375 protein-coding genes, 3 tRNA genes, 39 pseudogenes and 2 riboswitches (2 of these 419 cut by a window edge) are annotated in these 457586 nt (G+C 61.3%); of the genes and pseudogenes, 213 read left to right on the top strand and 204 right to left on the bottom strand.

All coding sequences use genetic code 11. From position 1 onward, the window contains the following. From AB4N42_RS22250 to AB4N42_RS22230, 5 genes are all read right to left on the bottom strand, one after another. On the bottom strand, positions 1–282 hold the 5' portion of the coding sequence (locus AB4N42_RS22250) for a hypothetical protein (protein ID WP_460115364.1). 705 nt of this gene lie to the left of the window's left edge; only the first 282 of its 987 coding nucleotides appear in the window; the start codon lies at positions 280–282; its stop codon lies off the left edge, out of view. Beyond that, a complete protein-coding gene (locus AB4N42_RS22245) occupies positions 279–812 on the bottom strand; it encodes a hypothetical protein (protein ID WP_460115363.1) in 534 nt (177 codons plus the stop codon). The genes AB4N42_RS22250 and AB4N42_RS22245 overlap by 4 nt, the downstream gene beginning before the upstream one ends. A gap of 1220 nt (positions 813–2032) precedes the next feature. Next, positions 2033–2704: a metallophosphoesterase gene (locus tag AB4N42_RS22240; RefSeq protein WP_334597298.1), complete on the bottom strand. Its 672-nt coding sequence runs from the start codon at positions 2702–2704 to the stop codon at positions 2033–2035. Between the two features lie 116 nt (positions 2705–2820). Further along, the gene (locus tag AB4N42_RS22235; RefSeq protein ID WP_198797817.1) at positions 2821–3426 is read right to left on the bottom strand and encodes a putative adenosine monophosphate-protein transferase Fic; all 606 of its coding nucleotides are present in this window, start codon (positions 3424–3426) and stop codon (positions 2821–2823) included. Continuing rightward, complete coding sequence (locus AB4N42_RS22230; RefSeq protein ID WP_085987050.1) at positions 3426–3596, bottom strand: YhfG family protein; 171 nt, start codon at positions 3594–3596, stop codon at positions 3426–3428. The genes AB4N42_RS22235 and AB4N42_RS22230 overlap by 1 nt, the downstream gene beginning before the upstream one ends. A gap of 161 nt (positions 3597–3757) precedes the next feature. Here AB4N42_RS22230 and AB4N42_RS22225 point away from each other — a divergent pair, with 161 nt between their 5' ends. The 5 genes from AB4N42_RS22225 to AB4N42_RS22205 all read left to right on the top strand — a co-directional run bounded on the left by AB4N42_RS22225 (position 3758) and on the right by AB4N42_RS22205 (position 8209). Then, the gene (locus tag AB4N42_RS22225; protein ID WP_198797816.1) at positions 3758–4978 is read left to right on the top strand and encodes a putative DNA modification/repair radical SAM protein; all 1221 of its coding nucleotides are present in this window, start codon (positions 3758–3760) and stop codon (positions 4976–4978) included. Next, positions 4969–5820, top strand: a complete 852-nt coding sequence (locus AB4N42_RS22220; RefSeq protein ID WP_460115362.1) for a TIGR03915 family putative DNA repair protein — start codon at positions 4969–4971, stop codon at positions 5818–5820. Before AB4N42_RS22225 ends, AB4N42_RS22220 begins: the two co-directional genes overlap by 10 nt. Positions 5821–6009: 189 nt before the next feature. Next, positions 6010–6285, top strand: coding sequence for a hypothetical protein (locus AB4N42_RS22215; RefSeq protein ID WP_030139990.1), 276 nt, complete (start codon positions 6010–6012; stop codon positions 6283–6285). A 438-nt stretch (positions 6286–6723) separates the two neighbouring features. Continuing rightward, positions 6724–7311: a cysteine hydrolase family protein gene (locus AB4N42_RS22210; RefSeq protein WP_460115361.1), complete on the top strand. Its 588-nt coding sequence runs from the start codon at positions 6724–6726 to the stop codon at positions 7309–7311. A gap of 4 nt (positions 7312–7315) precedes the next feature. Further along, positions 7316–8209: a LysR family transcriptional regulator gene (locus AB4N42_RS22205; protein ID WP_198797811.1), complete on the top strand. Its 894-nt coding sequence runs from the start codon at positions 7316–7318 to the stop codon at positions 8207–8209. Here the strand turns inward: AB4N42_RS22205 and AB4N42_RS22200 are convergent. Beyond that, a complete protein-coding gene (locus AB4N42_RS22200) occupies positions 8198–9115 on the bottom strand; it encodes a LysR substrate-binding domain-containing protein (protein ID WP_198797810.1) in 918 nt (305 codons plus the stop codon). The two genes, AB4N42_RS22205 and AB4N42_RS22200, sit on opposite strands and share 12 nt — an antisense overlap. 226 nt (positions 9116–9341) lie before the next feature. Between AB4N42_RS22200 and AB4N42_RS22195 the strand changes: the two genes are divergently transcribed. Then, positions 9342–10649 carry a dicarboxylate/amino acid:cation symporter gene (locus AB4N42_RS22195; protein WP_030139994.1) on the top strand — a complete coding sequence of 436 codons (1308 nt, stop codon included), beginning with the start codon at positions 9342–9344 and terminating at the stop codon, positions 10647–10649. A gap of 11 nt (positions 10650–10660) precedes the next feature. After that, the gene (gene cuyB / locus AB4N42_RS22190) at positions 10661–12181 is read left to right on the top strand and encodes a cysteate racemase (protein WP_460115360.1); all 1521 of its coding nucleotides are present in this window, start codon (positions 10661–10663) and stop codon (positions 12179–12181) included. Here the strand turns inward: cuyB and AB4N42_RS22185 are convergent. Then, positions 12165–13082, bottom strand: a complete 918-nt coding sequence (locus tag AB4N42_RS22185) for an AraC family transcriptional regulator (protein WP_431145744.1) — start codon at positions 13080–13082, stop codon at positions 12165–12167. The two genes, cuyB and AB4N42_RS22185, sit on opposite strands and share 17 nt — an antisense overlap. 240 nt (positions 13083–13322) lie before the next feature. Here AB4N42_RS22185 and AB4N42_RS22180 point away from each other — a divergent pair, with 240 nt between their 5' ends. After that, positions 13323–14546: an MFS transporter gene (locus tag AB4N42_RS22180; RefSeq protein WP_460115359.1), complete on the top strand. Its 1224-nt coding sequence runs from the start codon at positions 13323–13325 to the stop codon at positions 14544–14546. A 107-nt stretch (positions 14547–14653) separates the two neighbouring features. Further along, a complete protein-coding gene (locus AB4N42_RS22175; protein WP_051065964.1) occupies positions 14654–14896 on the top strand; it encodes a hypothetical protein in 243 nt (80 codons plus the stop codon). A gap of 31 nt (positions 14897–14927) precedes the next feature. Here the strand turns inward: AB4N42_RS22175 and AB4N42_RS22170 are convergent, their stop codons facing one another. Both AB4N42_RS22170 and AB4N42_RS22165 read right to left on the bottom strand, forming a co-directional pair. Beyond that, the gene (locus AB4N42_RS22170) at positions 14928–15407 is read right to left on the bottom strand and encodes a hypothetical protein (RefSeq protein ID WP_030139999.1); all 480 of its coding nucleotides are present in this window, start codon (positions 15405–15407) and stop codon (positions 14928–14930) included. A gap of 87 nt (positions 15408–15494) precedes the next feature. Continuing rightward, on the bottom strand, positions 15495–16646 hold the full coding sequence (locus AB4N42_RS22165) for a mechanosensitive ion channel family protein (protein ID WP_030140000.1): 1152 nt from the start codon (positions 16644–16646) through the stop codon (positions 15495–15497). 191 nt (positions 16647–16837) lie between these two features. Here AB4N42_RS22165 and arsN2 point away from each other — a divergent pair, with 191 nt between their 5' ends. From arsN2 to AB4N42_RS22130, 7 genes and pseudogenes are all read left to right on the top strand, one after another. Continuing rightward, positions 16838–17263 carry an arsenic resistance N-acetyltransferase ArsN2 gene (gene arsN2, locus AB4N42_RS22160; RefSeq protein WP_198797805.1) on the top strand — a complete coding sequence of 142 codons (426 nt, stop codon included), beginning with the start codon at positions 16838–16840 and terminating at the stop codon, positions 17261–17263. A gap of 228 nt (positions 17264–17491) precedes the next feature. Beyond that, a complete protein-coding gene (locus AB4N42_RS22155; protein WP_431145743.1) occupies positions 17492–18151 on the top strand; it encodes a ribonuclease T2 family protein in 660 nt (219 codons plus the stop codon). Between the two features lie 223 nt (positions 18152–18374). Beyond that, a pseudogene (locus tag AB4N42_RS22150) lies at positions 18375–19948 on the top strand (GGDEF domain-containing protein). 202 nt (positions 19949–20150) lie between these two features. Further along, positions 20151–22726, top strand: a pseudogene (locus AB4N42_RS22145) (bifunctional diguanylate cyclase/phosphodiesterase). 69 nt (positions 22727–22795) lie between these two features. After that, the gene (xth, locus tag AB4N42_RS22140; protein WP_407684175.1) at positions 22796–23590 is read left to right on the top strand and encodes an exodeoxyribonuclease III; all 795 of its coding nucleotides are present in this window, start codon (positions 22796–22798) and stop codon (positions 23588–23590) included. A 110-nt stretch (positions 23591–23700) separates the two neighbouring features. Beyond that, positions 23701–24522, top strand: a complete 822-nt coding sequence (locus AB4N42_RS22135) for an arylamine N-acetyltransferase family protein (RefSeq protein ID WP_407684176.1) — start codon at positions 23701–23703, stop codon at positions 24520–24522. Between the two features lie 138 nt (positions 24523–24660). After that, positions 24661–26183 (top strand): annotated as a pseudogene (locus tag AB4N42_RS22130) (nucleobase:cation symporter-2 family protein). An 82-nt stretch (positions 26184–26265) separates the two neighbouring features. Here the strand turns inward: AB4N42_RS22130 and AB4N42_RS22125 are convergent. Continuing rightward, positions 26266–26616 carry a hypothetical protein gene (locus tag AB4N42_RS22125; RefSeq protein ID WP_198797801.1) on the bottom strand — a complete coding sequence of 117 codons (351 nt, stop codon included), beginning with the start codon at positions 26614–26616 and terminating at the stop codon, positions 26266–26268. Positions 26617–26863: 247 nt separating this feature from the next. On the opposite strand from AB4N42_RS22125, the gene AB4N42_RS22120 reads away from it, so the two are divergent. Then, positions 26864–27685, top strand: coding sequence for a shikimate 5-dehydrogenase (locus tag AB4N42_RS22120; RefSeq protein WP_030140008.1), 822 nt, complete (start codon positions 26864–26866; stop codon positions 27683–27685). 5 nt (positions 27686–27690) lie between these two features. Here the strand turns inward: AB4N42_RS22120 and AB4N42_RS22115 are convergent, their stop codons facing one another. Further along, positions 27691–28338 (bottom strand): YceH family protein, encoded by a 648-nt coding sequence (locus AB4N42_RS22115; protein ID WP_460115355.1) that lies wholly within the window; start codon positions 28336–28338, stop codon positions 27691–27693. A gap of 130 nt (positions 28339–28468) precedes the next feature. Here AB4N42_RS22115 and AB4N42_RS22110 point away from each other — a divergent pair, with 130 nt between their 5' ends. Beyond that, on the top strand, positions 28469–28978 hold the full coding sequence (locus AB4N42_RS22110) for a DUF1993 domain-containing protein (protein ID WP_030140010.1): 510 nt from the start codon (positions 28469–28471) through the stop codon (positions 28976–28978). A gap of 72 nt (positions 28979–29050) precedes the next feature. On the opposite strand, the gene sstT is transcribed toward AB4N42_RS22110, so the two are convergent. Then, on the bottom strand, positions 29051–30283 hold the full coding sequence (gene sstT, locus AB4N42_RS22105) for a serine/threonine transporter SstT (protein ID WP_030140011.1): 1233 nt from the start codon (positions 30281–30283) through the stop codon (positions 29051–29053). A 281-nt stretch (positions 30284–30564) separates the two neighbouring features. Here sstT and AB4N42_RS22100 point away from each other — a divergent pair, with 281 nt between their 5' ends. Continuing rightward, entirely contained in the window at positions 30565–31719 is a 1155-nt protein-coding gene (locus AB4N42_RS22100; protein ID WP_030140012.1) for an MFS transporter, read from the top strand. Here AB4N42_RS22100 and nhaR read toward each other — a convergent pair. Then, a complete protein-coding gene (gene nhaR / locus AB4N42_RS22095) occupies positions 31716–32612 on the bottom strand; it encodes a transcriptional activator NhaR (protein WP_030140013.1) in 897 nt (298 codons plus the stop codon). The two genes, AB4N42_RS22100 and nhaR, sit on opposite strands and share 4 nt — an antisense overlap. A gap of 136 nt (positions 32613–32748) precedes the next feature. On the opposite strand from nhaR, the gene AB4N42_RS22090 reads away from it, so the two are divergent. Together AB4N42_RS22090 and AB4N42_RS22085 are read left to right on the top strand one after the other, a co-directional pair. Then, the gene (locus AB4N42_RS22090; RefSeq protein ID WP_460115352.1) at positions 32749–33012 is read left to right on the top strand and encodes a hypothetical protein; all 264 of its coding nucleotides are present in this window, start codon (positions 32749–32751) and stop codon (positions 33010–33012) included. A gap of 28 nt (positions 33013–33040) precedes the next feature. Continuing rightward, positions 33041–33790 (top strand): TerC family protein, encoded by a 750-nt coding sequence (locus AB4N42_RS22085; protein WP_030140015.1) that lies wholly within the window; start codon positions 33041–33043, stop codon positions 33788–33790. Positions 33791–33857: 67 nt separating this feature from the next. Here AB4N42_RS22085 and AB4N42_RS22080 read toward each other — a convergent pair whose 3' ends face one another. Then, positions 33858–34013: a hypothetical protein gene (locus AB4N42_RS22080; protein WP_187293323.1), complete on the bottom strand. Its 156-nt coding sequence runs from the start codon at positions 34011–34013 to the stop codon at positions 33858–33860. A 267-nt stretch (positions 34014–34280) separates the two neighbouring features. Between AB4N42_RS22080 and AB4N42_RS22075 the strand changes: the two genes are divergently transcribed. Further along, positions 34281–34958: a peptidase C39 family protein gene (locus AB4N42_RS22075; protein ID WP_198797796.1), complete on the top strand. Its 678-nt coding sequence runs from the start codon at positions 34281–34283 to the stop codon at positions 34956–34958. A 101-nt stretch (positions 34959–35059) separates the two neighbouring features. Continuing rightward, on the top strand, positions 35060–35263 hold the full coding sequence (locus AB4N42_RS22070; protein WP_039589130.1) for a DUF6021 family protein: 204 nt from the start codon (positions 35060–35062) through the stop codon (positions 35261–35263). A 50-nt stretch (positions 35264–35313) separates the two neighbouring features. On the opposite strand, the gene pbpG is transcribed toward AB4N42_RS22070, so the two are convergent. Continuing rightward, a complete protein-coding gene (pbpG, locus tag AB4N42_RS22065) occupies positions 35314–36252 on the bottom strand; it encodes a D-alanyl-D-alanine endopeptidase (RefSeq protein ID WP_198797795.1) in 939 nt (312 codons plus the stop codon). Between the two features lie 329 nt (positions 36253–36581). Continuing rightward, complete coding sequence (gene folD / locus AB4N42_RS22060) at positions 36582–37436, bottom strand: bifunctional methylenetetrahydrofolate dehydrogenase/methenyltetrahydrofolate cyclohydrolase FolD (RefSeq protein WP_030140019.1); 855 nt, start codon at positions 37434–37436, stop codon at positions 36582–36584. Between the two features lie 281 nt (positions 37437–37717). Here folD and AB4N42_RS22055 point away from each other — a divergent pair. The 10 genes from AB4N42_RS22055 (at position 37718) to AB4N42_RS22010 (ending at position 48072) form a co-directional block, all read left to right on the top strand. Beyond that, positions 37718–37794 (top strand) — tRNA-Arg (locus tag AB4N42_RS22055). Between the two features lie 40 nt (positions 37795–37834). After that, positions 37835–37910, top strand: a tRNA-His gene (locus AB4N42_RS22050). A gap of 59 nt (positions 37911–37969) precedes the next feature. Beyond that, positions 37970–38054 (top strand) — tRNA-Leu (locus AB4N42_RS22045). Positions 38055–38477: 423 nt separating this feature from the next. After that, positions 38478–39788, top strand: coding sequence for a trigger factor (tig, locus tag AB4N42_RS22040; protein ID WP_030140020.1), 1311 nt, complete (start codon positions 38478–38480; stop codon positions 39786–39788). A 93-nt stretch (positions 39789–39881) separates the two neighbouring features. Next, positions 39882–40517 carry an ATP-dependent Clp endopeptidase proteolytic subunit ClpP gene (gene clpP, locus AB4N42_RS22035; RefSeq protein WP_030140021.1) on the top strand — a complete coding sequence of 212 codons (636 nt, stop codon included), beginning with the start codon at positions 39882–39884 and terminating at the stop codon, positions 40515–40517. A 112-nt stretch (positions 40518–40629) separates the two neighbouring features. Continuing rightward, entirely contained in the window at positions 40630–41913 is a 1284-nt protein-coding gene (clpX, locus tag AB4N42_RS22030; protein WP_030140022.1) for an ATP-dependent Clp protease ATP-binding subunit ClpX, read from the top strand. A 162-nt stretch (positions 41914–42075) separates the two neighbouring features. Next, complete coding sequence (gene lon, locus AB4N42_RS22025; protein WP_460115350.1) at positions 42076–44472, top strand: endopeptidase La; 2397 nt, start codon at positions 42076–42078, stop codon at positions 44470–44472. Positions 44473–44621: 149 nt separating this feature from the next. Beyond that, on the top strand, positions 44622–44894 hold the full coding sequence (locus AB4N42_RS22020) for an HU family DNA-binding protein (RefSeq protein WP_008077714.1): 273 nt from the start codon (positions 44622–44624) through the stop codon (positions 44892–44894). 224 nt (positions 44895–45118) lie between these two features. After that, the gene (locus AB4N42_RS22015) at positions 45119–46990 is read left to right on the top strand and encodes a SurA N-terminal domain-containing protein (RefSeq protein WP_460115349.1); all 1872 of its coding nucleotides are present in this window, start codon (positions 45119–45121) and stop codon (positions 46988–46990) included. A 224-nt stretch (positions 46991–47214) separates the two neighbouring features. Beyond that, the gene (locus AB4N42_RS22010; protein WP_460115348.1) at positions 47215–48072 is read left to right on the top strand and encodes a DUF2242 domain-containing protein; all 858 of its coding nucleotides are present in this window, start codon (positions 47215–47217) and stop codon (positions 48070–48072) included. Positions 48073–48370: 298 nt separating this feature from the next. On the opposite strand, the gene AB4N42_RS22005 is transcribed toward AB4N42_RS22010, so the two are convergent. From AB4N42_RS22005 to AB4N42_RS21995, 3 genes are all read right to left on the bottom strand, one after another. Further along, complete coding sequence (locus AB4N42_RS22005) at positions 48371–49408, bottom strand: AraC family transcriptional regulator (protein WP_460115345.1); 1038 nt, start codon at positions 49406–49408, stop codon at positions 48371–48373. A gap of 2 nt (positions 49409–49410) precedes the next feature. Beyond that, positions 49411–50541 carry a carbon-nitrogen hydrolase family protein gene (locus AB4N42_RS22000; RefSeq protein WP_460115343.1) on the bottom strand — a complete coding sequence of 377 codons (1131 nt, stop codon included), beginning with the start codon at positions 50539–50541 and terminating at the stop codon, positions 49411–49413. A 106-nt stretch (positions 50542–50647) separates the two neighbouring features. Further along, positions 50648–51865 carry a DUF3422 domain-containing protein gene (locus tag AB4N42_RS21995; RefSeq protein WP_460115342.1) on the bottom strand — a complete coding sequence of 406 codons (1218 nt, stop codon included), beginning with the start codon at positions 51863–51865 and terminating at the stop codon, positions 50648–50650. Between the two features lie 235 nt (positions 51866–52100). Here AB4N42_RS21995 and AB4N42_RS21990 point away from each other — a divergent pair, with 235 nt between their 5' ends. Then, a complete protein-coding gene (locus AB4N42_RS21990) occupies positions 52101–54140 on the top strand; it encodes an oxidoreductase (protein WP_460115341.1) in 2040 nt (679 codons plus the stop codon). Positions 54141–54278: 138 nt separating this feature from the next. On the opposite strand, the gene AB4N42_RS21985 is transcribed toward AB4N42_RS21990, so the two are convergent. From AB4N42_RS21985 to pvdM, 5 genes and pseudogenes are all read right to left on the bottom strand, one after another. Then, positions 54279–58406, bottom strand: coding sequence for an amino acid adenylation domain-containing protein (locus tag AB4N42_RS21985; protein WP_460115340.1), 4128 nt, complete (start codon positions 58404–58406; stop codon positions 54279–54281). 38 nt (positions 58407–58444) lie between these two features. Then, positions 58445–60103 carry a cyclic peptide export ABC transporter gene (locus AB4N42_RS21980; RefSeq protein WP_460115339.1) on the bottom strand — a complete coding sequence of 553 codons (1659 nt, stop codon included), beginning with the start codon at positions 60101–60103 and terminating at the stop codon, positions 58445–58447. Between the two features lie 327 nt (positions 60104–60430). Beyond that, positions 60431–61306 (bottom strand): dihydropyoverdine dehydrogenase, encoded by an 876-nt coding sequence (gene pvdO, locus AB4N42_RS21975; RefSeq protein ID WP_030140032.1) that lies wholly within the window; start codon positions 61304–61306, stop codon positions 60431–60433. A gap of 20 nt (positions 61307–61326) precedes the next feature. Next, positions 61327–62607, bottom strand: a complete 1281-nt coding sequence (gene pvdN / locus AB4N42_RS21970; protein WP_460115338.1) for a pyoverdine-tailoring periplasmic protein PvdN — start codon at positions 62605–62607, stop codon at positions 61327–61329. Then, positions 62604–63975: pseudogene (gene pvdM, locus AB4N42_RS21965) on the bottom strand (pyoverdine-tailoring dipeptidase-like protein PvdM). Before pvdM ends, pvdN begins: the two are co-directional and overlap by 4 nt. 258 nt (positions 63976–64233) lie before the next feature. Between pvdM and pvdP the strand changes: the two are divergent. Further along, positions 64234–65850, top strand: a complete 1617-nt coding sequence (gene pvdP, locus AB4N42_RS21960; protein WP_460115337.1) for a pyoverdine maturation tyrosinase PvdP — start codon at positions 64234–64236, stop codon at positions 65848–65850. Positions 65851–66047: 197 nt separating this feature from the next. On the opposite strand, the gene AB4N42_RS21955 is transcribed toward pvdP, so the two are convergent. The 4 genes and pseudogenes from AB4N42_RS21955 to AB4N42_RS21940 form a co-directional block, all read right to left on the bottom strand. Then, the gene (locus AB4N42_RS21955; protein ID WP_460115336.1) at positions 66048–66374 is read right to left on the bottom strand and encodes a DUF6124 family protein; all 327 of its coding nucleotides are present in this window, start codon (positions 66372–66374) and stop codon (positions 66048–66050) included. A 540-nt stretch (positions 66375–66914) separates the two neighbouring features. Further along, positions 66915–68315, bottom strand: coding sequence for an efflux transporter outer membrane subunit (locus AB4N42_RS21950; RefSeq protein WP_460115335.1), 1401 nt, complete (start codon positions 68313–68315; stop codon positions 66915–66917). Between the two features lie 10 nt (positions 68316–68325). Beyond that, positions 68326–70287, bottom strand: coding sequence for a MacB family efflux pump subunit (locus tag AB4N42_RS21945; protein ID WP_460115334.1), 1962 nt, complete (start codon positions 70285–70287; stop codon positions 68326–68328). After that, positions 70288–71437: pseudogene (locus AB4N42_RS21940) on the bottom strand (efflux RND transporter periplasmic adaptor subunit). A gap of 436 nt (positions 71438–71873) precedes the next feature. On the opposite strand from AB4N42_RS21940, the gene AB4N42_RS21935 reads away from it, so the two are divergent. From AB4N42_RS21935 to AB4N42_RS21900, 8 genes are all read left to right on the top strand, one after another. Then, the gene (locus tag AB4N42_RS21935) at positions 71874–72356 is read left to right on the top strand and encodes a sigma-70 family RNA polymerase sigma factor (RefSeq protein WP_030140040.1); all 483 of its coding nucleotides are present in this window, start codon (positions 71874–71876) and stop codon (positions 72354–72356) included. A 144-nt stretch (positions 72357–72500) separates the two neighbouring features. Continuing rightward, positions 72501–73835 (top strand): lysine N(6)-hydroxylase/L-ornithine N(5)-oxygenase family protein, encoded by a 1335-nt coding sequence (locus tag AB4N42_RS21930; RefSeq protein WP_198798271.1) that lies wholly within the window; start codon positions 72501–72503, stop codon positions 73833–73835. Between the two features lie 295 nt (positions 73836–74130). Continuing rightward, positions 74131–77490 carry a transporter substrate-binding domain-containing protein gene (locus AB4N42_RS21925; protein WP_460115333.1) on the top strand — a complete coding sequence of 1120 codons (3360 nt, stop codon included), beginning with the start codon at positions 74131–74133 and terminating at the stop codon, positions 77488–77490. 64 nt (positions 77491–77554) lie between these two features. Then, positions 77555–77989 (top strand): ANTAR domain-containing protein, encoded by a 435-nt coding sequence (locus tag AB4N42_RS21920; RefSeq protein WP_030140043.1) that lies wholly within the window; start codon positions 77555–77557, stop codon positions 77987–77989. A 113-nt stretch (positions 77990–78102) separates the two neighbouring features. Beyond that, positions 78103–78717: a response regulator transcription factor gene (locus AB4N42_RS21915; protein ID WP_030140044.1), complete on the top strand. Its 615-nt coding sequence runs from the start codon at positions 78103–78105 to the stop codon at positions 78715–78717. A gap of 127 nt (positions 78718–78844) precedes the next feature. Continuing rightward, positions 78845–79711: a pirin family protein gene (locus AB4N42_RS21910; protein WP_460115332.1), complete on the top strand. Its 867-nt coding sequence runs from the start codon at positions 78845–78847 to the stop codon at positions 79709–79711. A 100-nt stretch (positions 79712–79811) separates the two neighbouring features. Then, on the top strand, positions 79812–81254 hold the full coding sequence (locus AB4N42_RS21905; RefSeq protein WP_030140046.1) for a mechanosensitive ion channel family protein: 1443 nt from the start codon (positions 79812–79814) through the stop codon (positions 81252–81254). Positions 81255–81540: 286 nt separating this feature from the next. After that, entirely contained in the window at positions 81541–81981 is a 441-nt protein-coding gene (locus tag AB4N42_RS21900) for a carboxymuconolactone decarboxylase family protein (protein WP_198798268.1), read from the top strand. Here AB4N42_RS21900 and AB4N42_RS21895 read toward each other — a convergent pair. Next, positions 81978–82325: a hypothetical protein gene (locus AB4N42_RS21895; RefSeq protein WP_460116426.1), complete on the bottom strand. Its 348-nt coding sequence runs from the start codon at positions 82323–82325 to the stop codon at positions 81978–81980. The genes AB4N42_RS21900 and AB4N42_RS21895 overlap by 4 nt on opposite strands. Here AB4N42_RS21895 and AB4N42_RS21890 point away from each other — a divergent pair. Then, positions 82239–83064: pseudogene (locus AB4N42_RS21890) on the top strand (1-aminocyclopropane-1-carboxylate deaminase/D-cysteine desulfhydrase). The gene AB4N42_RS21895 and the pseudogene AB4N42_RS21890 sit on opposite strands and share 87 nt — an antisense overlap. Positions 83065–83070: 6 nt before the next feature. Here the strand turns inward: AB4N42_RS21890 and AB4N42_RS21885 are convergent. Both AB4N42_RS21885 and AB4N42_RS21880 read right to left on the bottom strand, forming a co-directional pair. Further along, positions 83071–83619: a cytochrome b gene (locus AB4N42_RS21885; RefSeq protein WP_460115331.1), complete on the bottom strand. Its 549-nt coding sequence runs from the start codon at positions 83617–83619 to the stop codon at positions 83071–83073. A gap of 186 nt (positions 83620–83805) precedes the next feature. Next, a complete protein-coding gene (locus AB4N42_RS21880) occupies positions 83806–85206 on the bottom strand; it encodes a type VI secretion system Vgr family protein (RefSeq protein ID WP_198798266.1) in 1401 nt (466 codons plus the stop codon). A gap of 219 nt (positions 85207–85425) precedes the next feature. Here AB4N42_RS21880 and AB4N42_RS21875 point away from each other — a divergent pair, with 219 nt between their 5' ends. Continuing rightward, entirely contained in the window at positions 85426–86130 is a 705-nt protein-coding gene (locus AB4N42_RS21875) for a YebC/PmpR family DNA-binding transcriptional regulator (RefSeq protein ID WP_030140051.1), read from the top strand. A 135-nt stretch (positions 86131–86265) separates the two neighbouring features. Here AB4N42_RS21875 and AB4N42_RS21870 read toward each other — a convergent pair whose 3' ends face one another. From AB4N42_RS21870 to AB4N42_RS21835, 8 genes are all read right to left on the bottom strand, one after another. Then, positions 86266–87618: a leucine-rich repeat-containing protein kinase family protein gene (locus AB4N42_RS21870; RefSeq protein ID WP_030140052.1), complete on the bottom strand. Its 1353-nt coding sequence runs from the start codon at positions 87616–87618 to the stop codon at positions 86266–86268. 90 nt (positions 87619–87708) lie between these two features. Beyond that, the gene (locus tag AB4N42_RS21865; RefSeq protein ID WP_030140053.1) at positions 87709–88770 is read right to left on the bottom strand and encodes an ABC transporter substrate-binding protein; all 1062 of its coding nucleotides are present in this window, start codon (positions 88768–88770) and stop codon (positions 87709–87711) included. 18 nt (positions 88771–88788) lie between these two features. Next, a complete protein-coding gene (locus AB4N42_RS21860; RefSeq protein ID WP_460115329.1) occupies positions 88789–89904 on the bottom strand; it encodes an NAD(P)/FAD-dependent oxidoreductase in 1116 nt (371 codons plus the stop codon). Then, entirely contained in the window at positions 89901–91256 is a 1356-nt protein-coding gene (locus AB4N42_RS21855; protein WP_460115328.1) for an FAD/NAD(P)-dependent oxidoreductase, read from the bottom strand. Before AB4N42_RS21855 ends, AB4N42_RS21860 begins: the two co-directional genes overlap by 4 nt. 160 nt (positions 91257–91416) lie before the next feature. After that, on the bottom strand, positions 91417–91707 hold the full coding sequence (locus tag AB4N42_RS21850; protein WP_323155078.1) for a (2Fe-2S)-binding protein: 291 nt from the start codon (positions 91705–91707) through the stop codon (positions 91417–91419). 7 nt (positions 91708–91714) lie between these two features. Further along, positions 91715–92509 (bottom strand): ABC transporter permease, encoded by a 795-nt coding sequence (locus AB4N42_RS21845; RefSeq protein ID WP_030140057.1) that lies wholly within the window; start codon positions 92507–92509, stop codon positions 91715–91717. A 6-nt stretch (positions 92510–92515) separates the two neighbouring features. Continuing rightward, the gene (locus AB4N42_RS21840; protein WP_030140058.1) at positions 92516–93385 is read right to left on the bottom strand and encodes an ABC transporter permease; all 870 of its coding nucleotides are present in this window, start codon (positions 93383–93385) and stop codon (positions 92516–92518) included. Next, entirely contained in the window at positions 93382–94407 is a 1026-nt protein-coding gene (locus AB4N42_RS21835) for an ABC transporter ATP-binding protein (RefSeq protein ID WP_460115327.1), read from the bottom strand. The genes AB4N42_RS21840 and AB4N42_RS21835 overlap by 4 nt, the downstream gene beginning before the upstream one ends. A 244-nt stretch (positions 94408–94651) precedes the next feature. On the opposite strand from AB4N42_RS21835, the gene AB4N42_RS21830 reads away from it, so the two are divergent. Beyond that, positions 94652–95488 (top strand): IclR family transcriptional regulator, encoded by an 837-nt coding sequence (locus tag AB4N42_RS21830; protein ID WP_198798262.1) that lies wholly within the window; start codon positions 94652–94654, stop codon positions 95486–95488. Positions 95489–95599: 111 nt separating this feature from the next. Here AB4N42_RS21830 and AB4N42_RS21825 read toward each other — a convergent pair whose 3' ends face one another. After that, entirely contained in the window at positions 95600–96352 is a 753-nt protein-coding gene (locus AB4N42_RS21825; RefSeq protein WP_460115325.1) for an anti-sigma factor family protein, read from the bottom strand. Continuing rightward, positions 96349–96855, bottom strand: coding sequence for a sigma-70 family RNA polymerase sigma factor (locus AB4N42_RS21820; RefSeq protein ID WP_030140063.1), 507 nt, complete (start codon positions 96853–96855; stop codon positions 96349–96351). Before AB4N42_RS21820 ends, AB4N42_RS21825 begins: the two co-directional genes overlap by 4 nt. Positions 96856–97020: 165 nt before the next feature. Between AB4N42_RS21820 and AB4N42_RS21815 the strand changes: the two genes are divergently transcribed. Further along, positions 97021–98100: a catalase family peroxidase gene (locus AB4N42_RS21815; RefSeq protein ID WP_407684336.1), complete on the top strand. Its 1080-nt coding sequence runs from the start codon at positions 97021–97023 to the stop codon at positions 98098–98100. Continuing rightward, complete coding sequence (locus tag AB4N42_RS21810; protein ID WP_030140065.1) at positions 98097–98633, top strand: cytochrome b; 537 nt, start codon at positions 98097–98099, stop codon at positions 98631–98633. The genes AB4N42_RS21815 and AB4N42_RS21810 overlap by 4 nt, the downstream gene beginning before the upstream one ends. Positions 98634–98822: 189 nt before the next feature. Here AB4N42_RS21810 and AB4N42_RS21805 read toward each other — a convergent pair whose 3' ends face one another. Together AB4N42_RS21805 and AB4N42_RS21800 are read right to left on the bottom strand one after the other, a co-directional pair. Further along, complete coding sequence (locus AB4N42_RS21805; protein WP_460115324.1) at positions 98823–99974, bottom strand: M14 family metallopeptidase; 1152 nt, start codon at positions 99972–99974, stop codon at positions 98823–98825. Positions 99975–100468: 494 nt separating this feature from the next. Continuing rightward, the gene (locus tag AB4N42_RS21800) at positions 100469–100810 is read right to left on the bottom strand and encodes a DUF6124 family protein (protein ID WP_030140067.1); all 342 of its coding nucleotides are present in this window, start codon (positions 100808–100810) and stop codon (positions 100469–100471) included. Positions 100811–100938: 128 nt separating this feature from the next. Between AB4N42_RS21800 and AB4N42_RS21795 the strand changes: the two genes are divergently transcribed. Next, positions 100939–101586: a LexA family protein gene (locus AB4N42_RS21795; RefSeq protein WP_460115323.1), complete on the top strand. Its 648-nt coding sequence runs from the start codon at positions 100939–100941 to the stop codon at positions 101584–101586. Positions 101587–101616: 30 nt separating this feature from the next. On the opposite strand, the gene AB4N42_RS21790 is transcribed toward AB4N42_RS21795, so the two are convergent. The 4 genes from AB4N42_RS21790 to AB4N42_RS21775 are packed head-to-tail and all read right to left on the bottom strand — an operon-like array spanning position 101617 to position 107178. Further along, positions 101617–103566, bottom strand: a complete 1950-nt coding sequence (locus AB4N42_RS21790) for an acetyl/propionyl/methylcrotonyl-CoA carboxylase subunit alpha (protein WP_460115322.1) — start codon at positions 103564–103566, stop codon at positions 101617–101619. Continuing rightward, positions 103563–104381: a gamma-carboxygeranoyl-CoA hydratase gene (locus AB4N42_RS21785; RefSeq protein ID WP_460115321.1), complete on the bottom strand. Its 819-nt coding sequence runs from the start codon at positions 104379–104381 to the stop codon at positions 103563–103565. The genes AB4N42_RS21790 and AB4N42_RS21785 overlap by 4 nt, the downstream gene beginning before the upstream one ends. A 14-nt stretch (positions 104382–104395) precedes the next feature. Then, positions 104396–106003 carry a carboxyl transferase domain-containing protein gene (locus AB4N42_RS21780; protein ID WP_460115319.1) on the bottom strand — a complete coding sequence of 536 codons (1608 nt, stop codon included), beginning with the start codon at positions 106001–106003 and terminating at the stop codon, positions 104396–104398. An 11-nt stretch (positions 106004–106014) separates the two neighbouring features. Continuing rightward, positions 106015–107178, bottom strand: a complete 1164-nt coding sequence (locus AB4N42_RS21775) for an isovaleryl-CoA dehydrogenase (RefSeq protein ID WP_030140072.1) — start codon at positions 107176–107178, stop codon at positions 106015–106017. A 187-nt stretch (positions 107179–107365) separates the two neighbouring features. Between AB4N42_RS21775 and AB4N42_RS21770 the strand changes: the two genes are divergently transcribed. After that, the gene (locus AB4N42_RS21770) at positions 107366–109063 is read left to right on the top strand and encodes an AMP-binding protein (RefSeq protein WP_460115317.1); all 1698 of its coding nucleotides are present in this window, start codon (positions 107366–107368) and stop codon (positions 109061–109063) included. 586 nt (positions 109064–109649) lie between these two features. Here AB4N42_RS21770 and AB4N42_RS21765 read toward each other — a convergent pair. The 3 genes from AB4N42_RS21765 to AB4N42_RS21755 form a co-directional block, all read right to left on the bottom strand. Beyond that, entirely contained in the window at positions 109650–110549 is a 900-nt protein-coding gene (locus AB4N42_RS21765; protein ID WP_460115315.1) for a hydroxymethylglutaryl-CoA lyase, read from the bottom strand. A gap of 140 nt (positions 110550–110689) precedes the next feature. After that, positions 110690–111091 carry a MerR family transcriptional regulator gene (locus AB4N42_RS21760; protein WP_030140075.1) on the bottom strand — a complete coding sequence of 134 codons (402 nt, stop codon included), beginning with the start codon at positions 111089–111091 and terminating at the stop codon, positions 110690–110692. Positions 111092–111273: 182 nt separating this feature from the next. Next, entirely contained in the window at positions 111274–112203 is a 930-nt protein-coding gene (locus AB4N42_RS21755) for a LysR family transcriptional regulator (protein WP_198798047.1), read from the bottom strand. A gap of 176 nt (positions 112204–112379) precedes the next feature. Between AB4N42_RS21755 and AB4N42_RS21750 the strand changes: the two genes are divergently transcribed. Next, complete coding sequence (locus tag AB4N42_RS21750; RefSeq protein WP_030140077.1) at positions 112380–113609, top strand: acyl-CoA dehydrogenase; 1230 nt, start codon at positions 112380–112382, stop codon at positions 113607–113609. A gap of 99 nt (positions 113610–113708) precedes the next feature. Here the strand turns inward: AB4N42_RS21750 and AB4N42_RS21745 are convergent, their stop codons facing one another. The 5 genes from AB4N42_RS21745 to AB4N42_RS21725 form a co-directional block, all read right to left on the bottom strand. After that, the gene (locus tag AB4N42_RS21745) at positions 113709–114578 is read right to left on the bottom strand and encodes an isocitrate lyase/PEP mutase family protein (RefSeq protein ID WP_181286815.1); all 870 of its coding nucleotides are present in this window, start codon (positions 114576–114578) and stop codon (positions 113709–113711) included. A gap of 164 nt (positions 114579–114742) precedes the next feature. Then, a complete protein-coding gene (astA, locus tag AB4N42_RS21740) occupies positions 114743–115777 on the bottom strand; it encodes an arginine N-succinyltransferase (RefSeq protein ID WP_460115313.1) in 1035 nt (344 codons plus the stop codon). A gap of 61 nt (positions 115778–115838) precedes the next feature. Next, positions 115839–116855 (bottom strand): arginine N-succinyltransferase, encoded by a 1017-nt coding sequence (locus AB4N42_RS21735; RefSeq protein ID WP_198798048.1) that lies wholly within the window; start codon positions 116853–116855, stop codon positions 115839–115841. 103 nt (positions 116856–116958) lie between these two features. Then, complete coding sequence (locus tag AB4N42_RS21730; protein WP_217861608.1) at positions 116959–117711, bottom strand: N-formylglutamate amidohydrolase; 753 nt, start codon at positions 117709–117711, stop codon at positions 116959–116961. Further along, positions 117704–117907: a hypothetical protein gene (locus AB4N42_RS21725; protein ID WP_030140082.1), complete on the bottom strand. Its 204-nt coding sequence runs from the start codon at positions 117905–117907 to the stop codon at positions 117704–117706. Before AB4N42_RS21725 ends, AB4N42_RS21730 begins: the two co-directional genes overlap by 8 nt. Positions 117908–118202: 295 nt before the next feature. On the opposite strand from AB4N42_RS21725, the gene AB4N42_RS21720 reads away from it, so the two are divergent. The 3 genes from AB4N42_RS21720 (at position 118203) to AB4N42_RS21710 (ending at position 120893) form a co-directional block, all read left to right on the top strand. After that, positions 118203–118766: a histidine phosphatase family protein gene (locus AB4N42_RS21720; protein WP_030140083.1), complete on the top strand. Its 564-nt coding sequence runs from the start codon at positions 118203–118205 to the stop codon at positions 118764–118766. Further along, a complete protein-coding gene (cobF, locus tag AB4N42_RS21715; RefSeq protein WP_030140084.1) occupies positions 118767–119522 on the top strand; it encodes a precorrin-6A synthase (deacetylating) in 756 nt (251 codons plus the stop codon). It begins immediately after the preceding gene. A gap of 225 nt (positions 119523–119747) precedes the next feature. Beyond that, entirely contained in the window at positions 119748–120893 is a 1146-nt protein-coding gene (locus AB4N42_RS21710) for an IS481 family transposase (protein WP_460115312.1), read from the top strand. A gap of 77 nt (positions 120894–120970) precedes the next feature. On the opposite strand, the gene ftrA is transcribed toward AB4N42_RS21710, so the two are convergent. Then, positions 120971–121930, bottom strand: a complete 960-nt coding sequence (ftrA, locus tag AB4N42_RS21705; RefSeq protein ID WP_030140085.1) for a transcriptional regulator FtrA — start codon at positions 121928–121930, stop codon at positions 120971–120973. A 102-nt stretch (positions 121931–122032) separates the two neighbouring features. Here ftrA and AB4N42_RS21700 point away from each other — a divergent pair, with 102 nt between their 5' ends. From AB4N42_RS21700 to AB4N42_RS21685, 4 genes are all read left to right on the top strand, one after another. Beyond that, the gene (locus AB4N42_RS21700) at positions 122033–122467 is read left to right on the top strand and encodes a rhodanese-like domain-containing protein (protein ID WP_030140086.1); all 435 of its coding nucleotides are present in this window, start codon (positions 122033–122035) and stop codon (positions 122465–122467) included. Between the two features lie 264 nt (positions 122468–122731). After that, entirely contained in the window at positions 122732–123511 is a 780-nt protein-coding gene (locus AB4N42_RS21695; protein ID WP_030140087.1) for an ABC transporter substrate-binding protein, read from the top strand. A gap of 104 nt (positions 123512–123615) precedes the next feature. Next, positions 123616–124728, top strand: a complete 1113-nt coding sequence (locus tag AB4N42_RS21690) for a succinylglutamate desuccinylase/aspartoacylase family protein (protein ID WP_030140088.1) — start codon at positions 123616–123618, stop codon at positions 124726–124728. A 64-nt stretch (positions 124729–124792) separates the two neighbouring features. After that, on the top strand, positions 124793–125509 hold the full coding sequence (locus AB4N42_RS21685; RefSeq protein WP_030140089.1) for an alpha/beta hydrolase: 717 nt from the start codon (positions 124793–124795) through the stop codon (positions 125507–125509). A gap of 123 nt (positions 125510–125632) precedes the next feature. Here AB4N42_RS21685 and AB4N42_RS21680 read toward each other — a convergent pair whose 3' ends face one another. After that, entirely contained in the window at positions 125633–126220 is a 588-nt protein-coding gene (locus AB4N42_RS21680; RefSeq protein ID WP_030140090.1) for a DcrB/PsbP domain-containing protein, read from the bottom strand. 129 nt (positions 126221–126349) lie between these two features. Then, complete coding sequence (locus tag AB4N42_RS21675) at positions 126350–126628, bottom strand: hypothetical protein (RefSeq protein ID WP_030140091.1); 279 nt, start codon at positions 126626–126628, stop codon at positions 126350–126352. A 152-nt stretch (positions 126629–126780) separates the two neighbouring features. Here AB4N42_RS21675 and selD point away from each other — a divergent pair, with 152 nt between their 5' ends. Together selD and mnmH are read left to right on the top strand one after the other, a co-directional pair. Then, positions 126781–127815 carry a selenide, water dikinase SelD gene (gene selD, locus AB4N42_RS21670; RefSeq protein ID WP_030140092.1) on the top strand — a complete coding sequence of 345 codons (1035 nt, stop codon included), beginning with the start codon at positions 126781–126783 and terminating at the stop codon, positions 127813–127815. Then, the gene (gene mnmH, locus AB4N42_RS21665) at positions 127815–128918 is read left to right on the top strand and encodes a tRNA 2-selenouridine(34) synthase MnmH (RefSeq protein ID WP_030140093.1); all 1104 of its coding nucleotides are present in this window, start codon (positions 127815–127817) and stop codon (positions 128916–128918) included. The genes selD and mnmH overlap by 1 nt, the downstream gene beginning before the upstream one ends. 154 nt (positions 128919–129072) lie before the next feature. On the opposite strand, the gene AB4N42_RS21660 is transcribed toward mnmH, so the two are convergent. Further along, positions 129073–129747 (bottom strand): hypothetical protein, encoded by a 675-nt coding sequence (locus AB4N42_RS21660; protein WP_030140094.1) that lies wholly within the window; start codon positions 129745–129747, stop codon positions 129073–129075. Between the two features lie 291 nt (positions 129748–130038). Here AB4N42_RS21660 and AB4N42_RS21655 point away from each other — a divergent pair, with 291 nt between their 5' ends. The 4 genes from AB4N42_RS21655 to AB4N42_RS21640 all read left to right on the top strand — a co-directional run bounded on the left by AB4N42_RS21655 (position 130039) and on the right by AB4N42_RS21640 (position 133981). Next, complete coding sequence (locus AB4N42_RS21655; protein ID WP_198798052.1) at positions 130039–130737, top strand: glutathione binding-like protein; 699 nt, start codon at positions 130039–130041, stop codon at positions 130735–130737. Next, on the top strand, positions 130734–131585 hold the full coding sequence (locus AB4N42_RS21650) for a PhzF family phenazine biosynthesis protein (RefSeq protein ID WP_460115311.1): 852 nt from the start codon (positions 130734–130736) through the stop codon (positions 131583–131585). The genes AB4N42_RS21655 and AB4N42_RS21650 overlap by 4 nt, the downstream gene beginning before the upstream one ends. Before the next feature lie 116 nt (positions 131586–131701). Then, positions 131702–132676 (top strand): porphobilinogen synthase, encoded by a 975-nt coding sequence (hemB, locus tag AB4N42_RS21645; protein ID WP_198798054.1) that lies wholly within the window; start codon positions 131702–131704, stop codon positions 132674–132676. A 210-nt stretch (positions 132677–132886) separates the two neighbouring features. Continuing rightward, positions 132887–133981 carry a DUF1615 domain-containing protein gene (locus AB4N42_RS21640; RefSeq protein ID WP_030140098.1) on the top strand — a complete coding sequence of 365 codons (1095 nt, stop codon included), beginning with the start codon at positions 132887–132889 and terminating at the stop codon, positions 133979–133981. A 235-nt stretch (positions 133982–134216) separates the two neighbouring features. On the opposite strand, the gene AB4N42_RS21635 is transcribed toward AB4N42_RS21640, so the two are convergent. Then, entirely contained in the window at positions 134217–134768 is a 552-nt protein-coding gene (locus AB4N42_RS21635; RefSeq protein ID WP_460115310.1) for a phage infection protein, read from the bottom strand. A 193-nt stretch (positions 134769–134961) separates the two neighbouring features. Between AB4N42_RS21635 and AB4N42_RS21630 the strand changes: the two genes are divergently transcribed. Next, positions 134962–135591, top strand: a complete 630-nt coding sequence (locus AB4N42_RS21630) for a glutathione S-transferase family protein (RefSeq protein WP_460115309.1) — start codon at positions 134962–134964, stop codon at positions 135589–135591. Between the two features lies 1 nt (position 135592). Here the strand turns inward: AB4N42_RS21630 and AB4N42_RS21625 are convergent, their stop codons facing one another. The 5 genes from AB4N42_RS21625 to AB4N42_RS21605 form a co-directional block, all read right to left on the bottom strand. Beyond that, positions 135593–136129, bottom strand: a complete 537-nt coding sequence (locus AB4N42_RS21625) for a PqiC family protein (protein WP_030138499.1) — start codon at positions 136127–136129, stop codon at positions 135593–135595. 17 nt (positions 136130–136146) lie between these two features. Further along, positions 136147–137802: a PqiB family protein gene (locus AB4N42_RS21620; protein ID WP_030138500.1), complete on the bottom strand. Its 1656-nt coding sequence runs from the start codon at positions 137800–137802 to the stop codon at positions 136147–136149. Continuing rightward, a complete protein-coding gene (locus AB4N42_RS21615) occupies positions 137783–138427 on the bottom strand; it encodes a paraquat-inducible protein A (RefSeq protein ID WP_085987035.1) in 645 nt (214 codons plus the stop codon). The genes AB4N42_RS21620 and AB4N42_RS21615 overlap by 20 nt, the downstream gene beginning before the upstream one ends. An 11-nt stretch (positions 138428–138438) precedes the next feature. Beyond that, positions 138439–139035 (bottom strand): paraquat-inducible protein A, encoded by a 597-nt coding sequence (locus tag AB4N42_RS21610; RefSeq protein ID WP_030138502.1) that lies wholly within the window; start codon positions 139033–139035, stop codon positions 138439–138441. Positions 139036–139106: 71 nt separating this feature from the next. Continuing rightward, entirely contained in the window at positions 139107–139547 is a 441-nt protein-coding gene (locus AB4N42_RS21605) for a CBS domain-containing protein (RefSeq protein ID WP_030138503.1), read from the bottom strand. Between the two features lie 302 nt (positions 139548–139849). Between AB4N42_RS21605 and AB4N42_RS21600 the strand changes: the two genes are divergently transcribed. Further along, positions 139850–142213 carry a DNA polymerase II gene (locus AB4N42_RS21600; RefSeq protein ID WP_198798057.1) on the top strand — a complete coding sequence of 788 codons (2364 nt, stop codon included), beginning with the start codon at positions 139850–139852 and terminating at the stop codon, positions 142211–142213. Between the two features lie 148 nt (positions 142214–142361). Here the strand turns inward: AB4N42_RS21600 and AB4N42_RS21595 are convergent, their stop codons facing one another. Together AB4N42_RS21595 and AB4N42_RS21590 are read right to left on the bottom strand one after the other, a co-directional pair. Then, entirely contained in the window at positions 142362–143183 is an 822-nt protein-coding gene (locus tag AB4N42_RS21595) for an aldo/keto reductase (protein ID WP_460115307.1), read from the bottom strand. 172 nt (positions 143184–143355) lie between these two features. Continuing rightward, complete coding sequence (locus AB4N42_RS21590; RefSeq protein ID WP_030138506.1) at positions 143356–144504, bottom strand: aldose epimerase family protein; 1149 nt, start codon at positions 144502–144504, stop codon at positions 143356–143358. A gap of 299 nt (positions 144505–144803) precedes the next feature. On the opposite strand from AB4N42_RS21590, the gene AB4N42_RS21585 reads away from it, so the two are divergent. The 4 genes from AB4N42_RS21585 (at position 144804) to AB4N42_RS21570 (ending at position 148560) form a co-directional block, all read left to right on the top strand. Continuing rightward, complete coding sequence (locus AB4N42_RS21585; protein WP_460115305.1) at positions 144804–145553, top strand: hypothetical protein; 750 nt, start codon at positions 144804–144806, stop codon at positions 145551–145553. A gap of 108 nt (positions 145554–145661) precedes the next feature. Further along, positions 145662–146447 carry a sulfite exporter TauE/SafE family protein gene (locus AB4N42_RS21580; protein ID WP_198798058.1) on the top strand — a complete coding sequence of 262 codons (786 nt, stop codon included), beginning with the start codon at positions 145662–145664 and terminating at the stop codon, positions 146445–146447. 69 nt (positions 146448–146516) lie between these two features. Then, positions 146517–147875, top strand: coding sequence for an erythromycin esterase family protein (locus tag AB4N42_RS21575; RefSeq protein WP_460115304.1), 1359 nt, complete (start codon positions 146517–146519; stop codon positions 147873–147875). Positions 147876–148011: 136 nt separating this feature from the next. Beyond that, positions 148012–148560 carry a DUF4174 domain-containing protein gene (locus AB4N42_RS21570; RefSeq protein WP_460115303.1) on the top strand — a complete coding sequence of 183 codons (549 nt, stop codon included), beginning with the start codon at positions 148012–148014 and terminating at the stop codon, positions 148558–148560. 63 nt (positions 148561–148623) lie between these two features. Here the strand turns inward: AB4N42_RS21570 and ampC are convergent, their stop codons facing one another. Continuing rightward, the gene (gene ampC, locus AB4N42_RS21565) at positions 148624–149772 is read right to left on the bottom strand and encodes a class C beta-lactamase (RefSeq protein WP_431145713.1); all 1149 of its coding nucleotides are present in this window, start codon (positions 149770–149772) and stop codon (positions 148624–148626) included. Between the two features lie 225 nt (positions 149773–149997). On the opposite strand from ampC, the gene AB4N42_RS21560 reads away from it, so the two are divergent. Both AB4N42_RS21560 and AB4N42_RS21555 read left to right on the top strand, forming a co-directional pair. Continuing rightward, the gene (locus AB4N42_RS21560) at positions 149998–150876 is read left to right on the top strand and encodes a Dyp-type peroxidase (RefSeq protein ID WP_431145712.1); all 879 of its coding nucleotides are present in this window, start codon (positions 149998–150000) and stop codon (positions 150874–150876) included. A gap of 98 nt (positions 150877–150974) precedes the next feature. Further along, positions 150975–151722: pseudogene (locus AB4N42_RS21555) on the top strand (SDR family oxidoreductase). Positions 151723–151837: 115 nt separating this feature from the next. On the opposite strand, the pseudogene mapR reads toward AB4N42_RS21555, so the two are convergent. The 3 genes and pseudogenes from mapR to AB4N42_RS21540 form a co-directional block, all read right to left on the bottom strand. Continuing rightward, positions 151838–153248: pseudogene (mapR, locus tag AB4N42_RS21550) on the bottom strand (GntR family transcriptional regulator MpaR). Positions 153249–153314: 66 nt separating this feature from the next. Then, positions 153315–154727, bottom strand: a complete 1413-nt coding sequence (gene ccoG / locus AB4N42_RS21545; RefSeq protein ID WP_334597343.1) for a cytochrome c oxidase accessory protein CcoG — start codon at positions 154725–154727, stop codon at positions 153315–153317. Between the two features lie 920 nt (positions 154728–155647). Continuing rightward, positions 155648–155884: a DUF3203 family protein gene (locus tag AB4N42_RS21540; protein ID WP_030137826.1), complete on the bottom strand. Its 237-nt coding sequence runs from the start codon at positions 155882–155884 to the stop codon at positions 155648–155650. Between the two features lie 131 nt (positions 155885–156015). Here AB4N42_RS21540 and AB4N42_RS21535 point away from each other — a divergent pair, with 131 nt between their 5' ends. Continuing rightward, the gene (locus AB4N42_RS21535; RefSeq protein WP_030137825.1) at positions 156016–156516 is read left to right on the top strand and encodes an MgtC/SapB family protein; all 501 of its coding nucleotides are present in this window, start codon (positions 156016–156018) and stop codon (positions 156514–156516) included. A 155-nt stretch (positions 156517–156671) separates the two neighbouring features. On the opposite strand, the gene AB4N42_RS21530 is transcribed toward AB4N42_RS21535, so the two are convergent. Continuing rightward, entirely contained in the window at positions 156672–156836 is a 165-nt protein-coding gene (locus AB4N42_RS21530) for a hypothetical protein (protein WP_181286771.1), read from the bottom strand. Positions 156837–157045: 209 nt separating this feature from the next. On the opposite strand from AB4N42_RS21530, the gene AB4N42_RS21525 reads away from it, so the two are divergent. The 3 genes from AB4N42_RS21525 to glgB all read left to right on the top strand — a co-directional run bounded on the left by AB4N42_RS21525 (position 157046) and on the right by glgB (position 164898). Further along, entirely contained in the window at positions 157046–159043 is a 1998-nt protein-coding gene (locus AB4N42_RS21525) for an alpha-1,4-glucan--maltose-1-phosphate maltosyltransferase (protein ID WP_030139691.1), read from the top strand. A 264-nt stretch (positions 159044–159307) separates the two neighbouring features. Then, entirely contained in the window at positions 159308–162652 is a 3345-nt protein-coding gene (treS, locus tag AB4N42_RS21520; RefSeq protein WP_460115302.1) for a maltose alpha-D-glucosyltransferase, read from the top strand. A gap of 11 nt (positions 162653–162663) precedes the next feature. After that, a complete protein-coding gene (gene glgB, locus AB4N42_RS21515) occupies positions 162664–164898 on the top strand; it encodes a 1,4-alpha-glucan branching protein GlgB (RefSeq protein ID WP_030139693.1) in 2235 nt (744 codons plus the stop codon). Positions 164899–165023: 125 nt separating this feature from the next. Here glgB and gudD read toward each other — a convergent pair whose 3' ends face one another. Next, positions 165024–166367, bottom strand: a complete 1344-nt coding sequence (gene gudD, locus AB4N42_RS21510; protein WP_217861620.1) for a glucarate dehydratase — start codon at positions 166365–166367, stop codon at positions 165024–165026. A gap of 344 nt (positions 166368–166711) precedes the next feature. On the opposite strand from gudD, the gene AB4N42_RS21505 reads away from it, so the two are divergent. Beyond that, complete coding sequence (locus AB4N42_RS21505) at positions 166712–167425, top strand: FadR/GntR family transcriptional regulator (RefSeq protein ID WP_460115301.1); 714 nt, start codon at positions 166712–166714, stop codon at positions 167423–167425. A 306-nt stretch (positions 167426–167731) separates the two neighbouring features. Here the strand turns inward: AB4N42_RS21505 and AB4N42_RS21500 are convergent. The 3 genes and pseudogenes from AB4N42_RS21500 to AB4N42_RS21490 all read right to left on the bottom strand — a co-directional run bounded on the left by AB4N42_RS21500 (position 167732) and on the right by AB4N42_RS21490 (position 170325). After that, positions 167732–168914, bottom strand: a pseudogene (locus tag AB4N42_RS21500) (acetyl-CoA C-acetyltransferase). Positions 168915–168925: 11 nt separating this feature from the next. Then, positions 168926–169591 (bottom strand): CoA transferase subunit B, encoded by a 666-nt coding sequence (locus AB4N42_RS21495; RefSeq protein ID WP_003180355.1) that lies wholly within the window; start codon positions 169589–169591, stop codon positions 168926–168928. Positions 169592–169626: 35 nt separating this feature from the next. Next, positions 169627–170325, bottom strand: coding sequence for a CoA transferase subunit A (locus AB4N42_RS21490; protein WP_003180356.1), 699 nt, complete (start codon positions 170323–170325; stop codon positions 169627–169629). Positions 170326–170458: 133 nt separating this feature from the next. On the opposite strand from AB4N42_RS21490, the gene AB4N42_RS21485 reads away from it, so the two are divergent. Beyond that, positions 170459–171355, top strand: a complete 897-nt coding sequence (locus AB4N42_RS21485; RefSeq protein WP_334597348.1) for a LysR family transcriptional regulator — start codon at positions 170459–170461, stop codon at positions 171353–171355. Between the two features lie 130 nt (positions 171356–171485). Here AB4N42_RS21485 and AB4N42_RS21480 read toward each other — a convergent pair whose 3' ends face one another. Next, positions 171486–172313: an NAD-dependent protein deacetylase gene (locus AB4N42_RS21480; RefSeq protein ID WP_460115300.1), complete on the bottom strand. Its 828-nt coding sequence runs from the start codon at positions 172311–172313 to the stop codon at positions 171486–171488. A 178-nt stretch (positions 172314–172491) separates the two neighbouring features. On the opposite strand from AB4N42_RS21480, the gene AB4N42_RS21475 reads away from it, so the two are divergent. From AB4N42_RS21475 to AB4N42_RS21465, 3 genes are all read left to right on the top strand, one after another. Next, positions 172492–173001: a ferritin-like domain-containing protein gene (locus AB4N42_RS21475; RefSeq protein WP_030139700.1), complete on the top strand. Its 510-nt coding sequence runs from the start codon at positions 172492–172494 to the stop codon at positions 172999–173001. Positions 173002–173067: 66 nt separating this feature from the next. Continuing rightward, positions 173068–173337 carry a hypothetical protein gene (locus AB4N42_RS21470; RefSeq protein ID WP_030139701.1) on the top strand — a complete coding sequence of 90 codons (270 nt, stop codon included), beginning with the start codon at positions 173068–173070 and terminating at the stop codon, positions 173335–173337. A 24-nt stretch (positions 173338–173361) separates the two neighbouring features. Next, entirely contained in the window at positions 173362–173610 is a 249-nt protein-coding gene (locus AB4N42_RS21465; protein ID WP_030139702.1) for a metallothionein, read from the top strand. Between the two features lie 8 nt (positions 173611–173618). Here AB4N42_RS21465 and AB4N42_RS21460 read toward each other — a convergent pair whose 3' ends face one another. Then, positions 173619–173750 (bottom strand): hypothetical protein, encoded by a 132-nt coding sequence (locus AB4N42_RS21460; protein ID WP_274388836.1) that lies wholly within the window; start codon positions 173748–173750, stop codon positions 173619–173621. A gap of 350 nt (positions 173751–174100) precedes the next feature. Between AB4N42_RS21460 and AB4N42_RS21455 the strand changes: the two genes are divergently transcribed. The 4 genes and pseudogenes from AB4N42_RS21455 (at position 174101) to AB4N42_RS21440 (ending at position 177290) form a co-directional block, all read left to right on the top strand. After that, on the top strand, positions 174101–174478 hold the full coding sequence (locus AB4N42_RS21455; protein ID WP_033864476.1) for a con-10 family general stress protein: 378 nt from the start codon (positions 174101–174103) through the stop codon (positions 174476–174478). Between the two features lie 267 nt (positions 174479–174745). Next, positions 174746–175629 (top strand): annotated as a pseudogene (locus tag AB4N42_RS21450) (manganese catalase family protein). 108 nt (positions 175630–175737) lie between these two features. Continuing rightward, complete coding sequence (locus AB4N42_RS21445; RefSeq protein ID WP_258650402.1) at positions 175738–176667, top strand: ZIP family metal transporter; 930 nt, start codon at positions 175738–175740, stop codon at positions 176665–176667. Between the two features lie 122 nt (positions 176668–176789). Beyond that, positions 176790–177290: a YciE/YciF ferroxidase family protein gene (locus AB4N42_RS21440; RefSeq protein ID WP_030139706.1), complete on the top strand. Its 501-nt coding sequence runs from the start codon at positions 176790–176792 to the stop codon at positions 177288–177290. 350 nt (positions 177291–177640) lie between these two features. Here the strand turns inward: AB4N42_RS21440 and AB4N42_RS21435 are convergent, their stop codons facing one another. Then, positions 177641–178057 carry a hypothetical protein gene (locus AB4N42_RS21435; RefSeq protein ID WP_460115299.1) on the bottom strand — a complete coding sequence of 139 codons (417 nt, stop codon included), beginning with the start codon at positions 178055–178057 and terminating at the stop codon, positions 177641–177643. A 190-nt stretch (positions 178058–178247) separates the two neighbouring features. On the opposite strand from AB4N42_RS21435, the gene AB4N42_RS21430 reads away from it, so the two are divergent. The 5 genes from AB4N42_RS21430 to AB4N42_RS21410 all read left to right on the top strand — a co-directional run bounded on the left by AB4N42_RS21430 (position 178248) and on the right by AB4N42_RS21410 (position 182117). Beyond that, the gene (locus AB4N42_RS21430) at positions 178248–178679 is read left to right on the top strand and encodes a phage holin family protein (RefSeq protein ID WP_198798153.1); all 432 of its coding nucleotides are present in this window, start codon (positions 178248–178250) and stop codon (positions 178677–178679) included. Next, positions 178676–179485, top strand: a complete 810-nt coding sequence (locus AB4N42_RS21425) for a DUF3618 domain-containing protein (protein WP_030139708.1) — start codon at positions 178676–178678, stop codon at positions 179483–179485. Before AB4N42_RS21430 ends, AB4N42_RS21425 begins: the two co-directional genes overlap by 4 nt. A 116-nt stretch (positions 179486–179601) precedes the next feature. Continuing rightward, entirely contained in the window at positions 179602–180477 is an 876-nt protein-coding gene (locus AB4N42_RS21420) for a saccharopine dehydrogenase NADP-binding domain-containing protein (protein ID WP_460115298.1), read from the top strand. Then, complete coding sequence (locus AB4N42_RS21415) at positions 180404–181009, top strand: saccharopine dehydrogenase C-terminal domain-containing protein (RefSeq protein WP_460115297.1); 606 nt, start codon at positions 180404–180406, stop codon at positions 181007–181009. The genes AB4N42_RS21420 and AB4N42_RS21415 overlap by 74 nt, the downstream gene beginning before the upstream one ends. 88 nt (positions 181010–181097) lie before the next feature. Further along, positions 181098–182117, top strand: a complete 1020-nt coding sequence (locus AB4N42_RS21410) for a hypothetical protein (RefSeq protein WP_217861628.1) — start codon at positions 181098–181100, stop codon at positions 182115–182117. A gap of 147 nt (positions 182118–182264) precedes the next feature. Here the strand turns inward: AB4N42_RS21410 and AB4N42_RS21405 are convergent, their stop codons facing one another. After that, positions 182265–182459, bottom strand: coding sequence for a hypothetical protein (locus AB4N42_RS21405; RefSeq protein WP_217861629.1), 195 nt, complete (start codon positions 182457–182459; stop codon positions 182265–182267). A gap of 324 nt (positions 182460–182783) precedes the next feature. On the opposite strand from AB4N42_RS21405, the gene glsB reads away from it, so the two are divergent. Continuing rightward, positions 182784–183692 (top strand): glutaminase B, encoded by a 909-nt coding sequence (glsB, locus tag AB4N42_RS21400; RefSeq protein WP_030137932.1) that lies wholly within the window; start codon positions 182784–182786, stop codon positions 183690–183692. Positions 183693–183758: 66 nt separating this feature from the next. Here glsB and AB4N42_RS21395 read toward each other — a convergent pair whose 3' ends face one another. Beyond that, a complete protein-coding gene (locus tag AB4N42_RS21395) occupies positions 183759–184088 on the bottom strand; it encodes a hypothetical protein (protein WP_030137933.1) in 330 nt (109 codons plus the stop codon). Positions 184089–184770: 682 nt separating this feature from the next. Continuing rightward, positions 184771–186717 (bottom strand): DNA topoisomerase III, encoded by a 1947-nt coding sequence (locus AB4N42_RS21390; RefSeq protein ID WP_460115295.1) that lies wholly within the window; start codon positions 186715–186717, stop codon positions 184771–184773. A 241-nt stretch (positions 186718–186958) separates the two neighbouring features. Between AB4N42_RS21390 and AB4N42_RS21385 the strand changes: the two genes are divergently transcribed. The 4 genes and pseudogenes from AB4N42_RS21385 (at position 186959) to AB4N42_RS21370 (ending at position 191524) form a co-directional block, all read left to right on the top strand. Next, on the top strand, positions 186959–187366 hold the full coding sequence (locus tag AB4N42_RS21385; protein ID WP_030137935.1) for a response regulator: 408 nt from the start codon (positions 186959–186961) through the stop codon (positions 187364–187366). Between the two features lie 105 nt (positions 187367–187471). Further along, entirely contained in the window at positions 187472–187993 is a 522-nt protein-coding gene (locus tag AB4N42_RS21380; RefSeq protein WP_030137936.1) for a sigma-70 family RNA polymerase sigma factor, read from the top strand. Beyond that, a complete protein-coding gene (locus AB4N42_RS21375) occupies positions 187990–188943 on the top strand; it encodes a FecR domain-containing protein (RefSeq protein WP_460115294.1) in 954 nt (317 codons plus the stop codon). Before AB4N42_RS21380 ends, AB4N42_RS21375 begins: the two co-directional genes overlap by 4 nt. A gap of 102 nt (positions 188944–189045) precedes the next feature. Continuing rightward, positions 189046–191524, top strand: a pseudogene (locus AB4N42_RS21370) (TonB-dependent siderophore receptor). 42 nt (positions 191525–191566) lie between these two features. On the opposite strand, the pseudogene AB4N42_RS21365 reads toward AB4N42_RS21370, so the two are convergent. Together AB4N42_RS21365 and AB4N42_RS21360 are read right to left on the bottom strand one after the other, a co-directional pair. Continuing rightward, a pseudogene (locus AB4N42_RS21365) lies at positions 191567–193191 on the bottom strand (MFS transporter). Positions 193192–193397: 206 nt separating this feature from the next. Continuing rightward, a complete protein-coding gene (locus AB4N42_RS21360; protein ID WP_460115293.1) occupies positions 193398–195041 on the bottom strand; it encodes a GMC family oxidoreductase in 1644 nt (547 codons plus the stop codon). A 132-nt stretch (positions 195042–195173) separates the two neighbouring features. Here AB4N42_RS21360 and AB4N42_RS21355 point away from each other — a divergent pair, with 132 nt between their 5' ends. From AB4N42_RS21355 to AB4N42_RS21340, 4 genes and pseudogenes are all read left to right on the top strand, one after another. Then, the gene (locus AB4N42_RS21355; RefSeq protein WP_460115292.1) at positions 195174–196058 is read left to right on the top strand and encodes a LysR family transcriptional regulator; all 885 of its coding nucleotides are present in this window, start codon (positions 195174–195176) and stop codon (positions 196056–196058) included. 131 nt (positions 196059–196189) lie between these two features. Further along, the gene (locus AB4N42_RS21350; RefSeq protein WP_460115291.1) at positions 196190–196555 is read left to right on the top strand and encodes a c-type cytochrome; all 366 of its coding nucleotides are present in this window, start codon (positions 196190–196192) and stop codon (positions 196553–196555) included. Between the two features lie 117 nt (positions 196556–196672). Then, a complete protein-coding gene (locus AB4N42_RS21345; protein WP_460116412.1) occupies positions 196673–197971 on the top strand; it encodes a D-arabinono-1,4-lactone oxidase in 1299 nt (432 codons plus the stop codon). Positions 197972–198045: 74 nt separating this feature from the next. Beyond that, positions 198046–199255, top strand: a pseudogene (locus AB4N42_RS21340) (DSD1 family PLP-dependent enzyme). 146 nt (positions 199256–199401) lie between these two features. On the opposite strand, the gene AB4N42_RS21335 reads toward AB4N42_RS21340, so the two are convergent. Continuing rightward, positions 199402–200346 (bottom strand): SphA family protein, encoded by a 945-nt coding sequence (locus AB4N42_RS21335; protein WP_460115290.1) that lies wholly within the window; start codon positions 200344–200346, stop codon positions 199402–199404. Positions 200347–200550: 204 nt separating this feature from the next. Between AB4N42_RS21335 and AB4N42_RS21330 the strand changes: the two are divergent. The 15 genes and pseudogenes from AB4N42_RS21330 (at position 200551) to AB4N42_RS21260 (ending at position 217836) form a co-directional block, all read left to right on the top strand. Then, a pseudogene (locus AB4N42_RS21330) lies at positions 200551–201595 on the top strand (AraC family transcriptional regulator). Positions 201596–201679: 84 nt separating this feature from the next. Beyond that, positions 201680–202432: a GntR family transcriptional regulator gene (locus tag AB4N42_RS21325; protein ID WP_217861635.1), complete on the top strand. Its 753-nt coding sequence runs from the start codon at positions 201680–201682 to the stop codon at positions 202430–202432. Beyond that, a pseudogene (locus tag AB4N42_RS21320) lies at positions 202429–204169 on the top strand (fumarate reductase/succinate dehydrogenase flavoprotein subunit). Before AB4N42_RS21325 ends, AB4N42_RS21320 begins: the two are co-directional and overlap by 4 nt. A gap of 24 nt (positions 204170–204193) precedes the next feature. Beyond that, the gene (locus AB4N42_RS21315) at positions 204194–204439 is read left to right on the top strand and encodes a 4Fe-4S dicluster domain-containing protein (protein ID WP_003180418.1); all 246 of its coding nucleotides are present in this window, start codon (positions 204194–204196) and stop codon (positions 204437–204439) included. Positions 204440–204679: 240 nt separating this feature from the next. Beyond that, positions 204680–206087: pseudogene (locus AB4N42_RS21310) on the top strand (ABC transporter substrate-binding protein). Positions 206088–206214: 127 nt separating this feature from the next. After that, positions 206215–206997, top strand: coding sequence for an ABC transporter permease subunit (locus AB4N42_RS21305; RefSeq protein ID WP_198798139.1), 783 nt, complete (start codon positions 206215–206217; stop codon positions 206995–206997). Beyond that, positions 206997–207845 carry an ABC transporter ATP-binding protein gene (locus AB4N42_RS21300; protein ID WP_460115289.1) on the top strand — a complete coding sequence of 283 codons (849 nt, stop codon included), beginning with the start codon at positions 206997–206999 and terminating at the stop codon, positions 207843–207845. Before AB4N42_RS21305 ends, AB4N42_RS21300 begins: the two co-directional genes overlap by 1 nt. Then, positions 207842–208805: pseudogene (locus tag AB4N42_RS21295) on the top strand (HEAT repeat domain-containing protein). Before AB4N42_RS21300 ends, AB4N42_RS21295 begins: the two are co-directional and overlap by 4 nt. Then, positions 208802–209074 carry a gamma-butyrobetaine hydroxylase-like domain-containing protein gene (locus AB4N42_RS21290; protein ID WP_460115288.1) on the top strand — a complete coding sequence of 91 codons (273 nt, stop codon included), beginning with the start codon at positions 208802–208804 and terminating at the stop codon, positions 209072–209074. The pseudogene AB4N42_RS21295 and the gene AB4N42_RS21290 overlap by 4 nt, the downstream one beginning before the upstream one ends. Before the next feature lie 274 nt (positions 209075–209348). Beyond that, positions 209349–209966: a transcriptional repressor LexA gene (lexA, locus tag AB4N42_RS21285; protein WP_030137954.1), complete on the top strand. Its 618-nt coding sequence runs from the start codon at positions 209349–209351 to the stop codon at positions 209964–209966. Continuing rightward, positions 209966–210590, top strand: a pseudogene (gene imuA, locus AB4N42_RS21280) (translesion DNA synthesis-associated protein ImuA). Before lexA ends, imuA begins: the two are co-directional and overlap by 1 nt. Before the next feature lie 7 nt (positions 210591–210597). Beyond that, entirely contained in the window at positions 210598–212019 is a 1422-nt protein-coding gene (locus AB4N42_RS21275; protein WP_460115287.1) for a Y-family DNA polymerase, read from the top strand. Next, complete coding sequence (locus tag AB4N42_RS21270; RefSeq protein ID WP_460115286.1) at positions 211995–215093, top strand: error-prone DNA polymerase; 3099 nt, start codon at positions 211995–211997, stop codon at positions 215091–215093. Before AB4N42_RS21275 ends, AB4N42_RS21270 begins: the two co-directional genes overlap by 25 nt. Before the next feature lie 267 nt (positions 215094–215360). Next, a pseudogene (locus AB4N42_RS21265) lies at positions 215361–217473 on the top strand (ATP-binding protein). A gap of 96 nt (positions 217474–217569) precedes the next feature. Then, complete coding sequence (locus tag AB4N42_RS21260; protein WP_030137959.1) at positions 217570–217836, top strand: hypothetical protein; 267 nt, start codon at positions 217570–217572, stop codon at positions 217834–217836. A 72-nt stretch (positions 217837–217908) separates the two neighbouring features. Here AB4N42_RS21260 and AB4N42_RS21255 read toward each other — a convergent pair whose 3' ends face one another. Continuing rightward, a complete protein-coding gene (locus AB4N42_RS21255) occupies positions 217909–218409 on the bottom strand; it encodes a DUF4142 domain-containing protein (protein ID WP_460115285.1) in 501 nt (166 codons plus the stop codon). Between the two features lie 216 nt (positions 218410–218625). Here AB4N42_RS21255 and AB4N42_RS21250 point away from each other — a divergent pair, with 216 nt between their 5' ends. Beyond that, positions 218626–218859, top strand: a complete 234-nt coding sequence (locus tag AB4N42_RS21250) for a YdcH family protein (protein ID WP_030137961.1) — start codon at positions 218626–218628, stop codon at positions 218857–218859. Positions 218860–218940: 81 nt separating this feature from the next. On the opposite strand, the gene AB4N42_RS21245 is transcribed toward AB4N42_RS21250, so the two are convergent. The 3 genes from AB4N42_RS21245 to AB4N42_RS21235 all read right to left on the bottom strand — a co-directional run bounded on the left by AB4N42_RS21245 (position 218941) and on the right by AB4N42_RS21235 (position 220987). Continuing rightward, positions 218941–219804 (bottom strand): LysR family transcriptional regulator, encoded by an 864-nt coding sequence (locus tag AB4N42_RS21245; RefSeq protein WP_217861644.1) that lies wholly within the window; start codon positions 219802–219804, stop codon positions 218941–218943. A gap of 106 nt (positions 219805–219910) precedes the next feature. Continuing rightward, positions 219911–220225 carry an SCP2 sterol-binding domain-containing protein gene (locus tag AB4N42_RS21240; RefSeq protein ID WP_030137963.1) on the bottom strand — a complete coding sequence of 105 codons (315 nt, stop codon included), beginning with the start codon at positions 220223–220225 and terminating at the stop codon, positions 219911–219913. Positions 220226–220276: 51 nt separating this feature from the next. Then, complete coding sequence (locus AB4N42_RS21235) at positions 220277–220987, bottom strand: histidine phosphatase family protein (protein ID WP_460115284.1); 711 nt, start codon at positions 220985–220987, stop codon at positions 220277–220279. Between the two features lie 225 nt (positions 220988–221212). Between AB4N42_RS21235 and sohB the strand changes: the two genes are divergently transcribed. Beyond that, positions 221213–222244 (top strand): protease SohB, encoded by a 1032-nt coding sequence (sohB, locus tag AB4N42_RS21230; protein ID WP_030137965.1) that lies wholly within the window; start codon positions 221213–221215, stop codon positions 222242–222244. 216 nt (positions 222245–222460) lie between these two features. Here the strand turns inward: sohB and AB4N42_RS21225 are convergent, their stop codons facing one another. The 3 genes from AB4N42_RS21225 to AB4N42_RS21215 form a co-directional block, all read right to left on the bottom strand. Then, positions 222461–222955 (bottom strand): DUF934 domain-containing protein, encoded by a 495-nt coding sequence (locus tag AB4N42_RS21225; RefSeq protein ID WP_030137966.1) that lies wholly within the window; start codon positions 222953–222955, stop codon positions 222461–222463. Beyond that, the gene (locus AB4N42_RS21220) at positions 222939–224597 is read right to left on the bottom strand and encodes a nitrite/sulfite reductase (RefSeq protein WP_198798130.1); all 1659 of its coding nucleotides are present in this window, start codon (positions 224595–224597) and stop codon (positions 222939–222941) included. The genes AB4N42_RS21225 and AB4N42_RS21220 overlap by 17 nt, the downstream gene beginning before the upstream one ends. A 547-nt stretch (positions 224598–225144) precedes the next feature. After that, on the bottom strand, positions 225145–225363 hold the full coding sequence (locus AB4N42_RS21215) for a DUF2970 domain-containing protein (RefSeq protein ID WP_030137968.1): 219 nt from the start codon (positions 225361–225363) through the stop codon (positions 225145–225147). Between the two features lie 169 nt (positions 225364–225532). Here AB4N42_RS21215 and AB4N42_RS21210 point away from each other — a divergent pair, with 169 nt between their 5' ends. After that, complete coding sequence (locus AB4N42_RS21210) at positions 225533–232414, top strand: NEL-type E3 ubiquitin ligase domain-containing protein (RefSeq protein WP_460115283.1); 6882 nt, start codon at positions 225533–225535, stop codon at positions 232412–232414. Between the two features lie 74 nt (positions 232415–232488). Here the strand turns inward: AB4N42_RS21210 and metH are convergent. Further along, positions 232489–236200, bottom strand: a pseudogene (gene metH / locus AB4N42_RS21205) (methionine synthase). Between the two features lie 155 nt (positions 236201–236355). Between metH and AB4N42_RS21200 the strand changes: the two are divergent. Then, positions 236356–238648, top strand: a pseudogene (locus AB4N42_RS21200) (fatty acid cis/trans isomerase). Between the two features lie 116 nt (positions 238649–238764). Continuing rightward, positions 238765–239349: a Fe-S biogenesis protein NfuA gene (gene nfuA / locus AB4N42_RS21195; protein WP_003182850.1), complete on the top strand. Its 585-nt coding sequence runs from the start codon at positions 238765–238767 to the stop codon at positions 239347–239349. Between the two features lie 299 nt (positions 239350–239648). On the opposite strand, the gene cobM is transcribed toward nfuA, so the two are convergent. From cobM to AB4N42_RS21175, 4 genes are all read right to left on the bottom strand, one after another. Further along, a complete protein-coding gene (gene cobM, locus AB4N42_RS21190) occupies positions 239649–240395 on the bottom strand; it encodes a precorrin-4 C(11)-methyltransferase (protein WP_460115282.1) in 747 nt (248 codons plus the stop codon). A gap of 66 nt (positions 240396–240461) precedes the next feature. After that, complete coding sequence (locus AB4N42_RS21185; protein WP_323155392.1) at positions 240462–240866, bottom strand: cobalamin biosynthesis protein; 405 nt, start codon at positions 240864–240866, stop codon at positions 240462–240464. Next, positions 240863–241558, bottom strand: a complete 696-nt coding sequence (locus AB4N42_RS21180; RefSeq protein ID WP_460115281.1) for a CbtA family protein — start codon at positions 241556–241558, stop codon at positions 240863–240865. Before AB4N42_RS21180 ends, AB4N42_RS21185 begins: the two co-directional genes overlap by 4 nt. 11 nt (positions 241559–241569) lie before the next feature. Next, complete coding sequence (locus tag AB4N42_RS21175; protein WP_030137974.1) at positions 241570–241758, bottom strand: CbtB domain-containing protein; 189 nt, start codon at positions 241756–241758, stop codon at positions 241570–241572. A gap of 98 nt (positions 241759–241856) precedes the next feature. Beyond that, positions 241857–242077, bottom strand: a riboswitch (cobalamin riboswitch). A gap of 165 nt (positions 242078–242242) precedes the next feature. Here AB4N42_RS21175 and AB4N42_RS21170 point away from each other — a divergent pair. From AB4N42_RS21170 to AB4N42_RS21145, 6 genes and pseudogenes are all read left to right on the top strand, one after another. Beyond that, positions 242243–243868 carry a methyl-accepting chemotaxis protein gene (locus tag AB4N42_RS21170; RefSeq protein WP_460115280.1) on the top strand — a complete coding sequence of 542 codons (1626 nt, stop codon included), beginning with the start codon at positions 242243–242245 and terminating at the stop codon, positions 243866–243868. Positions 243869–243908: 40 nt separating this feature from the next. Beyond that, positions 243909–245091 (top strand): annotated as a pseudogene (locus tag AB4N42_RS21165) (pyridoxal phosphate-dependent aminotransferase). Positions 245092–245386: 295 nt separating this feature from the next. Continuing rightward, on the top strand, positions 245387–247348 hold the full coding sequence (locus AB4N42_RS21160) for a hypothetical protein (protein ID WP_431145694.1): 1962 nt from the start codon (positions 245387–245389) through the stop codon (positions 247346–247348). Positions 247349–247451: 103 nt separating this feature from the next. Then, positions 247452–249422 carry a hypothetical protein gene (locus tag AB4N42_RS21155; protein ID WP_460115279.1) on the top strand — a complete coding sequence of 657 codons (1971 nt, stop codon included), beginning with the start codon at positions 247452–247454 and terminating at the stop codon, positions 249420–249422. A 243-nt stretch (positions 249423–249665) separates the two neighbouring features. Continuing rightward, positions 249666–250517, top strand: a complete 852-nt coding sequence (locus tag AB4N42_RS21150; RefSeq protein WP_460115278.1) for a hypothetical protein — start codon at positions 249666–249668, stop codon at positions 250515–250517. Beyond that, positions 250501–252018: an autotransporter outer membrane beta-barrel domain-containing protein gene (locus tag AB4N42_RS21145; protein WP_460116411.1), complete on the top strand. Its 1518-nt coding sequence runs from the start codon at positions 250501–250503 to the stop codon at positions 252016–252018. The genes AB4N42_RS21150 and AB4N42_RS21145 overlap by 17 nt, the downstream gene beginning before the upstream one ends. Before the next feature lie 74 nt (positions 252019–252092). Here AB4N42_RS21145 and AB4N42_RS21140 read toward each other — a convergent pair whose 3' ends face one another. The 3 genes from AB4N42_RS21140 to AB4N42_RS21130 are packed head-to-tail and all read right to left on the bottom strand — an operon-like array spanning position 252093 to position 256078. Further along, on the bottom strand, positions 252093–252611 hold the full coding sequence (locus tag AB4N42_RS21140; RefSeq protein WP_460115277.1) for an Ig-like domain-containing protein: 519 nt from the start codon (positions 252609–252611) through the stop codon (positions 252093–252095). Further along, the gene (locus tag AB4N42_RS21135) at positions 252505–254121 is read right to left on the bottom strand and encodes a hypothetical protein (RefSeq protein WP_460115276.1); all 1617 of its coding nucleotides are present in this window, start codon (positions 254119–254121) and stop codon (positions 252505–252507) included. Before AB4N42_RS21135 ends, AB4N42_RS21140 begins: the two co-directional genes overlap by 107 nt. A gap of 28 nt (positions 254122–254149) precedes the next feature. Continuing rightward, on the bottom strand, positions 254150–256078 hold the full coding sequence (locus AB4N42_RS21130) for a hypothetical protein (RefSeq protein ID WP_460115275.1): 1929 nt from the start codon (positions 256076–256078) through the stop codon (positions 254150–254152). A gap of 139 nt (positions 256079–256217) precedes the next feature. On the opposite strand from AB4N42_RS21130, the gene AB4N42_RS21125 reads away from it, so the two are divergent. From AB4N42_RS21125 to AB4N42_RS21100, 6 genes are all read left to right on the top strand, one after another. Further along, positions 256218–259091 (top strand): carbohydrate binding domain-containing protein, encoded by a 2874-nt coding sequence (locus tag AB4N42_RS21125; protein WP_460115274.1) that lies wholly within the window; start codon positions 256218–256220, stop codon positions 259089–259091. Between the two features lie 532 nt (positions 259092–259623). Then, positions 259624–262233, top strand: a complete 2610-nt coding sequence (locus tag AB4N42_RS21120) for a hypothetical protein (protein ID WP_460115273.1) — start codon at positions 259624–259626, stop codon at positions 262231–262233. Then, a complete protein-coding gene (locus AB4N42_RS21115; RefSeq protein WP_460115272.1) occupies positions 262178–263011 on the top strand; it encodes an Ig-like domain-containing protein in 834 nt (277 codons plus the stop codon). The genes AB4N42_RS21120 and AB4N42_RS21115 overlap by 56 nt, the downstream gene beginning before the upstream one ends. Positions 263012–263657: 646 nt before the next feature. Further along, entirely contained in the window at positions 263658–263921 is a 264-nt protein-coding gene (locus AB4N42_RS21110; protein ID WP_198797993.1) for a hypothetical protein, read from the top strand. Between the two features lie 229 nt (positions 263922–264150). Continuing rightward, positions 264151–264852 carry a response regulator gene (locus AB4N42_RS21105; protein ID WP_030141219.1) on the top strand — a complete coding sequence of 234 codons (702 nt, stop codon included), beginning with the start codon at positions 264151–264153 and terminating at the stop codon, positions 264850–264852. Between the two features lie 3 nt (positions 264853–264855). After that, positions 264856–266157: an ATP-binding protein gene (locus tag AB4N42_RS21100; protein ID WP_460115271.1), complete on the top strand. Its 1302-nt coding sequence runs from the start codon at positions 264856–264858 to the stop codon at positions 266155–266157. A 231-nt stretch (positions 266158–266388) separates the two neighbouring features. Here the strand turns inward: AB4N42_RS21100 and AB4N42_RS21095 are convergent, their stop codons facing one another. Together AB4N42_RS21095 and pncA are read right to left on the bottom strand one after the other, a co-directional pair. Then, the gene (locus AB4N42_RS21095; protein WP_460115270.1) at positions 266389–267030 is read right to left on the bottom strand and encodes a DUF1345 domain-containing protein; all 642 of its coding nucleotides are present in this window, start codon (positions 267028–267030) and stop codon (positions 266389–266391) included. A 38-nt stretch (positions 267031–267068) separates the two neighbouring features. Further along, positions 267069–267713 carry a bifunctional nicotinamidase/pyrazinamidase gene (gene pncA, locus AB4N42_RS21090; RefSeq protein WP_460115269.1) on the bottom strand — a complete coding sequence of 215 codons (645 nt, stop codon included), beginning with the start codon at positions 267711–267713 and terminating at the stop codon, positions 267069–267071. Between the two features lie 264 nt (positions 267714–267977). On the opposite strand from pncA, the gene AB4N42_RS21085 reads away from it, so the two are divergent. After that, positions 267978–270056, top strand: coding sequence for a putative bifunctional diguanylate cyclase/phosphodiesterase (locus tag AB4N42_RS21085; protein WP_460115268.1), 2079 nt, complete (start codon positions 267978–267980; stop codon positions 270054–270056). Between the two features lie 9 nt (positions 270057–270065). On the opposite strand, the pseudogene AB4N42_RS21080 reads toward AB4N42_RS21085, so the two are convergent. Further along, positions 270066–271168 (bottom strand): annotated as a pseudogene (locus AB4N42_RS21080) (DNA alkylation repair protein). Between the two features lie 347 nt (positions 271169–271515). Between AB4N42_RS21080 and AB4N42_RS21075 the strand changes: the two are divergent. Continuing rightward, positions 271516–271824: an RcnB family protein gene (locus AB4N42_RS21075; RefSeq protein ID WP_198797988.1), complete on the top strand. Its 309-nt coding sequence runs from the start codon at positions 271516–271518 to the stop codon at positions 271822–271824. Here the strand turns inward: AB4N42_RS21075 and AB4N42_RS21070 are convergent. Both AB4N42_RS21070 and AB4N42_RS21065 read right to left on the bottom strand, forming a co-directional pair. After that, entirely contained in the window at positions 271821–272144 is a 324-nt protein-coding gene (locus AB4N42_RS21070) for a protealysin inhibitor emfourin (RefSeq protein WP_030141227.1), read from the bottom strand. The two genes, AB4N42_RS21075 and AB4N42_RS21070, sit on opposite strands and share 4 nt — an antisense overlap. Beyond that, the gene (locus AB4N42_RS21065; protein ID WP_030141228.1) at positions 272141–273205 is read right to left on the bottom strand and encodes a M4 family metallopeptidase; all 1065 of its coding nucleotides are present in this window, start codon (positions 273203–273205) and stop codon (positions 272141–272143) included. The genes AB4N42_RS21070 and AB4N42_RS21065 overlap by 4 nt, the downstream gene beginning before the upstream one ends. Positions 273206–273344: 139 nt before the next feature. Here AB4N42_RS21065 and AB4N42_RS21060 point away from each other — a divergent pair. Further along, positions 273345–273687 (top strand): annotated as a pseudogene (locus AB4N42_RS21060) (FKBP-type peptidyl-prolyl cis-trans isomerase). A 15-nt stretch (positions 273688–273702) separates the two neighbouring features. Here AB4N42_RS21060 and AB4N42_RS21055 read toward each other — a convergent pair. Next, positions 273703–274821 carry a cytochrome P450 gene (locus tag AB4N42_RS21055; RefSeq protein ID WP_460115267.1) on the bottom strand — a complete coding sequence of 373 codons (1119 nt, stop codon included), beginning with the start codon at positions 274819–274821 and terminating at the stop codon, positions 273703–273705. Positions 274822–274902: 81 nt separating this feature from the next. Between AB4N42_RS21055 and AB4N42_RS21050 the strand changes: the two genes are divergently transcribed. Then, positions 274903–275658: an ArsR/SmtB family transcription factor gene (locus AB4N42_RS21050; RefSeq protein WP_030141231.1), complete on the top strand. Its 756-nt coding sequence runs from the start codon at positions 274903–274905 to the stop codon at positions 275656–275658. 226 nt (positions 275659–275884) lie between these two features. On the opposite strand, the gene AB4N42_RS21045 is transcribed toward AB4N42_RS21050, so the two are convergent. Continuing rightward, positions 275885–276679, bottom strand: coding sequence for an AraC family transcriptional regulator (locus tag AB4N42_RS21045; RefSeq protein WP_258650483.1), 795 nt, complete (start codon positions 276677–276679; stop codon positions 275885–275887). Between the two features lie 110 nt (positions 276680–276789). Here AB4N42_RS21045 and AB4N42_RS21040 point away from each other — a divergent pair, with 110 nt between their 5' ends. Further along, positions 276790–277719, top strand: a complete 930-nt coding sequence (locus AB4N42_RS21040; RefSeq protein WP_460115266.1) for a DMT family transporter — start codon at positions 276790–276792, stop codon at positions 277717–277719. 215 nt (positions 277720–277934) lie between these two features. On the opposite strand, the gene AB4N42_RS21035 is transcribed toward AB4N42_RS21040, so the two are convergent. The 5 genes from AB4N42_RS21035 to AB4N42_RS21015 all read right to left on the bottom strand — a co-directional run bounded on the left by AB4N42_RS21035 (position 277935) and on the right by AB4N42_RS21015 (position 284146). Beyond that, entirely contained in the window at positions 277935–278954 is a 1020-nt protein-coding gene (locus AB4N42_RS21035; RefSeq protein ID WP_460116410.1) for a branched-chain amino acid aminotransferase, read from the bottom strand. A 241-nt stretch (positions 278955–279195) separates the two neighbouring features. Next, entirely contained in the window at positions 279196–280578 is a 1383-nt protein-coding gene (lpdA, locus tag AB4N42_RS21030; RefSeq protein ID WP_460115265.1) for a dihydrolipoyl dehydrogenase, read from the bottom strand. A gap of 3 nt (positions 280579–280581) precedes the next feature. Then, on the bottom strand, positions 280582–281850 hold the full coding sequence (locus AB4N42_RS21025) for a dihydrolipoamide acetyltransferase family protein (RefSeq protein WP_030141236.1): 1269 nt from the start codon (positions 281848–281850) through the stop codon (positions 280582–280584). Further along, positions 281851–282909 (bottom strand): alpha-ketoacid dehydrogenase subunit beta, encoded by a 1059-nt coding sequence (locus tag AB4N42_RS21020; RefSeq protein ID WP_431145684.1) that lies wholly within the window; start codon positions 282907–282909, stop codon positions 281851–281853. A 1-nt stretch (position 282910) separates the two neighbouring features. Next, positions 282911–284146 (bottom strand): thiamine pyrophosphate-dependent enzyme, encoded by a 1236-nt coding sequence (locus tag AB4N42_RS21015; protein WP_460115264.1) that lies wholly within the window; start codon positions 284144–284146, stop codon positions 282911–282913. A gap of 194 nt (positions 284147–284340) precedes the next feature. On the opposite strand from AB4N42_RS21015, the gene bkdR reads away from it, so the two are divergent. Continuing rightward, positions 284341–284829 carry a Bkd operon transcriptional regulator BkdR gene (gene bkdR, locus AB4N42_RS21010; protein WP_003202929.1) on the top strand — a complete coding sequence of 163 codons (489 nt, stop codon included), beginning with the start codon at positions 284341–284343 and terminating at the stop codon, positions 284827–284829. A gap of 28 nt (positions 284830–284857) precedes the next feature. On the opposite strand, the gene AB4N42_RS21005 is transcribed toward bkdR, so the two are convergent. Next, positions 284858–285721, bottom strand: a complete 864-nt coding sequence (locus AB4N42_RS21005) for an MBL fold metallo-hydrolase (RefSeq protein WP_460115263.1) — start codon at positions 285719–285721, stop codon at positions 284858–284860. A gap of 138 nt (positions 285722–285859) precedes the next feature. Between AB4N42_RS21005 and AB4N42_RS21000 the strand changes: the two are divergent. After that, positions 285860–286662 (top strand): annotated as a pseudogene (locus tag AB4N42_RS21000) (sulfite exporter TauE/SafE family protein). Between the two features lie 138 nt (positions 286663–286800). Here AB4N42_RS21000 and AB4N42_RS20995 read toward each other — a convergent pair. The 7 genes and pseudogenes from AB4N42_RS20995 to AB4N42_RS20965 form a co-directional block, all read right to left on the bottom strand. Further along, on the bottom strand, positions 286801–287670 hold the full coding sequence (locus AB4N42_RS20995; RefSeq protein WP_198797980.1) for an aldose 1-epimerase: 870 nt from the start codon (positions 287668–287670) through the stop codon (positions 286801–286803). A gap of 199 nt (positions 287671–287869) precedes the next feature. Continuing rightward, positions 287870–289150: a TRAP transporter large permease gene (locus AB4N42_RS20990; protein WP_460115262.1), complete on the bottom strand. Its 1281-nt coding sequence runs from the start codon at positions 289148–289150 to the stop codon at positions 287870–287872. After that, positions 289150–289677 carry a TRAP transporter small permease gene (locus AB4N42_RS20985; RefSeq protein ID WP_334597385.1) on the bottom strand — a complete coding sequence of 176 codons (528 nt, stop codon included), beginning with the start codon at positions 289675–289677 and terminating at the stop codon, positions 289150–289152. Before AB4N42_RS20985 ends, AB4N42_RS20990 begins: the two co-directional genes overlap by 1 nt. A gap of 75 nt (positions 289678–289752) precedes the next feature. After that, a complete protein-coding gene (locus AB4N42_RS20980; RefSeq protein ID WP_198797977.1) occupies positions 289753–290721 on the bottom strand; it encodes a TRAP transporter substrate-binding protein in 969 nt (322 codons plus the stop codon). Between the two features lie 59 nt (positions 290722–290780). Beyond that, positions 290781–291686, bottom strand: a complete 906-nt coding sequence (locus AB4N42_RS20975; protein WP_198797976.1) for an SMP-30/gluconolactonase/LRE family protein — start codon at positions 291684–291686, stop codon at positions 290781–290783. Positions 291687–291729: 43 nt separating this feature from the next. Beyond that, positions 291730–292552 (bottom strand): annotated as a pseudogene (locus AB4N42_RS20970) (NAD-dependent epimerase/dehydratase family protein). A 181-nt stretch (positions 292553–292733) separates the two neighbouring features. Then, the gene (locus AB4N42_RS20965; protein WP_407684496.1) at positions 292734–293963 is read right to left on the bottom strand and encodes an OprD family porin; all 1230 of its coding nucleotides are present in this window, start codon (positions 293961–293963) and stop codon (positions 292734–292736) included. Between the two features lie 502 nt (positions 293964–294465). On the opposite strand from AB4N42_RS20965, the gene AB4N42_RS20960 reads away from it, so the two are divergent. Both AB4N42_RS20960 and AB4N42_RS20955 read left to right on the top strand, forming a co-directional pair. Beyond that, positions 294466–295086, top strand: coding sequence for a TetR/AcrR family transcriptional regulator (locus tag AB4N42_RS20960; protein WP_460115261.1), 621 nt, complete (start codon positions 294466–294468; stop codon positions 295084–295086). A 55-nt stretch (positions 295087–295141) separates the two neighbouring features. Further along, positions 295142–295549, top strand: coding sequence for an ester cyclase (locus AB4N42_RS20955; protein ID WP_460115260.1), 408 nt, complete (start codon positions 295142–295144; stop codon positions 295547–295549). A gap of 124 nt (positions 295550–295673) precedes the next feature. Here the strand turns inward: AB4N42_RS20955 and AB4N42_RS20950 are convergent, their stop codons facing one another. From AB4N42_RS20950 to AB4N42_RS20925, 6 genes are all read right to left on the bottom strand, one after another. Beyond that, positions 295674–296627, bottom strand: coding sequence for an alpha/beta fold hydrolase (locus AB4N42_RS20950; RefSeq protein ID WP_030142280.1), 954 nt, complete (start codon positions 296625–296627; stop codon positions 295674–295676). 223 nt (positions 296628–296850) lie between these two features. Beyond that, entirely contained in the window at positions 296851–297084 is a 234-nt protein-coding gene (locus AB4N42_RS20945) for a hypothetical protein (RefSeq protein WP_030142279.1), read from the bottom strand. A 57-nt stretch (positions 297085–297141) separates the two neighbouring features. Beyond that, positions 297142–297948, bottom strand: coding sequence for a DUF6630 family protein (locus AB4N42_RS20940; RefSeq protein WP_258650508.1), 807 nt, complete (start codon positions 297946–297948; stop codon positions 297142–297144). Continuing rightward, positions 297949–298695 carry a hypothetical protein gene (locus AB4N42_RS20935; protein ID WP_187293356.1) on the bottom strand — a complete coding sequence of 249 codons (747 nt, stop codon included), beginning with the start codon at positions 298693–298695 and terminating at the stop codon, positions 297949–297951. A gap of 65 nt (positions 298696–298760) precedes the next feature. Continuing rightward, positions 298761–298922 (bottom strand): DUF2986 domain-containing protein, encoded by a 162-nt coding sequence (locus AB4N42_RS20930; protein ID WP_080628626.1) that lies wholly within the window; start codon positions 298920–298922, stop codon positions 298761–298763. A 34-nt stretch (positions 298923–298956) separates the two neighbouring features. Next, positions 298957–299418, bottom strand: coding sequence for a thiol-disulfide oxidoreductase DCC family protein (locus AB4N42_RS20925; RefSeq protein WP_030142276.1), 462 nt, complete (start codon positions 299416–299418; stop codon positions 298957–298959). Positions 299419–300020: 602 nt separating this feature from the next. Between AB4N42_RS20925 and AB4N42_RS20920 the strand changes: the two genes are divergently transcribed. Together AB4N42_RS20920 and AB4N42_RS20915 are read left to right on the top strand one after the other, a co-directional pair. After that, positions 300021–300695: a cysteine hydrolase family protein gene (locus AB4N42_RS20920; protein ID WP_323155489.1), complete on the top strand. Its 675-nt coding sequence runs from the start codon at positions 300021–300023 to the stop codon at positions 300693–300695. 15 nt (positions 300696–300710) lie between these two features. Beyond that, positions 300711–302072, top strand: coding sequence for a purine-cytosine permease family protein (locus AB4N42_RS20915; RefSeq protein WP_460115259.1), 1362 nt, complete (start codon positions 300711–300713; stop codon positions 302070–302072). 52 nt (positions 302073–302124) lie between these two features. Here AB4N42_RS20915 and AB4N42_RS20910 read toward each other — a convergent pair whose 3' ends face one another. From AB4N42_RS20910 to AB4N42_RS20900, 3 genes and pseudogenes are all read right to left on the bottom strand, one after another. Beyond that, entirely contained in the window at positions 302125–302301 is a 177-nt protein-coding gene (locus AB4N42_RS20910) for a hypothetical protein (protein WP_460116425.1), read from the bottom strand. 39 nt (positions 302302–302340) lie between these two features. Beyond that, positions 302341–302697 (bottom strand): annotated as a pseudogene (locus tag AB4N42_RS20905) (hypothetical protein); the annotation flags it as partial. 143 nt (positions 302698–302840) lie between these two features. After that, positions 302841–303521: pseudogene (locus AB4N42_RS20900) on the bottom strand (peptidase S8 and S53 subtilisin kexin sedolisin); the annotation flags it as partial. A gap of 517 nt (positions 303522–304038) precedes the next feature. Here AB4N42_RS20900 and AB4N42_RS20895 point away from each other — a divergent pair. Further along, a complete protein-coding gene (locus AB4N42_RS20895) occupies positions 304039–304791 on the top strand; it encodes a gamma-glutamyl-gamma-aminobutyrate hydrolase family protein (protein ID WP_258650515.1) in 753 nt (250 codons plus the stop codon). Here AB4N42_RS20895 and AB4N42_RS20890 read toward each other — a convergent pair. From AB4N42_RS20890 to AB4N42_RS20880, 3 genes are all read right to left on the bottom strand, one after another. Further along, positions 304776–305168: a VOC family protein gene (locus AB4N42_RS20890; RefSeq protein ID WP_030142270.1), complete on the bottom strand. Its 393-nt coding sequence runs from the start codon at positions 305166–305168 to the stop codon at positions 304776–304778. The genes AB4N42_RS20895 and AB4N42_RS20890 overlap by 16 nt on opposite strands. A 50-nt stretch (positions 305169–305218) precedes the next feature. Further along, positions 305219–306154: a hypothetical protein gene (locus AB4N42_RS20885; protein WP_431145677.1), complete on the bottom strand. Its 936-nt coding sequence runs from the start codon at positions 306152–306154 to the stop codon at positions 305219–305221. Between the two features lie 201 nt (positions 306155–306355). Continuing rightward, the gene (locus AB4N42_RS20880; protein WP_258650517.1) at positions 306356–307528 is read right to left on the bottom strand and encodes a hypothetical protein; all 1173 of its coding nucleotides are present in this window, start codon (positions 307526–307528) and stop codon (positions 306356–306358) included. A gap of 220 nt (positions 307529–307748) precedes the next feature. On the opposite strand from AB4N42_RS20880, the gene AB4N42_RS20875 reads away from it, so the two are divergent. The 6 genes from AB4N42_RS20875 to AB4N42_RS20850 all read left to right on the top strand — a co-directional run bounded on the left by AB4N42_RS20875 (position 307749) and on the right by AB4N42_RS20850 (position 310279). Next, the gene (locus tag AB4N42_RS20875; protein WP_460115258.1) at positions 307749–308930 is read left to right on the top strand and encodes an S-type pyocin domain-containing protein; all 1182 of its coding nucleotides are present in this window, start codon (positions 307749–307751) and stop codon (positions 308928–308930) included. Next, positions 308927–309172: a DUF7683 domain-containing protein gene (locus AB4N42_RS20870; protein ID WP_460115257.1), complete on the top strand. Its 246-nt coding sequence runs from the start codon at positions 308927–308929 to the stop codon at positions 309170–309172. The genes AB4N42_RS20875 and AB4N42_RS20870 overlap by 4 nt, the downstream gene beginning before the upstream one ends. A 123-nt stretch (positions 309173–309295) precedes the next feature. Further along, a complete protein-coding gene (locus AB4N42_RS20865) occupies positions 309296–309436 on the top strand; it encodes a colicin E3/pyocin S6 family cytotoxin (protein WP_460116409.1) in 141 nt (46 codons plus the stop codon). Between the two features lie 7 nt (positions 309437–309443). Continuing rightward, positions 309444–309698, top strand: coding sequence for a cloacin immunity family protein (locus AB4N42_RS20860; protein ID WP_258650523.1), 255 nt, complete (start codon positions 309444–309446; stop codon positions 309696–309698). 51 nt (positions 309699–309749) lie between these two features. Continuing rightward, complete coding sequence (locus AB4N42_RS20855) at positions 309750–310001, top strand: pyocin S6 family toxin immunity protein (protein ID WP_323176288.1); 252 nt, start codon at positions 309750–309752, stop codon at positions 309999–310001. A 23-nt stretch (positions 310002–310024) separates the two neighbouring features. Then, positions 310025–310279 carry a colicin E3-like toxin immunity protein gene (locus AB4N42_RS20850; RefSeq protein WP_460115256.1) on the top strand — a complete coding sequence of 85 codons (255 nt, stop codon included), beginning with the start codon at positions 310025–310027 and terminating at the stop codon, positions 310277–310279. 126 nt (positions 310280–310405) lie between these two features. Here the strand turns inward: AB4N42_RS20850 and AB4N42_RS20845 are convergent, their stop codons facing one another. Then, positions 310406–312583 (bottom strand): TonB-dependent siderophore receptor, encoded by a 2178-nt coding sequence (locus AB4N42_RS20845; RefSeq protein WP_460115255.1) that lies wholly within the window; start codon positions 312581–312583, stop codon positions 310406–310408. A 184-nt stretch (positions 312584–312767) separates the two neighbouring features. On the opposite strand from AB4N42_RS20845, the gene gcvA reads away from it, so the two are divergent. The 3 genes from gcvA (at position 312768) to AB4N42_RS20830 (ending at position 315395) form a co-directional block, all read left to right on the top strand. Further along, positions 312768–313673, top strand: a complete 906-nt coding sequence (gene gcvA, locus AB4N42_RS20840; protein WP_431145673.1) for a transcriptional regulator GcvA — start codon at positions 312768–312770, stop codon at positions 313671–313673. Positions 313674–313749: 76 nt separating this feature from the next. Next, complete coding sequence (locus AB4N42_RS20835; protein WP_431145672.1) at positions 313750–314577, top strand: EamA family transporter; 828 nt, start codon at positions 313750–313752, stop codon at positions 314575–314577. A gap of 11 nt (positions 314578–314588) precedes the next feature. Further along, complete coding sequence (locus AB4N42_RS20830; RefSeq protein WP_460115254.1) at positions 314589–315395, top strand: SDR family oxidoreductase; 807 nt, start codon at positions 314589–314591, stop codon at positions 315393–315395. A gap of 68 nt (positions 315396–315463) precedes the next feature. On the opposite strand, the pseudogene AB4N42_RS20825 reads toward AB4N42_RS20830, so the two are convergent. Continuing rightward, a pseudogene (locus AB4N42_RS20825) lies at positions 315464–316637 on the bottom strand (zinc-dependent alcohol dehydrogenase). Positions 316638–316905: 268 nt separating this feature from the next. Between AB4N42_RS20825 and AB4N42_RS20820 the strand changes: the two are divergent. Both AB4N42_RS20820 and AB4N42_RS20815 read left to right on the top strand, forming a co-directional pair. Continuing rightward, positions 316906–317706, top strand: coding sequence for a GNAT family N-acetyltransferase (locus AB4N42_RS20820; protein ID WP_258650534.1), 801 nt, complete (start codon positions 316906–316908; stop codon positions 317704–317706). A 109-nt stretch (positions 317707–317815) separates the two neighbouring features. Beyond that, positions 317816–319186 (top strand): annotated as a pseudogene (locus tag AB4N42_RS20815) (transposase). 275 nt (positions 319187–319461) lie between these two features. Here AB4N42_RS20815 and AB4N42_RS20810 read toward each other — a convergent pair. The 4 genes from AB4N42_RS20810 to AB4N42_RS20795 all read right to left on the bottom strand — a co-directional run bounded on the left by AB4N42_RS20810 (position 319462) and on the right by AB4N42_RS20795 (position 321997). Next, positions 319462–319734, bottom strand: coding sequence for a hypothetical protein (locus tag AB4N42_RS20810; protein ID WP_258650536.1), 273 nt, complete (start codon positions 319732–319734; stop codon positions 319462–319464). A gap of 147 nt (positions 319735–319881) precedes the next feature. Then, complete coding sequence (locus AB4N42_RS20805) at positions 319882–320622, bottom strand: HvfC family RiPP maturation protein (protein ID WP_460115253.1); 741 nt, start codon at positions 320620–320622, stop codon at positions 319882–319884. Further along, positions 320615–321466 carry an HvfB family MNIO-type RiPP peptide maturase gene (locus AB4N42_RS20800; protein ID WP_460115252.1) on the bottom strand — a complete coding sequence of 284 codons (852 nt, stop codon included), beginning with the start codon at positions 321464–321466 and terminating at the stop codon, positions 320615–320617. Before AB4N42_RS20800 ends, AB4N42_RS20805 begins: the two co-directional genes overlap by 8 nt. A gap of 66 nt (positions 321467–321532) precedes the next feature. Beyond that, positions 321533–321997, bottom strand: a complete 465-nt coding sequence (locus tag AB4N42_RS20795; RefSeq protein WP_460115251.1) for an HvfA family oxazolone/thioamide-modified RiPP metallophore — start codon at positions 321995–321997, stop codon at positions 321533–321535. A gap of 452 nt (positions 321998–322449) precedes the next feature. On the opposite strand from AB4N42_RS20795, the pseudogene AB4N42_RS20790 reads away from it, so the two are divergent. Continuing rightward, a pseudogene (locus AB4N42_RS20790) lies at positions 322450–322599 on the top strand (antitoxin Xre/MbcA/ParS toxin-binding domain-containing protein); the annotation flags it as partial. Between the two features lie 20 nt (positions 322600–322619). On the opposite strand, the gene AB4N42_RS20785 reads toward AB4N42_RS20790, so the two are convergent. From AB4N42_RS20785 to AB4N42_RS20740, 10 genes are all read right to left on the bottom strand, one after another. Continuing rightward, entirely contained in the window at positions 322620–323159 is a 540-nt protein-coding gene (locus tag AB4N42_RS20785) for a hypothetical protein (protein ID WP_323155475.1), read from the bottom strand. Positions 323160–323622: 463 nt separating this feature from the next. After that, complete coding sequence (locus AB4N42_RS20780) at positions 323623–324702, bottom strand: protein-glutamate methylesterase/protein-glutamine glutaminase (protein WP_030142249.1); 1080 nt, start codon at positions 324700–324702, stop codon at positions 323623–323625. A gap of 2 nt (positions 324703–324704) precedes the next feature. Further along, on the bottom strand, positions 324705–325202 hold the full coding sequence (gene cheD / locus AB4N42_RS20775; protein WP_030142248.1) for a chemoreceptor glutamine deamidase CheD: 498 nt from the start codon (positions 325200–325202) through the stop codon (positions 324705–324707). After that, positions 325199–326035 (bottom strand): CheR family methyltransferase, encoded by an 837-nt coding sequence (locus AB4N42_RS20770; protein WP_030142247.1) that lies wholly within the window; start codon positions 326033–326035, stop codon positions 325199–325201. Before AB4N42_RS20770 ends, cheD begins: the two co-directional genes overlap by 4 nt. Next, a complete protein-coding gene (locus tag AB4N42_RS20765) occupies positions 326032–326568 on the bottom strand; it encodes a chemotaxis protein CheW (protein ID WP_030142246.1) in 537 nt (178 codons plus the stop codon). Before AB4N42_RS20765 ends, AB4N42_RS20770 begins: the two co-directional genes overlap by 4 nt. Positions 326569–326606: 38 nt before the next feature. Then, entirely contained in the window at positions 326607–328265 is a 1659-nt protein-coding gene (locus AB4N42_RS20760; RefSeq protein WP_030142245.1) for a methyl-accepting chemotaxis protein, read from the bottom strand. Positions 328266–328297: 32 nt separating this feature from the next. Then, a complete protein-coding gene (locus AB4N42_RS20755; protein ID WP_030142244.1) occupies positions 328298–330397 on the bottom strand; it encodes a chemotaxis protein CheA in 2100 nt (699 codons plus the stop codon). A 52-nt stretch (positions 330398–330449) separates the two neighbouring features. Then, positions 330450–330734, bottom strand: a complete 285-nt coding sequence (locus tag AB4N42_RS20750) for an STAS domain-containing protein (protein ID WP_030142243.1) — start codon at positions 330732–330734, stop codon at positions 330450–330452. 15 nt (positions 330735–330749) lie between these two features. Continuing rightward, positions 330750–331118 carry a response regulator gene (locus AB4N42_RS20745; protein WP_003203044.1) on the bottom strand — a complete coding sequence of 123 codons (369 nt, stop codon included), beginning with the start codon at positions 331116–331118 and terminating at the stop codon, positions 330750–330752. Between the two features lie 9 nt (positions 331119–331127). Then, positions 331128–332039, bottom strand: coding sequence for a methyl-accepting chemotaxis protein (locus AB4N42_RS20740; protein ID WP_408636622.1), 912 nt, complete (start codon positions 332037–332039; stop codon positions 331128–331130). A 684-nt stretch (positions 332040–332723) separates the two neighbouring features. Here AB4N42_RS20740 and AB4N42_RS20735 point away from each other — a divergent pair. Then, complete coding sequence (locus tag AB4N42_RS20735; RefSeq protein ID WP_030142241.1) at positions 332724–334070, top strand: MATE family efflux transporter; 1347 nt, start codon at positions 332724–332726, stop codon at positions 334068–334070. A 161-nt stretch (positions 334071–334231) separates the two neighbouring features. Further along, positions 334232–334897: an HAD family hydrolase gene (locus AB4N42_RS20730; RefSeq protein ID WP_030142240.1), complete on the top strand. Its 666-nt coding sequence runs from the start codon at positions 334232–334234 to the stop codon at positions 334895–334897. Between the two features lie 116 nt (positions 334898–335013). Here the strand turns inward: AB4N42_RS20730 and ppnN are convergent, their stop codons facing one another. Further along, entirely contained in the window at positions 335014–336387 is a 1374-nt protein-coding gene (gene ppnN, locus AB4N42_RS20725) for a nucleotide 5'-monophosphate nucleosidase PpnN (protein WP_030142239.1), read from the bottom strand. Between the two features lie 217 nt (positions 336388–336604). Between ppnN and AB4N42_RS20720 the strand changes: the two genes are divergently transcribed. After that, positions 336605–337141: a DUF3087 family protein gene (locus AB4N42_RS20720; RefSeq protein ID WP_460115250.1), complete on the top strand. Its 537-nt coding sequence runs from the start codon at positions 336605–336607 to the stop codon at positions 337139–337141. 87 nt (positions 337142–337228) lie between these two features. Further along, positions 337229–337981 carry an OBAP family protein gene (locus AB4N42_RS20715; protein WP_460115249.1) on the top strand — a complete coding sequence of 251 codons (753 nt, stop codon included), beginning with the start codon at positions 337229–337231 and terminating at the stop codon, positions 337979–337981. Between the two features lie 209 nt (positions 337982–338190). Here the strand turns inward: AB4N42_RS20715 and AB4N42_RS20710 are convergent, their stop codons facing one another. The 8 genes from AB4N42_RS20710 to AB4N42_RS20675 form a co-directional block, all read right to left on the bottom strand. Beyond that, the gene (locus AB4N42_RS20710) at positions 338191–338415 is read right to left on the bottom strand and encodes a hypothetical protein (protein WP_030142236.1); all 225 of its coding nucleotides are present in this window, start codon (positions 338413–338415) and stop codon (positions 338191–338193) included. Between the two features lie 62 nt (positions 338416–338477). Then, positions 338478–338657, bottom strand: coding sequence for a con-10 family general stress protein (locus tag AB4N42_RS20705; protein ID WP_003182983.1), 180 nt, complete (start codon positions 338655–338657; stop codon positions 338478–338480). 230 nt (positions 338658–338887) lie between these two features. Further along, complete coding sequence (locus AB4N42_RS20700) at positions 338888–339451, bottom strand: ATP-dependent Clp protease proteolytic subunit (RefSeq protein ID WP_030142235.1); 564 nt, start codon at positions 339449–339451, stop codon at positions 338888–338890. Between the two features lie 134 nt (positions 339452–339585). Continuing rightward, the gene (locus tag AB4N42_RS20695; RefSeq protein ID WP_431145660.1) at positions 339586–340623 is read right to left on the bottom strand and encodes a DNA topoisomerase IB; all 1038 of its coding nucleotides are present in this window, start codon (positions 340621–340623) and stop codon (positions 339586–339588) included. Between the two features lie 207 nt (positions 340624–340830). Next, positions 340831–341910, bottom strand: coding sequence for a molybdenum ABC transporter ATP-binding protein (gene modC, locus AB4N42_RS20690; protein WP_460115248.1), 1080 nt, complete (start codon positions 341908–341910; stop codon positions 340831–340833). 3 nt (positions 341911–341913) lie between these two features. Next, on the bottom strand, positions 341914–342591 hold the full coding sequence (gene modB, locus AB4N42_RS20685) for a molybdate ABC transporter permease subunit (RefSeq protein WP_030142232.1): 678 nt from the start codon (positions 342589–342591) through the stop codon (positions 341914–341916). After that, entirely contained in the window at positions 342592–343344 is a 753-nt protein-coding gene (gene modA / locus AB4N42_RS20680) for a molybdate ABC transporter substrate-binding protein (RefSeq protein ID WP_085987077.1), read from the bottom strand. Between the two features lie 238 nt (positions 343345–343582). Next, on the bottom strand, positions 343583–344644 hold the full coding sequence (locus AB4N42_RS20675) for an NAD(P)H-dependent flavin oxidoreductase (RefSeq protein ID WP_460115247.1): 1062 nt from the start codon (positions 344642–344644) through the stop codon (positions 343583–343585). A 147-nt stretch (positions 344645–344791) separates the two neighbouring features. Between AB4N42_RS20675 and AB4N42_RS20670 the strand changes: the two genes are divergently transcribed. Beyond that, positions 344792–345280 carry a GyrI-like domain-containing protein gene (locus AB4N42_RS20670; RefSeq protein ID WP_431145656.1) on the top strand — a complete coding sequence of 163 codons (489 nt, stop codon included), beginning with the start codon at positions 344792–344794 and terminating at the stop codon, positions 345278–345280. On the opposite strand, the gene ada is transcribed toward AB4N42_RS20670, so the two are convergent. From ada to AB4N42_RS20645, 5 genes and pseudogenes are all read right to left on the bottom strand, one after another. Beyond that, the gene (gene ada, locus AB4N42_RS20665) at positions 345244–346317 is read right to left on the bottom strand and encodes a bifunctional DNA-binding transcriptional regulator/O6-methylguanine-DNA methyltransferase Ada (RefSeq protein WP_460115246.1); all 1074 of its coding nucleotides are present in this window, start codon (positions 346315–346317) and stop codon (positions 345244–345246) included. The two genes, AB4N42_RS20670 and ada, sit on opposite strands and share 37 nt — an antisense overlap. An 87-nt stretch (positions 346318–346404) precedes the next feature. Beyond that, positions 346405–347085, bottom strand: coding sequence for a DNA oxidative demethylase AlkB (gene alkB / locus AB4N42_RS20660; protein ID WP_460115245.1), 681 nt, complete (start codon positions 347083–347085; stop codon positions 346405–346407). Continuing rightward, positions 347072–347793: pseudogene (locus AB4N42_RS20655) on the bottom strand (2OG-Fe(II) oxygenase). Before AB4N42_RS20655 ends, alkB begins: the two are co-directional and overlap by 14 nt. Before the next feature lie 231 nt (positions 347794–348024). Further along, positions 348025–348195, bottom strand: a complete 171-nt coding sequence (locus tag AB4N42_RS20650; RefSeq protein ID WP_198798342.1) for a hypothetical protein — start codon at positions 348193–348195, stop codon at positions 348025–348027. Positions 348196–348224: 29 nt separating this feature from the next. Next, positions 348225–348527, bottom strand: a complete 303-nt coding sequence (locus AB4N42_RS20645) for a DUF1883 domain-containing protein (protein WP_030142225.1) — start codon at positions 348525–348527, stop codon at positions 348225–348227. 202 nt (positions 348528–348729) lie between these two features. On the opposite strand from AB4N42_RS20645, the gene AB4N42_RS20640 reads away from it, so the two are divergent. Then, entirely contained in the window at positions 348730–349080 is a 351-nt protein-coding gene (locus tag AB4N42_RS20640; RefSeq protein ID WP_249875217.1) for a hypothetical protein, read from the top strand. Between the two features lie 107 nt (positions 349081–349187). Further along, the gene (locus AB4N42_RS20635) at positions 349188–349418 is read left to right on the top strand and encodes a hypothetical protein (protein WP_030142223.1); all 231 of its coding nucleotides are present in this window, start codon (positions 349188–349190) and stop codon (positions 349416–349418) included. Position 349419: 1 nt separating this feature from the next. On the opposite strand, the pseudogene AB4N42_RS20630 reads toward AB4N42_RS20635, so the two are convergent. Further along, positions 349420–349702: pseudogene (locus tag AB4N42_RS20630) on the bottom strand (hypothetical protein). Between the two features lie 112 nt (positions 349703–349814). Next, complete coding sequence (locus tag AB4N42_RS20625) at positions 349815–350030, bottom strand: hypothetical protein (RefSeq protein ID WP_030142221.1); 216 nt, start codon at positions 350028–350030, stop codon at positions 349815–349817. 233 nt (positions 350031–350263) lie between these two features. Between AB4N42_RS20625 and galU the strand changes: the two genes are divergently transcribed. The 4 genes from galU to ahpF all read left to right on the top strand — a co-directional run bounded on the left by galU (position 350264) and on the right by ahpF (position 355254). Further along, positions 350264–351103, top strand: a complete 840-nt coding sequence (gene galU / locus AB4N42_RS20620; RefSeq protein ID WP_003182953.1) for a UTP--glucose-1-phosphate uridylyltransferase GalU — start codon at positions 350264–350266, stop codon at positions 351101–351103. A gap of 312 nt (positions 351104–351415) precedes the next feature. Continuing rightward, entirely contained in the window at positions 351416–352771 is a 1356-nt protein-coding gene (gene gorA / locus AB4N42_RS20615) for a glutathione-disulfide reductase (protein WP_407683482.1), read from the top strand. Between the two features lie 233 nt (positions 352772–353004). Then, the gene (ahpC, locus tag AB4N42_RS20610) at positions 353005–353568 is read left to right on the top strand and encodes an alkyl hydroperoxide reductase subunit C (RefSeq protein ID WP_011061677.1); all 564 of its coding nucleotides are present in this window, start codon (positions 353005–353007) and stop codon (positions 353566–353568) included. Positions 353569–353691: 123 nt separating this feature from the next. Beyond that, positions 353692–355254 carry an alkyl hydroperoxide reductase subunit F gene (gene ahpF / locus AB4N42_RS20605; protein WP_198798346.1) on the top strand — a complete coding sequence of 521 codons (1563 nt, stop codon included), beginning with the start codon at positions 353692–353694 and terminating at the stop codon, positions 355252–355254. A 179-nt stretch (positions 355255–355433) separates the two neighbouring features. Here the strand turns inward: ahpF and gloA are convergent, their stop codons facing one another. Further along, the gene (gloA, locus tag AB4N42_RS20600) at positions 355434–355964 is read right to left on the bottom strand and encodes a lactoylglutathione lyase (protein ID WP_460115244.1); all 531 of its coding nucleotides are present in this window, start codon (positions 355962–355964) and stop codon (positions 355434–355436) included. 186 nt (positions 355965–356150) lie between these two features. On the opposite strand from gloA, the pseudogene AB4N42_RS20595 reads away from it, so the two are divergent. Continuing rightward, a pseudogene (locus AB4N42_RS20595) lies at positions 356151–356676 on the top strand (DUF4946 domain-containing protein). 91 nt (positions 356677–356767) lie between these two features. On the opposite strand, the gene AB4N42_RS20590 reads toward AB4N42_RS20595, so the two are convergent. After that, positions 356768–357133, bottom strand: coding sequence for a histone-like nucleoid-structuring protein, MvaT/MvaU family (locus AB4N42_RS20590; RefSeq protein ID WP_030142216.1), 366 nt, complete (start codon positions 357131–357133; stop codon positions 356768–356770). 390 nt (positions 357134–357523) lie between these two features. Beyond that, positions 357524–358396, bottom strand: coding sequence for a LysR family transcriptional regulator (locus tag AB4N42_RS20585; RefSeq protein ID WP_460115243.1), 873 nt, complete (start codon positions 358394–358396; stop codon positions 357524–357526). 202 nt (positions 358397–358598) lie between these two features. On the opposite strand from AB4N42_RS20585, the gene AB4N42_RS20580 reads away from it, so the two are divergent. After that, positions 358599–359543, top strand: coding sequence for a DMT family transporter (locus tag AB4N42_RS20580; RefSeq protein ID WP_030142213.1), 945 nt, complete (start codon positions 358599–358601; stop codon positions 359541–359543). A 250-nt stretch (positions 359544–359793) separates the two neighbouring features. Beyond that, positions 359794–360870, top strand: a complete 1077-nt coding sequence (gene hppD, locus AB4N42_RS20575) for a 4-hydroxyphenylpyruvate dioxygenase (RefSeq protein ID WP_030142212.1) — start codon at positions 359794–359796, stop codon at positions 360868–360870. 179 nt (positions 360871–361049) lie between these two features. Here hppD and rarD read toward each other — a convergent pair whose 3' ends face one another. The 3 genes from rarD to AB4N42_RS20560 form a co-directional block, all read right to left on the bottom strand. Beyond that, positions 361050–361934 carry an EamA family transporter RarD gene (gene rarD, locus AB4N42_RS20570; RefSeq protein WP_217861710.1) on the bottom strand — a complete coding sequence of 295 codons (885 nt, stop codon included), beginning with the start codon at positions 361932–361934 and terminating at the stop codon, positions 361050–361052. 80 nt (positions 361935–362014) lie between these two features. Beyond that, on the bottom strand, positions 362015–363028 hold the full coding sequence (locus AB4N42_RS20565; RefSeq protein ID WP_407683487.1) for an aldo/keto reductase: 1014 nt from the start codon (positions 363026–363028) through the stop codon (positions 362015–362017). Between the two features lie 194 nt (positions 363029–363222). Further along, the gene (locus AB4N42_RS20560; RefSeq protein ID WP_460115242.1) at positions 363223–364533 is read right to left on the bottom strand and encodes an MFS transporter; all 1311 of its coding nucleotides are present in this window, start codon (positions 364531–364533) and stop codon (positions 363223–363225) included. Positions 364534–364727: 194 nt separating this feature from the next. Here AB4N42_RS20560 and AB4N42_RS20555 point away from each other — a divergent pair, with 194 nt between their 5' ends. The 7 genes from AB4N42_RS20555 (at position 364728) to AB4N42_RS20525 (ending at position 376206) form a co-directional block, all read left to right on the top strand. Further along, positions 364728–365852 carry a sugar diacid recognition domain-containing protein gene (locus tag AB4N42_RS20555; RefSeq protein WP_030141251.1) on the top strand — a complete coding sequence of 375 codons (1125 nt, stop codon included), beginning with the start codon at positions 364728–364730 and terminating at the stop codon, positions 365850–365852. A 258-nt stretch (positions 365853–366110) separates the two neighbouring features. Continuing rightward, positions 366111–367247, top strand: coding sequence for a glycerate kinase (locus AB4N42_RS20550; RefSeq protein WP_460115241.1), 1137 nt, complete (start codon positions 366111–366113; stop codon positions 367245–367247). 79 nt (positions 367248–367326) lie between these two features. Continuing rightward, a riboswitch (cobalamin riboswitch) is annotated at positions 367327–367558 on the top strand. Between the two features lie 99 nt (positions 367559–367657). After that, positions 367658–368728 (top strand): cobalamin biosynthesis protein CobW, encoded by a 1071-nt coding sequence (gene cobW, locus AB4N42_RS20545; RefSeq protein ID WP_460115240.1) that lies wholly within the window; start codon positions 367658–367660, stop codon positions 368726–368728. A 3-nt stretch (positions 368729–368731) separates the two neighbouring features. Further along, entirely contained in the window at positions 368732–372505 is a 3774-nt protein-coding gene (gene cobN / locus AB4N42_RS20540; protein WP_460115239.1) for a cobaltochelatase subunit CobN, read from the top strand. A 188-nt stretch (positions 372506–372693) separates the two neighbouring features. Continuing rightward, positions 372694–373701, top strand: a complete 1008-nt coding sequence (locus AB4N42_RS20535) for an ATP-binding protein (protein WP_460115238.1) — start codon at positions 372694–372696, stop codon at positions 373699–373701. A 101-nt stretch (positions 373702–373802) separates the two neighbouring features. Then, complete coding sequence (locus AB4N42_RS20530; RefSeq protein ID WP_033864565.1) at positions 373803–374360, top strand: vWA domain-containing protein; 558 nt, start codon at positions 373803–373805, stop codon at positions 374358–374360. Positions 374361–374559: 199 nt separating this feature from the next. Further along, positions 374560–376206, top strand: a complete 1647-nt coding sequence (locus tag AB4N42_RS20525; RefSeq protein WP_407683490.1) for a phospholipase D-like domain-containing protein — start codon at positions 374560–374562, stop codon at positions 376204–376206. A gap of 5 nt (positions 376207–376211) precedes the next feature. Here the strand turns inward: AB4N42_RS20525 and preA are convergent, their stop codons facing one another. From preA to hydA, 3 genes are all read right to left on the bottom strand, one after another. Next, on the bottom strand, positions 376212–377486 hold the full coding sequence (preA, locus tag AB4N42_RS20520; RefSeq protein WP_323154738.1) for an NAD-dependent dihydropyrimidine dehydrogenase subunit PreA: 1275 nt from the start codon (positions 377484–377486) through the stop codon (positions 376212–376214). Next, positions 377486–378853 carry an NAD(P)-dependent oxidoreductase gene (locus AB4N42_RS20515; RefSeq protein WP_030141260.1) on the bottom strand — a complete coding sequence of 456 codons (1368 nt, stop codon included), beginning with the start codon at positions 378851–378853 and terminating at the stop codon, positions 377486–377488. Before AB4N42_RS20515 ends, preA begins: the two co-directional genes overlap by 1 nt. A gap of 184 nt (positions 378854–379037) precedes the next feature. After that, positions 379038–380477: a dihydropyrimidinase gene (gene hydA / locus AB4N42_RS20510; protein WP_217861716.1), complete on the bottom strand. Its 1440-nt coding sequence runs from the start codon at positions 380475–380477 to the stop codon at positions 379038–379040. Positions 380478–381084: 607 nt separating this feature from the next. Between hydA and AB4N42_RS20505 the strand changes: the two genes are divergently transcribed. The 4 genes from AB4N42_RS20505 to AB4N42_RS20490 all read left to right on the top strand — a co-directional run bounded on the left by AB4N42_RS20505 (position 381085) and on the right by AB4N42_RS20490 (position 386054). Further along, positions 381085–382563, top strand: coding sequence for an NCS1 family nucleobase:cation symporter-1 (locus tag AB4N42_RS20505; RefSeq protein WP_030141262.1), 1479 nt, complete (start codon positions 381085–381087; stop codon positions 382561–382563). A gap of 150 nt (positions 382564–382713) precedes the next feature. Continuing rightward, positions 382714–383997 (top strand): Zn-dependent hydrolase, encoded by a 1284-nt coding sequence (locus AB4N42_RS20500; protein WP_198797438.1) that lies wholly within the window; start codon positions 382714–382716, stop codon positions 383995–383997. An 80-nt stretch (positions 383998–384077) separates the two neighbouring features. After that, positions 384078–385565: a helix-turn-helix transcriptional regulator gene (locus AB4N42_RS20495; protein ID WP_460115237.1), complete on the top strand. Its 1488-nt coding sequence runs from the start codon at positions 384078–384080 to the stop codon at positions 385563–385565. Between the two features lie 240 nt (positions 385566–385805). Then, on the top strand, positions 385806–386054 hold the full coding sequence (locus AB4N42_RS20490) for a DUF1652 domain-containing protein (protein ID WP_030141265.1): 249 nt from the start codon (positions 385806–385808) through the stop codon (positions 386052–386054). 180 nt (positions 386055–386234) lie between these two features. Here AB4N42_RS20490 and AB4N42_RS20485 read toward each other — a convergent pair whose 3' ends face one another. The 3 genes from AB4N42_RS20485 to AB4N42_RS20475 are packed head-to-tail and all read right to left on the bottom strand — an operon-like array spanning position 386235 to position 388562. Beyond that, positions 386235–387620: a sensor histidine kinase gene (locus tag AB4N42_RS20485; protein ID WP_030141266.1), complete on the bottom strand. Its 1386-nt coding sequence runs from the start codon at positions 387618–387620 to the stop codon at positions 386235–386237. Then, positions 387598–388281, bottom strand: a complete 684-nt coding sequence (locus tag AB4N42_RS20480) for a response regulator transcription factor (RefSeq protein ID WP_030141267.1) — start codon at positions 388279–388281, stop codon at positions 387598–387600. The genes AB4N42_RS20485 and AB4N42_RS20480 overlap by 23 nt, the downstream gene beginning before the upstream one ends. Beyond that, complete coding sequence (locus AB4N42_RS20475) at positions 388278–388562, bottom strand: hypothetical protein (protein ID WP_030141268.1); 285 nt, start codon at positions 388560–388562, stop codon at positions 388278–388280. The genes AB4N42_RS20480 and AB4N42_RS20475 overlap by 4 nt, the downstream gene beginning before the upstream one ends. Before the next feature lies 1 nt (position 388563). Between AB4N42_RS20475 and hcnA the strand changes: the two genes are divergently transcribed. Genes hcnA through hcnC form a run of 3 tightly spaced genes read left to right on the top strand, consistent with a single transcriptional unit; the run spans position 388564 to position 391545 of the window. After that, positions 388564–388887 carry a cyanide-forming glycine dehydrogenase subunit HcnA gene (gene hcnA, locus AB4N42_RS20470; RefSeq protein ID WP_258650973.1) on the top strand — a complete coding sequence of 108 codons (324 nt, stop codon included), beginning with the start codon at positions 388564–388566 and terminating at the stop codon, positions 388885–388887. After that, positions 388884–390293 (top strand): cyanide-forming glycine dehydrogenase subunit HcnB, encoded by a 1410-nt coding sequence (gene hcnB, locus AB4N42_RS20465; RefSeq protein ID WP_030141270.1) that lies wholly within the window; start codon positions 388884–388886, stop codon positions 390291–390293. The genes hcnA and hcnB overlap by 4 nt, the downstream gene beginning before the upstream one ends. Next, positions 390286–391545: a cyanide-forming glycine dehydrogenase subunit HcnC gene (gene hcnC, locus AB4N42_RS20460; RefSeq protein WP_030141271.1), complete on the top strand. Its 1260-nt coding sequence runs from the start codon at positions 390286–390288 to the stop codon at positions 391543–391545. The genes hcnB and hcnC overlap by 8 nt, the downstream gene beginning before the upstream one ends. A 280-nt stretch (positions 391546–391825) precedes the next feature. Here hcnC and AB4N42_RS20455 read toward each other — a convergent pair whose 3' ends face one another. Together AB4N42_RS20455 and AB4N42_RS20450 are read right to left on the bottom strand one after the other, a co-directional pair. Further along, positions 391826–392437 (bottom strand): glutathione S-transferase, encoded by a 612-nt coding sequence (locus AB4N42_RS20455; RefSeq protein ID WP_258650589.1) that lies wholly within the window; start codon positions 392435–392437, stop codon positions 391826–391828. 32 nt (positions 392438–392469) lie between these two features. Then, entirely contained in the window at positions 392470–393390 is a 921-nt protein-coding gene (locus AB4N42_RS20450) for a MurR/RpiR family transcriptional regulator (RefSeq protein WP_030141273.1), read from the bottom strand. Between the two features lie 312 nt (positions 393391–393702). Here AB4N42_RS20450 and AB4N42_RS20445 point away from each other — a divergent pair, with 312 nt between their 5' ends. The 15 genes and pseudogenes from AB4N42_RS20445 (at position 393703) to AB4N42_RS20375 (ending at position 410732) form a co-directional block, all read left to right on the top strand. Then, positions 393703–395640, top strand: a complete 1938-nt coding sequence (locus AB4N42_RS20445) for a bifunctional 5-dehydro-2-deoxygluconokinase/5-dehydro-2-deoxyphosphogluconate aldolase (RefSeq protein ID WP_460115236.1) — start codon at positions 393703–393705, stop codon at positions 395638–395640. 208 nt (positions 395641–395848) lie between these two features. Beyond that, positions 395849–396742 (top strand): myo-inosose-2 dehydratase, encoded by an 894-nt coding sequence (gene iolE / locus AB4N42_RS20440; RefSeq protein WP_030141275.1) that lies wholly within the window; start codon positions 395849–395851, stop codon positions 396740–396742. Then, the gene (iolB, locus tag AB4N42_RS20435) at positions 396739–397548 is read left to right on the top strand and encodes a 5-deoxy-glucuronate isomerase (protein WP_198797445.1); all 810 of its coding nucleotides are present in this window, start codon (positions 396739–396741) and stop codon (positions 397546–397548) included. The genes iolE and iolB overlap by 4 nt, the downstream gene beginning before the upstream one ends. A 30-nt stretch (positions 397549–397578) precedes the next feature. After that, entirely contained in the window at positions 397579–399081 is a 1503-nt protein-coding gene (locus AB4N42_RS20430; protein ID WP_334597421.1) for a CoA-acylating methylmalonate-semialdehyde dehydrogenase, read from the top strand. Positions 399082–399114: 33 nt separating this feature from the next. Beyond that, the gene (locus tag AB4N42_RS20425) at positions 399115–399936 is read left to right on the top strand and encodes a TIM barrel protein (protein WP_198797447.1); all 822 of its coding nucleotides are present in this window, start codon (positions 399115–399117) and stop codon (positions 399934–399936) included. A gap of 152 nt (positions 399937–400088) precedes the next feature. Beyond that, positions 400089–402021, top strand: a pseudogene (iolD, locus tag AB4N42_RS20420) (3D-(3,5/4)-trihydroxycyclohexane-1,2-dione acylhydrolase (decyclizing)). A gap of 31 nt (positions 402022–402052) precedes the next feature. Continuing rightward, complete coding sequence (locus AB4N42_RS20415) at positions 402053–403063, top strand: bifunctional inositol 2-dehydrogenase/D-chiro-inositol 1-dehydrogenase (RefSeq protein ID WP_030141281.1); 1011 nt, start codon at positions 402053–402055, stop codon at positions 403061–403063. A 150-nt stretch (positions 403064–403213) separates the two neighbouring features. Then, complete coding sequence (locus AB4N42_RS20410) at positions 403214–404266, top strand: Gfo/Idh/MocA family protein (protein ID WP_198797449.1); 1053 nt, start codon at positions 403214–403216, stop codon at positions 404264–404266. A gap of 142 nt (positions 404267–404408) precedes the next feature. After that, on the top strand, positions 404409–404561 hold the full coding sequence (locus AB4N42_RS20405; RefSeq protein WP_187293342.1) for a hypothetical protein: 153 nt from the start codon (positions 404409–404411) through the stop codon (positions 404559–404561). A 53-nt stretch (positions 404562–404614) separates the two neighbouring features. Further along, positions 404615–405538 (top strand): sugar ABC transporter substrate-binding protein, encoded by a 924-nt coding sequence (locus tag AB4N42_RS20400; RefSeq protein ID WP_030141283.1) that lies wholly within the window; start codon positions 404615–404617, stop codon positions 405536–405538. A gap of 73 nt (positions 405539–405611) precedes the next feature. Continuing rightward, complete coding sequence (locus AB4N42_RS20395; protein ID WP_460115235.1) at positions 405612–407165, top strand: sugar ABC transporter ATP-binding protein; 1554 nt, start codon at positions 405612–405614, stop codon at positions 407163–407165. 34 nt (positions 407166–407199) lie between these two features. Next, a complete protein-coding gene (locus AB4N42_RS20390; protein WP_030141285.1) occupies positions 407200–408222 on the top strand; it encodes an ABC transporter permease in 1023 nt (340 codons plus the stop codon). A gap of 325 nt (positions 408223–408547) precedes the next feature. After that, entirely contained in the window at positions 408548–408952 is a 405-nt protein-coding gene (locus AB4N42_RS20385) for a TraR/DksA family transcriptional regulator (protein ID WP_460115234.1), read from the top strand. A 171-nt stretch (positions 408953–409123) separates the two neighbouring features. Further along, a complete protein-coding gene (locus AB4N42_RS20380; protein WP_460115233.1) occupies positions 409124–409405 on the top strand; it encodes a hypothetical protein in 282 nt (93 codons plus the stop codon). Continuing rightward, on the top strand, positions 409332–410732 hold the full coding sequence (locus AB4N42_RS20375; RefSeq protein WP_460115232.1) for a methyl-accepting chemotaxis protein: 1401 nt from the start codon (positions 409332–409334) through the stop codon (positions 410730–410732). The genes AB4N42_RS20380 and AB4N42_RS20375 overlap by 74 nt, the downstream gene beginning before the upstream one ends. A 192-nt stretch (positions 410733–410924) precedes the next feature. On the opposite strand, the gene AB4N42_RS20370 is transcribed toward AB4N42_RS20375, so the two are convergent. The 3 genes from AB4N42_RS20370 to AB4N42_RS20360 form a co-directional block, all read right to left on the bottom strand. Next, positions 410925–411161 (bottom strand): DUF2789 family protein, encoded by a 237-nt coding sequence (locus AB4N42_RS20370; protein WP_030141288.1) that lies wholly within the window; start codon positions 411159–411161, stop codon positions 410925–410927. Between the two features lie 90 nt (positions 411162–411251). Beyond that, positions 411252–411482 carry a hypothetical protein gene (locus AB4N42_RS20365; RefSeq protein ID WP_181290429.1) on the bottom strand — a complete coding sequence of 77 codons (231 nt, stop codon included), beginning with the start codon at positions 411480–411482 and terminating at the stop codon, positions 411252–411254. Between the two features lie 122 nt (positions 411483–411604). Next, the gene (locus tag AB4N42_RS20360) at positions 411605–411841 is read right to left on the bottom strand and encodes a hypothetical protein (protein ID WP_148290004.1); all 237 of its coding nucleotides are present in this window, start codon (positions 411839–411841) and stop codon (positions 411605–411607) included. Positions 411842–412250: 409 nt separating this feature from the next. Here AB4N42_RS20360 and AB4N42_RS20355 point away from each other — a divergent pair, with 409 nt between their 5' ends. The 3 genes from AB4N42_RS20355 to AB4N42_RS20345 all read left to right on the top strand — a co-directional run bounded on the left by AB4N42_RS20355 (position 412251) and on the right by AB4N42_RS20345 (position 414474). Continuing rightward, positions 412251–412700, top strand: coding sequence for a hypothetical protein (locus AB4N42_RS20355; protein WP_217861986.1), 450 nt, complete (start codon positions 412251–412253; stop codon positions 412698–412700). A gap of 187 nt (positions 412701–412887) precedes the next feature. Beyond that, positions 412888–413898, top strand: coding sequence for an ABC transporter substrate-binding protein (locus AB4N42_RS20350; RefSeq protein WP_030141290.1), 1011 nt, complete (start codon positions 412888–412890; stop codon positions 413896–413898). Positions 413899–414036: 138 nt separating this feature from the next. After that, entirely contained in the window at positions 414037–414474 is a 438-nt protein-coding gene (locus AB4N42_RS20345) for a DUF3995 domain-containing protein (RefSeq protein WP_030141291.1), read from the top strand. 80 nt (positions 414475–414554) lie between these two features. Here AB4N42_RS20345 and AB4N42_RS20340 read toward each other — a convergent pair whose 3' ends face one another. From AB4N42_RS20340 to AB4N42_RS20315, 6 genes and pseudogenes are all read right to left on the bottom strand, one after another. After that, entirely contained in the window at positions 414555–414908 is a 354-nt protein-coding gene (locus tag AB4N42_RS20340) for a Na+/H+ antiporter subunit G (RefSeq protein ID WP_431145642.1), read from the bottom strand. Further along, positions 414905–415183, bottom strand: coding sequence for a K+/H+ antiporter subunit F (locus AB4N42_RS20335; RefSeq protein ID WP_030141293.1), 279 nt, complete (start codon positions 415181–415183; stop codon positions 414905–414907). The genes AB4N42_RS20340 and AB4N42_RS20335 overlap by 4 nt, the downstream gene beginning before the upstream one ends. Beyond that, positions 415180–415668 (bottom strand): Na+/H+ antiporter subunit E, encoded by a 489-nt coding sequence (locus AB4N42_RS20330; protein WP_030141294.1) that lies wholly within the window; start codon positions 415666–415668, stop codon positions 415180–415182. The genes AB4N42_RS20335 and AB4N42_RS20330 overlap by 4 nt, the downstream gene beginning before the upstream one ends. Beyond that, positions 415665–417350, bottom strand: a complete 1686-nt coding sequence (locus tag AB4N42_RS20325) for a monovalent cation/H+ antiporter subunit D (protein ID WP_258650606.1) — start codon at positions 417348–417350, stop codon at positions 415665–415667. The genes AB4N42_RS20330 and AB4N42_RS20325 overlap by 4 nt, the downstream gene beginning before the upstream one ends. After that, positions 417347–417691 carry a Na+/H+ antiporter subunit C gene (locus tag AB4N42_RS20320; protein WP_030141296.1) on the bottom strand — a complete coding sequence of 115 codons (345 nt, stop codon included), beginning with the start codon at positions 417689–417691 and terminating at the stop codon, positions 417347–417349. The genes AB4N42_RS20325 and AB4N42_RS20320 overlap by 4 nt, the downstream gene beginning before the upstream one ends. Next, positions 417691–420616 (bottom strand): annotated as a pseudogene (locus AB4N42_RS20315) (monovalent cation/H+ antiporter subunit A). Before AB4N42_RS20315 ends, AB4N42_RS20320 begins: the two are co-directional and overlap by 1 nt. Positions 420617–420874: 258 nt before the next feature. Here AB4N42_RS20315 and AB4N42_RS20310 point away from each other — a divergent pair. The 3 genes from AB4N42_RS20310 to AB4N42_RS20300 all read left to right on the top strand — a co-directional run bounded on the left by AB4N42_RS20310 (position 420875) and on the right by AB4N42_RS20300 (position 425649). Then, complete coding sequence (locus AB4N42_RS20310) at positions 420875–423445, top strand: S-type pyocin domain-containing protein (protein ID WP_460115230.1); 2571 nt, start codon at positions 420875–420877, stop codon at positions 423443–423445. Positions 423446–423450: 5 nt separating this feature from the next. Then, positions 423451–423726: a bacteriocin immunity protein gene (locus AB4N42_RS20305; protein WP_258650610.1), complete on the top strand. Its 276-nt coding sequence runs from the start codon at positions 423451–423453 to the stop codon at positions 423724–423726. Between the two features lie 84 nt (positions 423727–423810). Further along, positions 423811–425649, top strand: a complete 1839-nt coding sequence (locus AB4N42_RS20300) for a bacteriocin immunity protein (RefSeq protein WP_460115229.1) — start codon at positions 423811–423813, stop codon at positions 425647–425649. 26 nt (positions 425650–425675) lie between these two features. Here AB4N42_RS20300 and AB4N42_RS20295 read toward each other — a convergent pair whose 3' ends face one another. Continuing rightward, positions 425676–426680, bottom strand: a complete 1005-nt coding sequence (locus AB4N42_RS20295; RefSeq protein WP_033864571.1) for a DMT family transporter — start codon at positions 426678–426680, stop codon at positions 425676–425678. Between the two features lie 12 nt (positions 426681–426692). On the opposite strand from AB4N42_RS20295, the gene AB4N42_RS20290 reads away from it, so the two are divergent. Then, on the top strand, positions 426693–427256 hold the full coding sequence (locus tag AB4N42_RS20290; RefSeq protein WP_018612737.1) for a helix-turn-helix domain-containing protein: 564 nt from the start codon (positions 426693–426695) through the stop codon (positions 427254–427256). A 676-nt stretch (positions 427257–427932) separates the two neighbouring features. After that, positions 427933–429363: an FAD/NAD(P)-binding protein gene (locus AB4N42_RS20285; RefSeq protein ID WP_460115228.1), complete on the top strand. Its 1431-nt coding sequence runs from the start codon at positions 427933–427935 to the stop codon at positions 429361–429363. A gap of 159 nt (positions 429364–429522) precedes the next feature. On the opposite strand, the pseudogene AB4N42_RS20280 reads toward AB4N42_RS20285, so the two are convergent. The 3 genes and pseudogenes from AB4N42_RS20280 to AB4N42_RS20270 all read right to left on the bottom strand — a co-directional run bounded on the left by AB4N42_RS20280 (position 429523) and on the right by AB4N42_RS20270 (position 432716). Beyond that, a pseudogene (locus AB4N42_RS20280) lies at positions 429523–430636 on the bottom strand (Gfo/Idh/MocA family protein). A 220-nt stretch (positions 430637–430856) separates the two neighbouring features. Beyond that, positions 430857–431624, bottom strand: coding sequence for an SDR family oxidoreductase (locus tag AB4N42_RS20275; RefSeq protein WP_003180553.1), 768 nt, complete (start codon positions 431622–431624; stop codon positions 430857–430859). Positions 431625–431648: 24 nt separating this feature from the next. Beyond that, on the bottom strand, positions 431649–432716 hold the full coding sequence (locus AB4N42_RS20270; RefSeq protein WP_258650617.1) for a phosphotransferase family protein: 1068 nt from the start codon (positions 432714–432716) through the stop codon (positions 431649–431651). Positions 432717–432914: 198 nt separating this feature from the next. On the opposite strand from AB4N42_RS20270, the gene AB4N42_RS20265 reads away from it, so the two are divergent. Further along, positions 432915–433310 (top strand): DUF4280 domain-containing protein, encoded by a 396-nt coding sequence (locus AB4N42_RS20265; protein WP_030142669.1) that lies wholly within the window; start codon positions 432915–432917, stop codon positions 433308–433310. Between the two features lie 142 nt (positions 433311–433452). On the opposite strand, the gene AB4N42_RS20260 is transcribed toward AB4N42_RS20265, so the two are convergent. The 10 genes and pseudogenes from AB4N42_RS20260 to tssB all read right to left on the bottom strand — a co-directional run bounded on the left by AB4N42_RS20260 (position 433453) and on the right by tssB (position 445701). Beyond that, positions 433453–433995 carry a toxin-antitoxin system YwqK family antitoxin gene (locus AB4N42_RS20260; RefSeq protein ID WP_030142668.1) on the bottom strand — a complete coding sequence of 181 codons (543 nt, stop codon included), beginning with the start codon at positions 433993–433995 and terminating at the stop codon, positions 433453–433455. Between the two features lie 12 nt (positions 433996–434007). Then, positions 434008–436017, bottom strand: a complete 2010-nt coding sequence (locus AB4N42_RS20255) for a type VI secretion system Vgr family protein (RefSeq protein ID WP_030142667.1) — start codon at positions 436015–436017, stop codon at positions 434008–434010. Between the two features lie 48 nt (positions 436018–436065). Next, entirely contained in the window at positions 436066–437109 is a 1044-nt protein-coding gene (locus AB4N42_RS20250; protein WP_080628638.1) for a LirA/MavJ family T4SS effector, read from the bottom strand. Positions 437110–437160: 51 nt separating this feature from the next. Continuing rightward, positions 437161–439704, bottom strand: coding sequence for a type VI secretion system ATPase TssH (tssH, locus tag AB4N42_RS20245; RefSeq protein ID WP_431145637.1), 2544 nt, complete (start codon positions 439702–439704; stop codon positions 437161–437163). Position 439705: 1 nt separating this feature from the next. Next, positions 439706–440731 (bottom strand): type VI secretion system baseplate subunit TssG, encoded by a 1026-nt coding sequence (gene tssG, locus AB4N42_RS20240; protein ID WP_460115227.1) that lies wholly within the window; start codon positions 440729–440731, stop codon positions 439706–439708. Continuing rightward, positions 440695–442485 carry a type VI secretion system baseplate subunit TssF gene (gene tssF / locus AB4N42_RS20235; RefSeq protein WP_198797465.1) on the bottom strand — a complete coding sequence of 597 codons (1791 nt, stop codon included), beginning with the start codon at positions 442483–442485 and terminating at the stop codon, positions 440695–440697. The genes tssG and tssF overlap by 37 nt, the downstream gene beginning before the upstream one ends. Beyond that, positions 442469–442913, bottom strand: a pseudogene (gene tssE / locus AB4N42_RS20230) (type VI secretion system baseplate subunit TssE). Before tssE ends, tssF begins: the two are co-directional and overlap by 17 nt. Before the next feature lie 12 nt (positions 442914–442925). Beyond that, a complete protein-coding gene (locus AB4N42_RS20225; RefSeq protein WP_030142661.1) occupies positions 442926–443423 on the bottom strand; it encodes an Hcp family type VI secretion system effector in 498 nt (165 codons plus the stop codon). A gap of 205 nt (positions 443424–443628) precedes the next feature. Beyond that, positions 443629–445110 (bottom strand): type VI secretion system contractile sheath large subunit, encoded by a 1482-nt coding sequence (tssC, locus tag AB4N42_RS20220; protein WP_407683505.1) that lies wholly within the window; start codon positions 445108–445110, stop codon positions 443629–443631. Positions 445111–445140: 30 nt separating this feature from the next. Further along, a complete protein-coding gene (gene tssB, locus AB4N42_RS20215; RefSeq protein ID WP_460115225.1) occupies positions 445141–445701 on the bottom strand; it encodes a type VI secretion system contractile sheath small subunit in 561 nt (186 codons plus the stop codon). 224 nt (positions 445702–445925) lie between these two features. Between tssB and AB4N42_RS20210 the strand changes: the two are divergent. The 5 genes and pseudogenes from AB4N42_RS20210 (at position 445926) to tssA (ending at position 453447) form a co-directional block, all read left to right on the top strand. After that, positions 445926–446385 (top strand): annotated as a pseudogene (locus AB4N42_RS20210) (type VI secretion protein). 50 nt (positions 446386–446435) lie between these two features. Next, positions 446436–447767 carry a type VI secretion system baseplate subunit TssK gene (gene tssK, locus AB4N42_RS20205; protein ID WP_030142657.1) on the top strand — a complete coding sequence of 444 codons (1332 nt, stop codon included), beginning with the start codon at positions 446436–446438 and terminating at the stop codon, positions 447765–447767. 18 nt (positions 447768–447785) lie between these two features. Beyond that, positions 447786–448547, top strand: a complete 762-nt coding sequence (locus tag AB4N42_RS20200; RefSeq protein WP_460115224.1) for a DotU family type IV/VI secretion system protein — start codon at positions 447786–447788, stop codon at positions 448545–448547. Further along, positions 448544–452368 carry a type VI secretion system protein gene (locus AB4N42_RS20195; RefSeq protein WP_460115223.1) on the top strand — a complete coding sequence of 1275 codons (3825 nt, stop codon included), beginning with the start codon at positions 448544–448546 and terminating at the stop codon, positions 452366–452368. The genes AB4N42_RS20200 and AB4N42_RS20195 overlap by 4 nt, the downstream gene beginning before the upstream one ends. Continuing rightward, a complete protein-coding gene (tssA, locus tag AB4N42_RS20190) occupies positions 452365–453447 on the top strand; it encodes a type VI secretion system protein TssA (RefSeq protein WP_460115222.1) in 1083 nt (360 codons plus the stop codon). Before AB4N42_RS20195 ends, tssA begins: the two co-directional genes overlap by 4 nt. Here the strand turns inward: tssA and AB4N42_RS20185 are convergent. Both AB4N42_RS20185 and AB4N42_RS20180 read right to left on the bottom strand, forming a co-directional pair. Then, positions 453444–454397, bottom strand: a complete 954-nt coding sequence (locus tag AB4N42_RS20185; protein WP_334597434.1) for a 2-hydroxyacid dehydrogenase — start codon at positions 454395–454397, stop codon at positions 453444–453446. The genes tssA and AB4N42_RS20185 overlap by 4 nt on opposite strands. 204 nt (positions 454398–454601) lie before the next feature. Further along, a complete protein-coding gene (locus AB4N42_RS20180; RefSeq protein WP_258650630.1) occupies positions 454602–454964 on the bottom strand; it encodes a DUF6124 family protein in 363 nt (120 codons plus the stop codon). A gap of 694 nt (positions 454965–455658) precedes the next feature. Here AB4N42_RS20180 and AB4N42_RS20175 point away from each other — a divergent pair. Beyond that, positions 455659–456939 (top strand): serine/threonine transporter, encoded by a 1281-nt coding sequence (locus AB4N42_RS20175; protein WP_460115221.1) that lies wholly within the window; start codon positions 455659–455661, stop codon positions 456937–456939. Between the two features lie 341 nt (positions 456940–457280). Here AB4N42_RS20175 and acnB read toward each other — a convergent pair whose 3' ends face one another. Continuing rightward, positions 457281–457586, bottom strand: partial view of a bifunctional aconitate hydratase 2/2-methylisocitrate dehydratase gene (gene acnB, locus AB4N42_RS20170; protein WP_181290535.1) — the 3' end only. Its footprint extends 2304 nt past the window's final position; 306 of the gene's 2610 nt are visible here — the last part of the coding sequence; its start codon lies off the right edge, out of view; it ends in the stop codon at positions 457281–457283.

The raw sequence follows: 457586 nt of genomic DNA, 5'->3' as shown, positions 1-457586 counted from the left end.
CGCAAATTCAACAGATTTCAAATCGAGAACTTTAAGGAACCTGATGTCGGCGATATGCACAGCTTCAATTTGCGTCTCGCAGTTGACTATCGTAGCAATTCGCGCGCAAATTTTGAATTTTCCATAATCCAAACCAGATTCAGATGCAGACACTTCGAATGCTTCAGTTTCGGCATGGGTATCGGCAGAGTAAGAACGCAGCTCGACATCGCCATAGATTAAAGTGGATGGGAGTGAGATGCTTCTATTATCCAGAACTTTGACGACCAAGAAATTATTCATTTGGACCTCTGGATGATATTCATAAGTTTCGTGATTGCTATTTGTTTGAGCCAGGAGTTGGTTCTCGAAGATAGTGTTAGACGGTTCTTGGCTAAATATCGTGCCAGAGATTCAGCAATGGCGTAACTCTGCCGTTCGAGGCAAATACCAATGATTGTCGAAAGCTGATCAAAATCTAAACGGTGTTCAAGAAGGGCGTCAATTGTAGTCTTGCAAGCAAGAGTGTTGTTGCGCGAATGGTAATAGCGTAGCTGGAACCATAGAATCTCCCTGGCGTCGATGGCTGAACTCACTAAAAGACGGTCGTACTTTACTACCTCTTCATCATCAAAGGTGGCGATCGCAATAGTGTAGCCTAATCGTATGGTTTTACTATGATTAGGTTTTATGTTGCATAATTCTAAGAAGAGGTGTTTGGCCTCAAGCATTCTACCGAGCTTTACTAACTCAGTAATGTAATCTGTAAGGCGTTTAGGGTATTTTTTATTGTTAGTGGCTGTTGCTCTATATTGCTTCTCTGTCTCATCCAAAGCTTGAAACTCCTTCACCGAAGCGATACCCAGTTGCCAATTCTGTCACATCCACGCCGTCCGCCACACCAGCGTGAGTCCACAGGCTCGTCGGTAACGTCCTCAGCAATCATCCATGGGGTTGTCGTTATCTACTCAGTTTCTCATGTTTCTGCGGTTTATAAATTCTCGGAGTCATGCCCCCTCGCTAGGGCGCTGTGGCAGCCTCAACCGCTTGTTTCGTGCCGGTGGACATGGTGCGCGGTGGGCCGCGCCCAAGGGGGCTCAAATGGGACGTTTGAGGAACGCGGTGTTTTTGCTCTTGGCGCGCGCCGTCGTCCCCCCACCTGGCCTCCGGTCTAAATAGGTCTTTTTTTCCGCACACCTGCGGACTGCTCGAAACGAGCCCGGCCGGGGGCCTTCTGACGATTCTGGGAGGTGCAAAAGCCTGCGGATCCCTGCATGTCGAGGGGGTTCGCTCATTGGTCTCGACAGGCGCTTGGTTTGAGGGGAAGGGAGCGGTTCAGAAAAGAGTAATTTCAGTAATCAGAGGGAAGGGATGGCCTGTAGCCCGCGTATTCCGTGGCTCTGCTGATTACAAAGAGGAGTAACAAAGAGGTAACTGAAACAGTAATATGTTTTCAAGTGTTTGATTTTAAAAGGTTTTTATATCTGGTTGAATTACATCAAATAAGAGTAATCAGATTACTTCAATATTACTTAAATGTTACCTTACCCAGTTTGAGAAAAAACCTTTAATTTCAATGGTTTGGTCTGTGTTTTTGAGCGAGGTTACTCATGTTACTCTTTTTTTTGCCCCCCTAAATATTTCGATTCTGCCGGCCTCAGACGTGTAGGCGCGCACGTACGACTGGCATTTGTCGAGTTGATGATTTGCGGTGGACTGGATTGCTGGGGCAATGCTGCGGATTGGAGCGACAGGCACTGCCGCAAGGAACGTTACGCCCTGGCGGCATGGTGAGTTTCGAAGTGGTGGTGGTACGAAAATGGTACGCGAGTTTTCAGGGTTCGCTGAAAGCCACGTATTACGAGGCCTTCAGGATTAGCCTTTCCAATCCATCATCGGGGCAACGCTGAAGCGGCGGGACACGGACTGTTGCGAAGTTTCTTGAAGAGGCATGGGAATCTGGAGGCGGATGCGAAGGGCGCACAGTTTATCAGGTATGGGACGGCAGCGAATGCCGTCGGCCCTGGACCGATGAGCGAGGCAGTCCCTTACCTCACTGCGTCATGCCTATGCTGAAAACAGATTGGCTGCTGATTTCCACCAGGCTCAGTGCTCCGTCGGAAAAGGAGCAGCCAGTGTCCACATAGACAATGTTGCCGAGGCGCGTGACGGTGGGGACTGATGAATGTCCGACATAGAGTTCGTGGATGCCCTTTATGGGAGTAGGGTCCTGCTGTTCGATCCTGTCCCGGGCATACAAGGCTTCCGCCAAGGCTTGTTGTTGAACCTGCTTTCCGAGTGCCCCGGTAATGGCGTCTTTCGCACCTTGCCAATCATTATCCAGCCCGAAAAACGGCGCTTGGGCATGTACGATTCCAATCGTTTTATTAGCCGATAAGTCGATTTCGATAATGAGTGGAAGTGCTTGAAGGGCTTTTAGAAGTTGGTCTTGGATGGCCGGGTTCAACGCGTAGAGCCAGGCTCCGCCGTTGCGGATGTGCCTGGGTTTGTCTCCGTGGCCGCGGATGCCGTCGATCACCATTTGTTCATGGTTGCCGCGTACCGCGTGAAACCAGGATTTTCCAAGCCAATTCAATACATCTTCGGAGTCGGGGCCGCGATCGATGAGGTCGCCTACGGAAAAAATCCGGTCTATTTCGGTATTGAACTCGAGGTTGTCCAAGGCCTTCGCCAAAAGCTTGAAATGCCCATGTACGTCGCCCACGACAAAGTCTCGGCCTTGCTCGTTTGGGGGAAAGGAGGCAATCCGGTACATACAGAGGGTTTCGGCAGGGTTGGCTGGCACGGAATGTATCACTTAAGCGAGGAAGTGCAGATAACTTATGGTCGGGATTGTATCGGCTGTCCAATGCACTTCTTGAAAACCGTTTCCATAGGCTCGAGTACGCAGTTGTAGGCCGCGATGTTGGCGCTGATCCATTCGTCTTTTTCGATGCCCCACCAACTGATTTCGAAACCGGCGTTCATGATGAGGTGCTCGAACAGGATGCGCTGGGCGCGGCCATTGCCTTCGCGGAAGGGGTGAACGACGTTGATATCGGAATACGCATCCGCCACGGCCACGATCAGTTCTGCTCGGCCCATCCCTTCGAACCAGTTCGCCGCTGCCATCCTGGCAAAGATTTTATTGGCTTCCTTTTCCATGTATTCGGGTTGGCAGAAACGCGTGTCCTGCTTGGCCATGCCGACGGTTCGCAACTGTCCAGCCCATTCGAACAAGTCGGCGAACAAGGCGCGATGGATATTCTGGAGGTAAGCCAGGCTGTAAGGAGGAGGGGTGAATTCGACGTTGCTTGCCGCGATGGCCGAGAGTTGTTGTTCGGCTTCGCCCAGGGTGGGTTCGTCGCGGATATCGAGTTTGTTGCGCAGGACCGTGGAGCCGGGATAACAGTAGGCGTCCTCGCCGACGCCATATTTGTCCGGCATCAGGCTCGGGTCTTGGTGAAGGTTTTCAAGACATCTTCACGGGAAGGCAGCTTGCGTTCGCCGTCCTCGAAAGACACTTTGAAACCTTCCAGGCGCAGGCTGGCCGCGTAGTTGGACCTGCGCGTCCTGGCCGCGTAGGCCTTTTTTGTTTCAAGGCTGACAGTGCCCATGGGGTTGGACCTCGAATCGCGTGAATGACCGGATTATAGCCCATCATGGTGCCGATGAATCCACCAGTCACACTCTGCTCGTTGGTTGGATTGACCAGCGGAGCTTGCATCGCGGTCAATCTCCAAATACTGTGCATGCATACAGTATTTGAGAATCTTCCATGGAGCTTATCGCCAAGCTCGGCATTCTTGCCGACGCCGCCAAATATGACGCGTCCTGTGCCAGCAGTGGTGCTCCCAAGCGCAGTTCGCGTGGTCGGGACGGGCTTGGGGCCACTGACGGCATGGGGATCTGCCATAGCTACACGCCGGATGGGCGCTGTGTATCGCTGCTCAAGGTGTTGTTGACCAATTTCTGCTTGTACGACTGCCAGTACTGCGTCAACCGTCGCTCCAGCAACGTGCCGAGGGCGCGTTTCACACCCGAAGAAGTGGTCCGGCTGACCCTGGATTTCTACCGTCGCAATTGCATCAGCGGTCTGTTCCTGAGCTCCGGCATCATTCGCTCGGCCGACTACACCATGGAGCAACTGGTCCGGGTGGCGCGGTTGCTGCGCGAGGAGCATCACTTTCGAGGCTACATCCATCTCAAGACCATTCCCGACGCGGATCCGCTATTGATCGAAGAGGCAGGGCGGCTGGCGGATCGCCTGAGCGTGAATATCGAATTGTCCTCCGAGGTGAGCCTCAAGCGCCTGGCGCCGGAAAAGCAATTGAAGACGATTCGCCAGGCCATGGGCACCATCCACGACGGTCAACAGGCAGTGGCCGGCGAACCGCGGGCGCCTCGCTTTGCCCCGGCCGGGCAGAGCACCCAGGTGATCGTCGGGGCGGATGCCACCGATGACCACGCCATCCTCAGCAATGCCGAGTCGCTCTATCAAGGCTACGGATTGCGGCGGGTCTATTATTCTGCCTTCAGCCCGATCCCCGAAAGCCCCGCCAGCGTGCCACTCGCCGCGCCACCTTTGCTGCGCGAGCACCGGCTCTACCAAGCCGACTTCCTGATGCGTGGCTACGGCTACAAGGCGGGCGAGCTGTTGACTACGTCCAGCAACCTGGACCTGGACATCGACCCCAAGCTGGCCTGGGCGTTGGCCAATCGCGATGTGTTTCCACTCGACCTTAACCGTGCCGAGCCGGCCTTGCTCGCGCGTATTCCCGGCATCGGCCTTCGTAGCGTGCAACGCCTGGTGGCACTGCGCAGGGAACGGCGGATTCGCTACGACGACCTGGTGCAGTTGCGTTGCGTGTTGGAAAAGGCCCGTCCGTTCATTGTGACCAGCGATTACCGACCCGCTGACGGCCAGGTGCGCAGCGGCTTGCTCCGAGCGCGCTTGCGCGATCCGCAGCGGCCCGTACAAATGGGGTTGTGGGCGTGATTGCATTGGATTGCGACGACGATTTCAGCACCTGGCGTAGTCAGGCCAGAACACTGTTGGGCCACGGAATCGACCCCAGCGACGTAACCTGGGCCCAAGGCCCCATGGCTGACCTGCTTGCAGTGCCGGCGGCATTGCCGCAAGGCCCGGGACCGTTCCAGACACGCGTCCCGGCGGGTCTGTTGGGACAATTGGAACAGGCCAGCCGCTACCAGGGCGAACAACGCTGGAACCTGTTGTACGAAGTGCTCTGGCGTGTCGCCCATGGTGACCGCACCGCTATGCTCGCTGGTGATCGATTGGGCAGCGCGCTGCAACGGCGCATCAAGCAGGTCAGTCGCGAAGCCCATCACCTTCATGCATTCGTGCGTTTCATACCCTTGCCGCCTGCGGTCGCTGAACAACTGCAACTGGACCTGGTGGCTTTCCACCAGCCGGCCCACGACATCCTTGAAAGCGCGAGCGGGCATTTTGCCGAGCGATTGGGCCGACAACGCTGGCTGATCGCAACGCCCCGCGACGGCATTCGTTTCGATGGGCATTCGCTGGACTACCAGCGCCGTTGCCCCGAGCAATGGCAACAATGGGCCCGCCACGCCGAAGACCCCGGCGCGGAATTGTGGCGCACCTATTATCGGCACATCTTCAACCCGGCGAGGCTCAACCCCAGCGCGTTGCGCCAACACATGCCGGGGCGATTCTGGAAGCACTTGCCGGAAGGGGATTTGATTCCGCAGTTGGTGGGGCAGGCGCGGCAGGGGAAGCAGAGGGATGGGCAGGCATTGGAGGTGGGAAGGCAAATCGGTAAGCGAATAGTTGCTGGTGCCGTCGCTAACGAATAGCTAAACAAGCTGCGAACCCAACGCCGGACAGCCTCATCGGAAATTTCCCTCAAACTGCGTCGCTTCCGGCCGACTATCCGCCAATCGCCCCGCACGTTAAATTCCTTCCGTCGCTGCAAATTCAGCGGCAGGGTGTGGAAGCCCTCACGAAACCTAGCCATTGAGCCCATCACGGCAGGAGAAACACCCATGTCCCGCTACATGCCCATCACCGGTATCGAAAACAATTTCCACGCCCTTCTGATCGACACGGAAGCACCTCTGGACGTGCTGCACGACACAGCCGCCTACCGAATCGCCGCTGTCACCCAGTTATTGGAGAACCTCGCGATGCGTTCCGAAATCAGCACCGACGCCGTCGTCCTGCACGACTTCGCGCAGGTATTGGCAATCCCTCTGCGCGACGGTTGTGATTTGCTGGATGTGATCGGACGACGTTTACAGGCACAACTTCTCGCGTCTTGATGCAGTCGGCGACCTTGCCAGGGTCGCCCTTGATGCTGGATAAAACGATGGACCCGTGGCGAGGGAGCTTGCTCCCGCTGGGGCGCGAAGCGGCCCCTAAACCAGCGAATTCGAAATGTCAGACACACCACACCCGCCGATTCACGACTGCTTCGCAGCCGAGCGGGAGCAAGCTCCCTCGCCACGGGTTTGTCGACGTCCTTTAGCGAGCGGCAACGCCCCGATCACGGCTCACCTGTGCAAATCCTAAACAAGTCCTGTGCCGCCCACGCTGTGTTCGGGTGCCGGTCATGGCCCTAGCATTCCCTTCATTCACTCCACGAAAGAAGGAACTGTCCATGCAGCGTTTTACCCGTCGTTTCCTCTCCGCCTGTGTAATCTCAGGCGTTCTCGCCAGCAGCCGGCGCCTCGGCCGAAACTCATCCAACTATCCGCGCCATGTCCGGCGCAGTGCCGGTCAGCCAGTTGCCTGCCGGTAAAACCGCGTTACTGGTGATCGATTTCCAGAACGAATACTTCACCGGTAAGATGCCGATCCCCGACGGCCCGGCAGCGCTGGCCAACGCCCGAAAGCTGATCGAGTTCGCCGATGAACACAAGATGCCCGTCTACCATGTCCGGCACATTGCACCCGCTGGTTCGCCAGTGTTCGCCATCGACGGTGAAACCGTGAAATTCCACCCCGACATGCAGCCCAGGGCCAAGGATCCGGTTTTGCAGAAAACCACCGTCAGCGTGTTTGGCAGTACCGATCTGGACAAGCGTCTTAAAGCCGCGGGTATTGAGAACGTGATCGTCTCCGGTCTCATGACACATGCGTGCGTGGCGGGCGCAGCCCGGGATGCGGCGCCGCTGAGCTATAACGTGTTGGTGGCGGCCGATGCATCGGCCACCCGCGCGATTACCCGGGTCAACGGAGAGTCGACCGACAAGGACGCCTTGCACCAGGCCGCGCTCGCCGAAATCGAGGACACGTTCGGCGATGTGATGAACACCGCCGAAATCATCAAGCTACCGGTGCGCTAACCCCATGAATCAGATGCTCGCCATGCGCGTGTTCCGCTGCGTCGTCGAGGCCCAGGGTTTTACAGCCGCCGCCGAGCGGCTGGGCACCACGCACTCGTCGGTCTCCCGACATTTGCAGCAATTGGAATCCGCGTTGGGCGTGCGTCTGATCAATCGCAATACCCGCCGCATGAGTCTTACGGCGGCGGGGGAAAGGTACTACGCAGCCTGCGTGGATATTCTTGATCGAGTCGATGCCGCGTCCCAAGCTGTCACGCAGGAACGCGAGCGTCCGTCCGGGCTGCTTCGGATCAGCGCGCCGTTGGTGGTCGGTACGCTGGAGCTGGCGCATTGGTTGCCAGCCTTCCAGGCGCAGTACCCAGACATCCAGATTGATTTGTCTTGCTCCGATCCGTTGGTCGATCTGGTGGCCGAGGGATTCGATGTGGCGCTACGCATCTGTGGGCCCCTGGCCGACAGCAGCCTGGTCGCGCGGTTGCTCAGCGTATCGCCGTTGGTGTTGGTCGCGGCGCCGGCCTACGTGTTCAAGCGTGGCTTGCCTCGCAGCGTTGCCGAACTCAACGACCATCGGCTACTCACCTATGGACCGGCTGGCCAATGGACGCTCGCCAATGCGAAGGGGGAATCGATTACCCTGGACTGTCACGGCACGTTTCACACAGACACCATCACTGCCTTGCACGCCTGTGCCTTGGCGGGTGGTGGCATTGCCGCATTTACCCTGGCGACGGTGCAGGATGACCTGCTGGCGGGAAGGTTGGTGCGGATTCTGCCTGAGCACACCCTTGGGGAACGGCACTACTACGCGCTTTATCCTCACGCCCGGCATCTGCCGGCCAAGGTGCGAGTGTTCGTCGATTACATGGCGCAGTACTACCAGGCGATGTCAGGCGGGTGAGCGCAGCGACGCGCCCTCCAGCGTTTTCCAGAGCTTGCGCATCGTTGGATTGCGATTGGCATTCGTGCAGTACGATCGAATCTCCAATCGCGTGCTCCATTGCTCATCGCCGGCCCTGACCAGCAGCCCTCGCGCCAGCTCATCGGCCACTGCGCTTTGTGGCAGCCACGCCACGCCGTAGCCCTCAACCGCCATGCGCATCAGCAGCATGGCCATGTCGGCCTCATAGCAGCGTTCCAGCGCAGTCGGTGTCGGGCCGTTCTTGATGACGATGTCGGCGACGCGACCCAGGAACGTAGTGGCCGTGTAGGCGAGGTACGGCACGGCCTTGCCGGAGCGGCCTGACAATGGGAACAGGGGTTCGCCTTTGCGGTTCGGTGCACAGAGTGGAATGAATGAATCATGACCGAGGGTCAGGCTGCCGAAACGCTCGGCGTCCAACAGGATGGGCGCCAATGGATGGTGATAAACCATCATCAAGTCGCAGCTGCCTTCCTCCAGGGCAATCACGGCGTCATGGATATTGGCGGCAACCACCCGGGCATTGAATTGTTCGTTGTGTTGCTGGAATTGCGCGAGCCACTTGGGCAAGAAAGTCATCGACAGGCTGTGACCCGCAGTGATCTGGATCGAGCGCCCCGGCATCCGCTCCACATCGCGCAGGGCCGAACGCAACCTCAACAGCCCGGCGAGTGCCTCTCTGCTCTCATCGCAAAAAGTGATCCCCGCCGCCGTCAACTGGACCGGATAAGTGCCACGGTCCACCAACTTGACGCCCACCCATTCTTCAAGCGAGCGAATACGTCGCGATAGAGCCGATTGCGTCACGCAGCGGACTTCGGCTGCCCGGGAGAAGTTTTTCCATTCGGCGATCGCCAGGAGGTCGTCCAGCCATTTGAGTTGCATCTAGAAATCCCTCGTCATGAAGGGATCATTCTAGGGTCCAATCCCCCGGCCCGTAGCGCCAAACATATAACTATTCCGAAAATGCATGAGCGTGGCCGGATTACTCATCATGCCGTTCGATGCTCTCCCTAGAATTGTTCTCGTAGCGCTGACGTCTCGCGGCTTCAGGCGAATCAGCGTGACCTGCCAAGTAATAAAAATCCAAGAACTACTTGAGGACAGCACCGTGAAAAAGAACAAGCTCCCGCGTCGAATTGCCATGGGCATCGCCCTGGGCGTGCTGGTGGGTTGGGCGTGTCACCATTTCGCAGGGAGCGAGCAAAGCGCCAAGGAAATCGCTGCATATTTCTCGATGGTCACCGACATTTTCCTGCGCATGATCAAAATGATCATTGCGCCACTGGTGTTCGCGACCTTGGTCGGTGGTATCGCCAGCATGGGCAACTCCCGCTCCGTAGGAAGGATTGGCGCCCGGGCGATGGGGTGGTTCGTGACGGCTTCGATTGTGTCGCTGTTGATTGGCATGGGGTTGGTCAACCTGTTCCAACCTGGCGCCGGATTGAATCTGGAAGTCGCCCAGCATGCGTCCGCAGCCGTGCCCGTCAACACTGGGGATTTCAGTCTCAAGGCGTTTATCGGCCATGTCTTTCCTCGAAGTATTGCCGAGGCAATGGCCAATAACGAGATCCTGCAAATCGTGGTTTTCTCGCTGTTCTTCGGCTTCGCGCTGGCAGGCGTCAAGCGCGCCGGTCACACGCGCATCACCGATTCCATCGAAGAATTGGCGAAGGTGATGTTCAAGATCACCGACTACGTGATGGCCTTTGCACCGATTGGTGTGTTCGCCGCCATCGCTTCGGCCATCACCACCCAGGGCCTGGGCTTGCTGGTGGATTACGGCAAGCTCATCGCCGAGTTCTACTTGGGCATCCTGATCCTCTGGGCGTTGCTGTTCGGTGCTGGATACGTGTTCCTTGGACGTTCGGTTTTTCATTTGGGCAAGCTGATCCGGGAGCCGATCCTGTTGGCCTTTTCCACCGCGAGCAGCGAATCCGCCTATCCGAAAACCATCGAGGCGCTGGAGAAATTTGGCGCGCCCAAACGCGTCTCCAGCTTCGTGCTGCCCCTGGGGTATTCGTTCAACCTCGACGGCTCGATGATGTATCAAGCGTTCGCGATCCTGTTCATTGCCCAGGCCTACAACATTGACCTGAGTTTCACTCAGCAGATGCTGATTCTTCTGACACTGATGATCACCAGCAAGGGCATGGCCGGCGTGGCCCGGGCATCGGTCGTGGTGGTCGCGGCGACGTTGCCGATGTTCAACCTTCCCGAGGCGGGGCTGTTGCTGATCATTGGCATCGACCAATTCCTGGACATGGCGCGTACGGCGACCAATGTGGTGGGTAACAGCATCGCAACGGCCGTTGTGGCCAAGGCCGAGCCATACGAAGAGCACGCCGAGGAAGCCTGCGAACAGCCCGCCGTCCGGTCTCGTGCCGAAGCGGCTCCCGGAACGGTCCCGGTTGTTTGAGGAGAAACGATATGAAGGCCAAGGGCAAGTCGATCCGCAACGTATCTGTCGTCCGCAAGCTGGGCATCGTCGGTGGCCTGGGGTCGCTGGCCGGCGGTGACCTGTTCTACAAACTGGTCAAGTCCAGGGCCGTGATCGAAGACCAGGGCCGCTATCATTTCCTGTTCGAACAGCATCCGTTCAAGGACGTGCTGCTGCCCTTGGACGCAGGCGCGAGCATGACGTCGCGTAAGTTCTACGTGTTCCAGGTGTGCAAGGCCTTCGAGGCGAGCGGCCTGGATGCGGTGATGCTGCCATGCTTCGCCAGCCAGACCTTTCGCGCGGAAATCGAGGCTGAATTAGGTATTGCCGTGCTCGACATGATGGCGGCCCTGAGTGGGCACGTCCGCCGTAGCGTCCCTGTCGGGGCGACGTTGGGTGTGATCGCTTCCGACTTCGTTCGCCATAGCGGTCTGTTCGAAGAGCACTTTGGCAAGGACTACCCGGTTATCTACCCCGACGTCGAAGCGCAATCGAAGGTGATGGAGGCGATGTACGGCCTCGACGGTATCAAGGACGGCCACTTCGATGGCGCGCCGTTCGAGGCGGTCCACCAGGCCTGCCTTTCGCTGCGAGCCCAAGGCGCAACGGTAATCGTCCCCGGCATGACCGAGCTTTCGCTGATCTGTGGGCCTTTGCAGGATCAAAGGCTGAATGTCCTGGACATCAACCAGATCTATGCGGATTTTGCGACGACGGACCCGCAACCCCACCATCGCCCAGCCTTCAAGCTCGGTATCGTCGGCGGTGTCGGGCCCGCCGCCACGGTGGATTTCATGGCCAAGGTGGTCGCCAATACGCCCGCCGACAAGGATCAGGACCACATCAAGCTGGTGGTTGAGCAGAACCCGCAGATCCCTGACCGCACGGCGAACCTGCTGCACAATGAGGCGGACCCGACGATGGCGCTGTACGCCACCTGCAAACGCCTCGAGAGTGCGGGCGCCGACGCCATCGCAATTCCCTGCAACACGGCCCACGCATTTGTCGAGCGCATCCAGGCGCATCTGACGGTGCCGATCGTGAATATGCTGACCGAGACGGTTGAGTGGATCGTGAACGCGTACGGCTCCGGCAAGGCAGTCGGTCTGTTGGCGACGTCCGGCACCTTGCAGAGCCAGGTCTATCACCAGGCGGCCAGCCGCGCCGGGCTGGAAATCGTTACGCCCGGTGTCGACTATCAGGCCATGGTGATGGACGCCATCTACGGGCCGCGAGGCATCAAGGCCGGTTTCACCGAGGGGCTTTGCCGGGAACAGCTATTGCTGGCGGCTGAGCACTTGTGCGAACTGGGGGCACAGGTGTTGATTCTTGGCTGTACGGAGTTGCCGTTGGTGTTGAGGCATTGCGAGGCGTTCGATATCAACGGGCATCAGGTGGCGCTTGTTGACCCCACTCTGATCCTGGCACGCAAGTGTATTGCGCTGGCGGGCCAGGTTGAGGGTTCCTCGACACAATGGAACCGGGCACCGCGAATCAGTCAGCGTTCATGATATTCGCGGGTCTGCGCAACGCCGCGATGTCCCGCTTCGGCGAAGCGCCGAACAGACGGCTGTATTCACGGCTGAATTGCGAAGGGCTTTCATAGCCCACCTGGTAGGCGGCGCTCGCCACGTCCAGGTGCTCGTTGAGCATCAGGCGCTTCGCTTCGTTCAACCGCAGCCACTTCTGGTATTGCAGCGGGCTCATCGCGGTGAGCTGGCGGAAATGATGGTGGAAGGTCGGGGCGCTCATCTGCACGCGCGCCGCGAGGTCGTCCACGCGAACGGGCCCGGTGTAGTTGAGTTTCAGCCAGTCGATGGCCTTGGCGATCCGGTAACCCTGGCTGTCGACGGAGGCAATCTGCCTCAGCCGCGCGGCCTGGTCGCTCATCAACAGTCGATAGTGGATCTCCCGCTGGATCAGCGGGGCCAGCACGGGGATCGCTTCGGGTTCATCCAGCAGCGCCAGCAGACGCACGAACGGCTCGAGGAAATCCGCTGACGCCGTGCCGATACTCGCACCAATCCCCGCGGGGCGCTCGACACTGGGCGCCACGCCACCCTGGGCGACCAGATCGGCGACCATGCGCAAGTCAAGCCGCATGACCAGGCCCAGGCACGGCTGCTCCGGGCTGGCCGCCAGCACTTCGGAGTTCGCGGGCATATCCAGCGACGTCATCAGGAAACGTGTGGTGTCGTACCCGTATGCCTGGCCGCCAATCCACACCTGCTTCATCCCCTGGGCGATGAGGACGATGCTTGGCTCGATCATGCAGGTCATAGGCGGGGCAGGGGCGTCGCGACGGAAAAAGCACAGGCCCGCAATTGACGTTTCAAAGTCACCCGCGCCGGCCGTCCGGGTGGCGATGAGGTTTGCGAGCCGGTCTTGTGGCGATCTGCCTTGGGTGGTCATGTCGATTCTGTCTGGGTTGATAGCTATGGGCAGAACATTAACCCGCCAAGCGAAGCATTGCCTATGCGTAACCGGCGGGTTCACAGGATCGGGCAAGAACTCCAGCGAAATGTTCTACCGACCGTCGATACCCATTCGTGAAAATACCCGTCGGATTCAGTTCATGGCGTCATCGTCGCCGTCGCGAGCAAGCTCGCTCCCACGAGGGCTTCCGAGCGCTCCAGAAATTTCAGGATTGTTATGACCTCTATCTCATCGCTAGAACCACAGGGCAAGCCTGCGTGGGGCGCGGTGCTTGCCATGTCGCTGGCTGCCTTCGCCCTTGTTGCGTCCGAATTCATGCCAGTCAGCTTGCTGACGCCGGTGGCAGCGGACCTCCAGATCACTGAAGGGCAGGCCGGCCAGGGCATCGCCGTCTCGGGTGCCTTTGCCCTGGTGACCAGCCTGCTCATCGCACCGATTGCGGCCCGGATCGAACGCAAGTGGCTGCTCTCGGCACTGACGCTGTTGATGATCTTGTCCGGCACAGTGGCGGCAGTGGCGCCCAGTTACCTGATTTTCATGGTCGGTCGCGCGCTGATCGGCGTTGCGATTGGCGGCTTCTGGTCGCTGTCGGCGGCCACGGCCATGCGGCTGGTGCCGGAAGATAAAGTCCCTCGCGCCCTGGCCATCGTCAACGGTGGCAACGCCCTGGCGACAGTTGTCGCTGCGCCGCTAGGCAGCTTTCTGGGGGCGATTATCGGTTGGCGTGGCGCGTTTTTCTGCATCGTGCCGGTTGCCGCCCTTGCCCTGGGGTGGCTGCTGTTGAGCCTGCCCTCGATGCCGAACCAGGCGAAGCGCGGCGGCGGGAATCCTTTCAAGCTCATGACCCGGGCGCCGGTGGCGTTGGGCATGCTGGCGGTCAGCACGTTCTTCATGGGCCAGTTCATGTTGTTCACTTACCTGCGACCCTTCCTGGAAACCGTGGCGCAGGTGGGCGTCTCGCTGCTATCGCTGATGTTGCTGGCGATTGGTCTGGCGGGTTTGCTGGGCACTTTTCTGATCGGCTCGTTCTTGAAGAACGGCCTGTATCGCACGCTCATTGTCATCCCGCTGTTGATGGCCGCGATCGCCCTCGCGCTGGTGGGGTTCGGCAGCTCCGCGTCGGTCACGGCTGTGCTGCTCGGCCTCTGGGGCCTGGTGGCCACGGCCGCCCCCGTAGGTTGGTGGACTTGGCTGGCCAGAACGTTGCCGGACGATGCCGAGGCCGGGGGCGGTTTGATGGTTGCGATCGTCCAGCTCGCCATCGCCTCGGGGGCCACGGTGGGCGGCGTTCTGTTCGACTTGAGCGGTTATCGCGCGACCTTCGAGACCAGCGCGGCCGTGCTGGTTGTTGCCGCTGTGTTGACGATCCTGGCCGCTCGCGCGGCGGCTCGACAATCCTCGCGGACATCGCGCGCCAGGACATACAGCACGGTGGGTTGAGAAGGACCGTTGGGCGCCTGCGGTTGGTGGCACATTGATATCTTGGTAAGCTCCAGGCTGGTTACCTACCGAGTTGGTTAGTTGTGTCTACTGAAAGAGTCCAGCCCTTGGAGCAAGCCCTCCTGGCAGTCATCGCCGCTGCGGGAAAGATGGGCATCAGTTGCGATGAGTTATGCGCGCATGCGGTCGGCGGGCTCGTGTCGGAGCAGTACTGGACTTGGGCGGACGCCCAACATGCCGAGCGCGCCGCCGATGAGATCGACAATGCCTTGGCGATCCTCATAGACAGGCAAGCAGGGGCGCCGACCAAAAGCGGGCCAGACGCGACATTCGAATCGGCCCCGAACTAAGACGGGCGACTCGTTGAGTCGCCCTCTTGCATTAGAGACCTAAGCCTTCCTCGATGATCGAGAGGAAATCATCTTCATCCAACGTGACGGGTTCGGGCCGTGGTTGTCCGGTTGGCTGCAGATGCCAGCGCGACTCGCCATGTTCGCCCACCGTCCGCAGGATGCAGCGCTCCATGCCTTTCATGTGGATTTCGATGCACCCTTCGGCGCCGGGGGAGAAACGGGCGATCGGATCAAGCGAGATGCGACGGTGATTACCTTCGATGACCAACTGATCAATGGCGTAGTTATACGTCGATCCGCTGGCATGACGCTCGAATACATGGGTGGGGTTACGCCGGATAACCAGGCCCGCCTCACAGACCGGCGCCAGCCAGGTTTCAAGCTGGCGATACAGCTCGTACACCTGGCCAGGCCAATGTTCGATCGCCAGGTCCGCACAATTGTCGGTGTCGGCCGGCGTGCGTTGGGCCTGCCTCAGCTTCGCCGCGAGTTCGTCTGCCTTGCTCATGTCGATTCCCTGTCGTGGTGATGGGTTGAGCTTAGCTGAAGGGGCGGGGTGGTCAGTTGCGCTGGGTCATGGAAGCGAACTTGCAAGTTAATGCTGGGCGCCGGATGACGCATCAACTCGCAGCGGTTTTCTGACGGTGTTGCCCTGGGTCAGTTGTTCAGGCATCTCCGGCAACGAAGCCACATGCACGGCCCGGGACGGCATGGCGAAGCGCACGCCGATCCTGGCGAACTCGTCCATCATGCCCAGGTTGATGGCTTGCTGGATGTCCATGTAGACGTTGTAGCTGGGGTCCAGGACGATGTAGACCGTTTCGAATTCCAGCGTGCTTTCGCCGAAACTGCGAAAGTGCGCGCGGTCGAAACGGGTTTTTTCCTGGGCCTTGATGATCCTTTCGACGATGGCAGGCACTTGGCGAAGCTGTTCGGTCGAGCATTCCTGGGGCAGGGCGAATTCGAAGACGATGCGGCGTTCCTGCAGTCGTTTGTAGTTCTGGATGGTGGTGCTGATCATCCCGGCGTTGGCCATGACGATCTGCTCGCCGCCCAGGCTGCGGATGCGTGTGGTCTTCAGGCCGACATGCTCCACGGTACCGGCCAACGAGCCGACGACAATGAAGTCACCCACTTCGAACGGTTTGTCCACGGCAATCGACAGCGAGGCGAACAGGTCGCCAAGGATGTTCTGTACGGCGAGCGCAACGGCGATGCCGCCGACACCGAGGCTGGCGATGAAGGCGGTGATGTTCACGCCGAGGTTGGAAAGCATGGCCAGCAGCACCACCGCCCAGAGGAACACTTTCGCGCCCCAGAGGCTCAACGTTGCCAGGGCACTTTTCTGATGGATATCGGTGTGGCTGTGCCGGGCAAAATAATGCATCAGCGCCAGGGCGATCGCCCGGTTTGCCCACAATCCCACCTGCAAGGCCGCGACCACGAACCAGAGGCTGCTGACCCGTCCGAGCCAGCGTTCCGGCAGATCCAGCACACCGATGCCTATGAGGATCGAGGCCAGCAGCAACAAGGTGTTGCTGGTGCTGGACAGCACCTCGACGGCGATATGGCTGATGTAGGCGTCGGGCTTCTGCGCCCGGGCGCGCACGTTTTTCAACAGGAAACCGATACCGGCCCTGGCGACGATGAAACTCAGCGTCATCACGCTGAGGGCCAGTAACCAATTGGCGATGGAAATGCCGAGCAGTTGGGTGTCGGTAAAAATTTCGAGGGAGCTTGAATCCATTGGCGGGTCACCTGTGCCATTGCTGTTCAGGTTGTGCCCTGGCCGATTCAGTGCAAAGGCACGGGCCGGGCCATGAACTTTGTTAGTTCATGTGGGGTTGGTGCCGTTCAAATTTATTGCCGGACCGATTGCGAGCCTTTGAGTAAGCAGCGTAGCTTTACCCAAACACTAAGAGGGCCCTCGTCTTGCTCATGACAGCATTGAAAAAAGAACAGCTGGAGCCTTTGCGGGAGGCTCTTGTCCGGGCTCGTCTTCCGGTAAATGACCTGGACTATCCGGGTCGCTGTTTTTTCATGTTTAGCCTGCAAGGCATCGACATGGCATTCGGTGGAATCGAGGGGGAGGGCGCCGATCGGTTGCTGCGCTCTCTGGTTGTGCTGGATGGCCATCGCGGACGAGGCATTGGCGCGACAGTGCTGGCGACGCTTGAGGCGTTTGCAAAACGCGAGGGGGTGGTGCGGCTTCACTTGCTGACGGACACCGCCACAGCCTTTTTTGTGAGGCAGGGATATCGGGTACGGGACCGCTCCCTGGCGCCTGCTTCAATCAGTGCTACGGCTCAATTCCGGACCCTGTGTCCAGCCACGGCGGCTTATCTGAGCAAGCGCCTTGCCTGATGCATCAGGTTTACCGCCAACCCGGCCAGGTCGCCAGGTATCGGGCCTCGGTTGCGTGCGGGAGTTCAGAACTCGAAGGCCGCTTGCGTTAGGGGTGTTACATATTTCAGATGGCCCCCGAGACGGTTTGCTTGTAAAAAATCCTCCGTTGAATGCTGAGATCAAATTGAAATGATCACGGGCCGGACTCTGATTCCAGCCAGTAGCACATCTACCCAAGGAGGGGTTATGAAACAACGTTTTCCTATCATCATGCTGTTCATCCTGTCGCTGGGCTTCATCAGCACAGGCAACGCCCGCGAGCCGCGCGACGCCGGAGTCGAGCCGGTTGCAGGGGTATTCGACTATTACGTACTGTCGCTGTCCTGGTCACCTACCTTCTGCCTTACCCATCAGAACGACTCGCAATGCTCCGGCAAAGGCTACGGTTTTGTCCTGCACGGTCTCTGGCCGCAATATGCCAGGGGTGGCTGGCCACAATCGTGTTCGAGCGAGATGCCCTTGACCGCTGCCGAGCGCGAGAAAGGCTTGACGCTATTTCCTACCCGCAAACTGCTGGAACATGAGTGGTCCAAGCACGGCACCTGCAGCGGCCTCGGTGCCATGGGTTACCTAGACGCTTCCGACCGGGCGCTTGGAGCAGTGAAGATTCCGACGCCATTGCAACCTTTCACTTCCTCTCATTATTTTGAAGCCGATGAAATCATCCGGCTGTTTCGCCAAAGCAATCCTGGTATCGAGGCCGATGGTGTCGCCGTGATTTGCCGTGGTCCGCAGTTATCGGAAGTGCGGGTGTGCATGGACAAGGACTTGGCATTTACCGCCTGTGGCAAAGGCGTCAAGACTCAATGCAGGGCGGGCGAAATCCGAGTCCCCCCGGTTCGCTGAGCGCATTTTCCGACACAGAGGCGGTATGTCCCGCCAAAGGCATGTTCAATGAGCTTTTGAAGGGCATATCGGCCAGAAAATACCGGGGTTTTTGGATCCACTCGGCCATCCATCGACTTCCTCCTAAAGGCAAATTGCCGCCCCCCAAGCGGTACGCTAAGCTCCCGCTTATTGGGGGCTTTTGAGCGATTCGCTCATGTTTTGCCCTCCCCAGGATTTTCGCTTGCCTATCCCCATCCATGATCCGAACCATGCGCCCGGCGGCGCCTTGAAACGCCTGCCGTTGCTCAAGGCTGCGGTGACGTTCATCGCCGCCGTGTGCCTGTGCCTTTGCGCTTTGCTCTATTTTCAATTGGAGCAGTCCCGTCGCCATGACCTGGACTCCGCGCGTGTTGCCTCGGCCAACCTCACCCGGGCCATGGCCCAACAGGCCCAGGACACGTTCGTACAGGCCGACCTCGTGCTGGCCAGCCTGGCGGACTGGATCCAGAACGACGGGTTCGGCCCGTCGACACGACCGCGCCTGCAGCAGACCTTCGCCCGGCGGGTGCAATCGCTGGAGCAGTTGCATGGCCTGTTCCTGTTCGACAAGAACGGCCAGTGGGTCATTACGTCCTTTGCAAGCCTGCACCGGGGCGCGGGGATCGCGGATCGTGATTATTTCAAGTTTCACCAGCAGAACGCCTCGCTGATCGCCCATGTCGGCCCGGCGATCCGGAGTCGACAAAACGGTGATTGGATCATCCCGGTTTCCCGTCGATTGAATGACGCCAAAGGCAATTTCCAGGGCGTGCTGCTGGCTGGCATCAAGATGTCGTATTTCGATCAGTTCTTCAGGAGTTTCAATCTCGACGCCAAAGGCGAAATGGCCCTGGCGCTGTCCGACGGTACGCTGCTGGCGCGGCGGCCGTTCGACGAAGGCCTGATTGGCCAACCGCTGGCCGAGGAGCACATCTATAAGCATGAGCCGTCGAACAGCCGGCTGCCGGCGATGCGATCATTCGCAGCGCACCCGACGGCGTTGTCAGGCTTTATGCGCACCAGCACTTGCAGGCTTATCCACTGGTGGTGACCGCGGCGATGTCCGAGGAGGCGATCCTGGCGGGTTGGTACGACACGGCTTTTCAATCCAGCCTCATCGTTGCCTTGGTGGTGTTGGGTATCTGTTTGTTCGGCTGGGTATTCGTGCGTCAGGTGCGCAACAGCGAGCGGATCGAGGCGGACCTGCGCAAGGCCCAGGAGGCGTTGGAACTGATCGCCACCCACGACAGCCTGACCGGGCTGGCGAACCGACGGTTGTTCGAGCGGGCGCTGGACATCGAATTTGGCCGAGGCGCCCGTCAGCGCAGCCCCTTGAGCCTGATCATGCTCGACATCGATTTTTTCAAGCGCTACAACGACACCTACGGGCACGTTGCCGGCGACCACTGCCTGGCGGAGGTGGCGAGGGTGCTCAAGGGTTGCTGCCACCGCAAGGCCGATCTGGCGGTGCGTTTTGGCGGTGAAGAATTCGCGGTCCTGCTGCCCGATACCAGCCTGCCAGGGGCCATGGCGCTGGCCGAGCAGATCCGTCGCAGCGTCATCGACAAAAACATCATTCATTCGGGTTCTCCCACCGGCTATCTGACGGTGAGCCTGGGCTGTCATGCCTTCGTACCCAGCAGCCTGGATAGCATCGAAGTCTTCATCCAACGAGCTGACGCGGCGCTGTACCAGGCCAAGCACGGCGGGCGGAACCGCGTCGCGGCGCTGTCGATGGAAGATGGACTCTGCGCGTTGGAGCGCTCTGATCGTTGAGATCGGTTGGAATCATCGGCCGCGGACAGCGGTCCATTGCTCAACACTTCCACACATGGTGCGTAGGCCTTTTCGGCAAATCCTGTGGGTTCGTCGATTGGCGCGGGTTGGCTGCTACGGTTAAAAAAACCAAGGGTCAATTGCGGTTCATGTTGTGAAGCTTGCACGGCGAAGCCAGCGCCGAAAGGACAGGAGCAGGTCAATGGATACCACTGCCGATACCCCTTCTGACGTCACCCGACATGCGCCGATTACCCTGCGCCTGGTCATAGGTCTCGGCGTGTTGTTTGTCGCAGGTGTCCTGGTGGCCATCGCCGTGCTGTTCAACATCGCGCAGAAGCTGGACGCGGAGGACGTGGGCAAGACGCATTTCTATATCGAACGCGCCCTCGATAATCGAATCACGGCGTCGAAAAACTACATCACCAGTTACGCCTTCTGGACCACGGCGTATGAGCACCTCAATGGCGAAGTCGATGTGCAGTGGGCCTACGCCGAACAGAACATGGGCAAGACCCTGTTCACCAACGATGAGTATGAGGGTGTGTTTGTGATTGATCGCGAGCGCACCAAGTATGCGGTGGTACGTGGGCAGCATGTCCAGGCCGAGGCGACAGAATATATCGACACGCCATTGGCGGACCTGGTGGATCAGCTCCAGGCACAGGCCGACCTGACGATGCCGCTGATCCGCTACACGTTGTTCGACGGCTGGCCGGCCATTGTCACTGCATCGGTGATCACGCCCAACGACGAACGCCCCCAGGTCGATCGCCGTGGCACGTCGATGTTGCTGTTCGTCGATCAGTTAACGCCGGTCAAGCTGCGCAAGTTGGGCAAGGGCTATGGCCTCACCGACTTGAACCTGGTGAAGGATACGGCGTTGGCTTCCGACCAGCCCGCCGTGCCACTGGACAGCACCGGCTACAGCCTGGTGTCGCGGCTGGAACGGCCGGGCCAGCAACTGCTCTGGTCCCTGCTACCACCATTGGGCGGGGCGTTGCTGATCCTGGCGTTGCTCACCGCCTACTTTTTCGATATGCCATGCGTACGGCTCGCCAGGTGGACGCCGGGTATGACAGCCTCGCAAAGTCGAAACAGGCCCTCGAGGCCAGCGAAGAACGCTTCCGCGCCGTGGCCGAGGCCGCGTCCGACTGGATCTGGGAAGTCGACGGCCATCGGCACATCACCTACCTGTCGGGGCGCTTCAACACGGTCACGGGTTTTTCCGACCAGCAATGGCTGGGGCAGGATATCGAACAGCTCTTGTACTGCGACACCACGCCGATTGCGTTGTGGCTAAGCAAACTGGACGAAGAACAGCACGCCAGCAACTTGCGTTGCTCGTACCGCGACCATTCCGGCCAATTGCGATTCTGTCGAGTGTCGGCGCGGCCCATCCATGACAAGGCCGTCGTAACCGGGTATCGCGGCACCGCCAGTGATATCACCGACGAGGTGGCGGCCCATGCCCAGGTCCAGCACCTGTCGATGCACGATGCCCTGACCGGCCTGCCGAACCGCAACAAATTGGCGCGTCACCTGGATGATGCCTTGGTGGCCAAGGAACATTCCGCGCCGCTGGCGCTGCTGATGGTGGACCTGGACAATTTCAAGCCGATCAACGATTCGCTCGGCCATCCAGCCGGTGATGCGGTCCTGCTGGACGTGGCCCAGCGGCTTCGCGACTGCACCCGTGAGCACGACATGGTGGCGCGCCTGGGCGGTGATGAATTTGTCGTCGTGCTCAGTGGGATGGAAAACACCACTGAGATTGACCGGTTCTGCGAACGGCTGATCGAAAGCCTGCAGCAGCCGATCCACTACGAGACTCACTCGCTGCACATAGGCGCCAGTATCGGCATCGCTGTCAGCCGCCGCCAAGGCTACGTGCCGGGCGAGCTGATCCGCTGCGCCGACATTGCCCTCTACCAGGCCAAGTCCGAGGGCAAGAAGACCTGGTGCTATTTTGCTTCGCACATGAACGATCAGATCCAGCATCGTCGCCAGCTGGAAAACGACCTGCGCCAGGCGGTGAAAAAAAACGAATTCGTCCTGCATTTCCAGCCGCGCTATACGGTCGATGGGCGGGAGATCGTGGCTGTCGAGGCGCTGGTCCGCTGGCAGCACCCAACCCAAGGCTTGCTGGGCCCCGATGCCTTTATTCCATTGGCCGAGCAAACCGACCTGATCGTTCCGCTTTCGCGCTGGGTGTTGCGCGAAGCCTGCGAAACCGCGCTGAGCTGGCCGCGCGCGCTGATGGTGTCGGTCAATCTGTCGCCGGCCCAATTCGAACGCAGCGACGTCGTGGAGGATGTGCGCCAGGTATTGATCGAAACCCATTTCCCGGCCAGTCGCCTGGAGTTGGAAATCACCGAGAACGTCATGCTCAACGATGTGGACGGCGCGCTGCAGGTCATGAACGCGCTCAAGGAACTGGGCGTGCGCTTGAACATGGATGATTTCGGTACCGGGTATTCGTCCCTTGGTTATTTGCGCACCTATCCGTTCGATGGCATCAAGATCGATAAGCGCTTCATCGCCTCGATGAGCAACAGCAGCAATGACCGCGCCGTGGTCCAGGCGATCATCAACCTGGGCAAGGCGATGGGCCTGACCGTGACCGCGGAAGGCGTGGAAACCCTGGCCCAACTGGGTTCGTTGGGCACCGATCAATGTCACGAAGTGCAAGGTTATTTCCTCAGCCGGCCTATCGACAAGCAGGCGTTTGCAGACCTGCTCGAAAGCGGTCGATCGTTGCCGCGAACCGGCTCCTGAGATTTGTTGCAACCTGTGCAGCTTGTCGCCGGTCACAGATAGTGTCTTGGCATATCGAGTTCATGGCCCATGAAAAACCTGCGGATCGCGACCTTCAACATCAACGGCATCCGGGCCCGGCTACCTAATCTGCTGGAGTGGCTGGAGCGGGAGAAACCAGACGTCGTCTGTTTGCAGGAACTCAAGGCGGCGGACAAGGACTTTCCCGCGGCGGAGCTGGAGTCGGTGGGGTATGGATCAATCTGGCATGGCCAGGCCTCATGGAATGGCGTCGCCATCCTGGCCCGCGATGCGCAGCCGCTGGAGAGCCGGCGCGGTTTGCCGGGCTGCGACGATGACAGCCACAGTCGTTACCTTGAAGCGGCGGTGCATGGCGTCCTGGTGGGGTGCCTTTATCTGCCCAACGGCAACCCACAGCCTGGTCCGAAGTTCGAATACAAACTGGCCTGGTTCGAGCGGCTGATCGATTATGCCCAAGGGCTGCAGGCGAGTGACCATCCGGTGGTGCTGGCTGGCGACTACAACGTGGTGCCCACTGACATGGACATCTACAACCCGCGCTCCTGGCTCAAGGATGCGCTGTTGCAGCCAGAAAGCCGCGAATGCTATCAGCGATTGCTGGACCAAGGCTGGACAGACGCATTGCGCCACCTCTACCCCGAGGAGCGGATCTACACCTTCTGGGATTATTTCCGTCAGCACTGGCAGAAGAATTCCGGGCTGCGCATCGACCACCTGTTGCTCAATCCGCTGGCCAGTGCCTACCTGAGCGAGGCGGGCGTGGACGCTTGGGTGAGGAACCAGCCACATCCCAGCGACCATGCCCCGACCTGGATCCGGTTGTCTTCGCGCAAGCGGCGTTGAACCGGGGCCTGGCACCGGGCAGATTGTCCGTGGACGGGAAATGCCTTATACCTGCCCAATCGCAGCGCGCTTATTGAAAGCGCTGCACTCCACAGGAAAGGAAGTCCCCCATGAGCCAACCTCGACTGAGCGATACCGGTCGTTATCTGCGACGCCTGGGCTTCGACTCGGCACCGCCACCCACCCTTGAAACGCTGCGCCAGCTTCAATGGCGCCACACTGCCGAGTTCCCCTTTGAAACGCTCTCGACACTGCTGCGCGAACCCGTGCCGATCGACCTGGAGTCGGTGGAGCGGAAGGTTTTCGAACAGGGGCGCGGCGGCTATTGCTACGAACTCAATCAACTGTTCTTCGCGCTGTTGCAGGCGCTTGGCTTCAATGCCCGCGCGATCACCGGCCGGGTGGTCATGAATGCCCCCGAAGGTGCCTGGACTGCACGGACCCATCGCTTGAGCCTGGTGACAATCGATGATGTTCGCTATATCACCGACGTCGGCTTCGGCGGCATGGTGCCGACTGCGCCGCTGCTGCTGGATAGCCGCGAGATGCAACTGACCCCGCATGAGCCGTATCGAATCGACGTCAACGAGGACGGCTATCTGTTGCGTGCAAAAGTCGCCGATGAATGGCGTCCGATGTACCTGTTCGATCTGCAACGCCAGGAGGAAATCGACTTCACCGTCGGCAATTGGTACGTCTGCTCCCACCCGGAATCACCGTTCATGGGCCGCCTGATGGTCGCTCGCACCGGCGATGGGGTGCGCAAGACCCTGAACGGCAACAGCTATGCGTTGCACCGAATCGGGCATGAAAGCGAGCGTCGCACCATCAACGACGCCGATGAGTTGATCGAGCTGTTGGAGAATGAGTTCAGCCTGCGAGTGCCGCCACTGGCGTCGCTGCGTCCGGCCATCGAGCAGCTATTGGTGTGACGTTTTGATCATTATGGTTTGGAAATTGCAGTCCTGTTGATGCCGCCACTGGCAACAAGTTGTATACAACTCTATGGACATTTGTCCTGAGTTTTGAATACAGTGTGCGCATAACAAAAAACAGGGAACCCCCGAACCATGAAAACGCCCCATGTTTCACTCCCACGGCCCGAGGACGAAAACCTCGGCGTCGGCGCGAATATGGCTTACGGCCTGCAACATGTGTTGACCATGTATGGCGGCATCGTCGCGGTGCCCTTGATCATCGGCCAGGCGGCCGGACTGTCGCTCGGCAGACATCGGTCTGCTCATCGCAGCCTCATTGTTCGCGGGGGGGCTGGCGACCCTGCTGCAAACCCTTGGCCTGCCGTTCTTTGGCTGCCAATTACCACTGGTCCAAGGTGTTTCGTTTTCAGGCGTCGCGACCATGGTTGCGATTGTTGGCACCGGTGGTGAAGGGGGCTTCCAGGCGATCCTTGGCGCGGTCATCGCCGCCTCCTTGATTGGTCTGTTGATCACCCCGGTGTTTTCGCGGATCACCCGGTTCTTCCCGCCACTGGTGACCGGCATCGTCATTACCACTATCGGCCTGACACTGATGCCAGTGGCGGCGCGCTGGGCGATGGGCGGCAATAGCCACGCCCCTGACTTCGGCAGCATGGCCAACATCGGCTTGGCTGCTGTGACGCTGGTACTGGTGTTGTTGTTGAGCAAAATGGGCAGCGCGACTATTTCCCGGCTGTCGATCCTGCTGGCGATGGTCATCGGTACGGTCATTGCGGTGTTCCTGGGCATGGCCGACTTTTCATCGGTCAGCGAAGGCCCGATGTTCGGTTTCCCAACGCCGTTCCACTTTGGCATGCCGACCTTTCATATCGCTGCGATTCTGTCGATGTGCATTGTGATCATGGTGACGCTGGTGGAGACCTCAGCCGACATCCTGGCGGTGGGCGAGATCATCGACACCAAGGTCGACTCCCGGCGGCTGGGCAACGGCTTGCGCGCTGACATGCTGTCGAGCATGATCGCGCCGATCTTCGGCTCGTTCACCCAGAGTGCCTTCGCCCAGAACGTCGGCCTGGTGGCGGTGACCGGTATCAAGAGTCGTTTCGTGGTGGCCACTGGCGGGATTTTCCTGGTGGTGCTCGGGCTGTTGCCGTTCATGGGCCGGGTGATTGCCGCCGTGCCGACGTCGGTACTCGGCGGTGCGGGTATCGTGCTGTTCGGTACCGTTGCGGCCAGCGGTATCCGGACCTTGTCGAAGGTCGATTACCGCAACAACGTCAACCTGATCATCGTCGCCACGTCCATCGGCTTCGGCATGATCCCCATCGCCGCGCCTAACTTCTACGATCATTTCCCAAGCTGGTTCGCAACTATTTTCCATTCCGGCATCAGCTCTTCGGCCATCATGGCAATTGTCCTGAACCTGGCCTTCAACCACCTCACCGCCGGTAATTCCGATCAACAATCGGTGTTCGCCGCTCGGCACCGAGCGGGTCTTGCGGTATCAGGATCTGGCCGCGTTGCGCGAAGGCGACTATTTCAGCGACGGCAAACTGCACGACTGCGATGGCAATGAGATACCGGTGGTGGCGGTGCCTGACCATCTGGCGCCAGAGCATGGCCCGGCGCGTCTGAAAAGCAGCGAGCATGTCTGAATCCTGATAACAGGACTCCTTCATGAAAAAAGCAGCCTGCGGTCATCGACCGCAGGCTGCTTTTTTATTGCCTGATAACTGATTACCAGCGGCCGTAATGACCGCGTGGCGGGCCGTAGTAATAGCCCCGTGGTGGCCCGTAATAAACCGGAGCCGGGCGGTAGTAGATCGGTTGTTCCACGTACACCGGCTGCGGCTGGTAGTAGACCGGTGGGGGTTGCTGCACATAGACCGGTTGCGGTTGCACATACACCGGCTGTTGGACGTACACCGGCCGGTCACGGCTGATGAGCGCGGAGCCGACGATGGCAGAGCCGACGATGGCGCCGAACACTGCGGGCCCCTCCCAACCACCGCGACCATGGGCGGATGCCTGGCCGGTGACCGCGAGTGCCCCCACGAGCAGGGCGATGATGGGGAGTGTGCGTTTCATGGCGATTCCTCGTTCCGGCCCCGGCGCCTGTGGTCTGCAACAGACCCAAGTAGGGGCGCGGGGATACTTGCTATGACAGCGATTTTCCCAGGATTTGCGACGCCGTTGGGTAAATATTGTGTAAGGTCTGTCGCTGATTTTTTTACACAAACGGGCGAGTCGCTGCGCTACGCCCGGTGTCTGATCATCGAATAAACCGGTCAGGACGGCGATTCCGTTTGTCCGAAAAGTGCTCGAGGAGACCCGTATGCAAATGAATCCCAATAAAGACACCCAGTTGTGCATGTCCCTGTCGGGGCGCCCAGGCAATTTCGGCCTGCGTTTCCACAATCATTTGTATGAACAATTAGGGCTGAACTTCTATTACAAGGCGTTCAGCAGCCAGGACCTGCCCGGGGCCGTGGGCGGTATCCGCGCCCTGGGGATTCGTGGATGCGGTGTATCGATGCCGTTCAAGGAGGCTTGCATAGCCTTGGTCGATGAGCTGGATTCTTCCGCTGCGGCGATCCAGTCGATCAACACCATTGTCAATACCAACGGCCATTTGAAGGCGTATAACACCGATTACATCGCCGTCGCCCAACTATTGAAAAGCCATGCCGTGCCCACGGAGTCGACCTTCGCGCTACGGGGCAGTGGTGGCATGGCCAAGGCGGTCGCCAGCGCCTTGCGCGACGGGGGCTACAAAAACGGGCTGATCGTCGCTCGCAACGAAACCACCGGACGCGCCCTGGCCGATTCCCTGGGTTACGACTGGCAAGCCGAACTGGGAGAGCGTCGGCCACAGATGCTGATCAACGTGACGCCGATCGGAATGACCGGGGGCGTGGAGGCGGATCAGCTGGCATTCGAGCCGTCCGCCATTACCGCTGCCGAGACCGTGTTCGATGTCGTGGCGATTCCCTCGGAAACGCCGCTGATCGTGCGCGCCAGGGCGGAAGGCAAGCGGGTCATCACAGGGCTGGAAGTCATCGCGATCCAGGCCCTGGAGCAGTTTGTCCTGTACACCGGCGTGCGGCCCAACCTGGAGCAGTTCGAAAAAGCCGTGGCTTTCGCCCGGGCCGCGTAGCGCTGTTATTCCAACCGCGCCAGCCGTTCCTCCAGCGCCGCGATGCGCGCTTCGAGCTCTTCGATGCGCTCCAGCGACACGCCGCCAGCGGTGTTGCGCTCGGCGGGCTGGTGGCGGGCGGCGAGGATGGCCTCGATGTCCGCCGGATCGCCCATGGCATGCACATAACGGTCTTCACGTTGGCCGGCCTGGCGCGGAACCAATAGCGCCAGGCCGCGGGCAATCAGGCGCTCAAGCTGATGCACGACCTGCTCGGTGTCTTCGAAATCGTGCATGCGGCCGCTGCGGGTCAGCAGTTCATTGACCGTTTGTGGGCCGCGCAGGAACAGCAGGCCCATCAGGATCACTTGGGCTGGCACCAATTCCAGCGCCTTGTCGACCCGGTGCTCCCAGCGGTCGGCGCGGCTGCCCATGACCAATCGGGTAAAGCCGCGGCCTTCCAAGGCGCGCAGGCTCTGGCCGACCTGGCCTGGATTGAGATTGGTCACCGGTTCGCGGCTGGTTTTCTGGTTGCAGGCCAGCACCAGGGCGTTAAGGGTGAAAGGATAGGTCTCGGGATTGGTGGCCTGTTTTTCGATCAGTGCACCGAGAATGCGGATTTCTATGCTGGTGAGCCGTGGTTCGTCGGCCGGGCTTTGTTCTTCGATGCTCATCGCGCGTTCCCTATGCTGTGGAAGCCGCCTAGCGTAATCCTTGCGCAATAAAAGACAAGGTGCGTAACAAGCCGTGGCTATAATCGCCCACGTTCGATGTATTCCCTTCTATCACTCGCATGAGATTGCCATGACACTTTCCCTGTATGCCGCTTCCGTCCCGGTCTTCAAGCAGATGCTCAATGCCCTGAGCGACGTCCTGAACAAGGCCGAGGCCCACGCCACTTCGAAGAACATCGACCCGAACGCTTTCCTGCAGGCCCGCCTGTTCCCTGACATGTTCCCGCTGGTGCGCCAGGTGCAGATCGCCGTGGACTTCGCCAAGGGTGTTTCCGCGCGCCTGGCCGAGGTTGAGGTGCCGAAATATGACGACAGCGAGACCACCTTCGCCGAGCTGCAAGCGTTGATCACCAAGGTGCTGGCCTTCATCGAAGGGATCAAGCCTGAGCAGATCGATGGCAAGGAAGGCATCGAGATCGTGACGCGTCCGGGCACGCCGAAGGAGAAGCGCTTCACTGGCCAGAATTATTTGCTGACCTATGGCCTGCCGCAGTTTTTCTTCCATGTGACGACCGCGTACGCATTGTTGCGTCATAACGGCGTGGAAGTGGGCAAGCGTGATTACATGGGCGCTTTCTAAAGCCACCGCCATGAAAAAGCCCGGAACGGTGCGAGCCGTTCCGGGCTTTTCTTTTTTGCGGGGCTGTACGGTTTACGCAGTACGCTGCGCTCGCTCTTCCTCGCCCAGGCAAGCCGCCGCCGTGAACAAGACATCGGTGGAGGAGTTCAAAGCCGTTTCAGCCGAATCCTGCAGCACACCGATGATGAAGCCCACCGCAACCACCTGCATGGCGATTTCACTGGGGATACCGAACAGGCTGCACGCCAGCGGGATCAGCAACAGCGAACCACCGGCAACGCCGGAAGCACCGCAGGCGCAGATCGCTGCGACGACGCTCAACAGCACGGCCGTTGGCACATCCACCACAATGCCGAGCGTATGCACGGCCGCCAATGTCAGGACCGTGATGGTGATGGCCGCGCCGGCCATGTTGATGGTAGCGCCCAACGGGATGGAAACCGAGTAAGTATCTTCATGCAGGCCAAGACGTTTGCTCAGTTCCAGGTTCACCGGAATGTTCGCCGCCGAGCTGCGGGTGAAGAACGCGGTGATGCCGCTCTCGCGCAGGCAGGTGAACACCAGTGGGTACGGGTTGCGACGCAGTTTCCAGAACACGATGAGCGGATTGACCACCAGCGCCACGAACAGCATGCAGCCGATCAGCACGGTCAACAGGTGCAGGTAGCCGAGCAGGGCGCTGAAACCGGAGGTGGCGAGGGTCGAGGCCACCAGTCCGAAAATCCCCAGCGGGGCGAAGCTGATGACCAGCCGTACGATCACCGTCACGCCGTTGGACAGGTCTTCCAGCACGGTGCGCGTGGTTTGGCCCGCGTGGCGAATGGCGATGCCCATGCCGATGGCCCAGGCCAGGATGCCGATGAAGTTGCCGGTCATTAACGCACGGACCGGGTTATCGACCACGCTGAGCGCCAGGCTTTGCAATACTTCGCTGATGCCGCCTGGCGCCGTGACGGCAACGTCCTGGGTGGCCAGCACCAGGCTGGAGGGGAACAACGTGCTGGCAATGACCGCGACCACTGCCGCGGCAAAAGTACCCAGCAGATACAGGAACAGGATGGGCCGGATGTGGGTTTCCTGGCCGTGCTTGTGGTTGGCGATGGAGGCCATGACGAGTACGAACACCAGGATCGGCGCCACGGCCTTGAGCGCGGATACAAACACCTTGCCGATGAACTCGGTGGATTTCGCCAGATCTGGCGCCAGCCATGCCAGGACAATACCGGCGATCAGGCCGATGATGATTCGCGTGACCAGGCCAGTCTGTTTGAGGCGTTGCAAAAGTGAAGGGGACACAGCAGTCATAACGGCATCTCTGATTTTTTTATGTGCAACGGTCAGCCAATCAGGGCAACAAGCGGGCAGGCCACATCAGCTGGACCGAAAAGAAGGTGGAGCAATTTGCAGGCCGCGGACTTTATCACAGCCCGACGAAAAATCTGACGGACCTGTGACGATCCGTCACCCGCACGTTTAAGCGCATTTTGCCGGAAGGAACATTCTGTTAGGCTTTGTTTTCCTCACCTTTCAATATCTCCAGCGGGCCCTTGGCTAACGCTGGTGTCGTCGTTTTGCTGGAGTCTTGCATGCTGTTGCCCATCTTCCTGTTGTCTGCCGCCGGATTTACGGTGCTGACCACGGAATTCATCATCGTCGGCCTGCTCCCCGCCATTGCCCGCGATCTTCAGGTCAGCATTCCCCAGGCCGGGCTGCTGGTGACCTTGTTTGCGTTTACGGTGGCGGCGTTCGGGCCGTTCCTGACCGCCTGGTTCGCCCGTGTCGAGCGGCGCAAATTGTTCATCAGCGTGCTGGTGATGTTCGGCCTGGCCAACACGTTGGCAGCGCTGGCTCCGAATATCTGGGTGATGGCCGTTGCCCGGTTGATCCCGGCGCTGGGCCTGCCAGTGTTCTGGGCGTTGGCCAGTGAAACGGCGGTGGACATCGTCGGGCCGCAGTTCGCCGGGCGTGCCATCGCCAGGATCGGTTTCGGCATCGTCTGCGCCACCGTGTTCGGCATCCCGGTGGGCACGCTGATCTCCGATGCGTTTGGCTGGCGCAGTGCTTTTGCGATCCTGGCGGTCATCGCGTTTGCCAAGGCGCTGCTGCTGTTCATTTACCTGCCGAAGACGAACCTGCATCAGCATCAGGTGAGCTTTCGCTCGCAATTCAAGATCTTGCGCAGCCCTTTGATGCAAGGGCATGTGCTGCTTTCGATCCTGGTCTTCAGCGGCATGTTCACTGCCTATACCTACCTGGCGGATATTCTTGAACGCCTGGCCGGCTTCGACGGCACGCTCGTGGGCTGGTGCTTGATGGGCTTCGGCGCCGTGGGCTTGCTGGGCAATTCCCTGGGCGGTCGCGCGGTGGACCGGCACCCGTTGATCGCGTCGATGGTGTTCTGCCTGTTCATGATCGGCGGCATGGTGGCACTGGTGCCAAGCATTCATTCGACTCTGGGTCTGGCGGCTGCGATGGGGATTTGGGGGGTGACCCAAGCGGCTTTGTTTCTGGTCAGCCACGTACGGCTGATGAAAGCCGCACCCGAGGCACCGGCGTTCGCGGCGTCGCTGAACATCGCTGGCGCCAACCTGGGCATTGGCCTGGGCGCGATGGTGGGCGGGCGGGTCATTGATACCCTGGGGTTGGGCAATGTCGGTTTCGCGGCGGCCGGATTCATCCTGGTATCGATATTGTTGGCGTTGCTTTTGATGACCTTCAAGCCTCGTGCGGCCTGCGCTTAGACGCTGAACAGCTCGCGGCGCGCACCTTCGGCGATGGCGACGATGCCCGGATGGCTGACCTTGCGCTCCACGGAGATGGCGTAGAAGGACTCGCTCACTGCATCAGTCTGGCCGATGACTTGCACGCCGTATTGCCGCTTGACCTCTTCAGCGATCACGCTGGGGCCGATGAAAATCCCGCTGCCGGATTGACCAAACGCCTGCATCAGCGCGCTGTCGTCGAATTCACCGACGATGCGCGGTTGGATCTGCTGCTCGGCGAACCAGCGTTGCAGGCGGCTGCGGATCACGGTTTCCGGCCCAGGGATCAGCAGCGGGGCGTCATGCAGGCCGTGGGGGAAATCCCGTCCATGACGATCGGCCAGCGCGGCGGTGGCGAAAAAACTGATTCCGCATTCTCCCAGCTTCTGGCTGAAGCCCTTGATATCCAGGTGGCTCGGCATCGGGCTGTCGGAAATCACCAGGTCCAGGCGCTGGATTGCCAGGTCTGCCAACAGCCGTTCGAGCTTGTCTTCGCGACAGGTGATGCGCAGCGGTTCAGTCAGTTCCATGGTCGGCGCCAGCAGCCGATAGACAATCGATTTGGGCACGACATCCGCCACCCCGACCCGAAACAATGTTTGCTGCTCGTTGGGCTGCGCCCGCAGCATCAGTTCCAGTTCGCCGCCCAGTTGGAACATATGCTCGGCATACGGCAATGTCTGGCGGCCGGCCTCGGTCAGTTCCAGTTGGCGTCCGACACGGCGGAACAGCTTGATGTTATAGGTCTGTTCGAACAGCGAAATCTGTCCGCTGATGGTCTGTGGGGTCAGGTTCAGTTGCTCGCAGGCACGCACAATGCTCCCGGTTTTCGCCACCACCCAGAAATAATGCAACTGCCGATAATTGAGCATGACATTGGCCGCTTCGTAAAAACCGAAGTATAACCGCCAAAAATACGAATTTTCCTGAAGTATTTCCGTCTCTAGAATTCCGGGCCATCGGTGAGCCATCTTTTGTGCTCGGTCTATTCTCTGAGAGGCACTGTCCATGATGCATAGAAACCTGGGGCTCGCAGCCTTGCTGTCGTTGTCGTCGGTGGCCCTGGTGGGCTGTGAACAAGCGGAAAAAAGCGCTCAGCAACTTGCCCAGCAATTGAAGGAACAAGCGGTCAAAACGGCCAAGCAGGCCATTGACGATACGCACAAGGCGGCCGAACAAGCCCTCAGCGACGCCACGGGTGGGCTGATCAGTCCCAAGAAAGCGCCTGAAGAAGACGCTGAAGAATCTGAAACCTCCACCAAGACCCTCTAACCCCGTCTAATCGAGTCAGGACTGACCCATGGATTATCTGTTACAACTCGCCGCCAGCCCCACCGCCTGGATTGCCCTTGCAACCCTGGTTGTCATGGAAATCGTGCTCGGCATCGATAACCTGATCTTCATTTCGATTCTGACCAACAAGCTGCCCGAGCAACACCGTGTCAAGGCACGACGGGTAGGCATCGGCATGGCGCTGATCCTGCGCCTGGGCCTGTTGAGCACCATCGCCTTCATCGTGCAGTTGACGGAGCCGGTCATCGAAATCCTCGGCCAGGCGTTTTCATGGAAGGACATGATCCTGATTGCTGGCGGCCTGTTCCTGCTATGGAAAGCCACCACCGAGATTCACCACAGCATGGACCCGGCGCCCAACGACCCCAAGTCGGCCTCGTCTGGCGTTACCCTGGGTTTTGCCGCCGCGATCGGTCAGATCCTGATGCTTGACCTGGTGTTTTCCATCGACAGCATCATTACAGCGGTGGGCATGACCGAGCACCTGCCGATCATGATCATTGCCGTGGTGGTTTCGGTCCTGGTGATGCTGCTGGCGGCCGAGCCGTTGGCGAAGTTCATCAATGACAACCCCACCGTGGTCATGTTGGCCCTGGGCTTCCTGATCATGATCGGCATGACGCTGATCGCCGAAGGTTTCGGTGCCCATGTGCCTAAGGGTTATATCTATGCGGCGATGGCCTTCTCGGCGGCGATCGAGGTGTTGAACATGTTGTCCCGGCGCGCCAGGGAAAAGGCGATGGTCGAGAACAACTGATTCAACGTGAAAAAAGCCGCCCCGGTCCAACGCCGGGGCGGCTTTTTTCATGAGAGGCCGATAAATATCAATGTGCCGCGGCGTGGCCCCTGGCGGGTTTCGAGTTTTGCCGCGCAGGGCTGTGATGGTGACGCCGGGCGATCCGCAACACGCCCCATAACATGGCGGTGGCTACGCTCAACCAGCCGAATATCAGCATCAGAATAGTCGTCGTCAGGCTCATCTGTGCCTCCTTCTGCCCAAGGCCGGGCAATGCACTCATTACAATGGACAGTCTAGTCGCTGAAGTGTTACGAGCAGTCGGTCCGTAGAATCGACCAACGGATCGGTTCGTTCTATTGCGAGGGTGAAACTGTCGTTAATGGCTATACCCAGGCTTGCGGGCGCCTTATGATCGTCCGCCCAAGCCCAAGCCCAAGCCCAAGCCCAAGCCCAAGCCCAAGCCCAAGCCCGGCCCGGATGCCGGGTCTGCTTTAACGAGAGAGTCGTCATGTCGTCGGTCATTTCATCTTTTCGATCACTGGTACTGGCGGCGTCCTGCCTCGTCGCCCTGGTGGGGTGCGCGGGGAGCGTGTCGCCGCAGATCCAGCGCCTGCCCGAACGGGTGGAACTCAACAGCGTGCCGTTCTATAGGGGCGAAATGTATCAGGGCGCCCCGCAGTCGCTGGCGGCGCTGCTGACTTTGCAGGGCACCGTCATCACCCCGGGACTGTTGGAAAAACCTCTGCACTTGCCGGGTGGCGAGCCTCGGTTGCAGCAGAACCTGCAAACCCTGGCGCGAGAGTATGGGCTCGTGGTCTATCCGCTCGACAGCGAGCTTGGCGCGTTGCTTGAACAGGTGGCGGCGGGTTATCCCGTGCTGTTGCGCTACACCGAGGGTTCGGCGTTCTGGTCGGGCCCGCGATACGCCATTCTTGCGGGGTATAACCGACAGAAACGCACCGTGCTGCTGCGCTCCGGGATGAACCGGCGATCGTTGATGAGTTTTAGTGCGTTCGAATCAGCATTCAAGGGCGCAGGGGGTTGGGCGGTGCTGGTCCAGCAACCTACGCAGCTTCCGGCCAATGTCGACTCGCAGCGTTGGCTGAAGGCCGCCGGTGAATTGGCCGGGTCAGGGCAGGAGCAGGCGGCAGCGCGCGCCACCAAGGCATTGGGGAACGCACACTGAAGTGACATCCCCGTTCGTCACCTGTCGGGCACGACCATGCTTGCCTCGGGTTCTTATCGTCAGGGCCTGGAGTTTCCGGGCCATGATTCAAGGAGGCAGCAATGGCACAGTCGAAAACACCTTCGGGGCCGCATTCTTCCGAGCATTCATCCGGCGATGACGATCTGGGGTTCGATCCGGATTCACCGGATCTCGACGATCCTCAAGTCGACCCGATAGGTCCCGCGAAGGCGCCCCGGGATGAGAAGGATCAGGATCCGCCTTCTTCCAGGCCTTATGATCCATTGGGCGATCTGAAGCCCTGAATGTGAATAGCCCCGACGAGTCGGGGCTATTCATTGTGGGCGTATCCGCCTTACTTGGACGCTTCCACCACGCCGCTCTGGCGACTCTTGAGGTTCTTGGCGGCTTTGTATTGCAAGGCGACTGCCGGAACGCTGGCGCTTTTCCCCGTCTCCACCCAGCTGCGGATACGGCTGGCGTCGGCGAAGTGAGTGTATTTGCCGAACGCATCGAGAATGACCAAGGCCATCGGCCGATTCCCCATCTTGGTCAACAGGACAAGGCAATGGCCTGCCTCGTTGGTGAAGCCGGTCTTGGTCAGTTGGATGTCCCAGTTGGCCTTGTGCACCAGATGATCGGTGTTGCGGAAACCGAGACTGTAGACCGGTTTACGGAACGTCACCGTCTTTTCCTTGGTGGTGCTCAGTTCACTCAACAGCGGGTATTTGCGAGCGGCCATCAGGAGTTTTGTCAGGTCGCGGGCGGTCGACACGTTGTGGATAGACAGGCCGGTCGGCTCGACGTAATGGGTGCTGGTCATGCCGAGGGCCTTGGCCTTGGCATTCATTGCCGCGATAAACGCCGCGTAGCCGCCCGGATAGTGATGGGCGAGGCTGGCCGCAGCGCGGTTTTCCGACGACATCAGTGCGATCAACAACGTATCCCGGCGGGACAGTTCGCTGTTGAGCTTGACCCGGGAGAACACGCCTTTCATTTCCGGTGTGTTGGTGATGGTCATGGAAATGTATTCGTCGAGGTTCTGCTTGGCGTCCAGCACGATCAGGCCCGTCATCAACTTGGTCACCGATGCGATCGGCACCACGACGTCCGGATTGCTCGAATAGACCACTTTGTCTGTCTGTAAATCCAAAAGGATGGCGCTGCCGGAGGCGACTTGAAGTTTCGATGTGTCCCGTGGCGCCGCGATGGTTTCCTGCGCATTGACGTTTTGCGTGATGAAGGTGCCTGAGAAAGCGAAAAACAGGCTGAGGATCGAAAGACGAATTTTCACGCGAGTAGACTCGATGGAGTTAAAAAGGCCATTAAACAGCGGCTTGTTGAAAAAACGCCGCATTTTATGAGTATGGGCGAGGACAGCGCTATATGCCCATGCCAGCGGGGCTGAAGAATAAATAAAGTTTAATGGACGGGGATTCTGGCGAGTCGGATCTGAAAAATTTGTAATCCGAGCGCCACGAGCCTGATCAAAGCTCCAGCCCCTGAAAAAAGCTGTGGGAGCGAGCTTGCTCACGATAGGGTCGTGTCCAGTCAACAAGTGTGTTGCCTGGTGCACCGCTATCGCGAGCAAGCTCGCTCCCACAGGTTTGGTTGGGGCTTTTGTCAGCTATGCAGCGTTTCGGCCGCGTACAGCGTGTTCTCCAGCAGGCAGGCCCGGGTCATCGGGCCGACGCCGCCCGGTACCGGGGTGATCCAGCCGGCGCGGGGCAGGGCAGTCTCGTAGACCACGTCACCCACCAGCTTGCCGTCGTCCTGGCGATTGATGCCCACGTCGATGACGATCGCGCCTTCCTTGATCCACTCACCCTTGACCAGGCCTGGCTTGCCCGCCGCCACGACCACCAGGTCGGCACGGCCGACGTGGCCCGCCAGGTCCTTGGTGAAACGGTGGGTCACGGTGACGGTGCAACCGGCCAGCAGCAATTCCATAGCCATCGGACGGCCGACGATATTGGATGCGCCCACGACGACGGCGTCGAGCCCATAAAGATCCACGCCGGTGCTTTCCAACAAGGTCATGATGCCCTTGGGGGTGCAGGGGCGCAGCAGGGGGATGCGTTGGGCGAGGCGGCCTACGTTATAAGGGTGGAAGCCGTCGACGTCTTTGTCCGGGCGGATACGCTCCAGCAGTTTCGAGGCGTCGAGGTGTTCTGGCAGCGGGAGCTGGAGCAGAACGCCGTCGATGTTCGGATCGTCATTGAGACGGTCGATCAGGTCGGCCAGCGCCTGCTGAGTGGTTTCGGAAGGCAGGTCGTAGGCCTGGGAAAGGAAGCCGACCTCTTCACAGTCTTTACGCTTGTGCGAGACATAAACCTGAGAGGCAGGATCGCTGCCGACCAGGATCACCGCCAGGCCGGGCGTGCGCAGACCTTGCTCGCGGCGCTCGGTGACTCGTTGGGCGATCTGCTGGCGCAGGCTGGCGGCGATCGATTTGCCGTCGATAAGTTGTGCAGTCATTGCGCGTGGTTAACCATCGAGAGGGGAAAAAAAGAGAACGCATTCTCGCATGCCGAGGCGTGAGGGCAAAGGCGCTTGGTCTGCAAATTCCCCTAAGCCCTTTAATTAAATGAATTTTTTTCAGAAAAGAGTTGACGACCTATCAGGCCGTCTATAACATTCGTCGCACTTGTCGGGCACAGCCTAGCACTGGTTAAGAAGGTGGAGCGGAGTTGGTTGTTTAAACTCGGCAAAACTGAAAGCACTTAGTTTGTAATCGTCCAAGAATACAGATTAAAAAGGCGCCCGTAGCTCAGCTGGATAGAGCATCCGCCTTCTAAGCGGATGGTCGCAGGTTCGAGTCCTGCCGGGTGCGCCATTAGGCAGCTTTGGCACAAGTAACGCAACAAGGCAATATGGTGGGCGTAGCTCAGTTGGTAGAGCACGGGATTGTGACTCCCGTTGTCGTGGGTTCGATCCCCATCGTCCACCCCATATTCTAGAAAGGCGCCAGATTTAACGGTCTGGCGCCTTTGCTTTAAACAGCTTGAAACGCGGATGTGGTGGAATTGGTAGACACACTGGATTTAGGTTCCAGCGCCGCAAGGTGTGAGAGTTCGAGTCTCTCCGTCCGCACCATACAAGTGGCTATTTAATTAGCAGAGAACGGCGCAGAACCTGAAAAGGGCTGCGCCGTTTTTGTTTTCATGGGTTGTGTGTTCGCGTCTGCGCTGGTTTTCACGCGGACGCGTCGTAGTCGATTCGTCGCAAAAGTGTTTCGCGATGATGCTCGACAGGTTCGCCGGCCTTCCTCTGGAGGCGGCATGCCAGGTTGTTGGAAATGACGCTTCTATATATAGAAGCGCTTTGCAGAGCCTTGGCGATGAGTGACTGTATTTGCAAACCGGGCGGGGCATGACCGATTGTCCCGCTCCTTAATTCGGCGCCTGTTTCCTGCGCGTTTTCAGTAGGGTGACTTCTTGAGTTTGACCTACTAGAATGCATGCCCTTGATTCTGGGGTCGGAAACGCCCGGCCAACGTCTGTGCAACGAGGAATATCCATGCAAGTTTCTGTTGAAAATACTTCTGCTCTTGAGCGCCGCATGAGCATCACCGTGCCAGCTGAGCGTATCGAGACTCAGGTCAACAAGCGTCTGCAGCAGACTGCCCAAAAGGCCAAGATTCCAGGTTTCCGCCCAGGCAAAGTGCCAATGAGCGTGATTCGTCAGCGTTATGAAGCTGATGCGCGCCAGGAAGCCGTGGGCGACGTGATCCAGTCTTCGTTCTACGAAGCTGTGGTCGAGCAGAAGCTGAACCCGGCTGGCGCTCCTTCCGTCGAGCCTAAAGTGCTGGAAAAAGGCAAGGACCTCGAGTTCGTTGCCACGTTCGAAGTGTTCCCTGAGTTCACTGTCGCCGGTTTCGAGTCCATTGCCGTCGAGCGCCTGAGCGCTGACGTGTCGGACGCCGACCTGGACAAGATGCTGGACATCCTGCGCAAGCAGAACACCCGTTTCGAAGTGGCTGATCGTGCTGCCCAGACCGAAGATCAACTGAACATTGACTTCGTCGGCAAGGTTGACGGTGAAGTGTTCGCTGGCGGCTCCGCCAAGGGCACCCAGCTGGTGCTGGGCTCCGGTCGCATGATCCCAGGTTTCGAAGATGGCCTGGTCGGCGCCAAGGCTGGCGAAGAGCGCGTCCTGAACGTGACCTTCCCAGAGGACTACCAGAACCTGGACCTGGCTGGCAAAGCCGCTGAGTTCACCGTGACCGTCAACAGCGTTTCCGAGCCGAAGCTGCCTGAGCTGAACGAAGAGTTCTTCGCCCAGTTCGGTATCAAGGAAACCGGGCTGGAAGGTTTCCGCGCCGAAGTTCGCAAGAACATGGAGCGTGAGCTGCGCCAGGCCATCAAGTCCAAGGTGAAGAACCAGGTCATGGACGGTCTGCTGGCCTCCAACCCGATCGAAGTGCCAAAGGCCCTTCTGGACAACGAAGTGAACCGTCTGCGCGTGCAGGCCGTCCAGCAGTTCGGTGGCAACATCAAGCCAGACCAACTGCCTGCCGAGCTGTTCGAAGAGCAAGCCAAGCGCCGCGTCGTGCTGGGTCTGATCGTTGCCGAAGTGGTCAAGCAATTCGAACTCAAGCCTGACGAAGCCCGTGTTCGCGAACTGATCCAGGAAATGGCCTCGGCCTACCAGGAACCTGAGCAGGTCGTGTCCTGGTACTACAAGAACGACCAGCAACTGAACGAAGTCCGTTCGGTTGTGCTGGAAGAACAAGTTGTGGATACTGTTCTGCAGAAAGCTAGCGTGACCGACAAAGCGGTCTCTTACGAAGAAGCGGTCAAGCCGGTGGAAGCTCCACAAGCCGATTGATGGTTTCGCGGTAAGAAACACACACCCATAAGCCAGCCTTCGCGCTGGCTTATGCGTATTCAAGACATAACTATTTGGGAGTGACTGCGAGACATGTCCCGCAATTCTTTTTATCAGCAGAGCTCTGACATCCAGGCCGCAGGCGGTCTGGTCCCGATGGTTATCGAGCAGTCCGCCCGTGGCGAACGTGCCTATGACATCTACTCGCGTCTGCTCAAGGAGCGAGTGATTTTTCTGGTGGGCCCGGTTGAGGACTACATGGCCAACCTGATCTGTGCACAACTGCTGTTCCTTGAAGCGGAAAACCCGGACAAGGACATCCATCTCTATATCAACTCGCCGGGCGGTTCGGTGACTGCCGGCATGTCGATCTACGACACCATGCAGTTCATCAAGCCGAACGTCTCGACCACTTGTATCGGCCAGGCGTGCAGCATGGGTGCGTTCTTGCTGACCGCCGGTGCTCAGGGCAAGCGTTACTGCCTGCCTAACTCGCGTGTGATGATTCACCAGCCACTGGGCGGTTTCCAGGGCCAGGCATCGGATATCGAGATCCATGCCAAGGAAATCCTCTTCATTCGCGAGCGCCTCAACACCTTGATGGCCAAGCACAGCGGGCGCACCCTTGAAGAAATCGAGCGCGATACGAACCGCGACAACTTCATGAGCGCCGAAGCCGCACGTGAATATGGCCTGATCGACGAAGTGATCAGCCAGCGCCCCGCTTAATATAAGCCGCTCAAAATGAGGGTGGTCGGCATGTCCGATCACCTGCGGGCTTGAAAAAGCCCGCAATTGCCTTCATCTTGTGTTGCAAGCCTATCGGATTTGGATCGATCGAATGACTGACACCCGCAACGGCGAGGACAACGGCAAACTGCTTTATTGCTCCTTCTGTGGCAAAAGCCAGCATGAAGTACGCAAATTGATTGCCGGCCCCTCGGTCTTCATTTGCGACGAGTGCGTCGACCTGTGCAATGACATCATCCGTGAGGAGGTGCAGGAAGCCCAGGCCGAGAGCAGCGCGCATAAGTTGCCTTCGCCCAAAGAAATCAGCGGCATCCTTGACCAGTATGTAATCGGTCAGGAGCGCGCAAAAAAGGTACTGGCCGTAGCGGTATACAACCACTACAAGCGCCTGAACCAGCGTGACAAGAAGAATGACGAGGTCGAGCTCGGCAAGAGCAACATCCTGCTGATCGGCCCGACAGGCTCGGGTAAGACCCTGCTGGCCGAGACCCTGGCCCGCTTGCTGAACGTTCCGTTCACCATCGCCGACGCAACCACCCTCACCGAGGCGGGTTATGTGGGTGAGGACGTCGAGAACATCATTCAGAAGCTGCTGCAAAAGTGCGATTACGATGTGGAAAAAGCCCAGATGGGTATTGTCTACATCGACGAAATCGACAAGATTTCCCGCAAGTCCGACAACCCGTCGATCACCCGGGACGTTTCCGGTGAAGGCGTGCAGCAGGCCTTGCTGAAGTTGATCGAAGGCACGGTTGCCTCCGTTCCGCCCCAGGGCGGTCGCAAGCATCCGCAGCAGGAGTTCCTGCAGGTCGACACCCGTAACATCCTGTTCATCTGTGGTGGTGCGTTCTCTGGCCTCGAAAAGGTCATCCAGAATCGTTCCACTCGCGGCGGCATCGGCTTCAACGCCGAAGTGCGCAGCAAGGAAGAAGGCAAGAAGGTTGGTGAATCCCTGCGTGAAGTCGAGCCTGACGATTTGGTCAAGTTCGGTCTGATCCCTGAGTTCGTCGGCCGTCTGCCGGTCCTGGCGACATTGGATGAGTTGGATGAAGCGGCGTTGATGCAGATTCTTACCGAGCCGAAGAACGCCCTGACCAAGCAATATGCCAAGCTGTTCGAAATGGAAGGTGTAGACCTGGAATTCCGTTCCGACGCGCTGAAATCCGTCGCCAAGCGTGCCCTGGAGCGTAAAACCGGTGCCCGTGGGTTGCGTTCGATTCTCGAAGGCGTATTGCTGGACACGATGTACGAGATCCCGTCGCAGTCCGACGTCAGCAAGGTCGTCATCGACGAAAGCGTCATAGAAGGCAAGTCCAAGCCACTGTATATCTACGAAAACAGTGAGCCGGCTGCCAAGGCTGCACCGGACGCGTGAGTGTCCCGCAGTTGAAATAAAAGAAGGGGCCTTCGGGCCCCTTTGCTATTAGCGCGTTTTAGACGTGTCTTAGCGCTTGTTTTTTTTGAAGGCTGCCCCCATCTTGGTTTCAAGCTTACTTCCATCTGTTTACGGCCTTATGGCCGCCGTAGAGGCGAAATCATGAAGACAACCATCGAATTGCCTCTCCTGCCATTGCGCGATGTCGTGGTGTATCCGCACATGGTTATCCCGCTGTTCGTGGGGCGCGAGAAGTCCATCGAAGCCCTTGAGGCCGCGATGACGGGTGATAAGCAGATTCTTCTGATCGCTCAGAGAAATCCTGCCGACGACGATCCCGGCGAAGACGCACTTTATCGCGTAGGTACGATTGCAACGGTCCTGCAATTGCTCAAGCTGCCCGACGGCACCGTCAAGGTCCTGGTTGAAGGCGAGCAGCGTGGGGCAGTCGAGCGTTTCAGCGAAGTGGACGGGTATTGCCGTGCCGAGGTCTCGCTGATCGACGAAGTCGATGCGCCGGAGCGTGAATCCGAGGTGTTTGTCCGCAGCCTGCTGTCGCAGTTCGAACAGTACGTGCAATTGGGCAAGAAGGTGCCTGCCGAGGTCCTGTCGTCGCTCAACAGCATCGACGAGCCCGGACGCCTGGTCGACACGATGGCGGCCCACATGGCCCTCAAGATCGAGCAGAAGCAGGAAATTCTTGAAATCATCGATTTGTCGGCCCGTGTCGAACACGTACTGGCCTTGCTCGATGGCGAGATCGACTTGCTGCAGGTCGAGAAGCGCATTCGCGGGCGCGTGAAGAAACAGATGGAGCGCAGCCAGCGCGAGTACTACCTGAACGAGCAGATGAAGGCCATTCAGAAAGAGCTCGGCGACGGCGATGAAGGTCATAACGAAATCGAAGAGCTGAAGAAGCGCATCGATGCCGCCGGCCTGCCAAAGGATGCCCTTGCCAAGGCCCAGGCCGAGCTGAACAAACTCAAGCAGATGTCGCCGATGTCGGCCGAAGCCACCGTGGTGCGTTCCTACATCGACTGGCTGGTCCAGGTGCCGTGGAAGGCCCAGAGCAAGGTTCGCCTGGACCTGGCGCGTGCCGAAGACATCCTGGATGCGGACCACTACGGTCTGGAAGAGGTCAAGGAGCGCATCCTTGAATACCTCGCCGTGCAAAAACGCGTGAAAAAGATTCGTGGCCCGGTGCTGTGCCTGGTTGGGCCTCCGGGGGTCGGTAAAACCTCCCTGGCGGAATCGATTGCCCACGCCACCAACCGCAAGTTCGTTCGGATGGCACTGGGTGGCGTGCGTGACGAGGCTGAAATTCGCGGCCATCGTCGGACGTACATCGGCTCCATGCCAGGAAGATTGATTCAAAAGATGACAAAGGTGGGCGTGCGCAACCCTCTGTTCCTCTTGGATGAAATCGACAAGATGGGCAGCGATATGCGCGGTGATCCGGCATCTGCGTTGCTCGAAGTGCTCGATCCCGAGCAGAATCACAACTTCAACGACCACTATCTGGAAGTTGATTACGACCTGTCGGACGTGATGTTCCTTTGCACCTCCAACTCGATGAATATTCCGCCAGCGTTGCTGGACCGGATGGAGGTGATTCGTCTGCCGGGCTACACCGAAGACGAGAAGATCAACATCGCCGTCAAATACCTTTCGCCGAAGCAGATCCAGGCCAATGGCCTGAAAAAGGGCGAGCTGGAATTCGACGAGGAAGCGATCCGCGACATCATTCGTTACTACACTCGCGAGGCCGGTGTACGTGGCCTGGAGCGTCAGATCGCCAAGGTCTGCCGCAAGGCGGTGAAGGAACATGCTCTGGAGAAACGCTTTGCGGTCAAGGTGACTTCGGACTCGCTGGAGCATTTCCTGGGCGTGCGCAAATTCCGCTACGGCCTGGCGGAGCAGCAGGACCAGATCGGGCAGGTGACCGGCCTGGCGTGGACGCAAGTCGGTGGCGAGCTGTTGACCATCGAAGCCGCCGTCGTACCGGGCAAGGGCCAGTTGATCAAGACCGGCTCCCTGGGGGATGTCATGGTCGAATCGATCACTGCGGCGCTGACGGTTGTTCGCAGCCGTGCTCGTAGCCTGGGCATTCCGCTGGATTTCCATGAAAAGCGCGACACCCATATCCACATGCCTGAAGGTGCGACGCCCAAGGACGGTCCGAGTGCTGGCGTAGGCATGTGCACGGCATTGGTATCGGCGCTGACCAGCATTCCGGTGCGGGCCGATGTGGCCATGACCGGGGAAATCACCCTGCGTGGCCAGGTGCTGGCGATTGGCGGCCTGAAGGAAAAACTGCTGGCGGCTCACCGTGGTGGCATCAAGATCGTGATCATTCCTGAAGAGAATGTTCGTGATCTGAAGGAAATTCCTGACAACATCAAGCAGGATCTTCAGATCAAACCGGTTAAATGGATTGACGAGGTCCTGCAAATTGCGCTGCAATACGCGCCGGAGCCCTTGCCGGATGTGGCTCCGGAGATTGTCGCGAAGGAAGAAAAGCGAGAGTCTGACTCTAAGGAAAGAATTAGCACGCATTAATACGCATTTGCCTGGGGGGCTTCCTTGACAGTTTTTTAGAGCCCTTGTTATAAAGCGGCTCTTAAGTGTCTGCAGGCCATTCAGCACTCGTTTTTGCTTTCACCAAAAAAACTTAGAATCATCTCAAAATAGATATAAGGGGACTTAGAGTGAACAAGTCGGAACTGATTGATGCTATCGCTGCATCCGCTGATATCCCGAAAGCTGCTGCTGGCCGTGCGCTGGACGCTGTAATCGAATCCGTCACTGGCGCTCTCAAGGCTGGCGACTCTGTTGTTCTGGTTGGTTTCGGTACGTTCTCCGTTACCGATCGTCCAGCTCGTGTTGGTCGCAACCCGCAGACCGGCAAGACGCTGCAGATCGCTGCTGCCAAAAAGCCAGGCTTCAAAGCTGGTAAAGCGCTGAAAGAAGCCGTTAACTAAGGTTTCATCGAGTTTATCCGGGTCGGGGTCATGCCTGGCTTGGCAGCGGAGCGGTAATGCGTCCGGTAACATCCGGGCTGTCACGCCAGGGCTCGCGGGTTCGAGCCCGGTCCGCTCCGCCAGTTACGAGAAGGCGCATCCTCGGATGCGCCTTTCTTCTATCCGGATTCTACCCACGCTCCACGGTTGCCTAAATTTGAAGTTCAACCGTTTCTGGGGGACGCATGCTGCAGAATATCAGGGACAATTCACAAGGCTGGATTGCCAAGACCATCATCGGGGTCATCGTCGCATTGATGGCGTTGACCGGTTTCGATGCCATTTTCAAAGCCACCACCAACAGTAACGAAGCGGCCAAGGTCAACGGCGAAAACATCAGCCAGAACGAGCTGAGCCAGGCGGTCGACATGCAACGCCGCCAGCTCATGCAACAGTTGGGCAAGGATTTCGACGCTTCGTTGTTGGACGAAAAAATGCTGCGCGACTCGGCGCTCAAGGGCCTGATCGATCGCAAATTGCTGTTGCAAGGTGCCCATGACGCGAAATTCGCGTTCTCCGAAGCCGCGCTGGACCAAGTGATCCTGCAAACGCCTGAGTTTCAGGTCGACGGCAAGTTCAGCCCCGAGCGTTTCGATCAAGTGATTCGCCAGTTGGGTTATGGTCGCTTGCAATTCCGCCAGATGTTGGCCCAGGAAATGCTGATCGGCCAATTGCGCGCCGGCCTGGCCGGCAGCGGCTTCGTCACCGATGCCCAGGTGCTGGCGTTCGCCCGCCTGGAAAAGCAGACGCGTGACTTCGCCACCCTGACCGTCAAGGCAGATCCATCGGCGGTGAAGTTGACCGACGACGAGGTCAAGGCTTACTACGACCAGCATGCCAAGGAATTCATGACGCCTGACCAGGTTGTCATCGATTACCTTGAATTGAAGAAAGCGTCGTTCTTCGACCAAGTCAGCGTCAACGACGAAGATTTGCAAGCGGCCTATCAGAAAGAGATCGCCAATCTGTCTGAACAACGACGGGCTGCGCATATCCTGATCGAAGTGAACGACAAGGTCACCGAAGCCCAGGCCAAGGCGAAAATCGAGGAAATCCAGGCTCGCCTGGCCAAAGGCGAATCGTTCGAGGCGTTGGCGAAGGAATACTCCCAGGACCCGGGTTCGGCAAACAATGGCGGTGACCTGGGTTATGCCGGGCCAGGTGTCTACGACCCCGAGTTTGAAAAGGCGCTGTACGCCTTGAACAAGGATCAGGTATCGGCGCCGGTGCGAACCGATTTCGGCTTGCACCTGATCAAGCTGCTGGGCGTGGAAGCACCTGAGGTTCCGACCTTTGCGAGCCTGAAGGACAAGCTCACTCGCGAATTGAAGACCCAGCAGGTGGAGCAACGCTTCGTTGAAGCGACCAAGCAATTGGAAGATGCGTCGTTCGAAGCTTCGGACCTCGCCCAACCGGCCCAGGACCTGAAGCTGACCGTGCATACGTCGGCGCCGTTCGGTCGTGAAGGCGGTGAAGGGATTGCGGCCAACCGCGCCGTAGTCACTGCTGCGTTCAGCCCGGAAGTCCTGGAGGAGGGCGCCAACAGCACCGCCATCGAACTGGACCCGGAAACGGTCGTGGTGCTGCGTGCCAAGGAGCACCGCAAGCCTGAGCAAATGCCGCTGGAAAGCGTGGCCGGTCCTATCCGCGCCCAGTTGGCCAAGGAGCACGCCAGCGCGGCAGCCAAGACTCGCGCCGACGAGCTGATCGCCAGCCTGCGTGATGGCAAGGCTGCGTTGGACAAGCCCGTCAATGGCCAAGGCTGGAAAGCCGTCGAAGCGGCTACCCGTGGCCAGGAGGGTGTTGACCCTGCCGTGTTGCAGGCGTTGTTCCGCATGCCCAAGCCTGAGTCGAAGGACAAGCCGACGTTTGCCAGCGTGACCTTGGCTGACGGCAGCGTGACGGTGTTGCGCTTGAACGGCGTAAACGAAGCGGCGGCACCGACCGAGGCAGAAAAAGCCGAGTATCGCCGCTACCTGGCGTCCCGTGTCGGCCAGCAGGACTTCGCGGCTTATCGCAAGCAGTTGGAAAGCCAGGCAGACATCAAGCGTTTCTGATGGTCTGAAGGTTTTGCTTGTCAGGACCCCGGCCGAAAGGTCGGGGTCTTTTTGTATCTGTGTATTGCTACGGATAGGGATGTTTCGTCGATTCGTCGAGTTTTGTCTTTTTCCTGTCGAGAAGCCCCCGTAGACTTGTAAGCCCTTTGAGACATGATTAGCCAAGCTGCCCGGCAGCGTTCTGTTGCACAATACGCGCCGGACTGTTTTCCCCAGGATGTTCAATGTTCAGATCATTTCAAATGCGCACCGTTGGGCTGGCATTGCTGCTGGTCGTCGCTACCGGTTGTTCCTCCAAGAAGGCGGCCATCTACGAGCACGAGAACTTTGATGATTCGGGCACGTTCTCGCGCACTTATCCGGTGACTGATGTGGCGACCTGTGAGGCGGGCCGTCGGGCATTGCTCAGCCAGGGATACATCATCACCAGCAGCGATCCGAAGCTGGTCAGCGGTCACAAGAGTTTCCAGCAGACCGGTGACACCCACATGGAGATCAGTTTCAATCTGGTCTGCGCCGAGGACGGCGGCCCCGGACATCGCGCGACCATATTCGCCAATGCCCTGCAGGACCGTTATGCCCTGAAGAAAATCAATAACTCCGCCAGCCTGGGCGTGGGGGTATTGGGGTCTGTGTCGATGCCGATTGGCTCTTCGGATGATTCGATGGTCAAGGTGGCCAGCGAAACCGTGTCGGCAGCCAAGTTCTACGAGCGTTTCTTTACGTTGGTGGAACTCTTCCTGCCTCCGGAAGCAAAAAAAGCCGTCGAGACCGGCGACAAACCGAAAACCGAGCTAGGCGTTCCCGAGCCCAAGGCCGAACCGGCTGCATTGGCTCCCCCTTCAGCCCCTCAGCCGGCGGCGCTGCAGGCACCCGAACCGACGCCAGCCCCTGCACCTGCGACGCCGGTCGAACCCGCCCCCGCTGTGTCGGAGCCGGTCGCACCACCGGTCGAACCCGCGCCGATTGCCCCCAGCGAGCCCGAGTCCTCTGCACCTTCGTCGACGGAAACCATTACGCCGCCACCGGCCAGTTCCCTGCCGGCGCCGACCGAGCCCATCCAGCCGCTTCCTGCGTCCTGAGTCGATGTAGGGAGGGAGGTAATCCCTTGCTACATCTGCCGGCTTTAAATTCCCGATGCTGTGCTACGTTTAATTCATGAGGCCTCGGCTTCATGTTTTGTTCATAAAGCAGCCTTATGCTGACTCCAGGCCTTCAGGCACTGGTTCAACGAATTGGGAAGGACACGCAATGGATGACTATCAGGAAGAGCTGCTGGAATATCAGGCGTATGAGCTGGATCCGTTGGAGCCCGCCGAAGACGCGACGGAGCTGTAGGTAGGCCAGGTAGCTGCCGCGGTATGCGTCAAAGAGCGACGCTCAAGCGCCCTTGCGACTGCGACGAAACTCTCCCGGCGTCTGGTTGTTCCAGCGCTTGAAAGCACGCTGAAACGCCTCGGCTGAGGCAAACCCGAGCAGGTAGGCGATTTCGCCGAAGGCCAGTTCCGTGTCGCGAATGTACGTCATGGCCAGGTCTCGGCGGGTGTCGTTGAGAATGGCCCTGTATTGCGTACCTTCTTCAGCCAGCTTGCGACGCAACGTCCAGGTCGGCAACTTCAGGCGCATGGCCACTTCTTCGAGATCCGGCTCCCGTCCGCCATTGAGCAACGGTCCCAGCAATTGGATGATGCGCTCACGCAAGCTGCGGGTTCGTGTCAGTTGCTCCAATTCCCGCTCACATAATTGAACCAGATGGTGCCAGGTGCTTGGGCAATGCTGGCGGTTGCGCTGGGCAAGATTGTCCAGGCCCAGGCGCAGTTGGTTCTGTTCGGCGCCGAACTGGATCGGGCACTCGCCTAAAACACGATAGGCCTCCAGGTACTCCGGCTCCTGGAATTCGATTTCGATACGTTCAGCCCGCAGCGGGACGTCGCTTATGCTGGACAGCTGTTGGAGCCAGCCGGCGATGATCGAATCCACGACAAAGCGGTTATAGGCGTTATACGGACTGATGGAATAGAACCGTAGCCAAGCACCTCTGGCATCCTCGTGGAAACTCGATTGCCCACGGTAGTTGGAACCGTACAGGGGTTCGAAGCGGATCATGCAGCGTGCGGCTTCGCGCACGGTAGGTGCTTGCGCCGCGGTGACGCCGGCCAGCCCGGCCTGGCTCAAGCGGCTGAGCTGGCCCATGCGCAGGCCCAGGGCCGGATCCCGGGTCAGTTGGATCGCGGCATGACCCAGGCGCATGTAGCGCGGAATCGACAGGCGAGCCCCGGGTTCGGCCAGGCGCGCCGCATCGAGGCCGTACTGTTCAAGCAGTGGCAGAGGATCCTGCCCATGGCTGGCCACTGCATCAGCGAGGCTGTGGACGAAACCTACGGACAGGTCGCCCAGGCGCATCGGTTGCGGCTTCATGTTCACAGCCACAGGTTGAGCAGGCGTGCGCCACGGGCTTCGCCGTCGGCGAATTGCTGGCCGTCGTGGCTGATGAAACTCTGGCCGGCGCTGCCGCTGTCCCAGAATTGCCCGCGCAAGAACACGCTGACGCCGCCACGCGCCTGGCTGACCGGCAATTGGCTGGTCAATGTCAGGCGTCGCCAGGCCTGGCCTTCGTTCACTTCACCTGGCTTGAGGCTCACTTCGCTCGGGGTGGTCAGGCCTTTATAGCCGTTCCAGGGTTTGTTCCAGGCATCGCGACCGACGACGAAGGCCGGTACGGCGATCAGTTGCGCGCCTTGTTCGTTGAGTTGCCGATAGTGCAGCGGGTACCAACTGTCGGTACCGATCAGCACGCCCAGGCGTCCAGCGGGCGTTTCTATCACATGCGTGGCGTCTGGCTGTTCGGCCTGCAGCACGTCCTGCTGGTCAAAGGCCGGATAGCGTTGACGCTGGGGCTGACCGATGGGGCGGCCGTCGCGGCCGAACACCAGGCTGCTGTTGTACAGGGCGCCGCGCCCGACGGTCAGTTCGCCTTCATTGACGCTGGGCTCGGGCAGGACGATGGAACCGGCCACCAGCGTCACGTTGAATTCCCTGGCGAGCCCGCCGAACAGGATTTGATAGTCGCGGGCCATGGCGCCTGCCTTCATGCGCAGGTACGCATCGTCCAGGCGGTTGTCGCCCTGGGCGCCGGCCAGTGCGCGAAGGAACGCCAACGGGTTGCTGAGCGCCAGCCAATGCATGGCTTGTTTCAGGGTCGGTGCCTGGTACACCTCATCTTTTTCACCGCTGACCATCAACCAGGTGCCGATGTGCTCGGGCAGGACCACGATGGTCTTGTCGTTGAGAAAGCCTTGGTCGCGAGCGGTTTGCAGGTAGGCCGCGAGCTTTCGATGCAGGCGTTCGGGGCTCTGGTAGTCGGTGGGGAATAATTCAGGCTGGATACCCAGCAGGTTGCCTCGATCGGCGGGGGTGCCTTGGTCGACCGCCAGGTTGATCCGCAGATCCGACAGGTAGTGGCCCATCGGGCGGTCTGCTGTCCACGAGGCGTAGGTGATCAGGACGGCCAACAACGCCAGGGAGAACAGCAGGTACAGAAATTTGCGCATGAGAACAGTCGGTCGCCGCGTACAGGATCGTGATTTTTCATCAAGAGTCACTTGGCAGGGTACGGAAAACAATGGATTAGCGAAAGGGTGTCCACCGGACATCGGCCTAGTGACTCTTGGCCTTCCTGATGCGAAGCATGATCAGCAGCATGATCAACAATACCGGCGGCGCCATGCCCAGTAGCGCGTCACGGGCAGACAGATTCGCCCCCAGCGTATGCAGCCCGCTATAGACCAGTTTGAACAGGTTGATCAGGTAGTAGGTGATGGCGATGATGGATAAACCTTCCACGGCACGTTGAATCTTGATTTGTGCGTCAGCGCGGGCGTTGAGGCTGCGCAGGATTTCCGCGTTCTGGTCCTCCATCTCGACCTGTACACGGGCTTGCAGCAGGTCGCCCAGGTTGGCAACGCTCATGGCCAGCTGTTCAAGACGCTGTTCGGTGGCGGCGCAATACCGCACCGTCGGTTTGAAGCGCCGCTCGATGAACACGCCCAATCGCTGACAGTCACCCAGGTGGCTTTCCCGCAACTCGCCCAGGCGTTCGAAGACCAGTTGCGCATAGGCTCGGGTAGCGCTGAACCGGTGGCGATTCTTGACCGTACTGCTGACGACCTGGCGGGACAGTTGGGTGATATCTTCCAGCAAGGCCTTGGCATGCACACCGCTGGCGTTTGCATTGCGCTCGGAAAGCGCCACGAGGGTGCGATCGAATTCATTCAGTTGCGGGTCCAGTGCCTTGGCGGTGCTCAGCGACAACGACGCCATCATGCGATAGGTTTCGATTTCCAACAGCCGCCGGATCATCCGTCCCTGGCGGTAGGCATTGAGTTTTCGATTGATGAACAGCAAGCGATTGGTACCGTCCTCGGTCAGTCGAAAGTCGCTCCAGACCACGGCATCGCCGCCGCCGACGCTGGAGCCGCACGGGTCCTTGAAGCCGTAGCTGGCCAGATCGAGTTCTGCTTCGCCGCGCACCAGCACCTGAACGGCGTTGATGATGTGCTCGCGGTGTTCTTCGATGCCCCGCGCCAGGCACTCGGGCAACGCGGCCCACTGCAGCGCATGGCTGCCCGCCGCTACGACCAGGGTCAGGGTGAAGAATTCGGTGTGGCGCTCCCACTTCAGAGGATGCCCGTCCAGCCGGGTGATGCCCTGTGCGGCCTCGCTCGCCACCGTGTCGGGGCACAACTGCCCGAGCAGCTTTTCGCATCGGACGTTGTCACCCAGCAAGGCCAAGTGAAAGACGTGGGCCGGTTCGTCGAAATACAGTGACGGGCGGGCGTGCAATTCGTTGTGCAGCTCTTTTCGTTGGGGATGCATGCGAGGCGACCGTGTGGTTGGCGTTATTGTTGGGTAGAGCACCTGCCAGCTTCCATAGGACTCGCGCTCTTTGCCGCAAGTCACGACCATCGCCCGACGTCGCTGCGCATTTGGATCATTAACTTGTCAGTTACGGTCATTGAGCGCCTGCACCCCGGCTCTTACGCTGTCGAGCAAGACGATGGAGGCCGAAGAGCTTCCGCATTTCCCGTGATCGCCCGAAGTGGAGTTACCGATGACCGCCCCTCATTACCCGCATTTGCTGGCCCCGCTGGACCTCGGCTTTACCACGTTGCGCAACCGAACCCTGATGGGGTCGATGCACACCGGTCTCGAGGAGAAGCCGGGTGGCTTCGAGCGCATGGCGGCGTATTTCGCCGAGCGCGCCCGCGGCGGCGTGGGCCTGATGGTGACCGGCGGGATCGGGCCTAACGATGAAGGTGGCGTTTATTCCGGCGCGGCCAAGCTGACCACCGAGGAAGAAGCCCTCAAGCACCAGATCGTCACCCGGGCGGTGCATGAAGCCGGTGGCAAGATCTGCATGCAGATTCTTCACGCCGGCCGCTATGCCTATAGCCCCAAGCAGGTGGCACCGAGCGCGATCCAGGCGCCGATCAACCCGTTCAAGCCCAAGGAACTGGACGAAGAGGGGATCGAGAAACAGATCAGCGATTTCGTCACCTGTTCGGTGCTGGCCCAGAAGGCCGAGTACGACGGTGTCGAGATCATGGGCTCGGAAGGCTATTTCATTAACCAGTTCCTTGCGGCCCACACCAACCACCGGACCGACCGCTGGGGCGGCAGCTATGAAAACCGCATGCGCCTGCCGGTGGAAATCGTGCGCCGCGTACGCGAGGCGGTCGGCCCCAATTTCATCATCATCTTCCGCCTGTCGATGCTCGACCTCGTGGAAGGCGGCAGCACTTGGGATGAGATCGTTCAATTGGCCCAGGCCATCGAACAGGCCGGTGCTACGATCATCAACACCGGTATCGGTTGGCACGAGGCGCGGATTCCCACCATCGCCACCAAGGTGCCGCGGGCAGCGTTCAGTAAAGTCACCGCCAAGCTGCGTGGCTCGGTGGGCATTCCGCTGATTACCACCAACCGTATCAACACGCCTGACGTGGCCGAGCGGATCCTGGCGGAAGGCGATGCCGACATGGTGTCCATGGCGCGGCCCTTCCTTGCGGACCCGGAATTCGTCAACAAGGCCGCCGCAGGCCGGGCGGACGAGATCAATACTTGCATCGGCTGCAACCAGGCCTGCCTGGACCATACGTTTGGCGGCAAGCTCACCAGTTGCCTGGTGAATCCGCGGGCGTGCCATGAGACTGAGCTCAATTACCTGCCGGTCACCCAGGTGAAGAAAATCGCCGTGGTCGGCGCCGGTCCTGCCGGGTTGTCCGCGGCTACCGTGGCGGCCGAGCGGGGGCATCAGGTGACTTTGTTCGATGCCGCCAGCGAAATAGGCGGTCAGTTCAATGTCGCCAAGCGTGTGCCGGGCAAGGAAGAGTTCTTTGAAACCCTGCGCTACTTCAAGCGCAAGTTGCAGACCACCCACGTCGAGCTGTGCCTCGATTCCCGCGTCGATGTGGCGCAGTTGGTGGCGGGCGGTTACGACGAAATCATCCTGGCGACCGGCATTGCGCCGCGTGTACCGGCGATCCCGGGTGTGGAACATCCCAAGGTGCTGAGTTATCTGGACGTGATCCTCGAACGCAAGCCGGTTGGCCGCAGTGTCGCGGTGATTGGTGCCGGCGGGATTGGCTTTGACGTGTCGGAATTCCTGGTCCATCAAGGCGTTGCGACCAGTCAGGACCGCGAGGCGTTCTGGAAGGAATGGGGGATCGACACCCACCTCCAGGCGCGTGGCGGTGTCGCCGGGATCAAGGCAGAGCCCCATGCTCCGGCGCGCCAGGTGTTCCTGTTGCAGCGCAAGAAGTCCAAGGTCGGCGATGGCCTGGGCAAGACCACCGGCTGGATTCATCGCACCGGCTTGAAGAACAAGCAGGTGCAGATGCTCAACAGCGTCGAATACCTGAAGATCGACGATGAGGGCCTGCACATTCGCATTGGCGAGACGGGCGAGCCGCAAGTGCTATCGGTGGACAACATCGTCATCTGCGCCGGGCAGGATCCGCTGCGCGAATTGCAGGAAGGCCTGGAAGCGGCTGGGCAGACTGTCCATCTCATCGGCGGTGCCGATGTGGCGGCGGAACTGGACGCCAAGCGTGCCATCGACCAGGGTTCGCGACTCGCGGCGCAGTTGTAAGGCGCGAAGCCTGTAGACGTCTGGATCTCCTCTGGGAGCCTGCTCGCGAAAGGCAGTGTCACAGTCAATGAAGATATTGAGTGTGCTGGCTTCTTCGCGAGCAGGGTCGCTCCCACAGGTTCTATAGGATCAGAGGGGCTATTTCCCTTCTACCGTATTGGCCAGAAAAGCCTCGACCAGCGAGTCGAGCAACGCCTCATCAAAGATCATGCTTCTATGGCGCAACGGCGAATGCACCGAGCATTGCAGCTCACCCCTCAGGCTGTGTTCCATCAGCAGGGCTTCGCAGAATGCCAATTCCTCGGCGGTTTTCTCCGCCCGTGTCCACCAGCAACTGGGCCGTACCCGAATCGGCTTGAAGCTGAACCCCTCAAACGCCTCCAGCAACCGATCATGCACCGAGAACGCCTGGGCGTTCATGACCTCTTCCTTGACGCTCTGCACGATCGACAACAGGTCGCCTCGCCCAGGCTCGATCTGGCCGGCCGCCCACTCATGGAAGGCCTTGACCGAACTGTCCGGTCGCTCCTGTCGATAAGCCGCCGTGCGCTCCGTCAGCGAAGGGAACAGCAGGTCGAAGTATTCAATGGCATCAAGCAGATCCTGGGAGGCGGCATCGTCTTTTCCGTTACCCGCCAAATGCCGATGACGCGGCAAGCCTGAGGGATACAAACGTTCCGGAATGGTGCTGTCCACCAACCCCAGAAAACCAACGGTGTGCCCCTGGCTTTCCAGCATCGCCGCGATGTCGAGCGCGATCGTCCCGCCCAAGGACCAGCCCATCAAGTAATAGGGACCTTGCGGTTGGGCGGCGACGATTTCCTTGCTGTAGTCGGCGATCATCTCGCGCCAGGCCTCGGGGCCTGCATGGGGTTCGCTGAAGCCGCGGTGCATGACGCCGACAGTGCGTGCCCGCTTTTGCAGTTTGCGCGCCAGCGGTTGATAGCAAAACACGATGCCACCGCTGGGGTGCAGGCAAAACAGCTGCGGTGCGCTCGCGGGGGCGTTGTTCAGGGCGACGAGGCACTGCGTCTGCTCACGGTGTTTCTGCGAGATGAACAGCGCCAGCTCGGCGATGCTCGGGTTGGCCAGCAGTTCTTGCAGACGCACGGTGATGTTCAGGTTTGCCTTGATCCTGGCGATCAGCTCGATCGCCAGGATCGAATGCCCGCCCAGTTCAAAGAAGCTGTCGCTGATACCCACGCGTTCGACCTTGAGGGATTGCTGCCAGAGTTGCGCCAAGGCTTCCTCCAACTGCGTACGGGGCGCCACGTAGTTCGTATGCCGGAGCGCGGCATCGGGTTCGGGCAAGGCCTTGCGGTCGAGCTTGCCATTGGCATTGAGCGGCAGGTGATCGATGAACAGCAGATGGCTGGGCACCATGTAGTCCGGCAATTGCGCCTTGAGCGCGGCCAGCAGGTTTTCGCGCAACTCGGCCGTGGTCGGTTGTGTCGGAATGACGTAGGCGACCAATTGCAGGCCACCCGGGCCGTCGTGGGTCAGCACCACACCATCACCCACACCCGGCAGCATTTGCAGGCGCGCCTGGATCTCGCCCAGTTCAATGCGGAAGCCGCGGATCTTGACCTGATGATCCAGGCGCCCGATGTACTCGATGCTGCCGTCGCTGAGGTAGCGGGCCAGGTCCCCGGTGCGGTACAGGCGTCCACCCGGCAGCGGGTCGAACGGGTCGGGAATGAAACGGCTGGCGGTGAGATCGGCGCGCTGGTGATAACCACGGGCCAGGCCGGCTCGGCCGATATACAGCTCACCGACGCAACCCTTGGGCACCGGGTTCAGGTGCGCATCGAGCAGATACCAGGACAGATCGACGATGGGCTCGCCGATGGGGCTGGCGGCCTCGCCGTGCAAGTCCGCCATCGACAGTGGCCGCCAGGTGACATGAACGGTGGTTTCGGTGATGCCATACATGTTGATCAACTGCGGTGACTGGTCACCGAAACGTTCGAACCAAGGGCGCAGGCTCTGCACATCGATCGCTTCGCCACCAAAAATAATCTGGCGCAATTGATGGACGAGGGGCTGCCGAGGTTCGCAGGCAACTCGCAGCAATGACTTGAACGCCGACGGCGTCTGGTTGAGCACCGTGACCTTCTCCTGGCACAGCAGCGCGTAGAAATCCTCGGGCGAACGGCTCACGGCGTGGGGCACGATGACCAACCGAGCACCGTGCAGCAGCGCACCGAAGATCTCCCACACGGAAAAGTCGAAGGCGTAGGAGTGAAACAGGCACCACACGTCCTGCCGGTCGAAACCGAACCACTGTTCGGTGGCCCGAAACAGCCGGCTGACGTTGTGGTGCGCGAGCAGGGCGCCCTTGGGTTTGCCGGTTGAACCAGAGGTGTAGATCACGTATGCCAGATTGTCCGGATCCATGGGCACATCGGGATTGTGCTCAGGCCAGGCGTTATCGGCCTCGTTCGAATCCAGCAACAGGCAGTCGATGCCTGCCGACAACGCCAATGACTCAAACAGGTGGGCCTGGGTCAGGATCTGCCGGACGCCGCTGTCCTGGATCATGTAGGCCAGGCGGTCGGCCGGGTAGGCCGGGTCCAGCGGTACGTAGGCACCACCGGCCTTGAGAATCGCCAGCAGGCCGATGATCATCTGCGGCGTGCGCTCGACGGCGATGCCCACCAGCACGTCGGGGCCAACGCCTTGCTCGATCAGCCGATGGGCCAGTCGGTTGGCGTGGCGGTTGAGGTCGGCATAGCTCATGTGCTGCCCGTCGAACGTCAGGGCGATCGCCTCACCTGTGTGGGCGGCATGGGTTTCGATTATCCGGTGCAGGCAGTTTTCGCTGTGCAGTCGGGTGGGTTGGCGGTTCCAGTCGGTCAGGGTCAGCCGGCGTTCATCGGCGCTCAACAATTGCAGTTCGCCCACAGGGCAGTCGGGCGCCTCGATCAGGCCTCGCAACAGATTCTGCCAATGCTCGGCCATACGCTCGATGGTGGTCGTGCAGTACAGGTCACGGCTGTACTCGAACGTCGCGACTATCTGCTGCTGTGAATAGTCGACGTCCAGCGACACATCGAATTTGGCCTGGCCTTCACCGGTGTCGAGGAATTCCAACGTCAACAGATCCGGGCTTGGCAGCGACGCCGCCTGTGACCCGGTGCGCCAGTTGAACAAGACCTGGAACAGCGGGTTGGCGCCCAATTGATCGAGGATCAATTCCAGCGGGTAATCGGCATGCTCCAGCGCAGCGAGGGATTGCTCGCGAAGTGCCCGTAAGAAATCCAACGCGCTGCGGGTCGAGTCGATCCGCGCCCGATACACCTGGCTGCTGACGAAAAAACCCACCAGATCCTGGCTTTCATGGCTGTTGCGGTTGGCGTTGGGGACGCCGACGGTGAAATCGTCCTGGCGGCTGTAGCGGGACAGCAGCAATTGCCAGGCGCCCAGCGCCACCACGAAGGGCGTCAGCCCCTGGCGTTGGCAAAAAACCTCCAGCGATTGCGCCAACGACGGACCCAGCGATACGTGTACGCGACCGGCCCGGTGTTGCTGGCTCGCGCTGCGCGGGAAATCCTGGGGCAGTTCCAGCGTGGGCAAGTCACGGCCCAGGTACTGGCTCCAGTATTCGCCGCTGCGTCGGCAGGCAGCGCTGTGCAGATAGTCGCCGCGCTGGTGGGTCGCGTAGTCGGCGTATTGCATCGGCAACGGTGGCAACGCAGACCGATCACCCAGCAGTGCCCGGCCATACGCCTGGGTCATGTCGTGCATCAGGATCGTGTTGGACCAGGCATCGGAAACGATGTGATGCATGTTCAGCAGCAGCACATGTTCGGTATGGCTCAATCGGAGCAAGGTCGCCCGCATCAGTGGCGCCTGGGTGAGATCGAACGGTTGCCGGGCGTGTTGCTCGATGTGCTGCGAGAGCGCCGGCTGATCGAGCTCGGTGAGGTCTTCGCGATGCAGGGTCAGGCAGGCGCTGCGCTCGACCACCTGGGTGGCGGCACCGTCGATTTCGATGAACGCGGTGCGCAGGATGTCGTGTCGGTCGATCACCCGATTCAGCGCGTCTTCCAAGGCATCGGCATTCAGTTCGCCGGTCAGGCGCAAGGCCCGGGGCAGGTTGTAGGCCGAGCGGGTCGGATCTCGCTGTTGTTCCAGCCACAGGCGTTGCTGGGCGAAAGACAGGGGCGCGCGGTCCAGCCTGCCGCGGCTGGCCAGGGCGTGCCTGTCGTCGGCGACCTCATCGAGCAGCAGCGCCAGCAGATCATCATCTAGCAGTTCGTTCATGGTGTTCTCGCGGTAAACGGCATTGGCGTCGGGCAGGTTCAGGCGAAGGCTGCCGTGGCCTTTTCACTGACCACCCGGCCGGCCTGCATCCGCACCAGTTGATCGGCGATGTCGAAGTAACGGTCGTCGTGGGAAATCACGATGATGGTTTTGCCCAGGGCCTTCAGCTCCGGCAGCAACTCGGTGTAGAACACCCGCCGGAACACCGGGTCCTGGTCGGCGGCCCATTCGTCGAAGACCAGCACCGGGCGTTCTTCCAGCCAGGCGTTAAGCAGCGCCAAGCGTTTGCGCTGGCCGGTGGAGAGATCGGTGGTGCTGAACGCACCGTCGCGAATGCAGACCTTATGGCCGATCTCCAGGCGATCGAGGTAGCGGTTGGCGTCCCCGGGTACCTGCTGGTCGCCCTGCACCAGTTCATCGAACAGGTAGTAGTCGGCAAAGATCGTGGTGAACAGCTGGCGATAATCGTCACGTCCCGCCGCCGATACCGGCTTGCCGTCCAGGAGGATTTCGCCTCCCTGGGGCGCATAGAGGCCCAGCAGCAATTTGATCAGCGTGGTCTTGCCGCCGCCGTTCTCGCCGACGATGAACACGATGTCGCCTTGGGCGATGGACAGGTTGACCGGTCCGAGGGCGAAGGCCTGGCTGCCGTCGACCGCTGGGAAGGCGTAATGCACGTCACGCAATTCAAGCTGCTGGATCGTCGACTTGGGCACGCTCTTGTCGTTGAGCAGCAGGTGCGGCTCCGGCGAGGAAAACTGCTCGGCCAGTTCCGCAATGCGCTTGAACGCGATGTTGGCGCGGCTGATCACCGGCAGCGTCATGACCAGGTATTCCAGCGGCCCCTTCATGTACAACAACACCAGCACGAAACCGCTGAGCACCGCTTTGTCGGTGCCCAGCCACAGCGATTGCAGGGCCAGGACCAGGCCGATGACCACGAAGAACAGCATCGAGCCGAAGGTCTTGGCGACCACGAAAGTGTTGACCGCACGGATGTTGGTGTCGCAGATCTGCTCGGCGGTGGCTTCGATGCGCTGGCTGAACATGCGTTGGCGGCGTGGGCGGTGGATGCGCAGTTCCTTGGCGCCCGCAGCGATTGCGCTGTAGTGTTTTTGCAGCGCATCTTCAGCCTCGCGGGCCGCTTCGAACCCCCGAATCCCACGGGCCCGCGCCACGTACTGGATAACCGTGCCGATCACCAGCGCCACCAGCAGCAGCGCAAACATCGGCAACGACAGGTAGGCCAGGTAGCCCAGGCAACCGAGGGTGACGGTAAAGGCAATCGCCAGTGGCGCGAAGGAAAACGCGAAGCTGCTGACCGTGTTGACGTCGTGGGTCAGGATCGGGATGAGCCGATGGCTGCGGAAACGCTCGATCTGCTCGATGGGCGCCAGCAAGACTTTCTGGCCGAGGGATTTGCGCAGGCTGGCGATGATGTTCTGGCCGACGTGGTTGGTGCCGATGTCCGACAGGATCGAGGTCAGCAGCGCCGCCACGCACAGGCCGGCGAAGGTCATCAGGACTTGGGGCGTCGGCACGGCATCGGCGTTCAGCGCGTCGTTGATGGTTGCCAGCAGGGCGGTGATGCTCAGCCCGCCGAGCATGCCCAGGAGGATGGAGCCTGCGACAATCAGCCGGAAGGGTTTGAGCAGGATGAACAGCTCGGTGATCACCCCGCGTTTTGGTTGGCTCATGGAGGTTTCCCTGCTAGATGAAAAGGTCGAAGGCCATCGCGGGCTTTCACCGCAAGGGCTGGAGGACAGCGGCACGCCGGTTGGGGCGGGCCCACCTATGGAACGATTGGAGGGGAAGGGGATTTAACGCGGAACCATCTAACCCACATCATTTGTGGCGAGGGGATTTATCCCCGCTGGGCTGCAAAGCAGCCCCCAAGCAGGCAACACCGATCAGTCCGAGATCACGCGGCGATTTCATTGGGGCTGCTTCGCAGCCCAGCGGGGATAAATCCCCTCGCCACAGGGCCACCATGTCCAAAGAGGTATTTGGGTGGACCTGCCGATCTACATATCCCGAGCCACCCGAAACCCCAGCCAGTCACCACGGGCATCGGAAAACACCGCATTGCGGTTGCCCGAACGGGAAAATACCGGCGCTTCGCCCCAGTCGTTGCCACGGATGCGTCGCACCTTGCAGTTGCCCGTCAGCGCGGTGCTGCCGTCGCTTGGCGCATCGGTGTAGTTTTCGTTGAAACAATCGGCCGTCCATTCATAGATGTTGCCGTGCATGTCATACACGCCAAAGGCGTTGGGCGCGAAGCTGCCGGCCGGGGCGGTGAAGTTGTAGCCATCGGCGGCGCCGTAGGTGTTGGCATGTCGGGCGATGCTGTAGTCCTTGCCCTCGTCGAACGGGAAGGGGAACGGGCCGCTACTGCCGCCACGCGCGGCGTATTCGCGCAGGGATTCGCTGACCAATCGGTACGGCTTGCCGGTCTTTTTCGACAGCCACGCCACGTAGGCGTTGGCCTCTTCGAAATTCATGCACACCGCCGGGTGCCGGTCGGTGTACTGCTTGCGCGGGTCGCTGCCCTGATAGTCCGGAACCCCGGCCTGGCACGCGCGTCCGGGGCGCTTGTCGCCATCGGGCATCACGTAGCCGGTATCGCGCAGGTAGGCGAACCATTCACCCTTGAGCACTTGGAAGCGACTGATCGCCAACGGCTTGGCAAACGTCACCGGGTGCATCGGACCCTCGTCGGGCTCGCGGCCGACCTCGTTTTCCGGGGTGCCCATCTGGAAGGTGCCGGTGGGCAGCACGACCATTTCCGGGCAGTCCTTGCAGTCGCGGAACACCTGGCCCGGCTGCGAGGCCTGGGCGCTGGAGGGCAACAGTGCGGTGAGGGCCAATGCCGGAAGCGTCTTCAATAAAAATCGGTTCATCAATTGCTCTCGATCAGTCATCAGAGTGTTTTGCCCAACAGCGCCGTGAAGCGATCGATCTCGGCTTCAGTGTTGAGCAGCCCCAGCGCGGTGCGGACCACCGGCCCGGCATCGCGGTGCACGGCATCGGCGACCACTCGGTTGTGCATCAGGTAGGCGGCGATCTCATCGCTCTTGCGATCCTTGACCCGGAAGAAAGTGAAGCCGGCCGACAGCTCGGGGCTCAGCGGCGTCACCAGCTCGATCTGCGGCAGCGCGAGCAGGTGTTTTTTCAGGTAACTGTTGAGCGCATGAATACGCGCCTGGACCTCGGCCTTGCCCAGTTGCAGGTGCAGCTTGAACGCTTCGTCCGCCGCCCAGCGATGCTCGAAGGCGTGGTAACCGCCCGGGGTCATGGTGGTGGAAAACGTCGTGGCTTCGGAGAAGGTCGGAATGATCGGTGTGACGTACTTGACCTCTTCGCTGCGGCTGCACACCACGCCGGTGCCCCGTGGGCCGAACATCCATTTGTGGGTGTCGGCGATGAAGAAATCGCAATTCATCTCCGGGAAACTCAAATCCTCCACGCCGAAACCGTGCACGCCATCCACCACATAGACGATGCGCTGTTCATCGCTGCGGCCCTGGTTGTGCTGGTCCACCAGGGCGCCGATCTTGCCGATGGGCAACTTCACGCCGCTGCCCGAATGCACCCAGGTCATGCCGAGCACGCGGGTCTCGGGGCGGATGTTGCGGTCGATGGCCGTGAGGATTTCCGCCTCGCTGGCGCCGTGGGCGTTCTCGAACAGCTTGATCTTGCGCACCCGTGTTCCGTCCCGTTGCTTGCGCAGGTCGAGGATGGTGTGGGTGGCGTAATGTTCGTGGGCGGTGGTGAGGATTTCCTGGTCGGGTCGCACATGGACGCCGCCATAGATCATCGACAGGCCTTCGGTGGTGCTGCCGGTGAGGGCGATCTGCTTGGGGTTCGCTTGCAGGTAGCGACCGGCCCAGGTCCGCACGTTTTCTTCGCGCGCTTCGGTGACGCCCAAGTCCCAGTCCATCAACAGCCCGGGGTTTTTATCCAGGGCGGCGCGGTGCCGCTCGATGGCCTCGCGCACCGGGCGCGGGTGGGTGGTGACCAGGAAGTTGGAAAAGTGCAGGTAGTCCGGGTCCTGGTTGAACAGCGAGCGCAGCTGCGCCCATTTGTCCTTGGGCAGCGGTGGCATTGGATCGGCGCTGGCCGTGGCGGGCAGGCTGGCGGGCAATGACAGACCGGCGGCAAGGACCCCGGCTTGCTTGAGAAAGATCCGGCGTTCGTTCATGGCTGGGCGGCCTTCTGCGCCGAGGCAATAGCGGGGCTTGCGGCTTTCTGCACCTGGTCCCAGACCCGCAGGAAGTTGCCGCCCCACAGCTTGGCGATGTCGCCCTCGGAGTAGCCACGGGTCAGCAGCTCGGCGGTGACGTTGCGGATGTCGCCGACGTTCTCCCAGCCCTTCACGCCGCCACCTTCGTTGAAGTCCGAACTGATGCCGACGTGATCGATGCCGATCTTGCGCACGGCATAGTCGATGGCATCGCCCAAATCCTTGAGGCTGGCCTTGGGTTCCTCTTCGAGAATGCCGTAGAGCTGGCCGGCGTATTCGCCGAATTTCTGTTCCGGCCACGCGGCGATGATCGGGTCGCCCGGCATCAGCGCCATCGCCAGATTAGGCAGCGGCGGCAGGTCGAAGCGTTCGCGCAGGGCGTTGAGTCTGTCCTGGGTCTTTTGCGTCAATGGGCGCAGGTATTGGGAGAATCCCACGATCTGCACCACGCCGCCACTGGCCTTGATCAGCTGCATTTCCTTGTCGCTGAGGTTGCGCGGGATGTCCACCATGGCCCGTGGCGCGGAATGGGAGGCCACCAAGGGCGTGCGGCTCAGTTGCGCGACTTGCTCCAGGGCCTGGGTCGACATCTGCGACACATCGATAATCACACCCAGGTCGTTCAGGCGTGTCACCGCTTGCTTGCCGATGTCCGACAGGCCGCCGAGGGCGTCGGGCGAGTCGTTGAAGAATGGCAGCGGGCGCGAGGAGTCGGCCCAGTCGTTGTTGCCGATGTAGCTGAAGCCGAACATGCGCATGCCTCGCGCCGTCCACAGGTCCAGCAGGCTCAGGTCGTGGCCGAGGGGATAGGCGTTGAGCATGCTGATGAAAATCGCGAACTTGCCTTCGCCGTGCAGGCGGCGGAAATCGTCCGGGGTGTAGGCGATGGCGGCCTGGTTGGGAAAGTCCCGGACCATGCCGGTGATGATCTTGTAGCGCACCTCTTGTTGGTTGCGCGCTTCCTCGACGAATCCGGCGGTGGGCTTGTGTGGCGCATTGGGCCCGTTCCACAACTCGGGCCAGCCGAAGATCGTCAATGCGGCACCGGAGAGGTGGCCGCGATTGGCTTTCACCAGGTCGAACTGGCCCTTGCCGTCTTTGTCCGCTTCGTTGCTGAGCGGTGCCAAAATCCAGCGGCACGGTGATGTGGCTGTCGAAGGACAGCAGCCGTTCGTGCAGTTCCCGAGCTTCTTTCATGACCTTGACCGGGTAGCCGGGGTTGTCCCGCCACCAATGATCCCAGGCCGCGAGCCCGCCACCGACAACCAGCGCCAGGGCCAGGGGCACGCCGGTGAAAAGAGCCTTTCTAGAACGTGGTGTTGTCATTGCCGATCTCAGTCTGGTTCGCCTTGGAAGGACAGGCGCGGGGGCCTTTGCTATCTGGGGGGAACGAGTGATCGGGCGGGAAATTTAGGTGTTCTCGAGACCGCCATCGCGAGCAAGCTCGCTCCCACATTTGGAATGCGCTCACCTGTGGGAGCGAGCTTGCTCGCGATGAGGCCCTCACAGTCTCTATAAATTTGTCAGGACGCCCATCGTTCTAGCTTGGATAAAGCCCACCCCAGGGCGAACACAGGTAAGGCAATGACGATTTCTCGACGATGGTTCATGGCAGGCCTGGCGCTGACCGGTGCCGCCGTGCCTGCGGTGTATTACGGGCATCGCGAACTGACCCGGCCGGACCCGACCATCACCCCCGGCGAGGCTTCCTTCGATGTGGCGGACGTCGCCGGACAGCGTCGGGCAAACACGCTGCGGGGCGTCTGGACGATCCGTTTCAGCGGGCGCGATGCCGGCCTCGACGGCTTGCCGAACGACAACCTGGAAGTCTTCCTCGACATCGCCCACAAGGGCCGTGGCCTGGTGGGTTGCGTCGATACCGCCGAACGCCTGCGCGCTGGGGATGAGCCGCGTTATCGAGTGCTGGGCGACCTGGCTGGCAGCGACCCGAAGCAATTGAGCTGGCGCTTGATCGCTGCCAGGCATGACGCGCCGGACTACGAATTCATCATGACCCTCGACGAAGTCTGGGCCGGTTTCGGCAATGCCGGCACGGCGACCCTCAGCGGCCGGGTGTTGCGGTTGGATCGCCCGTTGGCATTGCCGGAACTCGACAATCAATTCGTCGCCGTCAAACAGCGATTCCCCGAAGCCCGGGAACGGACACCGCTGAGCCCGAAGCTGCTGGCCTGGCTGGTGTCGCCCGAGCACCGGCTGTTCCACCAACTCTGGCATGCCTCGCGAGACAAATGGCACACCCTCGACGAAGACAAGCGCGACGCCCTGCGCGGCATCGGCTGGCAACCCGGGCCGCGAGACAACGAGCGTGACGCCCGTGGGCCGCGCAAGGATCGCAACGGCTCGGGGGTGGATTTCTTTTTCATGCACCGGCATATGCTCGGCACCGCGCGTTCTTTCCAACCGCTGCCGTCATGGCCACGTTTCCCATTGCCGCAACCGGAGCTGGAGCGTGATCGCCTGGGCTTTGCCCGGTATTTCGACAACATCGACGGGACTGCACTGCCACCGACCTGGCTGGCCCGTGGCGACGAGCAATACGCCCAGTGGGTCAGCGACATCAAGACCGCCGAGACCTACCACAGCAATTTCCAGGTATGGGAATCCCGTTATCGCGATCTGCGTTATCTATCGAAACTGACCTTGGGCCAGTTCGGTTCGGAAGTGGAATTGGGCCTGCATGACTGGCTGCACATGCGCTGGGCCTCGGTGCCGCGAGATCCTTCCAACGGCCATCCGGTGCCGTTCGCCCGTGATCAGGCCGACTTCGCCCAGCGCTGGTTCGAACCGGAAAACGACTTTCTCGGCGATCCGTTTTCCTCCCATGTGAACCCGGTGTTCTGGGCCTTCCACGGCTGGATCGACGACCGCCTCGAAGACTGGTTCCGTGCCCACGAACGTTTTCATCCTGGCGAAGTGAGCCGGCTCGAAGTCAACGGCGTGCCCTGGTTCGCCCCGGGCCGCTGGGTGGAAATCGCCGACCCGTGGCTGGGCCCGGACACCCAAGGCTGCAGCACCACGCCGGGGTTGCAGGTTGGGCATTCGGTGGAGATGGATCCGGAAACCATGAAACTGGCGTTGCGCATTACGTTTGGCAGCGATGACGACAAGCTGGCGCAACTGTTCCGCCGCGTGCCGCAGAGGCCTTGGTATGCGCGGAATCTCAAGGCCAGGCCGGTGTGAGCCCAGGCTCGAACTGACAGAGCCTGGTGCTGTGCGCAATGACTGCTTTTGTGGCGAGGGAGCTTGCTCCCGCTCGGCCGGGCTGGCGCTCCAGTGCGCAGCGACCGCAAGATTATGGGGCTGCTGCGCCCGAGACGTCGGACCGGCCCAGCGGGAGCAAGCTCCCTCGCCACGGGTATCGCTTGGCTTCAGATATGTCAGCGCGGTGCGGCGATGTCCAGGGCGCGGTTTGCCAGTAGCTCACTCAGCTCGACCATCTGCTGGATGCCCAGGGCAAAACTCCGTGGCGCCCCTTCCAAATCAAAGGCCAGTTCATTGGCCATCACATTGACCGAGGCGAGGGTTTCGCTGAGGTTCGCCAGCAGGCACTCCATGTCCGCGCCTTGGGCCACGGTGAACAACTGGCCCGGCGGTAGCTTTGGTTTTTCAGGTTTGGGATCGAGGTAAAAAGCGAGGGCGCGGTCGGCGGCTTCGTTGAGTTTTTTGGCGTCGTCTTCCGGCGGATTGGGGGTAATTTTGAACATGGTGCAGCTCCTGGTTATTTACAAGGCGCTGCCAGACATCACTTGCAGATGATGGGTGGCAGCTATGCGCGGGTCTGCAAGACCGGGAAACCAGGAACCCGGCAGACCCGAAGGTCTCCCGCACACAGCCGCCATTGAGCGACACGTATCTGTCGATTGGCTTGGGCTATGCGCCTGGTATTTCGTCGGGCTTGCAGACCCGATCACTGATAAGCAGTGACGGGAACAAGTTATCGACACGGGGCCAAGCGCACAAGCCGGCGGATTCTGGCGTAGTTGTAGGCAATGACGCAAGGCGACGTAGCCTTACTCGGGAGTCCTACATGGCCGGATAAACAGAACCGAAGCCGAACATAATTTGTGACCGGGCAAATAACCCGTGGCGAGGGAGCTTGCTCCCGCTGGGCTGCGCAGCGGCCCCCAAAACCAGTCACCCCAAAACAACTGACACACCGAGGTGCTTGCCATTGGGGCTGCTGTGCCCGAGGCGTCGGACCGGCCCAGCGGGAGCAAGCTCCCTCGCCACGATGGTGCTCCTCTTCAGATTTGCGTCGTTCGCCAACCCCCACCCAACGCCTTGTACAACGCCACGCTCGCCTGCACCCGCGCCAGTCGCAATTGCACGTTCATGTCCTGGGCGGCGTACAGCGTGCGTTGGGTTTCGAGCACGGTGAGCAGATCTTCGGCGCCGGCCTGGTAGCGGCGTTGGGCGATGTCGAAGGCGGTCTGGGCCTGGTCCAGTTCTTCGCGTTGCCATTGCCGTTGCTGGTCCAGGCCGCGGATGCCGTTCAGGGCTTTTTCGACGTCGGCGAAGCCGTTGATGATCGCAGCACGATAGAGCTCCAGCAGTTCCTCCTGGCGTGCGGTTGTCCTGTCTCGTTCGGCCTTGAGGCGACCGTTGTTGAAGATCGGTGCGGCGAGCCCGGCGCTGAGGTTGTAGACGTTGTTGCGCAGCAACTGGTCGGCGATGTCGGCGCCGGTGGCCAGGCTCAGGCCCAGGGTGGCCGAGGGCAGCAAGGCCGCGCGGGCGACGGTGATGTCGGCCTGGGCGGCGGCGAGGCGGGCTTCGGCGGCGGCGATGTCGGGACGGCGCAGCAGCAGGTCGCTGGGCACCCCGGCGTCGATGGCGGGCCAGCGCAATGCGTCGAAGGATTCATTGTCGAGCTTGAGCGACTGCACCGGTACGCCCAACAGTGCCGCGAGGGTGATCAATGCCTCACGGGCCTGTTGCTGCACTTGCGGCAGCCGGCGTTCCTGGGCCGCCACCAGGCTCTTTTGTTGAGACAGTTCCAGTGCCGTGGCGCTGCCAGCGTCGTAGCGGGTTTGCACCAGGTCGAACACATGCCGGGCGTTGGCCAGGTTCAGTTCGGCAATGCGCTGTTGCTCGCGCAGTGACAAGGCTTGGCTATAGCTGTTGGCGACGGCGCTGAGCAGAGTCAGTTCCACAGTCGCCCGATCAAACTGCGTGGCCGACAAAGTGCTCAGCGCACTGTCACGGGCCGCCCGTTTTCCGCCCCAGAAATCCAACTCATAACTGGCGCTGAGATGAGCGTCGTAGTAGTCGATGGTGCGGTTGTTCCGATCCACGTCCAACTGGCTGTAGCCCTTGCCCCGCAGCAGTTCCTGGCGATTGCCGTTGAGCCCGGCGCTGATTTCCGGCAGCAACGGCGCGCCGGCGATCACCGCGCTGGCCTGGGCCTGGCGAACCCGGGCCATGGCGGCAGCGAGGTCGAAGCTGCCCTGGCGTGCTTGTTCGATCAACCGATCGAGTTGCGGGCTGCCGAACTGCGTCCACCATTGCTGGTTATCAACCGCAGCGCTTGGCTTGTCCAGGTTCTGCCACGCCTCGGGCGGTTGAATGCCGTTGTCGGGCGTCGACAAAGGCGTGCCACACGCAACCAGCAACAGGCTGGCGGCCAGGAGGGTCAGGTGCGCTTTCATAAGATGGGGTTCATTCACTGGTGAGGGCCGTGACCGGGTCGAGGCGGGCGGCCTTGCGGGCGGGCATGAAACCGAAGACGACGCCGGTGACCAACGCGCAACCGAAGGCGCCGAACACCGCCAGCCATTCGAAGGCCACGGCGATCTTGCCCAGCAGCAACGCACCGCCCACCAACAGCGCCAGGCCGATACCGGCCAATCCACCAACCACCGAGAGCATCACCGCTTCGGTGAGAAACTGGCGCAGGATGTCGCGCTGGCGGGCGCCGGTGGCCATGCGGATACCGATCTCCCGGGTCCGCTCGCGTACGGTCATGAGCATGATGTTCATCACGCCGATGCCGCCCACCAGCAGCGAAATCGCCGCAATGGCGCCGAGCATCAACGACAGCGTGCCCTGGGTGCGGGCCTCGGCCTGGATCATCGCGGCATTGTTGGTCAGCTCGAAATCCTGCTTGCCGTTGTGCAGCCGCAGCAAGGTGCGGGAGACGGCCTGTTCGGCCTCGTTGACCTTGCCCGCGTCGCGAGCGGCGATCACCACGTATTCGGGATGGCGCGTGCCGAACAGCCGCACGCTGGCGGCGGAGTAGGGCACGGCGATGCGGTTGTCGGCGTCCGAATCACCGGAGCTGGCGCCTTTTTCCGCCAGTACGCCAACGACCTGGAACGGCACGTTTTCGATCAGGATGTAGCGGCCGATCGGGTCGGCGACGTCTTTGAGCAGCTTTTGCCGGACCTTGTGCCCGATCACTGCCACCGCCGCGGCGCTGCGTTCATCGGCGTCGCTGAAATAGGTGCCCTGGGCCACCGGCCAATTGAAGATGATCGGGAAATTCGTGTCGTTGCCGCCCACGTAGCTGGTGTGGTCGAGATTGGCGAAACGCACGCTGGCGTTCTTGCCGTTGACCGGCATGATGCGTTGCACTTCGGGCAGGGCAGCGAGGGCGGCGATGTCCTGTTCGCTGATGATGCCCTTGGTCGCGCGCGGGTTGGGGGCTGTGCCGTTGAGGTAAATGATGTTCGAGCCAAAGGCGCCCATCTGGGCCATGACCTGACGCTTGCTGCCTTCGCCAACGGCCAGCATGACCACCACCGAGGCCACGCCGATGACGATGCCGAGCAGGGTCAGGGCGGTGCGAAAGCGATTGATCCACATCACCCGCCAGGCCGCTTGCACCGCGTCTACCAGTTCGCCTTTCCAGGCGCCGTTGTGTTCGCTGTCGGCGCTCAGGCGCTGGCGCAGGTCCACGGCTTGCAACGCCTTAGCATTGGCCTGTGGTGCGGCGGTGGCGCTGTCGCTGATGATCGACCCGTCGCGGATTTCAATAATGCGCTTGGCCCGGGCCGCGACTTCGCGGTCGTGGGTGATCAGGATCACCACGTGGCCCTGGCTTGCCAGTTCGTCGAGCAAGGCCATGACCTCGATGCCACTCTGGCTGTCGAGGGCGCCGGTGGGCTCGTCGGCGAGGATGATGTGGCCGCCGTTCATCAAGGCCCGGGCAATCGACACCCGTTGCTGCTGCCCGCCGGAGAGTTGATGGGGGCGGTTGCCGGTGCGGCTCGCCAGGCCGAGGCGTTCGAGCAGGGCGCTGGCCCGGGCGTGGCGCTCGGCGGCCGAGGTGCCGGCATAGATGGCCGGCATCTCGACGTTTTCCTGGGCCGTGCCGGACGGGATCAGGTGATAGCCCTGGAACACGAAGCCGAACGCTTCGCGGCGCAGCCAGGCCAGTTCATCGCTGCCCAACCTGGCGACGTCTTCGTCGGCAAAGCGGTACTCGCCGCTGGTAGGGCGGTCGAGGCAGCCGAGAATGTTCATCAAGGTGGATTTGCCGGAGCCGGACGCCCCGACAATCGCCAGGAATTCGCCGGAGTGAATGGACAAGTCGATGCCCCGCAGGACTTCTACCCGAGGGCTGTCGCCGCCGCCGTAGCCCTTGCGAATGTCCCGCAGCTCGATCAGGGGCGTATTCATTCAACCTCCGTTGCCGCTGGCCGGACCAATCAGCACGCGGTCGCCTTCACTCAGGCCGTCGACAATTTGCGTGCGCAGGCGATCGCTGACGCCGGTACGAACGGTGCGTGACTGGACATCGCCGTTGTCGGCGAGCACTCGCACTTGATCGGCGTCTTGCACGGCGGCGATGGGCACGGTCAGCACATCCTTGGCCTGGGCGGCGACAAAAAACACCTGGGCAGTCATGTCGGTCATCAAGGCGCGGTCGGCGTTGTCCACGTCCAGCAACACCGTGTAGAGCACCACCCGTTCGCTGCCGCTGCGGCCACCGGAGGGACTGCCGCCCTGGCTGGCTTCCAGCGGACGCGGCGGCACCGGCAGGATTTGCCGGACAGTGCTGCTCCAGCGCCGGCCGCCGCGCGGCGAGGGTGGTGAAATAGGCGGTCATGCCCGGCTTGACGTGGCCGATGTCGGCTTCCGAAACCTCTGCCCAGACGGTCATCGGCGACAGCCGGGCGATGCGCAGGATCAACGGCGTCTGCTGCTGGGCGTTGAGCGTCTGGCCTTCCCGGGCGCCGATGGCGACCACGGTGCCGCTCATCGGCGCATAAATGCGCGTGTAACCCAGCTCGGCTTCATCGCTGCGCAGGTTGGCCTGGGCCTGGCGGATCTGTGCCTGGAACATGTCTATGCGGGCCTGGGTCGCGCGCACCTCGGCCTGGGCGGTCTGCACGTCTTCTTCGCGGGTGGCGCCGCCGGCCTTGAGTTGCTGCTGGCGACGGAATTTCTGCTGCGCCAGGTCGTGTTGGGCGCGCTGTTCCTGAAGCTGGGCCTTGAGGTTTTCGATGGAAAACCGTCCGGCGTCGAGCCTGGCTTTTTGTGTGGACGGGTCGATTTCAACCAGCAGTTGGCCCTCCGTGACCTCGTCGCCGGCCTCGACGTGAATCTTCTGGATCTGCCCGGACGCCTGGGCGCCCACGTCGACGTAGCGCCGCGGCTGCAAGGTGCCTAGGGCGGTGACGCTGTTTTCGATATCGCCACGGGTGACCGGGGCGGTGGCGACAGGCTCATGGCCCGACCCGACCGCCTGCCACGCGGCGAAGGCCACGGCCGGCAGCAGGGCAAAAGTCAGGAGCCAGGCGGGGCGGGTGAGGCGGGGACGTTTCATGCAGGGTTCCGGCCGGTGATGTCGGGCCCGTCGCACGGAGGGGCGGGACGGGAGGCTGTTCTGGTAGACGAGTGTTCGGGGCGGGAATTTAATGAGTTGAGACTGGGCAGTCCTTGAAACGACACCGATCCCGTGGCGAGGGAGCTTGCTCCCGCTGGGCCGCGAAGCGGCCCCAAGACCTGGGCTCCCGATCTCGAGCATGTGTCGCCTGCCTTGGGCCTGCTGCGCAGGCCAGCGGGAGCAAGCTCCCTCGCCACGAAAGCGGGTTCTGCTGCCCCATCAACTGAACGATTGAGGCCTGATGCAAACCAAAGCTTTAAATCTATATGAGAATTACTATAAATTACGCGATTGAATCTGCCACCATCGTGCCATGCGTTTTCCGGCATGCCGAGGGGCCCAGGGAAAGCTGTCGCAGTCACTGCGCACGGGAGTCATGTTGGAAAACTACTATCGCGAGCTGGTGTGTTTCCTGAACGCCAGGCTAGGCAACCGCCAGGCGGCCGAAGATGTGGTGCATGACGCTTATGTGCGGGTGCTGGAGCGCGCCAGCGATACGCCCATCGAGCAGCCGCGGGCGTTCTTGTATCGCACCGCACTGAACCTGGTGATCGATGGGCATCGGCGCAACACGCTGCGCCAATCCGAATCCCTCGACGTGCTCGACACAGAAGAACGCTTCTTCACCCCGTCGCCCCATACCAGCCTCGACCACGGCCAACGCCTGGACATGCTGCAACGCGCCCTGGGCGAGTTGCCACCGCTGTGCCGCGAAAGCTTCCTGCTGCGCAAGCTCGAAGGCCTGTCCCATTCGCAGATTGCCGAGCGCCTGGGCATTTCCCGCGCGCTGGTGGAAAAACACATCGTCAACGCCATGAAGCATTGCCGCGTTCGCGTACGGCAGTGGGACGCGACCTGATTCACCCGGCGTGAATCCTGCGGCGGTAAATTTTCTGACATCCTCTTCGTTCCTCTCAACAGACGATCTGGCGGCCCGATGCGCGCCGAACAGGTCACCCGGCTTTCGTGCCCTGTTGAGGGGCTTTTCCAGAGGACACTGGACATGACTCAGGCAATTGCAGCGCCCCACGTTCACGACTTGATCGGCATTGGCTTCGGCCCCTCGAACCTGGCGCTGGCCATCGCGCTGCAGGAGCGTGGCCCGGTGCAGGGCGAACTGGACGTGCTGTTCCTCGACAAACAGGCTGACTATCGCTGGCACGGCAACACGCTGGTGACCCAGAGCGAGCTGCAGATTTCCTTCCTCAAGGACCTGGTGACCCTGCGCAACCCCACCAGCCCTTACTCGTTCGTCAATTACCTCAAGCACCATGGCCGCCTGGTGGATTTCATCAACCTCGGGACGTTCTACCCGTGCCGCATGGAGTACAACGACTACCTGCGCTGGGTGGCGGCGCAATTCGCCGGGCAGAGCCGCTACGGCGAGGAAGTGCTGCGCATCGAACCGGTGCTGCATTGCCAGCAGGTCGAAGCCTTGCGGGTGATTTCCCGCACCCGCGAAGGGGAAGAGTGCGTGCGCATCAGCCGTTCAGTGGTGGTCAGTGCCGGTGGCACGCCGCGCATTCCCGAGGCGTTCAAGACGTTCAAGGATGACGCTCGGGTGTTCCATCACTCGCAGTACCTGGAGCGCATGGCAAGCCAACCGTGCACGAGCGGCCAGCCAATGAACGTTGCGATCATCGGCGGCGGGCAGAGCGCGGCGGAAGCGTTCATTGACCTCAACGACAGCTTCCCGTCGGTGCAGGTCGACATGATCCTGCGCGGCTCGGCCCTCAAGCCGGCGGATGACAGCCCGTTCGTCAACGAAGTGTTCTCGCCGGAATTCACCGACCTGGTGTTCCAGCAGCCCCACAGCGAACGTGAGCGCCTGGTCAACGAGTACCACAACACCAATTATTCGGTGGTGGACATCGACCTGATCGAGCGCATCTACGGGATTTTCTATCGTCAGAAAGTCTCGGGCATCGCCCGTCATGGGTTCCGCACCCTGACCACGGTGGAGAAAGCCACCGCGACCAAGGATGGCGTGGAGCTGGCGGTGCGCAACAACGCCACTGGCGAGTTGTCGGTGCGCCGATACGACGCGGTGGTGCTCGCCACCGGCTACGAACGCCAGATGCACCGCACCTTGCTCGAACCGTTGGCGCAGTACCTCGGGGATTTCGAGGTGGATCGCAACTACAAGTTGATCACCGACGAGCGCTGCAAGGCGGCGATCTACATGCAGGGTTTCTGCCAGGCCAGCCACGGGCTGAGCGACACCTTGCTGTCGATCCTGCCGGTGCGCGCCGATGAGATCGCCGGCTCGCTCTATGAGCATGGAAACAATCGCGGGCAGGCTCGGCCGGAGCGCGATTTGCGATTGGCCGCTGTGTGAGCTGCCTGTAGGAGCTGCCGAGTGCAACGAGGCTGCGATCTTTCCCCTGACATTTACATCTCAAGCGAAAGATCAAGATCAAGATCGAAAGATCGCAGGCTTCGCCAGCTCCTACAGAACAATCGCAAGCCCGCCAGGAAATTCCTCAGAAACTTCCTACACTCACCTCACGCTCCTCCTGGTTTTCCGGGAGGTACGTGGACGGTTCACTGTTCCCTCGCATTGGCAGTTTGAACCGATCAGCCGGTCGCTGATGTAGCGTCCGGGCCGATTTCGCCAAGCGAAACCTGATCGAATGATGCTGTTCCTGCGCACAGGCCTGGCGGCGATATGGCTGGGTCTATCAAGTGTGGCGCCCCAGGTGGGCGCGGCACCCGAGTCGCTGCATGTGCTCGGGCGTTCTGCTGTGAACGACTATTCGGTGACCCTGGACGAGGCTGACCGGACCTGGCTGCGACGCAAGGGCACGTTGCTCCTGGGTGCCTCGGCACCGGATTACCCGCCGTTCAGCATCACCGGCAATGGCAGCGATTATGAAGGCCTGACGGCTGACTATGCACAGTTGCTGGGTCAGCTGTTGCACATCGACATACAGGTGCGGCGGTACGCGTCGCGGGATGCATCACTCCAGGCCCTGCATGGCGGGGAAATCGATCTGCTCGGCACCGCCAACGGTTTCGAGGCCGGCGACCCCGCATTGGCGATGTCACGGACGTATGCCGATGACGTGCCGACGCTGGTGACCCGTGTCGACGACAGCGAAGAGCTGCCGGCGGACCTGGCGGGCAAACGGCTGGCCATGCTTTATCACTACTTGCCACCGGAAACGGTCGAAGCTTTTTATCCGGACGCCACGTTGCAGCTGTTCCCCTCGACCTTGAGCGCCATCGGCGCCGTGGCGTTCGGCCAGGCCGACGTTTATCTGGGGGATTCGATCAGCGCCCATTACCTGATCAGCAAGAACTACCTGAACAACGTACAACTGGCGGATTTCTCCCGCATGGAAGTGCAGCCGTTCGCCTTTGCGGTCAGCCGCGAGAACGGGCGCCTGTTGCGCGTCGTCAATGCCGCGCTGCAGGCCATTCCCGTCGGCGAACGCATGGGCATCCTGCGGCGTTGGAGCGCCGGTGGGGCGAGCGTGCCGGGCCGGCAAGCGTTGCATTTCAGCGTCAATGAACAGCGCTGGCTCGATGCTCATCCGCGTATCAACGTAGCCGTCAGCGCGGATTTCCTGCCGTTGACCTTCTTCGATGAGCAAGGCCAATTGCGCGGCATCGGTGCCGATGTGCTGGCCAGGATCAGCTTGCGCACCGGGCTGAAATTCGACATCCAGCGTGGCGACTCGGTGGACGACCTGATCGCCCGGATCGCCACTGGCAAGGCCGATGTCCTGGCTACCGCGATCCCCAGCGCCGAGCTTGAAAATGAACTGCGCTTCACCCGCCCGTACCTGACAAGCCCTTTCGTGCTGGTGGTGCCGGCCAAAGCCTCGGACGCCCTGACCGTGGACCGGATGGCCGGCAAGCGGCTGGCGCTGGTGCGTGGCAACGTGTTGCGTGAGTACCTGTCGGAGCAGTTCCCCGGCGTGCAACGGGTGCCGGCGCAAAACATGGCCGATGCCATGGCCATGGTCGCCGCAGGTCGGGCGGATGGTGCGATCAATTCGCTGATCAGTGCCCGCTACATGATCTCGCGCCAGTACCGCGACACATTGCAAGTCACCAGCACCGTGGGCACGGTGCCCATCCGCGTTGCCTTGGCGACGAGCCGCAACGCGACCGAGCTCTACTCGATCCTGGACAAGGCACTGCTGAGCATTTCCCCAGAGGAAATGGACGAGCTCACCAACCGCTGGCGCAGTGAGGTGGTGATCAACGACAGCTACTGGCTGCGCCATCGCACTGCGATTGTCCAAGGGTTTGCCATCGCCGCGCTGCTCCTGCTGCTGGTGTTGGGCTGGGTTGTCTACCTGCGACGGCTGTTGGAACAGTTGCGCGTGGCCAAGGCCAGCGCCGACGACGCCAACCGGGCCAAGACCACGTTCTTGGCGACGATGAGCCATGAAATCCGCACGCCAATGAACGCCGTGATCGGCATGCTGGAACTGGCCCTGAAAAAAGCCGACCAGGGCGTCATGGACAAGTCGGCCATCGAAGTGGCCTCAGGTGCCGCCCGAGGCATGCTGGACCTGATCGGTGACATCCTCGACATCGCTCGCATCGAATCCGGCAAGCTGTCCCTGGTGCCGACGCGGGCCAATTTGCGGGAACTGATCGAGGCCGTGGCGCGGATGTTTGATGGCCTGGCCCGGGAAAAACAGCTGTCCTTGGATCTGGACCTGGATGCAGCCAGCGACCATGACGTCTTGATCGACCCGCTGCGCTTCAAGCAGATCCTTTCCAACGTACTGAGCAACGCCATCAAGTTCACCGAACAAGGCCAGGTACGCCTGAGCCTTGGAGCTGAGCCGGCTGGGGAGGACAAGCGCCTGGCCATCCGCGTGTTGATCGAAGACACCGGCCCGGGCATTTCGGCGCAAGACCAGCAACGCCTGTTCAGCCCGTTCACCCAGGTCGGCGACCACGCCCAGGGCGCTCGCGGTGGCTCCGGGCTGGGGTTGGTGATCAGCCGCACCCTGTGTGAAATGATGGGCGGCACCCTGGCGTTGAGCAGCGTGCCGGGGCAGGGCACGCAAGTCGAGATCCGGCTGGCGGTGCCGTTGCTGGAGGCGTTGCCCCGCGTGCCCGCAGTCGAGGTTCAGACGCCGCTGGGCCAGGTGCTGAAGATCCTGGTCGTTGATGATCATCCAGCCAATCGTTTGCTGCTGTGCCAGCAGATGAGGTACTTGGGGCACCCGGTGCAGCAGGCTGAAGACGGCGTCCAAGGGCTGCGTGCCTGGCGCGACGGGCAGTTCGACGTGCTCATCACCGACTGCAACATGCCGTTGATGAGCGGTTATGAAATGGCCCGTGCCATCCGCGAAGAGGAGCGGGCCGGGGCTTTGTCGCCGACGGTGATCCTGGGGTTCACGGCCAATGCCCAGCCCGAGGAAACGGCTCGCTGCATCGAGGCAGGCATGGATGACTGCCTGTTCAAACCCATCAGCCTGCAGCAATTGAACGCGCGCCTGGTATTGATCACGCCCCAGCGCGACGCGCCGGCCTCCACGGGCGACTTCGATTTGACCACCCTGGAACAGCTGGCCGGTGGCGACAGGCTGTCGATTCACCCGTTGTTGAAGGAACTGGTCGCCAGCAACGCCATGGACAAGGCGCGATTGCTGGATTTGTCTTCGCGCCATGACGTGTCCGGGTTGGCCGACCTGGCGCATCGGATCAAGGGCGGCGCACGGATTATCCAGGCAGAGCCGCTGGTGGTGGCATGCGACGCGCTGGAAAGCGCTTGTCGCGAGGGTATCAACGCGGCGCTCACCGAATCGGTGGAAGCGGTGTGCCGGGCGATGGAGCACCTCACGGAACGGCTGCACTTTTATATGGCTGGAGAGTCCGCCCCCTCCGGGCCCGTGCGGCGAACCTCTTCAGGCTTCACCCGATCACCGCCAGACCAAGGCGCCCTGAGCCGCAAGTCGGGCGCGGATTTTTCCGTGCTTTATTTGGGAATTGTCCTACAGCGTCCTAAAAAAACCTTCCTCTAGCCTGTCGCGACTTAACGTTTCCGACCCGGTCTACACCTGCCGCGTTGCCATTGGAATGCCTGCCATGCCGAACAAAGCACTACGAATCATGATTGCCGACACGGAGCATTATCATCGGATGAAGCTCGAACGGCTGCTCAATCATCACGGCTATTTCTGCATCGCGCCGGTGGGTAGCCTGGAGGAATTCCTGACGTTGGTGGAATACGGCAGCAAGCCTTTCGACCTGGTCCTGGTCAATGCCGGCCTTGCAAGCGGATCACTGGATCTGACCGGATTCTTGCGCGGCAACCTGCAGGTTCGTCATTCAATGATCTATAACGCCCAGCAGGCGCTCCTGGAATCGGTGCCCCTCGCGCATCCGCCCTCCTTGCAGGTGACCACTGCCGCGTTGCCCGATTCGGCCGTGCTGGAACGCCTGATGACCTTCATTGACCCCGAGGCCAGCGAGTCGGCCCAGCCTTGGCCCCATGCCTGCAGGCGGGGCCAGGGAAGCTGATCGCACCGTTAGTCGGCACTGTCAGGTCTGACAGGTGGCGCGGCCTATCGCTTGTGTAACAGTCCGCTGCAGTTTGAGCATCGGCGTGGTTTGCATTCATTCGGGGAGCTGTCTTGAAGCATGTAATGATCGTGGATGATCACCCTGTCATACGTGGCGCTTTGCGGCTCGTGTGCCAGAACGAAGGGTTTACCAATATCAGTGACGTCAGCGGCGTGGCTGAGGCCAAGGCGCAGATCAAGGAGGCGCGGGCCGACCTGGTGATCCTGGACCTGGTGATGAATGGTTTCGATGGCCTGGACCTGCTGGTCTGGATCCTGATGGAATTTCCCGGCTGCGCGGTGCTGGTGTTCACTTCCCAGGATGCCCAGCATTTCTGCAACCGTTGTATCGCGGCCGGGGCGAGGGGGTTTGTCACCAAGAGAAGCGACCTGAAGGAGCTGATCAAGGCGATTCACGCGTTGAAATCCGGCTATTCCTATTTCCCTCAAATGCCTGTCAGGCTGGATTTTCACCAGCGTGGCGAACAGCAGGCCCTGGAAAGCCTCTCCACCCGTGAGCTGTCCATCCTGCGGATGCTGTCGATGGGCATGCGTGGCAAGGACATCGCCGATGCATTGTTCATCAGTCCGAAAACGGTCAGTACCTACAAGACGCGCCTGTTGGAAAAGCTCGGTCTCACTTCCCTGGTGGGGCTGTCGGAATTTGCCAAGCGCAATCATCTTTAAGGTAAAGCGAGCTTGTTGGCTGTTCTGTAAATAGAACGCTATGGCCGGTTTTTGCAGTCTGGTGCATCAACGGTACGGGTTTTAAGCTGTGTCCATCGAGTCGCAACACCTGATTTGGAGACACAGTTTGAAAAACATCATCGGCCTCTATACCAGCCCGCGGACCCACTGGGTCGGCGACGGCTTTCCGGTCCGCACGTTGTTTTCCTACGACAACCTGGGCAAGCACATCAGTCCGTTCCTGCTGCTGGACCACGCGGCGCCCAGCGAATTTTCCCCTACTTCAGAGCGACGTGGCGTCGGCCAGCATCCCCATCGCGGTTTCGAGACCGTGACCATCGTCTATCAGGGCGAGCTTGAACACCGTGATTCCACCGGCAGCGGCGGCAAGATCGGCCCTGGTGATGTGCAATGGATGACCGCCGCCTCCGGGATCATCCATGAGGAATTCCATTCCGAAACCTTCGCTCGACAAGGCGGGTTCATGGAAATGGTCCAGTTGTGGGTCAACCTGCCGGCCAAGGACAAAATGGCCCCGGCCGGCTACCAGACCCTGCTCAAGAGTGACATCCCCACCATTGCCTTGAAGGATAACGCTGGCAGCCTGCGGCTGATCGCCGGGAGTTTCGAGGGGCATCGGGGCCCGGCGAAGACCTTCACGCCCATCGAGGTCTGGGATATTCGCTTGAATGCCGGCAAGGACCTGACCCTCGATTTGCAAGAGGGCCATAACACGGCGCTGGTGGTGCTGCGAGGTACGGTCCAGGTCAATGGCCGCGAGCGGGTCGAGGCGGGGCAACTGGCCTTGTTCGATCGGGCCGGCGACCAGGTGAATCTGCAAGCCGATAACGACGCCGTGGTGTTGCTGCTCAGCGGCGAGCCCATCGACGAGCCGATTGTCGGCCATGGTCCGTTCGTGATGAACAGCGAGGAGGAGATTCACCAGGCCTTCGAGGATTTTCATTCCGGGCGCTTTGGGCGGATGGATGGCTAGCTAAGCAGGCTCGCTCCCACAAGGAGTCTTGTGGTGATCTCTACAGCGTGTTGATTCTGTGCCAATCTTCACGCCAACGACCCTCCTGGAGCTGTCCCCGATGTTCTCCCTGATCACCGCCCACCCGCTGCTCAGTGCCTTGGCGTTGCTTGTGCTCGATTTGCTGGCGTGGCGGTTCGTCAGTGCCGAACGGATGTACTGGAAGATCGGCGGGCGGCTGGTGATTTTCATGTTGTTCAGCATGCTGCTGTTCAATGAAGGCCTCAACCCCATGCAGACAGCGCAGTGGGTCGATGACGTGCCTCGGCACCTGGCGGCTACCGGCCTGCAGATTGCGTGGTGGCTGTTTGCCGCGCGGACCCTGACCGTGATGATCGGTGCGGTCATGATGCAACGGGTCGGCCATACGGGGCGGCTGTTGCAGGATCTGCTCGGCGCGGTGATCTTCCTGGTCGCGGTCATCGCGGCTTTGGCGTATGTGCTGGACCTGCCGGTCAAGGGCGTGCTGGCAACCTCCGGCGCGATGGCGATCATCGTCGGCCTGGCCTTGCAGAGCACCCTCAGCGACGTGTTTTCCGGCATCGTGCTCAACACCACCAAGCCGTATCAAGTCGATGACTGGATTTCCATCGACGGCACCGAAGGCCGGGTCACCGACATCGACTGGCGTGCCACGCGGTTGCAGACCTCCCAGGGCAGCATGGCGGTGATCCCCAACTCGCTGGCGGCGAAAGCCAAGATCGTCAATTTCAGCCGACCGAGCGATATGCATGGTTTGTCCATCAGCATTCAGGTCAGCCCCCATGCGCGACCGCAAAAGGTGATCGAAGCGCTGGAACGGGCGATGATCGGCTGTCGTGCACTGCTTGCCAGCCCGGCGCCCTGCGTCACGCTCAAGGGCACCAGCAGCGCCGGGGCGGAATATGAAATCAGCGGGTTCGTGGCCTCTATGGGGCAGAAACGCGAGGTGCGCAATCAACTGTTCGACTTGGCGTTTCGGCATCTGCATGCATCGGGCGTGAGCCTGCTATCCACCAGCGAAAGCACTGCGGCCCTGGCGGTGTCGCGGCCCCGTGCGTTGCTGGAAAGCTCGAGCATTTTTTCCACGCTGCGCCCGGACGAAAAAGACACCTTCAGCCAGAACATGACCCTGCAGACGTTTCGCGCCGGCGAGGTGATCCTGGCCGCCGGGGAGGTCAGCGATCATCTGTTCATCATCGAGTCCGGCGTCGTCAGTGTGAGCCTCCTACGTAACGGCCAGCCTCTCGAGGGTGGCCGCATGGGGCCGGGCGAAGTGATCGGCGAAGCCGGGATCGTCGCCGAACAAGCGGCGTTGGCGAATTTCAATGCCAAGACTTTCTGCACGCTTTATCGCATCGAGAACAGCTACCTCAAACCTTGCCTCGAGGCCCGTCGCGACATCGGCGACGCCATGAAAAACCTGTTGGACGTGCGCATCCACCTGGCCCAGAACCTGACCCGCGAACTGCCCAAGCCGGTCGCCAAGAAACGCTTCCTGCAATGGCTGCGCAGCCGAGCGTGACACCCATCGAAAGCACGCCGTGCCCTTGTGGCGAGGGAGCTTGCTCCCGCTGGGTGGCGCAGCCGCCCTGAAACCAGGCCCCTCGGTATATCTGTTAAACCGTGCCAACCGGTTTACGACTGCTACGCAGCCGAGCGGGAGCAAGCTCCCTCGCCACAGAAGCTTGCGTCATTTCCATAGGCGTCTCGGTCTCCATTGGCCACCCGAACTTCCCAACAATTGGCTATTTGTCCCGCGCCAGTGCAGGGCTAACGTAGCGCTACACCCAATTGTTCAGGAGTTCATCATGCAACCGCGTATCGATTTCTATGCCGCCTCCCCTGATGCCTATAAAGCCATGCTGGGCCTGGAGAACGCGGTCTCTAAACTGGGCCTGGAAAAGTCCTTGATCGAATTGGTCAAGCTGCGCTCTTCGCAAATCAATGGCTGCGCGTACTGCATCGACATGCACACCGCCGATGCGCGCAAGGACGGCGAGACCGAGCGGCGTTTATATGCCGTGACCGCCTGGCGCGAGACGCCGTTCTTCACCGGTCGTGAGCGCGCCGCGCTGGCCTGGACCGAAGCCCTGACGCGCCTGAGCGAGACCCACGCGCCCGACGCCGACTACGAACTGCTGAACGAGCACTTCACGCCCAAGGAAATGGTCGACCTGACCGTGGCGATCAACGCCATCAACGGTTGGAACCGGCTGGCGGTGGGCTTCCGGAAAATGCCCGAGGCTTAAGAAGTCAGATCAGTACCTGTGCGAGCTTGCTCGCGATGGCGGTTAGTCAGTTTCAGAAGTGTTGGCTGACCCACCGCTATCGCGAGCAGGCTCGCTCCCACAGTTTTTTCGATGTCAGGGTGCGCGCGACCAGCTGTTAATATGCCGGCCTGTTTTCCAACCGGCCCACAGCCATGCTCCTTCACGCCCTCGACTGGCACCCCCAGCCTCGCCTCGAACCCCTTCACCTGGACTGGCTCGCCGATGCTGGCGTCGAGGTGGCGGTGTTGCGCCTGGACCGGACCGATTCGCTGATCAGTGGCAACAAGTGGTTCAAGCTGCTCCATCATCTGCGTGGCGCCCATGCGTCAGGTGCGGAGGGGATCATCAGCCTTGGCGGCGCCTACTCCAATCACCTGCACGCGTTGGCGGCGGCGGGCCAACGATTCGGTTTCCCGACGGTGGGACTGCTGCGTGGCCATCCTCAGGAAACGCCGACGGTACTCGACTTGAAAGCGTTCGGCATGACGCTGCACTGGTTGGGTTATGAAGGGTATCGAAGGCGCCATGATGCGGATTTCTGGACGCCCTGGCAGGCGCAATATCCGCAGTTGTGGCCGATCCCTGAAGGCGGCTCGGGGTTGCCTGGCGCGCAGGGCTGCATGATCTGGGAGACCAGCGTTCGCGATCAATTGGCGGGTTTGGGGTGGAGCGATTATCACGGTTGGTGGCTGGCGTGCGGCACTGGAACGTCGTTGGCCGGCCTGGTGCTGGCGGAGGCAGGAAGGCGTCCGGTCCATGGCGTCCTGGCGGTCCCCGAAAGCCACGGCGTGAAGCAGCAAGTCGAAGGCATCGTGAAAGAGGCGGGGTTGGGCAATCCGCTTTATGAACTGATTGACGGCAGTCGTGGCGGATTTGCCCGGGTTGACGAAGGGCTCACAGCCTTCATCGAAACCACAGCGCAGATCGAGCTGGAGCCGTTGTATACCGGTAAGGCACTGTTGCTGCTCAAGGCTCGGGTCGAGGCCGGGCAGTTTGCCGTCCGGCACTCGGCTGATCTTTGTCCACACCGGCGGCTTGCAAGGCCGCCGGGGATTCCAGTGACTGTCTTCAGCCGCGCTTGGGCATCATCCGCAGCAACGTGTTATCGCGCACCACATAGTGGTGATACAGCCCCGCCAGCGCATGCAGGCCAATCAACCAATAGCCAATGGTGCCGCCGAGCACATGCCAGCCTTCCACTTGCTTGGCCAACGCCTTGTCCGGTTCGCCAAGCAGTGGCAAATCAAATCCGTAGAACATCACTTGGTGTCCTTCGGCGCTGGTGATCAACCAGCCCAGCAGTGGCATCGCGATCATGAACAGGTACAACGCCCAGTGCATCAGGCGCGCCAGGAATGTTTGCCATGCGGGCGAAGCCGGGAAAATCGCCGGGGCCTTGCCCATGCTGCGAGCAAACAGGCGTAGCCATACCAACACGAACACGGTCAGGCCCAGCATGAAATGCGCTTCCTTGATCAGCGTTCGGCCGCCGCTGCCCTTGGGGAAAATGCCTCGGAACTCAATGCAGGCATAAACCACGGCCAACAGCACCAGCATCAGCCAATGCAAGGTGACCGTGACGGTACTGTAACGGTTTGCGGAATTTTTCCAGGGCATGCGGGTATCTCCAGCCATCAGGGTAAAGCGCTGTCTAGAGCAGCGTTGTGCTTGCACTTTAAGCCCGTTTCGCTGGGTTTGCATGAGCCAGATCAGGTTGCGTCGATGAATTTATGATCCGCTCGCAAAATGCTCTCGCCATGCAGCCGGCGGGAACCCATTTTTCCGGCCAGCTCATGGGCTTTCTCAAGGGGTGATGTCTGGTGGGTTCAAGAGCCACTCGAACAATAAACCCGTATTGTCGTTGCTCGGCGCCAAGGGGCGGGGCGACGTGGGGCCACCATTGCCCGGGCCAGGCTCGAGCAATCCCACGCAAAGGACCGGTCGGTCGGGATCGCCGTCGAGGAAGCTCACCAGCACCTCGCTACCGGCCAGCAACGAAGGGTGATCGCCGGGCGTCAGGCACGACACGGGCAGCGCAATGCCTTCGTCGTCGCGGTTCCAGAGGCTGACCATGACCCGGCCCTGTAGGTCGGATGTCGCGGCCTGGCCAGGCGGACCGAGTACATAGGCGAGGTGATTGCCAGGTACGCATGGCTTGGGATGCACGAGGAGCGGTCGGTACACGGAGGACCAAGGAATCGCGCAGAACTGATTGCGGTAGTCCTTTGCCGCGGGTGGGGTTGGCAGGTTCGTTTCAAGAATCGAAAATTGTCGCCCGCGATGCCGAACCTCGGTAATCAGCCATTGGTCGTTGAACGTCGATACCGGGTGCCCATCGATCCGCGCGATATGACCGCTGCGCAGGGCCGGCGAGAGGGTGTGCCCATGGATCTCTCGTTTTCGGTAGCGCAACCGTTCCAGATGCCGCCGGCCTGCCTGGAAACGGTGAATCCGTGTCGGGTCGTCACGCTTTCTTTCGTGCGCCGCCTCGGATGCGGGGTTCGCGGTGTCGGCCGTTTCGGCCGCTGCACGATCGCGAAATCCGTGGGGCGGACCTGGAGGTATTGAATGGTGGCGTTGATACAACCGCGTAATGGCGCCGACTTTATCCGCCTCCATCAGGAGTTCAACCGCCTGTACGGGAAAGCTCTTCGGATCCTCGGCAAATACCATGACGTGACCCAGGGGGCTGTGTTCGAAGTGGTAATGAATGCCTTCTTCTTCGCATAGCCGCTGCAGCAGCGTCAGGTCGCTTTCCTCGTACTGGATACAAAATGGCCGACACGGGTAATGTCCATTTGGCAGTTCGAAGCGATAGCTGAGGGCGGGAATTGCGTTTTCTTCCAGCAGGCGCTGCAGGATCTGCACAACGGTGAGCCGATGAAAAACTCGACGTCGCAGTCCTTGTTCCAGTTGCTGGATGTACGGCACCAGCGTCAGCCGGTAGCCGACGCGGTGCGCAGCCTCGGCGCTCAGGCTCACGCTGTGCACGATCCCGTGTATGCCGGACTCACCGTCCAGGCGCAGGAAGGCCGCTTGGCCCAACAACGCGTCGGGACTGATCGGCGGCTCCTGGCCAATCAGGTCGAGGTCGAAGCGGTACGGCTGATTGAGGGCTTCCCGGCCGTTGAGCCCCAGGACATGCAGGCGCATGTCGCTTTGCATGATCGTCAGGCTGAAGGGATTTTCCATATCGTTGCGCATTGCCGCCCATATTTTCACGGAGAGAAGTGCGAAGGGTACGAAACCCCAGCGTATGACGCCGTGCCCGAATCGCTATTTCGGAAACGCCCTACAGCATGTAGTGAAAATGTCGATGAAGCGGGAACGATTTTTTGGTCGATCAGCTGGTTGTGGGCGTATAAACTTGCGCCACAGCGCCGGCCGGCAGATGTCTCGGCGCGTCAGACAAGAGAGTGAGTAATGGGCGCACAGTGGAAGGTTAAACACAAAGAAGCGGCTGCCAACGCCAAGGGCAAGATCTTCGGCAAGCTGGTGAAGGAAATCACCATTGCCGCGCGCAACGGCGCCGATGTCGCGACCAACGCGCACTTGCGGCTGGTGGTCGAGCAGGCGAAAAAGGCCTCGATGCCCCGCGAGACCCTGGAACGTGCGATCAAGAAGGGTTCCGGCCAGCTTGGCGAGACCGTGCAATACCATCGTGTCACCTACGAAGGTTTTGCGCCCCATCAGGTGCCGCTGATCGTTGAGTGCGTGACCGACAACATCAACCGTACCGTCGCCGAGATCCGCGTCGCGTTCCGCAAGGGCCAACTTGGCGCTTCGGGCTCGGTGGCCTGGGATTTCAATCACGTCGGCATGATCGAGGCCGCCCCGGACAGCCCGGACGCGGATCCGGAAATGGCCGCCATCGAGGCCGGAGCCCAGGATTTCGAACCCGGCGAGGACGGTGCGACGCTGTTCATCACCGAGCCTGCCGATCTCGACGCCGTACAAAAGGCGTTGCCGGAGCAGGGCTTCACGGTGTTGTCCGCCAAATTGGGCTATCAGCCGAAAAACCCGGTCAGCGGCCTGACCGATGAGCAGATGGCTGAAGTCGAGGCCTTCCTCGAAGGCCTCGACAACCATGACGACGTGCAGGACATGTTTGTCGGCTTGGCGGGTTAAACCCTCGTCCTGACGTAACGCTGTTCACTTAAGGTCGTCCAACCACCTGTGGCGAGGGAGCTTGCTCCCGCTGGGTCGCGAAGCGGCCCCAAAACTGCCGAATGTGGAGCTTTAGATACACCGCATTCGCCGGTTTTACGGCTGCTTCGCAGCCGAGCGGGAGCAAGCTCCCTCGCCACGGTCGTCCAGAAAGTCTTCAATCTCGTCAAACCCGGGCCGCGCCAGCACATCCGGCTGACAGCAGCGCGCCTCCAGGTCTTGCAGTCGTGCAAGGTCCTCGGTACCCAGCGCCGGATCGATCCGCGCAAGCAGTTCTCCCAGCAGAATCCCGAAGGCCCGCACCTCGATGCGTTGCAACGCGCGTGTCTGCCTGTCATCAACCGTGGCATGGAAAGACGCCGCGCCAAAATCCCCCAGCAGGCAATCGCCTTGGTCATTGCAGAGGATATTGTGGCCATACAGATCCCCATGGGTAAGGCCTTGCCGATGCAGATGACCCGCCACACAGGCAATGCCCCGGGCGATGCGCATGGCCACGTCGGCGCCCAGGCGCAGTTCATCGGCATACACGTCGCGCGTACAGGATTCCAGGCTCGGCAACCCGGCCAGGTTGCGGTATTCGGGTCCGATCAAGGCCATCACCAGTCCGGCCTGTTGCTCAGGGTGACCGGCAACCTGGCCCAACACTTCGATCAGGTTTGCATGCTTACCGGCGGTGATGCACGCATGCATCTCATGCAACGGCGAGCCGTCGCTGGTCATCTGGCCTTTGTAGAGCTTGACCGCGACGTTGCGCCCGGCCTGGCCCGGCGGTTGCCACAGTGCTTGATGGATCACGCCCGAAGCGCCTTCGCCCAATGAGGCTTGCAAGCTCAGTTGCGACCAGTCGATCGGCGTCGCGATATGCAGCGCCCGGGCGTCGGCTTCCGCTTCCAGTGGGTTGCCGGCGTAGGCCAGCCAACTGAGCCTTGGCAGTTCCAACAACCACGACGGCAGCTCGGCCAACTGATTGGCGGAAACACGCAGCAATTCGAGGCGATGACACTGGGCCAGGCTCTCCGGCAACGCGCGCAGGCGATTACCGGCCAGCATCAGTTTTTGCAGATGCGGGCGTTGGCCCAGCTCCGCCGGCAGTTGGCTGATGCGGTTATCGGTCAGGATCAGCCAGCGCAGCAGCGGCGGCAACGCCGCACCGGTGACGCGTTCGATTTGGTTGGCCTTGAAGCCGACCATGGTCAATGCGCTGCAACGGCCCAGGCATTCGGGCAGTTCGGTGAAGTGATTATCCGAGCAGAACAGCACCCTCAGGTGGGTCAGGCGGTGCAGATCGTCGGGCAACTTGTCGAGCTGGTTACCGCTCAGGTCGAGGATTTCCAGCGAGTCCGCCAGCTCGAAGATTTCCTGGGGGAACACCGTCAGGTCGCATGACAGCTTCAATCGGGTAATGCCCGATAGCTGGCTGGTTTGGAGTTGGGTGAGGGTGTGCATGGTGGAGGTCGCTGTCATCAAGGGGGCCGAGCGCCATAATGAAACCAGCGCAGGCCCGCATGATAAACAAAAAAGGCAGCGCCAGCGGTCCTAGCGCTCGATGCTGCGGTTCCACCGCGCGTTCCAGGCCGGACGTTGTTCGTTGACCTGATCCCAATCCACCGCAATCGCGGTTTCCAGGTATTTTTTCATTGCTTCCACCTGGCCGCGAGTCTTGTCGGTGGTCGGCGTGTTGGGGTTGGACGGGATCTGGTCGCCTTCTTCCAGGGCGATGGCCTGGGCTTCGGGGGTCAGCAGGAACGCGGCGAGTTTCTGTGCGAGTTCGGGTTCGCTGTTCTGGGCGACGGCGCATTCGGCGACGTTCAGCACCACCGCGCCTTCCTTCGGTTGCGCGTACTCGACCGGCATGCCCTTGAGTTTCAAGGCGGTGACTTGGGTCGGCGTCAGCGGGAACAGCGCCGCTTCATCCGTCTGCAACATTTCGGAGATTTTCGCCGAGCTGGGGATGTACTCCAGCACGTTACGCCCGACCGTGTTCGGCCACGCCTTGAAGCCCGGCTCGACATCGGTTTCGCTGCCGCCCTGGATCCGGTTGAACATCAGGAAACCGTGCAGGCCGAAGGTGGACGAGGCCATGGATTGGAACACCACTTTGTCCTTGAATCGCGGGTCGGCAAGGTCCATCCACGACGTCGGCGTGTTCCAGCCTTTTTCCTTGAACAGCCGCGTGTTGTAGGCCAGCCCGGTGACGCCGAGGCTGACGGCGACGGCCTGGTCCTTGATGCGCCCCTTGGCCGGAATCTGCGCCAGGGGCGCGCTGTCTTGCAGCTTGTCGCACAGCCCCATGGCGATGGCGCGGTACATGATGCCGTCGTCCAGGAACATCACGTGCATCTGCGGGTTGCCCTTGCTGGCCTGGACCTTGGCGAGGATGTCGGCCGAAGTGCCCGGCACGATCACCACCTTGACGTTGTTGGCCTTCTCGAAGGCGGGTAGGACCTTGTCGGCGTACAACCGCTCCATGGTGCCGCCGTTCATGCCCAGGTAAAGCGTCGGCTCGGCCAACGCCTGGGTGACCGGGAGCAGGGCGCCCAGGCAAGCGGAACCCAGCGAGCAGAAACCAAACAGTGCACTGCGTTTGACGTTATTCATTGGCGCGACCTTCCTCTATCAAGCAACGGAGATGGAGTGGAACCGGGTGATGGAAAACGCATCCAGCGGCGTGGACGAAGCCCCGCTGCAGATGATCTCGGTGAGCGCCTGGCCCACCGCCGGGCCGATCTGGAAGCCCGCGCCGGCAAAGCCGAACGCATGCAACAGGCCGGGTTGGGTGCTGCTGGGGCCGATCACCGGCTGGCGATCGGGCAGGTAGCCTTCGGTGCCGCTCCAGGTACGGATCGCCTGGGCGCCCTCCAGGAACGGGTAGAGTTCGACGGCCTGGCGCAGGATCTCGATGACCGCGTTCTGGCCAGGCCGGGCGCGGGCGTCGTCCAGCGCGAAACCCTGACCGCCGCCCAATACGCAATTGCCCCGGGCGACCTGGCGCGCATAGATGCCACCGCCCTCGACGCCGGTGCTGGCGTCCATCACCACCGGCAGCGGCTCGGTCACCAGCATCGCCGGGTGCCCGGCATGCATCGGCACTGCTTCGCCGAACTGCGCGGCAAACCGGCTCGCCCAGGCGCCGGCGCAGTTCAGCAGCCACGGCGCGCGAAATTCGAGGCCGGTTTCGGTGCGCACGACAAAGCGCTGGCCGTCGTGCGTGACCTGGCTGACCGGGCACTGTTCGTGCACCTGCGCGCCGTGCCTGCGAGCCGCCTGGGCAAATGCCGGCGAGACCAGGCGCGGGTTGGCATGACCGTCGTCCGGGCACAGCGAGGCGCCGACCGCGACGCTGCCGACCCAGGGAAAGCGCCTGCGCAATTCGTCGCGATCCAGCAGCTGCAAATCGAGGCCAAAGCCCCGGCTGCTGGCGGCGTAGTCCTGCAAGGAACGCAAGTCATCGAGGCTGCGGGCCAGCTTCAGATGGCCGCTGCGCTGATACTCGCCGTCGATGCCGATCAATTGCGGCAATTGCCCCCAGATCTCATGCGCCCGTTGCGACAGCGGCAGTTGCGACAACGGACGGCCCTGGCGCCGCACGCCGCCGTAATTCACGCCGCTGGAGTGCGAGCCACAGAAGTCCCGTTCCAGCAGCGCCACACGACGCCCGGCCTTGCTCAGGAACAACGCCGCCGAGGCGCCGACGATGCCGCCACCGATGATCACTGCATCGACCTCGATCATGGCTCGACCTCCAGGCCAAACGGCACCGGCTTGACCGGTGCCTGTGCCCGCAAGCGGCCAATTTCCCCGACGGCGCGGTCGCTTTCATGGGCGATGATTTCTGCTGCCGCGGCACCGCACATCCGCCCTTGACAGCGGCCCATGCCGACCCGGCAATGGGCCTTGACCCGGTTGATTTCCCAATGACCTTCCCGGACGACCCGTCGGATATCGCCGACGCTGACTTCTTCGCAGCGGCAAATCATCAGGTCGTCGGGAGCGACGCCGGCCCAGTCCTCGGGGAAGGCAAAGGCGCGCTCCAGGCCCTGGCGGAAATGGCCGATGCGGACGAGGGACTGTTCCAGCTGGGTGCAACGTTGCGGGTCGACTCGGTAGCCGAGGTCTTCGAGCAGCGCCAGGGCCGCTCGCTCACCCGCCATCTCGGCAGCGTCCGCACCCATGATTCCGGCGCCGTCGCCGGCCAGGTAGACCCCGGCTGAACTGCTGCGCCCGGCACTGTCGCGTTGCGGTAGCCAGGCGCGGTTGAGCGGGCTCCAGGCAAATTCGCAGTCCAGCAGATCGGCCAGTTGGGTTTCGCTGCGCAAGCCATGGGCGAAGGCGACCGCATCGCAATCGAGGGTGTGCTCGATTTTTTTGTTGCGCCATTTCAACGACTGCACCCGGCGCTCGCCCTCAATGCGCGCAAGGCTGGCACCTTGATGCACCGGGATTCCATGAGTCGTCAGCCAGGCGCGGTAATAAAGCCCCTTGGCGAGCGTGGCCGGTTGCGTGAGCAGACCGGGCAGGGCGCGGACCTGCGCGCTCAACGGCGAGCTGTCGAGCACGGCGACGACGTTGGCGCCGGCCTTGGCGTATTGGTAGGCGACCAGATAAAGCAGTGGTCCGCTGCCTGCGAACACCACACGTTCACCTACGGCGCAGCCTTGGAACTTCAGGGCGATCTGCGCCGCGCCCAGGCTGTAGACGCCTGGCAAGGTCCAGCCAGGAACAGGCAGGATCCGGTCGGTGGCCCCTGTTGCGACGATCACGCTGGCGTAATCCAGGCGAGCGGCGCGGCCCTCATGCAAGGTATCCAACTGACCGGCTTCGGCGTTCCAGACCAGCGTGTCGGGACGGTAATCGAGCTGCTTGCGCAATTCATCCAGAGTCTGGTGGATGGCGTTGGCCTTGGCTGCTTCGAAGCCATACAGCGTGTCCGCCGGCCGGGTGAAGTTCGCGGGCTGGCGCCGGTAAATCTGTCCGCCACCGCGCGCGGCTTCGTCCAGCAGGACCGGATAGAGGCCATGGGTGACCAGGGTTTGCGCAGCGCGGATACCAGCGGGGCCGGCGCCGATGATGACGATGGGTTTCATGGCAACCTCACCGGCAGCGGATTTTCGCTGCTGTCGAGGCCGCCTTCGCGAGCAAGCTCGCTCCCACATGGGATCTGTTGCGGATGCCGATTGCGCGTGCGCCACAGTTCCCCTGTGGGAGCGAGCTTGCTCGCGATGGGGCCATACCTGTCAAAGCCATTCATACCTGCCGCCCCGGTTCTCGGATGATCTGCTGGCCAGCTTCGAGCATCGTCGAGCAGGCGCGCACGCGGCGGCCGTCGCCCAGGCGGACCCAGCAATCCTGGCACGCGCCCATCAGGCAAAAGCCGGCACGGGGCTCGGCGCTGAAATCGCTGCCGCGCAAGTGTTCGCTGCAGGTCAGGACGGCGGTGAGCACGGTGTCGCCGAGCAATCCGCTGGCGGGTTCGCCGTCGAGCAGGAAGTCCAGGGCCGGGCGGTCGCTTTCGACCAGTCGTTTCAGCAGAGCCATGGCGCCCTCATTGTTTGCCTACCAGGACCCGATCCAGGCCATAGACCCGGTCGAGCAGAATCATGGTCAGCGCGGTGAGCGCAATGACCAGCGCCGACACCGCCGCCATCATCGGGTCGATGGATTCGGTGGCGTAGACGTACATGCGTACCGGCAGGGTTTGCGTGGCCGGCGAGGTGACAAAAATCGACAGCGTGACTTCATCGAAACTGTTGATGAACGCCAGCAGCCAGCCTCCGGCCACGCCGGGCAAAATCATCGGCAAGGTGATCTGCCGGAACAGGGTGAAACGACCGGCTCCCAAGGATTGCGCGGCTTGCTCGGCGCTGCGGTCCAGGCCGATGGCCGAGGCCAGTACCAGTCGCAGCACATACGGCGTGATCACCAACACATGGGCGAAGATCAGCCAACTGAAGTTGCCGTTCACGCCCATCAGCGCGAACAGCCGCAGCAGCGCGACGCCCAGCACGAGGTGCGGAATGATGATCGGCGACAGGAACAGGCCGTTGAAAAAATCCCGGCCAGGAAACTCCAGCCGAGTGATCGCCAGCGCCGCCGGCACCGCGATCAGCGTCGCCAGCGAGGCCGCGCTGAACGCCAGGATCAGGCTGTTGTAGAACGCATCGACAAAATCCGCGCGCTCGAACACGGCACGGAACCAGCGCAGGGAGAATTCCGTCGTGGGCAGGCTCAAGGTGTTTTCCGGCGTGAAGGCGACCAGGCAGACCACCACCAGCGGCGCCAGCATGAACACCACTACCAAGGCATGGAACAACAGGGCGAAAGGACCGTTCCTGGACATGAAGAATTACCCCAATGACTTCTTGTAGCGGCCTTCGATCATGCGGTTCCACGACAGCATGATCAGCAGGTTGAGCAGCAACAGCGCGACGGCAATGGCAGCACCCATGGGCCAGTTGAGTTCCGACAGGTATTGGTCGTAGATCAGCGTGGCGACCATTTTCAAGCGCCGGCCGCCGAGCAGGCCGGGGATGGCGAACGAACTGGCGGCGAGGCCGAACACGATCAGCGTGCCGGACAGCACGCCCGGCATGATCTGTGGCAGCACCACCTTACGGATCACCGTGATCTGGCTCGCACCCAGGGAAAGGGCGGCCTGTTCGGCGGCCGGGTCGAGTTTTTGCAGCGAGGTCCACACCGGAATGATCATGAACGGCAGCATCACATGCACCAGGGCGATGACGACCGCGAACGGCGTATAGAGCAGCTTCATCGGTGAGCCGCCGAGGGCTTGCAGCGTCTGGTTGACCAGGCCGTCGGCGCCGAGCAGCAGGCTCCAGCCGAACGCTCGCACCACCACCGAAATCAGCAACGGCGTGAGGATCAGGATCAGGAAGATCGAACGCCACGGCGCGCCCATCCGACTCAGGATGTAGGCCTCGGGTACGCCGATCACCACGCACAGCAGCGTGGTCAGGGCGCTGATCCAGAAGGTGCGCAGGAAGATTTCATAGAAGTACGGATCGCCCAGCAGGCTGGTGTAGTGCTCGAAGGTGTAGGCGTCGCCGTTGATGCCCGAGCCGTAGTCGAAGACGTTGAACGACAGCACCAGCGTCAGGCCGAGGGGAATCACCAGCAGACCCAGGTACAAGGCCAGGGCCGGGGCCGACATCCAATAGCCTTGGCGGCCACGCTTCATGGCGTCGATCAGCTTCATGCCGACACCTCATCCACGCTCAACACCCGCAGCAGCGCCGGGTCCCAGTCGAGGCCGACGGCAGTGCCTTCGGCCAGCGGCGCCGAACCGTCGTTGCGCCGTACCACGCTGAGTTCACCCAGGTGGGTGGAGACCCCATACAACCACTGGCTGCCGAGGAAGAAACGGTTGGTGATGGTGCCTTGCAGCCGTCCCGAGCCGGGGGCGCACAGGTCGATTTTTTCCGGGCGCAGGCTCAGGGTCAGTTCGCCTTTACCGGCGCTGCTGGCTTGCACGATTCCGGCGCTGTCACGTTCACCGGGCAGCAGGTTGGCCTTGCCGACGAAGCCGGAAATGAACTCGGTGCGCGGGTGCTCGTAAAGGGTGTAGGGCGCGTCGATCTGGGTGATACGGCCGGCCTGCATGACCACGACCCGATCGCTGATCGACAGCGCCTCGGATTGGTCGTGGGTAACCATCAGCGTGGTGATGCCGACTTCGCGCTGGATGCGACGGATTTCGAACTGCATTTCTTCGCGCAGGTTGGCGTCGAGGTTGGACAACGGCTCGTCGAGCAGCAACACCGGCGGTTCGATTACCAGTGCCCGGGCCAACGCGACGCGCTGGCGTTGGCCGCCTGAAAGCTCTCGTGGGTAACGCTCGGCATGCCGATCCAGGCGCACCAGCTTGAGCACGCGGTCGACCCGGGACTGCAGCTCGACGTTGGGCACTTTGCGCATGCGCAAGCCGAAGGCGATGTTGTCCTTGACGGTCATGTGGGGAAACAGCGCGTAACTCTGGAACACCACGCCCAAGCCGCGGCTGGCGGGCTTGGCGTGGGTGATGTCGCGCCCGTCCAGCAGGATGCGGCCGCTGCTGGCTTCGACGAAGCCGGCGATCATTTGCAACGTCGTGGTCTTGCCGCAACCGGACGGCCCCAGCAGCGAGACGAACTCACCTTTCTCCACTGAGAGGTTGGTGGCGACCACGGCGTCCAGGTCGCCATAACGTTTGCTCAAGTCTTCAAGTTGCACGAAAGCCATGACTGCGCTCCACCTGAGATTGTTATGCGTCGCCGCGAGGCGCGCTTTTTTGTATGGGCAGATACGAAAGATGTCGCGGGGTGCGTTGGCGCTCGACTTCAAGTCGGCTGCCGCTGTTGTTCGAATCGCCCCTGTATGGACGCAGAGTAGGACGAAGAATAGGATGGGCTCAATGGACTATTTCACTGAAGCGATGACTATTTTCAGTTTCATTCGGTGAGTAAATAACTGAGTAAAAAATTTTATGCCTGATTCCATTGAGCGGAATATCGAAAAGAACGAAGTGGGGGTTGGCTCGGTCTCCCGGTTGTTTGCCGTGCTGCGCAGCCTGGGCGAGACCGCTGAAGGGGGCGAGCGCGTCACGCAACTGGCCCAGCGTATCGGCCTGTCCCAGCCCACCACGCACCGCTTGCTGCGCAACCTGATGGACGAAGGCATGGTCGAGCAGGATGCGCGCAGCAAACGCTATCGCCTGAGCCTGGATTTCTTCGCCCTGGCCGCTCGCGCTGGCAACACCGGCAACCTGCGGGAACTGGCCAGGCCGGCGATGTTGCGGTTGTCGGCGTCCCTGGGGGATTCGCTATTCTTGCTGGCCCGTTGCGGCTTCGATGCGATCTGCCTGGACCGCAGTGAAGGTCCGTTTCCGATCCGCACCTTCACCGGTGACATCGGCGGTCGAGTGGCCTTGGGCGTGGGGCAGGGCAGCCTGGCGATCCTCGCGTTCCTGCCGGAGGAAGAGCGCGACACGGTGATTCAATACAACTTGCCGCGACTCAAGGATTTCCATCTCTACGATGAAGTCTTCCTGCGCACGGAAGTGGAGAACGTCCGCGCGCTGGGCTATGCCGGGCGCAACACTGGGGTGTTGCAGGGCATGGCCGGGGTGGCGGTGCCCATACTCGATCGTGAAGGACGGGCCGTGGCTGCCCTGAGCGTGGCGACGATCAGCGACCGGCTCGGGCCGGATCGCCTGCCGACCGTGGTGGAAATGCTCAAGCGCGAAGCGGCGGTGATCGGACCGCGGATCAATCCGTTCGACCCGCTGCTGCGCAGGCCTTCGCAGGTGTTCAGGCAGGGATAAATGAAGTCTTCCGGACTTTTGTCACTCTGTGGGAGATCACTTCCAACTGATCCACCGCTATCGTCGGATCGCCGCCCGGAGCAAGCTCGCTCCCACAGGGGATAATGGTGGTTAGAAATCCAGGGTTTGCTTGAGCTTCTGCGCCGTCGGCGTATCACTGGGGATGACCATCGCATAGTTGTACCCAGGCCCGGACCAGTACTCGGCTTGCAGTTCGCCGTCGCGCCGGCTGCCACGGGGCAGCAGGGAATTCCTTGGACCCGGTGGGCGAATATAGAAGCTGATCTTCTGGCCGCTCGGATCCTGATAGACCACCATCGCCGCCGCGCCTTGTTCAGTGCTGAGCAATCGTCCGCTGACCGGCTTGAAGCCCGCCGCCGAAAGGTCCGGCAAACGGTCGGCCTGGGTGAAGTAACGGTCGAGCCAGCCTTGCATGCTGTGTTCGTCGCCCGTCTGGTAATCGGCCGGGAGCACGCCTTGCTGGGCAATCAGCCGGTACGCCTGCAATGCATCAGCCATGGGCGCTGCAGCGCTGAGCAGGGTTATTTGCCGGGCCTGCCAACCGCCCAATCCACCGACACCGACGGCCAGCATCAAGACCGCTGCGCTGGCGAGATGCCGACGCGAACGATGTTTCATGCGTTGTCGGATGACGGTCGGGTCGAGGCTCGGATTAAGCGGTTGCTGCAAGGTTGCGCTCAGGGTTGCGCGCAAATGCTGCGCATCTTGCTGCCAAGCTCGCACACGCTTGGCGACGGCGGGGTGGCTGGCCAGGTAGGTTTCCACCTGGCGCCGGTCGGCCTCGCTCAGTTGGTGATCGACGTAGGCGTGCAGATCGTTGTCACTGGGGGGCATGCTGATCATTTGAGTATCCGCAGGGCAGGGCGGGCGATTTCGCCTTCGCTGAGTTGACGCAACGCCTGGCGCGCGCGGGACAGGCGCGACATCACGGTTCCGGTCGGCACGTCGAGGATGTCGGCGACTTGCTGGTAGCTCAGGCCTTCCACGGAGACCCACAGCAGCAGCGCGCGCTGTTCGGCAGGCAGTTGATCGAAAGCCTGGAGGGACGATTGGGCAATGACGCTGCGCTCGGCGGACGGGTGTGCATCGTCGCGCCCGGTGAAGAATTCCAACATGCGCGCGTACCGCCGGGAACGGCGATGGGCATCGAGAAATTGCCGGTAAAGGATTGAAAACAGCCAGGCCCGCAGATCGCCTTCCGGGCGTTTGTCGTTCCATTTCGACAAGGCCCGTTCCAGGCAGGCCTGAACCAGGTCATCGGCATTGCTGGGATTGCGCGTCAGCGACACGGCAAAACGTCTAAGCCGCGGGATGAGCAGGCGCAACTGGTCGTCGAGTTCGTTCATGGGGGCATGGCTTCGTGGGTCCGTCGCTGCTTGTGACTGGAAAGACGATCCTGGAACGAGATTATTCCAGCGTAGGAAAAATAAATACGACGCGAGGGAATAAACCCATCGTGCTTTCGTCTGACGGATCCTTTCCACAAATGGCCCTGTGCCTCGGAGTCTCCTATGGTTGACCCTTCTCCTGAACGTCGGCCGCCGCTGAGCGCCGCCAGCCTGACATTGCGCCTGACGGGCATTGCCGTCGTCGTTGCGGCGCTGGCCGGAGCATTTGCCTACGTCAACGGCACCCTCGACCCGCATCGCCTGACGCCCAAGGCGTTGGTCAATGTCCTGGAAACAAACAACGGAGTTCATGCGGGTTTCCGGCGCAATCACTCCAAAGGTGTCTGTGTCGCCGGTTACTTTGAAAGCAGCGGCGAGGCGCGCGCCTATTCCAGCGCGCAGGTGTTCAACGATGCGCGGACTCCGGTGGTCGGGCGTTTTGCGCTGCCCAGCGGCAATCCTTACGCACCGGACGGCAGTGTGCCGATCCGAAGCCTGGCATTGCGGTTCACCCAGGCCAATGGGCAGCAATGGCGCACTGGCATGAACAGCATGCCAGTGTTTCCGGTGGGGACGCCCGAGGCGTTCTACCAGTTGCAACAGGCTCAATCGCCAGATCCGACCACGGGCAAGCCGAACCCTGCAGCGGTGCCGGCATTTTTTGCCGCGCATCCCGAGGCGATGCCGTTCCTGCAATGGATCAAGACGGCCAAGCCATCGGCCAGCTACGCCACCGAAACCTACAACGGGATCAATGCGTTCTATCTGGTCAATCCTGCCGGGCAACGCCAGGCCGTGCGCTGGGGTGTGGTGCCGATGAGCCAGGATGCGGCGGACGCGACACCACCCCAAGGCGCCGATTTTCTTGAACAGGACCTGGGCAAACGCCTGGCGGCCGGTCCCTTGCGCTGGCGGCTGGACATCACCTTGGCCAACCCGGGCGATCCGGTCAACAACGCCAGCAAGGCCTGGCCCAGCGACCGCAAGGTGATCAACGCCGGTACCTTGGTATTGGAGAGCACCCAGGCCCAGGACAACGGCGAATGCCGTGACATCAACTACGACCCGCTGATCCTGCCCAGTGGTATCGAAGGCTCCGATGACCCGCTGCTGGCCGCGCGTTCGGCGGCCTATGCCAGTTCTTATCTGCGGCGTAGCAGTGAAGTCAGCCAATTGCCCGCCACCCAGGAGTCTCGCCAATGAACGCGCCTCGACATTTCGCACCGTTGGCTCGGCTGCTGCATTGGCTGATGGCCTTGATGGTCATCGCCATGCTGTTCATCGGCGCAGGCATGGTTGCCTCAGTGTCCGAGCGTCATGAATGGTTGCTCCAACTGCACAAGCCCTTGGGCATTGCGATCCTGCTGCTGGTGATCGTCCGGCTGGTGGTGCGCTTTACCACGCGAACACCGCCATTGCCGGCCGACCTGCCGGGCTGGCAGGCGTTGGCGGCCAAAGCTTCGCACGTCTTGCTGTACGCCTTGATGCTGGTCTTGCCGCTGTTGGGCTGGAGCATGATTTCGGCGGCGGGCGACCCGGTGATGCTCAGCGAATCGCTTCGCCTGCCTTCCATCCTGCCGGCGGATGCCCAGACCTTCGCACTGCTGCGCAAGGCCCATGGCTACCTGGCCTATCTGCTGTTCCTGACCGTGCTGGTGCATCTGGCGGCGGCGCTGTTCCACGGGTGGGTGCGCCGGGATGAGGTGTTGGACAGTATGTTGCGTGGCAAGCGTTGATCCTGCGACCCGTGGCGAGGGAGCTTGCTCCCGCTCGACTCTGTAGGAGCTGACGAGCGAAGCGAGGCTGCGATCTTTGCGCTGCCCATTGATTCCGGAGCGCAGGATCAAGATCAAAGGATCGTCCGAACGCGGCCCGAGGCTTCGCCAGCTCCTACAGAACCACAGGGGGCGGGTGTTTGAGTGACCTCAGCGCAGCTCGTCGACCATCGCCTCAACGGTGCTCAACACATCCTTGCCCAACTGCATCGAGCGTTTGCCGGACCAGCCGGTGCGTGGGTTCGGGTGGTCGTTGTGGTCCTTGAATGGCATTTCCAGGGTCAGGGACAGGCAGTCGTATTTCTGGCCGACGGCGTTGCAGGCGAGGGTCATGTTGGCCTGGCCTGGTTCGTCACGTGTGTAGCCATAGGTCGTCTGGAAGTCCTTGGTCTGGTGTTTGAGGTGGCTGCGAAAACGCTCTTCGAGATCGGCAATCCGTGGCGTGTATCCCGGATTGCCTTCGCAACCGGCGGTGAAGACGTGGGGGATTTCTTCATCGCCGTGAATGTCGAGGAACAGGTCGACGCCATATTTTTCCATCTGCTGTTGTACGAAAAATACCTCGGGGCTGATTTCCGGGTTGGCATTCTGCCAAGCCCGGTTCAGGTCCTGCCCCATCGCGTTCGTGCGCAGATGCCCGTGGAACGCGCCATCCGGATTCATGTTGGGGACCAGGTACAAATCAGCCTTGGCGAGCAAGCGGTTCAGTTGGGCGTCGTCCTGGTGCTGGAGGCGTTCGATGACCCCCTCCATGAACCATTCGGCCATGTGCTCGCCGGGATGCTGCTGCGCAATGATCCAGATCTTTCGGTGTCCCTCGGCACCGCTGCCCTTGCGCAGCAATGGAATGTCACGGCCTTCGACGCTCTTGCCGGTAGCCAACAGTTCGGTACCGGCCTTGTGCTGCGCTTGCTCGATCAGCCAGTCATGACGGCCCCGGCTGTAGGGTTCGAAATAGGCGAACCAGGCGTGAGGCTGTTCGGCTTCCAGATGAAAGCGCAGGGCATCGCCTTCGAATTGCGTAGGAATACGGAACCAGTTGACGTGGTCGTAGGACGCGACTGCCTGATAGCCGGTCCAGGCCTTGTTATAGGAAGACTGGCTGGCGTTGAGCAGGCGAAAGGAATATTCCTGGCCGACGTGCAAGCCGCTGGCCTTGAAGTGGAACCACTGGAAATGCGCGCTGCGGGTGTCAGGCCGAATCTTCAACAGCGATTGCAAGGGGTTGCTGATGTCTACGACTTCAATGTTGCCACTGTCGAAACTGGCGCTGATATCGAAGGAGGATTTAGCCACGGTCACGGTTCCTGCAGAGGATTTTTGTGCCGTTACTTTACACGCAAGGCGGGGTAAATCGGGACGATTTGCATCGATGACAAGAGGGGGCGCCCTCCCTGGACGCTGAAGCAGAGTAGAGTCTCGCTGGCCGATTCTCAAGTGCTGCCTGTCGCGGGTTTGTCAGCGGGATGGCGCAGGGACTTCTGCAGGCGGATGGGCATTTGCTATCATCGCCAACATTGAGATCAACACCCTCCAAAAGACTTCATTAGCCTGAAGCCATAAGCCGAAAATCGGCAAAAAAAAGACCCGGCAAAAAGCCGGGTCAAAAACCGTGATTAGCCTGATGAGGAGATATGCCAGAAGTCCGACCTAAGGTCTCCTGGCCTATCGACCGATCTCGCGATCAGTTGTTGCAATAATAATCATTATCATTTGCAAGTCAAATGATTTTATCGCATCGGTTGGAAAATTTTTTCCCGTGGCCCGCATTCGTGGCTCCATTCTGCGCGCAACGCTTAGCGAGTGGGGTAGCCGTCAAGGGATCGGTCGAGCATGACCTTGACCAGATCAATCATGTGCACGACAGAAAATGCCAGGTCACGGTTCGAACCGTTCAGTCTATTGGCAGATTCGTGGGCAGTGGCCGCAGCGCAGCGCAGCAGGTCGCAAGCATGGACCAAGGCTTCTTCGCCGCTGATGTTACGGTTCACGTCGAAAAAGCGCTGCTCGGCCTGGGCTGTTGCAACACCTGGTTTCAAGTAGTAATCCAAGGCGCGTTGGGCCGCCGGGCAATCCTGAAACGATGGGAATGCCGGGTCCAGGGAAGTGACGGGTTCGTGTTTGTTGGGCGTGTCCATGTGTCGAGTTACTCCGTGTGAGATGAAATCCTGTGCTCCCAGCTTAGTACGCAGCGTAATTGTGACGACAATTTAAATACTACAATTTGTGTTTTGATGGGCGTGGTCATCCACGTATCGTGCCGCTCATGGATAAATGGATAGAGTTGGTCAAGGCCAAGATGAAGGAGCTGCACATCACGCAAGTGGTGCTTGCAGAGCGTTTGGGGATGTCACAGGGCGGTATCGGCCATTGGCTGACCAAGCGCAGACAGCCCAGTCTTGAAGACATGAACCGGGTGCTGAAGGAACTGGGGCTCGAGTTTCTCGAAGTGGCCATGGTGATCCGCGAGCCGGACACCTCCACGGACGAGGGCATGGCCCTGGCGCAGAAGTACAACCCGTACTTCCGCTACCCGATCAGCGAATGGCACGACATCGGCACTGTTCGTGAAGGCGATCTCGCTGACTACGGACCGTCGCGCTATGAGTTGACGGACTACCACGCCCAGGGAGATGCGTTCTGGCTGGTGGTGGTGGGGGATGCGATGACCGCACCGAGCGGGCTCAGTATTCCGGAGGGAATGTCGATCCTGGTTGACCCGGCGATCGAGGCGGTGCCCGGTAAGCTGGTGATCGCCCAGTTGCCTGGCAGCAGCGATGCGACCTTTCGCAAACTGATTGAAGAGAGCGGCCAGCATTACCTGGTTCCGCTCAATCCTACTTACCCGAAAAGCTTGTACACCGAGCAATGCCGAATCATCGGCGTGGTCGTGCAGGCAACCATCAGGTTCTGAAACGGATCGGCCCGGACAACGGGCCGATGCCTATTCTTCCAGCGCCACCAGCACGCTGCCCTCGCTGACCATCTCACCTTCCTGGCAATACAGCGCCGTGACCACGCCGGCCTTGGGCGCACGGATGCTGTGCTCCATTTTCATCGCCTCCAGCACAACGAGTTGTGCACCGGCTTCCACCGTCTGGCCGGCACTTACCAACACCCGCACGATACTGCCGTTCATGGGCGCAACCAGGCTGCCATGAGGGTTGTGACTGGCCTCGGCGGCGGCCAACGGGTCGTATGACTCGACGCGATGCAGATCACCCTGCCATTGCAGGTAGAGGCTGTCGCCCTGGCGAATCACGCGGTGGCCGCGACGCACGCCATTACGCTCTATCACCAGGTGCTCGCCCTTGAGCTCGGCACAAAGGGAGGCACTGTCCAACGTCACCGCGCGGTCCTGACCTTCACAGCTCAGATGCAGGGCGGTTTCCCGTGGCAGTCCGAGGCGCAGCCCACCGGTGTTGCTCCAGGGAGAATTCGCGTCATCGGCGCGGGCGTGCGGCTTGAGGCTCAAGGCGAAGGCCTGGGCGGCCGCGTGCCAGAAGTCGTCATCCAATTCGCCTGGCTCGGGCAGCAGTTGCGCCTGGTAACGTGGAATAAATCCAGTGTCCAGTTCCGCAGCGGCAAACGCCGGGTGACCGACGATGCGCCGAAGGAATCCGATATTGGTCTTCAGACCGCCGATTGCGAACTCGTCGAGCATCGCCAACAGGCGCAAACGGGCCTGCTCGCGGTTCTCGCCCCAGGCGATCAGCTTGCCAAGCATCGGGTCGTAGAAAGACGAAATCTCGTCACCTTCTTCAACGCCGCTGTCGACCCGCCGCCCTTCGCCTGCAGCGGATTCGCGGTACAACGCCAGGCGCCCGGTGGCGGGGAGAAAATCATTGGCCGGGTCTTCGGCATAGAGCCGTACTTCGATGGCATGTCCCCGCAGCGGTACTTGCTCTTGCGTGATGGGCAGCGGCTCGCCGAGGGCGACGCGGATCTGCCAGGCGACCAGGTCCAGTCCGGTGATCGCTTCAGTGACCGGATGCTCGACCTGCAGCCGGGTGTTCATCTCCATGAAGAAAAACTCACCCCGCGCGTCCAGTAAAAACTCTACCGTGCCCGCGCCGACATAGCCGATCGCCTGGGCCGCACGCACCGCGGCTTCGCCCATCGCCTGGCGCAATTGCGGGCTGAGGCCCGGCGCAGGCGCTTCCTCGACGACCTTCTGGTGCCGACGCTGGATCGAACAATCCCGCTCGTTGAGGTACAGGCAGTTGCCATGTTGGTCGGCGAACACCTGGATTTCCACGTGGCGTGGCTTGAGCAGGTATTTCTCCACCAGCATGCGCGCATCGCCGAACGACGATTGCGCCTCACGCTGCGCCGAAGCCAAGGCTTCGGCCAGTTGGCTGACGTCTTCCACGACTTTCATGCCTTTGCCGCCGCCGCCCGCGGTTGCCTTGAGCAACACCGGGTAGCCAATGCGTTCGGCGGCGGCGCGGAAGGTTTCCAGGTCCTGGGCTTCACCGTGGTAGCCGGGCACCAACGGCACGCCAGCGGTTTCCATCAAGGCCTTGGCGGCGGATTTGCTGCCCATGGCGTCGATGGCCGAGGCGGGAGGGCCCAGGAAGATCAGCCCGGCTTTTTCGATGGCCCTGGCGAACCCTGCGTTCTCGGAAAGGAAACCGTAGCCAGGATGAATCGCCTGGGCACCGCTGGCCTGGGCCGCGGCGATCAATTTGTCGATTTGCAGGTAACTGTCGGCGGCCTTGCTGCCGCCCAGGTCGACGCAGATATCGGCTTCCCGACAATGACGCGCGTTACGGTCCGTGGCGCTGTGCACGGCGACAGTGGCCAGGCCCATGGCCTTGGCGGAGCGCATGACACGGCAAGCGATTTCACCGCGGTTGGCCACCAGTAGAGAGGTGAGGGCAGGGGCGCTCATCGACGCGGCTCCTTGTTATGTGACTCGGCTTGCCAGTTCGGCGGCCGCTTTTGCAGGAAAGCCCGCAAGCCCTCCTGGCCTTCGGGGCTGACGCGTATCCGGGCGATGGCGTTCTCGGTGTAGCGCCGCAACGCCGGGGTGAGTGCACCGTTGCCGACCTCACGGAGCAGTTCCTTGCTGGCGCGCATGGCCGCCGGACTGTTGAGCAGCAGATTGTCGATCCAGTGCTGGAGTTGATCGTCCAACGCCTCGGCCGGGTAACTTTCCGACAGCAATCCAATCTCTTTCGCACGTTGTCCGCTGAAACGCTCCGCGGTCAGGGCGTAGCGCCGCGCCGCGCGTTCGCCAATGGCCTGCACCACGAACGGGCTGATCACCGCAGGCGCCAGGCCAATCCGCACTTCCGACAGGCAAAACTGCGCTTCGTCGGCGCCGATGGCCATGTCACAGGCGCTGATCAGGCCCAGTGCACCGCCAAACGCGGCACCTTGGACCACAGCCAATGTAGGAATCTTCAGTTTGGCAAGGTTGTACATCAGCTCCGCCAGTTCCCGGGCGTCGTCGAGGTTGGTGTGGTAGTCGAGCTCGGCGGACTGTTGCATCCAGGCCAGGTCGGCGCCGGCGCTGAAGTGTTTGCCACGGCCACGGAGCAACAGGAAACGCAAGGTCGGATCGCTGCCGACCTCGTCCAGGGCGAGGATCAGCTCGCGGATCATCTCGGCGTTGAACGCGTTGTTCTTTGACTCGCGGCTGAGCCACAACGTGGCAAAGCCGCGTGGGTCAGTGTGCAGTTCGAGGGTGTTGTACTGAGTCATGGGCATTTTCCCGATTACATCCTGAACACGCCGAAGCGGCTCGATTCGATGGGCGCGTTCAGCGACGCGGACAAGGCCAGGCCCAATACGTCGCGGGTCTGCGCCGGGTCGATGACGCCGTCGTCCCACAGCCGCGCGCTGGAATAATAGGGGTGCCCCTGTTCTTCGTACTGGTCGAGAATCGGTTGCTTGATCTCGGCTTCCTGGTTGGCGCTGAACGGCTGTCCGCCGCGTTCGGCCTGTTCGCGCTTGACCTGCACCAACACGCCGGCGGCTTGTTCGGCGCCCATCACGCCGATCCGGGCATTCGGCCACATCCACAGGAACCGTGGATCGTAGGCGCGACCGCACATGCCGTAATTGCCCGCGCCAAAACTGCCTCCGATGATTACGGTGAATTTCGGTACCCGGGCGCAAGCCACGGCGGTCACCAGTTTCGCACCATGCTTGGCGATGCCGCCGGCTTCGTATTTCTGGCCGACCATGAAACCGGTGATGTTTTGCAGGAACAGCAGGGGAATCCCACGCTGGCACGCCAGTTCGATAAAGTGCGCGCCTTTCTGCGCGGCCTCGGCGAACAGGATGCCGTTGTTGGCGAGGATGGCGATCGGGTAACCGTGCAGATGGGCGAAGCCGCACACCAGGGTTGTTCCGAAGAGCGCCTTGAATTCATCGAATACCGAGCCGTCGACGAGGCGTGCGATGACTTCCCGCACATCGAACGGCTGCTTGGCGTCGGCCGAAACCACACCGTACAGTTCGTCGCCCGAGTACAGCGGGGCGATGGGTGCACGCTGCTGCAGCTCGCCGAGTTTGCGCCAGTTGAGGTTGGCGACGCTGCGGCGGGCCAATGCCAGGGCGTGTTCATCGCTGTCGGCGTAATGGTCAGCCACGCCGGAGATCTTGCAGTGCACATCGGCGCCGCCCAGGTCCTCGGCGCTGACCACTTCGCCGGTGGCGGCTTTTACCAACGGCGGGCCGGCGAGGAAGATCGTCGCCTGCTGGCGAACCATGATTGCCTCGTCGGCCATCGCCGGCAGATACGCGCCACCGGCGGTGCAGGAGCCCATGACTACGGCAATCTGCGGAATACCCTGGGCACTCATGTTGGCCTGGTTGAAAAAGATGCGGCCAAAGTGCTCACGGTCGGGAAACACTTCGTCCTGGCGTGGCAGGTTGGCGCCACCGGAATCCACCAGGTAGATACAAGGAAGGCGGTTCTGTTGGGCGATGGCCTGGGCGCGCAGGTGTTTTTTCACGGTCAGCGGATAATACGAGCCGCCTTTGACCGTCGCGTCGTTGGCGACGATCATGCACTCGATACCTTCCACGCGACCGATGCCGACGATCACACCGGCTGCCGGGACGTCTTCTCCATAGACTTCGTAAGCCGCCAGCGGACTGATTTCCAAGAACGGCGAGCCTGGGTCCAGCAAGCGATTGATGCGCTCGCGCGGCAGCAGTTTGCCCCGCGATGTGTGCCGCTCCTGCGCCTTGGGCCCGCCGCCTTGCTGGACATGAGCGAGCAAGGTGCGCAAGGCCTCGACTTGTCCGAGCATCGCATCGCGGTTGGCGATGAACTCCGGTGAGCGAGCGTTGAGCTGAGTATGCAGAGTGGCCATGGTCAGCTCCGTTAGCGGGTTTCGTTGAACAGTTCGCGGCCAATCAACATGCGACGGATCTCACTGGTGCCGGCGCCGATTTCGTACAGCTTGGCGTCACGCAAGAGACGGCCAGCCGGGAATTCATTGATGTAGCCGTTGCCGCCCAGGATCTGTATGGCATCAAGGGCCATTTGCGTGGCGCGCTCGGCGCTGTAGAGGATCACCCCGGCGGCGTCCTTGCGGGTGGTTTCGCCGCGCTCGCACGCCTGCGCCACTGCGTACAGATAGGCGCGACTGGCGTTGAGCTGGGTGTACATGTCGGCGACTTTGCCCTGGATCAGCTGGAATTCGCCGATGCTCTGGCCGAACTGCTTGCGGTCGTGGATGTACGGGACGATCAGGTCCATGCACGCCTGCATGATGCCGGTCGGTCCGCCGGACAAGACCACGCGCTCATAGTCGAGGCCGCTCATCAACACTTTCACGCCGCCGTTGAGCACGCCGAGGATATTTTCCTCAGGCACCTCGACGTCATCGAAAAACAACTCGCAGGTATTGGAGCCGCGCATGCCGAGCTTGTCGAATTTGTTGCTGCGGCTGAAACCTTTCCAATCGCGCTCGACGATGAACGCAGTGATGCCGTGGGCGCCTTTTTCCAGGTCGGTCTTGGCGTAGATCACGTAGGTGTTCGCGTCGGGGCCATTGGTGATCCAAGTCTTGCTGCCGTTGAGCACGTAGTGGTCGCCACGCTTGTCGGCCCGAAGCTTCATCGAGACCACGTCGGAGCCGGCGTTCGGTTCGCTCATGGCGAGGGCGCCGATGTGCTCGCCGCTGATCAGCTTGGGCAAGTACTTGCTCTTCTGCTCATGGGTGCCGTTGCGGTTGATCTGATTGACGCACAGGTTGGAATGGGCGCCGTAGGAGAGGGCGACCGAGGCCGAGCCGCGGCTGATTTCTTCCATGGTGACGACATGGGCCAGATAGCCCAGGCCGGCGCCGCCATATTCTTCGGGGACGGTGATGCCCAGCAGGCCCATGTCACCGAACTTGCGCCACATGTCGGCGGGGAACAGATTGTCGATGTCGATCTGTGCAGCCCGAGGCGCCAGCTCTGCCTTGACGAAGGACTGCACCTGGTCGCGCAACATGTCGATGGTTTCGCCGAGGGCAAAATTCAGGGATGGGTAGCTCATGGGGCACCTTTTGGATTTTTTGTCGGGTGTGGGGAGCGGCGTGGCGGCTCTCACCTTTACGTTAACGTAAGCTTGTGACGAATGGCTGTCAATCGCTCTTTACGTTAACGTCAACTTGGGCGAGAGTAAGGCCGCTCTTGCATGAGATTCACCGATACATCCATTAATAAAAACAAGAGGGCGCGTCATGGATCAACCCGGTTCTCACCCGCAACTCAGCTACACCCGCGGTTCCCAGGCCAAGGCCTTGCTCGCGCAGACCATCGGCCAGGCGTTTGACCAGACTGTCGCCGAATTCCCTGACGGCGAGGCGCTGGTGGTTCGCCACCAGTCGCTGCGCTACAGCTGGCGAGAACTGGCCGAAGCGGTTGATCTGCACGCTCGGGCGTTCCTGGCGCTGGGCTTGCAGGTTGGCGATCGCTTGGGCATCTGGGCGCCGAATTGCGCCGAGTGGTGCATCAGTCAGTTTGCCAGTGCGAAGATCGGCGTGATCCTGGTCAATATCAATCCGGCGTATCGCGCCTCTGAATTGGAGTACGTGCTCAAGCAATCCGGTTGCCAGTGGCTGGTGTGCGCGGGGTCGTTCAAGACCTCGGATTACCACGCCATGTTGCAAGTGTTGGTACCAGAGCTGGCAGAGCAATCGATCGGACAATTGCGAAGCGAGCGCCTGCCGGACCTGCGCGGGGTGATCAGCCTCGATTCGCAGCCGCCTTCGGGATTTTTACCTTGGTCGCAGATGGCTACCCTCGGTGCAGCGGTGTCGCCAGGGCAACTGACTGAACGCCAGGGGAGCCTGCATTTCGATCAGCCGGTAAATATCCAGTACACCTCAGGCACCACCGGATTTCCCAAGGGGGCGACCCTCAGCCATTACAACATCCTCAACAACGGCTACATGGTCGGCGAAAGCCTGGGCCTGAGCGTTGATGATCGGCTGGTGATCCCGGTGCCGTTGTATCACTGCTTCGGTATGGTCATGGGCAACCTGGGGTGCGTGACGCACGCCAGCACCATGATCTACCCCAACGATGCCTTCGACCCCTTGCTGACCCTGCGCACCGTGGCCGAGGAAAAAGCCACGGCGTTGTACGGCGTCCCCACCATGTTCATCGCCATGCTCGACCAGCCACAGCGAGGGGATTTCGACCTGTCCAGCCTGCGCACCGGAATCATGGCGGGGGCCACTTGCCCCATCGAGGTGATGCGGCGGGTCATCAGCGAGATGCACATGGCTGAGGTGCAGATTGCCTACGGCATGACGGAAACCAGCCCGGTGTCGTTGCAGACCGGTCCCACGGATGAGCTGGAATTGCGCGTGACCACCGTCGGGCGGACCCAGCCGCAACTCGAAAGCAAGATCATCGACGCGGCGGGCGATATCGTCCCGCGCGGGACCATCGGCGAACTGTGCACGCGCGGCTATAGCGTGATGCTCGGCTATTGGAACAACCCCAAGGGCACCGCCGATGCCATCGATCCGCAAGGCTGGATGCACACCGGCGACCTCGCGACCATGGACGAGCAGGGCTACGTGCGCATCGTCGGACGTAACAAGGACATGATCATCCGCGGCGGAGAGAATGTTTACCCCCGCGAGCTGGAAGAGTTCTTCTTCACCCACCCCGCGGTGGCCGATGTGCAAGTGATCGGTATTCCGTGCTCGCGTTATGGCGAGGAGATCGTCGCCTGGATCAAATTCCATCCCGGCCACAGCGCCACCGAGCAGGAACTGCAGGCCTGGTGCAAGGAGCGCATCGCCCATTTCAAGACGCCGCGTCATTTCAAGTTCGTCGAAGATTTTCCGATGACGGTCACCGGCAAGATCCAGAAATTCCGCATGCGTGAAATCAGCATGGAAGAACTGCGCGATAACGAAGGCTGAGCAAGATCCCCCGTGGGAGCAGGCTCGCTCCCACACAAAACCAAATCCTGGAAAGCACAAAGGGGAGCCGAAGCTCCCCTTTAATTTTGTCGTCGCGTGCTCTTTTTTTATTATTGAGGGGCGGCCTGTTGTTGTTTTTGGCAGCCGTGGCCCTTTACCGCTGTTTATGGCGATCCCCATCCGGGATCAAGAGCAAACGTATTTTTTTGAGCGCTGATCTGCTTTTTCGCCTGGCGATCCAACCGATTCGGGAGCTACCTGAAGGTAGTTTTATTGTTCTCTGCCCGGTTGCGGGTTGCTCCTGGAAGCACCCTGAAAAGCACATCTTCTCCAAAAAAATCTGTTAGCTGCGTCTCTGCCGTGTTGTTTTTGTTATGTCAGAGTCGTTTCGTCTTGTTTTTATTGGGTTTGTCGCTTTTTTTTATTCTTGTTGTGCAGGAGATATAGCAGGTGCCGTGCCAACTTTAAAAAATCCATATAAATCAATTGGTTGAGTTTTTTGTCGGAAAATCCATCCCGCGAAACCCTGACAAATTGTTTCCGTGTTACTCGTTTCACCCCCGTTACAAACGGGGGCGGTAACACCTCACTGCGCCAGCCGCGCCTTCGCAACGCGCGAACCGGTCGGACGGCCGAGCACGTCACAAATCTGCCGGCCCGCGGCGATGAGCGCGTCCAGGTCGATGCCGGTCTCGATGCCGAGGCCATTGAGCAGGTACAGCACGTCTTCAGTCGCGACGTTACCGCTGGCACCCTTGGCATAAGGACAGCCACCCAGGCCTGCGATGGAACTGTCGAACACGGCGATGCCCTCCAGAAGGCTGGCGTAGACGTTGGCCAGGGCCTGGCCGTAGGTGTCGTGGAAATGTCCCGCAAGTTTGTCCCGAGGCACGTCGGCGCTCACCGCCTCGAACATCCTGCGCGTCGCGCCGGCGGTACCGGTGCCGATGGTGTCGCCCAGGGACACTTCATAGCAGCCCATTGCGTACAGCTCCCGGGCGACCCAGGCCACTTGCTCAGGCTTGACGTCGCCTTCGTAAGGGCAACCCAGCACGCACGATACGTAGCCGCGCACGCTGACACCATTGCGCGTCGCCGCCTCCATGATCGGGGCGAAGCGCTCCAGGCTTTCCTTGATGGTGCAATTGATGTTGCGCTGGGAAAACGCTTCGGACGCGGCGGCGAACACCGCGACCTCTTTCACGCCTGCTGCCAGCGCGTCTTCAAAACCCCTCAGGTTCGGCGCCAAGGCGCCATACGTCACGCCGGGCTTGCGCTGAATCTGCGCGAAGACTTCGGCCGAGCCGGCCATCTGCGGCACCCATTTAGGCGAGACAAAGCTGCCGACTTCGATGTAACCGAGGCCGGCAGCGCTCAGTGCATCTACCAGGCGTACCTTGTCGGCGACGCTGATGGGTTGCGATTCATTCTGCAGGCCATCGCGCGGGCCGACTTCGATCAGGCGTACAAAGGAGGGGAGGGACATGGGGTTGACCTGTAGTAGTGGGGAACACGGCTCCTTTTGTGGGAGCGGGCTTGCTCGCGAAGACGGAGTGTCAGTCGACATCGATATTGACTGTTCGGGCCCCTTCGCGAGCAAGCCCGCTCCCACAATGGAATCGCTTGTTACTGGACGATTTCCTCGCCCTTGATCGTCTGTTCCAGCGCCTGGATGCAGCGTTCCTCGGCGGTGTCCAGCTCCAGCTTCATCTGTTCGATATCCAATAGCTGCTGTTCGAGCTGCTCACGGCGCTCGGCGATTTTCGCCAGCATGCTGTGGAGTTGTTTCTGGTTGCCGCTGCTGGGGTCGTACAGTTCGATCAGCTCGCGGCACTCGGCGAGGGAAAAACCAATGCGCTTGCCACGCAGGATCAGTTTCAGGCTGACCTTGTCCCGCGGTGAGTAGACACGCTCCTGGCCACGGCGCTCCGGGCTCAACAGGCCCTGTTCTTCGTAGAAGCGGATGGCGCGGGTGGTGATATCCAATTCGCGGGCGAGGTCGGAGATGCTGTAGGTCTGGCTGCTCATGGAAGCGCTCGAAACGAAAGAGGTTGGCGCTAAGCTAAAGGCAGGTTGACGTTCACGTCAAGCAATGAACTGTCGACGAAACCTGTGGGAGCGAGCCTGCTCGCGAAAGCGGTAGTCCAGCCAATATGAACAGTGACTGACCCGACGCTATCGCGAGCAGGCTCGCTCCCACATTGGACAGGCTAAACCCTATCGAGCTTCTTCTCATGGGCCGTCACCTGCTGGCATAGCTCGATCATCTGTTCGCGCATCCAGCGGTTGGCCGGGTCCTGGTCGGTGCTTTCATGCCAGTAGAGATGGGTTTCCACCGGCGGCACATCGTTGACGGGCACGTGGACCGCATGCAGATCGTGGCGGCGGGCAAAACGTTCAGGAACCGTCATGACCATGTCGGTCTGCTGCAGCACCTGGGAAGCCATCAAATAATGTTGCGAGCGCAGGGCAATCTTGCGCTGGATGCCTATTTTGCCGAGGGCCAAGTCGACATAACCCAGGCCGTTGCGGCGACTGGAAATATGCACGTGGGTCTGGGCCAGGTAATCGTCAAGACTGAGCTTTTCCTTGCCTGCCAAAGGATGGCCCTTGCGCATGGCACACACGTAACGGTCTTCCAACAACTTGACGTGGCGCACCTGCGGATCGGTGTTGAGCGGCGCATCGACCGCGAAGTCCAGGCGCCCGGCGGCCAGTTCCTTGGTGGTTTCCCGGCGCTTGGACAGGAAACTCTCGATGGCCACGGTCGGCGCCAGTCGGCGCAAGCGCTGGAACAGCGGCGGCAGGATCACGCCTTCGGTGAGGTCGGTCATGCTGATGCGGTAGGTCTTGACGGCTTGCAGCGGATTGAAAATCCGGCTTTCCTGCACCGACACCCGTAGCAGCGACAAGGCGTTACGTACCGGCCCGATAATATTCTGGGCCATCGGCGTGGGCACCATCCCTTGGGCGGTGCGCACGAACAGTGGGTCGTTGAAGGTCTCGCGCAAGCGCGCCAGGGCATTGGACACGGCCGGCTGAGTGATACCGACGATCTGCCCGGCGCGGGTCAGGTTGGCTTCGGTGTAGATGGCATCGAAGACAATGAAAAGGTTGAGGTCGACCTTGCTCAGATTCATGGCGCTGCACTCTTATTCTTGGGCTTGTATGAGGTGCCGGGTGGCGATGCAAATCAGTGAACCATATATCGGTGATGAATGTTAATACACGCCGAGAATAGGTTAGGTAAATTTTCGTAGCTCAACTAGCATCGATTCCATGACCTAAAAACAACCTCTGCCAGAAGGTGCTGCCGATGGATTTTGCCTACTCCCCCAAGGTTCAGGAACTGCGCGAGCGCGTCACGGCGTTCATGGATGCCTACGTCTACCCGGCCGAAGCGGTGTTCGAGCGCCAGGTAGCGGAAGGTGATCGCTGGCAGCCCACGGCCATCATGGAAGAACTCAAGGCCAAGGCAAAAGCCGAGGGCTTGTGGAACCTGTTCCTGCCGGAATCCGAACTGGGCGCCGGCCTGACCAACCTGGAATACGCGCCGTTGGCGGAAATCATGGGACGTTCGTTGCTGGGGCCGGAGCCGTTCAACTGCTCGGCGCCGGACACTGGCAACATGGAAGTCCTCGTGCGCTACGCCAATGAAGAACAGAAGCAACGCTGGCTCGAGCCGCTGCTGCGGGGCGAGATCCGCTCGGCCTTCGCCATGACCGAGCCGGACGTCGCCTCTTCGGACGCCACCAACATGGCCGCCCGCGCCGAGCGTGATGGTGATCAATGGGTGATCAACGGCAAGAAATGGTGGACTTCAGGTGCCTGCGATCCGCGCTGCAAAATCCTGATCTTCATGGGCTTGAGCAACCCCGACGCGCCACGCCATGCCCAACACTCGATGATCCTGGTGCCGGTGGACACCCCCGGGGTAAAAATCGTCCGGCCATTGCCGGTGTTCGGCTACGACGATGCGCCTCACGGTCATGCCGAAGTGCTGTTCGATAACGTGCGGGTGCCGTACGAAAACGTCCTGCTGGGTGAAGGCCGCGGCTTTGAGATTGCCCAGGGGCGCCTGGGCCCGGGGCGGATTCACCATTGCATGCGCTCGATCGGCATGGCGGAACGCGCCTTGGAATTGATGTGCCAGCGCGCCGTCAGCCGCACCGCATTCGGCAAACCGCTTGCACGCCTGGGCGGTAACATCGACAAGATCGCCGATTCGCGGATGGAAATCGACATGGCGCGCCTGCTGACCTTGAAGGCGGCGTACATGATGGACACCGTCGGTAATAAAGTGGCGAAGAGTGAAATTGCCCAGATCAAGGTCGTTGCGCCTAACGTGGCCTTGAAAGTCATCGACCGGGCGATCCAGATCCACGGCGGCGCCGGGGTTTCCAACGATTTCCCGCTGGCCTATATGTATGCCATGCAACGCACCTTGCGCCTGGCCGACGGCCCGGATGAAGTCCACCGCGCTGCTATCGGCAAGTTCGAGATCGGCAAATATGTGCCCAAGGAGATGCTGCGTAGCGGGCGCTGACACTCATTCACGCTGATACCGCCATCGCGAGCAGGAATCGCAAATCCACTGTGGGAGCGAGCCTGCTCGCGATGGCGTCCGCCTGGACAGCGAATCAGCTCATTCCTTGACGCTCATGTATTCCTCGGCCCAACGGATATATTCCTCGGGCTGGGTGTAGGTGTGGGTCAGTTCGGTGGCGCTCAGGTCTGATGCCTGGGTAAAGATCTGACGCTGCTCCCGCAGGCTGTCATAGGTGGCCTTGATCGCGGCGAAATAGGCGCCGTGGCCATCGATCGTGACGCGAACGCCCAGTTCGGCCAGGCGTTTATCATCCCGCAGCAACGGATTGCCATAGGTCACGAGCATCAAGGGGACGTTCAGGTTTTCGCTGATCTGCTCCAAATGCTCGAAGTCTTGCACGCCCACCATGCAGATGCCGTCCGCGCCGGCCCGTTCGTATTGCCGGGTGCGGCTGATGATTTCCTGGACCGGCAGGATCCCGGCGTTGGTGCGGGCAATGATCGCCATTTCCGAATCGACCCGTGCCTCCAATGCCGCGCGGATCTTGCCGACGCCTTCGGCCACGCTGATCAGGTCGGTGGATTTGCGGCCAAACTGGGCTGGCAGCAAGGTGTCTTCGATAGTCAGCGCAGCCACGCCAGCGCGCTCGAGTTCGATGATGGTACGCATCACGTTCAGTGCGTTGCCGTAGCCATGGTCGGCGTCGGCAATGAACGGCAACTGGGCCACGCGGCCAATGCGAGTCGCCTGCTCGGCAAATTCACTGAGGGTGATCAATGCGAAGTCCGGCGCGCCCAATACCTGCAACGACGCCACCGAGCCTCCCAGGATGCCCACTTCGAAACCCAGGTCAGCGGCGATGCGCGCCGACATCGGATCAAACACCGAGGCGGTGTGGTAACAGGTCTTGGAAGCCAGCAGTTGACGAAAATTGCGACGCAAATCTTGATGGGAGAGCCTGGACATATGAGTTCCACCAATGGAATGGAAAGGCTTGAGCAAAAATGTCAACGCCGAAAGATCCAAAGGCTATCACGTGGCAAGCGCAGAGATGATGACGAATGCGTATAGGCGATGCCGTTATGGCATCAGGCCAGAGCCCGTCGGCTGGGAAGCCCGTAACACGCCGCTTACGCTGCAACCGCTCGTTGTCCCTGCCAGGGCAATGTCACGGCGCGTACGGTGTCGCCCGGCTGCACTTGCAGGCGTTTGGCGGTGACGCGGTCGACGAGCAGGCTATGGCCGTGTTGATGGGCGCGGGCGCTGGTGACGCGGCAGTTTTCCAGGCGTCGGTTGTGAATCAGCCAGATCGGGGCCTGTTCGTCCGGTGTACCGATCGCCAGCGTCAGCGGCTGGCTGTCGCGCACGCTACGGATCTTCGACACCGGCGCCTCGACCACCGGGCCGCCGTCGAAAATATCAATGTATCCCTTATGGGCGAAACCCTCGGCACTGAGGATTTTCAAGGCCGGTTCGGTGTTGGGGTGAGCCTTGCCAATCACGGCCTGGGCTTGTTCGGTGAGCAGGCAGGTATACAGCGGCTGACGCGGCATCAATTCGGCGATGAATGATTTGTTACCCATGCCGGACAGCTGATCGGCGTAGCTGAAATCCTTCTGGAAGAAGTGCCTCCCCAGGCTGTCCCAAAAAGGCGAGCGGCCCTGTGCATCGGCGTGGCCGCGCAGTTCGGCAATCAGCTTTTCGCCAAACAGGCTGGGGAACTCGGCGACGAACAACAAGCGCGCCAAGGACAGCAGCCGGCCGTTATGGCCCCGACGCTGCTCGGGCCGCAGGAACAACGAGCAGATTTCCGATTGCCCGGTCATTTCATTGTTGAGGAACAATGTCGGGATCTGCCGCTGGATGCCCAGTTCAGGCGCTGAACTGACCGTCACGCCGACGCGATAGTTGTACCAGGGTTCACGAACCCCGACGGCCCCGGTCAGCGCGCTGATGCCCACCACTTGCCGATCATCGTCCTCGAGCACAAACAGGTAGTCGGCATCAGCCCGTTCGACCTGTCCGGCGAAGGTACGCTGGGCCCAGCGCAGGCGATGCGCCAGGCGCTCCTCGTTGGCCGGCAAGCTGGTGAAGCCCGGGCCGGCGCAGCGGGCCAGGTCCAGTAACGCAGGCAGGTCTGTCAGGGCGACGGGACGGACGATCATGAAGCGGCTCCTTCTTCATGCCCGGCGCGGTGTCGAGGGGCGGCATGCAATTCGATCGATCTCACAGGCTCACCACTCGGATCCGCTCACCCTCGGTGATTCCCAGCGCCACCAGCATGTCAGGGTGCAGTGCCACCGGGCCCTCGCCGCTGACGTCCAGGTCGGCGATGATGGCCCGATAACCCGCGAGGCCATCGTTGCTCACCAGATACCGCCCACGGGCATCGATTACTCGGCTTTCCCGGGTGATGACCGAGCGACTTTGGACGATCGAGCGAATGTTCGTGGTTCGACCGTGCAACGTCGGCCCACCGTCGAAGAGGTCCACATAGCTGTTGGTTTCGAAACCCTCGCGCTCGAGTATGTCGAACGCCTCCTGGCCGTCGGGGTGCACCCGACCGATGCAGGCCTGGGCCGCCTCCGGCAACATCGGCACATAAATCGGATACTGCGGCATTAATTCAGCGAGAAAGGTGCGGCTCTGCAGGCCGCACAGGCGTTCGGCTTCGGTGTAGGGCAGGTCGAAGAAGTGCTGGCCGATGGCGTCCCAGAACGGAGAGCGGCCGTCTTCACTGCTGAAACCGACGATTTCCGTAATGACCGATTCGGCAAAGCGCCGGGGATGAGCGCCAATGAACATCAACCGCGCCCGGGACAGCAACTCCGATTCCGGGGTGCGCACGCGAGTCGCGTCGATGTGGAAACCGCGCAGCAATGTCTGGCCGCTGAGGTCCTGGCACAACGACAGCGCCGGCACGCCGTGGTGGATGTTCAGTTCCCGGGACTCGCTGGAAAATGGTCGGTGGCGAAGGCTGAAGAACGGTTCGGTGCAACCGGTGCTGGCGATGATCTCCGAACAACCCACCAAGTGGCCGGACGCGAGGTTCTGCAAGACAAAGAAATAGTTTTCCCCGCCCGGCGCCTGCACGTCCGCTTCGAACGAGGCACACGAGCCGAGGATTTTCTCCCGCAGGCGATCCGTGTCGTCTGGAAGCGAAGTGACACCCACCAGGCTGTCGCGGGCCAGTTGCTGCAGTTGCGGCAAATCGGATAACTGAACTGGACGTAAGGCCAGCATGGATTGCACTCCTGTTCCAGAGAACCCGATGATCTACACCGGGCTTGACGATCACTGTCGATGTCCACGCGTTGAAGCTGAAAACTGATTGATCACCGTCGCGTCATAGGAGCGGTGCGAGATAGGCGCTCCAAGTCCGTATCGATTCGGGACTGCGCAGCAGGTCATTGCGCACTTCGATCAATACCGAATCGAGGCCGCGTCCGTCGCCGTGTACCGGTACTGTCATGTCACTCAGGGGGCTGACTTTGTAAGGTTGATTACCGGCGGCCCGCAGCGAATGTCGCCCCAACCCTTCGACGATGCGCCGGGCATATTCCCCGGCGTCGCCAAACAGCACCCCGGCCTCGAGGGCACGCGGTTGGCCGTAGAACACCGGTGTGAAACTGTGAATGCCCACTACCCGCACGGTCCGCTTATCCGCCAGGCGCTGGTCGATCAACGCCTTTAACTGATCATGAAATGGATGAAAGAGGCACCGCTGCCGGTATTCGCGCGTAGCGTCGTCCAGGGACTGGTTGCCGGGAATCTGATAAATCTCACTTTGGGCCGGGATGCTGTCGGCGACGTGAAGTGGACGATTCAGGTCGATCAACAGCCGCGAGTAGTTGGCGGACAGCAACGTTGCGCCGAGGGTTTCGGACAGCCGTTCAGCCAGGGCCAGGGCGCCGATATCCCAGGCAATATGTTCCTGGGCGGCCGTTTCATCCAGGCCGAGGTCATTCAGCGCGCTTGGGATGAAGCGGCTGGCGTGTTCGCACACCAGCAGCAACGGATGATCGGAATCTTCCCGCAGCAATCGGAAAGCAGGCTTGGTGTACAGACCCGCCTCAGCACATTCAATGGATTCACGCATAGTGTTTACAAGGCTCGGCAAATGACAGCGTCTGGGTCGAGGCCAATTTCCGGGCGTTAAAGGCGAACCAGGTCCCAGCCAACAGGCCGGGCAAGGCTTCGAGTACAGCCTGATCGCGCGGCGGTCCCATGACCTGGCGTTCCGATGGCGTCAAAACCAGGCATGGATCGGTGATCTGGTCTCTGGAGAGAGGCATCCGTGCTCCTTGCCTGGATGAGTGTCGAATTCTTTCATAACGCTCAAAATAGTATTTGGGCAGCAGGTGCTACGTGTCCAGAGGTTTTTACGTTCCGTTTAAAAAGCCAGAAAGTATCTACAGAAGCCTTGTAGGACAAGGGTTTGGCTGGAGCGTCGTCATATGTCAGGCATAGCCTTTTTCAGTGTCGGAAATTACGCCTTTTTGTCTCGGTTATTTGATTTCATATAAGGTGCTGTACAAGAAAATCAGGGATTGTTCCTGCCATGACTCTTCGCCAAACCGAGTATCCCGCGTGCAAGCCACTCGCCTGACCCTGATGTGCCACGGCCGCACCGCCGCCCAGAAAGCCGCGCGTTTCGGTTTGGATGAACCCTTGGATACCGGCTGGCTGGCGAAGCGCCCTGGCATCGGGCGTGAGTACCGCAACGTCCGCCATCTGCTATGCGGGCCGGAGCTGCGGGCACGTCAGACGGCCGCGCTGCTGGGGGACGAGCCGCAGACGATCCAGGCCCTGGCCGATTGTGATTTTGGCCAGTGGCGCGGATTGTCCGTTGATGAATTGCTCAAGACCGAACCGCAACTGCTTCAAGCCTGGCGCGACGACCCGGATGCCGCACCCCATGGGGGTGAGTCGGTCTCCCGGCTGTGCCGCCGCGTCGGTGATTGGCTGGCAACCCTGGAAAACACACCGGGCCACTACCTGGCAGTGACCCATCCGTTCGTGATTCGCGCCGCGCTGGTGAATGTGCTGGGTTGTCCCATGGCCACGCTCAACCGGATCGACATCGAACCGCTGGGCGTCGTCGACCTGCGCTTCAACGAAGTCTGGCGATTGCGCCTACAGGAGCCAGCGTAAGTGAAGAAATTATCAGTGATAGGCATCGGCGCCGGTGACCCGGATCACCTGACGATGCAGGCGGTGAAGGCCTTGAACCAGGTGGATGTGTTTTTTCTCATGGACAAGGGGCCCGCCAAGGAGATGCTGCTGGATCTGCGCCGCGAAATCTGTCAACGCTACATCATCGGTCGTACCTACCGTTTCGTCGAAGCCTACAGTCCAGAGCGCCAACGCGACGACACGGACTACACAGCGAGCGTCGAAGCATTGAACCGTGCGAAGCAGACCACCTTCGAAAGGTTGATCGATGAAGAGTTATCTGACGGGCAGCATGGCGGTTTCCTGGTGTGGGGCGATCCGTCGTTGTACGACAGCACCTTGCGCATCCTGCAGGCGATCCTCGACGCGGGACGCTGTGCCTTCGAATTCGATGTGATCCCCGGCATCACCAGCGTCCAGGCCCTTGCGGCGAAGCATAAAGTGCCGTTGAACACGATTGGCGGTTCGCTGGAGATCACCACCGGACGTCGGTTGGCGGCGGGGCAGGTGGGCGACGCGGCAAGCGTCGTGGTGATGCTTGATGCCGGGGATGCCTACCAGTGCGTGAGCGATCCCGATACGCGGATCTATTGGGGCGCCTATGTGGGAACGCCAGATGAACGGCTGATCGCCGGGCGGTTGGGCGACGTGGCCGACGATATCGAGCGCACGCGTAAGGCGGCGCGAGAAGAGCATGGCTGGATCATGGACACATACCTGCTGCGCAGGCGTTGATTGCAGATTCGATCCAACCGTGGCGAGGGAGCTTGCTCCCGCTGGGTTGCGCAGCGACCCCGACATCTGACAGTCATACGCTTAATCTTGCGCCTGCTTCGCAGTTGAGCGGGAGCAAGCTCCCTCGCCACAAAGGTATGTTTGGTCCGGGGACATGGTTAACACCTGTTCGGGGACATAGTGGACACTTTTTAATACGACACATTGATCATCTGGAGATGTCGTGTGTCCTGGAAAGAGGTGTCTGCCTTGCAGCTTCGTACTGAGTTCGTCTCCTTAGCCCGCCAAGATGGGGCGAACATAAAAGAACTTTGTCGCCGTTACAGCATTAGCCGAACGACTGGCTACAAGTGGCTCAAACGTTTCGAGGAAAAAGGCGCTGCCGGCTTGATTGACCAGTCCCGACGGCCGCTATCCTCACCTGGAAAAACTACTGCCACTCCTGAAAAACAGATTCTGGAGTTGAACCTGGAACACACTGCCTGGGGGGCCCGGAAGATCAAGCGGTACTTTGAAGAAAAAGGCCATGTCATGCCGGCGCCCAGCACCGTGCACGCCATCCTCAAGCGCAACGATCGAATTGATCCCGCTGCATCTCTGATTAAACCTTTCATTCGGTTCGAGCATCCTCAACCAAACGATCTCTGGCAAATGGACTTCAAAGGCCATGTCGGCATGCGTGCAGGGCGTTGTCATCCATTGACCTTGCTGGATGATCATTCGCGTTTTTCGCTGATAATTGCCGCCTGCGCAAACGAAAAAAGGGAAACGGTGCAAGGCCACTTGGTCAGTGCTTTTCGGCGTTACGGGCTGCCCCGTCGCATGACAATGGACAATGGGCCACCTTGGGGACACGAGGGAGATGCCTACACAGGCCTTGAGCTATGGCTGATGCGCCAAGGTATCGAGGTGTCGCACTCGCGGCCTTATCACCCCCAAACCCAGGGTAAGCTCGAACGTTTTCATCGAAGCCTAAAGGCGGAACTACTCACCGACAGAACACTGATTGACCTCGACGCAGCTCAGCAAACCTTTGACCACTGGCGGGAAGTCTATAACCACCAACGCCCTCACCAAGCGCTGAATCACAACGTTCCGGCCTCCCGGTACCGACAGAGCGAGCTGTGCTATCAAGAGGCGTTACCGGAACTGGAATACGGCGACGATGACGAAGTTCGGACCGTCCAGGCTAACGGAGAACTCAACTGGCGCGGCTGGGAGTTAAAGCTGGGCCGGGCCTTTACAGGTGAGCGTGTGGGCTTGCGCAGGACCTTGGAGGACGGCAAGCACGATGTCTATTGGGGTAGGCATCGTGTTGCACAAATTGACATGAACGTCCGATCCGTAATATTAGGTAAACGGCTTCGTTAACTGTCCACCATGTCTCCGAACATGTGTCCACCATGTCCCCGGACCAAACAAGGTATGGCCTTGGACGCGGCGCATCTTCAGCCCCGGCCAAACCGCTCCCGATACACCGATGGCGCCACGCCTACCACGCTGCGGAACGCTACGCGAAAACTTTCCACCGAACGATAGCCACATAGCTGGGCGATGTTGTCGGTGTTGTCTGCGGTGCTTTCCAACAGTTCCCGGGCCCGGGCCAAGCGTTCATGTTGCAGCCAGGCCTTGGGCGATACACCGCAGGCTTGGGTGAAGCGGCGCAGGAAGGTCCGTTCGCTCATCGCCGCGCGGCTCGCCAGTTCGCGCACGCCCAGCGGTTCGTGGAGATGCTCGCGGGCCCACTGCATGACGCTGGACAAATCACCGCGTGGCGTGCGGCTGACCGGTGAGGGGATGAATTGTGCCTGGCCGCCGGTGCGTTGTGTCGGCATGACCAGCCGACGCGCCACGGCATTGGCGACCTGGGCACCGAAGTCCCGGGCTACCAGGTGCAGGCACGCATCGATGCCCGCGGCGCTGCCAGCGGAAGTAATGAGCTGGCCCGAGTCGACATAGAGCACATCCGGGTCGACCCGAATGGCAGGATAGCCTTGCGCCAGTTCGTCGGTGTAGCGCCAGTGCGTCGTTGCCGCCAAGCCATCGAGCAGTCCAGTGGCCGCCAGGACGAACGCCCCGGAGCAGATCGACAGCAAGCGGGCACCGCGGGCGTGGGCACGGCGCAGGACGAGGAGCAGGGCATCGGAGGGCGGTTCGCTGCGGCTGCGCCAGCCTGGCACGATGATGGTCCGGGCGGTGTCGAGCAGCTCCATGCCGCCATCGGCCAGGACTTGGAAGCCGCCCATGGCGCGCATCGGACCGTCGTCGACGGCGACGATGCGGTGCTCATACCAGGGGAAATCGAACTCGGGCCGGGCCAATCCGAAGATTTCCACGGCGACACCGAATTCGAATGTGCACAAGCCGTCATACGCGAGGATGGCGACCAGGCCGGGAGCAGGCTGCATTTGGCGGAAAATTCCCACAGAGTGTCTTGTGCGCCACTGTAGCGGTTAGCGTCGGGGGGATAAAGTCTGTTCCAGTCTTCATTTGTCCCGGAGTAACCACGCATGACCAGTCTTGTTAGTGAAGTGCCTGCTGCCCCATCCGACCTCGCCCTGCAGCATTTCAGCCGTCGCCTGATGTTCGAAACCGATTGTTCCGATGTGCATGCCAGCCAAGAGGCGGGCACCATCGATTTTGTCCTGGTGGACGTGCGCGGACCGCTGGCTTACGAACGCGGGCATGTGCCAGGGGCGATCAATCTCCCAACCCGGACCCTCACCGCCGAGGCGTTGGCGGCGTACCCCAAGGCCACGCTGTTCGTGGTGTATTGCGCCGGCCCGCATTGCAACGGTGCGAACAAGGCCGCGGTGCGCCTGGCAACGCTGGGTTACCCGGTCAAGGAAATGATCGGCGGGGTCATGGGCTGGCTCGATGAGGGTTTTCGCCTGACCGGTTCCGTCGAGCGCGTGGCGGAAAAGGCGATCAGCTGCGATTGCTGAAAGCTTGCTCCCGCTGGGCCCTGTAGGAGCTGGCGAAGCCTGCGATCTTTTGATCTTTGATCTTTTGAAAAGATCGCAGCCTCGTTTCACTCGGCAGCTCTACGCAGCTCCCAGGCAGTATTTCTATAACTATTTGTCGCTTCGACGTAATTTCCCTCCTGGGTGCATCTCTAGACTCCGGGCCACTTCGGTTTTCATCGACCGAACGCTGTTTCCGATTCTGCCTATAACGATCAATAAATACCTGCGCACTCAGGAGCAAAAATGAAGAAGCTAGCCATGTTCGGTGCCCTCGCACTGTCCGTATTGTCATTCTCGGCCGTGGCCGAAGACGCCAAGCCGATCCGTCTCGGGATCGAGGCGGGTTATCCGCCGTTTTCGATGAAAACCCCTGATGGCAAGTTGGCCGGTTTCGATGTGGACATCGGCGACGCGCTGTGCGCACAGATGAAGGTCAAGTGCACGTGGGTCGAGCAGGAATTCGACGGCCTGATCCCGGCGCTGAAGGTCAAGAAAATCGACGCGATCCTGTCGTCCATGACCATCACCGACGATCGCAAGAAAAACGTCGACTTCACCATCAAGTACTACCACACCCCGGCGCGTTTCGTGATGAAGCAAGGCTCCGACGTCAAGGACCCGCTGACCGAGCTCAAGGGCAAGAAAGTCGGTGTGCTGCGCGCCAGCACCCATGATCGCTTCGCAACCGAGGTGCTGGTGCCAGCGGGGATCGACCTGGTGCGCTACGGCTCCCAGCAGGAGGCCAACCTGGACATGGTTTCCGGTCGCCTCGACGCGACGCTGGCCGACTCCGTCACCCTTGACGAAGGCTTCCTGAAGACCGACGCCGGCAAAGGCTTTGCCTTCGTGGGGCCGACCTATGAAGACGCGAAATACTTCGGCGGCGGCGCCGGTATCGCGGTGCGCAAGGGCGACCAGGCGCTTGCCGAGAAATTCAACGCTGCCATCACCGAAATCCGCGCCAATGGCACGTACAAGAAAGTCCAAGACAAATACTTTGCCTTTGACGTCTACGGGCATTAATCGCTGACGTCACCAGGTGGCCCGCCGCTGACCCGGCCGGCCACCTTTTTCATGGGCGATTGTCTTACCCTGCGCCTGTCGAGAAACCGATATCTGGAGAGCCTATGCAACGCATCGACCATACCTTGCCCTGGAGCCACCTGGGCACGGAACGTTCGCTCAGCGTGTTTCGTTACGGCCACGGCCCGCGCAAGGCGTATATCCAGGCCAGCCTGCACGCCGATGAATTACCCGGCATGCGCACGGCATGGGAATTGAAACAACGCCTCAACACGCTTGAAGCCCAAGGCCTGCTCAAGGGCGTGATCGAACTCGTGCCGGTGGCCAATCCGATCGGCCTGGACCAGCACCTGCAAAGCGCCCACATGGGGCGTTTCGAACTGGGCAGTGGCAAGAACTTCAACCGATCCTTCGTTGAACTCAGTGCCCCGGTGGCGCAGCGCGTCGGTGAACGCCTCGGGGATGACCCGGCCGCGAATATCACCTTGATTCGCCAGACCATGATCGAGGTGCTGGATGATCTCCCGCCGCCCCCGTCTCAGCTCGAAGCCTTGCATCGGCTGTTACTGCGCCACGCTTGCGACGCCGATGTCACCCTGGACCTGCACTGTGATTTCGAGGCTGCGATCCACTTGTACGCCTTGCCGCAACAGTGGCCGCAATGGCGCTCATTGGCCGCGCGGTTGAAGGCTGGCGTGGCGTTGCTGTGTGAAGATTCCGGCGGCAGTTCGTTCGATGAGTCTTGCTCGACGCCGTGGTTGCGCCTGGCGAAGATTTTTCCGCAAGCAGCGATTCCACCGGCCAACCTGGCGACGACGCTGGAACTCGGCAGCATGGGCGACACCCGGGTGGAGCAGGCCCAAGCCAATTGCGAAGCCATCCTCGGGTTCCTGGCGGAACAGGGCTTTATCGGCGGTGACTGGCCGGCCGCGCCGCAAGCGTGCTGCGAAGGTTTTCCATTCGAAGGCACCGAGTACCTGTTCGCGCCGCACCATGGCGTGGTCAGCTTTTTGCGCGAAGCGGGCGAATGGGTGGAGCGGGGCGATCCACTGTTCGAAGTGGTCGATCCGTTGAATGACCGGGTCACCGTTGTTCCTGCCGGCACGTGCGGGGTATTGTTCGCACTGGATCGCGGACGCTACACCCAGCCGGGCATCTGGCAGGCGAAAGTCGCCGGGCGCGAGCCGATTCGGGCGGGGAAATTGATCAACGACTGATGAGTGCGGTCTACCTCATCGCACGGTCGTTGCCGTGCGGCTATCCAATGATGGAGGAAGACTGATGCTCAAAGCGTTCGCCCTGTTTCTGCTGCTGGTATCCGTCGGCGTGCAGGCTCAACCTTCGCTGCATACCGACTTGCCACTCAACTACCTGGCCCGCGCTGACGAAAAGGCCGGGAACCGACCGCTGGTGATTTTCCTGCACGGGTCGGGCAGCAACGAAGAGGACCTGCTCAGGCTTGCGGACGAACTGCCCGAGCACTACAACTACCTATCGGTGCGGGCGCCCAAGGCTATGGAGCCGGGGCACTACCAGTGGTTTGCGAAAAAGGGCGAGGGTGCGTACGACGGTGACACATCCGACCTGAAGGCCAGCGGCCAGATGCTCCTGGAGTTCATCGACAAGGCCCGGGCCAAATACCCGACTGATGCGAGCAACGTCTACCTGGTGGGGTTCAGCCAGGGGGCGATGATGAGCTACGAAGTCGCCTTGCGACACCCCGAAGCCGTTGGCGGTATTGCCGCGATGGGCGGGCGGGTCCTGCCGGTGCTGCGGGCCGAACTGACCCCCGATGAATCGCGGCGGGCGCTCGCGGTGTTCATCGGTCACGGAACAGTGGATCCGATCATTCCCTACCGTGACGGCACCGACGCCGACACATTCCTCAAGACCCTGGCCCTGGAGCCGGAATTCCATGCCTATCCAGGCCTCGGCCACAGCATCAGTGCGCAGGAAGTGAAGGATCTGCGGGCCTGGCTGGAGCGCCTCAATCCCTGATATGCACCCCGGATCCCTGTGGGAGCGGGCTTGCTCGCGAAAGCGGTGGTTCAGCCGGAGTCGATGCTGAATGTGCCGCCGCCTTCGCGAGCAGGCTCGCTCCCACAAAACCGCGGCAAATCATCACTTGCCGCTGGCGATCTGCTTCACCAGCGCTTCATGACCGGCCTGGTCGCTGGCCCTGGAAATGATCTGCACCACGGCCATGCGCGTGCCGGAAGCGCCGATCAACGTGGTATCCAACGTTGGCCCGCCACCCTGCGTGGCCTTGGTATCGAGCTGACGCAGGCCCAGGCCCGTGGTTTTCTGGGTCAGGCTCTGTTCGCCGAGGATCTTGGCATCCGGTAGGGCCTTGGTTTTCTGGACGGCGAAGTTGGCGAAGGTGGTATCCAGGAAGGCGGTGTCGTTGTCCTTCACATTCGCCCCGTCGACCAAGGTGTTTTCGGCCGTGATCACCACCGTTCTGGTGGTGGCATTGCTGTACATCGTACCGGCGGCCCCGGCGGTCCCCTGCGCCACATCCCCGGCGGACAAGGGCGTCGCCGTGAAGCCCTTGGGCAGGCTGAAGCTGAATTTGCCGCCCAACATCGAGATCTTCTGGACGGGCGCTTGCGCCACGGCCTTGGGCTGGGCAGCCAGCGCAGGCAATGCGACGAGGCTGGCGATGGCCGTCAGCAGCAGGGCGGCGGCGTTTTGACTCAGCGATGACATTCAAATGCTCCACGGGTGGTCGTGCTTGAGGACCGATCATCCCATGGTCGTCGCCCCGGACTCCACTGCGCTGATCAAATGCAAGCGCGAACGCACTCCGTGATGGCTAGGGACGCCGGCCGGGGCGGCTCAGTCCGGTTCGACGTCCAGTTGCAGGCTGTCGTCGGCCAGGCGCTCGGTACGCCGGACGATGCCGCTGATGCGCCGGCCTTCGGCGCGGAACACCACGATCTGGGCTTTCGCCAGGTCTTCGGGCAGCGGCGGGCGTACATGCAGGGCAAACCACGGCGGCTCGCCATCGTCGAGACGCTTGACCTCGAATTGGCAGTCGACGCTTTTGGTCTCGCGGCCGAACAGCGTGTCGAGACCGTAATCAAGATGATTGTTTGCGGCGGGTTTTGGGTCCATCGGCAATCTCCTGTGGGGGCTCGGCTATTGTTCAAGTGAGTCTTCCCACGGCGGAAAAATTCCGTCGGATGCGCTGCGAATGATCGCGACTGGCGGTGGACGGTGGGGGTTGCTGGTAGAATCACCCACCTTGACTTACGAGAGGTATGCCCATGAGCGAGCCGATTCGCCTGACCCAGTACAGCCACGGTGCCGGTTGCGGCTGCAAGATTTCGCCCCAGGTGCTGGAAGTGATCCTGGCCGGCAGCGGCGCGCAGAATCTTGACCCCAAGCTTTGGGTGGGCAATGCCTCCCGGGACGATGCGGCGGTCTACGCCATCGACGAGGAGCGCGGGGTGGTCTCGACCACCGACTTCTTCATGCCGATCGTCGACGATCCGTTCGACTTCGGCCGCATCGCCGCCACCAACGCCATCAGCGATATCTACGCCATGGGCGGCGATCCGCTGATGGCGATTGCGATCCTCGGCTGGCCGGTCAACGTCCTGGCCCCGGAAGTCGCCCGGGAGGTGATCCGCGGTGGTCGCTCGGTGTGCGATGAGGCGGGCATTCCCTTGGCGGGTGGGCACTCGATCGATGCGCCAGAGCCGATTTTCGGCCTGGCAGTGACGGGGCTCGTGCAGAAGCGCCATATGAAACGCAACGATACCGCTGTCGCCGGGTGTCGCCTGTACCTGACCAAACCCCTGGGTATCGGCATCCTCACCACGGCGGAAAAGAAAGGCAAGCTGCGCGCCGCCGACGTGGGCCTGGCCCGCGATTGGATGTGCACGCTCAACAAGCCCGGCAGCCGTTTCGGCAAGCTCGACGGCGTGGCCGCGATGACCGATGTCACGGGCTTCGGCTTGCTCGGGCACTTGGTGGAGATGGCCGATGGCAGCCAGCTCACCGCGCGCATCCGTTATGACGCGGTGCCGCGCTTGCCGGGCGTCGAGTATTACCTGGACCTGGGCTGTGTACCGGGCGGCACGTTGCGCAACTATGACAGTTACGCGAGCAAGGTCGGCCGTGTCCAGGAGTTGCACAAGCGCGTGCTGTGCGACCCGCAGACCAGCGGCGGCCTGCTGATTGCCGTCACGCCAGAAGGTGAAGGCGAATTCCTGCAGGTCGCCGCCGAGCTGGGCCTTGCACTGGAACCGATTGGCGAATTGGTCGAGCGACAGACCCACGCGGTCGAGGTGTCTTGATGCCCAACGACATTACCGATTACCGCGATATCTTCCTTAACGATCGTCCGATGATGGATACCCGTGCGCCCGTCGAGTTCGTCAAGGGTGCATTCCCCGGTGTGGTCAACCTGCCGCTGATGACCGACATCGAACGGCAACGGGTTGGCACCTGTTACAAACAGCAAGGACAGCAGGCCGCCATTGTCCTGGGGCATCAGCTGGTCTCCGGTGAAACCAAGGCCCAGCGCATCCAGGCCTGGGCCGACTTCGCCCGGTCTCATCCGGACGGGTTGCTCTATTGCTTCCGTGGCGGCTTGCGCTCGCAAATTGTCCAGCAATGGCTCAAGGACGAAGCCGGTATCGACTACCCCCGTGTCGGCGGCGGCTACAAGGCCATGCGTACCTTTTTGCTCGAAACCGTCGAGCAGGCCGCAACCCAGTGCGACCTGGTCTTGCTGGGTGGCATGACCGGCACGGGCAAGACCGAAGTGCTGGCGCAACTGCCCAATGCGCTTGACCTGGAGGGTTGCGCCAACCATCGCGGTTCGAGCTTTGGCAAGCGTGCCACCGGACAGCCGTCCAACATCGATTTCGAGAACCTGCTGGCAGTGGATGTGCTGAAAAAACGCGCTGCCGGCATCGAGCAGTTCGTGCTGGAAGACGAAAGTCGGATGGTGGGCAGTTGCGCCGTCCCGCTGCCGTTGTACCAGCGCATGCAGCAGGTGCCGATGGTCTGGCTGGAAGACAGCCTTGAGCGGCGGGTCGAGCGAATCCTGCAGGACTACGTGATCAACCTGTGCGCCGAGTTCATCAACGTGCATGGCGACGAAGGTTTCGCTTTGTTTTCCGAGCGACTGCTGTCGAGTCTCGGCAACATTCACAGGCGCCTGGGTGGCGACCGTCATCGGCGATTGATGGACATCATGGAAGCCGCCCTGGGCGAGCAGGCCAGCACGGGTGCCGTCGATTTGCATCGCGGCTGGATCGAAGGCCTGCTGCGCGAATACTACGACCCGATGTACGTGTTCCAGCGGGAGAAGAAGGGCGGGCGGATCGAGTTCGCCGGGGAGCGGCTGGCGGTGTTGGAATATCTGACTGAGCGCGCCGCTCGAGGCGGATGAGGCAGTACTCTTTAGCAAGGGCACCGAAGCATTGTGGGAGCGGGCTTGCTCGCGAATAGGCCCGCATGTTCAACATCATCGCTGACTGTTACGCCGCCTTCGCGAGCAAGCCCGCTCCCACAGTCAGGGTTCGTCGACACATCGAGTTGGCGGTTTAGGTCGGGCACGTCTCCTGCCCGTTATCCAGCCCTTGCTTGTAGCTCTGGCTGGTCAGGCTGGCCTTGCCGTTGTGCCAGGTCAGTGTCAGCACGTACAGCGAATCGAAATCGCTCGACGCCCAGTCATCGGTGATCTTGAGCCGCTTGCCCACCGCTTCGCCCGCGACCTTGTTGATCAGTTCCGGCAAGTAGCCGTGGGACCAGGCGGTATAGATGGTGGCGTTGTGGTATTTGTCATGCAGTAATTCATCGGCCAGGTCGCTGGTGTCGTTGGCCGAATATTCGATGTTCACCGGCAGGCCCAGCTTGATGGCGCTGGGACTGATGGTCATCAGCGGGCGGATGTAGCTGTAGGAATTGTCCAGCTCACCTTCTTCGACATTCCGGGTAGGGTTGGCGGCGAATACGTAGTCGGCCTTGCCGAATTTTTCCGGCAGCAAGGTCGCCAGGTCGATGGCGCGATTGAGCCCTTGGCAATTGAGCTGGCCCAGGCCTCCGGCGGGTTTCTCGGCGTGGCGCAGGAACACCAGGGTCTGCACGCCATCGACTGGCTGGGCGCGGCTCACGCTGGATTCCAGCGACAACACCAGTCCACAGGACACCAGCAGCGTCGGCAGCATCAGCCACGAACGGCTTTTGAGGTAACGGGCGAATTTCTCTGGCTTGATCATTGAATGGCGTCTTCGGTTTCGATTCAGGCTGACAAACCCCGGCACCACGAAGCCTGAGGGCTTGGGTGTTTTCCTTGTCGTTACGCCGCTTCGATTCCTCGGGGCAGTTCTCTGAGTCCCTTTCCGCCCGTTGGTTCGATCCTGGCCGGTGCGCTGTGTTGTAACGGCATCCCGCCAGAGACTGAAGCGAATGTTAGCGACAGGATGTTGCGGATTTAAGAAGGGCGACGGCCAAAAGCCGATCAGCTGATTTATGCTTCAGCTTTCTGACTGATACTTGGAACCCATTTCATGCCCAACCTGACCCCGTTCCCCATCACTCAAAAATGGCCGGCCCAGTACCCTGAGTGGATTCAGCTCTACTCGTTGCCAACCCCCAATGGGGTTAAAGTCTCGATCATGCTCGAAGAGACCGGCCTGCCCTACGAGCCACATAAAGTCGACTTCGGTAACAATGACCAGTTGTCGCCTGAGTTCCTGTCGCTGAACCCCAACAACAAGATCCCGGCGATTCTCGACCCCCATGGGCCGGGGGATCAGCCGCTGGCGTTGTTCGAATCGGGGGCGATCCTGATTTACCTGGCGGACAAGAGCGGTCAACTGCTGGCCCAGGAATCGGCGGCGCGCTACGAAACGATCCAGTGGCTGATGTTCCAGATGGGCGGGATCGGGCCGATGTTCGGGCAGTTGGGGTTCTTCAACAAATTCGCCGGCAAGGATTACGAAGACAAGCGTCCGCGCGACCGTTATGTCGAAGAAAGCAAACGCCTGCTCAAGGTGCTCGACGGCCGACTCCAGGGCCGGGACTGGATCATGGGTGAGCGCTACACCATCGCTGATATCGCCACGTTCCCGTGGGTGCGCAATTTGATCGGGTTCTACGAGGCGGGTGATCTGGTGGGCATCCAGGACTTTCCCAACGTGACACGGGTGCTGGAGCGCTTCCTGGCGCGACCGGCAGTGGCTCGCGGCCTGAAGATTCCAGAATGACGACGACGCGTCGATTCGATTTCAAGCAGCTGGACGTGTTCAGCGAAGCGTCGCTCAAGGGGAATCCGCTGGCGGTGGTGCTGGGGGCCGATGGGATCAGCGAAGAACGCATGGCGACTTTCGCCAACTGGACCAACCTCAGTGAGACCACGTTCGTGCTGGCGCCGCAGCACCCGGAAGCCGATTACCGGGTGCGCATCTTCACCACCTCGACCGAATTGCCGTTTGCCGGGCATCCGACCCTGGGCAGTTGCCACGCGTGGTTGGAAGCCGGGGGCGTGCCGAAAAGGCAGGAAATCGTGCAGGAATGCGGTGTCGGGCTCGTCAGGATTCGCCGCAGCGACTACGGCCTGGCCTTTCTGGCGCCGCCCTTGCTCAAGTCCGGCCCGCTGGAAGTCGACGTGCTGGAGCGAGTGCGCAAGGGGTTGGGGCTTCCAGCCGAGGCGATAGTCGACGCACAGTGGGTCGACAACGGCGCCGGTTGGTTGGCCTTGCTGCTCAAGGACCGCCAACAAGTCTTGACGCTGAAGCCGGATTATTACCAATTGCGTGATCTGGCCGTAGGGGTTGTTGCGCCGTGGGATCCGGTGGTGGATGGCGATGCCGCTCAATTCGAAGTGCGTGGGTTCATCGCCGGCGATGGCATGCCGGAGGATCCCTCCACCGGTAGCCTGAATGCCGGGCTCGCCCAGTGGATGCTGAGCAAGGGCTTGGCGCCCAGCGCCTACGTGGTCAGCCAGGGCGTGACCATGGGGCGGGCCGGGCGGATTCATGTCGAGCGGATCGGCGATGAGGTCTGGATTGGTGGTGCCGTGGTGACCTGCATCAATGGCGTGTTGACGCTCTGAGCGGATTATTGCCTTGCCGGTAACACTCTGTTTTCCCGCCGATGTTTGTGCCCTGGCCGGCCAGGGCATAAGCTTTGCTCCCTGTGATCGAGCCCCATTTTTACCCCAGGAGTCCCATGTCCAGCCACTTCCCCGAAGCACGTCCACGTCGTCTGCGCCGCAACGCAAGCTTGCGCAGCCTGTTCCAGGAAACCGAGTTCACCCTGAACGACCTGGTACTGCCGATCTTCGTCGAAGAAGAAATCGACGATTTCGTGCCGATCAAGAGCATGCCCGGTGTGATGCGTATCCCCGAGTCGAAACTGGCTGGCGAAATCGAGCGCTATGCCCGCGCCGGCATCAAGTCGGTGATGACCTTTGGCGTGTCCCATCATCTGGACAGCGACGGTAGCGACACGTGGAGTGAGCGTGGCCTGGTGTCGCGCATGGCCGGGATCTGCAAGGACGCCGTGCCGGAAATGGTCGTGATGTCCGACACTTGCTTCTGTGAGTACACCGATCATGGCCACTGCGGCGTGCTGCACGGCCATGAAGTGGATAACGACCGGACCCTGATCAACCTGGGCAAGCAGGCCGTGGCGGCAGCGCGTGCCGGTGCCGATGTCATCGCGCCGTCAGCGGCCATGGACGGACAGGTCCAGGCCATTCGCAGGGCCCTGGACGAGGCGGGCTTCAGCCAGACGGCCATCATGGCGTATTCGACCAAATTCGCCTCGGCGCTCTACGGTCCGTTCCGCGAGGCGGGCGGCAGCGCCTTGAAGGGCGACCGCAAGAGCTACCAGATGAACCCGATGAACCGTCGCGAAGCGCTGCGCGAGTCGTTGCTCGACGAGCAGGAAGGCGCCGATGCGCTGATGGTCAAGCCGGCCGGGGCCTATCTCGACATCATCCGCGACATCCGCCAGGCGTCGAACCTGCCGTTGTCGGCCTATCAGGTCAGCGGCGAATACGCGATGATCAAATTTGCCGCCCAGGCGGGCGCCATCGACGAAGCTCGGGTGGTGCGTGAAAGCCTTGGCGCGATCAAGCGGGCAGGGGCGGACCTGATTTTCACTTACTTCGCCATGGACCTGGCGTTGAGCGGGATCTGATCAGGCATTCCACGCAGGGATGGACCGATGTGGGAGCAGGCTTGCTCGCGAAGCGGTATGCCAGTGCAGAAGGTAGTGACTGACACTCCGCATTCGCGAGCAAGCCCGCTCCCACAGGATCTTCCTTGTCATTCATCTGTTTCCCTTCAGTAGCCTCCCTGGGCTTTTGGTCGTATGGTTGCTCCCGAACAATGGATCTGATGGAGCACCATGCAATTCACTCGATTGACGATCAGTCTCGCCGCCTTGCTGGCCCTGGCCGGTTGCGGCACGCGCCAGGCCCAGGAGCCAGAGCGCCAGCCTGCCGAAGTCAAGGCGCAGATCGTTCGGTTATTGCCGGCCAAGACCGCTGACCGAGAAGGCTGGGCCAGCGATATCTACGTCGCCTTTTCGGCTCAACAGATCCCGCCGACCACCCAGAACATTTGTTCGGTACTGGCGGTGACCGAGCAGGAATCGACTTTCCAGGCCGATCCCACCGTACCGGGACTGGGCAAGATTGCCCGGCAGGAAATCGACCGACGCGCGGCGAAGGTTCATGTCCCGGGACTGCTGGTCAGCGCCGCGCTCCAGGTGCGCTCGCCGAATGGCAAAAGCTACAGTGATCGTCTCAGTGCGGCGCGAAGCGAGAAAGAACTCAGCGCGATTTTTGATGATTTCATCAGTATGGTGCCGCTGGGCAAGACGCTGTTCGATGGTTTCAATCCGGTGCACACGGGTGGCCCAATGCAGGTCAGCATCGCATTTGCCCAGGCCAATGCGCGGAATTATCCCTACACGGTGGATGGCTCGATTCGGCGGGAAGTGTTCAGCCGTCGTGGCGGCATGTATTTCGGCGTTGCCCATTTGTTGGGGTATCCGGTGAGCTACACCGAGCCGCTGTACCGGTTCGCCGATTTCAACGCCGGTTGGTACGCCAGTCGCAACGCGGCGTTCCAGCACGCGGTGAGCCGCGCTTCGGGCATCAGCCTGGCCCTGGACGGCGATCTGATCCTGCATGACTCAATCATGCCCGGCAGCACGGAGCTGGCGGTTCGCACGTTGGGCAAGTCGTTGGGGATGCGCAACCCGACCATCCGCGATCAGTTGGAGTTGGGGGACAGCCTGGCGTTCGAGGACAGCAAGCTCTACAAGCGTGTGTTCGAACTGGCTGAAAAGGCCGAGGGCAAGCCGTTGCCTCGGGCGGTGCTGCCGGGGATCGTGCTCAAAAGTCCAAAAATCACTCGCAAGCTGACCACCGCATGGTTCGCCAAGCGCGTGGACGAACGTTACCAGCGGTGCATGGCGCGGGCTTCGGGACGCTAAACCGCTGGCCATGAAAAAGCCCGGCGGATAAGGCCGGGCTCTTGCCGGGGTAATGTTGTTCGCTTGGGGTAAGCGATGAACCTGTGGCGAGGGAGCTTGCTCCCGCTGGGGCGGTCCGACGCTTCGGGCGGCCCCTTTCTTGTGAGCGCTTCGCGCTCAAGCGGGAGCAAGCTCCCTCGCCACGGATTCCATTGACCACTATTCGAGACTGCTTCAGGCACCGCCGACAGGCCACTCATGCACGGTTCTGAGCCAGACGATCGGAACCACCTTCAGCAACGCGGCGTTCCAGCAGACGGTCTGCACCGCCTTCAGCGACGCGGTTTTCGATCAAGCGGTCGGAGCCACCTTCAGCGACGCGGCGTTCCAGCAGACGATCGGCACCGCCTTCAGCAACGCGGCGTTCCAGCAGACGGTCGGAGCCACCTTCAGCGACGCGGTTTTCGATCAAGCGGTCGGAACCACCTTCAGCGACGCGGCGTTCCAGCAGACGGTCGGCACCGCCTTCAGCGACGCGGTTTTCGATCAAGCGGTCGGAGCCACCTTCAGCGACGCGGCGTTCCAGCAGACGATCGGCACCGCCTTCAGCGACGCGGTTTTCGATCAAGCGGTCGGAACCACCTTCAGCAACGCGGCGTTCCAGCAGGCGGTCGGCACCGCCTTCAGCGACGCGGTTTTCGATCAGGCGATCAGAGCCACCTTCGGCAATGACGGGTTGGGAGGAGGCGGCGAATACGTTGGCTGCCAGGACCGAGAAAGCGAAGCTGAGGATGATTTGGCGTTTCATGATGGTGTGCTCCGGGGGGTGTTTGTTTGTGTGGGGCCATTGTTGCGCCGGGCACCGGTCAGGAGAACTTCATTGAAATGATGGTGAACATCGATGGCGGTGATAGCTGCTCGGGCTGTTGTCAATGAGCTTGATGGAACGCTGATGGGGCTGCGGGTTCTACCGGCTGAATCCCTTTGCAGGAGGCACGCATATGTATCAGCTGTTCGGCCACAGTCAGTCGGGTTCTTCTGCCGTGGAAATTGCCCTGTATCTGTGTGGGGTGCCTTACCGCCGGGTCGATACGTATTCGACCGAGGACAATGACGCGGCGAAAGAACTCGAGGCGTTGAATCCGCAGAAGCAGGTTCCGACCCTGCAACTGCCGGACGGCTCGGTCCTGACCGAGGCGGCGGCGATCCTGATCCACCTGGGGTTGTCTTTTCCGGAATCGAAGCTGCTGCCGGAAAACCCGGCCCAGCGCGGGCAGGTCATACGCGGCCTGGTCTATATTGCCGCCAATTGCTACACGCCCATCGGCATTATCGATTTTCCTGAACGCTGGTTGCCGGACGCGGACGAGGCTGTCCGGGAGCAACTGGTGGCAGGCACCAAGCAAAGGCTGTATCGCAATTGGGCATTGTTCGCCGATCAGTTTCCGGCGACACCGTTCCTCAGTGGTGCCAAGCCCGGGGCGCTGGATATCCTGGCGGCGGTGATCACGAAATGGGTCGAGACCCGTGAAGCGATGCTCAGCGCCCGTCCCGAGTTTTATGCCTTGCTCGAGCGCATCGACCGCCACCCCCGTGTCGCGCCGGTGCTTTCGCTCCACTGGCCTGGGTGAATCAAGGGCAGGCGTTGCGCGAGGCCGCTTGCCCGACGAGGTCGACAAACTGCCGGACGTTGTTCTGATGGCCCTTCACCAGGTCGTCGATATTGCCTGCGGCCGGCGTTTGCAAGCTGCTGCGACAGGTCAGGGTGCTGGCGGCGTTGCCAAGGCTGCGCAATCGCCATTGCACGTCCATGCGAGCGTACCGGCCGGGGATCGAGTCGAAGCGCTGCACGTCCACCCGTAGCAACCGCTTCGGCGCGCCGGGATTGCTCAGTTGTTCATCGAGGCTGCTGCGCAGTTCATCCGCCAGGCTTGAGCCCCACCATTCGGTCTCCAGGATCGCCAATCCGCTGTCGCCCTGGCGAATGACCATCTGGGTGCGATCCACCTGGGGCGGCACGCTGAGTTGCTCGATCTGGATATCCACCCCCGCGCGTGCCTGGCCGGCCGGTTGGGCCGGGCTCAGGGTGTGATAGTGAATGGGGTCGCTGCGGCAGGCACCGAGCAGCAGCGCCAGGGCGATCAACGAGCATCTCAGCGTCAGCGGCATCAGGCGTGCTCCAGGGGTCATTCTTTCACCGGGAAGGAAAGGTTTTGCGCCGGGGCGTCTTTCGGACGGCCGCGAAGCAACGATTCGGGGTGGCGGCTCAGGTAGTCGGACAGTTCGCGCAACGACCGCGACATGCGGCCCAGGTCGTCCAGGGTCTGGGTCAGTTGTTCGCGCTGTGGGGAATCCTCCGCCAGGGTCGAATTGGCCGACTGCAAGGTCTTGCTCACGTCCTGCAAGGTACTTTGCACGCCCGGAAGGGTCTTGCTGTTGAATTGCGACAGGCCTTTGCGCAGTTCTACGAGATTGCCGTCCAGATTGCTGGCAATGCTTTCCAGCGGCAGCTTGTTGATACGCTCGATCACCGTCTGCAGTTGTTCCTGCAATTGTTGGAGGCTGCCCGGAATCGTGGGGATCCGCAGGGGGCGGGCGGACGTGTCGAAGGCGACTCTTTCGGCCTTGGGGTAGAAATCCAGCGAAATGTACAACTGCCCGGTCAGCAGGTTGCCGCTGCGGGCCTGGGCACGCAGGCCCCGCTCGACGAAACTGCCGACCAGCCGAGCCGCGGCGGCTTCGTCTTCCGGGTCGTAATCCAGGGATTTGAGCAACTTCTCATGCGCCTTGCCCAGCAATTGGGGGTAGATCACGATGCCGACATTCACGGGGAACGTGCGCTGTTTTTCGTCGAAATCCAGGTTCATGGCCACCACCCGGCCGATCTCGATCCCGAGGAATTCCACCGGGGCCCCGACGCGCAACCCCCGCAATGCCTGGTCGAAGCGCAGCGCCAGGTACTGGGCCTTGCCACTGGGCGGGGCGAGGGCGCTCTGCTGGTCGGCGAACAGCTCGAAATTCTTGTCTTCGGCGGCTGGCGTGTCGTTGGGGCTGTATTCCGGTGCCCTGAAGGCAATGCCACCTACCAGCAAGGCGGACAGGGATTCGGTCTTGACCGCGAAGCCGTTGGCTCCGACGTTCACATCAACCCCGCTGACGTTCCAGAAACGGGTGTTCTCGGTAACGTAGGCGTCGTTTGGCGCATTGATGAATACTTCGATGTTGACGCCCTTGCCGTCGGCATCCAGCGCGTAGGACACCACTTGGCCCACCGGGATCTTGCGCAGGTAGACCGGCGAGCCGATGTCCAGCGAACCAAGGTCCTGTGAGTGCAGGGTGAAGCGCTTGCCCGGTTCGCCGTAGGTGATGGGCGGTGGCGCCTCCAGGCCGGTGAAGGACTTGGCGCGGACTTTCGAATGGCCGGCGTCGGCGCCGATGAAATCCCCCGACAGCAAGGTATCTATCCCGGAAATCCCGCCCGCGCCAATGCGTGGCCTGACCACCCAGAACACCGAGTCTTCGTGGGTGAACGTATCGGCGGTCTTGGCGAGCTTGACCGTGGCGGTGACATTTTTCTGATCCTCGCTCAGTTGCACGTCCGTCACCTGGCCGATCACCACGTTGCGGTATTTGACCGGGGTCTTGTTGGCCGTCAGGCCTTCGCCTGTCTTGAAGGTAATGGTGATGGTCGGGCCTTCCTGCAGCCAGTTATGCACCACCAGGGACACGCCCACCAACACCGCGATGATCGGCACGATCCACACCAGCGAGACCGTCCAGCGACGGCTGGTGACATGCGCGCGGCCCGGTGCGGGTTGTCCGTCAGTGGCTTGCGACTTCATCCATGGTCTCCTCGGAGGGTTGGGTGTCCCAGATCAAGCGTGGGTCGAAACTCATGGCCGACAGCATGGTGAACAGCACCACGAGGCCAAAGAACAGGATCCCCGGTCGCGGTTCGATATCGCTCAACGCCTGGAATTTCACCAGGGCCGCCACCAACGCCACGACCAGCACATCGAGCATCGACCAATAGCCGATGACTTCGACCAGCCGGTACAGCTTCGCGCGCTGGACCTGGGCCCAGGTGCTGCGCCGTTGCACGGTCACCAGCAGCAGCGTCAGCACGACGAACTTGATGCCGGGCACCGCGATGCTGGCGATGAAGATGATCAGAGCGATGTCCCAGGCACCGCTGTGCCAGAACTCGAGGACGCCACTGATGATGGTGCTGTCCGCGCCTTCGCCGAGCATCTGGGTGTTCATGACCGGAAGCAGGTTGGCAGGAATATAAAACACCAGGGCTGCCAGCATATACGCCCAGGTGCGCGTCAGGGTATCGGGTTTGCGCCGGTGCAGGCGGGCATCGCAGCGCGGGCAGGTCTCGGGTTCGTCGGCCATGTCGCACGCCAGGCCGCAACTGTGGCACAGGCACAGGTTCAGATCATCGGCCCGGGGCGGGTTGCCCAGCGGTGCGCCGTTCACAGGCGGTCCCACAGGTCACGGACGTCGCGGCCGGCGATGCGGATCATCAGCAGGCTCAAGGCTCCCAGGGCGAACAGGCCGATGCCTGGCAGCACGTCGAGCAGCCCGGCAAGCTTGATGACCGCGACCAGCGCCCCCAGCAGGCACACTTCCAGCATGCTCCACGGGCGCAGTGTTTCCAGGCTGCGCATACACAGGTTGAACGCCGGAGCCCGGCGGTTTGAATAGGCGTAGCCCAGCACCCAGAGCAAGAGCGCTAATTGGAAGGCGGGGGCGATGATGATCGCGATTGCGGCGACCAGGGCAATGAACGTAATCGGTCCCTGGCTCAGCGCCACGACGGAATCCCACAGCGTTGCGCTGTTGCTCAAGCCCTGGAGCCGGATGCTCATCACCGGATAGACATTGGCAAAGACCCACAGCACCGCCGCGGTGATGGTCAGGGCCAGGCGCTGCTCGATGGTCAGGCCGTCGTACCGCTGGATCACCGCATGGCATTGCACGCACAAGGCTCGTTGATGCGGGCCGAGCTCAATCGGCTCGTACACCGCATCGCAATGTTCACAAATGATCAGTCGGTCGGTGACGGCCATCGGGATGCTCGGGCAGGGACAACTCCTTCAATATAGAAGTGAGTCGCAAATGAGCAACCCGTCCGAGTCGATCATTCGCCGCGAATGTATTGCTCCAGTTGTCTGATCAGGTCCGCCTGCTCGGCAATGGCTTCCTTGACCAGGTCGCCGATTGACAACAGGCCGACCAGCTTGCCGTCCTCCACGACGGGCAAATGTCGCAAATGTTTTTCGGTCATGATGCTCAGGCAGGTTTCGACGTTCTGATGAGGGTCGATGGTGATCACGGGCGAAACCATGATGTCGCTCACTTTCGTGCCCACCGAGGAGCGCCCGTGCAGGACCATTTTGCGCGCATAGTCGCGCTCACTGATGATGCCCAGCACTTCGTCGTTCTTCACCACCAGCAGGGCGCCGACGTTTTTCTCGGCCATGCGCATCAGGGCCTGCAAAACCATGTCGTCCGGTGAAATGGTGTGCACTTGCTGGTTCTTCTCGTCTTTTATCCGGAGCAACTGCGCGACGGTTTTCATGGTGAGGCCTCGGGTGTCGTTTTTTGCGGGTGATTAAAGAATCGTAGACCCAACGGCGCAGAGCAAGCGATAAAGCGGCAGTCAGTCGTCCAAAAGCGTCATGGCGGGTGAATTCACTCCTATCTAAAGTCATCCGCCGTTGTGGCGAGGGGATTTATCCCCGCTGGGCTGCGCAGCAGTCCCAAAAATGTCGACACGACATTCATCTAATGCAAGTTGCTGGGGCTGCGGTGCAGCCCAGCGGGGATAAATCCCCTCGCCACGGGTAGAATGCGTGATATCTGAGTTTCGAGGTTTCAGCGGTGAATCTACAGCAGGGCTTCGTCCTGACCCGGCATTGGCGCGACACCCCGGCGGGCACCGAAGTCGAGTTCTGGCTGGCAACCGATGCCGGCCCCCGGCGCGTGCGCCTGCCGGTGCAGCCCTCGGTGGCGTTCGTGCCGCAGGTCCAGCGCGGCCAGGTCGAGGCGTTGTTGCAAGGGGAAAAGGACGTCGAACTGCGTCCCCTGGACCTGCTGGATTTCGAACACCGCCCGGTGCTGGGCCTGTATTGCCGGCAGCATGCGCAACTGATGCGCCTGGACACCACGCTGCGGCGCGCCGGCGTGGAAGTATTCGAAGCCGACATCCGCCCGCCGGAGCGCTACCTGATGGAGCGCTTCATCACCGCCCCGGTCTGGTTCGGCGGCACGCCCTCGGCCGATGGCCTGCTGCTCGATGCCCAGATGAAACCGGCGCCCGAATACCGTCCGCCGCTGCGGCTGGTGTCTCTGGACATCGAGACCACCGCCCAGGGTGAGTTGTATTCCATTGCCCTGGAAGGTTGTGGCGAACGCCAGGTGTACATGCTCGGACCGCCGAATGGCGATGATCGCGAGGTGGATTTCCAGCTGGAATACTGTGAGTCCCGCACGCTGCTGTTGAAGAAGCTCAACGAGTGGTTCGCCCGTTTCGACCCCGACGCAATCATCGGCTGGAACCTGGTGCAGTTCGATTTGCGCGTGCTGCACGAACATGCCCGCCGGCTGGCCGTGCCGCTGCGCCTGGGGCGTGGCGGGGAGGAAATGCAGTGGCGCGAGCACGGCGCGCGCAACAACCATTTTTTCGCTTCGGCGGCGGGGCGGTTGATCATCGACGGGATCGAATCCCTGCGCTCGGCGACCTGGAGTTTCCCGTCGTTCAGCCTGGAAAACGTCGCGCAAACCCTGTTGGGCGAAGGCAAGTCCATCGACAACCCGTACCAGCGCATGGACGAGATCAACCGCATGTTCGCCGAGGACAAGCCGGCCCTGGCCCGCTACAACCTCAAGGACTGCGAGCTGGTGACGCGGATCTTCGCCAAGACCGACCTGCTCGAGTTCCTGTTGGAGCGCGCCAGCGTCACCGGCCTGCCGGCGGATCGTAGCGGGGGCTCGGTGGCGGCGTTCACGCACCTGTACATGCCGCTTATGCATCGCCAGGGTTTTGTCGCGCCGAACCTCGGCCAGCGTCCGCCCGAGGCCAGCCCTGGCGGGTTCGTCATGGATTCCCAGCCGGGGCTCTACGAGTCGGTTCTTGTGCTCGATTACAAGAGCCTGTATCCGTCGATCATCCGCACCTTCCTCATCGACCCGGTGGGACTGATCGAAGGCCTGCGCCATCCGGATGATCACGCGTCGGTGCCAGGCTTTCGCGGGGCGCGGTTCTCCCGTACTCGACATTGCCTGCCGGCCATCGTCGCGCGGGTCGCCGAAGGCCGGGAGACCGCCAAGCGCGAACACAATGCGCCGCTGTCCCAGGCGCTGAAAATCATCATGAACGCGTTTTATGGCGTGCTTGGCTCGAGTGGCTGTCGCTTCTTCGACCCGCGCCTCGCGTCGTCCATCACCCTGCGCGGTCATCAGATCATGCAACGCACCCGGCAGTTGATCGAAGCCCGCGGGCATGTGGTGATCTATGGCGACACCGATTCGACGTTTGTCTGGTTGCGCCGGGCCCATGGCCAGGAGGAGGCGGCGGGCATCGGCCGGGAACTGGTGGCGTACGTCAACCAGTGGTGGCGCGAGCAGGTGCGTGATGAGTTCGGGCTGGAAAGCGCGCTGGAGCTGCAATTCGAAACCCACTTCAAGCGCTTCCTGATGCCAACCATCCGCGGCGCGGAGGAGGGCAGCAAGAAGCGCTACGCCGGCCTGGTGACCCGTGCCGACGGCAGCGACGAGATTATCTACAAGGGCCTGGAAACCGTGCGCACCGACTGGTCGCCGCTGGCCCGGCAGTTCCAGCAGGAGCTGTACGGACGGATCTTTCATCGCCAGCCCTATCAGGACTACGTGCGCGATTATGTGCGCCAGACGCTGGCCGGCACGTTCGATGAACGCCTGGTCTACCGCAAGCGCCTGCGTCGCCCCCTTGACGATTACGAACGCAACGTGCCGCCCCACGTACGGGCCGCGCGGCTCGCCGACGAGTTCAACGAACGCCAGGGCCGTCCACGGCAGTATCAGAACGGCGGCTGGATCAGCTACGTGATCACCGTCGCCGGCCCCGAGCCGCTGGAAACCCGCAGCGCGCCCATCGATTACGACCATTACGTGACCAAGCAGCTACAGCCGGTGGCGGACGCGATCCTGCCGTTTGTGGGGGATGATTTTTCGACGCTGGTTGGGGGGCAGATGGGGTTGTTCTGACGCCGCTGAGTGATGGGCTGGAGGGGGAGGCTCTTGTGGCGAGATAGCTTGCTCTCGCTCGGTTGCGCAGCAGCCGCCTGAAAGCGAGGGCCGCTTCGCACCCCAGCGGGAGCAAGCTCCCTCGCCACGGAGCCTTCGATTCTCCAGGCTAAACCATCGCCAACCGCTGCTTCCCCTGAGGTTGCGGAAACACCAAGTCCAGCGCCGCCAGATCCTGGGGCTCTAGCCGCAGCTCCGCTGCTTCGGCATTCTGGCGCACGTGTTCGGGCTGCACGGCCTTTGGAATGGCGATGACGTTGTCCTGGCGCAACAGCCAGGCCAGGGCAATCTGGGCCGGCGTTGCGTGGTGGCGCTCGGCGATCTGTTGCACGGTGTGATCCTTGAGCAGATGCCCACCCTGGCCGACCGGACAGTAGGCCATGACCGGCATGTGCTGCCGCTGGCTCCAGGGCAGCAGGTCGAATTCGATGCCGCGTTCCTGCAGGTTGTACAGCACCTGGTTGGTGGCGCAGGCCGGCGCGGCCAGTTCCTCCATATCGTCGACGTCAAAGTTCGACACGCCCCAGGACCCGATCTTGCCTTCTTCGCGCAGTCGCTCGAATGCTTCGACGGTTTCTTCCAAGGGGTATTGGCCGCGCCAGTGCAGCAAGTAGAGGTCGATGTAGTCGGTGTCGAGCCGCCGCAGGCTGCGTTCGCAGGCGAGCGGAATACCTTTTCGGCTGGCGTTGTGGGGGTAGACCTTGCTCACCAGGAACACTTGGTCGCGCAGCCCGGTAATCGCTTCGCCAACGACTTTTTCGGCGCCGCCCTCGGCGTACATTTCGGCCGTATCGATCAGGGTCATGCCCAGTTCGATGCCCAGGCGCAGGGCCGCGACTTCCTTCTTGTGATGGGACGGTTCTTCACCCAGGCGCCAAGTGCCCTGGCCGATCACCGGAACGGATACGCCGGCCAATTCCAGAGTTTTCATTCACGTCTCCTGTCGTGCTGGTTGATTAAACCTGTGGCAGCAGGATAGACCAGGTGTTCAGGTTTGATTCGCGCGGGAAAGCAGCCAAGGATGCGCTGCGTCCCGAAAGCGTAACGCAGAGCGTCACAGGAAGCGTTCCCACGCAGAGCGTGGGAACGATCGGTCGATGGGATTATTCCGCCGAGAATTTCAGCACCATGGCCTGGGTGTAGGTCTGGCCCGGATTCAGTCGCGTGGTCGGGAAGTCCGGCTGGTTCGGCGAGTCGGGGAAGTGCTGGGTCTCCAGGGTGAACGCGCCCCAGTGCGGATAGACCTTGCCTTGCTTGCCCTTGACCGTACCGTCGAGGAAGTTGCTGGTGTAGAACTGCACGCCGGGTTCAGTGGTAAAGAGCTGCAGGCGCCGCCCGGACTTCGGATCCTGGACATCGGCGGCGAGCTTGCCCACGTCACCCTTGGCGTCGAGCACCCAGTTGAAATCGAAGCCGCCCTGTTTAGGTTCGGCGAACTTCAACTGCGGATGGTCGGCCTTGATATGGGTGCCGATCGGGGTGGGCTTGGTGAAATCCATCGGCGTACCGGCCACGGGCGCGAGTTCGCCGGTGGGAATGAGCTTGGCGGTCACCGGCGTGTAGCGGGACGCATGCAGGGTGGCGACTTGCTTGAGAATGTCGCCATTGCCCGCACCTGCCAAGTTGAAATAGCTGTGGTTGGTCAGGTTCAGCACGGTCGGTTTGTCGGTGGTGGCCTTGTAATCGATGCGCAGCTCGTTTTGATCGTTGAGGCTGTAGGTGACGTCGGTCTTCAGGTTCCCTGGAAAGCCCATCTCACCGTCCGCCGACACATACGTCAGGGTCACGCCGACCGAATCCTTGCCATTGTGGGGTTCGGCTTTCCATACCCGCTTGTCGAAGCCTTGCGGTCCGCCGTGCAAGGCATTGTCCTTGTCATTCTGCGGCACTTGGTAGCGCTTGCCGTCCAGCTCGAAGGCGCCGCCCGCCAGGCGGTTGCCGAAGCGGCCGATGGTTGCGCCGAAGTAAACGGTGCCGTTCTTCTGGTAGCCCTGCACGTCGTCGAAGCCGAGCACGATGTCGTCGGTCATGCCGTTTTTGTCCGGCACGATCAGCGACTGGAGAATCCCGCCATAGGTGATGACGGTAGCTTCCATGCCGTTGCTGTTGCGCAGCACGTATTTTTCAACGGGCGTGCCGTCATTGGTCTTGCCGAAGGCAGCGCGTTCATTGGTCAGGCCGGCGGCCTGGGAAGACGTGGCAATCATCAGAGAAACTCCGAGGGCCGTGAGCAGATGTCTGGATTCCAGCATGGTGTGACCTTCCTTTCCTGTTGTTTTGTTGTTGTTTTTAACGTGGTCGAGTCCGTTACTTGGTCGGACAGCGATGAAGGTTTTTCTGTTCAGTAGTCTTTCTATTTGAGGGTGGAGAAGGGATTTATAGCTATAAATCGGGAATTATCAATTAAAAAGTAAGACTAATTGATCGATACGAAGCTCGCCCAAGCGTGAGCTTTTGCGTGGGGCGCCGCACTTTTACGGTTTTTGCCGCTCTATCCATGGCCAGAAAGCGGCAACCCCGACCGTTTTCCCCATGTCCAGACCGAGATTCGATGGCCGGTGTTTTAAATTCCGTGATGAGGTCGCCACGTCGCTGCGGCTTGCTGTTAGCAGGGCTGATACTGCTGCTTTGCGGCGGGTGCAGCCATCAGCAAGGCCAGGACATGGTCACGCAATTCAGCAACGCCAGGCCCCAGGAGTTCTTGCAGACCAGCGTCGACCGCATGGCCACCCTCTCGATGCATGACAACCTGCAGAGTCTGTACCTGTTGATGCATAAGCTTTACCTGCGTAACCCCGAAGAGTTGCGCAAGTCAGGCTTTCTCGACGCTCGCACGGCCGTGAAGCAGGTTCGCCAAGCCATCGAACAGCAGCAGCCCTTGCCGACCCTGGGCAACAAAAAAGACCTGGCCGCCCTGAGCTATGCGATGAGCCCGGAGTTCCTCGGCGATCGCGTCGGCGCATTCATCTATGCCATTGGCAGCATGCTGGTGACGGCCCATGGCAACCGCCTCGAGTTCTACATGACCGACACCATCGATCCGCGCTTCGTCAGCAATGCCGCGCGCAATATCGAAAAAGCCACTTGGCTGCTCGGACAGCGCCAAAACAAGGACGGCACGCCGATGCTGTTTTCCAATGAAATTTCGGAGGAGGGCAGCAACCTGAGTTTCGCCGTTGAGTTCGGGAAAATCGTCGCCCGCCTGGACCTGTTGACGCAGATGCTCGATGAGCGCTACCGGCGCATCGGCCTGAACTACGCCCAGAGCCTGTTGTTCCTCAATTTCCTGCCAGTCCAGTAACGGCGCAAGAAATGGAATAAAGATAGATCACATCGATATAGGGGGTTATAAGAAAAATCGCTATGCTCGCGGCCAGATTTTTCATGCGGTTGCGCTGAGACGGGTTTGATGGATTTCGGTAATGTCGGTTTAGTCGTAGCGGGCCTGGTGGTCGGTTTCATCGTTGGGATGACCGGTGTCGGTGGCGGATCGCTGATGACCCCCATTCTGTTGTGGTTTGGTATCAACCCCGCGACGGCGGTGGGCACGGATCTGCTGTACGCGGCCATTACCAAGTCTGGCGGCGTGCTGGTTCATGCCAAGAACCGCAATATCGACTGGGCCATCACCGGTTGGCTGACCTTGGGCAGCGTGCCGGCGGTGGGGCTGACGCTGTGGTTTCTCAACAGCCTGCACAGCTCGCCCGACGCCATGAACGCGGTGATCAAGCAAGCCCTGGGTTTCGTGCTGTTTGCCACTGCCCTTGCGATTCTGTTCAAGAAACGCCTCCTGCAATTCGCCCACGATCGCGCCGGCGGCCACTACAACCCCAGCGGCTCGCGGCTCAACGTACTGACCGTCATCACTGGCCTGGTGCTGGGCACGATGGTCGCTTTGACCTCCATTGGTGCTGGTGCCCTGGGCACTGTCGCGTTGTTCATCCTCTATCCATTCCTGGTCACCAAGCGCCTGGTGGGCACTGAAATCGCCCATGCCGTGCCGCTGACCCTGGTGGCAGGCCTGGGCCATGCGAGCATGGGCAACATGGACTGGCACATCCTGGGCTTCCTGCTGATCGGTTCGTTGCCGGGCATCTACCTGGGCAGCCATTTGTCGGGACGCATTTCCGATGAACTCCTGCGCCCCTGCCTGGCAGTGATGCTGGCGATGATCGGCTTCAAGCTCGCGTTCTGATTTGATCGGAGTCATGCGTCCGTAGCCACAGTCATACCTGTAAACCAGGTACTGATGAGGCCACGATCCATGAACAGCCCAGCCAGAGATCTGCTGCAACGCCTGCGCCGCCGTCGCGCCGAACCGCGCACCGACATCGCCGATATCCTGCGTCATCACGCCGAACCGCTGCCCGCCGAGGATAGCCCGGCCTTTGCCGAGATGTTCGATCGCTTCGCCGATGCCAAGGTCGTGTTGATCGGTGAAGCCAGCCACGGCACCCATGATTTCTATCGCACCCGCGCCGCCATCACCCGGCACCTGATCCAGCACCACGGCTTCGGCATTGTCGCCGTCGAAGCCGACTGGCCCGACGCGGGGCAAATCGACCGCTGTGTTCGCCACCTCGGCCCCTCGGCCTGGAAACAACAGGCTTTCGCACGGTTTCCAAGCTGGATGTGGCGCAACACGGATGTCCAGTCCTTCGTCCGCTGGCTGCGCGATTACAACCTTGGCCAGCCTGACGCCCGGCGCGTGGAGTTTCGCGGCCTGGATGTCTACAGCCTGCGGCACTCCATCGACGAGGTGCTCGGTTACCTCGACCAGGCACATCCTCACTTGGCCCGTGATGCCCGGCACCGTTATGGCTGCCTGACGCCCTGGCATGATGACCCGGCGCTGTATGGTCACTTCACCGAACGCGGCAACCTGGCGACCTGCGAGGATGCGGTGGTCGAGCAGCTCAACACGTTGCTCGCCGAGCGCCTCGACCCGTTGATCAAGGATGATGAAGGCTTTTTCAGCGCTATCCAGAACGCTCGGGTGGTGCGCGCCGCCGAGCAGTACTACCGCGCCATGTATCGCGGCGGCAAGTCCTCCTGGAACCTGCGGGACCGACATATGTTCGACACCTTGCAAAGCCTGCTGGAACATCGCGGGCCCGAGGCGAAAGCGGTGATCTGGGCGCATAACTCCCACATCGGCAATGCCGCCGCGACCCGCATGGGCTGGGAAGGCGAGTTCAACATTGGGCAACTGTGTCGCATGGCGTATGGCCGCGACGCGGTGCTTCTGGGCATGGGCACTGACCGTGGCAGCGTGGCGGCCGCCGATGACTGGGACGCGCCGATGAAAATCAAGCCAGTGGTTCCGGCGTTGGCCGGCAGTTGGGAGCGGGCATTTTTGCAAGCAGGCGTGCGCGCGTCGCTGACCGACTGGCGGACGGCGCCTGACGAAGCACTGCTGGACGCGTTGTCCGAGCCGTTGCTCGAACGCGCCATCGGTGTGATCTACCGTCCTGAAACCGAACGCCAGAGCCATTATTTCGAAGCGGTGCTGGCCGAGCAGTTCGACGCCTGGCTCTGGTTCGAACAGACTGAAGCGGTTACGCCGTTGCCGACGCCGCACACGCGGGAGCATGAAGAGGACACGTTCCCGTTCGGCCTCTGATCGCGCTGTGTCGCGGTTGCGCTATGGGGCCGCTGGCCTAAGCTTCAAGACAGGCCTGCGCGGTAAAGGGCGACTCTCGCGGAACAATCGCCGCCATGTGCAATCAGTACAGCGTAAATATCTAAAGGAGAGGCGCATGCTTATTCGGTCGTTGACCTTCGCTACCTTGCTGGCCTTCGTTGGGCCCCTGTTCGCCGCCGATGGCGACTCACCCTTGGTGGCGGAGGTGGGCAAGGCCCGCCCCTTGATCGTCATCGCGCCCAGCACCGTCGACCCCGCCTGGGTCAGCCTGAAAAAATCCCTGGATGAACCGGCGGGCAAGCAGGGCTTCTCCGAGCGCAACATGGTGCTTTACACCGTACTCAACACCATCGGCCAACGGGATGGCAAAGACCTCGACCCGCAAAGCACCATGGCGCTGATCCGCTCCCTCAAGCTGGGGGCCGGTGCGCAGACCAAGATCATCCTGGTGGGCAAGGACGGGGAGAAGAAGCTGGAGCATTCAGGCGCGATCGAGCTGAAGGAGCTGTTCGACACGGTAGACAAACTGCCCGCGGCTGAAAAAGAAGCGGCAGCGCCAACTCCGCCACCCGCGCCAGAACCCGCGCCATCCAAGGAGACAAAAGGTGCCAAGCCGGGCAAGGCGGCCAAGCCGGCGGCTGCGCCGCAGCCATTGGATGATTGAACTCCAACAGCAGCGATGTTCCTGTGGCGAGGGAGCAAGCTCCCTAGCCACAAAAAGCGGACCTCATTGCTGTTCCAATACCATTAGGATTTTGTGCGCGGCCTTCACCCGCTCTTCATTCGGATAGTTTTTGTTCGCCAACATCACGATCCCCAAATCCTTTCCCGAGACGAACACCGCATACGCGCCGAAGCCGTTGGTAGACCCAGTCTTGTTGACCCAGGCGCCGTCCGGGGCTGGCCGCGGTGGGTCGAGTGGTTCGGCCTTTTGTGGGGTCAGGGCCATTTGCGGCGTGTTACCGGCGAGCAGGCCATCCAGGCTGAACGGAGCGGGGTAATACTCCCAGCCCAACCCCTGGTGCATCCCGCCAACCCGGTAGAAACCGGTGTGTGTGGTGGCAATGGCCTGCTTCAGGTCAGCGTCCAGTTGCTCAGGCCGCAGGTTGGCCTCGACGAAACGAATCAGGTCCGCTGAACTGGTCTTTACCCCATATGCCTCGGAATCCAAGGCGCCAGGTCCGACTCGCACGGGCTTGCCATCCTTCGCATACCCCTGGGCGTATCGGCCCAATTGGTCTTGCGGTACCCGTACGTAACTGTGCTTGAGGCCCAGCCCCGGCATCAGCGTCTGTTCCATCACGTCATCAAACGGTTGGCCCAGGGCGCGCGCCGCCAGATGGCCAAACAGGCCGATGCTGGGGTTGGAATAGAGCCGTTGGGTGCCGGCCCGGTAGAGCGGCTTCCAGGACCTGTAATAGCTGAACATCCGGTCGGCCTGGTCTGCATCGTCGGGAAACTGCAAAGGCAACCCGCCTGCCGTGTAGGTCGCGAGGTCCAGCAGGCGGGTGTCTGCCAGCGCTGCGCCGTTCAGTTCGGGGGCGTAGCGGCCGGCGGGGTCTGACAATTGCAGCTTGCCTCGGGCCTTGGCGTAGGCGCCGAGCGTTGCGGTGAAGGTCTTGCTGATCGAGCCGACTTCGAACAGCGTCTGGTCGGTGACAGGCTTTTTCGTGTCCTTGGAGGCCACGCCGTAATTGAAGAACAGGCGCTGGCCATTATGGGTGATCGCCACCGCCATGCCCGCGATGTCCTGTTGTTTCATCAGCGGCTGGATCACGGCATTGACCGTGTCTTCAATACGATCCTGGGCGAAGCCAGGGGAGGTTCCGAGGACCAGGAAAAAACTCCCGGCGAGTATCGATTTGGCAATATGCATCGTAAAGCGCTCTCGTTGCCTCCTTGAGGGGCGGTCAATCTAGGGCGTTTTTGGCTGCCCGGCAATCCGAAGCCATCGGACCGAGGTGCGTTTGCGAGCCGTCCGACAGGGCGGTGGCAACATTCCTATGAAACGACGGGTGGCCCGAAGCGACCGGACCTCAAGCCAAACCACACAAAGCGGCAGTCGCCGGGTAAACTCGCGGCTCTTTCTGAAGGAGTTCACATGAGTTACTACCAGCCCGGCATTCTCGCCACCCCTGTTCCGCCTCAGGCTCGTCATCTGTTTTTTGCCCTGGAATCGGTCGAGGCGCTGCCGGCTGCGATCGATAAATTGTTGCTGCAGTTGGATGGCCGTGCGGTCGTCGGCTTCGGTGAGTCGCTGGTGCAGGCCTTGGGGGCTCAGGTTGAAGGCTTGCGGGCGTTTCCTGCGTTGGCCGGGGTCGGCGTGGATAACCCGTCGACCCAGCATGCGCTCTGGTGCTGGTTGCATGGTGAGGACCGGGGCGAGTTGATGCACCGCAGTCGCGCCCTCGAAGCGGCGCTGGCACCGGCCCTGCGCCTGGTGCAGATGAACGAAACCTTCCGTCACATGACCGGCCACGACCTGACCGGCTACGAAGATGGCACTGAGAACCCCCACGATGAAGCGGCCGTCGCCGCCGCCCTGGCCCAGGGCGTGGATGGATTGCGCGGTGGTAGCTTCGCCGCGATCCAGCAATGGCAACACGATCTGGACGGATTTGCCGCGATGCAGCCCCACGAGCGCGACAACATCATGGGCCGGCGCCTGAGCGACAACGAAGAAATCGAAGAGGCGCCGGAGTCGGCCCACGTCAAGCGCACCGCCCAGGAGAGCTTCGCCCCGGAAGCCTTCGTCGTGCGGCGTTCGATGCCGTGGATCGAAGGTGATCGCGCTGGCCTGATGTTCCTGGCGTTCGGCTTCTCCCTGGATGCGTTCGAGGTGCAACTGCGCCGCATGAGTGGCCTCGAAGACGGCATTACCGACGGCTTGTACCGCATGAGCCGACCGATCACCGGTGGTTATTACTGGTGCCCACCGCTGCTGGACGGGCGCTTGGACCTGCGCGCACTGGCCCGCTAGGGAGTGCCGCCGCCCCGGTAAGCGGGGCGCGTTGTGCAAATCGTCGGGTCAACGCTATTCTTGGGCCCGACGTGTTTGCGTGGAACGGGAGAGCAAGCGTGGATAAAGTCATCGTCATCACCGGTGGCGGGCGCGGGATCGGGGCAGCCACGGCGCTGCTGGCGGCCGACCTGGGCTATCGAATCTGCATCAATTACCAATCCGATGAAAACGCTGCCCAGGACGTTCTCGAACAGGTCCGGGCCAAGGGCGCGCAAGCCATTGCGGTGCGGGCCGATGTGAGCATCGAGGATGAGGTGGTCGGCCTGTTCAATCGCGTTGACGTCGAATTGGGGCGTGTCACTGCCCTGGTGAACAACGCCGGTACGGTCGCCCACAAGTCCCGCCTCGATGAAATGTCTGAATTCCGCATCCTCAAGATCCTGAAAACCAACGTATTGGGCCCGATCCTGTGTTCCAAGCATGCGGTGCTGCGTATGTCGCCCCGGCATGGCGGGCAGGGTGGCAGCATCGTCAACGTCTCGTCGGTGGCTGCCCGCCTGGGCGCGCCGGCTGGAATACGTCGACTACGCGGCCTCGAAGGGCGCGCTGGATACGTTCACCGTGGGTCTGTCCAAGGAAGTGGCCGGCGAAGGCATTCGCGTCAACGCGGTGCGTCCGGGCTACATCTACACCGATTTCCACGCCCTGAGCGGCGATCCGGACCGGGTCAGCAAGCTGGAGTCGGCGATTCCCATGGCGCGCGGCGGACGCCCGGATGAAGTGGCCGAAGCGATTATCTGGTTGTTGTCGGACAAGGCTTCGTATGCGACGGGGACGTTTGTGGACCTTGGGGGCGGGCGCTGAGAACTGGGCGGTCTGCCCTGGCCTCATCGCGAGCAAGCTCGCTCCCACAGGGGATTGCGTTCCAAATGTGGGAGCGAGCTTGCTCGCGATGACGGTAGTGCTGGCAAACCAAATATTAGAACGACCGAATAATCCGCCCCAACGTCTCCATGGCCTTTTCCGACACCTCGGTCCAAGGCCCGCCATAGTTCAGTCGGATGCAATTCCTGAAGCGCCGGGTCGGTGAAAAGATCGGCCCGGGGGCGATGCTGATGCCTTGGGCCAACGCCATCTGGAACAGCTTCAGCGAGTCAATCTGTTCCGGCAGTTCCAACCAGAGAAAGTAACCCCCGGCCGGCTGGCTGACGCGGGTCTGGGCTGGGAAATACCGGCCGATGGCGGCAAGCATCGCGCTTTGCTGTTCTTCCAGGGCATAGCGCAACTTGCGCAGGTGCCGGTCGTAGCCGCCGTGTTGCAGGTAGTCGGCGATCGCGGCCTGGGCCGGCATCGAGGCGCACAGGGACGTCATGAGCTTGAGCCGTTCGATCTTCTGCGCGTAGCGTCCGGCGGCGACCCAGCCGATGCGATAGCCCGGGGCCAGGCTCTTGGCGAACGAACCGCAATGCATCACCAGTCCTTCGGTATCGAACGCCTTGGCCGGCTTGGGTGCCTGTTGGCCGTAATAGAGTTCGGCGTAGACGTCATCCTCGATCAGCGGCACCTGGTGTCGGCGCAACAACTCGACCAATGCCTGTTTACGGGCTTCGGGCATGGTCGCGCCCATGGGGTTCTGGAAGCTGGTCATGCACCAGCACGCCTTGATCGGATGGCGCGCCAGCGTCTGCTCCAGCACGTCGAGGTCGATACCGTCACGTGGATGCACGGGAATTTCCACGGCCTTGAGTTTCAGTCGCTCCAGTACTTGCAGGCTGGCATAGAACGCGGGTGCTTCGATCGCCACCAAATCGCCCGGCTCGGTCACGGCTTGCAGGCACAGGTTCAAGGCTTCCAGGGCGCCGTTGGTGACCAGCAGCTCCTCCATGGGCAGCATCAGCCCGCCAACCATGTAGCGCAAGGCTATCTGCTCGGCGCAGTTGCGGATTGCCCGGCGACATGTCCGTGACCACCATGCGCGGATCCATTTCACGCGTGGCGCTGGCCAGCGAACGGGACAGTCGTTGCAACGGAAACAGTGTCGGGCTGGGAAAGGCCGAACCGAATGGCACGGTGGCCGGGTCCTTGATCGAGTCGAGCACCGAAAACACCAGTTCGCTGACGTCGACTTCGGTGGACTCATGCACCTGGGTGCTGATGACCGGCTCGCAGAACGGGCTTGGTGCATGATTGTTGACGAAGTAACCGGAACGCGGCCGCGCCCGGATCATGCCGCGTCGCTCGAGCAGGTAATAGGCCTGGAAGACGGTGGATGGGCTGACGCCGTAAGTCTGGCTGGCGAAGCGCACCGACGGCACGCGCTGGCCGGGCCCGAGCATGCCGGAGCGGATCAGTTCAGCGATGTCATCGGCGAATTTTTCGTAGCGTTTCATGGCTGGCCCGGTATTGGATAACGCGTGGTTTGCGCTTTTGACTGTGGAGCGAGGCATCTTAAGGCTTCATCGATTCATCGGTGCTACAAAACGGCTTTTTGCTTCGCTGTAGATATCAGGTTCGTCACTGTCCGCAACCTTGAAGGTCATCTCTTGGGAACCGCTCCGCGGCCGTTCGCTGAGCATCGCCACCGATACCGGTACGTCAATGATTTCTCCTGGCGCCAGGCTCAGTTGCGTCTTGCCCTGCAGGACGAAGCCGTCACCGTCCACCAGGGACAATTGATAGGCTTGGCGTTGCTGGGTCTTGTTGATGATTTTCAGGCTGTAGATGTTCTCGATCTGGCCTTGGCTGTTTTCACGGAACAGGCCACGGTCCTTGCTCACGTCCAGCGACACCATGGGCCGCTGCACCAGCGCCACGGCCAGCGCACCGATCATCACCAGCAGCACGGCGGTATAGCCAATCAGCCGTGGCCGCAAAAGGCGAGTCTTCCCGCCTTGCAGCTGGCGTTCAGAGGTGTATTTGATCAAGCCGCGGGCGTAACCCATCTTGTCCATGATCGAGTCGCAGGCGTCGATGCATGCCGCGCAACCGATGCACTCCATTTGCAAGCCATCGCGGATATCGATGCCGGTGGGGCAGACCTGCACACACATCTGGCAATCGATGCAGTCGCCCAGGCCAATATCGACAGGATTCACCTCGCGTTTGCGCGGCCCGCGAATTTCACCACGGGCTACGTCGTAGGAGATGGTCAAGGTGTCCTTGTCGAACATCACGCTCTGGAATCGCGCATAAGGGCACATGTGCATGCATACCGCTTCACGCAGCCAGCCGGCGTTGAGGTAGGTAGCACCAGTGAAAAAAAGTACCCAGAACAGGCTGACGCCGCCGATTTGCAAGGTGAGCAGTTCCTCGGCCAGCGGACGGATCGGCGTGAAATAGCCCACGAATGTCAGGCCGGTGAGCAGGCTGATGGCGAGCCACAACGTGTGCTTGGCCGAGCGCCGCACTAATTTGTTCAAGCCCCACGGCGCGGCCTGCAGCTTGATCCGCTGGTTGCGTTCACCTTCGGTGATTTTTTCGACCCACATGAAGATCCAGGTCCACGAGCTCTGCGGGCAGGTGTAGCCGCACCACACGCGCCCGGCGAACACGGTGATCGCAAACAGGCCGAAGGCGGCGATGATCAGCAGCGCCGACAGCAGGATGAAGTCCTGGGGCCAGAAGGTCGCGCCAAAGATGTGGAATTTGCTTTCGGAAAGGTCCCAGAGCACCGCTTGGCGATCGCCCCAGTTCAGCCATACCGTGCCGAAGAACAGCAGGAACAGGATGCCGGCTCCGCTGATGCGCAGGGTGCGGAACAGGCCGGTGAAGCTGCGGGTATGGATCAGGTGGTCGGTGGTCCTGGATTTTATCTTCGTCGGTGTGGGATCGAAGGTCTGTATCAACTGGACGGGGATTCTTTCGCTCATGGTCGGTCGCTCATCAGCCGCTATCTGGCCGGGGCACTATGACCATTGAACTGATTGCATAACAGACTCAGGTGGCTTGATAAAAACCGGATCAGATGGTTTGGAGGCCTTGTTCTGCGACAGTTTGAAGCACCTTTGGATAGGCGAACAACCTTGAGGCTTCCGTTCGTAGGCTTGGTCCAGGATCGAGTGAATATCCTTTTTTTTGTAACGGCGGCTGGCGGTTCCGCTCTTACAGCGGGTCACTTTTTTCAGACGCCAAAAAAGTAACCAAAAAGGCTTTGCCCCACCACTCGGCACCTCGCCTAGGCTCGGTGTGCCCTCACTCCGGCCTTGCTCCGTGGGCCCGCCGCGATGGGCCATCCATGGCCCTGCGCGGCTATCCCGGCATCCATGCCGGGATGCCCACTGCGCAATGCCTGCGTTCGGCCAGCGTGGTTAACGGGGCTCTAAGATCAGGATCAGGAGCAAGGTCCAAAGCAAGATCAAGATCCAAAGCAAGAGCAAGAGCGGGGCATCAGCCAGGATTTATTTGGCTGAACCACCGCTTTCGCGAGCAAGCTCGCTCCCACATTGGATTTTCGCCAGCCCTCCAATGTACATACGCCGCAAAACCCTGTGGGAGCGAGCCTGCTCGCGAAAAGGCCGGTACACCCAACATCACCGCAAACTGACACACCGCCTTCGCGAGCAGGCTCGCTCCCACAGGAAAAACGCGATCCACCAGAATCCAGGTCGGCCCTAAGGCCGGAGTGAAGGCATGCCGAGCCTAGGCGAGGCACCGAGTGGTGGGGCAAAAGCGTTTTGGTTACTTTTGACTGGGCCGGCTTCCGGGCTGTCAAAAGTGAGCCGCTGTAAGAGCGGAACCATAAGCCGCCGTGACCGAAGAAACGGATATGCACACTAACCCTAAATCAAGGTCAGATAACCGACCCCCCATCCGTAGCCTTAAGATTCTGCCGCCCATCAGCCGCCCCAGCCACGGTCAGGGCATCGACCTCCGCTTCAGTCAGATAAACCCGCCCGCCATTGAGCTCCACGGCCGACATGGCCTTGTCCGGGTCGGTGATGATGGTCAGCTCGCTGGCCGGGCGCTGTTCCGAACCGTTGGGCGTGTCGAAATGACAGGTCCGGTTGTCGTCGATACGTACAGTCATGGTACTGCTCCTTCCTGTATGCCTGAACGTTAGTCGCCACTCGATCCGCAGGGTTCTTCGTGGCTGATCAGCGGTCGCACGTCTCGCATCGCTTGCGGTCCATCGTTTATCGAGCGAAGAGAGGAAGGTCCATGGAATCGTGGTGGGATGAAGTCTGGGTAACCCTGCAAGCGGAGTTCGCCGACATCACCGATGCCCAGCAAATGACCCGGGTGACGGTGCGCCTGGTGATGGCTGCACTGTTGGGGGGCATCCTGGGGTTCGAGCGTGAGCACAAGGGCAAGGCCGCCGGTGTGCGCACCCATATGCTGGTGGCGCTGGGCGCCGCGCTGTTCGTGCTGGTACCGCAGATGTCCGGGTCCCAGGCTGACGCCATGAGCCGGGTGATACAGGGCGTGGTGGCCGGGATCGGTTTCCTTGGCGCCGGCACCATCTTGAAAAATACCGATGGCGATATGAGCCATGTGAAGGGACTGACTACCGCCGCCGGCCTGTGGATGACCGCCGCCATCGGCGTCGCCGCCGGGCTCGGTCGGGAGGCGACGGCGGTGCTCAGTACGGTGCTGGCGCTGGCGATTTTCAGTGTGATGCCGGTGATTGTCCGGGCGTTGGAGAGGGATGAGAAGCGGTAGCCCGTCCACCAGGCAGGGTACGAATCCTGTGGGAGCGGGCTTGCTCGCGAAGGCGGTATGCCTGTGAAGCAAGTATCGCCTGGCATGGCGCCTTCGCGAGCAAGCTCGCTCCCACAAGTCCAGTGTTGTTCCTGGTCATTGGCGGCTAGGCTCTTTCAAACCCGCTCCGGCGGCGCCTCGCTCGGTGGATCGCCATGGGGCGGCTGAGGATCCAGTGGCGGGTCTTTTTCCGGAATCGGCTCTGGATCGGGGCTGGGTGGCGGCAGGTTGGGGTCGTCGATGTTCGGATCGGGTGTTTCGGCCGGGATAGGGATGTTCATCGGGTCGGGCCTCCTGGACGCAAGTGGCTTGAGTCGTGCTTGTCTGGTTGACCACCGCTTGACGGGTTTGATTCCCCGGCGCCGGCCAGCAAATCGTGCTGAACTTTTGGTCGCCGGTCCGGTTCGGAGCTTAAGTGAGTTTAATCAGGGACCCGTTGGGCCTTTACCGCCACAAGCGCGTCCATGGGGCGTAAAAGGAGCGATGCTTGATGACTGCCGAACACCCGACCGACTTGGAATACAACCCGCATCTGCCGTTGTCCCAGGCTTTGTTGTTGCCGCGTATTGCGATTGAAAACACCATGCCGGTGATCGACGGTGGGCAGTTCGCCGCAAAGGCCCTGGCCGGGCGGGACGTGACGGTGACCAGCAAAGTGTTCGCCGATGGCCACGACAAGTTGGCCGTGCGAATCCGCTGGCGTGCGCTGGAAGACGACATCTGGAACAGCGAGGTCATGACCGAGCTGGGCAACAACGGCTGGCGCGGCCAGTTCACTGTGCCGGCCGTGGGACGCTATGTGTTCTGCATCGAGGCGTGGTTCGACCAGTTCGCCAGCTTCCGCTATGAGCTGGAAAAGAAATACGCTGCCGGGGTGCCCATCAGCCTGGAACTGCAGGAAGGCCGCAATCATGTGCAACAGGCCGCTGAGCGCAGCGACGGCGAATTGAGTGAACAGCTGGCTGCGTTGCACCATGAGCTTTCAAGCCTGCTGCCGCAGGAACAGGTGACCTTGTTCCTCGCGCCGCGCAGCGCCGACCTGATGTCCCTGGCCGATCATCGGCCCTACCTGAGCATCAGCCCGGAATATCCGTTGGACGTGGAGCGCGAACGGGCCGAGTTCGCCAGTTGGTACGAGCTGTTTCCCCGTTCGATCACCGATGATCCCAAGCGCCATGGCACCTTCAACGACGTGCACTCGCGTTTGTCGGTGATCCAGGACATGGGCTTCGACGTGCTGTATTTCCCGCCGATCCATCCGATCGGCCGCAGTTTCCGCAAAGGTCCGAACAATTCCCTGACCGCCGGTCCGGACGATCCGGGCAGCCCTTATGCCATTGGTAGCGAGGAGGGCGGACACGAGGCGATCCATCCACAGTTGGGCACTCGCGAAGATTTTCGTCGCCTGGTAGCTGCAGCCGCCGACCACGGCCTGGAGATCGCCCTCGACTTCGCCATCCAGTGTTCCCAGGACCACCCTTGGCTCAAGCAGCATCCGGGCTGGTTTAGCTGGCGGCCGGACGGCACGATCAAATACGCGGAGAACCCGCCGAAAAAATACCAGGACATCGTCAACGTCGATTTCTACGCCGCCGATGCCATCCCCAGTCTGTGGATGGAGCTGCGGGACATCGTCGTCGGTTGGGTCAACGAAGGGGTGAAGATATTCCGTGTCGATAATCCTCACACCAAGCCGTTGCCGTTCTGGCAGTGGCTGATCGCCGACGTTCGCGCGCAACACCCGGACGTCATCTTCCTCGCGGAGGCGTTCACCACGCCGGCGATGATGGCGCGGCTGGGCAAGGTCGGTTATTCCCAGAGCTACACCTATTTCACCTGGCGCAACACCAAGGCCGAGCTGGCGACGTACTTCACCGAGCTCAACGAATCGCCCTGGCGTGAATGCTATCGGCCGAATTTCTTCGTCAATACGCCGGACATCAACCCGGCGTTCCTCCATGCGTCGGGGCGCGCGGGTTTCCTGATCCGTGCGGCGCTCGCGACCATGGGCTCGGGGCTGTGGGGCATGTATTCCGGTTTTGAACTATGCGAATCGGCGCCGGTGCCGGGCAAGGAGGAGTACCTCGATTCGGAGAAATACGAAATCCGCCCGCGGGATTTCACCGCGCCGGGCAACATCATCGCCGAGATCGCCCAGCTCAATCGCATTCGCCGGCAGAACCCGGCGCTGCATACGCACCTGGGCCTGAAGATCTACAACGCCTGGAACGACAACATCCTGTATTTCGGCAAGCGCACGCCGGACGGCAGCAACTTCATCCTGGTGGCCGTGAGCCTCGATCCGCATAACGTCCAGGAAGCCAATTTCGAATTGCCGCTGTGGGAGATGGGCCTGCCGGACGACGCCCAGACCCAGGGCGAGGATTTGATGAACGGTCACCGCTGGACCTGGTATGGCAAGTATCAGTTCATGCGCATCGACCCGGCGTACCAGCCGTTCGGGATCTGGCGGATCAGCGTCGCGTAAAACAAAAGCGAGTGGATGAAATGCTTTTGTGGCGAGGGGAGCTTGCTGTGGCGAGGGGGGATTTAGCGAAACGTCGCACCGCCCCGCTGGGTTGCGCAGCGACCCTGAATGAAATGCACGGTTTGCCTGTCGAGACGCGTTAAAGCAATTGGGGCTGCTTCGCAGCCCAGCGGGGATAAATCCCCTCGCCACAAACAAAACACTGCGCAACATAAAAGAACAAGCCTGTAACCCGCGGCTTTATAGAATCAGCAGGAGTTGCAAATGGCCAAGAAACCCCGGTCTGCCACGTTCATCAAGGACCCGCTCTGGTACAAGGACGCGGTGATCTATCAGGTCCACGTCAAATCCTATTTCGACTCCAACAACGACGGAATCGGCGATTTCCCTGGCTTGATCGAGAAGCTCGACTACATCGCCGACCTAGGCGTCAACACCATCTGGCTGCTGCCGTTCTATCCTTCACCGCGGCGCGATGACGGCTACGACATCGCCGAATACCGGGGCGTCAGCCCCGACTACGGCACCATGGCCGACGCGCGGCGTTTCATCGCCGAAGCCCACAAGCGCAACCTGCGGGTGATCACTGAGCTGGTCATCAACCACACCTCCGACCAGCACCCCTGGTTCCAGCGCGCGCGCAAGGCCAAGAAAGGCTCCAGTGCGCGGGATTTCTACGTCTGGTCCGATGACGACCACAAATATGACGGCACCCGGATCATCTTCCTCGACACCGAGAAATCCAACTGGACCTGGGACCCAGTGGCCGGCCAGTACTTCTGGCACCGTTTCTATTCCCACCAGCCGGACCTTAATTTTGACAATCCGCAGGTGATCAAGGCCGTGCTCTCGGTGATGCGCTACTGGCTCGACATGGGCATCGATGGCCTGCGCCTGGATGCGATCCCGTACTTGATCGAGCGCGACGGCACCAACAACGAGAACCTGCCCGAGACCCACGACGTCCTCAAGCTGATCCGCGCCGAGATCGACGCCAATTACCCCGACCGCATGCTGCTGGCCGAGGCCAACCAGTGGCCGGAGGATACCCAGCTCTATTTTGGCGACGTCGATGCGCAGGGCCTCAATGGCGACGAGTGCCACATGGCGTTCCACTTCCCGTTGATGCCGCGCATGTACATGGCGCTGGCCCAGGAAGACCGTTTTCCCATCACCGATATCCTGCGCCAGACCCCGGAGATCCCGGCCAATTGCCAATGGGCGATTTTCCTGCGCAACCACGATGAGTTGACCCTGGAAATGGTCACCGACAAAGAGCGCGACTACCTGTGGAATTACTACGCCGCCGACCGTCGGGCGCGGATCAACCTCGGCATTCGTCGACGCCTGGCGCCGCTGATGGAGCGCGACCGCCGCCGTGTGGAGTTGCTCAACAGCCTGTTGCTGTCGATGCCCGGCACGCCGACCTTGTATTACGGCGATGAGATCGGCATGGGCGACAACATCTATCTGGGCGATCGCGATGGCGTGCGCACGCCGATGCAGTGGTCCATCGACCGCAACGGCGGGTTCTCCCGCGCCGACCCGGCCAGCCTGGTGTTGCCACCGATCATGGACCCGCTGTACGGCTACCTGTCGGTCAACGTCGAGACCCAATCCGGCGATCCTCATTCGCTGCTCAACTGGACCCGCCGCATGCTCGCCGTGCGCAAGCAATCCAAGGCTTTTGGCCGGGGCACGTTGAAGATGCTGTCGCCGAGCAACCGGCGGATCCTGGCCTACACCCGCGAATACACCGGCCCGGACGGCAAGCATGAAATCATCCTGTGCGTGGCCAACGTGTCGCGCAGTGCCCAGGCTGCCGAGCTGGACTTGTCGGCCTACGCCGGCATGGTCCCGGTGGAAATGCTTGGCGGCAATGCGTTCCCGCCCATCGGCCAGTTGAATTTCCTCCTGACGCTGGCGCCGTACGGTTTCTACTGGTTCGCCCTGGCGGCGGAAAACCAGATGCCGAGCTGGCATGTGGAGCCGGCGCAGAGCCTGCCGGATTTCACCACGCTGGTCTTGAAAAAGCGCTTGGAAGAACTCCTCGAGGCGCCATCGCGCACCACATTGGAACAGGGCATCCTGCCGAACTGGCTGCAGAACCGCCGCTGGTTTGCCGGCAAGGACAGCGCCATCGAGAAAGTCGACATCGTCTACGGCGTGCGCTTCGGCGATCCGCAACACCCCGTGTTGCTGAGCGAGATAGACGTGACCAGCGCTGGCCAGACCCTGCGCTATCAACTGCCGTTCGGCCTGCTTGCCGAGGATCAGGTCGGCGCCGCGCTGCCCCAGCAATTGGCCTTGTCGCGGGTCCGCCGGGGTCGCCAGGTCGGCTTGATCACCGATGCGTTCACCCTGGAAAATTTCATTCGGGCCGTGCTCCAAGGCATCCAGGCCAACACGGTGCTGCCGTGCGCCGATGGCGAGTTGCGCTTCGAGCCCACCGAGGGCCTGGCGGCGCTGAACCTGGGGGCCGAGCCCGAGGTGCGCTACCTGTCCGCCGAGCAGTCCAACAGTTCGGTGGTGGTGGGCGGCAGCCTGGTGCTCAAGTTGATCCGCAAGGTTGCGTCTGGCGTGCACCCGGAACTGGAGATGAGCGCTTACCTGACCGCGGCAGGCTTCAGCAATATCTCGCCGCTGCTGGGTTCGGTGATCCGCCGCGACGCCCAGGGCGAAGATGCCTTGCTGATGATCGCCCAGGGTTACCTGAGCAATCAGGGCGACGCCTGGGAGTGGACCCAGAACAACCTCGAACGGGCCTTGCGCGACGAGCTGGCGGACGCCATGTCCGAGCAGGAGCAGCACTACAACGCCCTGGGCGAACTGAAGGATTTTGCCGGCATGCTCGGCCAGCGCCTCGGGGAAATGCACCAAGTGCTTGCCCAGCCCGCCGACAATCCGGACTTCGCGCCGCAGCCCACCAGTGCCAAGGAAGCCCAGGCCATCGGCAAGGATGTCGCCGCCCAGGTGGAAAATGCCTTGCGCCTGCTCAAGCAGAACCAGGACCAATTGAACCCTGCGGACCAGGCGATGGTCGCACGCTTGTTGGAACACAGGAAAACCGTGCTGGCCCACGTCCAGGAACTGGCCGGCAAGGCAGTGGGTGGCTTGCGTATCCGGGTTCATGGTGACTTGCACTTGGGGCAGGTGTTGGTGATCAAGGGCGACGCCTACCTGATCGATTTTGAAGGCGAGCCCGCGCGGCCGCTGCATGAGCGACGTGGCAAGCACAGCCCGTACAAGGACGTCAGCGGTGTGCTGCGCTCCTTCGACTACGCGGCGGCGATGGCCGTCCAGTTGCACACCGTCGACAGCACGGCGGATGCCGATGCGGCGCGCAAACGGGTCGCCGACCGCTATCTGATGGAGGCGCGCCAGGCATTTGTCCAGGCGTATCGGCTGGCGGCAGCTAGTCTTGCCCATGAGTGGAAGGATGCTGAAGGCGAAGACGCCGCGCTGGCGTTGTTCGGCCTGGAGAAGGCGGCCTATGAAGTGGCTTATGAAGCCGAGAATCGCCCTGCCTGGCTGCCCGTGCCGTTGCACGGGCTGTACGGGCTATTGAGTGGGCTGCAACCCTTTTCCGATTTAGCCGGACCGATTTAGTGGAGAGAATCATGAGCGTCTCGAACAAGGAATCACAGGGGCAGGCCAAAGAGTCGTTGCTGCCAGCCCCCCACGACATCGACGCGCTGGTGCGCGCCGAACACCACGATCCGTTTTCGATCCTCGGCCCCCATGGAGACGGGGCGGGCGGACAATTCATCCGGGCCTACCTGCCCGGCGCGTTGAGCGTGCATGTGCTCGCCCGTGACAGCGGCGAAGAGCTTGGCGAGTTGCAGATCACCGAAACTCCGGGACTGTTTGTCGGCCATTTCGACCGCGCCCAGCCCTACCTGTTGCGCACGCGGTGGGCCGGCGGCGAACAAGTTGCCGAAGATCCCTACAGCTTCGGTCCGCTGCTCGGGGAAATGGATCTCTACCTGTTTGCGGAAGGTAACCATCGCGACCTCAGCGCCTGCCTCGGTGCGCAATTGAAGACGGTGGATGGCGTCGAGGGCGTGCGTTTTGCGGTCTGGGCGCCGAATGCGCGCCGGGTTTCGGTGGTCGGGGATTTCAACGTCTGGGACGGGCGCCGGCATCCGATGCGCATCCGTTATCCGTCCGGCGTGTGGGAAATATTCATTCCGAGGCTCGGGCCGGGCGAGGGGTATAAATATGAAATCCTCGGCGCCCACGGCATCTTGCCGCTGAAGGCCGACCCGGTGGCCCTGGCCACGCAGATGCCGCCGGATACGGCGTCCAAGGTCGCCTCGCCACTGAAGATCGAATGGCACGATGACGAGTGGATGCAAAGCCGTCGCGAACGCCAGCTACCGGGCGCGCCGCTGTCGATCTACGAACTGCACGCCGGTTCCTGGCAATGCGAGATCGACGAGGCGGGCGAGGTCTCCCGGCAATACAACTGGCATGAACTGGCTGATCGGCTGATCCCCTACGTCAAGGACCTGGGCTTCACGCACATCGAGCTGATGCCCATCATGGAGCACCCGTTCGGTGGCTCATGGGGCTATCAACCGCTGTCGCAATTCGCTCCGACTGCGCGTTTCGGTTCACCCGATGATTTCGCCGCGTTCGTCAACGCCTGTCATAAGGCTGACATTGGCGTGATCCTGGACTGGGTGCCCGCGCACTTTCCGACTGATACCCATGGCCTGGCCCAGTTCGACGGCACCGCGTTGTACGAATACGGTAACCCGCTGGAAGGTTTCCACCAGGATTGGGACACGCTGATCTATAACCTGGGGCGCACCGAAGTCCACGGTTTCATGCTGGCGTCGGCGTTGCACTGGCTCAAGCATTTCCACGTTGACGGCCTGCGGGTGGATGCCGTGGCCTCGATGCTGTATCGCGACTATTCGCGCAAGGCCGGCGAATGGGTGCCTAACCGCCACGGCGGACGGGAGAACCTGGAGGCGATCGATTTCCTGCGGCATCTCAACGATGTGGTCGCGCTGGAAACCCCGGGCGCGCTGGTCATCGCCGAGGAATCCACCGCCTGGCCCGGCGTCAGCCAGAGCACGCAGCAGGGCGGCCTGGGTTTCGCCTACAAGTGGAACATGGGCTGGATGCACGATTCGCTGCATTACATCCAGCAGGATCCGGTGTACCGCGCCCATCACCATAACGAGTTGAGCTTTGGCCTGGTGTACGCCTGGTCCGAGCGGTTTGTCCTACCGATTTCCCATGACGAAGTGGTCCATGGCAAGCGCTCGCTGATCGATAAGATGCCCGGTGACCGCTGGCAGAAATTTGCCAACCTGCGGGCCTATCTGAGTTTCATGTGGGGCCATCCGGGCAAGAAGCTGCTGTTCATGGGCTGTGAGTTCGGCCAATGGCGCGAGTGGAACCATGACCAGCAACTGGATTGGTACCTGCTGCAATATCCCGAGCACCGGGGTGTGCAGAAACTGGTGAGCGATCTCAATCGTTTGTATCGCGAAGAGCCGGCGCTGCACGATCAGGATGACGCGCCCCAAGGCTTCCAATGGTTGATTGGCGACGACGCGCTCAACAGCGTCTATGCGTGGTTGCGTTGGAGCAAGGACGGCCGGCCGGTGCTTGTGGTCGCCAACTTCACGCCGGTGCCGCGCGAGGCGTATCGGGTCGGCGTGCCGTTTGGCGGGCGTTGGGTGGAATTGCTCAACAGCGATGCCGACACTTACGCCGGCTCGAATTATGGCAATGGCGGTGGCGCTTCCACTGAGGCGATCCCGAGCCATGGCCAGGCGTTGTCGCTGGAACTGAACCTGCCGCCGTTGGCGGTGCTGATCCTGCGGCCGGAAGGGTAGGCCCAGACTCAGATCCAATGTGGGAGCGAGCTTGCTCGCGATGGCGGTCAGTCGGTCACAAAAGTGCTGACAGACACTCCGCTATCGCGAGCAAGCTCGCTCCCACAGGGTCAAAGTTTTGGTGGTCAGCGAACCAGGCACGGCTGCTTGTTATTGAACTTCCAGCCCGGGATCAGGTACTGCATCGCCACCGAGTCGTCCCGCGCCCCGAGCCCCATGCCTTTGTACAATTCATGAGCCTTGGCCAACTGGTCCATGTCCAGCTCGATCCCCAGCCCAGGTTTCTTCGGCACTTGCACGCAACCGCCCTTGATCTGCAATGGCGCCTTGGTCAACCGTTGGCCGTCCTGCCAGATCCAGTGGGTGTCGATGGCGGTGATGTCGCCCGGTGCGGCGGCCGCGACGTGGGTGAACATCGCCAGGGAGATGTCGAAGTGGTTGTTGGAGTGCGAGCCCCAGGTCAGGCCCCATTCGTTGCACATCTGCGCCACGCGCACCGAACCCTGCATCGTCCAGAAGTGCGGGTCGGCCAGGGGAATGTCCACGGATTGCAGCGTGATCGCATGACCCATTTCGCGCCAATCGGTGGCAATCATGTTGGTAGCGGTCTTGAGGCCCGTGGCGCGCCGGAACTCGGCCATGACCTCGCGGCCCGAATAGCCATTCTCAGCCCCGCAAGGGTCCTCGGCATACGCCAGCACCTTGTGTTGGTCGCGGCACAAGCGAATCGCTTCCTTGAGTGACCAGGCTCCGTTCGGGTCCAGGGTGATACGCGCCTGGGGAAAGCGTTCGGCCAATGCCGTCACGGCTTCGATTTCCTCGTCGCCCTTGAGCACGCCGCCCTTGAGCTTGAAATCCTGAAAACCGTAGTGCGCGTGGGCCGCTTCGGCCAGGCGCACCACTGCGTCGGCATCCAGGGCTTTTTCGTGGCGCACGCGGAACCAGTCGTTATCGGCGTCCGGTTCGCTGCGGTAGGGCAGGTCGGTCTGCTGGCGATCACCGACATAAAACAGATAGCCGAGCATCTTCACTTCGTCGCGTTGCTGGCCTTCGCCGAGCAGGGCGGCGACCGGGACATCCAGGTGCTGGCCGAGCAGGTCCAGCAGCGCCGCTTCCAGGCCGGTGACAGCGTGAATAGTGATGCGCAGATCGAAGGTCTGCAATCCACGGCCACCGGCATCGCGGTCGGCGAAGGCCTGGCGCACGCTGTTGAGAATCTTCTGATAGGTGCCGATGGGGCTGCCGACCACCAGCGAACGGGCGTCTTCCAGCGTCTGGCGAATGCGCTCGCCGCCGGGCACCTCGCCCACGCCGGTGTGCCCGGCGTTGTCCTTGAGGATGACGATGTTGCGGGTGAAGAACGGGCCATGGGCGCCGCTGAGGTTCAGCAGCATGCCATCGTGGCCGGCCACGGGCACGACCTGCATGCTGGTGATGATCGGGGCTTTGTGGGTGTCTGGCGTAGTCATCGTGTATGGGAATCCTTGAGTTATTGTTTTTATACGGGGCATCGCGCAGGCGCTGATGTTGATAGACATCATACAAGTTGATTTTTTTGTCTGACAAGCAGTTTTTGAGCACGATTGGATTGGGTATTGAGGCTTTTTATGCCGTATTAATGGGGGCTTGAGCCGTCACTGAGAAGGTTTTACAAGGTTTCGCCGTTTGACGAAAATGTCTTATTTGCCCCGCTTCAGTCGGTGGATTGCGATCTTTGTTGCGTGTTGTCATACAAGATGGTGGGGTATCGAGGAGCACTTTCAGCGCCGCCAGTGATAGGATCGACGAGCCTGTTTTCAAGGAACCCCGGCACATGCAGCAAGACATTGAAGCGCCCCTGCGCAAGCGCACCCACAACCTGGCCCATGACCTGGTGGCGAAGTTGAGCCAGAGCATTCTGCTCGGGCAGTTGAAGCCGGGGGAAAAGCTGCCGTCCGAAGGCGCCATCGTGCGCGAGCATGGGGTCAGCCGCACGGTGGTGCGCGAGGCGATTTCCAAGTTGCAGGCGTCGGGGCTGGTGGAGACTCGCCACGGCATCGGCACCTTTGTGCTGGAGCCGAATGGCGAGCAGGGGTTGCGGCTCAATGTCGATACCGCGGCGGGCGTCCGGGGCATTCTGGAACTGCGCCTGGGCCTGGAGACCCAGGCGGCCGCATTGGCGGCCCAGCGCCGCAGCGAACAGCAACTGCAGCAGATGCGCCAGGCGCTGGATGACTACCAGCGCCTGCTCAGCAACAACGACAGCTGCGTCGAGGCTGACCGGCGTTTCCACCTGCTGATTGCCGAAGCCACGTCCAACAGCTGTTTTGTCGAGATCATGCAGCACCTGGGCAACGCCATGATTCCTCGCACGAGGGTGAACATGGCCGAGCGCGGCCAGGCGGACCTGGGCAGGCTGGCGCAGTTTGCCAACCTGGAACACGAAGCGATCTTCAACGCCATCAAGCGCCAGGACCCCGACGCCGCCCGCGCGGCCATGTGGCTGCACCTGACCAACAGCCGTGATCGGTTTGGTGCGGGGGGCTGAAGAATTACACAACGCCATGCCATTAAAAAACTTGTGGCGAGGGGATTTATCCCCGCTGGGCTGCGAAGCGGCCCCCAAACTGGCAACTCGGTATGCCAGGACGATCGAACGCATTACTTTAGGACTGCTACGCAGCCCAGCGGGGATAAATCCCCTCGCCACGGGGCCTGGCTGTTCAAGGCTGACGCTGTCGCGAGCAAACTCAAGGCATGAAAAAACCGGCGCAACCAAGGTCGCGCCGGTGGTGGTGCCAGTGGTCGCGCGGATGTCGTGGGTCCACGCGACCACCGTTGTGCCTGTTGTCGGTTACGCGCGTTCCAGCGCGAGGGCCACGCCCTGGCCGCCACCGATGCAGAGTGTCGCGAGGCCTTTCTTGGCGTCGCGCTTGATCATTTCATGCAGCAGCGTCACCAGCACCCGGCAGCCCGAAGCCCCGATCGGGTGGCCCAAGGCGATGGCGCCACCATTGACGTTGACCTTGTCCATATCCCATTCCAGCTCCTTGGCGACGGCCAGGGACTGGGCGGCAAAAGCCTCGTTGGCTTCGATCAGGTCCAGTTGATCCAATGACCAACCGGCCTTGTCCAGGCAGCGGCGAGTGGCCGATACCGGGCCGATGCCCATGATCGCCGGGTCGACACCCGCATTGGCGTAGGCACTGATTTTTGCCAGCACTGGCAAACCCAATGCCTTGGCTTTTTCCGCACTCATCAGGATCACGGCGGCGGCGCCATCATTGAGCGACGAGGCATTGCCCGCGGTGACGCTGCCGTCTTTCTTGAACGCCGGCTTCAGCTTGCCCAGGGATTCGGCGGTGGTACCGGCGCGCGGTTGTTCGTCGGTGGCGAAGGCCACGGGGTCGCCCTTGCGCTGGGGAATCAGGATCGGCGTGATCTCATCGGCAAACCGACCGCCCTCGATCGCGGCAACGGCTTTTTGCTGGGACGCGGCGGCAAAGGCATCCTGCGCCTCGCGGCTGATGCCGTACTTGTCCACCAGGTTTTCGGCGGTGATGCCCATGTGGTAATCGTTGAACGCATCCCACAAGCCGTCGGTGATCATGCTGTCGATCATCTTCGCGTGGCCCATGCGCAGGCCGGTACGAGCGGCTGGCAACACATACGGGGCGAGGCTCATGTTCTCCATGCCGCCGGCGATGATCACGTCGGCGTCGCCACAGCGAATCGCCTGGGCGCCCAGGTGCAACGCCTTGAGGCCCGAGCCGCAGACCTTGTTCAAGGTCAGTGCCGAGCACCGCGTGGGGCAGGCCGGCGAGGATCGACGCCTGGCGCGCCGGGTTCTGCCCGGAGCCTGCGGTCAGCACTTGGCCAAGGATCACTTCATCGACTTGCTCGCCGGCCAGGCCGGTCTGTTCCAGCAGGCGACGAATCACTGCGGCACCGAGTTCCGGCGCGGGAATGGACGCCAGCGAACCCTGGAAACTGCCGATGGCGGTGCGGGTGGCGGCGACAATCACGACTTCTTGCATCGAATCTCTCCTCACTGGGCAGCGAACTGCATTTCAGGGACGTGGTCCGGCACGATCAGTTTGCCGGCGGTCTTGGCGACGATTTCCTCGACGCTGACGCCCGGGGCGCGTTCCTTGAGAATAAAGGCGCCGTCCTGGATTTCCAGGTAGGCCAGGTCGGTCAGCACGCGCTTGATGCAACCGGCGCCGGTCAGCGGCAGGCTGCAACGGGGCAGCAGTTTCGACTCGCCGTCCTTGGACGCGTGGGTCATGGTGACGATGATGTTCTCGGCGCCGGCCACCAGGTCCATCGCGCCGCCCATGCCCTTGACGAGCTTGCCGGGAATCATCCACGAGGCAATGTTGCCTTCGACGTCCACCTCGAACGCACCGAGCACGGTCAGGTCGATATGGCCGCCGCGGATCATCGCGAACGATTCGGCCGAGGAAAAAATCGACGCGCCGATGCGCGCGGTGACGGTCTGCTTGCCGGCGTTGATCATGTCGGCGTCGACTTCGGCTTCGGTGGGAAACGCGCCCATGCCGAGCAGGCCGTTTTCCGATTGCAGCATGACTTCCATGCCTTCGGGAATGTAGTTGGCGACCAGGGTCGGGATGCCGATGCCGAGGTTCACGTAGTAGCCGTCTTGCATTTCGCGGGCGACGCGCTGAGCCATTTGTTCGCGGGAAAGTGCCATGGTGTCATTCCTTCATTCGGGCCGGGGGCAGGGGATCACTTACGGACGGTGCGCTGTTCGATGCGCTTTTCGAACGTGCCGCAAATGACCCGGTCGACGTAGATGCCGGGGGTGTGGATCTGCGTCGGGTCCAACTCGCCGGGCTCGACGATTTCTTCGACTTCCACCACGGTGATCTTGCCCGCCGTGGCGGCCAGGGGATTGAAGTTCTGAGCGGTGTGACGATAGACGACGTTGCCGAAATGGTCGGCTTTCCAGCCTTTGACGATGGCGAAGTCGCCGGTGATGGATTCTTCCATCAGGTACTGGCGGCCATGGAACTCACGCACTTCCTTGCCTTCGGCCACGGGCGTGCCGACGCCGGTGGCGGTGAAAAACGCCGGAATGCCCGCGCCGCCTGCACGCATTTTTTCCGCGAGGGTGCCTTGGGGGGTGAGTACGACTTCGATTTCGCCGCTCAGCAATTGCTTCTCGAAGAGGGCGTTTTCGCCGACGTAGGAGGCGACCACTTTGCGAATCTGCCGGTCCTCCAACAGTACGCCGAGGCCGAAACCGTCAACGCCACAGTTGTTGGAGACCACGGTGAGATCGCGGATGCCCTTGCGCTTGATCTCGGCGATCAGGTTTTCCGGGATACCGCACAAGCCAAAGCCGCCGGCGATGACGGTCATGCCGTCCTTCAAGCCTTCCAGCGCTTCTTCGTAGGAACTCACGCGTTTGTCGAAACCTGCCATAGACACCTCTTTTATTCTTGAGTGGGGTCGCAATGAGATGCAGTGTTGCGCCAAGCCATATATTTGTTAAGTTGATTTTTGCATTGGATTGATTGATAAAACTCAACAATGTCTTACCTGTAGGAGCCACGACATGACCCTCAAGCAAATCCGCGCGTTTCTGGCCGTGGCCCAAAGCCTGAGCTTCGCCGTGGCCTGCGAGCGGCTGCACCTGTCCCAGTCGGCCCTGAGCTTGACGATCAAGGCGCTGGAGGAGGGGCTGGGAGGCCGCCTGTTCAGCCGTAACACACGCAATGTCGCGCTGACACCGGAAGGCGAGTCCCTGCTGCCGCTGGCCCGTCGACTGGTCGCCGATTGGGAAAACGCCGAAGACGAAATGCGCCAGCGCTTCACCTTGCAGCGCGGTCGCGTGACGTTGGCGGCGATGCCGTCGTTCGCCGGCAACCTGCTGCCACCGATCCTCAAGACCTTCCGCGCACGGTTTCCGAATGTCAATGTCACCGTCAACGACGTGATCAACGAGCAGGTGCTGGAAATGGTCCGCGATCGTCATGTGGAGCTGGGCGTGGCGTTCGAGCCGATGCAGGGCTCGTCGCTGGCATTCACGCCGTTGTACCGCGATCGTTTCGTTGCGGTGGTGCCTTTGGATTCACCGCTGGCCCAGCGCGACGCCATTCAGTGGGAGACCTTGCTGGAGCAACCGTTCATCACCTTGCAACGGCCCTCTACCGTGCGGGTCATGCTGGAAGAACATCTGCAGGCCCGAGGCTGGAAGCTGCCGGTGGAGTTCGAGAGCCACCAGTTGGCGACCGTCGGGCGGATGGTTGCCAGCGGCCTCGGCGTGAGCGCGGTGCCGGCCCTGTGCGTTGGCCAGATGCATGAGCTGGGCGCTCGCTGCATCACCCTCAGCGATCCAGTGATAGAACGGGCCATCGGCGTGCTGACCAAGCCGGGCTACGAACTGTCGGCGGCGGCCCAGGCGTTGTTCGATACGTTGAAGGATCAGGACCTTGGTGTGCGGTCGCCATGAGTTCAGGTGCCATGAGTTGTCCCCTGTGGGAGCGAGCTTGCTCGCGATAGCGGTGTATCAGTCAGCGTCTATGTAACTGACCCATTGCTATCGCGAGCAAGCTCGCTCCCACAGTGGAGTGGGGTGCGCTTCAGATCATCAGCGGCAACAGTTCTTCGCACGGTATTCCGATCTTCAGATCCAACAATTCATCAGCCCGGGTCTTGCCCTGGTTGATCGCCAGCAGCGGCTTGCCCCGGTCCTTGATCGCGCGGCACAGGCGAAACGCCGAATAGGCCATCAATGACGAGCCCACCACCAGCAAACCATCCGCTTGCTCGACGGCTTGCATGGCGCACGCCGCGGTGGGTGCCGCGACGTTTTCACCGAAAAAAACCACATCCGGCTTCAGGCGTTCGCCGGCGCAATGCGGGCAACGCGGCACCTGGAAGCGCGCCTCGAACGCCGGATCCAGCAGCGTATCGCCATCGGGGGCCTGCACGGCATCGACACCGCTCAGGTAGGGGTTGTCGGTTTCCATCAATGACTGGATCTGCTGCCGCTCGCTGCGCTGGCCGCAATCGAGGCACAGCACGCGGTGCAGGCTGCCGTGCAGTTCGACGACATGCCGGCTGCCGGCCTGGTCATGCAAGGCGTCGACGTTCTGCGTGATCAGGCCACTGATGCGGTCCTGGTCCTGCAACTCGGCCAGGGCCTGGTGGGCCTGGTTCGGGCGGGCCTGGCGCATGCGTGGCCAGCCCAGCATCGCCCGCGCCCAATAGCGCCGTCGGGCTTCGGGCTGGGCGAGGAACTCCTGGTACATCATCGGCTGCCGGCCCCGTCGCACGCCGTCGTTGTCCCGGTAGTCGGGAATGCCCGATGGGGTGCTGATGCCCGCACCCGTCAGCACCAGGAAGCGACGCCCGGTCATATAGGCCTGAAGTTGGTCGATCGGATCACGGTGTAGATCGTCGGGCATTGGGGTTCTCCGCTGGCCTTGAGTCGTTGAGGGTAGCACCGGGTTGGTCCCACGCCTTTCGTCGCCCTTGCGTGGTGTTTGTTCAAACTTTCCCGGCGCCTGTGAAATCCACCTTATGTGCGGTACTTCAGCGCTCTTGCGCCGCGCTGCGCTAATGAACACGGATAAGGAGAACGCAATGGCAACCCCTAAAGAGAACCTGCTGGATTGGCTCAACGACGCTCACGCCATGGAACAGCAAGCGGAGAAAATGCTCAAGGCCCAGGCCGAGCGCCTCGAGCATTATCCGGTGCTCAAGGCTCGGATCGAACAGCACATCGAAGAGACGCTCGGGCAGCAGAAACTGGTCGAAGGGTGCATCCAGCGGCTGGGCGGCAGCCCGTCGATGCTCAAGGACATGGCCGGCAAGCTGATGGCGTTCGGTCAGGCCATGGGCGGCATGGCGATGAGTGACGAAGTGGTCAAGGGCGCCATGAGTGGCTATGTCTTCGAGAACCTGGAGATCGCTTCCTACACGGTGCTGATCGCGGCGGCGAAAGCGGCCGGCGATGTCGAGACCCAGAAGGCCTGCGAGCAGATCCTGCCCCAGGAAATCGCCATGGCCGATTGGCTGCGCGATCATCTGCCGGAAATTACCCAGGCGTTTCTCGAGCGTTCGGCCAACCCGCATACCGAAGCCAAGCGCTGATGCAAAAGCGCGGCCGCGGGCATCGCGGCCGCGCCAAACCTGCCGTCAAACGCAAAGAGGACAGGCATGAAGCAGACCACCGGTGAGGTAAGAGCCATCAATCGACAGAGTGCGAGAGTGGGTGTCTACGTGGCCGAAGAAGACGGCCACACAGTACTCGAGCTGGGCCCCGCCAACGACGTGGACATCGGCGATGTCATGGAGTGGGACAGCGGCGCGGCCCTCGGCACCCAGACGTATCGCAACCTGACCAAAGGTTGGACCGACGAGGTGTATGTGGCGAAGCATGGCGTTGCGGCAGCGAACCTTGAGGTCCAACTGCTGGTGGGATCCTGATAGTTGCAATGCAGGAGAAGGATCATGAGCGAATTGAAGTGTGGCTGCCCCGGCTGCCACTGCGATGTCGATCCCGATCGGGTGTTCAACCATGACGGCGAGGCTTATTGCAGTCAGGCCTGCGCCGAGCAACACCCCAACGGAGAACCGTGCCCGGCGCCGGATTGCCATTGCGAGCACAGTGGCAAGGTCGGCGAAAGGGATATCACCAACAACCAGCTGGATGAAGCGTTGGAGGAAACGTTCCCGGCCAGCGACCCGATTTCACCGTGAACATCGCTTTATCCGGGCATCGGCGACAGGGTGTCCGGACACCGCAAGCCGGTCAGTGCGGTGGTGCAAGACAACACCGGCAGCCCGCGAGTTTTGGCTTCCTGGAACGGCGCGAGGCCGGGGTGACGAGACCGGTGCATTGGGGTGCCGGCGCCACTCGGCCCTTGGCGGACAGCGTGGAAAGACACGCACTGTTTTTCACTGTATGTAAGAGACAAGTGTGGGAGCGAGCCTGCTCGCGAAAGCAGTTGGAAGTTATCAATATCCTACTGACTGATAACTTGCCTTCGCGAGCAGGCTCGCTCCCACATATTAACCGCCGCTTGGGTGATAGTTAATTTCAATTCATCGCAAGCGCAGCGGTATATAAATAGAGGTCGCTACCGTTCGTCGCCGTTTGAAGAACTTCTTCAAACCTTGAATGCGTCATGTTTTCCGAATAAATACGAGCCAACAGGGTTCGCAAATAGCAACTAACGAGGTGAATGAAATGGCAAATACAGGTAATAACAACCCTGGCAATTTCGCTAACGATCGTGAGAAAGCATCTGAAGCCGGCAAGAAAGGCGGCCAGGCATCGGGCGGCAACTTCGCCAATGATCCGGAACGCGCAGCCGAGGCTGGCCGTAAGGGTGGCCACATGTCCGGTGGCAATTTTGCCAACGATCCGGAACGTGCCGCAGAGGCCGGACGCAAGGGCGGACAAGCCTCGGGTGGCAATTTTGCCAATGACCCTGAACGGGCCTCGGAAGCGGGCCGCAAAGGTGGCCAGGCCTCCGGTGGCAACTTTGCCAATGACCGGGAAAAGGCTTCCGAAGCCGGTAAGAAAGGCGGGGAAAACAGCCACGGCGGCGGTCGTAATTCGTAATGTCCCGTGGTCCGTAGGCCCCATGTCATTTGACATGGGGCCTGTCACGTCGAATGCATGTAAGTGTATATAAAGTCGGGCATGTCATGCCCGGCTTCGCTTGGCTATTCACAACTAAGGCGTGTTTTGGTTATGCAGCGATGCGACGACCATTCGTCTTGCGCCGTGAATAAAAAATAAATTTTATTTCACTAACTTCTTCTGATTGTCATGGGCCTGTCGTCGGCAGGGTTCCCATGAACTGTGTCCTGACCGAGGAGTTCAATCATGTTTATTCACAATAAGCGATTGCAATATACCGTGCGTGTCGCCGAGCCCAATCCAGGCCTCGCAAACCTGTTGCTGGAACAGTTTGGTGGCGCCCAGGGTGAATTGGCGGCCGCATCGCGTTATTTCACCCAGGCCCTGTCCGAAGATGATCCGGGCCGCAAGGATCTGCTGATGGACATCGCCACCGAGGAGCTCAGTCACTTGGAGGTGATCGGCTCGATCATCGTCATGCTGAACAAGGGCGCCAAGGGCAAGATGGCCGAAGGCGTCGAGCAGGAAGGCCAGCTGTATCGCGAGATCAATGGTGCGGGCAACGACTCCCATATCACCAGCGTGCTGTATGGGGCCGGTTCGCCGCTGACCAACTCGGCGGGCGTGCCGTGGACCGCGGCCTACATCGACACGATTGGCGAACCGACCGCAGACATGCGTTCGAACATCGCTGCGGAGGCCCGGGCGAAAATCGTCTATGAGCGGTTGATGAACGTCACCGACGACCCCGGTGTGAAAGAAGCCCTGGGCTTCTTGATGACGCGCGAAATCGCGCACCAGTTGTCGTTCGAGAAAGCCCTGCATGCCATCCAGCCCAACTTCCCCCAAGGCAAATTGCCTGGCATGCCGGAGTTCACTAACGTCTACTTCAACATGTCCCAGGGCGAGCCTTCGGTGCGCGGTCCCTGGAACCAGGGCGATGATTGGGAGTTTGTCGAGAACCCGACGCCGGCATGGTCGATGGCGGCGATGGCCTGGCCAGTGTGCAGTTGAGCGAGAAGGATGAAGCGTTGCTGATGGACATGAAGGCGCGGACGATGTCCAACCCGGAAAGCAACCCCACGACGGGCGCGGACCTAGGCGCGGGGATGCAAAACGAGAAGCTGTGAGGCATCGGCGAGGGGGCCTGGCTCCCTCGCCCGAACATATTGCTTGATCGTTCCTTTGGTTGCGGGTGACGATCAGGCATCGTGCGGTTAAATCAACAAGGACATTCGATGGACCAGCCCACCTCCCGGATCCGATCGCCCTGGCGTACCTGGCTCGATCCCGTGCAAAACAACCTGCTGCTGGGGCTGGCCTTCTGGCTCGGATTGGCGCTGGTCGCCGCACTGCTGCTCTACAGTGGCTACAACGCGCTGGTGGGGGCCAACCGCCAGAACCTGGGTTATGCGGTGCTCGGCGGTACCTCCGGTTTCGCCGCTACGGCATTGGGCGCGGTGATGGCGGTGGTGTTGCGCGATATCTCGTCGCGCACCCAGGACATCATGTTGGGGTTCGCTGCCGGGATGATGCTGGCGGCCAGTTCGTTCTCGTTGATCCTGCCGGGCATCGATGCCGCGCAGGTCATCTGCGGTAACCAGTTGCTCGCCGCCCTTGTCGTGGTCATCGGTTTGGGGCTGGGCGTCCTGCTGATGATCGGTCTCGACCGTTTCGTGCCCCATGAGCATGAGCTGAGTGGCCGACGCGGTCCCGAGGCCAAGCGTATCAACCGGGTCTGGTTGTTTGTCCTGGCGATCACGCTGCACAACCTGCCGGAAGGCATGGCCATCGGCGTCAGTTTCGCCAATGGCGACTTCAAGGTCGGCCTGCCCCTGACCACCGCCATCGCCATCCAGGACATCCCCGAAGGCCTCGCCATTGCCATGGCGTTGCGCGTCACCGGCATCAGTACCTTGCGCGCTGCGTTGATTGCGGTCGGCTCGGGATTGATGGAGCCCCTGGGCGCGGTGATCGGCCTGGGCATGTCCTCTGGCGTGGCCGTGGCTTACCCCATCAGCCTGGGGCTGGCGGCGGGGGCGATGATTTTCGTGGTGTCCCACGAGGTGATTCCGGAAACCCACCGCAACGGCCACGAAACGCCGGCGACCCTGGGGTTGATGATGGGGTTCGCGGTGATGATGTTCCTGGACACGGCGCTGGGTTGAATCACTCGGCCTGCCCTCTGTCCAGGCGTTCGCAGATTTCTTGAACATCCGCAAAACCCTCCGAGTCAGTGATTGAACAGGTGAAGCGCGGCTTCGCCGTTCATTGATCGGAGGATATCCAGATGGCCAGAAAAACCGTGACGGACCTGTTCATTCACGAACTGTCCGATGTCTACAGCGCCGAAAAACAGATCACCCGCGCCTTGCCGCGCATGGCCCGGGCCACCACCAACCCGTTATTGGCGCAGGCCTTCAATGATCACCTTGAAGAAACCCAAGGGCAGATCGAACGCATCGACACCCTGGTGGAAGTGGCAGGCATCAAGCTCAAGCGCATGAAGTGCATCGCCATGGAAGGGCTGGTGGAAGAGTCGAAGGAGTTGATCGAGGAAATAGACAAAGGCGCGGTGCTCGATGCGGGGCTGATCGGCGCGGCGCAAAAAGTCGAGCATTATGAAATCGCCAGCTACGGCACGCTGATCGCCATGGCCAAGCATTTGAACCTGGGCGATGAAGTGGTCGGTTTGCTGCTGGCGACCCTCAAGGAAGAAAAAGCCACCGACGAGAAACTGTCGAAAATTGCCGAGCAGGGTGGCAACCAGGCGGCGACGATGGAATCCTGATGGCGACATAACCGCTTTTGTGGCGAGGGAGCTTGCTCCCGCTGGACTGCGCAGCAGGCCCTAGGTTTTCGGACCTGGCGCGATCATAGGGGCTGCTGCGCACCCCAGCGGGAGCAAGCTCCCTCGCCACGGGTTCGGTGTAGAAAAATTCTTCAAACCACTCCCAACGACCACCCAGCGTCCAGCTTTCAAACTCGTTTGAACTCAGCTCCCGCGCGTCCCGTCATTTGTTCTGAGAGGCACTTGATCGGGCATCGCACAGCGATTGCCTGTTGTTGAGTTTTTCATCACGGAGGCGATGGACAGACATGACTATCCCGGACAATAACCCCGAGCGACAAAGCGACACTTCAGGCCATGGGCGACCAGAAGAGTCGTTGCATAACATCAAGGATGACGTGAACGAAGCCATCGGCAGCGCCCGCGAACGGGCCGATGCGCATTTCGGCCAATACCGCGATACCGCGGCGGACCAGATCGATGCGCTGGCGCGCGGCGCCAAGTCCGCCATGTCGGAACTCGAAGCCAACGACACGCTTGGCGTGTCCCATTACCTGGCGGACATGGCCGATAGCATGAGCGGCCTGGCCAGCAAGCTGCGCAACAAGAGTGCCGAACAGTTGCTGCACGACGGGTCTCGCCTGGCGCGGGAAAATCCTGGCTTGTTCCTCGCCGGCAGCATCGCGGTGGGGTTCGGACTGTCGCGGTTTCTCAAGGCCGGCACCTCGCCGGTTGCCACCGAGGTCGACGACCCCGCCGCCGGGCATTCGACTCCCCTGCCGGCGGGTTCGGCGCCCAGTCGTTCGACCCGGTGCCGGACCCGATCGGTCCTGGCGCCGCCACGAGCAGCGGGCTGGCCACTGGCGTCACCCCGACTTCACCCAGCGTCCAGGACCATCCCAGTGATTTCGCCACCGGTTCGTTGCCGGACTCGGCCAATACCAGAGGAGAATTGTGATGAACCGACCAGACCCAGATATCCAGCGTTCCACCGGGACCTCGGCGCCCGAAAACGATGCTTCGGTCGTGGGGCTGCTTCGGCAACTGACCCACGAAGTCCCCTCGCTGTTTACCAAGGAACTGGCACTGGCCAAGGCGGAGTTCCAGGCCAGCCTCAACACGTTGAAAGCGGGCATCGCCGGGGTCGCTGGTGGCGCGATGGTGCTGATGGCCGGTTTCATCATCCTGCTGATGGCGGTGGTGTACGGCCTGAGCACGATGATGGCGCCGTGGCTGGCCGCGCTGATCGTCGGCGTCGTGGTGATGATCATCGGTTTTGTCATGGTGCAATCCGGCAAGAAACAATTCGAACCGTCCCATTTCAAGCCTGACCGAACGCTCGACGCCTTGAACAAAGATCAGGAAGCCCTGCGGAGGAAAGCCTCATGAAGGATGAATTCAAAACCGAATCGCAAAAGAGCCCGGAGACCATCGAGCGCGAGATCGATGAGCAGCGCGCCCATATCAGCGACATCGTCGATGCCCTGGGCAGCAAATTCACACCGGGGCAGATGCTCGACCAGGCGCTGGGCCTGGTGAAGGGCAATGGCGCGGAATTCTTCGGCAACCTGGGCACGACGGTGCGCAACAACCCGGTGCCGACCGTGCTCACGACGGTTGGCCTGTGTTGGTTGATGCTCGGCCAGAACCACCCGCCCCGGGTCGGTTATCGCGTCGGGCCCGACCAGGACGGCAGCGGTTGGAGCGAGGGGCTTGCGAGTGGCTTGGGCAGTGCTAGGAATCATCTGCACGACACCACCGACTCCTTGCGCGAAGGCTTCCATCACCTCAAGGACAAGGCCTCGCACCTGGCCGATGATTTGAGCGCTGGTGCTCGCCATGCCCGCAGCCGTGCGCACGAAACGGGAGACCGCATGACCCAGGGTTCCCATGACCTGGGCGATCAGTTCAGCCGCTTGCTCAAGGAACAACCGTTGATGATGGCGGCAGCGGGCATCGCCCTTGGGGCGATGCTGGGCGCGGCCTTGCCGAGCACCTCCACCGAGCAACGCGTGATGGGCAAGACCAGCGCCGGGTTGACCGACAAGGCCAGGCAAAAGGCTCGCGAGGGCTATGAAACGGTGCGCGACACGGTGAGCAAGACCACCGAGCATCGAGACGAGCCAACCGTCACGCCGGCCCACGAACGGGCGCACTCCGGTGCAGACTTGTCCGGCGGGCTGGGTACTTCGTAGACGGGCAGGGCGCGGCGCGGGATGGACCTTGCGTCGCGCCTGTCAGTATTGGCAAGTAGCATCGATCGTCGTTCGGTTATTTCATGCGCGGTACACCGTTCCCAAGGAGGCGGCACATGAAACGTCAGGTCCCGTTCACCGGTCATCTGGTCTTCATCGGCTTCGGCTCCATCGCCCGGGCCACCTTGCCCCTGCTACGGGGGCAGGACCACATCGACGTCGAGCAGATCACCGTGATCGCCCCGGTGATCGAGCAAAACATCTGGTTCAAGGAACGGGGCATCCGTTTTGTCCGCAAGGCGCTGACCGAGCACACCTTCGCGCAAGTCCTCGACCGCTTCGTCAAGCCCGGTGATTTCATCGTCAACTTGTCGGTGGAAGTCAGTTCCCTGGCTGTCATCGCCTATGCGTTCGACAAAGGCGCCTTGTATCTGGACACCTGCGTCGAGCCGTGGGCCGGCGGCTACAACGACCCACGGTTGGACTCGTCCCATCGCACCAATTACGCATTGCGCTACCAAGTGCTGGGGTTGCGCAAGAAATTAGGCAGAGGGCCGACAGCGGTGGTCGCCCACGGCGCCAACCCTGGCCTGATCACGCATTTGCTCAAGGCCGGCTTGATGGAACTGGCCTTGCAGCTGGACCATCCACCACCCGAGACCCGTGATGGTGTCGACTGGGCCAGGTTGTGCATGGAACTGGGGATCAAGGTGATTCATTTTGCCGAGCGTGACACCCAGCGATCCCACCGTCCCAAGGAGGACGATGAGTTCGTCAACACCTGGTCGGTGGAAGGTTTCATCAGCGAAGGCAGCCAGCCGGCGGAGCTAGGGTGGGGCAGCCATGAACGTGCGTGGCCGGCGTCCGCCCGACGTCATCGTTTCGGCAGCCGCAACGCAATCTATCTGGAGCGGCCGAGTGCCGAGCGTGCTGGTAAAAACCTGGACACCCCTGGGCGGCCCGTGCCTGGGCCTGATGATCACCCACCATGAAACCGCTTCGACGGCCGATTTGCTGACCGTCAAGGAGCAACGCAAATGGGTCTATCGGCCGACCCTGCATTACGCCTATCACCCTTGCAATGACGCGTTGCTGTCGGTCCACGAACTGATCGGTCGAGGCTGGCAGACGCAAACCCGGCAGCGCATCCTCAACGGTGAGATCGACAGCGGTGGGATCGATGCCCTGGGCGTGTTGTTCATGGGGCATGACTTGAATGCCTACTGGTTCGGCTCGCTGTTGAGCATCGACGAAGCGCGCGCCTTGGTGCCCTTCAACAACGCCACCAGCCTGCAAGTGGCGGCGGGGGTGCTGTCGGGGATCGTCTGGGCGATCGAGCATCCGGATCGCGGCATCGTCGAGCCCGAACAGATGGACCATGAGCGCGTGCTGGAAATCGCCCGGCCATACCTGGGCACGCTGGTGGGCCAGCGCACCGACTGGACACCCAGTGGCGCCAGCCCCAAGCCTACGGTGGAGGGCGCGGCGGAGGACTGGCAATTCGCGCATTTCACGCGGTTCTAACTGCTGCGACCCTCGCCACCGGGCACCGACTCGATTCCAGCGCCTATACTCAAATCCATGAATCCCTTGGTGCCCGGGTGGCGCAATCGTGCTGCGTTCGCTGATGCTGGCCGTGATGCTCGTTCTGGCGGGGTGCGCCACGTCACAGCGCGGCCAGCAAGTCGCCATGGCAGCGATTTCCCAGGATACCTGGCGGCAGGTCGACCAACTTATCCTCGCCGCGTCGAAAAGCGCTACCGAACAGGCCCAGGTTTATGCCCGCGGTTCGATGGAGCATTGGCGGGTGCTGGTGTATGAACGCACCGAGGCTGCATTCATTCCGTGGTTCAGCAGCTACTGGACCCAGGAATGGATGGCCGTGAAGGTCAGTTGGTATTCAGCCAGCGCCAAGGGCGAGACGGACTCCCCGGCCAGGCGCCTGGCGGTGTACCTGCAGGAACAGTATCGCGAGCAAGTGCTGGAGCCGGTGGCGCTGGAAATCGATCCGGAAGCGATCAGGGCAAACGCCACACGTTATTACCTGCAACTGCTCAATCAACAGGTCCAGGTGATTGCCCAGCGCCATCGAGTCCCGGCGCAATTGATGAACCGACGCTTGCATGGCATCCGGGCCATCAACCTCGGCCCGCCAGCGGCGCGCAATGCGTCGTTGTACGAAATGGTCCACACCGAACCGCTCGATACCCTGCCGGCCTATGCGGCGCTGATCGACCATGTCGACAAGGCCGCCGACACCGGTTCAGGTCCGTCGGACGCGGTGATCGCCACGGTGGCGCAACGCACCAGTGAAAAAATCGAAGCGCAATTTGCCACGCGGGGGGCGACCGGCGCGGCGGCGGCCGTGGCCGGGAAAGCGGCTGGGGCGCTGATTTCGGTGGGAGTGGCGGGCATTCGCGCAATGATCCATGAGGGCGAGCGACCGGAAATGGAAGCGCAAATTCGCAAGAGCCTGAGCACCGCGTTTGACGAAGCCTGGTTCAAATCCCTCAAGCATCCCCTCAGCGGGGTGATGGCCGCGGTGTATTACCTGGCAGGGGAAATCGACAGCAACCTGGTGGAAGCGGACCTCGACAATCGGCCGGCGGAGCTGCCTGCAATCGCGCCTTGATGTTCCTAGGGTCTGTATGAAATGTGTTCGCGCGAAAGCCAGACAAGGCGAAACGGGGCGAGGAAGCGGAGTGTACTGGAGTACATGAGCATTCCGAGCGCCGTTTCAACGCAGTATGGGTGAGTGCGGATACATTTCGTACAGAGCCTAGTCAGACCCCAGCGTGACGCGGCAGCCCTTGCGATGGCGGATCTGTTCGTCCGAAGGGCGTTCCTTGATGAATTCGAAGCGCGGTTCGCCTTCGCTGTAGATCACCAGCCACCCCCATTCCAATTCGCTTTCATCCTGCCCGGGCTGGGGCGGCGCGGCCCACCAGGGTTCTTTTTGCATGATCTGGCGCATCGTGTACCTCCTGCCGGTTGATCATTGACTATAGACCGCCGGATTTCGCGACTAGCGCCCGCATCACTTCCTAATGGGGCCGGACGCTGCTTTTGTGGCGAGGGGATTTATCCCCGTTGGGCTGCGAAGCGGCCCCCGCTGTCCAGAGTCTTGCCCGATACACCGAGGTTGCTGGTTTGGGCCGCTTCGCGACCCAGCGGGGATAAATCCCCTCGCCACAGATGTATTTAGGCGATTTCATGAAGCAGTGTGCTCTGATTCGCCTGACCAGCGTCTAGCGTCTGTATCCCCGCACTCGAACGGGGAATGACGGGACCCCTGCGCATGCAAGCACTGTTGAACGAGATCCTCGATGCGGTTCGCCCCCTGATCGGTCAGGGCAAGGTGGCCAACTACATTCCCGCCCTCGGCACCGTGGCGGCCAATCAGTTGGGCATTGCCGTGTACAGCAATGACGGCGAGATGTATTGCGCGGGCGACGCCGCAACGCCGTTCTCGGTGCAGAGTATTTCCAAGGTGTTCAGCCTGGTGCAGGCGATCGAGCATTCCGGCGAGGCCATCTGGGAACGCCTGGGCCATGAGCCGTCCGGCCAGCCCTTCAACTCCCTGGTGCAACTGGAATTCGAGCGCGGTCGGCCGCGTAATCCGTTCATCAACGCTGGCGCGCTGGTGATCTGTGACATCAACCAATCGCGCTTCGCCGCTCCGGCATTGTCGATGCGCGATTTCGTCCGACGGCTGTCGGGCAATCCCCAGGTGATGGTCGACGGCAAGGTCGCCGAGTCGGAATACCAGCACCGGGCACGCAATGCGGCGATGGCCTACCTGATGCAGTCCTTCGGCAACTTCCATAACGATGTGGAAGCGGTGCTGCGCAGCTACTTCAGCCATTGCGCGCTGCGAATGAACTGCATCGACCTGGCCCGGGCGTTCTGTTTCCTCGCCAATGACGGTTTCTGCAAGCACAGCGGCGAGCAGATCCTCAGCGCTCGTCAGACCCAGCAAGTCAACTCCATCATGGCCACCAGCGGGCTGTACGACGAGGCGGGCAACTTCGCCTACCGTGTCGGCCTGCCGGGCAAGAGCGGTGTGGGCGGCGGGATCGTCGCCGTGGTGCCTGGGCAGTTCACGGTCTGCGTCTGGTCGCCGGAGCTCAACGCGGCAGGCAACTCGCTGGCCGGCATGGCGGCGCTGGAATTGCTCAGCCAGCGGATCGGCTGGTCGGTGTTCTAGTTTGCCGTAGCACAAAAAAAGGGCCCGCTCCTGACTCAGGAACGGGCCCTTTTTGTTTGTGGGGTATCAGCAGAGGCGGTCGATGACCCGGACCTCAGACGAGTGCTGAACCGATTGCCAGGCCTGGGTCAGCGTTTGCAGCACGCGGCCCATGAAGTCTTTGTCGGCGGCGGCTTTCTTGCCGACGTAGCCTTGGCCACGACGGTACATCTTCAGCCGGGCACACAAGTCTTGCTGGTGCTTTTCGAATTCGTCTTCCTGGGTGAAAGGCGAGAGGCAGTCCATATGGACCTGGCCGGTCTTGCTAATCCACAGGATATGGCTATCCAGGCTGTCCTTGTGTGCTGCGAACATGCGAGCCAGTTCATCAATAGATGGTTGATTGTTCAGATTCATGTGTAAGCCCCTTGACCATTTGGTTGATCTGTCTGGTGGTTCGCAAAACTTCGCTGTTCGGTAAGTGCCTGCCTGATACCGAAATCAGGCCGTCAGCGTTCGTCCGCTGGACTTCAGCGGGTTCGTGCATCGGTTGTGTAGTGTTAATCGAAGGGCTGCTACGCAAATGCGCTACAACGAGGAGAAACAGCGAAGAATCTTCAGGCCAGTGTCGACTTTAGAGGGTCGAGCCCATGCGTCATGAGGATTGATCGCCAGCGTTTCTCGTCCTTGTCACCGGACGGTCATGCCAGGTCAGCACCTTCAATCTGCCTTGTGGGCAGTCCCTTATCGAAAAAAACAGCTCGGCGGTCAGACGAGCTTGCTCAAACATTTGCCTGTACTCCCGATCGGGGAGACGTCTGCATCATGCAAGGCGAAATCGGAGGCGTCAACGGTTTTGTAGTGATTATTTTTGGTCACTACATATTGTCGGACAAAATGGTTTGGGTATGAAAAAAGGCTGTGGCTGGGTGGCCTGTTCCTTCAATGGGGGATCTCTTTGTGGCGAGGGGATTTATCCCCGCTGGGGTGCGAAGCGCCCCCAAAATAACTGCCACGCACAGTGCGTGCGATCAAGTGCAGGGGGCCGCTTCGCGACCCAGCGGGGATAAATCCCCTCGCCACAGAGGAACTCTCCCGCTCAGGTGGCCTTGGCCTTGCTCGCCTTGCGCGGTGCACCGCCAGCCTTGCGCTTGGCCGGCTTGCGTTTTTTCTTCCATGGCGCCGCCCCGCGCCCGGCGGGGCTGGCGGGGCCATTGATGGTCAGGCTCATGCCTTGGCAGCGGGCCACATGCTTGCTCATCCAGGCGGCTTGCCGCGTGACGAATTCTTCCAGGCTCATCTCGCCGCTTTGCACCATGTCCAGGGCCTGTTCCCAGATGGCGGTGGTGCCGGGATCGGCGATCGCCCGCGGCACCGCATCGATCAGGCTGAAGGCCGCCGGGGTGGCGGACAGGGCCTTGCCGTTTTTCACCAGGTAGCCACGGTCGAGCAAGCCCTGGATGATCGAGGCCCGGGTCGCTTCGGTGCCGATGCCGGTGGTGTCCTTGAGTTTCTGCTTGAGCAGCGGATCCTCCACCAGCTTGGCGACGTTTTTCATCGCCTTGATCAGGTCGCCTTCGGTGAATGGCTTGGGCGGTTGGGTCCAGAGGTCCTTGGGTTTCACCTCGTCCACCGCGCAATCTTGACCTTCGGCCAGTGCGGGCAGGGTTTGCGGTGCCGGTGCTTCGCGACCTCGTGCGGGCGCCAGGGCTTCGGGCAGGGCGCGTTTCCAGCCGGGTTCGATGATCTGCTTGCCCACGGCCCGCAGGTCTTGGCCGGCGCAATCGAAATCGGCCTGGGTCCGGTCGTATTCATGGTTGGGCAGGAACTGCGCCAGGTAACGCGCGCGAATCAGCGTGTAGACGGCGCGTTGCTTGCCGGCGAGCTTGTCGAGGTTCTTCGCCGCCGCCGTGGGAATGATGCCGTGGTGCGCACTGACCTTGGCGTCGTTCCAGGCCCGGGACTTGCGCTGCGGCTGCAGGTGATCACGCAGCGGGGCGAGCCCCGGGTCGGCCTGGGCGAGGGCGGCCAGGATGGCGGGCGCCTCGCTGTGCTGGCTCAAGGGCAGGAAACCGCAGTCACTGCGCGGATAGGTGATGAGCTTGTAGGTTTCGTAGAGCGATTGGGCGATGTCCAGGGTCTCCTGGGCGCCAAGGCCGAGCTTCTTCGAACAGACTTCCTGCAGGGTGCCCAGATCGAACGGCAACGGTGCCGCCTCGCGCAGGCGTTCGGTGCGCACCTTGACCACCCGGGCGGTGGCGGCGTTGGTCATGGCCTGGGCGGCCTCTCGGGCCAGGGCCTGGTTCAGGCAGCGTTCCTGGTCGTCGCAGGCATCCGGGTCGGCGCGCCACTGGGCGATGAACGCCGTGCCGGCATGGCTCAGTTGGACATCGATGGCCCAGTAGGCGACCGGGACGAAATCGGCGATGCTGCGGTCGCGATCCACCACCAGCCGCAGGGTCGGTGTTTGCACACGGCCCACCGGCAGGACGCCCTGATAGCCGGACTGGCGTCCCAGCAATGTGAACAGGCGACTCATGTTCATGCCGATCAGCCAGTCGGCCCGGGAGCGACCGAGGGCCGAATGGTACAGGTTGAAGGTTTCCGCTCCCGGCTTGAGGGCGGCGAGGGCCTTGCGGATCGACGCTTCGTCCAGGGCCGACAGCCACAATCGTTGGATGGGCCCGCGATAGCGGCAATGCTCCACCAGCTCCCGGGCGATCATTTCGCCCTCGCGGTCGGCATCCGTGGCGATCACCAGTTCCTTGGCTTCACCCAACAGGCGCTTGACCGCCTTGTACTGGCTGGCGGTTTTCGGCTTGACCATCATCTTCCATTGGACCGGCACGATGGGCAGGTCGGCCAGCACCCAGCGCTTGTAGCGGGCGTCGTAGGCGTCGGGCGGGGCAGTTTCCAGCAGATGGCCGATGCACCAGGTGACCGTGACGTTCGCGCCCAGCCAGCAGCCATCGCCGCGCCGGGTGGCGCCCAGCACGGCGGCGATGTCCTTGGCCTGGGACGGTTTTTCACACAGGTACAACCGCATAACGCCTCTTCCTGAGCAGGTTTCATGGGGCGCTAGCATGGTCAGGGATCGGCGCCGGGGCAAGCTTTATCTGTATGGATATACAGATAAAGCGTTGCGCTGCGTTGCTACGGCCCGCAAGGCGCCACGCCCGGCGCTTGCGTGGACAAGCAGAATGAATTAATCGCCAGGGCATCGCTCATAACTTGCAGAGCGGGTGAAACCGCAAGGCAAAGTTAATGGAATCAGGGAGAGTCACTTCATGAATTCGATGCCGAAGGGCAACGGACAGGCGACCACACGTTTGATTCTCGTTGTTGAGGATGACCCGACCATCCTGGAGTTTCTCTGTGAAATCCTGGAGGACGAAGGTTTTGTCGTCGAGCCTCGGGAAAGCGCCGATTCGGCGTTGACCTTTCTTGAGGAAAGCGCCGACTACGTGGACCTGCTACTCACCGACATCACCATGCCCGGGGCAATGGACGGAGCGGACCTGGCGAACCTGACCGGGGATCGCTGGCCGCAGATTCCGCTGCTGATCATGTCCGGCTACGAGACCCCGGAAAGCGCCGGGATCAAGCATCACGCCTCGTTCATCGCCAAGCCGTGGGCGCTGGGGCAGATGCTGGATCTGGTGGAGAGCACGGTGAAAAGCCATTCAGTGCACTGACTCAGGGCGACAGGGCAGGAACCGTCCGCGCAGGTTTGGGTTGCCAAGCGGCGGTTGCTGCGATGACAATGCGATTCATTATCAGTCGCGAATTATTCCATTGTCATGTCCGCCAACGATCTGTTCTTACGCAGTGCCGTCAACGATTTGTATTGCGACCATCACGGCTGGCTTCAAGGCTGGCTGCGCAAGCGCCTTGGTAACACATTCGATGCGGCTGATCTGGCCCAGGATACGTTCGTTCGCGTGATCAAGGCGCGCTCGGCCCTGGATATACGCGAGCCGCGGCCCTATCTGTCGATGATCGCCAAAGGCTTGCTGGTTGATCTTTTTCGCCGCCGCTCCCTTGAGCAATCGTACCTGGATGCGCTGGCCGCCATGCCTGAACGGCAGCAGCCGTCGCTGGAAGAGCAGGCGATTCTGTTCCAGGCCCTCATGGAAATCGATCGACTGCTTCAAGGGCTGGGACCGCGGGTCAAGCAGGTGTTCATCCTGTCGCAATTCAACGGCCTGACGTACCCGCAGATCGCCGAGCGCCTGGGTGTCAGCGTGCGCACGGTCAATAACCATATGGCCAAGGCCATGGAACACTGCTGCCTGATGCAGATCCAGTTGCAGCTTGCATGAGCCTGTCGCCCGAGCAACTACAAGCCATTCGTGCCGCGGCGCAATGGTACGCCCGGCTGCACTCCGGTATCGCGGCGGACGTGGATCGGGCCGGATGGCGGGCCTGGTTGGCCGCGGATCCGCTGCATGATCAGGCGTGGCAACGCATGGCGGCGGTGTCTGAACAAATGGCCAGCGTGCCGGGCGCATTGGCCGCCCCCACCTTGAGCGAACCTCTTGGCCGGTCGCGACGGCAAGTGTTGCGAAGCGCCTTGCTGCTCACGACCACCGGTTGCCTGGGGTGGTGGGGCTGGAGAAGCGAGACCGCGCAGAACTTGCGTTGCGATTACCGGACCGGCATCGGCGAGCGGCGGGCGTACCAATTGGCGGACGGCAGCACCGTACTGCTCAACACCGACACGTCGATCGACGTTCGTTTCGATGGCAAACAACGCGTTATACGGCTGCTGTGGGGCGAGATTATCGTCACGACTGCAGTCGATCCTTCGCAGCGCCCCTTCAAGGTCGTCACAGAGCAAGTCGAAGTGTTGGCCTTGGGAACCCGTTTTATCGTCCGCGCCCAGGCCCAGCATGGCGAGGTGGCAGTGCTTGAAAAGGCCGTCGAGGTCAGTTTGCGCAGTGGCGGACCCGCGATGCGGGTCGATGCCGGCAACCAGCTGGATTTCAGCGACCAGGCGCTGGGCAGGCCAAGGGCCAACGACGTGTCGGTCGGCGCCTGGCAACAAGGCAGCATCATTGCCATCGACCGTCGATTGGATGCCTTGTTGGCAGAGCTGTCGCGCTATCGCGTGGGGATACTGCGTTGCGACCCGGCTATCGGCGATTCGAAAGTTTCAGGCGTTTTTCCCATCGACAATACCGACCTTGCCCTTGCGGCGCTGGAAAGCGGTTTCTCATTGCGGGTGACTCGATACAGCCGGTTCTGGGTTCAGGTGTCACATAGCGGATAGCCCCGATCCCCCCGCATCATTCAATAAAAAATGTTTTGCACTTTTTGTCTGCATCGTTCGGCTCATCCCTCAGTGAATTTCTTGACTGTGGGGAGGGGACGCATGTCTCGCGTGAACGCGCCAGGTCGTCTGGCGATTGCAATGAAAATCGGATTGTTGGCTGTTACGTCCTCCAGTGCCTGGATGGTGCAGGCGAGCACTACTCCAGGAGCTTCGGGCCAGCAACGCTCGGTGCAGGCTTACACTATTGGCGCTGGCACCCTCATGGATGTGTTGACGCGCTTCGCCAGCCAGGCTGGTGTTGCAATCTCGTTCGATGCCGCTCAACTTCAAGGCTTACAGTCGCCAGGCTTGAACGGTTCCTTTGGCGTGGCCGACGGCTTCGCTCGCATCCTGGGCGATAGCGGCCTGCAAGCCGAGCCCCAGGCCAGCGGGACCTATCGGCTTCGGGTTGCGCCTTCTCGCGGTTCGGCCATGGAATTGGGCACCACCACCATCGACGGACAACTGCTCACGGCGACCACCGAAGATAGCGGCTCCTACACCACCGGAGCGGTCACCATCGGCAAAGGCGAACACACGCCGCGCGAGACGCCGCAATCGGTCACGGTGATCACCCGCAAGATGCTCGACGACCAGAACCTGAACACCATCGATCAGGTCATGGAAAAAACGCCCGGCATCACCGTCTACGATTCGACCATGGGCGGCAAGTATTTCTATTCCCGCGGGTTCCGGATGTCGGGCCAATACCAGTACGACGGTGTTCCGCTGGACATGGGCAACAGCTATGTCCAGGCCGACAGCTTCAGCAGTGACATGGCCTATTACGACCGGGTCGAAGTCCTGCGCGGCGCCGCCGGGATGATGAAGGGTTCCGGTGGTACTTCAGGTGGCGTCAATTTCGTTCGCAAGCGCGGCCAGGCCACGCCCCAGACTGAACTCAGCCTCTCGGGTGGCACTTGGGACAACTACCGCGGGCAAGTCGATACAGGCGGCCCCCTGAACGACAGCCGGCACTGTGCGGGGCAGGGCGGTGATCGCCGAGCAGAGCCGGCATTACTTCTACGACGATGCCCAGCGCAAGGATCAGGTCTACTACGGCGCCCTGGACGTTGACCTGACGCCCGACACGACGCTCGGCCTGGGCGTGGCCTATGAGGACGTCGATGCGAGCCCGTGCTGGGGTGGGCTTCCACGCTACCGGGATGGCAGCGATTTGAAACTCAGTCGTTCCACGTGCCTGGACCCGTCGTGGAATACCTGGCGCAGCCAGCGGACCACAGTGTTCGGCGACCTGCGGCATCAGCTCAACGACGACTGGGCCGTGAAGGTCGCGGGGGTCTATACGAAAAATACCCAGGACATCAAATACGCGTTTGCATCAGGCTCGGTGGCACCCGGTTCCTCGACCACCAATCTGCTCGGCAGCATGTACGACTATGATCAGGTCGATTACGGTCTCGACGCCTACCTGGACGGCAAGTTCGACGCCTTCGGCCAGCGTCATGAGCTGATCTTCGGCGTCAATGCCAGTCGTTCGGACAAAGACGACTTCTACTCGGTCGCCTTGTTGCCACAGAAGCAGGATGTGTTCGATCCGGACCGGCACATTCCCGAGCCGGACGACAGCTACTTCATCGAAAACTCGACGCGAGGTGGTCCGGTCAAGACGGTCACCGAGCAGCGCGGCGTGTATTCGACGCTGCGCCTGAAGTTGGCGGACCCGTTGACCTTCGTAGTGGGAAGCCGGGTGAGCTGGTACAGCTCCAAGAGTGACTCGGTATTTCTCACGGGCGGTACGGAACACGCCAGGAGCACCGAGACCGGCCAGGTCACGCCGTTTGCCGGCGTGTTGCTGGACCTCAACGAACACCTGACCGCGTACGCCAGTTACTCGGACATCTTTACGCCCCAAGGCAATTACCGCTCGCAAAGCGGTTCGGCGCTCAAGCCGTTGATGGGCGAGAGTTATGAATTGGGGATCAAGGGCGAATGGTTCGAGGGCCGCTTGAACACCGCTTTCAACCTGTTCCGCACGGTGCAGAAAGACCAGGCCCAGACCGACTACAACTCAAGCTGTGCGTCGTCGGATGGCTACTGCTACGAGAACGCCGGCAAGGTCCGCGCCCAGGGTTTCGAAGCCGAGATCAGCGGTGAGGTTATCGAGCGCCTGCAACTGCTGGCCGGCTACACCTACACCCAGACCAAGACGCTCGACGATATTGACGCCAGCCTCAACGGTGGTTCGTTCAACAGCTACGTGCCGCGCCATGTGCTACGCCTGTGGGGCGACTACGCCCTCGGCGGGGCATTGGAACGGTTCAGTGTCGGCGCCGGGGTCAATGCCCAAAGCGATAACTTCCGCGTATCGCCGGTCAGCGGCGAGAAGATCACCCAGGCCGGTTATGCCGTGTGGAACGGTCGCGTTGGCTACCGCATCGATGACACCTGGTCAGTGGCGCTCAACGGCAACAACCTGTTCGACAAGCGTTACTACACCACCATCGGGACGGAGAGCTTCGGTAACTATTACGGTGAACCCCGCAACTTCACCGCGACGGTAAAGGCACGCTTTTGAAGCCTGTGGCGAGGGACGTTCATTCCCTCGCCACACTCGGGTTCAGTTAGTGTCCAGATCCACGTTCCGCGTTTCCCGCAGGCAGATCATGCCGACCACCAGGCTCACGCCGGTAATCACCACCGGGTACCACAGCCCGTAGAAGATGTCCCCGGTGTAGACCACCAGGGCAAACGATACCGTGGGCAGGAAACCGCCGAACCAGCCATTGCCGATGTGGTAGGGCAGGGACATGGAGGTGTAGCGGATCCGGGTCGGGAACAGCTCGACCATCAGCGCCGCCAGCGGGCCGTAGCACATGGCCGAGATGATGATCAGCGCGACGATGAGGGCGACGATCATCGGCCGATTGATCTGCTGGGCATCGGCTTTTTGCGGGTAGCCCGCCAAGGTCACTGCGCCGCGCAGGGCGGCCTCGTCATAGCCTTCGAGTTTCACGTCGCCGACGTTCACTTGCACCGGGCTGCCGGCTGGTGCGGCGACGCTGCTGTAGGGCAGGCCTTGCTTGACCAAGAAGGTCTTGACCTTGTCGCACGGGCTGTCGAATCGCGCCTTGCCCACCGGATCGAACTGGAAGGTGCAGGTGGCCGGGTCGGCGATCACGCTGATCGGCGCCTGGCGGCTGGCCTGGTCGATGGCCGGGTTGGCGTAGTGGGCGAGGGTCTTGAAGATCGGGAAGTACAGGGCGGTCGCCAGCAGCAGGCCGATCATCAATACCGGTTTGCGCCCGACCTTATCCGACAGCCAACCGAAAAAGATGAAGAACGGTGCGCCGATCACCACGCTGACAATCAGCAGGCTGTTGGCCAGGGCCGGGTCCATCTTGAGGAATTGGGTGAGAAAGAACAGCACGTAGAACTGCGCGGCGTAGAACGTCACCGCTTGCCCGGCGTTGATGCTGAACAGGGCGATCAGCACCACCTTCAGGTTTTCCCATTTGCCGAACGATTCGCGGATCGGTGCCTTGCAGCACTTGCCTTCTTCTTTCATTTTCAGGAAGGCCGGCGACTCGTGCAGGCTCAGGCGAATCCAGGTGGAAATGCCCAGCAGCAGGATCGACAGCAGGAACGGGATGCGCCAGCCCCAGACCTCGAATTGATCGCCGGTGAAGTAGCGGCAACCCAGCACCACTAGCAGCGACAGCAACAGCCCGAGGGTCGCGGTGGACTGAATCCAACTGGTGTGGAAACCGCGCTTGCCGATGGGTGCGTGCTCGGCGACGTAAGTCGCCGCGCCGCCGTATTCGCCGCCCAGGGCCAGTCCCTGGAGCATGCGCAGCACCACCAGGATGATCGGCGCAGCGATACCGATGCTGGCGTAGTTGGGCAGCAGGCCGACGCAGAACGTGGCCAGGCCCATGAGCACGATGGTCGCCAGGAAGGTGTACTTGCGGCCGATCATGTCCCCCAGCCGCCCGAACACCAGCGCACCGAACGGCCGTACGATGAAGCCGGCGGCGAAGGCCATCAGGGCGAAAATGAACGCGGTGGTGTCGTTCACCCCGGCGAAGAACTGTTTGCTGATCACCGCCGCGAGGGCGCCGTAGAGGAAAAAGTCGTACCACTCGAACACCGTCCCGAGGGACGAGGCGAAGATGACTTTCTGGGTTTCCTGGCTGGTGCTCGAGCGCTGCGCGTGGCTTCCAGGGGCTGAACATGTTCAGACATAGCGGTATCCCTCACAGTGATTGTTTTTGTTGTTCCACTGCGACGCCGGGTGAGGCGTCTCCTGATTTGACGCACTTTCCTTGAATCGACTCATGCCCCATGTGGGAGCGAGCTTGCTCGCGATAGCGGTTTGTCTGACGCCTAGGTATTGAGGTGCCGCCGTCATCGCGAGCAAGCTCGCTCCCACAGGGGATCTTTAGTGTTTTTCAGACCGTGGCAGGCTCCTTCTGCGGCGTGGTGATTCGGGTGTCTGTCTCAAGCATCATCCGCGCCGCCTTCTCGGCAATCATCAACGTTGGCGAGCAGGTGTTGCCCGAGGTGATTCGCGGCATGATCGAGGCGTCGGCGATGCGCAGGCCCTTGATGCCGTGCACGCGCAGTTGCGCATCCACCACTGCGTCGCCGTCCTGGCCCATGCGACACGTGCCCACCGGATGGAAAATCGTCGTGCCGATGCGGGCGGCGGCCTGGTGCAGTTCCTCTTCGGTTTGCAGGCTCGCGCCCGGCAGGTATTCCACCGGCTTGAAGGCGCCGAGGGCCGGGGAGGCGACGATCCGTCGGGTCAGGCGGATGGCGTCGGCGGCGACCCGCAGGTCTTCGGGATGGTCCAGGTAATTGGGTTGGATCAGCGGCGCTTCACTCGGATCGGCCGAACGAATGTCCACCCGGCCGCGACTCATCGGGCGCAAATCACACACCGAGGCGGTGAACGCCGGGAAGCTGTGCAACGGTTCGCCGAAACGTTCCAGGGACAACGGTTGCACGTGGTATTCGAGGTTGGCCGAGGTCTGTTCCGGCCCCGAGCGGGCGAACGCGCCGAGTTGGCTGGGGGCCATGGACAGCGGGCCGCTGCGGTCATACAGGTAACGCAGGCCCATGCCCATCTTGCCCCACAGCGTGCCGGCGATCTGGTTCAGGGTGCGGGCGTTTTCCAGTTGATAGATCAGCCGCAGTTGCAGGTGATCCTGCAGATTGCCACCCACGCCCGGCAACTCGTGCGTCACACCGATGCCCAAGCGTTGCAGCAGGCTGCGCGGGCCGATCCCGGAACGCTGCAAGATGCCCGGCGACCCGACGGCGCCAGCACACAGGACGATTTCCTTGCGAGCCTTGAAGCTCATTGTCTTACCTTGCCAGCGTGCGCTGACAGCGTGGGCGCGGTCATCGCGCAACAGCACGCGGTCGACTTCGACCTCGGTCAGCACCGTCAGGTTGGGGCGATTGCGAATCGGCTTGAGGAAGGCCTTGGCCGCGTTCCAGCGTACCCCGGCCTTCTGGTTGACCTGGAAGTAGCCACACCCTTCGTTGTCACCGCCATTGAAATCCTCGACGTTGGGGATGCCGCTCTGTTCGGCGGCGGTGCGGAACGCGTCGAGAATCGGCCATGACAGGCGCTGGCGTTCGACTCGCCATTCGCCGGCCGCGCCGTGGATTTCGGAATCGCCCGCGAAGTGGTTTTCGCTTTGCCTGAACAATGGCAGCACGTCTTTCCAGGCCCAGCCAGGATTGCCTTCGGCGGCCCAGCCGTCGTAGTCCGCGGCCTGGCCGCGCATGTAGATCATGCCGTTGATTGATGAACAACCGCCCAGGACCTTGCCGCGCGGATAGCTCAGGGCGCGTCCTTGCAGGCCCGGTTGGGCTTCGGTCTTGAAGCACCAGTCGGTGCGCGGGTTGCCGATGCAGAACAGGTAGCCGACCGGGATGTGAATCCACGGATAGTTATCGCGCCCGCCGGCTTCGAGCAGCAGCACCCGGTGTTGCGGGTTGGCCGAAAGCCGATTGGCCAGCAAGCACCCGGCAGGGCCGGCACCCACGATCACGTAATCGTATTCATCGACGACAGGTTGCATTCGCGACCTCGTTTATTGTTTTTGTGGCATTCATCCTAGTTGTTAGTTTTCGTCAAAAGAATGTTAGTTTTTGCGCAGCCGCTGTGCGTTTATAAACAGTCCTGCCTTCAGGCCCACCCAAGGATCGCCCCCATGTTCGACTGGAATGACTTGCGTTATTTCCTGGAGCTGCAACGCAGCGGGCGTTTGTTGACGGCTGCACGGCGCCTGAACACCACTCACGCCACGGTGGCGCGGCACATCGAGGCCATCGAGAAAAGCCTCGGCACCGCGCTGTTCGTCCAGCATGCCCAGGGCTACGAGTTGACCCCGGCTGGCGAGACGTTGCTCAAGCATGCCGAAGCCATGGAGAACGTGGCATTGCTGGCCCAGGAGGACATCACCCAATCCAGCGCACCCTTGGGCAAGATCCGCCTGGGGGTGACGGAAGGGCTTGGCATCATGTTCCTGGCCAGTCGCATGGACGGGTTGTTCCAGCGTTATCCGGGGCTGGAGGTGGAACTGGTGGCGGTGCCGCGCTTCGTCAGCATCCTCAACCGCGAGGCGGAAATCAGCATCCACCTCGAACGCCCGGCGGCCGACCTGTTGGTGACGCGCAAGCTCACCGACTACAGCCTGGCGCTCTATGCCAGCCAGGCCTACCTGGATCGCTCGCCGCCCTTGCGCAGCCGCGAGGACTTGGCCCGACACGCCTGGATCGGCTACGTCGACGACCTGTTGTTCAGCCAGGAACTGATGTTTCTCAACAGCTTTTGCCGCAAGCCTCGGGTGGTGTTCCACAGCACCAGCGTGATCGCCCAGCAACAGGCCGCGCGCTCGGGCCTGGGGATCGCTGTGTTGCCGTGCTACATGGCCAGCGGCGACCCGTCGCTGGTGCAGTTGTTGCCGGACGAAACCATCTGCCGCAGCTACTGGATCAGCACCCGCCGCGAACTGCACAAGTCCGTACGGTTGCGCGTGTTGTGGGATTACGTGGTGCAGTTGTGCGAGCGCGAGCAGGGGTTGCTGTTGCCCTGAGCATTGCCCGGTGGCGAGGGTGTCCGCTCAAGTCCGATTTATGGCCCGCAATGACCTCAAGCCGGGACGCCGGGGTGCCTTAGTGTGGAAGCAGCCAGACCCACAATAAGAAAGCGCCGCGAGAGGGCCCTATGCGGTTACCTAGGTTTTCGCTGCACCCTGCCATTTCCATCGTGCTACTCACCCTGTTGGCAGGTTGCGATGACGCACCCACGCCACCCACGTCCACCGCGATCACGGCCATGCCCGGCGATACGGCGCTGGCCCAGGTCTACGACAGCAGTTGCAAGCTCTGTCATGCCAACCCCGCCGCCGGAGCGCCGCTGACCGGCGATACCAATGCCTGGGCCCCGCGCCTGGCACAGGGTACCGAGACTCTGCTCGATCATGCGATCAACGGCTACAACGGCATGCCACCGATGGGGCTGTGCATGCACTGTTCCGAGGAGCAGTTCCTGGCCCTGATTGCCTTCATGTCTGGACAACGATTCCAATAATCCAACAAGGGGTTTTCCGGCATGACCATGGATTACTCGCGACGTCGATTGCTGCAACAGGCCGGCGTTGTCGCGGCCCTCACTGCGCTGGGCAGCCAGGGCGCCCTGGCCGAACTGATGCGCGCCCCGCGATTGATTCCATGGCGCAACTGGTCCGGTGCGCAGAGTTGCCTGCCGGCGGCGCGCCTGGCCCCCAAGGATCTGGATGAACTGGTGCAGGTGGTGCGCCGCGCCGAAGGCCGGATCCGCCCGGTGGGTTCCGGCCATTCCTTCAGCGCCTTGGTGCCCACGGATGGGACTTTGCTCTCCTTGAGTTTTTTCAGCGGCTTGCTGAGTCACGACGCGGCCACCCTGCAGGCCGAATTCGGCGGTGGCACGCCGATGTCGCGCATGGGCACGGCGCTTCAAACCATTGGCCAGGCGCTGCCGAACATGGCCGATGTCGACTACCAGACGCTGGCCGGTGCCATCGCCACCTCGACCCATGGCACGGGCAAGGCGTTCGGTTCCTATTCGTCCCAAGTCGTCGGCCTGCAACTGGTCACGGCCAATGGCGAGGTGCTCGATTGCGATGCCCGGCAGCATCCCGAGGTGCTCAGTGCCGGCCGGGTCTCCCTGGGCGCCTTGGGACTGATAACCCGCGTGCGCCTGCAAAACCGCGCGGCCTATCGATTGCGCGAGCACCAATGGGTGGCGAAAACCGAGGAGTTGCTCGAGGATGTGGACACCAACACCCGGGACAACCAGCATTGGGAAATGCAGGTCGTCACCCATTCCGACTATGCGCTGTCGATCACTCTGAACGAAACCACCGACTCCGCCACGCCGCCGATCAGTCCCGAGGAGGAGGGCGGCAACGAGTTCGTCAGCGTGATTGAAAACCTCGACAAGTACGGCAGCGATTTCCCGGCGACCCGCCGAGCCTTGCTCAACAGCCTGCGCTGGGTGGCCGATTTCGATGACCGGGTCGGCGACTCCCATGACATCTACGCCAACGCCCGCACCGTGCGCTTCAACGAAATGGAATACTCGGTGCCGGCTGACCAGGGCCCAGCATGCCTGCGGGAAATCCTCGCGCTGATCCGCGACAAGAACCTGCGCACCTGGTTTCCCATCGAGTACCGCTACGTGAAGGCCGATGACATTCCCTTGAGCATGTTTGAAGGCCGGGACAGCTGCGCCATCTCCGTTCACCAGCATTACCAGATGGACCACCACAATTTCTTCGCCGCTATCGAACCGATTTTCTGGAGATACCAGGGACGCCCGCACTGGGGCAAGTTGCACTCGCTCAACGCCAGGACGCTTCAGGCGCTGTACCCGCGCTGGGATGAGTTTGCCCGGGTGCGCCAGGCCCTGGACCCGGCCGGCAAGTTTCTCAATGGGCATCTATCGACGATCCTGGGGGTGAGCTGATGGGTTTCAATCGTCGTCGCTTCCTGACGGGAACGCTGGGTGCCGGGGTATTGCTGGTGGGTGTCGGTGCTTGGCTGCGACCGCAGGACCGAGGTGCGCCGTACAGCGAATATTTTCGCCAACTCAACCGTGAGCTCAAGGCCCATGGCCCGATGCGCCCGGTGATGCTCATCGACCTGGATCGACTCGACCACAACATCGACGTGGTGAAGGCCTCCGTGCAACGCGCCGGCAAGCAGTTGAGGCTGGTGGAGAAGTCCTTGCCAGCCCCCGGCCTGCTGAATTACATCGCCCAGCGTGCCGAGACCTGGCGCTTGATGTCGTTCCACCAGCCGTTTCTCAACCATGACGCAGTGCAGTTTCCACAGGCCGACATCCTGCTGGGCAAACCCCTGCCGGTGCGTTCCGCCGAGCTGTTCTACACGCAGCACAAGGTCCTTTCGACCCGGCGCGCCAGTTGCAATGGCTGCTCGACACGCCTGAGCGACTGGAGCAATACCGGGCATTGGCCCAAGCGCTGGGCATTCGCTTGCGGGTCAACCTGGAGCTGGACGTCGGCCTGCACCGGGGCGGGATCGTTGACGAGGCGAGCCTGGACGCGATGCTCAGATTGATCCGCGCCCACCCGGCCCAACTGGAGTTTGCCGGGTTCATGGGTTACGACCCGTTCGTGGGCATGGGCGTGCCGGAGATCGTCGCAACGCCGCAGACACTGCTGGCGCGGGTCATGGCGATCTACCGCGCGCGCGTGGATTTCGTGCGCCTGCGCTATCCCGATCTTTGGCGCCCCGGCCTGACGCTCAACACCGTGCCGGCAGCCCCAGCTACCGCATCCACGAACAGGAAAACCTGAGCACCGAGGTGTCGGTGGGCACGGCCATGCTCAAGCCCAGCCACTACGATTTGCCGTCATTGAGCGAACATTTGCCGGCGGCCTATATCGCCACGCCGGTGTTGAAACGCACCGGGGCGGTGAACATCCCGGCGCTGGACGACACGTCGCGGATTTTTTCCGGGTGGGACGTGAACCAGCGCGAGACCTTTTTCATCTATGGCGGCAACTGGATGGCCGACCTCGAGGCACCGCACGGTTTGCAGGTCAACGACCTGTACGGACGCAGCTCCAATCAGGAAATGGTCAATGGCTCCGCTGCGGTCGGACTGGGGCTGGAGGACCAAGTGTTCCTGCGCCCGACCCAGACCGAATCGGTGTTGCTGCAGTTTGGTGATTTGCTGGCGGTGCGGGCGGGGAGGATTGTCGAGAGCTGGCCGGTTTATAGCTGACGGCTGGGTGGATGAATTGAAATCGCCACCGTTTCAATGTGGGAGCGAGCTTGCTCGCGAAAGCGGTGTGTCAGCTTGCAGAAATATCCGCAGTGCTGCCGCCTTCGCGAGCAAGCTCGCTCCCACAATGGTCATGGGCCGGCCGCTTAAAACGCAAACGGAATACTGATCTTCGCCCAGAGCATCTCGCCTTCGGGGCGGTTCTCCACGTCGAATTCCTTGGCCCAGCGAATCTCGGCGCTGGCGTATTTGAGGAAGGTTACGTGCAGCGCCGGACCGATGGCGAACACCTGGCCGCGCACGCCATCGTCCACGTCCTGCCCGGCGAATTGCACGGTGCGGCCGTACTGTTTGTCGTCGGTGGTCTGTTTCAGGTAGTAGCCGTTGAGGCCCACCGTCACGTTATCGTTCAGCCGGTAGCTGGCGGAATAATCGAAGTGGAAAATCTGCCCCGAGCGGTAATCGGTGTCCTTGTTTTCGCGGTTGAAGCTGTAGGTGGTTTTCATCGACAGCTCGGTGTTGTCCGTGGGCAGCCAGGTGAAGGAAAACAGTGGTTTGTAGGTGTAGAAATTATTGCTGGTGTTGGCCAGTCGATCGGCATCGTATTCACCGGTCGGCACGGTGATTTCCACCGCGGCGGCCAGTGTCAGGTGCTTGCCCATGTCCCAGAGGATGATGGGCGAAATGGTCGTGTCGCCCATGCTTTCGCGCGTATCACTCAGGCCGAATGCGGCGACCTCCTGCTTGAGCCAGGGCTGCGCGACGTAGATGCCCAGTCGCCCGCCGGCCACTCGCAGCGGGCTCAGGTAGTCGATGCGCGGGATCACCGCCGTGGATTCGATTTCGACGCCCGGCACTTCGCCGCCCAGTGAGCTGATGTTGAATTTTCGGGCCTTGTAGTGGTTGTAGTAGAGGTTGAACGCAACCATGTGGTCCGGAAGGCTATCGACCTCCAGCGGCAGCACATAGAAGCCATCGGTGCCGGTGCCGATGTTGTCGACGCCGGACTCGGTGGCCAGGGCCGGCAAGGCGTTGGCGCAAGCCAGGCCCAAGGTCAATTGCAAGGTGAATCGCGTGCGGATCGGGTTCATGGAGGGGCTCGTTATTATTGTTGGAAACGCACCAAGGGTCCGAGCCATAGAAATAAGCCGTTCGCCGCCGCCAGGGCAGGGTATTGGCGGCCATTCAGGGGACTTGCGCGGCCAGATTCCGGTCCCCCTCTATTCACCGGGTCATGCTAACGTCTAGAAACAGACTGTTACACAGTGTTCTCCTGTCCGCCTTGGAATCCGCCCATGCAGATGAAAGTCATCGATCCCACGTTCGAGCTGGCGCTGGTATCGCCGTTTCTGCTGCAGACCCTTGCCGATGTGGTGGCGGACAAGGGGTTCGACGCGGCGATCCTGTGTCGAGGCCTGGGGTTCGGCCTCGATGACCTGCAAGACCCGACCCATCGCATTTCCCATCGCCAGGCCGTGGTCATGATCCAGCGGGCGCTCAAGTTGTTACCCGACCAGGGGCTGGGGTTGTGGGTCGGCGACCGCAACGTGCTGGGCACCCTGGGTTTGCTGGGACACGTATTGTCACTGTGCGAGACCTTGCGCGACGTCTTCGCCCTGGGAGTGCGCTACCAGCGCACTACCGGCGGCATCGCGCAGATCAGCGCCGAAGAAGCCGGCGACCGGATCACGGTCGAGGCGACGTGCCAACTGCCCTTTGCCGACGTGCAGGTGTTTGCGGTCGAAGAATTCTTCGCCAGTGTGTTGGTCTATGGCCGGGCGCTGGCGGCGTCCGACTTCAAGCCACAGGCAGTGGAATTCATGCACGCCGCGCCTTCCTATGCGGGCGAGTACCAGCGGATCTTCGGGTCGGTCGTGCGCTTTGGCTGCCGGCAGAACCGCATGCTGATCGATGCTGGCTGGCTGGAGGTGCGCCTGCCCAACCATCATCCGCTGGCCCTGCGCCAGGCACTGGCCTTGCTGGAGCAGGAGGCCAGCGAAGTCCACCAGAAAATCGACCTGATCCAGGCCGTGGAGCGGGCGATTGCCCGGGACCTGGGCCGTGGCAGCCATATCGATAAAATTGCCAGCGACCTGAACATGAGCAGCCGTACCTTGCGCTCGGCGCCTGACCGAGCACAACCTGACCTTCGAAGCGTTGCTCGAACAAGTTCGTCGTGGCCGGACCTTGAACCTGCTGGCCAATCCCGAGCTGTCCATTGAGCGCATCACCGAGGAAGTCGGCTACAGCGATGTGCGCAGTTTCCGCCGGGCGTTCCGACGCTGGACCGGCATGAGCCCGAGCGCGTTTCGCAATGAGAGCGCCGACGCTCGGCTCTAAGGTTATGTCCAAACAGTATTTCTCAAGTCTTACGGGCTTTCCCTAAGATCACGTCGTAACTCGTTATGACAAGTGAAGGAAGCCATGCCCGACAACGTTCTTTCCCTCGACAGCGTGCCGCTGCACACCCAACTGCGCGACGTGCTGCGTGCACGCATCCTCGACGGTGAATACCCCCAGGGCAGCCAGATGCCGTCGGAAAGCGAGCTCGGCGCGTTGTTCCGCGTCAGCCGCATCACCGTTCGCCAAGCCTTGGGCGACCTGCAAAAGGAAGGGCTGATCTTCAAGATCCATGGCAAAGGCACCTTCGTCGCCAAGCCCAAGACCTTCCAGAACGTCAGCACCCTCCAGGGTCTGGCCGAGTCCATGACCGGGCGCGGTTTCGAGGTGATCAACCGCCTGCGCAGCTTCAAGTTCATGGCGGCGGACAAGTCAGTGGCCGAGCGCCTGAAACTGGCGGAAGGGGACGTGGTGGCGCAGATCAAGCGGGTGCGGCTGATCAACCGCGAGCCGGTGTCCCTGGAGATCACCTACCTGCCCAAGGCGCTCGGCGAGCGCCTTGAGAAAGCCGACCTGGTCACCCGCGATATTTTCTTGATCCTGGAAAACGATTGCGGCCTGGCCCTCGGTCATGCGGACCTGGCCATCGATGCGGTGCTGGCCGACAGCGACCTGTGCCAGGCCCTGGAGATCGAGGCCGGATCGCCGGTCATGCGCATCGAGCGCCTGACCCACGGCGCCGATGGGCAACCACTGGATTTCGAATACCTCTACTACCGCGGCGATGCCTTCCAGTACCGCTTGCGGATCGACCGGCAGAAAGGGACGCAGGCATGACCCAAAGCTCAAGAAGCATCCTCGAACAGGAATACGACATCGTCGTCATCGGCGGCGGCACCGCCGGGCCCATGGCCGCGATCAAGGCCAAGGAACGCAACCGCGACTTGCGCGTGTTGTTGGTGGACAAGGCCAACGTCAAGCGCAGTGGCGCCATCAGCATGGGCATGGACGGGCTCAACAACGCGATCATCCCGGGGCACTCGACGCCTGAGCAATACACCAAGGAAATCACTATTGCCAACGACGGCATCGTCAACCAGGCCGCGGTGTACGCCTACGCGACCCACAGCTTCGAAACGATCGAGCAATTGGACCGTTGGGGCGTGAAGTTCGAGAAGGACGAAACCGGCGACTACGCGGTGAAAAAGGTTCACCACATGGGCGCCTACGTGCTGCCGATGCCGGAAGGGCACGACATCAAGAAAGTCTTGTACCGGCAGTTGAAACGGGCGCGGGTGAGCATCACCAATCGGTTGGTCTGCACCCGGTTGCTGACCGACGAAGAGGGGGCGGTGAACGGGGTGATGGGCTTCGATTGCCGCACCGCCGACTTTCATGTGATCAAGGCCAAGGCGGTCATTCTCTGCTGCGGCGCGGCGGGACGCTTGGGGCTGCCGGCCTCAGGCTACCTGATGGGCACCTATGAAAACCCGACCAATGCAGGCGATGGCTACGCCATGGCGTATCACGCTCGGCGCCGAGCTGGCGAACCTGGAATGCTTCCAGATCAACCCGCTGATCAAGGATTACAACGGCCCGGCGTGCGCCTATGTCACCGGCCCCCTCGGCGGCTATACCGCCAACAACAAGGGCGAGCGTTTCATCGAGTGCGACTACTGGAGCGGGCAAATGATGTGGGAGTTCCACCAGGAACTCGAAGGTGGCAACGGTCCGGTGTTCCTCAAGCTCGATCACCTGGCCGAGGAAACCATCCAGAACATCGAAGAGATCCTGCACAGCAATGAGCGGCCCAGCCGCGGGCAGTTCCACGCCAACCGTGGCACCGACTACCGCACGCAGATGGTCGAGATGCACATCTCCGAAATCGGTTTTTGCAGCGGTCATTCGGCCTCGGGCGTTTGGGTCAACGAGCGGGCGGAAACCTCGGTCAAGGGCCTGTACTCGGCGGGCGACATGGCGGCGGTGCCGCACAACTACATGCTCGGTGCTTTCACCTATGGCTGGTTTGCCGGCAACAACGCCGCCGATTTTGTGGCAGGCAAGGATTTCTCGGCGCTGGATGCCGGGCAGATCGAGCGGGAGAGGGCGCGTGTCTACGCGCCGCTTGAGCGCGAGCATGGCCTGCCGCCGGCCCAGGTGGAATACAAGCTGCGCCGCTTCGTCAACGATTACCTGCAACCGCCGAAGGTCACGAAAAAAATGCAGATCGGCCTGCAACGCTTCAGCGATATCCAGCGCGACCTGGACCAGATCAAGGCCCATAACGCCCATGAATTGATGCGCGCCATGGAAGTCAGCGTGATCCGCGACTGCGCCGAAATGGCCGCCCGGGCCTCGTTGTTTCGCGCGGAAAGCCGTTGGGGGCTGTACCACTATCGAGTCGATCACCCACGGCGCAACGACAGCGACTGGTTCTGCCATTGCCATTTGAAGAAAGGCGAGGACGGCACGATGACCTCGTTCAAGAAAGCCGTCGAGCCCTACATCATCGCCCTCGATGCCGACGAGCTGCAGGCCTACGACCGGCTGCGGGTCGGCGCCGACGCGGCGTGAACCCATCACCCAAAGAGAACGCCCATGGCCTATCAACCCCAGGAAATCTTCTTTCGCTCCAATGCCCCCGTCACCGTGGACGAGGACAAATGCATCGCCCACAAGGGCTGCACGGTGTGCGTCGACGTATGCCCCATGGACCTGCTGGCGATCAACCCGGCAACCCAGAAGGCCTACATGGCGTTCGATGAATGCTGGTATTGCATGCCCTGTGAAAAGGACTGCCCGACGGGGGCGGTGAAAGTCGAGATTCCGTACCTGTTGCGTTGACGCCTTCGCGAGCAGGCTCGCTCCCACAGGGGATCGAAGCCAGCCGCGATTATTCTGCACACCCATAAACCTGTGGGAGCCGAGCTTGCTCCGGGCGGCGTTCCGACGATGGGGCCACCACAGACACAAAAAAAGCCATCCGGCCACACCGGACGCTAATCCCAGCACACCCCTCGTTTCCCACCGCGCCTGATCGTGGCGGAGACGAAAAACCTATAAATGATTCGAGGGGACATACCCATGTTATTGCGTGCAGCACTGGCCGGTCTGGCACTGGCTTCATTGACCCTGCCTGCCCAGGCAGACACCATCCGCATCGCCATCGGCACCCAGGACACCACCATCAACTGCGCCGCAGGCGGGTTGCTGATCCGGGAGCTGGGGCTGTTGGACAAGTACTTGCCCCACGATGGCGCGTACAAGGATGCCCACTACGACATCCAGTGGAAAAACTTCACCAGCGGCGCACCACTGACCAACGAGATGGTCGCCGAGCAAACTGGACTTCGGCGCCATGGCCGATTTCCCGGGTGCTTTCAACGGCGTGGCGTTCGAGACCGCCGGCAAGCACAGCCTGTTCATCAGCGTGCTGTCGGGCAGCACCCAGGGCAGCGGCAACGGCATCGTCGTGCCCAGTGCCTCGGGCGTACAGTCCCTGGCCGAGCTCAAGGGCAAGACGATTTCCGTGCCATTCGCTTCCACCGCCCATGGCATGTTGCTGCGCGCCGTCGCGGCCCAAGGCTGGGATCCGCTCAAGGATGTGAACATCATCGCCCAGCCACCGGAGGTCGCCGGCTCGGCGTTGCAGGCCGGCAAGATCGACGCCCATGCCGACTTCGTACCCTTCGCCGAACTGTTCCCCAGCCGTGGCTTCGCCCGCAAGATCTATGACGGCGCCCAGGCCAAGACGCCGACATTCCATGGCGCGCTGGTGGACCAGGCCTATGCCAGGAAGTATCCGGAAATCGTCGTTGCCTACTTGCGTGCAACCATCGAAGCCAATCAGTTGCTGGCCGCCGAGCCGGAGAAGTACAGCGAGTTGATCGCCAAGGTCACCGGCGTGGATGCCGAGGTCAATTATCTGTTCCACGGGCCGCTGGGCGTGCAGACCCGCGACCTGACCTGGAAACCGGAATACCGCCAGGCCGTCGGCACCGCCATCGACACCCTCAAGCTGCTGAAGAAGGCCGATCAGGGGCTGGACCTCAACACATTCATCGATGACCAGTACATCCGCGCCGCCTTCAAGGCATCGAACCTCGATTACACCGCGCAACTGGGCAACTACGCCCAGACGTCCCTCGGCACGCCCGACGCCTTGACCGGCCAGGCCATCACCGATGCCCGCCATGTGGCCGAGATCTGGGTGCGCGGCGAGCCGAAAGTGCGTCATTACGCCTCGGCGCAGTCAGCCTTCAGCGCACTGGCAAGCCTCAAGCAGGAAGGCAAGGGCATCCGCGCCGTCTACGCCCAGGCCAGCGACAGCGGGATCAAGCTGTTGGCCGAGCAGGCGTGGTTTGCCAGTGATGGCAAGGGCCAGCTCAGCGCGTTCCTGTTGAAAGGGCAGGCCGAGCAGTTTGCCACGGCCCAGGGCGGCAAGGTCCTGGACTTCACCGAGGCGACGACCCAGTCGGTTGCTGCCCGCTGACTTGCAAATAACCTGTGGGAGCGAGCTTGCTCGCGATGGCGGTGTGTCAGTCATATCAACTTCAACTGATCTGACGCCATCGCGAGCAAGCTCGCTCCCACAAGGATTCCACTCCGGAGGAAGATTTGTGTACCCATCATCCAAACGCTGGCTCCTGCGAGCCGCTTCCTTGCTGCTCTGCCTGCTGTTCTGGCAACTCGCCGCCGCCGGCCACTGGGACCTTGGCCTGGTGACCTTCGCCAACGTCCCGACCCCACTGGCGGTGGTCCAGGCCGCACTTGGCCTGGGCGAGTCGGGCAATCTCGTGCGGCATCTGGGCAGCAGCCTGGGCCGGGTCTTCGCCGGGTATGGCGCTGCGCTGTTGATTGGCGTGGCGCTGGGCCTGGCCATCGGTCGGTCACGCTGGGCCGAAGATCTGTTGCTGCCACCGCTTGAAGTGCTGCGGCCGATCCCGGCGGTGGCCTGGATTCCGTTGGCGATCCTGATGTTTCCCTCGTCGGAGTTGTCGATGGTCTTCATCACCTTCACCGGCGCGCTGTTCCCGATCCTGCTCAACACCGTGCACGGCGTCGAAGGGGTGGACCGGCGATTGATCGCCTCGGCGAAAAGCCTCGGCGCCGGACGCCAGGCCATCCTGCTGGAAGTGATTCTGCCGGGGGCCGCGCCGAGCATCATCACCGGCCTCGCCATCGGCATGGGCACTTCCTGGTTCTGCCTGGTGACGGCGGAAATGATCGCTGGCCAGTACGGCATCGGTTACTACACCTGGGCGTCCTACACCGTGCAGAACTACCCGGACATCGTGGTCGGCATGTTGCTGATCGGCGTGCTGGGCATGGGTAGCAGTTTGTTGATCAAGCGCCTGGGCGGGCTGTCCACGCCTTGGCATCGACCCGGAGGAAAAGCCTGATGAGTGCGATGCAAGCGCTGGAAGGACGGATCGACATCCGCCAGTTGTCCATTGTTCTGGGCCAGGGAGCCCAGGCCTTCGAAGCGGTGCAGGGGCTCGATTGCCAGATCGAGGCGGGCCAGTTCGTCTGCATCCTGGGGCCGTCCGGTTGCGGCAAATCCACCTTGCTCGGCGCCCTCGCCGGGCACCTGCAACCGAGCACGGGCACGTTGAAGGTGGACGCGGTGCCGGTCGTTGGCCCGTCGCCCCAGCGCGGCATGGTATTCCAGCAACACACCTTGTTTCCGTGGCGCAGCGTGCGCGACAACGTCGCCTTCGGCCTGAAGATGCGTGGCCTGGGCAAGCTCGAACGGCACCGGGCTGCCGACGAAATCCTCGCCCTGGTGGGCCTGGAGGGGTTTGCCGGGCACTGGCCCGATCAGCTCTCCGGCGGCATGCAGCAGCGGGTGGAGATTGCCCGGGTGCTGGTCAACCGTCCGCGCCTGTTGCTGATGGATGAACCCTTTGGCGCGCTGGATGCCCTGACGCGCTTGAACATGCAGGAGCTGCTGCTGGACATCTGGACGCGGATTCGCACCACCGTGGTGTTCGTCACCCACGACATCGACGAAGCGCTGTTCCTGGCCGATCGCTTGCTGGTGATGAGCCCGCGCCCGGGTCGGATCATCGAGGACCTGCGCCTGGACTTTCCCCGTCCACGGACGACTGAGTTGGTCACCCGCCCTCAATTCGCCCGATTGAAGCGCCACTGCCTCGAACTGCTGCGTCATGAAGACGGCCAGCAACTGCCACGCCTCAATCCCCTTGGGCTGCCTCCTGAAACCTCCTTGCCGCGATTTGCCCTATGACCTCTCTATTTGAAAACACCGACAACGACGACATCCTTGCCCTGCAACCGCGCCTGACCGACGACGACGCCGGCGTGCGCCGTATCGCGCTGATCGAACTGGCCGACCTCGAAGAGCCCGAAGGCCTGCTGTGGCTGGTGGATCGCCTGGCACATGACCCCAGCGCCGAGGTGCGGGCCGAAGCCGCGAGATTGCTCGAAGCCTGGGAGGACGCGCCGGTGGTCACGGCCTTGTGCGAGGCCTTGACCGATCCATCCTCGACCGTGCAAGCCGCGGCTGCCCAGAGCCTGAGCCTGCTCAAGAGCGAGGCGGCAGGAAGGGTGATCCTGCCTTGGACGGCGCATGTGGATGCCAGCGTGCGCATCGCCGCATTCCGGGCCTTGCGCGAGTTGCGTCTGGGGGGCGCCGCGCCAGCCGCGCTCGCCGCGCTGGCTGACCCCGAGGCCGGCGTGCGTCGCGAGGCGGTTGGCGTGCTCGGCTGGCTCAAGCACCTCGACGCCTTGCCGGCCCTGGCGCGGCTGGCCAGTGATGATCCGGAGAGCGAAGTGCGCCGTGCGGCCACCGGTGCCCTCGGCCTGGCCTCGGATGCTCAAGTCTTGCCGAGCGCTGCGCCAGGCCTTGCGGGACCCGGCCTGGACGGTGCGCGAAGAAGCCGCCACCACACTGGGCAAGGTCGGCCACACCGATGCCGGCCCGGCCCTGATCGAGGCGCTGGCAGATGATTATTGGCAAGTGCGTCTGCGGGCGACTCGTAGCCTGGGTCGCTTGCGTTACGCCCCGGCACTGGCGGCCTTGATCGAGACCCTGGCTCATCGCATCAGTAACTTGCGCAAGGAGGCGGCCCTGGCTTTGGGCGAGTTGAACGATCCTGATGCGATCCCGGCGTTGCAGGCCGCCCAGGAGGATGGCGATCCGGAGGTACGCAAGGCTGTGCGGATTGCCTTGGGCCAATTGCAATGAGCCCGTTGGCGATTGGTAATTCACAACAGAAGGGGCTGTTGCGGCTGAGTTGGCCTGATGGGCGTGAGCAACAACTGGAGCATGCCGAACTGCGTCGTCGATGCCCCTGTTCGCGGTGCCGGGCGTTTCGCCTGCAAGGAATGGCGGTCCAGGTGGATTCGCGGGTTCGGGTGATTGAGGTCAATAGCCAGGGCTATGGGGTGCAGTTGGTCTTCAGTGATGGGCATGAGCGGGGGATTTTTCCCTGGGCTTATCTGGCGGGGTTGTAGCTTTGTGCCCATCCCTTGTGGGAGCGAGCTTGCTCGCGATGACGTCAGTACATTCAACCTTTTTGCAAGCTGATCCACCGCCATCGCGAGCAAGCTCGCTCCCACAGGGATACGCTGGTTACTTGAGCAATCGGTGAACCCGTGGCGAGGGAGCTTGCTCCCGCTGGGCTGCGTCAGCAGCCCCAAAATCATTCAACACGGTTAATTTGGTTTTGCGCAGTCAACCCGTGAACTGACTGGCGGCGCTTGTCAGAAAAACCATGGAAGAGTACAAATGTACTCCATGACGACTCTCACTCCCCGCCGCACCGCCATCCTGACCTTCATCCGCGAACGCATCGCCGAGCAGGGCCAGTCTCCCAGCCTCGCTGAAATCAGCGAGGCGTTTGGTTTCGCCTCTCGCAGCGTGGCGCGCAAGCATGTGCTGGCGTTGACCGAAGCCGGCTTCATCGAGGTCAATCCGCACCAGGCCCGGGGCATTCGGCTGTTGAACCAGCCGCCGCGTCCCGAGTTGCTGGACGTGCCGGTGCTGGGACGGGTGGCCGCCGGGCTGCCGATCGGGGCTGATGCCGAAGTCCACAGCCGTCTGTTGCTGGACCCGGCGATTTTCACCAAGGCGCCGGATTACCTGCTGCGCGTCCAAGGCGATTCGATGATCGAGGACGGCATCCTCGACGGCGATCTGGTGGGCGTACAACGCACGCCCCAGGCCGCCAACGGACAGATCGTCGTGGCGCGCCTGGACGGTGAAGTGACCATCAAGCGTTTCGAGCGAGTCGGCGAGCGCGTACGCCTGTTGCCCCGCAACCCGGCCTATCAGCCAATCATCGTCGAAGCCGACCAGGACCTGGCGATAGAAGGTGTGTTCTGTGGCCTGGTGAGGCAAGGCTGATGGGCGCCGTCGTTGCGTTGGACACGCTGTTCAATGGCGGCCAGGTCTGGAAGGGCCGGCCTGCGCCACCGGCCGCCAGCCCGCAGCCTACTGGCCATGCGATGCTGGACGCGGCATTGCCCAGCGGCGGTTGGCCGGAAGCGGCGTTGACGGAAATCCTCATCGGCGCGCCGGGCGTGGGTGAGTTGCAACTGGTGTGGCCGACCCTGGCGCGGTTGTCCGCGGCGGGGGAGCGGATCGTGTTGGTGGCGCCGCCGTTCGTGCCCTATCCCCAGGCCTGGCGAAATGCAGGGGGTGGACTTGCGCCAGTTGTCGATCATCCAGGCCGATCCACGGGAGGCCTTGTGGGCCACCGAGCAATGCCTGCGTTCGGGCAGTTGCGGCGCGGTGTTGTGCTGGCCGCGCCAGGCGGACGACCGGGCCTTGCGCCGTTTGCAGGTCGCCGCGGAGACCGGCCAGACCCTGGCGTTCGCCTGGCGCTCGATTCAGGAAGCCATCAACCCGTCCCCGGCTGCCTTGCGCATTGCCATCGATGCCCGGCCTGCGCAATTGCGGGTGCTCAAGACCCGCGGCGGACTGGCCCGTTCGGCGCCGATCGCTTTTCCCACGCTCACAGGGCATTGAGGTTGCGATGCGCTGGGTCTGTATTTTATTCCCGCAATTGGCGCTGGACGCCGCGCTGCGCCAGCGCCCCGATCCCGACGAGCCCCTGGCGCTGCTGACCGGCCCGGCCCAGCGGCGGGTGCTGCAAGCGGTCAACGAACCGGCCCGCGCCTTGGGCCTGCGCCCCGGCCAGACCATGACCGCCGCCCAGGCCTTGAGCAAAGGGTTCGCCACGACCGAGTACGACGCGACGCAGATCAACTATTGGCAACAGTTCCTCGCGGCCTGGGCCTACCGCTTCAGTTCCCAGGTCAGCGTGCATTACCCGCGCACGGTGGTGTTCGAGATCGAATCGAGCCTGGGACTGTTCGGGCCCTGGCCAGTGTTCGAGGCGCGGTTGCGGGCCGAACTGACTGAACTGGGCTTTCGCCATCGCATCGTCGCCGCCCCCAACCCCGTGGCAGCGCGGACACTGGCCAATGCCTACGACGCCCTGGTGGTGCCCGATAACGAGACCTTGCAAGCGTACCTGGGGCACATGCCAGTGGACCGGATCGGCCTGGCGCCTGAGGTTGCCACGGCGTTGTCACGCATGGGCCTGCGCCAGCTCAGCCAAGTCCAGGCCTTGCCCCGGCACACTTTGGCGCGGCGCTTCGAAGCCGACATGCTCAAGCACCTCGACGCGCTGGTGGGCAGCCGTACCCTGGCGCTGTCGTTCTACCTGCCGCCGGACCGTTTCGATGTGCGCATCGAACTCAATTACGACGTGCAATCCCACCAGGCCTTGCTGTTTCCGCTGCGCCGATTGACCGGTGATCTGTCGGCTTACTTGTGTGGGCGTGACAGCGGCGTGCAGCGTTTTGATTTGCACCTGGAGCACGCCGGCTTGCCGGACACGGTCATCAAGGTCGGCCTGCTCAGCGCCGAGCGGGATGCTTCGATGCTGTTCGAGCTGGCCCGTGGCCGTCTCGAGCAGGTGCAGGTCGAGGCGCCCGTGCGCGGCTTTCGCTTGTGTGCCAAAGACCTGCCGAGCTTCGTGCCCCAGCGCCTGGAGTTGTTCGATGAACGTCCGCAGCAGTCCTTGCCCTGGGAACAGCTACGCGAACGGTTGCGGGCGCGCCTCGGCGACGAAGCCGTGCAAGGGTTGGGGTTTGGCGACGATCATCGACCCGAATGCGCGTGGCAGATGAAACCCCAGCCGCAACCACAGATGTGTCCGCTGCGCGATGATATCCAGCGTCCCGGCTGGCTGCTCGGCGAACCCCAGGTTTTGCCCGAAGGCCAGGCGCGAATCCTCATGGGCCCGGAGCGCATCGAGTCCGGCTGGTGGGATGGGGCCGACGTGCGCCGCGACTACTACCTGATCGAAACCCGCGCCGGCCAACGCGGCTGGGCCTATCGACCGGTGGGCGAGGGCGGGCCGTTGTGGCTGCAAGGCTGGTTCGCATGAACATCGAATACGCCGAGCTGCATTGCCTGTCGAACTTCAGTTTCCAGCGCGGTGCCTCCAGCGCCCTGGAACTCTGTCGTCGTGCCAAACTGCAGGGCTATCGGGCCCTGGCGATCACCGATGAATGCACCCTGGCCGGCATCGTCCGGGCCTGGCAGGCGGCCAGGGAGCTGGAGCTGCAACTGATCGTCGGCAGCGAAATCCAGGTCGAGGACGGTCCGAAGCTGGTGCTGTTGGTGGAAAACCTTGAGGGTTATCAAGCCTTGTGCGGACTGATCACCCGTGCCCGGCGCCGTAGCGAGAAGGGCCGATATCGCATCGTCCGGGAAGACTTCGACAAGCCGCTGCCAGGACTACTCGCGCTGTGGGTGCCCGATGGCAAGGAGCCCGAGGCGCAAGGGCGCTGGCTCCAACAGGTATTCAACGCGCGCCTGTGGCTGGCCGTGCAGTTGCATTGCGGGCAGGACGATCGGCGGCGGCTGGCGGACTTGCTCGCATTGGCCGAACGCCTGGGCCTTCCGGCCGTCGCCACGGGGGATGTGCACATGCATGTGCGGGGACGTCGCGCCTTGCAAGACACCATGACCGCCATCCGCCACCACGTCACCGTCGCCGAAGCCGGCCTGCGCCTGCACCCCAACGGCGAACGCCATTTGCGCAGCCTTGAGGCCCTGGCTGGTCTCTATCCTCGCGCCTTGCTCGATGAAACCGTGGAAATCGCCCGGCGCTGCACGTTCGACCTCGGCCAGCTGCGCTATGAATACCCGCGCGAGCTGGTGCCTGAGGGCCATGATCCGACGTCCTGGTTGCGGGAACTGACCGAGCGCGGCATGCGCGAGCGGTGGAAGGGCGGTGTGAAGGAGAAGGTGCGGACGCAGATCGAAAGCGAGTTGGCGCTGATTGCCGAGCTGGGCTACGACAGTTATTTCCTCACCGTGCAAGACATCGTCAGCTTCGCCCGCGGCCGCCACATTCTCTGCCAGGGCCGGGGTTCGGCCGCCAATTCGGCGGTGTGCTACGCCTTGGGCATCACCGAAATCGACCCGGCCCGGACGGACATGCTGTTCGAACGCTTCCTGTCCCGCGAGCGCAATGAGCCGCCGGACATCGACGTCGATTTCGAACACGAGCGTCGCGAAGAAGTCCTGCAGTACGTGTTCCAGCGCTACGGCCGGCATCGCGCGGCATTGACGGCGGTGGTCAGCAGCTACCACGGCGCCGGGGCGGTGCGTGACGTGGCCAAGGCCTTGGGCCTGCCGCCGGACCAGGTCAATGCACTGGCCGATTGCTGCGGGCGCTGGAGCGATGAAGCGCCGCCGCTGGAGCGCCTGCGCGAAGGCGGTTTCGACCCCGAAAGCCCGGTGCTGCGCCGGGTGTTGAGCCTGACCCAGCAACTGATCGGTTTTCCCCGGCACCTGTCCCAGCACCCTGGCGGCTTCGTGATTTCCCAGCAACCCCTGGACACCCTGGTGCCGGTGGAAAACGCCGCGATGGCCGAGCGCACCATCATCCAGTGGGACAAGGACGACCTCGATGCGGTCGGGCTGCTCAAGGTGGACATCCTGGCGCTGGGCATGCTCAGCGCGATCCGCCGTTGTTTCGACCTGGTCGCGCATTACCGGGGCGTGCGGCATACCCTGGCGTCGTTGCCCAAGGACGATCGCGCGACATTCGAGATGATCAGCCGCGCCGACACCATCGGCGTGTTCCAGATCGAATCCCGTGCGCAGATGGCGATGTTGCCCCGCCTCAAGCCCAAGGATTACTACGACCTGGTGATCGAAGTGGCCATCGTGCGGCCGGGCCCGATCCAGGGCGGGATGGTGCATCCGTACCTGCGGCGGCGCAATGAGGAAGAGGAGATCACTTACCCATCGCCGGAATTGAAAGAAGTGCTGGGCCGGACTTTGGGGATTCCGTTGTTCCAGGAACAGGTGATGCAGATTGCCATTGTCGCGGCGGACTACACGCCTGGCGAAGCGGATCAATTGCGTCGCTCCATGGCCGCCTGGAAACGTCACGGCGGGCTTGAGCCACATCGCGAGCGCCTGGCAGAAGGCATGAAGAACAACGGTTACACGCCCGAATTCGCCGCGCAGATCTTCGAACAGATCAAGGGCTTCGGCAATTACGGCTTTCCTGAGTCCCACGCCGCCAGTTTCGCCTTGCTGACCTACGCCAGCAGTTGGCTCAAATGCCACGAGCCGGCGGCGTTCGCCTGCGCCCTGATCAACAGCTGGCCCATGGGTTTCTACAGCCCGGACCAGATCCTCCAGGACGCCCGCCGGCATCAGTTGCAGATCCGTCCGGTGGACGTGCGGGCCAGCGACTGGGAATGCAGCCTGGAACCGCTGGAAGGCCGGCAACCGGCGATTCGCATGGGCTTGCGCCTGATCAAGGGGTTTCGCGAGGACGATGCCCGGCGTATCGAGGCGGCACGCAGGCAGCGGTCTTTCAGCGATGTAGCCGACCTGGGCGAGCGGGCGCGACTCGACGCCAGGGCCATGGAGCAATTGGCCGACGCCGATGCCTTGCGCGGCCTGGCCGGCGATCGCCATCGCGCCCGCTGGGAAATCGCTGGCGTGGAAAAACAACTGGGCTTGTTCGCGGGCCTGCCCAGCCAGGAAGAACCCACCGTAGCCTTGCCGACACCCACGGTGGGAGAAAACCTGTTTGCCGACTACGCCACCGTGGGCACGACATTGGGGCCCCATCCGTTGGCGTTGCTGCGCTCCGAATTGCGCGCCCGACGCTGCCGCAGCTCGCGGGAATTGCAAACCGTCGAACATGGCCGCAACGTCAGCGTCGCCGGGCTGGTCACCGGCCGCCAGCGCCCGGGCACGGCCAGCGGCGTGACCTTTGTCACCCTGGAAGACGAATTCGGCAACCTCAACGTGGTGGTCTGGCGCGACTTGGCCGAACGCCAGCGCAAGGTCCTGGTGGGCTCGCAATTGCTCAGGGTGGATGGGCGCTGGGAGAGTGTCGGCGAAGTCCGCCATCTCATCGCCGGACGCCTGAGCGATTTGAGCGAATTGCTGACGGGCATCCATGTGCGCAGCCGGGATTTCCGCTAGACCTGTGGTTGAAATCTGTGGCGAGGGGATTTATCCCCGCTGGGCTGCGCAGCAGACCCATTAAGACGTATAGCTAACTAGCTGACACCTCTACGGTGCTTGGTTTGGGGGCGCTTCGCACCCCAGCGGGGATAAATCCCCTCGCCACAAAGGGTTGGCGTCGTCAGTCTGCATGAAACCAATTGCCAACCTCGTGCTCGAAGCACTAGCACAAGGGACTTGTGGTATGCCGATTCCCTGCTGGTAGTTTGAGGTGAGAGTCGTCCCATGAAGTTCTTATCCCAGAGTAACGGGTGTCCCGGTTGGGACGGAGAAATGGCCCGGCGCATCCGGGCGCACGATTGGAGTCGCACCGAACTGGGTGCGATCGAGCACTGGTCTGCCAGCCTGCGCAGCGCGGTCCAGGTGATGCTGGCGTCGCCCTTGCCAATGGTCATGTTGTGGGGGCGCCAGGGCTTCATGATCTACAACGACGCCTACGCCGAATTTGCCGGTGGTCGCCATCCGTACCTGCTGGGGCGTGCGGTGGAAATGGGATGGCCGGAAGTGGCCGAGTTCAATCGCCATGTATTGGACGTGTGCCTCGCCGGCGGCACCTTGTCCTACCGCAGCAAGGAACTGGTGCTGCTGCGCGACGGCAAGCCCGAAGACGTCTGGATGGACCTCTACTACAGCCCCGTGCCCGACGATGACCAATCGCCGGCCGGCGTGTTGGCGATCGTGGTGGAAACCACCGAGCTGGTGCTGAGCGAGCGGGCCCGGCAAGAGGCCGAGCGCAGCTATCGCGCGGTCAATGAGCGCATCCAGTTGGCGCTTTCGGCGGGGCCGTTGCTAGGGTCGTTTGTCTGGGACATCGAGGCCGATCGGCTGTCTGGCGACGAGCGTTTCGCCCGTACCTTTGGCTGTCCGCCCGAGTGCCCGCTGGAGGCACTGCCCATCGACATCGCTCGCCAGCGCATCCATCCCGACGACATCGACGACGTCGAGCAACGGGTCGACCTGACCCTGCGCACGGGCGTTCCCTACACCGCTGAATACCGTTTGCGTCGTGGCGAGGGCGATTACCTTTGGGTGCTGGCCAGCGGTCGATGCGAGTTCGATGCATTGGGCAAGCCCCTGCGTTTTCCCGGCGTGCTGATCGACATCAACGAGCGCAAGACCGCCGAAGCGTCGCTGCTCAAGTTCACCCGCGACCTGGAGCAGCGCGTCGATAATGAGGTCCAGGCGCGCTTGGCGGCTGAAGAACAGTTGCGCCAATCGCAGAAACTCGAAGCCATCGGCGGGCTCACTGGCGGCGTCGCCCATGACTTCAACAACCTGCTCCAAGTGATTGCCGGCAACCTGCATTTGCTGGCTCGCCACGAGCCTGACAATCCCAATGTGCAACGGCGGGTCGGCGCGTCCATCGAAGCGGTGGAGCGGGGCGCCAAGCTGTCATCGCAGTTGCTGGCTTTCGCTCGTCGCCAGCCGCTGTCGCCGGCGGTGTACAACCCGCGACGCATCTACGATGGCCTGGGCGAATTGCTGCAACGGGCGCTGGGGGAAACCATCCGGATCGAGGTGTCGTTGCCCCCGGAGCCGTGGTGCATCCATGTCGATCGCAACCAGTTGGAAAACGCCCTGCTGAATTTGGCGATCAACGCGCGCGATGCCATGGGGGGCGAAGGCGTCATCAGCATGGTCGGGGAAAATATTGCCCTTGACGAGTCGTCCTGCGTTGGCAAAGGTGTCGTGGCCGGTGATTACGTACGGTTGTCGGTGAACGATCGTGGCGCCGCGCATGGCGCCTGAAGTGTTGAACCAGGTGTTCGAACCGTTCTTTACCACCAAGACCGATGGCCAGGGCACCGGGCTCGGATTGAGCATGGTGTTCGGGTTCGTCAAGCAGAGTGGCGGGCATATCGAGATTACCAGTCACCCGGGGGAAGGCACGCAAGTGCATATGTATTTCCCCCGCAGCCATAAGCCTGAATCCCCGGAACAGGCGCACCCTCGCACGCTCCAGCCCGGCCTGGAGGAAACGATCCTGGTGGTCGAGGACAACGATGACGTGCGCGCGGCGTCGGTGGATTTGCTGGAGCAGTTCGGTTATCGAACCCTGACCGCCGCCAACGGTGACGAGGCCATGAAGTTGTTGCTCGACGGCGTCTCGGTGGACCTGATCTTCACCGATGTGGTCATGCCCGGCCTGATCAAGAGCTCTGACCTGGCGGCCTGGGCCAAGGTGCAGACCCCGCCGGTGCCGGTCCTTTTCACGTCGGGACATACCCGCGACATCATTTCGCGTAACCACCAGTTGAGCCCCGATACGCATTTGTTGAGCAAGCCGTACAGCCCGGATGCGCTGGCGCGGATGGTCAGCTCAGTGCTGGAAGAATGAGCCCGACGCGGCAAAAGAATGGAACCCAAGTCGTCGTCCGGCCTTCGAATAATCAGGGCCGATCACTATTCGGCCTTGTCATGAACGAGGTGTCTAATGAGCGACTCTGCAAATACTCAGCAACAAGGCCAGACGCAAACCCCGTCCTCGCGTAACGATCCGGCTGTCGATCCTCAAGTGGCGAATAACCAGCCTGCCAATTCGGCTGAGACACACGAGGCTCACAGTGCTGCCCGTGAGGTCGATCAGAAGAAACATCATCAGGACAATGACAACACCTACAGCCCGGGTTTCAAGCCGGAACCGGATCGGCCTGGACCGGGTGACAAGACGGATGCCGATATCGACACTGCCGACAGCTGATCAACAAAAAAAGCCCGACTCGAGAGTCGGGCTTTCTTATTCGATAGGGCGTTATTTACTGGGGTGGGCCGCTTAAAGCTTCTTGGCCATCTCCAGGTGATGCTGCAAGTCCGGCAGCATTTTCTGGGCAAACGCTTTCAGCTCGGTATTGCCAGGTTTCTTGTCGTCAGTAACCGTTTCGGCTTCTTTCTTGAACAGGGCGACGGTTTCTTCGTGAGCCATCACCTGGTTATTCGCATAGGCCGGATCGAAGGACTCGTCGCGCACGTCGAGAATCTTGGCCTTGGCTTTCTTCATCAACGTGGTGTCGTCCGGTACCTCGATGTCATGTTTCTTCGCCAGCGCCTTCAGCTCTTCGTTGGCCTTGGTGTGGTCGGCAATCATCTTGTTGGCGAACTCCTTGATGTCCGCCGATTGGCTTTTCTGCAGGGCCAGCTTGCCTGTTTCGATTTCCGCAATACCGCCGGCCGCCGCGTTGTCGACGAAGTCGTTGGAGGTCGCGGCCCATGCCATGCCCATGCTGCTACTCAGGGCAACAGCCAGGCCGAGTTGACGCAGGGTAAATCTGTCCATAGGTAAGTCTCCACACAGGTTGTACAGGTGTTTCTCTGGGTACTGATCAATGGAGGGGAAAGCGCGGGGGAAGGTTTGATCGAAGCGCGTCGTGGCACGACGAACGGTCACCGCTGGTCGGATTGGCGGTCGACAGAACCCGACCGGCAAGGCCATGCTGATGACAGGCAGTGCCCCGAAAAGCACGTGCCACCGAACTCACGAAGGAGGTGCTCCATGCCGGTGTCCCATGATCTTTGCCAGGATCTGAAGTGCACAGAAGAAGACATCCTGAAAAAGCGCCGGGAGGACGAGAGTCTCGACGCGCTGATCAAACAATACGCCAGGCTTGATGCCGAGGTGGTGAAGGCCGAGAAACCACCTGTGGTTCTTGCTGATGTGGCCCTGGAGACGCTCAAGAAGGAGCGGCTGCAGATCAAGGACCAGATCGCCGCGCTGATGCAAAAGTAGCGATGACGATAATCCGCTAAGCGCTTTTTGTGGCGAGGGAGCTTGCTCCCGCTGGGCCGCGAAGCGGCCCCATCCCATCCATCAGCCCAGCGGATCCCAGCGCTGGGACCAATCGCTGCCGGTCTTGACGATCTCTCGCAACACCTCGAACGCCTGCTGCAACGCCGCCGAATCCCGGTCCCTGGAATACACCAGGTAGGTCGGGTAATTGAATTCCGGCGCCTTGGGCACTCGCTCCAGAATGCCGCTGTCCAGGTAGCTCTGCACGACCCGCGTGCGGAAATAGCCGCTGCCTCCGTTCTCCAGGATGTATTGCAGCGCCAGGGGCCCGAGATTGAAGGTTACGGCGGCCTTGGCCTTGTCCGGCAGCGCCGTGTCGTGCTGGCGGCGGAAGTCGGCGCTCCAATCGATGTACACGTAGGGTTCGGGGCAAGCGGCCAGGCGCACCAGGATCAGTTTTTCTTCCAGCAACTGCTCGACCTGCAGCCTCGGCCAATATTCGGGCTGATACACCACGGCCGCATCCAGCAGCCCCAATTCCAATTGCTGTAGCAGTTTTTCACCGTCGCGGATGTCCATGCGCAAGGCATGGCCGGGGATCTTCTGGCGCAGCTCGCCGGCCCAGGCGAGCATCAAGGGATTGCACAAGCTGACCTCGCCGCCGAGATGCAAGACGTTGCGATAGCCCTCGGGCAATGGCAAGTCACGGCGGGCGGCCTCCCAGGTCTGCACGAGCTGGTTGGCGTAGACGACGAAGGCTTCGCCATCGGCAGTCAATCGTGCGCCGGCCCGGTTGCGCACGAACAGTGCGCAGCCAAGCTGGCTTTCGAGCTTCTGTACCCGAGCGGTGATCGCCGTCTGGGTGACGTGCAGCTTTTCCGCCGCAGCGGCGAGGCTGCCGTGGCGGACGATTTCAAGGAAGGTACGGGCGAGGTCGATGTCCATGTTCAGGCCGAGGCGGGTGATGCGGGCATTGTAAGAGTTTCAGGCGAGAAACAAAAAATCCCGCCACGAGGGCGGGATTTGATTACAGCCAGGGCGCGACCCGATCTCAGGACGGGAAGAGCTCGGACAGTTTCATCGCCAGCATCATGTCGCCTTCAGCGCGCAGCTTGCCGCCCATGAACGCTTGCATGCCGTCGGTGCTGCCGTCGACGATGCCTTGCAGGGTTTCGCCGTCCATCACCAGGGTCACCTGGGCGTCCGGGTTTTCACCCTCCTGCAGTTCACAGGTGCTGTCCTTGACGATCAGCGAGAAATTTTTGGTTTCATCGATACGGAAACCGAATACCAGGTCCAGGCCGGCAGCGGCGGCTGGGTTGAACTTGGCTTTCATGGCTTGTACGGCGTCGGCTACGGAGGTCATGGTTTCGATCCTTATTTGGGTGGTACAGCAAGGGTCTACAGTAATCCGGACTCAGCGAAAGGTGATGAGGTCCGGGGCCTTCAGCAGTTGCAGGTGGGCATGGCTGTTGAAGGAAGCCAGGGCCACCTCGCGGCCCCTGAATTTCAGGTGGTTGAGCGAGGTGTTGACGATTTGCCAGTTCAGTTCGAAGGCCTGTTTGGCGGGCATCTGGGTAATCAGGTGGAGCAGGGCGGTGATGGTTCCGCCGGAGGTGAATACGGCGATCTTGTGGGACTTGTCGGCGTTGTCGAGGATCCGGTGCAGGCCGGCCTGGACCCGCTCGACGAAGCCCAGCCAGCTTTCCAGCCCGGGCGGATCATAGCGGCCACTGAGCCAGCGCTCGACGATTAGCGCAAAGATGCGTTGGAATTCGGCGCGGTTCTGCGCAGCGTTGCGCAAGATGTCGAGGGCTTCGGGCTCCTGGGGCAGCATGTCCGGCAGCAAGGCGCGGATCACCGCGTCAGCATCGAATTCGTTGAAGGCAGCGTCGATTTCCAGCTCGGGAATCGGCAGGCCGGCGCCAGCCATCTGGCTCAGCGCGCCGGTGGCGGTGTCCTGCTGGCGACGCAGGTCACCCGAGAGGCAGCGATCGAACACGACACCCAGCTCCGCCAGGTGGCTGCCGAGCACTTGCGCCTGGCGTATGCCATTGGGCGAAAGGACATCGTAGTCGTCCGCACCGAAGGAGGCTTGGCCATGTCGAATCAGATAAATGCTGCCCACGTCCGCGTCATCCCGGTACGTTGAAGGTTTGGCGAGGTTATGAGGATGGCGTTGGCCTGTCAATGAAAAAACATACGCTTGTTTGAAATGACCGTTACAGCCCGTCCTGTCTCAGCCGCGTTACGGTAACGGCGGGTTTCATGGCTGGCAGCGGGGCAAGCGCATGGGTATGCTGGCAGCGTTACGCGCCTGCGTTCAGTGGCGCATTGCATTTAAGGAGTCGCTGTGGAGTTTTTTGTCGAGTACGCCGGTTTCCTGGCCAAGACGGTGACGCTGGTGATCGCCATTCTGGTGGTCATGGCCAGTTTTGCTGCGCTGCGCAGCAAGGGGCGGCGCAGGTCGGCCGGGCAGTTGCAGGTCAGCAAGCTCAACGATTTCTATAAAGGGTTGCGCGAGCGCCTGGAGCAGACATTGCTGGACAAGGACCAGCTCAAGGCCCTGCGCAAGCGCGAAGGCAAGGCTGAAAAAGCCGGGAAGAAACAGAAAGACAAGCCGGCGGCCAAGCCCCGGGTGTTCGTGCTGGATTTCGACGGTGACATCAAGGCCTCCGCCACCGAAAGCCTGCGCCATGAAATCACTGCGCTGCTGACCCTGGCGACCCCGAAGGACGAAGTGGTCCTGCGCCTGGAAAGCGGTGGCGGCATGGTCCACAGCTACGGCCTGGCCTCGTCGCAACTGGCGCGGATCCGCCAGGCCGGCGTGCCGTTGACGGTGTGCATCGACAAGGTGGCGGCCAGCGGCGGCTACATGATGGCGTGCATCGGCGAGAAAATCATCAGCGCTCCGTTCGCCGTCCTGGGTTCCATCGGCGTCGTGGCCCAGTTGCCCAACGTCAATCGCTTGCTGAAGAAGCACGACATCGATTTCGAAGTCCTGACGGCCGGTGAGTACAAGCGAACGCTGACGGTGTTTGGCGAGAACACCGAGAAGGGCCGGGAGAAGTTCCAGGAAGATCTGGACATTACCCATGCGCTGTTCAAGAACTTCGTGTCCAACTACCGCCCGCAACTGGCGATCGACGAAGTGGCCACCGGTGAGGTCTGGCTCGGTGTCGCCGCGCTGGAAAAACGCCTGGTGGACGAGCTCAAGACCAGCGATGAATACCTGGCCGAACGGGCCAAGGGCGCCGAGCTCTATCACCTGCACTACGCCGAACGCAAAAGCCTGCAAGAGCGCATCGGCATGGCGGCCAGCGGTTCGGTGGATCGGGTGTTGCTCAGCTGGTGGAGTCGGTTGACCCAGCAGCGGTTTTGGTAATTCGAGGGCCCACCTTGTGGACTAATGGCTCCAGGTTCACTGCCATCCCCTGTGGGAGCGCGCTTGCTCGCGATTGCGATGGCTCAGCTTGTATCGATGTCGAATGTACCGACGCCATCGCGAGCAAGCTCGCTCCCACAGTGGATCTGAGGTTGAACGAGACAAAAAAAGCCCTGGACCGGTCACCCGGTCCAGGGCTTTTTCATGCATCAGGTTTCAGCGACGACGAAACAGCGGCAGCGGCTCGTCAGTGGCGGCCTGATAAGTCACCGAGAAATCCTTGAGGCTTTCAAGGGCTTCATACGGGTCTTTGTCGGCACGCAGGGCAAAGGCGTCGAAGCCGCAACGGCGCATGTAGAACAGTTGGTCGCGCAGCACGTCGCCAATGGCACGCAGTTCACCCTTGAAGCCATAGCGCTCACGCAACAGGCGAGCGTTGGAGTAGCTGCGCCCATCGGTGAAGGCCGGGAAGTTCAGGGCGATGACCTGCAACTGGTTGGCGTCGTCACCGATTTCTTCCGCTTCCTCGTCGGCGTCCAGCCACACACCCAGGCCGCCGTCGCGGGCCTTGAGGGCGTGGGCGTGATCGCGCCACAGGGCCAGGGGCACGATCAGGTCGTCGCAGTTGGAAATGCCATCGAGCGTCGCGTCCTTGGGCAACAGGTGCCAGGTTTCGTCGATGACTTCGTTGTTCTTAATGATTCGCTGCATAGACGCGTTCCTTGAAGAGGTCGATGCCGATACGTTGATAAGTGTCGATGAAACGTTCGTCTTCGGTACGTTGTTCGATGTACACGTCGATCAGCTTCTCGATCACATCCGGCATGTCATCCTGGGCAAACGACGGGCCAAGGATCTTGCCCAGGCTGGCGTCGCGGCTGCCGCTGCCGCCGAGGGAGACCTGGTAGAACTCTTCGCCTTTCTTGTCCACGCCCAGGATGCCGATGTGGCCAACGTGGTGGTGACCACAGGCGTTCATGCAGCCGGAAATGTTCAGGTCCAGCTCGCCGATGTCGAACAGGTAGTCCAAGTCGTCGAAGCGGCGCTGGATCGATTCGGCGATCGGGATCGACTTGGCGTTCGCCAGCGAGCAGAAATCACCGCCCGGGCAGCAGATCATGTCGGTCAGCAGGCCGATGTTCGGGGTGGCGAAACCTTGTTCGCGCAACTCGCCCCACAGGGTGAACAACTGGCTCTGTTCAACGTCCGCCAGGATGATGTTCTGCTCGTGGGACGTGCGCAGTTGGCCGAAGCTGTAGCGCTCGGCCAGGTCGGCGACGGCGTCCAGTTGCTTGTCGGTGATGTCGCCGGGCGCAACGCCGGTCGGTTTCAGCGACAGGGTCACCGCGACATAGCCGGGCTTCTTGTGGGCCAGGGTGTTGCGGGTGCGCCAGCGGGCGAAACCCGGGTGTTCCTTGTCGAGGGCAGCCAGTTCGGCGTCCTGGTTGTCCAAGGCTTTATAGGCTGGGTCGACGAAGTGCTTGGCGACGCGATGCACTTCGGCTTCGGTCAGGGTGGTCTGGCCGCCGCGCAGGTGGACCATTTCGGCCTCGACCTTCTCGGCGAACACTTCAGGCGTGAGCGCCTTGACCAGGATCTTGATCCGCGCCTTGTATTTGTTGTCGCGACGGCCATAGCGGTTGTACACCCGCAGGATGGCGTCGAGGTAGCTCAGCAGGTCTTGCCACGGCAAGAACTCGTTGATGAACGCGCCGACCACAGGGGTACGTCCCAGGCCGCCACCCACCAGCACACGGAAGCCCAGCTCGCCGGCGGCGTTGTAGACCGCTTCCAGGCCGATGTCATGGACTTCGATGGCCGCGCGGTCCGAACTCGAGCCGTTGATGGCGATCTTGAACTTGCGTGGCAGGTAGGCGAATTCCGGGTGGAACGTGGTCCACTGGCGAACGATTTCGCACCACGGACGTGGGTCGATCAACTCATCGGCCGCGACGCCGGCGAACTGGTCGGTGGTGACGTTGCGCAGGCAGTTGCCGCTGGTCTGGATCGCGTGCATCTGCACGGTGGCCAGTTCGGCCAGGATCTCAGGTACATCTTCCAGGGCCGGCCAGTTGTACTGGACGTTCTGCCGGGTACTGATGTGGGCGTAGCCCTTGTCATAGTCGCGGGCAATCTGGGCCAGCTTGCGCACCTGGCGCGAGGTCAGTTGGCCATAGGGCACCGCCACGCGCAGCATCGGCGCGAAGCGTTGGATATACAGGCCATTCTGCAAGCGCAGAGGGCGGAATTCTTCTTCGCTCAGCTCGCCTGCCAGATAGCGTCGGGTCTGATCACGGAACTGCTTGACGCGGTCCTCGATGATCCGCTGATCGTACTCGTCATATACGTACATATAAGTCTCGTTCTCAGGCTTGGGCCGATCAGAAACAGCTGCAGGTTGGCTCGCTGAAATCGGGTTCTGCCTCGGCAATTCTGCGCGCACGGCCGCGCACTCCTAGGGGAGCCGGTGCAAGATACCTGTTTTGAGTTATGCGCAAAAGTGATGTTTGAGTATATGTAAAGAACCAAATCGACTAATGAGATTGATTATTGCCTAACCCACATTTGTCGTGCGGGCAATCATCGTCTTAACTGTGGTCGAGTCCCTATGCAATCACCTACAAAACCGACAAGAGGCGATGCAATGAGCAATCCGACCAAAGCAAGGAAAAGCGACAGTACCGTTGATGCCTGGGCCATTTTGTTCTTGATTATCCTGGTGGTGGGCACGGCGGTGTTCTGGGTCAGTCATCAATAATTTTCCATCAGACACATGAGCAGCAACTGTGGGAGCGGGCTTGCTCGCGAAAGCGGTGTGTCAGTCAACATAGACAGTGACTGAACCACCGCTTTCGCGAGCAAGCCCGCTCCCACAGGGGCATGTGTTGTTCTGAAGGGCGTTATAGCCCCGCCAGATGCACCACCAGCTTGACGATGCCAAACAGCGTCAAGGCGAAGATCACCGTGAACACGATCCCCAATATCACGAAGTGGCTCGGCTTGCCGTGGGTGAAATCCCGGGCGCGGTTCTTGCCGCTCTGCACGCCGAAGGCCGCAGCCAGCACGCTGTGCATCATCTGCAGCAGGGTTGGCGGTTTGTTGTCGATTGGATCGTCCATAAAACCCTCGATGAAAGTCGGATCTCTCCAAGCATAGTCAAACCGCGCCTTGTGGATGAATTCGATCGCTCTGGTCATTCGTTACACAATTTTCATCGACTTATAATTATGTACCGCTGATGGGGTTCGCCAAGCTGGTCTGCTGTCGCTTCATTCAAAGGAGCGATGTATGCCACCCAATCCCACGCAGAACCCGGAAACAACACGATCAAAACCGCAGGCCACGGAAAGTCTGCATGCAGACTTTCTGGAAGCGGCCATGCCTGCATGGCTCATCGAGGCTACGACGCAACGCAGGCAGGCGATAAAGCAAGCCGGAACGCAAATGCCGGCCTGGTATGCGAACGCTTCGCCAGAGCAGCGCAAGGTCGTGGATGCCTGTTTCAAGCAAAGTGTCGCAGCGCAGAATCGATTGGACAAAACCCTGTCGGCATTCCTGGACATTGATACATTTGCCAGGCCGCTGTTGATCCAGGCACTAAAGGATCGGTTCAAGATAGAAGTGGACGTCGACAAGACGTTGCTGCACCTGATACGGCCGTTGGAAATATCCGTGATCAAGGTGGAAATTTCTTCGTTCACAGTGTTCAGGTTGCCCCTGCTGCAAGTTGCGCTGCATAACTTCGAAAGCTGGGAATGCGAGCATGACGCCAATCATGCAACGTCAGGATTTGTTGTAGAGACGCACACGCCTGGTACTTACGCGCCCGTGGCGTTGAATGTGTCGGTGGGTCAATTCCTCACGCTGTGCCGCACCTTGGATATCGGTGCGAAATACCAAGCCTACCTCAAGTCTTTTTTCTACCCGGCTGATGCGACGACCGAAACGACGTTTCGCCAGCACTTCATTGCCAGTCAGAAAGCTGCGATAAGGGCTGCAGCCGAGCAAGCGCTGTTGGCAAAGGATATAGAGCCGAGGGATCACGCAATGATTCTGTCGGTCATCAACGGCGAATATGCCCCCCGGATAGGTGGGAAGCCAGTCTGGTTCGAAGACATGACCCTGATGGGGTTCAGACTGGTGGGCTGTGTCGCGTTCACGATTTGTGAAATGCATCGCTACAGCAATGAAGTGATCCTCTATGTGCCCCATGACCCTGAGCATCCGCTGAAGCGTTACGACGTCAACCAACTGAAAGCGCGCTTCAAGCAATTGCTCACCACGCCGGATACCGGGCAATCGCAAAACATTGCGCCTACACCGTATCAGCGCTTTTTCAGTCGATTCGTGCCCTACGGCAAACAACCTTATTACTTCAGCCAATTTGTCCAGGAAGCGGGCGGTTTACCAAGCGTCCAGTTGCCTGCGCCATGGATGGGCATTTTCGAACCCTTCATACCCCCTTCGTTGATGATCCGCCTCCCGGCTATCCCTCCCGATCGTTCAAAGGCAAAGCGCGAACCGGATCCCTACGTCGCCCCTTCGACGACACCGCAGCAAGGCCGGACGTTGTGGGCCGATAATCTGGATCCGTGGCAGTACCTCTATGAGCGACACCGTGAAAAAGTGCTGGCCGATGCGCGCAGTCATGCGGTCCCCACGGAGGATGTCGACGCCAAGACGAGGCAAGAGAAACTCGCCAACCTACTGCAAATAGGGCTCTCGGCCGTAAATATGTTGTCCATGTTCGTTCCGGTATTGGGCGAGGTCATGATGGTGGTCATGGCGGGACAGCTATTGTACGAAACCCTTGAAGGTGCGATCGAGTGGGGTGAGGGTGACAAACGGGCCGCCAAGACCCATTTGATAGATGTCGCAGAAAACCTGGCGTTGATGGGCGTGATGGCCGGTGTGGGTGCCGGGGTCGGCAAGCTGGCCGCCATCAAGCCTGAACCGGTGATCGAGCACCTTGAGCCTGTGACGTTGCCCAGTGGCGAAACCCGCCTGTGGAAGCCGGACCTGAGCCGTTATGAAAGCAGTGTAACGCTCCCCGATACGAGCACTCCGAACGCACTGGGACAATACGAAGTCGGTGGGACGACCTGCATCCGCCTGGGCGGAAAGGTTTACGAGCAGCTTTTCGATGCGTCGATACACAAATGGCGTATCAAGCATCCGACAGACAATTCAGCGTATCAACCCATCCTCCTGCATAACGGCACCGGAGCCTGGCGGCATTCGCTGGAGCGGCCAATGACCTGGAATCGCTTGACGCTGCTCAGGCGCATCGGCCATGAGACCGCAGCGTTTTCGGATGACGTGCTGCTCAGGCTCGCCGACGTCAGCGGCGTCAGCGACAACACGCTGCGTAAAATGCACATGGACAACTCGATGCCGCCTCCTGAGCTGAGGGATGCAATGCGCCTGTTCAAGGCGGACGCCGATGCCGCCCAGGTGATTGACCAGATGCAAGGCACAGCAAGTTTGAGAGAGCTGACCCGGCAGCAGGTTTTCGAAAGGATCTATAAGGGCGAGGAACCTGCGGACGGTCGTATCAGGATTTTGCAGCGGGAGTGCCCTGGCCTTAGCGAGGCTGCCGCCCAAGAGGTCATCGCCCACGGAAGCGCTGCCGATCTCGCCCGCTTTGACGCAAGGCGCCGCGCGCCGTTGAACATGCTCGAAGAGGCGCGCTGGTATGCCCGACAAGGACGCCAGGTTCGGGCATATGCGGGGTTGCGCAGCGAGAATGTGGCATCGGCCGACAGCCGGCGCCTGGCATTGCATGCCCTGGAAAGATTGTCGGCATGGCCGGATACGCTGCGTCTGGAAGTGCGCGAGGGAAGCGGCGCCGGAGCATTGCTTGACAGTATCGGCGACAAGCATGCGCCGCGGAAAACAACCTTGGTCAAAAACGGACCTCACTATCAAGCGCTCGATGAGCGTGGGAAAGTCGTCGATAGCGTGCCCCGGCAGGGCGACGATTTCTACCGTTCGATCCTGTACGCGTTGCCTGATGATGTGCTTTCAGCGCTGGGGCTGGCGAAGAATCAAGACGCCCAGTTGCAACGCAGGATCATCGATTACGCAGACCTGCATCGCAAGGATATGCCACAGCTGCTTGAGCCCCGCGCCAGACGTTTCAAGCCACCCGTTCGAGTGAGCGCGACGCTCAAGGGGTATTACGCGAGCGGTCGAGGCAAGGGGATGCATCCTTCCATTCAGGCGCGGGTGGAGGCGCTTTATCCCAGCGAGCAGCAAGCCGAGGCGTTCATCAGGCAGCAACGGGGCAAGTCAGAGCGGCAAGTCTATTCGGAGTTGCAAACGCGCCAGCGTGAATGGGAGTCGCTCGATGGCACGCTTCAACAATGGCTGGACGAGACACCGGGCAGCCCGACCGATGCTCACAAATTCAGGTTTGCCCAAGCGCTCAGGGATAGCTGGCGCCATCGTCCGTTAGCGGAAGAGTCCCCCGAAGGCACGCGGCTGTTGCTTTCCTGTCAGGTGCCGCTGCCCTCGATAACCGCCAACTTTGGCCATGTGCGTGAACTGTCGGTGGTTGGCGGCGGGCTGACGGACATCAATGCGGACCCCTTCCTGACGCTTTTTCCCGGGCTCACGAAGTTGTCGATCGGTGTCAGAGAGGCCGGCTTCATCGATCTGTTCCTTGGACAACAACCGTTGACCACCTTGCCGCACGCGGTGAGTCAAATGCCGGGACTTACCGACCTGCGTTTCTCCACCACAGCTTTCGCCCTGGACAGGAGTTTTGCGTCAAGGCTCACTGCGCTGACTTCACTGGAGGCTTTGCACATCGAATATTCGGGTTTCGATCGGGTCGTGTTGCATGATCTTGACCTTACCCCGTTGGACCGTTTGCGTACGTTGAAAATCGACGCGCCGCAGGTTCTGTCGCGATGGCCGGAATACGTGCAGCGTCTTCCGAACCTCGAACGCCTGGACCTGGCGCGCACATCGATACGTACACTGCCTGACGCGATATTCCAAGGGCACGAAAAGCTGTGGGCCGGGTTGTCGCTGAATTGGTCGGCGCTGGCGCCTGAGGCGTTCGGGCGTGCCTACCGATACGTCAGCGGCTACTCAGGTGAGCTCGGCCATTTGGTTGACTTGAGCGAGATGGTGGATGGGTACTGCCGCGGACAATTGCGCATGATTGTCGGGGAGCCCGATCTTGTCGGGCGCCTGCCCGCGCGATTCGACAGTGCTTCATACACCCCGCAGGAGCGATTTACCGCGTTAGAAGCCATCAGGGCGGAGCACGATGGCATCTTTGCGCAGTTTTTCGAGCCGGAGGCACTGGAACAGTTGCCTTATTCCACGCTTGCGCCCTCAGGAGTGAAGGCAGGGTCCTTGCTTCGCGCGTTGCGAGACAGCTGGCGCGGCGCTGTTCGCCAGCGCCTTGGTTTGCCGACGGCTGAGGTCTCCACCTTCCAACTGCTCCCCTCCGGATCAAGTCTTCCAGGTAAAAAAATGACATCGCTCCCGGCGTTGCCAGCCGGCAGTTTTTCCCATGTGCATACGTTGCGCCTGGGATCGTTGGAGGTTTCAACCGAGCAAGCGCGCAGCTTTTTCAGGGCATTCAGTGGTACGCAAACGCTGGAGATCGGCAACAGCGGTTTCGCCGAATTGCCTTTCGCCGCCGAACATTTGCCAGCGTTGACGCAACTCGACCTGCGCAATAACAAGCTCATCGTCAATCCCATTGTCCAGGCGCAATTCAACGGCTTGACGCGGCTTGAACAACTGAATCTGGCCAATAACCCGCTCGAGACCCTGGATGTTACTGCCTTGACCCAGCTTCGGGCCTTGAACCTCAAAGCCACCCAATTGCGGGCTTGGCCAGCTGGCGCCGAAAACCTGCAGCAACTGTCCTGGCTCGACCTGCGGGAAAACCGGCTTCGATCACTTCCGCCATCCGTACTGTCCAATGATGACCTCATCCTGAAAACCAACTGGGCCGATAACCCCTTCAGCCCTGAAGGCGAGGCAGCCTTGAGCGCGGCCTATCAGCGAGTCGAAGATGCAAGAGGACTCCTCCACGGGGCATTGGCTCGATTTGCCAAAGAACCTGTACCGGATCAGTTCCCGCCGACGGAAACAGCCTGGTCGACGACACGCCTTCTATTAAGGCTTCCCGAGGAATCGGCAATCGTCGAGGGGGATGCCGGACGCACGCTTCGCCTGCAGCGGCTGGATCCGTTCTTGACGCAGGAACAGGCAGCCCGGAAGCTCGGGCAATGGCGTGAAAACGGGATGACCGAGACGCAAATCGACGACCAGCTCAACCAGTGGCATCAGGGGTGTGTCTCGCTGACTCGTCGACTGAATAATTGGCTCTTTATCCGAGACGCACAAGTCACCAGGGGCACCGTGTCCGCGCAAAGCCGCGCGCTCGCGGCGAACAGCATTCGTAAGGTTTGGCAAGAAAGACTGATACGCCACGATGGAGCAGGGCAAACGCTCAGTCTGCATGGTCTGCAGTTGGGTGACTTGCCTGAGCTGACGGTGCCGTTTCCTGGCGTGACAACGCTGGAGCTTCCGGGCGTCCTGTTGACTGAACAAGGTTCCAACGGTTTCTTGGCGGCTTTTCCCAATTTGGGGCGGTTGGACCTGGGCGGCAATGGATTGACCGCCGTTCCGGAGGCTGCCTTGGAAATGGCGCACCTGGAGCACCTGGATTTCGGCGATAACAATTTGCCGCCGGCAGCGGCTTACCCGTTATTGACCAACGGTCGCCTGCGTTCGCTCAACCTTTCCCTCAATAGACTGGTAACGTTCGATCCTCCCGATTTTGGCCAGATCCAAGTGCTGGATCTCAGCAATAACGAGATAGAGAACTGGCCCAGCCATTTGTTGGATGCGCAAGAACTAGGGGCCCTGAACCTGAGCGGTAACGAGCTTACGGATCTTCCGGCCGGGTTGCTGGATGGCAACCACGAGAGACTCGTGGACGGAATGGACCTAACCGAAAACGAAGAGCTGTCACTCGACACGTTCTATGAACTCAGGGATTACCTCGAGTCGGGTGACATTGAAGAAGTGATGGGCTTTTCTCGAAGCGATATTGATAGCTTTATCGACATGTCAGAGTCGCCGCAAGGCGACACTTCCGATGTTGATGACGACTCCGATGGCGGCGCGGGCGGTAATATCCGTAACGATAACCACGCCGCTGTCGCTCCGGTCGAACCGCTCTTCAATCCTTCGGGCGACGCATCGGTCGAGGCCCTCGCACCCTGGCTGGTGGGGGCGAACAGTGAACAGGTCACGACTCGGAAAAGGATCTGGACGCAGTTGGCCGAAGAAAACGACCATGAACGTTTCTTCCAACTGCTTGCGCTGTTGTCAGACACGTTCGATTTCAAATTCAACCGAGCAGAACTGACGCGACGGGTATGGAACGTCATGGAGGCAGCCAGCGAAAACAGCGAGTTGCGGCAGTTGTTGTTTCGTGAAGCCGAAACCCACGGTACGTGCATCGATGGCCGCATCCTGACGTTCAGCGAGCTGGAAGTGCGTGTGTTTGTCTTTCAGGCTTTGCGCGACATTCCGCTGGATCGTCCGATGCTCAAGGGCCAGGCGTTGCTGCGCTTGTCGCGGCAGTTGTTCCGGCTGGAGCGGGTCGAGACGTTGGCCGAAGCGGCAGGTCAAGGCAGGGATCGGGCGGAAGTGCGCCTGCGATACCGCATTGGCCTGACGAGTGGGTGGGGCGATGGCATCGATTTGCCTGGGCAGCCTACGCATATGGCTTTCGGCGCACCGATCACGGGAGAACTGGCGGCGCGCACGCGTCACTCGATTCTTGAGGCAGAGCGCAGCGATGCGCTATTGGTGAGCATGACAACGCGTGATTACTGGACGACCTACCTACAGGAGCGGCATCCGGAACTCATGAGTGATATCACCGATGCGGTCGCCAATAGGCGCCATGAGCTTTTGGATGAATTGGAGGACCGCAGGGCCGAGGGCACGGTCGATACGGAGCAATACAACCTGCAACTCACTGCGCAGGGCAGAGCGATCGATGCCTTGCGCACTCAGAAACTGGTGGAACTGACGCGAACAGAGGTGAGTGACTTGCAGAACGTCGCCGCTGGGACGGAGCCATCCGGTAATCAGTCGCCTCAACCAGGGCCGTCACGCCGCAACTGATCCATCGCTGCGGACTGCGAATGCCGACCTGTCGATGCCCGCTTCGTCGACAGGTCGGTTCGCGTTTTTTTCGTTCAGTTGTCGTAACCCAGGTTCGGCGCCAACCAACGCTCCGTCACGCTGAGATCCTGCCCTTTGCGCGCGGTATAACTTTGCACCTGATCCTTGTCGATCTTGCCCACGGCAAAATACTGCGCCTGGGGATGGGCGAAGTACCAGCCGCTGACCGCCGCTGCCGGGAACATGGCGTAGTGCTCGGTAAGGAACACGCCGCTGCGCCCGGCTTTCATTTCACTGGCCTCGGGATCGAGCAGACGGAACAGGGTGGCTTTCTCGGTGTGATCCGGGCAGGCCGGGTAGCCGGGGGCAGGGCGGATGCCGGTGTACTGCTCCTTGATCAGCGCGTCGTTGTCCAAGCTTTCGTCCTTGGCGTAGCCCCAGTGTTCCTTGCGCACCTGCTGGTGCAGCCATTCGGCGCAGGCTTCGGCCAAGCGGTCGGCCAAGGCCTTCACCATGATCGAGTTGTAGTCGTCGCCGGCTTCTTGATACGCCTTGGCGACTTCTTCGGCGCCGATGCCGGCGGTGGTGATGAAGCCGCCGACGTAATCGGTGATGCCACTGTCCTTCGGCGCGACGAAGTCGGCCAGGGAGAAGTTCGGCTTGCCGTCGGTCTTGATGATCTGCTGGCGCAGGTGATGCAGGCGTGCCAGTGGCTTGCCGTCGTCGCCATAGACTTCCAGGTCGTCGTCATGCACCTGGTTGGCCGGCCAGAAGCCAAACACGGCGCGGGCGCTGATAAGCTTTTCGTCGATCAGCTTGCGCAGCATCGCCCGGGCGTCGGCGTACAGCGCGGTGGCCGCTTCGCCGACCACTTCGTCGGTGAGGATGCGCGGGTATTTGCCGGCCAGGTCCCAGGAAATGAAGAACGGTGTCCAGTCGATGTATTCGGCGAGGACGTTCAAGTCGATGTCGTCCAGCACCCGTGCGCCAGTGAAGGTCGGCTTGACCGGCTGGTAGCTGCTCCAGTCGAACTGCGGCTTCTTCGCCACGGCCGCCGGGTAGCTCAGGCGTTCGGTGCGGGCGCTGCGGTTCGAAGTGCGCTCGCGCACCTCGATGTAGTCCTGGCGGGTTTTCTCGACGAACGCCGGCTTCAGCTCCTTGGACAGCAACTGGGTCGCCACGCCCACGGCGCGGGAGGCGTCGGTGACGTAGATCACCGCGTCGTTGCTGTACTTGGGCTCGATCTTCACCGCCGTATGGGCCTTGGAGGTCGTAGCACCGCCGATCATCAACGGCAGGTGGAAGTCCTGGCGCTGCATCTCCCGCGCCACGTGCACCATCTCGTCCAGGGACGGGGTGATCAGGCCGGACAGGCCGATGATGTCGCACTTCTGTTCCTTGGCCACCTGGAGGATTTTCTCCGTTCGGCACCATCACACCCAAGTCGACGATGTCATAGCCGTTGCAACCGAGCACTACGCCGACGATGTTCTTGCCGATGTCATGCACGTCGCCCTTGACCGTGGCCATGAGGATCTTGCCCTTGGCTTCCGGCTTGTCGCCTTTTTCCGCCTCGATGAACGGGATCAGGTGCGCCACCGCCTGCTTCATCACGCGGGCGGACTTGACCACTTGCGGCAGGAACATCTTGCCGGCGCCAAACAGGTCGCCAACGATGTTCATGCCGGCCATCAGCGGGCCTTCGATGACCTCGATCGGACGGGTGAACGACAGCCGCGATTCCTCGGTGTCCTCGACGATGTGGGTGGTGATGCCCTTGACCAGCGCGTGCTCCAGGCGCTTGTTCACTTCCCAGCCACGCCATTCCTCGGTTTCCGCTTCCTTGACGCTGCCGTCGCCCTTGTATTTGTCGGCGATGGCGAGCAGGGCGTCGGTGCCCTCGGGGGTGCGGTTGAGGATCACGTCTTCCACCGCGTCGCGCAGTTCCACCGGGATCTGGTCGTAGATTTCCAGTTGGCCGGCGTTGACGATGCCCATGGTCAGGCCTGCGCGGATCGCGTACAGCAGGAACACCGAGTGGATCGCCTCGCGCACCGGGTTGTTGCCGCGGAACGAGAACGACACGTTGGACACGCCGCCGGAGGTCAGCGCGTAGGGCAGTTCGTCGCGGATGTAGGCGCAGGCATTGATGAAATCCACGGCATAGTTGTTGTGCTCTTCAATACCTGTGGCGACGGCGAAGATGTTCGGGTCGAAGATGATGTCTTCCGGCGGGAAGCCGACTTCGTTGACCAGGATGTCGTAGGAGCGCTTGCAGATTTCCTTCTTGCGCGCCTCGGTGTCGGCCTGGCCAGCTTCGTCGAACGCCATCACCACCACGGCGGCGCCGTAGCGCTTGCACAGCTTGGCGTGGTGGATGAACTGCTCGACGCCTTCCTTCATGCTGATGGAGTTGACGATGCCCTTGCCCTGGATGCACTTGAGGCCGGCTTCGATCACTTCCCACTTGGAGGAGTCGATCATGATCGGCACCCGGGAAATGTCCGGTTCGCCGGCAATCAGATTGAGGAAGGTCACCATGGCCTTCTTCGAATCGAGCATGCCCTCGTCCATGTTGATGTCGATCACCTGGGCGCCGGCCTCGACTTGTTGCAGGGCGACTTCCAGGGCTTCGGTGTAGTTGTCCTCGCGGATCAGCCGGGCGAACTTGGCGGAACCGGTGATGTTGGTCCGCTCGCCGACGTTGACGAACAGCGAGCTGCGATCGATGGTGAACGGTTCCAGGCCTGACAGGCGGCACGCCCGTGGGATTTCCGGAATCTGCCGCGGCGCATAGCCGGCCACGGCCTTGGCGATGGCCTCGATGTGCGCCGGGGTGGTGCCGCAGCAGCCGCCGACGATGTTCAGGAAACCGCTCTGGGCGAATTCTTCGATGACCTTGGCGGTGTCCACCGGCAATTCATCGTATTCACCGAATTCGTTGGGCAGGCCGGCGTTGGGGTGGGCCGATACGTGGGTGCTGGCCTTGTTCGAGAGTTCTTCCAGGTACGGACGCAATTCGCTGGCGCCGAGGGCGCAGTTCAAGCCGACCGAGATCGGCTTGGCGTGGGCCACCGAGTTCCAGAAGGCTTCGGTGGTCTGGCCTGAGAGGGTGCGGCCGGAGGCGTCGGTGATGGTGCCGGAAATCATGATCGGCAGCTCGACGCCCAGTTCTTCGTAGACGCCTTGCACGGCAAAAATCGCGGCCTTGGCGTTCAGCGTATCGAAGATGGTCTCGATCAGGATCAGGTCGGCGCCGCCTTCGATCAGGCCTTTGGTGGCTTCGGTGTAGTTCTCCACCAGCTCATCGAAGGTCACGTTGCGGTAGCCGGGATTGTTCACGTCCGGTGACAGCGAGCAGGTGCGGCTGGTCGGGCCGAGCACGCCGGCGACGAAGCGCGGCTTGTCCGGGGTTTCCAGGGTCTTGGCGTCGGCCACTTTGCGGGCCAGGCGTGCGCCTTCCAGGTTCAGCTCGTAGGCCAGGCCCTGCATGCCGTAGTCGGCCTGGGACACCTGGGTGGCGTTGAAAGTGTTGGTTTCGAGGATGTCGGCGCCGGCATCCAGGTAGGCCTTCTCAATGGCACCGATCACGTCGGGGCGAGTCAGCACGAGCAAATCGTTGTTGCCCTTGACGTCGCTCGGCCAGTCGGCGAAGCGTTTGCCGCGATAGTCCTGTTCTTCCAGCTTATAGCTCTGGATCATCGTGCCCATGCCGCCGTCGAGGATCAGGATGCGTTCCTTGAGGGCTTGCTGGAGAAGATAGAGGCGAGCGCTGCGATCGGACATAGGACTACCTGGAAATAAAGACCATTACGAAGGCTGGAATGATAGCAAACCTGTGCAGGATTTGAGCATGGTGGGCTTTTGCATGAATGTCGCTCATGTTTGCAAGGCGATGCTGGCCCGGTAGAATCGCCGGATTATCTCTTAGGGACCGAGACATGCCGTACCGCGTCTTATTCGGCAGTCTGTTGCTGCTGTTGTCTTTTACTGCAGCCGCCGGGAATCCCACTCCCGCGATTTCCTACACCCGCGACATCCAGCCGATCTTCACGGAAAAGTGCGTGGCCTGCCATGCCTGCTACGACTCCGCCTGCCAGTTGAACCTTGGCAGTGGCGAGGGCGCGCTTCGGGGCGCGAGCAAAGTGCCGGTCTACGACGGCGAGCGCCGCCAGGCCGCCGACCCGACCCGCTTGTTCTATGACGCCTCCGGCCAGCGAGCCTGGCAGCGCAAGGGTTTTTATTCGGTGATCGATGCCCAGGGCAGCCAGGCCGCATTGATGGCTCGCATGCTGGAGCTCGGACACCGCACGCCCTTGCAGCCCAACGCCAAATTGCCGGAAGACATCGTGCTGGGCTTGAGTCGCGACAACAGTTGCCCGATGCCGGAGCAATTCAACGAATATGCGGCCACTCACCCCAAGGAAGGCATGCCCCTGGCGGTCACTGGCCTGACCGACCAGCAGTACCAGACGCTCCAGCGCTGGCTGGCCGCGGGTGCCCCCATCGACCAGCAGGCCTTGGCGCCAAGCGCCGCCGAAGCCTTGCAAGTGGTGCAGTGGGAAAACCTGCTCAACGCGCCCGGCGCGCGGGAAAGCCTGGTGGGGCGCTGGCTGTTCGAGCACTGGTTCCTGGCGCATATCTATTTCAAGGGCGGCGAGCCGGGACATTTCTTCCAGTGGGTGCGTTCGCGCACGCCCACTGGCCAGCCGATCGACCTGATCAATACCCGCCGTCCCAACGACGACCCCGGCACCCGCATTTATTACCGGCTCTGGCCGGTGCAAGGGGTGATCGTGCATAAGACCCACATCACCTACGGCTTGAGCGCGGCGAAAATGGCGCGGATCAAGAGCCTGTTCTACAGCGGCAACTGGCAGGTCAGCGCATTGCCGGGTTATGGGCCGGAGCGCCGGGCCAACCCGTTTTCCACGTTCGAAGCGATCCCGGCCCAGGCCCGCTACCAGTTCATGCTCGATAACGCCGAGTATTTCGTGCGTACCTTTATTCGCGGTCCCGTGTGCCGTGGCCAGATCGCCACGGACGTGATCCGAGATAACTTCTGGGCGCTGTTCCAGGCCCCCGAGCACGACCTCTACATCACCGACCCGAACTATCGCGGCCAGGCCACGCCGCTGTTGGCGATGCCGGGGCAGAACGATGACGTAGGCAGCGTCGTCAGCCTGTGGCTCGACTACCGGGACAAGCGCAACGAATACGAAGCCCTGCGCCGCGACAGTTACGCCGAGCTGCTCGGCGCCGAGCTGGTCGACGCTGTGGGCGGGCAATGACAATGCGCTGTTGAGCATCTTCCGGCATTTCGACAGTGCTTCGGTGACCAAAGGGTTGATAGGGGAGGTGCCGCAGACGATGTGGCTGTTCGACTTCCCGCTGCTGGAGCGCACCTATTATCAATTGGCGGTGAATTTCGACGTGTTCGGCAACGTCTCCCACCAGGCCCAGACCCGGTTGTATTTCGACCTGATCCGCAACGGCGCGGAGCAGAATTTCCTGCGGCTGATGCCGGCCGATTCCCGCGAGGGTTACCTCGACGACTGGTACCAGGCCGGCGGCAAATTCAAGATGTGGCTCGATTACGAGGCCATCGACGACGACAAGCCGACGGCGCTCAAGCTCGACGAGAAAGATCCCAAAGGCGACTTTGCCCAGCAGTTGCTGGCCCGCTACGGTGAGCTGAACGCCCGTCCCGATCCGATCAACCGCTGCGAAGGCGCCTACTGTTCGCGGCCGAACATCGACCCGGCGCTGCAAAACGCCGAGCAGGCGTTAAGTCGCTTGGTGTCGCGCCCGGCGGCGGGCCTCAGGGTCATCGACCAATTGCCGGAAGCGACGATGCTGCGCGTCGAAACCGCTGGCGGTCGCCGTGAGGTCTACAGCCTGCTGCGCAACCGTGCCCACAGCAACGTGGCGTTCCTGCTCGGCGAAGAAAGCCGTTACCAGCCGGGGCTGGACACGCTGACGGTCTACCCGGGCGTGCTCGGCAGCTATCCGAATTTCATTTTCAACATCCCCGCCGGGCAGGTGCCGGTGTTCGTCGATGCCATGGAAAGCGCGCCGGATGCGGCGGCGTTCGAGCGGATTGTCGAGCGCTGGGGGATTCGGCGCAGTCACCCGCAGTTCTGGCAGTATTTCCACGACTTGAGCCGATACATTCAAGAGACCGACCCCATGGAAGCGGGCGTGCTGGACATGAATCGCTACCAGAATCTCTGAATAAGTACTCGACGGCGTGCCCTTGCGCCGTCGGCTGCTTTCCTGACAAAAATACTAGGACTTTGTCCGGCGCGATGATTGGCGTAAACTGCTCGGCAAGCCTGCGAGGAGTTTCCATGACCGCCATTACCATTACCGATGCCGCCCACGATTACCTGGCCGACCTGCTGTCCAAGCAGAACACCCCAGGTATCGGGATCCGCATCTTCATCACCCAGCCCGGCACCCAGTATGCTGAAACTTGCATCGCCTACTGCAAGCCGGGGGAAGAAAAACCCGAAGACACCGCGCTGGGGCTCAAGAGCTTCACCGCGTACATCGACTCGTTCAGCGAAGCTTTCCTGGACGATGCGGTGGTCGACTATGCCACTGACCGCATGGGCGGCCAGCTGACCATCAAGGCGCCGAACGCGAAAGTGCCGATGGTCAACGCCGACAGCCCGGTCAACGAGCGCATCAACTATTACCTGCAAACCGAGATCAACCCGGGGCTGGCCAGCCACGGCGGCCAGGTATCGCTGATCGACGTGGTGGAAGATGGCATCGCCGTGCTCCAGTTCGGCGGCGGCTGCCAGGGCTGCGGCCAGGCCGACGTGACTTTGAAGGAAGGCATCGAGCGCACCTTGCTCGAGCGCATTCCGGAACTCAAGGGCGTGCGCGACGTGACCGACCACACGCAGAAAGAAAACGCCTACTACTGATAGGTGTTCGCTGCGCGCAAAACACTGTGGCGAGGGAGCTTGCTCCCGCTCGATTGCGTAGCAATCGCAAGGCAACCCGCACGTCTTCCGTGATGGACGCGTGAGTCGCCTGGGGACCGCTTCGCGGTCCAGCGGGAGCAAGCTCCCTCGCCACAACAGCCTCTGCGATTCCTGTGGGAGCGGGTTTACCCGCGAAGGGGCCAGCCCATCCGACATCATTACTGGCTGATCCACCGCCTTCGTCGGATCGCCGCCCGGAGCAGGCTCGCTCCCACAAGGGATCCGGGTGTGCCGACAGGTCAGGGCCTGTAGAGATGCGCATGCCCGGCGCGGTACAGCGATGATTCGCTGAATACATCATTGCCCAATACCCTTCCCACCAGGATCAATGCCGTACGCCTGAAGCCCTTGGCCTGTACCTTCCCGGCGATGTCCTCCAGCGTCCCCACCACCCAATCCTGATCCGGCCACGTCGCCCGGTGAATCACCGCAATCGGACAATCCGCGCCGTAGTGGGGCAGTAGCTCGTCGACTATTTTTTCCAGGTGGTTGACCCCCAAGTGGATCGCCATGGTCGCCCCGTGTTGCGCCAGGCTGGCCAGCTCTTCTCCCGTGGGCATGGCGGTTTTGTCCGCGTAACGGGTCAGGATCACGCTCTGGGACACGTCGGGCAAGGTCAACTCGGCACCGAGCAGGGCGGCGCAGGCTGACGTGGCGGTTACGCCGGGGATGATTTCGAAAGGAATGTCCAGTTCGCGCAGACAGCGGATCTGCTCGCCGATGGCGCCGTAAAGGCTTGGGTCGCCGGAATGCACACGGGCCACGTCGTGCCCCTTGAGATGGGCGTCTTTGATCAGCTCGATAATCTGTTCCAGATGCAGCTCGGCACTGTTGATCACTTGTTCGGCGCAGTGGCCGTCCAGCACGGCTGCCGGAACGAGGGATCCTGCATAGATAATCACGGCGCAACTGCGAATCAGCCGCTGACCCTTGACGGTGATCAGTTCCGGATCGCCGGGGCCGGCACCGATGAAGAAGACGGTCATGACCGGTTTCCTGTTGAGTGGGGGTGCATGAGCAGCGCTCATGATTCCAGCGGCGATTATCGAGTGTTACGAAGCCGTCGCCAATGCCAGCGTGGCTTGTGCAGCCTTCTGGCGGGTAACCAGTAAACTCGCGGGGGAAGAACCCCATCGATCGGCCAGCGCGAGGGCGGCGCTTTCGGCGACGCCGTGGCAGCCCGTACGCTCAAAGGCAATCTCGGACAGATGACTGAGCCGTGCTTGATAGCCTGCCAGCTCCTCGGCAGTGAAACACGTCAGCGGCAGTGACAATTGCGCCGCCAGTTCCAACAGCCCAGGTTCGTCACGCTTGAGCTCGATGCTGGCCAACGCCCGTACCTGATCAAGCGTGATGCCGTGGGCCTGCAAAGTCTGGTCAAGCAGCGCCCGCAATACACTGGCCGGGCAACCGCGCTGGCAGCCGAGGCCGACCACCAGGATCGGCCTGCCGTTCATGCGTCGTGGTGGGCCTGGGCGCTCCGGCGAAACAGCCAGGCGCTGATCAGGCCCAAGGCCAGCCAGAATGCAACATTGGTCAATTGCGAGGCGAGCTTGAACTCACTTTCCAGCGCCTCGGGAGCCAGCATCGAATGCACTTCGGGCTGGGGCGCGCCGATTACATGAGGCGTCACCAGGATGGCGAGGCCCAGCAACTTCAACAGCCAATGCCGACCGAATGCAATCAGTGCGATGCCCACTGCCGTGGACGCCGCCGTGCCGATCCACCACATTTGCCGCTGGGCCAGATCCGCCGCTGCCGTGCCGGGTAATTCCGGTGGCAGGCCGAGAGTCGGCGCCAGCACGAAAGTCGCATAACCGGCCAGTCCCCAAAGCAAGCCCTGGGACGTCCGCGTCGGTGCACGCAAGGTGTACAGGCCCGCCAGCATCAGCGCAAAACCCACCGCGACCACCAGATTGCCGCCCGTCGTGGACAGTACACGCTGCCAGCCGTCTTCCGGTTCCCAGGCTTCGGCGTCATGGCTATGTGCAGCCCCAGCGGCATGTTCATGGACCTCGGTCGCCGGGGCCTTCTCGAAAGTCTCCGCCTGGAGAATCAGCGGCGACACCCAGAAACTTTGCAGCAGAGTCAGCAGCAGGGCGGCCAGTAGCCCGCTGAAACCAGCGGTTTGCGCGATACGCTTGATCATGTCGGCAGCACTCAGTGGCACGGGAACGCGGCGCTGTGCCGTGTGTCATGGGCTGCGTTGTGCACTGCTTCGATGTGGGAGAAACCGGCGAAATAGACCAGGCCCGCGCCGAGGATCGAGGCGAGGACCGCCGCGCTCAGGCGCTGGCTCAGGGTAACGGTGCTGCTGGTGGAGCGGGCGGTGCTGCTGATGGTCGACATGGCGCTTCCCTCTGGTCTGTCAGCGGGCGGATCGAGCGCAATGAAAACCCGGGCAAAGGCTCGCCGGGATTCGAACAGCGCCCGCCCACCGCGGGTTTGTTGAAAATGAGTCATGGGCCGGTCTCCGGGCTCACGAGGGACAGGGCTTGAGCCGTGCCTGCAAGCGTCACCTTCCCATGCGCATGCACAGTGGATTCGACGCTTCACTCGCTTACCGTTGCGGGGGCAGCACCGGACTGACGTGGCCTTGAAGTAAAGCACACGATTCACCGGTTTCCCGTTTCACCCTGTGAAGGGCACCCAAACTGGCGCACAGGAGACCATGGGCGAGGGCGGGGCGTCAATTGAACACTCCGGGAATATATTTCATCGTCCTCCTGCAAAAAGCCTCAAGCCCAGCCGATAACCCGGTAGGCGTACACATAATTATCCCAATCGATACGCTCAGCGGCATGGACGCTCGACCCACCACCGAGGTCTTCCCATGTCCCTACGTAGCTTGAATATCGCCCCCCGAGCCTTTCTCGGCTTTGCCGTCATTGCGCTATTGGTCGTTGTGCTCGGCGTGTTCGCCGCCAATCGCATGTCCGTCATTCGCCAGGCGTCGGTGGACATGGAGCAGACCCAGTTACCCGCCGTCGGTCACCTGGCCAATGTCCTTGAAAACGTGCTGCGCATGCGCATTCTTTCATTTCGCATCCTGGTCAACCGCGACCCCGCCAGCCTCAGCGAGGCCGAGACCCGCATCGGCGTGCTGGTGGAAAAACTCAACAAGGCGAATGCAGCCTATGCAGCGCTGCCCGCCGAGCCAGATGAAGCTGAGCTGTATAAAGTCTTTTCGAAAACCCTGGAAAACTACCTCCAGGCCCAGAAGGAAATGCTGGATCTATCCCGACAAGACAAGGCCGACGCGTTGCGCAGCCTCATCAACACACGGATCAAGGAAGGCACTGACCAGATGGGCGAGCAACTCAACAAGCTCATTGCAATGAGCGTGGCGGAGGGGCATGAAGCGTCGGACCAGGCCGGCGCCTATTACAACAGCGCCATCACTGGCATTCTCGTCGTCTCGATCATCGCCGCGCTGGCCACCGTGCTGCTGGCCCTGCTGCTGACCCGCAGCATCGTCACGCCCCTGAATCGGGCCCTCGAAGCAGCACGGACCATTGCCGGAGGCAATCTGGTCACCGTTATCACCGACGAGGGCAAGGACGAACCCGCCCGGTTACTCCAGGCCCTCGGCGCGATGCAGGGCAGCCTGCGCCAGACCATCGAGCAGATCGCCGGCTCCGCCACCCAGCTGGGCGCCGCCGCCGAAGAGCTGAGCGCCGTCACCCAGGAATCTTCCCGGGGTTTGCAACAGCAGCACAATGAGATCGAGCAAGCGGCCACCGCCGTCAATGAGATGACCGCCGCCGTCGAAGAAGTCGCCCGCAACGCCGTGTCGACTTCCGAAGCGTCGAACCAGTCGACCCAGGCCGCCCAGGAGGGGCGCACACGGGTAGTGGAAACCGTCGACGCGATCCAGACCATGACCCACGACGTGCAAGCCACCGCCTCGATGATTGAAGGCTTGGCAATCCAGGGCCGCGACATTGGCAAGGTGCTGGACGTGATCCGCGCCATCGCCGAACAGACCAACCTGCTGGCCCTCAACGCCGCCATCGAAGCCGCCCGCGCCGGCGAGGCCGGGCGGGGTTTCGCGGTGGTGGCCGATGAAGTCCGCGCCTTGGCCCATCGCACTGCGCAATCAACCCAGGAAATCGAAAAAATGGTTGCCGGCATCCAGAACGGCACCGGCCAGGCCGTGCAGTCGATGCAGCAAAGCAACCAGCGCACCCAAAGCACCTTGGAACTGGCCCGGGCCGCCGGCGTGGCGCTGGAGCAGATCACTCAGTCGATCCACCAGATCAACGAGCGCAACCTGGTCATCGCCAGTGCGTCTGAAGAACAGGCCCAGGTCTCGCGAGAAGTGGACCGCAACCTGATGAACATCCGCGACCTGGCCACCCAGTCGGCCAGCGGCGCGCAACAGACCAGCGACGCCACCCATGAGCTGTCGCGCCTGGCGGTGGGGTTGAATGCGGCGGTGGCGCGTTTCGTGATTTGATATAGGGTTGAGGCTGGACACCGCGCTCACAGGAGATTCCATGCGCTTTTCAGCCTTGACCCAACGCATCACCGGTGACGGCGCTGCCGCCTGGGACATTCACGACCGGGCGCTGGCCATGCGCGAGGAGGGCAGGGAAGTCCTGTTGCTCTCGGTGGGCGATCCGGATTTCGACACCCCGCCCGCTATTGTCGAGGCTGCCGTCGCCAGCCTGCGGGCGGGCGATACGCACTATTCGGATACGCGGGGCCTGCACTCGTTGCGCGCAAGCATCGCCCGACGGCATCAACAGCGCTGCGGCCAACCGGTCGGCGCCGAGCACGTCACGGTGCTGCCCGGTGCCCAATGCGCGGTCTATGCCGTCGCGCAATGCTTGCTCGACCCTGGCGATGAAGTGATCGTCGCCGAGCCGATGTACGTCACCTACGAAGCGGTATTCGGCGCGTGCGGAGCGAAAGTGGTTCCGGTGGCGGTGACGCCGGAAAACGGCTTCCGCGTCCAGCCGAACGACGTCGCCCGGCTGATTACCCCACGCACCCGCGCCATGCTCCTCAACAGCCCGAACAACCCCTCCGGCGCCAGCCTGGCGCTGCCGACCTGGCAAGCACTCGCGCACCTGTGCATCGACCATGACCTCTGGCTGATCAGCGACGAGGTCTACAGCGACTTGCTGTACGAAGGTGAGCACATCAGCCCGGCGGGCCTGTCGAGAATGGCCGAGCGCACCGTGACCATCAACAGCCTGTCCAAGTCCCACGCCATGACCGGCTGGCGCATCGGCTGGGCGATCGGTCCCGAACCCCTGGCTGAACATCTATCCAACCTGTCGCTGTGCATGCTGTTTGGTTTGCCGGATTTCGTCCAGCGTGCCGCTCAGGTTGCGCTGGAGCGGGATTTGCCTGAAGTGGCGCGGATGCGCGAGGAATATCGCCAACGTCGGGATCTGGTATGCGAGGCGCTTGCGAAGTGTCCGGGGCTCAAACCTGTACGACCCGATGGCGGCATGTTCGTAATGGTCGACGTATGCGAGACCGGCCTGGCGGCCCAGGCGTTTGCCGAGCGGCTGCTGGACGGGTACGCCGTGTCGGTGTTGGCGGGGGAGGCGTTTGGGCCGAGTGCGGCGGGGCATATTCGGATTGGGTTGGTGGTCGATCAGGTGAAGCTGGCGGAGGCGTCGCCGGCGGATTGCCTCGTGTGCCGTTCAGTCCTTACAAGTGCGCTGAAGTTCTACAACGGTCTACACACACACACACCAGCGTAGCGTATTCAAAAAGAGCGCCCGATCCAGAAAGAGCGATGTTCGCGTGCAAGGCGCGTTCATTTACAGAATTGAAATATTGCCGTTCGCTGCCTGTTAAAACGACGGACGGTATCCGCACCTGTCAACTCTGACAGTATTCAATCGATTGGATAGAGAGTCGAATAGGTTCACTTGCGTTCTGTTGTGTAGACCCGGAATGCACTACGCATCATCAGCGCGGCGCAAATAACCTCAATGTCGCGAGTTTGGAGTGGAAAGTGAGCGAATCGAAAGAGAACAAAGACTCAGGTGAAAGAGAAGGGCCTTTGATGCGCAAACGAGGTCCAATATTGGCTGAGCTGAAGAAATTATCGATTCCCTTGATTATTGAAGACAGTGACCCAGAAGGGCTGCTTCCCACAGGGTCACAAAATCAACCGTTGCCTGTCTATGTGCCTGAGCGATGGCCCGAATATGCGATTGCGGGTGAAGAAGACATTATCGAACTTTATTGGGAGCGTCCCATTAATAGGACGGGCGCGCCCGTTCAAACACTCCCCGTGAAAGGCCCCATTACAGAGGATATGTTTCCCCTTCCTCTTGCCGTACCGAGGAACTTGCTCCAGCCCGATGGGCGTTTCGAAATATGGTACGAAGTTGTCATAGAGGGTGCTGGTAATGGGGCGCCTTCTGAACATCGCTTTGTGACAGTGGATACCGAACCGCCCAGTTACGATAAACAACTTGAGGTGTTGCTGTTTCCCAGTAACTTGCCTGGGAACATCATTACCGAAGAGTATCTTCTGAACAACAATGACAAGGTCGAGTTTCGCCTTCCGTCGCCCACTTATACCGGCGCGGCGGACGGCGATGTGCTTGAGTTGTTCTGGTCGCAAACGAACCCGCCCACCGAGACGTTTGTCACACCAAAAACGGTTCTTCAGGCGGAGATTGATGCCGGAGACATTCGTGTGGATTTGATGGGCGACGACATTCGTGCGCCGAACCAAAATGGAACCTTCCATGCTTTTTATAAAATTCGGGACCGTGCCGGAAACGAAACGCTGACCTATTCGAAGCCAGCCACCGGCACCGTTTCACTCATACCTTGGCCTGGCCGACTTCCGCCACCCACTGTGCCGCTGCATGACGATGACAACCTCGTACACCGGGCCGATGCGCGAGCGCAAGTGCAGGCAGTCGTTGAAAATATTCCCCCTCCATTGCTACCCAGTGACCAGATAGAACTCGTTTGGGACGGTATTCGGCTGCCCCGGCGCAACGCTGTTCTTCCGTTGAACATACCGGTGCCATGGATTTTTTTGATCGCCAATGGACCAGGCCCCTCGGTCGTCAAGGTGGGCTACAACTTCATTCGTGGTGGTAGTTCGCGTGCTTCGGAAGAAGCTGATATCAGCATCAATTTCACGGTTGCCGGTCAGGACCATCCCAATGCACCGGCGTTGCTCAACCCGCTTTTACCGCTCATTGATATTGTGGGTGGTTCGGGCGTGCCCAATGTGTTGTTGCCCGGTGACAGGACCTCTCCGGTCATTCCGAAGCTAAAACTTTATCAGGCGCCGAGTCCCGGAGAGATGCTCGAGCTCTACTGGGGGCAATACAGCGGGGCCGTCGCCACCTATACCGTGCGGGCCGGCGATGTCGAAGGCGCGGAAGTTTTGTTCTCCGCCGTATCTTGGGATGTGATTGATACGGAGCCTAACAACGCGAGATTGCCGGTGTACTACACAACCAGCAACGGCGTTAACGAACAGCAATCCGAAAATACTTATGTGCGCGTTCAGGTCACTACCATTGATGATTTGCCAGCGCCGGTTTTTGAGGATGCGGATGGTTTTGGTTATATCGGTTGTGAAGATAAACCATGGGAAGGGATTCGGGTTCGCATAAAATTCGACAGTGGTCATTTTGCAGCAAGCGACGAAGTCAGGGTGTTTTGGCAAGGTTATCGAGCATTCAATTCTGCCGATCCTATTGACGAAACTTATGGTGAATTTCCAGAAGAGATAAGACCTGAGCATATTCGTGACGGGTTTATCGATGTCTGGATCTTGCCCTTTGATCCGCACATAAAACCGGTGTCGAGAGGATCGTGGGGCACTTATTACACACTGAGCAAAACGGACGGACAATTTGGCACTTCTCCGGCACCGGAGAATTTGAAGATTGTTGAAACCGTTTCGGAGGAACAGTGTGCTGCCTCAAGACATGAGGGCTGAAGGACTGAAGACTGTTTGATGTCGGGCTCGCTGGGAAGTAATAAGTTGTAAGTGTTTGTCTGTTCATGGGTGTGTCTAACTGATATCTACCGGAGCTGAGAAGATGAATGACCAGAAGAAATTTGTATTGACCTCCGCGCAGGCTCGTCAGGCCTACACGACTTGGTATTTACAGGAGAGGGCCGACCAACTAGCTGATCCCTTGGATCCGATAATTGTTCCGAACTACTTTCCAGCATTTCCCGAATACAAAAACTATGTGCCTCGGGCACTGCAGGAGACTGATCTTGATCTAGAGGTCCCTGAATGGCCAGAGCAAGCCGAACTGGGCGAGACAGATACGCTCAGGATCTTCGTCAGGCGCAAAGGGAGCTCCGATTGGGGTGTTCCTACGGATATGCATCCGATCCCCGGGCCATTTCAACCTGGTGACTTTCCCTATCCGACCACTGTGAGTGCTTCGGCTTTTGCAGAGGAAGGGACGTACGAGTTGAAATACAGTGTAGAAATCCCCTCGGGGAGCACCACAGATTCTGATATAGCGGAATTCGTTATCGATAAGACTCCGCCAAATGACAATCAATCTTCTACCCTCCCGTTGGAATTTAGAGACCAGGTCGCTAAAGACGACGGGTTGACAAAGGCATACCTAGATAGTGTCAGTAGTACAGGCGTGCCGCTAATCGTACCTCCTTACGCAGGCGAACGTAACCAGGACGAGATTGAGGTTTACGCCCTGTTAAAAGAAGACCTTGTTTCGTTCAAAGTCTTTGATGAGGAGATTCCTAACGACCGGACAATCTTTATTCCGACTATATATTTCACGGGGAAAGACGATGGTCAGCTTGCTTTCGAATTTAAACTAAAAGATATTGTGGGTAATGTCGGCCCAGAATCGGTACCGCTTGAAACTCATTTACTGCTCCTTCCCCTTCCTGTTGGGCCGTTCCGTCCTCTGAGGGTGCCATTGGCTGAAGATGCCAAGACATTGATTGATTTGGCCGACGTTAAAGCAGGCGTCCGGGCATTGGTACCGCGCTATACGAATCACGGAAAGAACGATCGTATTTACCTGACGTGGGGCGCCTATAAGGCCAGTACTCCCTACAGAGTTGGAGATAATCCAACAGACCCAATGATCATTGATGTAAGCGATTCTGAACTGATCGAACCGGATTATGGTAGCACTACGGGAGAAAAGCCGACGGCAGTGACTTATCAGATCCAGCGAGGCCCACACAGGTATGATGCTGACAGCCCGCTGGATATCAATGTCGATCTATCTCAGCTTATCAAGCCAGGTATTCTGCCGGCGGTGCTTGTCCGAGGCGGTGGCACAGCGCCAGAAAATAATAAGCTGGTGGAAAGCGACAAAGGGCTGCCTGCAACGGCGACTATTTCGGTACCCATGGGGCTTGTCGGTGTTGACTGGGCGAGACTGTACTGGGGAGATCTACCCGATTTCGTAGCTGAAGTAACTCCCGTGCCGGCCCCAGGTAATCCTCTCGTGTTCAATGTGCCTTGGAGTGAGATCGAGAAGGTACCGGGCGTGCTGATTGATGTGTGGTACGAAGTGGGCGTAGTCGGCGATAACAACCCTACCCCTTCTCCTCCTACGGAGGTGAATGTAGAGGAAGCCGTACCTATCAGACTGGCCGAGCCGGAATTCCCTGATGCTCAGTTTGTAGGTGGCACCACATGGTGGATCAACTGTTCGTCTTGGATCGGTCCAGACGCTAACTTGCGGTTGCATATTCCACCGAATCCAAGGCTGTCGGCGGGCCAGTCAATGGCCATTACGGTACAAGGATATGATGTGTTTCCACCTGTCCTGGGCAATGAAGTGGGAACGGCTTGGACAACGACGATTTCTTCACTGAGCCAATCACAAGTAGATGACGGCTTTATTGAGTTGGTTGGGCCCAGGGCCAATTATTTTGACGATTTCCTAGGACGCAGGGGGGCATTGAAGGTTGACTATTCGGTGGTAGTCGGCACGTCGACATTGTCAGGCACGTTTTCGATACGTGCCGCTTCGGTGGATGCTGCAGGTCTGTGCCCGATAAATCCTTGATATTCCTTGGTCCCGATAAAGGTGAAGAGGCGTAAAGGAAAAATTTTTTTCCTTTACGTTGTTATTTCTCCAAGAGATCGGAAAATTCTATTGGTGTAAGTTTATGGGATTTTTCTAGGTGCTATTTGGGATTTTTCCTACATGCTATGCGTGGTTCTTTGAGTATCCTGCGGCCGCCTTGCACTTTGATTGCGGCTGAGTCGTGAGGAAGTGCACCTTCACTCTTACTTCAGGTTCATCACTATGCATTCCTCGAATTCCGCACGATCACTTTTGTCCGGTATAGCGCCGGTGTCTTGTTGCCTTATCTGGTCGATGCTGGTCAGCACATCGGTGCAGGCCGACTTAGTAGAAAATGGTCAGGTCAGGGACGTTGTCCCTAGTACCCCTAGTGATCGCTACGAAGTCATAACAGGTTCCACGCTCAATGTGAACGGCGCCAACGTAATGGATATTATTTCAAACAGCTCCGCTGTTAATGTCCGCCCTCGTAGTACGACGCAGCAAATATGGGCAAGTAACGGTTCGCGAGTGGCGCTGGATGGTGCCACGGTGACTGCCACGGGCGCAGGACTCATCGCTGGCGTGCAACTGGAAGCCAGTGAAGCAACGATCAATAACAGCACGGTGACCAATGACTACGGGATTGGCCTGCATTTGCTGCAAAGCCTCGGCGTGGGGTCGTCGGCGACGGTAACTGCCGGTAGCGTTATCAAAGGGCTGGAAGGTGGAGCCTTTGCTTCGGCGTTAAGTACTCTGAAAGTCCACAACTCTCACATCGAAGGTACGGGGGTCGATAGCTACGGCGTCAGATTGTTCAGTGCCGATGCGGAGTTTATCGGCAGCACGATTATCGGCGGTCTGAATGGACTCGATCTGCGAGGCAATCGGCCACTTCCGCGTGAAGGCAAGGTATTGCTCGATGGTACGACCGTTGAGGGCAAAAACGGTGCCGCTATTCGTGTCTCGGCTGCTTGGCGCCGCATCGACGGTGATCAATATCGAACTGACCAATGGTTCGAATCTCATCGCAGGCAACGGCAATTTGCTGGAGGTGGTTGGCGGTTCCACAGCGAACATGGGTGTGAGCAATAGCGGCGGTGTCGTGCTGAAAGGCAACATTGATGTATCCGAAAACAGCACCGCTAATCTGCGTTTCGATCAAGCCCGAATGGAAGGTGACTTTATTGTCGAATCCGGAAGCACCGGTACCCTGGGGCTCGCTAACGGTTCGTTCTTCAAAGGGAATCTGGTCGGCGTTTCCGGCGTCACGATCAATAGCGGTTCCGAATGGGAAATGGCTGGTGACAATACGGTTGGCACCTTGTCCATGAACGCGGGAACGGTGGCCTTCGGCGGTGCTGGGAAGTTCTATCAGTTGAACGTGGGCACCCTGACGGGCGACGGAACCTTCAAGATGGATGTCGACTGGGCCACCAATCAACACGATGTGCTCAATGTCACCGGCGTTGCCAGCGGCGATCACTCTTTGCTGGTGGCTGGCTCCGGCGTCGATCCGGCGTCTGCAGAAGCGCTGACCCTGGTGAAAACGGCGGCGGGCGACGCTACCTTTGGCTTGGTCGGCGATCAGGTGGATGTCGGGACCTACTCTTACAAATTGGTTTCCACCGCGAATGGTTCAGGGGGGACTGATTGGTTCCTCGATCCCGAGACGGCGACGGTCAGCCCTGGTACCCGCACGGTCATGGCCCTATTCAATACTGCCCCAACAGTTTGGTTGGGCGAGCTGACCAGTTTGCGCAGTCGCATGGGCGAGTTGCGTTTCAACGGAGGAAAGTCGGGCGCATGGGGCCGTACCTATGGCAACAAATACAGCGTGGACGCGGCCTCCGGTACTGGCTACAAGCAAACTCAGCAGGGCTTTTCCCTGGGAGCCGATGCGCCGTTGCCCATGGGTGACGGACAATGGCTTATCGGTGCGATGGCGGGCCACAGCAACTCCGACCTGGATTTGAGCCGCGGCAGTTCAGGCACCGTGAAAAGCTACTACCTTGGGGCTTATACCACTTGGCTGGACGCGGACACGGGCTACTACTTCGACGGTGTACTCAAGCTCAACCGTTTCCATAACGAGGCAAAAGTCTCCATGAGTGACGGTGCCCGTGCCAAGGGTTCCTACAACACTGCAGGTCTGGGCGGCTCGGTTGAGTTCGGACGGCATATCAAGCTGGACAACAACTACTTCATCGAACCCTATACTCAATTCTCGACGGTGGTGATCCAGGGCCAGGATTATGGGCTAAACAACGGCATGCAGGCCGAAGGCGATCGTACTCGTTCTTTCCTGGGCAAGGTCGGCATGACGGGTGGGCGTAATTTTATGCTGGACGACGGCACCGTGCTGCAGCCCTATGTCCGGGTGGCGATGGCGCATGAGTTCGCCAACAACAACGAAGTGCAAGTTAATAACAATGTGTTCAATAACGACCTTTCCGGATCGCGCGGCGAGCTCGGAGCCGGTATAGCGGCGCAGCTCAGCGAGCGCTTGCAACTGCATGCCGATTTCGACTATGCCAATGGCAAGCATATCGAAATGCCGTTCGGCGCGAATGTGGGGCTGCGCTATAACTGGTAAGCGCTGGAGCCCCTTAGACATAACCCAAAGAACCCTGCCGCAGTGCAGGGTTCTTTCGATTGAAGCGGCTCACCTCACCTCCCGATACCCAGGCCTGTGCCGATCGGGTTCAGATCCCATAGTCCCCACGTAGCACCATTGGGCATGGTCAGCGCATACATGTACACCGGAGGGAATGGATTCTTGACACTGCCGGACCAGGTGTAGGCTCCCCCCCAAGGCCAGCGGCCCCGGTAGGCGGCGCTGATTGCATTCAACGTACCGAGATCCGGGACGCTCAAACCGCGTGAAGCGGCTACGCTGCGAATCGTCTGGTAATGCCCGCCTCCAAGGTTATGGCATAGCCAGACGCCCGTAACCGTAACGGTGTAACTTTTGGATTGTGGTGGCGTGGCCGAATCGGTCGCGGTGATGGTTGTGCTGCCATTACGACGCACGGTTACGAGCCCGGCCCCGTCAACCGCCGCGACGGCTGGATTACTGGAACTATACCGATGGGATCCTACGCCTCCGGTGGCAGCATGACGTACCGATGTCTGCAGCGCCGAAGTTGGGCAGCGCGGCGCTCCCGGCGAGTATGTAAGCTGCTCCACTCAATGTGACGGGGCTCTGGTTGAAGTTCAACGCTGGCGTTGGTGCAACGACCGTGAAAGTTCTCGGCGACGAAATGGGGACGTTGTCACCGTACAGCGCTTTGGCGGTCAGGCTGTAGCCTCTGGGAGTCACAGCCAGTTCTGCCAGGGTCCAGATACCTAGGCCATCAGCCCGGATTTCGGGAGCTGTCGTCGTGGTACCCAGTATCTGGACGATTTGATAAGCGCTGCCGCTCCCCCTCAACGTCACCTTGTTATCTGTCGTACTGCCGCCGTTGTTGAGTTCGCCGCGGGAGTCCCGAACGCTGGTGATCGTCGGGTTGACAACTGGCGTCACGGTGAATGACCGCGGCGCGGACGGCGGAACGCCCTCGCCATAAAGTGCCTCAGCCACAACACTGTATCGCTGGAGAGCCAACGTGCTGAACGTGAGGGTCCAGCCACCGCTGTCGTCGGTCGGCACCTGCGGTGGGGGAACTGAAATACCCGTGATTCTCACATTCTGCCGGGCATTGGCCTGGCCCTTGATCGTGACCTGTCGGTGAGTGGTGTAGCCGTCGTGGGCAATTTCACGCCAGGCGTCCTTGAGGCTGGTAATGGTCGGGGCATTGGCGGCCTCCACGGAAAACGTGCGCGGTGATGAGATGAAACCGCTGCCATCCAGCGCGTGGACGGTAAGCCGGTACGATTTCACGCTCAGCGAGGACATGTCGTGCGACCAAGCCCCTCCGATACTCACCGGCAGAATCGCCACGGGAACGGTACCTTCGTAGAGTTGCACACTGGAGTCGGGGGTTGCCGTGCCGTTCAGTCTCACACGGGTGTCGAGCGTGTTCTCTCCTTCTCCTACTTCGCCCCACGAGTCCTTGACGCTGGTAATCTCCGGCATAACCCAGTCATGACGACTCTTGAACGTATAGCGGGTCAGAGGGAAGGCAAGCGCGTAAAACTCATCGGTTTCGGTGCTGAAGCCCACCTTGCATACGACCGTCAGCGGTGTGTTGTGGCCAAGCCGTTCCAGCTCGGTTCGCAGCACAACTTCGCTCAGGCCATTCGCGGCCTCATTGGCCGTCAGCTCATGGCCGTCCAACAACGGAATAGGAAAAAGCATTCCAGTCTCGGAATGTCCTTCTAGCCGCAACCAGATGCGTTGTTTGGCGGCAATGAATGGCCATCTTCCAACGGTGACGTTGGCGTTGCCGGTAAAGGTTGCCAGGTTCAGTACTGAGGTGGTGTTGTTTGCCTGGGGCATCCATGGTTTGGGCAGCTGGTTGTCCGGATCCTGAAAGGCCAGTACTTTCAGCGCCAGGGTTTCGGAGGGAAATACGAAGCCTTTATGCGTCACCTCATAACCGAGCATCACGTTACGGTTGATATTGGCGCCGACCACCGAGGCCGGGACGGTGAACAGAACACTGCCGTTGGCACTGCCGGGCAACTCCAGATCATCGGATGTACCCGCCCCGGGGGTGCCCAGCCAATTCAAATGAATCCTGTGTGGCTCATCCATGCTCTCGTATCGCACCTCTACCGTGGCGCTAAGCGAGTGCATTGATTGGATCGAGCTCATCTGCGGGCGAGGCTTCGATCACCATGGGTTCCGGGAGGTCGCCCAACAGGTCGCCGATGACCAGCTCAAGCAAGCCCGAATAGCGATACCGACCGGTGAGTTTCTCCAGGACAACATAGCGAATCCGGACGATGTTGTTGATGTTCGGTTCGATGTACTTGCGCAGGATCGTAAAATCCAGCTGTTTGCCGGCGCTGGCTTGGGATATCGGTACCCAATCGCTGGTGCTGCCATCTCCAGGGTTGCCATGCCAGTAGTAGGTGAGAATGTCGTCTTTTGCGGTGCCGAGGTATCCGATACGCAACGTCACGCTGCCGGTATGAATGTACGGATCCAATTTATTCTCGGGCGCTTCAACGACCATGGGCGCGGGGATTTCAGCACGGATGACTTGGATTTTGGCGTCGAGGAAGTCGGACTCCCGGACGTCGTACACGACGGCATTGTCGTTGGAGACCCAGTAACTTAGCCTCAGGCTGCCTCCTGTCAGCACCGCGATGTGTTCACCGAGGACGAACATCACGATGTCTGTGTCCTCTTCATTGTCGCTGACGATGTGCTCTTCTTCATGCAGGTAGGGGCCTGCGTTGTTGGCCTTTTCACCCAGCCAGACCAGTTTGAGATGGTCGCCCCCCTTCATGCCCGGATAAGCATGGATGATCACTGTGGCGAAGGGCTGGTCCGGTTCGAGTGTGTCCCCAATCAGTTCGATAAGTGTCGGCGCGGGTAGAGCGGAGACCTGCCCCTCGACGTTTGCGAAGGCATGTTTGGATGACAGAGGAGGATCACCGTTGGCTTTTTCCAGGATATAGAACGCATCGCCAGACCCGCCCGCCAGGGCACGGATTTCAGCGTTGGGAATCTCGAATGCATAGACTGCGGGCAGGTTGTCGATGACTTTGGATTGACGGTTCTCCAATGGTAGGCCGACCACTGGAGTTCCGATCCAGGTCATATTCAACGTGTCGTTCAGAGCAAAGTCGGGTGCGCGCGCGATAACCTGGATCGTCACGGGCTGTTTGCCCAGCGTCGGCAAATCGATGACACCGCTGGATGCTTCCTTGATGATGGGCTCGGACAGTCGAGCAGCTCCGGCGTCTACTTGTACGTAAGTGCGCGAGGAGTATTTTTCGGCATAGTTCCAGACCAGATCGAACACCATGTAATGGACCAGCAGTCGGGCACTGTCTCCGGCGGCGAGGATGGTTTGTTGGTCGATCCTGATGAAGATCGAATCGGTCGTACTCGCCTCCTGCGGGGTGATCTCGCGGTATACAAAAGCGCTACCCCAGGCCAGCTGGATGGTGTCGTGGGCCGCACGACCGGGATAATGCCGGATCTCAAGGTCGAAGCCGTTCTTGGCGGAACCGGCGTCTACCCCATTATCGATCACATCCTGAGGGGGCAGCGGAGCCTTTAGTTCTGAATGACCTGGGTTGTGAGGTTCTCTGTCTTTGCCGCCGGGGCGATCCAGCTTGACTCGCAAACGCCAGGGTGTCGACTCGTCGCTGGGCCCGGTTTCACCTACGGGCGTCAACTTGAAGTGAAAGTTCTCGCCCCAGGTGGGGGTGATTTTTTCGTGTGGCAATGACAAGAACAGGCGCTTGTTGAGCCCTCCCTTTTCAACAGTCCCCTGAGCGATTATTTCATCGTTCAGGTAGACATCGATCTTGTCGCCTTCCTTCTGCTCGTTCCAAGGGTCGATGATGCAGAGTGCGTCCTTGGGAGGGTCTTCGGTCTGGGGGGGGCGAGCGAGGTCGAAGACAATGCTGCGGTTGATTCCGTAATCAGCATCGATGACGGGACTGGTCCAACCTGCAATGAACAGCCCCCTGAGCTGCAGCGGTGCTGGGGAAAGGGGCAGGGGAGGAAGTAGGCAGGGCATGAACCGGGTCATGGGAAACGTCCAGTTGTGATGTGGGTGTGCTCTAATTTAGTAGCCGTGGAAAGGTGTGCCTACTGTCAACTCTGACAGTAGGCACACCCCGATTTCCGGCATTGAATAACCCCAGACCTCATCCAACTGGGACCCTGCCATGGCCATTACCGACAACAACCCTCTCGAGTATGACGAGCTGGAGATCCCCGACGGCGGCCCGGCGCATCCGCCGGCTCCAGCCGACAGCGTCGGCATCAACATTGCCGCCGCCAGGCTGGTCTTTCCCCACGACGGGCTACGGCTGCTGCTACCGCCTTGGGACAACATGGGGCGGGGAGACTCCTTCAGGATCAAGTTGAACAACATCCCCGTGTTGCCGGGCTCCATTGATGAAGAGACGGAGGTGGGCCAGTGGATTGAGCGGTATATCCCGGTAGGTGGGCTGGTCGATGGCGACTTTGACCTAAGCTACGACGTGAAAATACTGGGGGAACCCGGCTACACGCCTTCAGCGGTGACGAAGGTCCACGTCAAGATCGAATTTGCCCCACCCGGTGGCCAGGATCAGGACGGTGATACGCCCGGTCACTCGGAACTGAGACTGACAATCCCGCCCGAGTTCCTGCCCCCCGGCGCGGTGGATCAGGAAGCCGCCAGGCTAGGTGTCCCGGTGACCATCGAGCCTTACCCGATCATGGCCGAAGGGGACCGGATCAAGATGTCCTGGGGCGGTGAAATTATTTGGAAAACGGTAGGGCCGGAACATTTTCCGCCACAGAACCAGCCCTTGGTCATCACTGTCGATGAGGAGACCATTCTCAACGGCAAAGACTCCGATGACAGTGGCTTGCCGGTGGTCTTTGAAGTCTATGACCGGGTGGACAACAAGTCTGAAGACTTTAGCGCCGAGGTGCGGGTGATCGTGGACACCGGCAATTCGCGCCTGGATGCACCGTTGATCGAGGAGGTGTTCAACCTGGAGCTGGACGTGGACCAGCTTGGCGAGGCGGACCTGACCTTTCAGGTGATCGCGGTAGGTAGTCACTTCAAGGTGGACGATGAAGTCGAGATGAGTTTGACGGGCACAACGGCAGAGGGGGAAAAGATCGAAGAAGTCATCTTTGCGCGGGAAAAAATTCTCAGCGTCCCGAATGTCCTCATGTTCAAACGCCCCAGCGCCGAGGTACGACAGCTGGCCGGCGGCCCTCATGCGGCGTTTTTCTACCGCCTGATCAAGGCGGATGGTAGTGATGACCTGTTCTCCAAGATATTCTCCCCGCGGATCGTGGGCAGGGCCAATCCCCTGGCGGCGCCGATTCCCCTGGACGAGATCGCCGGCACACTCGATCCACAACTGTCCAGTACCACCATTGAGATTCCGCTGGATCCAGCTATGGAAGAGGGCAATGCGATTGAATTGATCTGGAACGGCACCAAGGCGAACGGCACTTCCTATAAACCTGATCTCCCACTGCACCCGATCACCGCGAACGAGGCGGAGGGCCGCGTACCGATCGAGATCGTCGTGGCTGGCGAACACCTTACTGCCATCGAGGAGGGCACGCTCGATCTGTATTACAAGCTGCTGCGCGATGCGGTGAGCCGGGAAGTTATCGAGGAAGAATCGCTGCACACCGACCTGCTGAGCATCGGTGAGCCCCGGGCCGAATTGCCGCTGCCGGTGGTCGAGGGCGAAAGCGGAGGCGTACTGGATCCTGCGGACAAGCCGGACGGTACGCGCTTGATCGTTCTCAAATACAGCGGGCAAACGGCCGGCGACCGGGTGCATATGTTGTGGTGGGGGTCGAACACCGGACGGTACCGGGATTCGATTCCGGTCACCGGATCTACCGAGAACCAAAACATCCCGTTCACCATCAGGGCCGCGTTGATCGAGGACAATCGCGATGGCACGGTACGGGCGATGTATTGGGTCAAACGGGCGGGGGGCGGGACTTCTGCCTCTGAGATATTGAATATCAGCATCGGCGTGCAGGCGATACCGACCCTCGATAACGTCAAGGATGCCAATGGCGTGGAGATCCCGGAAGGCACCAGCGCCGTCACGACCAGCGTTTCGGTGAACGGAACGGCGAGCAAGGGGCGTGATGTCGAGATTTATGATGGCAGTGGGGCCAGTGCCGTATTGAAAGGCACCAGAACAGCCGATCCCGTAACCGGGGTCTGGTCGCTCGCGGACATTGCGGTTGCTGATGGAGGGCATCGCTTTTATGCCAAGGCGCTTTACAACACCGGTGGGACACCCAATTCCAACGTCCGGTTATTCACGGCGATAGCGGCCATGACGCCGACGATTGCCTCGGTGAAGGATCCGCAGAACACCGAGATCCCCCATAACAGCACGACCACCGCGACGACCGTCACCCTCAGCGGCAAGGCTGTGAACAGCCAGCGAGTCGAGATCTTCGACGGCGCCACCTCGAAGGGCACCGCACCGGTCAGCGCCAATGGGGACTGGAGCAAAGAGGTCGCGGGGCTCAGCTTGGCGGCCCACAGTTTCACGGCCAAGGGCCTTTATGGCAGCAATCCCGTCTCGGAGGCTCGCACGCTAACTGTGTGGGACTTGACCACCTTTGACGGACGTGATTGGAACAACTGGCAAATAGACCCTACGGCAGAGGGGGAGTTTAATGTTAGATCGGAAAATAATAATTTTTACTTGGATTTTGTCACTCCTCGTTCCTCCGTTGCGCGCTACGTCTTGCTGAAACTTATTTCTGGTCTTGAAGTGGGCGCGACGTATGAATTTTCGCTCGATAGTGTGGCACTACAGACTTTTGCAAATAAACCGGAGATAAACTTAATGAGCCCGCAAGGTCTTTCGGCGGCTGGTGAACTTACTAATGTCTGGAAAAACATAGCTGGCTCTTTTTTGGCAACGTCCAGAGAAATGCGACTGGGAATTGTTTTTTGGCCGTTCGGAGATCCTCCTCATACTCATAGTGGCTTTAAGTTGGATAACATCCTGATAAAGCAAATACAAAAGAACGATGCTGTGGAATCGAATTAGCAGGTAAATAGGGGACGCATCTATTTTCAATGCGGCGTTTTGTGGAGCTGGTGTGAGCCGTGATTGCAACGGATCAATGGGGCGAAGGCGTCAGCTCCTTCACCCTTGGGCAATTGCCGCATCTTGTGATCTCACCGAACCTTGAACCGGCTAGGTAGATACGCCCCTTTGTCAGATAGCCTGTTCAACATATCATTCCCGACAGTAACCGTAATGACCGCCCCGCTGCTAATGGAACGCTATGCATAAGAGGAGCAACGCCATGGCCGCGGATAAGCGCGTTGATGAAAATCTGATCGTCAACGGTACATTTGAGATGAGACGACCCTGGAGGGGGGCGCTTACCGAGTCAGTCCAGCAGTTTCAGGCGCCCGCTTCGATAATGCCGGCCGCCTCTCGCAAATGGCCATCTTACGAGGCGCCGGGATCGTCAAGGTCACTTTGAGCAGTTAGCACCTGTCAACCTTGACAGTAGGCACCCCCCGATTTCCGGCATTGAATAACCCAGACCTCATCCAACTGGGACCCTGCCATGGACACTGCCGACAACACCCCCCTGCAGCTTCAAGAGCTGACCATCCCTGACGGCGGACCCGCGTATCCGCCGGCTCCCGTAGGCAGCGTCGGCATCAACATTGCCGCCGCCAGGCTGGTCTTTCCCCACGACGGGTTACGGCTGGTTCTACCGCCTTGGCCTAACATGGGCCGGGGTGATGCCTTCAGGATCAAACTGGGCACTATTCCAGTGGTGACGGGCTCCATCAATGAAGACGCTGAGGTGGACGAGCCGGTTGTACGGCACATCGCGGTAGGCGGATTGGTCGACGGCGACTTTGACCTGAGCTACGACGTGAAAATAGTGGGGGCCTCCAACTACGAGCCTTCGGAGGTGACGAAGATCCACGTCAAGGTCGAGTTTGCCCCACCCGGTGGCCAGGATCAGGACGGTGATACGCCCGGTCACTCGGAACTGAGACTGACAATCCCGCCCGAGTTCCTGCCCCCCGGCGCGGTGGATCAGGAAGCCGCCAGGCTAGGTGTCCCGGTGACCATCGAGCCTTACCCGATCATGGCCGAAGGGGACCGGATCAAGATGTCTTGGGGCGGTGAAATTATTTGGAAAACGGTAGGGCCGGAACATTTTCCGCCACAGAACCAGCCCTTGGTCATCACTGTCGATGAGGAGACCATTCTCAAGGCCGGGGACACCGACACCAACGGCTTGGCGGTGGTCTTTGAAGTCTATGACCGGGTGGACAACAAATCCGAAGACTTTAGCACCGAGGTACGGGTGATCGTGGACACCGGCAACTCGCGCCTGGATGCACCGTTGATCGAGGAGGTGTTCAACCTGGAGCTAGACGTGGACCAGCTTGGCGAGGCGGACCTGACCTTTCAGGTGATCGCGGTAGGTAGTCACTTCAAGGTGGACGATGAGGTCGAGATGAGTTTGACGGGCACAACGGCAGAGGGGGAAAAGATCGAAGAAGTCATCTTTGCACGGGAAAAAATTCTCAGCGTCCCGAATGTCCTCATGTTCAAACGCCCCAGCGCCGAGGTACGACAGCTGGCCGGCGGCCCTCATGCGGCATTTTTCTACCGGCTGATCAAGGCGGATGGTAGTGATGACCTGTTCTCCAAGATATTCTCCCCGCGGATCGTGGGCAGGGCCAATCCCCTGGCAGCGCCGATTCCCCTGGACGAGATCGCCGGCACACTCGATCCACAACTGCCCAGCACGACCATTGAGATCCCGCTGGACCCGGCCATGCAAGAGGGCAATGCCATTGCGCTGATCTGGAACGGCATCACCGGGACCGGCAGCACTTATACACCTGACCTGACACTGCATCCGCTCAGCAAGAACGAAGCGGAGGGCAGTGTGCCGATTGAAATCGTCGTGGCCGGTGAGCACCTCACCGCCATTGAGGGAGGCACGCTCGATCTGTATTACAAGCTGCTGCGCGATGCGGTGAGCCGGGAAGTCATCGAGGAAGAATCGCTGCACGCCGACCTGCTGAGCATCGGTGAGCCCCAGGCTGAATTGCCGCTGCCGGTGGTCGAGGGCGAAAGCGGCGGCGTACTGGATCCTGCGGACAAGCCGGACGGTACGCGCTTGATCGTTCTCAAATACAGCGGGCAAGCGGCCGGCGACCGGGTGCATATGTTGTGGTGGGGGGCGAACACCGGACGGTACCGGGACTCGATTCCGGTCACCGGATCTACCGAGAACCAAAACATCCCGTTCACCATCAGGGCCGCGTTGATCGAGGGCAACCGCGATGGCACGGTACGGGCGATGTATTGGGTCAAACGGGCGGGGGGCGGGACTTCTGCCTCTGAGATATTAACGATAAAAATTGGCGCGGCCGTGAATCTGACTGCGCCCAGCGTCAAGCAGGCCAGCGGCGCTACGCCCAATCAGCAGTTGAATCCGGTGGCGGCCAAGGATGCGTTGACTGTGGTGATTCCCGATTATGGTATTCAACCCGGCGATAAGGTCAGCGTGACTTGGGCCGGCACTGCCGGGGCCGGTTCCCATACCACCCCGGTACAGGCATTGCCCGGCAGCCGGGAAATTCCGCTCCCAGTGTCGGTGCTCGCCTTCAACCTGGACAGATCGGTCACGGTTACCTACACCGTGACCCGTGACGGCAGCGAAGGGCCGGCGTCAGCCCCGCTGACGCTGAATGTGCAGGCGATGCCCGCGACGAGTTTGGCAATGCCGCTGATCCCCCAGGCGGCACAGGGCGGCCTCGGCCGCGAACTGGACCTGACCAGCTTCATGCGGCAACGCGCGCGTGACCTGCGCGCCCTGGCCGCTGATCGCGGCCGGCCAGCGTGTGTGGCTGCGCGCCGAGGGCATCGACCAGAACGGCGCCTCTTACGTCATCACGCTCTATACCGCCTCGGCAGTGAATTCCTCCGAAGTGAGCGCCGGGCTGGTCACGGACCTGCCGCGCAGCGAGCTGCTCAAGCTGCGCGATGGCTCCGAGCTGAAGGTCATCCTGCAGGTGACCTTCGACCGCAGCTCGGCCCAAGCCAATGCCGTGGACTTCCCGCTTCGGACCTATACCGTCAAGGCCATGCCGGCGACGGCGCCGACTATTGCCTGGGTAAAGGGCCAGCCAAGCAATACTGAGATTCCTCCCAATGGCACCACGAGAGATACCAGCGTGACATTGAGCGGTACTGCCTCGGCCGGGTTGGAGATTGAATTGTTTGACGGAGCTACGTCCAAGGGACGGTTTACGGCGATCGGTGGGATCTGGACCAGCACGGCTATTCCCGTAGCACTCGGGCTGCACACCTTCAAAGCTGAGGCTCTGTATGTGGGCAATCCGTCCTCGACCGCGCGCAGCTTTACCGTGTCGCGGTTACGCATTGATAACTCGAATATGACGCTAGACCTTTTGCATTATTACAAAGCACCCTGGCCACGGAGGCAGGCCGAAATTTTCGACGAGGTTACACGTTTGCCTAGCGATGGAATACTTCCTTACACCTACTCCACCAGTAATTCTACTATTGCATCAGTCAGTTCCACCGGGAAGGTTCGAGGGCTAAGAAACGGGACCACAACAATAACGGTTAGGGATGCAGCTGGGCTGACGGCATCATATCAGGCGTTGGTAAGCCGCAAGTATGAAATCATTGTCCACGGCGGCCCTTTTAATGCGCTTCAGGCCTACAACTGGTTAGTCAGTCAGAAATTCGAGTACGACGCGGAATATGAGTACCCCTACCATGATATTGCCAACAACTTTATAGTCCCATCAAGCTGGACATCCCAATGGTTGGGCTCATCGGCAACACGGGCAACTTATTATCGTTTTCTAGAGATTCATCTTAAGAGGACGAATGCCACTATTTACCCGTACAGTAGCAACATAACTCAGGCACTGGGCCTTCGATCGTGATGCATTTGCCTTGCGTCAGTATTTAATGATGCAACAACTATTAAGTTAGTGATGGCTGCAAAGGGCTTTGCAGTTGTCGAGAGGGCTGAAGTATGAAGAAGATTGAGCAAATTTCGACATGGGTCGTTTTTTTGAAAAGTGCTGACGGCTCGATAGCCGGAAAACATCTGGTTATTTAAGAATGTCCCCAGCGCCCTGGAACGGCTAAACATCGGTTCGCAGTCCCGAAAAATAATGTTAATTCGATAAAACATCATTTTTCGGGCCGCACAGTCTTACTCAAGAAAAGGGCGCAAGAAAGGCAAAAAGAGGAAGCATTTATTATCCGCTTGGCGAACGGTTTGGAAGGAGGATAACAGAGTAGCGGCGCGCCCCTGACAGGCAGGTGGAAGGACGGTCCCGAGGGTGTGCCTACTGTCAACTCTGACAGTAGGCACACCCAGTTTTCTGGCATTGAATAACCCCAGACCTCATCCAACTGGGACCCTGCCATGGACACTGCCGACAACACCCCCCGGACCCTTCCTGAACCGTTGGTCATTGGGAACACAACGACCATGTCAAGGGCGCGAACAATCGGGCGCAGTTTGAAAACGGCGGGAGACTTTTCCAATCGGTGGTGGTGAAAACTGCTGCGCCTGTCCGCGTGAGTTTTGACATCGCCAATTATTACGGATCAGGGCAGGTAGCGATTGCTGAATACAATCTCGCCTATTCATTCGATTCCGCGGGACATTTCAGTGTTGGTTTTGTCGCGCCGGAGGGCTCTGGTGCCAGTGAGATTACCCTGAGCTTCACTTCTATCGGTGGCGCTTTTGATCTGGATAATGCTGAGCTGTGGGCTTGCCCCGATGAGGGTGGGCGCGGTGGACGAACCTCTATTGCGATCTTACCTGCCGACAAAGTTTGACTGTCCACCGTTAGGGTTTTGTAGGCTGTGTGTGAAATTGTGTAAGGGGTTTGGTCGGCGACGGGCGAGGGCGTATATCCTTGGCGGCTTGAGATTTCTGCGCCTGGATATCGCCATCGCGAGCAAGCTCGCTCCCACAGTGGGTCTGTGCCATACAGAAGACTTGTGGGAAGAGGCTTGTTCGCGATGAGGCCTAGCCCAGCACCACAGCATTTGTCTGGACCCACCCATGCCCAACATCCTCCTCGTCGAAGACGACGCCGCCCTCTGTGAACTGATCGCCAGCTACCTGGAGCGCAACGGCTATCACGTCAGCGTGCTCAACCGTGGCGACCACGTCCGTGAACGTGCGCGGGCGAATCCGCCGGACCTGGTGATCCTCGACCTGATGCTGCCGGGGCTGGACGGCCTGCAGGTCTGCCGCTTGCTACGCGCCGATTCGGCGACCCTGCCGATCCTGATGCTCACCGCCCGGGACGACAGCCACGATCAGGTGCTGGGCCTGGAGATGGGCGCCGATGACTACGTCACCAAGCCCTGCGAGCCACGGGTGCTTCTCGCTCGGGTGCGCACGTTGTTGCGGCGCAGCAGCCTGACCGAGCCGCAGACGGTCAACGATCGCATCGTCATGGGCAACCTGTGCATCGACCTGTCCGAACGCACGGTGACCTGGCGCGGCCAGCCGGTGGAATTGTCCAGTGGCGAATACAACTTGCTGGTGGTGCTGGCACGGCATTCCGGCGAAGTGCTGAGTCGCGACCAGATCCTGCAACGCCTGCGCGGCATCGAATTCAACGGCACCGACCGTTCGGTGGACGTGGCGATTTCCAAGTTGCGGCGCAAGTTCGACGACAACGCCGGCGAAGCGCGCAAGATCAAGACCGTATGGGGCAAGGGCTATCTGTTCAGCCGTTCCGAGTGGGAATGCTGATCGATGTGGAAGCTGCTGATTCGACTCTACCTGGTCACCATCGTTTCCTACAGCGCGGCGATCTACCTGATGCCGGAATTGGTGATCCGCCTGTTCCAGGAGCGCTTCCAGGCCTACAACCTCGACTATTCCCGAGGCCTGCAAACCCTGATCGTCAAGCAGTTCCGCGCCGTGCCCAGCGCGCAATGGCCGGCGCTGGCTGCGCAGATGGACAAGGAATTCGAGCCGTTGCGCATCGAGCTGGCAGCCACCGAGGACACCGGTTTCACTGCGATCGAGCAGGCGCGCCTAAAGCGTGGAGAAAACGTGGTGCGCATCGGCGATTGGGGCTGGCGCACCCTGGCGGCGGCGCCTTTGGACGAACGCACGGCGGTGAAGATGGTCGTGCCGCCGGATCCGGCGGACGTCAGTTGGCTGTATTGGAGCATCAACGTGTTGATCGGCGCGACGATGCTTGCCTGCCTGCTGCTCTGGCTGCGGCCGCACTGGCGTGACTTGGAACGCCTCAAGCGCACCGCCGAGCGTTTCGGCAAGGGACATTTAAGCGAGCGTACGCAGATCGCGCCGAGTTCCAACATCGGCAGCCTGGCCCATGTATTCGATACGATGGCCGGCGACATCGAGAACCTGCTCAACCAGCAGCGGGACTTGCTCAATGCCGTGTCACATGAACTGCGCACACCGCTGACTCGGCTCGATTTCGGCCTGGCCCTGGCGTTGTCGGAGGACATGCCAACGGCCAGCCGCGAGCGTCTGCAAGGGTTGGTGGCGCACATTCGTGAACTGGACGAGTTGGTGCTGGAGTTGTTGTCCTATAGCCGCCTGCAAAATCCCGAGCGTTTGCCGGAGCGGGTCGAAGTGCCGTTGGACGAGTTCATCGACAGCATCCTCGGCAGCCTCGATGAAGACCTGGCCGCGCCGGAGGTGGTGATCGACGTGCTGCTGCACGGGGCGCTGGAGCGTTTTGTGCTGGACCCGCGCCTGACCGCCCGCGCTTTGCAGAACCTGCTGCGCAATGCCATGCGTTATTGCGAGAAACGCATCCAGGTCGGGGTGCTGGTCAGCGAGCAAGGCTGTGAAATCTGGGTCGACGATGACGGCATCGGCATCCCCGACAGCGAGCGCGAGCGTGTCTTCGAACCATTCTACCGCCTGGACCGCAGCCGCGACCGCGCCACCGGCGGCTTCGGCCTCGGCCTGGCGATCAGCCGCCGCGCCCTGCAAGCCCAGGGCGGCACGCTGACGGTCGAGAATTCGCCGCTAGGCGGGGCACGTTTCCGGCTGTGGCTGCCCACACCGTCTTGAGGCCAGTGCAGTCTCTGTGGTGAGGGGATTTATCCCCGCTGGGCTGCGCAGCAGCCCTGAATCAATGAATTCAATCTTCCTGGCACACCGAGTTGTCTGGTTTGGGGCCGCTACGCAGCCCAACGGGGATAAAATCCCCTCGCCACAAGGGAAATGCTGTCCACTTAAGGTATCGACATTCCCGTGGCGAGGGAGCTTGCTCCCGCTGGGCCACGAAGTGGCCCCAAACAGTCATCCAAACAACCCCGCCGCGATGTTGATCGAGAACCCCAGAATCGCCGTGTTGAACACGAACCCGATCAACGATTGCGCCAAGACAATCTTGCGCAACTGGCGCGTGGCAACCCCCACGTCCGACGTCTGCACCGCCACGCCGATGGTGAACGAGAAATACAGAAAGTCCCAATAGTTGGGTGTGGTCAGCCCCTCGGCAAAACGCAGGGCCGGTTCCTTGCCGTCCCAGGTGTAATACAACCTTGCGTAGTGCACGCTGAAGATCACCCCGATCAGCAGCCATGAGCCGATAACGGTCAACGCGGTGACGCCGTAGTGCAGAAGTTTGCCAGCGGTTGCCAGGTCGCGGCTGCCGGCGAGTTCAAAGGTGATGGTCGCCAGGCTGGCCAGCGCCGCGATGCAGACCATCAGCAACACCAATCCGGCGTTTTCGTCCTCCATTTCGGCGATGCGCTTCACGTCCGGCGCCTTGGCCCGCACCGTCAGCCAGAACATCAGCACCAGGTAGGTCCAGACCCCGGCGTTCCAGCCGATCAGGATCTTGCCGATGACCGAATCCGCCGGAATCAACAGGCCCGCTGCCAGGCCGGTGACCGTGGCCAAGGAGAGACGCGGATGAGTGCGGGTGAGGCGCGGCATGGGGGCTCACTGTGGCGTGGAAATGCTCGGAGTATGAATCATCCGTTGGTTATGTCACTGGATTGAATCAGCCGTACGCCGGCCTCCTGCATGCGTCGGATGGCCGCGTCCATTGAACCGTCGATATCGATGCCCCGGCAAGCGTCGAGCACGACGATTGCGTTGAAACCGGCCATTCGTGCATCAAGGGCCGAATACATCACGCAGAAATCCAGGGCCAGCCCGACCATGTACACCGTGTCGATGCCGCGCTCCTTGAAGTAGCCGGTCAGGCCGGTCGGGGTCTGGCGGTCGGCTTCCATGAAGGCCGAGTAGCTGTCGATGGCCGGGTTGCAGCCTTTGCGGATGATCAGTTGGGCATGAGGCAAGTCCAGGTCGGGGTGCAGGGCGGCGCCCTGGGTATCCTGGACGCAGTGTTCGGGCCAGAGCTTTTGTTCGCCGTAGGGCAACTGGATAAGGTCGAAGGGTTGTTTGCCTTCGTGGCTGGAGGCGAACGAGGCATGCCCGGCGGGGTGCCAGTCCTGGGCGCAGACAACGTTCAGGAACGAGCGGCCGAGTCGGTTGACCAGCGGCACGATTTCGTCGCCGCCCGGCACCGCCAGTTGGCCGCCGGGGATGAAGTCGTTCTGGATGTCGATCACGACTAAAGCGGTGGTTGTGGCTTTGGTATCCATAGGGGTCATGCCGGCTGCTCCTGGTAAATGTCTGTGGAGATTAGCCGAACCTGCACGGGCTCAGGTTCTTCTTTACGGCGGCTATCGCCTTCGCGAGCAGGCTCGCTCCTACAAAAAGGCCCGCAGGCAGAGAGGAGTGTCTTTCGTCGAAAATATTCTCAGGATGATGGCTTTTTGATGTGTGGTCAGTGCACTCTCGTACCGATTGTGTACAATCGTCCACTTTCAACCGGGCATGGACGCAGTACGGCCTTCAGGTCACGAGAAAAATCCATGCTCATCGGCAGTTATTCCCCCGCCCTTGTTTCGATTTCTTTATTTGTTGCAATCCTCGCTTCGTTTACCGCCCTGGACCTGACCGGGCGTATCGCCACGGCCCAGGGCCGGGCCAAGCATTACTGGATGGCCGGTGGTGCGCTGGCGATGGGCGTGGGCATCTGGTCGATGCATTTCATCGGCATGCTCGCTTTCACCTTGCCGGTGGAGCTTGGCTACGATGTGGCGATCACCGCGCTGTCGCTATTGATCGCCATTCTGTCCAGCGGCTTTGCCTTGTGGTTGGTCAGCCAGCCGCAACTGCGAGCCTGGCAACTGGCGTTCGGCGCGTTGGTGATGGGCACCGGCATCAGTGCCATGCATTACACCGGCATGGCTGCGTTGCGGATGCAGCCGGGTATCGACTATGACCCGACGTTGTTCGGGGCTTCGTTGCTGATTGCTGTCGTGGCCTGTGCGGCGGCGCTGTGGATCGCTTTTCGCCTGCGTCGGAACACCCCTCATGTTCGGCTGGCTCGCGCTGGCGCCGCGGTGGTGATGGGTGCTGCCATCGTCGGCATGCACTACACCGGCATGGCTGCGGCGCAGTTCAGCGAGGGCAGTTTCTGCGGTTCCCTCGATGGCTTGAGCGGCAAGGGGCTCGACAATCTGGTGCTGATCACCACCCTGGCGGTGCTGGCGATTGCCTTGCTGACTTCCATCCTCGACGCCCGCCTGGAAGCTCGCACGGCGGAGCTGGCCAGGTCGCTGACCCAGGCCAATCGGGAACTGACCCAATTGGCCTTGCACGACCCCCTGACCGGATTGCCCAACCGCGTATTGCTGGCGGATCGCATCGGCCAGGCCATGCACCGAGTGCAGGAGCAGGGCGGTTGTTTCGCCTTGATGTTCATCGACCTGGACGGCTTCAAGCCGGTCAACGACGCCTTTGGCCATCACATGGGCGATCTGTTGCTGCGGGACGTGGCCCTGCGCTTGCGTGAAGATTTGCGCAACCAAGACACCCTCGCGCGTATTGGCGGCGATGAATTCGTCCTGCTGGTGCAGTTGGCTGATCCTGACGATGCCCTGCGTCTGGCTGCGCGGCAGGTCGGGCTGATCGGCCAGGCGTTCCGTGTCGCCGACCATGACTTGCAGATTTCCGCCAGCGTCGGCATTTCGCTGTACCCCGGTAACGGCCAGAGCGCCGATGAATTGCTGATGAATGCCGACGCGGCGATGTACCACGCCAAGGGCGCCGGCAAGAACGGCTACAGCTTTTTCGACGCCTCGATGAACAGCAACGCCCGCAAGCAATTGCAACTGCTGCAAGACTTGCGCATCGCCGTTGAGCAGCGGCAATTCAGCCTGCATTACCAACCCAAGTTCGACGCCGCCAACGGCCGTCCGGTGGGCGCCGAGGCGCTGTTGCGCTGGACTCATCCGACCCAGGGCCTGTTGATGCCCGATACCTTTATCGATCTGGCGGAAAAAACCGGGCTGATCATCCCCATCGGCGAATGGGTGCTCAACGAAGCCTGCCGGCAGATGCGCGAATGGTACGTGCTGGGCTACACCGACTGGCGCATCGCAGTGAATCTCTCGGCGTTGCAGTTCTGCCATGCAGGCCTGGTGCAGAGCGTCGCCAAGGCGCTGGAGACGCACCATCTGCCGCCAAACAGCCTGACCCTGGAAATCACCGAGACCACTGCCATGAGCGACGCGGACGCGAGCATGACGGTGTTGCAGCAGTTGTCGGACATGGGCGTGGACTTGTCCATCGACGACTTTGGCACCGGCTATTCGAGCCTGATGTACCTCAAGCGCCTGCCGGCCAATGAGCTGAAGATTGATCGCGGTTTCGTCCGCGACCTGGAGCACGACAGCGACGACGCGGCTATCGTCTCGGCCATCGTCGCCCTTGGCCAGGCCCTGGGCCTGCGGATCGTCGCCGAAGGGGTGGAGACCGATGTGCAGCAGGACTTCCTGACCCAGTTGGGCTGCGACTCACTGCAAGGTTATCTGCTGGGGCATCCGCAGCCGGCCGAGCACTTCCTCAAGAACATCCGCCAATTCCCGCGCGTGGCAATCGCCTGAGGCGACTGCTCAGGAAACGATGTCGAATGCGGTGCTGCCCAGCCGCTCGCCATTGATCAGCACATGCACCGCATGCCGGCCCTCATAGTGCTCGGCGCGTGGTCAGCTCGCGGATGTGCTGGGAGCGGCTGAGGTTGGCGGACGCCAGGGCGGGCAGGTCGAAGGTCTTGAGCTTGAACACCTTGGCCGACGTGCCGCCGGATGCCTTCACGTAGTCGATGGCGTAGTCGATCACCAGACGCTGGTTCTCGGGACACGTCGATTGCACTTTGAACGACAGCGTGACCTGCTCCCCCAGGCGAATCACCGTGCAGCAGCACCTGCAGATCCAAGACCTCGACCTGAGCCTTGCCACCCGCTCCGATCACGGCCAGCGCCCGAGGATTGCCTTGCTTGATCAGGCTGCGCAGGGCATGCCGGGCGATCCAGGCGGTATGGCGCTGCTGGAGCGGCCAGCCTTCGATCCGGTCGAGGACCCATTCGGGATGCTGCTTGGTCACGTCGTTCAGGTGGTTGGCGACGGATTTGCGTACGTACAGGCTGTCGTCGGCCTTGAGCGTTTCGAGGATCGCGGCGGCAAGTTCCGGGTTGGCCTGGATCGGTTCCAGGTGGAACGACCAGGGCAGGCGCGGGCGGCTGCCTTCGCTGGCGAGGCGGCGGACATGCTCGTTGGTGTCCAGTGCCCAGTCGTGCATCACCGCTAGCGTGCGCGCCAGGTCATCGCGCAGGAAATGCCGTACGGCGAATTCTGCTGAGCCGAATCGGGTGAAGTATTTGAGGGCGTCCATGGAGGACTCGAACGCATGTCGACCGTACGACGCTACGTAGTGCGGCAGGAACATGCTGACGAACATGCTGTTCAGCCGCGGAGCCAGTGCCCGCAGGATCTCCAGTGAAGCTTCGTAATCCAGCGCCAGGACCGCATGCAGGCACTCGCTGACCCGCGCCATGCGCTGCATCACCGACAACTCCGCGAGCCCGTCGTTGGCCATGTCCAGGAACGCCTTGGCGTCGAAGGCCGGGTACACCGCGCGCAGTTCGGTGGCGATGTGTTCGAGGCGGGTGCTGTTGAAGATTTCCTTGAGGGCTGGGGAAGAGGTGGTGGTGCTCATGTTGGGTCCGTCCGGCGGGTGTTGGGCCAAGGCTCGCCACTATGCCATGCCCGGCACAACCTGTGGCGAGGGAGCCCGCCGCGTCTCGACGCTGCGCTGTCGCGCGGTGAACTAGGTCATGTGGCGAGGGGATTTATCCCCGTTGGGCTGCGCAGCAGCCCTAAAGCAGTGAACTCAATCTTCCTGGCACACCGAGTTGCTTGGCTTGGAGCTGCTGCGCAGCCCAGCGGGGATAAATCCCCTCGCCACAAAAGGGGGGGGCCAGCTTCCAGGTACCACAGTAAACGGAATGATTCGCCGCCGCCGAAGTCCCAGACTCAGTACCTTGAATTAATTGGAGCTCTTCTATGCGCAAACCCACCCTCATCGCCAGCCTGGTCCTGATCGCCGGCCTCGGAGCCTTTGGGCCTGTCGCGCAAGCCGTCGAGAAGACCGGCGATGCCCTGGAACATTCGCCGAGCAATGGCCGCCGGTTGGTGGAAAACGACCGGGTACCGGCGGACTATCAGCGTGCGGACAGGGCCATGAAGGACTGGAAACAGAAAAAACTCGAACAGCCGACAAGCGAGCAGCAATGGGTGCAGATCGACGATAAATACCTGCTGATCGAAACCGTGTCCGGCGCCATCGTCAAGATTGTCCCTGCGACACGCTAAAGCACTTCGCCTTTATCCCACAGATGAACCAAGTCGCCAGGTGCCCGGTCCTCGGGCACCTGTAGCACCATCTCGTCGTCCTGGTCGTTGGACCGGTAACGCACCTCGATCTGGAAATAACGCTGGTCGCCCCGGCCGGGCGTGGAGGAGGTGAGTGGCAGGCACCCCTCCAGCACCGAACATATGCGCGTGCGTTGGTCGAGGTCGCACTGGGCGAACTCGATTTCCCGAGGTCGGGTCAAGGCGTGGATGGCTGCCACGCCACCCTGGCGCGACAGTTTCACCACCGCTTTGTCATCAAGGTCTGGAAGGGTTTTCATCCGTTCTCCTCGTTCAGGTCGACGCCCACCTGCGTCCAGCCGTCCTGCACCGCCTTGACTTCCCGGGCGCCGAAGCGTTGGCGGGCGTGCTCGACGGTCAGGCCGGCGAACGCACTGAAGGACGCGTCGTTGGCCAGTTGCCTGTCGCACAAGGTGTCATACCAGATTCGCCCGGCCTTTTCCCAGGCGAATCCGCCGAGCGCGGTTGCCACCAGATAAAAGGCCCGGTTGGGAATGCCGGAATTGATGTGCACACCGCCATTGTCTTCGCGGGTGATGACGAATTGGCGCATGTGTGCCGGCTGGGGATCCTTGCCCAGCAGCGGGTCATCGTAGGCTGTGCCGGGGTTGGACATGCTGCGCAGGCCGTCACCGTTGATCTTGTCAGTGAGCAAGTCGGCGCCGATCAGCCAGTCGGCCTGCTCGACGGTCTGGCCCAATACGAATTGCTTGACCAGCACGCCGAACACATCGGAAATCGACTCGTTCAACGCGCCTGACTGGTTGGCATAGATCAAGCCGGCTTCGCTCTCGGTGACGCCGTGGGCCAACTCGTGGGCCACCACGTCCAGGGAGCGGGTGAAGCGCTGGAAGATTTCGCCATCGCCGTCGCCAAAAACCATCTGGGCCCCATTCCAGAAGGCGTTCTCGTAGCCTTGGCCGTAATGCACGCTGCCGACCAGGGCAAAGCCTTTGTTGTCGATGGAGTCACGCTCCAGCACTCGCCAGAAAAAATCATAGGTGGCGCCGAGGGCGTCGTAGGCTTCGTCTACCGCTGGGTCACCGCTGGCCGGCTGGCCTTCCAGGCGTACTGGTTGGCCCGGCAGCTCCATGGTGTTTTGCGCATCATGCACGCTGCGTTGGGGATGGCCAGCCTTGCCGGGCTTGGGCAATTGGGCGGCTACGGGTGGATGAATGGGTGGGCCAGGGTTGTGGCGCAGGTTGTTCACGTGGGTCAGGGTGCCGAGGGCGCTGGAACGCTGCTGCTCGGAGCCATGGGCGATGATGCGGTTGAGAATGTAAGGCGGGATGAAACCGTGGAGGGGGCGAGAGTCGATCATCAGAAAATCCTTATCTGAAATGCAGGGTCGATACCCATGTGAACCGAAGTGACCGTTGCGGTTCCCTTTGCCGCAAAAGGTTGCCTGTCACGCAAATATCTGCGAAAACCCCGCGCCTGGATCACACGGGAAAGAAGCCATGATTGAAGAATTGCAAATCATCGACCTGGAAGAGGGCGACGGCAAAAGCGTAGTCAAAGGCGCGCTGATTACCACCCAATACCGCGGCACCCTCGAAGACGGCACGGAGTTCGATTCATCCTACAGCCGCGGCAAGCCGTTCCAATGCGTGATCGGCACGGGCCGCGTCATCAAGGGCTGGGACCTCGGGCTCATGGGCATGAAGGTCGGCGGCAAGCGCAAACTGTGGGTCGCCGGCGCACCTGGCCTATGGCGAACGATCCATGGGTGCCCACATCAAGCCCAACGCCGACCTCATCTTTGAAATCGAATTGCTGGAAGTCCTGACGCGGGACGATTGATAGCGTTTTTGTTGATTACCGATCGCTGAACAGCGGGATGCGTCCATTGGCGGAGGGGCGGTAGCGCCAGGTCAACTGGTCCAGGCCCGGCTCGCGTTCCAGAATGGCATCTAACGTCGCATGGGCGATGGTCATCGCCAAGGCCTGGCCTGGGCATTCGTGGCGGCCACTGCCAAAGCTGAAGCTGCGCCGATTCGGCCGATCCAACAGGAGGGCGTCCGGTTGCGGATTGAGCTGCGGGTCGCGATTGGCCGAGGCCAGCAGCACCAGGATCACGTCGCCCTGCTGCAGGGCAGTGCCGAGAATTTCGCAAGGGGCGGCGATGAAGCGCCGGGTGTTCTGCACTGCCGGGTCGAAACGTTGGACTTCAGCCAATAACGGGCTGATTTGCGTGGGATCATCCCGTAGCTCGCGTTGTAGCGCTGTATCACGGATCAACGCCAACAACGCGTTGCCGATCAGGCCGGCCGTGGCTTCATGGGTTTGCGAAAGCAAGCCGATCAGGTTGGCGATCCGACTGTCCGCGTCGCCCGCTTCGAAGCCTCGGCAGATGCCGTTCAACAACTGGCTGTCTTGCACAACGATCCGCTCCTGGAAAAGCTTCGCCAGTTGTTCGCTGGCCCGGTGCGCAGCTTCCAGTTGCGGGGCTTGGCTCAGGGGCGACAGGCAGGCGACGAAATCCCCCGTGAGTTCGCTGATCAGGTGGCTGTCCGTCGGATTGAAGCCCAGCAGTTGTGCCACCACGCTGACCGGGCCGATGAACTGCGCCTGATGCACGCCTTCGGCACCCTGCCTGAGCCAGCGCGCCTTGACCAACGCCTCGACCTGGTGGGGATCGATGTCTTGCAACCCCGGCGCAATCGCCGCCCTCGGGCAGCGTTGTCGTTCACCTTCGTTCATCCGCATCAGGTGCCCGAATACCTGGCCCGCGGGACCCTTGGCAATCGCTTGCGGCACCGGTTCGTGGGCGGGGCGCACATGGCAGTCGGGGTGATGCAAGACGGCGCACACGGCTTCGGCCCTGCTGGCTACCCAGAGGTTAAGGTGTGGGTCGAAGTGCAGTCCGCCGCTGGCGCGAAGGGTCGCGTAGTAGGGGTACGGATCGGCGTGTGTCGCGGCGGTGATCGGGTCCATGATGGGCTGCCTCGTTCATGCGGGAGAAGTGCTGCTACTATCTTCAGTCGACGCATGGCTTGATTCGTCCGGGAGCGAAATATGAACGCAGAGCAACACGATGTAGGCGTGTCCCAGGTGGCCGCGGCGATTGCCGAACCGGCCCGGACCCGAATGCTCTGCGCACTGATGGACGGCCACGCCCGCACCAGCACGGAGTTGGCGAGCATCGCCGACGTCAGCGCGTCCACCGCCAGCGCCCACCTGGCGAAGCTCAAGGAGTTGGCCCTGGTGCGCTTGCATGTGCAGGGCCGTCATCGTTACTACAGCCTCGCCGATAAGCGTGTGGCAGAAGCCCTTGAAGCGTTGATGGTGATCGGCCAGAACGCCGCGCCGGCGTTCACCTCGCGCACGCCGGATCGCCTGCAATTCGCTCGCACTTGCTACGACCACATGGCCGGTACCCTGGCGGTGCGGCTGCATGATCGCTTGCTCGAAGCCGGGTGGCTGCTCGATGTAGAAGGGCAGGGTTATCGGCTGAGTGAAACGGGTGAGGCGCTGTTTGCAGGCTTGGGGATTGACGTGCAGGCATTGGCGGCCCAACGGCGGCGGTTTGCCTGCCCCTGCCTGGACTGGAGCATGCGCCGGCCGCACCTGGGTGGTGCCTTGGGGGCGGCGTTGCTGCAAGTGGCGATCAAGCGCAAATGGGTGGTCCAGGACCTGGACAGCCGTGCGCTGGGGGTGACGGCCGCTGGACAGCGGGAAATGGTGGCGCGCTTTGGGATCAGTCCCGAGACGGAGGTTGAATCCACTGGCGCTTTCGCGAGTAGGCTCGCTCCCACAGTGGATCTGCGCTGAACGGAGAACCGTTGCTCACCGAAATTCCCTGTGGGAGCGGGCTTGCCCGCGAAGGGGCCGTCGCATCCAACATCCATGCAAGCTGAGCCACCGCCTTCGCGAGCAAGCTCGCTCCCACAATGGATTTGCGGTGAATACAGGCGTCATGAACACCTGAAATCCCTGTGGGAGCGGGCTTGCTCGCGAAGGGGCCATTCCATGCAACTGACCCACCGCCATTGCCACATCATCCAGCCATATGCCTGCGCCGATATTCATCCGGCGTGGTGCCCATCATTTTGCGGAACATGCTGATGAATGCCGAGGCGCTGCTGTAGCCCAGGTCCAGGCCGATGGTTTCCACGCTCTGGCCGCGTTCGAGCAGGGCCAGGGCCTCGATGACTTTTAGGCGCTGGCGCCATTCCACCAGGGACATGCCCAGGTCTCGCTGGGCCCGGCGCATCAGTGTGCGCTCGGTGGTGTTGGCGGCGCGGGCCAGTTGCGGCAACGAGCGCGGGTCGCTGGGGTTCGCCTCCAGGGCCCGCAGTACAGGGCCCAACAGCGGATCATCCGAAGAGGGCAGGTAACTGCCGACGTGGGGCGCCCGGGCCAGCTTGTCCACCAGCACCTGCAACAAGCGCTGCTGTTCGGGCGTCTGTGGCTGGCTCGGCGGGTCGCTGCGCAGCTCTTCCAGCAACGCGCGGATCAGCGGACTCAAGGTCAGCGCACAAGGTACGGCCGGCAACGCGCCGCACAGTTCGGCCGCCAGGTACAACGAACAATGGCAGGCTTCATGCCGATTGAACCCCACGTGTTCCATGTCCGGCGGCAGCCAGATGCCGTACTGCGGTGGCGCCAGGTAATGGTGCTGGGCGATCTCGATTTCCATCACACCGCTGTAGGAGTAGACGAACTCACCCCAGGCATGCCGGTGCCGGGGGTACGTGGCATGGGCCGGCATGCAGGCGCTGCGGAAGAAAATCGGCGAGGGCAGGGCCGCGTCGAACGGAGGAATCTTCAGGTGTTGGGCTGGAGGCTGCATATCGACCGCAATGGCGGATTACCGGGATGGCTTGTCGGGTAATCACTATATCCAGCAAAGGTGTCAGGCAGACAATCCTTTCATCTCTTTTCTGCCCGAGGACCTTTTCCATGACCACCCGCCGCGCCCTGGATGGCCAGGTCATTGCCCTGATGACCGGACTCTGTGCCATCTGGGGGTTCCAGCAAGTCGCGATCAAGGCCGGCGCCGTCGACATGGCGCCGATGCTGCAATTGGGCGTGCGCTCGGCCATCGCCGCGGTACTGGTCTGGCTGTTAGTGCTGGCGCGCGGTGAACGCCTGTCCCTGGCCGACGGCAGTTGGCGCCCAGGCCTGTTGGTGGGGTTGTTGTTTGCCCTGGAGTTCGTGATGGTGGGCGAAGGCCTGCGCCATACGACGGCATCGCACATGGTGATTTTCCTCTACACCGCACCCATGTTCGCCGCCCTCGGCTTGCACTGGAAACTGCCGAGCGAGCGTCTCAAGCCGGCGCAATGGCTGGGCATCGCGGTTGCCTTCGGTGGGATCGTGGTGGCCTTCAGTGGCGGCTCGGGTGCGGCGAACGGCAGCTCATTGCTCGGCGATGGCATGGGCTTGCTGGCCGGCGCGCTGTGGGGCGCAACCACGGTGACGGTGCGTTGTTCGCGGCTCACGGACCTGCCGGCCAGCCAGACGCTGCTTTATCAGTTGGTGGGTGCCGGGGTGCTGTTGATCGGCATGTCGGCAGCGCTGGGGCAAACGACGATCAACCCCACGCCACAACTCATTGCCAGCATGACGTTCCAAGTGTTGCTGGTGTCCTTCGCCAGCTTCCTGATCTGGTTCTCCCTGCTGCGCCGCTACCTGGCATCGCAATTGGGCGTGCTGTCGTTCATGACGCCGCTGTTCGGCATCGGTTTTGGTGTCTGGTTGCTGGATGAGCCGCTGGAGCCGAATTTTATCGTTGGCGCGGCTTTGGTATTGAGTGGGATCTTGCTGGTCAGCGGTTATGGATGGTTTCGCCAGCGTTGGGGGCGATGGCCGGTTTTGCGGCGAGGGTAACTGAACGAAGGTGTAAAAAAGCCCACCCCTGAAGCAGGGGTGGGCTTTTTACTGAGGTCGCGCAATCTCTGTGGCGAGGGGATTTATCCCCGCTCGAGTGCGAAGCGCTCGCAAGGTTTTTGTGGCTCACCCAAGTACTTGGGGGTTGCTTCGCAACCCAGCGGGGATAAATCCCCTCGCCACAAAAAAGCCCTCAAGTGCCTAGGGGGCCTGGATCAAACCTTGACGATCCAACCTGCTGGCGCTTCCACGTCGCCGGTCTGCACGCCGGTCAACTCTTTGTAGAGCTTCTGGGTGATCGGGCCGACCTCGGTTTCGCTGTGGAACACGTGCAGCTTGTCCTTGTAGCTGATGCCGCCGATCGGCGTGATCACCGCAGCGGTACCGCAGGCGCCGGCTTCCTTGAAATCCGTCAGCTTGTCGATGAACACGTCGCCTTCGATCACTTCCAGGCCCAGGCGCGATTTCGCCAGTTCGATCAGCGACAGGCGGGTGATGCCTGGCAGGACCGACGGGGAGTTGGGGGTGATGAATTTGTCATCGTGGGTGATGCCGAAGAAGTTGGCCGAACCGACTTCCTCGATTTTCGAATGGGTCAGCGGATCCAGGTAGATGCAATCGGCGAAGCTGGCTTTCTTGGCCTGGGAGCCGGGCATCAGGCTGGCGGCATAGTTGCCACCGACCTTGGCCGCACCGGTGCCTTGCGGGGCGGCGCGGTCGAAGCTGGAGATCAGGAAATTGTGCGGAGTCAGGCCACCCTTGAAGTAGGCGCCGACCGGAATGCAGAAGATCGAGAAGATGAACTCGGGTGCGGTGCGCACGCCGATGTTGTCACCCACGCCGATCACGAACGGACGCAGGTACAGCGCGCCGCCAGTGCCATACGGCGGGATGAAGCGCTCGTTGGCGCGGACCACTTGCTTGCAGGCTTCGACGAACTGCTCGGTGTCGACGTGCGGCATCAGCAGGCGGGCGCAGCTGCGCTGCATGCGGGCGGCATTCTGGTCCGGGCGGAACAGGTTGATCGAACCGTCCTTGCAACGATAGGCCTTCAGGCCTTCGAAGCACTGCTGACCGTAGTGCAGGGCAGTGGAGCCCTCGCTGATGTGCAGCACGTTGTCTTCGGTCAGGGTGCCTGTGTCCCAGGCGCCATCGCGCCAGTGCGACAGGTAGCGCTTGTCGGTCTTGATGTAGTCAAAGCCCAGTTTGTCCCAATTGATGCTCTCGTTACCCATGACACCCTCTATTTCCTGACAACCGTCGAAACGGTTCAAGGCTTCTGACGTTTTGAATGGGGACAACAATACTTCATTCCGGGGGTGTTTCGCAGCTTGTGGCGAGGGGATTTATCCCCGCTGGGCTGCGAAGCGGCCCCATTAGCTCAGATATCTGACGCCTGGCGCTGACAGGTTTGGGGTTGCTGCGCAACCCAGCGGGGATAAATCCCCTCGCCACAGGGGGAGTCACCCACAGCTGTCACAGATGCAACGCATGCCCCAGCGCTCGCAACGCCGCTTCCTGCACCGCTTCACCCAGCGTCGGATGAGCGTGGACAGTGCCGGCGATGTCTTCCAGGCGCGCACCCATTTCCAGGGATTGGCCAAATGCGGTGGACAACTCCGAGACCCCCACGCCAACTGCTTGCCAACCGACGATCAGGTGATTGTCCCGGCGCGCCACGACGCGGACGAAACCGCTTTTCGATTCCAGGGTCATGGCCCGGCCATTGGCGGCGAACGGGAAGCTCGAGACGATGCAGTCCAGGCCGGCAGCCTTGGCCTCGTCCGGCGTCTTGCCGACCACGACCACTTCCGGATCGGTGAAGCACACCGCCGCGATGGCGGTCGGGTTGAACTCGCGATGCTCACCGGCGATCAGCTCGGCGACCATCTCGCCCTGGGCCATGGCCCGGTGAGCGAGCATCGGTTCGCCGCTCAGGTCGCCGATGGCCCAGACATTGCGCATGCTGGTCTGGCAACGGTTGTCGATTTTCACCGCCGAACCGTTCATCGCCAAATCCAGTGCCTCCAGGTTCCAGCCCTGGGTGTTGGGTTTGCGCCCGACCGCCACCAGCACCCGGTCGGTGCCCAGGTTCAGCGTGTCGCCATTGGGATCGCGCACTTGCAGAGTGCCGGCCTGGGTGTCGAAACCTTCGACGCTGTGCTTGAGATACAGCTTCACGCCCAATTGCTTGAGCGCTTCATGCACCGGTTGGGTCAGCTCACCGTCGTAGGCCGGCAGGATCCGCTCCTGGGCCTCGACCACACTGACCTCGGCGCCGAGCTTGCGATAGGCAATGCCCAGCTCCAGGCCGATGTAGCCACCGCCGACCACCACCAGATGCTTGGGCACCGAGGTAGGCGCGAGGGCTTCGGTGGACGAGATGATCGGCCCACCTATCGGCAGCATCGGCAGATTGACGCTTTTCGAGCCGGTGGCCAGCAGCAGGTGTTCGCACTGGATGCGCGTGTCGCCGACCTCGACGGTCTTGCCATCGATGACCTTGGCCCAGCCATGAATAACCTGGACTTTGTGCTTCTTCAGCAACGCCGCGACGCCGGTGGTCAGGCGATCGACGATGCCGTCCTTCCATTCCACGCTCTTGCCAATGTCCAGGGTTGGCGCGGACACGTTGATACCCAAGGCCGAGCCCTGGCTGTGGTGGCGCGTCTGGTGGAACTGCTCGGCCACATGGATCAACGCCTTGGACGGTATGCAGCCGATGTTCAGGCAAGTACCGCCCAACGCCTGGCCTTCCACCAGGATCGTCTCGATGCCCAGTTGGCCGGCGCGGATTGCCGCCACATAACCACCCGGGCCGCCGCCGATGATCAGTAGTTTGGTATTCAAAGTCTGCATCACTTACTCCACAAACAGGGTGGCGGGTTGTTCGAGCAAGCCACGCAGGGCCTGGATGAATTGCGCCGCGTCCATGCCGTCGACCACCCGGTGATCGAAGGAGCTGGAAAGGTTCATCATCTTGCGGATCACGATCTGGCCCTTGATCACAACAGGCCGCTCGACGATCTTGTTCACGCCGACGATCGCCACTTCCGGCAGGTTCAGCACCGGCGTGCTGACGATGCCGCCCAGCGCACCGAGGCTGGTCAGGGTGATGGTCGAGCCAGACAGCTCATCGCGACTGGCCTTGCCATTGCGTGCGGCCGTGGCCAGGCGCGAGATTTCCGCCGCACTGTCCCACAGGCTGCGAGCCTCGGCGTGACGCACCACCGGCACCATCAGGCCGACATCGCTTTGGGTGGCGACGCCAACATGCACCGCGCCGCTGCGGTGGATGACCTGGGCCTCGTCGTCATAGCGTGAATTCATCTGCGGGAAATCACGCAAGGCCACGACCAACGCGCGGACCAGGAACGGCAGCAAGGTCAGCTTGCCGCGACTGCCGCCGTGTTTTTCATTCAGGTGAACCCGCAGTTCTTCCAGGGCCGTGACGTCGATTTCCTCGACGTAGCTGAAGTGGGCGGCGCGCTGGGTCGCTTCCTGCATGCGCTGGGCGATCTTGCGACGCATGCCGATCACCGGGATCTGCTGCTCGTCGTGGCGTTCGGCATAACCCGAGCCGCCCTTGGCCTGTGGCGACGAACCCTGGGCCAGATAGGCTTCCAAGTCCTCATGCAGGATTCGCCCGGCGGGGCCGCTGCCCTGGACCAGGCGCAGTTGGATGCCCAGGTCCAATGCATGTTTGCGCACGGCCGGCGAGGCCAATGGGCGCTCTTCAGGGTCGCGGGCCACCGGAGCTTGCGGGGCGCAGCGTGGCGCGGCGGTTTTTTCCACCATCGGTTCAGGCGTGGCCACTGGCGCTGGCTTTGGCGCCGGCACAGCCGCCGCAGCGGGAGCCGATTGCGCCGACTCCTTCAAATTGCCCGCACCTTCCACCTCAATGCGGATCAGCTCGCTGCCCACCGCCATGACTTCACCCGGCTCGCCACCCAGCGCGATGACCCGGCCATGCACCGGCGAGGGGATGTCCACCATCGCCTTGTCGGTCATCACGTCGGCCAACACCTGGTCCTCGACCACCATGTCGCCAACCTTGACATGCCACACCGACAGTTCAACTTCCGCGATGCCTTCGCCGATGTCCGGCATCTTGATAACGTGCGTGCCCATTCAGACCTCCATGACCCGTTTCAACGCCGCGCCCACACGGGACGGCCCTGGGAAATACGCCCACTCCTGCGCGTGCGGGTAGGGGGTGTCCCAACCGGTGACACGCTCGATGGGCGCTTCCAGGTGGTGGAAGCAGTGTTCTTGCACCAACGACACCAACTCGGCGCCGAAACCGCAGGTGCGGGTGGCTTCGTGGACGACCACGCAGCGGCCGGTTTTCTTCACGGATTTGACGATGGTCTCCAGGTCCAGCGGCCAGAGGCTGCGCAGGTCGATGACTTCGGCGTCGATGCCGGTTTCTTCGGCGGCCACTTGCGATACGTAGACCGTGGTGCCGTAGGTGAGGATGGTCACGTCCTTGCCCGGACGGGTGATGGCGGCGACGTCCAGCGGCACGGTGTAGTAGCCGTCCGGCACTTGCGCTTGCGGATGCTTGGACCACGGCGTTACCGGACGGTCGTGGTGGCCGTCGAACGGGCCGTTATACAGGCGCTTGGGTTCGAGGAAGATCACCGGGTCATCGTTTTCGATGGAGGCGATCAGCAGGCCCTTGGCGTCGTAGGGGTTGGACGGCATGACGGTGCGAAGGCCACAGACTTGGGTAAACATCGCCTCGATGCTCTGGCTGTGGGTCTGGCCGCCATAGATGCCGCCGCCGCACGGCATGCGCAAGGTCATCGGCGCGGTGAATTCGCCGGCCGAGCGATAGCGCAGGCGCGCCGCTTCGGAAATGATCTGGTCCGACGCCGGGTAGACATAGTCGGCGAACTGAATCTCGGCCACCGGCCGCAGCCCATAGGCGCCCATGCCCACCGCCACGCCGACGATGCCGCTTTCGGAAATCGGCGCGTCGAAGACCCGCGAGGTGCCGTACTTGTTCTGCAGGCCTTCGGTGCAGCGGAACACGCCGCCGAAATAGCCCACGTCCTGGCCGAACACCACGACGTTGTTGTCGCGCTCGAGCATCACGTCCATGGCCGAGCGCAGGGCCTGGATCATGGTCATGGTGGTAGTGGTCATGGCGGTGTCCAACGCAATATTGTTGTTGTGATCGTTCATGTCAGATCCCCAACTGCTGACGCTGGCGCTTCAAGTGCTCCGGCATCTCTTTGTAGACGTCTTCGAACATGGTCGCGGCGCTTGGAATCTGTCCGTCGGCGAGGGTGCCGTACTGCTCGGCTTCCTTCTGCGCGGCGATCACCTCGGCTTCGAGTTCGGCGGTGACGGCGGCGTGTTCCTCTTCGGACCACTGGCCGATCTTCACCATGTGCTGCTTGAGGCGGGCAATCGGATCGCCCAGGGGGAAGTGGCTCCAGTCGTCGGCGGGGCGATATTTGGACGGATCGTCCGAGGTGGAGTGCGGGCCGGCGCGGTAGGTGACCCATTCGATCAGCGCCGGGCCGAGGTTGCGACGGGCGCGTTCGGCGGCCCAGCGCGAGGCGGCGTAGACCGCCATGAAATCGTTGCCGTCCACGCGCAGGGAGGCGATGCCGCAACCGACGCCGCGTCCGGCGAAGGTCGTGGCTTCACCGCCGGCAATGGCCTGGAAGGTGGAAATCGCCCATTGGTTGTTGACCACGTTGAGGATCACCGGCGCGCGATAAACGTGGGCGAAGGTGAGGGCGGTATGGAAGTCCGATTCGGCGGTGGCGCCGTCACCGATCCAGGCCGAGGCAATCTTGGTATCGCCCTTGATCGCGGAGGCCATGCCCCAGCCCACGCCCTGGATGAATTGCGTGGCGAGGTTGCCGGAAATGGTAAAGAAACCAGCATCCTTGACCGAATACATGATAGGCAACTGCCGGCCCTTGAGCGGATCGCGCTCGTTGGACAGCAGTTGGCAGATCAGGTCCACCAGCGGCACCTCGCGGGCCATCAGGATGCTTTGCTGGCGGTAGGTGGGGAAGCACATGTCGTCGATGTTCAGGGCCAGGGCCTGGGCGCTGCCGATGGCTTCTTCGCCAAGGCTTTGCATGTAGAACGACATTTTTTTCTGACGTTGGGCGACGACCATGCGGTTGTCGTAGATGCGCGTCTTGAGCATGGCACGCATGCCCTTGCGCAGGATCTCGACGGGAATGTCGGCGGCCCAGTCGCCCAAGGCGTTGCCCTGGTCATCGAGCACGCGGATCAGGCTGCGGGCCAGGTCGGCGGTGTCGGCGGGTTCGACGTCGATGGGTGGTTTGCGCACCGTGCCGGCATCGGACAGATGCAGGTAGGAAAAGTCGGTCTTGCAGCCGGGACGGCCCGAGGGTTCGGGGACGTGCAGGCGTAGCGGTTCGTACGCTGGGTTCATGGCTTTCTACGCTCGATCTTGTGAATTTCTTGTAGTGGGCGCGCTAGCTGACGAATTTCCCTGGGTAGGTGGGAAATTGTCCTACAACAATCATAGGCTCGACGAAGAAGAATATTTTTCTCTGTTGGCTTGCTGTTCAGATCATTTGCAGATAAAAAATCTGCACAACGATAAAAAACAGGATTATTTGTCTCATGCGTAAATTGGATCGCACCGACATCGGCATTCTGAACAGCCTTCAGGAAAACGCCCGCATCACCAACGCCGATCTCGCCCGTTCGGTCAATCTATCGCCGACGCCGTGCTTCAACCGCGTCCGCGCGATGGAGGAGTTGGGGGTGATCCGTGAGCAGGTCACGCTGCTGGATGCCGACCTGCTGGGGCTGCACGTCAACGTGTTTATCCATGTCAGCCTGGAGAAGCAGGTGGAAGAGGCGTTGCAGCATTTCGAAGAGGCTATTTCCGACCGGCCGGAGGTGATGGAGTGCTACCTGATGGCGGGCGATCCGGATTATTTGATTCGCGTGCTGGTGCCGACGATCCAGTCGCTGGAGCGGTTCATGATGGACTTCCTGACCAAGGTCCCGGGCGTGGCGAACATTCGCTCCAGCTTTGCCCTCAAGCAGGTGCGCTACAAGACCGCGCTGCCGTTGCCGGCGAATGGGTTGACGCTGGGGACCTGAGTCACCCCACATTGGATATGGGGTGATCTTAGAGCTGGTTGATCGGAATCTTCAGGTAAGTCACGCCATTGCCCTCGGCCGGCGGCAAGTGTCCCGCTCGCACATTCACTTGGATCGTCGGCAACAGCAGCGTCGGCATCCCCAGGGTCTTGTCGCGCTGGGTCCGCATGGCCACGAACTCGGCTTCATCAATGCCATCGCGCACATGGATATTGCGCTGGCGCTGCTCACCCACCGTACTCATACACTGGGGCTCGCGTCCCTCCGGCGGATAGTCGTGGCACACGTACAGCCGCACGCCGGCAGGGAACGCCAGCAGCTTGCGGATCGAGGCGTAGAGCTGGTGGGCATTGCCGCCGGGGAAGTCACAGCGAGCGGTGCCCACGTCGGGCATGAACAGCGTGTCGCCCACCAGAATCACATCGCCATCGATCAAGTAGGCCATGTCCGCCGGGGTGTGGCCAGGCATGTGCAGTGCGGTGGCCTTGAGGTTGCCGATCAGGAAGGACTCGTCGGCCGCGAACAGATGGTCGAATTGCGAACCGTCGATGGCGAATTGCGGCTCCAGGTTGAACAGGGTCTTGAATACGTTCTGCACCTGGCCGATGGATTCGCCGATGGCGATTTTGCCGCCCAGTTCCCGGCGCAGGTAAGGCGCGGCGGAGAGATGATCGGCATGGGCGTGGGTTTCCAGCAGCCATTGCACCGTCAGTTGATGTTCGCGCACAAAAGCGATCACTCGATCCGCCTGTGCGGTGCCGCTGCGGCCCGAGGCCGGGTCGTAGTCGAGCACCGGGTCGACCACCGCGCATTGCCCGCCATCATGCTCATAAACCACGTAGGTGTAGGTCTTTGAAGCGGGATCGAGAAAGCTTTGAATCTGCGCGGGCATGACGGCGGACCTGTACGGGAAGAAGCGGTTGCTACGCTTGGGGTTTACAACATATGGTCCGCAGCTTAGTGAGGGCCAAGGCGTCCTGCAAATGCGATCGCACCTGCCAACAGGTGTGCGCGGCTTGAGAGAACCTGAATGTTACTGGCGAGTTTTTTTGGCGTGGTCATGGGCCTGGTCCTTGGCCTGACGGGCGCGGGCGGCGGGATTCTGGCCGTCGCCGGCGTTGGTGTTGGGCCTGGGCTGGAGCATGACCCAGGCTGCTCCGGTGGCTTTGTTCGCGGTGGGCAGCGCGGCGGCGGTCGGCGCCATCGATGGGCTGCGCCATGGCCTGGTGCGTTATCGGGCGGCTTTATTGATTGCCTTGCTAGGCGCTGTGTTCTCGCCGGTGGGCATCTATTTTGCCTACCAGCTTCCGGAAAAAATCCTGATGATTCTGTTCAGCCTGCTGATGGTGCTGGTGGCGGCGCGCATGCTGCGTCGGGAAACCGCGCAGCCCGGTCCCAGCGATCATGGTGCCGCCAGTTGGGGCCAGAAGAATTGTATGCTCGATCGCCAGACTGGTCGCTTGGCCTGGACCGCTCGCTGCACCGCCACGCTGTCGGCATTGGGCGCGGTGACGGGCATGGTTTCGGGCTTGCTGGGCGTGGGCGGGGGGTTCCTGATCGTGCCGGCGTTCAAGCAACTCACCGACGTGCAGATGCGCGGGATCGTCGCCACTTCCTTGATGGTCATCAGCCTGATTTCGTTGATTGGCGTGGTCGGCGCGTTTCATGCCGGGGTGAGCATCGACCGGGTAGGGGTGGCGTTCATTGCGGCGAGCATCGTCGGGATGATCCTGGGGCGACGCTTTTCCGCAAAGGTGCTCGGCGCGAGCGTTGCAGGTGGGGTTTGCCGGGGTGTGCCTGGGGGTGGCGGTGTTCATGCTGGTGCGGGCGTAGCGATCTGGTCAGAGCTTTTGTGGCGAGGGGGATCTATCCCCGCTCGGCTGCGAAGCAGACGCCAGGCTTGATAATGGATGGGCCTGCTTCGCAGGCCAGCGGGGATAAATCCCCTCGCCACAAGGGATCGTGTGCCACCTAGAGCGCTCGACACTGCATCGAAAACCCCAACGCCATCGACTGCCCTTGCTCCAGCAAACGCAACCCCGGCCGTCCTGGCAGGTGATGGGCATTGACCGGGTGGCTGACCGGTTCGATGCAGAAGAAGTCCAGGCCCACGGGGCAGTACAGCAAGAAGTAATCGCTGCCACTGGCGCGGCATTCCAGTTCGTAGCCCAAGTCAGGCTGCTGCATCAGGCACTGGCCATCCCAGCCACCGAAGCCGTTGTCGACGAGGGTGTCCGGCAACAGTCGCGCGTGTTGGAAATCCCAGTCCGAGGGAACGTCCTTCAGCTCCGTCGGTAGTTTCGAGGCGTCGCACATCCAGACCTCGCTCGCGCGGGTTTGCAGGCGCGTACCGGCAGTGCGCGGAAAATACGGATGCAGCCCCAACCCATGCCAGGCAGCCTGTTCGGCCATGTGTGTGACGTGCAATGCCATCTGCAATTGGCCGCCGCTCAACCGGATCCGCAGGCTGGCGCAATAGGCGAACGGGGTTTGGCTGTCGAGTTGCAGCAAGACTTCCTGGGCACTCTGTTCGGCCACTTGCCACGGTTGCTGCCAGGCGCTGCCATGGATTGGAAACGGATCGTTGGGGCTGTTGGCTTCCAGGGCGAGCCAGCCGTCCGGGCAATCGAAACCGCCTTGGGCGATGCGGTTCGACCAGGGGATCAGCGGGAAGCAACCGAGTTTGCCCGGCAAACCGTTTTCTACAGCGTTCGGCGCGGGCGGGCGCAACAAGGGGGCGCCGTTGCTGCGCAAGGTCCATTCAACGAGGCTGGCGCCCAGGTGCGGGGCCAGGGTGAGGCGGGTCAGTTCGTCTTCGAGGTGGAGGAGAGGTGGTGTCATGGCGGCGTCTGATAGGTTGGCAAAGCTGGAGGGGAATACGCCCAAGTGTGGCGAGGGGATTTATCCCCGCTGGGCTGCGAAGCAGCCCTAAAGGCTCCAATCTCGGTGTATCAGACAAATCGAGATGGCTGGTTTTGGGGCCGCTGCGCAGCCCAGCGGGGATAAATCCCCTCGCCACAAGGGGACCTATTGTTTTCTGTTACAACACCAAATGCGGCAGCCACAGCGAAATGGCAGGCACGTAGGTCACCAGCAGCAGGACCACGAACAGCATGGCGTAGAACGGCAGCAGGGCCTTGACGGTGCTTTCGATGCTGACCTTGCCGATGGCGGAACCGACGAACAGCACCGCGCCCACCGGAGGCGTGATCAGGCCGATACCCAGGTTCACCAGCATGATCATGCCGAACTGCACTGGGTCCACACCGATACCGACGATGACTGGCATCAGGATCGGCGTGAGGATCAGGATCAGCGGCGCCATGTCCATCACGGTGCCCAGCAGCAGCAACATGACGTTGATGCACATCAGGATCACGTAGCGGTTGTCCGACAGCGTCAGGAATGCAGTGGTGATCTTCGCCGGGATTTCCATCAGCGTCATGATGTAGCCGAAGCTGGCGGCGAAGCCGATCAGGATCATCACGATGGAGATGGTGCGCACCGTGCGGTGCATCAGTTTCGGCAACTCACTCCATTTGTAGTCGCGATAGATGCACATGGTCACGAAGAACGCCCACACCACGGCAATCGCGGCCGATTCGGTGGCGGTAAACACACCCGAGAGGATGCCGCCCAGGATGATGAACAAGGTCATCATGCCCCACATGGCTTCCTTGCAGATCTTCAGCGCTTCCTTGAGCGGAATCACTTCGCCCTTGGGGTAATTGCGCTTTTTCGCGAAGACCAGGCACAGCGCCATCAGGCAGAGGTTCATCATGACGCCGGGGACGATGCCGGCCATGAACAGCGAACCAATGGAGACGGTGCCGCCGGCAGCGAGCGAGTACAGCACGGCGTTATGGCTTGGCGGCGTCAGCAGCGCTTGTACCGAACCACTGACGGTGACGGCGGTGGCGTAATCACGCGGGTAACCGCGACGTGTCATTTCCGGAATCAGCACCGAACCGACCGAGGCAGTGTCGGCCACCGAGGAACCGGAGATCGCGCCGAAGAAACTCGACGCCACGAGGTTGACCAAGGACAGGCCACCACGGACGAAACCGACCAGCACGCTGGCGAAGGCTACCAGCCGGCGGGACATGCCGCCCTCGGCCATGATCGCGCCGGCCAGGACGAAGAACGGAATGGCCAGCAGAGAGAATTTGTTCACCCCGCCCGCCACCTGGATCATCATTGCCTGGAACGGGATATCGATCCACCACGCCCCGATCAAGGCGGCGGCGCCCAATGCGTAGGCGACCGGCATGCCGATCAGGATCAACAGCAAAAAACTGCCCAGCAGAATCAGAGCGTCCATTAAGCGGCACCTTCGTTTTCTTCAACCAGGTCGAACTGCACGACCCGACGCTGGCTTTGATCACCCAGCAAGAGTTTTTCCAAGACAAAAATCAGCGTCAGGAAGCCACCGACCGGGATCGGCATGTACGTGATGCCGACGCGCAGGGTAGGGATGGCGCTTATGAATTGGTTCCAGGTGGTCATGCACAGCTTGGCCCCCCAGACGGTCATGAATATGCACACCGCCGCCATCAATAACTGGGTGATAATCGACGCCGCGGTTCGCCATTCAGATGGCAAACGGCTGGTGACCATGTCCACGGCCATGTGCGATCCGGAACGGTAGCTGGAGGCAGCACCGATGAAGGTAAACACCATCATCAGCAGGATGGCGGTGGGCTCCGGCCAGCTGGCGCCCGAGCCCAATACGTAGCGGGCAAACACACCCCAGGGAATCATCAGGGAAACTGCCAGGACAGACAGGCCGGCGACCCAGATGCAAGTCATGTAAATCGTGTCGTTGATACGCAGCAGCAAATTCTTCATCGGGTTCCACCGTAACTGGGCGCGCCTTCAACCGCAGGCGCGCCCAGCCGTTTCATGAGTACAGATTGAGAGGCCTTACTGGACAGCTTCGATGCGCTTGATCAGGTCGGCGTACGGCGCACCGTATTTGGCCCGAACTGGCGCGGTGGCGTCGTAGAAGGGCTTCTTGTCGACCGTGATGAACTCGACGCCGGCAGCCTTGAGTTTTTCTTCACTGGCGGCGGACTTCTTGTCCCACAGATCCCGTTCTTCAGCCTGGGCCGCCTTGGCGGCTTTTTTCACCATGTCCTGCTGTTCCGGCGTGAGCTTGTTCCAAGTGATTTTCGACATCACGATCGGCTCGGGCAGGATCAGGTGGCCGGTCAGGCTGTAGTACTTGGCGTTCTGGTAGTGGTTGTGTTCGAGCAGGGTCGGCGGGTTGTTTTCCGCGCCGTCGATCACGCCGGTCTGCAGGGCGCTGAAGATTTCGCCGGTGTCCATGGCGATGCCGTTGGCGCCCATGGCGTTCATCATCTCGATGAACATCGGGTTGCCTTGGACACGGATTTTCATGCCCTTCAGATCTTCGAGCTTGCGCACGGGATTCTTGGTATAGATGTTGCGCGTACCACCGTCCATCCACGCCAGGGCCACCAGGCCGAACTCCGAGTTGGTGATCCGGTCGAGGATCGCATCGCCGACTTCACCGTCGATGACAGCGCGCATGTGCGCCTGGTCGCGGAAGATGAATGGCATGTTGAACACGTTCACGTCAGGCACCACAGGGCCGACGATGCCCAGGCTGACGCGGGACATCTGGATCGCGCCAGCTTGCATCTGCTCGATGACTTCTTTTTCAGAACCCAGTACGCCGCCCGGGAAGTACTTGAACTTCAGTTCGCCCTTGCTCTCTGCTTCGAGAGCTTTACCCATGGATTCCTCCGCGACTACGGTTGGGTAGCCCTTGGGGTGGATGTCGGCGATCTTGATATCGAGGGCGTGAGCCGCCTGGGCCAGGAAGGCCAGGGGCAGGGCTGCGATCAGAAGCGTGCGTTTGAAATTCATGGTCAATCTCCAGTGTTGTTGTTTTTTTATTGGCTCATCCAGTAAAGCGGTGCAGCAGATCAGTTCGCGGAGTGTTTCCGTCCTCCGAAAGCAGGTTCGGCCAGGCCCTTGACGCCGGGGTTCAGCGCGAACACGCCACCGGCCAGGGATTGCGGATCGTTGTCGTCACCCGGACGAATCGAGGTCACGAAAAGGGTGTCCAGCTGGCTGCCGCCAAAGGCGCACATGGTCGGTTTTTTCACCGGTACTTCCAGGGAGCGGTCGAGACGTCCGTCCGGGGTGAAACGGTGAATCAGCCCGGCGTCGTTGGCGCAGATCCAATAGCAACCGTCGGCGTCCACCGCCGCGCCGTCCGGGCGACCGGCCAGGGGCATCATGTCGACGAACAGCCGCCGGTTGGACGGGGTGCCGCTGTCGATGTCGTAGTCGAAGGCCCAGATCTGCTGGATCAACGGGTGCGAATCAGAGAGGTACATCGTCCGTCCGTCCGGGCTGAAGCCCAGGCCGTTGGGCACGATGAAACCGCTCAGTTGCGCCTCGACCGGGCTGCGTTGCCCGGCTTCATGACGGTACATCCGGCCTTCGTCGGCGTTGGCGCCCATGTTCAGCACCATGCTGCCGGCCCAGAAACGGCCCTGGCGATCGCAGCGGCCATCGTTGAGGCGCATGTCGGCGCGGCTGTGTTCGACGCTGGCGCAGAGTTCACTGTCCAGGCTGCCGTCGTCATGGGGGTGCAGGCGGAAGAAACCGCTCTCCATGCCCGCGACCCAACCGCCGTCCTGGTGACGGGCGATACAGGCGAGCATTTCGGGCGCTTCCCAGCCCTGGATTTTCCCGCTGCTGGCATTCCAGCGTTGCAGGCCGCCGCTGGGGATGTTCACCCAATACAGGGCGTTTTCCTCGGGGACCCACACCGGGCTTTCCCCGACGGCGTTGCGTGCATCGACAATCAATTCGGCTTGCATGGCGATTCCTTGGTTGGTTCGTATCCCATGAACAACAGGCGAATCAGTCGTCGAACGGGCCGGCCGCCACAAAGGCGCCACCCTGGTAGATCATGGCCGGGTCATCGGCGGCCGGCATTGGCTGCGCCTCGACCTTGGCGCGGAAGATTTCCGACGTGTCCTTGGGCTTGTAGCCCAGGTGCGCGGCGTGGCTGTTGTCCCACCAGACATCACGGTTGGCGGAGACGCCGTAGACGATGGTGTGGCCGACTTTCGGGGTGTAGAGCGAGCATTCGATCAGTTGAGTGAGATCGTCGAAGCTCAGCCAGGTGCTCATCATCCGGCGGTTCTGCGGTTCAGGGAACGACGAACCGATGCGGATGCTCACGGTCTCGATGCCGTAGCGATCGAAATAGAAATTGGCGACGTCTTCGCCGTAGGACTTGGACAGGCCGTAGTTGCCATCCGGACGACGAAGGCAATGGGCGTCGAGGGTTTCGTCCTGTTTGTAGAAACCGATGACGTGGTTGGAGCTGGCGAAGATCACGCGTTTGACGCCGTGCTTGCGCGCGGCTTCGTAGATGTGGAACACGCCGCTGATGTTGGGCCCGAGAATTTCTTCGAATGGACGTTCAACCGATACCCCGCCGAAATGCAGGATGGCATCGACACCTTCCACCAGTTGATGCACGGCCTGCTTATCAGCCAGGTCGCACGGCACCACTTCCTCGCTTTCGTCGATGGCCGGCGCCATGTTCGCGATGTCCGACAGGCGAATGTGACGGGCATAAGGCTTGAGGCGTTCGCGCAAGACTTTGCCAAGGCCGCCGAGCGGCGCCGGTCAAGAGCAGGCGATTGAAGGGGTGGCGAATCTGTGTCGTGGTCATGGCATTACCTGAGCAAACAGTGAGAGGTACAGTTGTTATAAGTTGTCGTACGACCGAGAGGGAATATCCTTATCCTTCCGCTACCTTGTCAACGTTTGATCGACGAACCGCTCTAGGTCGGCATCCTTGCCGGGCTCGCCATGGCGCTGGCAGGCGCACATGGCAAGGGTTCCATGGGGTGTTACAGGAGCGAGATCGGATAGCTGATGAAGATGCGGTTCTCGTCGAATTCGTTGGTGCTGAAGTCGCGACGAATCGATGCGTTACGCCATTTCACGTTGAGACTTTTCAACGCACCGCTCTGCACGGTGTAGGCCAGTTCGGTTTCACGGCCCCATTCCTTGCCGTCATCGACGGTGGCGGTGTGCACGTTGTCACCGCTGATGTAGCGGTTCATCAGGGTCAGGCCCGGCACGCCGACAGCAGCGAAGTTGAAGTCATGGCGCACTTGCCAGGATTTTTCCTTGGCGTTGTCGTAGCTGGAGTTGTAGCTATCGTTCGCCAGGGTGCCGCCGCTGGTGCCGTTGACGCGCATCCAGGCATCATCGCCGCCGACTTTCTGCAGGCCGACGTAGAAGGTGTTGCCGCCGTATTTGGCGGAAAGCATGGCGAACGCGGTTTTGTTGTCGAGGTCGCCGGCCAGCGCGCTGCCGTCTTCCTTGCCGGTGAAGTAACCAAGGTTGGCGCCCAGGGTCCAGTCGCCGATCGGCTGGCTGTGGGTCAGGTTGAAATACTGCTGCTGGTAGATGTCGGACAGTTCCGCGTACCAGACGCCGACCTGGGTGCGTTTTTCGTTGAAGGCGTATTCACCGCCGCCGAAGTTGAAACGGTCGGAGGTGAAGGCACCACGGCCGTTCATCGACATGTCTTCCATGCTCGCGTCGTTGCGCGGGCTGTTGGCCCGGAACTGGCCGCCGTAGAGGCTCAGGCCGTTGATTTCGGTCGAAGTGACCTGGCCGCCACGGAAAGTCTGGGGCAGGGAACGACCGTCGTCGGAGCGCAGGATCGGCAGCACCGGCATCCACTCGCCGACCTTCAGTTCGGTCTTCGAGACCTTGGCCTTCAGGGCGACGCCCAGGCGACCGAAGTCATCGGCGGGGCGGCCATCGTCGTGCACCGGCAACAACTGGGTGCCCGTCGTGCCTCGACCACCGTCGAGCTTGATCGAGTAGGTCCCCAGCACGTCCACGCCGAAACCGACCACGCCTTGGGTGAAGCCGGACTTCGCGTCGAGGATGAAGCTCTGGGTCCATTCTTCGGCTTTGCCTTGGGCGGCGTTGTCGTTGGTGAAGTTGCGGTTGAAGTAGGCGTTGCGCAGGTTCAGCGTGGCCTTGGCATCATCGACGAAGCCTGCGGCACTGGCCGTCAACGGCAGGAATGCCGCCAGGCTGGTGCAGCCGAGCAAGGTCAATACAGGTGTGGAACGGAGAAGGGTACGGCGGCTGGAACGGGTATTGGACGGAAAACGGGCACGTGTGCTCACTCTGGCGCTCCTACTTTTTGTTGTTTTTATTTGTCATACGTCGTCGTACAACATGCCGGAGATTATTTGTTGGTCGCTGTCCGTTGTCAACTGGCCATTATCGGAATTATCCAAGTCGAGAGTGCTTCAAAATGAGGCGTATCAAAGGTTATCGGTCTGCGGAATCCAGACCGGAGGCCGTTGCGCCGCGCCATTCGCGTGTTGGCAAATGGCGGGGCGCAGGGCTAGGTTGTGCGATGACCGGTCTAAGACATTAGTCGAATGGTTGGGATGGACAATGTCCTTCGTGGCGAGGGAGCTTGCTCCCGCTGGATTTTGTAGGAACTATGCAGCCGAGCGGGAGCAAGCTCCCTGGCCACGAATCCCCTCGGTGTTCTTTCTATAGTAGGCGGATGCTAGTCTTGGCCAACGCTGTTGCCAGGGAGCCCTCATGGGCAATCACAAGATCGAGATTCGTCGCAGTAACGTCGAAAAAATTCTGTTGGCCGCCGAGAAGGTCTTCGCCGAAAAGGGCTTCGGCAGTACCGCCATGGCGGACATCGCCGCTGAAGCGCAATTGCCACGGTCCAATCTGCACTACTACTTCAGCACCAAGAACGAGTTGTACAGCGCCGTGCTGTTCGACCTGCTGGACGTCTGGAAGCAGGACGCCTTGTGCTTCGAGATGTTCGACGACCCACGTGTCGTGCTCAGCAGCTATATCCGCGCCAAGATGAACCACTCCCGCAGCCGGCCCCATGGCTCGAAGATCTGGGCCAACGAAGTGATCCACGGTGCGCCGGCCCTGGGGCAAGCGCTGGATGCGAGCCTCTACGACTGGGCCAAGATGAAGGAAGCGAAGATCCGCCAGTGGGTGGAAGACAAACGCATCCTGCCGGTGGAACCGTCCAGCCTGCTTTACATGATCTGGGCCTCGACCCAGCACTACGCCGACTTCGACCATCAGATCAACATCCTCAACGACCACCAGCCGCTGTCCGACATGCAATTCGAACGGGCGGTGCAGACGGTCACCAGCGTGATCTTGCGGGGGATAGGGTTGCAGCCTTGAGGGCTTTGTCATTGACTGTCGAGCGGGGTCAACCTCAACCACGGAGGCTCTCGATATGGACCTGGCCGAGCAATACCGCAACTACATCGCCTGCCTGAACGCTCGTCGCTGGCAGGACCTGGGCAGCTTCGTCGACGACAACGTGCAATACAACGGCAAACCGGTGGGGCTGGCAGGCTATCGGGCGATGCTGGAAAACGATGTGAGCACCATCACCGACTTGCGTTTCAATATCGATTTGTTGGTCGTCGAACCGCCGAATGTCGCGAGTCGCTTGCTGTTCGATTGCTCGCCCCGAGGACGATTCCTGGGACTGGAGACCCACGGCCGGCGGATTCGATTTTTCGAGAACGTGTTTTATACCTTCGAGGGCGGAAAAATCGTTCGGGTGTGGTCGGTGATCGACAAGGCAGCGGTGGAGGCTGCGCTGCAACGCGAAGGCCCTTGCGAAGAAGGGCCTTGAGCGAAAACCGTTTGGGAGCGAGCCTGCTCGCGAAGGCGGTGTGGCCATCAGCGAATGTGTAAATGGTTCGGTTGCTTTCGCGAGCAGGCTCGCTCCCATAGTGATGGCTTCAGCTATCGAGCTTTTATTCCTTGAGGAACGTCAGCAGGTCCTGGTTGAGGCGATCCTTGTGCGTCTCGGTCAGGCCGTGCGGCGCGCCAGGGTAGACGATCAATCGAGCGCCCTTGATCAAGGCTGCCGAGGCCCGGCCCGCGGCGTCGATGGGCACGATCTGGTCGTCGTCGCCGTGAATCACCAGCGTCGGCACGTCGAACTTCTTCAGGTCGCCGCGGAAGTCGGTCGCCGAGAACGCCGCGATCGAGTCATAGGTGTTCTTGGCGCCGCCCTGCATGCCTTGCGCCCAGAACGACTGGATCAAGCCCTGGGACGGCTTGGCGCCCTTGCGGTTGTAGCCGTAGAACGGGCCGGAGGCGATGTCCAGGTACAGTTGCGAACGGTTTTCCTCAGAGGCTTTGCGCAATCCGTCGAACACCGCAATCGGCAAGCCGCCAGGGTTGGTGTCGGTCTTGAGCATCAACGGCGGGACCGAGGACACCAGCACGGCTTTCTTGACCCGGCTGGTGCCGTGGCGACCGATATAGCGAGCCACTTCGCCGCCCCCTGTCGAGAAACCGACCAAGGTCACGTCCTTCAGGTCCAGCGCCTCGATGACCGCCGCCAGGTCGTCGGCGTAGTGATCCATGTCGTTGCCTTCCCACGGCTGGCTGGAACGGCCATGACCGCGACGGTCGTGGGCAATGACGCGATAGCCCTTGGCGGCGAGGAACATCATCTGTCCTTCCCAGCTGTCGGAGTCCAGCGGCCAGCCGTGGCTGAAGGTGACGACCTGACCGTTGCGCGGGCCCCAATCCTTGTAATAGAGCTGCACGCCATCCTTGGTGGTGATGTAGCTGGCGGACTGCACAACGCTGCCGACCGCGGTGGCGCTGGCGCCGGCCTGGACGGGGGTAGCGGCTTCTGCGCCGAGGGTGGCCAAGGCCAGGATGGCGACAGCGAAGGTGCGGTTGAATGTGTTCATCGTTTCTCTCTCCATAAGGGACGGTTTGATCTGTCGGGATCGTTGTCGATCGCGTTGGTGGGCAGATTAGAGAGAGCGAAGCGCAACGAGAACGGCGCTGGCATCGATAACAACTATAGGGATATCGGATACCAGCGTTTTTGATCGTGGCGAAGCTTGCCCCCGTTCGGCCCTGTAGGAGCTGGCGAAGCCTGCGATCTTTGTAGATCTTTCGCTTGAGCAATCAACCAAACGACGGCATAGGCCCCAGCGAGTTGAGGATCCAGGTGACCGCAGCGACGGCAACGAGCACCGCTGCCAGCAAACCGATGAACAGCCACTTGACGACTTTCAGCCACTTCGGCGGACCGGCGCTCGGGGCGAAGGTTTCCACCGCGTGACTCATGGCTTCGGCGCAAAAGGGGCACTCGCCGTTGTCCTCGAGAATCAGGGTGCCGCAGTGATCACAATTCTTCATGTCGTACCAAGGCTCGGAAACGTTTGTCCAGCGGCGAACCGTCGCCGCACCTGATGCTCAGTATTTATAGACGATGCCCAGCCTGCCCATGATTTCCATGGCATTGACCAGGCCCAAGCCGTTCATGGGCAGGCAGGCAAACGCCTGGCACTCGTCGAAATGCGTGCCGATGGCCAGCAGCTTCAAATCGTGGGTTTCCAGTCGCGCATTGAAATACTGCAGCAGCGCCCGTTCCCAATCGTTGGCGCGATTGACCGCGTCCACGGTTTTGCTGTCAGGCGTGGGGACTTTGATGCCCAGTTCCCGCAGCGGGGCGAGGGCATTGATGGCGTGGACGCCTGACAGCGCCCACTCCTTCCATTCGAACTCAGCCAACCGATGGGCGTCGGCCAGTGCCGATCGCAGTTGCGTCCAGGCCCAGTCCCACTGACCGTTGGGGGCGGGCATGTTTTCGATCAGCGCTTGGGCAAGCGCCTCGTCGAACAGGCAATCGAACAGGTCTGCCAGCGTGTCGGCCGGATCCGGTCCAGGCCCCTGATCCTGGGTGTCCAGGTCATGGCTCAAACGCTGCCAAAGACTGGCCAGTTCCGTCCAGTCGTCTTCATCCATGTCGTCATCGATCACCTGCGCCTTATGGCCGCGGTGGTAGTTGTCCAGCCGCGTCTTGTGAACCTGGACAGCGCCCTCGGCGACGCTCACTTCGTAGCTGCTGTGGTCCAGGTAGCTGGTCTGGAAGACGATGCGGTCAGCAAAGAGGTCATGCACGAGGCTTTCCTCGGCATCGAAATAAGCCGCGCCTTCGAGCGTGCCGTGGGCGGTGATGATGCGTTGCAGCGGCAGGGGATCGATGGCGTTCAGGGGCATTTATTTCACGCTCTGTACATGCATGTCGATGGAAGTCCCGTCGTGCTTGTCGGTACTGGCGTGGTAGAAGAACCCGTAGTCGACCAAATAGTAATAATGATTGGCGGGAAGGAGTCTTTTACTCGGAAGCTGTTCCTGGCAACTCATGGCCTTGGCCTGGCCGCTCAGGGCCGGGTTCAGTTGCTTGGCCGGCAATTCGCGGTCGATGCGACAGTCGAAGACTCTCGGCTCCGTACCCAAAGTACCGATGAGGCTGCTGGTGTTACTGCCTTGTCGGGTGTAACCCAGTTCGCTGCCGACCGGCATGTGTCGCCAATCGCCACGAAAGCTCAAGCTGTCGATGACCACGGTATTTCTCGACATCGTGGCCTGTTCCACGCCGGAAAGCATCAACAGGCCACGCCAGGTGATCTTGCGACCGTTGAGGTGTTCGCTTTTGTGAATGAAGCGCAACTGACGGGTGTCCGGGTCAGTGGACAGAAAGTATTCGGTACGTTCCGGCCTGCTTTCCTTGGGGAAGTTGACGGTGCCGGCCAGTTCCACGTAGGTCAGCGTCTTGATCGGCGCGGGCATGTCGAGTTGCTCGATGGTTTTCAAGACGTCCGGGTTGATGACCGGGTTACCATCGGCCCTCATCGGTACGGTGCGGAACTTGAACGTCGGCGTATTGACAGGTTTTGTCTGCGTTTGTTGGCTGGCGCAAGCGGCCAATGCCAGGAAGGTGATACCAAGGATAAGACGTTGCACGGGTGACTCCGATAAGTCCATTTTGAGGGAGGCTGGCAGGTCGTTGACGATCTATCGCAGGCGAGTTACTGCTCAGTGGAAACGGTCAAGTCCGGATCGGCTTCAGCCGCCATCTTCAATCGATCCGCTTTGCTGATGTACTTGTCCTTGCTCTTGGGGGCCAGTTTGGCGCTGGCCTTCTTTGCGTTGGCCTTGAGCAGCTGGTTGATTTTTTTGCGGCGGTTCATGTCGTTCCACTTGGGTTTGAGAGGCAGACGCGATTTAACGCTCGGTTGCCGGCATTTTCAAGAAACGCTGTTCATGATCCGCATTCGGCAGCAGGCAAACGTCGTATTTGCCAAACAGTCGATAACGATTCAGCGCAATGTGATCGTAGACCCAGTCTCGAAGTGCGCGCGGCAAGAGGCGCAATACATTCACCGCGTGCCAGCGACCGGGCAATTGCGAAACCACTTCGAAAAACGCGTCCGAGCGCTCCCACAGTTGCTGGTCGCGGATCACCGCCATGGTATCGAACTGGTCCACTGGCAAACCCGCCCATGCGAGCAAGGCCTGGCCTTCAGGCGATTGCACCGCCGCCAGCCGCACCCGTCGCTGCCGATCATGGCGTATCAGGAACTTCGCCCAGCCGTTGCAAAGCTTGCACACGCCGTCGAACAGGACCACCGTTTCGCCTGGCTTGAGCAGCGGCGCGGGGGAAGGTCGGGTTCTTGAGGCTGGCATACGAGTGGTCCTGGGACTTGGTTAGGTTGGGATCATACAGACTGTCAGGGTGTGTTTGCCTTCTGAAGGCTACCGCCGTGGGCAATTTGAGTGCGGGAGACAGGAAGCGAGTAACTGCTGTGTTACGTTCTGTATCATTGTCTGATGGTATTCCGCATGCCAGAAAATCGCACCCTCTTCCATACCGCTCTAATCTGCCGCTTTCCAATCCCTTCAGCTCATTTGGCCGATTTTTTGCAGTCCTCAAGTAGCGATTCCCTTGAGACTCACCCCAATGATCCGGCCCTCGTCACGCTTTGATAACGCCCATGGTCGCCACCTGTTCCCTGCAGGTGGTTCGGCTCGCGCGTTGCCAAGTGGCGCCATGAAGGTCTTTCTTCGTCGGTCCGTCTCGCCATCTCCCGTTGTTCTCCAACGACTTCCGGCTTGCGTTGCCGCCAAGCAGAACGGTTTCTGGCAAATAGTCAGCTGACCCTTTCCCGTGCGTTTGACGCGTCCTGTGCCATGCCTGCTCCAGCGGGCGTGCCGCCTGTCTTTATCCGCTGAGCCGTTGGCAAGCTGTTGTTGCGCTTGCCGGGGAAGCTGCACCCGGAAGAACGTTGATGAACACTGAAACCGCAATCCTGCTGGTCGATCTACAAAAAGAAGATCAATTCGCGCTCCCGCGATTTGAGCAAGTGATCAAGAACGCCGCATCGGTCATCGATGCCGCTCGTAGCCTGAACATTCCGTTGTTCTACACGCGGCATATCAATGATGCCCATGGCCGCGACTTGATGCTGGGTGAGCCCGTCGATGAACTGGGCCGGCCCACCACCTATCTGGCGGGCACCGCCGCTGTGGAGATTCTCGATGAGCTTGCGCCCCAGGCGGGCGATGTCGTGATCGACAAGCATCGCTACAGCGCTTTCCATGGCACTCGGCTGGCCCAGATGCTCGGCCGCAGGGGCATCAAGCACTTGGTGGTCATGGGCGTGCTGACCGATGTGTGCGTCATGACCAGCGTGTTCGACGCGTATCAGCGCGACTTCCAAGTCACTGTCGTGGCCGACGCCTGCACGGCGACCACCGCTGCCGCCCACTACTCGTCGTTGCTGATTCTTTCCAACTGGATCTACGGGCTGGAGATTTTCTCTGCGCAGCAGTTGCTGCGACGTTGGCAAAACCAGCCAGCGGTCTCGCTCCGCACCGCGACGCCCGACCATCTCGCCTTCCTGCCAGAAGCGTTCGTAGAAGCCATCGAGCATCTCGAAAGCCGTCTCGTCAACGATCGCTAATCGGAGAGAACAATCATGAAAGTTGAAAACAGAAGCATTGATTTCATCCCCGAAGACGAACGCTATGGCGAGCCTCGCTCGTTGTTCTTCGTATGGTTTGGCGCCAACGCCAACATCACCACGGTCGCCGTCGGCGTATTGCCGATCAGCCTGGGCCTCAATCTGTTCTGGAGCGTGCTCTCGATCCTTGTCGGTTCCATGATCGGCGCGGTCTTCATGGCCTCGCATTCCGCGCAAGGGCCGCGGTTGGGCATTCCGCAGATGATCCAGAGTCGCGCGCAATTCGGGGTGTTTGGCGCCATTGTCCCGCTGTTGTTCGTGATGTTGATCTACCTGGGCTTTTTCGTCAGCAACACGCTGTTGGCGGCCCAGGCCGTTGCGACGGCAAGCCCGTTCAGCAACGAAGTGAACATCATCCTGCTCGGCGTGGTGTGCTTCCTGGTGGCCTTGGTCGGCTACCGGTTCATCCATCGTTTCCAGAAGATCCTTTCGCTGGTGTCCATCGCGGTCTTCGGTTTCGCCACCGTCCTGTCCCTTGCGTTGCCCATCGAACCCGGACAGTGGACACCGCAAGGGTTCAGCCTGGTGAGTTTCCTGGCCTCGGTGAGCATTTCGGTGACTTGGCAACTGTCCTATGCGCCTTACGTTGCCGATTACTCGCGTTACCTACCAACCCGCACGTCCACCCGCCAGGTGTTTTGGTACAGTTATTTGGGAACGGTCATCGGCGGCAGCTGGATGATGGTGCTGGGCGCAATGCTGGCCAAGGGCGTGGCCGGGTTCTCGGATAATGTTGGCTTGAACCTGGTCGGGCTCATGGGGGGAGGGACGTTGTTGATGTTCGGCTTCGTGCTGTACGGGCAGGTCGCGATCAACGTGTTCAACCTGTACGGCGCGTTCATGTCGACCGTGACGGTGGTCGAGCCCTATGCGCAACTCAAGGTCACGCCGCTTGTACGCGCGGGGTTCATGTTGGTCATCTGCGCCGCCGCGACCGGTTTGTGCACGCTGGCCCAGAATGACTTTTTGCAGTTCTTCCTGAACTTCATTTTCTTCATGAGCTACTTCCTGATCCCGTGGACGGCGATCAACCTCGTGGACTACTACGCCTTGCGCAAAGGTGTCTATCGGATCGCGGACATCTTCGAACCGGACGGTATCTATGGTCGGGTGAACTGGATCGCGGTCAGTGTATTCCTGATCACCATCGTGCTTGAAATCCCGTTCATGAGTACCTCGTTGTACACCGGTCCGGTTGCCAGTGCCTTGCAAGGGATCGATCTTGCCTGGGTCGTCGGCTTGCTGATTCCCGCCGGTGCCTATTACGGCTTGATGAGCCGCTATAGATGCGCAGTGACAGCGCCTGTCGAGACTTGACGGCGAGCGATGATGCCTGGGGAGTCGAACGGATCGATCGCCCAAGGCAGCATCAGCGTACCCGACTGCGACTCTGCACCGACAGGTCCAGGGCTTTCTGCATGTCCAGCCGCGCCGAGCGGCCCACGTCCTTGTCGTTGAGCTGGTAATTGCGCTCCGACGGCAGGATGGGCGCGGTGAGGTCTTCGCCGTCCATTCGTTCGAAATCATGGTTGTCGCCGATGGTCATGGCGCTGCGCCGCAGGAGCATGCGCAGCTGTTCTGGCTGAAGTTCTGGATTGATCGACAGCATCGCCGCCAGCAGGCCCGTGACCATCGGCGTGGCGTAGGACGTGCCGCAATGCACCGCACCGTCCTCGCTCGGCATTGACCGTAGAGGCGTGGGTGCAGGCGGCCGCGGTGATGTCGACGCGCATGTCGATGTTCGAGGAGCTGCGCTTGACCGCGTAGCCGGGGTCGTCGACGGCGACTCCGGCCCGTTCGTTGCGCTGGTGCCCGCCGACCACCAGCAATTGCTCGGTGATGAACGAGGAGGGCAGGCGGTATTCGTCGGTGCCCGAAAAGGAGGAGCCGTTGTCGCGCGGAGTTCACCACCACCACGTCGGGATGTTCCTTGCGCAGCCACAGGAAAAATTCCTCCAGCAATTCTTCGTAGCCGCCCATGGCGATGCCCGAACGCAGCAGCGAATCCACGTCATCGCCTTTGACATCTTTCGCCCCCACGCGGTGAATGCCCCAGCTCCAATTGAGCACGCGCACGCCGTCCTCGACGAGGTTCACCGAAGCGGCGATGTTGGCGGTGATCCCCGCATCGGAATTGCGCTCGACGATCACCTCGAAGCCACCGCTGGCCTTGTCCAGGCCCCGGAGAAAACCGCTGTTGCCGCCATCGTTCCAGCGCGCCGCGAGGATCCCGGCCACGGTCGTGCCGTGGTTGTCCGGCTTGTCCGCATCGCGGGCGTAGACGCAGGTGCGCGGCACCGAGCAGGGGCCGAGGTAATCGGCAAAATCCGCCGTGTCGAAATCCACGTCGCGCTCGATCAGGCCGATGCGCACCGGTTGCGGTCGGATCGGCGACTGCTGTCCGGGGATGCGCCGCTGGTAGTAATGCACCGCGTCGAGAAAGCGATTCGCCGCCCACTCATCCGAGTCCTGGGCCGGTTTTTTCGGCTCGTCAGGCTGGGCGGGCGCTTGCTCGGCCTCTTCCGCCCCTGACTCCTCGATCACCACCGCATCGACGCTGGTCTCGCTGCCCAGGCGCAGCACCAACGCATCGCGATGCACCAGATCCTTGGCCGGCAGGCGCAGCTGATACACGTTCAGCGGCGCTATACTGCCGACCACCTTCGCGCCATATTTGCCGGCAAGCCGCTCAGCCTCCTGGCGGCCATCGTGACTTTCCTCGATCAGCACGCTGACCAGATCCACATAGGTGGTCAGGCCGTCCATGTTCTTCGCCACCTCGTTCGGCCCAGCGGCGAGCACGTGGCTGTTGCCCATGGTTAGCCAAACGGCATTGCTCAGGCGTGGGCCGTCGGCCAGCCAGAGCGGACCGCTGTGGTAATCGGCGCTGTCCAGGCGCAAGCGCAGGCTTTGTCCTTCACGCTGGATGCTGTGGGCAGGAATCGTTTTCTCGCCCAGTTGCAGTTGTGGCGTTGCGTCACCCAGCCCACGTGCGGTCAGGCACCATTCCTGACGCTGGCGTTCGAGCAAGTCGCCGCAGCGCTTCAGGCCTTCCAGGCGCAACGGTTCTTGCGCGGAGGCGGTCGTGCTGGCTGTCCAGATCAGGAATGAGGCGAGGGCGACGGATCGTAAGCGCATGGGTGGAGTTCTTTGCTGGGGTTTGCTGTTCCGACCGCTGCGTCGATGGCTTCGTTCAGGCGTCCCTATCGAGCGTCATCGAAATGGAACAACCGAACCCGCACCGCAATCCGATTCATGAGCGTTTGAGGAACAGGGGAGTCCCATGTCTCGTCCACCCATGATCGGAATCATCGCCTGCTCAGGCAAGATCGGCCCGCACACCGTCCAGCTCAGCAACGACAAATACGCCCAGGCGGTCGCCACCGCCGCAGAAGCGCTGCCGGTGATCCTGCCGGTGTTCCCGGCGCTGATCGATCCTGCCCACGTCATTGCCGGCCTGGACGGGCTGCTGTTCACCGGATCGCCGTCCAATATCGAACCCCATCACTACGGTGGTCCACCCAGCCCGCCGGGCACCGAGCACGACCCGGCCCGGGACAACCTGGCGCTGCCGCTCTGGCGCGCCGCGGTCGAAGCGGGCCTGCCGGTGCTCGGTATCTGCCGTGGGTTCCAGGAAATGAACGTCGCCTTCGGCGGCTCGCTCCATCAACAGCTCGACGGCCCTGGCGCCGAACATGAACCGCCGAGCAACGAACCCGTCCAGGAACAATACGCCCGCAACCATGCCCTGACGGTGCGGCCGGGCGGCGTGTTGGCGCGGCTGGGGCTCAAGGACGTCATCGAAGTCAACTCCGTCCACGGCCAGGGCATTGCGCGGGTGGGGCAGGGCTTGCGCGTCGAGGCCGTGGCGGAGGATGGGTTGGTGGAGGGCCTTTCGGTGGAGGGCAGCCGGGCCTTTGCGCTGGGGGTGCAATGGCATCCGGAGTGGGAGGTGATGGAGAACGCGGATTATCGAGCGATTTTTCGGGCGTTTGGGCAGGCGTGCAGAGAGCGGGCGGGTTACGCCGGATCGTGACAACAGACGCAGAGCTTGTTGCCTTCAGGGTCCCGAAAGTAGGCCCCGTAATAATCCGGGTGATATTCAGGGCGCAGGCCTGGAGGACCTTCGCAGCGGCCGCCCAGGGTCAGCGCCAGGGCATGAGTGTTACGCACGACCTGTCTATCGGAGGCCAGCAGGGCGATCATTTGCCCGTTTCCCGCCATCGCCGGTTCGCCGTCATAGGGTTTGCCAAGTACAAAAAGAGGACGTGGGTTGTCAGGGTGCATCCAGCCCGCCCATGGGCGTTCAAGGTCTTTGAACTTGAGTTCAAGGCCGAGCGCTTGCATGACCTCTTGATAAAACGCAAACGCTCGCTGGAAATCGTTCGCGCCGATGCACACATGTGAAATCATCTTTTCATCCTGGAAAGGGGAAGGCCTGTTTCCACCATAGCAGCGTCTCCTCAAGGATTGGCCTTCATCCGTCCTTCGATCGCCATGCGCAAACAACCCCAGGCGATCACGCCGATGACCAGCAGCTCGGCGATACCGATAAGCACGTGGAATGAAAAGGTCATCGGCTGCTCCGCCCAATAGAAGGTTGTCGGGCGGGAAATGCCAATGCGCAGTCGTCCGGTAAACAGCGAGGGCACCAACGTGATGATGCGGGTCAGCTCGAACACAGCCAGGAACGCGCCAATCAGCGCGAGCAGGGCGCGTGCGGGTGTGCCCAGTTGCTCAGTCGTCTCCGCCGAAGGCGTCGGCGCCTTTGCTTTGCGCTGCCTGGCGATTTTCGCCGGGGTCGGAGCAGGCCGGTAGGCGGCCTTCGCAACGGGTGCCGAACCCACCGTTACCTCGCTGGGCATTGGTATTTGCAGGTAGTCGCTTATCTCACGCAGCCATAGGTCGGTGCGTTTGCTTCCCGGTACGATCGGAACGTTGCTGCTCGTCAGGCGATGGGTGATGCCATCTCGCATCACCAGCCACAGTTGAGTGGCGGCTGGCTTGGCCTCCGGGTGGCGGCGCAGTTCGAAGTGTTTGGCGGCGTCGATCCTGAACACCGAATGCACCCGCTCACGGCGTCCGAAAAAGTTCTGGGTGCGGCGCTTGCCTTCGCCGTCGAGACGCGACAACAGCAAGGTCTCGCGGGTGCCGGTGTAAACCAGCAGCGCCAGGCCCAGGGCGGGAATCAGCAGCAGCCCGAGCACGAGCAGGAGCGAGGACAGCGGATCCATGCCTGCTGGCGAGGAGCCCGCCTCCATGATTGCTAGCACGGCCGCCCCAGGAAAGATCAAGGCCATCGCGCTTGCCAGCAATACGAATCCGCTCTGCACCCAATTGATCGAGTGGATGTGCAGGTCATCGCGCGCGGTGCGCTCGAATTGATATCCGATCAGCATGCAGGGCTCCTGATGCGCCGCTTGGAGAACGCCGAAGGGCTGCGCAAAGCCGCAGGCGACGATCGTGTTCCGGGCAGCGGAGAATACCTCATGCGGAGGATCACGTAGAACATTGGGTGTGGGTAGGCAACGTCGCCACAGCTATCCTGCAAAGGAGTACATCGGCTCAAAACCGACGCGTTGGTGACACCCGAAAAAGCCTCACGTGGACATCGCTTTCTGGTAGGCGTTGATCAGGTTGTATCTACCTAGTTTTTGGATGACCAGGGACTCGGCGCCGGTCTTCAGGCCAGTCATTGTCTGAAAGATATAGCCCGTGACAGGCGCTTTGTCGTTTATCAACGCATCCAGGATCTTCTCGACCAGCGTGCTCTTTGCATATTGGTCAGCTGTGGAGGAGCTGGCAAGTCTGTAGTCGTCGCTAAATAGTCCAATCAGGCACCTGAATATCCACATGGGCGACATTTGCTGTCCATAGAGCGTGTTTGTAAGTTTAGCTCCCAGGCTGCCTTTTGATTCTATTATCAAATACTCTTCGACGGCCCCGCTTGACATGTTTCTACGGATCCAGATCTGATCTATTCCGTTGGTCCTTCCTGAGGCGGCTTTGCCAATTTTCATCTGGTAGTCCTGACCCTGAATAGTCAGCAGGTATTTGGTTGCGGCGTACTCGCCGCGGGCTTCTGCAGTGCCCGCATCATTCAAATTATTAAGATGCGTTCTAACACGCCTGGCTGAGTAGATATCATGGTGAACGAATCTCTCCCATCCAGGCTGGCTCGCGCCGAAGGAACCAAAAACCCAGGATTTGACATTTCGCATAAGGTCAAAGTTGGCGCGGTTGCGGTCGACGATTTCGTTAAATCGTCGATTGAATTCAGCGGGTGGAATCTGGCGCATGTCCCGTGAGGTAAAACCCTGTTGGGCTTCCTCTTTGTTCTCCATGAACCACTGAACCCTTTCTGCAAGCCAGTAATCCTGGATATTGAATACAACCGCTGCCGAGACCGCTTTATTGATATGTTTGGGGCCCGTGTGTCTGGCGTCTCTCCTGATAGCTTGCTTGATTTGTTCTTCGTCGGTTGAGTCCAGAAGAATCAGCTGGGTTGCAAGATGGGTGGAGCCGATATTGGCCCCATATCTGTTCTGGTACTGATTGACCACATGGTCATCGATCTGGTTATTGGATTTGACGATGGCGATTGAGCCGACGGAGGTATAGGGGTAGGCCTGGGCAGACAGGGCAAGCTGATCCCCCCCGCGTGCATCGAAGTGCAAGATTTCTGTGCTCTCAACTGTTGCGATAGGGTTGCAGTACCTGAGTATCTTGTCGTTGAGCGCGTCCATGGAGTCATAGCTTGTCAGCTTGTTCATGTTCGTTTTCATCCTCTGAAATGAACGTCCGATGGCTCCAAAATAGTTCATGGTCGTGTTCCATGCCAGAAAGGTTCAACTGGGCTCAATTGTCACGTCGAGTTTGGCCCTACATCGGTCGATGAAAACGGAGCGACCGGTTCAGGAAACGTCCTACATCGCCACTCACATCCCCTGCGTTAGCGTCCGTCCTGGATTTTCAGGATGAGATTCGCGACTTGTGACCACACGCCCAAAAGACCTGCCCAAGGTTCGTAATCCACGTTCCGGCGAAGGGCACAACATCTCCTATCGGGACATGACGTCCAGCGAGCTGGCGGACTACGAAACCCTCCAGCGCGGCCATGAAGCCATGCTCGCCCGACAGGCTGCCTATGAAAACGAACGTTGGGCCACGGTGGAGAAAAAGCCTCTCGTCATCACCGGCTCCGTGTTTGCCAAGAGCTGCAAACTGCCCAACGGAATCATCGACTACAGCAACCCCAACGGCTTCGTACCGCCGGACCTGGTCAAACAGTACGGCGATCTGACGTGGCTCGGCGGCCGAAGCGCCGACGCTTCGGGAAGCGTTCCCCTCAAGCAAATCGGCTCAAGCGCAATACCCGTCGCCTTGGGCCGACTCGCACTGGGAGGTTCCGCTGTGCCGGCGGCTGGCGCCGCTACTGGCACGGTCGGCGCGGCGTTGTTGACCGGCATCGTCGCCTTGCTCTGGCCCTCCAACCTGGGCGACAGCGCTCTTTACAGCGAAGAGCAGCTACGCCACCTCAAACAAGCCCGCACCCGCATGCGCCTGAGTATCGAGCAGCAGGCCGACGGCAGTATCAAGGGCTACGGCTTCTACACCGGCCAGAACCGTGGCTGGGAAATGGTCGACGTCGTCCACCTCACTCCTCGCGGCGACCAATACATCGCCGACCTGGGCGACGGCATCGAACTGATCTGGACCCCAGCCTCCGATCCCTCCGACACCCTTGGCATCCCTGCGTTGGATGCCGCGCCCCAAACGCCACACATCTGGATCTACCCACCGACGCCGGTGGCGGACAGCATCATCGTCAACCCGATTTATCCGCCAGAGTACAAGGATTTCGTCCTTGTGTTTCCGGCGGATTCGGGGGTTCGGCCGGTTTATGTGGTTTTGAGCACGGCTCACCTCAAGTATTTCCCAAAACCGGACTTTCCAACGGCGTTCCCAAGTGCAAAATGGGCCCCGCCCAAGACTCGCATGAAAGGCGGAGGACTGCGTCCACGCTGGAAGGATAAAAACAATATTTATGAATGGGATTTTCAACATGGCGCAGTAGAAAAATACGACAAGCGAGGGAAACATCTGGGTGAGTTCAACCACATTACAGATGTCCAGACGAAACCAGCCAACCCAACGAGGTGGATTGAACCATGAACCACAAAATAATGGGCATCATTGACGGGGATGACTTCGCTTCTTACGAAACAGCGCTCATCATTGATGGCCGAGAACTGGCAACAATAATGAACTGGACTGGACAGGAGGAGCAACTATACGACTATGAACTGACTGCTTCTCAAATTAATGAGTTGGAAGCCGCCTGCTCGATAATACTGCCAAGAAACCTAGTACTTTATCTCACTACCAGCGGGAACCAGCCTGGGGGAAAATCATAAAAATCGGAGGGGTGAGAAAGTTTGCGACCCGATTACCGGCAAGCGAACCAAACCCGCCTGGCCTGCAACGAAGGTAAAAAATCAAGCCCGCCGTTGAAATTTTTGACAGCCCTAAAGGTAGAAATGTTTATAAGTGGGGCTCTAGGTATGGAAGTGGAGTTGTATCGTGCAAGCGATGGAAGCCACTTAGGTGCATTCAGCCATGAGACAGGGATTCAAGTAGGACCGATCCGAAAAAATCGTAACATCAAAAAATATCTGTGAGGGTTCGATGGGTTTGAAAATCAGATTGGATTGGTATGACAAGAGAACCGAGTTGGGTGAAGGAAAGGAATATTCGAGGGATATGGGCGACGATATGTCAGCAATTACCGCGCTGGGGTTGGGGAGCGAGCCAAGGATATACGACGGAGGTTTTGATGTGCTCGAAGAATGGATCCCGCTTCTTCAACCCCTCTTCAATCACTCAATCGCTCCTGAGCAGTTTGATTACCAGATCTCATTTCGTTACCGAGCAGCGTGGTAGCAGCGGGGCAGCTCGTCCTTTCGAAGGGTATTTTTCTGGCAGTGGGGTGCCGTGTCTTACTTCTCAATAACGGGTTTTTATCCCGACGACAGAAATGACGATTCATTGCAGTTTGAAATGGACATAAAAAATGCTGAGCAGAATGAAATGCTCGCCCAAATAACCGAGGGGAAATCGTTCGGCGAAGTCGGCCCTGGAGAGCTAGAAATAACAAACGCGCAGCTAAGGGATATAGGACGGGTACTGGGGGTGGAGTTCCCCGTGGGATTGGAGTACTACATCGGAAGTTGTATCGATGCCTGAGAAAAGCACCAAAAAGGAATCGTATGGGTCTCAAATTGCGACTCGAGTGGTATGGCAAACGAACAGAGTCTTTCGAGGGGGAGGAGTATTCAGAGGATTTGGGTGACGACGGCGCTGTTGTCGAGGCTTTAGGTCTTCCAATCGAGAATAATATTAATAACGGAGGCTTCAATGTCGTCTTGGAATGGGTGGCGATCTTGCAACCCCATTTTCAACACTCAATTGATTGGGGTGGCTATGGCTATCAGATAGCCTTCGACTATCGAGACAGTTGGTGATCCCCGCGTAAGGTTTTTCAAAGGTATTTTCAAGCAATAGCGCTTGGATCATGCCTGCCTGCCGCAAAAGGCGCAGTCCTGAAACAGATCCGAACTGTTTCAGGACCAGAAAGAATCCGCCCTTAACTAGAAACTGTACTTGGCCGTCAACATCATATTCCGCGGATTGCCATACGCATCCCCCCCATAACTCGCAGAGTTGGCGATAGTCGAGTAGTAGCGGCGGTCAAAGATGTTGTTGGCGTTGACCTGCAAGTCCAGGTTCTGGTTGACCCTGTACCCGGCCATCAGATCCGTGACGGCATAGCTGCCCTGTTCGAGGCGGTACTTGCTGCCGTTGGCCAGCGGAATGTCGTTGTACATCCGGCTCTGCCAGGAGACGTTGCCGCCAACGCGCAGTTTTTCCAGCGGGCCTTGGAAGCGATAGTTGGTGGTCAGCTTGAAAAGATGTTCCGGCGTGTCAGTGTCGAACTGCTTGTTTACATTCTGTGGATTGGCGGCGTCCTTGATGGTGTGGGTTCGCGCGTAGGTATAACCACCGCCGACCTGCCAGTTTTCGGTCAATGCGCCTTGCACTTCGAAGTCGATCCCCTGGCTGCGAATCTTGCCTGAGGCCTCGTTGCAGGTTGTCTGCGGACAGTTGGGCACGACCACCTCTACTGCGCGGTTTTCCTGGTCGATCCGGAACAGCGCAACGCTCGCATTCAGCGCGCCATCAAAGTACTCGCCCTTGATCCCGACTTCATAATTTTTACCTACGATCGGCTTGACCGGGGACCCGGACCTATCCTTTGCGCTCTGCGGCGTGAAGATGTCGCTGTAGCTGACGTAGACCGAATACTGGTCGTCCAGGTCGTAGATCAAGCCGGCGTAACGGGTGACGTTTCGAGTGACCTTGTAGTCGCCCTCGCCATCATGGTTATCGTAGTCGTACCAGTCCAGGCGTCCGCCGAGGATCAGCTTCAGCGGGTCGGCCAGGCTCAGGCGTGTGGTGAGGTAGACGCCGTCCTGGGTGGTTACCTCGCGCTGGTTGTTCGTATGGACGAAGTTCGGTTTCCCGGCGTTGATCGGCCAGTTGGTGTCGTAAGGGTTGTAGCTGTGGGTGGTGTCGTCGTAGATGCGCTTGCTCGCGCCCACAACCAGTTCATGGGTGCGTCCGAATACCTCGAAAGGGCCGCTGGCAAAGGCGTCAACGCCGGCCTGGTTTTCGTCATGAGCGGCCTGGTAAACCGTGCGGGCCAGCGTGTTGTTGACCCAGCGCGATTGGTAAGAGCCGGAGAACAGGGCGTTCTGTTCTGAGTAGTTTGCGTTGAGTTGGAGGCTCCAGTCATTGGCCAAGCGATGTCGTACTTCGGCAAATACTGTGTTGATCTCCTGGTCCTTGTTCTCCCAATCCGTTCCCGGGTTGTAAGAGCGCGGCAGGTCGAGGTGATGACCGTCCTGGCCGATCATCGAGGAACCCCAGAAGTAATTGGTCTTGTCCTTCTGATGGGAGAAACCCAGGGTCAAGGTGGTGTCTTCGCTCAGGTCTGCTTCGGTGACCGCATAGAACAGGCCGTGATTTTCCTCGACATCATCGATAAAACTGTTGGCGTCGCGGTATGAGGTCACGACCCGGCCACGCAGGGTGCCGCTGTCGTTGAGCGGGCTGGACGCATCGACCTCTCCACCGTAATCGTCCCAGCTGCCGGCGGTACCGGTCAGGGTGAGTTTCTGTTCGGCCAGTGGGCGCTTGCGGACCATGTTGATCGCGGCTGACGGGTTGCCTGCCCCGGTCACCAGGCCTGTGGCACCGCGCACGATCTCGACCCGATCAAACATTGCCAGGTTGGGCTGGGCACCGACCGAAACGCCGTTGTAGCCGGTCGGGATCCCGTCATACATCAGGTTATCGATTTCGAACCCGCGCGCCTTGTAGGTCTGCCGGCCAGGGCCGCTGGAAAAATCCAGGAACAACCCGGGCGTCGCCTTGACCACGTCGTTGATGCTGGTCATCGCCTGGTCATCCATACGCTGACGCGTGATGACCGTAACGGCTTGCGGGGTTTCACGCATGGTCAGCGGGAGCTTGGTTGCCGTCGACATCGAACCGGTTGTATAGGATTCGGTGCCTTCCGTTGTACTCCAGAGTTGGTTGCTCGTGACTTCGGTCGCGCCCAGTTCCAGCGTGGCCGGTGGGGTGTTCTGGGCGGCGGCGCTGTTGTCATCGGCGTAGGCGGGAGCCAGGGAAGCCATGCAGATCGCCATGGCCAGGAGATTACGGGTAGGGGTGAAATAACGCGGGGTGGTGGTGCAAGTCGACATGAGTCGGTCCTGAGATGCTAATGATTGTGAGAACGATTAGCATTCAAGTGTCTCAGGATTTTTCTGAACGATAAAGCCTGCGTTGGCTGGAATTGCCGACGTAGAGCTGTGCGCTGCGAATCCTCTATCATGAGCCGACGTTCATGCTCCGTGTTTTTTCACACAACTCCCCGGAACCGTATACATGAGAGATCTGCCGCCAACCGCCACATTGCGGGCCTTTGAAGTCGCCAGCCGGCACCCGACGTTCACTGCGGCTGCGGATGAATTGCACGTCACCCAAAGCGCGATCAGTCATCAGCTCAAGCATCTCGAGGCGCTTTGGGGATTGCAGTTGTTCGAGCGTGGCAAGTCATTGAGCCTGACGGCGGCGGGGGCTGCGCTGGCGCCCATCGTGCGGGAGTTCATCATGAGCCTGGAGGCGACGTTGAGCGATTTGCGCGAGCAGAAAGGCCGGGTCCGACTCAGCGTCAGCACCACGTATTCCTTCGCGCTGAAGTGGTTGCTGCCACGCTTGCCAATGCTCTCTCGCCAGCATCCCGAGCTGTTGGTCTCGCTGGACACCACGGACAAGGTCATCCACTTTTCCAACGGCCAGGCCGATGTCGCGATCCGGCTCGGCAAGGGCATCTATCCTGGCCTGTATTCGGAGTTCCTGTTTGGCGAGCAGGTGTTTCCGGTGGCCAGCCCCGATCTGCTGCAACGCTTCGGCACGCCCTACGGCCCTGCCGATTTGTTGCATTTCCCGCTGCTGACCCGGGATGGCGCCGAGCTGGTGCCGAAGTGGGAGGCCTGGTTCCAACAGGTCGGGCTGGCGTTCTTGCCGATCAAGGAAAGCGTGCGGTTTGGTGACACCAACATGACGGTCGAAGCCGCGCTGCTGGGCCAAGGCGTCGCGTTGGTGCGCAGCGGGCATGTTGAAAACGAAATCAGCGACGGCCGTCTGGTGCGGTTGTTCGATGTGCCGTTCCCATCGCCGCTTGCTTACTACTTCGTGTGTCCCAAGGGCATCGAATCGCAGCCGCACATCGTCAGCTTTCGCCAATGGCTGATCAGCGAAGCGCTGAAAGTCCAACGAATCTATGGGTGAGGTATGAAGGCCTGCTCATGCCGCAATGAGCAGACTTCGCTGTAGTCCACGCCATTGGCTGCCTAGAATGGCGACCATGCCTACCCATATCGTCTTCCTGGTTCTTTTTGCCGCACTACTGCATGCCAGTTGGAACGCATTGCTGCGTGGCGGTGCTGATCGGCTGTGGTCGATGACGGTAATGTGCATTGCCATCGCCGTCACCTGTGTCGTCGCCGCAGCGTTCATGGTGCCGCCAGCGGTTGAAAGTTGGGGCTATGCGCTGCTTTCGGCGTTGCTGCATGTCGGCTACAACCTGTTCCTGGTGCGCAGCTACCGGGTCGGCGACCTCGGGCAGATCTATCCGATTTCCCGAGGCTCATCCCCGGCGCTGATCACCCTGGGGGCCGCCATTTTTGCTGGCGAGACCATCACCCCCGGCGAGATGCTGGGGATTGCGCTGGTATCGGGCGGTATTATCTCGCTGGCCTTCAAGGGCCGCAGCCTGTCGGTTCCCAGCTTGCCCTACGCGCTGGGAACCGGTTGCTTCATCGCGGCCTACAGCGTCGTCGACGGCATGGGTGCCCGGCTCTCCGGCGCTCCGCTTTCCTACACGGTGTGGATGTGCGCCTTATGGGGCGTGCTGATGCCGGCCGTTTACATCGGCCTGCGCGACGCCCGCAGCTTGTTTTCGCTGCGCCCCGGAATATTCTCCGCGTTGGCCGGCGGACTGGTCTCGTTGCTCGCCTATGGCATCGTCATCTACGCCATGAACGAAGCGCCGTTGGGCGCGGTATCGGCACTGCGCGAAACCAGCGTGCTGTTCGCGTTGCTGATTGGCTACGCATTCCTCGGCGAGGCACTCACCGCGCGCCGGATCCTGGCGTGCGCAGTGATCGCCAGCGGCACCCTCATCATTGGCTAGGAGGTATTTCAATGGATAACGTCTCGCCCGCACCGCTGATCCTGATAACCGGTGGAAGTCGCGGGGTGGGCGCCGCCACCGCCCGGCTCGCCGCCGCAAAAGGCTACGACGTCGCGATCAGCTACGTCGCCAACGAACCCGCGGCACTGGCCGTGGTGGCGGATGTGCAGGCGCTGGGATGCCAGGCGTTGGCCGTGCGGGCCGACAGCGCGGACCCCGGGCAGGTCGATGAATTGTTCAAGGCCATCGACCGGGCGTTCGGGCGGATCGACGTACTGGTCAACAATGCCGGGGTGCTGTCCACCCAGTCACGCCTGGAGGACCTCGGCTTCGAACGCATGCAGCGCATCTTCGCGGTCAACTCCATCGGTCCGATCCTCTGCGCCCAGCAAGCGGTGAAGCGCATGGCCTACCGGCACAACGGCCCGGGCGGCGTGGTGATCAACATCTCTTCAGCCTCGGCGCGCCTTGGCAGTCCCCACGAATACGTCGACTACGCCGCCTCCAAAGGCGCCCTGGAGACGTTCACCATCGGGTTCGCCAAAGAGGTGGCCCGGGAAGGCATCCGCGTCAACTGCATTCGCCCCGGGCACATCTACACCGACATGCACGCCAGCGGCGGCGAGCCGGGGCGGGTCGATCGCGTCAAGGACTCGATTCCCATGGGCCGGGGCGGCCAGCCGGAGGAGGTGGCGCGGGCGATTCTGTGGCTGGCGAGCGCGGAGGCGTCGTTCGTGACCGGGACCTTCCTGGATGTGACCGGGGGGAAAGTGAGCCGTCGCCGTTCGCTGGGAATCGACACCTCGCTGGTCGCTTGAAACGGCTTGCCGGCCGCCTCCGCGATCACGGGCGAACCCGCGATCCGGGAAGCGGCATGACCCAGGGATCAGGGTTTGAGCACCACTTTCACGCAGCCGTCTTTCTTGTCCCGGAAGGTGTTGTACATGTCCGGTCCGTCTTCAAGGCTCACGGTGTGGGTGATGACGAAGCTCGGGTCGATCTGCCCTTCCTGGATGCGCTTGAGCAGGTCGTCGGTCCAGCGATTCACGTGGGTCTGCCCCATCTTGAAAGTCAGGCCCTTGTTCATGGCGGCGCCGAATGGAATCTTGTCGATCAAGCCGCCATACACCCCGGGAATGGACAGCGTCCCGGCGGGGCGGCAGACGTACATTATTTCCCGCAGCACGTGGGGGCGGTCGGATTCCAGCATCACCGCTTGCTTGACCCGATCATAGATGGAGTCGAAGGAACGGGTCGCATGGGACTCCATGCCCACCGCGTCGATGCACTTCTCGGGCCCCTTGCCAGCCGTCAACTCGGCCAGGCGGTCCAGCACGCTTTCTTCATCGAAGTTGATGGTGATGGCGCCACCGGCCTTCGCCATCGCCAGGCGCTCGGGCACGTTGTCGATGCACACCACTTGCCTGGCCCCGAGGATCACCGCGCTGCGCACCGTGAACTGGCCGACCGGGCCGGCGCCCCAGATGGCCACGGTGTCGGTTGGCTGGATATCGCATTGCACGGCGGCCTGCCAGCCGGTGGGGAAGATGTCCCCAAGAAACAACACTTGCTCATCGGTAAGCCCCTCGGGAATCACCACCGGCGTGAAGTCGGCATAAGGCACGCGCACGTATTCGGCTTGCCCGCCGGGGTAGCCGCCGGTGAGGTGGGTATAGCCAAACAGACCCGCCGTGGTGTGACCGAAGGCCTTGGCCGCCAAGTCCTTGTTGCGGTTACTGCGCTCGCATACAGAGAAGTTACCCCTGCCGGCACTGATCGCATTCACCACAACAAATCGTAAAGGGCACCACGACGCGATCGCCGATCTTCAACTTCTTGTTGGCCGAGCCCACTTCCACCACTTCACCCATGAACTCATGGCCCATGATGTCGCCATGCTTCATGCCGGGCATGAAACCGTCATACAGGTGCAGGTCCGAGCCGCAAATGGCGCACGACGTCACCTTGATAATCGCGTCTCGCGGGTCTTCTATCGTGGGGTCGGGGAGATGGTCATCACAACGGATGTCTTTCTTTCCATGCCAGCGTAGCGCTTTCACTTGGGTATACCTCCTAGGTGGGGACGGTACGGTCGCTACGATCAGGCTCGTTGCGGACCTCCTGACATTTTCGGTTGGAGGAGGGGGGAGTAGTTCAAAGTAATGGTTGGGGAGAGCGGGGGGAGGCGATGGGCGGTTGGGGGACGGGTAGTCACCGAAACACCAGAAACGGCTTACTGGATTTCGTGCGTATTCATCCGCCACCTACACTCCACCTGTTTGACTGACCGCTACCTTCCTTGGAAATCGCGCAATAAGGATTACGCACATGGATGTTGGATTGGCTCATGCAATCGAGGCCGCTGAAGGCGAGTATTTGTGTTCCCGCGTTGAGAGCTTGTTACGGATAAGTGGAAATCCTTTCGGTGCCCGCGTGTTTTTCAACGAAGCTTTTCCCTGCTTTCAAGTGAAAGCATCAGCCAGCCCGATGTTCAATCGCATCTACGGCGACAGTACCGACAGCCCCCAACAACTGTTGAGCTTGCTCATGGAATCAGCGGAATATTCGACCGTAACGCCTCTTATCGGGAAGACCTCGACGTTGAAGCAGTACGTTTTTGTGGGAGAGAGGCGATTAGAACGCCTGAAGGGGTGGACGCACCTGCAACTCGCGTGCGCCATCAAGGACGTGGTCTTGAGCCCCCACTCGTTTGAGGTCGAGGAGGCCACCTTACACACGCTTCCTGAGTTCGCAGCTGTGCATGCGAGCGGATTTCATACCAAGCCAGAGCATCGTCAGTTAAGTCAGGCCTCTTTTGCAGGGCTACTGTCAAATGATCGTCTGAAAATCTACGTCCTTAAAGCTGATGGAGATGTAGTTGCAGGAGCGTTGATGTACCTGGCCAGCAATGGGGTTGCCTACCTCGGGACGGCTGCCACCCGAAAAGATGCACGAGGCTTGGGCTACCATGGAGCCCTGATATCTCACCGGATAGAGCAAGCGAAGAAGCACGGGAGTTTGGTGGTCGCCGCAACGGCGCTTCCCAGCTCGCAAAGTCGCCGTAACTTGCAGCGCATGGGGCTGGCGGTATCTCACGTTCAAGCGCTTTATCGCTTGACGGATCGTTGAGGTATGCCAGTGCAGGAGCGTCTGCTTTTGGCCGATTCTGTTGAAAAAGTAGCTCCCCTATCTGACCTGCGGCAAAATTGCTTCATTGGCCGGTGGGGGATCACAGAGCATGATGGGACAGTTATCGAGTGGGCAGGAGCGGCTGTTTTACTCGTTCAACCTTGAAGATCACATCCCAGCCAATCATCTTCTGCGCAGCATTGATCAGTGTCTCGATCTGAGTGACCTGCGCCATTACCTCGCCGATTTCTATAGTCCGATTGGGCGTCCGTCGATTGATCCCGAACTGATGATCCGCATGCTGATCGTCGGCTACTGTCTATGGCATCCGCTCCGAACGACGGTTGTGCGAAGAGGCCCATTTGAACCTGGCGTATCGCTGGTTCTGCCGGTTGAGCCTTGAAGATGAAGTGCCCAACCACTCGACCTTTTCCAAAAACCGACACGGCCGTTTTCGGGACAGCGATCTGTTTCGCTGGCTGTTCAATGAAGTGCTGCGTCGTTGCATGGACGCCGGCCTGGTCAAGGGCGAAGGCTTTGCCGTGGACGCCAGCATCATCAAAGCGGATGCCAGCCGGCAGCGCGGTGTACCGGGTGATGAACCGGTCAACTGGAGCGATCCGGCCCTGAGCACCCGCGCCGTGCGTGAGTATCTTGAGGCACTCGATGAAGAGGCTCTGGCCGAAACGCTACCGAAGCGCCTGTCGCTGATCCTCAAGCCCGCTGGACCGCAGCTCCAGGCGGCCCAGCGTTCTACGCTTACTCCACGAATTATCTGATCGATACCGAGCACGGCGTGATCATGGATGTGGAACCCACACCGGCTCATCGAACCGCAGAAGTCGAGAGCACCAAGACGATGATCGATCGGGTCGAAGCGCAGTTCGACATTAAGCCGGAACGCCTCATTGGCGACACCGCTTACGGTACTGCGCCGATGCTGGCCTGGATGGTGGAGGAAAAAGACATCGAGCCGTATGTGCCGGTGTGGGACAAAACCGAGCGCAAGAACGACAGTTTTTCGAGTAACGATTTCCACTGGAATGAAGAGGCTGAGGAATACCGCTGCCCAGCCGGCAACGTATTACGCAGCGAATGGCGAGCCTTCAAGAACGAGCGTTCGCACGTCACCAAAGCCAACACCATCATCTTCCGATCCCGGCAGACCGACTGCGCTACGTGTCCGATGAAAGCCAAGTGCTGCCCGAACACTGCGTTCCGCAAGATCGCTCGCAGCGTCCATGAAGCCGCTCGCGATGTGGCTCGGCGCATTGCAGCAACGCCGGCATATCAGCGCTCTCGCCACGAACGTAAAAAGGTCGAAATGTTGTTTGCCCACCTCAAGCGCATCCTGAAATTGGATCGCCTGCGGCTACGTGGCATGAGTGGCGCGACGGATGAATTCACGCTGGCCGCTGCGGTGCAGAACCTGCGACGGCTGGCCAAATTTTCATCTCAAGGGCCACCAGTCGCGGGATAGGTGCGCCTGCACCAAGCAAAAAACCTCAAATTAACCCAATAACAGAGCAGCAAAGGTCACCGAAGGGCCGAAACACCACTCTATGTGGTGAGTAGGTTCTCCGGTGGTGGTCGTGCCTGAGTTCAGGCCATTTGAAAATCCGACTTTTTCAACAGAATCGGCCGCTTTCTGCCCTTGATACTCCTAGGATCCAAAGCGCAGAAAACGTCCAGAGAATCCATTCCAGCCGGTCATTTGGGCCAAAAAAACGGGCGTCTCCAACGCCCGTTCCCTCATCAACCCTCTGCCTTCTCCTGAAGCCGCCGTCCGATGACCTCCAACAAATCACACCCATCCCGCAAGGGGATGACCAACAACTGCGCAAAGTCCGATAACACAACCGTATCGCTACCAAGCTCAGCTCGAAACGCAATATTTTCCAGAACCTGTGTCACAACGCGGATACGGTAATCAGCCGTAGCATGCAGAACATCAAGCGGTGCCTGACTATCAATCAACAGCGAAGCCGGTGAGCAGTCGATGCCGGTGATGGGGATGTATCTTTCCATGGGATTGCTCCGATCAGATTAATGGACTGATCCGATACTTAGGTCGCCAAACCTGACCGCCCTTCAAGGCGACGCAACGACTATAGTTTTCAGCCCGAACCTCGAACAGGTATCCGATTCCGAGAATTGCGTAGGAATCGTCATCACTCACTCCCAACGAACCCCCAACACAATCCCCTGCGCCTTGAACCCTTCAAGCGCCGCCACCCCCATTGGCATGATTTCCCGCACCGTCACCCCAGCCATCTCAGCCAACGCAACCAGATGCTCCCGCCCTCTGCGCCGATGCTCCATCAGCGATACCAACAACCCATAAGCCAGCGGCGCAAGGCGTGAAAAAGTCACCTGCCCAGCGCGGCGCTGTAGCAGGACCAACGTCGAAGCCGCAGGTTTTTCACGCGGTTGATAATCCGGCCCAATGTCGCACACCGGCCATTCATAGGCATGCGCTTGCACGAGTTCCGACACCACGGGCGTTCCCTCGATCAGGTCGCCGGAGGGGTTGTGCGACGGTTCCACCGCGTCGCTCAGCAGCAGGGCGCTTTCGCTCCATTCGTGTTGGGCGAGTTCGGGCAGCCAGGGCGGGAGGTCGTCCAGGTCGGTGTGTTGTTCCAGGTAAGTGACGAACTCGCCGGCCAGTTTTGTGAACAGCGGCGTCTGGCAGCGGTAGTTGGCGTAGAAGTCGTGGACCAGCCATCGCCAGTCGGCGGGCGGCAGGGTTTGCTGGATGACCGGGAAGCTGGCGGCCAGCAGTGATTCGATGCTGCCGATGAACAGTTGGCGGTAGATGGCCAGGCGGCGGGCTTCGAGCCCGGGCGGTGGCGATTGGAGGGGGTTGCGCACGTAGCTGGCCATGCAGTTGAGTTGTTCAAGCAGTTGATCAGGCATGGCGGGCCTCCGGGATTACCGGACAAGCGCGTTGTTGGAGCTGTTTGATCTGCCCGACTTCGGCGAGCAGTTCCGACAAGGGCGGGAAGTTGAAGTCGCGCTCCAGCAGCGTCGGTACGGGTCCGAATCGTTGGTAGGTCTGGTGCAGCAGCGTCCAGACGTCTGGCTTGACGGCGGCGCCATGTGTGTCGATTTTCAGGTCGTCGGCTTCGTCGTAATGGCCGGCAACGTGCAGGTAGGTGACGCGTTGCGCAGGGAGGGCTGCCAGGAACTTCTCGGCGTCGTAACGGTGATTGATGGCATTGACGTAGAGGTTGTTGACGTCCAGCAGCAGGTCGCAGTCGGCTTCCACGAGCACCGCGTTGATAAAGTCGATTTCGCTCATGGCCTGGAAGGGCGCGGCGTAGTAGGAGATGTTTTCCACGGCGATGCGTTGGCCCAGCTCGTTCTGGGCCTGGCGTATGCGGGCGGCGACGTGGTGGACGGCTTCTTCGGTGAAGGGGATCGGCAAGAGGTCGTAGAGGTGACCGCTGTCGGAGCAGTAGCTCAGGTGTTCGCTGTAGATCGCCACGGCGTAGCGATCGAGAAATCGACGTGTGCCCCGCAGCAGGTCGAGGTCGAGGGATTGGGGGCCGCCGAGGGACAGCGACAGCCCATGGCAGGTGATGTGGTGCCGTGCGGCCAGTCGGTCCAGTTGTTCGGCGTAGACGCCGCCGACGCCGATCCAGTTGTCCGGGGCGCATTCGAGAAAATCCACGGCGCCCGGGGCCATCTCCAGCAGGTCGCCAAGCAGGGCGCGGCGCAGGCCGAGCCCGGCGCCGATGGGGGAAGTGAAGGTATTCATCGCGGTTCTCCAGGGATGACCAAACCCTCCCGGCGTGCATGTCCGGGAGGGTCGGAGCGAAGGCGGTTATTCCTTGGCTTGGCTCATGCGGGTGAACAGCTCTGTTGGCACTTTCTTGCCGTTGGCCGTGTATTGGCCGGTGCGGTATTTGTAGGTTTCGGCCTCGGACAGGTAGCCGTCGTGGTTGCTGTCCATCTTTTCGAACTCGGCTTGCTGGGTCGGCGCGACGCTGAGGAATTCCTTCAGCGAGACGCGATCGTCATCGTCGGTGTCAGTGCGAGCGAAGGAGGCGTCGCCACATTTGCCTTCGCCGCACTTGCCTTCGGCAGCAGTGACTTTCTTGCTCGATTCGGCGGCACCGCATTTGCCTTCACCGCATTTGCCTTCAGAGTTCTTTTCCGCCGAGGCCAATTGATACCCCTGGGGCAGTGCTTCCACGGCGAAAGCGGACTGGGCCAGGCTCAAGCCGCCGGACAAAGCCAGGGCGGCGAGGGCGAGGCGAGCGGAGTTCGAGTTTTTTGTACGGGTCATGAATTTTCTCCAGATAAGAGCTGTGTGGCCCCTGGCAAACGTTGCGCGGGGCGTGTGCCGTGGCGGCGTCACGTTGCTTGCCCGGTGCTCGGCACGTCGGGTCGAAGCAAGGCGGGACTGCCTGTTCGGACGGGGCCATTTGGCGCTTGTCGTGTATCTGGGATGTGTCATGCCGCGGTGTGTTTGTATTGCTGTGTGTCGCGGATACAGAGCCCTGCAGAAGGGCGGCGCTCAGGTCAGATCATGCAAGTCCTTGCCCAGCGCCGGCCGAGTGTCCAGTCGGAAAACGCCACTTTCAATCCACCTCGCTTGGGGCTACAGGCCATCGGGCCCACTTGGTAATGAGGTGCGACGATGAAGCGAGAGGTGATTCAGAAGAACGAGGGCTGCTGCGCAACCTAGCGGGAGCAAGCTCCCTCGCCACGGGATGGGTGTGTTGCTGACAGCAAAAGTTTGGCAGCCAGTCACTGGCCGAAGAATGGCTCAGCAAGCCCTGCAAATACTTGGACGGTCATGTGCCCTTGGAGCTGATCGACAATTCGATGGGCTTTCAGGTGGTAACGAATTACCTGAGCCGCATCGCGCATGGGGTTTATCAATGAGCCTCTGACTTCGTGTGTATTCACTTCTTGACCGAATAATCCGCACCCCACATCCGCACAGCACTGACCGCCTCGTTCATGCCTTCGAAAACAAATTTCTGCCGCACGGCGATTTTCGGTGGGATGGTGACTTCGTCGGGGTTGTCCAGGCCGGTGAGGCGGTTGGCGTAGCCTGCCTGGTCGATGGCGAGCAGGGCGCCTGTCTGGCCGAGGTTGATCAGGCGCAGTTGGGTATCGGTGCTGTTCTTGAAGCCGAGGGTGATGGTGACGCTTTCTTCGCTGGGCTCGAGCTTCAACACCTCGACGGTGATGCGGTCTTTCATCTGCTCGCCGGAGGAGATGATCGCAGCGCCGTCGGTGCCCTGGACCGACTCACGGCCATCGAGCACGCCTTCGCTCACGCCGCCCAACAGGTTCTTGCCGGCGGTGATGAAGGTCGAGACGGCGGATTTGGTCGAGTCCTTGATGACGCTTTCCGCCGGCTCGCCTTCGGCCAGGCACAGTGAGCTGATCAGGAGGCTGGAGACGAAGAGGGTGGCGCGTGACGGCAGAAGGGTCATACCTGGGGTCCTTGAAAGTGGCTTGCAGCATGCCCGTCAAATGGGCGTGCGGCATGATAGCGGTGATCATGGCGCACTTGTCCATTACTGGTTTCGCCGTTTGCCGGCTTTTTGCACTGATCCGCATTTTTCGCTTACAGGTGCGTCTGTAATGGTCTCAGTTCACACGCCACAATTCGGCCGTGCCGCAATGACTCTATTGGGAGAAAACTCATGGCGAAGATGGCGATTTTTCTGGGTGGTTTCCTGGCGTTGACGTTGCTGATTGGTGTGCTGGCGACGATCTCGCCTGTTTAAGGGGTTTTTCTGTGGCGAGGGGATTTAGCGAAACGTCGCACCGCCCCGCTGGGGCGCGAAGCGGCCCTGAAAGTTCTTGGGGCCGCTTCGCAGCCCAGCGGGGCGGTGCGACGTTTCGCTGAATCCCCTCGCCACAACAGCTTTCACTCAAAGAAGAATGCGTCGATCAGCGATGCAAGATCACCTGCGCAATCTCCAGCAGCGGCATCACCCGTTGCGCGGCGTTGAGCTTGATCGCTTCCTTGGGCATGCCAAACACCACGCAACTGGCTTCGTCCTGGGCGACGGTGGCGCTGCCGGCGTCGAGCATTTCCTTCAGGCCGCGGGCGCCGTCGTCGCCCATGCCGGTCATGATGATGCCCGTGGCGTTACGGCCGGCGAACTTGGCGACCGAGCGGAACAGCACATCCACTGAAGGGCGATGGCGATTGACCAGCGGGCCGTCCACCACCTGCACGTGATAGAACGCGCCGCTGCGGGTCACCATCATGTGTTTGCCGCCCGGGGCAATGAGCGCCAGGCCAGGGTGGATGCGGTCGTTGTTCTTCGCTTCGCGCACTTCGATCTGGCACAGGCTGTTGAGCCGGGCGGCAAAGGACGCGGTGAATTTTTCCGGCATGTGCTGGACGATGACGATGCCCGGACACACGCGTGGCAGGGCAGTCAGCACCGCTTCGAGCGCCTGGGTGCCGCCGGTGGACGTGCCCATGGCGACGATGCGCTCGGTGGTCTGGGCCATGGCGTGGCCGTTGGCGGCAGGCAACATGGCGTCGGCGGTGAGTTTGGTCGCGGGCGTCAGCGGGGCCGCCGGGGCAGTGCGTTTGCCCAGGTTGCGCACATTGACCTGGGCGGCGGCGCGGATGGCCGAGACCAGTTCCGGTGCCGAGTCCAACAGGAAGTTCTTCAAGCCGCTGGTGGGCTTGGTGATGATCTCCACCGCGCCGGCGGCCATGGCTTGCAGGGTGGTTTCCGCGCCCTTGGGCGTCAGCGACGAGCAGATCACCACCGGGGTCGGCCGTTCGCTCATGATTTTTTTCAGGAACGTGATGCCATCCATACGCGGCATCTCTACGTCCAGCACGATTACGTCGGGCCATTCCTTCGCCAGTTTGTCCATGGCGAAAATCGGGTCGGACGCGGCGCCGATGACATTGATGTCCGGGGTGTCACTGAGTATGGCCATCAACACCTGGCGGACCACGGCGGAGTCATCCACCAGCAATACGTTAATTTTTTTGCCTGACATGGTTAATGCAGGGTCCTTATTGGTTGGTGCCTGACCCAGACGTCGCCGGTGCAAAGGTCAAAAATGATACTGCGGTGGCCGGTGCTGCCCATGTCCTGGGCGATCAGGTCCAGGCGATAGAGGGCCGCCATTTCCAGTGCCGCGTTGACGTTCAACCGCGCCACGTCGCCGTAGGGCACATGGCGTTGCAATTCGGGAAACATCTCGCCGCCACCGAACAGCTTGAGTTGATATTCCTCAGGCTCGGTGTGATGGGCCCGCGCCTTGCGGACGAACAGCTCGATGGCCTCATCGGCGTACAGCCCGTTCAGCGCCGTGGAACAACGCACGCGGCTGGGCAACATGAAGTGGCACATGCCGCCGATCTTGCGTTCTGGATGCCAGAGCGTAATCGCCACGCAAGAGCCGAGGATCGTGCGCAGCCGGGTCGGGCAGGTCGCAAAGCGAAACTCTCCCGGCCCCAGGTAGACCTCGGCGACTTGCTTGATCGCGGCGCTCATGGCTTGCGATAAATCGAAGGGGCCACCAGCTTCAACGCGTCGGAAACACCGTTGAGGCTCTCCGAATGGCTGACGATGAAATACCCGCCGCGCTTGAGCCGCGGGAGGAGCCGGGCGACCACTTTGCTTTTTGTGGGCTGGTCGAAATAGATCATCACGTTGCGCAGGAAAATCACGTCGAACTCCCCCAGCTCCGGAAGGGTGTCGTTGAGGTTGACCTGGATGAAGTTGACCCGGTTGCGCAACGCCCGGTCGATCAGCAAGGTGCCCTGCTGGCTGCCGGTGCCCTTGAGGCAATATTTCACCAGCAGCGAATGGGGCAGGTTGCGGGCGCGCTCCATCGGGTAATGCCCCGAACGGGCTTTTGCCAACACTTGCGTGCTGATGTCGGAACCGATGACCTCCCAAGGCGTGGTGCCCAGGCTTTCGGCCAGGGTCATGGCGAGGCTATAGGGTTCCTCGCCCGACGAACTGGCCGCACTCCACAGGCGAAAGGTCTTGCCCGGCGTCGCGTGGGGCAGCACGTGATCGCGAAGGAAGTCAAAGTGCTTGGGTTCGCGGAAGAAATAGGTCTCGTTGGTCGTAAGCAGGTCCAGCGCCACTTGCAATTCGTCGCTGCGCTGGCCGCTCATGATCAGCTTGAAATACTCGCCGTAGCTGTCCAGCTCGTAGTGCTTGAGGCGCTTGAACAAACGCCCGGCCACCAGGGCTTTCTTAGCCGGCGACAGGTTGATGCCAGCCGCCTGGTACAACCAGGATTGGAACTGGCCGAACTCCCGGTCGGTGAGCGCCATCGAATTCACCGTGCGTTCCCTGCAAGTGTCTGTGCTCATGAGTCTGGCGCTTCCAACGCGGCGGGGCTGGCCTGGGCGAGTTCGGACATCTCATCGATGGACAGCACCCGGTCCACTTCCAGGACGATGACGAACTTGCCATCGACCTTGGCCATGCCACTGATGAAGTCGGCGCGGATCTTCGCGCCGAAACTCGGTGGCGGCTCGATCTGCGAAGCCGGGATTTCCAGCACCGCCGACACCGTGTCCACCAGCAGGCCAATGTCCTGGGCCAGCCCATCGGCACTGGCGGCCTCGATGATCACCACGCAACTGCGACGGCTGATGGTGGAGTTCGGCCGGCCGAAACGGGCCGACAGATCCACCACCGGCACGACCGCGCCGCGCAGGTTGATCACCCCGCGGACGAAGGCCGGCATCATCGGCACGACGGTGAGATTGCCGTATTCGATGATTTCCTTGATGCACAGGATGCCGATGGCGAACATCTCCGTGCCGAGCATGAACGTCAGGTACTGCGCTTCTTCCTCGACCGCGCTGGCGGTCTGACGTGTGGTCGCGATGGCGCCCATTGCCTTTCTCCTTTAAGCAAGCCTGTGGAACCGGGCCGTCAGAACCGGGTGAATTCCGATTCGTCCGGTGCGCTGGCCATGTTGTAGGCAAACGCCTTGGGCATCACCGGTGCCGGTGCCCGGCCCGGTTTACGGCTGGACGGGCCAGGGGTGTTATCGACCCGAGCGGCCTGGACGGCAGATTTCGGCGGCGTGTCCAAGGTGAAGAAGCTCATGGCCTGCTGCAGTTGTTCGGCCTGGCTGCTCATCTCCTCGGCGGTGGCGGCCAGTTCTTCGCTGCTGGAGGCGTTCTGCTGGGTCACTTGGTTGAGCTGGGTCATGGCGGTGTTGATCTGCGCCACGCCAGCAGCCTGTTCTTCGGACGCGGCGCTGATTTCCTGGACCAGGTCCGAGGTCTTGTTGATGGACGGAACCATCTCGTTGAGCAGGTTGCCGGCCTTCTCGGCCATGTCGACGCTGCTGGACGACAGCTCGCCGATTTCCTGTGCCGCGACCTGGCTACGCTCGGCCAGTTTGCGGACTTCGGCGGCGACCACCGCGAAGCCTTTGCCGTGTTCGCCGGCGCGGGCTGCTTCGATGGCGGCGTTGAGCGCCAGCAGGTTGGTCTGGTAGGCGATGTCGTCGATGATGCTGATGCGCTGGGCGATTTTCTTCATCGCCACCACGGTCTGCTGCACCGATTCGCCACCGTCGGTGGCTTCCTTGGCGGCCTTGCTGGCCATGCCGTCGGTGACCTTGGCGTTCTCGGTGTTCTGGTTGATGCTGGCGCTCATCTGCTCGATGGACGCGCTGGTTTCCTCGACGCTGGCCGCCTGTTCGCTGGTGGCTTGGCTCATCGACTGCGCGGTGGCGCTGACTTCTTCGGAAGCGCTGGCGAGGTTGTCCGCTGCGTTGCGCACTTCACCGATGATGTGCGACAGCTTGCCGACCATGTTCTGCATGGCGTTGAGCACCATGCCGGTTTCGTCTTTCGAGCCACCTTCGATCTTCGCGTTCAGGTTGCCTTCGGCCAGTTGTTCGGCAACGACGGCGGCTTGTTTCAGCGGACGGGAAATGATGCGCGAGATGAACAGCGCCAGGCCCAGGCCCACCAGCAAAGCAACAGCCAGCACGGCGATGATTGACAGGCGCGCGTTCTCATACAGCTTGGTGCCGTGCGCACTGGCGACGTCAGCGCCGGCCGCGTTGAGCTCGACAAGCTTTTGCAAGTCGCCGGTCACCAGGTCGAACTGACGCTTGGACTCGCCCTTGAGCAGTGCCATGGCTTGCTCTGCCTGGTTTTGCCGCGACAGTGCGAAGAGGTCTTTGCTGGTGACCAGATAAGCAGCCCAATCATTGCGAGTGGTTTCGAATAGCTGGCGGTCCTCGGCGCTGGAGAGCAATTTTTCATAAGTGCCCAGACGGGTCTCGAAAGCCTTCTTGGCTTCGTCGGCTTCTTGTTCCAGGGTTACGCGTTCCTGCTCGGAGTCCGCGGCGATGTGGCGGTTTTCCTTGAGGCGATAGCTCGCGGCAAAGAAACGCATGCCCGAGGCCGCGCGCATGGACGGCATCCAGTTTTCACGAATGTCCAGAGCGGTGCCGTTCACCTGGCCCAACTGGATGATCGAGAACACGCCCATGACGGCGGTCAGCGCCAACACCACAAGGAAGGAAGTGATCAGTTTGGTGGCGATTCTAAGGTCGTAGAACCATTTCATTGGGGAATACCTCTCCATGGAGTGTTGAAGCGTCAGCGAGCGTTGGCTTGTTGTAATGGGGTCGAGTTGTAGCGGTTTTCTATCTGTGCGATCTGGGTGAGCAGGGCCGGGACGTCGAGGATCAACGCCACGGCGCCGCTGCCCAGGATGGTCGAGCCGCTGATGCCGCGCAGCGCGCCGAACAGCTTGCCCAAGGGTTTGATCACGGTCTGGAATTCACCCAGCAGGTCATCCACCACCAGCCCTGCCTTGAGCTCGGCGTAGCGCACCACCACCACGTTCTGCCGGCGCGAGGCCGGGCCTTCGTGGTGGAAGTGATCGCGCAGGTACACCAGCGGGAGCACTTCGCCCCGCAGGTCGAGGTAGCCTTGTTCGCGACTGGCGATGCCATCGTCTTCGCTCAACTCGATGCATTCCTGGACCATGTCCAGGGGAATGACATAGGTGGACTGGCCGATGCCGACCAGGAAGCCATTGATGATTGCCAGGGTCAGCGGCAAGCGGATGCGCACCACGGTGCCCTTGCCCGGCTGGCTGTCCAGGTCGACCGTGCCGCGCAGCAGCGTGATGTTGCGCTTGACCACGTCCATGCCGACGCCACGCCCGGAAAGGTTGGTGACGGCCTGGGCGGTGGAGAAGCCCGGTTCGAAGATCAGGTTGTAGATTTCCTGGTCGGTCAGGTTCGCACCCTGGGCGATCAGGCCACGTTCGTGGGCTTTTTCCAGGATGCGGTCGCGGTTCAGGCCGGCGCCGTCGTCGGCGATTTCCAGCACGATGCTGCCCGAGTCGTGGTAGGCGTTGAGGTGCAGATGCCCCTTGGCCGGCTTGCCTGCCGCCTGCCGCGCCTCGGCGGTTTCGATGCCGTGGTCCATGGCGTTGCGCAGCAGGTGCATCAGCGGGTCGCCGATCTTTTCCACCACGGTCTTGTCCAGCTCGGTTTCCGCGCCGCTGATGATCAGGTCGATGTCCTTGCCCAGTTCCTGGCTGACATCGCGCACCACCCGGCGAAAGCGGTTGAAGGTTTCGCCGATGGGGATCATGCGCAGGCGCAAGGCACCGTCGAGAATCTCTTCCACCAGGCCGGACACCGATGAGGTGGCTTCCTGCAACGGGTCGTTCTGGCAGGTGCGGGCCAGCAGGCTGGCACCGGCGCTGGCGATGACCAGCTCACCCACGAGGTTGATCAGTTCGTCGAGTTTGTCGGCATTGACCCGGACGTAGGCACCGTCCTTGGCTTTGTTTTCATTGGTGACGGCCTGTCTGTCAGGCGCGACCTGGGCGGGCATGCGCGGGGTCTTGCGTTGGTCCGGCATCAGCTCGCCCGTGGTGACCACGGCGGTGCCTTCGTCGCTCGCCGGCTGGGACGTCGCGACCAGGCCGGTATTCGCCTGGGCTTCGACGTCCTGGGCGGCGACGATTTCGATCACGCAGTCTTCCCGCACGAAATCGAAGACTTCGTTGATCGCGGTGTATCCGGCGGCGGAGCGAAACGCGATGTCGAAGCCCAGGTAGCAGGACTCGGCATCCCAGGCCTCGACAGCCGGCAGCGCCTCTGTGAGCGTGGAGATCTCGACGATTTCACCCAGGGTTTGCAAGTAGCGCAGGAACGACAAAGGGTCCATGCCGTTGCGGAATACGTCCTGGCCGAAGCGCAGGGAAATGTGCCAGAGGCTAGCTTCGGATGTATCGGTCGGCTCGGCTTCTGCTTTGCGGGCCGGTTCGGCTGCGGTCGGCGGCGCCTGGTATTCCTGCAGGATCTGGCACAGTTCCATTTCCCGCGCCAGGGCAGGGGGCTGCAAGGTCGAGCCCTGGTTGGCGACCACGTCGATCAGCTCGAGCATGTGATCGCCGGACTTGAGCAGCACCGCGATCAAGCCCGGGTCTACCTCGACGCTGCCCTCGCGCAGGCGATCGAGGACGTCTTCGACGATGTGGGTAAAACTGACGATCGGCTCCAGGCCGAACAGTCCGGCCGAGCCCTTGATCGTGTGGGCCGCCCGGAAAATCGCGCCGATGGCGTCATCATCGCCGGGGTCGTTTTCCAATTGCAGCAGCGACTCTTCCATCGCCTGCAGTTGTTCCCGAGCCTCGACGATGAAGGTCTGTTGTGCCTGATCGAGATTGATGCTCACGCTCATGTCCTTTGTCGTGTTCGACGTGTTGCGGTGGGGCTAGGTCTTGACCCTAGGCAACCAGGTTGCACAGGGCCAGTGTTTCCGTGACGGCTTTGCTTTGATCGGTCACTGTCAGTTGGGTGCCGGCCTTGGGTGCCTCGCGCTGAATCATCAGCAGCAGTTGCAGGCCGGCGCCATCCATCTCGGTGATTTGCGACAGGTCCAGCGCCATCGCGGGCGTGGCCCCCAGCCGCGGCAGCAATTGCGCGGCCAGGTCGGCGGCGGTGTAGATCGTCAGCTCGCCGTCGATCTGCACCTGCGCCGTGTCATCTTCTATTTCGTACAGCAGCGGCATTGAAGCCTCCGGCCATCAGGGAAGAATCAGCTTGGACACCGCCGCCAACATCTGCGCCGGCTGGAATGGCTTGACCACCCAGGCCTTGGCGCCCGCGGCCTGGCCTTCTTGCTTCTTCGATTCCTGGGATTCGGTGGTGAGCATGATGATCGGCGTGAACTTGTAGCTCGCGAGCTTCTTGACCTCCTTGACGAAGGTGATGCCGTCCATGTTCGGCATGTTCACGTCGCTGATGATCAGGTGCACTTTCTGGCCGTTGAGCTTGCCCAATGCATCCTTGCCATCGCTGGCCTCGATCACGTCGTAGCCGGCACTTTTCAACGCGATGCCGACCACCTGCCGAACGCTCGCGGAGTCGTCGACAACCAATACACTTTTCGCCATGGGGGGCTCCTAGAAGAAGGTTATTTCCTGTGAAGTCTGTTGCGCCGCCGAGTCGCCGTGGTGATTGCGGCGCTGCTCGTCGGTGGCATAGGTGGTTTCCATGCGCGCCAGCCATTGGCGGGCGTCGATGGAAGCGGCCTGTTCGGGCGACTGGCTGGCCTGCTGCAGGTGCACATGCAGGTCCTCGATGTTGTCGCGCACGTGGCTTAGGATCTGGCTGACCCGATCCTGGAATTGCAGGTTGACCAGCACGTCGGTGAGTTCGTCGCGAATGCCGAAACTCTCTCGTTGCAACATGTCGGCCGAATCGGCGAGGCGCCCGGTGACGCTCTGGAAGCGTTCGAGTACACGCTGGATGCTGCCTTCGGACACGGCCACGGATTGACTGTCCTGGTCGGCACCACTGGAGGCTGCGTGGACCAATTGGGTGATGGCGGTGTTGATGACATCGACCTTGGCCGACATTTGTTGACCGGTCTCGCTGGACTTGCTCGACAGGGCGCGCACGGCGTCGGCCACCACCGCAAAGCCACGTCCGGCTTCGCCTGCGCGAGCGGCTTCGATGGCAGCGTTGAGGGCCAACAGGTTGGTCTGGGCGGCAATCGCCGCGACGTCGGCGGCCATGGTCCGCAGCTCGCCGGTATAGGCCGTCAGGTTGCGCACCTGTGCGAGGGTTTCATCACGACTGGCCTGGGTGGCCTTGAGCGAATCGATGACCTTGACCAGTTCGCCTTCACTCTGCGCCAACACCTGGACGGCACCGCCACTGCTGCTGCCGGCCAACTCGCCAGCGGCCAGTTGCGAGGCTTGCACGGTCTCTTCGAGGCGCGAGGAAATGCCGGTGAAACGGCTGGTCAACGAAACGATCGCGGTTTCAGTCTGCTGGCGCGAGCTTTCGACTTGCTTGGCCCAGATCGGCATGGCACCGAGCATCACTTCGTTGAGTTGCGCGGTCCCGTTATTGCTGGCCTGGCTGGCCTGCAATTCATGGCTGGCGATGGCGGCAGCGATGGCCTTGTTGGATTGAAGGCGTTGCGACCGCGCGCCGAAGATCCCGGCGCCCACGCCAAGGATCAGCAGCACGACGCTCAAACCGATGTTCTGCGCGCTCGCGCCATTCAATACCAGCACGCCGACGCATGCGACAGCGGCCACGATGACGGCCGGCCAGAGCACGCGAGGCTGGGATTTGGCGAAGGATTGGTCGTGGGAATACGACGTCATGGTTCGGTCCTTGAACAGTGTTGCGGACAGGTGTTTGCGAATAACTGGTTATCTGCAAAACCGACTTGGCCTTGAGGACCAGTCGTCCGATTCCGTTAAAAAAGATGGCACATTGATATCTCAGAATAGACGAGATCGGCGAAATGTCGAGGTGGCCCGACCTACGGAAAACCCGTGGCGAGGGAGCTTGCTCCCGCTGGACTGCGCAGCAGTCCCAACCACCGGTCTGATTTCCCGGCGATGCCAATTCAAAAAGGGGGCCGCTTCGCGACCCAGCGGGAGCAAGCTCCCTCGCCACAAAAGCGGACATCTTCCGAAACATAACGAAAGGATTGAGCTAAATTACCCCGCATCAGATTTCGAACCTGCCATCGAGCCCTCATGCCCACCCAGCCTCTCTGGAAAACCTACCTGCTGTTCCTGGCCCCCATGGTCGTGTCCAATTTCCTGCAATCAATGTCCGGTACGCTCAACAGCATCTATATCGGCCAGATGCTCGGCACCCAGGCCTTGGCAGCGGTGTCGGGGATGTTTCCCATCGTGTTTTTCTTCATCGCGTTGGTGATTGGCCTGGGTGCCGGGGCAGGGGTGCTGATCGGGCAGGCGTACGGCGCCGGTGAAACCGGGACGGTGAAGGCGATTGCCGGTTCGACGCTGTTGCTAGGGGCGATCATCGGGTTGGTCGCGGCGGTGCTGGGCAGTGTCTTTGCCCGCGAAGGCCTGCAGGGGCTCGGGACGCCGGCCGATGTGCTGGATGACGCGGTGTCCTATGCGCGGGTGATGATGTGGATTTTGCCGATGCTGCTGGTGTTCGTACTGTTCACCCAGCTGTTGCGCGGTGTCAGCGATACCATTTCGCCGCTGCTGGCGTTGCTCGTCTCCACCAGCGTCGGGATGATACTGACGCCGGTGCTGATCCGTGGCTGGCTGGGGTTCCCGCCGATGGGCATCCAGAGCGCGGCGCTGGCGGGGCTGGTGGGCACCGCGTCGGCGATGGCGATGCTGGCGTGGCGCCTGAACCGCCGGGCGCATGCCCTGGCACCGGATCGGGCGTTGTTCGCGGCGATGCGCCTGGACCGGGACATCCTCGGCAAAGTGCTGCGCATCGGCCTGCCCACCGGTTTGCAGATGGTGGTGATCTCGTTGTCGGAGCTGGTCATCCTCGCCCTGGTCAATCGCCACGGCTCCCAGGCCACGGCGGCCTACGGCGCGGTGACGCAGATCGTCAACTACGTGCAGTTCCCGGCGTTGTCGATCGCCATCACCGCTTCGATCCTCGGTGCCCAGGCCATCGGGGCCGGGCGCCTGGAACGCCTGGGACCGATCCTGCGCACCGGGCTGTTGATCAATGTCTGGCTGACCGGTGGGCTGGTGCTGCTGGGGTATCTGTTGTCCCACTGGTTGTTGGGGCTGTTCATCACTGACCCGGCAGCGCGAGTCCAGGCCGAGCATCTGCTGCACATCATGCTCTGGAGCCTTCTGGTGTTCGGCTTCCAGGCGATCGTCGGCGGCATCATGCGCGCCAGCGGCACGGTGCTGGTGCCGGTGGCGATCTCGATCTTCTGCATCATCGGCGTGCAAGTGCCGGTCGCCTACCTGTTTGACGCCCACTTCGGCCTGCAAGGGGTGTGGATGGCGTTTCCGGTGGCGTACCTGAGCATGCTGTTGCTGCAGACGCTGTATTACAAACGGGTCTGGCAGCATCAGCGGATCGAGCGGTTGGTGTAGACCACTGCCAGGCGAAACGATGCAGAACTCTGTGTGGGAGCGGGCTTGCTCGCGAAGACGGCAGTCCATTCGCCATTGATGCAAGCTGACCCACCGCCTTCGCGAGCAAGCCCGCTCCCACAGTACAGTGGCCACCATTTCATCCCAGTACGAGGATCACGATGTCCGTAGAACGCACCTCCATCGCCTACCGCGCCTTCCTCTTCGACATGGACGGCACGCTGCTCAATTCGGTCGCCGCCACCGAGCGGATCTGGACCCGCTGGGCCATCCGCCATGGCCTGGACGTGGCGAAGTTCCTGCCTACCATCCACGGCGTGCGCGCCGTCGACACGGTCGCCCGCCAGAACTTGCCCGGTGTGGATGTCCAGTCCGAGGCCGCGCAGCTCACCGTTGAAGAAATCGAAGACGTGGAAGGCGTGGTCGAGGTGCCCGGGGCGGTGGCATTTCTCAGGAGCCTGCCGCCAACGCAATGGGCTATCGTCACGTCTGCGCCGATGGCCTTGGCTTTACGCCGGATGGAAGCCGCCGGGATCCCGCGCCCAGAGGTGATGGTGACTGCCGAAGACGTGAGCGCCGGTAAGCCGAATCCAGGGTGCTATCTGTTGGCCGCGCAACGCTTGCAGGTCGCCCCGCAGGAATGCCTGGTGTTCGAGGACGCCGACGCCGGGATCAAGGCCGGCGAGGCGGCGGACATGGACGTAATGGTGGTGACCGCCACGCATACCCACCCGGTGGTGACGTTGCATGGGCAGATCGAGGATTACCGTGGGCTGAGCATTGCGGTAGACGACAACGGATTGATGCACCTTCCAGACCACCGCTAACCCCTGTGGGAGCGGGCTTGCTCGCGAAAGCGTCGTGTCAGCCACATCAGTCATGGCTGAACCACCGCCTTCGCGAGCAAGCCCGCTCCCACATGTCTACCTCAGCGATTTCGGGATCAGGTCACTACGCGATAGCACGGCACATACGCCGCGCCGCCCGGCAGTTTCATCCGATGCTGGGCGACGAAGGCCTGGAGCAGGCGATCCAGCGGCTCCATGATCGCGGCGTCGCCGTGGATTTCGTACGGGCCGTGTTCTTCGATCAGGCGGATGCCCTTGTCCTTCACGTTCCCCGCCACGATCCCCGAGAACGCCCGGCGCAGGTTCGCGGCCAATTCGTGGGCTGGCAATTCGCGGCTCAGGCCCAGGCTGGCCATGTTGGCGTGGGTTGGGTCGAACGGACGCTGGAAACCTTCGTCGATTTTCAGCAGCCAGTTGAAGTGGAACGCGTCGTTGCGCTCGCGGCGGAACTGCTTCACTTCTTTCAACCCCTGGGTCATCTGCCGCGCCACTTCGGCCGGGTCGTCAATGATGATCTGGTAATGCTTTTGCGCGGCCTCGCCCAAGGTCGCACCGACGAATGCGTGCAGTTGCTCGAAATACGGCGTGGCGCTTTTAGGCCCGGTGAGGATCACCGGGAAGGGCAGGTCCTGGTTGGCCGGGTGCATGAGAATGCCCAGCAAGTAGAGGAACTCTTCCGCCGTACCGGCGCCGCCCGGGAAGATGATGATGCCGTGGCCGACGCGCACGAAGGCTTCCAGGCGCTTCTCGATGTCCGGCAGGATCACCAGTTCATTGACGATCGGGTTCGGCGCTTCGGCGGCGATGATGCCCGGCTCGGTCAGGCCCAGGTAGCGACCGCCGTGGATGCGCTGCTTGGCGTGGGCGATGGTGGCGCCTTTCATCGGGCCCTTCATCACGCCCGGGCCGCAGCCGGTGCAGATGTCCAGGCTGCGCAGGCCCAGTTCGTGGCCGACTTTCTTGGTGTATTTGTATTCTTCGGTGTTGATCGAGTGACCGCCCCAGCACACGACGATTTTCGGTTCCACGCCCGGGCGCAGGGTGCGAGCGTTGCGCAGCAGGTGGAAGACGTAGTCGCTGATGCCCTGGGATGAGCTCAGGTCGATGCGCTGGCTGTCCAGTTCGTTCTCGGTATAGACGATGTCGCGCAGGGCGCTGAACAGCATCTCGCGGGTGCTGGCGATCATTTCGCCGTCGACGAATGCGTCGGCCGGCGCGTTCAGCAGTTCCAGGCGCACGCCACGGTCCTGCTGGTGAATGCGGATCTCGAAATCCTTGTAGGCTTCCAGGATGGTCTTGGCGTTATCGACATGGGCGCCGGTATTGAGAATGGCCAGGGCGCACTGGCGGAAAAGATCGTAGATGCTGCCGGAACCGGCTTCGCTCAGTTGCTGCACTTCGCGCTGGGACAGGGTTTCCAGGCTGCCCTTCGGGCTTACCGAAGCGTTGATTACATGTCTTTGAGTCATTCAGCTTTCCTTGAAAACGATGCCGCTCGCACGACGGCGGCATCTTGAAAAAAACATCCACGCAGGAAGATCGCACGATCCTTGCGGTATCGCCATGGACTTTGATCCGGGTCCTTCGGATCGCTTGCCACTTAAAATGAGCCCCAGCATAGCTAAATCGACCGGGCAGGCGATAATGCGCGACTCTTTTCACGCCACACAAGGAAATTGCGACGCGATGTTCGAGATCAAACCGTGGGACGCCGCCGACTACCGGCAACAGACCCGTCGCAGCACGCTCATCCTGGCCGTGGTGTTTCTCGCGCTGGCGATGCTGTTATCGAGCTTGGCAGTGATGGCGTTCAGTACGCCTGGAGGGGACAATTTTCGCTTCAATGTAGGTGGCGTATTTGCTGCCGTGCTGGTGATGGTCGGGCTGATGCGCGGGTATTTCTGGTCGCAGCCGTGGATGAGTGCGGCGGTGTACGGCTGGCAGCTCAAGCGCAGCCTGATGAGCATCACCAACGTGATGCATCAAGTGAAGGCCGGCGCGCAGGCCCGGGACCCGGCGGCGATGAAACTGTTGCGTTTCTATCACTTGGGCTTGGCCCAGATGCACCTGCTGGATGCCAATTCCAGCGACCACGCCTCGCTGGTTCGCGAGGCCGATGAGCATCTGGAGAAATTGCAGGCGCAAGGCCTGGACCCTGATCAATCACGCTTGGACCCGGCCTGGATCGACACTGTGAAGCAGGCCTACAACGCGCGGCCGTAGCGGCCGCTCGTCGGTTCCCTTAGGGAAAAATCAAACCCCGGCCAGCGGACGCCTTTCTCATGAACAGTCATGGAAAGGAGAGTCGAGATGCCTGGAAAGATTGTTCATGGAACCTGGGCCATGCTCTATGCGGCAACGGTGGGCCTGGCGGGCTGCGCGGGCGGCAACAGCCATTCACCGGTGGATGCGCCAGGGGCTGCGAAAAGCCCGACCACCGCGACCCTGGAAGCGGGGGCCGGGATCATGCAGAACAAACCCCCGTTGCAGGCGTTGGATACCTACCTCGATGGCTTTCATTTCTATAACGGGCGAATGTCCGGGCAAATGGAGGCGCACCACTACTGCACGGCGCTGAACGAAGAAGTCTTCCAGTGCGCCATCTTCGACGCCAACACCGCCAAGGCCAAATTGATGGGGGTGGAGTACATCGTCAGCAAGCGTCTGTTCGAAGGCTTGCCCGCCGCCGAGAAGCAGCTGTGGCACAGCCATGTGCATGAAGTGAAGTCGGGTCAACTGGTCGCGCCGGGCATACCCGAAGTCGCGGAGACTCGCTTGATGAAAAATCTGGTCGGCACCTACGGCAAGACCTGGCACACCTGGCACACCGAGCAGGGCAATGCGCTGCCCTATGGCGTCCCGCAATTGATGATGGGCTTTACGGCCGATGGCCAGATCGATTCGCAGCTGGTGCGCGAGCGCGACGGGCGGATGGGCATCGACAGCGAAGCGAAGAAACGTGCCCGCGAATCCATTGAGGCGCCGGCAATCGATCCTGGCGCGGATGCGTGGCAGAAAGGCAAGATTTGGCAGATCAAGGATCCGACGGGGCATGCTCATTAAAGAAAGTGATCTTGAAGAAAGCTTTCTGTGGCGAGGGGATTTATCCCCGCTGGGTTGCGAAGCGACCCCAAATAATAAACGAATCAGATATCAAGTTTGTCGCCCGGGGGGCTGCTTCGCAGCCCAGCGGGGATAAATCCCCTCGCCACAAGTGCAGCGACAGCAAAAGATAGGTGCGTTTGGAAGTTAGGTGGGGCGATCGGCATCCGTTACGGCTGTTTGAAATGCCCCGGAACATCATGTTCCGTTTCGTTTGGCCTGGTTCTTTTCTGAACTTGAACGTCACTGATCTTGACACTCTTAAGTTCAGTGAAGGTCACCCTCAAGAGCGCTTCGGCTTCTTCGGTGGTCAGCGTCTCGGTGTCCGTTGCGAGTACCCGGCTATCGGGTTGGCCGTCGGCGATAAAGCTGATGATGAATCGATCGTGGCTCATTCATGACCTCGACAGGTTAAGCGCCAGGACGCAGCAAAGCTGCGCCCCAACGATTCTCCGGGTTACGACTTCCGGCCACCGCCGTGGCTACGTTCGCCACCTTTGCGGCCAGCTTCAGAAGCTTTTTCCCGGTCGTTTGCGAAATTGCCGCCGGAAGCATGTCCGCCTTTCTTGCCGGCTTCGGATGCTTTCTCACGGTCGTTTGCGAAGTTACCTGGGTTTTTGTTTCCGCTATTAGCCATTTCGAGAATCCTCATTTTGGTTAAGCGAGTAAAACGTGCCTCGCAGTACTGTGAAAGAAAACTGCGAAGGGAAGTTTAAAAAAAACGTTTCGCTGGCGACGAACGGCATTGGTTTGTAAAAGTGTATGGAAAAAGTTATACAGCCGTTTCGCTTGAACTTATACAACATGGATTTTGTTAATAAACAAAACGGCGTCAAATCGAATTTATTCATTGCCAGGGGGACGGTTTCAGTCCTCGCCGCCGCTCACTTTCCAATGCTTGGCCTCGGGTGGGAACACCACTTGTTCAACCCGATGCGCGATGCCGAAGGCCAGGGAATTCTCCGCCGGGATCACTCGTTCTTCGGCGCACAGGCATTTGAAGATATCCAGTTGCGTGGCAGCGCCGGCCGTTTCCTTGACGTAGATTTCCACGTACCGCGCCACGTCGTTGTCGAGGCTGGACAGGTATTCGCGCAAGCGCGAGTGGTCCACGGATTTCTGGCCGAAATACCAATTCATCGGGTGGATCAGGAAGCGCGAATGCGGGGTCGTGGTGCGGTCGCTGGCGGCCAGGTACATGACGATGCCCATCGACTCGATGTTGCCGGCGTTCACGGCGCGCACCGGCACGGGGAGGGACTTGATGAAGGTGTAGAGGGTGAACCCGAAGTTGGTGCTACCGCCGACCGTAGAGAGGTTGAGCATCAGCGAGTCAGCGCCTTTTTCAATGGCTTCCAGGCAATTGTCGCGGAAGCGTTCGGTGGTTCCCTGATCGATCTGGCAATGGAAATGGACGATGTGTTCGGACATCTGAAACTCCTCTCGACGTCACGCGTTGACGAGTCTGCGGATCAGCGGCTCTGTACAGTTGGGAGTCCACCGGCTGTCGGATGTTCCACTTCCGTAACACGTTATCGAGTCCGGCTACGAATCGATCGTTTCGCTCAACAGGCTTCGACGGCGTGGGCCATGCGTTCCAGGAACATCGTCAGCGCCGCTTCCTGCGCACTGAGGCCCTTGCGCACCCGAGGCTTGGGCAGTTCATGCAGGACGCCGCCCATGAAGCCTTCCAGTACGGCGGGATGGATGTAGCATTTGCGACAGACGGCTGGCGTGTTGCCCAACTGGCAGGCGACTTGCCGGACCATCTCGGCGACGTGTCGCTTGGCCTCGGTTTCGGTTTCCCATTGCAATGTGCGCAGTCCCTCCAAGGCTGCTGCGCTGCCTGCCCAGGTGCGGTAGTCCTTGGCGGTGAAATCGGCGCCGGTGAGCGTCTTGAGGTAGGCGTTGACGTCCGATGAGGTGACGGCGTGGCGCTCGCCGCTCTCGTCCAGGTACTGGAAGAGATTCTGTCCGGGCATTTCCTGGCAGCGCCGGATGATTCGCGCCAGGCGTCGGTCTTTCACGGTGATCTGATGTTCGATGCCGCTCTTGCCACGGAACTGGAACGCGATGGCACTGCCGTTGACTGCGACGTGCTTATTGCGCAGCGTGGTCAGGCCGTAGGAACGATTATCCCGGGCGTATTGGGTGTTGCCGACGCGGATCAGAGTCACGTCGAGCAAGGTGATGACCGTCGCCATGACTTTGTCGCGACTGAAGCCCGGGGTGGCGAGAATGTCTTCCAGGCGCTTGCGCAAGCGGGGCAGGGTGCGGCCGAACTCCAGCATGCGTGAATACTTGTCGGCATCGCGCACTTCGCGCCAGCGTGGATGATAACGGTATTGCTTGCGGCCACGGGCATCGCGGCCGGTGGCCTGGAGATGGCCGCGGGGGTCGGTGCAGATCCAGACATCGGTGTAGGCCGGCGGAACGGCCAGGGCATTGATGCGCTGGATTTCGGCTGCGTCGGTGATGCGCTCGCCCGATGGATCGAAATAACAGAACTTGCCCCGCAGTTTCCTGCGGGTGATGCCCGGCGCCGTGTCGTCGACGTAATGCAAGTCGGCCGGGAGCGCATCGGACATTGGGGTATCGGGCATGGTGGATCCTTGGCGATGAATTCGGATGGCCTGTGAATTCATTGACCGCTGGCCGTTGCGGTCGTGCCGAGATTCTCATATCACCCGATTCAACCCTGTGGGAGCGAGCTTGCTCGCGATAGCGGTGGATCAGCTTGCTCAGAAGCTGAATGTGCCGACGTCATCGCGAGCAAGCTCGCTCCCACAGGGGAAATCTTCTGTGAACGGCTACGCCAACACCGCCACCGCCTTGATCTGCGCCCACAGCACTTGCCCTGGGTGCAGCTTCAACTGGTCGCGGGAATACCGGGTGATCCGCGCCAGCAGCGGGGTGCCGGCAGCGTCCAGGCGGATCAGCACGTGGGCCGCGTTGTCGCCGGCCAGTTCGCTGACCACCGTCACTGGCAGGCGATTGAGGATGCTGGTCTGCGCATCGTTTGCCAGGCTCAGGCTGACGTCCCGGGCCTGTACCTTGATGCGCAGCGGCAGTCCGTCAGCCAGGGGCGTGTGGGTCACGCGCATGCGGAGCTGGCTGTCGGGCAGCGTCAGGGTGAGCAACTGATACTGCGTGTCATAGCCGGCGACCTTGCCCTGGATCACCACGCCTGCGTCATCGCCCAGGGCCAGTGGCAGGTCGAGCCGGGCCAGGGTCTCGCCGATCGGCCCGCTGGCCAAGGCCCGCCCGGCATCCAGCAACACGATGTGATCGGCCAGGCGCGCCACTTCATCCTGGGAATGGCTGACGTACAGCACCGGGATGTCCAGTTCATCGTGGAGTCGTTGCAGGTACGGCAGGATCTCGTTCTTGCGTCGCGTATCGAGGGCCGCCAGCGGTTCATCCATCAGCAGCAAGCGTGGGCTGGTCAGCAAGGCGCGGGCGATGCCGACGCGCTGGCGTTCGCCGCCGGAAAGGTTGTGCGGCTGCCTGTCGAGCAAGTGGCCGATGCCCAGCAGTTCCGTCGCTTGGGTCATGTCCACGCGCCGTTGCGCCGTGGCGACGCGCTTGAGGCCGAACAGCAAGTTACCGCGCACCGACAGGTGATCGAACAGGCTCGCCTCCTGGAAAACGTACCCCAGCGCTCGCTGGTGGGGCGGCACGAAAATCCCGCGCTCGCTGTCCTGCCACACCTCGCCATTGACCTCGACGAAGCCCCGCGCAGGCCGGTCCAGCCCGGCGATGCAGCGCAGGCAGGTGGTTTTGCCGGAGCCGGATTCGCCGTACAGCGCGGTCACGCCCCGGCCAGGCAATTGCACGTCCAAGTCCAGGGAAAACGGGCCGTGGTCGAGTCGAAATCGTGCCTGGATCATCGATCAGCTCCAGCCGGCGCGGGTTCGGCGGCTGGAATACAACGCCAGCAACACCAGGAAGGAAAACACCAGCATCGCCGCCGCCAGCCAGTGGGCCTGGCTGTATTCAAGGGCTTCGACATGGTCGTAGATCTGCACCGACACCACCCGGGTTTTCTCCGGGATGTTCCCGCCGATCATCAGCACCACGCCAAATTCGCCGACCGTGTGGGCGAAGCCGAGGATCGTCGCCGTGATGAAGCCGGGGCGCGCCAAGGGCAGGATGACGCTGAAGAAGGTGTCCCACGGCCCGGCTCGCAGGGTGGCGGCGACTTCCAGGGGCCGGCTGCCAATGGCGGAAAAGGCGTTTTGCAACGGCTGCACCACAAACGGCATGGAATAGATCACTGAGCCAATCACCAGCCCGCTGAAGCTGAAGGTGAGGGTGCCCAGGCCGAGGGCCTGGGTGAACTGGCCGATCCAGCCGTTCGGCCCCAATGCCAGCAACAGATAGAAGCCGATCACGGTCGGCGGCAGCACCAATGGCAGGGCGACCACTGCACCCACGGGCCCGCGCAGCCAGGATCGGGTGCGCGACAGCCACAACGCGATAGGCGTGCCGATCAGCAGCAGGATCACCGTGGTCAGTGACGCCAGTTTCAGGGTCAACCCGATGGCGGAATAGTCGGCGCCGGTCAGCATTTAGCGTTGATAACCGTAGGCTTGGATGATAGCGGCGGCTTTCGGCCCCTTGAGGTAGTCCATCAATGCCTTCGCGGCAGGGTTGTCCCGGCCCTTGCCGAGGATCACGGCGTCCTGCTTGATCGGGTCGTGCAGTTCGGCAGGGACAATCCACGCGGAACCGCTCGCCAGCTTGCCGTCCTTGAACACCTGGGACAAGGCCACGAAACCGAGCTCGGCATTGCCGGTGGAAACGAACTGGTAGGCCTGGGTGATGTTCTGGCCTTCGACGATCTTGCCCTTGACCTGATTGGCGAGCCCCATCTTATCCAACACCTGGGTGGCGGCGAGGCCATAGGGCGCGGCTTTCGGGTTAGCGATGGACAGGTGTTGGAACGCGTTGTCCCGCAGGACCTGGCCCTTGGCGTCGACGTAATTGTCCTTGGCTGACCACAACGCAAGCGTGCCAATGGCGTAGGTGAAGCGCGAGCCTTTCACGGTATCGCCTTCGCTTTCCAGTTTGGCCGGGGTGGTGTCGTCGGCGGCCAGGAACACTTCGAACGGCGCGCCGTTCTTGATCTGGGTGTAGAACTGCCCGGTCGCGCCGTATGCGGCAATCAGTTTGTGTCCGGTGTCCTTCTCGAAATCGGCGGCGATGGCCTGGATCGGGGCGGTGAAATTGGACGCGACCGCGACTTGCACCTCTTCGGCGTGGGCAGCGTTGACACAAAAGCAGGCTGCCAGCAGCAGCGGGGCGAAATGGACTGGGCGCATGGACAGGGTTCCGTGGGGGCGGGTTCGCTATATAGCGGAATATATAGCGAATGGCTGGCAAACGGAACGTGGCATTTTGTCAGAAGTCAGCGGTGGCAGGGCTGCCGTCATCGCGAGCAAACTCGCTCCCACAGGATTTCGGGATGAATGCATGATTGATATTCACACTGAACCCCTGTGGGAGCGAGCTTGCTCGCGATAGCGTCCGGTCAAGCGCCGGGGACTGTCAGGCTTGCGCTCAGCCCTTGAATCGAGCCAGCGCCTCCTCGGCCAGACGCCGCGTCAACTCGCCGCTCGGCAACTCGCGCCCCAGCGGAAACGCCTGGCCGGCCCAGAGATTGGAGAAGTCAGCTTCATCTTTGGCGCGCAAGGGCATCAACGCGCCGCCCGCCAGGGGGAATGCCGGGGCGAGCGGGCTCATCGGGCCGACTTCGCGCATCACTCGGTTGACGATCCCTCGGGCCGGGCGACCCGTGAACAGATTGGTGACCGCGGTCTGGCTTTCCTTGGCCGTGCGCAACGCCCGGTGATGGGACGCGCTGATCTTCGCCTCGGGCGTGAACAGATAGGCGCTGCCCAGCTGTACCGCCGACGCGCCCAGGGCGAACGCGGCGACGATTCCCCGCGCATCGCCGATACCGCCGGTTGCGATCACCGGCACCTTCACCGCGTCCACGACCTGCGGCAGCAAGGCGAACAGGCCCACCTGGGTGTTGAGGTCGTCACTGAGGAACATCCCGCGATGACCGCCGGCTTCATAGCCCATGGCGATGATCGCGTCGCAGCCGTGTTGTTCGAGCCAGATGGCTTCCTCGACAGTGGTGGCCGACGAGAGGATTTTCGCGCCGGTGGCCTTGACCCGATCCAGCAACGACTTTTCCGGCAGGCCGAAGTGGAAGCTGACCACCTTGGGTCGCAACTCTTCCAGCACGCGGCAGGCTGCGTCGTCGAATGGCGTGCGATTGGACACCGGCGTTGGCGCGTCAAAATCGGCGCCAAGCTCTTCGTAATAAGGCTTGAGTCGTTGCTTCCAGGTCTCGGCCCTTTGCTCATCAAAGACTGGCGGTTGGTGGCTGAAAAAATTCACGCTGAACGGCTTGTCGGTCTGTTCGGCAATGTCCGTCAGGGCCTGGCGCAATTGCTCTACATCGAGCATCGCGGCAGGCATCGAACCCATCCCACCGGCATTGGACGTGGCGACCACCATGGCCGGACCGGTCACCCCGGCCAGCGGACCCTGGATGATCGGATGCTCGATGCCGAGCAGGTCGAGAATGCGGGTGTCTGGCCACTGACTCATGTCCGGTGTCTCCGACGGCAGAAGGAAATGCTGTTTTTAGCAGGAGTGACCCGGCCAGGGCCAGTCGAGTTTTTCAATCGATGCCCGGGTTGATCCCGACGCAAGGATCGGTACCATGCGGACTTCAACTATCAAGGAGCCCGACCCATGGACGTGAAACTCAGGACCGTCGAACCCTTCACGGTCGCCGGATTGCAGGTACGCACCCGCAACGCCGACGAGCAGCAGGGCGACGCGGCGAAGATCGGCCCGATGTGGCAGCAGTTCTTCACCGAAGGGGTGTTCGACCGGATCCCGGCGCGTCAGTCGGAGTCGTTCGTCTATGGGGTGTATTCCGACTACGAGTCCGATGCGACTGGCTATTTCAACGTGACGGCGGGTGTGCAGGTCGATGCCACGAGCGCAGGCTACCCCGCCGTGGATATCGAGGGCGGGGATTACCTGGTGTTCACCGCCAAGGGTGAGATGCCCGGCTGCGTGATCCAGGCCTGGGGGCTGATCTGGGCGTACTTCGCCGACAACCCACAGGCCGTGCGTCGGTTCACCACCGATTTCGAGGTGTATAACGCGCCCGATTCGGTCGCGATCTATATCGGCGTTCAATCCTCCGGCGAGCGCTCCAGCGCCAACAGCTGACGTTTGCGCTCAACGCCCCAGCGGTAGCCGGACAGGTTGCCGTCGCTGCGCACCACCCGATGGCAGGGGATCGCCACGGCGAGGCTGTTGGCACCGCAGGCCTGGGCCACCGCGCGCACCGCTTTGGGCAAGCCGATGCGCTGGGCGATCTCGGCGTAGCTGGCGGTGCTGCCCGGTGGAATCTCCCGCAGAGCCTGCCAGACCCGCTCCTGGAACGCCGTGCCGCGCAGGTCCAACGGCAAATCCAGGCCCAAGGCCGGCGCTTCGATAAACCCCACCACCTGGGCGATCAGTTGCTCGAATTCCCGGTCGGCGCCGATGAGGTTGGCACGGCGGAATTTGTCCTGCAGGTCGCGCACCAGCGCGTCCGGATCATCCCCCAGCAGGATCGCGCATACGCCACGCTCGCTTTGCGCCACCAGGATCGCCCCGAGGGAGCACTGGCCGACGGCGAAGCAAATGTCAGTGTTTTGTCCGGCGGCGCGGTAATCGGCGGGTTTCATGCCCAGGACTTTGTCGGCGGCTTCATAGAAGCGGCTGTTGGAATTGAAGCCGGCGTCATACAGCGCTTCGGTCACCGATCCGGCGTCTGCCAGGCGTTCGCGCACCTTGCGTGAGCGATGGGCTGCGGCGTAGGCCTTGGGTGTCAGGCCGGTGATGGATTTGAAGACTCGATGGAAGTGGAAGGGGCTCAGGCCCGCAGTCCTGGCGAGGTCATTCAGCCCAGGCAGTTCCTCGGCCGCCTCGATCTGCCGGCAGGCGGCCGCGACCCGGGCCGCTTGTTGCGCGGCAATCTGGGTCTGGTCCCTTGCCAGGCGCTTGCTGGGACGGTAGCCGGCGGCCTGGGCCTGTTCCGGCGTGTCGAAGAATTCGACGTTGCGCGGGTTCGGCAGGCGCGACAGGCTGCTGGGGTGGCAATAGATGCCAGTGGTCTTCACGCCGTAGACAAATGTGCCGTCGGCGCGTGGATCCCGGGCGAGCACGGCGGCCCAGCGTGGGTCCTGATCAGGGGAGCGGTTGTTGGAAGTGTTGTTCATGGTCGTTATTCCATTGGCCCGTTTTGCCTAGAGTAAGGAGCCATGCTTGTGACGACACTCCGGGTCTTGCGGTTGAATTCTGCGCTTTTAACCGGCCATGCGGAACGTCAGATTGATCCGTTGGGCGCCCAGGCGCGGATGCTCTCCGGGCTTGAGCGGCAGCACGCCGTGGTAGCGTAACCGGTCCACGCCACCCCAGACCACAATGTCGCCATGGAACAACGGGATGCGCTGGCTTTTGTCGCTGCGCTCGAATCCGCCGAACTGGAAGACGGCTGGCAGGCCCAGGGAGAGCGAGACGACGGGGGCCGTCAGGGAACGTTCGTTCTTGTCCTGGTGCAGCGACATGCGTGCGCCAGGCACGTAGCGGTTGATCAGGCAGGCGTCCGGCTCGAAATGCTCGAACCTTGCCTCACGGGCGGCGGCCAGGGCCAGTTCGCGAAATACTTGCGGCATGTCGGGCCAGGGGTGGCCGGTCTGCGGGTCGTGGGCGGTATAGCGGTAGCCGCTGCGGTCAGTGGTCCAGCCGAGCGCGCCACAACTGGTCAACGCCACCGACATGGTGAAACCGCCGGGCGTGACCATCTGCCGGAACGGTGCTGCCTGCAAGACGCTTTCCAGGGCCGGCAGCAGGCGCTCGAGCCAAGGCAGGGCAAACCCGCGCAGTACAAAGGACTGTCGGCCGATCTGCTCGATCTGGCCTGGGAGAGTGGGCGCCTGGTCGGCGAACAGGTCGAAGGTGATGGGCGTGTCGTCATTGCGCATCATGAAAAATGATCCCGAGTGTATGCCGGCTGCCCGCTGTGTACGTGGCTGACGCCATGGCGCAAGTTGACTCGATAATAACCTCGAACGCCTTTGACCGGCCGCTGATGTACGGCGAACACTACGGCGTCGCCTTGTTTCAAGTCGATGACCTGGGGGCGCGACTGCATACGCGGGCGCTGCTCGGTGAGGACGAACTCGCCCCCGGTGAAGTCCTCGCCGGGTTCCGACAGCAGGATCGCCACCTGCAGCGGGAATACGTGCTCGCCATACAGGTCCTGGTGCAGGCAGTTGTAGTCCTGAGGCCCGTATTGCAGCAGCAATGGAGTGGGGCGTTGTTGACCGGCGGCGTGGCAGCGTTGGATGAAATCGGTGTGTTGCTCGGGAAATCGCGCTTCCAGCCCCATGCATTCATTCCAGCGATTGGCCAGCGGTACCAGCTTCGGATACAGCGACTGACGCAATTGCTGGATCACTTCAGGCAGCGGATAAGCAAAATACTGATACTCGCCGCGCCCGAATCCATGGCGCGCCATTATTACCCGTGAACGGAAAAGCCCGGAGTCCGCATACAAACTACTCAACTGCCGGCATTGCGTTGCTTGGCAGCAGGTTGCGAATGATCGCGCAGCCGTCCAGGTCGAGGCTTGCCGCCAGGGTGGGCCAGTCGAGGTCGGCGAGGTGTTGGGTCAGGGAGGGCGTAGGGGACATGATTGCAATCCTGTTGGAAGGACTGGTCAGTCTGAAGAATGCTGCGGTGCAGGCACCCCGTTTCTTGCTTATTTGAGAGCTCTTGTGGCGAGGGGATTTATCCCCGCTCGGCTGCGCAGCAGTCGTAAGCTTGCATCCACGGTTCACCTGCTGCAATGAAGTAGCAAGTTTTGGGGCTGCTGCGCAGCCCAGCGGGGATAAATCCCCTCGCCACGGATGCATGGCTGCGTCTTACAGCGCCTTGCTGACCTTGAGCTCGGTGATCTCGTCGTCCGTCTCGCCATGCAGCTTTTTCAGCGCGGCAATGGCTTCTTCCTCAGTGCCGGTTTGCAACTGCGCGAACTCGAAGCGGCGTTCGCCGTTGAGCTTGTACTTGATCACGTATTTGGTCGTCGGGGTCACGGTTTTCCTGTCCTTTGCGGTAGGGAGGCTCAGCTGAGTTTCGAGCTGGAGCGCCGGATGATCTTGATCTTGTGGGTCAGGGTCGGCTTGCGGGTGACGCTGATGGCGCGACGGCTGACGGTGTCGATGGTAATGTTCCAGAAACCGGTGCTGGGCGCGGTGATCCTGGCCGGGAACGTGTCGAACGCGCCGCCATGGTAAGTGTGCCGGCCACCGTTCTTGAAGCTGCGGAAATTGGCGTCGTTCATCAAGCGGATGTTGCACATTTGGGAGCATTCGATGACGACGATGTCGTCCTCGTTGAGGTGCTCGCGCTGATGGATGAATTTCATGGGTGCCTCCAGAAGGGCATTTCTTGCAATCGACACGGCAAGGTGGGCAAATAATGGCGCGCAGTTTACCAGCACCACGGTGCAATAACCGACCCCTGTCCTGGGTGAAACTTATTTATTGCCGGTAGGCGAATAAAAAAAACCAGGGCGCCGGAGAAAAACGGCGTTTGCATTGTCGGAGGGTCTTTATCGGAGGATTGATATGAAGCGCAGCGTGTGGGTAATGGCCTTGGCCCTGGGTGGATGTGCATCGGTATCGGACATCAACCAGACGCCACCCACCATGAGCGTCATCTCCGGTAAGAAACCTCATGAATACGCCAATTGCGTTGCCGACAAGCTGCTCAAGACCCGTGGCCCGCTGCAGATGGAGCCGCACAAGAACGGCGTCCGGGTGATCGTGCCAGGCCGATTGTCGACGCTGCCCGCGGCGGTGTTCGACATTGACGAGCGTTCCAGTGGCAGCAGCATCAAGTTGCACGAAAGCATGTCCAACGTGCCGGTGCGTCCGGGAGACGTGCAGGAAGCGGCCAACGCGTGCATCTCCGGTTGAGCGCGTCCCGGGCCTGACGAACGGGCCGGGCATCGGTTAAACTGCATCCTTCGAAAAAATGCCGCCACGGTCACGTTGGCGGCATTGTCATTTATGGAGTTCAGTCGATGAAACGCGAGCAGGTCCGCGAGCGCCATGCAGAAGGACTTATCTGCGCCACCCATGTGATACAGAATCCCGCGAGCCCCGGGGAATGGATCGTCTTCTTCAAGAAAAGCGCCGGACGCAGTTTCTTTCTCGTGGATGACCAGGACGAAGTCGAATCCTTCGGCCGGCTCGATGACCTGATCGAGACCTTGCGGGGCCTGGGGATCAAGTTCGCCGAGATTCATATCTAGCTTATTTGCAGACGACCACGACACTGCGGCTGGTGAAGTTCCCGACGTCGACGCCCAAGGTTTTCTCGCTGTCCTTGGCCTGTGGCGTGCCATCGGTGCCGACGATGCGGTAGCCGGTGCCGAGCGCATGAGGCGTCCGCTTTCTCATAGCAGGTTGCCCAGGAGTTGGCTTCGCCCGAACAGTCGATGGACAGGCCTTGCTCGCCGTTATCCAGGTAGGTTTTTTCCGCCGAGGCACAACCTGCCAGGGCCAGGACTGCGGACAGCGCCAGGAGTGTCTTCATGGGGAGAGTCATCGAGAAGGGAAGGATGGCGCGAGATTATAGCGAATAGCCATTCCGGTACAGCTAAACCAATGGCCCCTTCGAGCACCCAGGCGTCGAAGGGGCTGGCCGATTATTTCTTGCGGCGATTATTGCGCGCAGGCGCCTGTTCGCGTTCCCGGGGCGCCGGTGCAGAGCGCTCGTCCTGGAAGACCGCGGCGACTTCCACCGCCATCGTCTTGCTGGGCAAGGGGCCGGCCACCTGCTCGCCATGGTAGTTGATAATCCACCATTGGCCGTCCTTGTCCTGGCTGACCGAATAACCGTTTGCGTTCTGTGTTGCCGACATCTAGCTGCCTCGTTGGCGGGATCAAGGCGGCCATGATACGCCAAATACCCGCAAACAGCGCTGATGGGCGTACAGTGGGGACCGCTGGAACCATCGAAGCGAAAGGCGATTGAACTATCCGCCGGTTTATTTCTCTATGATGGCATCGGTTGGCCAGTGCAGGCATTGTAAGCCGCCTGCCGGCTGATTAGACTGCGCCGAAACTTGTACACACCGCCTTTTCAAGGACTTATATGATCAAGAAATGCTTGTTCCCAGCAGCCGGTTACGGTACTCGCTTCCTGCCAGCGACTAAAGCCATGCCCAAAGAAATGCTGCCGGTGGTGAACAAGCCACTGATCCAGTACGGCGTCGAAGAAGCCCTCGATGCAGGCCTGACGGAAATTTCCATCGTCACCGGCCGTGGCAAGCGCGCCCTGGAAGACCATTTCGACATCAGCTACGAGCTGGAAAACCAGATCAAGGGCACCGACAAGGAAAAATACCTGGTCGGCATTCGCAAGTTGCTGGACGAGTGCTCGTTCTCCTACACCCGCCAGACCGAAATGAAAGGCCTGGGCCACGCGATCCTCACCGGCCGCCCGTTGATCGGTGACGAACCGTTCGCCGTGGTCCTCGCGGACGACTTGTGCGTGAACCTGGAAGGCGACGGCGTACTGACCCAGATGGTCAAGCTGTACAAGCAGTTCCGCTGCTCCATCGTGGCGATCCAGGAAGTGGATCCGCAGGAAACCAACAAGTACGGTGTGATTGCTGGCGAAATGATCCGCGACGACATCTACCGCGTCCACAGCATGGTTGAAAAACCAAAGCCTGAAGATGCACCGTCGAACCTGGCGATCATCGGTCGCTACATCCTGACCCCGGACATCTTCGACCTGATCGAACAGACCGAGCCAGGCAAGGGCGGTGAAATCCAGATCACCGACGCCCTGATGAAACAGGCCCAGAACGGCTGCGTCATGGCCTACAAGTTCAAGGGCAAGCGTTTCGACTGCGGTGGCGCCGAAGGTTATATCGACGCGACCAACTTCTGCTTCGAGAACTTCTACAAGACCGGCAAGGCTTACTGATAAGCCTGCGTCGCGCTTGAAAAAAACGCCCCGACTGGTTCGGGGCGTTTTTTTTGCGCGCGAATAAGCAGGCGCGAAAATCGTCCGTGGCGAGGGAGCTTGCTCCCGCTGGGCGCGAAGCCCCCCTCTGGCCTCAAAGGCTGCCGACCATTTGCGGCTGCTTCGCAGCCGAGCGGGAGCAAGCTCCCTCGCCACAAAGGCAAGCTGCAAAAAATGCCGTTTGGCTTTTCAGGTTTTACCCCCATAACCATCTGAACGCTGCCCCAGGTGAAAGCAGCAGGTATGCTGACAACCTGCCGAAGGAGATAGATGATGGCCTACGATTTTGATCTGTATGTGATTGGCGCCGGTTCCGGTGGTGTGCGGGCGGCGCGGTTTGCCGCGGGGTTTGGTGCAAAAGTGGGCGTGGCGGAAAGCCGCTACCTGGGCGGTACGTGCGTGAACGTCGGTTGCGTGCCGAAAAAACTGCTGGTCTACGGAGCGCATTACGCCGAGGACTTCGAACAAGCGTCGGCCTACGGCTGGACGGCGGGCGAGGCGAGTTTCGACTGGGCGACGCTGATTGCCAACAAGGATCGCGAGATCAATCGCCTCAACGGCATCTACCGCAATCTGCTGGGCAACAGTGGCGTCACGCTGCATGAAGGCCACGCCCGGATCACCGGCCCTCACGAAGTCGAGATCAACGGCGAGCGCCATACCGCCGAGCACATCATGATCGCCACGGGTGGCTGGCCGGTGATCCCGGATATTCCAGGGCGCGAGCACGCCATCAGTTCCAACGAGGCGTTTTTCCTGAAGACGCTGCCCAAACGCATGCTGGTGGTGGGCGGCGGCTACATCGCGGTGGAATTCGCCGGGATCTTCCACGGCATGGGCGCGCAAACGTCCTTGCTCTATCGCGGCGACCTGTTCCTGCGTGGCTTCGACGGCGCAGTGCGCAAGCATCTGGCCGAGGAGTTGCAGCGTCGTGGCCTGGACTTGCAGTTCAACGCGGACATCCAGCGCATCGACAAAGAAGCCGACGGCAGCCTGAAGGTGACACTCAAGGACGGTCGGACGCTATCCACCGATTGCGTGTTCTACGCCACTGGCCGGCGGCCGATGCTGGACAACCTCGGCCTGGAGAACACCGGCGTGACGCTGGACGAAAAAGGCTTTGTCCAGGTCAACGAAAAATACGAGACCGCCGAGCCGTCGATCCTGGCCATAGGCGACGTGATCGGCCGCGTGCAGCTCACGCCTGTCGCGTTGGCTGAAGGCATGGCGGTGGCGCGACGCCTGTTCAAGCCCGAGCAGTATCGCCTGGTGGATTACCGGATGATCCCCACCGCCGTGTTCAGCCTGCCGAACATCGGCACGGTTGGCCTGACGGAAGAGCAGGCCCGGGAGGAGGGCCATGAGGTGCAGATTTTCGAAAGCCGTTTCCGGCCGATGAAGCTGACCCTCACCGAGTGCCAGGAACGCACGCTGATGAAGCTGGTGGTCGATGCCAAGTCCGACAAAGTGCTGGGTTGCCACATGGTCGGGCCGGACGCAGGGGAAATTGTCCAGGGCCTGGCGATTGCCCTGAAGGCCGGCGCGACCAAGCGTGACTTCGACGAGACCATCGGCGTACACCCGACCGCTGCCGAAGAATTCGTCACCATGCGTACGCCCACTGCCTGATCTCCTCCCCAGAACAAGGCTGCGATCCCTTTGATCCAGCCTTGTGAACTGTTTGGCAACCGCTGCGATCAACCGATCGCCGCCTTCCGCAGCTTCCACAGATTTCTTCTATCTATATGGATTCCTGATAGCCAAAACCAATCATTCGCATGAGGTTTGGCAATGAGCCAATAGCGGAATGAATGGCTAAGATTCACCCCATCAACTTTTCAACCCCTGACGGAGAGTCAACGATGCCTATCATCAACAGCCAAGTTAAACCGTTCAAAGCTACCGCTTTCAAAAACGGCGCATTCGTCGAAGTGTCGGATGCTGACCTGAAAGGCAAGTGGTCTGTCGTGTTCTTCTACCCGGCTGACTTCACCTTCGTTTGCCCAACCGAGCTGGAAGACCTGGCCGACAACTACGCCGAATTCCAGAAACTGGGCGTCGAGATCTACAGCGTGTCCACCGACACTCACTTTGCCCACGCTGCCTGGCACAACACTTCGCCAGCCATCGGCAAGATCCAGTACACCATGATCGGCGACCCGACCCTGGCAATCTCCCGCAACTTCGACGTGCTGATCGAAGAAGCAGGCCTGGCTGACCGCGGTACTTTCGTGATCAACCCAGAAGGCCAGATCAAGATCGTTGAAATCAACGACGGCGGTGTAGGCCGCGACGCTTCCGAGCTGCTGCGCAAGATCAAGGCTGCTCAGTACGTTGCCGCTCACCCAGGCGAAGTCTGCCCAGCCAAGTGGAAAGAAGGCGAGGCCACCCTGGCTCCGTCCCTGGACCTGGTCGGCAAGATCTAAGTCCGTGAGTCATCCGAGGGCGATCCGCTCTTGATCAGGTAAGCCGCTTCGCCCCAAAAAACGCCCGGGCGAGATTCGCTCGGGCGTTGTTTTTTCTGAAATTCAAACATGGAAATCGCCCGTATGTTGGACGCCAATCTTAAAGCTCAGTTGAAGTCATACCTGGAACGGGTCACCCAGCCGATCGAGATCGTTGCATCCCTCGACGACGGTGCGAAATCCCAGGAAATGCTCGCGTTACTCAAAGACGTTGCCAGTCTTTCCAATCAGATTACCTTGCTCGACAACGGCACCGATGCGCGCAAGCCATCGTTCTCGTTGAACCGCCCCGGAGCCGATATCAGCCTGCGTTTTGCCGGCATTCCCATGGGCCACGAATTCACTTCGCTGGTGCTGGCCCTGCTGCAAGTCGGTGGCCACCCTTCGAAGGCCAGTGTCGAAGTGATCGAACAGATCCGCTCGCTCAAGGGCGAGTTCAACTTCGAGACGTATTTCTCGCTGTCGTGCCAGAACTGCCCGGACGTGGTCCAGGCGCTGAACCTGATGGCCGTGCTGAACCCGAACATCAAGCACGTCGCCATCGACGGCGCGCTGTTCCAGGCCGAAGTCGATGAACGCCAGATCATGGCCGTGCCAAGCATCTACTTGAACGGTGTGAACTTCGGCCAGGGCCGCATGGGCCTGGAAGAAATCCTCGCCAAGATCGACACCAGCGGCATCGAGCGCCAAGCCGAGAAGATCAGCGCCAAGGATGCCTTTGACGTGTTGGTGGTTGGCGGTGGCCCGGCCGGTGCCTCGGCGGCGATCTACGCAGCGCGTAAAGGCATCCGCACCGGTGTGGCGGCCGAGCGTTTCGGCGGCCAGGTGCTCGACACCATGGCCATCGAGAACTTCATCTCGGTCCAGGAAACCGAAGGCCCGAAACTGGCCGTTGCCCTGGAAGAACACGTCAAGCAGTACGACGTGGACATCATGAACCTGCAACGCGCCGACGCCTTGGTGCCTGGCACGGACGGCGGGCTACATGAAGTCAGGTTCGCCAGCGGCGCAAGCCTCAAGGCCAAGACCGTGATCCTGGCGACCGGCGCCCGCTGGCGCGAAATGAACGTGCCGGGTGAGCAACAATATCGCAACAAAGGCGTGGCTTACTGCCCGCACTGCGACGGTCCACTGTTCAAGGGCAAGCGCGTTGCGGTAATCGGTGGCGGCAACTCCGGCGTTGAAGCGGCCATCGACTTGGCCGGTATCGTGTCCCATGTGACCCTGCTGGAGTTCGACGTGCAATTGCGTGCCGACGCAGTGTTGCAGCGCAAACTGCACAGCCTGCCGAACGTGACGGTGATCACCAACGCCCAGACCACTGAAGTAACCGGCGATGGGCAGAAGGTCAACGGCCTGCGCTACAAGGATCGTCCGAGCGGTGAATTGCGCGACGTGGCGCTGGAAGGGATCTTCGTGCAGATCGGCCTATTGCCTAACACCGATTGGCTCAAGGGCACCGTCGAGTTGTCACCGCGTGGCGAGATCATCGTCGATGCCCGTGGCGAAACCTCGATCCCGGGTGTGTTCGCTGCAGGGGACGTGACCACCGTGCCGTACAAGCAGATCGTGATCGCCGTGGGCGAGGGCGCCAAGGCTTCGTTGAGCGCTTTCGATCACCTGATCCGCACGTCCGCGCCGGCCTGATCGCCAGTCGCTGAAACAACAAAACCCCATGGGCCTTGGCTCATGGGGTTTTTTATTTCGAATTACGCATTCTCCTGTGGGAGCGAGCTTGCTCGCGATAGCTGCAGCACATTCAGTATTGATGTGCCAGACAGACCGCTATCGCGAGCAAGCTCGCTCCCACAAGGGGGCTGATGTGGTTATAGAACTTGTAACGGCGCAGGCTGGATGATCTCGACCCAGTAGCCATCCGGGTCCTTGATGAACGCCAGGCTTTTCATGCGGCCATCGTTCAGGCGTTTCTGGAAGTCACAGCCCAGCGCTTCGAAGCGTTCGCAGGCGGCGACGACGTCCGGCACCGAGATGCAGATGTGGCCAAAACCGCGCGGGTCGGTGTTGCCGTTGTGGTAGGTAAATGCCGGGTCGTTTTCGGTGCCATGATTGTGGGTCAGTTCGAGAATACCGGGGATCGACTTCATCCACTCGGTGCGCGCCGCCGCGTCCGCCGGGATCTGGTTTTTGTCCACCAGCGCCAGGAAATACAGGCTGAATTCGGCTTCAGGGAAATCACGTTTTTCCACCAGGGAAAAACCCAGCACGCGGGTATAGAAGTCCAAGGATTTGGTAATGTCCTTGACCCGCAGCATGGTGTGGTTGAAGACGAACTTGGCCGTGGCGGTGTCAGGTTGGGCGGTGACGCCAGGAAAAGAGTTGAGTGCTTGCAGGCTCATGGGCCCTCCGGAAAATAAGTGGGGCAAACGGCGTCGCAACTTGGGCGCGACGATCCTGGGCTTGCGCTGGACGGCTTCCTTGCAGGTGTGTCCATGATACGCAAGGGGCATGGCATCGCCAAACATCGCTATTGCCTGGTGATGCCACGCCCATCAGACTTCAGGATTCGCCCTGGAGTGCGTGCAATGTTTCGATCGTTCCTTCCGCTGTCTTTTTTACTGTTCGCCGTCGTGGCGAGTGTCGATGCCGGAGCGGCCGAACCGCAGGTAATCTGGCCCCAGGGCTGGAAAGTCGAGTCGTTGTCTGCCGATGCGCTCGGCACCGGGCACCCACCGGCAGCGTGCGACCAAGAGCGACCTTTCAGGTAATGCCTTGATGGTCATGGAACTGACTGTAACGCCTGTAGCGGCGGATCATCAGCCGAACTTGCAAGGCGTGTTGCTGGAAATGCGAAAGTCCCTGCAAAAGGATTTTTTCCAGGGCGGCTATCAAAGCGTCTGCAATAAGATTCACCCTTCCATGTTGGGCGGCGTAACGGCATTGGAAACCACTTGCACGATCACGCAGAACGGGCGTCATGTATTGTCACAAACGTTGGTCGTAGCACTAAGCGAGGGCAGCGCCTACGTGCTGTCCTATGCTGGGCAGGCGCAGGTGTATGTTGAAAGCCAGGACGAAATACAGTCAGTACGAAATAGCCTGAAACTATAAGGCCTCGGTGTACTACTCTGGAATTACTTCCAAAGTTCAGCCATAAAAAAGCCCTGAATGTATTCAGGGCTTTTTCCACTAGTGTTGACTGTCAGCCACGCAGCCACGAATCGACCGTGCTTGCGCCGTACTTTTCCTTCCAGGCTTTCAGGCCGCGATGGTTGCCGCCCTTGGTTTCGATGAGTTCGCCGGTGTGTGGGTTCTGGTAAACCTTGACGACCCTGGCCCGGCGGGTCTTTGGGGTCTTGGCGGAGAGGCTGCCCGACTTGGACGGGTTCGGCTCGAGGATCGCGATAATGTCACGCAGGCCTTTGCCGTAGGTTTTCATCAGCCCCTGGAGCTTCTCTTCGAATTCGATTTCTTTCTTGAGCCCGGCGTCATTCTTCAGTGCCTCCAGCTGTGCGAGCTGTTCCTGAAGGGCCTTCTCGGCTTTGCGAAATTCAGCGAGTCTGGACAATATCAATACTCCAATAGAAATAAATGGCTGATACCAACCGCAAACAAAGCTATAAGCCAAGCGCTTTGTAGCGACTCGGTGACTAATGACTCTCCTGCTATCTGGTACAGGCAGAAAAAATTGTAGTAGTTAAACCGAAAAGTGTAAATCGTAACTTTTTCGTTATGTAACAACAGTAGACGTTCTAGCGAGAGCGCGCTTTCATCGTCAAGCGCTTGGCGGCGGAAAATGGCCACTAACGGTACTCGCTGTCGCAATAAATTTTTTCTCCTGATCGCACATATCAATAGACAGCACTCTATAAAGTTCACGCGTCGGGCTGCGGAAAGTCACTCTCACTCAGTAGGTTATTTAAGATTCGAGCTTGCTGTCACCCAAGCGAACGCCGCATCAGACCGGGTGCAACGCCTGGGCCAGTTCAATAAATGCAAGGGTTGCGGGAGAGGCCTGGCGGCGATCCAGCACGGCCATGCCGATCTGGCGTGGAATCCGTGGTGACAAGGCTCGTTTGGCGATACGTGGATCATCGAGGGGCGGCAACGAGCCTTCGGACACCACGCTTACCGCGTCGCCACGACTGACGATATCGAGCGTGCTGAGCAACTGCGAGCAGCGATAACGTACGTTCGGTGTGAGCCGAGCGGCATTGAACAGGCGCCAGACCAGTTCCGACGAGCCGGCCTCGGTGAGTATGAAAGGGTCGTTGCACAGCTCGCCGAGCTTGAGATTGGCCTGGGCGGCGAGGGGGTGAGCGGCGGGGAGCAGAGCGACCATTTGGTCCTCCATCAACGCGAATGTATCGAAGCGCTCTTCAGGCAAGACCACGAAGCCGACGTCGACTCGCCGTTCATCCAGCCACTGTAGAACCTGCCGGTCCGGCCCCTCGTCGACGTGCACCTCGATCCCCGGGTGCAAGGCACGGAAGCGCTCCAGGATGGACGGCAGCAACTTCATTGACGACGTCGGACCGAACGAGCCGATGCGCAACGTGCCGCGGCGCATCCCTCGGGCGTCGGCGGCTTCCTGGCGCAAGGTGTTCGCCAACCCGAGCATGGCCCGGGCCCGCAACAGCAACTGCTGGCCGATGTCGCTCGGCTCGACGAGGGACTGATGACGTCGGAACAATTCGACGCCCAATTCCTGTTCGAGGGTTTTGATGGCGTGTGACACCGCTGACTGGCCGATGCCCAGGCGTGTCGCGGCTGCCGTGAACCCGCGCAGCTCTGCGACCAGCGAGAAGATTTCGAGTTGGGTGAGTGTCATGAGGAAAGGCTCATTTTACGATGACCAGACATGAGTAGAACAATACGGCATCCCAGCAATACAGAAAACCGTGGCGAGGGAGCTTGCTCCCGCTGGACCGCGCAGCGGGCCCATCGCTGGTAAATGAAAGGACTGCTTCGCAGCCCAGCGCGAGCAAGCTCCCTCGCCACAGGTAATTCGTCCTATTCAACGTGGTGAAACCATGAAAACCCTCGAACAAACCGTCCCAATCCCTTCAGACCTTCCGGTCTATCTAAAGCTCGCCATGGTCACGATGATCTGGGGCGGGACTTTCGTGGCCGGGCGGATCCTCTCCGATGCCCTGGCGCCCCTGTTCGCGGCCAGCCTGCGGTTCCTGCTGGCGAGTGGCGCGCTGTTGGTGTTTCTCGGCCTGGCCGGCATTCCCCTGGCCAGGCCCAGCCTGAAGCAGGGCGTGCAACTGGCGGTGCTGGGATTCTTCGGTATCTTCTTCTACAACCTGTGCTTCTTTTATGGCTTGCAGTACATCAACGCATCACGGGCCTCGCTGATAGTGGCATTGAATCCGGCCGTGATCGGGTTGGCCTCCTGGTGGCTGTTCAAGGAGCGGTTGGGGCGCTTGAAAATCATCGGCATCGCGCTGTGTATCGGCGGGGCGGGGCTGGTGATCGTCAGTCGTGATCCGTCCTTGCTGCAGGCAACGGGGCAGGGCTGGACCGGCGACTTGCTGATTTTCGGCTGCGTGCTGGGATGGGGCATTTATTCGCTGTTCTCCCGAAGCCTCAACGAAAGCCTTGGCCCGTTGCAGACGGTCACCTGGTCGATCCTGTTGGGCACGCTGATGTTGTGGGCTGCCTGTGCGACGGTGGGTGAGGTTCGCTTGGAGGCGTTGACCGCGCTGGACATCAGGCAATGGCTGAGCCTGCTATACCTCGGCGTGCTGGGCTCGGCCCTGGCCTACATCGCCTGGTATGACGGTATTCGCCGGATTGGCGCAACCCGTTCCGGCGTGTTCATCGCACTCAATCCGCTGACGGCGGTGTTGCTGGGGGCGTTGTTGCTGGACGAACGGCTCACGGCCCTGATGTGCGTCGGCGGCGGCGTGATTCTGGCGGGCATTTTCCTCTGCAACAAACCCCTTGCACGGTCGGCGCAAAAGGCGATTTGATACAGAAGGCGGACAAATCCAGTTACGCTGTGTAGAATCGATTTACGCATACAAGAATAACGTCTTCTGGCAGCAGAAGCCTCGCCCGCAAGAGCCTTGGGTCGACAATGAAGATACTTGGGTTTCAACTGATCTATGGCGATTTCCTCGCCCGCAGCGTTCGTGGCATCTCCTGCGCGCCGCCCCGTGCCCTCAGCATCACTGGCAACTAACGTTTCCTGTTAATTGATAAGCATGATGAGGCGCCGACATGGCAGATCTATACGAAAACCCGATGGGCCTGATGGGCTTTGAATTCATCGAATTCGCGTCCCCTACGCCCAACACCCTGGAGCCGATCTTCGAGATCATGGGCTTCACCAAAGTGGCCACCCACCGGTCCAAGGATGTGCACCTGTATCGCCAGGGCGCGATCAACCTGATCCTCAACAACGAACCCCATAGCGTCGCTTCGTATTTCGCGGCCGAGCACGGCCCGTCGGTGTGCGGCATGGCGTTCCGGGTCAAGGACTCGCAAAAAGCCTACAAGCGCGCCCTGGAGCTTGGCGCCCAGCCGATCCATATCGAAACCGGCCCGATGGAGCTGAACCTGCCTGCCATCAAAGGTATCGGCGGCGCGCCGCTGTACCTGATCGACCGTTTTGGCGAAGGCAGTTCGATCTATGACATCGACTTCGTGTTCCTCGAAGGCGTCGACCGCAACCCGGTGGGCGCGGGCCTGAAAATCATCGATCACCTGACCCACAACGTGTATCGCGGGCGCATGGCCTACTGGGCGAACTTCTACGAGAAGCTGTTCAACTTCCGCGAGATCCGTTACTTCGACATCAAGGGCGAATACACCGGCCTGACGTCCAAGGCGATGACCGCTCCGGACGGCATGATTCGCATCCCGTTGAACGAAGAATCGTCCAAGGGCGCCGGCCAGATCGAAGAGTTCCTGATGCAGTTCAACGGCGAGGGCATCCAGCATGTGGCGTTCCTCACCGACGACCTGATCAAGACCTGGGACCAGTTGAAGAAAATCGGCATGCGCTTCATGACCGCGCCGCCGGACACCTACTACGAAATGCTCGAAGGTCGCCTGCCGAACCACGGTGAACCTGTCGGTGAGCTGCAATCGCGTGGCATTTTGCTGGACGGTGCGTCCGAGCAAGGCGATAAGCGCCTGCTGCTGCAGATATTTTCGGAAACCCTGATGGGCCCGGTGTTCTTCGAGTTCATCCAGCGCAAGGGCGACGACGGCTTCGGCGAGGGCAACTTCAAGGCCCTGTTCGAGTCGATCGAGCGCGACCAGGTGCGTCGTGGTGTGCTCGCTACCGAGTAACCGCTGAAACAATAAAAAGCCCGCCCGGCAGTGATGCCGGGCGGGCTTTTTATTGTCAATACACAACCCTTTGTGGGAGCGAGCTTGCTCGCGATAGCGGTATATCAGCCGGCAAAGATGTTGGCTGACACTCCGCTATCGCGAGCAAGCTCGCTCCCACAGGGGGGCAGACGGTGACCTTAAGTCCTGCGCCGCTGCCTCACCAAGTGCTTGAACCCTTCGAACACCAGTACCGCCACGGCCATCCAGATGGGGATGTAGGTCAGCCATTCTTCGGCCTTGATACTTTCTCCCAGCAACAGCGCAACGCCCAGCAGCAACACGGGTTCTACATAGCTCAACAACCCGAACAGGCTGAACGGCAGCAGTCGACTGGCGACGATATAGGACACCAGCGCCGACGCACTGATGACACCGAGAATCGGGATCAACAGCGACAGCCACGGGTACTGATCGAAGACGCCGAAGCCCTGTTCACCGCTCTGCACGAACCAGAGCGCCAATGGCAGCATCAATGTCATGTCCAGCCAGAGCCCGCCCAGGTTGTCGGTACGCAGGCGTTTGCGCAGGATGAAATAGATGGGATAGCCCACCACCACCAATAACGTCGCCCAGGAAAAACCACCCACCTGGTAGAGCTCGTTGAGCACGCCCAGGGTGGCGAAAAACACCGCGACCTTTTGCAAGCGGGAGAGGCGCTCGCCATAGACGATACGTCCGGTCAGGACCATCGATAACGGCAGCAGGAAATAGCCCAGCGACACGTCCAGGCTGTAGCCGTTGAGCGGCGCCCACATGAACAGCCACAACTGCGCGCCCATCAGTGCCGATGACGCCATTGCACCCAGCAGCAAGCGCGGCGTGGCGACCAGGCGTGCGACAAGATCCGAGACGAGTTTCCATTCGCGGGCGATCAACATGAACGCGGTCATGCACGGCATCGTCAGCAACATGCGCCAGCCGAAAATCTCCAGGCCGGTCAGTGGCGTGAGCAGTGAGGTGTAGTAATACATGACGGCGAACAGGGCGGATGCCGAGACCGATAGAGCGATGCCTTTGGACACTGATGCCCCTTGTTATTGGATGAGCCTGAGTCTCCGTGGCGAGGGCGCAAGCTCCCTCGCCACGGTGGTATCTGTGTAGGTTACGACGTACGCGGCACGCGTCCTGGCACGAAGTGGCCGACATCATTGAACCCCGGCGTCGAGGCATGCCCCGGCGTCACCAGCGAATCGATGAACGCTTCATCTTCCGCCGTGATCTTCACCGCCTGCGCCTTGGTGTACGAATCCCATTGCTCCTCGGTGCGCGGCCCGACGATGGCCGAGGTCACGGCATTGTTGTTCAGTACCCAGGCGATGGCGAACTCGACGATGCCTACGCCCCGGCCCTGGGTGTATTCCAGGATCTGCTGGGCAATGCGCAAGGACTCGACCCGCCATTCGGTTTCCAGGATGCGCTTGTCCTGGCGACCGGCGCGGCTGTTGGCGTCTGGTGCCACGTCTGGCGCGTATTTGCCGCTGAGCACGCCTCGGGCCAAGGGGCTGAACGGCACCACGCCAAGGCCGTAGTTCTGCGCGGCGGTGATCTGCTCGGTTTCCGCCTGGCGGTTGACGATGTTGTACAGCGGTTGGCTGATCACCGGGCGGTCGATGCCCATGCTGTCGGCAATTCGGATCACCTCGGCGATGCGCCAGCCGCGGTAGTTCGACAGGCCCCAATAGCGGATCTTGCCCTGGCGGATCAAATCGCCGATCGCTGACACGGTGACGTGCAGCGGGGTGTTGTGGTCTTCGCGGTGCAGGTAATAGATGTCCAGGTAATCGGTGCCCAGGCGCGTCAGGCTGGCCTCGATGCCATTGAACAGATGCTTGCGGCTCAGGCCGCTGCGGTTGGGCACACCGTCCGGCGGGCCGAAACCGACCTTGGTGGCGAGCACCCACTCGTGGCGACGACTGGCAATCGCTTCGCCGACGATTTCTTCGGAGCGACCGCCGGTGTAGACGTCCGCCGTGTCGATGAAATTGATGCCCTGGTCCCAGGCCTTGTCGATGATCCGCAGCGAATCCTCGGTGCTGGTCTGTTCGCCGAACATCATCGTGCCCAGGGTCAACGTCGAGACTTGCAACCCGGAATGGCCTAGCGTGCGGTAGCTCATGACAAGATCCTTTTATCCATGGGAAAGGCTCAATCAAATACCAGAACCGCCGCGTGGATCCAACCGTTTTCTCAAACACCCCCAATCAACTGTGGGAGCGAGCTTGCTCGCGATAGCGTCAGGTCAGCCAACATCTGTATCGACTGGTTCACCGCCATCGCGAGCAAGCTCGCTCCCACAGGGTAAGAGGTGGGTCAGGCCCGCAGGGTGCGAGTCATGCGCAACGCCAGCAGGCTGCCGCAGACGATCACGCCGGCCAGCAGGTACAACGCCGCGTCGGTCGAGCCGGTGGCGTCCTTGACCCAGCCCACCAGGTACGGGCTGAGGAAGCCGGCCATCTGGCCCATGGAGTTGATCAACGCCAAACCACCCGCCGCCGCGCCTGCGCTGAGCAGGGCGGTGGGCACCGGCCAGAACATCGGCAGGCCGGTGAGGGCGCCCATGGTGGCGATGGACAGGCCGAGGATGGCGATGGCCGGCGTAGTGGCGAAGTTCACCGCGATCAGCAACCCCACCGCGCCCATCAGCATCGGCACCACCAGGTGCCAGCGGCGCTCCTTGTGCAGGTCCGCCGAACGGCCCACCAGCAACATGAACACCGCCGCCAGCAAATAGGGGATCGCACTCAGCCAGCCGATCACCAGGTTATCGCTGAAGCCGAGGTTCTTGATGATCGACGGCAGCCAGAAGTTGATCGCGTATACGCCGCTCTGGATGCAGAAGTACACCAGGCCAAACGCCCAGATCGCCGGGTTCTTGAACACCGCCGCCAGTGAGTCGGTGCTGGTTTTCGGTTTGTTGGCCTGGTCTTCGGCGTGGTCGGCGGTGAGCACGGCACGTTCATGATCGGTCAGCCAGGTGGCCTTGGCGAAGGTGTCGCTGAGCAGGAAGAACGCCAGCGCGCCGAGGATCACCGTCGGGATGCCTTGCAGCAGGAACATCCACTGCCAGCCGGCTAGGCCACCTTGCCCGGCGGCGAAGTGGTTGAGGATCCAGCCGGAAAACGGGCTGCCAAGCAGGCCGGACACCGGGATGGCCGACATGAACAGCGCCATGATGCGGCCACGGCGGAACGTCGGGAACCACTGCGAGAGGTACAGCACGACGCCAGGGAAGAACCCGGCTTCGGCCGCGCCGGTGAACAGCCGCAAGGCGTAGAACTGGGTCGGCGTGGTCACGAACAACAGGCAGGTCGACAGCGTGCCCCAGGTGATCATCATCAGCGCGATCCAGCGCCGAGGGCCGAACTTGGTCAAGGCCAGGTTGCTCGGCACGCCGCACAGGACGTAGCCGATGAAGAAAATCCCGGCGCCGAGACCGTATACGGTTTCGCTGAATTTCAACGCGTCGAGCATCTGCAACTTGGCGAAGCCAACGTTCACCCGGTCGAGGTAATTGAACAGGTAGCAGATGAAGATGAACGGGATCAAGCGCAGGGTGATGCGCTTGTAGACGGTATTTTTTTCGTCGTGGGTAGCCAGGAGGGCTGTTGCGCTCTGGGACATGGCGGGTCTCTCTTTATTATGATTTTGGCGTGCCAAGGGGTAACGTTGACCGCCCCTTGAGTCTCGGCCAGCCCAAGGTCCCGTGTCTTTGTGCCGGAGCACAGGGTTTGCAGGCCGACCCTGTGCGCCTGACCAATCACGCGGGCGCTGCACCTCAAAAACAACAATCACGCCGCTTGCAAGGAACACCGCCCATGTTCGAACTCGATCACGACCTGGCGCAGGACATCGTCGACCGGGCGATGGCGATCCTGCCCTATAACGTCAACGTCATGGACAACCAGGGCCTGATCCTCGGCAGCGGCGAGCGCGAGCGCATCAATACCCGCCACGAGGGCGCGCAACTGGTCCTGGCCAACGGCCGGGTCGTGGAAATCGACGAACACACCGCCGTGCACCTCAAGGGCGTGCAGCCGGGGATCAACCTGCCGTTGATGCTCGACCAGCGGCTGATCGGCGTGCTGGGCATCACCGGCGAACCCGCACAATTGCGCACCTACGCCGAACTGGTGCGCATGACCGCGGAAATGCTGCTCGGCCAGCGCAACCAGCAGGCCGAGCAGCAATGGCGCCGCCAGCGTTGCGATGATTTGCTGGCGTTGCTGCTGGGCGATGCTGGGGATTCGCCACGGTTGCTCGACGAGGCGCAGCAGATGGGCCTCAAGCCGCAGCTGTCACGGGTGCCGTATCTGTTTGAACTGGGCCTGGAGCATGGCCCCGGGCAAACCGTGGAATCGTTGAGCGCTTGGTTGATGTCGCGCTACCCGGACAGTTGGTGCCTGACTCCGTCCAAATCCTCATTGCTCTGGTGCCGGCCGGTCACGGCTTCGGTGGAGAACGAGCGCCTGCTGGGCAAGCTCGACGGCTTGGGCTGGAATATTCTTCGAATCGCTGTGGGTGGGCAGGCCGAAGGCTTGGCGGGCCTGCGCCGTTGCTACCGGCGGGTGGCGGATTTGCTGGCGTATGGGCGCGATGTCCTGCCGCAGTCACGCTTGTTGATCCTCAATCGCTATCGTCTGCCGGTGATGCTCTGGCGGCATCGCAGCGACGATGCGCTGGACGAGCTGCTGACCCCGTTGCGCAAAGTCATCGCCAAGGACAGCAACGGCCAACTGCTGGCTACACTGCGAAGCTGGTGCGAACACGACGGCCAGAGCCAGGCCTGCGCCGACGCCCTGGGCATCCACCGCAACAGCCTGCGCTATCGCATGGAGCGCATCGCCGAACTCAGCGGCGTCGACCCGCTCAGGCTGGATGGGATGTTGGCGTTGTACCTGGGCGTCCAGTTGTTGCCACAGACCGTCGATACCCCCACATAACCTATGTGGGGTGCAATTGACTCATAACCCCGTGGCGAGGGAGCTTGCTCTCGCTGGGTCGCGCAGCGGCCCCAAAAAAGCGGCCGCTACGCAGCCGAGCGGGAGCAAGCTCCCTCGCCACAGATGCGCTGGCCACACGCTATGCGACCCAGCCTTTGTGAATTTGACCAATAATGCTCCAAGATTTTTGTGCGGCGGACCGGCGTCACGGTTACGGTCAGCTGGCAGCATGCTGTGCATCGGAACCGGAGAACAAAAATGAAAATAATCATCGCCCCCGACTCGTTCAAGGACAGTCTCAGCGCCCAGGGCGTGGCGGACGCCGTCGCGCAAGGGTTGGCCCAGGTCTGGCCGGATGCGCAGTTGATCAAGTGCCCAATGGCTGACGGCGGCGAGGGAACGGTGGAGGCGGTGCTTGCGGCCTGCAACGGCCAGTGGCGTGAAAACCGGGTCCGTGGCCCGCTGGGAGCCGCCGTCGAGGCCCGTTGGGGCTGGCTGCCGCAAAGCCGCACGGCAATCATCGAGATGGCTGAGGCCAGCGGCTTGCAATTGGTGCCACCGGGGCAGCGCGATGCTTGTTCCAGCAGCACCTTTGGCACCGGCGAACTGATCCGCGCCGCCCTGGATGAAGGCGCTAGCCGGGTCATTCTGGCAATAGGCGGCAGCGCCACCAACGACGGCGGCGCCGGGGCGATGCAGGCCTTGGGCGTGGCGTTGCTCGACGACCAGGGCCAGACGCTGCCGCCCGGCGGCCTGGCCCTCGGCAAACTGGCGCACATCGACCTGAGCCAATTGGACCCGCGTCTGGCCGGCGTGTGTTTCGAAATCGCCGCTGACGTCGACAACCCGCTCTGCGGCCCCCATGGCGCTTCAGCCGTGTTCGGCCCGCAGAAAGGCGCCTCCGGCGAACAGGTGCAGCAACTTGACCGGGCGCTGGCGCACTTCGCCGGACACTGTGCCCAGGTGCTTGACCGTGACGTTCGCGACGAACCCGGCAGCGGCGCCGCCGGCGGCCTGGGCTTTGCCGCCAAGGCTTTCCTCAAGGCGCAGTTTCGCACCGGTGTGGAAGTCGTCGCGCAATTGACCGGCCTGGCCGATGCCATCAGCGGTGCCGACCTGGTGATCACCGGCGAAGGCCGTTTCGACGCCCAGGCGCTGCGCGGCAAGACCCCGTTTGGCGTGGCCCGCATCGCCCAGCGCCACGGCGTGCCGGTGCTGGTCGTCGCCGGCACGCTGGGGGAGGGCTACGAAGCGCTCTATGAGCACGGCATCGATGCCGCGTTTGCCCTGGCGAACGGGCCGATGACGCTGCAAGAGGCCTGCACCGATGCGCCGCGCCTGCTGGCCGAGCGGGCCCGGGACATCGCGCGGCTCTGGCGGGTGGCGGCCCGCTGAATTCGCCCGCGCGGTAGTCGCCAGGACGCATCAGGCATCGCAGATTGCCTTCGGACATTGACCCGCCCGCACTCCCTGCGTAGCCTTGCGCCTTCGAGGTTCTTCGGCATGTGCCGAAGCTAAGAAGGGAACGCGGTCCAAGCCGCGGCTGCCCCCGCAACTGTGAACGGTGCCGTTTCTGCAAGGCCACTGTGCATGCCCTGTTACAACGGGCGCACGGGAAGGCGCAGCAAATTGTCAGCCCAGGCTTTGGATAAAAGCCTGCCTGGCCCGCCGTCAGCCAGGAGACCTGCCTCGACAACAGATTCTCACTACAACCGGGCGGGGTGATCCGGTGGCGAAATCTTCCGCGCACGCCCGTGCCTGCGGTTGTCGTCCCGTTTGCCCGCCACCTTGCCAAAGGGCATCCGATGAAAACACTGGCCAAACTCCCCGTCACCATCGTCACCGGTTTCCTCGGCTCGGGTAAGACCACCTTGCTGCGGCACATGCTCGACAACGCCCAGGGCCGGCGCATCGCGGTCATCGTCAATGAATTCGGCGAACTGGGCATCGACGGCGAGATCCTCAAGCAGTGCTCCATCGGTTGCACCGAAGAAGAAGCCAACGGCCGCGTCTATGAACTGGCCAACGGCTGCCTGTGCTGCACGGTGCAGGAAGAGTTCTTCCCGGTGATGCGCGAACTGGTGGCCCGTCGCGGCGACCTCGACCACATCCTCATCGAAACCTCCGGCCTGGCCTTGCCCAAGCCGCTGGTCCAGGCCTTCCAATGGCCTGAAATCCGCAGCGCCTGCACCGTCGATGCGGTCATCACCGTGGTGGACAGCCCGGCCGTCGCCGCCGGCACCTTCGCCGCGTTCCCGGATAAGGTCGATGCCCAGCGCAAGCTGGACCCGAACCTCGACCATGAATCGCCGCTGCACGAGCTGTTCGCCGATCAACTGGCGAGCGCCGACCTGGTGATCCTCAACAAAGCCGACCTGATCAACCCCGAGGACCTGGCAAAAGTGCGCCTGGAAGTCGCCGAAGAACTGCCGCCAGCGGTCAAGGTCATCGAAGCCAGCAGTGGTCGCCTGCCGCTGGACGTTCTGATCGGCTTGGGCGCGGGCTCCGAAGAACACATCGACAGCCGCCACAGCCATCACGACCACCACCATGACGGCGATGACGACGATCACGATCACGATCACGATGCCTTCGATTCGATTTCCATCGAACTGCCCCAGGCTGACGAAAGCCTGCTGCTGGACGCGTTGACGCAACTGGTGGTCCAGCACGACGTGCTGCGGGTCAAGGGTTTCGCAGCCATCCCGAACAAGCCGATGCGCCTGCTGATCCAAGGCGTCGGCACGCGCTTCGACAAGCACTTCGACCGCCAGTGGGGCGCCGACGAAGCGCGGGTCACGCGGCTGGTATTGATCGGCCAGGACCTGGACGCCGGGCTGCTCGAAGCGCAGTTGCGCGCTGCCCTCAGCGCCTGAGCCATGCACCTGCTCAGGACCCAGCCCGGCGGTTTCGTGTCGGATGACAACATCGCCGACCTCGGGCAAACCCCTGCCGAGCTGGTGATCCTGTGCAGCGGCGATTCCAGCCTGGCACTGCTGGCCGAAGCGGCGCGGCAGTTGCCGGACGACTACCCGCAGTTCCGCCTCGCCAACCCGATGCAGGTGCAGAACCACGCGTCGGTGGACCTGTATTTCGAAGACGTGCTGCAACACGCCAAGGTCATCTTGCTGTCGCTGCACGGCGGCATCGGCTATTGGCGCTACGGCATCGAGCGGCTGATGGAACTGGCCGGACGCGGTGTGCAATTGATCCTGGTGCCGGGGGACGACCGCCCGGACCCGGAGCTCAGCGACTTGAGCAACGTGCCTGTCGAAGATCGCGACCGGCTCTGGCAATTTCTCCGCCAGGGCGGGCTGGACAACGCGCTCAACCTGTTCCGTCATCTCGGCAGCCAATGGTTTGGCCGCGATTATTCGTGGGGCGAGCCCCAGCCCCTGGCGCGCACGGCGATCTATCATCCGGAAAAAAACAACGCGACCCTGAACGACTGGCAAGCCAATTGGCAGGCCGGCGAACCGGTGGCGGCGCTGTTGTTTTATCGCTCGCACCTGCAAGCCGCGAACACCGCGTTCATCGATGTGTTCTGCCAGCGCCTGCAAGCGGCGGGGCTCAATCCGTTGCCGATCGCGGTGGCGAGCCTCAAGGAACCCGCCTGTCTGGCCCAGGTAGAAGACTGGCTGGACGAGGTAGCGGCGGGGGTGATTCTCAATACCACCGGCTTCGCGCAATCCAGTCCGGAAGCACCGCACCTGCGGCCGTTTCGTCGCGATATCCCGGTGATCCAGGCGATCTGCGCCCAGGACAACGAACCCGGCTGGCGCGCCAGCGAACAAGGCCTGGGCCCGCGGGACCTGGCGATGCACATCGCCTTGCCGGAACTGGACGGACGCATCATCAGCCGGCCCATCAGCTTCAAGGACCTGGCCTGGCGCAGCGAGCGCAGCCAAAGCGACGTGGTGTGCTACCGGGCGGTGCCCGAGCGCATGGATTTTGTCGCCGGACTGGCCCGGCGCTGGACCACCTTGGCGCGCCTGCCCAACAGCGAAAAACGGGTGGCGCTGATCCTCGCCAACTACCCGACCCGGGACGGGCGCATCGGCAACGGCGTCGGCCTGGACACGCCGGCGGCGGCGCTGAATATCCTGCGGGCGATGCAGGCCGAAGGGTATCCACTGCCCGCCGCGTTGCCGGCCAGCGGCACCGCGTTGATCCAGCAGTTGCTCGGCGGCGTCACTAACGACCTGGACAGCCTCGACCTGCGGCCTTGCCATCAAAGCCTGGCCCTGGACGCGTACCAGGCCATGTTCGACGCGCTGCCCGAGGCCAATCGCCAAGCGGTGCTGGCGCGTTGGGGCGCGCCCGAGCAGGACCCGATGTTCCGCGACGGCCGCCTGATGGTCGCCGGCTTGCGCCTGGGCCTGACGTTCGTTGGCATCCAGCCGGCGCGGGGTTACCAGGTCGATCCGAGCGCGGTGTACCACGACCCGGACCTGGTGCCGCCCCATGGCTACCTGGCGTTCTATTTCTGGTTGCGCCACGCCTACGGCACCCACGCCGTGATCCACGTCGGCAAGCACGGCAACCTCGAATGGCTGCCGGGCAAAGGCGTCGGGCTTTCGGAGAGCTGTTGGCCGGACGTGCTGCTGGGACCGCTGCCGAACATCTATCCATTCATCGTCAACGACCCGGGCGAGGGCGCCCAGGCCAAGCGCCGCACCCAGGCGGTGATCATCGACCACCTGATGCCACCGCTGACCCGCGCTGAAACCTACGGGCCGCTGCGTAACCTGGAGTTGCTCGCCGACGAATACTACGAGGCGCAGCTGCTCGATCCGCGCCGCGCCAGGGAGCTGCAACGGGACATCCTCGCCCTGGTGCGCGAGACCCACATCGACCGCGAGTTGCAACTTGACGCCGCCCTCGACAGCGACGCCGATGCGGCGATCTGGCTGCCGCGCCTGGACACCTACCTGTGCGACTTGAAGGAATCGCAGATCCGCGACGGCTTGCACATCTTTGGCGAGTCGCCCGGCGGACGGCTGCGCATCGACACCTTGCTGGCGTTGTTGCGCATTCCCCGGGGCGACGGCAAGGGCGCCCAGTCGAGCCTGCTTCGCGCGCTGGCGAAGGCGTTCGGGCTGGGTTTCGATCCGCTCGATTGTGCCTTGGCCGAACCTTGGACCGGCGAGCGTCCCGAGGCTTTGCGCGACATCAGCGACGAGCCTTGGCGCACCGTCGGCGATAGCCGCGAGCGCCTGGAATTGTTCGCCGGACGGTTGATCGCACAAGCCTTGGACGGCGAGATCGGGCAGCTCGACGCGCCGGGTTGGGAGACGGTGCACGGCATCATCGACCACCTGCGCGCCGTCGTCGCGCCGCGCCTGGACGCCTGTGGCCCGGCGGAAATGCGCGGCTTGCTCGATGCCCTGGGCGGGCGTTTCGTACCGGCCGGCCCCAGTGGCGCGCCGAGTCGCGGACGCCTGGATGTGCTGCCTACCGGGCGCAACTTCTTCTCCGTCGATGTGCGCAACCTGCCCACCACCACGGCGTGGCGCATCGGTTTCCAATCGGCGAACCTGATTCTCGAGCGGCACCTGCAAGACCACGGCGATCACCTGCGCCAGCTCGGCTTGTCCGTGTGGGGCACCGCCACCATGCGCACCGGTGGCGACGACATTGCCCAGGCGATGGCGCTGATGGGCGTGCGTCCGGTGTGGGCCACGGGCAGCCAGCGGGTCGATGATTTCGAGATCCTGCCGTTGAGCCTGCTGGACCGGCCTCGGGTGGATGTGACGCTGCGGGTCTCCGGTTTTTTTCGGGACGCCTTTGCCAACCTGATCCGCTTGTTCGATGCGGCGGTGCAGGCCGTCGCGGCCCTGGATGAACCTGACGACCTGAACCCGCTGGCGGCCAAGGTCCGCGCCGAGCGGGAAGCCCTGCTGCAATCGGGCTTGCTCCCGGAAGACGCGGCGCGCCAGGCTGGCTGGCGGATCTTCGGCGCCAAGCCCGGCGCCTATGGCGCGGGTGTGCAGGGGGCGATCGACGGTCGGCTCTGGCAGAGCCGTGAAGACCTCGCCGAGGTCTACCTCAATTGGGGCGGCTACGCGTATGGCGCGAGTGACGAAGGCACCGCGGCGAGGGCGCAATTCTCCCGGCGCCTGAGCCAGGTGCAAGCGGTGCTGCAGAACCAGGACAACCGAGAGCACGACCTGCTCGACTCCAACGATTACTATCAGTTCCAGGGTGGCATGCTCGCTGCCGTGGAAACCCTCAGTGGCGAAGCCGCCGCCAGTTATCACGGCGATCACAGCCAGCCGGACCTGCCGAAGATCCGCACGTTGAAGGAAGAACTCAACCGCGTCATTCGTTCACGCGCGGCCAATCCAAAGTGGATCGACGGGGTCAAGCGCCACGGCTACAAAGGCGCATTCGAACTGGCGGCGACGGTGGACAACCTGTTCGCCTTCGACGCCACCACGCAGCTGATCGACGACCACCAGTACGCCTTGCTGGCCGATGCCTATCTCCTCGATCCGCATACCCGGGATTTCGTCCGCCAGCACAACCCCGACGCGCTGCGGGACATGACCGAGCGAATGCTCGAAGCGCAGCAGCGCGGGATGTGGCAGGAACCGGGGGATTATCGCGAGGCGCTGGAAAACCTGCTGCTGGACATTGAAGAAGATGGCTGACTTATCGATGAATGACGGGCTCTTGTGGCGAGGGAGCTTGCTCCCGCTCGGCTGCGAAGCAGTCGTCATCCAGAACAACAGCGTGACCTCAGGTTCTCGGGGCCGCTGCGCCCGAGGCGTCGGACCGACCCAGCGGGAGCAAGCTCCCTCGCCACAGGGGACCTCCTTACATGCATGAGATACCTCATATGACCGACACCCCACATTTCCCCCTCGCCGCCGTGGTCGGCGCCGATGCGCTGAAATTGGCCCTGTGCCTGGCGGCGATCGATCCGAAGATCGGCGGCGTGCTGATCGAAGGCCCGCGCGGGATGGCCAAGTCCACCCTGGCCCGGGGCCTGGCGGATTTGTTGGCCAGCGGCCAATTCGTGACCTTGCCCCTGGGCGCCACCGAAGAACGGCTGGTCGGCACCCTCGACCTGGGCGCGGCGTTGGGGGAAGGGCGCGCGCAGTTTTCCCCCGGTGTGCTAGCCAAGGCCGACGGCGGCGTGTTGTATGTCGATGAAGTGAACCTGCTGCCGGATCATCTGGTGGACCTGCTGCTCGATGTCGCCGCCAGCGGCACCAACCTGATCGAGCGCGATGGCATCTCCCATCGGCATCCGGCGCGTTTCGTGTTGATCGGCACGATGAACCCGGAAGAAGGCGAGCTGCGTCCGCAACTGCTCGACCGCTTCGGTCTCAACGTGGCCCTGGACGGCCATACCGCCCCGGCCGAGCGCGGGCAGATCATCCGTCGGCGGCTGGATTTCGACAGCGATCCGGCGGCATTTTGCGCCGAGTGGGAGCCTGCCCAGCAACGGTTGCGTGAGCGCTGCGAACAGGCCCGCGCAGGCTTGGCCCCGATCCCCTTGGATGACACGGCGCTGGGGCAGATCACCGAGCGTTGTTTTGCCGCCGGGGTCGATGGGTTGCGCGCCGACCTGGTCTGGCTGCGGGCTGCCCGTGCCCATGCCGCGTGGCGTGGCGCGCAAGCCATCGCTGCTGAAGACATCGACGTGGTTGCCGAGTTTGCCCTGCGTCATCGCCGCCGCGATCACACCGCACCGGCTCCGGCGCCAACCCAGGCACCATCGTCGACCCCGAATGAAACCAGCCAGCCCAGCGAAGGCCAGGGCCAATGGGGCGACCTGCCGCCTCGGGCATTGCCGACCGGCGCCCGGCGTGATGTGCCGAGCTGGCCAAAAAAGCCCTAGGCATTCGTCCCCGTTCGCCGGCGGGGGCGAATGCCAGACCCCGCGCCGGGCGACTCGACCAGGGCCGCCAGGGACGGAGCAAAGCGGCGACCGCTGGCCTGGTGGACTGGCCGGGTTCCTTGCTCAATGGACGTCCGCGCATGCTGGCCGACTTGCGTTTCAAATGGCGGCAGCGTTCGGCCCATGAGCTGTGGCTGGTGATCGTCGATGCGTCGGCCTCGACCCGTCGCCATCGGGCCTTGAGTGACGGCAAGGGCCTGCTCGCGCAACTGTTCGACGACGCCTACCGGCAACGCGCGCGGCTAGCGTTGTTGACCGCCAGCGGCGCCGCACCGACCTGGCAAGTGCAGGGGCTCAAGGCCTCCACCGGCCTGGGGCACTGGCTCGACGCGCTGGGCGCCGGCGGCGGCACGCCGTTGCTGGCGGCGATCGGCGAGGCGCAGCGCTGGCTGGCCGCCCGGCGCAAGCGCTTCCCGGCGGAGCGACAGCGAGTGCTGTTGATGACCGATGGCCGAGTGAAGGAAGGGCACTCCCTGCCGCCCCTCGATTGCCCCAGCCTGCTGATCGACATCGAGCGCGGCCCGATTCGCCTGGGCCGGGCGCGGCAATTGGCGGGGCAGTTGGGGGCTGAGTATCGGCATATCGATGAAGGCACTTGAAATGTGCTGTGGCTGTCTGGGCCCTATCGCGAGCAAGCTCGCTCCCACATGGGTTTCGCTGTGAGCACATAACTGCTGAACACCCCAGCTCCCTGTGGGAGCGAGCTTGCTCGCGATGGCATCACCGCGGTTTCAATGCTCTGCCCACCCAACCCGCATCACTGCTCTATGCTCAAGCAACCCTCAAAGGAATGAACCCATGCGCGTACTCGTCACCAATCCCCAGGACGATTTCCGGGTCAAGGCCTACGCCGGCACCAACGGGGTGCTGCTCGCCATGGACCTCGCCGAACCCCGGCGCAAGGGGCTGTTGGGCTTTGCCATCGAGAAGCAGGCGGGCGACAAGCCCTGGCTGTTCCTGTTCAACAGCCTGACCTTTCCCGACAAGGCCCACACCTTTCCCCAATTCCACGCCACGCCCAGCGACAAGGCACCGTTGCAGAAATTTCGCTGGGCCGATTACGCCGTCAATCCCGGCGTGACGATCCATTACCGCGTGCACCTGGCCTACGGCAGCCCCGATGCGCCGCAACTGGGCGAAGCCCTGGAAGTGAGCGTCACCAGCGACGACGGTCAACCGGCCAGCCAGCGGGTCATGTTCAATCGCGCGGTGGCGGCCAGCCAGGCGTTCCAGCGCAAGTTTCCGGAAGTGGATGCGCTGATCAGCGCCAATAAAAAGTTGTCCATCGAGGAATGGCCCGACGCGCCACGTCGCTGGCTGGAAAACGGCTTGCTGGGGCGCTTGATCGGCTTCATCGACCGGGCCCTGGATGCCAACTGGGCGCTGGACGTGGCCATCTATGAATACGAACTGCCGGTGATCGTCGCTGCGGTGAGCGCCGCCCATGCACGCGGCGCGCAGGTCAGGGTGCTGTACCACGCCGAGCCGGATGACGACACGACACTGCGCAACGAAGCCAGCCTGGAAAACCTTCCGGCTGCCAACAAACGTGGGCGGGTCACACACAATATCTTTCACGACAAGTTCATCGTCCTGAGCCGGGTCGAAGCAAACGGCACGTTGACGCCCGAGGCGGTGCTGTGCGGCAGCACCAATTTCACCGCCAATGGTGTTTATCGCCAGGCCAACGTCATCCATGTGCTGGACGATACACGGATCAGCGACAGCTACCGCCAGGTGTTCGAGCAGATCTGGCACGCGCCCGAGGACGTCGACGCCACCCGCGACTGGTTGACCCAATACAATCCCATGAGCGCCGATGACAAACTGTTCGCCGGATTTTCGCCCCGCAACGGGCGAGGTGATCTCGATCGCTTCGTCGACATCATCAGGTCCGCGCGCAAGGACCTGCTGTTCGTCACGGCATTTGCCTTGCCGGACACGATTCTCGATGCCTTGCTCGGCCAGCCGAATGACGATGTGCTGCGCTACGGCCTGCAGAACTCTGCCAGCCGCATCACCGGTTTCCATGCCGATCGCACCGCGGAGTTCGCCGCCACCGCGTTACTCAATACCGGCCTGGAAGGTTGGCTCCGGGAAAACATGAAGGGCCAGAAGGGCAACCTGCTGGTGCACACCAAGGCGGTGGTCACCGACTTCACCAGTGATGCCCCGACGATCATCAGTGGCAGCCATAACCTGAGCGCCGCGGCCAGCAGCGGCAACGACGAAAACTACCTGATCATCCAGGGCGACACCGACCTGGCCGACCGCTACGGGCTGGAACTGCTGCGCTTCTACGAGCACTACCGGTTCCGCTACTTTGCGAAAAAACTCGCCCTCAAGCAGGTCAAGCCCTTGGCGCCGAACGACAGCTGGACCGATGACTACTACCGCGACGGCGATCTGCGGATGTTGTCCCGGCTGAGGTTCAGCGCCCGTTAAGGGATTCAAGGCGCGACGTGGTAGGGGTTGCGCGGATCGTGGTTCCAATCCAGGAACGGCTTGCCGGTATCCACCGTCACCATCTCGATGCAATCCTGCACCGGACAGGTGATCTGGCAGAGGTTGCAGCCCACGCATTCTTCATCGATCACCTCGTAGGCATGGGTGCCGTCCGCCAACTTGAGGCTGGCGATGGCCTGGTGCGAGGTGTCTTCACAGGCGATGTGACAGCGCCCGCAACCAATGCAGGCGTGCGGGTCGATTTTCGCGATGACCTGGTAGTTGATGTCGAGGTACTTCCAATCGGTGGTGTTGCCCACCGCGCGACCGGAGAAGGCTTGCAGGTTGGCGTGACCGTGTTCGTCCATCCAGCGCGACAGGCCGTCCTTCATCTCCTCGACGATGCGAAAGCCATGCAGCATCGCCGCCGTGCAGACCTGCACCGCGCCGCTGCCCAAGGCGATGAACTCCGCCGCGTCGCGCCAACTGCCGATGCCACCGATGCCGCAGATCGGCAGGCCCTGGGTCTGCGGGTCACGGGCGATTTCCGCGACCATGTTCAGCGCAATCGGCTTGACCGCCGAGCCGCAGTAACCGCCGTGGGTGCTCTGGCTGCCAACGATGGGCAGGGCGACCATGCGGTCCAGGTCGACGCTGGTGATGGAGTTGATGGTGTTGATCAGCGACACCGCGTCGGCCCCGCCGCGATGGGCGGCCCGGGCGGCGACGCGGATATCGGTGATGTTCGGCGTGAGCTTGACGATCACCGGCAGCGAGCAATAGGTCTTGCACCAGCGCGTCACCTGCTCGACGTACTCTGGCACTTGGCCCACCGCCGCACCCATGCCCCGTTCCGGCATGCCGTGGGGGCAACCGAAGTTCAGCTCGATGCCATCGGCGCCTGTGGCTTCCACCAGGGGCAGGATGTTCTTCCAGGACTCCTCGACGCACGGCACCATCAGCGACACGATCAGCGCCCGATCAGGCCAGTCCTTCTTTACCTGGGTGATTTCCCGCAGGTTGATCTCCAGCGAACGGTCGGTGATCAGCTCGATGTTATTGATGCCCAGCACCTCGCGATTGGCACCGTAGTGAGCCGAGTAGCGCGAGGACACGTTCACCGCCGCCGGATCCTCCCCCAGGGTTTTCCAGACCACGCCACCCCAGCCCGCCTCGAAGGCACGCACGACGTTGTACGCCTTGTCGGTGGGCGGCGCGGAGGCCAGCCAGAACGGATTGGGCGCTTTGATGCCGGCGAAGACAATCGACAGATCGGCCATTACGCAGCCTCCACATTGAGCATGAGATGAGCATTGATTGCCTCGGCGGCGAGCTTGCCGTGCTGCACGGCCTGCACGGTGAGGTCCTGGTCGAGGCTGGTGCAATCACCGCCGGCATAGACACCGGGGATGCTGGTGCGCAGGTGTTCGTCCACCAGGATGCGTCCGTCCTGGCGCTTGAGCTCCCGAGCCAGCGGGTCCACCAGCGCGTCGTCGTCGAAGGCTTGGCCGATGGCTTTGAAGATGGCATCGGCGGGCAGGTCGAAGGTCTCGCTGCCGATCACCAGCCGACCGCTCTCCAGATGAGTCCGGGAGAAACGCATGCCGCGCACCACGCCGCTGTCGTCCAGCAGTACTTGCTGCGGCTGGGCCCAGGTCAGCAGGCGGACCTGATTGGCCTTGGCGATGTCCTGTTCGTGCCCGGTGGCGCCCATGTCCTCCAGGCCGCGTCGGTACACCAGGCTGACGTCGCGGGCACCGAGGCGGGCCATTTGCACGGCCATGTCGATGGCGGTGTTGCCAGCACCGAGCACGATGCAACGGTCGGCCAGCGGCAACTGGCTGAGGTCGTCAGCCTGGCGCAACTCGCGAATGTACTCGGTGGCGGCCAGCATCCCTGACGCTTGTTCGTCGCTCAGGCCCAGCTGTTTGCTGGCAGCCAGGCCGAGGCCGAGGAACACCGCGTCGAATTGCTGGTGCAGGTCGCTCAGGCTGAGGTTGTCGCCGAGCTTCTGGCCGTGACGGATCTCGATGCCGCCGATTTCCAGCAAGAAGTCCAATTCACGTTGCGCGTAGTCGTCCACCAGTTTGTACTTGGCGATGCCGTATTCGTTGAGGCCGCCGGCCTTGTCCCGGGCTTCGAAAATCACCACGTCATGGCCGTGCATCGCGCTGCGGTGCGCGCAGGACAGCCCGGCGGGACCTGCCCCGACCACCGCGATGCGTTTGCCGCTGGCGGCGGCGCGTTTGAACGGGTGTTCGCTGAAGTGGGCATTGTCGACGGCGTAGCGTTGCAACAGGCCGATCAGCACGGGCGCGCATTCCTGGGCGTTGTTGCGCACGCAGGCTTGCTGGCACAGCACCTCGGTGGGGCAGACCCGGGCGCAACTGCCGCCGAGGATGTTCGCCGAGAGAATCCGCTGGGCCGCACCCTGGACGTTGTCCTGGTGAATGTTGCGAATGAACGATGGAATATCGATCTCGCTAGGGCAAGCGTTCACGCAAGGCGCGTCGTAGCAGTACAGGCAGCGGGACGCCTCCAGGTGGGCCTGGCGCGCATTGAGGGGCGGCGCCAGGTCACTGAAGCGGGCGGCGAGGGTGGTCGGGTCTTCCTGGGAATGGGGGAGATGGCTCAAGGGCTGGATCATGGAATCGGGCCTCACGGTGTTTGAGGTGCTGCCTCTGGTGGGCAGTGGTTTTTTCGTTGCCTGGGCTGACGCTTTCGCGAGCAAGCTCGCTCCCACAGGGGGCTCTGCTGTGCACATGGTTTTTGCATTCACCCAAAATCCAGTGTGGGAGCGAGCCTGCTCGCGAAGGCCGAAGGCCTCGATTTCAGCGTTTCACAGCAGTCGGCTTATTCAACTCAGCCCGCTTGCTCAGCAAATCGAACACCGCCGGATACGCCGGTCGTTCGATATAGCGCCCGTCCCCGCGTTCGGCCCGCAGGTCGCCGTCGGCCCAGACCAGCCGACCCTGGCTGATGGTGTGGCTGGGTACGCCGCGCACGGTCTTGCCTTCGAAGATGTTGAAGTCCACTTGCTGGTGGTGGGTCTTGGCGGAAATCGTCCGGCTGCCCTGGGGATCCCAGAGCACCAGGTCAGCGTCGGCACCGACGCGGATCGCGCCTTTGCGTGGGTAGAGGTTGAAGATCTTCGCGGTGTTGGTGGAGGTCAGGGCAACGAAGTCGTGCATCGACAATTTGCCGCTGTTGACCCCTTCGTCCCAGAGCACGGCCATGCGGTCTTCGATACCAGCGGTGCCGTTGGGGATCTTGCTGAAGTCATCGCGGCCGGCGGCTTTCTGTTCCGCGCAGAAACAGCAGTGGTCGGTGGCGGTCGTGTGCAGGTTGCCGGATTGCAGACCATGCCAGAGCGCTTCTTGGTGCCCGCGCGGACGGAAAGGCGGGCTCATCACATAACCGGCGGCGGTCTGCCAGTCGGGATCGCGATAGACACTGTCGTCCAGCAGCAGATGCCCTGCCAATACTTCACCGTAGACCGGCTGGCCCTTGCCGCGGGCGTAAGTGATTTCGTCCAGCGCTTCTTTCGTCGAGACGTGTACCAGGTACAGCGGCGTGCCGAGGGTCTCGGCGATACGGATGGCCCGGCTGGCGGCTTCGCCTTCCACCTGGGAAGGGCGCGACAGCGGGTGGGCTTCCGGCCCGGTAATGCCTTGGGCCAGCAGCTTGCGTTGCAGGTGATAGACCAGCTCGCCGTTCTCTGCATGCACGGTGGGCACCGCGCCCAGTTCCAGGCAGCGTTCGAAGCTCGCCACCAAGGTGTCGTCGGCGGCCATGATCGCGTTCTTGTAGGCCATGAAATGCTTGAAGCTGTTGACGCCGTGATGGCTGACCAGCTCGCCCATTTCCTCGCGAACCTGTTCGCTCCACCAGGTGATCGCTACATGGAAGCCGTAGTCGCTGGCGCTTTTTTCGGCCCAGCCCCGCCATTGATGAAAGGCTTCCATCAGCGATTGCTGGGGGTTGGGAATCACGAAGTCGATGATCGAAGTGGTGCCTCCGGCAAGCCCCGCCGCCGTGCCGCTGAAGAAGTCCTCGCTGGCGACCGTGCCCATGAAGGGCAGTTGCATATGGGTGTGGGGATCGATGCCGCCTGGCATCAGGTATTGACCGCTGCCGTCGAGCACTTCGGTCGCGGCCGGAACATCGAGGTTTTCACCAATGGCCTTGATCACGCCGTCGGCGCAGAACACATCGGCGCGATAACTTTCATCATGGGTAATAACGGTGGCGCCACGGATCAACAGAGACATTCCGAGTTCCTCGCAGGGCATGACCGACTGTTGCCGGCTCTTTATGTTTTATCCATTACGGTAGGTTAGTCGCGCAGTGTTTTAATCTTGTCACGACTGTCAGGATTAGACGCTAGCTTGAGTTATTGAAATGAGCAAGATTATTTTTTATAAGCTTATTCGTTTTATAACCTATTGAATTTAAAGTATTAACTATTCAAATCACCAAATTGGTGAGCATGCTCACCAATTTGACGCACTTGACAGGATCGCTATTTGAGCGAGATTTATCATGGTAAATCAGCCGCTTGAAAGCGCTTGTAGTGCGGTCTAGACACTTCGCGTGGATCAACGGCGCACCACTTTGAATCTCCCACTCGACAGGACGCGGAGGTCATCTAGCCTGAACATCGATGATCAGAGAGTGGAGCAGGACGACAAGTTGACCTTAAAGCGTTGAAGATCAAATGGTTGAAAGGAATATATCGATTACCCCGTCAGTTATTCAGATCATTCGGCACGGTTATTGAGTGTTGTCGTGGTCTGGCGAGGTGATTGGCAGTACGTGTGCAAGTACTCCAGCCATCGCCCGTCGATGAGCAAAAATAATGAAAACAGTGGAGCGGACATGACCAGATCAACAGTGACCGAGCGCGACGGATTATTCGAACTCGAAGCCGGCAGCGACGTCCTCGACAGCCCCCGTTACAACCACGACATCGCACCCACCAAGGTGCACGAGCGAACCTGGAACAAATGGCACATCACCGCACTGTGGGTCGGCATGGCGATCTGCGTGCCGACCTATACCTTGGGCGGCGTGCTCACGGCCTATTTCGGCTTGACGGTGGGCGAGGCGCTGCTGGCGATCCTGTTCGCCAACATCATCGTGTTGATCCCGCTGACCTTGAACGCCTTTGCCGGGACCAAGTACGGCATCCCGTTCCCGGTGCTGCTGCGCTCGTCCTTCGGCGTCATCGGTTCCAACGTGCCGTGCCTGATCCGCGCCCTGGTCGCCTGTGGCTGGTTTGGTATCCAGACGATGTTCGGCGGGCTGGCGATCCACCTGTTTCTCGGTTCGGTGTTCGAGGGCTGGAAGAGCCTCGGCGGTACCGGCGAAGTGATCGGCTTCATGGTGTTCTGGGTCATCAACCTGTGGGTGGTGCTGCGCGGCGCCGAGTCGATCAAGTGGCTGGAAACCTTGTCTGCGCCGCTGCTGGTTCTGGTGGGGGCCGGGCTCCTGGTCTGGGCGTTGCCCAATGTGTCGCTGACCGAGCTGATGGCGGTCCCGGCCAAGCGACCCGAAGGCGCTGGCGTGACTGGCTATTTTCTCGCCGGGTTGACGGCGATGGTCGGTTTCTGGGCCACCTTGTCCTTGAACATCCCGGACTTCAGCCGTTATGCCAAGAGTCAGAAGGACCAGATCGTCGGGCAGATCATCGGCTTGCCGTTGACCATGTTCCTGTTCGCCTCCCTCGGCGTGGTCATGACCGCCGCCTCGGAAAAACTGGTGGGCGTGACCGTCTCCGACCCGGTGTCTTTGATCGGGCACATCCAGAGCCCGATGTGGGTGGCGTTGGCCATGGTGCTGATCATTGTCGCCACGCTCTCGACCAACACCGCGGCCAACATCGTCTCGCCGACCAATGACTTCCAGAACCTGGCGCCGAAACTGATCGGCCGTACGAAGGCCGTGCTGCTCACCGGCCTGGTGGGGCTGGCGCTGATGGGTCACGAATTGCTGAAAAAACTCGGCTGGATCGTTTCCGACGTCAGCCTGGAGTCAGTTTATTCGAATTGGCTGCTGGGCTATTCGAGCCTGCTGGGGCCGATCGCCGGGATCATGGTGGTGGATTATTTCCTGATCAAGCGACAGCAGTTGGACCTGGCCGGCTTGTACCGCGACGACATCTACCCGGCCTGGAACTGGAACGGTTTCATCGCCTTTGGCGTACCGGTGGCGCTGACGCTGCTGTCCCTGGGCAGCAATGCGTTCAGTTGGTTCTACAGCTACGGCTGGTTCACCGGCTCGGCGCTGGGCGGAGTGATTTATTACGGGTTGTGCAGTATGCGAGCGAGCCCGTCCGTTGCTAAAACAGCGGTGTGAAGGAGGGCCTCTTCGCGAGCAGGCTCGCTCCCACATTGGATTGGGGTGGATGAAAAATTTGTGTGCGCAGCACATCCCTGTGGGAGCGAGCTTGCTCGCGATGGCGGCCTCAAGTACACCGAAAACATGCCAGAAAAAATGGAGATCCCCATGAACGCAGCCACCGACGTCCTGCAATCCACCCACCAGCACATCAACCGCGACCGCCTCTGGCAATCACTCATGGACCTGGCCCAGCTCGGCGCCACGGTCAAGGGCGGTGTGTGCCGGCTGGCCCTGACCGACCTCGATCGCCAGGCCCGCGACTTGTTCGTGCAATGGACCGAAGCGGCAGGGTGTACGGTCAGCATCGATGCGGTAGGCAATATCTTCGCCCGGCGCCCGGGGCGCAATCCGAACCTGCCGCCAGTGATGACCGGCAGCCACATCGACACCCAGCCTACCGGTGGCAAGTTCGACGGCTGCTTCGGCGTATTGTCCGGGCTGGAGGTGCTGCGCACCCTCAACGACTTGGGCATCGAGACCGAGGCACCCTTGGAAGTGGTGGTCTGGACCAACGAAGAAGGCTCGCGCTTCGCCCCGTGCATGATGGGCTCCGGGGTCTTCGCCGAGAAATTCACCCTCGAAGAAACCCTCGCCAAGACCGACGCCGAAGGCATCACGGTGGGCCAGGCGTTGAACGCCATCGGTTACGCCGGCTCCCGGCAAGTGAGTGGTCATCCGGTGGGCGCGTATTTCGAGGCCCACATCGAGCAGGGGCCGATCCTCGAAGACGAGGGCAAGACCATCGGCGTGGTGATGGGCGCCCTCGGGCAGAAATGGTTCGACCTGACCCTGCGCGGCGTCGAGGCCCACGCCGGCCCCACGCCGATGCACCTGCGCAAGGACGCCCTGGTGGGCGCCTCGATCATCGTCGGTGCCGTCAACCGCGCCGCCCTCGGTCATCAACCCCACGCCTGCGGCACGGTCGGTTGCCTGCAAGCCTATCCGGGGTCGCGCAATGTCATTCCTGGCGAGGTGCGCATGACCCTGGACTTCCGTCACCTGGAACCGGCGCGCCTGGATTCGATGATCGCCGAGGTCAAGCAAGTGATCGAAGACACGTGTCGGCAGCACGGCCTGACCTTCGATTTGAAACCCACGGCAGACTTCCCGCCGCTGTATTTCGATCCGGGCTGCGTCGAGGCGGTGCGCGGCGCTGCACAAGGGCTAGGAATGTCGCACCTGGACATTGTCAGCGGCGCCGGCCATGACGCGATTTTCCTCGCGGAACTGGGCCCCGCCGGCATGATCTTCGTGCCCTGCGAAGGCGGCATCAGCCACAACGAAATCGAAAACGCCGCCCCCGACGACCTCGCCGCCGGCTGCGCCGTGCTGCTGCGCGCCATGCTGGCCGCCTCCCAGGCGATCGCCGAGGGGCGCATGGCGGCTTGAGGCTGGCGCACTATCCCAGAGCCATGTGGTCGTAACCTTCAACGCATCCATGCCTGAACGTGACGACCCATGGAGACCCAATGAATCAGGATGTCCCGAACACCGACACCAATCGCCGCCAGTTGCTGCAGATCATCGCCGGGCTGTCCGACGGCGTCATACTCGTCGAGGTCGACCAGACCATTGCCTGGGCCAACGAGGCTGCGCTGACCATGCACGGTGTCCAGGAACTGAGGGAACTGGGCACCAATGCCAAGGAATATGCCCGGCGTTTCAACTTGCGCTATCGCAATAATCATCCGCTGCCTGAAGAAAACTATCCCATCGCCCGCGTGGCCCGTGGTGATGAGTTCAGTGACGTGCTGGTGGAAGTCACGCCAGTGGCCGATCCCGATCGAACCTGGGTGCACCGCATCCGCAGCATGGTCCTGGCCGACCGCGCTGCCGGCGAGCCGGAATACCTGGTGCTGATTCTCAGCGATGCGACCGAGTGGGCCAGCGCCGAGCAGCGTTTCGAGAGAACCTTCGCCGCCAACCCGGCGCCCGCGGTGATCTGCCGTCTCAGCGACTTGCGCTACATCAAGGTCAACCCCGGCTTCCTGGAAATGACCGGCTACAGCCGCGAGCAGGTGATCGGCCGTTCGGTGTACGAATTGGATGTGCTGGAGGCCGCCGAGAAGCGTGATCTCGCCATTGAACGCCTCAGCCAGGGCGCAACCATTCCGCAAATGCAGGCCGAAATGCGCTTGCCGGACGGTACGAACAAGCAGGTGATCGTCGCCGGACAGCCGCTGGACCTGCACGATGAAGACTGCATGCTGTTCTCGTTCATGGACATGGAGCCGCGGCGCAAGGCCGAGACCGCGCTGCGCCAGAGCGAGGAGCGCTTCGCCAAGTCATTCCGCCTGTCCCCGGTGCCGACCTTGATTTGCAGCGGCGAGTTGCAACTGTTGGAAATCAACGAAGCCTTCCTCCAGGCGACCGGTTACGCCAGCGAGGAACTGCTGGGCAAGACCGTGGACGAAATCGGCTTCCTGGACAAGGAGGCGAGCGCTGCGTTGTTTGCCCGGCTCGAGAAAGCCGCCGCCGTGTCCAGCGTCGATGTCAAGGTACACAAGAAAGGCGGCGAGCAGATCGATTGCGAAGTGGCCGCCGATACCGTGGCAATCCAGGACAAACCCTGCTATTTGCTGGTGCTGATGAACATCACCGAACGCAAGCGCTCGGAGCTGGAGTTGGTGGCGGCCATCGAGGAAGTGATGAAGGACGCCTCGTGGTTCAGCCGGACCCTGATCGAAAAACTGGCGAATGTGAAAAGCATCAACGCGCAATCACCCTCGACGTCGTTCACCGAACTGACGGCCCGGGAGCGTGATGTATTGGGGCTGATTTGCGAAGGCCTGGCCGACAAGGAAATTGCCGCGCGCTTGAAATTGGCCCCCAACACCGTGCGCAATCATGTGGCGACGCTGTATTCGAAACTGGACGTTCACAGCCGCAGCGAAGCGATCGTCTGGGCCCGGGAGCGAGGTCTTTTCGGGAACGAATGGCGGATGAAGGCACCATGATAGCTAGTGCATATGCACCTGGCATTCTGGTGCAAATTCGGGTTCTACCCAGGCGGTTACGTCCCTAGGCTGGTGGGGTGCGACATTTGTTGTAGGTGTCGCGTCCCCACGAAACAGTCAAGGAATACGTCACGATGTGCAGCAAACCCTTCAAAAGTGAGATCGACAGGACGTCTGCGGGAGCCAGGAGGCCGGAACGATTTTCCGGCCATTTGCGACTTCGAAGCTGAGGTGCGACCCATGACTCACCTGGCTCCGTTACGCGCCCGTCTCGAAAACAGTTTTGCGCCGCTGTCCTGCGACTGCAGCCTCAATGGCGACGGCACGCTCACCATTCGTTTGTATCACCAGGAAAGCGGCGAGGTCGACCTGGTGGTCAGCGGCATGAGCGTCGACAGCATCCGCTCTGAAGAAAGTCTGGAAAAGCTGGTCGATGAGTTGCGCTATGAGCTGCATAACACACCGTTGCATCGCAGTGATCCTGCCTGACTCCAAGGTCGACGGGAGTTAGTTGTGGCGAGGGGATTTATCCCCGCTCGAGTGCGAAGCGCTCGCCATTTGCTAGCGTTGCATCGATACGGGGCCTGCTGCGCAGCCCAGCGGGGCGGTGCGACGTTTCACTAAATCCCCTCGCCACAGGAAAGCAGTTCTCCAAGCAGATCAACGTTCTTACAACAACGTCGCCCGACAATCGAGCACCAACCGCGCGCCCCCCGACTCGCTGCGATCCACCTCCAGCGTAAACCCGTGCAGGCTGACAATCGCGGCGACGATCGACAGGCCGAGGCCGAATCCGCCGTGTTGGCTGCTGCCCTCGGCGCGATAGAAGCGTCGAAACACCGCCTTGCGTTCGGCCTCGGGGATGCCGGGGCCGGAGTCGAGCACTTCGATGCGGGTGCTGTCGCCCTGGTCCACGCCCCGCAGGATCACTTCGCCGCCCGGCGGGGTGAATTTGATCGAGTTGCTCAGCAGATTCGACACCGCTTCGAACAGCAGTGCCCGGTCGCCGTTGAGCAGGGGTAGGGCGTCGGGCACTTCCAGGGTGAAGACTAGCTCGCGCTCTTCCGCCAAGGGCAGATAGAAATCATGCAATTCCTGCAGTAGCTGCAACGGATCGAGGCGCACGAAACCTGAGCGGCGCTGCTGGTCCTCCAGTTCCGAAATCCTCAACAGGCCACGAAACCGCGCCATCAGCGTATCGGTCTCGGCGATCACCTGATCCATCTGCAACGCTTCGGGGGAGCCGTCGGCGGCTTCCTGCTGGATGCGATAGAGCTGGGCGCGCAGGCGGGTGAGCGGGGTGCGTAAATCGTGGGCGATGTTGTCGCACACGCCCTTGACCTCGTTCATCAGCCGTTCGATGCGGTCGAGCATGGCATTGACGATCGCTGCCAGCATGTCCAGTTCATCGCGCCGACTCGACAGCGGCAGGCGATGGGTCAGGTCGCCGGCGACGATGGCTTCGGCACTGGCCTGCAGTTTGCGAATGCGTTGCAACGGTCGACGGCGCAACAGGTGCCAGCCAGCGATGCCTGGCAGGATCGTCAGCGAGACGCCCCAGAACAGCGCGTGCAGGATGATGCGCGTGACGGCGAACAGCGAACCGTTGTCCCGGGCCAGTACCAGCCAGCGGCCGTCCTGGGTCCGGGACGCCACGGCATCGCAACTGTCGGAAGGCACGTCCGGATCGTCGGAATCCACGCAGCCGCCGAGCATGTGGATCTTGCCGTCGAGCGGCAGGTCGGCGGGGATTCGCTGGATCGGCCCGCTCAGGTGACGCAGTTGCGGGTCGAACAGGCCATAGGCGTCGACGCCGCGTTCGTCCAGGGTCAGGCTGGCCATCAGCGCGTCTTCCAACTGATCGCCGTGGATGCGCGCGAACAAATGCTGGCGCTGCATCAGGGAGTGCTTGGCGAGGCTGTCGAGGTAGCCGAATACCTCGTAGTACATCACCCCCATCAGGATCGCGCTCCAGAGCACGAACAGCGAACTGTACAGCGCCAGCAGGCGGCTGCTGGAGGAGCGCCAGCCCTTAGCGGGGTTCAGCAATGACATAGCCGGAACCCCGTACCGTGCGAATCAGCGGTTCCAGGCCCGGCGGGTCGATTTTCTTGCGCAGGCGGCCGATGTGGACGTCGATCAGGTTGGTGCCGGGGTCGAAGTGATAACCCCAGACTTCCTCGAAAATCATCATGCGCGAGAGGATCTGCCCGCTGTTGCGCATCAGGAATTCCAGCAGTTTGTATTCGGTGGGCAGCAGGCTCAGCAACTGCCCGTTGCGGCTGGCTTCGCGGCTGATCAGGTTGAGCTCCAGGTCCGCTACCCGCAAGGCGGTTTCCGGTTCACGGGCGCCGTTGTTGCGTCGCAGCAGCACTTCGACCCGGGCGGCCATTTCGTCGGTGGCGAACGGTTTGGTCAGGTAATCGTCGCCGCCTGCCCGTAGACCACGGACCCGCTCATCGACATCGGAGAGGGCGCTGATCATCAGGATCGGCGTGGCGACGCCCATGCTTCGCAGTTGTGTGACGATCACCAAGCCGTCGAGCTCGGGCAGCATGCGGTCCAGGGTAATCAGGTCGTAGTCGCCGCTGACGGCACGTTCCAGGCCCTCGCGGCCGTTGTCGACCCAGTCGACATCCAGGCCGTTGCGGGTCAGTTCGGCGACGATCTCACGGGCGGTCACGGCGTCGTCTTCGATGGTCAGGATGCGGTTCATGGGCAGTACCGTGTGGGGAAGTTGGAGCGACTGCGCAGCATTTTGCCAAAGAATACCTGTCGGCTTTCTGAAAAAAAGTTCATCAGGCGCCAGCCTGCGCATTCAGTGGCCTGGATCAATACTTCGTCACAAATATTCCCTAACATCATTGCCCTGCGCACCATCATGCTGCGCCCGCTGCCCTGTTCTGGCGCGCTGTCGCCGATGGGCATTGACGCAAGGCAAAGAGTGGCGTGCCGCAAGGAGCCGGGACCGACTGAACTTTCAAGGAAGAGCTGCATGATGCAACCTCAAGACCTCATACACCGACCATTTGATATCCAACCCCTGGAACAGGCCGACATGACCGTGCACCTGGACGGCCAGGCTGTCAACGCCGCCCAGGGCGAAACCGTGCTCACGGTCATCCAGGCGCTGGGCCAGCGCCAGGTCGCGCGCAACGATCATGACCAGATCAGCGGTGCCTATTGCGGCATGGGCGTGTGCCAATGCTGCCTGGTCAAGATCGACGGTCGCCACAAGCGCCGCGCCTGCCAGACCCTGGTGCGACCCGGCATGCACATCGAGACCCGGACCAACCGCATTGCCGAAACGGAGGCGCCATGAACCACGATCCGGTGATTGTCGGCGGCGGCCCGGCAGGTATGGCGGCGGCCATTGAGCTGGCCGCCCATGGCGTGCGCTGCAGCTTGCTCGAAGAGGCGCCGCGCCTGGGTGGGGTGGTGTATCGCGGGCCTTTGCGCGACGGGGTACGCCTGGATTACCTGGGGCCGCGCTACAGCGAAGCCCTGGAAAAACTCCACGGTGAATTCCAGCACCATGCCGGCCTGATCGACGTGCGACTGGGCAGCCGGGTCATCGGCGCCGAAGGGTTCCGGGCCCTGATGCTGCTGGATGCCGACGAGCGCTTGCGCGAGGTCGCCTACTCCCAACTGATCCTCGCGGCCGGTTGCCATGAACGCAGCGTGCCGTTTCCTGGCTGGACGTTGCCGGGTGTGATGATGCTTGGTGGCTTGCAATTGCAGATCAAGAGCGGCGTGGTCAGGCCACCAAGCCCGGTGGTGATTGCCGGTACGGGGCCGCTGCTGCCATTGGTGGCCTGCCAGCTACATGCCTCGGGCGTCACCGTGGCGGGCGTCTACGAGGCCTGTGCGTTTGGCCGGATCGCCAAGGAAAGCCTGGCGTTGCTGAACAAGCCGCAGCTGTTCCTCGATGGCCTGGGCATGCTCGCGTACCTCAAGCGGCATCGCATTCCGGTGCGTTATGGCTGGGGCGTGGTGCGAGCCGAGGGCGAGGGTGAGTTGAGCGGCGTGACCGTCGCGCCGTATTCCGCCGATTGGGCGCCGGACCTTGAACGCGCCGAACAGTTGCCGGCCCAGACGCTGGCGGTTGGCTACGGGTTCATCCCGCGCACCCAGTTGAGCCAGCAGATGGGCCTGGAACATGGCTTCAGCGAAGACGGTTATTTGCGTGCGATGTCCGATGCCTGGCAACGCAGCAGCGAGGCGCATATCCACCTGGCGGGCGACATGGGCGGGATTCGCGGAGGTGAAGCCGCCATGTTGAGCGGGCGTATTGCCGCGCTGTCAGTGCTGATGCAACGCAATGTCCTGGATGAGCCGGCAGCCCTGGAGCGGCGTGGGCGCTATCAGGCCCGACTGGAGCGGATCATTCGCTTTCGCGCCGCCGTCGATCGCTATACCCGGCGCGGGGCGGGCCAGACTGCGCTGCCCACTGCCGAGACGGTGATCTGCCGCTGCGAGCATGCCACCCGTGCCGACATCGACCGAGCCCTGGAGCAGGGTGTGCAGGACATGGCCAGCCTGAAAATGCGCACCCGCGTCAGCATGGGTGATTGCCAGGGGCGCATGTGCGTCGGTTACTGCAGCGACCGGTTGCGCGAGGCCACCGGACGCGCCGATGTGGGCTGGTTGCGGCCGCGGTTTCCGATCGATCCGATTCCATTTTCAGCCTTTCAGAATGTCGGCACGGAGGCCGCTTCCCATGACTAAGCACTATGACGTGGTGATTGCCGGCGGCGGCGTGATTGGCGCTTCCTGTGCCTATCAGCTGTCCAAACGCAGCCATTTGAAGATCGCCCTGATCGACGCCAAGCGTCCCGGCAACGCTACCCGTGCGTCGGCGGGCGGCTTGTGGGCCATCGGCGAGTCAGTGGGCCTGGGCTGCGGGGTGATTTTCTTCCGCATGATGTCGGCCAATCGCAAGCGCCAGGCCCAGGGCGCCGCCGTGGCAGTGGATGCGAGTACGCCGCACATCCTGCCCGACTCGTTTTTCCAGTTCGCCTTGCAGTCCAACGCGATGTACCCGCAACTGCATCGCGAGTTGCTTGAGCGCCACGGCATGGATTTCAAGTTCGAAGAGACCGGGCTGAAGTTCGTGATCTATGACGATGAGGACCGCTTGTACGCCGAGCACATCGCCGCCTCCATTCCCCATCTGGCCGATCAGGTGCGTTGGCTCGACCAGGCGGCCTTGCGCGAGGCAGAGCCAAATGTGAGCCATGAGGCCCTCGGCGCTCTGGAGTTTCTCTGCGATCACCAGGTCAGCCCGTTCCGCCTCGCCGACGCCTACACCGAGGGCGCGCGGCAGAACGGCGTCGACCTGTACTTCAACACCCACGTGACTGAAGTCTTGCGCAGCGGCACGCGGGTGACCGGCGTGCAAACCGCCGAAGCCGGAACGTTCAATTGCCGGATTCTGATCAATGCCGCCGGCGCCTGGGCGGCGGACCTCAGCGAGCAGGCCACGGGCGTGCGGATTCCGGTCAAGCCGGTCAAGGGCCAGATCCTGTTGACCGAACGCATGCCCAAGATCCTCAACGGCTGCCTGACCACCAGCGATTGTTATGTGGCGCAGAAAGACAACGGCGAAATCCTGATTGGCAGCACCACGGAGGACAAGGGGTTCGACGTGACCACCACTTACCCGGAGATCGAAGGGCTGGTGCAAGGCGCGATGCGTTGTATTCCGCAACTGGCCGACATCAATCTCAAACGCACCTGGGCCGGCCTGCGTCCCGGCTCACCCGACGAGCTGCCGATCCTAGGGCCGATGCGCGGCGTGGAGGGCTACCTCAACGCCTGCGGACATTTCCGCACCGGCATCCTCACCTCGGCCATTACCGGGGTGTTACTGGATAAACTGGTCAATGATGAGCCGTTGCCGCTGGACATCACGCCGTTCCTCGCGGATCGGTTCGAGGTGGCGCCGATTGCAGAACCAAGGGAAATGGAACCGGTCTGAGCAAATCCTGTGATCAACCGGTCCCCTGTGGGAGCGAGCTTGCTCCGGGCGGCGATCCGACGATAGCGTCCGTTCAGCCAATATCAATGGTGATTGATACGCCGCCATCGCGAGCAAGCTCGCTCCCACACCGTTCTCGGCTGTCCGCGGAATTTCGTTCGCCAAAGAAGCTGTGGGAGCGAGCTTGCTCGCGAAGGCGTCATATCAGTCGGCATCCATGGTGACTGATGCACCGCTTTCGCGAGCAGGCTCGCTCCCACACGGGAATGTATCCAGCCGGTTATTCCACCGGTGTGCTGAGGAACGCTTCCAGTTCTTCGGCGTAGGCGGTGAATGCGCTGATCTGCGGGAAGGCTTTGCCTTCGACCTGGTCCGCGACCAGGAGGTTGGTGAAGGTCCAAGCCACGGCGACGGTAATGCCGGCCTGGTCGATGGAGCCATCGGTGGGCAATGGCTGTTTTGCCAGCGCTTGCTCCAACCCGCCGTATGCCGCCAGCAGTTGGCCGGAGATCCGCTCGAGCCACGGACCGTGCTGGATTTCCGCCGGCCGCAGGGTACGTTCGTAGTAGATCTGCACCGACTTCTCGCACGCCGCCAACGCCAATCCGATCAGTTGCAACGAGCGCAGCCGTTGTTCCGGACCGTTCGGCATCAGGCTGCGCGTTGGCCCGGCCAGGGCCTCCAAGTAATCGATGATCAAGGTGGAATCCATCAACACCGAGCCATCATCCAAGACCAGGGTCGGTGCCTTGACCACCGGGTTGATGCTCTGGAAGTGCTCGAATTGCCTGAACACCGACACCGATTCGTGTTCCAGGGCGATCCCCAGGCGTTTGGCGGAAATGGCGACGCGGCGTACATAGGGCGAGTCCAGCATGCCGATCAGTTTCATGGCTTCTCCTTCAGCGGTTTTCAGCTCGGGCATCAATCCTCGAAGCCGACCTGTTCATGGATTTCATCAACCTTGAGTTCAAGGCGGTAGGCCACGGCGATGAACAACGCCTGGCACAGGCACAACGTCGCACTCAACGAGCGGAACGCGAATGAGCTGCCTTCGTTGACCAGCAGCACCGCGTTGGCCCGCTTGGCCAGCGGCGACAGGTTGCTGTCGGTGATGATCAGCGTCTTGGCCTGGTGATGCTGGGCAATGCGCAGGCAATGCTGGGTTTCCTTGCCGTAGGGCGTGAAGCTGATGGCGATGACCAGGTCATTGGCCCGCACGCTGCGCATCTGCTCGCGATAACTGCCGCCCAGGCCGGACACCAGGTGAATGCGCTTGTTGGTGTGTTGCAGGTTGTAGACCAGGTAGTCGGCCACCGCGAATGAACGCCGCACGCCGACCACATAGATATTGTCGGCATTGACCACCAGGTCCACGGCTTTTTCGAACGCCTCGTCGTCCAGTTCCAGCCCCAGGCGCTCGATACCTGACAGGGTCGCGTTGACGCATTCACGGGCCAGGTCGCCGGCGCTGGCCTTCTGCGATTTGTTGGCGATCATGCTGCGGATGCGCTGCTGGTAGTTCTGCACCGGCGTGGTCTTGTGGGTATAGGCCTCGCGGAACAAGGCCTGCATTTCGCTGAACCCGCTGAAGCCGAAGCGCTGGGAGAACCGTACGATGGCCGAAGGGTGGACTTCGCATTCCCGGGCGATGTCGCTGATCCGATCCACCATGATCCGGTCGCTTTGCTGGCTCATGTAGCTGGCGATGCGCTTGAGCTGGCGCGGCAGGCTTTCGTATTCCTCGGTGATCAGTTGCAGCAGACGCTCGGCGTTGATCGGTGGGCTGGGGAGGGCGGCTTCGGACGCACTCTCGGACGGCGCCGGCAGATCGGGGCGGGTCATAGGAAATCCTTCTGGCTTGTTCTTATAGGGCAGCCCGCGGAAACGGGCCGCCCTCGACAATAGGTTGGCTGGTCGCAGTCTACAGCGTAGGCGCCGGGAAAATCATGGTTGAGCGAAGTTGTCGCGCCTGCTGAAACGATGCACTGCGTCTGGCCCGGTTGAGCAGTAGCATATTGGAAAAAATATTCCACGATAAAAATTTATGGAAAAAATATTGATTATTGGCGCTGGCTCGTTTTAGTCTGCATCCACCAAAGCGCTGATGTCGGTTCCGACGACCAGCGCAGGCTGATAAAAATAACAGGAGCCAGCATGGGCCAGACTCGTTTTGCCAGTGGGCGTCAATTGGATGTGATCTGCCTGGGACGCCTGGGCGTCGATCTTTACGCGCAGCAAGTCGGCGCGCGCCTGGAAGATGTTTCAAGCTTCGCCAAATACCTGGGCGGATCATCGGCCAACATCGCCTTCGGCACGGCTCGCCTGGGCCTCCGGTCGGCGATGCTGAGCCGGGTCGGCGACGATCACATGGGGCGCTTCCTGGTGGAGTCCCTGGCGCGCGAAGGGTGTGACGTCAGCGGGATCAAGGTCGATCCTGAGCGACTCACCGCCATGGTCCTGCTGGGCATCAAGGATCGCGAGACCTTTCCCCTGGTGTTCTACCGGGAAAACTGCGCCGACATGGCGCTGCGGGCCGAAGACATCGACGAAGCCTTCATCGCCTCCAGCAAGGCGCTGCTGATCACCGGCACCCATTTCTCCACCGAAGGCGTCTACAACGCGAGCGTCCAGGCGCTCGACCATGCGCGAAAACACAACGTCAAGTGCGTCCTCGACATCGATTACCGCCCGGTCCTCTGGGGCCTGGTAGGCAAGGCCGATGGCGAAACCCGTTTCGTCGCCGATCGTAAAGTCAGCCAGCACGTGCAAGGGATCCTGCCGCGTTTCGACCTGATCGTCGGCACCGAAGAAGAATTCCTGATTGCCGGTGGCAGCGAAGATCTATTGAGCGCACTGCGGACGGTGCGCTCGCTGACGACCGCAACCCTCGTGGTCAAGCTCGGCCCGCAAGGGTGCACGGTGATCCACGGTGATATCCCAAGCCGATTGGAGGACGGTGCGCTTTATCCAGGCGTGCGGGTTGAAGTCCTGAATGTGTTGGGCGCAGGCGATGCGTTCATGTCGGGTTTCCTCGCCGGTTGGCTGGAAGACGCCAGTGATGAGCGCTGCTGCCAATTGGCCAACGCCTGTGGCGGCCTGGTGGTGTCGCGCCATGCGTGCGCCCCGGCGATGCCGACCCGGGCCGAGCTCGATTATCTGTTCAAGAGCCCGGTGCCCATTACCCGCCCGGACCAGGATGCCGTGTTGCAACGGCTGCATCAGGTCAGCGTGCCGCGCAAGGCTTGGAAACAGCTGTTCATCTTTGCCTTCGATCATCGCTGGCAGTTGGTGGAGCTGGCGCAGAAGGGCGGTCGTGAGCTGAGCAGCATCGGCGAGCTCAAGCAACTGTTCATCCAGGCGGTGGAGCGGGTCGAAGCCGACCTGCAACGCCAGGGCATCGACGCCGATGTCGGGCTGCTGGCCGATCAGCGTTTCGGCCAGGATTCGCTCAACGCGGCCACCGGACGTGGCTGGTGGGTGGCGCGGCCCGTGGAGGTGCAGGGCTCGCGACCGCTGGCGTTCGAGCATGGGCGCTCCATCGGCAGCAACCTGATCGCCTGGCCGCAGGAACAGATCATCAAATGCCTGGTGCAATTTCACCCCGACGACGAGCCGCTGCTGCGCCTGGAACAGGAGGCGCAGTTGATGGGCTTGTATAAGGCGTCCCAGGCCAGTGGTCATGAGTTGCTGCTGGAAGTCATCCCGCCGAAGGATCATCCATCGGCCCATCCGGACGTGCTTTATCGCGGCCTCAAGCGCCTCTACAACCTCGGAATTTTCCCGGCGTGGTGGAAGATCGAAGCGCAGACAGCCGAAGACTGGAAGCAGCTCGACGAGTTGATCCAGCAACGCGACCCGTACTGCCGTGGCGTGGTGCTGCTGGGCCTCAACGCCCCGGCCTCCGCGTTGGCCGAGGGCTTCCGCCAGGCCAGCCAAAGCACCACCTGCCGCGGGTTTGCCGTGGGCCGGACGATCTTCCAGGAACCGAGCCGGGCCTGGTTGGCCGGGGAAATCGATGATGAAACGTTGATCCGGGACGTGCAGGGGCGGTTTGTGGAGTTGATCGAGGCGTGGCGTGCTGCACGGGCCTGAAGGGTGTTGTGCCGGCTTTTGTGGCGAGGGGATTTATCCCCGCTGGGCTGCGAAGCGGCCCCAAAACCGGCAACTCGGTGTGTCAGGCAACTTGCATTAAGTCTTTAAGGGGCCGCTTCGCGACCCAGCGGGGATAAATCCCCTCGCCACAATAAGTATTCCAAACGATTTTCGTTATTCAGTTTGAAAAACAATAAAAGGTGCAGCCATGCCCGCAATCCGAATTGGCATCAACCCGATTTCCTGGAGCAACGACGACCTGCCATCCCTCGGCGGCGAGACGCCCTTGAGCACGGCGTTGAGCGAAGGCAAGGAAATCGGCTACGAAGGTTTCGAGCTCAATGGCAAGTTTCCCAAGGACGCCAAGGGCGTCGGCGACGTGCTGCGCCCGTATGACCTGGCGCTGGTGTCCGGCTGGTACTCCAGTCGCCTGGCGCGGCGTTCGGCCGCCGAGGAGATCGACGCCATCGCCAGTCATGTCGAGCTGTTGGCGCAGAACGGCGCGACGGTGCTGGTCTATGGCGAGGTGGCGGACTCGATCCAGGGCCAGCGCATCCCGCTGATCGAACGCCCGCGCTTCCACACTGACGAAGCCTGGCAAGCCTACGCCGACAAGGTCACCGAACTGGCGCGCTTCACGCTGTCCCAAGGCGTGCGCCTGGCGTATCACCACCACATGGGCGCCTACGTCGAGTCGCCATCGGACATCGACAAGTTGATGGCCCTGACCGGCAGCGAAGTGGGCCTGTTGTTCGACTCGGGCCACTGCTACATGGGCGGCGGCGAGCCGTTGCAAGTCCTGCGCAAGCACATCGAGCGCATCTGCCACGTGCATTTCAAGGACGTGCGCAAACCGGTGGTGCAGTTGGCACGCAACAACCTCTGGAGTTTCCCCGACTGCATCATCAACGGCACCTTCACCGTGCCGGGGGACGGCGACATCGATTTCGCCGCGTTGCTCGACGTCCTGCTCGCCGCCGATTACCACGGCTGGCTCGTGGTGGAAGCCGAGCAGGATCCGGCGGTAGCGCCGAGCTATGTCTACGCCAAGAAGGGCTACGACACCTTGCGTGCCCTGCTGCAAGAGAGGATGCCGGCATGAGCCTGTTGATCAAGAGCAATCCCAGCGGCCAAAAGCTGGTCGAACTGCCCCATGGCGCGTTGGAGTACGTGGGGTTCGCCGCCTACCGCCTGAGCCTCGGCGAAACCCTTCCGGTGATGGCCGGTGATAAGGAATTGTGCGTGGTCCTGCTCAGCGGACGCATAGACCTCAAGGGCGAGGCGCCAGGGCAGGGAGCCTTCAATTGGGACAACCTCGGTGATCGCCAATCGGTGTTCGAGGACAAATCACCCTTCGCGGCGTATCTCCCGCCCGGCAGCCAGGCCCAAGTCACCGCCCTGAACGATGTGCAGGTGGCGGTGTGCGCCGCGCCGGGGGCTGCCCAGCATACTTATGGTCCACGGCTGATCCGTCCGGACAGCATGAAACGCAGCGTGCGCGGCAAGGGCGCCAATACCCGCTACGTCTGCGACATCCTGCCCGACAGCGAGCCGGCCCATTCGCTGCTGGTGGTGGAAGTGCGCACGCCGTCCGGCCATTCGTCCAGCTACCCGCCGCACAAGCACGACACCGACGACCTGCCTCACCAGAGTTTTCTCGAAGAAACCTATTACCACCAGGTCAACCCGTCCCAGGGCTTCGTGTTCCAGCGGGTCTACACCGACGACCGCAGCATCGACCAGGCCATGGCCGTGGAGAACAGTGACCTGGTGGTGGTACCCAAGGGTTATCACCCGGTCAGCGTGCCCTATGGGTACGAGTCGTATTACCTGAATGTCATGGCCGGTCCGAAGCGGGTCTGGCAGTTCCATAACGACCCGCAGCACAGCTGGCTGCTCGACCTCTGAATTCCAATATTCCAACGGAGAACCAGGACAATGAGCGACACCCCGGTAATAGGCCATTACATCAACGGCCAAGTGCAGGACAGCGAAACCGCGCGCTCCAGCAACGTCTTCAACCCGGCCACCGGCGCGGTGCAGGCGCGGGTGGCCCTGGCCGAGCCGAGTACCGTCGACGCGGCGGTGGCCTCGGCGCTGGCGGCGTTCCCGGCCTGGTCCGAACAGTCGTCGTTGCGCCGTTCGCGGGTGATGTTCAAGTTCAAGGAACTGCTCGACCGCCATCACGACGAACTGGCGCAGATCATCAGCCGTGAACATGGCAAGGTGCTGTCCGACGCCCACGGTGAAGTCACTCGCGGCATCGAGATCGTCGAGTACGCCTGCGGTGCACCCAACCTGCTCAAGACCGATTTCAGTGACAACATCGGCGGCGGTATCGACAACTGGAACCTGCGCCAGCCGCTGGGTGTGTGCGCCGGCGTCACGCCGTTCAACTTCCCGGTGATGGTGCCGCTGTGGATGATTCCGCTGGCATTGGTTGCCGGCAATTGCTTCATCCTCAAACCTTCGGAGCGCGACCCGTCCGCCAGCCTGCTGATGGCTCGCTTGCTGACCGAAGCCGGCTTGCCGGACGGCGTATTCAACGTCGTCCAAGGCGACAAGGCGGCAGTGGATGCGCTGTTGCAGCACCCGGATATCGAGGCGATTTCCTTTGTCGGCTCTACGCCCATCGCCGAGTACATCCACCAGCAGGGCACCGCGCATGGCAAGCGCGTGCAGGCCCTGGGCGGGGCCAAGAACCACATGATCGTCATGCCCGACGCCGACCTCGACCAGGCGGCGGACGCCTTGATCGGCGCGGCCTACGGCTCGGCCGGCGAGCGCTGCATGGCGATTTCCATTGCCGTGGCGGTGGGCGATGTCGGCGATGAGTTGATCGCTCGGCTGCTGCCGCGTATCGACCAGTTGAAGGTCGGCAATGGCCAGCAGCCCGGCACCGACATGGGGCCGCTGGTCACCGCCGAGCACAAGGCCAAGGTGGAAGGTTTTATCGACGCCGGTGTGGCCGAGGGCGCTCGGCTGATCGTCGACGGTCGGGGTTTCAAGGTGCCGGGGGCCGAGCAAGGATTTTTCGTCGGCGCGACGCTGTTCGACCGGGTCACCGTCGAGATGAGCATCTATAAGCAAGAGATCTTTGGCCCGGTGCTGGGCATCGTTCGTGTACCGGATTTCGCCACCGCGGTGGCGCTGATCAACGCCCATGAGTTCGGCAACGGCGTGTCGTGCTTCACCCGTGACGGCGGCATCGCCCGGGCGTTCGCGCGCAGCATCAAGGTCGGCATGGTGGGCATCAACGTGCCGATCCCGGTGCCGATGGCCTGGCATTCCTTTGGCGGCTGGAAGCGTTCGCTGTTCGGCGACCACCATGCCTATGGCGAGGAAGGCCTGCGTTTCTACAGTCGCTACAAGAGCGTGATGCAACGCTGGCCCGACAGCATCGCCAAGGGCCCAGAATTCAGTATGCCCACTGCCCAATAAACTCATCTCATGAATGCCGGAGGGAGAACAACAATGAACCAGCCCCTGCGTTTTGCCTTGAACCGAATGGTTGCCCCACGCCTGTCACTGCCTGCTTTCATCGACTTGGCGCTGGCGTTGAAAACCGATGCCATCGAGATTCGCAATGATCTGAAAGGTGTCGAGATCGAAGACGGCATGCCCCCGGCCCGCGTCCGCGAGTTGTGCGAGGCACGCGACATCAAGGTGCTGTCGATCAACGCCCTGTACCCGTTCGATGTATGGAACGAAGAGCGTCGCGCCCAGGCTGTGCGCCTGGCCGACTATGCCCGTGAGTGCGGTGCCGAAGGGCTGGTGATGTGCCCGCTCAACGACCGCGCGGACCCACGCAGCGAGGCCGAACGTGCGTCGGGGCTGCGCACGGCCCTTAATGAACTGGCACCGATCCTGCGCGCCTTCGGCATCTACGGTTTCATCGAGCCTTTGGGTTTCGAGGAGTGCTCGCTGCGGCGCAAACGCACGGCGGTGGAAGCGATCAAGGCCATTGGCGGGCTGGACGTGTTCCGCCTGGTGCATGACACCTTCCACCATCATCTGGCCGGCGAGCAGGAATTCTTCCCTGAACTGACCGGGCTGGTGCACATCTCCGGGGTCGAGGATGCCAAGGCACCCTTGGCGACGATTCGTGACGGCCACCGGGTGCTGGTGGGCGAGGGCGATATTCTCGGCAATGCCGGGCAGATCGAGGCGCTGCTCCGCGGCGGCTATGACGGTTACCTGTCCTTCGAGCCGTTTGCCGAAAGCGTTCATGAGTTGGCCGATATTCGCCAGGCGTTGGGGGCGAGCATGAATCACTTGCAAAGCTCCCGGGCCTGACACGATTTGCTGAACGATGGAGCCTCCCCTGTGGGAGCGAGCTTGCTCGCGATAGCGGTATGTCAGGCGACATTAATGTTGGATGTATGGTCGCCTTCGCGAGCAAGCTCGCTCCCACAGTTGACCGAGTTGCGTTTGAAAAAGGTGCAAGCATGACCACAACACGACTGACCATGGCCCAGGCCCTGGTGAAATTCCTCGATAACCAGTACGTCGAGGTCGATGGCGTCCAGAGCAAGTTTATCGCCGGGGTGTTTACCATTTTCGGCCACGGCAACGTGCTGGGCCTGGGCCAGGCGCTGGAGCAGGACAGCGGCGACCTGGTGGTCCATCAGGGCCGCAACGAGCAGGGTATGGCCCATGCCGCCATCGGCTTTGCCAAGCAGCACCTGCGGCGCAAGATCTACGCCTGTACTTCGTCGGTCGGTCCCGGCGCGGCGAACATGCTGACCGCTGCCGCCACCGCGACGGCCAATCGCATCCCGCTGCTGCTGTTGCCGGGCGATGTCTACGCCAGTCGCCAGCCGGACCCGGTGCTGCAACAGATCGAGCAATTCCATGACCTGAGCATCAGCACCAACGATGCGTTCAAGGCCGTGAGCAAATACTGGGATCGCATCAACCGCCCCGAGCAATTGATGACCGCCGCGATCCATGCCATGCGCGTACTGACCGACCCGGCCGAAACCGGCGCGGTGACCCTGGCGCTGCCCCAGGACGTGCAGGCCGAAGCTTATGATTACCCGGATTACTTCCTGCAGAAACGCGTGCACCGCATCGACCGCCGCCCGGCCACCGAAGCGATGCTCGGCGACGCGTTGGCGCTGTTCAAGGGCAAGCGCAAGCCGCTGATAATCTGCGGCGGCGGCGTGAAATACTCCGGGGCCAACGCGGCATTGCAAGCCTTCGCCGAGCGCTTCGACATTCCTTTTGCCGAAACCCAGGCGGGGAAAAGCGCCATCGTCTCCAGCCATCCGCTGAACGTGGGCGGCGTCGGCGAGACCGGTTGCCTGGCGGCGAACCTGCTGGCCAAGAAGGCGGACCTGATCATCGGCATCGGCACCCGCTACAGCGATTTCACCACCGCATCGAAATGGCTGTTCCAGCACCCCGAAGTGCAGTTCCTGAACCTCAACATCAGCCCGTGCGACGCGCTGAAACTCGACGGCGTGCAACTGCTGGCCGACGCCCGTGCAGGCCTGGAGGCGCTGGCCGGCAAACTGGGGGACTACCGTGCCGAATGGGGCGGGCAGATCGCCGACGCCAAGGCCCAGCTCGACGCGGAAGTAGACCGGATCTACCAGGCGGATTTCCAGACCCAGGATTTCGTCCCGGAAATCAACGATCACATGGACCCGGCGGTGTTTCGCGAATTCATCGAGCTCACCGGCTCCTGCCTGACCCAGAGCCGCGTGCTGGGCACGCTCAACCAAACCTTGGCGGACGACGCCATCATCGTCGCTGCCGCCGAGCAGCCTGCCTGGCGATTTGCAACGCAGCTGGCGGAGCAAGGGCGTGAACACCTACCACGTCGAATATGCCTATTCGTGCATGGGCTACGAGGTGAATGCGGCGTTGGGCGTGAAGCTCGCCGAGCCGGACAAAGAGGTCTACGCGCTGGTAGGCGACGGTTCCTACATGATGCTGCATTCGGAACTGGCGACCTCGATCCAGGAGCGCCGCAAGATCAACGTGGTGCTGCTGGATAACATGACCTTCGGCTGCATCAACAATCTGCAAATGGAACACGGCATGGACAGCTTCGGCACCGAGTTCCGCTTCCGCAACCCCGAGACTGGCAAGCTCGACGGCGGCTTCGTGCCGGTGGACTTCGCCATGAGCGCGGCGGCCTACGGCTGCCAGACCTACAAGGTCAAGACGCTGGACGAGTTGCACGCCGCCCTGGCCGATGCCCGGCGCCAGACGGTCTCGACGCTGATCGACATCAAGGTCCTGCCCAAGACCATGATCCACAAATACCTGTCGTGGTGGCGGGTCGGCGTGGCGCAAGTCTCCACCAGCGCCCGCACCGATGCCGTCGCCAAGACCCTCAACGAACGACTGGCCAAGGCCCGTCAATACTGATTGCGCCAACACCTACATTAAGGAGTTCCACATGTCTTTGAAGCTGGGCGTCATCGGCACCGGGGCCATCGGCCAGGACCATATCCGTCGTTGCAGCCAGACCTTGCTCAACAGCCAGGTGGTGGCGGTGACCGACATCAACCTTGCCCAGGCGGCGAAAGTGGTGGCCGACCTGAAACTGACCGCCGAGGTGTATCCGGACGGTCACGCGCTGATCAAGGCGCCGGACGTCGAGGCGATCCTTGTCACGTCCTGGGGACCGAGCCATGAAGAATTCGTGTTGGCGGCCATTGCGGCAGGCAAGCCGGTGTTCTGCGAAAAACCCCTGGCGGTCACGGCCGAAGGCTGCCGCAAGATCGTCGAAGCCGAAGTGGCCCACGGCAAGCGCCTGGTGCAGGTCGGTTTCATGCGGCCATATGATGAAGGTTATCGAGCGCTCAAATCGGTGATCGACAGCGGCCAGATCGGCGAACCGCTGATGCTGCATTGCGCCCACCGCAACCCGAGCGTGGGCGAAAACTACAAGACCGACATGGCGATCACCGACACCCTGATCCACGAGCTGGACGTGCTGCGCTGGCTGCTGGCCGATGACTATGTGTCGGTGCAGGTGGTGTTCCCGCGCAAGAGCAGCAAGGCCTTGGCTCACCTGCGCGATCCGCAGATCGTCCTGCTGGAAACTGCCAAGGGCACGCGGATCGACGTCGAGGTGTTCGTCAATTGCCAGTACGGTTACGACATCCAATGCGAAGTGGTGGGGGAGACCGGCATCGCCAAGCTGCCGGAACCGTCCCAGGTGCAACTGCGCAGCGGCGCCAAGTTGTCCAATGCGATCCTGATGGATTGGAAGGATCGCTTCATCGCCGCTTATGACGTCGAGTTGCAGGCGTTCATCGACGGCGTGCGCGCCGGGCAAGTGGGCGGGCCGTCGGCGTGGGATGGTTTTGCGGCGGCGGTGGCGGCGGATGCCTGCATCGAAGCGCAGCAGAGTGGGCAGATCGTCAAGGTCGACCTGCCGGAGCGGCCACGCTTTTACGGCTGACCACATTCCCTCTGTGGGAGCGGGCTTGCTCCGGGCGGCGATCCGACGAAGACGGCGGCACATCCAACATGGATGTCGACTGACACTACGCCTTCGCGAGCAAGCCCGCTCCCACAAGGGGCCTGCGTTATTTCCAGATAAGGAGCCTTCATGCGAATCGGACTAGTCGGCTATGGCAAGGGTGGGCGGTTCTTTCATGCGCCACTCATCAGCAGTCTGCCCGGCGCTACGTTCGTCGGCGTGGTGACCCGCTCCGCCGAGCGGCGCCAGCAATTGGCAACCGACCACCCCGGCGTCCAGGCCTTCGACAGCCTGGCGCAACTGGTGGCGGCCGGCGTCGATGCGGTGGTGGTGTCAACGCCGCTGGAGGCCCGTCCGGCCGTGGTGATGGAAGCCATCGAGCACGGCGTGGCGGTGGTCAGCGACAAGCCTTTTGCCCTTGACTCCGCCCAGGCCGAAGCGATGGTGCTGGCCGCCGAACGCCGCAACGTGCCGTTGAGCGTGTACCAGAACCGTCGCTGGGATTCGGATTTCCTGACCGTGCGCAAATTGCTCGCGTCCGGCGCCCTGGGTCAGGTCATTCGCTTTGAGTCCAGCGTAGAGCGTTACTCGCCGACCTCGGTGGGCAAAGGCAGCGGCGGGGGATTCCTGCGTGACCTGGGCAGCCATCTGGTGGACCAGGCGCTGCAGTTGTTCGGGCCGGTGATACGGGTTTATGCCGAGCTGGATTATCGACAGCCGGGCCAGGCGTTCGATAACGGTTTCTTCCTTTCACTGACCCATGCCGGTGGCGTCATTTCCCACTTGAGCGGTAATTGCGTGCAAAACGCTCCACGCCCACGTTTCCGGGTCAGCGGCAGCGAAGGCTGCTATACCGTCGAAGGCCTCGACGGGCAGGAAGCCTTGGCATTGGCGGGGCGGAGCCCAGCCACCGAAGGCGAACGCTGGGGCGCCGAGGAGCACCGGCGCTGGGGTTGGTTCGAGCACGGTGCCGAGCGCGAACGTGTGGCCTCGGAGCGCGGTTGCTGGCTGGAGTTCTATCAGCGCCTCCAGGCCGCGTTGCAGGGCGACGGCCCTCTGCCGGTGGCGGCCCGCGATGCCTTGGCCACGACGCGTATCCTGGACGCTGCCAGGCAAAGTGCGGAGCAAGGCGAGGTGGTGTGTTTATCAGCGCCTGTAGGACATGGAACAAAAAACGAATAAAATTCTAAAATGAGTTGATATGGAAAATATTTTCCAATAAAGTCGATTCCAGGTTACCGACAACTCTGTCCGCGTTTATCCAGGCCTGCCCTGGATGGACGAAGGACGAAACAAAAACAAGAAACACAGCCAGGTACCGTCGATGAAAACCTTCAACCGCTCTGCGTTTCACTTGCCACCGTCCTTGCGCCTGTCCGCAATTCTTCCCTTGTTTGAATCCCTGTGCATCCAGCGCAAGGGCGCCGTGGTGTGCTGCATGCCCGGCGCCCCGATCGTGCGTTTGCCGCGTTCCTGAAGTCCGTCACGCCTTATCCATAAAACAAACAAAAAAGTGGAGAAAGAACGTTCATGAACACCAAGACTCGCATTGCCTCGCTGGCCCTGTCATTGATGTTCGCCAGCGGCGCTGCCCTGGCGGACCTGAAGATCGGCGTCAGCATGTCTCAGTTCGATGACACCTGGTTGACCTACCTGCGCGAATCCATGGACAAGAAGGCCAAGTCCCTGCCGGACGGCGTCACGCTGCAGTTCGAAGACGCGCGCAGCGACGTGGTCAAGCAACTGAGCCAGGTGGAAAGCTTCATCAGCCAGAAGGTCGACGCGCTCATCGTCAACCCGGTGGACACCGCCGCGACCCAGCGCATCACCAAGGCCGCCGTGGCCGCCGGTATCCCGCTGGTGTACGTCAACCGCCGTCCGGACGATCCGAAGCTGCCGCAAGGCGTGGTCACCGTGGCCTCGGATGACCTGGAGGCCGGGCGCATGCAGATGCAATACCTGGCCGACAAGATGGGCGGCAAGGGCGACATCGTGATCCTGCTGGGCGATTTGGCGAACAACTCCACCACCAACCGCACCAAGGGCGTCAAGGAAATCCTCGCCAAATACCCGGGCATCAAGATCGAACAGGAACAGACCGGCACCTGGTCCCGGGACAAGGGCATGACCCTGGTCAACGACTGGCTGACCCAAGGCCGTGAATTCAACGCGGTGGTGTCCAACAACGACGAGATGGCCATCGGCGCCGCCATGGCCCTCAAGCAAGCGGGCACCAAGAAGGGCAGCGTGTTGATTGCCGGGGTCGACGGCACGCCGGACGGCTTGAACGCCATCAAGAAAGGCGACATGGCGGTCTCGGTGTTCCAGGACGCCAAGGGCCAGGCCGATGGCTCCATCGACACGGCGGTCAAAATGGCCAAGGGCGAGAAAATGGAATCCGTCGTGGTGCCGTATCGCCTGATCACGCCGGAGAACGTCGACCAGTTCAAGTGACGCTGCGCCTGGCCCACCACAACAATAAGCAGGCAAGGTCGCCGCGCCGATCTTGCCGAGGGAGTACCTGACCATGTTCGCATCTGCGACTGCTTCGAGCGCCCCGGCGGCAACGTTCCGGCCGGACGTATTACCCGACGAACCGTACCTGTTGGAGGTCGTCAACGTCAGCAAGGGCTTTCCCGGCGTGGTGGCGTTGTCCGACGTGCAATTGCGGGTGCGTCCCGGCTCGGTGCTGGCCCTGATGGGCGAAAACGGCGCAGGCAAATCCACCTTGATGAAGATCATCGCCGGCATCTACCAGCCCGACGCCGGCGAGCTGCGCCTGCGCGGCAAGCCTGTCACCTTCGATACGCCCCTGGCGGCGTTGCAGGCCGGGATTGCGATGATCCACCAGGAACTGAACCTGATGCCGCACATGAGCATCGCCGAGAACATCTGGATCGGCCGTGAACAGCTCAACGGCCTGCACATGGTCGACCACGGTGAAATGCATCGCTGCACCGCCCGGTTGCTGGAGCGCTTGCGCATCAAGCTCGACCCGGAGGAGCAGGTGGGCAACCTGAGCATCGCCGAGCGGCAGATGGTGGAGATCGCCAAGGCGGTCTCGTACGACTCCGACATCCTGATCATGGACGAGCCGACCTCGGCCATCACCGAGACCGAAGTCGCCCACCTGTTCTCGATCATCGCCGACCTCAAGGCCCAGGGTAAGGGCATCATCTACATCACCCACAAAATGAACGAGGTGTTCGCTATCGCCGATGAAGTGGCGGTGTTTCGCGACGGCGCCTACATCGGCCTGCAACGGGCCGACAGCATGGACGGCGACAGTCTGATTTCGATGATGGTCGGACGCGAACTGAGCCAGTTGTTCCCGGTGCGGGACAAGCCCATCGGTGACTTGGTCCTGTCGGTGCGTGACCTGAGCCTGGACGGCATTTTCAAAGACGTGTCGTTCGACCTGCATGCCGGGGAAATCCTTGGCATCGCCGGGCTGATGGGCTCGGGGCGGACCAATGTCGCCGAAGCGATCTTTGGCGTGACCCCGAGTACCGGTGGCGAGATCCTGCTGGACGGCCAGTCGGTGCGCATCACCGACCCGCACATGGCGATCGAGAAGGGCTTCGCGCTGTTGACCGAGGACCGCAAGCTCAGTGGCCTGTTCCCGTGCCTGTCGGTGCTGGAGAACATGGAAATGGCCGTGCTGCCCCATTACGTCGGCAACGGCTTCATCCAGCAGAAAGCCCTGCGGGCGCTGTGCGAAGACATGTGCAAGAAGCTGCGGGTCAAGACGCCTTCCCTGGAGCAGTGCATCGACACCTTGTCCGGCGGCAACCAGCAGAAGGCCTTGCTGGCGCGCTGGTTGATGACCAACCCGCGCATCCTGATCCTCGACGAGCCGACCCGCGGCATCGACGTCGGCGCCAAGGCCGAGATCTACCGGCTCATTGCCTACCTCGCCAGTGAAGGCATGGCGGTGATCATGATTTCTTCGGAGTTGCCGGAAGTGCTGGGTATGAGCGACCGCGTCATGGTCATGCACGAAGGCGACCTGATGGGCACCCTCGACCGCAGCGAAGCCACCCAGGAACGCGTCATGCAACTGGCGTCGGGCCTGTCCTGATGGCCGTCAGTCCAGATAAAAAAGGTAAATGGCTATGAACGCAATATTGGAAAACAAACCCGCGGCCGCACCGGCCAGGACGCGTCGGCGGTTGCCGACGGAACTGAGCATCTTCCTGGTGCTGATTGGCATCGGCCTGGTGTTCGAGCTGTTCGGCTGGATCATGCGCGACCAGAGCTTCCTGATGAACTCCCAGCGCCTGGTGCTGATGATCCTGCAGGTGTCGATCATCGGCTTGCTGGCCATTGGCGTGACCCAGGTGATCATTACCACCGGCATCGACCTGTCATCGGGCTCGGTGCTGGCCCTGTCGGCGATGATCGCCGCCAGCCTGGCCCAGACCTCCGATTTCGCCCGGGCGGTGTTCCCCTCCCTGACTGACCTGCCCGTGTGGATCCCGGTGGTGGCGGGGCTCGGCGTAGGGCTGCTGGCGGGGGCGATCAACGGCAGTATCATTGCCGTGACCGGCATCCCGCCGTTCATTGCCACCCTCGGCATGATGGTCTCGGCTCGTGGCCTGGCGCGCTACTACACCGAAGGCCAGCCGGTGAGCATGTTGTCCGATTCGTACACGGCCATCGGCCATGGCGCGATGCCGGTGATCATCTTCCTGGTGGTGGCGGTGATCTTCCACATTGCCCTGCGCTACACCAAGTACGGCAAGTACACCTATGCCATTGGCGGTAACATGCAGGCGGCGCGAACGTCGGGCATCAACGTCAAGCGTCACCTGGTGATTGTCTACAGCATCGCCGGGCTGCTGGCGGGGCTGGCCGGTGTGGTGGCATCAGCGCGGGCGGCGACCGGGCAGGCGGGCATGGGCATGTCGTATGAGCTGGACGCGATTGCCGCGGCGGTGATCGGCGGCACCAGCCTCGCCGGTGGGGTGGGGCGCATCACCGGGACGGTGATTGGCGCGTTGATCCTCGGGGTCATGGCCAGCGGCTTCACCTTCGTCGGTGTCGATGCGTACATCCAAGACATCATCAAAGGCTTGATTATCGTGGTCGCGGTGGTGATCGATCAGTACCGTAACAAGCGCAAGCTAAAACGTTAACGCCCGCTTGATGCGACAAAGCGCCACGCCTGACCCGCGTGGCGCTGCCATTTGTCTTCTTAGTACAGCCATTGCAGCGAATTTCTTGTTATAAACGCACTTCGACGGCTGGCAGAGGCCCGTTAAACGGCATTTGAAGCACTTGTCGGACATTTTCCCCATGTTTTCGGTTGCTGACGCCCCAACTCGGCCTTAGACTGCCGCCCCTCGTAAATTGAGTGCCGGGTGGCGCTTGGAATAGACGGCGCCTTTCCGATGAGCGTGGCCGCTTGATGCGGGACGCTCCATAATTCGCCTTAATGCACGTTTTTTTATAGAGAAATCAATGACAAAGGAAAAGTTGCTGGCCATGCCGACGGATGACTACATGAATGCCGAGCAACTGGCTTACTTCACCAAGCTGTTGCAGAACATGAAAGTCGAAACCCACGAGCGCATCGAACAGAACCGAATCGCCATTGAAAGCCTGGACAGCCCGGCCGACCCGGCGGACGCTGCTTCCGTAGAAGAAGAGCGAACCTGGCTGGTCAACGCCATCGATCGCGACCAACGCATGCTGCCGCAACTGGAGCAGGCCCTGGACCGCATCAACGATGAAAGCTTCGGCTGGTGCGATGACAGCGGCGAGCCTATCGGCCTCAAGCGCCTGCTGATCAGCCCGACCACCAAATATTGCATCGAAGCTCAAGAACGCCACGAGCAGATCGACAAGCACCAACGTCAGGCCTGATCCCCGTTTCTGGAAAAGATCGCAGCCCTTCATCCGAAGCTGCGATCTTTTTGCTTTCTGATCTTCACGCTTCTTGATCTGTAGCCGAAAACACGACTAATGGACCATGGATAATGGCTCGGTAGTGGCGTTTAATGCTGGCATAACAACGAGAAATGTGGGTGACGAAAAATGGCGACAGACGGATCTCTGGCGGCGACAGCGTCGGCCTCGGTGCCTGTGGCGCGCGGTACGGCGCGCTGGCTGGCGCCGACGTTGCAAAGCCTGGCGCTGGTTGTGTTGCTGTGCGGCGTGACGTTGGGCGGGTGGCCGTTGTACCTGGGCCTGCCCCTGGCAATGCTCATTGTCTGGTTGCCACGCCTGCGCTCGCGCCTGGCCAATGTGCTCGGCACAAGCGGCAAACGACAGCCTGGCCGAGCTGACCCGCGACCTCTCCTATACCACCAGCCATAACGCGCTGTCCGCAGCTGGCGTGGCCTATTCCGTCAAGCAGTTGGCCGGCAAGGTCCAGTCGCAACTGGGTGCCGCCGCGCAGATCGTCAGCAATGCCGAATCGATGATCGCCACCGAACAGGCCACCTCGCAGCTCAGCCAACAGGCCTTGGGGGCGGCCAGCGAGGCTCATCGCAGCAGCGTGGCCGGGCGCAGCGAACTGGTGGAATCCATCAGTCGCATGCATCAGCTCAGCCAGCGCGCCAATGAAAGTCGTGAACTGATCGAAGCGCTGAGCGTGCGCAGCGATGAAATCCAGCGCGTGAGCCTGGTCATCCAGTCGATTGCCAGCCAGACCAATCTGCTGGCCCTCAACGCCGCCATCGAGGCAGCGCGGGCCGGTGAACATGGTCGTGGCTTCGCGGTGGTGGCCGATGAGGTGCGCGGCCTGGCCGGGCGCACCGCCGCGGCGACCGGCGAGGTCGGCGTGATGGTGGCGGACATCCAGCAGCGCACCGCGCAAGTCGTCGAGCAGATCCGTCAGTTGGCCGGCGACCTGGACAGCGGCGTGCAGCAAGTCGAGCACACGGGCCAGCACCTGGAGAATATCGCTCGCTTGGCGGCTGGCGTCGAAACCCAGGTCAGCGCCATCGCCCAAGGTACCGACACCAATCGCGAGCAACTGGACAGCCTGTTCCATGCCATCGAGCAGATGCGGGGTGACCTGGCCATCAGCGACCAGCAGACCCAGCGCCTGGCCGAAGCGGCCGTGCAGATGGAGGGCCAGGCCGAAACCATCAGCGAGCGCCTGGCCGAGGTGGGCCTGGACGATTATCACCAACGGGTTTATGACTTGGCCCGGGAAGGGGCTAGCCGGATTGCCGCGCAATTCGAGGCGGACATCGACCAGGGCCGCATCAGCCTGGACGATCTGTTCGACCGAAACTACCAACCCATCCCCAATACCCATCCAGCCAAGTTCCAGACGCGTTTCGACCGCTACACCGACCAGGTGCTGCCGGCGATCCAGGAACCGTTGCTGGCACGACATGAAGGATTGGTGTTTGCGATTGCCTGCACCCAGCAAGGCTACGTGCCGACCCACAACAACGCGTTCTGCCAGCCGCTGACGGGCGATCCCCAGGTGGACACGCTGAGCAACCGCACCAAACGCAAGTTCTCCGACCGCACGGGGATTCGCTGTGGCAGTCACCAGCAGCCAGTGCTGCTGCAAACCTACACCCGGGACACCGGTGAGTTGATGCATGACCTGTCGGTGCCGATCATGCTCAAGGGGCGTCATTGGGGTGGGTTGCGGTTGGGCTACAAGCCCGAGAAGCCGCGCTGAGCCTGATCACCGGCAATATGATTAACCTGTGGCGAGGGGATTTATCCCCGCTGGGGTGCGCAGCGCCCCTCATAGCTATCGCTGCGCTACGTCAGGGGGCTGCATACCGGTTTTTCGAGGGGTTGCTCTGCAGCCCAGCGGGGATAAATCCCCTCGCCACAAAAACTTAACTGTCGTTGGCTCATGTAGGGGTTATTTCCCGTCGTGCAGACGCACGTTCAACTGATCCACCAATACCGCCTCTTCGCCGTCAGCAAGCAGCCACTCCCGAAGCAGGTCTTGTTGCTGATCTGACCAGAAGGGCGCATCGACCAGCTTGGTATTCGGGTCCAGCGGGTGCGCCATGATGAAATCGTCGATGGCTGTGCCGTCCGAGGGCAGGCCGAGTTGGTCAAACAGGGTTTTGAGCTCGTGGGATGGTTGTTCCATTTTGTAGGACTCCTCTGGACTGCCGCCGTCATGGCGCCTCGGTTGCTTCCTTCTATCTGAGGCAAGCAGTCGTCAGGAGTTCGATCGGTTTCAAGCTTTCAGCGCACCTTCGTCGATGGCGCGCTTGAGGGCCTTCGCCGCTTCCCTGGCTGCCTGGGCGGCAACTTCAGGAGTCTTGAACCAGCGATCCTTTTCCACCTGGTGACAGGTGATGGCGGTCAACGGTGGTTTGGCGCGCATGACAATCACCGCCTGGAATTCGCCTTCGACCTCTCTGGCCTCGCCTCGAATAAAAAAATCACCGATATCAAGTTCCGTCACGTCGCGCTTCCCTTCTTCTTCTGCGAAGACCGCCAATGAGCGGCGGTCTTTTTTGGGCAGCCAGTATGGCAGCACTTGTCGTGGCACGGCTGAGTTAAGTCATGGACGGCTGATAAATGAGCTCAAGCGCGCTGTTCGAGGCTTCTGGCCAGATGGCAGGCTTCGTTGTGATCGGCGCGGAAACCTCTTACACGTCCAGTCGATGTTTCTTCGATGTGAAAAAAACACCTGCCGGCAAGGACAACCCTGTAACGCGGCTGGACCAACGCAATGGGCAGATAATCGCCATCGTCAGCAGCCCCACGGGCTTGGGCAATACTGGGGGTAACAGGGCGGATCAGGGTAGTGGAAGTTGCCATGCGAATTCCTTTTCTATGGTTTACCGACGAATTGCCGGTTATTTCGAGTAGTCTGCGCGCCATCGGCTGCTCTAGAATCGACTACACCGTGGGGGCGGCTGTGCTATCTAAAGCAATTTTTTTTGGCCTCGATGTCAGAAAAAAGCTTTTTTAAGTGAGAAATTTCCCTAAAGTTAGTAGTCCCACCTTTTCCGATGGTCACAGTGGCGTTTTCCTTCAGCCTCTGGTGACCGCCGGGAAAGACAGCGAGAGCGACAATCCTTTAGTCTTTTCTCGCCCCGGGCCTGGGCGCGCCGTTCACTTCGAATTCAACTACCGGTCATTGCGACCGTGCGGGTTCTCGTGGTCCATCCTCCAAGGGTGGCCGTATAAAGATGGGGATGTTTCCTTGGCAGTAAGTAATCTCGACATGCATGCGTTATTTGTACTGGGTGATCTGCGGGCAAAGCTGGTTAAGCTATTCCAGTCACGTTTTGTCTACATCACCGAGCAGACCGCCGAAGGCATCTATGTTGCCGAAATCGATACTGAGTCGGCATTGGTGGTTGATGACAAGCCGCGGCTCGAACTCAAGGTTGGTGATCATTTCCGCGCGGCAGTGTTGCCAAGTCGCGAGGGCGGCAAGTTTGAAATCAGGTTTCGTGAAATCAAATTGACTGTTTATGGCCTTGGCGATTATGCCTTCGTCACGACGGCCGACGGCCACGCCATCCTCTTCAAGGAAGGCCACAGCGTGGTCACCGTATTTGCCGCCAATGAACAATTGCAGGAAGGCTTGACCAAGACCCTGAAAGCGGTCACCGCCAAGGCTGCCAAATGGCGCAAAGGTGAACTTGTGACATTCAAGGCCAGTGAGTAACAAGTGACCGTTGGTATAAGAAATGATGAATCGGGTTGATTGGCCTTCGCCCTTTCCCTGTTCGTGACAGTTTTAAAGGCTCTTGCCGGAACCTTGGCTACAGTCAATTGACTGAACTATTCAGAGGCTTGCGTCTGGTTCGCCAGTCCGTTCGGTTTATTGCTGTGTTCGGCATGAGGTATCAAGCATGAAGCGAGTTCGACAGTGGTTGGCTGCCTGGGCCACCCTCGGTGTGTTGGTTTCACCCCTTCCGACGTCTGCTGCATCGGCGCCGATCCATTTCGCCGACCTGAACTGGGAAAGCGGCAGCCTGATCACCGATATGCTGCGAATCATTGTTGAAAAAGGCTACGGTCTATCGACCGACACGCTGCCGGGGACGACCATCACTCTGGAAACCGCCCTGGCCAACAACGACATCCAAGTGATCGGTGAAGAATGGGCCGGTCGCAGTCCGGTGTGGGTCAAGGCCGAGGCCGAGGGCAAAGTGGTTGCCCTGGGCGATACCGTCAAAGGCGCGACCGAAGGCTGGTGGGTGCCGGAATACGTCATCAAGGGCGATCCGGCCAAGGGCATCAAGCCCCTGGCGCCGGACTTGCGCAGCGTCGAGGACCTGGCGCGCTACAAGCACGTATTCAAGGACCCGGAAAGTCCCGACAAGGGCCGCTTTCTCAACAGCCCCATCGGCTGGACGTCCGAGGTGGTCAATAAACAGAAGCTCAAGGCCTACGGCCTTTCCGACAGCTACGTGAATTTCCGCAGCGGTTCCGGCGCCGCGCTCGACGCGGAAATCACCTCTTCGATCCGCCGTGGCAAGCCCATCCTGTTTTACTACTGGTCCCCCACGCCGTTGCTCGGGCGATTCAAGCTGGTGCAACTGCAAGAACCGCCGTTCGATGCCGAGGCCTGGAAAACCCTGACCGATGCCGATAACCCCAATCCGAAACCGACCCGGTCCCTGGCGTCGAAGCTGTCGATTGGTGTGTCCGCGCCGTTCCAGCAGCAACACCCGGACATCGCCGAGTTTTTCAGCAAGGTCGACCTGCCCATCGAGCCGCTGAACAAGGCCCTGGCCGACATGAGCGAGAACCGCACGCCGTCTCGCGAGGCCGCCGAGGCATTCCTCAAGGCCCATCCTCAGGTCTGGCAGGCCTGGGTCCCCAAGGAAGTCGCCGACAAGGTTTCCGCCGGGCTGTAGCGAGCTCCTGCGCCAGTCCGTTGAACAGTTGATCCTGGGCAAGTCGTTATTCGCTGGAAACTGGCAATCTTTGCCGGTCCAGCGAAATGCCAAATTCGAGCTAGGATGAATGTTCAACCTTTTTCAGGAGGCTGGCGAATGACGCTTTTATTGGCTCGGTCGCTGGTCGCAGTCTTTGCGACCATCAGCTTGATTCATTTGTATTGGGCGCTGGGGGGCCGCTGGGCTGCTTCAGCGGTCGTGCCGCAGGTTGCGGTGAAGCAGGGCGGTACGCTGCAACCGGCTTTCAACCCATCGGGTTGGCTGACGCTGTTGGTGGCCCTCGCGCTGTTGATGATCGCGGTGCTGGTGTGCCTGCGGGTCGGGCTGATCGCACCGCCCGTGACCCACCGCGCCTTGCAATGGCTGATCAGCGCAATTGCCTTGCTGATGTTCGCCCGCGCCATCGGCGAGTCGAACCTGGTGGGCTTCTTCAAGGAGGTCAAGGATTCGACGTTTGCCCGGCTCGATACTTGGGTGTACTCGCCGTTATGCGTCGTGTTGGGGGCAGGGTTGCTGGCGGTGGCGTGGGCTTGAGCGCGTGCAGATAATCGCAAGTCCCGTGGCGAGGGAGCAAGCTCCCTCGCCACAAATGCTGTACTGGCTCGAGATGTTTGTCAGTCGGTACGGCGGCTGCTCACCTCCGCCGGCACATCATCTCCCGCCATGCGCTTGCGAAACAACGCCGCCCGGGCCAGCAGCAGGGTGGTCACCGGTACGGTGATGGACAGCAGGATCGGTATCAGCCAGGCATGCAGCACCGGCCCGGACTTGAGCGCCGAAAAGTAGATGATCGAGGCTAGCGCCACGCACCAGGTGCCCAGTGTCGAAGCCAGGGCGGGCGGGTGCATGCGCTGGAAGTAGTCCTTCAAGCGCACCAGTCCGATGGCGCCGACCAGGGCGAGCAGGCTGCCGGACACCAGCAGGATCGCCACCGGGATTTGCACCCACATCGACAATTCCCCGTTCATTCGATCACCTCGCCACGCAACAGGAACTTGGCCAGCGCGAACGAGCCGACGAAGCCGAACAGGGCGATCAACAACGCCGCCTCGAAATAGGTATCGCTGGCATAACGAATCCCCAGCACCAGCATCATCAGCATGGCGATGATGTACAGATAGTCCAGGGCCAGGACCCGATCCTGTGCCGAAGGGCCCTTGAACAGGCGCACCAGGGTCAGGACCATGGTCAGCGAGAACAGGAACAGGCTCAGCAGGATCGCGTTGGACAGCAGCGGGCTCATTCGAAAATCTCCATCAACGGGCGCTCATAGGTGGCCTTGAAGTGCGCGATGAACGCCGCCTCGTCCTCCAGATCGAACACATGCATCAGCAAGAGGCTGCGATCGAGCGCCAACTCCGACCAGACCGTCCCGGGAATCACCGTGGCGATCATCGCGAGCGCCGCCAGGCCGTTGGCATCGTGCAGGTCCAGCGGCACTTTGATGAACCGTGAGCGAGGCGGGCGGCGTCCTGCGTTGATTACGCCCCAGGCAACCGCCAGGTTGGAAGCCAGTACGTCGCGGCCCACCAGCAGGAACAGCCGCAGCATGACCCACGGTCGACGGATACGGATGGGGCGCGGTCGCAGCGGTCGCATCATCAATGGTGCGAGGAAACCCAGCGCCGCGCCCAGCAACAGATGGCCGGCGCTGAGGGACAGGTTCAACAACAGCCAGAGCAACCACAACGCCAGGGACAGCCAGGGTGCGGGAAACAGGCGCTTCATGGCTGCACCGCCTGCAATGGCGCGCTGGCTGGCGGGTTGGGGACGGCGCGGGTAGCCAGCACCGCCATCACATAGTGTTCAGGCGCGTTCAACGCATCGGCGGCGGATTGGGTGTAGCGCAGCAACGGCTCGGCCTTGAAACTCAACACGATGCCCAGGCCCAGCAGCGCGATGATCGGCACGCATTCGAAAGGTCGCAGCAGTGGCGAAGGCCGCTCTTGCGGCGTCCAGAAGCGCTGGATGCCCAAGCGCGAGAAAGCGATCAGCGAAGCAAATCCGGAAAGAATCAGCAATGCCAGCAGGCCCCACGCCTGATTGGACACCGGCACATCACCGCTCGCCCCAAGCCCTCCGGGATTGAGCAGCGCGCTGAGCAGGCTCAGTTTGCCGATGAAACCCGACAGCGGCGGCATGCCGATAATCAGCAGCGCACAAGCGATGAAGCTCAGGCCCAAGAACGCCATGGTCCAGGGAATCACCTGGCCGACCACGGCTTTCTGCTCGTCATCGAGGTTGCTGCCCTTGGGTGGCTGCAGCGACTCAAGCGGTCGCGGCAGGCTATCGAGGTCATCTTCAAGCGCCAAGTCATTGGCCGAGCGCGATCGCTCGATCAACTCGGCCAGCAGGAACAGTGCGCACAGCGCCAGGGTCGAGCTCACCAGATAGAACAGCGCCGCGCCCACCAGGTTGGGTTGGGCGAAGCCGATGGCCGACAAGAGGATGCCGGCCGAGACCAGGATGCTCAGGCTGGCCATGCGCTCCAGGCGCTGGGCCGCGAGAATCGCAATCGCCGCGCAGGTGATCGTCGCGATGCCGCCGTAGACCAGCCAATCGGCACCAAAATACGCCGAGGCGCCGGCCTGCCCGGAGAACAGCAAGGTCCACAGACGCAGGATCGTGTAGACACCGACCTTGGTCATGATCGCAAACAACGCCGCCACCGGTGCACTGGCCGCGCTGTAGGCCGGCACCAGCCAGAAATTCAGCGGCCACATGCCGGCCTTGGCCAGGAACGCCACGGCCAGGATCGCCGCCCCGGCGTGCAGCAGGCCCCGGTCGGCTTCCGGCACCAGCGGGATTTTCAGCGCCAGGTCCGCCATGTTCAGCGTGCCGGTGACGCCGTAGATCAGGGCCGCGCCAATCAGGAACAGCGACGAAGCCAGCAAATTGATCGAGATGTAATGCAGCCCCGACGAGACCCGTGCCCGGCCCGAGCCGTGCAGCATCAGGCCATAGGACGCCGCCAGCAGCACCTCGAAGAACACGAACAGGTTGAACAGGTCCGCCGTCAGGAACGCCCCGTACAGGCCCATCAATTGAATCTGGAACAGCGCGTGAAAACTCGCCCCGGCCCGGTCCCAGCGGGCCATGGCGAACAGCAGGGCGCAGGCGCCGATGATGCCGGTCAGCACCAGCATCAGGGCTGAGAGACGATCGACCACCAGCACGATGCCGAACGGCGCCTGCCAGTTACCCGGCAAGTAGACGCCGATGGAGGCGGGCAAGGGCTGGTCCTGGGTCCAGGCCAGCAACAGCACGGCGATGCCCAGGCCCAACAGCGTGGAAAACAGATTGATCCGCGCCTTGAGCGGTCGATGTTTCTCGCCGAGCATCAGCATCAACGCGGCGGTCAGCAACGGAAGCAGGATGGGCGCGGCGATCAAGTGAGGTGTCAACATCATTCCCTGGGCTCCCGGCCGTCCACGTGGTCGGTGCCGGTCAGTCCCCGGGACGCGAGCAATACGACGAGGAACAGCGCGGTCATGGCGAAGCTGATCACGATGGCGGTCAGCACCAGCGCTTGGGGCAGCGGATCGGTGTAGTGCAGCAGGTTCTGCGGTACGCCGTCCTTGATGATCGGCTCCTTGCCGATGAACAGGCTGCCCATGCTGAAAATGAACAGGTTGACGCCGTAGGACAACAGGCACAGGCCCATCACCACCTGGAACGTCCGTGGGCGCAGCACCAGCCAGACACCGGAGGCGGCCAGCACGCCAATTGCAATCGCGATGACTTCTTCCATCAGGCGTTGGCTCCTTTGAGCGGGGCTACGGGCCTGGCGTGCAGGCCCGGTTTATGGGCTCGCACCGATTGGTGGGCCAGGGCGGTGAGAATCAACAGTGTGGAACCGACCACCACGGCGTAGACGCCAATGTCGAAGAACAGCGCGCTCGCCAAGTGAATATCACCCAGCAACGGCAGTTCGAAATGCCAGGTGTGCGTGGTCAGGAACGGATAACCCACCGCCATCGCCCCCAGGCCCGTGGCAGTGGCGAAAAACAGCCCGGTGCCCATCCAGCGCAGTGGTCGCAGGCTCATCTGGGCCTCGACCCATTGGGTGCCGGCGACCATGTATTGCAGGATGAACGCCACCGACATCACCAGGCCGGCGACGAAGCCACCGCCGGGTTGGTTGTGGCCGCGCATGAACAGGTAGAACGACACCACCAGGGCGATCGGCAGCAGCAGGCGCACCAGCACCGACGGCACCATCATGAAGCCCAGCGCGGTGTCGCTGGCGTGGCGCGGGTTGACCAGGTCGGTGACCACGTCCGGCGCCAGCAGGCGCTGTTGCGCCGGGAGTTGCATGCTTTCCTTGGGCGGTCGAAAACGCCGCAGCAGGGCGAACACCGCCAGGGCCACCGCCACCAGCACGGTGATTTCCCCGAGCGTGTCGAAGCCACGGAAGTCCACCAGCATGACATTCACCACGTTGCTGCCGCCGCCTTCGGGCAGGGCCCGGCTCAGGTAGAACGATGAAATGTCGTTGGGCGTCTGGCGCGTCAGCATCGCATAGGACAACAGCGCCATGCCGCCACCCACCGCGACGGACAGCAACAAGTCCCGCAGGCGCCGGACCCGCGCCCGGCGTTCGCTGTTGGGCAGGGGAGACACGTCCTCGATTCGCCGTGGCAGCCAGCGCAGGCCCAAGAGGATCAGTACCGTGGTGACCACTTCCACCACCAATTGAGTCAAGGCCAGGTCCGGAGCCGAGAACCAGACGAAGGTCACGCACGTCATCAAGCCGCAGACACTGACCATCGTCAGCGCCGCGAGACGGTGATACTTGGCCTGCCAAGCGGCACCCAGGGCGCAGCCAATCGCCAGCACCCACAGGACGACGAACACCACGGAACCGGGGATTTTCGGCCGATCGCCCCAGACCAGCGTGCTGTTCATCATCGGAATCAGCCCGGCCAATACCGCCGCCAATACCAGCCAGAACAACTGGGCTTGCAGGCGCCGCGTGCTGATCTTGCGTTCCAGGCGCCGACCCTGGCGCATCATCAACACCAGGCAGCGCTCGAACAAGCGCTTGCCGCTGAGGCGACCGATCAACGGCGGATGCTTGATGCGGCCTTGCTTGAATTGTTTGCGCAGCAACAGGTACAGGACGATGCCGCCGGACATTGCCACCAGGCTCATGATCATCGGCGCGTTCAGGCCATGCCAGATTGCGAGGCTGTACTCGGGCAGCGGGCCGCCCACCACCGGCAGTGCGGCGGCGGCCAGCAACGAGCCCACCACCTGGGCAGGAAAGATGCCCACCAGCAGGCACGTGAACACCAGCAGTTCCACTGGCGCGCGCATCCAGCGTGGCGGTTCGTGGGGTGTCAGGGGCAGGTCGGTGGCGGTCGGACCGAAGAACACATCCACGGTGAAGCGCAGGGAGTAGGCGACGCTGAAGGTCCCGGCGATGGTGGCGATGATCGGCAGCGCCAGCTCGACCCAGGCCGTGGCGGAAATGAACACGGTCTCGGCGAAGAACATTTCCTTGGAAAGGAAGCCATTGAGCAGCGGCACCCCGGCCATCGCCGCGCTGGCAACCATCGCCAGGGTGGCGGTGAACGGGATCAGCCGCACCAGGCCGCTGAGCTTGCGGATGTCCCGGGTGCCACTCTCATGGTCGATGATGCCGGCGGCCATGAACAGCGAAGCCTTGAAGGTGGCGTGATTGAGGATATGAAACACCGCCGCCACCGCCGCCAGTGGACTGTTCAGACCGAGCAGCAAGGTGATCAACCCGAGGTGGCTGATGGTCGAATAGGCGAGGAGGCCCTTGAGGTCGTTCTGGAACATCGCGCAATAAGCGCCCAGCACCAGGGTGCACGCGCTTGGCGCCGCCGACGACGTAGAACCATTCTTCACTGCCCGACAGAGACGGCCACAACCGCGCAAGCAGGAAGACTCCGGCCTTGACCATGGTCGCCGAGTGCAGGTATGCCGACACGGGCGTGGGTGCGGCCATGGCGTGGGGCAGCCAGAAATGAAAAGGGAACTGGGCGCTTTTGCTCAGCGCACCGATCAGGATCAGCGGCAGCAGGATGGGGTAGAGGGCGTGGTCACGGATCAGGTTGCCGGCGGCCAGGACCTTGTCCAGGTCATAGCTGCCCACCACATGGCCGAGCAGCATCACCCCGGCCAACAGGCACAGCCCGCCGGCGCCGGTCACCATCAAGGCCATATAGGCACCGCGTCGAGCGTCAGCGCGGTGATGCCAATAGCCGATCAGCAAGAATGAAAACAGGCTGGTCAGCTCCCAGAAAAACACTATCTGGATCAGGTTGCCGGAAATCACCAGGCCGAGCATGGCGCCCATGAACGCCAGGAAAAACGCGAAGAAACGCGGCACCGGATCGTCCGGCGACATGTAGTAGCGAGCGTACAACGACACCAGCGTGCCGATGCCCAGCACCAACAGCGAAAACAGCCAGGCGAAGCCGTCCAGGCGCAGCACGAAATCCAGGCCCAGGCTCGGCAGCCAGTCATAGTGCTCGCGAATCACGCCGCCGTCGGCGATCTGCGGGTACCACAAGGCCACCTGTATCGTGCCGAACAGGGCCACGAGGCCGGCCAGCAGGGATTCGGCGTTACGGGCGTTATGCGGCAACAGCGCCGCGACACAGCTGCCGATGAAGGGCAAAAGCAATAGAACTATCAGTGACATAGGTTTCTATTCGGCAAAGGTTGTCCGGGATCATACGTGGCGTATTCCCGATCACCAACCGCGAGGGTGTCGCAGAATCCTACAAGTTAGATGGATTTTTCCTGTTTAGGGTTGTTTCGGTCAGTGGCGGGCTGTGGGGATTGGTCGCGGATATCGAAGCGCTCTTAGCCCAAAAACGGAATCCGGGTGCGGTACCTATGTACCGCACCCGGGCATCGCTCCATCGCCATGCTGCGCCATACAGAAAAGGAGAACTGTATGGCAAAGGAAACATCAGGAGATGGATCGGACGGCTCTGTCGTCATCCGGCCGGGACGTCCTTCATCGGGCGGCGGTTCCGGGGGCGGCTATGGCGGCGGCTTCGGGGGAAACCGCGTCGGCGCGACAGGCGGCCCAAGGCGTTCAGCCAAGGGGATGGCAAAGAGGCGGCAAGCGACGCTCAAACGCCAGGCCGAAGCAGCGAAAGCCGCTGCGAAAGCCAAGGCCGACGCTGCAAACGCCAAGGCCGCTGCGGCCGCGAAGGCTAAAGAGCAGGCGCGTCAACAGGCGTTGGCAACCATGGTGCAGCGCCACACCACCACCCGGGCCGAGGTGGATCGAAACTTCGCGAGCAAACGGTCACAACTCGACGCCGCGCTGCAAAAGGAAATCTCAGCCGCAAAACGACCGCCCGCCTCGAACTCAACCGAGCGCTGGCTGCTTTACACCATTACCAAGGAAAAAAATGAGATTGACGGGCTGATCGCCCGCAAGTCCCAAGAATTCAACGCGAAGAATCTCGCCGCCCGTGTCTTTGACGGACAGGATCCGCTGTCCCGTTCGGTCGATGACTACCGCGCGCGACTGGATCAATTCGGTGCCGCGCTGGATGACGGTCACCGACTCTGGGAACAGGCTTACGTCGCAGGCCAAGAAGCTCGGTTGCTTTCCGAGCAAATCAAGGCCTTGAGCGAAAAATCCAACGCCCTGGCCAGGCACCATGCCGAGCAAACTGTCGTTTGGCGTGAACGGGACGCGGTCAGTGAACGCCAGCGGCAATACGCTGAGCAACGGGCGGAGCGCATCCGCTTCAAGCAGCAAGTTGACGAAAGCACTCGATACCAGCGTTTCAAGCAAGCGCATACCCTGAGCGTGCCCACCTCAGCCCTGGCCGCAGGTGGGATGGTCCTGACTCGCGAGACGGTTTTCGTTGCCCAGCAAGCCGCAGCGATACTGGAGAAATCCATCGAGGCCGGCGTCGCGGAACTCATGGCCTATGGACGGATCCTGGCCCGCACGGGACCGGTCTTCATCACGGCCATGGTTTATTCGCCGGTGCTGGGCGACGCTGAACTGACACCGGAACAGCGCAGGCGCCTCTTTCAAGGAGTTGGGATACCCGCGCAGGCCTTGGGCCTTGCAGACGACCAGGCGTTGCAGCGCGCGGCCGATGCCGGTGGCTCGGTTGAAGTGGCCTACAGGCTCAAGCCTGAAACCACGGCGCAAGGTACCGCTATCCATGCCGCCAGCGTTGGCGAGGGCATTGGCGCGCGGGTGCCGGTCATCAACGCCGTGCTCGACCCGTTGACCGGTCTGTACAACGCTGAAGTGCCCGGCTTCCCGACACGCCACTTGCAATTCACTGCCGACACGGTTGCGCAGGTTGCCCCCGCGAGCCCGCCTGGGGTGACTTTGCCGGCGCCCCAGGTACAAACCCTGCCCGTGGGCGTGGACCTGCGCATCCAGGACTGCATCGTCTGCGTGCCTGGCATGCCGCCGACCTACTTCTCTTTCGCTGCGCCACCGTTGGGCTCGGGGATCGTCACCGGCACTGGCAAACCGGCAGCGAACGATTGGTGGAACGGTGCTAGCCAGGCACAAGGCGCGGCCATCCCCGAGCCCATCGGCCACTCGATGCGGGCGCAGGAGATCAAGTCGTTCAGCGCCTTCGACCAGGCGTTATGGCGCACGCTCGCCGAGCATCCGACGCGGTGGGCAAACACAGACGAGATCAACCAGAAACGCATCGAACGCGGCTTTGCGCCCTATGCGCCGAAAAGCACATGGGTGGGTGAGCGTCGCGAATTCGAACTGCGTTACCAGGAGCGGGCGGAGCTGGGCGAAAACCCATTCAACCTCGACCGCATCAGCGTTACCACGCCCAACAGCCTGCATGGCAGGCCGGGCATCGTCCCGGCGGTCATCCCCTGGCCGGCGCCTCCCATCGGCCACGGTACCCGAACGCCTTTGGTTCCGCCGGGCATCGAACAGCTTGGCCCGACCACTCTGCCGGTCACGCCACCGCTTCCGCAGGAATATCCCGGCAAACCCGTAGTCCCCGTCCTACCGGAAAACGAGACGTTTCCGGCTGTTGATCCGGTGCAGGCCGGTGCGAGTATTCCGGGGTACCCGGGGGATATGGAGTTGCCCTCGCCGGATGCGCTGTTTTATGACCGGCGGGATGACCCCGGGATGGCCCTCGGTTTTGGGCAGCCAGTTTCAGGCATTTGGTTGGGGGAGGCGGCGAGAACGACTGGGGCGGCGATTCCTGATCGGATTGCGGATCAGTTGAGGGGGAGGGCGTTTGCGAATTTCCATCGGTTCAGGGAGGCGTTTTGGAGGGCGGTGGCAGTGGATGTTGAGCTGGGTGAGCAATTTACCGGCATCAATTTGGATAGGATGCGAAATGGCCAGTCACCATACGCTATAAAAAAGGAACAAGTAGGAGGGCGAAAGGTATTTGAGCTCCATCATGAGATTGAAATTTCAAAAGGTGGGGATGTATATAATGTGGACAACATCCGTGTACTTACGCCCAGGCGCCACATCCAGCACCATAGGGAGGGTTAAGAGTAATGATCTTTAAAAAAGCGCTGGAAGATTATACCGAGAGGGAATTTTTATCCTTCCTCGGAGAGCTGTTTCATCATACGAGTGGTCTTAAAGGGGAGGAGCTGGGGAGATATCTGGACAAGCTAGTTGATCATTTCGAACTTATTACGGAACACCCCGACGGCTCAGATGTTCTCTTCTACCCAAAGGAAGGCCAGGAAGACAGCCCTGCCGGCATCTTGAAAGAAGTCAAGGAATGGCGAGCCCGCAATAACAAACCTGGTTTCAAACCAGAGTAAGTCAGCCGTGGAACGCACCTGCTCAATCCCCCCGCGAGTAGGTGCGTCATCAAGGGCGCATGCTTAAAAAAGGAAAAACCAAAGATGGAACTTAAACCCAAACTCCAGGATTACTCCGAGTCCGAGTTTCAAACGTTTGTCGAAAAAATATGGAACGCCGACATGCGCAAGGAAACGCACGATCAACTAATCAATCATTTTGACCGTATCGTAGGTCATCCCAAGGGCGCGGATCTGCTTTTTTATCCGCAGGACACGACGAACCGCAACTCCCCGGCAGGCGTTGTCCATGAGGTTAAACACTGGCACCACGAGAAAAACATCATTGCGTTCAAGGGCGGAGCGCTTCCCGCGCCGGTCAAGCCTGCGCCCACGTTGAGCCATGTTGGACGCGCCACGGCGAGAGCCACGCAAGAACTTGCCAAGGCGCGGCGGATAGCTGGGGAAATTGCCGCTGCGGAGCAGAAGATAGAATCGGCCTTCACGCTGCTTGGGAGCGCCATCCGGTCGCTGGCGGAGCAGAGTCCGAACGCGACGCTGGGCCCTATGGAGAAAGACATTCGTCATATCGAGCACGCTCAACATGAGCTGCTCATGGCCGTACGTACATTTGAGCGCGATAAGATGACCGTTGAATTCGCCAAGAATTGGGCCCAGCAGAATCTCGCCCACAACCAGGCGGATAAGACCATCTGGCAAGCCAATTTGCAGCAGGCCATCGCCAACCACAGTCATTATGTCGCACGTTTGGCGCTTATCTCCCAGCGTCATGCTGAACTACATCTCAAGGCCGAAACCGCGCTGGATAACGCTTGGGAGCACTTGGTGCGTTCGCGGGCAGCGGATCTTGGCGCCGTTTTATTTCGTGTGCCCGCAGCCGACAATCTGGAATGCCCGAAACTATTGGTCAGTAACGCGCAGCCTTTGGTCCCCCTCCAGCGAACGGCCCTGCAAAAGGCGCTCCGTTCCGCAGTCGCCGAGTTCAATTGGTCGTTGAGTGACGGAGCGCCGGAACATTCAGGGCAATACGCCGGCGTGCTGAGCTTCAGGTTCGCCAGCCGAGCGAAGGCCGTGCGTTTTGGCTTCTGCGTTGCGTTGACCGAACTTGCTCTGATCGATCCCGATTGGCAGGTACTTGCCGCCCAGCATGGCAACGTGGAGTTACCGCTGCGGATGAGTACCACGACGGCTGCCGTGAAACATGGCAGCCTGTCGTATGGGCTAAAAGAGATACGCGAGCTTTTTGAGGTCTATATCACGCCCAGTGCCGGAGGGGTGCCTGCGAAGGTTCGTGTCAGGCCCGCAGTTTGGCAAGAAGGCGAGAGGGCCTATCGATTCACGAGCGATGGCCCGCAGCCTTCCGTTATTGAGTGGACAGAACTACATGATGGCCTGGAAGCGTCGGTGGCGCCAAAGCCGGATAGGCTCGATTCCACTGGTTTTGCCCGCTCGTCACCGGTGCCGGAATTGGCCTTGTTCGACTCCGCCGAGGAGGTGCGATTCGATGACTATGTCGTGGTGTTCCCGCCGGATTCCGGCCTGGAGCCGGTCTATGTGCTGTTCAATGACCATCGGGATGGTCCGGGTGTCGTGAGCGGAGAAGGGCACGCGGAGGCTGACGACTGGCAAACGCAGGCCTTGAGCAGCCAGGGCGCTTCGGTCCCTGCATCGGTCGCCGACCTGTTGCGCGGGCAAGTCTTCGAGCGTTTCGATCTGTTCAAGCGTGCATTCTGGAAGGCCGTTGCGGCCGTGCCGGCGTTGAACGCCCAATTCAATATCGACAACAGGGCGTTGCTCCTCAGCGGTTTGGCGCCCCGCAGTGAGTTGCCTGAAGACAACCGTGCGCTGCGCATTCTGCACCGCGTCGACGTCACACAGGGCGGTGGCGTCTACGATCTCGATAACCTGATTATTCGATATTGAAACCCGGTGGCTTGGGCATGAGCGGCTCAGCCCTCGCGCTCAAGCCCCTCATCCGTCTCGACAACACCTTTGTTCCGAGTCTTCAACTCGCTGACAATCACCGCCGCCACAATCAAGCCTGCCCCGAGCAACGCAATCGCCGGCAACCGCTCGCCCGCCAGCCGCCCCGCGATACCGGCCCACACCGGTTCGCCGGCATAGATCAGCGTGGCGCGGGTCGGCGAGACGCTTTTCTGTGCCCAGTTCATCGCCACCTGGATCGCTGCGCTGGCGGCGCCCAGGCCTACAGCGCTGACCAGCAGCAGCCAGGAGAAGCTCGGGATCACTTCCTGGGTCGGCACCACCATCAGGAAGGCCAGCACCGCTGTGCTTGCCAGTTGCACCACCGTCACCCGGCGTACGTCGACCTGGCCGGCGTAGGTACTGATCAGAATGATTTCGGCGGCGATTGCGATGGCGCTGATCAGCGTGGCGATTTCACCGGAACTGAAATTCAGGGATGCACCGGCAGGGCCCGACAACAACATGAGCCCCGTGAACGCCAGCATGATGCCGATGCTTGGCATCAACCCTGGCCGCCGGCCCAGCACCAGCCATTGCAGCAACGGCACGAACGGCACGTAAAGCGCGGTGATGAACGCCGATTGGCTGCTGGGGATGGTTTGCAGGCCAACCGTCTGCAGGCCGTAGCCGAGCATGATCGCGACGCCAATGAAACATCCAGCCTTGAGTTCGAACAGCGTCAGCGCGCGAAGATGCCGCCAGGAGAACAACGCGACAAACGCGGCCGCCGCGGCAAAGCGCAGGCCGACGAAAAACATCGGCCCGCTGACCGTCATGGCGTGCTGCACCAACAGGAAAGTCCCGCCCCAGATCATGGTAATCAGCACCAGCACGCATTCGGCCTTGCTGAACCTTGGGAGACGGGAGGATGCTTGCGGGGAGTTCAACGATGCCATGACCTTGCGCGCTACTTGAGGCGGACGCACAATGCGCCCGAAGTTGGGCAGTATAATGCGCAACCCAGCCATGTGAGCAATATAGTGCACAAAGAATCCGGCCAACGGGCCTCCGTCCTGCAACATGTCAGCCAAAACGTCCGTCGTCTGCGGCATGCGGCCGAACTCAGCCAGACGGCGCTGGCCGAACTGTCGGGAGTCAGCCGACGGATGCTGGTGGCCATCGAGGCCGGCGAAAAGAACGTCAGCTTGACGACGCTGGACCGGGTTGCCGAAGCCTTGGATGTGGCTTTCAGCGATTTGATCCAGGCCCCCGAAGCCCGCGATCCGAGCCGAATCAACGAACTGGTCTGGGCCGGTGTGATCCCGGGCAGCAAAGCTGTGTTGCTCGCCAAGGCCACCGCCAGCCGTGAGGTAGAACTCTGGGAATGGCGGCTGGAGCCGGGCGAGCATTACCATTCCGAGTGCGACGCAGATGGATGGAGCGAACAGCTTTATGTATTCGAAGGCTGCCTGACGTTGCTGCTGGGCAGCGAGGAGCGCCGCATAGGCGTCGGTGAGTTCTTCATGTTTGCCAGCAACCAGCCCCATGCCTATCGCAACGATGGTCCGGTGGCGGCGCGGTTTGTGCGCAATGTGGTGATCTAAGTTCCCATTGCATGTACCTGTCAGATCTGACAGTAGCTGCTTGTGGACAGGTTTTTTATTATCAAAAGCCGATCAATACACCGAAATTCTTACGATGGAAACCAAAGACGGGGTGGCGTTTGCGCAGGTAGATCCAATGTTTCTACCGCCTCGAATAAAGCGAGCCTTGAACGGATGCGTGCCTTGCGATCTTCTCGACGACTGCAAGGTTATCGCACCCATTCCAGGGACCGCCGAGCCGGGGGATAGAATCAACTTTCATCTCTATACACCCTTGGGCGAGTTCTTCAGCTCGCCAATGGTCATCACTCAGGACTTGCTGGAGGAGAGGGAGGTGTGTTGGCACATGCTTTGTTGGGACTACTCCTTGGCGCCAGGAAGTTGGGTACGGTTGAAGTACGTGGTTCAGATCCAAAACAATGATCTGTACGACTCTCCGTTGCGGGAATATGCCGTTGTGACTTGAAAGTCCAACGCGCAGGTTATCCCTCCGTCATCGGCTGCTGGCCGAGTTATAAACAGCTGTCACTCGTTTGCTACCAAAGAACGCTTCCGGAGCATCAGGCGATGGCAGTAAGGTAGCGTCTCGTCGTTTCGTTGCTTGGCGCCCCTGGTCCCATGAGACGCGAACGATAACCGACCTGGGTGCAGGCTGTTTTCACGGCGGAAGCGTTCGATGACTGAAGTGCCAACCTCGATTTCCCGTTCCGCCGATGTCTTGATCATCGGCGGTGGCTTGAGTGGTGCCATGCTCGCTGCGCAATTGCTGCGCTTGCCGGGCCGGCGCGAAGTGCTGATTGTCGAGCCGCGTAGCGAGTTGGGCCGGGGCGAGGCGTACAGTGCCGTGGAACTGGGCCATACCTTGAATGGAAACGCGGCCCGCATGAGTGTCGACCCGGACAACGCCGATGACTTGACCCAATGGCTCACCGCGTTCATCAAGGCCGGAGGCTGGCCCGAGTCGGATCAGCAACACGTGCCCATCAGCGAGTTGTTCCCGCCCCGTGGAATATTCGGCCTCTACGCACAACAACGGTTGGCCGAGGCTCGTGCGCTTGGCGCGCGTAATGGTTCGGTGGCGGAGCACGTGCGCGCAGAGGCCGTCGATTTGCAGGTCATCGATGATGCCGTACGAGTGACACTCGGCGATGGACAAGTCCTGCAGGGACGCTTTGCCGTGCTCGCCACCGGCATGTTTCCGGCGGCGCGAACCCCACAAACTGAATCGAGCGGCTTGAACGCGGCGGCGCTGGATCCCTGGGATGTAGCCGCCATGCGCCAGCTCGATCCGCAGTCCACGATGTTGATCATCGGCTCGGGGCTGACCATGGTCGATGCCGTGGTGTCTTTGGAACAGGCTGGGCATCGCGGGCCGATCGAAGTGTTTTCCCGCCACGGCCTGCTGCCCCATGTGCGCCGCCAACCACCGGCCTGGGTGGATTTCCTCGCCGAAGATCACACCCTGCGTTCGCCACGCCAGTTGATGCGAGCCCTGCGTGAGCAATGCCGCCAGGCCCAAGCCCAGGGCATCGATTGGCAGGCGCCGCTGGACACGGTGCGCGCCCATATCGGGCGTTTGTGGAATCAGGCCAGCGATGTACAGCGCCGGCAGTTCGTGCGGCATGTGCGGCCGTGGTGGGAGAGTCATCATCATCGCTCGCCGCCGTTGAGCGCGGAACTGGTGGCGCGTTTGCATGGGGAAGGGCGGCTGCGGATTCAGGCGGCTTCGTACAAGGGGCTTGTATCGTCTGGCGAAGGGTCGATGGCAATCAACATTCGCCGACGGGGCGAGGCTGGACTGGAAGTGGTGCAGGGCGCCGCGTTGATCAACTCCAGCGGCATTGAATATGACTGGCGTCGGGTTGCCCGGCCATTGCCGCAGCAGTTGTTGGCGCGGGGGCTGATCCGACCGGGGCCGTTGGCACTGGGTATCGCCGCGCGCGCTGATGGCGCGGTGCTGGATATCCAGGGCGAGCCGGCCGACCGCTTGTTCGCCATGGGCCCGCCATTGCGGGGGATGTGGTGGGAGAGCACGGCGGTGACTGATGTGGCGAGCCAGGCCAAGGCGTTGGCGGCACGGTTGGCTGAACTCCAAGCCCAGCGTTGAAGCAATACACATCCTGTGGCGAGGGGATTTATCCCCGCTGGGGTGCGAAGCGCCCCTAAGACCTGACGCCTCGGTGTGTCAGGTATATTTCAGGGCCGCTCCGCGGCCCAACGGGGATAAATCCCCTCGCCACAAAAGCAGGTCAGCAGCGGGCCGTGACTATTCGCTCACCCTCACCCAACGCTCCTCCCGCGCCGCCACCCGAATCGCCGCCGCCAGCCGCTCCACTTCCCAGGCCTCTTCGAAGTCCGTCCCGCTGGCGCCTTCGCCGGCGAGCGCCATGATCAGTTCCTGCACTTCCAATGTCTTCAATTCGTTGTAGCCCAACTGGTGCCCGGCGGCTGGGCTGAACGCGGCATAGCCGGGCAGATCCGGGCCGGCCAGCAAACGCTGGAAGCCGGGCTGGCCGGCGCGGCAGACGCGCAGTTCGTTCAGTCGTTCCTGATCGAACGCCAGGGTGCCGAGGGTGCCGCTGATCTCGAAACTCAGGTGATTCTTGTAGCCATGCTTGAGCCAACTGCTGCTCACCGTGCCCCGGGCACCGTTGGCGAAACGCAGCAGCGCGTGGACCTGGTCATCGACCGCAATGGCGCGTTGTTCGGCATTGCCTACGCTGGCAGGGCGTTGGTTGTGCACGGTCTGGCTGTCGGCGCACACCGCTTCGACATCGCCCAACAAGTGCCGGGCCATGGCCAGCAAGTGGCTGCCCAGGTCCGCCAGTGCGCCGGCCGGCATGGCTCGCTTCGCAACGCCATGACCACGGTGAGGTCGGTTCGGCCATGAAATCTTCGCTGAATTCGCCCTGGAAACTGATGATCCGCCCCAGTTCGCCGCGTTGGATCATGTCACGCGCCAACTGGATGATCGGGTTGTGCTGGTAGTTGTAACCGACCCGTGTTACCACGCCAGCAGCCTTGGCTGCCTGGCGCATCTGCTCGGCCTGTTCCAGGGAGACCGCCAGGGGCTTTTCGCAGTACACCGGTTTGCCCGCCGCTAGCGCGGCCATGGCCATCGGGAAATGCAGGTGGTTGGGGGTGGTGATGGCGACCAGATGAACCTTCGGGTCGTCGATCAGCCGTTGCCAGTCGCTGTGGGCCGTTTCGAATCCCCAGCTCTGGGCGCACTGGCGGGCACGCTGCGGATCGGCGTCGGCCAAGGCCGCGAGCGTCAGGTTCAGGGGAAGGTCGAACACCGCCTTGGCATTATGGAACGCCAAGGCATGGGCGCGGCCCATGAAGCCGGTGCCAATCAGACCGATGCCGAGTTCACGCATGAGAAGAGCCCTTTGAGTTTTTATTGTCAGAAGGGCTCTTTATGGAATAAATATTCTCTAATTGCAAATATTGGAATAAATATTCAATGTGCGAGCATTGAAGATCCCCTGTGGGAGCGAGCTTGCTCGCGATAGCGCTGCATCAGTTACACAAGTGCTGACTGATGCAGCGCTATCGCGAGCAAGCTCGCTCCCACAGGGTCTTTCACAGGGCTCACTGTCAGGAAAGGAACCCACCATCCACATTCAACGCCACGCCCGTGGTGTAGCTCGACGCATCGCTGGCCAGGTACAGCACCGCGCCGGCCATTTCGCTCGGGTCGGCCACGCGCTTGAGGGGGATTTGCGCCAGGGCGGTCTTCAGGATGGCGTCGTTCTTCACCAGCGCCGAGGCGAACTTGGTGTCGGTCAGGCCCGGCAACAGGGCGTTGCAACGGATGCCGAACTGCGCGCACTCCTTGGCGAAGACCTTGGTCATGTTGATCACCGCGGCCTTGGTCACCGAGTAGATGCCCTGGAAGATGCCCGGCGAGATGCCGTTGATCGACGCCACGTTGATGATGCTGCCGCCGCCGTTCTCGCGCATCAGCTTGCCGGCTTCCACCGACATGAAGAAGTAACCGCGGATGTTCACGTCGACGGTTTTCTGGAACGCACCCAGGTCGGTGTCCAGCACGTTGCAGAACTGCGGGTTGGTGGCGGCGTTGTTCACGAGGATGTCCAGGCGCCCGAACTGCTCGCGGATACCGGCGAACACTTGGCTGATCTGTTCCATCTCGCCGATGTGGCAGGCGATGGCGGTGGCCTTGCCGCCAGCGGCGATGATCGCATCGGCGACGTGCTGGCAACCGTCGAGCTTGCGGCTCGAAACGATCACGTGGGCGCCTTGCTGGGCCAGCAGTTTGGCGATGGCTTCGCCGATGCCACGGCTGGCGCCGGAAACGAAAGCGATTTTACCGTCGAGGTCGAACAACTGGGTCTTGGACATGCTGTTTCCTTGTTATAGGTGCGCTCAGAGCGTGGATTTGCTGATGACCTGCAGGCTCATCTGCTCCAGCAGTTTGTTCATCTGAACGAACTGCGCGAAGCGTTTGTCCTGGGTCTGGCCATGGAAGAAGCGGTAGTAGATCTGTTGGACAATACCGGCCAGGCGGAACAGTCCGTAGGTGTAGTAGAAGTCGAAGTTGTCGATGCGGATTCCGGCGCGCTCGGCGTAGTAATCGACGAATTCGCGGCGGGTCAGCATGCCCGGCGCGTGGCTTGGCTGACGGCGCATCAGTTGCACCGGTGCCGGGTCGTTGGCCTCGATCCAGTAGGCCAGGCTGTTGCCCAGGTCCATCAGCGGATCGCCGAGGGTGGTCAGTTCCCAATCCAGCACACCGATGATCTGCATCGGGTTGTCCGGGTCGAGGATGACATTGTCGAAGCGGTAGTCGTTGTGGACGATGCTTGATGTCGGATGATCGGCGGGCATTTTGTCGTTGAGCCAGGCCTTGACCGCCTCCCACTTGGGCGCATCGGGGGTCAGGGCTTTTTCGTAGCGCTCGCTCCAGCCACGGATCTGCCGCGCCACGTAGCCTTCGGGCTTGCCCAGGTCAGCCAGGCCACAGGCGTTGTAGTCGACGCGGTGCAGCTCGACGAGCCGGTCGATGAAGCTCTTGCACAGTGCTTCGGTGCGGGCGGCGTCGAAGCCCAGTTCCGGCGGCAGCTCGGCGCGCAGGATGATGCCCTTGACCCGTTCCATCACGTAGAACTCGGCGCCCATCACCGACTCGTCGGTGCAGTGCACGTAGGCTTTGGGGCAGTACGGGAAACCTTCGCGCAGTTGATTGAGGATGCGGAACTCACGGCCCATGTCGTGGGCCGACTTGGCCTTGTGGCCGAACGGTGGCCGGCGCAGGACGAACTCCTGCTCGCGGTATTCCAGCAGGTACGTCAGGTTCGACGCGCCACCGGGAAACTGGCTGATCACCGGCGTACCGGTCAAGCCAGGAATGTGGGCCTTGAGGTACGGGTCGATCAGGTTGGCATCGAGTTCTTCACCGTCGCGCACGTGGGTGGACTGATCAGTCACTGCCATGCTTATCCCTTCTGCTTATTTTGGAGGCCATCGATCATTGGCTAATCTAATGGCGCGTGGGAGGCGTCACAAGCACGCCGGGGTCTTATAGGTTAGCGTGTTGCTGGATAATCAGCGGGCTTGATGCATCGCGCCGTGCGCGTCGGGTAGGGGCGAGCTAAGGTTTTGGAGTCTGTCGCTTTCAAAGGAGCAACCGCGATGGGATGCCCGCAAGTCTGTGGCACCGCGACCTTGCAATGCAGCTTCGGCGCAGCCCCGGCGGTGCTCAATGTGCTCCCGGTCAATCGCCTGCTGACCGGCGGAATGCCGGCGGCGAATATCATGGATCACATACCCTTGGTGAACGTCACCACGTTCGGTATGTGCCAGAGCTTGGCGAACCCGACCGTGGCCGCCGCCACCGCGGCGGCACTCGGCGTGCTGACCCCCATGCCCTGCATCCCGGCCACCGCGGCCCCATGGATCCCCGGCGGCGCCCCGACCCTGTTGCTCGGCAACATGCCGGCCATCGATGCCAACAGCACCTTGATGTGTACCTGGGCCGGGGTGATCAAGATCGTCGTGCCAGGGCAGGTGCAGATGCTCATCCCCTGATCGGCAATCTTGCAGGCATTGCACCGCCCCCTGTGGGAGCGAGCTTGCTCGCGATAGTGGTGGGTCAGTGGGTGGTGATGTTGGATGTGTTGGCGTCATCGCGAGCAAGCTCGCTCCCACAGGGGGAGAGGCAAGACAATCGTTATGCCTGCGCCGGATCATTCCAGCGCCTGAACCACCAGCGCACCCGGGAGATCGGCTTGCCCCCGGCATCCAATGGCCGGCCGTCTTCGGCATAGGCCTGGGCCGGTTCCAGCAGTTGGCCGTTGAGGTAACGGGCTTCTACTGCCGGGCTGCCGTTGGGGTGCAGGCGCCGATAATGACCGTCACGCACGCCGTCGCGATAGAACTCGGCCTCGGCCAGTTGCCCGTCTGGAAAGTAGTTGCTCGCCTCACCGTGCAACAACCCACGGCGGTACGTGGCCTGGCGTTGCAAGCCGCCCTCGGCCGCATGGAAGCTCGCCACGCCGTGCAGTTTGCCCTTCACGAACGGCAATACGGCCGAGACCTTGCCATTGGGGTGATACAACGTGCTGGTGCCTTCCAGTTCACCCTGGCTGTAGTTGAGTGTCGCTTGCGGGCGCTGTGCTTCTTCAATTTGCAACGGGCCGTCGAGCTTGCCATCGATCAGTTGCCCCTTCAGTTGGCTGTCGTCACGTTCCACGTCCAGTTTCTTCGAGGCCATGGCCGCGCTTCCTCAGTTGACCTTCACCAGGCCGCCCTTGATGGTCAGCATGCCGCCACCGTCCACGGTCTGTTCGGCGGCGGCCTTGTTCACCAGGCTGATGCCGGCGTCGTTGGTCAGGGTGGTGCCGGCCTTGTTTTCCAAGGATGTCCCCGCCTGGTTGCTCAAGGCGGTGCCGGCCTTCTGGCTGATGGACGTGCTGGCCTGGGCGGCCAGGTCCGCGCCGCTCTTGATGGCGAAGCTGCCGCCGCTTTGCAGGGTGAGGGTGCCGCTGACCTTGATGGTCAGGTTGCCATCCACCGTCAGGCTGTAATTGCCGGTGACCTTGTGATCGTAGTTGCCGCCAGTGCTGTGGGTCTGGTCCGAGCCCACGGTCACGGTGCGGGTGTCCTTCACGTCGAGGCTGTCGCTGCCGGTCTGGATGGTCACGCTGCGCTTGCCTTTCTCCAGCGTGACGGTTTCGTCGCCGTCCTTCACCGTGCGAGTTCGGGCGTTCTGCACCGTGAGGGTTTCATCGTGGCCGACGGTGGCGGTGGTGTCGTTGAGCACGTTGATGTTGAAGTCCTTTTGCGCCTGGAGAAACACCTCTTCGGCGTCCTTCTTGTCTTCAAACCGCAGCTCGTTGAAACCGCCACCGCCCTTGGACGAGTTCGTCTTGATCCCGGACTGGGTCTGGTTCGCTGGGAGCGCGTAGGGCAGGGCATTGTCGCCGTTGTAGACGCAACCGGTGACCAAGGGGCGGTCCGGGTCGCCGTCGATGAAGGTGACGATGACTTCCTGGCCGATACGCGGTACGAATTGCATGCCAAAGCCCTTGCCACTCCAGGGCAGGACCACGCGCACCCAGCAGGAGGAGGCCTCGTCGTTCTTGCCGGTGCGATCCCAGGGGAACTGCAATTTGATCCGGCCATATTCGTCTGTCCAGATTTCTTCGCCGGCCTTGCCCACCACCAGCGCCGTCTGGGTGTGCATGCGCGGTTTGGGCGTGATGCGAGCCGGTCGGTAGGCGGTGGCCTTGGGGATCGCTTCGAAGCGGTTGCGGTAGCTGTCGTGGCTGGCCTCATGGCTGACCGCCGTCACCAGCCAATCGATATTCAACGTCGCATCTTCATGACCGGCGAGGGTGAACCAATAGCCCGGCACCAGCCAGCGACAATCGCTTTCGCCGACGAAGCGTTTCTCTTGGCTGCGCAGGCCGTCCACCCGCTGTTTGGTCAACGCGTCGCCCTGGGCCTTGGCGGTATAGCTGCCCGGATGTTCGTACATCGAACTCGGCCCGGCCACGGCTTCGGCCTGGCTGAAGAGCGATGTTGTCGGCGTGGTGAACTCATAATCGGTGGCCTGGTAAACCCCGGCCACCGCTTGCAGGCAGACCTGGCCTGAGCGGATGCCGTGCAGCTCGCGTTCCCCCAGTTTCTGCCCGAGATAATTCACCGTCGGCCCATTGGGGATGGGCGCGAAGGCGTCGTTGCTGTCGGCCAGGACCAGGGTGTGCTTGCCGTCTTCATGGCTGAAGAACCAGAAAATCCCGTCCTCTTCCAGCAGGCGCGACACGAAGGCCAGGTCGGTTTCGCCGTATTGCACGCAGTACTCACGGGGTGCGTAGCTGCCGGTGAGCTTGAGCTGGAAGTCCGTGAAGCCGTGGGCCTTGAAAATCGTGGTGACGATGTCCGACGTGGCGAGGTTCTGGAACACCCGATTGTTGCTGGCCAGGCTCAACCACCAGAGCCATGGACGCAGCAGGAGTTGATATCGCTCGGCGGTGGCGTCGGCTGGCAGTTGGCGGATCTCGGCTACCAGCCAATCCAGCGGGCGCAGCAAGGCGTCCTTGTGCAACGTGGTGGTCACATGGCTGGCGACAGCCGTGGTGAGGTCAAGCGAGGCGCCGTCGTTGAGACCGTTGAGGATGTGCGAGCCCAGCGCGTTGAGGCGCTCTTCGCCGGACAATGAGTCAGGGTAGAGCGCCGACAGCGAGCTGGCGGTGAGGGATAGGGTGGTGTTGATGTCGACGGTACGGGGCATGGAGCAGCCTCAAGGCATAGACTAGATTCCTGGCTAGACGATATTTAACTAACCAAACCAGAGCTTTCCCGACTTCCCATGAAAAAAACTATTGATGGCCTGTGGCTTTTTTTCTTTTAATTTGTCTATTTCCGCTGCGGCATTACGAACTAGGCGCGCGTCATTTTTGTATGCTGGCCCCCACCGATGAGCCGGCGCGCTAGCTTTGGCATCAGTCTGTATGGAACCGGTAAACCACTTCGTGATGACTGTCTCGTTTTCTCCGCTGGCGGCGTTGAACTGTTCCTTGGTCTGCAGCCATTCCCGATTTCTATAACGGTGAAATAGATAATTGGAAACAAAATGCCCTGGAATCGGCTGTTCGGTCCTGGGATGTCTCCCGAACAAGTAATCACTGATGACTTGCGGCGCCCGGTAGCTTTGCGATTCGAGGGTTTCATCGTTAATGAACTTCTCGGTGGCATATCCATTCAAGTCAGTTGGAAAGCAATCCGCCAGCCATTGCCAGAGAAACAGGGACGGCTTACCCGGTTTATCGCTTTGCGAAGGTGCTCGATAATCGGCGGTGTAGCTATACAGGCGTGGGATCTCCGCCACTGTGCCCAATAGACCGTTGGCAATGGCCAGCCATTGCAGGCTGTGGGTATGTTCGCCATGTCGGCCATCCATACTGTCTTTCCAGAACAGACTGGCGCGTAGCAGTTGGCCAAGGAAACGATCGCCCCCAATCAGGCGCACGGCGATGGGCAGCCCTCGCTCCGAGGTATCGTTACGTAAACCTTCGTGGTACTGAAATCCATACTGGGCGGCGACCAGCCCCATTGCCCGGGTAAACTTGTTCGGCGTCATCGGGGTTAGTCTTCGATAATGCTCCCAGATCTTTGCAGAGACCTCGGTCAGACTGGTTTGGAAATGAAGGTCATTGCAAAGGAAAGCCGCGATATGTGAGTAGGCAGTATAGAAAAGAGCATCATCCAGCGGCGCCGGAGCCGTTTTACGCTCGCCGTTTGCGAATTTGGTAAAGCGAAAGTTGTTGGCTCTTAAACTGACTTCGGCTTCTGCCGCGTTAGCAAATACTGTGTTGGCCATCATGCGTTCCCTCTATGCCCTTTGGGTTATTTGCAAACCGTTTTTTGTCGATCCTTACTCCAACACCCACTCCGCCAACTTCCCCGTCACCTGCGTCATCAGCACGTTCTCGACATCCCGCGCCCCGGCGGCGCTGCACTTGGCCAATACCGCCTTGACGATCCCGGCGTCGAACTCGAACTGCTTGCCCGTCGCGGCCTTGTAGCGCCCGCGCAATTTCTCCAGCTTCGCCAGCACGATCCCTTCCAGCGTCGCTTCATCCAGCGGCCGGTACGCCACCACCGTCATCCGCGCCAAAAACGCCGGACGGAACGCTTGCAGCAACACCTTGTGCAACGCTTCGTTGAAGGCATCGCTGCCCAACTGCGCGACCGGCGTATCCAGCAGCAGTTCGGCACCGACGTTGCTGGTGGCGAGCATCACCGTGTTCTTGAAGTCCACCACCAGGCCGGTGCCGTCTTCCATCAGGCCTTTGTCGAAAACGTTGTAGAAGGCTTCGAGCACGTCCGGGTGGGCCTTTTCGATTTCATCCAGTAGCACCACGGAATAGGGCTTGCGCCGCACCGCTTCGGTGAGCACGCCGCCGCTGCCATAGCCGACGTAGCCGGGCGGGGCGCCCTTGAGTTGGCTGACGGTGTGGGCTTCCTGGTACTCCGAGAGGTTGATGCTGATCAGGTTGCGTTCACCGCCGTACAAGGCATCGGCCAGGGCGTAGGCGGTTTCGGTCTTGCCCACGCCGGTGGGACCCACCAACAAAAACACGCCGACCGGTTTCTGCGGGTCGGTGAGGCCGGCGCGGTAGGCTTGCAGGCGTTGGGCGATGGTGTTCAGCGCGGTGCCCTGGCCCATGACTCGCTGGCCCATGCGTTGGCCGAGGGTGCGCACGGCGTGGGCTTCGTCGGCGAGCATCTTGCCGACCGGGATGCCGGTCCAGCCGGCGATCACCGCGGCGACGGTCTTGCTGTCCACCTGTTCGGGCACCAGCGGGTCGTCCTGGCGAATGGCATCGAGGCCGGCCTCCAGGCGCAGCAGTTCGGCGGCCAGGTGGTCGATTCGGTTATCAATCTCGGTGTCGGCTTTTTCACTGTCGGCGCGCTCGCTCAAGGCGAGCAGTTCGCGGCGGGTGTCGAGCAGTTCGCGCACGGCCTCGCGTTCTTCGCCCCAACGGGTTTCCAGTTCGCGGATGGCCTGCACGTTGCTGGCCGACTCGCCCTCCAGCAGGGTGATGCGCTCGCGATGGTCCAGTCCGGTGGCCTGTTCCCGGCGCAGGCGTTCGACTTCATCCTTGAGGCTGTTCTGCCGATGGCGCAGGCTTTCCAGCGGCGGCGGTACGTCGTGCTGGCCGAGGGCGACCCGGGCGCAGGCGGTGTCCAGCACGCTGATGGCTTTGTCCGGCAACTGGCGCCCGGAGATATAGCGGTGGGACAGCTTCACTGCCTCATGGATGGCTGCGTCCAGCACCTGCACGCCGTGGTGCTGTTCCAGTTTGCTCGCCACGCCACGGAGCATTTCAACGGCGGTGAGCTCGTCCGGCTCTTCGACCTGGACCAACTGGAAGCGGCGGGCCAGGGCCGGGTCTTTCTCGAAGTACTTCTTGTACTCCAGCCAGGTTGTGGCGGCCAGGGTGCGCAACTCGCCCCGGGCCAAGGCTGGCTTGAGCAAATTGGCCGCGTCGCTGCCACCCTCGGCACCGCCCGCGCCAATCAGCGTATGGGCTTCGTCGATGAACAGGATGATCGGTTTTTCCGCGCTGCGGACCGCATCGATCACGCCCTTGAGGCGCTGTTCGAACTCGCCCTTGACGCCCGCGCCGGCTTGCAACAGGCCGAGGTCGAGGACCCGCAACGTGACTTCCTGCAACGACGGCGGCACATCCCCGGCAGCGATGCGCAGGGCCAGGCCCTCCACCACGGCGGTCTTGCCGACACCCGGCGCGCCCACCAGGATCGGGTTGTTCTGCCGACGTCGGAGCAGGATGTCGATGCATTGGCGGATCTCGCCGTCGCGGCCGACGATGGGGTCGATGCGCCCGGCCAGGGCGTCGGCGGTCAGGTCCTGGGTGTACTGGTCCAGGACCGGGTCCTGTTTCTGGGGAGGCTCGCCGGGTTTGGCCGGGCGCATGCCAGCGACATGCTCACGGGAGCTTTCGGTCCATTCCAATAGGTGGGTGCGCAGGGCATCGCGGGGGATGCGCAGCAGGGACGAGGCGCTGTTGAGCAGCAGGCTGCGGCGCTCATCACGGTCCAGCAGTGCCAGCAGTAAAAGCCCGGAGCGGATGCTGTCCAGGCCCAACACGCTGGCCTGGACCACGGCATCTTCCAACAGGCCGATGGTTTGCGCCGACAGGGCAGGCGTGCGGGTGCTGCCGGATTTGAACAAGTCCAGCGCCTTGTTGGTTTCCGCCGCCACCGCATCACGTTCAAGACCGAAGCGCGGCAACAGGCAGGCGAAGTCACCGCCTTCGATGTCCAGCAATTCCAACAGCAGGTGTTCGATTTCCACGTAGTGGTGGCTGCGTTGCAGGCAACGTTGCGCGGCCCTTTCCAGGGCTCGGCGATTGTCCGGGTTGAGGCGTCCGATCAGGCTGGCCAGTTCCATTTCAGGCAATCTCCAGCTGACGAAGGCGGGTTTCGATGCGTTGCATGGCCAGGCTCGGCTGGCGTTGCAGGCCGCCGTTCCAGTTCAACCGTGGCGCTGCCTGGCGGCCCAGTTGCAGCGGCCCGGCACCACGGACCAGCAGCACCAGGGTGCAATCCAGGTCAGGGCCGAAATACAGCGCATAAAGGCTGGCGAGCAGCGGATGGGTTTCGCCGTTGGGCAGCAAGCCGTTGGCCTGGGTCGCGCTCAGCGGCCCCAGCGTCAGGCGCACGCCGGCATGTTCGTCCCAGACCCGGATGCCGGCCACTGCGTCGCGGCCCAGGCGCAGGTTGCGTCCGCCCGGTTGCAAGCGGCTGCGGCTGGCCAGCGGAATTTCACGCCAACCACCTTCATAGGCGTTCAGCTCGACGGGCAAGCCGAACTGTTCACGGACAATCGCCGCAAACCCTGCCAGGGAACGCCGACCGTCGCCATACAGCGCGGTGCAGGCCAGCACGGCCGAGTCGGGGGCTGCCTGGCGTTCCTGCATGGCCTTGGGCAGCAGGCCGGTCAAGGCGCGCATTTGCGCCTGTACGGCGGACGCGCCTGGGGTCGTGAACCCCAGGGCGATGCGGTGTTTGCGCATCACTTTGTAGAGCAGGCTGAGCAGGCGGTGCTGGAACAGGTCGAGGAATTCCGCCGGGGCATGATCCTTCGCCCGTGCCCGTTGTTGCAGCCATTCCTGGTAGGCGTAGGGCAACGGGCCGTCGGGGCCGCCGAGGCCGAAGATCGGCGTGGCCAGGGTTGGCGGCAGGCCGGGTTCCTGGCTCAGACTCTCGACTTCACTGGCGGCGAACAGCGGCGTCAACGGCCCGCGCAGACGCAAGGCTTCGGCGTGCGGCGCGGTGCCGCTGCCCAGGGGCTCGGCCTGGGGATGTTCACGTTCGAGCAACAGCAAGGCCTGGAGCCATTCGAAGCGTTGCGGGTCGCGCCGCAGTCGCTCGCTCAGGTTCAGAGCACCAGGGGTTTGCCGGCTTGGGGTTGCCATGTCTTCACCTCCTTGTCGGACTGGACCAGCACGGTGCGCACGAAGCGATTGGCGGTGGCGTAAAGGGAAAAGAACTGCGCCAGCACCCCGGAAAACAGCACCGCGCTGCTGCCGACGAAGTGTTGCGGATCCAGTTGCAGGCGCACCTCCAGGCCGTTGCGCCAGCCGCGCCAGGCGTCTTCGCCGACGTGGGCGATGACCCGCTCGCAACTCAGCCCCGATACCCCTTCGATCTGGCGATGGGCGCTGGCCTCGTCCCGCAGGTTGTGCAATTGAAGAATCTCCCGCAGTGCGTCCAGTGCCTGGGGGCCTTCAACCAGTGACAGATGATTGAGGGTCAGTTGCGACACCAGCCGCCAGCGCGATTCACCGTCCAGGCGCGGCAGGCTTTGCGGGCTGGGTGGGTTGCGCAGGCGCGCCCAGGCCACCGGCCCCGGACGCTCGAAACCCAGCGGGGTGCCGGCCGGCAGGCTCTGGGCCAGGTGGCGATTGGTGCACAGCAGTTCGGCGGTGAGGCTGTAGTCGCGGGTTTCGGCCAGCGGGTCGAACTGGGTGTCCACCAGGCTGACCATCAAGTCGGTGCCCAATCGGTTCGGGCTCATGCCACTGACCCGTCGTGCATGCCAATAGCAGGTTTGGTCGCTGCCATGCTGGCTGCCGTAATAGGCCGGCACTTTGCGCACGCCCTGGCTGGACATGGCGCGCATGCCACGGATGCTGTGGATCTCGACGCTGTTTTCCCGATGACTGTCGGCCACCAGCCGGTACTCGCTGCGAGTGCCATCCGGGCGCAGCGGCTCGGAAGTCCTGGGAAACAGGTTGATCACGGGCGTGCAGCCCAGGGCGATGTCGCTGGCCTGGAGTGGCAGGCGGCTGGTGGGAGGGCGGTCGAAAACGATGTACAGGTACAACGACGGGCCGTCGCTGGTGGCACCGGCCAGTGGCAGGTCGAAGAAGCCGAATTTATCCGGGAAGGCAAAGTACTCGGCCAGCAGACGCATGCCAGGATGCACGCCGTCTTCATCCGGCAGCAAGACCTGGTCACTGGCGAAGCCGACGATCTGTGGCAAGCCTGTCAGCGACTCCGGCGCGCTGCCCGGCGCACCAGCCAGGACCTCGATGGCGTGCGCGCCCAGCAAATCGCACAGCCCGGCGTTGATGATCGGTGACGCTGCCAGGTGTACCCGCAGCGAGTCGATTCCCAGTGTCGACCACTGGCTTTCGCCCAGGCACCGCAGCTCCAGGCGCAAGGCCGAGCGGCCCCGGACCACTCCGGTCAGCGCCTGGGTTTCGTCGCTGCCCAGCAGCAATGCCTCGCTGATTTCCACCGGCCACAAATGCACGGCGGCGGTGGTCCGAAAATGAATGCTCTGGCCTTTGTCCGTCGTGACGAACAACGGCGTGTCGCGGGGCAGGGGGTAGCCCTCGTTCAAATTGCCTTTGCTGGGGTCGGGCTCGAACTGCACGATGGCGCACGACGGCAGGGGTCGCATGGCCAACGGATAAAGCTGTTCGAGCAGGGCATCACTGAATTCGGCGTAGTCGTCGTCCAGCCGGCGTTGCAAGCGTGCAGCCAACAGGGCGAAACCCTCCAGCAGGCGCTCGACATGCGGATCGGGGCATTCGCCGGGGGACAACTCCAGGCGCCGGGCGACCTTGGGGTAGCGCTCGGCGAACAGGCTCCCGGCATGCCGCAACCAGGTCAGTTCGCGTTGGTAATAGTCCAACAGTTGCGGGTCAATCGAGTCGCTCATGGCGCACCTCAAGGCCGTCGTCAGGCGTGCTCGATGACAAAGGCCACGGGCCAGGCATGCAGGTCGCCCCGCAGCTCGCCCAGCAGCCGTATGCACAGTTGCTTCGGATGGCCCGGCACCGGGCAGACCTCGACCTCGCCCAGGCGCAGGCGCGGTTCGAAGTGGGTGATGGCCTGGCGGATCTCCCGGGTCAGTTGGCGACGGTCATCGCTGCGCTGCTGTTGCAGCGCGGTCCAGTCGGCGATGCCGTAGTCGAGGATGCTCGGTGGCTCGGTCAGCGCCCGTGGGCCGCGGCGGGTATTGAACAGGCGCGACAGTTCGGCATGCACCGAGTCTTGCAATGCCTGCCGGTCGAACGCCCGCCCGCTGTCGTCCGCCAGGCTGGCCAGGCGTTCGAACAGGGGCGGGCGCAGCCCGAAGCCTGCCATGGGCGCGGCTCCTTACTTGGTCATTTTGTTGGCGGCCAGGTCCCAGGTCGTGCCTGCCGTGCCTTCCTTGGTGCCGTCGTCTTTTTGCGCGGTGAGCTCCCATTTGATCTTGGTGAAGTTCAGCGACAGGGTTTCCACCGGTTTGCCACCGGTGCCGCCGCTGACACTGACGTTGGACAGCACGACGTTGGTCAGGGTGTAGATGATGAACGGCATGAGTTTGCCGCTGCCCTCGGCGGCGTTGCGGCCGACGGTGACGACGGCTTGCGGGATCGGCTTGCCGGCGCAGCAATACTCATTGAGCGACGGGGTGGAGCTGTCGACGAATTTGGTCAGGGTGAATTCGCCGATGTGCGGCCGGCCAGAGGTACGCTCCGAGTTGCTGACGTCGTTGGTGACCTGCATGGCCACGTTATGGCTGTAGGACATGACCTCGATCTTGTCCGTGAAACCCTCCAGCAGGCTGTCGCCCTTGATGTCGCCGCCGAGGTCGAGAATGATTGCATCCATTGTGTGGAACTCCTGAATTCGAGTGGGTTGTTCAACGCAAAACCTGTGGCGAGGGGATTTATCCCCGTTGGGGCGCGAAGCGGCCCTAAACCTGACAACCCGGTGTGTCAGGCAGATTGAGTTGACCGCTTAGGGGGCTGCTGCGCAGCCCAACGGGGATAAATTCCCTCGCCACAACGAGCGTTCTCGCCACAGGTTTTATTGGTCAGGCAGCGACGGGCGGCGGCAGCGTCGCCACCAAACGGATCGAGGCAGTCAACTCCTCCAGTTGGAAGTGCGGCCGCAAGAACACAGTGGCCTTGTAGGCGCCTGGCTTGCCCGCCACCTCCGTCACGTCCACCCGGGCTTCGCGCAACGGGTACTGCGCCTTGATCTCTTGCGGCGCGTTGTCGTTGATCAGCACGTAGTCGGCGATCCAGTTGTTGAGGTACGTCTGCACATTGTCGCGGGTCATGAAACTGCCGACCTTGTCGCGCATGATCACCTTCAGGTAATGGGCGAAACGCGAGGCCGCCAGCACGTACGGCAACATCGCCGAGATTCGCGCATTGGCGTTGGCCTCGTTGGTGTTGTAGAGCTTGGCCTTGTTGGTGGTCTGGCCGCCGAAGAACACCGCCACGTCGCTGTTTTTCTTGTGGCACAGGGAGATGAAGCCCAGGTCGTTGAGTTCCTTTTCACGACGGTCGGTGATCGCCACTTCGGTCGGGCATTTGAGCGACAGATCCCCGGAACTGGTGCGGAAGGTATGGGCCGGCAGGCCTTCGACCGCGCCACCGCCCTCGGCTCCGCGAATGGCCGCGCACCAGCCATATTTTGCGAAGGCTTCGGTGATGCGTTGCGCCAGGGTCCAGGCAGCGTTGCCCCACAGGTATTTGCTGTGGTCGGTGCCGTTGACGTCCTCGACGTAGTTGATGCCCTCCACCGGCAGCGTGTCCGGGCCGTATGGCAGGCGCAGCAGGAAGTGCGGCAGCACCAGGGACACGTAGCGCGAGTCTTCACTTTCACGGAAGGCGCGCCACTTGATCAGCTCCTGGCTTTCGAAGATTTTCGACAGGTCTCGGGGGATCGCCAGTTCGGTGAAGCTGGTCATGTCGAACAAACGTGGGCTGGCGGCGGCAATGAACGGCGCGTGCGCGGCGGCGGCGACGTTCGAGAGTTTTTCCAACAGGCCGATGTCCTGCGGGTGCCGGCCGAAGGTGTAGTCGCCCACCAGCAAGCTGAACGGGTGCCCGCCGAAGGTGCCGTATTCTTCTTCGTAGATTTTCTTGAACAAGGCGCTCTGGTCGAATTCGACGGCTTTTTCCAAGTCGTTCTGCAGTTCTTTCTGGGTGACGTTGAGCAGGCGCAATTTAAGGCGGGTGCTGGTTTCGGTGTTCCGCACCAGCAGGTGCAGGCCGCGCCAGGAGGCTTCGAGTTTCTGCAGGTCGGGGTGGTGCAGGACTTCGTTGAGTTGGGCGCTGATCAACTCGTCGATCTGACTGATGCGGTCGTTGATCATGGCCACGGTGTCTTTGTCGATGGCCATGCCTTCGTCGAGGACCTGGGTGGCGAATTCGGCCAGCATGTCGCGGGCGTAGTCTTGCTGGCTGTCGTCGTGGGCCATGCGGCCTTCGGCGATGATCTTGTCCAACAGGGACAGGGTCTGGGTCGTGCTCTCGCTGGTTTGAGCGCTGGATGAAGCAGGCATGGCTTTATCTCCCTTGAATGAGGCGCGCGATCAGGCCTGTGGTTCGGCCGGGGCAGGGTCATCGTTGGCGGCGACGGTCGGCAGCTCTTGCGGTACGTCCTGGGGCCGGGCCGACTTGATCTCCTGCAGGCCTTCGGTGTTGGCGATCACGTCACGCAGCAGCTTGTCCAGGTCATCGTTGCCGTCGAGCTTGGTCAGCAAGTCCCGCAGGCGCTGCCGCGCTTCGAACAAGCGGCGCAACGGCGTGACTTGCTCGACGACCTTGACCGGGTCGAAGTCGTCGATGTGACGGAAGTTGAGTTCGATGTTGAGCTTGCTGTCGTCGCCGCTGAGGGTGTTGTTCACCTGGAGCGTGGCGCGGGGGGAGATGGAGGCGAGCACCTCGTTGAAATTATCCCGATCAATCTCGGTGAAGCGCCGCTCGTTGAGCTTGGGCAGCGGCTCCAAGGGCTTGCCCGAGAGGTCGGCCAGAATGCCGACGACCAGTGGCAGTTCTTTTTTCTCGATAGCGTTGCCGATTTCCACGTCGTAGGTGATCTGGACGCGGGGAGGACGGACTCTGTCGAGCTTGTGCTGGGTACTTTCTGCCATGGCGGCCGACTCCGATGCAGGTGTGGAAGCAATGCATCGGGAGTCCCGCTCATCGCATTCCCTTGCTGATCCGCAGGTTGCAAATGGACGGCAGAAAACCTGTCATTCCCTTGACGAACCTGGTCCATTCGACTGTGTGGGTCGAACTATCCAAGACGCTAGAACAGGTCTATAAAAATGCAAGCAAAAACAATTTTTGACCGCTGAGAAAAGGAAGATTCATTTTGCGTGCGTTTTTTTATGGATTTTTTTTCAGCCTGGCGCTCACCGGTTGTTCGTTGTTCGCCCCCAGCGTCGACCTCGACAGCCTGACCCTGGACGTCGCGCCTCGGGCCAACGACGACACGCCGATCGCCGTGGATTTCATCGCGGTGAACGACCCGGACCTGCTCAAGCAGCTGTCGGGCATCACCGCCAGCCAGTGGTTTGCCGAGCGCGAACAATTCCAGCGCGACTATCGCCAGCTCCTGTCGGTGTGGGGGCTGGAGCTGGTCCCGGGGCAATTCATCGACCGCCAACCCTTCCCGCTGGAGGGCCGGCGCGCCGCTGGACTTTTTGGTCTTCGCCAGCTATAACACTCCGGGAGCCCACCGGCTTCGGCTGGACGATCAGCACGAGGCCTGGCTGAAGTTCGACAGCCGCGAGATGACCCTCGTGAATGACGACCGGCACAAGCAGCCTTGAGTGACCGCGGGCCGCCTCGCGCGGCGATTTGGGATGTCGAAGGGAGTCGTATGAGCCTGTTACCTGACGCGGTGTGCTGGCACGAGGGCATGCAACTGTTGCCCCAGCATTTTCAGTTGCAAGGGCTGCGCGCCGAGGCACTCGCCGCGCATTTTGCCGGGGCTTGTAACCCTTGGTTCTGGGGCGTCAGCCAGTTGGAAGTCGATCCTTCGGCCCTGAGTGCCGGCCAGGTACGCCTGCTGCAATTGCAAGGCACCTTGCCGGACGGCTTGCCGGTCAATCTGCAAGCCGGTATCGGGCCAATGCTGGAACTGGACGTCAGCGAGGCGATCGACAAGACCGATGACGCCACGGTGACCGTGTACCTCGCGGTGAGCCCGCTATGGCGCGCCGGGCAATTACTACCGCTCAAGGGGCGCTTGCAATCGGTGGTCGGCGAGGCTTTGCCAGACCTCACCAGCGGCGAATTCCCCGAATCGATCACGGTTTGGCGCCCCAACCCGAGGCTGTGCACGCAACTGAGCAAGGCTGATTCGATCTGCCTGCCATTACTGCGTATCCGCAAGGAGGGCGGCGGTTTCTGGCGCGTGCCGTATACGCCGCCAACGCCGATCCTGCTGCCGGAGTCGGCCCTTGGTCGGCGGGTGGCCGGGGTGTGCGCGAGGGCCAGGGAAAAGTGCATGTTCCTCGCCGGTCGCTTGCGTCAGGCCCAGGCGGCTGGCAACCAGGACGATGCCATGGAGATCCGTCGGCAGTTGACGGCCCTGTGGGCGCGCTTGCCGGAGGTCGAAGGCATGTTGAATACCCGGGTGGCGACGCCCCAGGCGCTCTACGGTTTGTTGCTGGGGCTGGCGGGGAGCTGGTCGGCGCTGGATCCGCTGGCGGGCGTCCCGGCTTTCGCGCCGTTGGATTTTGTCGAGTTGCAGCGCGGCTACGAGCCGCTGCTCGACTGGCTGGAAACCACCCTGGAACTGGTCCGCGCCGGTTACCGAAGCCTGGCGTTCGAGCGCAACGAGCAGGTCTTCTCGATCCAGTTGCCTGACGACCAGCCGAATCAACGCCTGGTGATCGGTTTGCGCATGCCCAACGGCGCCGGCGAACAAGCGGCGGCCGAATGGTTGCGCGGCGCGATCATCGCGTCGGCGCCCCACATTGCGCTGCTGAGCCGCCAACGCATGAGCGGTTTGCCGCACCAGGCCATGAGCCGCAACGAGCAGGTGGCCTACAGCGTCGGTGACGACACCCGTTTGTTTGTAGTGGCCGCGAGCGGGCAATGGTTCGACGGCCAACTGCCGCTGCACATCGTGGCGCCGGCTTCGGCCCAGGCCAGCAGTCCGTGGCAAGTGGTGTTGTTCGTGGCGCAAGCCAGTGAAAGTGCCTGATCGCAAAAGGGGAGCTGTATGCCTGACGGAAGTGGCGGGGTGATTCGGAGTCTGCACGAGGCGCCGCTGAGCAGCGCGTTTCGTCAAGCCTGGTTGAAGTGGTCCCAGGAGTGGCAAGACCTGCCCAAGGACAGTGATCCGGCTATCGTGCTCAATCGGGTCGTGGAGTTTTCCGGTCGCGGTGCCCAGCGTCTCTGGCGGGTGGCCTACGCCACCGTCGGCGATGCCGCTTCCGAGCAGGTCAAGGCGCTGGTCTATGCCTTCGTCGCGCTGGTGGACGAGACGTTGCTGTTCTGCACCTGGCCCGGCCAACTGGCTTGGCAGCAGCATCCCCTCGAATCACGCATGTACGCCAGCCGCCAGGCCGGCGAGCGCTTGCCCGCAGCGATCAAGAAACTGCTGGATGAGCAGATGCCCGGTACTCGGGACCTGGCGAATGTCTACCTGCAATGCCTGATCCTGGGATTCCAAGGACGCTTGCGCGGCGAGCCTGGCCAGGTCCAGCACGAAAAATGGCGCGTGGCGTTGTTCACCTTTGCCTGGCAGCACGAACCCGATTACGTCGATGTCAGCCAGCGCCTGGCGATGTCCGCGGCGGCGACGCCCGCGCGGATGCCAGCGCAGCAATCCTTGCCGGACGGCTTTCGCCTGGGGTTGGCGATCGTGGCGATGGTGCTGTTGTTGACTGGCTTGGGGCAGGTCCTCTGGCGTGACATCCGCCTGGAGCTCGAACCGGTGTTGCAATTGAACGAGTCGTCAGTCCAGGAGCAGGATTCATGAACACCCTGAGCATCGTCGCCTTGGTGCTGCTCGCCATTGTCGGGGTGCTGGTGATCGCGGCAGCGGTCTGGTGGTTGCGAACCCAGGGCGGGGCGGCGATTCGCAATTTCTACGGCGCGGTGCGCCAAATGGAGCAGGAGCAGGGCACCCGCGACCGCTATCAGACGCCTTGGTTGATGATGCTCGGCAACGAAACCGACGGTGCCCAGCTGTGCAGCCAATGGCGTTTGCAACCCACGGACAAGGCGGGCTGGTTCGGGCGCTGGTTTTGCGATGCCGAAGGCGCCGTACTGGTGGTGCCCCAGGCGTTGTTCCTGCCCGATGAAGGCATGAACCGGCAACGGGGCAATTGGTGGCGACTGCTGGGCCTGCTGTTGCGGCTGCGCAGCAAGCGGCCGTTGGACGGAGTGATCTGGACAGTACCGTTCAGCAAGCTCGATGACATCGAGCACACCACTGAGCTGAGCCTCAAGGTCCGGCGGGTTTTTATTGACCTGCTGCAACGGTTTGGCCTCAGCCTGCCGGTGTACGTGGTGATCACCGGGATGGAAGAGTTGCCCGGGTTCCAGGAATTGGTCGGCGCGCTGCCTGCCAAGGCGCGAGAGTCGATGCTGGGCTGGTCGTCGCCTTACTTGCCGGATGCGGCGTGGCAGTCGCACTGGAGTGACCAGGCGTTGGATGAGATCAACGCCGCGCTGGCCCAATCGATCATCGAGATCGGCGCGCTGTCGGGGCAACTGAGCACCGATCTCTATGGCCTGCCGGAACGCTTCGAAGGCTTGCGACGAGCCTTGCAGATCTTGTTGGAGCCGGTATTCCAGGGCAACGCCCAAGGCGAAGCGCCGCGATTTCGCGGCGTGTACTTCACCGCCAGTCAGGCACCGGCCATCAGCGGCGACAGTTTGACCGCCCATCACAATGGTCAGCGGCAAACGGTGTTCGCCCGGCAATTGTGGTCGCGACGTCTGATAGCCGAACGCGGCCTGGCCCAGCCGGTGCCTCGCTTGCTGCGCGTGCGCCAACGCGGGCATCGGCTGGCCGGAGCGGTGGCGTTGGTGGTGGGCCTGGTCTGGCTCGGGAGCATGCTCTGGGTCTGGCGCGATTCGGTGGAAAACGCCGAGGGACTGTCGCGGTTGGTCCTCAGCGCCCACAAGAACCACATCGTCGTCGACCCGGACCAGCCGCAACTGGAACCGACCCGGCATAACGTGCAGAACTACTGGAACGTCTTGGAAAAAGCCCCGCGCTGGCGTTATGTCTCGGTCGTCTTCCCCACATCCTGGTTTTCCTCCGTGGACACGCAGCTGGAGGATGGCTTGCGCCTGACCGCCCGGCACCATTGGATATTACCGCTGCGAGACTTGCTCAATTCCGACCTGGAACAGCTCAAGTCCATCCGCAACACCGAGCGGCGGGGCAACGTCGAGAACGACGACCCGGCGCAGTGGCAAAGCTACCTGAAGGCCAAGGCGCTGGTGGATCTGGCGGCACGCCTCGAGCAGCACAACCAGATGTTCAGCCAAGTGGTGAACGACCCCAAGGCGCCGCTGGACGAACTGGTGCAGTTGAGCAACGCCGCGTTGTCCTTGGGCCTCAACACCGGGACTTTGAGTCGCCCACAGTTTTACAACCGGGTCCTGTTCGATGCGCGTAACAGTGATTTGCAAGGGCTGGACCTGAACGCCGCGCGCCCGGTGATCGCCGATAATTTCACCGGCCTGATGCAACGTTGGCTGGACCATTACTTCCTGGCGGACAACTTCGTTCGCCAGGCCGGTTATCTCAAGTTGCACCTGCAACGACTGGAGGCCGGCAGCGGCAATTCATTGAGTGAACTGGAAGACCTGACGGCGCTGATCGATGACCTGCAGACGCTGGTTAGCCTGACCAACTCCGCCTGGGGCCGGGGCAAGGGCCAGGACCTGGTGCCCGGCTACACCCAGATGCTGGACAAGGTCAGCCACAGCACTTTGCTTGGCCCGGACATCACACAGGACCTGGAGAGCCAGGCGGCGAAGCTGCAGCAGAACTTTCGCGACCAGTGGATCGTCCAGACCGGTTCCCGGGACAATCTATTGGTGCAACAGGGCAGCGGCCTGCTGACGTTGCAGGATCACGTCACGGCCCTGGACGGTGCGGTGCAAGCGCTGTTCAAGCGCGATTTCGTGGCGTTGGCGATGCAGAAGGATCCGTCGACCGGCAATCCGGATTCAATCGGCCGGGGCGATGGCAGTGATGATTTCAGCGTCGCCCTGAATTATTTCGCCAGCTACAAAAGCTATGCCAGCGAAGAGCTGTCGCGGATTCCGCCGGATTACCGTGACGCGCTGATGCAGGCCGCCGAAAACGCTGCGGCGCGGGCCATGTGGTTGAGCCTGGACGAAAATGACCAGCCGCTGCCCGGCACCGGCTTCAATGTGCAAACGACCCAGGCGGTTGCACTGCAAAAAGCCTTCATGGATGTGAACCGGGGCGACCTGGCGATACGTTTCCAGCGCCTGCTCAATCGCCGCGCATTGGCGCAGATCAACAGTGGCCTGGCCGAAATCGATGCCCAGCCGTTATTCAGCCAGCGCGCCGATATCGAGCGTTGGGACGGTTCGAAGAACTTCGGCTTGCAGCTGTATGGCGCCAACGATCCACAGGAACTGAAGCTGAACCTGAACCAGCAATTCAGCGCCATGCTGCAGATCGCCGAACAGCGCATGCCTGCCCTGGAATGGCTGATCGTCCAGCAGGACGACCTGTCCGCCTTGGAGCATGACCAGGTGGCGCGGTTCATGGCCCTCAACGACGAACTGCTCAAGTACAAGAATCAGAACCCGGCCAGCTCGGCTGCCCAGTTGGAGCAATTGGTAAGTCGGGATTTCAATGCGATGGACATCGCGTCCTGTGCGCAGATCTTGCAGACCTCCAGCCTGTCCGGTGGGCGCGGCGACCTGGCTCGGCGCGCCGTCGCGTTGCAGCAGGGTGCGCTGCAGCGTTGCTTGTACCTGCAACAGAACCAGGCGGCAATGGCCTGGAATGACCTGGCCAATTATTTCAATCAGTACTTGGCGGGACGCTTTCCGTTTTCCCAGGACGTGCGGGCCAGCGATGCCGACCCGGCGCGGGTGCAGCACCTGTTGGAATTGATCGAGACGCGCGTGCCCCTGGCCCAGGCCGGGCTGACGCTGAGCCAGACGCCCGAGCGCTTGGCGGCCGCGGATTTCCTCAACCGCTTGAAGCAGGCCGGTGTCTGGCTCGGGCCGCTGTTCGTGCGGGACAAGAGCGGCATCCTGGGCGTGGAGATGGACGTGCGCTGGCGTACCGATCGCGATGAGGAGCGTGGCGCCGACCAAGTGATCGCCTGGAGCCTGGACGCCGGCAACCAGCAGATCAACTACCCCGGTGAAGGCCAGCAGAACCTGCGCTGGATGGTCGGCCAGCCCGTGCGCCTGACCTTGCGCTGGGCCCGCAACGGTTACCAGCGTCCGGCCAACGACCCGTTGCAACCGAACCTGGTGGTGCGCGACCTTGAAGCCGGCTGGGAATACCAGGGGCCGTGGTCATTGTTGCGCCTGATGCGTTCGCTGGTGTCGGCCCAACGCCAGCCGAATGTCGACTACACCGATTTCCCCCTGGCCCTGCAACTGCCGGTGACCGCCCAGACCCAGGCACGCACGGCGCAACAGACCTTGATGTTCGTGCGCTTGTCGTTGATGAGCCAGGGTTCCAAATTGCCGCTGTCGATCCCGCCGCTGCCGACACAGGCGCCTCGTTCACCTTTCCTCGCGCCTGCGTCGAGGCCTGCCATTGCCACCCGTGAGGAGGGCCTGTGAGTTTGCCGATAACCCCGTTGCCCGAATTGGTCAGCCAACTGCTCGAACCGATCAGCGCCGAGTCGCCCTGTGGCCAGGATCTGCGTTACGAAACGGAGTACGACCAGCTACGCGAACTGCGCCGGGAAGACGACACCAGCCTACCCACCGGCGTGTGGCAGTCTTCAATCAAGCGCGCGCTCTGGCCGGACCTGGAGCGGCTCGCGACCACGTTGCTGCTTGAGCGCAGCAAGGACCTGATGATCAGCGCCTGGCTGGGGGAGGCCTGGCTGCACCTGGCCGGATTGGACGGCTTGCCGGGCAGCCTGGCGCTGGTGGCGGGGCTGTGCGAACGCTATCCGGAACAGCTGCATCCCCTTGCCGAGGACGGCGATCAGTCGTGGCGGGTGATTCCGCTGGAATGGCTGGCCCGTCGCTACAGCGAAGTGTTGCTGACGCGGGTGCCTTGGCTTGATGGCCGCGATCCGACCTTCGCCGGTTTCAGCCTGGACGATTGGCAGCGCCTGCAGCGCCAGCAAGTGCAGGGCAACGACAGCAAGAACGCCAAGGCCTCGGCGGAGGCGGCGCGCAACGAACAAAAGAAACTCAGCGAACTGATTCGCGGCACGCCCTTGTCTTTCTGGTTGCATCGCCAGGGCAGCCTGATGTTGAGCCTGCAGCATCTGCAACGACTCGAAGCCTGGAGCGACGCGTACCTGGGCAACCTGGCCCCGGGCTACAAATCCTTGCAGGACGTGATGCAAGCCATGTTGGCATTGGTAGAGGAGTTCATCGCGATGCATCCACAGCAACCCGCTGTCGCGCCCGCGCAAACGTCCGCGGTGGCAGCGACGCCAATGTCCCAGCCGACGGCGGCACCTGCCCAGGTCTTCCTGGAACCGGCCAATCGGGAAGAGGCCTATCGACAACTGTTGGTCATCGCCGGTTATCTGGCGCGCACCGAACCCCACAGTCCCGTGCCCTATCTGATCCGGCGCGGTGTGGAGTGGGGCAACAAACCGCTGAGCGAACTGCTGGGTGAACTGATCAGCGCCGATGCCGAGTCCCGACGGCTGTGGACATTACTCGGGGTGCTTTAATGCTGTGCGTCGGGCAGCTCCACCGGCGTCAGTACCGGTTTGCCGGAAAAGAACGCGTTCAGGTTATCGCCGACCAGCTCTACCATGGCGCGTGTCGCTTCCGGCGACAGCCCGGCCACGTGAGGTGTCAACACGACGTTGGGCAAATGCTTGAGGGCGTCGGGTACTTCGGGCTCATGGTCGAATACGTCCAGCGCAGCCCCGGCAATTCGCCGATGTTCAAGGGCGCTGATCAGGTCGGCGGTGGCGACCACGCTGCCCCGGGCGATATTCACCAGGAAGCCGTTGGGTCCCAGCGCATCGAGGGCCTGTTTGTTGATCAGTTGCCGGGTATCCAGGCCGCCAGGCGTCGCAACGATCAAGAAATCGGAAACCCGCGCCAGTTCCGTGGGCGTGGCGCAGAAGGTGTAGGGCACGTCGGTGCGCACCCGGCGATTGTGGTAGCTGACGTTCATGTCGAAACCGAGGGCGGCCCGCTTGGCAATCGCCATGCCCACGGCGCCGAGTCCCAGCACGCCCAGGTGCTTGCCGGCGAGGGAAGGGCGCGTGCTTCGCGGCCATTCGCCCCGGCGCAGGGCTGCATCGGATCGAGGCACATCGCGCACCAATGCCAGCAACAACGCCATGGCATGGTCGGCCACCGACGAGGCGTTGACCCCGGCACCGTTGGTGACGACGATGCCTCGGTCGCTGGCGGCTTGCAGGTCCACTTGTTCATAACCGGCGCCGATCACGCAGATGATCTTGAGGTTGGGCAGGGCCGCCATTTCTTCAGACGTCAAACCCAGCGGGCCACGGGTCAGGACCGCGCTGAATCGGTCGCCGTGTTCGAAGATCGCTGCCTTGCGTTCGGCGGGCGTGGGCGCCAACTCCAGGTGATAGCCCTGGCGCTCGAGGATCGGCAGGTATTCGTTGACGGTTTCAACCAGTACCAGAACGGTTGCGGTCATGCTGGGCTCCTGTGGGCGATTTTTTGATCATCAGGTATTCAACCTGATTGTAGGAGCCGAAGGGAGGGGTAGCTTGGGCTTTTTAGGGGTATTTTGAGATCGGTTGTTCTTGGGTTGCTGAACAGAATAAGCAAGAGACGCTGTAGCGTTTGCTGGCTTGTTTGTTGTGGGGGCGCTTGCGGCGCCCCCACAACTACCTGGCAACTACCCAGGCTTGTGGTTATCCAGTACTCGATTGACCGCTAACTCCCCTAACATGATGACCCGCTGCAGCACCAGCATCGTCTGGCGTCGTGGGCCGTCCGTGATGTCGGCGAGTTCGCTGATCAGCACATTGGCGGATGCCAGGTTTTCGCACGCCTCAACGAGCAACGTTTCGTCATCCACCGCTGGGTCGATGGTGAAGATCGAGCCGGGTTTGTAGGGCCGTATCTGCGTTTTCGGCTTCCCGGGGTTGAGGTAGAACTTGAGCGCGCGGTCTGCCGCCTCTTTCAGTTTCTCGGGGTCGAAAGCGTCGTCGTAGAGTACCGAATAGATATCCGGGGGGTTGGGCGTTACTTTGAACATAATTGACCATTCCTACATTGGGGCTGCAACCGTTCTCGACTAAAAGAAGGGTGGCGGCTGTACGCAGGTTAGTCGACCGGTAGGAATTGGCAAAAACCCGGCGCGCCCGAGGACGCCCTGCGCACAACCACCATTTAGTGCAGGCATGTAAATGACCTGACCGAACGGTGCTCGAGCACCTTACCAAACCTAGATGGGCGACTAAACCCGACCACTGATGAGCAGTGGCAGGTGAACGATAGAGGCCGGGGGCAAAGCGCACAAGCCAGCGGATTCTGAAGCATGCGTAAGTAAGGACGCAAGGTTTCGTAGCCTTTAGCGCGTATTTTGGAATGTATTTAAACGTGTCTGTGCGAGGCATGTTTACAACAATTAAACAGGTCGAGTTTCTTCGTAATTGGCGTGGGTTCGTATTGTTGAAAATACAATGCTTTATGGTAATGCAGTTCACTCAAGAAAAACGACGGCCCCGTGGCGAGGGAGCTTGCTCCCGCTCAGCTGCGAAGCAGCCGTAAATCCGGCGAATGCGGTATATCCAAAGCCTGCACCGCAAAACCACTCCTCAGCTAAGCCTTTGCTTCTGCTCGCTAATCCCGGACAATCGCGCCCCTGTTTCGGCCAGGGCGCTGCCTGTCGGGGTTTTCCGACTCGTCCCGGCCGGGTACATGTGACCGGAAAGCGGAGATCCGACCGGATGAATGATCAGGCCAACAGCGTCGAAGAGCGCTTTGAAACGACAGCCCCAGCCACCCTCAGCCAATGGAGTCGCCACGACACGACGTGGATGCTGGGCCTGTTTGGTACCGCCATTGGCGCTGGCACGCTGTTTTTACCGATCAATGCTGGCCTTGGCGGTTTCTGGCCGCTGCTGATCCTGGCGGTGCTGGCATTTCCCATGACGTTCTATGCGCACCGGGGCCTGACCCGTTTCGTGCTGTCCGGTCGCGAAGGGGCGGACATCACCGAGGTGGTGGGGGAGCATTTCGGTATCAAGGCTGGCGCGCTGATCACCCTGTTGTACTTCTTTGCGATCTTCCCGATCCTGTTGATCTACAGCGTGGCGCTGACCAATACGGTGGGCAGCTTCCTGGAACATCAGTTGCATTTGCAGCCGCCTCCTCGGGTTGTGTTGTCGTTGATGCTTATCCTCGGCTTGTTGGCCGTGGTCCGTTGCGGCGAGCAGGCGATCGTCAAGGCCATGAGCCTGATGGTTTATCCGTTTATCGTGGCGCTGCTGTTCCTCGCGGTATTCCTCGTGCCCCATTGGAACGGCGGCATCCTGAGCACCGCGTCGACGCTGCCGCAGCCTTCGGCGTTGCTGCATACCTTGTGGCTGGCGATTCCGGTGATGGTGTTCTCGTTCAACCATTCGCCGATCATTTCGGCGTTTGCGGTGGATCAGAAACGGCGCTACGGCAACAATGCCGAAGAGCGCAGCTCACAAATCCTGTCGCGTGCCCATGTGCTGATGGTGGTGATGGTGCTGTTCTTCGTGTTCAGTTGCGTGCTGACCCTGTCCCCGGCACAACTGGCCGAGGCCAAGGCGCAGAACCTGTCGATCCTGTCGTACCTGGCCAACCACTTCAGCAACCCGACCATCGCCTTTGCCGCGCCGTTGATCGCGTTTGTTGCCATCTCCAAGTCGTTCCTCGGGCACTACATCGGCGCCAGCGAAGGTCTCAAGGGCCTGATCGTCAAGAGCGGCCGCCGTCCGGCGCCGAAAACCCTCGATCGCCTGACGGCGGCGTTCATGCTGGTGGTGTGCTGGGTCGTCGCCACTCTTAACCCGAGCATACTGGGGATGATCGAAACCCTGGGCGGCCCGGTGATCGCGGCTATCCTGTTCCTGATGCCGATGTACGCCATTCGCAAGGTCCCGGCCATGGCCCGCTATCGAGGCCAGGCGTCGAATGTCTTTGTGGTGTTGGTGGGGTTGGTGGCGATCACTGCGTTGGTCTATTCCCTCCTGGCCTGACCTGCGTTTTTGTGGGTGTTTATGGCATTGCGTCCGGCATAAACCCTGTGGGAGCGAGCTTGCTCGCGAAAGCGGTGGGTCAGTCGGCAGGGATGTTGGCTGTGCCGCCGCCATCGCGAGCAAGCTCGCTCCCACATTGGTTTTGGGGTGTTCTCAAAATTTGTGTTCATGCTCAATCCCTGTGGGGAGCGAGCCTGCTCGCGAAAGCGGTCGTTCAGTTGGAAGAGATGTTGGCCGGGCGACCGCATTCGCGAGCAGGCTCGCTCCCACAGTTTCATCCGGCATAAAAAAACGCCGCCCCTCGCAAGAAGGGCGGCGTTTTTAGTTGGGCGTCTTAAGCGTTAGGCTTGGACGACCGGGATGTTGGCGTTTGCAGCCGCTTCACGGAACTCGGCGATCTGGTCGAAGCTCAGGTAGCGGTACACGTCCGCTGCCATGCTATCGATCTTGCCGGCGTATTCCATGTACTCCTCGACGGTCGGCAGGCGACCCAGGATGGACGCTACGGATGCCAGTTCGGCCGAAGCCAGGTAGACATTCGCGCCGTCACCCAGACGGTTCGGGAAGTTACGAGTCGAAGTCGAGACCACGGTGGAGTTCGGCTCGACGCGTGCCTGGTTACCCATGCACAGCGAGCAGCCGGGCAT

The organism is Pseudomonas sp. H2_D02 (genome assembly GCF_054677635.1).
Note: the sequence above shows the minus strand (reverse complement) of the source record. Positions and strands in the feature narration are given on the sequence as shown.

What these genes read in the sequence shown, in the direction of transcription:
- ccoG (WP_334597343.1), bottom strand. Translation starts at nt 154,727, where the DNA reads ATGAGCGAAAGAATCCCCGTCCAGTTGATACAGACCTTCGATCCCACA.
- AB4N42_RS20750 (WP_030142243.1), bottom strand. Translation starts at nt 330,734, where the DNA reads ATGCCGCTGCTGTACGAAATAGAAGATGACACGGCGCAGGTGCAGATC.
- AB4N42_RS20830 (WP_460115254.1), top strand. Translation starts at nt 314,589, where the DNA reads ATGGATAACGTCTCGCCCGCACCGCTGATCCTGATAACCGGTGGAAGT.
- AB4N42_RS20360 (WP_148290004.1), bottom strand. Translation starts at nt 411,841, where the DNA reads ATGGCAACTTCCACTACCCTGATCCGCCCTGTTACCCCCAGTATTGCC.
- AB4N42_RS20800 (WP_460115252.1), bottom strand. Translation starts at nt 321,466, where the DNA reads ATGAATACCTTCACTTCCCCCATCGGCGCCGGGCTCGGCCTGCGCCGC.
- cheD (WP_030142248.1), bottom strand. Translation starts at nt 325,202, where the DNA reads ATGAGCGCCGCGATCAAGCAAGTCGCCGAGGTCTACCTGGGGCCGGGA.
- AB4N42_RS20265 (WP_030142669.1), top strand. Translation starts at nt 432,915, where the DNA reads ATGGGATGCCCGCAAGTCTGTGGCACCGCGACCTTGCAATGCAGCTTC.
- glsB (WP_030137932.1), top strand. Translation starts at nt 182,784, where the DNA reads ATGCAAGCACTGTTGAACGAGATCCTCGATGCGGTTCGCCCCCTGATC.
- AB4N42_RS20255 (WP_030142667.1), bottom strand. Translation starts at nt 436,017, where the DNA reads ATGCCCCGTACCGTCGACATCAACACCACCCTATCCCTCACCGCCAGC.
- tssK (WP_030142657.1), top strand. Translation starts at nt 446,436, where the DNA reads ATGAGCCTGTTACCTGACGCGGTGTGCTGGCACGAGGGCATGCAACTG.
- AB4N42_RS21640 (WP_030140098.1), top strand. Translation starts at nt 132,887, where the DNA reads ATGCAATTCACTCGATTGACGATCAGTCTCGCCGCCTTGCTGGCCCTG.
- AB4N42_RS20495 (WP_460115237.1), top strand. Translation starts at nt 384,078, where the DNA reads ATGAATCAGGATGTCCCGAACACCGACACCAATCGCCGCCAGTTGCTG.
- AB4N42_RS20730 (WP_030142240.1), top strand. Translation starts at nt 334,232, where the DNA reads ATGTCCGTAGAACGCACCTCCATCGCCTACCGCGCCTTCCTCTTCGAC.
- AB4N42_RS21040 (WP_460115266.1), top strand. Translation starts at nt 276,790, where the DNA reads ATGACCACCCGCCGCGCCCTGGATGGCCAGGTCATTGCCCTGATGACC.
- pncA (WP_460115269.1), bottom strand. Translation starts at nt 267,713, where the DNA reads ATGACCCCTATGGATACCAAAGCCACAACCACCGCTTTAGTCGTGATC.
- AB4N42_RS20175 (WP_460115221.1), top strand. Translation starts at nt 455,659, where the DNA reads ATGAATGATCAGGCCAACAGCGTCGAAGAGCGCTTTGAAACGACAGCC.
- AB4N42_RS20880 (WP_258650517.1), bottom strand. Translation starts at nt 307,528, where the DNA reads ATGAACAAGCTGACAAGCTATGACTCCATGGACGCGCTCAACGACAAG.
- AB4N42_RS21605 (WP_030138503.1), bottom strand. Translation starts at nt 139,547, where the DNA reads ATGAAAACCGTCGCGCAGTTGCTCCGGATAAAAGACGAGAAGAACCAG.
- AB4N42_RS21125 (WP_460115274.1), top strand. Translation starts at nt 256,218, where the DNA reads ATGGCCATTACCGACAACAACCCTCTCGAGTATGACGAGCTGGAGATC.
- AB4N42_RS21540 (WP_030137826.1), bottom strand. Translation starts at nt 155,884, where the DNA reads ATGACTGTACGTATCGACGACAACCGGACCTGTCATTTCGACACGCCC.
- AB4N42_RS21610 (WP_030138502.1), bottom strand. Translation starts at nt 139,035, where the DNA reads ATGGCCGTCACCGACCGACTGATCATTTGTGAACATTGCGATGCGGTG.
- AB4N42_RS21885 (WP_460115331.1), bottom strand. Translation starts at nt 83,619, where the DNA reads ATGCCCTGGAAAAATTCCGCAAACCGTTACAGTACCGTCACGGTCACC.
- AB4N42_RS21005 (WP_460115263.1), bottom strand. Translation starts at nt 285,721, where the DNA reads ATGCCCGCGCAGATTCAAAGCTTTCTCGATCCCGCTTCAAAGACCTAC.
- AB4N42_RS22155 (WP_431145743.1), top strand. Translation starts at nt 17,492, where the DNA reads ATGAAACAACGTTTTCCTATCATCATGCTGTTCATCCTGTCGCTGGGC.
- AB4N42_RS20185 (WP_334597434.1), bottom strand. Translation starts at nt 454,397, where the DNA reads ATGACCGCAACCGTTCTGGTACTGGTTGAAACCGTCAACGAATACCTG.
- AB4N42_RS21595 (WP_460115307.1), bottom strand. Translation starts at nt 143,183, where the DNA reads ATGAAAACTCTGGAATTGGCCGGCGTATCCGTTCCGGTGATCGGCCAG.
- AB4N42_RS21085 (WP_460115268.1), top strand. Translation starts at nt 267,978, where the DNA reads ATGCTCATCGGCAGTTATTCCCCCGCCCTTGTTTCGATTTCTTTATTT.
- gorA (WP_407683482.1), top strand. Translation starts at nt 351,416, where the DNA reads ATGGCCTACGATTTTGATCTGTATGTGATTGGCGCCGGTTCCGGTGGT.
- AB4N42_RS20380 (WP_460115233.1), top strand. Translation starts at nt 409,124, where the DNA reads ATGGCGACAGACGGATCTCTGGCGGCGACAGCGTCGGCCTCGGTGCCT.
- AB4N42_RS22085 (WP_030140015.1), top strand. Translation starts at nt 33,041, where the DNA reads ATGGATTATCTGTTACAACTCGCCGCCAGCCCCACCGCCTGGATTGCC.
- modC (WP_460115248.1), bottom strand. Translation starts at nt 341,910, where the DNA reads ATGATCCAGGCACGATTTCGACTCGACCACGGCCCGTTTTCCCTGGAC.
- AB4N42_RS20580 (WP_030142213.1), top strand. Translation starts at nt 358,599, where the DNA reads ATGAAAACCCTCGAACAAACCGTCCCAATCCCTTCAGACCTTCCGGTC.
- AB4N42_RS20560 (WP_460115242.1), bottom strand. Translation starts at nt 364,533, where the DNA reads ATGTCCCAGAGCGCAACAGCCCTCCTGGCTACCCACGACGAAAAAAAT.
- xth (WP_407684175.1), top strand. Translation starts at nt 22,796, where the DNA reads ATGAAAAACCTGCGGATCGCGACCTTCAACATCAACGGCATCCGGGCC.
- AB4N42_RS21650 (WP_460115311.1), top strand. Translation starts at nt 130,734, where the DNA reads ATGACGACGACGCGTCGATTCGATTTCAAGCAGCTGGACGTGTTCAGC.
- AB4N42_RS21850 (WP_323155078.1), bottom strand. Translation starts at nt 91,707, where the DNA reads ATGGCTCTGCTGAAACGACTGGTCGAAAGCGACCGCCCGGCCCTGGAC.
- AB4N42_RS20945 (WP_030142279.1), bottom strand. Translation starts at nt 297,084, where the DNA reads ATGAAGAATTGTGATCACTGCGGCACCCTGATTCTCGAGGACAACGGC.
- AB4N42_RS21820 (WP_030140063.1), bottom strand. Translation starts at nt 96,855, where the DNA reads ATGAACGAACTCGACGACCAGTTGCGCCTGCTCATCCCGCGGCTTAGA.
- AB4N42_RS21825 (WP_460115325.1), bottom strand. Translation starts at nt 96,352, where the DNA reads ATGATCAGCATGCCCCCCAGTGACAACGATCTGCACGCCTACGTCGAT.
- hcnA (WP_258650973.1), top strand. Translation starts at nt 388,564, where the DNA reads ATGCAACCTCAAGACCTCATACACCGACCATTTGATATCCAACCCCTG.
- AB4N42_RS20370 (WP_030141288.1), bottom strand. Translation starts at nt 411,161, where the DNA reads ATGGAACAACCATCCCACGAGCTCAAAACCCTGTTTGACCAACTCGGC.
- AB4N42_RS20555 (WP_030141251.1), top strand. Translation starts at nt 364,728, where the DNA reads ATGTTCGAACTCGATCACGACCTGGCGCAGGACATCGTCGACCGGGCG.
- AB4N42_RS22135 (WP_407684176.1), top strand. Translation starts at nt 23,701, where the DNA reads ATGAGCCAACCTCGACTGAGCGATACCGGTCGTTATCTGCGACGCCTG.
- AB4N42_RS20200 (WP_460115224.1), top strand. Translation starts at nt 447,786, where the DNA reads ATGCCTGACGGAAGTGGCGGGGTGATTCGGAGTCTGCACGAGGCGCCG.
- AB4N42_RS21180 (WP_460115281.1), bottom strand. Translation starts at nt 241,558, where the DNA reads ATGATCAAGCGTATCGCGCAAACCGCTGGTTTCAGCGGGCTACTGGCC.
- AB4N42_RS21175 (WP_030137974.1), bottom strand. Translation starts at nt 241,758, where the DNA reads ATGTCGACCATCAGCAGCACCGCCCGCTCCACCAGCAGCACCGTTACC.
- tssG (WP_460115227.1), bottom strand. Translation starts at nt 440,731, where the DNA reads ATGGCAACCCCAAGCCGGCAAACCCCTGGTGCTCTGAACCTGAGCGAG.
- AB4N42_RS22080 (WP_187293323.1), bottom strand. Translation starts at nt 34,013, where the DNA reads ATGAGCCTGACGACGACTATTCTGATGCTGATATTCGGCTGGTTGAGC.
- hcnC (WP_030141271.1), top strand. Translation starts at nt 390,286, where the DNA reads ATGACTAAGCACTATGACGTGGTGATTGCCGGCGGCGGCGTGATTGGC.
- AB4N42_RS21275 (WP_460115287.1), top strand. Translation starts at nt 210,598, where the DNA reads ATGCGCTGGGTCTGTATTTTATTCCCGCAATTGGCGCTGGACGCCGCG.
- AB4N42_RS21355 (WP_460115292.1), top strand. Translation starts at nt 195,174, where the DNA reads ATGTTCGACTGGAATGACTTGCGTTATTTCCTGGAGCTGCAACGCAGC.
- AB4N42_RS21525 (WP_030139691.1), top strand. Translation starts at nt 157,046, where the DNA reads ATGACTGCCGAACACCCGACCGACTTGGAATACAACCCGCATCTGCCG.
- AB4N42_RS21675 (WP_030140091.1), bottom strand. Translation starts at nt 126,628, where the DNA reads ATGGACCCAAAACCCGCCGCAAACAATCATCTTGATTACGGTCTCGAC.
- AB4N42_RS21725 (WP_030140082.1), bottom strand. Translation starts at nt 117,907, where the DNA reads ATGCCTCTCTCCAGAGACCAGATCACCGATCCATGCCTGGTTTTGACG.
- sstT (WP_030140011.1), bottom strand. Translation starts at nt 30,283, where the DNA reads ATGACTGCTGTGTCCCCTTCACTTTTGCAACGCCTCAAACAGACTGGC.
- AB4N42_RS21240 (WP_030137963.1), bottom strand. Translation starts at nt 220,225, where the DNA reads ATGACCTCCGTAGCCGACGCCGTACAAGCCATGAAAGCCAAGTTCAAC.
- AB4N42_RS21765 (WP_460115315.1), bottom strand. Translation starts at nt 110,549, where the DNA reads ATGTCCCTCCCCTCCTTTGTACGCCTGATCGAAGTCGGCCCGCGCGAT.
- AB4N42_RS21685 (WP_030140089.1), top strand. Translation starts at nt 124,793, where the DNA reads ATGCTCAAAGCGTTCGCCCTGTTTCTGCTGCTGGTATCCGTCGGCGTG.
- glgB (WP_030139693.1), top strand. Translation starts at nt 162,664, where the DNA reads ATGAGCGTCTCGAACAAGGAATCACAGGGGCAGGCCAAAGAGTCGTTG.
- hppD (WP_030142212.1), top strand. Translation starts at nt 359,794, where the DNA reads ATGGCAGATCTATACGAAAACCCGATGGGCCTGATGGGCTTTGAATTC.
- AB4N42_RS21635 (WP_460115310.1), bottom strand. Translation starts at nt 134,768, where the DNA reads ATGAAACGCCAAATCATCCTCAGCTTCGCTTTCTCGGTCCTGGCAGCC.
- AB4N42_RS21925 (WP_460115333.1), top strand. Translation starts at nt 74,131, where the DNA reads ATGATGCTGTTCCTGCGCACAGGCCTGGCGGCGATATGGCTGGGTCTA.
- AB4N42_RS20565 (WP_407683487.1), bottom strand. Translation starts at nt 363,028, where the DNA reads ATGAGCTACCGCACGCTAGGCCATTCCGGGTTGCAAGTCTCGACGTTG.
- AB4N42_RS21155 (WP_460115279.1), top strand. Translation starts at nt 247,452, where the DNA reads ATGAATGACCAGAAGAAATTTGTATTGACCTCCGCGCAGGCTCGTCAG.
- hydA (WP_217861716.1), bottom strand. Translation starts at nt 380,477, where the DNA reads ATGTCTCTGTTGATCCGTGGCGCCACCGTTATTACCCATGATGAAAGT.
- AB4N42_RS20980 (WP_198797977.1), bottom strand. Translation starts at nt 290,721, where the DNA reads ATGAATTTCAAACGCACGCTTCTGATCGCAGCCCTGCCCCTGGCCTTC.
- pvdN (WP_460115338.1), bottom strand. Translation starts at nt 62,607, where the DNA reads ATGAACGAACGCCGGATCTTTCTCAAGCAAGCCGGGGTCCTTGCCGCC.
- astA (WP_460115313.1), bottom strand. Translation starts at nt 115,777, where the DNA reads ATGATCGTCCGTCCCGTCGCCCTGACAGACCTGCCTGCGTTACTGGAC.
- AB4N42_RS21495 (WP_003180355.1), bottom strand. Translation starts at nt 169,591, where the DNA reads ATGGCACTTTCCCGCGAACAAATGGCTCAGCGCGTCGCCCGCGAAATG.
- AB4N42_RS20350 (WP_030141290.1), top strand. Translation starts at nt 412,888, where the DNA reads ATGAAGCGAGTTCGACAGTGGTTGGCTGCCTGGGCCACCCTCGGTGTG.
- AB4N42_RS21385 (WP_030137935.1), top strand. Translation starts at nt 186,959, where the DNA reads ATGAATTCGATGCCGAAGGGCAACGGACAGGCGACCACACGTTTGATT.
- lon (WP_460115350.1), top strand. Translation starts at nt 42,076, where the DNA reads ATGAAGACAACCATCGAATTGCCTCTCCTGCCATTGCGCGATGTCGTG.
- AB4N42_RS21750 (WP_030140077.1), top strand. Translation starts at nt 112,380, where the DNA reads ATGGATTTTGCCTACTCCCCCAAGGTTCAGGAACTGCGCGAGCGCGTC.
- AB4N42_RS21535 (WP_030137825.1), top strand. Translation starts at nt 156,016, where the DNA reads ATGGAATCGTGGTGGGATGAAGTCTGGGTAACCCTGCAAGCGGAGTTC.
- AB4N42_RS20550 (WP_460115241.1), top strand. Translation starts at nt 366,111, where the DNA reads ATGAAAATAATCATCGCCCCCGACTCGTTCAAGGACAGTCTCAGCGCC.
- AB4N42_RS22225 (WP_198797816.1), top strand. Translation starts at nt 3,758, where the DNA reads ATGGAGCTTATCGCCAAGCTCGGCATTCTTGCCGACGCCGCCAAATAT.
- AB4N42_RS20940 (WP_258650508.1), bottom strand. Translation starts at nt 297,948, where the DNA reads ATGCCCCTGAACGCCATCGATCCCCTGCCGCTGCAACGCATCATCACC.
- AB4N42_RS22165 (WP_030140000.1), bottom strand. Translation starts at nt 16,646, where the DNA reads ATGGATTCAAGCTCCCTCGAAATTTTTACCGACACCCAACTGCTCGGC.
- AB4N42_RS21655 (WP_198798052.1), top strand. Translation starts at nt 130,039, where the DNA reads ATGCCCAACCTGACCCCGTTCCCCATCACTCAAAAATGGCCGGCCCAG.
- AB4N42_RS21620 (WP_030138500.1), bottom strand. Translation starts at nt 137,802, where the DNA reads ATGAAGTCGCAAGCCACTGACGGACAACCCGCACCGGGCCGCGCGCAT.
- AB4N42_RS21840 (WP_030140058.1), bottom strand. Translation starts at nt 93,385, where the DNA reads ATGAAGCTGATCGACGCCATGAAGCGTGGCCGCCAAGGCTATTGGATG.
- pvdO (WP_030140032.1), bottom strand. Translation starts at nt 61,306, where the DNA reads ATGAACCGATTTTTATTGAAGACGCTTCCGGCATTGGCCCTCACCGCA.
- AB4N42_RS21135 (WP_460115276.1), bottom strand. Translation starts at nt 254,121, where the DNA reads ATGGATGAGCCACACAGGATTCATTTGAATTGGCTGGGCACCCCCGGG.
- AB4N42_RS21950 (WP_460115335.1), bottom strand. Translation starts at nt 68,315, where the DNA reads ATGAAAGCGCACCTGACCCTCCTGGCCGCCAGCCTGTTGCTGGTTGCG.
- AB4N42_RS20295 (WP_033864571.1), bottom strand. Translation starts at nt 426,680, where the DNA reads ATGGCTGGGTTGCGCATTATACTGCCCAACTTCGGGCGCATTGTGCGT.
- AB4N42_RS21130 (WP_460115275.1), bottom strand. Translation starts at nt 256,078, where the DNA reads ATGACCCGGTTCATGCCCTGCCTACTTCCTCCCCTGCCCCTTTCCCCA.
- AB4N42_RS21810 (WP_030140065.1), top strand. Translation starts at nt 98,097, where the DNA reads ATGAACGCGCCTCGACATTTCGCACCGTTGGCTCGGCTGCTGCATTGG.
- AB4N42_RS20845 (WP_460115255.1), bottom strand. Translation starts at nt 312,583, where the DNA reads ATGTCGACTTGCACCACCACCCCGCGTTATTTCACCCCTACCCGTAAT.
- AB4N42_RS20500 (WP_198797438.1), top strand. Translation starts at nt 382,714, where the DNA reads ATGAACGCAGCCACCGACGTCCTGCAATCCACCCACCAGCACATCAAC.
- AB4N42_RS20390 (WP_030141285.1), top strand. Translation starts at nt 407,200, where the DNA reads ATGAACGCAATATTGGAAAACAAACCCGCGGCCGCACCGGCCAGGACG.
- tssC (WP_407683505.1), bottom strand. Translation starts at nt 445,110, where the DNA reads ATGCCTGCTTCATCCAGCGCTCAAACCAGCGAGAGCACGACCCAGACC.
- AB4N42_RS21490 (WP_003180356.1), bottom strand. Translation starts at nt 170,325, where the DNA reads ATGGCAGGTTTCGACAAACGCGTGAGTTCCTACGAAGAAGCGCTGGAA.
- ftrA (WP_030140085.1), bottom strand. Translation starts at nt 121,930, where the DNA reads ATGCAGCCTGCTCCCGGCCTGGTCGCCATCCTCGCGTATGACGGCTTG.
- AB4N42_RS22120 (WP_030140008.1), top strand. Translation starts at nt 26,864, where the DNA reads ATGCAAATGAATCCCAATAAAGACACCCAGTTGTGCATGTCCCTGTCG.
- AB4N42_RS20820 (WP_258650534.1), top strand. Translation starts at nt 316,906, where the DNA reads ATGGATGTTGGATTGGCTCATGCAATCGAGGCCGCTGAAGGCGAGTAT.
- AB4N42_RS20410 (WP_198797449.1), top strand. Translation starts at nt 403,214, where the DNA reads ATGCGAATCGGACTAGTCGGCTATGGCAAGGGTGGGCGGTTCTTTCAT.
- AB4N42_RS22015 (WP_460115349.1), top strand. Translation starts at nt 45,119, where the DNA reads ATGCTGCAGAATATCAGGGACAATTCACAAGGCTGGATTGCCAAGACC.
- AB4N42_RS21315 (WP_003180418.1), top strand. Translation starts at nt 204,194, where the DNA reads ATGGCCTATCAACCCCAGGAAATCTTCTTTCGCTCCAATGCCCCCGTC.
- AB4N42_RS22070 (WP_039589130.1), top strand. Translation starts at nt 35,060, where the DNA reads ATGGCACAGTCGAAAACACCTTCGGGGCCGCATTCTTCCGAGCATTCA.
- AB4N42_RS20225 (WP_030142661.1), bottom strand. Translation starts at nt 443,423, where the DNA reads ATGGATGCAATCATTCTCGACCTCGGCGGCGACATCAAGGGCGACAGC.
- AB4N42_RS21855 (WP_460115328.1), bottom strand. Translation starts at nt 91,256, where the DNA reads ATGAAACCCATCGTCATCATCGGCGCCGGCCCCGCTGGTATCCGCGCT.
- AB4N42_RS21055 (WP_460115267.1), bottom strand. Translation starts at nt 274,821, where the DNA reads ATGGACCCGATCACCGCCGCGACACACGCCGATCCGTACCCCTACTAC.
- AB4N42_RS20735 (WP_030142241.1), top strand. Translation starts at nt 332,724, where the DNA reads ATGCCCACCCAGCCTCTCTGGAAAACCTACCTGCTGTTCCTGGCCCCC.
- AB4N42_RS21065 (WP_030141228.1), bottom strand. Translation starts at nt 273,205, where the DNA reads ATGATCGACTCTCGCCCCCTCCACGGTTTCATCCCGCCTTACATTCTC.
- AB4N42_RS20335 (WP_030141293.1), bottom strand. Translation starts at nt 415,183, where the DNA reads ATGAGCCCGCTGCTGTCCAACGCGATCCTGCTGAGCCTGTTCCTGTTC.
- AB4N42_RS21465 (WP_030139702.1), top strand. Translation starts at nt 173,362, where the DNA reads ATGAGCGAATTGAAGTGTGGCTGCCCCGGCTGCCACTGCGATGTCGAT.
- AB4N42_RS21300 (WP_460115289.1), top strand. Translation starts at nt 206,997, where the DNA reads ATGAGTGCGATGCAAGCGCTGGAAGGACGGATCGACATCCGCCAGTTG.
- AB4N42_RS21800 (WP_030140067.1), bottom strand. Translation starts at nt 100,810, where the DNA reads ATGGACACGCCCAACAAACACGAACCCGTCACTTCCCTGGACCCGGCA.
- AB4N42_RS21145 (WP_460116411.1), top strand. Translation starts at nt 250,501, where the DNA reads ATGGGTGTGAGCAATAGCGGCGGTGTCGTGCTGAAAGGCAACATTGAT.
- AB4N42_RS21585 (WP_460115305.1), top strand. Translation starts at nt 144,804, where the DNA reads ATGGCCGGTGTTTTAAATTCCGTGATGAGGTCGCCACGTCGCTGCGGC.
- AB4N42_RS21260 (WP_030137959.1), top strand. Translation starts at nt 217,570, where the DNA reads ATGAGCGACTCTGCAAATACTCAGCAACAAGGCCAGACGCAAACCCCG.
- AB4N42_RS20330 (WP_030141294.1), bottom strand. Translation starts at nt 415,668, where the DNA reads ATGAAGCGCCTGTTTCCCGCACCCTGGCTGTCCCTGGCGTTGTGGTTG.
- AB4N42_RS21480 (WP_460115300.1), bottom strand. Translation starts at nt 172,313, where the DNA reads ATGCCCGACGATCTACACCGTGATCCGATCGACCAACTTCAGGCCTAT.
- AB4N42_RS20250 (WP_080628638.1), bottom strand. Translation starts at nt 437,109, where the DNA reads ATGATGGCCAACACAGTATTTGCTAACGCGGCAGAAGCCGAAGTCAGT.
- AB4N42_RS20195 (WP_460115223.1), top strand. Translation starts at nt 448,544, where the DNA reads ATGAACACCCTGAGCATCGTCGCCTTGGTGCTGCTCGCCATTGTCGGG.
- AB4N42_RS20675 (WP_460115247.1), bottom strand. Translation starts at nt 344,644, where the DNA reads ATGAGTCAGTGGCCAGACACCCGCATTCTCGACCTGCTCGGCATCGAG.
- AB4N42_RS21025 (WP_030141236.1), bottom strand. Translation starts at nt 281,850, where the DNA reads ATGGGCACGCACGTTATCAAGATGCCGGACATCGGCGAAGGCATCGCG.
- AB4N42_RS21360 (WP_460115293.1), bottom strand. Translation starts at nt 195,041, where the DNA reads ATGCAACCTGTCGTCGATGAATACGATTACGTGATCGTGGGTGCCGGC.
- AB4N42_RS20480 (WP_030141267.1), bottom strand. Translation starts at nt 388,281, where the DNA reads ATGAACCGCATCCTGACCATCGAAGACGACGCCGTGACCGCCCGTGAG.
- AB4N42_RS20625 (WP_030142221.1), bottom strand. Translation starts at nt 350,030, where the DNA reads ATGTCGGCAACACAGAACGCAAACGGTTATTCGGTCAGCCAGGACAAG.
- AB4N42_RS21780 (WP_460115319.1), bottom strand. Translation starts at nt 106,003, where the DNA reads ATGGCCACTCTGCATACTCAGCTCAACGCTCGCTCACCGGAGTTCATC.
- nhaR (WP_030140013.1), bottom strand. Translation starts at nt 32,612, where the DNA reads ATGCTCAATTATCGGCAGTTGCATTATTTCTGGGTGGTGGCGAAAACC.
- AB4N42_RS20180 (WP_258650630.1), bottom strand. Translation starts at nt 454,964, where the DNA reads ATGTTCAAAGTAACGCCCAACCCCCCGGATATCTATTCGGTACTCTAC.
- AB4N42_RS21870 (WP_030140052.1), bottom strand. Translation starts at nt 87,618, where the DNA reads ATGCACACCCTCACCCAACTCCAAACCAGCCAGCTATCGGGCATTACC.
- AB4N42_RS22005 (WP_460115345.1), bottom strand. Translation starts at nt 49,408, where the DNA reads ATGAAGCCGCAACCGATGCGCCTGGGCGACCTGTCCGTAGGTTTCGTC.
- AB4N42_RS20745 (WP_003203044.1), bottom strand. Translation starts at nt 331,118, where the DNA reads ATGGCGAAAAGTGTATTGGTTGTCGACGACTCCGCGAGCGTTCGGCAG.
- AB4N42_RS21755 (WP_198798047.1), bottom strand. Translation starts at nt 112,203, where the DNA reads ATGAATCTGAGCAAGGTCGACCTCAACCTTTTCATTGTCTTCGATGCC.
- AB4N42_RS20325 (WP_258650606.1), bottom strand. Translation starts at nt 417,350, where the DNA reads ATGATGTTGACACCTCACTTGATCGCCGCGCCCATCCTGCTTCCGTTG.
- AB4N42_RS21440 (WP_030139706.1), top strand. Translation starts at nt 176,790, where the DNA reads ATGGCCAGAAAAACCGTGACGGACCTGTTCATTCACGAACTGTCCGAT.
- AB4N42_RS20765 (WP_030142246.1), bottom strand. Translation starts at nt 326,568, where the DNA reads ATGGGCGCCATCGCGACCACACGTCAGACCGCCAGCGCGGTCGAGGAA.
- AB4N42_RS21485 (WP_334597348.1), top strand. Translation starts at nt 170,459, where the DNA reads ATGACCCTCAAGCAAATCCGCGCGTTTCTGGCCGTGGCCCAAAGCCTG.
- AB4N42_RS20320 (WP_030141296.1), bottom strand. Translation starts at nt 417,691, where the DNA reads ATGGAAGAAGTCATCGCGATTGCAATTGGCGTGCTGGCCGCCTCCGGT.
- AB4N42_RS21170 (WP_460115280.1), top strand. Translation starts at nt 242,243, where the DNA reads ATGTCCCTACGTAGCTTGAATATCGCCCCCCGAGCCTTTCTCGGCTTT.
- AB4N42_RS21045 (WP_258650483.1), bottom strand. Translation starts at nt 276,679, where the DNA reads ATGCAGCCTCCAGCCCAACACCTGAAGATTCCTCCGTTCGACGCGGCC.
- mnmH (WP_030140093.1), top strand. Translation starts at nt 127,815, where the DNA reads ATGCCCAACGACATTACCGATTACCGCGATATCTTCCTTAACGATCGT.
- gcvA (WP_431145673.1), top strand. Translation starts at nt 312,768, where the DNA reads ATGAGAGATCTGCCGCCAACCGCCACATTGCGGGCCTTTGAAGTCGCC.
- AB4N42_RS20375 (WP_460115232.1), top strand. Translation starts at nt 409,332, where the DNA reads ATGTGCTCGGCACAAGCGGCAAACGACAGCCTGGCCGAGCTGACCCGC.
- AB4N42_RS20505 (WP_030141262.1), top strand. Translation starts at nt 381,085, where the DNA reads ATGACCAGATCAACAGTGACCGAGCGCGACGGATTATTCGAACTCGAA.
- AB4N42_RS20645 (WP_030142225.1), bottom strand. Translation starts at nt 348,527, where the DNA reads ATGAAATTCATCCATCAGCGCGAGCACCTCAACGAGGACGACATCGTC.
- AB4N42_RS20535 (WP_460115238.1), top strand. Translation starts at nt 372,694, where the DNA reads ATGACCGACACCCCACATTTCCCCCTCGCCGCCGTGGTCGGCGCCGAT.
- AB4N42_RS21830 (WP_198798262.1), top strand. Translation starts at nt 94,652, where the DNA reads ATGCCTGATTCCATTGAGCGGAATATCGAAAAGAACGAAGTGGGGGTT.
- AB4N42_RS20450 (WP_030141273.1), bottom strand. Translation starts at nt 393,390, where the DNA reads ATGACCCGCCCCGATCTGCCGGCGCCGTCCGAGAGTGCGTCCGAAGCC.
- AB4N42_RS21775 (WP_030140072.1), bottom strand. Translation starts at nt 107,178, where the DNA reads ATGAGCTACCCATCCCTGAATTTTGCCCTCGGCGAAACCATCGACATG.
- AB4N42_RS21015 (WP_460115264.1), bottom strand. Translation starts at nt 284,146, where the DNA reads ATGAACCCAGCGTACGAACCGCTACGCCTGCACGTCCCCGAACCCTCG.
- AB4N42_RS20885 (WP_431145677.1), bottom strand. Translation starts at nt 306,154, where the DNA reads ATGCTGATCGGATATCAATTCGAGCGCACCGCGCGCGATGACCTGCAC.
- AB4N42_RS22010 (WP_460115348.1), top strand. Translation starts at nt 47,215, where the DNA reads ATGTTCAGATCATTTCAAATGCGCACCGTTGGGCTGGCATTGCTGCTG.
- AB4N42_RS21745 (WP_181286815.1), bottom strand. Translation starts at nt 114,578, where the DNA reads ATGTCCAGGCTCTCCCATCAAGATTTGCGTCGCAATTTTCGTCAACTG.
- AB4N42_RS21420 (WP_460115298.1), top strand. Translation starts at nt 179,602, where the DNA reads ATGAAACGTCAGGTCCCGTTCACCGGTCATCTGGTCTTCATCGGCTTC.
- AB4N42_RS21255 (WP_460115285.1), bottom strand. Translation starts at nt 218,409, where the DNA reads ATGGACAGATTTACCCTGCGTCAACTCGGCCTGGCTGTTGCCCTGAGT.
- ahpC (WP_011061677.1), top strand. Translation starts at nt 353,005, where the DNA reads ATGCCTATCATCAACAGCCAAGTTAAACCGTTCAAAGCTACCGCTTTC.
- AB4N42_RS20525 (WP_407683490.1), top strand. Translation starts at nt 374,560, where the DNA reads ATGCGCGTACTCGTCACCAATCCCCAGGACGATTTCCGGGTCAAGGCC.
- AB4N42_RS20430 (WP_334597421.1), top strand. Translation starts at nt 397,579, where the DNA reads ATGAGCGACACCCCGGTAATAGGCCATTACATCAACGGCCAAGTGCAG.
- AB4N42_RS21105 (WP_030141219.1), top strand. Translation starts at nt 264,151, where the DNA reads ATGCCCAACATCCTCCTCGTCGAAGACGACGCCGCCCTCTGTGAACTG.
- AB4N42_RS21570 (WP_460115303.1), top strand. Translation starts at nt 148,012, where the DNA reads ATGCTTATTCGGTCGTTGACCTTCGCTACCTTGCTGGCCTTCGTTGGG.
- AB4N42_RS20490 (WP_030141265.1), top strand. Translation starts at nt 385,806, where the DNA reads ATGACTCACCTGGCTCCGTTACGCGCCCGTCTCGAAAACAGTTTTGCG.
- AB4N42_RS21390 (WP_460115295.1), bottom strand. Translation starts at nt 186,717, where the DNA reads ATGCGGTTGTACCTGTGTGAAAAACCGTCCCAGGCCAAGGACATCGCC.
- cobM (WP_460115282.1), bottom strand. Translation starts at nt 240,395, where the DNA reads ATGACCGTCTTCTTCATCGGTGCCGGCCCCGGCGATCCGGAACTGATC.
- tssH (WP_431145637.1), bottom strand. Translation starts at nt 439,704, where the DNA reads ATGGAACTGGCCAGCCTGATCGGACGCCTCAACCCGGACAATCGCCGA.
- AB4N42_RS20865 (WP_460116409.1), top strand. Translation starts at nt 309,296, where the DNA reads ATGTTTATAAGTGGGGCTCTAGGTATGGAAGTGGAGTTGTATCGTGCA.
- AB4N42_RS21985 (WP_460115340.1), bottom strand. Translation starts at nt 58,406, where the DNA reads ATGAACGAACTGCTAGATGATGATCTGCTGGCGCTGCTGCTCGATGAG.
- arsN2 (WP_198797805.1), top strand. Translation starts at nt 16,838, where the DNA reads ATGACAGCATTGAAAAAAGAACAGCTGGAGCCTTTGCGGGAGGCTCTT.
- ada (WP_460115246.1), bottom strand. Translation starts at nt 346,317, where the DNA reads ATGAACAACACTTCCAACAACCGCTCCCCTGATCAGGACCCACGCTGG.
- AB4N42_RS20920 (WP_323155489.1), top strand. Translation starts at nt 300,021, where the DNA reads ATGAACACTGAAACCGCAATCCTGCTGGTCGATCTACAAAAAGAAGAT.
- cuyB (WP_460115360.1), top strand. Translation starts at nt 10,661, where the DNA reads ATGAAGGCCAAGGGCAAGTCGATCCGCAACGTATCTGTCGTCCGCAAG.
- AB4N42_RS20770 (WP_030142247.1), bottom strand. Translation starts at nt 326,035, where the DNA reads ATGAGCACAGACACTTGCAGGGAACGCACGGTGAATTCGATGGCGCTC.
- hemB (WP_198798054.1), top strand. Translation starts at nt 131,702, where the DNA reads ATGTCCAGCCACTTCCCCGAAGCACGTCCACGTCGTCTGCGCCGCAAC.
- AB4N42_RS21375 (WP_460115294.1), top strand. Translation starts at nt 187,990, where the DNA reads ATGAGCCTGTCGCCCGAGCAACTACAAGCCATTCGTGCCGCGGCGCAA.
- AB4N42_RS20300 (WP_460115229.1), top strand. Translation starts at nt 423,811, where the DNA reads ATGGAACTTAAACCCAAACTCCAGGATTACTCCGAGTCCGAGTTTCAA.
- AB4N42_RS20975 (WP_198797976.1), bottom strand. Translation starts at nt 291,686, where the DNA reads ATGCAAGCCGAATTGATTGTCGATGCACGCAACGCCGTCGGGGAAAGC.
- AB4N42_RS21325 (WP_217861635.1), top strand. Translation starts at nt 201,680, where the DNA reads ATGCCCGACAACGTTCTTTCCCTCGACAGCGTGCCGCTGCACACCCAA.
- AB4N42_RS21115 (WP_460115272.1), top strand. Translation starts at nt 262,178, where the DNA reads ATGCCGGCGACGGCGCCGACTATTGCCTGGGTAAAGGGCCAGCCAAGC.
- AB4N42_RS20780 (WP_030142249.1), bottom strand. Translation starts at nt 324,702, where the DNA reads ATGTCAGGCAAAAAAATTAACGTATTGCTGGTGGATGACTCCGCCGTG.
- AB4N42_RS22185 (WP_431145744.1), bottom strand. Translation starts at nt 13,082, where the DNA reads ATGACCACCCAAGGCAGATCGCCACAAGACCGGCTCGCAAACCTCATC.
- AB4N42_RS20260 (WP_030142668.1), bottom strand. Translation starts at nt 433,995, where the DNA reads ATGGCCTCGAAGAAACTGGACGTGGAACGTGACGACAGCCAACTGAAG.
- AB4N42_RS22215 (WP_030139990.1), top strand. Translation starts at nt 6,010, where the DNA reads ATGTCCCGCTACATGCCCATCACCGGTATCGAAAACAATTTCCACGCC.
- AB4N42_RS20385 (WP_460115234.1), top strand. Translation starts at nt 408,548, where the DNA reads ATGACAAAGGAAAAGTTGCTGGCCATGCCGACGGATGACTACATGAAT.
- AB4N42_RS21935 (WP_030140040.1), top strand. Translation starts at nt 71,874, where the DNA reads ATGTTGGAAAACTACTATCGCGAGCTGGTGTGTTTCCTGAACGCCAGG.
- AB4N42_RS21185 (WP_323155392.1), bottom strand. Translation starts at nt 240,866, where the DNA reads ATGAACGGCAGGCCGATCCTGGTGGTCGGCCTCGGCTGCCAGCGCGGT.
- AB4N42_RS20585 (WP_460115243.1), bottom strand. Translation starts at nt 358,396, where the DNA reads ATGACACTCACCCAACTCGAAATCTTCTCGCTGGTCGCAGAGCTGCGC.
- AB4N42_RS21845 (WP_030140057.1), bottom strand. Translation starts at nt 92,509, where the DNA reads ATGTCCAGGAACGGTCCTTTCGCCCTGTTGTTCCATGCCTTGGTAGTG.
- bkdR (WP_003202929.1), top strand. Translation starts at nt 284,341, where the DNA reads ATGCGTAAATTGGATCGCACCGACATCGGCATTCTGAACAGCCTTCAG.
- AB4N42_RS21475 (WP_030139700.1), top strand. Translation starts at nt 172,492, where the DNA reads ATGGCAACCCCTAAAGAGAACCTGCTGGATTGGCTCAACGACGCTCAC.
- AB4N42_RS21835 (WP_460115327.1), bottom strand. Translation starts at nt 94,407, where the DNA reads ATGGCTTTCGTGCAACTTGAAGACTTGAGCAAACGTTATGGCGACCTG.
- ppnN (WP_030142239.1), bottom strand. Translation starts at nt 336,387, where the DNA reads ATGACTCAAAGACATGTAATCAACGCTTCGGTAAGCCCGAAGGGCAGC.
- AB4N42_RS22115 (WP_460115355.1), bottom strand. Translation starts at nt 28,338, where the DNA reads ATGAGCATCGAAGAACAAAGCCCGGCCGACGAACCACGGCTCACCAGC.
- AB4N42_RS21630 (WP_460115309.1), top strand. Translation starts at nt 134,962, where the DNA reads ATGTATCAGCTGTTCGGCCACAGTCAGTCGGGTTCTTCTGCCGTGGAA.
- AB4N42_RS20740 (WP_408636622.1), bottom strand. Translation starts at nt 332,039, where the DNA reads ATGCCGATCTGGGCCAAGCAAGTCGAAAGCTCGCGCCAGCAGACTGAA.
- AB4N42_RS20990 (WP_460115262.1), bottom strand. Translation starts at nt 289,150, where the DNA reads ATGGACGCTCTGATTCTGCTGGGCAGTTTTTTGCTGTTGATCCTGATC.
- iolB (WP_198797445.1), top strand. Translation starts at nt 396,739, where the DNA reads ATGAGCCTGTTGATCAAGAGCAATCCCAGCGGCCAAAAGCTGGTCGAA.
- AB4N42_RS20285 (WP_460115228.1), top strand. Translation starts at nt 427,933, where the DNA reads ATGACTGAAGTGCCAACCTCGATTTCCCGTTCCGCCGATGTCTTGATC.
- nfuA (WP_003182850.1), top strand. Translation starts at nt 238,765, where the DNA reads ATGACCGCCATTACCATTACCGATGCCGCCCACGATTACCTGGCCGAC.
- AB4N42_RS21680 (WP_030140090.1), bottom strand. Translation starts at nt 126,220, where the DNA reads ATGTCATCGCTGAGTCAAAACGCCGCCGCCCTGCTGCTGACGGCCATC.
- AB4N42_RS22110 (WP_030140010.1), top strand. Translation starts at nt 28,469, where the DNA reads ATGACACTTTCCCTGTATGCCGCTTCCGTCCCGGTCTTCAAGCAGATG.
- AB4N42_RS21790 (WP_460115322.1), bottom strand. Translation starts at nt 103,566, where the DNA reads ATGAGCGCCCCTGCCCTCACCTCTCTACTGGTGGCCAACCGCGGTGAA.
- AB4N42_RS20795 (WP_460115251.1), bottom strand. Translation starts at nt 321,997, where the DNA reads ATGACCCGTACAAAAAACTCGAACTCCGCTCGCCTCGCCCTCGCCGCC.
- AB4N42_RS20400 (WP_030141283.1), top strand. Translation starts at nt 404,615, where the DNA reads ATGAACACCAAGACTCGCATTGCCTCGCTGGCCCTGTCATTGATGTTC.
- AB4N42_RS21095 (WP_460115270.1), bottom strand. Translation starts at nt 267,030, where the DNA reads ATGCCGCGCCTCACCCGCACTCATCCGCGTCTCTCCTTGGCCACGGTC.
- AB4N42_RS21990 (WP_460115341.1), top strand. Translation starts at nt 52,101, where the DNA reads ATGACCGCCCCTCATTACCCGCATTTGCTGGCCCCGCTGGACCTCGGC.
- AB4N42_RS21350 (WP_460115291.1), top strand. Translation starts at nt 196,190, where the DNA reads ATGCGGTTACCTAGGTTTTCGCTGCACCCTGCCATTTCCATCGTGCTA.
- hcnB (WP_030141270.1), top strand. Translation starts at nt 388,884, where the DNA reads ATGAACCACGATCCGGTGATTGTCGGCGGCGGCCCGGCAGGTATGGCG.
- AB4N42_RS20305 (WP_258650610.1), top strand. Translation starts at nt 423,451, where the DNA reads ATGATCTTTAAAAAAGCGCTGGAAGATTATACCGAGAGGGAATTTTTA.
- AB4N42_RS21435 (WP_460115299.1), bottom strand. Translation starts at nt 178,057, where the DNA reads ATGCCCGGCGGCGGGGTCGTCGACCTCGGTGGCAACCGGCGAGGTGCC.
- ampC (WP_431145713.1), bottom strand. Translation starts at nt 149,772, where the DNA reads ATGCATATTGCCAAATCGATACTCGCCGGGAGTTTTTTCCTGGTCCTC.
- cobW (WP_460115240.1), top strand. Translation starts at nt 367,658, where the DNA reads ATGAAAACACTGGCCAAACTCCCCGTCACCATCGTCACCGGTTTCCTC.
- AB4N42_RS22205 (WP_198797811.1), top strand. Translation starts at nt 7,316, where the DNA reads ATGAATCAGATGCTCGCCATGCGCGTGTTCCGCTGCGTCGTCGAGGCC.
- AB4N42_RS21920 (WP_030140043.1), top strand. Translation starts at nt 77,555, where the DNA reads ATGCCGAACAAAGCACTACGAATCATGATTGCCGACACGGAGCATTAT.
- AB4N42_RS21220 (WP_198798130.1), bottom strand. Translation starts at nt 224,597, where the DNA reads ATGTACGTATATGACGAGTACGATCAGCGGATCATCGAGGACCGCGTC.
- AB4N42_RS21100 (WP_460115271.1), top strand. Translation starts at nt 264,856, where the DNA reads ATGTGGAAGCTGCTGATTCGACTCTACCTGGTCACCATCGTTTCCTAC.
- AB4N42_RS22230 (WP_085987050.1), bottom strand. Translation starts at nt 3,596, where the DNA reads ATGGGCACTGTCAGCCTTGAAACAAAAAAGGCCTACGCGGCCAGGACG.
- AB4N42_RS21290 (WP_460115288.1), top strand. Translation starts at nt 208,802, where the DNA reads ATGAGCCCGTTGGCGATTGGTAATTCACAACAGAAGGGGCTGTTGCGG.
- AB4N42_RS21575 (WP_460115304.1), top strand. Translation starts at nt 146,517, where the DNA reads ATGAACAGCCCAGCCAGAGATCTGCTGCAACGCCTGCGCCGCCGTCGC.
- AB4N42_RS21900 (WP_198798268.1), top strand. Translation starts at nt 81,541, where the DNA reads ATGCAACCGCGTATCGATTTCTATGCCGCCTCCCCTGATGCCTATAAA.
- ahpF (WP_198798346.1), top strand. Translation starts at nt 353,692, where the DNA reads ATGTTGGACGCCAATCTTAAAGCTCAGTTGAAGTCATACCTGGAACGG.
- iolE (WP_030141275.1), top strand. Translation starts at nt 395,849, where the DNA reads ATGCCCGCAATCCGAATTGGCATCAACCCGATTTCCTGGAGCAACGAC.
- clpX (WP_030140022.1), top strand. Translation starts at nt 40,630, where the DNA reads ATGACTGACACCCGCAACGGCGAGGACAACGGCAAACTGCTTTATTGC.
- AB4N42_RS20515 (WP_030141260.1), bottom strand. Translation starts at nt 378,853, where the DNA reads ATGATCCAGCCCTTGAGCCATCTCCCCCATTCCCAGGAAGACCCGACC.
- AB4N42_RS20785 (WP_323155475.1), bottom strand. Translation starts at nt 323,159, where the DNA reads ATGACCCTTCTGCCGTCACGCGCCACCCTCTTCGTCTCCAGCCTCCTG.
- AB4N42_RS20695 (WP_431145660.1), bottom strand. Translation starts at nt 340,623, where the DNA reads ATGCCCGATACCCCAATGTCCGATGCGCTCCCGGCCGACTTGCATTAC.
- AB4N42_RS21470 (WP_030139701.1), top strand. Translation starts at nt 173,068, where the DNA reads ATGAAGCAGACCACCGGTGAGGTAAGAGCCATCAATCGACAGAGTGCG.
- AB4N42_RS20310 (WP_460115230.1), top strand. Translation starts at nt 420,875, where the DNA reads ATGGCAAAGGAAACATCAGGAGATGGATCGGACGGCTCTGTCGTCATC.
- AB4N42_RS21695 (WP_030140087.1), top strand. Translation starts at nt 122,732, where the DNA reads ATGAAGAAGCTAGCCATGTTCGGTGCCCTCGCACTGTCCGTATTGTCA.
- AB4N42_RS21425 (WP_030139708.1), top strand. Translation starts at nt 178,676, where the DNA reads ATGAAGGATGAATTCAAAACCGAATCGCAAAAGAGCCCGGAGACCATC.
- AB4N42_RS22170 (WP_030139999.1), bottom strand. Translation starts at nt 15,407, where the DNA reads ATGAGCAAGGCAGACGAACTCGCGGCGAAGCTGAGGCAGGCCCAACGC.
- AB4N42_RS20890 (WP_030142270.1), bottom strand. Translation starts at nt 305,168, where the DNA reads ATGATTTCACATGTGTGCATCGGCGCGAACGATTTCCAGCGAGCGTTT.
- AB4N42_RS22180 (WP_460115359.1), top strand. Translation starts at nt 13,323, where the DNA reads ATGACCTCTATCTCATCGCTAGAACCACAGGGCAAGCCTGCGTGGGGC.
- AB4N42_RS20705 (WP_003182983.1), bottom strand. Translation starts at nt 338,657, where the DNA reads ATGGCTAATAGCGGAAACAAAAACCCAGGTAACTTCGCAAACGACCGT.
- AB4N42_RS21560 (WP_431145712.1), top strand. Translation starts at nt 149,998, where the DNA reads ATGAGTTACTACCAGCCCGGCATTCTCGCCACCCCTGTTCCGCCTCAG.
- AB4N42_RS20715 (WP_460115249.1), top strand. Translation starts at nt 337,229, where the DNA reads ATGCCTGGAAAGATTGTTCATGGAACCTGGGCCATGCTCTATGCGGCA.
- AB4N42_RS21895 (WP_460116426.1), bottom strand. Translation starts at nt 82,325, where the DNA reads ATGGGCGCCACGCAGATGATGGAGCAGCTTGAACCACTTGTTGCCACT.
- AB4N42_RS21505 (WP_460115301.1), top strand. Translation starts at nt 166,712, where the DNA reads ATGCAGCAAGACATTGAAGCGCCCCTGCGCAAGCGCACCCACAACCTG.
- AB4N42_RS21590 (WP_030138506.1), bottom strand. Translation starts at nt 144,504, where the DNA reads ATGCTGGAATCCAGACATCTGCTCACGGCCCTCGGAGTTTCTCTGATG.
- AB4N42_RS20895 (WP_258650515.1), top strand. Translation starts at nt 304,039, where the DNA reads ATGTCTCGTCCACCCATGATCGGAATCATCGCCTGCTCAGGCAAGATC.
- AB4N42_RS21380 (WP_030137936.1), top strand. Translation starts at nt 187,472, where the DNA reads ATGTCCGCCAACGATCTGTTCTTACGCAGTGCCGTCAACGATTTGTAT.
- AB4N42_RS21215 (WP_030137968.1), bottom strand. Translation starts at nt 225,363, where the DNA reads ATGGACGATCCAATCGACAACAAACCGCCAACCCTGCTGCAGATGATG.
- AB4N42_RS20270 (WP_258650617.1), bottom strand. Translation starts at nt 432,716, where the DNA reads ATGGCAGTGACTGATCAGTCCACCCACGTGCGCGACGGTGAAGAACTC.
- AB4N42_RS21455 (WP_033864476.1), top strand. Translation starts at nt 174,101, where the DNA reads ATGGCAAATACAGGTAATAACAACCCTGGCAATTTCGCTAACGATCGT.
- AB4N42_RS20395 (WP_460115235.1), top strand. Translation starts at nt 405,612, where the DNA reads ATGTTCGCATCTGCGACTGCTTCGAGCGCCCCGGCGGCAACGTTCCGG.
- AB4N42_RS20850 (WP_460115256.1), top strand. Translation starts at nt 310,025, where the DNA reads ATGGGTCTCAAATTGCGACTCGAGTGGTATGGCAAACGAACAGAGTCT.
- AB4N42_RS21945 (WP_460115334.1), bottom strand. Translation starts at nt 70,287, where the DNA reads ATGAATACGCCCCTGATCGAGCTGCGGGACATTCGCAAGGGCTACGGC.
- AB4N42_RS22000 (WP_460115343.1), bottom strand. Translation starts at nt 50,541, where the DNA reads ATGCGCAAATTTCTGTACCTGCTGTTCTCCCTGGCGTTGTTGGCCGTC.
- AB4N42_RS20415 (WP_030141281.1), top strand. Translation starts at nt 402,053, where the DNA reads ATGTCTTTGAAGCTGGGCGTCATCGGCACCGGGGCCATCGGCCAGGAC.
- AB4N42_RS20810 (WP_258650536.1), bottom strand. Translation starts at nt 319,734, where the DNA reads ATGGAAAGATACATCCCCATCACCGGCATCGACTGCTCACCGGCTTCG.
- folD (WP_030140019.1), bottom strand. Translation starts at nt 37,436, where the DNA reads ATGACTGCACAACTTATCGACGGCAAATCGATCGCCGCCAGCCTGCGC.
- AB4N42_RS21210 (WP_460115283.1), top strand. Translation starts at nt 225,533, where the DNA reads ATGCCACCCAATCCCACGCAGAACCCGGAAACAACACGATCAAAACCG.
- AB4N42_RS20640 (WP_249875217.1), top strand. Translation starts at nt 348,730, where the DNA reads ATGAAGCGCAGCGTGTGGGTAATGGCCTTGGCCCTGGGTGGATGTGCA.
- AB4N42_RS21625 (WP_030138499.1), bottom strand. Translation starts at nt 136,129, where the DNA reads ATGCCGCTGACGCTGAGATGCTCGTTGATCGCCCTGGCGCTGCTGCTC.
- AB4N42_RS21865 (WP_030140053.1), bottom strand. Translation starts at nt 88,770, where the DNA reads ATGAATAACGTCAAACGCAGTGCACTGTTTGGTTTCTGCTCGCTGGGT.
- gudD (WP_217861620.1), bottom strand. Translation starts at nt 166,367, where the DNA reads ATGACTACGCCAGACACCCACAAAGCCCCGATCATCACCAGCATGCAG.
- AB4N42_RS21730 (WP_217861608.1), bottom strand. Translation starts at nt 117,711, where the DNA reads ATGCGTGAATCCATTGAATGTGCTGAGGCGGGTCTGTACACCAAGCCT.
- AB4N42_RS20955 (WP_460115260.1), top strand. Translation starts at nt 295,142, where the DNA reads ATGGACCTGGCCGAGCAATACCGCAACTACATCGCCTGCCTGAACGCT.
- AB4N42_RS20345 (WP_030141291.1), top strand. Translation starts at nt 414,037, where the DNA reads ATGACGCTTTTATTGGCTCGGTCGCTGGTCGCAGTCTTTGCGACCATC.
- AB4N42_RS20700 (WP_030142235.1), bottom strand. Translation starts at nt 339,451, where the DNA reads ATGTCCGAACACATCGTCCATTTCCATTGCCAGATCGATCAGGGAACC.
- AB4N42_RS20405 (WP_187293342.1), top strand. Translation starts at nt 404,409, where the DNA reads ATGAAAACCTTCAACCGCTCTGCGTTTCACTTGCCACCGTCCTTGCGC.
- AB4N42_RS20635 (WP_030142223.1), top strand. Translation starts at nt 349,188, where the DNA reads ATGAAACGCGAGCAGGTCCGCGAGCGCCATGCAGAAGGACTTATCTGC.
- tssB (WP_460115225.1), bottom strand. Translation starts at nt 445,701, where the DNA reads ATGGCAGAAAGTACCCAGCACAAGCTCGACAGAGTCCGTCCTCCCCGC.
- AB4N42_RS21460 (WP_274388836.1), bottom strand. Translation starts at nt 173,750, where the DNA reads ATGCACCGGTCTCGTCACCCCGGCCTCGCGCCGTTCCAGGAAGCCAAA.
- AB4N42_RS21930 (WP_198798271.1), top strand. Translation starts at nt 72,501, where the DNA reads ATGACTCAGGCAATTGCAGCGCCCCACGTTCACGACTTGATCGGCATT.
- AB4N42_RS20355 (WP_217861986.1), top strand. Translation starts at nt 412,251, where the DNA reads ATGCATGCGTTATTTGTACTGGGTGATCTGCGGGCAAAGCTGGTTAAG.
- AB4N42_RS20710 (WP_030142236.1), bottom strand. Translation starts at nt 338,415, where the DNA reads ATGAGCCACGATCGATTCATCATCAGCTTTATCGCCGACGGCCAACCC.
- AB4N42_RS20985 (WP_334597385.1), bottom strand. Translation starts at nt 289,677, where the DNA reads ATGAAGAATTTGCTGCTGCGTATCAACGACACGATTTACATGACTTGC.
- AB4N42_RS21875 (WP_030140051.1), top strand. Translation starts at nt 85,426, where the DNA reads ATGGGCGCACAGTGGAAGGTTAAACACAAAGAAGCGGCTGCCAACGCC.
- AB4N42_RS22210 (WP_460115361.1), top strand. Translation starts at nt 6,724, where the DNA reads ATGTCCGGCGCAGTGCCGGTCAGCCAGTTGCCTGCCGGTAAAACCGCG.
- AB4N42_RS22090 (WP_460115352.1), top strand. Translation starts at nt 32,749, where the DNA reads ATGATGCATAGAAACCTGGGGCTCGCAGCCTTGCTGTCGTTGTCGTCG.
- AB4N42_RS21735 (WP_198798048.1), bottom strand. Translation starts at nt 116,855, where the DNA reads ATGCTGGCCTTACGTCCAGTTCAGTTATCCGATTTGCCGCAACTGCAG.
- AB4N42_RS21760 (WP_030140075.1), bottom strand. Translation starts at nt 111,091, where the DNA reads ATGAGCAGCCAGACCTACAGCATCTCCGACCTCGCCCGCGAATTGGAT.
- AB4N42_RS20930 (WP_080628626.1), bottom strand. Translation starts at nt 298,922, where the DNA reads ATGAACCGCCGCAAAAAAATCAACCAGCTGCTCAAGGCCAACGCAAAG.
- AB4N42_RS20275 (WP_003180553.1), bottom strand. Translation starts at nt 431,624, where the DNA reads ATGTCCAAGACCCAGTTGTTCGACCTCGACGGTAAAATCGCTTTCGTT.
- AB4N42_RS21980 (WP_460115339.1), bottom strand. Translation starts at nt 60,103, where the DNA reads ATGAGCCAACCAAAACGCGGGGTGATCACCGAGCTGTTCATCCTGCTC.
- AB4N42_RS21995 (WP_460115342.1), bottom strand. Translation starts at nt 51,865, where the DNA reads ATGCATCCCCAACGAAAAGAGCTGCACAACGAATTGCACGCCCGCCCG.
- AB4N42_RS20910 (WP_460116425.1), bottom strand. Translation starts at nt 302,301, where the DNA reads ATGACCATCGGCGACAACCATGATTTCGAACGAATGGACGGCGAAGAC.
- AB4N42_RS20870 (WP_460115257.1), top strand. Translation starts at nt 308,927, where the DNA reads ATGAACCACAAAATAATGGGCATCATTGACGGGGATGACTTCGCTTCT.
- tig (WP_030140020.1), top strand. Translation starts at nt 38,478, where the DNA reads ATGCAAGTTTCTGTTGAAAATACTTCTGCTCTTGAGCGCCGCATGAGC.
- AB4N42_RS21955 (WP_460115336.1), bottom strand. Translation starts at nt 66,374, where the DNA reads ATGTTCAAAATTACCCCCAATCCGCCGGAAGACGACGCCAAAAAACTC.
- AB4N42_RS21395 (WP_030137933.1), bottom strand. Translation starts at nt 184,088, where the DNA reads ATGAATCTGAACAATCAACCATCTATTGATGAACTGGCTCGCATGTTC.
- AB4N42_RS21225 (WP_030137966.1), bottom strand. Translation starts at nt 222,955, where the DNA reads ATGCAGCGAATCATTAAGAACAACGAAGTCATCGACGAAACCTGGCAC.
- AB4N42_RS20340 (WP_431145642.1), bottom strand. Translation starts at nt 414,908, where the DNA reads ATGAACGGGGAATTGTCGATGTGGGTGCAAATCCCGGTGGCGATCCTG.
- alkB (WP_460115245.1), bottom strand. Translation starts at nt 347,085, where the DNA reads ATGATGCGCAATGACGACACGCCCATCACCTTCGACCTGTTCGCCGAC.
- modB (WP_030142232.1), bottom strand. Translation starts at nt 342,591, where the DNA reads ATGCTGACCGGCGCCGACTATTCCGCCATCGGGTTGACCCTGAAACTG.
- AB4N42_RS20960 (WP_460115261.1), top strand. Translation starts at nt 294,466, where the DNA reads ATGGGCAATCACAAGATCGAGATTCGTCGCAGTAACGTCGAAAAAATT.
- AB4N42_RS21660 (WP_030140094.1), bottom strand. Translation starts at nt 129,747, where the DNA reads ATGATCAAGCCAGAGAAATTCGCCCGTTACCTCAAAAGCCGTTCGTGG.
- AB4N42_RS20805 (WP_460115253.1), bottom strand. Translation starts at nt 320,622, where the DNA reads ATGCCTGATCAACTGCTTGAACAACTCAACTGCATGGCCAGCTACGTG.
- AB4N42_RS21580 (WP_198798058.1), top strand. Translation starts at nt 145,662, where the DNA reads ATGGATTTCGGTAATGTCGGTTTAGTCGTAGCGGGCCTGGTGGTCGGT.
- AB4N42_RS21345 (WP_460116412.1), top strand. Translation starts at nt 196,673, where the DNA reads ATGCGCGCCCCGCGATTGATTCCATGGCGCAACTGGTCCGGTGCGCAG.
- cobN (WP_460115239.1), top strand. Translation starts at nt 368,732, where the DNA reads ATGCACCTGCTCAGGACCCAGCCCGGCGGTTTCGTGTCGGATGACAAC.
- AB4N42_RS21245 (WP_217861644.1), bottom strand. Translation starts at nt 219,804, where the DNA reads ATGGACATCGACCTCGCCCGTACCTTCCTTGAAATCGTCCGCCACGGC.
- galU (WP_003182953.1), top strand. Translation starts at nt 350,264, where the DNA reads ATGATCAAGAAATGCTTGTTCCCAGCAGCCGGTTACGGTACTCGCTTC.
- AB4N42_RS21050 (WP_030141231.1), top strand. Translation starts at nt 274,903, where the DNA reads ATGAACGCAGAGCAACACGATGTAGGCGTGTCCCAGGTGGCCGCGGCG.
- AB4N42_RS21880 (WP_198798266.1), bottom strand. Translation starts at nt 85,206, where the DNA reads ATGCGCAACGATATGGAAAATCCCTTCAGCCTGACGATCATGCAAAGC.
- AB4N42_RS20915 (WP_460115259.1), top strand. Translation starts at nt 300,711, where the DNA reads ATGAAAGTTGAAAACAGAAGCATTGATTTCATCCCCGAAGACGAACGC.
- AB4N42_RS20720 (WP_460115250.1), top strand. Translation starts at nt 336,605, where the DNA reads ATGTTCGAGATCAAACCGTGGGACGCCGCCGACTACCGGCAACAGACC.
- AB4N42_RS20760 (WP_030142245.1), bottom strand. Translation starts at nt 328,265, where the DNA reads ATGAAATGGTTCTACGACCTTAGAATCGCCACCAAACTGATCACTTCC.
- AB4N42_RS21785 (WP_460115321.1), bottom strand. Translation starts at nt 104,381, where the DNA reads ATGACTCAGTACAACACCCTCGAACTGCACACTGACCCACGCGGCTTT.
- AB4N42_RS21770 (WP_460115317.1), top strand. Translation starts at nt 107,366, where the DNA reads ATGGATCAACCCGGTTCTCACCCGCAACTCAGCTACACCCGCGGTTCC.
- AB4N42_RS20995 (WP_198797980.1), bottom strand. Translation starts at nt 287,670, where the DNA reads ATGACACCACCTCTCCTCCACCTCGAAGACGAACTGACCCGCCTCACC.
- modA (WP_085987077.1), bottom strand. Translation starts at nt 343,344, where the DNA reads ATGCGCCCAGTCCATTTCGCCCCGCTGCTGCTGGCAGCCTGCTTTTGT.
- AB4N42_RS22125 (WP_198797801.1), bottom strand. Translation starts at nt 26,616, where the DNA reads ATGAAACGCACACTCCCCATCATCGCCCTGCTCGTGGGGGCACTCGCG.
- treS (WP_460115302.1), top strand. Translation starts at nt 159,308, where the DNA reads ATGGCCAAGAAACCCCGGTCTGCCACGTTCATCAAGGACCCGCTCTGG.
- AB4N42_RS20445 (WP_460115236.1), top strand. Translation starts at nt 393,703, where the DNA reads ATGGGCCAGACTCGTTTTGCCAGTGGGCGTCAATTGGATGTGATCTGC.
- AB4N42_RS21905 (WP_030140046.1), top strand. Translation starts at nt 79,812, where the DNA reads ATGTTCTCCCTGATCACCGCCCACCCGCTGCTCAGTGCCTTGGCGTTG.
- AB4N42_RS21690 (WP_030140088.1), top strand. Translation starts at nt 123,616, where the DNA reads ATGCAACGCATCGACCATACCTTGCCCTGGAGCCACCTGGGCACGGAA.
- lpdA (WP_460115265.1), bottom strand. Translation starts at nt 280,578, where the DNA reads ATGCAGACTTTGAATACCAAACTACTGATCATCGGCGGCGGCCCGGGT.
- AB4N42_RS20835 (WP_431145672.1), top strand. Translation starts at nt 313,750, where the DNA reads ATGCCTACCCATATCGTCTTCCTGGTTCTTTTTGCCGCACTACTGCAT.
- lexA (WP_030137954.1), top strand. Translation starts at nt 209,349, where the DNA reads ATGTACTCCATGACGACTCTCACTCCCCGCCGCACCGCCATCCTGACC.
- AB4N42_RS20950 (WP_030142280.1), bottom strand. Translation starts at nt 296,627, where the DNA reads ATGAACACATTCAACCGCACCTTCGCTGTCGCCATCCTGGCCTTGGCC.
- AB4N42_RS22200 (WP_198797810.1), bottom strand. Translation starts at nt 9,115, where the DNA reads ATGCAACTCAAATGGCTGGACGACCTCCTGGCGATCGCCGAATGGAAA.
- AB4N42_RS22075 (WP_198797796.1), top strand. Translation starts at nt 34,281, where the DNA reads ATGTCGTCGGTCATTTCATCTTTTCGATCACTGGTACTGGCGGCGTCC.
- AB4N42_RS21250 (WP_030137961.1), top strand. Translation starts at nt 218,626, where the DNA reads ATGCCGGTGTCCCATGATCTTTGCCAGGATCTGAAGTGCACAGAAGAA.
- AB4N42_RS21430 (WP_198798153.1), top strand. Translation starts at nt 178,248, where the DNA reads ATGAACCGACCAGACCCAGATATCCAGCGTTCCACCGGGACCTCGGCG.
- AB4N42_RS21700 (WP_030140086.1), top strand. Translation starts at nt 122,033, where the DNA reads ATGACCAGTCTTGTTAGTGAAGTGCCTGCTGCCCCATCCGACCTCGCC.
- AB4N42_RS20455 (WP_258650589.1), bottom strand. Translation starts at nt 392,437, where the DNA reads ATGAAACTGATCGGCATGCTGGACTCGCCCTATGTACGCCGCGTCGCC.
- AB4N42_RS22100 (WP_030140012.1), top strand. Translation starts at nt 30,565, where the DNA reads ATGCTGTTGCCCATCTTCCTGTTGTCTGCCGCCGGATTTACGGTGCTG.
- AB4N42_RS21120 (WP_460115273.1), top strand. Translation starts at nt 259,624, where the DNA reads ATGGACACTGCCGACAACACCCCCCTGCAGCTTCAAGAGCTGACCATC.
- AB4N42_RS20475 (WP_030141268.1), bottom strand. Translation starts at nt 388,562, where the DNA reads ATGCAGCTCTTCCTTGAAAGTTCAGTCGGTCCCGGCTCCTTGCGGCAC.
- AB4N42_RS21075 (WP_198797988.1), top strand. Translation starts at nt 271,516, where the DNA reads ATGCGCAAACCCACCCTCATCGCCAGCCTGGTCCTGATCGCCGGCCTC.
- pvdP (WP_460115337.1), top strand. Translation starts at nt 64,234, where the DNA reads ATGACGATTTCTCGACGATGGTTCATGGCAGGCCTGGCGCTGACCGGT.
- gloA (WP_460115244.1), bottom strand. Translation starts at nt 355,964, where the DNA reads ATGAGCCTGCAAGCACTCAACTCTTTTCCTGGCGTCACCGCCCAACCT.
- AB4N42_RS22235 (WP_198797817.1), bottom strand. Translation starts at nt 3,426, where the DNA reads ATGCCGGACAAATATGGCGTCGGCGAGGACGCCTACTGTTATCCCGGC.
- AB4N42_RS21020 (WP_431145684.1), bottom strand. Translation starts at nt 282,909, where the DNA reads ATGAACGATCACAACAACAATATTGCGTTGGACACCGCCATGACCACT.
- AB4N42_RS21335 (WP_460115290.1), bottom strand. Translation starts at nt 200,346, where the DNA reads ATGAACCCGATCCGCACGCGATTCACCTTGCAATTGACCTTGGGCCTG.
- AB4N42_RS20860 (WP_258650523.1), top strand. Translation starts at nt 309,444, where the DNA reads ATGGGTTTGAAAATCAGATTGGATTGGTATGACAAGAGAACCGAGTTG.
- AB4N42_RS20670 (WP_431145656.1), top strand. Translation starts at nt 344,792, where the DNA reads ATGGACGTGAAACTCAGGACCGTCGAACCCTTCACGGTCGCCGGATTG.
- preA (WP_323154738.1), bottom strand. Translation starts at nt 377,486, where the DNA reads ATGGCCGATCTGTCGATTGTCTTCGCCGGCATCAAAGCGCCCAATCCG.
- AB4N42_RS21860 (WP_460115329.1), bottom strand. Translation starts at nt 89,904, where the DNA reads ATGATCGAGGTCGATGCAGTGATCATCGGTGGCGGCATCGTCGGCGCC.
- AB4N42_RS20485 (WP_030141266.1), bottom strand. Translation starts at nt 387,620, where the DNA reads ATGTCATTGCTGAACCCCGCTAAGGGCTGGCGCTCCTCCAGCAGCCGC.
- tssF (WP_198797465.1), bottom strand. Translation starts at nt 442,485, where the DNA reads ATGAGCGACTCGATTGACCCGCAACTGTTGGACTATTACCAACGCGAA.
- AB4N42_RS20425 (WP_198797447.1), top strand. Translation starts at nt 399,115, where the DNA reads ATGAACCAGCCCCTGCGTTTTGCCTTGAACCGAATGGTTGCCCCACGC.
- AB4N42_RS21815 (WP_407684336.1), top strand. Translation starts at nt 97,021, where the DNA reads ATGGTTGACCCTTCTCCTGAACGTCGGCCGCCGCTGAGCGCCGCCAGC.
- AB4N42_RS20925 (WP_030142276.1), bottom strand. Translation starts at nt 299,418, where the DNA reads ATGCCAGCCTCAAGAACCCGACCTTCCCCCGCGCCGCTGCTCAAGCCA.
- selD (WP_030140092.1), top strand. Translation starts at nt 126,781, where the DNA reads ATGAGCGAGCCGATTCGCCTGACCCAGTACAGCCACGGTGCCGGTTGC.
- AB4N42_RS21150 (WP_460115278.1), top strand. Translation starts at nt 249,666, where the DNA reads ATGCATTCCTCGAATTCCGCACGATCACTTTTGTCCGGTATAGCGCCG.
- clpP (WP_030140021.1), top strand. Translation starts at nt 39,882, where the DNA reads ATGTCCCGCAATTCTTTTTATCAGCAGAGCTCTGACATCCAGGCCGCA.
- AB4N42_RS21530 (WP_181286771.1), bottom strand. Translation starts at nt 156,836, where the DNA reads ATGAACATCCCTATCCCGGCCGAAACACCCGATCCGAACATCGACGAC.
- AB4N42_RS21070 (WP_030141227.1), bottom strand. Translation starts at nt 272,144, where the DNA reads ATGAAAACCCTTCCAGACCTTGATGACAAAGCGGTGGTGAAACTGTCG.
- AB4N42_RS21445 (WP_258650402.1), top strand. Translation starts at nt 175,738, where the DNA reads ATGGACCAGCCCACCTCCCGGATCCGATCGCCCTGGCGTACCTGGCTC.
- AB4N42_RS21035 (WP_460116410.1), bottom strand. Translation starts at nt 278,954, where the DNA reads ATGGGTAACGAGAGCATCAATTGGGACAAACTGGGCTTTGACTACATC.
- AB4N42_RS21795 (WP_460115323.1), top strand. Translation starts at nt 100,939, where the DNA reads ATGGATAAATGGATAGAGTTGGTCAAGGCCAAGATGAAGGAGCTGCAC.
- AB4N42_RS21405 (WP_217861629.1), bottom strand. Translation starts at nt 182,459, where the DNA reads ATGCGCCAGATCATGCAAAAAGAACCCTGGTGGGCCGCGCCGCCCCAG.